The 438705-nt window shown below is 71.7% G+C and carries 472 protein-coding genes, 1 other RNA gene and 3 pseudogenes (2 of these 476 running past the window's edge); 201 read left to right on the top strand and 275 right to left on the bottom strand.

Going from position 1 to position 438705, the window contains the following annotated elements:
• Positions 1–1367, top strand: the 3' portion of a protein-coding gene (locus AB0J76_RS18725) for an ATP-dependent DNA helicase (protein ID WP_352324100.1). 607 nt of this gene lie to the left of the window's left edge; only the last 1367 of its 1974 coding nucleotides appear in the window; its start codon lies beyond the left edge, outside the window; it ends in the stop codon at positions 1365–1367.
• Positions 1368–1507: 140 nt separating this feature from the next.
• Here AB0J76_RS18725 and AB0J76_RS18720 read toward each other — a convergent pair whose 3' ends face one another.
• From AB0J76_RS18720 to AB0J76_RS18695, 6 genes are read right to left on the bottom strand one after another with little or no spacing between them, the layout of a single operon-like run.
• Entirely contained in the window at positions 1508–2260 is a 753-nt protein-coding gene (locus tag AB0J76_RS18720) for an SGNH/GDSL hydrolase family protein (RefSeq protein WP_352324099.1), read from the bottom strand.
• Entirely contained in the window at positions 2257–2691 is a 435-nt protein-coding gene (aroQ, locus tag AB0J76_RS18715) for a type II 3-dehydroquinate dehydratase (protein WP_352324098.1), read from the bottom strand. The genes AB0J76_RS18720 and aroQ overlap by 4 nt, the downstream gene beginning before the upstream one ends.
• Positions 2688–3758 (bottom strand): 3-dehydroquinate synthase, encoded by a 1071-nt coding sequence (aroB, locus tag AB0J76_RS18710; protein ID WP_352324097.1) that lies wholly within the window; start codon positions 3756–3758, stop codon positions 2688–2690. Before aroB ends, aroQ begins: the two co-directional genes overlap by 4 nt.
• On the bottom strand, positions 3755–4255 hold the full coding sequence (locus AB0J76_RS18705) for a shikimate kinase (protein ID WP_352324096.1): 501 nt from the start codon (positions 4253–4255) through the stop codon (positions 3755–3757). The genes aroB and AB0J76_RS18705 overlap by 4 nt, the downstream gene beginning before the upstream one ends.
• Positions 4256–4292: 37 nt before the next feature.
• The gene (aroC, locus tag AB0J76_RS18700) at positions 4293–5474 is read right to left on the bottom strand and encodes a chorismate synthase (RefSeq protein WP_352324095.1); all 1182 of its coding nucleotides are present in this window, start codon (positions 5472–5474) and stop codon (positions 4293–4295) included.
• Between the two features lie 43 nt (positions 5475–5517).
• Entirely contained in the window at positions 5518–6099 is a 582-nt protein-coding gene (locus AB0J76_RS18695; RefSeq protein ID WP_352324094.1) for an A24 family peptidase, read from the bottom strand.
• A 266-nt stretch (positions 6100–6365) separates the two neighbouring features.
• Between AB0J76_RS18695 and AB0J76_RS18690 the strand changes: the two genes are divergently transcribed.
• On the top strand, positions 6366–6749 hold the full coding sequence (locus AB0J76_RS18690) for a hypothetical protein (protein ID WP_352324093.1): 384 nt from the start codon (positions 6366–6368) through the stop codon (positions 6747–6749).
• Positions 6750–6772: 23 nt separating this feature from the next.
• Complete coding sequence (locus tag AB0J76_RS18685) at positions 6773–7153, top strand: hypothetical protein (RefSeq protein ID WP_352324092.1); 381 nt, start codon at positions 6773–6775, stop codon at positions 7151–7153.
• 280 nt (positions 7154–7433) lie between these two features.
• Here the strand turns inward: AB0J76_RS18685 and AB0J76_RS18680 are convergent, their stop codons facing one another.
• Positions 7434–7973 (bottom strand): SseB family protein, encoded by a 540-nt coding sequence (locus AB0J76_RS18680; RefSeq protein ID WP_352324091.1) that lies wholly within the window; start codon positions 7971–7973, stop codon positions 7434–7436.
• Positions 7974–8157: 184 nt separating this feature from the next.
• Between AB0J76_RS18680 and AB0J76_RS18675 the strand changes: the two genes are divergently transcribed.
• Positions 8158–8766, top strand: coding sequence for a nucleotidyltransferase family protein (locus AB0J76_RS18675; RefSeq protein ID WP_352324090.1), 609 nt, complete (start codon positions 8158–8160; stop codon positions 8764–8766).
• A 53-nt stretch (positions 8767–8819) separates the two neighbouring features.
• On the opposite strand, the gene AB0J76_RS18670 is transcribed toward AB0J76_RS18675, so the two are convergent.
• Entirely contained in the window at positions 8820–9911 is a 1092-nt protein-coding gene (locus tag AB0J76_RS18670) for a ring-opening amidohydrolase (protein WP_352324089.1), read from the bottom strand.
• A 180-nt stretch (positions 9912–10091) separates the two neighbouring features.
• Here AB0J76_RS18670 and AB0J76_RS18665 point away from each other — a divergent pair, with 180 nt between their 5' ends.
• The 3 genes from AB0J76_RS18665 to AB0J76_RS18655 all read left to right on the top strand — a co-directional run bounded on the left by AB0J76_RS18665 (position 10092) and on the right by AB0J76_RS18655 (position 12620).
• Positions 10092–10760 carry an alpha/beta fold hydrolase gene (locus AB0J76_RS18665; RefSeq protein ID WP_352324088.1) on the top strand — a complete coding sequence of 223 codons (669 nt, stop codon included), beginning with the start codon at positions 10092–10094 and terminating at the stop codon, positions 10758–10760.
• Between the two features lie 59 nt (positions 10761–10819).
• A complete protein-coding gene (locus AB0J76_RS18660) occupies positions 10820–11500 on the top strand; it encodes a TMEM175 family protein (protein WP_364389975.1) in 681 nt (226 codons plus the stop codon).
• 88 nt (positions 11501–11588) lie between these two features.
• Positions 11589–12620 (top strand): FUSC family protein, encoded by a 1032-nt coding sequence (locus AB0J76_RS18655; RefSeq protein ID WP_364389973.1) that lies wholly within the window; start codon positions 11589–11591, stop codon positions 12618–12620.
• 140 nt (positions 12621–12760) lie between these two features.
• Here the strand turns inward: AB0J76_RS18655 and AB0J76_RS18650 are convergent, their stop codons facing one another.
• Positions 12761–13297 (bottom strand): carboxymuconolactone decarboxylase family protein, encoded by a 537-nt coding sequence (locus tag AB0J76_RS18650; protein ID WP_352329931.1) that lies wholly within the window; start codon positions 13295–13297, stop codon positions 12761–12763.
• The gene (locus AB0J76_RS18645) at positions 13294–13845 is read right to left on the bottom strand and encodes a peroxiredoxin (protein WP_352329929.1); all 552 of its coding nucleotides are present in this window, start codon (positions 13843–13845) and stop codon (positions 13294–13296) included. Before AB0J76_RS18645 ends, AB0J76_RS18650 begins: the two co-directional genes overlap by 4 nt.
• Positions 13846–13961: 116 nt before the next feature.
• On the opposite strand from AB0J76_RS18645, the gene AB0J76_RS18640 reads away from it, so the two are divergent.
• Positions 13962–14885 carry a LysR substrate-binding domain-containing protein gene (locus tag AB0J76_RS18640; protein ID WP_352329927.1) on the top strand — a complete coding sequence of 308 codons (924 nt, stop codon included), beginning with the start codon at positions 13962–13964 and terminating at the stop codon, positions 14883–14885.
• 6 nt (positions 14886–14891) lie between these two features.
• On the opposite strand, the gene AB0J76_RS18635 is transcribed toward AB0J76_RS18640, so the two are convergent.
• Entirely contained in the window at positions 14892–15908 is a 1017-nt protein-coding gene (locus AB0J76_RS18635; RefSeq protein WP_352329925.1) for an aldo/keto reductase, read from the bottom strand.
• A 131-nt stretch (positions 15909–16039) separates the two neighbouring features.
• Here AB0J76_RS18635 and AB0J76_RS18630 point away from each other — a divergent pair, with 131 nt between their 5' ends.
• Positions 16040–16594 (top strand): helix-turn-helix domain-containing protein, encoded by a 555-nt coding sequence (locus AB0J76_RS18630; protein WP_352329924.1) that lies wholly within the window; start codon positions 16040–16042, stop codon positions 16592–16594.
• Here the strand turns inward: AB0J76_RS18630 and AB0J76_RS18625 are convergent.
• Positions 16572–17741 carry a pyridoxal phosphate-dependent aminotransferase gene (locus AB0J76_RS18625; protein WP_352329922.1) on the bottom strand — a complete coding sequence of 390 codons (1170 nt, stop codon included), beginning with the start codon at positions 17739–17741 and terminating at the stop codon, positions 16572–16574. The genes AB0J76_RS18630 and AB0J76_RS18625 overlap by 23 nt on opposite strands.
• A gap of 40 nt (positions 17742–17781) precedes the next feature.
• On the opposite strand from AB0J76_RS18625, the gene AB0J76_RS18620 reads away from it, so the two are divergent.
• From AB0J76_RS18620 to AB0J76_RS18600, 5 genes are read left to right on the top strand one after another with little or no spacing between them, the layout of a single operon-like run.
• Positions 17782–19488 carry an alpha/beta fold hydrolase gene (locus AB0J76_RS18620; protein ID WP_364389969.1) on the top strand — a complete coding sequence of 569 codons (1707 nt, stop codon included), beginning with the start codon at positions 17782–17784 and terminating at the stop codon, positions 19486–19488.
• Positions 19485–20426 (top strand): DUF418 domain-containing protein, encoded by a 942-nt coding sequence (locus tag AB0J76_RS18615; protein WP_352322422.1) that lies wholly within the window; start codon positions 19485–19487, stop codon positions 20424–20426. The genes AB0J76_RS18620 and AB0J76_RS18615 overlap by 4 nt, the downstream gene beginning before the upstream one ends.
• The gene (locus AB0J76_RS18610; RefSeq protein WP_352322421.1) at positions 20386–21195 is read left to right on the top strand and encodes a carbon-nitrogen hydrolase family protein; all 810 of its coding nucleotides are present in this window, start codon (positions 20386–20388) and stop codon (positions 21193–21195) included. Before AB0J76_RS18615 ends, AB0J76_RS18610 begins: the two co-directional genes overlap by 41 nt.
• Before the next feature lie 4 nt (positions 21196–21199).
• On the top strand, positions 21200–21646 hold the full coding sequence (locus AB0J76_RS18605; protein ID WP_352322420.1) for a hypothetical protein: 447 nt from the start codon (positions 21200–21202) through the stop codon (positions 21644–21646).
• Positions 21643–22038, top strand: a complete 396-nt coding sequence (locus AB0J76_RS18600) for a hypothetical protein (protein ID WP_352322418.1) — start codon at positions 21643–21645, stop codon at positions 22036–22038. Before AB0J76_RS18605 ends, AB0J76_RS18600 begins: the two co-directional genes overlap by 4 nt.
• Positions 22039–22042: 4 nt before the next feature.
• Here AB0J76_RS18600 and AB0J76_RS18595 read toward each other — a convergent pair whose 3' ends face one another.
• Both AB0J76_RS18595 and AB0J76_RS18590 read right to left on the bottom strand, forming a co-directional pair.
• A complete protein-coding gene (locus AB0J76_RS18595) occupies positions 22043–23527 on the bottom strand; it encodes a carboxyl transferase domain-containing protein (protein ID WP_352322417.1) in 1485 nt (494 codons plus the stop codon).
• Positions 23528–23600: 73 nt separating this feature from the next.
• Complete coding sequence (locus AB0J76_RS18590; RefSeq protein ID WP_352322415.1) at positions 23601–24758, bottom strand: CoA transferase; 1158 nt, start codon at positions 24756–24758, stop codon at positions 23601–23603.
• 74 nt (positions 24759–24832) lie between these two features.
• Between AB0J76_RS18590 and AB0J76_RS18585 the strand changes: the two genes are divergently transcribed.
• The 4 genes and pseudogenes from AB0J76_RS18585 (at position 24833) to AB0J76_RS18570 (ending at position 26369) form a co-directional block, all read left to right on the top strand.
• A complete protein-coding gene (locus AB0J76_RS18585; protein ID WP_352322413.1) occupies positions 24833–25363 on the top strand; it encodes an AAA family ATPase in 531 nt (176 codons plus the stop codon).
• A 47-nt stretch (positions 25364–25410) separates the two neighbouring features.
• Positions 25411–25539, top strand: a pseudogene (locus AB0J76_RS18580) (RNA polymerase subunit sigma-24); the annotation flags it as partial.
• 76 nt (positions 25540–25615) lie between these two features.
• On the top strand, positions 25616–25930 hold the full coding sequence (locus tag AB0J76_RS18575) for a sigma-70 family RNA polymerase sigma factor (protein WP_352322423.1): 315 nt from the start codon (positions 25616–25618) through the stop codon (positions 25928–25930).
• A complete protein-coding gene (locus AB0J76_RS18570) occupies positions 25920–26369 on the top strand; it encodes a hypothetical protein (RefSeq protein ID WP_352322411.1) in 450 nt (149 codons plus the stop codon). The genes AB0J76_RS18575 and AB0J76_RS18570 overlap by 11 nt, the downstream gene beginning before the upstream one ends.
• On the opposite strand, the gene AB0J76_RS18565 is transcribed toward AB0J76_RS18570, so the two are convergent.
• Positions 26347–27027 carry a histidine phosphatase family protein gene (locus AB0J76_RS18565; protein WP_352322409.1) on the bottom strand — a complete coding sequence of 227 codons (681 nt, stop codon included), beginning with the start codon at positions 27025–27027 and terminating at the stop codon, positions 26347–26349. The two genes, AB0J76_RS18570 and AB0J76_RS18565, sit on opposite strands and share 23 nt — an antisense overlap.
• 72 nt (positions 27028–27099) lie before the next feature.
• On the opposite strand from AB0J76_RS18565, the gene AB0J76_RS18560 reads away from it, so the two are divergent.
• Positions 27100–27969 carry an NAD(P)-dependent oxidoreductase gene (locus AB0J76_RS18560; RefSeq protein ID WP_352322407.1) on the top strand — a complete coding sequence of 290 codons (870 nt, stop codon included), beginning with the start codon at positions 27100–27102 and terminating at the stop codon, positions 27967–27969.
• Positions 27970–27983: 14 nt separating this feature from the next.
• Here the strand turns inward: AB0J76_RS18560 and AB0J76_RS18555 are convergent, their stop codons facing one another.
• The 3 genes from AB0J76_RS18555 to AB0J76_RS18545 are packed head-to-tail and all read right to left on the bottom strand — an operon-like array spanning position 27984 to position 32130.
• Positions 27984–29792, bottom strand: coding sequence for a hydantoinase B/oxoprolinase family protein (locus AB0J76_RS18555; RefSeq protein WP_352322406.1), 1809 nt, complete (start codon positions 29790–29792; stop codon positions 27984–27986).
• A complete protein-coding gene (locus tag AB0J76_RS18550; RefSeq protein WP_352322404.1) occupies positions 29785–31785 on the bottom strand; it encodes a hydantoinase/oxoprolinase family protein in 2001 nt (666 codons plus the stop codon). The genes AB0J76_RS18555 and AB0J76_RS18550 overlap by 8 nt, the downstream gene beginning before the upstream one ends.
• Positions 31786–31791: 6 nt before the next feature.
• Complete coding sequence (locus tag AB0J76_RS18545; RefSeq protein WP_352322402.1) at positions 31792–32130, bottom strand: hypothetical protein; 339 nt, start codon at positions 32128–32130, stop codon at positions 31792–31794.
• Between the two features lie 135 nt (positions 32131–32265).
• Between AB0J76_RS18545 and AB0J76_RS18540 the strand changes: the two genes are divergently transcribed.
• On the top strand, positions 32266–32880 hold the full coding sequence (locus AB0J76_RS18540; RefSeq protein WP_352322400.1) for a thymidine kinase: 615 nt from the start codon (positions 32266–32268) through the stop codon (positions 32878–32880).
• Between the two features lie 30 nt (positions 32881–32910).
• Here AB0J76_RS18540 and AB0J76_RS18535 read toward each other — a convergent pair whose 3' ends face one another.
• From AB0J76_RS18535 to AB0J76_RS18520, 4 genes are read right to left on the bottom strand one after another with little or no spacing between them, the layout of a single operon-like run.
• The gene (locus AB0J76_RS18535) at positions 32911–33315 is read right to left on the bottom strand and encodes a MarR family transcriptional regulator (RefSeq protein WP_352322398.1); all 405 of its coding nucleotides are present in this window, start codon (positions 33313–33315) and stop codon (positions 32911–32913) included.
• A gap of 34 nt (positions 33316–33349) precedes the next feature.
• The gene (locus tag AB0J76_RS18530; RefSeq protein ID WP_352322396.1) at positions 33350–34021 is read right to left on the bottom strand and encodes a DsbA family oxidoreductase; all 672 of its coding nucleotides are present in this window, start codon (positions 34019–34021) and stop codon (positions 33350–33352) included.
• A 47-nt stretch (positions 34022–34068) separates the two neighbouring features.
• Positions 34069–34965 carry a hypothetical protein gene (locus AB0J76_RS18525; protein WP_352322395.1) on the bottom strand — a complete coding sequence of 299 codons (897 nt, stop codon included), beginning with the start codon at positions 34963–34965 and terminating at the stop codon, positions 34069–34071.
• A gap of 55 nt (positions 34966–35020) precedes the next feature.
• Positions 35021–35671: a carbon monoxide dehydrogenase subunit G gene (locus AB0J76_RS18520; RefSeq protein WP_352322393.1), complete on the bottom strand. Its 651-nt coding sequence runs from the start codon at positions 35669–35671 to the stop codon at positions 35021–35023.
• Between the two features lie 108 nt (positions 35672–35779).
• Between AB0J76_RS18520 and AB0J76_RS18515 the strand changes: the two genes are divergently transcribed.
• The 3 genes from AB0J76_RS18515 (at position 35780) to cydB (ending at position 39099) form a co-directional block, all read left to right on the top strand.
• Positions 35780–36691 (top strand): polysaccharide deacetylase family protein, encoded by a 912-nt coding sequence (locus tag AB0J76_RS18515; RefSeq protein ID WP_352322391.1) that lies wholly within the window; start codon positions 35780–35782, stop codon positions 36689–36691.
• A 170-nt stretch (positions 36692–36861) separates the two neighbouring features.
• Positions 36862–38205 (top strand): cytochrome ubiquinol oxidase subunit I, encoded by a 1344-nt coding sequence (locus tag AB0J76_RS18510; protein ID WP_352322389.1) that lies wholly within the window; start codon positions 36862–36864, stop codon positions 38203–38205.
• 12 nt (positions 38206–38217) lie between these two features.
• Positions 38218–39099: a cytochrome d ubiquinol oxidase subunit II gene (cydB, locus tag AB0J76_RS18505; protein WP_352322388.1), complete on the top strand. Its 882-nt coding sequence runs from the start codon at positions 38218–38220 to the stop codon at positions 39097–39099.
• A 6-nt stretch (positions 39100–39105) separates the two neighbouring features.
• Here cydB and AB0J76_RS18500 read toward each other — a convergent pair whose 3' ends face one another.
• The 9 genes from AB0J76_RS18500 to AB0J76_RS18460 form a co-directional block, all read right to left on the bottom strand.
• Positions 39106–39531, bottom strand: a complete 426-nt coding sequence (locus AB0J76_RS18500; protein WP_352322386.1) for a hypothetical protein — start codon at positions 39529–39531, stop codon at positions 39106–39108.
• 76 nt (positions 39532–39607) lie between these two features.
• On the bottom strand, positions 39608–40621 hold the full coding sequence (locus tag AB0J76_RS18495; RefSeq protein ID WP_352322384.1) for a leucine-rich repeat domain-containing protein: 1014 nt from the start codon (positions 40619–40621) through the stop codon (positions 39608–39610).
• Between the two features lie 8 nt (positions 40622–40629).
• Positions 40630–42981 (bottom strand): aerobic carbon-monoxide dehydrogenase large subunit, encoded by a 2352-nt coding sequence (gene cutA / locus AB0J76_RS18490; protein WP_352322382.1) that lies wholly within the window; start codon positions 42979–42981, stop codon positions 40630–40632.
• A gap of 16 nt (positions 42982–42997) precedes the next feature.
• Positions 42998–43474, bottom strand: coding sequence for a (2Fe-2S)-binding protein (locus tag AB0J76_RS18485; protein ID WP_352322380.1), 477 nt, complete (start codon positions 43472–43474; stop codon positions 42998–43000).
• Complete coding sequence (locus AB0J76_RS18480) at positions 43464–44336, bottom strand: FAD binding domain-containing protein (RefSeq protein WP_352322378.1); 873 nt, start codon at positions 44334–44336, stop codon at positions 43464–43466. Before AB0J76_RS18480 ends, AB0J76_RS18485 begins: the two co-directional genes overlap by 11 nt.
• Positions 44333–45757 carry a solute carrier family 23 protein gene (locus tag AB0J76_RS18475; protein ID WP_352322376.1) on the bottom strand — a complete coding sequence of 475 codons (1425 nt, stop codon included), beginning with the start codon at positions 45755–45757 and terminating at the stop codon, positions 44333–44335. The genes AB0J76_RS18480 and AB0J76_RS18475 overlap by 4 nt, the downstream gene beginning before the upstream one ends.
• A 150-nt stretch (positions 45758–45907) precedes the next feature.
• On the bottom strand, positions 45908–47236 hold the full coding sequence (locus AB0J76_RS18470; protein WP_352322374.1) for a solute carrier family 23 protein: 1329 nt from the start codon (positions 47234–47236) through the stop codon (positions 45908–45910).
• A 103-nt stretch (positions 47237–47339) separates the two neighbouring features.
• A complete protein-coding gene (locus AB0J76_RS18465) occupies positions 47340–47549 on the bottom strand; it encodes an RNA-binding S4 domain-containing protein (protein ID WP_352322372.1) in 210 nt (69 codons plus the stop codon).
• A gap of 11 nt (positions 47550–47560) precedes the next feature.
• Entirely contained in the window at positions 47561–49171 is a 1611-nt protein-coding gene (locus AB0J76_RS18460; RefSeq protein ID WP_352322371.1) for a PucR family transcriptional regulator ligand-binding domain-containing protein, read from the bottom strand.
• 130 nt (positions 49172–49301) lie between these two features.
• Here AB0J76_RS18460 and AB0J76_RS18455 point away from each other — a divergent pair, with 130 nt between their 5' ends.
• The 8 genes from AB0J76_RS18455 (at position 49302) to AB0J76_RS18420 (ending at position 59309) form a co-directional block, all read left to right on the top strand.
• On the top strand, positions 49302–50150 hold the full coding sequence (locus tag AB0J76_RS18455; protein ID WP_352322369.1) for a DUF2877 domain-containing protein: 849 nt from the start codon (positions 49302–49304) through the stop codon (positions 50148–50150).
• Between the two features lie 80 nt (positions 50151–50230).
• Positions 50231–51490 (top strand): FdrA family protein, encoded by a 1260-nt coding sequence (locus tag AB0J76_RS18450; RefSeq protein WP_352322367.1) that lies wholly within the window; start codon positions 50231–50233, stop codon positions 51488–51490.
• 52 nt (positions 51491–51542) lie between these two features.
• Positions 51543–52913 (top strand): DUF1116 domain-containing protein, encoded by a 1371-nt coding sequence (locus AB0J76_RS18445; RefSeq protein ID WP_352322365.1) that lies wholly within the window; start codon positions 51543–51545, stop codon positions 52911–52913.
• A gap of 202 nt (positions 52914–53115) precedes the next feature.
• The gene (locus AB0J76_RS18440; RefSeq protein ID WP_352322364.1) at positions 53116–55248 is read left to right on the top strand and encodes a protein kinase; all 2133 of its coding nucleotides are present in this window, start codon (positions 53116–53118) and stop codon (positions 55246–55248) included.
• 44 nt (positions 55249–55292) lie between these two features.
• Positions 55293–55865, top strand: coding sequence for a TetR/AcrR family transcriptional regulator (locus AB0J76_RS18435; protein ID WP_352322362.1), 573 nt, complete (start codon positions 55293–55295; stop codon positions 55863–55865).
• Positions 55866–55936: 71 nt separating this feature from the next.
• Positions 55937–57127 carry a Cmx/CmrA family chloramphenicol efflux MFS transporter gene (locus AB0J76_RS18430; protein ID WP_352322360.1) on the top strand — a complete coding sequence of 397 codons (1191 nt, stop codon included), beginning with the start codon at positions 55937–55939 and terminating at the stop codon, positions 57125–57127.
• Between the two features lie 15 nt (positions 57128–57142).
• A complete protein-coding gene (locus AB0J76_RS18425; RefSeq protein ID WP_352322358.1) occupies positions 57143–57958 on the top strand; it encodes an MOSC N-terminal beta barrel domain-containing protein in 816 nt (271 codons plus the stop codon).
• Between the two features lie 142 nt (positions 57959–58100).
• A complete protein-coding gene (locus AB0J76_RS18420; RefSeq protein WP_352322356.1) occupies positions 58101–59309 on the top strand; it encodes an MFS transporter in 1209 nt (402 codons plus the stop codon).
• A 4-nt stretch (positions 59310–59313) separates the two neighbouring features.
• On the opposite strand, the gene AB0J76_RS18415 is transcribed toward AB0J76_RS18420, so the two are convergent.
• Positions 59314–60888, bottom strand: a complete 1575-nt coding sequence (locus AB0J76_RS18415) for a bifunctional 3'-5' exonuclease/DNA polymerase (RefSeq protein ID WP_352322354.1) — start codon at positions 60886–60888, stop codon at positions 59314–59316.
• A 15-nt stretch (positions 60889–60903) separates the two neighbouring features.
• Positions 60904–62391: a metallophosphoesterase gene (locus AB0J76_RS18410; protein WP_352322352.1), complete on the bottom strand. Its 1488-nt coding sequence runs from the start codon at positions 62389–62391 to the stop codon at positions 60904–60906.
• Positions 62392–62520: 129 nt separating this feature from the next.
• Between AB0J76_RS18410 and AB0J76_RS18405 the strand changes: the two genes are divergently transcribed.
• Positions 62521–62931, top strand: a complete 411-nt coding sequence (locus AB0J76_RS18405) for a hypothetical protein (RefSeq protein ID WP_352322350.1) — start codon at positions 62521–62523, stop codon at positions 62929–62931.
• On the opposite strand, the gene AB0J76_RS18400 is transcribed toward AB0J76_RS18405, so the two are convergent.
• Positions 62910–64484: an FAD-binding oxidoreductase gene (locus AB0J76_RS18400; protein ID WP_364390143.1), complete on the bottom strand. Its 1575-nt coding sequence runs from the start codon at positions 64482–64484 to the stop codon at positions 62910–62912. The genes AB0J76_RS18405 and AB0J76_RS18400 overlap by 22 nt on opposite strands.
• A 31-nt stretch (positions 64485–64515) precedes the next feature.
• Here AB0J76_RS18400 and AB0J76_RS18395 point away from each other — a divergent pair, with 31 nt between their 5' ends.
• From AB0J76_RS18395 to AB0J76_RS18365, 7 genes are all read left to right on the top strand, one after another.
• Positions 64516–65025, top strand: coding sequence for a helix-turn-helix domain-containing protein (locus tag AB0J76_RS18395; protein WP_352327179.1), 510 nt, complete (start codon positions 64516–64518; stop codon positions 65023–65025).
• Positions 65018–66505: a glycerol-3-phosphate dehydrogenase/oxidase gene (locus tag AB0J76_RS18390; RefSeq protein ID WP_352327180.1), complete on the top strand. Its 1488-nt coding sequence runs from the start codon at positions 65018–65020 to the stop codon at positions 66503–66505. Before AB0J76_RS18395 ends, AB0J76_RS18390 begins: the two co-directional genes overlap by 8 nt.
• Before the next feature lie 110 nt (positions 66506–66615).
• Positions 66616–67485, top strand: coding sequence for a sucrase ferredoxin (locus AB0J76_RS18385; RefSeq protein WP_352327181.1), 870 nt, complete (start codon positions 66616–66618; stop codon positions 67483–67485).
• A 100-nt stretch (positions 67486–67585) separates the two neighbouring features.
• On the top strand, positions 67586–67897 hold the full coding sequence (locus AB0J76_RS18380) for a WhiB family transcriptional regulator (RefSeq protein WP_125634885.1): 312 nt from the start codon (positions 67586–67588) through the stop codon (positions 67895–67897).
• Between the two features lie 331 nt (positions 67898–68228).
• Entirely contained in the window at positions 68229–69449 is a 1221-nt protein-coding gene (locus AB0J76_RS18375; protein ID WP_352327182.1) for an esterase-like activity of phytase family protein, read from the top strand.
• Positions 69450–69534: 85 nt separating this feature from the next.
• On the top strand, positions 69535–70332 hold the full coding sequence (locus tag AB0J76_RS18370) for an alpha/beta hydrolase (RefSeq protein ID WP_352327183.1): 798 nt from the start codon (positions 69535–69537) through the stop codon (positions 70330–70332).
• A 363-nt stretch (positions 70333–70695) separates the two neighbouring features.
• Positions 70696–71328 carry a maleylpyruvate isomerase N-terminal domain-containing protein gene (locus AB0J76_RS18365; protein ID WP_352327184.1) on the top strand — a complete coding sequence of 211 codons (633 nt, stop codon included), beginning with the start codon at positions 70696–70698 and terminating at the stop codon, positions 71326–71328.
• A gap of 12 nt (positions 71329–71340) precedes the next feature.
• On the opposite strand, the gene AB0J76_RS18360 is transcribed toward AB0J76_RS18365, so the two are convergent.
• Both AB0J76_RS18360 and AB0J76_RS18355 read right to left on the bottom strand, forming a co-directional pair.
• Positions 71341–71574 carry a DUF397 domain-containing protein gene (locus tag AB0J76_RS18360; protein ID WP_352327185.1) on the bottom strand — a complete coding sequence of 78 codons (234 nt, stop codon included), beginning with the start codon at positions 71572–71574 and terminating at the stop codon, positions 71341–71343.
• A 133-nt stretch (positions 71575–71707) separates the two neighbouring features.
• Positions 71708–72589, bottom strand: a complete 882-nt coding sequence (locus AB0J76_RS18355; protein ID WP_352327186.1) for a helix-turn-helix transcriptional regulator — start codon at positions 72587–72589, stop codon at positions 71708–71710.
• Positions 72590–72820: 231 nt separating this feature from the next.
• On the opposite strand from AB0J76_RS18355, the gene AB0J76_RS18350 reads away from it, so the two are divergent.
• Positions 72821–73192 (top strand): ATP-binding protein, encoded by a 372-nt coding sequence (locus AB0J76_RS18350; RefSeq protein WP_352327187.1) that lies wholly within the window; start codon positions 72821–72823, stop codon positions 73190–73192.
• 32 nt (positions 73193–73224) lie between these two features.
• On the opposite strand, the gene AB0J76_RS18345 is transcribed toward AB0J76_RS18350, so the two are convergent.
• Positions 73225–73851, bottom strand: coding sequence for a phosphoribosyltransferase family protein (locus AB0J76_RS18345; protein ID WP_352327188.1), 627 nt, complete (start codon positions 73849–73851; stop codon positions 73225–73227).
• 85 nt (positions 73852–73936) lie between these two features.
• Entirely contained in the window at positions 73937–75034 is a 1098-nt protein-coding gene (gene rsgA / locus AB0J76_RS18340; RefSeq protein ID WP_352327189.1) for a ribosome small subunit-dependent GTPase A, read from the bottom strand.
• Positions 75035–75378: 344 nt separating this feature from the next.
• On the opposite strand from rsgA, the gene AB0J76_RS18335 reads away from it, so the two are divergent.
• A complete protein-coding gene (locus AB0J76_RS18335) occupies positions 75379–75867 on the top strand; it encodes a sigma-70 family RNA polymerase sigma factor (protein ID WP_352327191.1) in 489 nt (162 codons plus the stop codon).
• Positions 75864–76586, top strand: a complete 723-nt coding sequence (locus AB0J76_RS18330; RefSeq protein WP_352327190.1) for a zf-HC2 domain-containing protein — start codon at positions 75864–75866, stop codon at positions 76584–76586. Before AB0J76_RS18335 ends, AB0J76_RS18330 begins: the two co-directional genes overlap by 4 nt.
• Positions 76587–76640: 54 nt before the next feature.
• Here AB0J76_RS18330 and AB0J76_RS18325 read toward each other — a convergent pair whose 3' ends face one another.
• Positions 76641–76964 carry a helix-turn-helix domain-containing protein gene (locus tag AB0J76_RS18325; protein ID WP_358284828.1) on the bottom strand — a complete coding sequence of 108 codons (324 nt, stop codon included), beginning with the start codon at positions 76962–76964 and terminating at the stop codon, positions 76641–76643.
• A gap of 87 nt (positions 76965–77051) precedes the next feature.
• Between AB0J76_RS18325 and AB0J76_RS18320 the strand changes: the two genes are divergently transcribed.
• A complete protein-coding gene (locus AB0J76_RS18320) occupies positions 77052–78050 on the top strand; it encodes a zinc-dependent alcohol dehydrogenase family protein (protein WP_352328179.1) in 999 nt (332 codons plus the stop codon).
• Positions 78051–78105: 55 nt separating this feature from the next.
• On the opposite strand, the gene glyA is transcribed toward AB0J76_RS18320, so the two are convergent.
• From glyA to AB0J76_RS18300, 4 genes are all read right to left on the bottom strand, one after another.
• Positions 78106–79359 carry a serine hydroxymethyltransferase gene (gene glyA / locus AB0J76_RS18315; RefSeq protein ID WP_352328178.1) on the bottom strand — a complete coding sequence of 418 codons (1254 nt, stop codon included), beginning with the start codon at positions 79357–79359 and terminating at the stop codon, positions 78106–78108.
• Positions 79360–79507: 148 nt separating this feature from the next.
• On the bottom strand, positions 79508–80440 hold the full coding sequence (locus AB0J76_RS18310; protein WP_352328177.1) for a YihY/virulence factor BrkB family protein: 933 nt from the start codon (positions 80438–80440) through the stop codon (positions 79508–79510).
• A gap of 58 nt (positions 80441–80498) precedes the next feature.
• Positions 80499–80873 (bottom strand): YccF domain-containing protein, encoded by a 375-nt coding sequence (locus tag AB0J76_RS18305; protein ID WP_352328176.1) that lies wholly within the window; start codon positions 80871–80873, stop codon positions 80499–80501.
• Between the two features lie 54 nt (positions 80874–80927).
• The gene (locus tag AB0J76_RS18300; protein WP_352328181.1) at positions 80928–81692 is read right to left on the bottom strand and encodes a TIGR03084 family metal-binding protein; all 765 of its coding nucleotides are present in this window, start codon (positions 81690–81692) and stop codon (positions 80928–80930) included.
• A gap of 56 nt (positions 81693–81748) precedes the next feature.
• On the opposite strand from AB0J76_RS18300, the gene AB0J76_RS18295 reads away from it, so the two are divergent.
• The 6 genes from AB0J76_RS18295 (at position 81749) to AB0J76_RS18270 (ending at position 85431) form a co-directional block, all read left to right on the top strand.
• On the top strand, positions 81749–81874 hold the full coding sequence (locus AB0J76_RS18295; protein WP_352328175.1) for a hypothetical protein: 126 nt from the start codon (positions 81749–81751) through the stop codon (positions 81872–81874).
• 67 nt (positions 81875–81941) lie between these two features.
• Entirely contained in the window at positions 81942–82025 is an 84-nt protein-coding gene (locus AB0J76_RS18290) for a putative leader peptide (protein WP_311132608.1), read from the top strand.
• Between the two features lie 103 nt (positions 82026–82128).
• A complete protein-coding gene (locus AB0J76_RS18285; protein ID WP_352328174.1) occupies positions 82129–83802 on the top strand; it encodes a nitrite/sulfite reductase in 1674 nt (557 codons plus the stop codon).
• The gene (locus tag AB0J76_RS18280) at positions 83799–83942 is read left to right on the top strand and encodes an Insertion element protein (protein WP_103955276.1); all 144 of its coding nucleotides are present in this window, start codon (positions 83799–83801) and stop codon (positions 83940–83942) included. Before AB0J76_RS18285 ends, AB0J76_RS18280 begins: the two co-directional genes overlap by 4 nt.
• Positions 83939–84667 carry a phosphoadenylyl-sulfate reductase gene (locus AB0J76_RS18275; protein ID WP_352328173.1) on the top strand — a complete coding sequence of 243 codons (729 nt, stop codon included), beginning with the start codon at positions 83939–83941 and terminating at the stop codon, positions 84665–84667. Before AB0J76_RS18280 ends, AB0J76_RS18275 begins: the two co-directional genes overlap by 4 nt.
• Positions 84649–85431 (top strand): sirohydrochlorin chelatase, encoded by a 783-nt coding sequence (locus AB0J76_RS18270; protein WP_364389952.1) that lies wholly within the window; start codon positions 84649–84651, stop codon positions 85429–85431. Before AB0J76_RS18275 ends, AB0J76_RS18270 begins: the two co-directional genes overlap by 19 nt.
• A 19-nt stretch (positions 85432–85450) precedes the next feature.
• Here the strand turns inward: AB0J76_RS18270 and AB0J76_RS18265 are convergent, their stop codons facing one another.
• The 3 genes from AB0J76_RS18265 to AB0J76_RS18255 form a co-directional block, all read right to left on the bottom strand.
• Positions 85451–86140, bottom strand: a complete 690-nt coding sequence (locus tag AB0J76_RS18265; RefSeq protein WP_364389950.1) for a hypothetical protein — start codon at positions 86138–86140, stop codon at positions 85451–85453.
• Between the two features lie 2 nt (positions 86141–86142).
• The gene (locus tag AB0J76_RS18260) at positions 86143–86643 is read right to left on the bottom strand and encodes a SigE family RNA polymerase sigma factor (RefSeq protein ID WP_352331324.1); all 501 of its coding nucleotides are present in this window, start codon (positions 86641–86643) and stop codon (positions 86143–86145) included.
• 71 nt (positions 86644–86714) lie between these two features.
• Positions 86715–87464: a DUF1707 domain-containing protein gene (locus AB0J76_RS18255; protein ID WP_352331322.1), complete on the bottom strand. Its 750-nt coding sequence runs from the start codon at positions 87462–87464 to the stop codon at positions 86715–86717.
• A 145-nt stretch (positions 87465–87609) separates the two neighbouring features.
• Between AB0J76_RS18255 and AB0J76_RS18250 the strand changes: the two genes are divergently transcribed.
• Positions 87610–88956, top strand: coding sequence for an ankyrin repeat domain-containing protein (locus AB0J76_RS18250; protein ID WP_364389948.1), 1347 nt, complete (start codon positions 87610–87612; stop codon positions 88954–88956).
• An 87-nt stretch (positions 88957–89043) separates the two neighbouring features.
• Here AB0J76_RS18250 and AB0J76_RS18245 read toward each other — a convergent pair whose 3' ends face one another.
• The 3 genes from AB0J76_RS18245 to AB0J76_RS18235 all read right to left on the bottom strand — a co-directional run bounded on the left by AB0J76_RS18245 (position 89044) and on the right by AB0J76_RS18235 (position 91429).
• Complete coding sequence (locus tag AB0J76_RS18245; RefSeq protein ID WP_352325697.1) at positions 89044–89814, bottom strand: SigB/SigF/SigG family RNA polymerase sigma factor; 771 nt, start codon at positions 89812–89814, stop codon at positions 89044–89046.
• Positions 89815–89987: 173 nt separating this feature from the next.
• Positions 89988–90878 carry a maleylpyruvate isomerase family mycothiol-dependent enzyme gene (locus AB0J76_RS18240; protein WP_352325696.1) on the bottom strand — a complete coding sequence of 297 codons (891 nt, stop codon included), beginning with the start codon at positions 90876–90878 and terminating at the stop codon, positions 89988–89990.
• Positions 90878–91429: a sigma-70 family RNA polymerase sigma factor gene (locus tag AB0J76_RS18235; RefSeq protein ID WP_352325695.1), complete on the bottom strand. Its 552-nt coding sequence runs from the start codon at positions 91427–91429 to the stop codon at positions 90878–90880. Before AB0J76_RS18235 ends, AB0J76_RS18240 begins: the two co-directional genes overlap by 1 nt.
• A 157-nt stretch (positions 91430–91586) precedes the next feature.
• Between AB0J76_RS18235 and AB0J76_RS18230 the strand changes: the two genes are divergently transcribed.
• Complete coding sequence (locus tag AB0J76_RS18230; protein WP_352325694.1) at positions 91587–92012, top strand: OsmC family protein; 426 nt, start codon at positions 91587–91589, stop codon at positions 92010–92012.
• 33 nt (positions 92013–92045) lie between these two features.
• Positions 92046–94175: a glycogen debranching protein GlgX gene (gene glgX / locus AB0J76_RS18225; RefSeq protein WP_352325693.1), complete on the top strand. Its 2130-nt coding sequence runs from the start codon at positions 92046–92048 to the stop codon at positions 94173–94175.
• A 28-nt stretch (positions 94176–94203) separates the two neighbouring features.
• Here glgX and AB0J76_RS18220 read toward each other — a convergent pair whose 3' ends face one another.
• Complete coding sequence (locus AB0J76_RS18220) at positions 94204–94605, bottom strand: hypothetical protein (RefSeq protein ID WP_352325691.1); 402 nt, start codon at positions 94603–94605, stop codon at positions 94204–94206.
• Positions 94606–94737: 132 nt separating this feature from the next.
• On the opposite strand from AB0J76_RS18220, the gene AB0J76_RS18215 reads away from it, so the two are divergent.
• From AB0J76_RS18215 to AB0J76_RS18205, 3 genes are read left to right on the top strand one after another with little or no spacing between them, the layout of a single operon-like run.
• The gene (locus AB0J76_RS18215; protein ID WP_352325690.1) at positions 94738–95460 is read left to right on the top strand and encodes a pyrimidine reductase family protein; all 723 of its coding nucleotides are present in this window, start codon (positions 94738–94740) and stop codon (positions 95458–95460) included.
• Complete coding sequence (locus AB0J76_RS18210) at positions 95457–96593, top strand: ATP-dependent DNA ligase (protein ID WP_352325689.1); 1137 nt, start codon at positions 95457–95459, stop codon at positions 96591–96593. Before AB0J76_RS18215 ends, AB0J76_RS18210 begins: the two co-directional genes overlap by 4 nt.
• Before the next feature lie 27 nt (positions 96594–96620).
• Positions 96621–96959: a hypothetical protein gene (locus tag AB0J76_RS18205; RefSeq protein ID WP_352325688.1), complete on the top strand. Its 339-nt coding sequence runs from the start codon at positions 96621–96623 to the stop codon at positions 96957–96959.
• Between the two features lie 24 nt (positions 96960–96983).
• On the opposite strand, the gene pgeF is transcribed toward AB0J76_RS18205, so the two are convergent.
• Together pgeF and AB0J76_RS18195 are read right to left on the bottom strand one after the other, a co-directional pair.
• Positions 96984–97691, bottom strand: coding sequence for a peptidoglycan editing factor PgeF (pgeF, locus tag AB0J76_RS18200; protein ID WP_352325686.1), 708 nt, complete (start codon positions 97689–97691; stop codon positions 96984–96986).
• Between the two features lie 9 nt (positions 97692–97700).
• The gene (locus tag AB0J76_RS18195) at positions 97701–98336 is read right to left on the bottom strand and encodes a GNAT family N-acetyltransferase (RefSeq protein ID WP_352325684.1); all 636 of its coding nucleotides are present in this window, start codon (positions 98334–98336) and stop codon (positions 97701–97703) included.
• Between the two features lie 69 nt (positions 98337–98405).
• On the opposite strand from AB0J76_RS18195, the gene AB0J76_RS18190 reads away from it, so the two are divergent.
• Positions 98406–99839, top strand: coding sequence for an aldehyde dehydrogenase family protein (locus tag AB0J76_RS18190; protein ID WP_352325683.1), 1434 nt, complete (start codon positions 98406–98408; stop codon positions 99837–99839).
• Between the two features lie 17 nt (positions 99840–99856).
• Positions 99857–100744 carry a tetratricopeptide repeat protein gene (locus tag AB0J76_RS18185; protein WP_352325682.1) on the top strand — a complete coding sequence of 296 codons (888 nt, stop codon included), beginning with the start codon at positions 99857–99859 and terminating at the stop codon, positions 100742–100744.
• 65 nt (positions 100745–100809) lie between these two features.
• Here the strand turns inward: AB0J76_RS18185 and AB0J76_RS18180 are convergent, their stop codons facing one another.
• Together AB0J76_RS18180 and AB0J76_RS18175 are read right to left on the bottom strand one after the other, a co-directional pair.
• Positions 100810–101211, bottom strand: coding sequence for an RNHCP domain-containing protein (locus AB0J76_RS18180; RefSeq protein WP_352325681.1), 402 nt, complete (start codon positions 101209–101211; stop codon positions 100810–100812).
• A gap of 1 nt (position 101212) precedes the next feature.
• Positions 101213–101581, bottom strand: coding sequence for an RNHCP domain-containing protein (locus AB0J76_RS18175; RefSeq protein ID WP_352325680.1), 369 nt, complete (start codon positions 101579–101581; stop codon positions 101213–101215).
• Positions 101582–101901: 320 nt separating this feature from the next.
• Here AB0J76_RS18175 and AB0J76_RS18170 point away from each other — a divergent pair, with 320 nt between their 5' ends.
• Positions 101902–104022, top strand: a complete 2121-nt coding sequence (locus AB0J76_RS18170) for an acyl-CoA dehydrogenase (RefSeq protein WP_352325678.1) — start codon at positions 101902–101904, stop codon at positions 104020–104022.
• Here the strand turns inward: AB0J76_RS18170 and AB0J76_RS18165 are convergent.
• On the bottom strand, positions 103982–104518 hold the full coding sequence (locus AB0J76_RS18165; RefSeq protein ID WP_352325677.1) for a YceI family protein: 537 nt from the start codon (positions 104516–104518) through the stop codon (positions 103982–103984). The two genes, AB0J76_RS18170 and AB0J76_RS18165, sit on opposite strands and share 41 nt — an antisense overlap.
• A gap of 148 nt (positions 104519–104666) precedes the next feature.
• On the opposite strand from AB0J76_RS18165, the gene AB0J76_RS18160 reads away from it, so the two are divergent.
• From AB0J76_RS18160 to AB0J76_RS18145, 4 genes are all read left to right on the top strand, one after another.
• Positions 104667–105842 carry a histidine kinase gene (locus tag AB0J76_RS18160; RefSeq protein ID WP_352325675.1) on the top strand — a complete coding sequence of 392 codons (1176 nt, stop codon included), beginning with the start codon at positions 104667–104669 and terminating at the stop codon, positions 105840–105842.
• Positions 105839–106486 carry a response regulator transcription factor gene (locus tag AB0J76_RS18155; RefSeq protein WP_352325674.1) on the top strand — a complete coding sequence of 216 codons (648 nt, stop codon included), beginning with the start codon at positions 105839–105841 and terminating at the stop codon, positions 106484–106486. The genes AB0J76_RS18160 and AB0J76_RS18155 overlap by 4 nt, the downstream gene beginning before the upstream one ends.
• Positions 106487–106676: 190 nt before the next feature.
• Positions 106677–106871, top strand: a complete 195-nt coding sequence (locus AB0J76_RS18150) for a hypothetical protein (RefSeq protein ID WP_352325673.1) — start codon at positions 106677–106679, stop codon at positions 106869–106871.
• A gap of 5 nt (positions 106872–106876) precedes the next feature.
• Positions 106877–107689, top strand: coding sequence for an MBL fold metallo-hydrolase (locus AB0J76_RS18145; RefSeq protein WP_352325672.1), 813 nt, complete (start codon positions 106877–106879; stop codon positions 107687–107689).
• Between the two features lie 274 nt (positions 107690–107963).
• Here the strand turns inward: AB0J76_RS18145 and AB0J76_RS18140 are convergent, their stop codons facing one another.
• A complete protein-coding gene (locus tag AB0J76_RS18140; RefSeq protein WP_364389941.1) occupies positions 107964–108536 on the bottom strand; it encodes a hypothetical protein in 573 nt (190 codons plus the stop codon).
• A 323-nt stretch (positions 108537–108859) separates the two neighbouring features.
• Here AB0J76_RS18140 and AB0J76_RS18135 point away from each other — a divergent pair, with 323 nt between their 5' ends.
• On the top strand, positions 108860–109159 hold the full coding sequence (locus AB0J76_RS18135; RefSeq protein WP_352325041.1) for a hypothetical protein: 300 nt from the start codon (positions 108860–108862) through the stop codon (positions 109157–109159).
• A gap of 146 nt (positions 109160–109305) precedes the next feature.
• Here the strand turns inward: AB0J76_RS18135 and ligD are convergent, their stop codons facing one another.
• Entirely contained in the window at positions 109306–110316 is a 1011-nt protein-coding gene (gene ligD, locus AB0J76_RS18130; RefSeq protein ID WP_352325042.1) for a non-homologous end-joining DNA ligase, read from the bottom strand.
• Between ligD and AB0J76_RS18125 the strand changes: the two genes are divergently transcribed.
• Both AB0J76_RS18125 and msrB read left to right on the top strand, forming a co-directional pair.
• Entirely contained in the window at positions 110310–110408 is a 99-nt protein-coding gene (locus AB0J76_RS18125) for a PT domain-containing protein (protein ID WP_352325043.1), read from the top strand. The genes ligD and AB0J76_RS18125 overlap by 7 nt on opposite strands.
• A gap of 290 nt (positions 110409–110698) precedes the next feature.
• A complete protein-coding gene (gene msrB, locus AB0J76_RS18120; protein ID WP_352325044.1) occupies positions 110699–111100 on the top strand; it encodes a peptide-methionine (R)-S-oxide reductase MsrB in 402 nt (133 codons plus the stop codon).
• A gap of 183 nt (positions 111101–111283) precedes the next feature.
• Here msrB and AB0J76_RS18115 read toward each other — a convergent pair whose 3' ends face one another.
• From AB0J76_RS18115 to hemG, 3 genes are all read right to left on the bottom strand, one after another.
• A complete protein-coding gene (locus tag AB0J76_RS18115) occupies positions 111284–112336 on the bottom strand; it encodes a hypothetical protein (RefSeq protein WP_352325046.1) in 1053 nt (350 codons plus the stop codon).
• A gap of 160 nt (positions 112337–112496) precedes the next feature.
• Complete coding sequence (hemQ, locus tag AB0J76_RS18110; RefSeq protein ID WP_352325047.1) at positions 112497–113207, bottom strand: hydrogen peroxide-dependent heme synthase; 711 nt, start codon at positions 113205–113207, stop codon at positions 112497–112499.
• Positions 113204–114607 (bottom strand): protoporphyrinogen oxidase, encoded by a 1404-nt coding sequence (hemG, locus tag AB0J76_RS18105; protein ID WP_352325048.1) that lies wholly within the window; start codon positions 114605–114607, stop codon positions 113204–113206. Before hemG ends, hemQ begins: the two co-directional genes overlap by 4 nt.
• A 123-nt stretch (positions 114608–114730) precedes the next feature.
• Here hemG and AB0J76_RS18100 point away from each other — a divergent pair, with 123 nt between their 5' ends.
• Complete coding sequence (locus AB0J76_RS18100; protein ID WP_352325049.1) at positions 114731–115696, top strand: DUF4349 domain-containing protein; 966 nt, start codon at positions 114731–114733, stop codon at positions 115694–115696.
• 40 nt (positions 115697–115736) lie between these two features.
• Here AB0J76_RS18100 and hemE read toward each other — a convergent pair whose 3' ends face one another.
• Positions 115737–116735 (bottom strand): uroporphyrinogen decarboxylase, encoded by a 999-nt coding sequence (gene hemE / locus AB0J76_RS18095; protein ID WP_352325063.1) that lies wholly within the window; start codon positions 116733–116735, stop codon positions 115737–115739.
• Between the two features lie 686 nt (positions 116736–117421).
• Here hemE and AB0J76_RS18090 point away from each other — a divergent pair.
• From AB0J76_RS18090 to AB0J76_RS18070, 5 genes are all read left to right on the top strand, one after another.
• Complete coding sequence (locus AB0J76_RS18090) at positions 117422–118018, top strand: DUF3000 domain-containing protein (protein WP_352325050.1); 597 nt, start codon at positions 117422–117424, stop codon at positions 118016–118018.
• Between the two features lie 45 nt (positions 118019–118063).
• Complete coding sequence (locus AB0J76_RS18085) at positions 118064–119278, top strand: ribonuclease D (RefSeq protein ID WP_352325052.1); 1215 nt, start codon at positions 118064–118066, stop codon at positions 119276–119278.
• A 167-nt stretch (positions 119279–119445) separates the two neighbouring features.
• Positions 119446–120591: a Gfo/Idh/MocA family oxidoreductase gene (locus AB0J76_RS18080; RefSeq protein ID WP_352325053.1), complete on the top strand. Its 1146-nt coding sequence runs from the start codon at positions 119446–119448 to the stop codon at positions 120589–120591.
• A complete protein-coding gene (locus AB0J76_RS18075) occupies positions 120588–121748 on the top strand; it encodes a DUF993 family protein (RefSeq protein WP_352325054.1) in 1161 nt (386 codons plus the stop codon). The genes AB0J76_RS18080 and AB0J76_RS18075 overlap by 4 nt, the downstream gene beginning before the upstream one ends.
• Positions 121745–122605: a sugar phosphate isomerase/epimerase family protein gene (locus AB0J76_RS18070; RefSeq protein ID WP_352325055.1), complete on the top strand. Its 861-nt coding sequence runs from the start codon at positions 121745–121747 to the stop codon at positions 122603–122605. The genes AB0J76_RS18075 and AB0J76_RS18070 overlap by 4 nt, the downstream gene beginning before the upstream one ends.
• On the opposite strand, the gene AB0J76_RS18065 is transcribed toward AB0J76_RS18070, so the two are convergent.
• From AB0J76_RS18065 to AB0J76_RS18030, 8 genes are all read right to left on the bottom strand, one after another.
• Positions 122602–123645 carry a hypothetical protein gene (locus tag AB0J76_RS18065; protein WP_352325056.1) on the bottom strand — a complete coding sequence of 348 codons (1044 nt, stop codon included), beginning with the start codon at positions 123643–123645 and terminating at the stop codon, positions 122602–122604. The two genes, AB0J76_RS18070 and AB0J76_RS18065, sit on opposite strands and share 4 nt — an antisense overlap.
• Before the next feature lie 80 nt (positions 123646–123725).
• Entirely contained in the window at positions 123726–124253 is a 528-nt protein-coding gene (locus AB0J76_RS18060) for a class I SAM-dependent methyltransferase (RefSeq protein WP_352325057.1), read from the bottom strand.
• 17 nt (positions 124254–124270) lie between these two features.
• Positions 124271–126841 (bottom strand): PEP/pyruvate-binding domain-containing protein, encoded by a 2571-nt coding sequence (locus tag AB0J76_RS18055; RefSeq protein ID WP_352325059.1) that lies wholly within the window; start codon positions 126839–126841, stop codon positions 124271–124273.
• Between the two features lie 34 nt (positions 126842–126875).
• On the bottom strand, positions 126876–127805 hold the full coding sequence (locus AB0J76_RS18050; protein ID WP_352325060.1) for an alkaline phosphatase family protein: 930 nt from the start codon (positions 127803–127805) through the stop codon (positions 126876–126878).
• Positions 127806–127813: 8 nt separating this feature from the next.
• Entirely contained in the window at positions 127814–128587 is a 774-nt protein-coding gene (locus AB0J76_RS18045) for a TIM barrel protein (RefSeq protein ID WP_352325061.1), read from the bottom strand.
• A gap of 99 nt (positions 128588–128686) precedes the next feature.
• A complete protein-coding gene (locus AB0J76_RS18040; protein WP_352325062.1) occupies positions 128687–129685 on the bottom strand; it encodes a LacI family DNA-binding transcriptional regulator in 999 nt (332 codons plus the stop codon).
• 123 nt (positions 129686–129808) lie between these two features.
• Positions 129809–130969 carry a hypothetical protein gene (locus AB0J76_RS18035; RefSeq protein WP_364389933.1) on the bottom strand — a complete coding sequence of 387 codons (1161 nt, stop codon included), beginning with the start codon at positions 130967–130969 and terminating at the stop codon, positions 129809–129811.
• A 91-nt stretch (positions 130970–131060) separates the two neighbouring features.
• Complete coding sequence (locus tag AB0J76_RS18030) at positions 131061–132488, bottom strand: FAD-dependent monooxygenase (protein WP_352329349.1); 1428 nt, start codon at positions 132486–132488, stop codon at positions 131061–131063.
• Positions 132489–132581: 93 nt separating this feature from the next.
• Between AB0J76_RS18030 and AB0J76_RS18025 the strand changes: the two genes are divergently transcribed.
• Entirely contained in the window at positions 132582–132875 is a 294-nt protein-coding gene (locus AB0J76_RS18025; RefSeq protein WP_352329347.1) for a helix-turn-helix domain-containing protein, read from the top strand.
• A 13-nt stretch (positions 132876–132888) separates the two neighbouring features.
• Here the strand turns inward: AB0J76_RS18025 and AB0J76_RS18020 are convergent, their stop codons facing one another.
• Positions 132889–134265 carry an LCP family protein gene (locus tag AB0J76_RS18020; protein WP_364389931.1) on the bottom strand — a complete coding sequence of 459 codons (1377 nt, stop codon included), beginning with the start codon at positions 134263–134265 and terminating at the stop codon, positions 132889–132891.
• A gap of 356 nt (positions 134266–134621) precedes the next feature.
• On the opposite strand from AB0J76_RS18020, the gene AB0J76_RS18015 reads away from it, so the two are divergent.
• The 4 genes from AB0J76_RS18015 to AB0J76_RS18000 all read left to right on the top strand — a co-directional run bounded on the left by AB0J76_RS18015 (position 134622) and on the right by AB0J76_RS18000 (position 139140).
• Positions 134622–135350 carry a hypothetical protein gene (locus tag AB0J76_RS18015; RefSeq protein ID WP_352329344.1) on the top strand — a complete coding sequence of 243 codons (729 nt, stop codon included), beginning with the start codon at positions 134622–134624 and terminating at the stop codon, positions 135348–135350.
• A 40-nt stretch (positions 135351–135390) separates the two neighbouring features.
• Entirely contained in the window at positions 135391–136575 is a 1185-nt protein-coding gene (locus AB0J76_RS18010) for a thiolase family protein (RefSeq protein ID WP_352329342.1), read from the top strand.
• Complete coding sequence (locus tag AB0J76_RS18005; RefSeq protein WP_364389928.1) at positions 136572–138659, top strand: 3-hydroxyacyl-CoA dehydrogenase NAD-binding domain-containing protein; 2088 nt, start codon at positions 136572–136574, stop codon at positions 138657–138659. The genes AB0J76_RS18010 and AB0J76_RS18005 overlap by 4 nt, the downstream gene beginning before the upstream one ends.
• Before the next feature lie 88 nt (positions 138660–138747).
• Positions 138748–139140: an SSI family serine proteinase inhibitor gene (locus AB0J76_RS18000; RefSeq protein WP_352325899.1), complete on the top strand. Its 393-nt coding sequence runs from the start codon at positions 138748–138750 to the stop codon at positions 139138–139140.
• Positions 139141–139182: 42 nt separating this feature from the next.
• Here AB0J76_RS18000 and AB0J76_RS17995 read toward each other — a convergent pair whose 3' ends face one another.
• Positions 139183–140646 carry an amino acid permease gene (locus AB0J76_RS17995; RefSeq protein ID WP_352325901.1) on the bottom strand — a complete coding sequence of 488 codons (1464 nt, stop codon included), beginning with the start codon at positions 140644–140646 and terminating at the stop codon, positions 139183–139185.
• 90 nt (positions 140647–140736) lie between these two features.
• Here AB0J76_RS17995 and AB0J76_RS17990 point away from each other — a divergent pair, with 90 nt between their 5' ends.
• Complete coding sequence (locus AB0J76_RS17990) at positions 140737–141375, top strand: DedA family protein (protein ID WP_352325902.1); 639 nt, start codon at positions 140737–140739, stop codon at positions 141373–141375.
• On the opposite strand, the gene dxs is transcribed toward AB0J76_RS17990, so the two are convergent.
• A complete protein-coding gene (gene dxs, locus AB0J76_RS17985; RefSeq protein ID WP_364390140.1) occupies positions 141320–143203 on the bottom strand; it encodes a 1-deoxy-D-xylulose-5-phosphate synthase in 1884 nt (627 codons plus the stop codon). The genes AB0J76_RS17990 and dxs overlap by 56 nt on opposite strands.
• 149 nt (positions 143204–143352) lie before the next feature.
• Between dxs and AB0J76_RS17980 the strand changes: the two genes are divergently transcribed.
• From AB0J76_RS17980 to AB0J76_RS17970, 3 genes are read left to right on the top strand one after another with little or no spacing between them, the layout of a single operon-like run.
• Positions 143353–144249 carry a neutral zinc metallopeptidase gene (locus AB0J76_RS17980; protein ID WP_352325903.1) on the top strand — a complete coding sequence of 299 codons (897 nt, stop codon included), beginning with the start codon at positions 143353–143355 and terminating at the stop codon, positions 144247–144249.
• Positions 144250–144302: 53 nt separating this feature from the next.
• Positions 144303–145121, top strand: a complete 819-nt coding sequence (locus tag AB0J76_RS17975) for a neutral zinc metallopeptidase (RefSeq protein WP_352325904.1) — start codon at positions 144303–144305, stop codon at positions 145119–145121.
• Between the two features lie 36 nt (positions 145122–145157).
• Positions 145158–145907 carry a neutral zinc metallopeptidase gene (locus tag AB0J76_RS17970; protein ID WP_352325905.1) on the top strand — a complete coding sequence of 250 codons (750 nt, stop codon included), beginning with the start codon at positions 145158–145160 and terminating at the stop codon, positions 145905–145907.
• Here AB0J76_RS17970 and AB0J76_RS17965 read toward each other — a convergent pair.
• The 4 genes from AB0J76_RS17965 to AB0J76_RS17950 are packed head-to-tail and all read right to left on the bottom strand — an operon-like array spanning position 145904 to position 150347.
• Positions 145904–147109, bottom strand: coding sequence for an ROK family transcriptional regulator (locus tag AB0J76_RS17965; RefSeq protein WP_352325906.1), 1206 nt, complete (start codon positions 147107–147109; stop codon positions 145904–145906). The genes AB0J76_RS17970 and AB0J76_RS17965 overlap by 4 nt on opposite strands.
• Positions 147110–147144: 35 nt before the next feature.
• Complete coding sequence (locus tag AB0J76_RS17960; RefSeq protein WP_352325907.1) at positions 147145–148407, bottom strand: ABC transporter permease; 1263 nt, start codon at positions 148405–148407, stop codon at positions 147145–147147.
• Complete coding sequence (locus AB0J76_RS17955) at positions 148404–149168, bottom strand: ATP-binding cassette domain-containing protein (RefSeq protein ID WP_352325909.1); 765 nt, start codon at positions 149166–149168, stop codon at positions 148404–148406. The genes AB0J76_RS17960 and AB0J76_RS17955 overlap by 4 nt, the downstream gene beginning before the upstream one ends.
• A gap of 60 nt (positions 149169–149228) precedes the next feature.
• A complete protein-coding gene (locus AB0J76_RS17950; RefSeq protein ID WP_352325910.1) occupies positions 149229–150347 on the bottom strand; it encodes a substrate-binding domain-containing protein in 1119 nt (372 codons plus the stop codon).
• A gap of 228 nt (positions 150348–150575) precedes the next feature.
• Between AB0J76_RS17950 and AB0J76_RS17945 the strand changes: the two genes are divergently transcribed.
• The gene (locus AB0J76_RS17945; RefSeq protein WP_352325911.1) at positions 150576–150890 is read left to right on the top strand and encodes a hypothetical protein; all 315 of its coding nucleotides are present in this window, start codon (positions 150576–150578) and stop codon (positions 150888–150890) included.
• A 98-nt stretch (positions 150891–150988) separates the two neighbouring features.
• Positions 150989–151528 (top strand): DinB family protein, encoded by a 540-nt coding sequence (locus AB0J76_RS17940; RefSeq protein WP_352325912.1) that lies wholly within the window; start codon positions 150989–150991, stop codon positions 151526–151528.
• Between the two features lie 21 nt (positions 151529–151549).
• Here the strand turns inward: AB0J76_RS17940 and AB0J76_RS17935 are convergent, their stop codons facing one another.
• Positions 151550–152239, bottom strand: a complete 690-nt coding sequence (locus AB0J76_RS17935) for a sulfite exporter TauE/SafE family protein (protein ID WP_364389923.1) — start codon at positions 152237–152239, stop codon at positions 151550–151552.
• Positions 152240–152401: 162 nt separating this feature from the next.
• Between AB0J76_RS17935 and AB0J76_RS17930 the strand changes: the two genes are divergently transcribed.
• On the top strand, positions 152402–153112 hold the full coding sequence (locus tag AB0J76_RS17930) for a neutral zinc metallopeptidase (RefSeq protein ID WP_352325914.1): 711 nt from the start codon (positions 152402–152404) through the stop codon (positions 153110–153112).
• Here AB0J76_RS17930 and AB0J76_RS17925 read toward each other — a convergent pair.
• On the bottom strand, positions 153049–153729 hold the full coding sequence (locus AB0J76_RS17925) for a TetR/AcrR family transcriptional regulator C-terminal domain-containing protein (RefSeq protein WP_352325916.1): 681 nt from the start codon (positions 153727–153729) through the stop codon (positions 153049–153051). The genes AB0J76_RS17930 and AB0J76_RS17925 overlap by 64 nt on opposite strands.
• A 69-nt stretch (positions 153730–153798) precedes the next feature.
• Here AB0J76_RS17925 and AB0J76_RS17920 point away from each other — a divergent pair, with 69 nt between their 5' ends.
• A complete protein-coding gene (locus AB0J76_RS17920) occupies positions 153799–154713 on the top strand; it encodes an ATP-binding cassette domain-containing protein (protein ID WP_352325918.1) in 915 nt (304 codons plus the stop codon).
• Between the two features lie 14 nt (positions 154714–154727).
• Positions 154728–155522 carry an ABC transporter permease gene (locus tag AB0J76_RS17915; RefSeq protein ID WP_352325919.1) on the top strand — a complete coding sequence of 265 codons (795 nt, stop codon included), beginning with the start codon at positions 154728–154730 and terminating at the stop codon, positions 155520–155522.
• Between the two features lie 153 nt (positions 155523–155675).
• Here AB0J76_RS17915 and acnA read toward each other — a convergent pair whose 3' ends face one another.
• Together acnA and AB0J76_RS17905 are read right to left on the bottom strand one after the other, a co-directional pair.
• Entirely contained in the window at positions 155676–158405 is a 2730-nt protein-coding gene (gene acnA, locus AB0J76_RS17910; RefSeq protein ID WP_352327357.1) for an aconitate hydratase AcnA, read from the bottom strand.
• A gap of 145 nt (positions 158406–158550) precedes the next feature.
• The gene (locus tag AB0J76_RS17905) at positions 158551–159279 is read right to left on the bottom strand and encodes a metal-dependent hydrolase (protein WP_352327356.1); all 729 of its coding nucleotides are present in this window, start codon (positions 159277–159279) and stop codon (positions 158551–158553) included.
• A gap of 311 nt (positions 159280–159590) precedes the next feature.
• Here AB0J76_RS17905 and AB0J76_RS17900 point away from each other — a divergent pair, with 311 nt between their 5' ends.
• The 4 genes from AB0J76_RS17900 to AB0J76_RS17885 all read left to right on the top strand — a co-directional run bounded on the left by AB0J76_RS17900 (position 159591) and on the right by AB0J76_RS17885 (position 162673).
• Positions 159591–160325, top strand: a complete 735-nt coding sequence (locus AB0J76_RS17900) for a PadR family transcriptional regulator (RefSeq protein WP_352327355.1) — start codon at positions 159591–159593, stop codon at positions 160323–160325.
• A gap of 55 nt (positions 160326–160380) precedes the next feature.
• A complete protein-coding gene (locus tag AB0J76_RS17895) occupies positions 160381–160866 on the top strand; it encodes a DUF1707 domain-containing protein (protein ID WP_352327354.1) in 486 nt (161 codons plus the stop codon).
• Between the two features lie 93 nt (positions 160867–160959).
• A complete protein-coding gene (locus tag AB0J76_RS17890) occupies positions 160960–161640 on the top strand; it encodes a DUF6879 family protein (RefSeq protein ID WP_352327353.1) in 681 nt (226 codons plus the stop codon).
• Between the two features lie 166 nt (positions 161641–161806).
• The gene (locus tag AB0J76_RS17885; protein ID WP_352327352.1) at positions 161807–162673 is read left to right on the top strand and encodes a CAP domain-containing protein; all 867 of its coding nucleotides are present in this window, start codon (positions 161807–161809) and stop codon (positions 162671–162673) included.
• A 51-nt stretch (positions 162674–162724) separates the two neighbouring features.
• Here the strand turns inward: AB0J76_RS17885 and AB0J76_RS17880 are convergent, their stop codons facing one another.
• The 8 genes from AB0J76_RS17880 to AB0J76_RS17845 all read right to left on the bottom strand — a co-directional run bounded on the left by AB0J76_RS17880 (position 162725) and on the right by AB0J76_RS17845 (position 181722).
• Positions 162725–164968 carry a hypothetical protein gene (locus AB0J76_RS17880; protein ID WP_352327351.1) on the bottom strand — a complete coding sequence of 748 codons (2244 nt, stop codon included), beginning with the start codon at positions 164966–164968 and terminating at the stop codon, positions 162725–162727.
• Between the two features lie 15 nt (positions 164969–164983).
• Positions 164984–174484: a calcium-binding protein gene (locus AB0J76_RS17875; protein WP_364389918.1), complete on the bottom strand. Its 9501-nt coding sequence runs from the start codon at positions 174482–174484 to the stop codon at positions 164984–164986.
• A gap of 112 nt (positions 174485–174596) precedes the next feature.
• On the bottom strand, positions 174597–175130 hold the full coding sequence (gene mug, locus AB0J76_RS17870) for a G/U mismatch-specific DNA glycosylase (protein WP_352326760.1): 534 nt from the start codon (positions 175128–175130) through the stop codon (positions 174597–174599).
• Between the two features lie 31 nt (positions 175131–175161).
• Entirely contained in the window at positions 175162–176562 is a 1401-nt protein-coding gene (locus AB0J76_RS17865; protein WP_352326761.1) for a sugar porter family MFS transporter, read from the bottom strand.
• Positions 176563–176647: 85 nt separating this feature from the next.
• Positions 176648–176773, bottom strand: a complete 126-nt coding sequence (locus AB0J76_RS17860) for a hypothetical protein (RefSeq protein ID WP_352326762.1) — start codon at positions 176771–176773, stop codon at positions 176648–176650.
• Positions 176774–176840: 67 nt separating this feature from the next.
• Positions 176841–179300 carry a polynucleotide kinase-phosphatase gene (locus AB0J76_RS17855; protein WP_352326763.1) on the bottom strand — a complete coding sequence of 820 codons (2460 nt, stop codon included), beginning with the start codon at positions 179298–179300 and terminating at the stop codon, positions 176841–176843.
• Entirely contained in the window at positions 179284–180765 is a 1482-nt protein-coding gene (locus tag AB0J76_RS17850; RefSeq protein ID WP_352326764.1) for a 3' terminal RNA ribose 2'-O-methyltransferase Hen1, read from the bottom strand. Before AB0J76_RS17850 ends, AB0J76_RS17855 begins: the two co-directional genes overlap by 17 nt.
• Before the next feature lie 42 nt (positions 180766–180807).
• Entirely contained in the window at positions 180808–181722 is a 915-nt protein-coding gene (locus tag AB0J76_RS17845) for an LLM class F420-dependent oxidoreductase (RefSeq protein WP_352326765.1), read from the bottom strand.
• A gap of 119 nt (positions 181723–181841) precedes the next feature.
• Here AB0J76_RS17845 and AB0J76_RS17840 point away from each other — a divergent pair, with 119 nt between their 5' ends.
• From AB0J76_RS17840 to AB0J76_RS17825, 4 genes are read left to right on the top strand one after another with little or no spacing between them, the layout of a single operon-like run.
• Positions 181842–182846: a hypothetical protein gene (locus tag AB0J76_RS17840; protein ID WP_364389917.1), complete on the top strand. Its 1005-nt coding sequence runs from the start codon at positions 181842–181844 to the stop codon at positions 182844–182846.
• A 38-nt stretch (positions 182847–182884) separates the two neighbouring features.
• Positions 182885–184003: a histidine kinase gene (locus tag AB0J76_RS17835; protein ID WP_352324059.1), complete on the top strand. Its 1119-nt coding sequence runs from the start codon at positions 182885–182887 to the stop codon at positions 184001–184003.
• Positions 184000–185100 (top strand): histidine kinase, encoded by a 1101-nt coding sequence (locus AB0J76_RS17830; protein ID WP_352324058.1) that lies wholly within the window; start codon positions 184000–184002, stop codon positions 185098–185100. Before AB0J76_RS17835 ends, AB0J76_RS17830 begins: the two co-directional genes overlap by 4 nt.
• Positions 185097–185696, top strand: a complete 600-nt coding sequence (locus AB0J76_RS17825) for a response regulator transcription factor (protein ID WP_125646369.1) — start codon at positions 185097–185099, stop codon at positions 185694–185696. The genes AB0J76_RS17830 and AB0J76_RS17825 overlap by 4 nt, the downstream gene beginning before the upstream one ends.
• Positions 185697–185803: 107 nt before the next feature.
• Here the strand turns inward: AB0J76_RS17825 and AB0J76_RS17820 are convergent, their stop codons facing one another.
• The 3 genes from AB0J76_RS17820 to AB0J76_RS17810 all read right to left on the bottom strand — a co-directional run bounded on the left by AB0J76_RS17820 (position 185804) and on the right by AB0J76_RS17810 (position 188756).
• Positions 185804–186946: a DUF418 domain-containing protein gene (locus tag AB0J76_RS17820; protein WP_352324057.1), complete on the bottom strand. Its 1143-nt coding sequence runs from the start codon at positions 186944–186946 to the stop codon at positions 185804–185806.
• A gap of 69 nt (positions 186947–187015) precedes the next feature.
• The gene (locus AB0J76_RS17815) at positions 187016–187423 is read right to left on the bottom strand and encodes an STAS domain-containing protein (protein WP_352324056.1); all 408 of its coding nucleotides are present in this window, start codon (positions 187421–187423) and stop codon (positions 187016–187018) included.
• 82 nt (positions 187424–187505) lie between these two features.
• The gene (locus AB0J76_RS17810; protein ID WP_352324055.1) at positions 187506–188756 is read right to left on the bottom strand and encodes a class I SAM-dependent RNA methyltransferase; all 1251 of its coding nucleotides are present in this window, start codon (positions 188754–188756) and stop codon (positions 187506–187508) included.
• 100 nt (positions 188757–188856) lie between these two features.
• Here AB0J76_RS17810 and AB0J76_RS17805 point away from each other — a divergent pair, with 100 nt between their 5' ends.
• Complete coding sequence (locus AB0J76_RS17805) at positions 188857–190494, top strand: alpha/beta-hydrolase family protein (RefSeq protein ID WP_352324054.1); 1638 nt, start codon at positions 188857–188859, stop codon at positions 190492–190494.
• Here the strand turns inward: AB0J76_RS17805 and AB0J76_RS17800 are convergent.
• Entirely contained in the window at positions 190481–192526 is a 2046-nt protein-coding gene (locus tag AB0J76_RS17800) for an APC family permease (RefSeq protein WP_352324053.1), read from the bottom strand. The genes AB0J76_RS17805 and AB0J76_RS17800 overlap by 14 nt on opposite strands.
• Positions 192527–192627: 101 nt before the next feature.
• Between AB0J76_RS17800 and AB0J76_RS17795 the strand changes: the two genes are divergently transcribed.
• The 3 genes from AB0J76_RS17795 to AB0J76_RS17785 are packed head-to-tail and all read left to right on the top strand — an operon-like array spanning position 192628 to position 194368.
• The gene (locus AB0J76_RS17795) at positions 192628–193293 is read left to right on the top strand and encodes a TrkA family potassium uptake protein (RefSeq protein ID WP_352324052.1); all 666 of its coding nucleotides are present in this window, start codon (positions 192628–192630) and stop codon (positions 193291–193293) included.
• On the top strand, positions 193293–193952 hold the full coding sequence (locus AB0J76_RS17790) for a TrkA family potassium uptake protein (protein WP_352324051.1): 660 nt from the start codon (positions 193293–193295) through the stop codon (positions 193950–193952). The genes AB0J76_RS17795 and AB0J76_RS17790 overlap by 1 nt, the downstream gene beginning before the upstream one ends.
• Positions 193953–193960: 8 nt before the next feature.
• Positions 193961–194368: a TIGR03668 family PPOX class F420-dependent oxidoreductase gene (locus AB0J76_RS17785; RefSeq protein ID WP_352324050.1), complete on the top strand. Its 408-nt coding sequence runs from the start codon at positions 193961–193963 to the stop codon at positions 194366–194368.
• Here the strand turns inward: AB0J76_RS17785 and AB0J76_RS17780 are convergent.
• The 10 genes from AB0J76_RS17780 to valS form a co-directional block, all read right to left on the bottom strand.
• Positions 194334–194816, bottom strand: coding sequence for an NUDIX domain-containing protein (locus AB0J76_RS17780; RefSeq protein ID WP_352324049.1), 483 nt, complete (start codon positions 194814–194816; stop codon positions 194334–194336). The genes AB0J76_RS17785 and AB0J76_RS17780 overlap by 35 nt on opposite strands.
• Positions 194817–194883: 67 nt before the next feature.
• On the bottom strand, positions 194884–195231 hold the full coding sequence (locus tag AB0J76_RS17775; RefSeq protein ID WP_352324048.1) for a Uma2 family endonuclease: 348 nt from the start codon (positions 195229–195231) through the stop codon (positions 194884–194886).
• On the bottom strand, positions 195228–195419 hold the full coding sequence (locus tag AB0J76_RS17770; RefSeq protein WP_352324047.1) for a hypothetical protein: 192 nt from the start codon (positions 195417–195419) through the stop codon (positions 195228–195230). Before AB0J76_RS17770 ends, AB0J76_RS17775 begins: the two co-directional genes overlap by 4 nt.
• 24 nt (positions 195420–195443) lie before the next feature.
• A complete protein-coding gene (locus AB0J76_RS17765) occupies positions 195444–196115 on the bottom strand; it encodes a DUF3159 domain-containing protein (protein ID WP_352324046.1) in 672 nt (223 codons plus the stop codon).
• 4 nt (positions 196116–196119) lie between these two features.
• Positions 196120–196506: an OB-fold nucleic acid binding domain-containing protein gene (locus AB0J76_RS17760; RefSeq protein WP_352324045.1), complete on the bottom strand. Its 387-nt coding sequence runs from the start codon at positions 196504–196506 to the stop codon at positions 196120–196122.
• 102 nt (positions 196507–196608) lie between these two features.
• A complete protein-coding gene (locus tag AB0J76_RS17755) occupies positions 196609–197247 on the bottom strand; it encodes a DUF3710 domain-containing protein (RefSeq protein ID WP_352324044.1) in 639 nt (212 codons plus the stop codon).
• Positions 197248–197307: 60 nt separating this feature from the next.
• The gene (gene dut / locus AB0J76_RS17750) at positions 197308–197748 is read right to left on the bottom strand and encodes a dUTP diphosphatase (RefSeq protein WP_352324043.1); all 441 of its coding nucleotides are present in this window, start codon (positions 197746–197748) and stop codon (positions 197308–197310) included.
• On the bottom strand, positions 197745–198299 hold the full coding sequence (locus tag AB0J76_RS17745; RefSeq protein ID WP_352324042.1) for a PaaI family thioesterase: 555 nt from the start codon (positions 198297–198299) through the stop codon (positions 197745–197747). Before AB0J76_RS17745 ends, dut begins: the two co-directional genes overlap by 4 nt.
• Positions 198300–198374: 75 nt before the next feature.
• Positions 198375–199538 (bottom strand): AI-2E family transporter, encoded by a 1164-nt coding sequence (locus AB0J76_RS17740; protein WP_352324041.1) that lies wholly within the window; start codon positions 199536–199538, stop codon positions 198375–198377.
• A 110-nt stretch (positions 199539–199648) separates the two neighbouring features.
• Entirely contained in the window at positions 199649–202126 is a 2478-nt protein-coding gene (gene valS, locus AB0J76_RS17735; protein WP_352324040.1) for a valine--tRNA ligase, read from the bottom strand.
• A gap of 107 nt (positions 202127–202233) precedes the next feature.
• On the opposite strand from valS, the gene AB0J76_RS17730 reads away from it, so the two are divergent.
• Complete coding sequence (locus AB0J76_RS17730; RefSeq protein ID WP_352324039.1) at positions 202234–202518, top strand: DUF4235 domain-containing protein; 285 nt, start codon at positions 202234–202236, stop codon at positions 202516–202518.
• Here the strand turns inward: AB0J76_RS17730 and AB0J76_RS17725 are convergent.
• Genes AB0J76_RS17725 through AB0J76_RS17715 form a run of 3 tightly spaced genes read right to left on the bottom strand, consistent with a single transcriptional unit; the run spans position 202451 to position 206389 of the window.
• The gene (locus AB0J76_RS17725) at positions 202451–203884 is read right to left on the bottom strand and encodes a trehalose-6-phosphate synthase (protein WP_352324038.1); all 1434 of its coding nucleotides are present in this window, start codon (positions 203882–203884) and stop codon (positions 202451–202453) included. The two genes, AB0J76_RS17730 and AB0J76_RS17725, sit on opposite strands and share 68 nt — an antisense overlap.
• Positions 203871–205445: an FAD-dependent monooxygenase gene (locus AB0J76_RS17720; RefSeq protein ID WP_352324037.1), complete on the bottom strand. Its 1575-nt coding sequence runs from the start codon at positions 205443–205445 to the stop codon at positions 203871–203873. The genes AB0J76_RS17725 and AB0J76_RS17720 overlap by 14 nt, the downstream gene beginning before the upstream one ends.
• Positions 205442–206389, bottom strand: a complete 948-nt coding sequence (locus AB0J76_RS17715) for an MBL fold metallo-hydrolase (protein WP_352324036.1) — start codon at positions 206387–206389, stop codon at positions 205442–205444. The genes AB0J76_RS17720 and AB0J76_RS17715 overlap by 4 nt, the downstream gene beginning before the upstream one ends.
• 174 nt (positions 206390–206563) lie before the next feature.
• Between AB0J76_RS17715 and paaI the strand changes: the two genes are divergently transcribed.
• Entirely contained in the window at positions 206564–206932 is a 369-nt protein-coding gene (gene paaI, locus AB0J76_RS17710; RefSeq protein ID WP_352324061.1) for a hydroxyphenylacetyl-CoA thioesterase PaaI, read from the top strand.
• The gene (gene paaK / locus AB0J76_RS17705) at positions 206929–208227 is read left to right on the top strand and encodes a phenylacetate--CoA ligase PaaK (RefSeq protein WP_352324035.1); all 1299 of its coding nucleotides are present in this window, start codon (positions 206929–206931) and stop codon (positions 208225–208227) included. Before paaI ends, paaK begins: the two co-directional genes overlap by 4 nt.
• A 16-nt stretch (positions 208228–208243) precedes the next feature.
• On the opposite strand, the gene AB0J76_RS17700 is transcribed toward paaK, so the two are convergent.
• The 4 genes from AB0J76_RS17700 to AB0J76_RS17685 all read right to left on the bottom strand — a co-directional run bounded on the left by AB0J76_RS17700 (position 208244) and on the right by AB0J76_RS17685 (position 211747).
• Complete coding sequence (locus AB0J76_RS17700; protein WP_364389911.1) at positions 208244–209053, bottom strand: hypothetical protein; 810 nt, start codon at positions 209051–209053, stop codon at positions 208244–208246.
• 93 nt (positions 209054–209146) lie between these two features.
• Positions 209147–209446: a DUF4193 domain-containing protein gene (locus AB0J76_RS17695; protein ID WP_352324238.1), complete on the bottom strand. Its 300-nt coding sequence runs from the start codon at positions 209444–209446 to the stop codon at positions 209147–209149.
• A 340-nt stretch (positions 209447–209786) separates the two neighbouring features.
• Positions 209787–210905 carry a HAMP domain-containing sensor histidine kinase gene (locus AB0J76_RS17690; protein ID WP_352324239.1) on the bottom strand — a complete coding sequence of 373 codons (1119 nt, stop codon included), beginning with the start codon at positions 210903–210905 and terminating at the stop codon, positions 209787–209789.
• 188 nt (positions 210906–211093) lie between these two features.
• A complete protein-coding gene (locus AB0J76_RS17685; protein ID WP_357697932.1) occupies positions 211094–211747 on the bottom strand; it encodes a response regulator transcription factor in 654 nt (217 codons plus the stop codon).
• Between the two features lie 223 nt (positions 211748–211970).
• On the opposite strand from AB0J76_RS17685, the gene AB0J76_RS17680 reads away from it, so the two are divergent.
• The gene (locus AB0J76_RS17680) at positions 211971–212135 is read left to right on the top strand and encodes a hypothetical protein (protein ID WP_352324241.1); all 165 of its coding nucleotides are present in this window, start codon (positions 211971–211973) and stop codon (positions 212133–212135) included.
• Positions 212136–212198: 63 nt separating this feature from the next.
• Here AB0J76_RS17680 and AB0J76_RS17675 read toward each other — a convergent pair whose 3' ends face one another.
• On the bottom strand, positions 212199–212987 hold the full coding sequence (locus tag AB0J76_RS17675; protein WP_352324243.1) for an inositol monophosphatase family protein: 789 nt from the start codon (positions 212985–212987) through the stop codon (positions 212199–212201).
• Complete coding sequence (locus AB0J76_RS17670) at positions 212987–214963, bottom strand: prolyl oligopeptidase family serine peptidase (protein ID WP_352324244.1); 1977 nt, start codon at positions 214961–214963, stop codon at positions 212987–212989. The genes AB0J76_RS17675 and AB0J76_RS17670 overlap by 1 nt, the downstream gene beginning before the upstream one ends.
• A 139-nt stretch (positions 214964–215102) precedes the next feature.
• On the opposite strand from AB0J76_RS17670, the gene AB0J76_RS17665 reads away from it, so the two are divergent.
• Entirely contained in the window at positions 215103–216062 is a 960-nt protein-coding gene (locus AB0J76_RS17665; protein ID WP_352324245.1) for a ferrochelatase, read from the top strand.
• On the opposite strand, the gene AB0J76_RS17660 is transcribed toward AB0J76_RS17665, so the two are convergent.
• Entirely contained in the window at positions 216053–217237 is a 1185-nt protein-coding gene (locus tag AB0J76_RS17660; RefSeq protein ID WP_352324246.1) for a lytic transglycosylase domain-containing protein, read from the bottom strand. The genes AB0J76_RS17665 and AB0J76_RS17660 overlap by 10 nt on opposite strands.
• Positions 217238–217380: 143 nt before the next feature.
• On the opposite strand from AB0J76_RS17660, the gene AB0J76_RS17655 reads away from it, so the two are divergent.
• From AB0J76_RS17655 to AB0J76_RS17645, 3 genes are read left to right on the top strand one after another with little or no spacing between them, the layout of a single operon-like run.
• Positions 217381–218532: an MFS transporter gene (locus tag AB0J76_RS17655; protein WP_352324247.1), complete on the top strand. Its 1152-nt coding sequence runs from the start codon at positions 217381–217383 to the stop codon at positions 218530–218532.
• Positions 218533–218587: 55 nt separating this feature from the next.
• The gene (locus AB0J76_RS17650) at positions 218588–219310 is read left to right on the top strand and encodes a polysaccharide deacetylase family protein (RefSeq protein WP_352324248.1); all 723 of its coding nucleotides are present in this window, start codon (positions 218588–218590) and stop codon (positions 219308–219310) included.
• A gap of 44 nt (positions 219311–219354) precedes the next feature.
• Entirely contained in the window at positions 219355–220632 is a 1278-nt protein-coding gene (locus AB0J76_RS17645) for a D-arabinono-1,4-lactone oxidase (protein WP_352324249.1), read from the top strand.
• On the opposite strand, the gene AB0J76_RS17640 is transcribed toward AB0J76_RS17645, so the two are convergent.
• Positions 220629–221534: a hypothetical protein gene (locus tag AB0J76_RS17640; RefSeq protein WP_352324250.1), complete on the bottom strand. Its 906-nt coding sequence runs from the start codon at positions 221532–221534 to the stop codon at positions 220629–220631. The genes AB0J76_RS17645 and AB0J76_RS17640 overlap by 4 nt on opposite strands.
• 113 nt (positions 221535–221647) lie before the next feature.
• Between AB0J76_RS17640 and AB0J76_RS17635 the strand changes: the two genes are divergently transcribed.
• Positions 221648–222610, top strand: a complete 963-nt coding sequence (locus AB0J76_RS17635; protein ID WP_352324251.1) for a S8 family serine peptidase — start codon at positions 221648–221650, stop codon at positions 222608–222610.
• Positions 222611–222771: 161 nt separating this feature from the next.
• Complete coding sequence (gene sepH / locus AB0J76_RS17630) at positions 222772–225525, top strand: septation protein SepH (protein ID WP_352324252.1); 2754 nt, start codon at positions 222772–222774, stop codon at positions 225523–225525.
• Positions 225526–225664: 139 nt separating this feature from the next.
• On the opposite strand, the gene AB0J76_RS17625 is transcribed toward sepH, so the two are convergent.
• Both AB0J76_RS17625 and AB0J76_RS17620 read right to left on the bottom strand, forming a co-directional pair.
• Positions 225665–227116 carry a PH domain-containing protein gene (locus AB0J76_RS17625; RefSeq protein WP_352324253.1) on the bottom strand — a complete coding sequence of 484 codons (1452 nt, stop codon included), beginning with the start codon at positions 227114–227116 and terminating at the stop codon, positions 225665–225667.
• A 77-nt stretch (positions 227117–227193) separates the two neighbouring features.
• On the bottom strand, positions 227194–227715 hold the full coding sequence (locus AB0J76_RS17620) for a PH domain-containing protein (protein ID WP_352324254.1): 522 nt from the start codon (positions 227713–227715) through the stop codon (positions 227194–227196).
• A gap of 1093 nt (positions 227716–228808) precedes the next feature.
• On the opposite strand from AB0J76_RS17620, the gene AB0J76_RS17615 reads away from it, so the two are divergent.
• From AB0J76_RS17615 to AB0J76_RS17600, 4 genes are all read left to right on the top strand, one after another.
• A complete protein-coding gene (locus AB0J76_RS17615) occupies positions 228809–229321 on the top strand; it encodes a YbhB/YbcL family Raf kinase inhibitor-like protein (protein WP_352324255.1) in 513 nt (170 codons plus the stop codon).
• Positions 229322–229520: 199 nt separating this feature from the next.
• Positions 229521–230975, top strand: a complete 1455-nt coding sequence (locus AB0J76_RS17610; protein ID WP_352324256.1) for a hypothetical protein — start codon at positions 229521–229523, stop codon at positions 230973–230975.
• Between the two features lie 80 nt (positions 230976–231055).
• Entirely contained in the window at positions 231056–233251 is a 2196-nt protein-coding gene (locus tag AB0J76_RS17605) for a SulP family inorganic anion transporter (RefSeq protein WP_352324257.1), read from the top strand.
• 33 nt (positions 233252–233284) lie between these two features.
• Positions 233285–234301, top strand: coding sequence for an NAD-dependent epimerase/dehydratase family protein (locus AB0J76_RS17600; RefSeq protein ID WP_352324258.1), 1017 nt, complete (start codon positions 233285–233287; stop codon positions 234299–234301).
• Between the two features lie 765 nt (positions 234302–235066).
• On the opposite strand, the gene rnpB is transcribed toward AB0J76_RS17600, so the two are convergent.
• The 4 genes from rnpB to AB0J76_RS17580 all read right to left on the bottom strand — a co-directional run bounded on the left by rnpB (position 235067) and on the right by AB0J76_RS17580 (position 238551).
• Positions 235067–235457: RNase P RNA component class A (gene rnpB / locus AB0J76_RS17595), an RNA gene on the bottom strand.
• 306 nt (positions 235458–235763) lie between these two features.
• Entirely contained in the window at positions 235764–237011 is a 1248-nt protein-coding gene (locus AB0J76_RS17590; protein WP_352321487.1) for a bifunctional RNase H/acid phosphatase, read from the bottom strand.
• The gene (locus AB0J76_RS17585; RefSeq protein ID WP_352321489.1) at positions 237008–237748 is read right to left on the bottom strand and encodes a C4-type zinc ribbon domain-containing protein; all 741 of its coding nucleotides are present in this window, start codon (positions 237746–237748) and stop codon (positions 237008–237010) included. The genes AB0J76_RS17590 and AB0J76_RS17585 overlap by 4 nt, the downstream gene beginning before the upstream one ends.
• Before the next feature lie 2 nt (positions 237749–237750).
• Positions 237751–238551 (bottom strand): Nif3-like dinuclear metal center hexameric protein, encoded by an 801-nt coding sequence (locus tag AB0J76_RS17580; protein WP_352321491.1) that lies wholly within the window; start codon positions 238549–238551, stop codon positions 237751–237753.
• 117 nt (positions 238552–238668) lie between these two features.
• Here AB0J76_RS17580 and AB0J76_RS17575 point away from each other — a divergent pair, with 117 nt between their 5' ends.
• The 7 genes from AB0J76_RS17575 to AB0J76_RS17545 all read left to right on the top strand — a co-directional run bounded on the left by AB0J76_RS17575 (position 238669) and on the right by AB0J76_RS17545 (position 246409).
• Entirely contained in the window at positions 238669–240135 is a 1467-nt protein-coding gene (locus AB0J76_RS17575) for an NAD(P)/FAD-dependent oxidoreductase (RefSeq protein ID WP_352321493.1), read from the top strand.
• 72 nt (positions 240136–240207) lie between these two features.
• Positions 240208–241236, top strand: coding sequence for a membrane dipeptidase (locus AB0J76_RS17570; RefSeq protein WP_352321495.1), 1029 nt, complete (start codon positions 240208–240210; stop codon positions 241234–241236).
• Entirely contained in the window at positions 241233–242294 is a 1062-nt protein-coding gene (locus AB0J76_RS17565) for a M20 family metallopeptidase (protein WP_352321497.1), read from the top strand. Before AB0J76_RS17570 ends, AB0J76_RS17565 begins: the two co-directional genes overlap by 4 nt.
• A gap of 147 nt (positions 242295–242441) precedes the next feature.
• A complete protein-coding gene (locus AB0J76_RS17560; protein WP_352321499.1) occupies positions 242442–242855 on the top strand; it encodes an SSI family serine proteinase inhibitor in 414 nt (137 codons plus the stop codon).
• 76 nt (positions 242856–242931) lie between these two features.
• On the top strand, positions 242932–243720 hold the full coding sequence (locus tag AB0J76_RS17555) for a GNAT family N-acetyltransferase (RefSeq protein WP_352321500.1): 789 nt from the start codon (positions 242932–242934) through the stop codon (positions 243718–243720).
• A gap of 62 nt (positions 243721–243782) precedes the next feature.
• Complete coding sequence (locus tag AB0J76_RS17550) at positions 243783–245219, top strand: Nramp family divalent metal transporter (protein ID WP_352321501.1); 1437 nt, start codon at positions 243783–243785, stop codon at positions 245217–245219.
• Positions 245220–245287: 68 nt separating this feature from the next.
• Complete coding sequence (locus AB0J76_RS17545; RefSeq protein ID WP_352321503.1) at positions 245288–246409, top strand: C45 family peptidase; 1122 nt, start codon at positions 245288–245290, stop codon at positions 246407–246409.
• Here the strand turns inward: AB0J76_RS17545 and AB0J76_RS17540 are convergent.
• From AB0J76_RS17540 to AB0J76_RS17530, 3 genes are read right to left on the bottom strand one after another with little or no spacing between them, the layout of a single operon-like run.
• Entirely contained in the window at positions 246370–247878 is a 1509-nt protein-coding gene (locus AB0J76_RS17540) for an AMP-binding protein (RefSeq protein ID WP_352321505.1), read from the bottom strand. The two genes, AB0J76_RS17545 and AB0J76_RS17540, sit on opposite strands and share 40 nt — an antisense overlap.
• Positions 247879–248910 (bottom strand): acyl-CoA dehydrogenase family protein, encoded by a 1032-nt coding sequence (locus AB0J76_RS17535; RefSeq protein ID WP_352321507.1) that lies wholly within the window; start codon positions 248908–248910, stop codon positions 247879–247881.
• Entirely contained in the window at positions 248907–250073 is a 1167-nt protein-coding gene (locus AB0J76_RS17530; protein WP_352321509.1) for an acyl-CoA dehydrogenase family protein, read from the bottom strand. Before AB0J76_RS17530 ends, AB0J76_RS17535 begins: the two co-directional genes overlap by 4 nt.
• A 164-nt stretch (positions 250074–250237) precedes the next feature.
• On the opposite strand from AB0J76_RS17530, the gene AB0J76_RS17525 reads away from it, so the two are divergent.
• From AB0J76_RS17525 to AB0J76_RS17510, 4 genes are all read left to right on the top strand, one after another.
• A complete protein-coding gene (locus AB0J76_RS17525; protein WP_352321511.1) occupies positions 250238–251587 on the top strand; it encodes a HAMP domain-containing sensor histidine kinase in 1350 nt (449 codons plus the stop codon).
• 11 nt (positions 251588–251598) lie between these two features.
• The gene (locus AB0J76_RS17520; protein WP_352321513.1) at positions 251599–252198 is read left to right on the top strand and encodes a TetR family transcriptional regulator C-terminal domain-containing protein; all 600 of its coding nucleotides are present in this window, start codon (positions 251599–251601) and stop codon (positions 252196–252198) included.
• Between the two features lie 69 nt (positions 252199–252267).
• A complete protein-coding gene (locus tag AB0J76_RS17515) occupies positions 252268–253245 on the top strand; it encodes a diiron oxygenase (RefSeq protein ID WP_352321515.1) in 978 nt (325 codons plus the stop codon).
• Positions 253242–254039, top strand: coding sequence for an SDR family oxidoreductase (locus AB0J76_RS17510; protein ID WP_352321517.1), 798 nt, complete (start codon positions 253242–253244; stop codon positions 254037–254039). Before AB0J76_RS17515 ends, AB0J76_RS17510 begins: the two co-directional genes overlap by 4 nt.
• A gap of 15 nt (positions 254040–254054) precedes the next feature.
• Here the strand turns inward: AB0J76_RS17510 and AB0J76_RS17505 are convergent, their stop codons facing one another.
• Positions 254055–254816 carry a class I SAM-dependent methyltransferase gene (locus AB0J76_RS17505; protein ID WP_352321519.1) on the bottom strand — a complete coding sequence of 254 codons (762 nt, stop codon included), beginning with the start codon at positions 254814–254816 and terminating at the stop codon, positions 254055–254057.
• 51 nt (positions 254817–254867) lie between these two features.
• Between AB0J76_RS17505 and AB0J76_RS17500 the strand changes: the two genes are divergently transcribed.
• Positions 254868–255494 (top strand): copper resistance CopC family protein, encoded by a 627-nt coding sequence (locus AB0J76_RS17500; RefSeq protein ID WP_352321521.1) that lies wholly within the window; start codon positions 254868–254870, stop codon positions 255492–255494.
• Positions 255491–256525 (top strand): CopD family protein, encoded by a 1035-nt coding sequence (locus AB0J76_RS17495; RefSeq protein ID WP_352321523.1) that lies wholly within the window; start codon positions 255491–255493, stop codon positions 256523–256525. The genes AB0J76_RS17500 and AB0J76_RS17495 overlap by 4 nt, the downstream gene beginning before the upstream one ends.
• Here the strand turns inward: AB0J76_RS17495 and AB0J76_RS17490 are convergent.
• Both AB0J76_RS17490 and AB0J76_RS17485 read right to left on the bottom strand, forming a co-directional pair.
• A complete protein-coding gene (locus AB0J76_RS17490) occupies positions 256483–257667 on the bottom strand; it encodes a hypothetical protein (protein WP_352321525.1) in 1185 nt (394 codons plus the stop codon). The two genes, AB0J76_RS17495 and AB0J76_RS17490, sit on opposite strands and share 43 nt — an antisense overlap.
• Positions 257668–257736: 69 nt before the next feature.
• On the bottom strand, positions 257737–259119 hold the full coding sequence (locus AB0J76_RS17485; protein WP_352321527.1) for a cytochrome P450: 1383 nt from the start codon (positions 259117–259119) through the stop codon (positions 257737–257739).
• Between the two features lie 25 nt (positions 259120–259144).
• On the opposite strand from AB0J76_RS17485, the gene AB0J76_RS17480 reads away from it, so the two are divergent.
• Genes AB0J76_RS17480 through AB0J76_RS17470 form a run of 3 tightly spaced genes read left to right on the top strand, consistent with a single transcriptional unit; the run spans position 259145 to position 263083 of the window.
• Positions 259145–259552 (top strand): PaaI family thioesterase, encoded by a 408-nt coding sequence (locus AB0J76_RS17480; protein ID WP_352321529.1) that lies wholly within the window; start codon positions 259145–259147, stop codon positions 259550–259552.
• A gap of 46 nt (positions 259553–259598) precedes the next feature.
• Positions 259599–262238 carry a CocE/NonD family hydrolase gene (locus AB0J76_RS17475; RefSeq protein ID WP_352321531.1) on the top strand — a complete coding sequence of 880 codons (2640 nt, stop codon included), beginning with the start codon at positions 259599–259601 and terminating at the stop codon, positions 262236–262238.
• Positions 262235–263083, top strand: a complete 849-nt coding sequence (locus tag AB0J76_RS17470) for an ABC transporter permease subunit (protein ID WP_352321533.1) — start codon at positions 262235–262237, stop codon at positions 263081–263083. The genes AB0J76_RS17475 and AB0J76_RS17470 overlap by 4 nt, the downstream gene beginning before the upstream one ends.
• On the opposite strand, the gene AB0J76_RS17465 is transcribed toward AB0J76_RS17470, so the two are convergent.
• Both AB0J76_RS17465 and AB0J76_RS17460 read right to left on the bottom strand, forming a co-directional pair.
• Entirely contained in the window at positions 263076–263552 is a 477-nt protein-coding gene (locus tag AB0J76_RS17465; protein ID WP_352321535.1) for a VOC family protein, read from the bottom strand. The two genes, AB0J76_RS17470 and AB0J76_RS17465, sit on opposite strands and share 8 nt — an antisense overlap.
• Before the next feature lie 158 nt (positions 263553–263710).
• Positions 263711–264082, bottom strand: a pseudogene (locus tag AB0J76_RS17460) (transcriptional regulator); the annotation flags it as partial.
• A gap of 154 nt (positions 264083–264236) precedes the next feature.
• Here AB0J76_RS17460 and AB0J76_RS17455 point away from each other — a divergent pair.
• Both AB0J76_RS17455 and AB0J76_RS17450 read left to right on the top strand, forming a co-directional pair.
• Complete coding sequence (locus AB0J76_RS17455) at positions 264237–264392, top strand: hypothetical protein (RefSeq protein WP_352321537.1); 156 nt, start codon at positions 264237–264239, stop codon at positions 264390–264392.
• A gap of 591 nt (positions 264393–264983) precedes the next feature.
• Positions 264984–267104, top strand: a complete 2121-nt coding sequence (locus tag AB0J76_RS17450; RefSeq protein WP_364389897.1) for an ATPase — start codon at positions 264984–264986, stop codon at positions 267102–267104.
• A 10-nt stretch (positions 267105–267114) separates the two neighbouring features.
• Here the strand turns inward: AB0J76_RS17450 and AB0J76_RS17445 are convergent, their stop codons facing one another.
• The gene (locus tag AB0J76_RS17445; protein ID WP_352321540.1) at positions 267115–268035 is read right to left on the bottom strand and encodes a hypothetical protein; all 921 of its coding nucleotides are present in this window, start codon (positions 268033–268035) and stop codon (positions 267115–267117) included.
• Between the two features lie 616 nt (positions 268036–268651).
• On the opposite strand from AB0J76_RS17445, the gene AB0J76_RS17440 reads away from it, so the two are divergent.
• A complete protein-coding gene (locus AB0J76_RS17440; RefSeq protein WP_352321542.1) occupies positions 268652–269551 on the top strand; it encodes a PAC2 family protein in 900 nt (299 codons plus the stop codon).
• A 35-nt stretch (positions 269552–269586) separates the two neighbouring features.
• Positions 269587–270627, top strand: coding sequence for a Gfo/Idh/MocA family oxidoreductase (locus tag AB0J76_RS17435; protein WP_352321543.1), 1041 nt, complete (start codon positions 269587–269589; stop codon positions 270625–270627).
• A gap of 36 nt (positions 270628–270663) precedes the next feature.
• Here the strand turns inward: AB0J76_RS17435 and AB0J76_RS17430 are convergent, their stop codons facing one another.
• Positions 270664–271446, bottom strand: coding sequence for a tyrosine-protein phosphatase (locus AB0J76_RS17430; RefSeq protein ID WP_352321545.1), 783 nt, complete (start codon positions 271444–271446; stop codon positions 270664–270666).
• A 73-nt stretch (positions 271447–271519) separates the two neighbouring features.
• Between AB0J76_RS17430 and AB0J76_RS17425 the strand changes: the two genes are divergently transcribed.
• On the top strand, positions 271520–272569 hold the full coding sequence (locus AB0J76_RS17425) for a hypothetical protein (protein WP_352321547.1): 1050 nt from the start codon (positions 271520–271522) through the stop codon (positions 272567–272569).
• A gap of 13 nt (positions 272570–272582) precedes the next feature.
• On the opposite strand, the gene AB0J76_RS17420 is transcribed toward AB0J76_RS17425, so the two are convergent.
• The gene (locus AB0J76_RS17420; protein WP_352321548.1) at positions 272583–275105 is read right to left on the bottom strand and encodes a tetratricopeptide repeat protein; all 2523 of its coding nucleotides are present in this window, start codon (positions 275103–275105) and stop codon (positions 272583–272585) included.
• A gap of 71 nt (positions 275106–275176) precedes the next feature.
• Positions 275177–277288, bottom strand: coding sequence for a M6 family metalloprotease domain-containing protein (locus tag AB0J76_RS17415; protein WP_352321549.1), 2112 nt, complete (start codon positions 277286–277288; stop codon positions 275177–275179).
• Between the two features lie 110 nt (positions 277289–277398).
• Between AB0J76_RS17415 and AB0J76_RS17410 the strand changes: the two genes are divergently transcribed.
• Entirely contained in the window at positions 277399–278553 is a 1155-nt protein-coding gene (locus AB0J76_RS17410) for a helix-turn-helix domain-containing protein (protein WP_352321551.1), read from the top strand.
• Between the two features lie 177 nt (positions 278554–278730).
• Positions 278731–279732, top strand: a complete 1002-nt coding sequence (locus AB0J76_RS17405; protein WP_352321553.1) for an amidohydrolase family protein — start codon at positions 278731–278733, stop codon at positions 279730–279732.
• Positions 279733–279772: 40 nt separating this feature from the next.
• Here the strand turns inward: AB0J76_RS17405 and AB0J76_RS17400 are convergent, their stop codons facing one another.
• On the bottom strand, positions 279773–280192 hold the full coding sequence (locus tag AB0J76_RS17400; protein ID WP_352321555.1) for a MarR family transcriptional regulator: 420 nt from the start codon (positions 280190–280192) through the stop codon (positions 279773–279775).
• Positions 280193–280263: 71 nt separating this feature from the next.
• On the opposite strand from AB0J76_RS17400, the gene AB0J76_RS17395 reads away from it, so the two are divergent.
• From AB0J76_RS17395 to AB0J76_RS17375, 5 genes are all read left to right on the top strand, one after another.
• Positions 280264–281997, top strand: a complete 1734-nt coding sequence (locus tag AB0J76_RS17395; RefSeq protein WP_352321557.1) for an ABC transporter ATP-binding protein — start codon at positions 280264–280266, stop codon at positions 281995–281997.
• A 119-nt stretch (positions 281998–282116) separates the two neighbouring features.
• Complete coding sequence (locus tag AB0J76_RS17390) at positions 282117–283397, top strand: MFS transporter (protein ID WP_352321559.1); 1281 nt, start codon at positions 282117–282119, stop codon at positions 283395–283397.
• Positions 283398–283406: 9 nt separating this feature from the next.
• On the top strand, positions 283407–284993 hold the full coding sequence (locus AB0J76_RS17385; protein WP_352321561.1) for a gamma-glutamyltransferase: 1587 nt from the start codon (positions 283407–283409) through the stop codon (positions 284991–284993).
• Positions 284990–285292: a hypothetical protein gene (locus tag AB0J76_RS17380; RefSeq protein ID WP_352321562.1), complete on the top strand. Its 303-nt coding sequence runs from the start codon at positions 284990–284992 to the stop codon at positions 285290–285292. Before AB0J76_RS17385 ends, AB0J76_RS17380 begins: the two co-directional genes overlap by 4 nt.
• 64 nt (positions 285293–285356) lie before the next feature.
• A complete protein-coding gene (locus AB0J76_RS17375; RefSeq protein ID WP_352321564.1) occupies positions 285357–285653 on the top strand; it encodes a DUF5709 domain-containing protein in 297 nt (98 codons plus the stop codon).
• A gap of 110 nt (positions 285654–285763) precedes the next feature.
• Here the strand turns inward: AB0J76_RS17375 and AB0J76_RS17370 are convergent, their stop codons facing one another.
• From AB0J76_RS17370 to ppgK, 3 genes are all read right to left on the bottom strand, one after another.
• Positions 285764–286426 (bottom strand): HAD family hydrolase, encoded by a 663-nt coding sequence (locus AB0J76_RS17370; protein WP_352321566.1) that lies wholly within the window; start codon positions 286424–286426, stop codon positions 285764–285766.
• 35 nt (positions 286427–286461) lie between these two features.
• Positions 286462–290334, bottom strand: a complete 3873-nt coding sequence (gene hrpA, locus AB0J76_RS17365; RefSeq protein ID WP_352321568.1) for an ATP-dependent RNA helicase HrpA — start codon at positions 290332–290334, stop codon at positions 286462–286464.
• 141 nt (positions 290335–290475) lie between these two features.
• Positions 290476–291207 (bottom strand): polyphosphate--glucose phosphotransferase, encoded by a 732-nt coding sequence (gene ppgK, locus AB0J76_RS17360; RefSeq protein WP_352331223.1) that lies wholly within the window; start codon positions 291205–291207, stop codon positions 290476–290478.
• Between the two features lie 119 nt (positions 291208–291326).
• On the opposite strand from ppgK, the gene AB0J76_RS17355 reads away from it, so the two are divergent.
• Both AB0J76_RS17355 and AB0J76_RS17350 read left to right on the top strand, forming a co-directional pair.
• The gene (locus tag AB0J76_RS17355) at positions 291327–292454 is read left to right on the top strand and encodes a TIGR03118 family protein (RefSeq protein ID WP_352331224.1); all 1128 of its coding nucleotides are present in this window, start codon (positions 291327–291329) and stop codon (positions 292452–292454) included.
• A 294-nt stretch (positions 292455–292748) separates the two neighbouring features.
• Positions 292749–293108, top strand: a complete 360-nt coding sequence (locus tag AB0J76_RS17350) for a hypothetical protein (RefSeq protein ID WP_364389890.1) — start codon at positions 292749–292751, stop codon at positions 293106–293108.
• 54 nt (positions 293109–293162) lie between these two features.
• Here AB0J76_RS17350 and AB0J76_RS17345 read toward each other — a convergent pair whose 3' ends face one another.
• Positions 293163–293744, bottom strand: a complete 582-nt coding sequence (locus tag AB0J76_RS17345) for an HAD-IA family hydrolase (RefSeq protein ID WP_352328338.1) — start codon at positions 293742–293744, stop codon at positions 293163–293165.
• Positions 293745–293873: 129 nt separating this feature from the next.
• Between AB0J76_RS17345 and AB0J76_RS17340 the strand changes: the two genes are divergently transcribed.
• The 4 genes from AB0J76_RS17340 to AB0J76_RS17325 are packed head-to-tail and all read left to right on the top strand — an operon-like array spanning position 293874 to position 298324.
• Entirely contained in the window at positions 293874–294692 is an 819-nt protein-coding gene (locus AB0J76_RS17340; RefSeq protein WP_352328337.1) for a DUF4253 domain-containing protein, read from the top strand.
• Positions 294693–294745: 53 nt separating this feature from the next.
• Positions 294746–296263 carry a hypothetical protein gene (locus AB0J76_RS17335; RefSeq protein ID WP_352328336.1) on the top strand — a complete coding sequence of 506 codons (1518 nt, stop codon included), beginning with the start codon at positions 294746–294748 and terminating at the stop codon, positions 296261–296263.
• Positions 296260–296679, top strand: a complete 420-nt coding sequence (locus AB0J76_RS17330) for a hypothetical protein (protein WP_352328335.1) — start codon at positions 296260–296262, stop codon at positions 296677–296679. Before AB0J76_RS17335 ends, AB0J76_RS17330 begins: the two co-directional genes overlap by 4 nt.
• 37 nt (positions 296680–296716) lie before the next feature.
• A complete protein-coding gene (locus AB0J76_RS17325) occupies positions 296717–298324 on the top strand; it encodes an MFS transporter (protein WP_352328334.1) in 1608 nt (535 codons plus the stop codon).
• Positions 298325–298397: 73 nt separating this feature from the next.
• Here the strand turns inward: AB0J76_RS17325 and AB0J76_RS17320 are convergent, their stop codons facing one another.
• On the bottom strand, positions 298398–299225 hold the full coding sequence (locus AB0J76_RS17320; RefSeq protein ID WP_352328333.1) for an SAM-dependent methyltransferase: 828 nt from the start codon (positions 299223–299225) through the stop codon (positions 298398–298400).
• A gap of 189 nt (positions 299226–299414) precedes the next feature.
• Positions 299415–300671 carry a Scr1 family TA system antitoxin-like transcriptional regulator gene (locus AB0J76_RS17315; RefSeq protein ID WP_352328332.1) on the bottom strand — a complete coding sequence of 419 codons (1257 nt, stop codon included), beginning with the start codon at positions 300669–300671 and terminating at the stop codon, positions 299415–299417.
• A gap of 222 nt (positions 300672–300893) precedes the next feature.
• Here AB0J76_RS17315 and AB0J76_RS17310 point away from each other — a divergent pair, with 222 nt between their 5' ends.
• The 5 genes from AB0J76_RS17310 (at position 300894) to AB0J76_RS17290 (ending at position 306164) form a co-directional block, all read left to right on the top strand.
• Positions 300894–301649, top strand: coding sequence for a hypothetical protein (locus tag AB0J76_RS17310; RefSeq protein WP_352328331.1), 756 nt, complete (start codon positions 300894–300896; stop codon positions 301647–301649).
• A 477-nt stretch (positions 301650–302126) separates the two neighbouring features.
• Positions 302127–302327 (top strand): hypothetical protein, encoded by a 201-nt coding sequence (locus tag AB0J76_RS17305; protein ID WP_352330772.1) that lies wholly within the window; start codon positions 302127–302129, stop codon positions 302325–302327.
• A 37-nt stretch (positions 302328–302364) separates the two neighbouring features.
• Positions 302365–303105, top strand: coding sequence for a hypothetical protein (locus AB0J76_RS17300; RefSeq protein ID WP_352330774.1), 741 nt, complete (start codon positions 302365–302367; stop codon positions 303103–303105).
• A complete protein-coding gene (locus AB0J76_RS17295) occupies positions 303102–304286 on the top strand; it encodes an FAD-dependent oxidoreductase (protein WP_352330776.1) in 1185 nt (394 codons plus the stop codon). The genes AB0J76_RS17300 and AB0J76_RS17295 overlap by 4 nt, the downstream gene beginning before the upstream one ends.
• A gap of 27 nt (positions 304287–304313) precedes the next feature.
• Positions 304314–306164: a hypothetical protein gene (locus tag AB0J76_RS17290; protein ID WP_364389885.1), complete on the top strand. Its 1851-nt coding sequence runs from the start codon at positions 304314–304316 to the stop codon at positions 306162–306164.
• A gap of 31 nt (positions 306165–306195) precedes the next feature.
• Here AB0J76_RS17290 and AB0J76_RS17285 read toward each other — a convergent pair whose 3' ends face one another.
• Positions 306196–308118, bottom strand: a complete 1923-nt coding sequence (locus tag AB0J76_RS17285; RefSeq protein ID WP_352322759.1) for a Xaa-Pro dipeptidyl-peptidase — start codon at positions 308116–308118, stop codon at positions 306196–306198.
• Between the two features lie 76 nt (positions 308119–308194).
• On the opposite strand from AB0J76_RS17285, the gene AB0J76_RS17280 reads away from it, so the two are divergent.
• Together AB0J76_RS17280 and AB0J76_RS17275 are read left to right on the top strand one after the other, a co-directional pair.
• A complete protein-coding gene (locus AB0J76_RS17280; RefSeq protein WP_352322758.1) occupies positions 308195–309184 on the top strand; it encodes an ADP-ribosylglycohydrolase family protein in 990 nt (329 codons plus the stop codon).
• Positions 309185–309215: 31 nt separating this feature from the next.
• Positions 309216–309875, top strand: coding sequence for a FadR/GntR family transcriptional regulator (locus AB0J76_RS17275; RefSeq protein WP_352322757.1), 660 nt, complete (start codon positions 309216–309218; stop codon positions 309873–309875).
• A 13-nt stretch (positions 309876–309888) separates the two neighbouring features.
• Here the strand turns inward: AB0J76_RS17275 and AB0J76_RS17270 are convergent, their stop codons facing one another.
• From AB0J76_RS17270 to AB0J76_RS17230, 9 genes are all read right to left on the bottom strand, one after another.
• Positions 309889–311238, bottom strand: coding sequence for an NADH-quinone oxidoreductase subunit N (locus AB0J76_RS17270; protein WP_352322756.1), 1350 nt, complete (start codon positions 311236–311238; stop codon positions 309889–309891).
• Positions 311235–312698, bottom strand: a complete 1464-nt coding sequence (locus AB0J76_RS17265) for an NADH-quinone oxidoreductase subunit M (RefSeq protein WP_352322755.1) — start codon at positions 312696–312698, stop codon at positions 311235–311237. Before AB0J76_RS17265 ends, AB0J76_RS17270 begins: the two co-directional genes overlap by 4 nt.
• Positions 312699–312701: 3 nt before the next feature.
• Positions 312702–314591, bottom strand: a complete 1890-nt coding sequence (locus AB0J76_RS17260; RefSeq protein ID WP_352322754.1) for a proton-conducting transporter membrane subunit — start codon at positions 314589–314591, stop codon at positions 312702–312704.
• Positions 314588–314893, bottom strand: a complete 306-nt coding sequence (gene nuoK / locus AB0J76_RS17255; RefSeq protein WP_352322753.1) for an NADH-quinone oxidoreductase subunit NuoK — start codon at positions 314891–314893, stop codon at positions 314588–314590. Before nuoK ends, AB0J76_RS17260 begins: the two co-directional genes overlap by 4 nt.
• Positions 314890–315387, bottom strand: a complete 498-nt coding sequence (locus AB0J76_RS17250; RefSeq protein WP_352322752.1) for an NADH-quinone oxidoreductase subunit J — start codon at positions 315385–315387, stop codon at positions 314890–314892. Before AB0J76_RS17250 ends, nuoK begins: the two co-directional genes overlap by 4 nt.
• On the bottom strand, positions 315384–316292 hold the full coding sequence (locus AB0J76_RS17245; protein WP_352322751.1) for an NADH-quinone oxidoreductase subunit H: 909 nt from the start codon (positions 316290–316292) through the stop codon (positions 315384–315386). The genes AB0J76_RS17250 and AB0J76_RS17245 overlap by 4 nt, the downstream gene beginning before the upstream one ends.
• A 4-nt stretch (positions 316293–316296) precedes the next feature.
• On the bottom strand, positions 316297–317355 hold the full coding sequence (locus AB0J76_RS17240; RefSeq protein ID WP_352322750.1) for a hypothetical protein: 1059 nt from the start codon (positions 317353–317355) through the stop codon (positions 316297–316299).
• On the bottom strand, positions 317346–317684 hold the full coding sequence (locus tag AB0J76_RS17235) for an NADH-quinone oxidoreductase subunit A (RefSeq protein WP_352322749.1): 339 nt from the start codon (positions 317682–317684) through the stop codon (positions 317346–317348). The genes AB0J76_RS17240 and AB0J76_RS17235 overlap by 10 nt, the downstream gene beginning before the upstream one ends.
• Positions 317685–317947: 263 nt before the next feature.
• Positions 317948–318895, bottom strand: a complete 948-nt coding sequence (locus AB0J76_RS17230; RefSeq protein WP_352322748.1) for a hypothetical protein — start codon at positions 318893–318895, stop codon at positions 317948–317950.
• Positions 318896–319072: 177 nt separating this feature from the next.
• Between AB0J76_RS17230 and AB0J76_RS17225 the strand changes: the two genes are divergently transcribed.
• Positions 319073–319315: a hypothetical protein gene (locus AB0J76_RS17225; RefSeq protein ID WP_352322747.1), complete on the top strand. Its 243-nt coding sequence runs from the start codon at positions 319073–319075 to the stop codon at positions 319313–319315.
• 74 nt (positions 319316–319389) lie between these two features.
• On the opposite strand, the gene AB0J76_RS17220 is transcribed toward AB0J76_RS17225, so the two are convergent.
• From AB0J76_RS17220 to AB0J76_RS17210, 3 genes are all read right to left on the bottom strand, one after another.
• The gene (locus AB0J76_RS17220; RefSeq protein WP_352322746.1) at positions 319390–320031 is read right to left on the bottom strand and encodes a class I SAM-dependent methyltransferase; all 642 of its coding nucleotides are present in this window, start codon (positions 320029–320031) and stop codon (positions 319390–319392) included.
• Positions 320032–320073: 42 nt separating this feature from the next.
• On the bottom strand, positions 320074–320355 hold the full coding sequence (locus AB0J76_RS17215; RefSeq protein ID WP_352322745.1) for a metal-sensitive transcriptional regulator: 282 nt from the start codon (positions 320353–320355) through the stop codon (positions 320074–320076).
• 72 nt (positions 320356–320427) lie between these two features.
• A complete protein-coding gene (locus AB0J76_RS17210) occupies positions 320428–321003 on the bottom strand; it encodes a nuclear transport factor 2 family protein (RefSeq protein WP_352322744.1) in 576 nt (191 codons plus the stop codon).
• 375 nt (positions 321004–321378) lie between these two features.
• Here AB0J76_RS17210 and AB0J76_RS17205 point away from each other — a divergent pair.
• Positions 321379–321492 (top strand): annotated as a pseudogene (locus AB0J76_RS17205) (hypothetical protein); the annotation flags it as partial.
• Here the strand turns inward: AB0J76_RS17205 and AB0J76_RS17200 are convergent.
• From AB0J76_RS17200 to AB0J76_RS17165, 8 genes are read right to left on the bottom strand one after another with little or no spacing between them, the layout of a single operon-like run.
• Positions 321456–322544, bottom strand: a complete 1089-nt coding sequence (locus AB0J76_RS17200) for a glycosyltransferase family 2 protein (RefSeq protein WP_352322743.1) — start codon at positions 322542–322544, stop codon at positions 321456–321458. The pseudogene AB0J76_RS17205 and the gene AB0J76_RS17200 overlap by 37 nt on opposite strands.
• Positions 322541–323524: an iron-containing redox enzyme family protein gene (locus tag AB0J76_RS17195; RefSeq protein ID WP_352322742.1), complete on the bottom strand. Its 984-nt coding sequence runs from the start codon at positions 323522–323524 to the stop codon at positions 322541–322543. Before AB0J76_RS17195 ends, AB0J76_RS17200 begins: the two co-directional genes overlap by 4 nt.
• On the bottom strand, positions 323524–324261 hold the full coding sequence (locus AB0J76_RS17190) for a class I SAM-dependent methyltransferase (RefSeq protein WP_352322741.1): 738 nt from the start codon (positions 324259–324261) through the stop codon (positions 323524–323526). Before AB0J76_RS17190 ends, AB0J76_RS17195 begins: the two co-directional genes overlap by 1 nt.
• A gap of 46 nt (positions 324262–324307) precedes the next feature.
• Positions 324308–324628 carry a nitrite reductase small subunit NirD gene (nirD, locus tag AB0J76_RS17185; RefSeq protein ID WP_352322740.1) on the bottom strand — a complete coding sequence of 107 codons (321 nt, stop codon included), beginning with the start codon at positions 324626–324628 and terminating at the stop codon, positions 324308–324310.
• Positions 324625–327054: a nitrite reductase large subunit NirB gene (gene nirB, locus AB0J76_RS17180; RefSeq protein ID WP_352322739.1), complete on the bottom strand. Its 2430-nt coding sequence runs from the start codon at positions 327052–327054 to the stop codon at positions 324625–324627. The genes nirD and nirB overlap by 4 nt, the downstream gene beginning before the upstream one ends.
• On the bottom strand, positions 327051–328445 hold the full coding sequence (locus tag AB0J76_RS17175; protein WP_352322738.1) for an FAD-dependent oxidoreductase: 1395 nt from the start codon (positions 328443–328445) through the stop codon (positions 327051–327053). Before AB0J76_RS17175 ends, nirB begins: the two co-directional genes overlap by 4 nt.
• Positions 328442–330454 carry a molybdopterin oxidoreductase family protein gene (locus AB0J76_RS17170; RefSeq protein WP_352322737.1) on the bottom strand — a complete coding sequence of 671 codons (2013 nt, stop codon included), beginning with the start codon at positions 330452–330454 and terminating at the stop codon, positions 328442–328444. The genes AB0J76_RS17175 and AB0J76_RS17170 overlap by 4 nt, the downstream gene beginning before the upstream one ends.
• Position 330455: 1 nt before the next feature.
• Positions 330456–331766 carry an MFS transporter gene (locus tag AB0J76_RS17165; protein ID WP_352322736.1) on the bottom strand — a complete coding sequence of 437 codons (1311 nt, stop codon included), beginning with the start codon at positions 331764–331766 and terminating at the stop codon, positions 330456–330458.
• Positions 331767–331979: 213 nt separating this feature from the next.
• Here AB0J76_RS17165 and AB0J76_RS17160 point away from each other — a divergent pair, with 213 nt between their 5' ends.
• Positions 331980–332270 carry a hypothetical protein gene (locus tag AB0J76_RS17160; protein WP_352322735.1) on the top strand — a complete coding sequence of 97 codons (291 nt, stop codon included), beginning with the start codon at positions 331980–331982 and terminating at the stop codon, positions 332268–332270.
• A gap of 64 nt (positions 332271–332334) precedes the next feature.
• Here AB0J76_RS17160 and AB0J76_RS17155 read toward each other — a convergent pair whose 3' ends face one another.
• Positions 332335–332841 (bottom strand): GNAT family N-acetyltransferase, encoded by a 507-nt coding sequence (locus tag AB0J76_RS17155; RefSeq protein WP_352322734.1) that lies wholly within the window; start codon positions 332839–332841, stop codon positions 332335–332337.
• An 84-nt stretch (positions 332842–332925) separates the two neighbouring features.
• On the opposite strand from AB0J76_RS17155, the gene AB0J76_RS17150 reads away from it, so the two are divergent.
• From AB0J76_RS17150 to AB0J76_RS17135, 4 genes are all read left to right on the top strand, one after another.
• A complete protein-coding gene (locus tag AB0J76_RS17150) occupies positions 332926–334848 on the top strand; it encodes a hypothetical protein (RefSeq protein ID WP_352322733.1) in 1923 nt (640 codons plus the stop codon).
• Between the two features lie 85 nt (positions 334849–334933).
• The gene (locus AB0J76_RS17145; protein ID WP_352322732.1) at positions 334934–335911 is read left to right on the top strand and encodes an aldo/keto reductase; all 978 of its coding nucleotides are present in this window, start codon (positions 334934–334936) and stop codon (positions 335909–335911) included.
• An 88-nt stretch (positions 335912–335999) separates the two neighbouring features.
• On the top strand, positions 336000–336305 hold the full coding sequence (locus tag AB0J76_RS17140) for a hypothetical protein (RefSeq protein WP_352322731.1): 306 nt from the start codon (positions 336000–336002) through the stop codon (positions 336303–336305).
• Positions 336302–336424, top strand: a complete 123-nt coding sequence (locus AB0J76_RS17135; RefSeq protein WP_352322730.1) for a hypothetical protein — start codon at positions 336302–336304, stop codon at positions 336422–336424. Before AB0J76_RS17140 ends, AB0J76_RS17135 begins: the two co-directional genes overlap by 4 nt.
• A 9-nt stretch (positions 336425–336433) precedes the next feature.
• Here AB0J76_RS17135 and AB0J76_RS17130 read toward each other — a convergent pair whose 3' ends face one another.
• Both AB0J76_RS17130 and AB0J76_RS17125 read right to left on the bottom strand, forming a co-directional pair.
• A complete protein-coding gene (locus AB0J76_RS17130) occupies positions 336434–336652 on the bottom strand; it encodes a PLDc N-terminal domain-containing protein (RefSeq protein WP_352322729.1) in 219 nt (72 codons plus the stop codon).
• A 202-nt stretch (positions 336653–336854) separates the two neighbouring features.
• Positions 336855–337550 (bottom strand): GntR family transcriptional regulator, encoded by a 696-nt coding sequence (locus tag AB0J76_RS17125; RefSeq protein ID WP_352322728.1) that lies wholly within the window; start codon positions 337548–337550, stop codon positions 336855–336857.
• 113 nt (positions 337551–337663) lie between these two features.
• On the opposite strand from AB0J76_RS17125, the gene AB0J76_RS17120 reads away from it, so the two are divergent.
• Both AB0J76_RS17120 and AB0J76_RS17115 read left to right on the top strand, forming a co-directional pair.
• Positions 337664–338446: an N-acetylmannosamine-6-phosphate 2-epimerase gene (locus AB0J76_RS17120; RefSeq protein WP_352322727.1), complete on the top strand. Its 783-nt coding sequence runs from the start codon at positions 337664–337666 to the stop codon at positions 338444–338446.
• A gap of 233 nt (positions 338447–338679) precedes the next feature.
• The gene (locus AB0J76_RS17115; protein ID WP_352322726.1) at positions 338680–339756 is read left to right on the top strand and encodes an ROK family protein; all 1077 of its coding nucleotides are present in this window, start codon (positions 338680–338682) and stop codon (positions 339754–339756) included.
• Positions 339757–339787: 31 nt separating this feature from the next.
• On the opposite strand, the gene AB0J76_RS17110 is transcribed toward AB0J76_RS17115, so the two are convergent.
• Positions 339788–340717, bottom strand: coding sequence for an ankyrin repeat domain-containing protein (locus AB0J76_RS17110; protein ID WP_352322725.1), 930 nt, complete (start codon positions 340715–340717; stop codon positions 339788–339790).
• Between the two features lie 341 nt (positions 340718–341058).
• On the opposite strand from AB0J76_RS17110, the gene AB0J76_RS17105 reads away from it, so the two are divergent.
• Positions 341059–341745, top strand: a complete 687-nt coding sequence (locus AB0J76_RS17105) for an excalibur calcium-binding domain-containing protein (protein ID WP_352322724.1) — start codon at positions 341059–341061, stop codon at positions 341743–341745.
• Between the two features lie 81 nt (positions 341746–341826).
• On the opposite strand, the gene AB0J76_RS17100 is transcribed toward AB0J76_RS17105, so the two are convergent.
• Complete coding sequence (locus tag AB0J76_RS17100; RefSeq protein ID WP_352322723.1) at positions 341827–342057, bottom strand: hypothetical protein; 231 nt, start codon at positions 342055–342057, stop codon at positions 341827–341829.
• A 139-nt stretch (positions 342058–342196) separates the two neighbouring features.
• Here AB0J76_RS17100 and AB0J76_RS17095 point away from each other — a divergent pair, with 139 nt between their 5' ends.
• From AB0J76_RS17095 to AB0J76_RS17085, 3 genes are read left to right on the top strand one after another with little or no spacing between them, the layout of a single operon-like run.
• Positions 342197–342577: a metalloregulator ArsR/SmtB family transcription factor gene (locus AB0J76_RS17095; RefSeq protein ID WP_352322722.1), complete on the top strand. Its 381-nt coding sequence runs from the start codon at positions 342197–342199 to the stop codon at positions 342575–342577.
• Positions 342574–343266 (top strand): cation transporter, encoded by a 693-nt coding sequence (locus AB0J76_RS17090; RefSeq protein WP_352322721.1) that lies wholly within the window; start codon positions 342574–342576, stop codon positions 343264–343266. The genes AB0J76_RS17095 and AB0J76_RS17090 overlap by 4 nt, the downstream gene beginning before the upstream one ends.
• Before the next feature lie 33 nt (positions 343267–343299).
• Positions 343300–344028 carry a sulfite exporter TauE/SafE family protein gene (locus tag AB0J76_RS17085; RefSeq protein ID WP_352322720.1) on the top strand — a complete coding sequence of 243 codons (729 nt, stop codon included), beginning with the start codon at positions 343300–343302 and terminating at the stop codon, positions 344026–344028.
• An 81-nt stretch (positions 344029–344109) separates the two neighbouring features.
• Here AB0J76_RS17085 and AB0J76_RS17080 read toward each other — a convergent pair whose 3' ends face one another.
• The 3 genes from AB0J76_RS17080 to AB0J76_RS17070 form a co-directional block, all read right to left on the bottom strand.
• Entirely contained in the window at positions 344110–345246 is a 1137-nt protein-coding gene (locus tag AB0J76_RS17080) for a DUF6596 domain-containing protein (RefSeq protein ID WP_364389872.1), read from the bottom strand.
• Between the two features lie 38 nt (positions 345247–345284).
• A complete protein-coding gene (locus tag AB0J76_RS17075; RefSeq protein WP_352323173.1) occupies positions 345285–345692 on the bottom strand; it encodes a YciI family protein in 408 nt (135 codons plus the stop codon).
• A 322-nt stretch (positions 345693–346014) separates the two neighbouring features.
• The gene (locus tag AB0J76_RS17070) at positions 346015–346614 is read right to left on the bottom strand and encodes a hypothetical protein (RefSeq protein ID WP_352323174.1); all 600 of its coding nucleotides are present in this window, start codon (positions 346612–346614) and stop codon (positions 346015–346017) included.
• Between the two features lie 331 nt (positions 346615–346945).
• On the opposite strand from AB0J76_RS17070, the gene AB0J76_RS17065 reads away from it, so the two are divergent.
• The 3 genes from AB0J76_RS17065 (at position 346946) to AB0J76_RS17055 (ending at position 349244) form a co-directional block, all read left to right on the top strand.
• Positions 346946–347830: a DUF2268 domain-containing putative Zn-dependent protease gene (locus tag AB0J76_RS17065; RefSeq protein ID WP_352323175.1), complete on the top strand. Its 885-nt coding sequence runs from the start codon at positions 346946–346948 to the stop codon at positions 347828–347830.
• Between the two features lie 10 nt (positions 347831–347840).
• Positions 347841–348599, top strand: coding sequence for a TipAS antibiotic-recognition domain-containing protein (locus AB0J76_RS17060; RefSeq protein ID WP_352323176.1), 759 nt, complete (start codon positions 347841–347843; stop codon positions 348597–348599).
• Between the two features lie 87 nt (positions 348600–348686).
• Positions 348687–349244 (top strand): DUF6624 domain-containing protein, encoded by a 558-nt coding sequence (locus tag AB0J76_RS17055; RefSeq protein WP_352323177.1) that lies wholly within the window; start codon positions 348687–348689, stop codon positions 349242–349244.
• Positions 349245–349301: 57 nt separating this feature from the next.
• Here AB0J76_RS17055 and AB0J76_RS17050 read toward each other — a convergent pair whose 3' ends face one another.
• On the bottom strand, positions 349302–350561 hold the full coding sequence (locus tag AB0J76_RS17050) for a serine hydrolase domain-containing protein (protein ID WP_352323178.1): 1260 nt from the start codon (positions 350559–350561) through the stop codon (positions 349302–349304).
• A 138-nt stretch (positions 350562–350699) separates the two neighbouring features.
• Positions 350700–351110, bottom strand: a complete 411-nt coding sequence (locus AB0J76_RS17045; RefSeq protein ID WP_352323179.1) for a hypothetical protein — start codon at positions 351108–351110, stop codon at positions 350700–350702.
• A 434-nt stretch (positions 351111–351544) separates the two neighbouring features.
• Here AB0J76_RS17045 and AB0J76_RS17040 point away from each other — a divergent pair, with 434 nt between their 5' ends.
• From AB0J76_RS17040 to AB0J76_RS17010, 7 genes are all read left to right on the top strand, one after another.
• A complete protein-coding gene (locus tag AB0J76_RS17040) occupies positions 351545–352459 on the top strand; it encodes a DMT family transporter (protein WP_352323180.1) in 915 nt (304 codons plus the stop codon).
• Between the two features lie 139 nt (positions 352460–352598).
• Positions 352599–354086 carry an AMP-binding protein gene (locus AB0J76_RS17035; RefSeq protein WP_352323181.1) on the top strand — a complete coding sequence of 496 codons (1488 nt, stop codon included), beginning with the start codon at positions 352599–352601 and terminating at the stop codon, positions 354084–354086.
• A gap of 75 nt (positions 354087–354161) precedes the next feature.
• Positions 354162–354431, top strand: a complete 270-nt coding sequence (locus AB0J76_RS17030) for an acyl carrier protein (protein ID WP_352323182.1) — start codon at positions 354162–354164, stop codon at positions 354429–354431.
• Positions 354428–354802, top strand: coding sequence for an ectoine synthase (locus AB0J76_RS17025; protein WP_352323183.1), 375 nt, complete (start codon positions 354428–354430; stop codon positions 354800–354802). Before AB0J76_RS17030 ends, AB0J76_RS17025 begins: the two co-directional genes overlap by 4 nt.
• Positions 354803–354817: 15 nt before the next feature.
• The gene (locus AB0J76_RS17020; protein ID WP_352323184.1) at positions 354818–355984 is read left to right on the top strand and encodes an acyl-CoA dehydrogenase family protein; all 1167 of its coding nucleotides are present in this window, start codon (positions 354818–354820) and stop codon (positions 355982–355984) included.
• Positions 355981–356649: a transglutaminase-like domain-containing protein gene (locus AB0J76_RS17015; protein ID WP_352323185.1), complete on the top strand. Its 669-nt coding sequence runs from the start codon at positions 355981–355983 to the stop codon at positions 356647–356649. The genes AB0J76_RS17020 and AB0J76_RS17015 overlap by 4 nt, the downstream gene beginning before the upstream one ends.
• Before the next feature lie 34 nt (positions 356650–356683).
• On the top strand, positions 356684–358048 hold the full coding sequence (locus AB0J76_RS17010) for a TrpB-like pyridoxal phosphate-dependent enzyme (protein ID WP_352323186.1): 1365 nt from the start codon (positions 356684–356686) through the stop codon (positions 358046–358048).
• 62 nt (positions 358049–358110) lie between these two features.
• Here the strand turns inward: AB0J76_RS17010 and AB0J76_RS17005 are convergent, their stop codons facing one another.
• Positions 358111–358482: a DUF5997 family protein gene (locus AB0J76_RS17005; protein ID WP_352323187.1), complete on the bottom strand. Its 372-nt coding sequence runs from the start codon at positions 358480–358482 to the stop codon at positions 358111–358113.
• Between the two features lie 53 nt (positions 358483–358535).
• On the opposite strand from AB0J76_RS17005, the gene AB0J76_RS17000 reads away from it, so the two are divergent.
• Complete coding sequence (locus tag AB0J76_RS17000; RefSeq protein WP_352323188.1) at positions 358536–359264, top strand: LysR family substrate-binding domain-containing protein; 729 nt, start codon at positions 358536–358538, stop codon at positions 359262–359264.
• Positions 359265–359377: 113 nt separating this feature from the next.
• On the top strand, positions 359378–359683 hold the full coding sequence (locus AB0J76_RS16995; protein WP_352323189.1) for a hypothetical protein: 306 nt from the start codon (positions 359378–359380) through the stop codon (positions 359681–359683).
• Between the two features lie 27 nt (positions 359684–359710).
• Here AB0J76_RS16995 and AB0J76_RS16990 read toward each other — a convergent pair whose 3' ends face one another.
• Genes AB0J76_RS16990 through AB0J76_RS16980 form a run of 3 tightly spaced genes read right to left on the bottom strand, consistent with a single transcriptional unit; the run spans position 359711 to position 360900 of the window.
• Complete coding sequence (locus AB0J76_RS16990) at positions 359711–359854, bottom strand: hypothetical protein (RefSeq protein ID WP_352323190.1); 144 nt, start codon at positions 359852–359854, stop codon at positions 359711–359713.
• A gap of 43 nt (positions 359855–359897) precedes the next feature.
• Entirely contained in the window at positions 359898–360044 is a 147-nt protein-coding gene (locus AB0J76_RS16985) for a hypothetical protein (RefSeq protein ID WP_352323191.1), read from the bottom strand.
• Positions 360045–360093: 49 nt separating this feature from the next.
• The gene (locus tag AB0J76_RS16980) at positions 360094–360900 is read right to left on the bottom strand and encodes a GNAT family N-acetyltransferase (protein WP_352323192.1); all 807 of its coding nucleotides are present in this window, start codon (positions 360898–360900) and stop codon (positions 360094–360096) included.
• Positions 360901–361053: 153 nt separating this feature from the next.
• On the opposite strand from AB0J76_RS16980, the gene AB0J76_RS16975 reads away from it, so the two are divergent.
• Positions 361054–362427: a hypothetical protein gene (locus tag AB0J76_RS16975; protein WP_352323193.1), complete on the top strand. Its 1374-nt coding sequence runs from the start codon at positions 361054–361056 to the stop codon at positions 362425–362427.
• A 27-nt stretch (positions 362428–362454) separates the two neighbouring features.
• Positions 362455–363300 carry an FkbM family methyltransferase gene (locus tag AB0J76_RS16970; RefSeq protein ID WP_352323194.1) on the top strand — a complete coding sequence of 282 codons (846 nt, stop codon included), beginning with the start codon at positions 362455–362457 and terminating at the stop codon, positions 363298–363300.
• Here the strand turns inward: AB0J76_RS16970 and AB0J76_RS16965 are convergent.
• The 3 genes from AB0J76_RS16965 to AB0J76_RS16955 all read right to left on the bottom strand — a co-directional run bounded on the left by AB0J76_RS16965 (position 363277) and on the right by AB0J76_RS16955 (position 365717).
• Positions 363277–363546, bottom strand: a complete 270-nt coding sequence (locus AB0J76_RS16965; protein ID WP_352323195.1) for a hypothetical protein — start codon at positions 363544–363546, stop codon at positions 363277–363279. The two genes, AB0J76_RS16970 and AB0J76_RS16965, sit on opposite strands and share 24 nt — an antisense overlap.
• A complete protein-coding gene (locus AB0J76_RS16960) occupies positions 363543–363815 on the bottom strand; it encodes a hypothetical protein (RefSeq protein WP_352323196.1) in 273 nt (90 codons plus the stop codon). Before AB0J76_RS16960 ends, AB0J76_RS16965 begins: the two co-directional genes overlap by 4 nt.
• A 204-nt stretch (positions 363816–364019) precedes the next feature.
• A complete protein-coding gene (locus AB0J76_RS16955) occupies positions 364020–365717 on the bottom strand; it encodes a hypothetical protein (protein WP_352323197.1) in 1698 nt (565 codons plus the stop codon).
• Positions 365718–365955: 238 nt separating this feature from the next.
• Here AB0J76_RS16955 and AB0J76_RS16950 point away from each other — a divergent pair, with 238 nt between their 5' ends.
• The gene (locus AB0J76_RS16950) at positions 365956–366795 is read left to right on the top strand and encodes a hypothetical protein (RefSeq protein ID WP_352323198.1); all 840 of its coding nucleotides are present in this window, start codon (positions 365956–365958) and stop codon (positions 366793–366795) included.
• A 20-nt stretch (positions 366796–366815) separates the two neighbouring features.
• On the opposite strand, the gene AB0J76_RS16945 is transcribed toward AB0J76_RS16950, so the two are convergent.
• From AB0J76_RS16945 to AB0J76_RS16925, 5 genes are all read right to left on the bottom strand, one after another.
• Positions 366816–367274 (bottom strand): GNAT family N-acetyltransferase, encoded by a 459-nt coding sequence (locus AB0J76_RS16945; RefSeq protein ID WP_352323214.1) that lies wholly within the window; start codon positions 367272–367274, stop codon positions 366816–366818.
• Between the two features lie 57 nt (positions 367275–367331).
• Positions 367332–367625, bottom strand: a complete 294-nt coding sequence (locus AB0J76_RS16940) for a hypothetical protein (protein ID WP_352323199.1) — start codon at positions 367623–367625, stop codon at positions 367332–367334.
• A 466-nt stretch (positions 367626–368091) separates the two neighbouring features.
• The gene (locus AB0J76_RS16935) at positions 368092–368568 is read right to left on the bottom strand and encodes an NUDIX hydrolase (protein WP_352323200.1); all 477 of its coding nucleotides are present in this window, start codon (positions 368566–368568) and stop codon (positions 368092–368094) included.
• Between the two features lie 30 nt (positions 368569–368598).
• Positions 368599–368793: a hypothetical protein gene (locus tag AB0J76_RS16930; RefSeq protein ID WP_364389863.1), complete on the bottom strand. Its 195-nt coding sequence runs from the start codon at positions 368791–368793 to the stop codon at positions 368599–368601.
• The gene (locus tag AB0J76_RS16925; RefSeq protein ID WP_352323218.1) at positions 368778–369842 is read right to left on the bottom strand and encodes a hypothetical protein; all 1065 of its coding nucleotides are present in this window, start codon (positions 369840–369842) and stop codon (positions 368778–368780) included. Before AB0J76_RS16925 ends, AB0J76_RS16930 begins: the two co-directional genes overlap by 16 nt.
• Here AB0J76_RS16925 and AB0J76_RS16920 point away from each other — a divergent pair.
• Positions 369753–369950, top strand: coding sequence for a tyrosine-type recombinase/integrase (locus tag AB0J76_RS16920; protein ID WP_364390138.1), 198 nt, complete (start codon positions 369753–369755; stop codon positions 369948–369950). The two genes, AB0J76_RS16925 and AB0J76_RS16920, sit on opposite strands and share 90 nt — an antisense overlap.
• A gap of 241 nt (positions 369951–370191) precedes the next feature.
• On the opposite strand, the gene AB0J76_RS16915 is transcribed toward AB0J76_RS16920, so the two are convergent.
• From AB0J76_RS16915 to AB0J76_RS16900, 4 genes are all read right to left on the bottom strand, one after another.
• Entirely contained in the window at positions 370192–370443 is a 252-nt protein-coding gene (locus AB0J76_RS16915) for a GntR family transcriptional regulator (RefSeq protein WP_352323202.1), read from the bottom strand.
• A 103-nt stretch (positions 370444–370546) separates the two neighbouring features.
• Positions 370547–370792 carry a winged helix-turn-helix domain-containing protein gene (locus AB0J76_RS16910; RefSeq protein WP_352323216.1) on the bottom strand — a complete coding sequence of 82 codons (246 nt, stop codon included), beginning with the start codon at positions 370790–370792 and terminating at the stop codon, positions 370547–370549.
• A 1046-nt stretch (positions 370793–371838) separates the two neighbouring features.
• Positions 371839–372555 carry a GntR family transcriptional regulator gene (locus AB0J76_RS16905; protein WP_352323203.1) on the bottom strand — a complete coding sequence of 239 codons (717 nt, stop codon included), beginning with the start codon at positions 372553–372555 and terminating at the stop codon, positions 371839–371841.
• Between the two features lie 5 nt (positions 372556–372560).
• Entirely contained in the window at positions 372561–373115 is a 555-nt protein-coding gene (locus AB0J76_RS16900; protein WP_352323217.1) for a UTRA domain-containing protein, read from the bottom strand.
• A gap of 194 nt (positions 373116–373309) precedes the next feature.
• Between AB0J76_RS16900 and AB0J76_RS16895 the strand changes: the two genes are divergently transcribed.
• The 10 genes from AB0J76_RS16895 (at position 373310) to AB0J76_RS16850 (ending at position 379276) form a co-directional block, all read left to right on the top strand.
• On the top strand, positions 373310–373549 hold the full coding sequence (locus tag AB0J76_RS16895) for a helix-turn-helix domain-containing protein (RefSeq protein ID WP_352323204.1): 240 nt from the start codon (positions 373310–373312) through the stop codon (positions 373547–373549).
• Positions 373550–373653: 104 nt separating this feature from the next.
• Positions 373654–373857 (top strand): hypothetical protein, encoded by a 204-nt coding sequence (locus tag AB0J76_RS16890; RefSeq protein WP_352323205.1) that lies wholly within the window; start codon positions 373654–373656, stop codon positions 373855–373857.
• Positions 373858–374140: 283 nt separating this feature from the next.
• Positions 374141–374395 (top strand): hypothetical protein, encoded by a 255-nt coding sequence (locus AB0J76_RS16885; RefSeq protein WP_352323206.1) that lies wholly within the window; start codon positions 374141–374143, stop codon positions 374393–374395.
• Entirely contained in the window at positions 374395–375756 is a 1362-nt protein-coding gene (locus AB0J76_RS16880; protein ID WP_352323207.1) for a hypothetical protein, read from the top strand. The genes AB0J76_RS16885 and AB0J76_RS16880 overlap by 1 nt, the downstream gene beginning before the upstream one ends.
• Positions 375753–376070: a hypothetical protein gene (locus AB0J76_RS16875; protein ID WP_352323208.1), complete on the top strand. Its 318-nt coding sequence runs from the start codon at positions 375753–375755 to the stop codon at positions 376068–376070. The genes AB0J76_RS16880 and AB0J76_RS16875 overlap by 4 nt, the downstream gene beginning before the upstream one ends.
• Complete coding sequence (locus AB0J76_RS16870; protein ID WP_352323209.1) at positions 376067–378199, top strand: hypothetical protein; 2133 nt, start codon at positions 376067–376069, stop codon at positions 378197–378199. Before AB0J76_RS16875 ends, AB0J76_RS16870 begins: the two co-directional genes overlap by 4 nt.
• Before the next feature lie 249 nt (positions 378200–378448).
• Positions 378449–378730 (top strand): hypothetical protein, encoded by a 282-nt coding sequence (locus AB0J76_RS16865; RefSeq protein WP_352323210.1) that lies wholly within the window; start codon positions 378449–378451, stop codon positions 378728–378730.
• An 8-nt stretch (positions 378731–378738) separates the two neighbouring features.
• Complete coding sequence (locus tag AB0J76_RS16860; RefSeq protein ID WP_352323211.1) at positions 378739–378903, top strand: hypothetical protein; 165 nt, start codon at positions 378739–378741, stop codon at positions 378901–378903.
• A gap of 10 nt (positions 378904–378913) precedes the next feature.
• The gene (locus AB0J76_RS16855) at positions 378914–379075 is read left to right on the top strand and encodes a hypothetical protein (RefSeq protein WP_352323212.1); all 162 of its coding nucleotides are present in this window, start codon (positions 378914–378916) and stop codon (positions 379073–379075) included.
• A gap of 78 nt (positions 379076–379153) precedes the next feature.
• Positions 379154–379276: a hypothetical protein gene (locus tag AB0J76_RS16850; RefSeq protein WP_364389858.1), complete on the top strand. Its 123-nt coding sequence runs from the start codon at positions 379154–379156 to the stop codon at positions 379274–379276.
• Between the two features lie 53 nt (positions 379277–379329).
• Here AB0J76_RS16850 and AB0J76_RS16845 read toward each other — a convergent pair whose 3' ends face one another.
• Positions 379330–379611, bottom strand: coding sequence for a hypothetical protein (locus tag AB0J76_RS16845; RefSeq protein WP_352328054.1), 282 nt, complete (start codon positions 379609–379611; stop codon positions 379330–379332).
• A gap of 244 nt (positions 379612–379855) precedes the next feature.
• Between AB0J76_RS16845 and AB0J76_RS16840 the strand changes: the two genes are divergently transcribed.
• The 3 genes from AB0J76_RS16840 to AB0J76_RS16830 are packed head-to-tail and all read left to right on the top strand — an operon-like array spanning position 379856 to position 381027.
• Positions 379856–380158: a type II toxin-antitoxin system RelE/ParE family toxin gene (locus tag AB0J76_RS16840; protein ID WP_352328055.1), complete on the top strand. Its 303-nt coding sequence runs from the start codon at positions 379856–379858 to the stop codon at positions 380156–380158.
• Positions 380159–380188: 30 nt separating this feature from the next.
• The gene (locus AB0J76_RS16835; protein ID WP_352328056.1) at positions 380189–380590 is read left to right on the top strand and encodes a helix-turn-helix transcriptional regulator; all 402 of its coding nucleotides are present in this window, start codon (positions 380189–380191) and stop codon (positions 380588–380590) included.
• Positions 380587–381027, top strand: coding sequence for a hypothetical protein (locus tag AB0J76_RS16830; protein WP_352328057.1), 441 nt, complete (start codon positions 380587–380589; stop codon positions 381025–381027). The genes AB0J76_RS16835 and AB0J76_RS16830 overlap by 4 nt, the downstream gene beginning before the upstream one ends.
• A gap of 483 nt (positions 381028–381510) precedes the next feature.
• On the opposite strand, the gene AB0J76_RS16825 is transcribed toward AB0J76_RS16830, so the two are convergent.
• Positions 381511–382191 carry an HNH endonuclease family protein gene (locus AB0J76_RS16825; RefSeq protein ID WP_364389855.1) on the bottom strand — a complete coding sequence of 227 codons (681 nt, stop codon included), beginning with the start codon at positions 382189–382191 and terminating at the stop codon, positions 381511–381513.
• Between the two features lie 127 nt (positions 382192–382318).
• A complete protein-coding gene (locus tag AB0J76_RS16820) occupies positions 382319–383089 on the bottom strand; it encodes a GntR family transcriptional regulator (RefSeq protein WP_352328059.1) in 771 nt (256 codons plus the stop codon).
• Positions 383090–383283: 194 nt separating this feature from the next.
• Here AB0J76_RS16820 and AB0J76_RS16815 point away from each other — a divergent pair, with 194 nt between their 5' ends.
• Both AB0J76_RS16815 and AB0J76_RS16810 read left to right on the top strand, forming a co-directional pair.
• Positions 383284–383754, top strand: coding sequence for a hypothetical protein (locus tag AB0J76_RS16815; RefSeq protein ID WP_352328060.1), 471 nt, complete (start codon positions 383284–383286; stop codon positions 383752–383754).
• Positions 383755–383791: 37 nt separating this feature from the next.
• Positions 383792–384679 carry a phosphotransferase gene (locus tag AB0J76_RS16810; RefSeq protein WP_364389853.1) on the top strand — a complete coding sequence of 296 codons (888 nt, stop codon included), beginning with the start codon at positions 383792–383794 and terminating at the stop codon, positions 384677–384679.
• A gap of 75 nt (positions 384680–384754) precedes the next feature.
• Here the strand turns inward: AB0J76_RS16810 and AB0J76_RS16805 are convergent, their stop codons facing one another.
• From AB0J76_RS16805 to AB0J76_RS16785, 5 genes are all read right to left on the bottom strand, one after another.
• Positions 384755–385108 (bottom strand): hypothetical protein, encoded by a 354-nt coding sequence (locus tag AB0J76_RS16805; protein WP_352328061.1) that lies wholly within the window; start codon positions 385106–385108, stop codon positions 384755–384757.
• Positions 385109–385117: 9 nt separating this feature from the next.
• Positions 385118–385657, bottom strand: coding sequence for a lamin tail domain-containing protein (locus AB0J76_RS16800; protein ID WP_352328062.1), 540 nt, complete (start codon positions 385655–385657; stop codon positions 385118–385120).
• Positions 385658–385736: 79 nt separating this feature from the next.
• Positions 385737–385859, bottom strand: a complete 123-nt coding sequence (locus AB0J76_RS16795; RefSeq protein WP_352328063.1) for a hypothetical protein — start codon at positions 385857–385859, stop codon at positions 385737–385739.
• Positions 385856–386611, bottom strand: coding sequence for an N-acetylmuramoyl-L-alanine amidase (locus AB0J76_RS16790; RefSeq protein WP_352328064.1), 756 nt, complete (start codon positions 386609–386611; stop codon positions 385856–385858). Before AB0J76_RS16790 ends, AB0J76_RS16795 begins: the two co-directional genes overlap by 4 nt.
• The gene (locus AB0J76_RS16785) at positions 386608–386925 is read right to left on the bottom strand and encodes a hypothetical protein (RefSeq protein WP_352328065.1); all 318 of its coding nucleotides are present in this window, start codon (positions 386923–386925) and stop codon (positions 386608–386610) included. Before AB0J76_RS16785 ends, AB0J76_RS16790 begins: the two co-directional genes overlap by 4 nt.
• Between AB0J76_RS16785 and AB0J76_RS16780 the strand changes: the two genes are divergently transcribed.
• Positions 386924–387118, top strand: coding sequence for a hypothetical protein (locus AB0J76_RS16780; protein ID WP_352328066.1), 195 nt, complete (start codon positions 386924–386926; stop codon positions 387116–387118). The genes AB0J76_RS16785 and AB0J76_RS16780 overlap by 2 nt on opposite strands.
• Here the strand turns inward: AB0J76_RS16780 and AB0J76_RS16775 are convergent.
• The 9 genes from AB0J76_RS16775 to AB0J76_RS16735 form a co-directional block, all read right to left on the bottom strand.
• Positions 387109–387399, bottom strand: a complete 291-nt coding sequence (locus AB0J76_RS16775; RefSeq protein ID WP_352328067.1) for a hypothetical protein — start codon at positions 387397–387399, stop codon at positions 387109–387111. The two genes, AB0J76_RS16780 and AB0J76_RS16775, sit on opposite strands and share 10 nt — an antisense overlap.
• 88 nt (positions 387400–387487) lie before the next feature.
• Entirely contained in the window at positions 387488–387880 is a 393-nt protein-coding gene (locus tag AB0J76_RS16770; RefSeq protein ID WP_352328068.1) for a hypothetical protein, read from the bottom strand.
• Position 387881: 1 nt separating this feature from the next.
• A complete protein-coding gene (locus AB0J76_RS16765) occupies positions 387882–389702 on the bottom strand; it encodes a hypothetical protein (RefSeq protein WP_364389849.1) in 1821 nt (606 codons plus the stop codon).
• Positions 389703–389734: 32 nt separating this feature from the next.
• On the bottom strand, positions 389735–390667 hold the full coding sequence (locus AB0J76_RS16760) for a hypothetical protein (protein ID WP_352321205.1): 933 nt from the start codon (positions 390665–390667) through the stop codon (positions 389735–389737).
• Between the two features lie 145 nt (positions 390668–390812).
• Positions 390813–391514, bottom strand: a complete 702-nt coding sequence (locus AB0J76_RS16755) for a hypothetical protein (RefSeq protein ID WP_352321203.1) — start codon at positions 391512–391514, stop codon at positions 390813–390815.
• A gap of 3 nt (positions 391515–391517) precedes the next feature.
• Positions 391518–392012: a hypothetical protein gene (locus AB0J76_RS16750; RefSeq protein WP_352321201.1), complete on the bottom strand. Its 495-nt coding sequence runs from the start codon at positions 392010–392012 to the stop codon at positions 391518–391520.
• 63 nt (positions 392013–392075) lie between these two features.
• Positions 392076–392549: a hypothetical protein gene (locus AB0J76_RS16745; RefSeq protein WP_352321199.1), complete on the bottom strand. Its 474-nt coding sequence runs from the start codon at positions 392547–392549 to the stop codon at positions 392076–392078.
• Positions 392550–392551: 2 nt separating this feature from the next.
• Positions 392552–392776, bottom strand: coding sequence for a hypothetical protein (locus tag AB0J76_RS16740; protein ID WP_352321197.1), 225 nt, complete (start codon positions 392774–392776; stop codon positions 392552–392554).
• Between the two features lie 48 nt (positions 392777–392824).
• Positions 392825–397336, bottom strand: a complete 4512-nt coding sequence (locus AB0J76_RS16735; protein ID WP_352321196.1) for a hypothetical protein — start codon at positions 397334–397336, stop codon at positions 392825–392827.
• A 134-nt stretch (positions 397337–397470) separates the two neighbouring features.
• On the opposite strand from AB0J76_RS16735, the gene AB0J76_RS16730 reads away from it, so the two are divergent.
• Positions 397471–397899, top strand: a complete 429-nt coding sequence (locus tag AB0J76_RS16730; RefSeq protein WP_352321194.1) for a hypothetical protein — start codon at positions 397471–397473, stop codon at positions 397897–397899.
• A 360-nt stretch (positions 397900–398259) separates the two neighbouring features.
• Here AB0J76_RS16730 and AB0J76_RS16725 read toward each other — a convergent pair whose 3' ends face one another.
• The 43 genes from AB0J76_RS16725 to AB0J76_RS16515 form a co-directional block, all read right to left on the bottom strand.
• Complete coding sequence (locus tag AB0J76_RS16725; protein ID WP_352321193.1) at positions 398260–398781, bottom strand: hypothetical protein; 522 nt, start codon at positions 398779–398781, stop codon at positions 398260–398262.
• The gene (locus AB0J76_RS16720; protein ID WP_352321191.1) at positions 398782–399267 is read right to left on the bottom strand and encodes a hypothetical protein; all 486 of its coding nucleotides are present in this window, start codon (positions 399265–399267) and stop codon (positions 398782–398784) included.
• Positions 399268–399270: 3 nt separating this feature from the next.
• Complete coding sequence (locus tag AB0J76_RS16715) at positions 399271–399483, bottom strand: hypothetical protein (RefSeq protein ID WP_352321189.1); 213 nt, start codon at positions 399481–399483, stop codon at positions 399271–399273.
• A 1-nt stretch (position 399484) separates the two neighbouring features.
• Entirely contained in the window at positions 399485–399817 is a 333-nt protein-coding gene (locus AB0J76_RS16710; RefSeq protein ID WP_352321187.1) for a hypothetical protein, read from the bottom strand.
• 72 nt (positions 399818–399889) lie between these two features.
• Complete coding sequence (locus AB0J76_RS16705; RefSeq protein WP_352321185.1) at positions 399890–400324, bottom strand: hypothetical protein; 435 nt, start codon at positions 400322–400324, stop codon at positions 399890–399892.
• Positions 400321–400767, bottom strand: coding sequence for an HK97 gp10 family phage protein (locus AB0J76_RS16700; RefSeq protein WP_352321183.1), 447 nt, complete (start codon positions 400765–400767; stop codon positions 400321–400323). The genes AB0J76_RS16705 and AB0J76_RS16700 overlap by 4 nt, the downstream gene beginning before the upstream one ends.
• Positions 400767–401207 carry a DUF6093 family protein gene (locus AB0J76_RS16695; protein ID WP_352321182.1) on the bottom strand — a complete coding sequence of 147 codons (441 nt, stop codon included), beginning with the start codon at positions 401205–401207 and terminating at the stop codon, positions 400767–400769. The genes AB0J76_RS16700 and AB0J76_RS16695 overlap by 1 nt, the downstream gene beginning before the upstream one ends.
• A gap of 12 nt (positions 401208–401219) precedes the next feature.
• Complete coding sequence (locus AB0J76_RS16690) at positions 401220–401585, bottom strand: hypothetical protein (RefSeq protein ID WP_352321180.1); 366 nt, start codon at positions 401583–401585, stop codon at positions 401220–401222.
• Between the two features lie 9 nt (positions 401586–401594).
• Positions 401595–401930, bottom strand: a complete 336-nt coding sequence (locus AB0J76_RS16685; protein WP_352321179.1) for a hypothetical protein — start codon at positions 401928–401930, stop codon at positions 401595–401597.
• 226 nt (positions 401931–402156) lie between these two features.
• A complete protein-coding gene (locus AB0J76_RS16680; RefSeq protein WP_352321177.1) occupies positions 402157–403347 on the bottom strand; it encodes a Mu-like prophage major head subunit gpT family protein in 1191 nt (396 codons plus the stop codon).
• A 23-nt stretch (positions 403348–403370) separates the two neighbouring features.
• A complete protein-coding gene (locus tag AB0J76_RS16675) occupies positions 403371–403733 on the bottom strand; it encodes a DUF2190 family protein (protein ID WP_352321176.1) in 363 nt (120 codons plus the stop codon).
• Position 403734: 1 nt separating this feature from the next.
• The gene (locus AB0J76_RS16670; RefSeq protein ID WP_352321174.1) at positions 403735–405006 is read right to left on the bottom strand and encodes a hypothetical protein; all 1272 of its coding nucleotides are present in this window, start codon (positions 405004–405006) and stop codon (positions 403735–403737) included.
• Positions 405007–405019: 13 nt separating this feature from the next.
• The gene (locus AB0J76_RS16665) at positions 405020–405166 is read right to left on the bottom strand and encodes a hypothetical protein (RefSeq protein WP_352321173.1); all 147 of its coding nucleotides are present in this window, start codon (positions 405164–405166) and stop codon (positions 405020–405022) included.
• Positions 405167–405342: 176 nt separating this feature from the next.
• On the bottom strand, positions 405343–405564 hold the full coding sequence (locus tag AB0J76_RS16660) for a hypothetical protein (RefSeq protein ID WP_352321171.1): 222 nt from the start codon (positions 405562–405564) through the stop codon (positions 405343–405345).
• 4 nt (positions 405565–405568) lie between these two features.
• Positions 405569–407464 carry a hypothetical protein gene (locus tag AB0J76_RS16655; protein WP_352321169.1) on the bottom strand — a complete coding sequence of 632 codons (1896 nt, stop codon included), beginning with the start codon at positions 407462–407464 and terminating at the stop codon, positions 405569–405571.
• A gap of 3 nt (positions 407465–407467) precedes the next feature.
• Entirely contained in the window at positions 407468–409165 is a 1698-nt protein-coding gene (locus tag AB0J76_RS16650; protein ID WP_352321167.1) for a hypothetical protein, read from the bottom strand.
• A gap of 16 nt (positions 409166–409181) precedes the next feature.
• On the bottom strand, positions 409182–410633 hold the full coding sequence (locus AB0J76_RS16645) for a hypothetical protein (protein ID WP_352321165.1): 1452 nt from the start codon (positions 410631–410633) through the stop codon (positions 409182–409184).
• Complete coding sequence (locus AB0J76_RS16640) at positions 410593–411138, bottom strand: hypothetical protein (RefSeq protein WP_352321163.1); 546 nt, start codon at positions 411136–411138, stop codon at positions 410593–410595. Before AB0J76_RS16640 ends, AB0J76_RS16645 begins: the two co-directional genes overlap by 41 nt.
• Before the next feature lie 76 nt (positions 411139–411214).
• Complete coding sequence (locus AB0J76_RS16635; protein WP_352321161.1) at positions 411215–411697, bottom strand: hypothetical protein; 483 nt, start codon at positions 411695–411697, stop codon at positions 411215–411217.
• Positions 411694–412047 (bottom strand): hypothetical protein, encoded by a 354-nt coding sequence (locus AB0J76_RS16630; protein WP_352321159.1) that lies wholly within the window; start codon positions 412045–412047, stop codon positions 411694–411696. The genes AB0J76_RS16635 and AB0J76_RS16630 overlap by 4 nt, the downstream gene beginning before the upstream one ends.
• 250 nt (positions 412048–412297) lie before the next feature.
• The gene (locus AB0J76_RS16625; protein ID WP_352321155.1) at positions 412298–412561 is read right to left on the bottom strand and encodes a hypothetical protein; all 264 of its coding nucleotides are present in this window, start codon (positions 412559–412561) and stop codon (positions 412298–412300) included.
• 372 nt (positions 412562–412933) lie between these two features.
• Positions 412934–413383, bottom strand: coding sequence for a hypothetical protein (locus AB0J76_RS16620; RefSeq protein ID WP_352321154.1), 450 nt, complete (start codon positions 413381–413383; stop codon positions 412934–412936).
• 153 nt (positions 413384–413536) lie between these two features.
• Entirely contained in the window at positions 413537–414361 is an 825-nt protein-coding gene (locus tag AB0J76_RS16615; RefSeq protein ID WP_352321152.1) for a BRO family protein, read from the bottom strand.
• Positions 414362–414693: 332 nt separating this feature from the next.
• Complete coding sequence (locus AB0J76_RS16610) at positions 414694–415329, bottom strand: hypothetical protein (protein WP_352321150.1); 636 nt, start codon at positions 415327–415329, stop codon at positions 414694–414696.
• Between the two features lie 301 nt (positions 415330–415630).
• Positions 415631–416263, bottom strand: coding sequence for a hypothetical protein (locus tag AB0J76_RS16605; RefSeq protein ID WP_352321148.1), 633 nt, complete (start codon positions 416261–416263; stop codon positions 415631–415633).
• Between the two features lie 696 nt (positions 416264–416959).
• Positions 416960–417409, bottom strand: a complete 450-nt coding sequence (locus tag AB0J76_RS16600; protein WP_352321146.1) for a hypothetical protein — start codon at positions 417407–417409, stop codon at positions 416960–416962.
• Positions 417406–417816: a hypothetical protein gene (locus tag AB0J76_RS16595; RefSeq protein ID WP_352321144.1), complete on the bottom strand. Its 411-nt coding sequence runs from the start codon at positions 417814–417816 to the stop codon at positions 417406–417408. Before AB0J76_RS16595 ends, AB0J76_RS16600 begins: the two co-directional genes overlap by 4 nt.
• Positions 417809–418054: a DUF6011 domain-containing protein gene (locus AB0J76_RS16590; RefSeq protein WP_352321142.1), complete on the bottom strand. Its 246-nt coding sequence runs from the start codon at positions 418052–418054 to the stop codon at positions 417809–417811. The genes AB0J76_RS16595 and AB0J76_RS16590 overlap by 8 nt, the downstream gene beginning before the upstream one ends.
• On the bottom strand, positions 418051–418221 hold the full coding sequence (locus AB0J76_RS16585; protein WP_352321140.1) for a hypothetical protein: 171 nt from the start codon (positions 418219–418221) through the stop codon (positions 418051–418053). Before AB0J76_RS16585 ends, AB0J76_RS16590 begins: the two co-directional genes overlap by 4 nt.
• A complete protein-coding gene (locus AB0J76_RS16580; RefSeq protein ID WP_352321138.1) occupies positions 418218–418481 on the bottom strand; it encodes a hypothetical protein in 264 nt (87 codons plus the stop codon). The genes AB0J76_RS16585 and AB0J76_RS16580 overlap by 4 nt, the downstream gene beginning before the upstream one ends.
• A 3-nt stretch (positions 418482–418484) precedes the next feature.
• On the bottom strand, positions 418485–418685 hold the full coding sequence (locus AB0J76_RS16575; protein ID WP_352321136.1) for a hypothetical protein: 201 nt from the start codon (positions 418683–418685) through the stop codon (positions 418485–418487).
• Positions 418678–418899 (bottom strand): hypothetical protein, encoded by a 222-nt coding sequence (locus AB0J76_RS16570; RefSeq protein WP_352321134.1) that lies wholly within the window; start codon positions 418897–418899, stop codon positions 418678–418680. Before AB0J76_RS16570 ends, AB0J76_RS16575 begins: the two co-directional genes overlap by 8 nt.
• A 248-nt stretch (positions 418900–419147) precedes the next feature.
• Positions 419148–419549 carry a hypothetical protein gene (locus AB0J76_RS16565; RefSeq protein WP_352321132.1) on the bottom strand — a complete coding sequence of 134 codons (402 nt, stop codon included), beginning with the start codon at positions 419547–419549 and terminating at the stop codon, positions 419148–419150.
• Positions 419542–419757, bottom strand: a complete 216-nt coding sequence (locus AB0J76_RS16560) for a hypothetical protein (protein ID WP_352321130.1) — start codon at positions 419755–419757, stop codon at positions 419542–419544. The genes AB0J76_RS16565 and AB0J76_RS16560 overlap by 8 nt, the downstream gene beginning before the upstream one ends.
• On the bottom strand, positions 419750–419935 hold the full coding sequence (locus tag AB0J76_RS16555) for a hypothetical protein (RefSeq protein WP_352321128.1): 186 nt from the start codon (positions 419933–419935) through the stop codon (positions 419750–419752). The genes AB0J76_RS16560 and AB0J76_RS16555 overlap by 8 nt, the downstream gene beginning before the upstream one ends.
• A 4-nt stretch (positions 419936–419939) precedes the next feature.
• Complete coding sequence (locus AB0J76_RS16550) at positions 419940–420275, bottom strand: hypothetical protein (protein ID WP_352321126.1); 336 nt, start codon at positions 420273–420275, stop codon at positions 419940–419942.
• Between the two features lie 3 nt (positions 420276–420278).
• A complete protein-coding gene (locus tag AB0J76_RS16545; protein ID WP_352321124.1) occupies positions 420279–420404 on the bottom strand; it encodes a hypothetical protein in 126 nt (41 codons plus the stop codon).
• A 4-nt stretch (positions 420405–420408) separates the two neighbouring features.
• Complete coding sequence (locus AB0J76_RS16540; protein ID WP_352321122.1) at positions 420409–420795, bottom strand: hypothetical protein; 387 nt, start codon at positions 420793–420795, stop codon at positions 420409–420411.
• Between the two features lie 4 nt (positions 420796–420799).
• The gene (locus tag AB0J76_RS16535; protein ID WP_352321121.1) at positions 420800–420967 is read right to left on the bottom strand and encodes a hypothetical protein; all 168 of its coding nucleotides are present in this window, start codon (positions 420965–420967) and stop codon (positions 420800–420802) included.
• 78 nt (positions 420968–421045) lie between these two features.
• Positions 421046–421369, bottom strand: coding sequence for a hypothetical protein (locus AB0J76_RS16530; protein WP_352321119.1), 324 nt, complete (start codon positions 421367–421369; stop codon positions 421046–421048).
• Between the two features lie 143 nt (positions 421370–421512).
• Positions 421513–421677 carry a hypothetical protein gene (locus AB0J76_RS16525; RefSeq protein ID WP_352321118.1) on the bottom strand — a complete coding sequence of 55 codons (165 nt, stop codon included), beginning with the start codon at positions 421675–421677 and terminating at the stop codon, positions 421513–421515.
• Between the two features lie 59 nt (positions 421678–421736).
• Complete coding sequence (locus AB0J76_RS16520; protein ID WP_352321116.1) at positions 421737–421916, bottom strand: hypothetical protein; 180 nt, start codon at positions 421914–421916, stop codon at positions 421737–421739.
• 107 nt (positions 421917–422023) lie between these two features.
• Positions 422024–422293 (bottom strand): hypothetical protein, encoded by a 270-nt coding sequence (locus tag AB0J76_RS16515; RefSeq protein ID WP_352321114.1) that lies wholly within the window; start codon positions 422291–422293, stop codon positions 422024–422026.
• Positions 422294–422418: 125 nt separating this feature from the next.
• Between AB0J76_RS16515 and AB0J76_RS16510 the strand changes: the two genes are divergently transcribed.
• Positions 422419–422742, top strand: coding sequence for a hypothetical protein (locus AB0J76_RS16510; protein ID WP_352321112.1), 324 nt, complete (start codon positions 422419–422421; stop codon positions 422740–422742).
• Positions 422743–422746: 4 nt separating this feature from the next.
• Here AB0J76_RS16510 and AB0J76_RS16505 read toward each other — a convergent pair whose 3' ends face one another.
• The 8 genes from AB0J76_RS16505 to AB0J76_RS16470 all read right to left on the bottom strand — a co-directional run bounded on the left by AB0J76_RS16505 (position 422747) and on the right by AB0J76_RS16470 (position 427053).
• Entirely contained in the window at positions 422747–422980 is a 234-nt protein-coding gene (locus tag AB0J76_RS16505; protein ID WP_352321111.1) for a hypothetical protein, read from the bottom strand.
• A gap of 345 nt (positions 422981–423325) precedes the next feature.
• Positions 423326–423937 (bottom strand): hypothetical protein, encoded by a 612-nt coding sequence (locus AB0J76_RS16500; protein ID WP_352321109.1) that lies wholly within the window; start codon positions 423935–423937, stop codon positions 423326–423328.
• A gap of 119 nt (positions 423938–424056) precedes the next feature.
• The gene (locus AB0J76_RS16495) at positions 424057–424536 is read right to left on the bottom strand and encodes a hypothetical protein (protein WP_352321107.1); all 480 of its coding nucleotides are present in this window, start codon (positions 424534–424536) and stop codon (positions 424057–424059) included.
• Complete coding sequence (locus AB0J76_RS16490) at positions 424529–424873, bottom strand: hypothetical protein (protein ID WP_352321105.1); 345 nt, start codon at positions 424871–424873, stop codon at positions 424529–424531. The genes AB0J76_RS16495 and AB0J76_RS16490 overlap by 8 nt, the downstream gene beginning before the upstream one ends.
• Positions 424874–424936: 63 nt before the next feature.
• Positions 424937–425185 carry a hypothetical protein gene (locus AB0J76_RS16485; protein ID WP_352321103.1) on the bottom strand — a complete coding sequence of 83 codons (249 nt, stop codon included), beginning with the start codon at positions 425183–425185 and terminating at the stop codon, positions 424937–424939.
• Positions 425179–425451, bottom strand: coding sequence for a hypothetical protein (locus AB0J76_RS16480; RefSeq protein ID WP_352321102.1), 273 nt, complete (start codon positions 425449–425451; stop codon positions 425179–425181). Before AB0J76_RS16480 ends, AB0J76_RS16485 begins: the two co-directional genes overlap by 7 nt.
• The gene (locus AB0J76_RS16475; protein ID WP_352321100.1) at positions 425448–426077 is read right to left on the bottom strand and encodes an ATP-binding protein; all 630 of its coding nucleotides are present in this window, start codon (positions 426075–426077) and stop codon (positions 425448–425450) included. Before AB0J76_RS16475 ends, AB0J76_RS16480 begins: the two co-directional genes overlap by 4 nt.
• Complete coding sequence (locus AB0J76_RS16470; protein WP_364389833.1) at positions 426064–427053, bottom strand: hypothetical protein; 990 nt, start codon at positions 427051–427053, stop codon at positions 426064–426066. The genes AB0J76_RS16475 and AB0J76_RS16470 overlap by 14 nt, the downstream gene beginning before the upstream one ends.
• A 214-nt stretch (positions 427054–427267) precedes the next feature.
• Here AB0J76_RS16470 and AB0J76_RS16465 point away from each other — a divergent pair, with 214 nt between their 5' ends.
• Positions 427268–427663 (top strand): hypothetical protein, encoded by a 396-nt coding sequence (locus tag AB0J76_RS16465; RefSeq protein ID WP_352321096.1) that lies wholly within the window; start codon positions 427268–427270, stop codon positions 427661–427663.
• Between the two features lie 559 nt (positions 427664–428222).
• Here AB0J76_RS16465 and AB0J76_RS16460 read toward each other — a convergent pair.
• The 22 genes from AB0J76_RS16460 to AB0J76_RS16355 all read right to left on the bottom strand — a co-directional run bounded on the left by AB0J76_RS16460 (position 428223) and on the right by AB0J76_RS16355 (position 438484).
• Positions 428223–428936 (bottom strand): hypothetical protein, encoded by a 714-nt coding sequence (locus AB0J76_RS16460; RefSeq protein WP_352321094.1) that lies wholly within the window; start codon positions 428934–428936, stop codon positions 428223–428225.
• Complete coding sequence (locus AB0J76_RS16455; protein ID WP_352321092.1) at positions 428933–429349, bottom strand: hypothetical protein; 417 nt, start codon at positions 429347–429349, stop codon at positions 428933–428935. The genes AB0J76_RS16460 and AB0J76_RS16455 overlap by 4 nt, the downstream gene beginning before the upstream one ends.
• 27 nt (positions 429350–429376) lie before the next feature.
• Positions 429377–429688, bottom strand: a complete 312-nt coding sequence (locus AB0J76_RS16450; protein WP_352321091.1) for a WhiB family transcriptional regulator — start codon at positions 429686–429688, stop codon at positions 429377–429379.
• Positions 429685–429915, bottom strand: coding sequence for a hypothetical protein (locus AB0J76_RS16445; RefSeq protein ID WP_352321089.1), 231 nt, complete (start codon positions 429913–429915; stop codon positions 429685–429687). Before AB0J76_RS16445 ends, AB0J76_RS16450 begins: the two co-directional genes overlap by 4 nt.
• Positions 429915–430112, bottom strand: coding sequence for a hypothetical protein (locus AB0J76_RS16440; RefSeq protein ID WP_352321088.1), 198 nt, complete (start codon positions 430110–430112; stop codon positions 429915–429917). Before AB0J76_RS16440 ends, AB0J76_RS16445 begins: the two co-directional genes overlap by 1 nt.
• The gene (locus AB0J76_RS16435) at positions 430109–430525 is read right to left on the bottom strand and encodes a hypothetical protein (RefSeq protein WP_352321086.1); all 417 of its coding nucleotides are present in this window, start codon (positions 430523–430525) and stop codon (positions 430109–430111) included. The genes AB0J76_RS16440 and AB0J76_RS16435 overlap by 4 nt, the downstream gene beginning before the upstream one ends.
• Positions 430522–431151, bottom strand: a complete 630-nt coding sequence (locus tag AB0J76_RS16430; RefSeq protein ID WP_352321084.1) for a hypothetical protein — start codon at positions 431149–431151, stop codon at positions 430522–430524. The genes AB0J76_RS16435 and AB0J76_RS16430 overlap by 4 nt, the downstream gene beginning before the upstream one ends.
• A gap of 181 nt (positions 431152–431332) precedes the next feature.
• Positions 431333–431803: a hypothetical protein gene (locus AB0J76_RS16425; protein ID WP_352321082.1), complete on the bottom strand. Its 471-nt coding sequence runs from the start codon at positions 431801–431803 to the stop codon at positions 431333–431335.
• An 80-nt stretch (positions 431804–431883) separates the two neighbouring features.
• Positions 431884–432021, bottom strand: a complete 138-nt coding sequence (locus tag AB0J76_RS16420) for a hypothetical protein (RefSeq protein ID WP_352321080.1) — start codon at positions 432019–432021, stop codon at positions 431884–431886.
• Positions 432018–432527, bottom strand: coding sequence for an HNH endonuclease signature motif containing protein (locus AB0J76_RS16415; RefSeq protein ID WP_352321079.1), 510 nt, complete (start codon positions 432525–432527; stop codon positions 432018–432020). Before AB0J76_RS16415 ends, AB0J76_RS16420 begins: the two co-directional genes overlap by 4 nt.
• On the bottom strand, positions 432524–432961 hold the full coding sequence (locus tag AB0J76_RS16410) for a hypothetical protein (RefSeq protein WP_352321078.1): 438 nt from the start codon (positions 432959–432961) through the stop codon (positions 432524–432526). The genes AB0J76_RS16415 and AB0J76_RS16410 overlap by 4 nt, the downstream gene beginning before the upstream one ends.
• Positions 432958–433464 (bottom strand): hypothetical protein, encoded by a 507-nt coding sequence (locus tag AB0J76_RS16405; protein WP_352321077.1) that lies wholly within the window; start codon positions 433462–433464, stop codon positions 432958–432960. The genes AB0J76_RS16410 and AB0J76_RS16405 overlap by 4 nt, the downstream gene beginning before the upstream one ends.
• On the bottom strand, positions 433461–434486 hold the full coding sequence (locus AB0J76_RS16400; protein WP_352321076.1) for an AAA family ATPase: 1026 nt from the start codon (positions 434484–434486) through the stop codon (positions 433461–433463). The genes AB0J76_RS16405 and AB0J76_RS16400 overlap by 4 nt, the downstream gene beginning before the upstream one ends.
• A complete protein-coding gene (locus AB0J76_RS16395; RefSeq protein ID WP_352321074.1) occupies positions 434486–434749 on the bottom strand; it encodes a hypothetical protein in 264 nt (87 codons plus the stop codon). The genes AB0J76_RS16400 and AB0J76_RS16395 overlap by 1 nt, the downstream gene beginning before the upstream one ends.
• The gene (locus AB0J76_RS16390) at positions 434746–435042 is read right to left on the bottom strand and encodes a hypothetical protein (protein WP_352321072.1); all 297 of its coding nucleotides are present in this window, start codon (positions 435040–435042) and stop codon (positions 434746–434748) included. The genes AB0J76_RS16395 and AB0J76_RS16390 overlap by 4 nt, the downstream gene beginning before the upstream one ends.
• Complete coding sequence (locus tag AB0J76_RS16385; RefSeq protein ID WP_352321071.1) at positions 435039–435800, bottom strand: hypothetical protein; 762 nt, start codon at positions 435798–435800, stop codon at positions 435039–435041. Before AB0J76_RS16385 ends, AB0J76_RS16390 begins: the two co-directional genes overlap by 4 nt.
• Positions 435797–435979, bottom strand: a complete 183-nt coding sequence (locus AB0J76_RS16380; protein ID WP_352321069.1) for a hypothetical protein — start codon at positions 435977–435979, stop codon at positions 435797–435799. The genes AB0J76_RS16385 and AB0J76_RS16380 overlap by 4 nt, the downstream gene beginning before the upstream one ends.
• A complete protein-coding gene (locus AB0J76_RS16375; RefSeq protein ID WP_352321068.1) occupies positions 435979–436446 on the bottom strand; it encodes a hypothetical protein in 468 nt (155 codons plus the stop codon). The genes AB0J76_RS16380 and AB0J76_RS16375 overlap by 1 nt, the downstream gene beginning before the upstream one ends.
• Positions 436446–436841, bottom strand: a complete 396-nt coding sequence (locus AB0J76_RS16370) for a hypothetical protein (RefSeq protein ID WP_352321066.1) — start codon at positions 436839–436841, stop codon at positions 436446–436448. The genes AB0J76_RS16375 and AB0J76_RS16370 overlap by 1 nt, the downstream gene beginning before the upstream one ends.
• A gap of 199 nt (positions 436842–437040) precedes the next feature.
• Entirely contained in the window at positions 437041–437841 is an 801-nt protein-coding gene (locus tag AB0J76_RS16365; protein ID WP_352321065.1) for a phage antirepressor KilAC domain-containing protein, read from the bottom strand.
• Positions 437838–438224: a hypothetical protein gene (locus AB0J76_RS16360; protein ID WP_352321064.1), complete on the bottom strand. Its 387-nt coding sequence runs from the start codon at positions 438222–438224 to the stop codon at positions 437838–437840. Before AB0J76_RS16360 ends, AB0J76_RS16365 begins: the two co-directional genes overlap by 4 nt.
• The gene (locus AB0J76_RS16355) at positions 438221–438484 is read right to left on the bottom strand and encodes a helix-turn-helix transcriptional regulator (protein ID WP_352321062.1); all 264 of its coding nucleotides are present in this window, start codon (positions 438482–438484) and stop codon (positions 438221–438223) included. The genes AB0J76_RS16360 and AB0J76_RS16355 overlap by 4 nt, the downstream gene beginning before the upstream one ends.
• Before the next feature lie 144 nt (positions 438485–438628).
• Here AB0J76_RS16355 and AB0J76_RS16350 point away from each other — a divergent pair, with 144 nt between their 5' ends.
• Positions 438629–438705 carry the beginning of a hypothetical protein gene (locus tag AB0J76_RS16350; RefSeq protein WP_352321060.1) on the top strand. 409 nt of this gene lie beyond the right edge of the window, so 77 of the gene's 486 nt are visible here — the first part of the coding sequence; the start codon lies at positions 438629–438631; the stop codon falls past the right edge of the window.

Genomic DNA, 438705 nt, shown 5'->3' with positions numbered 1-438705 from the left:
TGGCCAGGGCGCGCGCGGGCGAGGTCGACGTCGTGGTGACCAACCACGCGCTGCTGGCCATCGACGCCATGGGCGACCTGCCGGTGCTGCCCGAGCACGAGGTCGTGGTCGTCGACGAGGCCCACGAGCTGGTCGACCGGGTCACCTCGGTGGTCACCGCCGAGTTGTCGGAGGCGTCGGTGATGCTGGCCGTGCGCCGCGTCGGCCGGCTGATCGAACAGCCGCTCGCCGACCAGCTCATGGAGGCGGGCGAAGACCTCAAGGCGCTGCTGGCCGCCGCGCCGCCCGGCCGCATCGACGAGCTGCCGCAGGTGCTCGGCCTCACGTTGCAGCTCATCCGCGACACGGCCTGGCGCTGCATCACCGCCATGGGCCCGCGCAACGCCGACAAGGACGACCCCGACAAGGCCGGCCAGCGCAAGGCCGCCTTCACCGCGCTCGACGAGGTGCACGACACCGCCGTCCGCATGCTCGACGCCTACGGCCACGCCTCCGAGGCCGACCGCGCCGAGGTGGTCTGGCTCGACGGCGCCACCGACCGACGTCCGCCCATGTTGCGGGTCGCGCCGCTGAGCGTGAGCGGCATGCTGCGCGACCGGCTGTTCGGCGAGCGCACGGTGGTGCTCACCTCCGCCACGCTCGCGCTCGGCGGCACGTTCGACGGGCTGGCCGCGCAGTGGGGGCTGGGCGACAGCAAGCGCTGGCAGGGCATCGACGTCGGCTCGCCGTTCGACCACCCGCGCGCCGGCATCCTCTACGTCGCCAAACACCTCCCCCAGCCGGGCCGCGACGGGCTGCCGCAGCAGTATCTCGACGAGATCACCGAGCTCATCGAGGCGGCCGGCGGCCGCACGCTGGGCCTGTTCTCCTCGATGCGCGCCGCCAAGGCCGCCACGGAGGCGCTGCGCGAGCGGCTCGACGTGCCGCTGCTGTGCCAGGGCGACGACTCGACCATGCTGCTGGTCAAGCAGTTCGCCGAGGACGAGCCGACCTGCCTGTTCGGCACGTTGTCGCTGTGGCAGGGGGTCGACGTCCCCGGGCCGTCGCTGCGGCTGGTCATCATCGACCGGGTGCCGTTCCCGCGTCCCGACGATCCGCTCACCTCGGCCCGGCAGCGGCACGTCGCGGCGCGCGGCGGCAACGGGTTCATGGCGGTGGCGGCCAACCACGCCGCCCTGCTGCTGGCCCAGGGCGCCGGCCGGTTGCTGCGCGCCCAGGACGACAAGGGCGTCATCGCGGTCCTCGACCCGCGCCTGGCCACCGCCCGGTACAGCGGTTTCCTGATGGGGTCGTTGCCGCCGTTCTGGCGTACCACGGACCCGGCCGTCCCCCGCGCCGCGCTCAAGCGCCTGTCCGCCGAGTCCTGACCGTCGCGGGCCCGCGAGGCCACGGAGTCGGGCAGGGCGGGCTCGCGTGACGGCGGCCCGCCGGTGCAGGGTCAGCGGGCGTCTTCTGGAAGGCCACCGGCCCCGTACGGCGGGCGGCCTGACCGGTCCTGCGAGGGCGGCTAGAACGGGGTGAGGTCGGGGCGCTTCGGGGTGAGGCCGTCGCCGGAGGAGGTGCCGCGCAGGCGGCGGGACATCCACGGCACCAGGTGCTCGCGGATCCACTGGGCGTCCTCGCGGCGCCGCGCCCGCGGGTCGACCAGCCGCTCCGGCCACTCCTTGCGCCAGTCGTCGAACGGCACCCCGAGCACGTCGAGCACGCGGGCCGCCACCAGCCGGTGGCCGTCCTCGTTCATGTGCAGGCGGTCGGCGCTCCAGGCCCGCCAGTCGCGCAGCCCCTGCATCGACCACTGGTCGACCAGCCGGCAGCCGTAGAGGTCGGCGATGGAGCGGATGTGCAGGTAGAAGATGGCGAAACGACCGCGCAGCCGCCGCATGAGCGGTGTGTCGCGCGGATCGACGCCGGTGAACAGCAGCACGTCCGCACCGCCGGCCCGCAGGTCGCGCACCGCGCGGGCCAGGCGCTTGGCCATCACGTCGGGGTCGCTGCCCGGCCGCAGCAGGTCGTTGCCGCCCGCGCAGAAGCTGACCAGGTCGGGGCCCATCTCGATGGCCCGCGGCACCTGCTCGGTGATGATCTGGTCGAGCAGCTTGCCGCGGACGGCCAGGTTGGCGTAGCGGAACGCCGGGTCGTCGGCGGCGAGCCGTTCGGCGACCCGGTCGGCCCAGCCGCGGTAGTGCCCGTCGGGGCCTGGATCGTTCAGTCCTTCGGTGAAACTGTCCCCGAGTGCGACGAAGGACTTGTATTGCCTCATGAGCTGCTGTTCATCTCCGCGATAGCGTGTAGCGCCAGGACGTAGGACTGTAGTCCGAATCCGGCGATCGTGCCCGTCGCCACCCCGGCGACGACCGAGGTGTGGCGAAACTCTTCCCTCGCCGCGGGGTTGCTGATGTGCACCTCGACGAGCGGGGCGGTGCGCTGGGCGATGGCGTCGCGCACGGCGTAGGAGTAGTGGGTGAAGGCGGCCGGGTTGAGCACAACCGGGATGCGGCCGTCGGCGGCCTCGTGCAGCCAGCCGATCAGCTCGGCCTCGTCGTCGGTCTGGCGCACCTCGACCTGCTCGCCGAGCTTGCGGCCGGTCTCGCGGCACAGCTCGGCGAGGTCCTCCAGCGTCTCGGCCCCGTAGACGTCGGGCTCTCGGGTGCCGAGCCGGCCCAGGTTGGGGCCGTTGAGCACGAGGATCATCGTGCGATCTCCTTGTAGGCGGCTTCCAGCAGCTCTTCGGCGGGGTCTTCGAGGCGCCCGGGCCTGGCCAGGTCGTCGAGGACGACGAAGCGCTGCTTGGCCCCCCGGTTCTTCTTGTCCAGCCGCATGTGGTCGCGCAGCCGCGGCCAGGCGCCGGCGTGGTAGGAGACCGGCAGGCCCACGGAGGTGAGGATCGCGCGGGTGCGGGCGGTCAGGTCGGCGCGGCCGGACAACCGGGACAGCTCGGCGGCGTAGACCATGCCGATGGCGACCGCCTCGCCGTGGCGGATCGTGTAGTGCTCGTCGCGCTCGATGGCGTGGGCGAGCGTGTGGCCGTAGTTGAGGATCTCGCGCAGGCCCTGTTCGCGCAGGTCGGCGCCCACGACGCCGGCCTTGACGCGGATCTTGCGCTCGATCAGCTCGCGGGTGTGGGGGCCGTCGGGCCTGGTGGCCCCCTCGGGGTCGGACTCGACCAGCGTGAGGATCTGCGGGTCGGCGATGAAGCCGCCCTTGATGATCTCGGCGAGCCCCGCCACGTAGTCGGCCTTCGGCATGCCGGGCAGCACCGCCAGGTCGCAGAGCACCCCGGCGGGCGGCAGGAACGTGCCCACCAGGTTCTTGCCCTCGGGCGTGTCGATGCCGTTCTTGCCGCCGACGGCGGCGTCGACCATGGCCAGCAGCGTCGTCGGCACGAGCACGACCTGCACGCCGCGCAGCCAGGTGCCGGCCACGAACCCGGCCAGGTCGGTCGTCGCGCCGCCGCCCACGCCCACGACGGCGTCGGAGCGGGTCAGGCCGTGGCGGCCGAGCGCGGACCACAGGCCGGCGGCCACCTCGGGCGTCTTGCACGCCTCGCCGTCGGGGACGGGCAGGTCGGCCACCTCGTAGCCGGCCTCGGCCAGCGCCGCGAGGACCGGGCGGGACAGCTCGGGCAGGCCCTGCGGGCGGACGACGGCGACCGTGCGCACGCCCGGCCGCAGCAGGCCCGGCAGCTCGGCCTGCACGCCGCTGCCCACCACGACGTCGTAGGGGCTGTCGCCGGATACGGGGATCCGCGTCGCGGTCATGCCGGCAGGCCCTCCAGGATCTCGTCGGCGAGCTCGCCGGGGTCGCGCTTGTCGGTGGCGAGCGTGACCACGGCCAGGCGCTCGTAGACCGGCCGCCGCTCCTCCATCAGCTTCTTGAGCTGGCTGCGCGGGTTGAGCACGAGCAGCGGCCTGGCCGAGCCGAGCCCGACCCGCTGGACCGCGTCGGCCAGGCCCACCTGCAGGTAGACGACGTGGTGACCGGCGAGCAGGGCCTGGGTCTCCTCGTTGAGCACGGCGCCGCCGCCGAGCGACAGGACGCCGTCGTGCTCGGCCAGGGCACGGCGCACGGCCTGGTGCTCCAGCTCGCGGAAGCGGGCCTCGCCGTCCTCGACGAAGATGTCGGAGACCGGCTTGCCGGCCACCTCCTCGACGTCGGCGTCGGTGTCGCGGAAGGCGACGCCGAGCCGCTCGGCCAGCAGCCGCCCGATCGTGGTCTTGCCCGATCCGGGCGGGCCGATGAGCACGGCTCTGGTCACTGGTCGCTCACCCCTTCTCGTTCGCTCCGCGCGGCCGTCACTTGATCACCATCGAGGAGAGGTAGCCGGACAGGTTGCGGGCGACCTCCTCCACCGAGTCGCCGCCGAACTTCTCCAGGGCCGCGTCGGCCAGCACCAGCGCGACCATGGCCTCGGCCACGATGCCCGCGGCCGGGACCGCGCACACGTCGGAGCGCTCGTGGTGGGCCTTGGCCGCCTCGCCGGTCTTGACGTCGATCGTGGCCAGGGCCCTCGGCACGGTGGAGATGGGCTTCATGGCGGCGCTGACCCGCAGGACCTCGCCGTTGGTCATGCCGCCCTCGACGCCGCCCGCGCGGTTGGTGACGCGCTTGACGCCGTTCTCGGCGGTGTACTCGATCTCGTCGTGGGCGCGCGAGCCGGGCCGGCGGGCGGTCTCGAAGCCGTCGCCGACCGCGACGCCCTTGATCGCCTGGATGCCCATGAGGGCCGCGGCGAGCCGGGAGTCGAGCCTGCGGTCCCAGTGGGTGTAACTGCCCAGGCCGGGCGGCAGACCGTAGGCGAGCACCTCGACGACGCCGCCGAGCGTGTCGCCCTCCTTATGCGCCTGGTCGATCACGGCGACCATGGCGGCGCTGCCCTCGGGGTCGGAGCAGCGGACCGGGTCTTCGTCGATCCTGGCCAGGTCGCCGGGGCCGGGCAGCACGTCGGTCGGGGTCTGCGCGCCGCCGATGGAGGTGACGTGGCTGACGATGTCGACGCCGAGCGCCTGCTTCAGGAAGCGCCTGGCGACCTCGCCGAGCGCGACGCGGGCCGCGGTCTCGCGGGCGCTGGCCCGGTCGAGCACCTGGCGGGCGTCGTCGAAGCCGTACTTCTGCATGCCGGCCAGGTCGGCGTGGCCGGGGCGGGGACGGGACCGCGGCGCGTTGCGGGCCAGGCCCTCCAGCTCGGCCGGGTCGACCGGGTCGGCCGACATGACCTTCTCCCACTTGGGCCACTCGGTGTTGCCGACGCGGACGGCGACCGGGCTGCCCATGGTGCGGCCGTGGCGCACGCCGCCGACGATCGTCACCTGGTCCTGCTCGAACTTCATCCGCGCGCCGCGGCCGTAGCCGAGCCTGCGGCGGCGCAGGGCCTCGTCGATCGCGGCCGTGGTCACCTCGACCCCGGCGGGCAGTCCTTCGAGGATGGCAACGAGTTCGGGGCCGTGGGACTCTCCGGCCGTCAACCAGCGCAACATGACTCCAAGTCTTCCACGTGCGGCCGGGTGGGATGTCCGTCGTTCACCAGCCGAGACAGAGCGCCACGAAAGCACCGAGCAGCATGAACGGCCCGAAGGGGAACTGGGTGTGCCGGTCGCCCCGCCCCGTGAGCAGCAGGGCGACCGCGTACAGCGCGCCGAGCACCTGCCCGGCGAACGCCGCGGCCACCCACGTCTGCCAGCCCATCGCCGCCGCCGCCATGCCGATGAGCCCGGCCAGCTTGACGTCGCCGAGGCCCATCGCGGCCGGCCTGGCGAACCACAACAGGCCGTAGACGGCCGCCAGGGCCGCCGCGCCGAGCAGCGCGCGCGGCAGCTCCCCGGTGGGGAGCAGGGTCAGTGCGATGATCGGGTACGCGGGCAGCGTGATCGCGTCGGGCAGCAGGGTGGTGCGCCAGTCGATGACCGCCAGCGCCGTGCCGGCCAGCGCGAGACCGGCGTACGGCGGCCCGGCGAGCCAGGCGGTCAGCGCCGTCACGGCGGCGGTCAGCAGTTCCACGCCGGGCGGCCAGGACGGCGGGGACGCGAGGTCGTCGTAGGCGTCGGCCAGCGCCCTGACCCGGGGGCCGGCGACCAGACCGAGCAGCGCCATCAGTGCGACCACGAGCAGACCCTAATGCGGCGGCCCGGCGGCCGTCCCGGGATCGCGGCGGGCGGCCCGGGTATGGCGTGCGCCAAGAGCGAACCCGCGTCCCGGCGGGCCCTCGCGCCCCGGACGGACGCCCGCGACGCACGCCGGCGGTCATGGGTTCGGGGGCGATCCCCCAAGGAACTTTGATCGTCTCGGCCGGGGTGGCACGCGGCTTGCGGGGTGGTCAGGAACCTACTTTCTGTCGTGGCCCCCCGGAAGAGTGACCGAGAGGAAGACCCATGTTCCGTGGCATCCTGGCCGGCGGCCTCGCGCTGAGCGCCGCAAGCCTCATCATGACCGGCCCCGCCGCGTACGCCGACCTGCAGGCCCCTTACGCGCGGGCCGCGGCGATCGTCGACGCGGACGGCGAGCTGAACAACGGCAAGAACATCCTCAAGACGTGGCGGGCCTCGACCGGCCGCTACTGCGTGATGGTCGACAGGCACGTCACCACGTCCACCGCGGTGATCCAGATCACCCCGCGGGCGCCCCGCCGCCTCCCGTTCATCGCCTACCGGAACTCGTCGGCGACCTGCCACGAGTCCAACACCATCACCGTCGGCGTCTACGACACCAGCAGCGGCCGGCTCGCCGACGGCGGCTTCGACCTGACCATCTCCTGACCGCGAACCGAGGGAGTACCCCTATGAACATCATCCGGCGCGCCGCCGGCGTCGCGCTCGTCGCGGCGGCCGTTCTGACGCCCGCGGCGGCGTACGCGGACACTCCGTACGCCCAGGCCTCGGCCACCGTCCGGGCGGACGGCGCGGTGACCGCGAGCAAGAACGTCGAGGAGGTCAGGCGCATGTTCCGCGGGACGTACTGCGTGATCCTCAGCGACGACGTCGACTACGACGGCGACCTGGCGATCCACGTGACGCCGACGGGCCGGTCCACCTACCCGCGCTCGCTGTCGGTGCAGCGCGGGGCGGCGATCTGCGGCGGCCACTACCGGGCGGTCGCGGTCTACAGCCAGCTCGCCGACGGCGTGGCGGCCGACACCGGGTTCTACCTGACCGTCTCCTGACGACGTCCGCTCTTGGGGACGTCCGTTCTTGGGGACGTCCGCTTCTGAGGACGTCCGGCGAACGCCCCCGGCCGGTGACCGGCACCGGTCGGGGGCGTCGGCGCGTCAGGCTCACGCGAGAGCGTCCGGCTGCGCGAGAAGCGGCGTTCAGCCGCTTCCGCGGGGGGCGGGGGTCCGGCGCGGGAGAAAAGCGGTGTTCAGCCGTTTCCATCGGGAACGCGGTGTTAAGCCGTTCCGCCGGAGACGCGGTGCCCAGCCGGTTCCGCCGGGGACGCGGTGTTCAGCCGTTTCGGCGGGAGAACCAGCGGCGGCGGGGCGGCGGGGCGGGCTCCATCCTGGCGACGGTGACGCCGCCGAGCTGGTCCACGGTGCCGGACTCGACCGCGGCCAGCGCCCTCAGCACCTCGCCCTCGATCACGAACTGCACCGGCCCGGCCACGTCGACCACGACCGCCGCGGCCTCCTCGTGAACGGCCGCCCGGCAGACCTGGAGCGTGCCGGTCTGGATCGGGCGGGCGTCCTTGCGCCATCTGGTCAGCGCGTCGGTGCCGGTGAAGGCAAGCACCGCGTGTCTGCCGTCCTGGCCGACGAGCTTGGGCAGCGCCATCTCGCTCTCCTTCTCCTGGCGCAGCCCGTGCTCACCGACCTCGGACTCGGTCAGCAGGGCGACCACCGGCACCAGCAGCCGCGCGCCGCTCAGCGCGGCCAGCACGTCGGCGGGGCCGCACGCGCCCGCCTCGTAGGCGGCCAGGGCGGCGGCCACGGCGGGGGCGGCGCTGCCGTCGTCGTCGGGGTCGAGTGGCTGTGGGATGGTCGGCACAACGAACGAGACTACCCGCGGGCCTCACCGCCCCCGTCCCTGGAGCCGCACTGGAGGCGTTCCGGCGGTGCTCCCCGGCGTTCCAACGGGCTCGTCGGTGTTCCGGCGGTGCTCGTCAGCGTTCCTGCGGTGGTCGTCGGGGTTCCGGCGGTGTTCTGTCGGGGTGGGCTGCTAGACAGGTGCGGTGCGGATCTCTCGGCTCCCCCTCGACGAGCAGACTGCGGCCGTGCGGGCCGTGCTGGAGACCGACCCGGTGCTGGTGCGGGTGCTCGGCGGAGCTGTCAGGCTCGGCCTGCCCGGCTGGTGGCTGGCGGCGGGCGCGGTCGTCCAGGCGATCTGGAACCACGTGACGGGCCGTCCGCCGGGCTACGGCGTCAAAGACTATGACCTGATCTATCACGATCCGTCCGACCTGTCGTGGGAGGCGGAGGACCGCGCGATCAGGGCCGGACGGGAGCTGTTCGGCGACGTGCCGGTGGAGATCCGCAACGAGGCCCGCGTCCATCTGTGGTACGAGCGCCGCTTCGGCGTGCCGTGCCCGCCCTACGACAGCTCCGAGGCCGCGATCGACTCCTTCCCCAGCACCACGAGCGCGATCGGCGTCCGGCTCACCCCGTCGGGGGCGTGGCGGATCTACGCCCCCTACGGCGTGGCCGACGCCTTCAACCTCGTGCTGCGTCCCAACCCCCGGCAGGCGCCGCGCGAGGTCTACGAGGCCAAGGCGGCGCGCTGCGCCGAAGCCTGGCCCGAGCTGACCGTGCTCCCCTGGTGCAGGCCGGGGCCGGCCGGTTAGCCGTGGGGCCGATCGGTCAGCCGATGCCCGGTCGGTCAGCAACGCCCGGCCGGTCAGCCGAGGTCGGCGATGGCCGCGACCGGGCCGCCGCCCGACGGCCCCTGGTGCACGGCGGCCACCGAGACGAACACCGCGGGGTCGCCGGTGACCGAGGCCGCCACCCCGCCGACGGCCGCCTTGATCTGCCGGTGCCAGTGCACGTCGGAGTCGTCCAGCATGATGTTGCGCCGCCCGCGCACCCGTCCCGACGGGTCGGCCTCGCACTTCATGAACACGTTGACCAGCCGCCCGCCGAGGTCGGAGGGGTGCGGGCGGTCCGGCAGCGGCAGCCCGGCGTCCCTGATGGCCGCCCAGATGCCGTCGGCGTCGAGCGCGTCCTTCATGACGCTGTGCCCGATGCGGTAGCGCCCGCCGACGCCGCGCACGTTCCCCACCAGCACGATCTGCGCCCGGTCCAGCTCCACCCCCGACGAGCACGACGCCACCGAGGAGTACAGCGACAGGTCCTTGTGGATCTGGTCGGCCCGGGGCATGTCGATCTCGCCGAGCGCGACGGCGATGCCGAGCGCGGTGGTGGAGTTGGACAGGTCCATCGACGGACCGGTCTCCTCGATGGCGGTGTCCTGGCCGCGGCTCCTGGCCTCGGTGATCGTGGCCAGCGTGAGCAGCGGCGTCTTGGTCTGGACGTAGTGCACGTCGCGCGGGTCGTCGATGCCGGCGATCTTCATGGCCTCCCGCACCCCGGCGGCCACCTTCTCCACCATCGCCGGACGGCCGATGTCCTCGGGCAGGATCACCTCGCTCATCGCCACGCCCACCGACAGGCGCGGCTCGTCGCTCATCGGCGCGTCCGCCGTGGTGGCGAAGACGGTGGCGTGCGGGCTGAGGACGCCGTCGGTGCCGCCCGACCACACCAGCGGCACGCTCTCGGGGGACGGGTGGCCGTGCTCGGCCAGGACCTCGCGGAAGGCCCGGTCGGCCAGGATGCGCGTGTAGTCGTTGACGCCGCCGTTGCCCTCGGTCTTGCCGATCACCGCGAGCACCCGGCGCGCCTCGATCACCCCGTCCGCGATGAGCCGGGACAGCCCGGAGGCGTCGGTCACGCTCTCGATCGGCACCTTTCGCACTTCAATCGGGTCCGGCATGCGTTGCCCCTTCTCCAGTACCGGCTTCCCCACCGTCGCGACGCTAGCCGAGCGGCCCGGCGGGGTTCATGGGCAATGTCTGCCCATGAACGGCCGCGGCGATGTCAACGTGCGCTGGCCGGTCAAGCTCTCGGCGGAACCTTGAAGCGCACAAAAGGAGCGAAGGTAGTGTTCCCGGATGTGATTCGCGAAGCACACGTCAACGGCATCAAGCTCGTCTACCGCGAGGAGGGCGATCCCGCCGCTCCGCCGCTGGTCCTCGTCCACGGCAGGACCGCGAACCACAACGACTGGAACGGCGTCATCCGGCACTTCGCCGCCCGTCACCACGTTTTCGCCCCCGACCTGCGCGGCCACGGGGCCAGCGACCGTCCGGGCGAGTACGCGGTGGGCACGATGGCCGAGGATGTCGTAGCGCTCCTCGACCACCTGGGGCTCGACCGCGTCCGGCTGGTCGGGCACTCGCTCGGCGGCATGGTCTCCTACCACCTGGCCATGCGCCACCCCGAGCGGGTCGAACGGCTGGTGCTGGAGGACGTCACCGCGCCGTACCCGATCAAGGGACGGCAGCCGCTCGTGGAGGACGATTCCACCGGCTTCGACTGGCGGATGATGCACCAGACCGAGCCGTACATCGTCGATCCCGACCCGGCGCTGGCCGCCGAACTGGGGAAGATCACGGCGCCCACGCTGGTGTTGTCGGGCGGACGGCTGAGCCCGTTCGACGCCCCCGGGCTGGCCCGCCTGATCCCCGGCGCCGAACTGGTCACCATCGAGGCCGGGCACCTCATCCATGTCACCGAACGCGCCGCCTTCCTGGCCGCCGTGGACGCGTTCCTGGACAGGTGAGCTCGGGCAGGTCCGGACCTCTATGCTGGTCATCCCCCCACGATTGACGGAGACCCGCTGTGTCCAGCCCCTCACCGGCCCCCCGTCCCGGCATGACCCCGGAGCGGGTCGGGATGTTCAGCGACGCGGTCTTCGCGATCGCGATCACGCTGCTCGTCCTGGAGATCCCCCGTCCGGCGGACGACGACTTCCGTGACCTCGCGGGCTTCCTGAGCCATCACCAGGGCTCGTTCGCGGCGTTCGTACTGGCCTTCCTGATGTTGTGGTTCAGCTGGCGGGCCCACCACACGCTCTTCGACCAGCTCCACCGGGTCTCCCAGCCGGTCCTGCTGCTGCACGTGCCGCTGCTGCTGTGCTCGGCGTTCCTGCCGTACACGATGAACCTGTGGAGCGAGATGTCGGCGGCCGACGTCGACGTGCAGGCGTCCAAGGGGCTGGCGCTGGCCCTGTTCGCGGGGACGGAGGCGATCCTGATGTTCTGCCAGGGCGCGCTGTTCACGCTCGCCCTGTCGCAGGGGCTGCTCAACACCCACGCGAGCAGGCGGCGGATGGCCACCTCGGCCTGGGTCTACTGGGGCTGCGGCGTGCTCTGGGCGGTCAGCGCCGTCCTGGCCTTCGGCGTCGGCGAGCAGTCCACGTACCTGTGGATGGCCACGCCGGTCGTGGTCGCGGTCATCGTGCTCGTCCGCAGGCGGCTCGCCGCCGGCGCGGTTCAGCCGGATGTCACGGGGCAAACGTGACCTCAATGTCACAAAGATCCGCCAAGGTGAAAAGGTGCGAACGAGGCTCAGCGATCACGTAAGGGAACGACTGGGCACGTTCGGTCTCATGGCGCCCTCGATCGTGCAGTGCGCGGTGGGCGCGGCGCTGGCCTGGATCGTCGCCGTCGACCTGCTCGGGCACGCCCGGCCGTTCTTCGCGCCGATCTCCGTGCTGATCTGCGTCGGCGTGGGGCTCGGCCAGCGGCTGCGGCGCGTCGCCGAGCTGGTGGTCGGCGTGAGCCTCGGCGTCGGCGTGGGCGACCTGCTGGTGTCCTGGATCGGCTCGGGCCCCTGGCAGCTCGCGCTGGTCGTCGGGCTGGCCATGGCCGTCGCGCTGCTGCTCAACGGCGGGGCGCTGTTCGTCGCGCAGGCGGGCTCGTCGGCGGTGCTGGTGGCCACGCTGCTGCCCGGCGAGAACGCCGGCGGCCTCGACCGCATGGCCGACGCCCTCACCGGGGGCGTCATCGGCGTCGCGGCGGTCGCGCTGATGCCCGCCAGCCCGTTCACGATCGCGGCCAAACACCTGTCGGGGGTGCTGGACGCGCTGTCCACCGTCCTGGAGCAGGCGGCGGAGGCGATCGAGAAGCGGGACGTCGACCTGGCCGCCGAGGCGCTGGAGGAGGCGCGGACGACGCAGGCCGCCGTCGAGGAGTTCGCGATGGCGCTGGAGACCAGCAAGGAGATCACCATGATCTCGCCGCTGCACTGGCATCGCCGGGCCGCCCTGGCCCGGTACGAGACCGCCGCCGTCCCCGTCGACCTGGCCCTGCGCAACGCCCGGGTGATGGTCCGTCGCACGCTGGCGGCGCTGGGCGAGGCGAGCCCGCCGCCCACGGCGCTGGCCGAGGCGATGCGGGAGGTCTCGGAGGCGGCGCTGCTGCTGCAGCTGGAGCTGGCCGCCGGACGCGATCCCCTGCTGGCGCGGCAGGCGCTGCTGGCGGTGGCCGGCCGGGAACGGCCCGAGCGGCTGGGCTTCTCGGCGCACGTCATCATCGCGCAGCTGCGGTCGATCGCGGTGGACCTGTTGCAGGCGACGGGCCTGGAGCACGAGCAGGCCAGCCAGGCGCTCACCCCGCTCGACGAGCCCCACAGCAGCTAGGCACCAGAGCCACCGGAGCTACCGCCCGCGCACGTCGAAGGCGGGCGCCCGTACGGGCGCCCGCCTTCGCGGTTCCGCGATTGCGCGGTTCCGCGACTACGTGGTTCCGCGACTACGTGGTCCGCGATTCCGCGGGGAGGTCAGACCGTCTGGAGCGCGGCCTCGGCCTCCAGGGTCGCGGCGGTGGCGTTGATCACGGCGGCCACCCGCAGCGCCTCCTGGACCTGCTCACGCGGCATCCCCGCGCCCCGCAGCACCTGCTCGTGCGACTCCAGGCAGCGGCCGCAGCCGTTGATCGCGGAGACCGCCAGGCACCACAGCTCGAAGTCCGTCTTGTCCACGCCCGGGTTGCCGATCACGGTCATCCGGAGCCTGGCCGGCAGCGTCGCGTACGTCTCGTCGCCGATCAGGTGGGTGGCGCGGTAGTAGACGTTGTTCATCGCCATGATCGACGCGGCCGCCTTGGCGGCGGTGAACGCCTCGGCCGACAGGTGGTCGGCGGCGTCCTGCGAGAGCTCGGCGATGACCCGCGCCGACCTGGTGGCCAGGGCGCACGCCAGGACGGTGCCCCAGAGCTGCTGGTCGGTCAGCGACGAGGTGGTCGTGACCGAGCCCAGGTTGAGCCTGGTGTCCTTGGCGTAGTCGGGCAGGAGCGACTTCAGGGTGTCGACGCTCACTGGGCCAGCAGCTTCTGGGCGTCGAGGCCGGCCTCGCCCTTGTTCCAGTTGCACGGGCACAGCTCGTCGGACTGCAGGGCGTCGAGGACCCGCAGGACCTCCTTGACGTTGCGGCCCACGGAACCGGCGGTCACCATCGAGAACTGGATCTCGTTGTTCTGGTCGACGATGAACGTGGCGCGCTGGGCGACGCCGTCCTGGCCGAGCACGCCGCAGGCCTGCGACAGCTCGCGCTTGATGTCGCTCAGCATCGGGAAGGGCAGGTCGCGCAGGTCCTCGTGGTTCTTGCGCCAGGCGTGGTGCACGAACTCGGAGTCGACCGACACGCCGAGCACCTGGGCGTCGCGGTCGGCGAACTCGCCGTTGAGACGGCCGAACTCGGCGATCTCGGTCGGGCAGACGAACGTGAAGTCCTTCGGCCAGAAGAACACCACGCGCCACTTGCCCTCGTAGGTCTTGTGGTTGATCTCAGCGAACGCCTTGTCGGGGTCGAGGTCGACACAGGCCGTGAGTTCGTACTCGGGGAAGCGGTCACCGACGGTGAGCAAGTTCCTACTCCTTCGGAGGAAGTGCGGGTCAGGGCACCTACGTTGCCGCACCTAATATTGATTCGAGAAATCGAGTAGTTGGACCAATCTGAGAGGTGATTCCTATCAGTGAGCCCATGCCCACCCTCGCTCAGCTGCGTTCTTTCCTGGCCGTGGCCGAGCATCTCCACTTCAGGGAGGCGGCGACGGCACTGAAGATGAGCCAACCTACCCTGTCCGGAAATATCGCCTCATTGGAGGAGATATTGGACACACAGCTGCTCGAGCGGACCACCCGGAAGGTGCTGCTCACCTCCGCCGGCGAGCGCGTGGCCGAGCACGCCTGGCGGGTGCTGGCCGCCGTGGAGGACCTGATGGGCGAGGCCGCCCAGAACCGCGAGCCCTTCAGCGGCCCGGCCCACCTCGGCGTGATCCCCACCGTGGCGCCGTACGTGCTGCCCGCGCTGCTGCCCATGTTCGCCCAGCGCTTCCCGCAGCTCAAGCTGACCGTCCACGAGGCCAAGACGGAGACCATCCTGGAGGAGGTCCGCGAAGGCCGGCTCGACCTGGTCCTGCTCGCCCTGCCGACGGACGTGGGCGGCCTGGTGGAGACGCCGCTCTACGACGAGGACTTCCTGCTGGCCCTCCCCCACGACCACCCCCTGGCCGCCGACCCCGCGCCGCTCGACCGCGACGTGCTCAAGGGCCTGGACATCGTCCTCCTCAACCAGGGCCACTGCCTGCGCGAACAGGCCATCGACGTGTGCCGCGAGGTGGGCGCGCGGGCCACCGCGACCACGTACGCGACCAGCCTGCCGACGCTGGTGCAGCTCGTGGCGGGCGGCCTGGGCGTGACGCTGCTGCCGGAGTCGGCCGTGCCGGTGGAGACCGGCAAGCGGGTACGCCTGGCGCTGCGCCGCTTCGCCGCCCCCGCCCCCGGCCGTACGATCGGCCTGGCCTACCGCGCCTCCTCGGCCCGCGTGGCCGAGTACGACCAGCTCGCCAAGGCCGTCCGCACCGCCATCCGCCAACGCCGCCTCCCGGTCAAGCTCATCTCGTGAGCGGGGTCAGCGGGGGACGAGGTGGAAGAAGGAGGCGTCGGCAGGGGTGTGGGCGGGGTCGGAGAGGTCGTCCAGGCGGGTGACCGCCTCCGGCGGGAGGGTGAGGTCGAAGGCGGCCAGGTTCTCCCGCAGCTGCCGCACCGAGCGCGGCCCGAGCAGCACCGACGTGACGCCGGGACGCCCCGCGACCCACGCCAGCGCGACCGCGGCCGGGTCGGCGCCCAGATCGGCCGCGACCTCGGCCAGCCCCTCCGCGACGGCCAGGTTGCGGTCGTTGAGCAACGACTGCGCCCAGCGAGCCGCGCCGGGCATCCCTGCGCCGAGCAGGCGGCCCATGCGGCTGTCCGGGTCGGGGAGCTCGCCGCGCCGGTAGCGGCCGGTCAGGACGCCGCCGCCGAGCGCCCCGTACACCACCGTCCCGAGGCCGAACCGGGCGCAGGCGGGCAGGATCTCGGCCTCGACGACCCGCTGGAGCAGCGAGTACTGGGGTTGCAGGCTCACGAACGGCGTGCCGCCCACCCGCTGGGCCGCCCACTGCGCCTCGACGATCTGGGCGGCGGTGAAGTTGGAGCAGCCGAGGTAGCGCACCTTGCCCGAACGGACGAAGCCGTCGAGGGTGGCCATCGTCTCCTCGATCGGCGTGCCCGGGTCCCACTGGTGGCACTGGTAGAGGTCGATGTAGTCGGTGCCGAGGCGGCGCAGGCTGGCCTCCAGGGCGCGGGTGAGGTGCCGTCTGGACAGGCCCCGCCCCTCCGGGCCGACCGGCATGGCGCCCTTGGTGGCCAGCACGACCCACTCGCGTCTGCCGCGCAGCGCCCGGCCGACGATCTCCTCGGTCTCGCCCCGGTGGTAGAGGTCGGCGGTGTCGATGAAGTTGCCGCCCACGTCGAGGTAGGCGTCGACGACGCGGCCCGCCTCGGTCGCGTCGCCCGCGGCCAGGCCGTGCTCGGTGCCGAAGTTCATGGTGCCGAGGCAGGCGCGGGAGACGCGCAGCCCGGACCGTCCCATGGTCTGGAAGTCCACGAATACCCCTAGAATCGGAATGACTGTTCCGCTTGGATGCCGGGAACGATACGGAACAACGGTTCCGGATGTCAACGCGAGGATGTCAACGTGAAGATGTCAACGCGAGGATGACAAAGCGAGGAGGGCTCATGCGTGCCGACGCCCGGCGCAACCGCGCCCGCGTGCTGGAGGCGGCCGAGGTCGTGCTGGCCCGCGACGGGCTCGACGCCTCCATGCGCGAGATCGCCGCGCTGGCCGGCGTGGGCGTGGGGACGATCTACCGCCAGTTCCCCACCAAGGAGACCCTGTACGCGGCGATCGTGGCCGACCGGCAGGAGCGGCTGGCCGAGATGGCCGAAGAGCTGGCCGGCGCCGCCGACGCCGGAGCGGCCTTCTTCGAGTTCTTCGACCGCATCGTGGCCTACTCGACGGTCAAGAAGATCCTGGTGGACGCCCTGGCCAGCGCGGGCATCGACGCCAAGGCGGGCGCACCCGACATCAGGGGCGCGATCAGCGCGCTGCTGGAACGGGCGCAGCGGGCCGGGGCGGTGCGCGCGGACGTGGGCATGGCGGAGCTGCTCGCCCTGCTCAGCGCCGCCTGCCTGGCGGCGCAGCACCACAACTGGAGCGACGACCTGCGGGCCAGGGCCCTGGCCGTGCTGTTCGACGGCCTGCGCCGGGCTACCCCTGCGACAGGCGCTTGAGCCGGGTCACCGCCTCGTCGATGACCTCGTCCTTCTTGCAGAACGCGAAGCGGACGAAGTGCCGGCCGCGTTCGGGGTGCTCGTAGAAGACCTGCGTGGGGATGGCCACCACCCCGGCCAGCTCGGGCAGGCGGCGGGTGAGCTCCAGGCCGTCGGTGAAGCCCAGCGGCCGGATGTCGGTCTGCACGAAGTACGTGCCCGCCGGACCGAACACCTCGAAGCCCGCCGCCGCCAGCCCGTCCATCAGCCGGTCGCGCTTGTCCTGGAGCCCGGCGCGCAGCGCGGCCACCCACTCCAGCTCGGTGCGCAGCCCGTACGCCACCGCCAGCTGCCAGGGCGCGCTCGCGGTGAAGGTGAGGAACTGCTTGACCGTCGAGACCGCCCGCACCAGCTCGGGCGGCGCGCACACCCAGCCGGTCTTCCAGCCCGTGACCGAGAACGTCTTGCCCGCCGAGGAGATCATGACCGTGCGCTCGCGCATGCCGGGCAGCGTGGCCAGCGGGACGTGCTCGACGCCGTCGAAGGTGAGGTGCTCGTAGACCTCGTCGGTGATCGCGATCAGGCCATGCTCCTGGCACAGCTCGGCGATGACCGTCAGCTCGTCCCTGGCGAACACGGTCCCCGTCGGGTTGTGCGGTGAGTTGACCAGGATCGCCCGGGTACGCGGCGTGACGGCGGCGCGCAGCTCGTCGGGGTCGAAGGTGAAGCGGCCCTCCACCGGACGCAGCGTCACCGCCGCGAGCCTGGCCTGGGCCAGCGCGATCGAGGCCGCGTAGGAGTCGTAGTACGGCTCGAACGCGATCACCTCGTCGCCCGGCTCGCACAGCGCCAGCACGCTCGCCGCGATGGCCTCGGTGGCGCCCACGGTGACCAGCACCTCGCCCGCCGGGTCGTAGTCGAGCCGGTAGTGGGCCATCCGGTGCTCCGAGACCGCCTGCCGGAGCTCCAGCACCCCGGGCCCCGGCGGGTACTGGTTGGCGCCCGAGGTGATCGCCTGCACGGCGCGGTCGAGCATGGCGGCCGGGCCGTCGGTGTCAGGGAAGCCCTGTCCGAGGTTGATGGACCCGGTCTGCACGGCGAGCGCGCTCATCTCGGCGAAAATCGTCGTGCCGAAGGCGCGCATCCTGGAAACAAGTGGTTCGGTCACGCCCCCACACTATTAGTCTCGTCTCGTGATCATCCGGGTCGTGCTAGCCCTCGTCCTGAGCGTTCCCCTCGTCACGCCTGACCCGCCTCCTCCCGTGGAGGCCGCGCCCTGCCCGGTCGTCGTGCCGGAGCACACCGTCTGCGGATTCCTGCTGGTCCCCGAGCGCCGCGACACGCCGGGCCGGACCATCAAGGTCGGGTACGCCGTGCACACCTCGACGGCCCCCGGCCGCAAACCCGATCCGATCGTCTACATGGGCGGCGGGCCGGCGTCGTCGTCGCTGCAGCTCACCGGGTTCCTCAGCCAGATGTTCCCCGACCGGGACGTGGTGACGATCGAGCAGCGCGGCGGCAAGTACTCCCGCCCGGTGCTGGGCTGCCCCGAGACGGCCGAGGCGCTGCTCGGACGGCTGCGCAGGCCGCCCGCCGACGTGGGCGCGGCGGCCCGGCGCTGCCGCGCCCGCCTCCAGGAGCAGGGCGTCGACCTGCGCGGCTACCACACCAAGGAGATCGCTGCCGACGTGGTCGCCCTGCGCCAGGCGCTCGGTCACCCCTCCTGGAACCTGTTCGGCGTCAGCTACTCCACCCGCGTCATGACCGACGTCGCCGCGGCCGACCCGCAGGGCGTGCGCTCGGTCGTGCTGGACTCCTTCCTGCCCGAGTCCGTGGCCTGGTACGACGACGCCGACCGCAACCTGCGCGACACCGTGGCCGCGCTCGGCGTGGGCGACGCCTTCGACCGGGTGGTGGCCGGGCTCAACCGCTCCCCCGCCCGGGTGCCGACCACCGATCCGCTGCTCGGCCGGCCGTTCACGGCGACGATGTCCGGCGACGACGTGGCCACCGTCCTGGCCGAGGCGCTGCACGAGGCCGACGTGTCGGCCGTGGCGCCCGCGCTGGTCGGCGGGCTGGCCGAGGGGCACGAGGAGCTGCTGCGGCCGCTGGCCGACGCGGTGGGCGAGGGGCTGGTGTCGCACGAGTTCGGGCTGTACCACGCGGTGCAGTGCCAGGACGAGGTGCCGTTCAACACCTTCACCACCAAATCCCGACTTTTCACGGTAAACGCGGACAAAGCGGTGTGTGATGCGTGGCAACTTCCCAAGTCCGCCCCCGTGAACGCCGTCCCCAAGGCCCCCGTCTACGTCGTCGGCGGCGATCACGACCCCACCACCCCCGCGAGGACGGCCGGGCCCGCTGCCAGGGCCATCCCCGGCGCCCGGTTCGAGACGTTCCCCGGCAGCCACGCCGTCTTCCTCACCAGCGCGTGCGCCAGGAAGCACATCGCCGAGTTCGTCGAGGCCCCGGGCGGCGTGCCGCCGAAGCCGTGCGAGCCCGACCCGGGCCGACCGCCGACGCTCCGGCTCGCCGACACGCACGTCACCGGCGCGCCGTACCGGATCTCGCAGGCGCCCTGGCTGGCCGTGCCCTTCGCGCTGTTCGCGCTCGTCTCGCTCGTCCAGCTCGGCGCCGGCGCGCTGCGCGGCCGGTCGGTGACCGCCTTCGCGGGGCTGGCCGGCGTGGCGTTCGCCGGGCTGACCGGCCAGGCCGTCTACGGTATGGCGAGCAGGAACGAGACGGCCCTGGCCGTCGGCGTCCCCGCCTCGGTCGGCGGCCCGTACACGTGGATCGCGGTGGCCTCGGCCGTGCTGAGCGTCGCGGCCCTGTTCCACGCACGGCGGTGGCCGCACATCGTGGCGGCGGTCGCCGGCGCCGGATTCCTCGTATGGTGGTTCACCTGGTTCCTGTGACGCGCATCCGCGAGCTGGACGCCCTCCGCGGCTTCGCGGTGGGCGGCATCATGCTGGTCAACACCTGGCAGCACGCCAGCCACGAGCCCTACACCGGCATCGACCGCACGATCGAGGCCCTGTTCCAGAGCCGCTTCTACCCGATCTTCTCGCTGCTGTTCGGCATCAGCTTCGTGCTGTTCCTCGACCGTTCGGGCAGCCGCTGGGCGCTGGCCCGCCGGCTGGCCTGGCTGGCCTGCTTCGGCCTGCTCCAGCACACCTTCTACGAGGGCGAGGTGCTGACCGACTACGCCCTCTACGGCCTGGCGGTGCTGCTGCCGGCCTCGTTCCTGCCGGGCGGCCTGCCGGTGCTGGCGCTCGGCGTCGTGGCGACCGTCTGGGCCACCTGGCACGGCGCGGGCCCGTCGCTCATCCCCGGGCTGTTCCTGGTCGGCATGGGGCTGATGCGGCTGCGCCCGCCGCGGAGCCTGCTGGCCCCCGTGTTCGCCGCCGCGGCGCTGACCTCCCTGGTGCTGACGGTCACCTGGGCGGGCGTCGCGGACGTGCCGGGGGCGGGCGACTGGACCGTCTACAGCGTGGCCGCGCTGGCGGGGGCGGCGGCGTACGCCGGCGGGCTGCTGCTGGCGCTGCGGCCGTGGTCGTCGGCCCTGCTGGAGCCGCTGGGCCGGATGGCGCTGACGAACTACGTCACCGGCACGGCGGTGATCGCGCTGTGCACGGTCCCGCTGAAGACCGGCGCCACCCGCTGGCCGGTGCTCGCGGTGGCGCTGACGACCGTGGTGGCGCAGACGTTGTTCAGCGGCTGGTGGCTCACCAGATTTAGGTACGGCCCACTTGAGTGGATCTGGCGGTGCCTGACCTGGTTTCGACTGGTGCCCAACCGGTTAGAGTCGGGCCGTGACCACAATCGCCCTCTGCCAGATTCCGGTCTCTCCTGACCCGGCCACCAACCTCAAGAGGGCCAGGGAGGCGCTCGCCCGCGCCGAGGGGGCCGACCTGGCGATCTTCCCCGAGGCCACCCTCACCCGTTACGGCAGGCGCGTCACCGAGCTGGCCGAGCCGCTCGACGGGCCGTTCGTGTCGGGGCTGGCGGAGGCGGCCCGCACCCACGGCCTGGCGGTGATCGCCGGCGTGTTCGAGCCGGGCGAGGGCCCGGCCGGCGCCAAGGTGCACAACACGGCCGTGGCGATCGGCCCCGACGGCGACATCAAGGCCGCCTACCGGAAGATCCACCTGTTCGACTCCTTCGGCTCCAAGGAGTCCGACCTGGTGGCGCCGGGCGCCGAGCCGGCCGTGGTCGAGCTGGCCGGGCTGCGCGTCGGGCTGGTCACCTGCTACGACATCCGCTTCCCCGAGCTGACCAGGGCGCTGGTCGACAAGGGCGCCGACCTGTTCGCGGTGATCGCCGCCTGGGGGTCGGGCCCGCTGAAGGAGGACCATTGGGTCACGCTGGTCCGCGCACGGGCCCTGGAGAACACGATGTGGACGGCCGCCGTCGGCCAGGCGCCCAACCCGGAGGAGTCGAAGGACGGGTTCGGCGTGGGCCGCAGCATGCTGGTCGACCCGCTCGGAGTGGTCCGGGCCGACCTCGGCACCGGTCCAGGGGTCCAGCTCGTCCGCCTGGACACCGAATGGACGGCCACCGCCAGGGCCATGCTCCCGTGCCTGGATCACCGGGTGCTCAAGGGTCAACCGACCGTAAAGTAGAGCCATGAGCGGAACGCAGATGCAGAAGGTCGTGCCGCCGCGTCTGCTCGTGCCGTACCTGTCGGGCAAGCGCACCGTGATCTCCGGCTACGTCTACCGGGTCCAGGACTGCGTCAGGCTGACCACGCCGGCGGCCCTCTACTACGGCCTCGACCTGTCCTTCGACGGCTCGGAGCTGTTCCCCGAGGTGCCCGAGCTGTACCTGATGCGCTGGCACGCCCGCGACGTCGACACCTACGCGGTGCCCTACGGCCCGCACATGGGCGGCGACTGGAGCGACGTGCCGCCGTTCGCCGGCAACGGGTTCACCACCTCGCCCGACCACGTGGTGCCGCAGTTCCACACCGTCCCGATGCCGATCCCGGCGGGGGCGGAGATCGTCCACGTCACCGGCGAGGGCGAGCGGCCCTTCGCCGGCTACGACGGCCTGACCTGGCGGCCCGCCGCATGAGCGAGCAGATCACGCCGGTCGCCTCCGGCTTCGTGGCCCGCTTCGGCGAGCGTACGCTGCCGGCCGCCCTCGGCCCCGACAACGACCAGGTGGTGCTGTTCAGCGAGGTGGAGCTCGACGGCTTCGAGCCCGCCTCGGGCTACTGGCGGCGGGTGGTGGCCAGGTCGCGGCTGGAGTGGCTGGTGCTCGTCCGCACCGTCGGCGCCTTCGGCGGCGAGCCGTGCATCGTCCTCGACGAGGACGACGACGGCCTGCACATCGCCTACACCGGCCACAGCGGCATGAAGGCCGAGGCGCTCGGCTACTGGATGGTCGACCACGGCGCGTACGAGGTGGTCGTGCCGCGCGAGGAGGTCTTCTCCATCCGCGTCGAACGCATCCCCGTGCCGTAGGAGGTCAGCCCAGGGCGCGGTAGCGGGCCAGGCGGGCCGCCAGGCGGTCGGCCGGGGGCACCGCCAGCAGCTTGGCGATCTCGTGCTCCAGCGCCCGCCCCACGCGCTCACAGAACTGCCTGGGCTCGTAGGCGGCGTCGGGCAGCTCGGGGATCACCCGGTCGACGATGCCGTCGCGCCGCAGGTCGGTGGCCCGGATGTGCTGGGCCTGGGCGATCTCGGGGGCGAAGTCGACCGACCGGTAGAGGATGGCCGAGGCGCCCTCCGGCGGCAGCGGCGACAACCAGGCGTGCTGCGCGCACAACACCCGGTCGGCCGGCAGCAGCGCCAGCGCCGCTCCGCCCGCGCCCTCGCCGAGCAGCAGGCACACGGTCGGCGCGTCGAGGGTGACGAGCTCGGCCAGGCAGCGGGCGATCTCGGCGGCCAGCCCGCCCTCCTCGGCCGACTTCGACAGGTCGGCCCCCGCGGTGTCGACCACGGTGACCAGCGGCAGCCCCAGCTCGGCCGCCAGGCGCATGCCGCGCCTGGCCACCCTGAGCCCGGCCGGGCCGAGCGGCGAGCGCCGGCGCTGTCTTCGCCGGTCCTGGCCGAGCACCACGGCGGGCGCCGACCCGAACCTGGCCAGCGCCAGCACGAGCCCCGGCTCGTTCTCGCCGGCGCCGCTGCCGCTGAGCGGCGTCACGTCGGTGGCGGCCAGCTTGAGCAGCGTGCGCACGCCCGGACGGTCGTCGCGGCGCGAGCGGGTGATCGCCTCCCATGCCTCCACCGGCCGCAGGTCCTCCGCGGGCGGCTCGCCCGCCTCGACGCCGGTACGCGCGGCGCACAACACGGAAAGGGCCCTGATCGCGACCCTGCGGGCGTCGTCGGCCGACACGACGGCGTCGACCAGGCCGTGCTCGTAGAAGTTCTCGGCCACCTGGACGCCCTCGGGAAAGGGGTAACCGTGCAGCGCCTCGAACACCCGCGGCCCGAGGAACCCGATCAGCGCCCCCGGCTCGGCCGCCGTGACGTGCCCGAGCGAGCCCCAGGAGGCCAGCACGCCGCCCGTCGTCGGGTGCCGCAGGTAGACGACGTACGGCAGCCCGGCCGCGCGGTGCTCCTGCACCGCGACGGTGATCCGGACCATCTGGACGAACGCCAGCGCGCCCTCCTGCATCCGGGTGCCGCCCGACGCCGGGGCGGCCAGCAGCGGCAGCCGCTCACGCGTGGCGCGCTCGACGGCGGCCGCGATGCGGGTGGCCGCGGCGACCCCGACCGACCCCGCCATGAAGGAGAACTCGCAGACCACGACGGCGACCCTGCGGCCGTCGAGCAGCCCCTCGCCGGTGATCACCGACTCGTCGTAGCCGGACTTCACGCGGGCCGCGGCCAGCTCCTCGGCATAGGAGGAGCCGGGCTCCGCCGGATCGGCGGGCGGCGCGTCCCACGACTTCCACGACCCCCTGTCGAGGACCGCTTCGATCAGTGTGCGCGCGTCCGGACGGCTCACTATCGCTCCTAACGATCAACCGATGATGCCATGGTGACGCACGAGGGTACATGCCGGAGCCGGGAATTGCCGATCATCCCTCCCGCTCTTCGAGCCAGGCGAGCACGGCCTCGCCGTCCTGGCCGAGTGCGGGGGGCGCGGTGTGCTCGGCCGGGGGCAGGCCGTCGAAGCGCAGCGGCGGCCCGGGAAGCTCGATCGGGCCCAGCACGGGGTGGTCCACCTCGACCAGGAGCCCCTGGCTGCGGGTCTGCTCCCAGGCGTAGACCTCGTCGATCGACCTGATCGCGCCCGCGGGCACGCCGGCCTCGCCCAGCCTGGCCAGCCAGTGGGCGCGGTCGTGGTCGGCCAGGGCCTTCTCCATGTCGGCGATCAGCTCGTCCCGGTGTGCGAATCTCTGCCTGTTGGTCGCATATTTCGCCACATCAGGGTCGATGTCGAGTAGCTTGGCGACCTTCTTCCACTGGCCGTCGTTCGCCACGGCGATCTGCAGCATGCCGTCGGCGCAGCGGAAGGCGCCGTAGGGGGCGATGGAGGCGTGGTGGTTGCCGTTGGCGCCGGGGACCTGGCCGCCGACCGTCCAGGCCGTGCCGTGGTAGGAGTGGACGCCGGTGACCGCGGCCAGCAGGGACGTGCGCACCACCCGGCCCCGGCCGGTGCGCTCGCGCTCGTACAGGGCCGCCGCCACGCCGTACGCGCCGTGGATGCCGGCCAGCAGGTCGGCGATCGAGGCGCCCACCCGGTACGGCTCCTCGCGCGAGGGCCCGGTCAGCGACATCAGCCCCGCCTCGCCCTGGGCGATCACGTCGTAGCCCGGCCGGCCGCCCTCGGGCCCGTCGTGGCCGAACCCGGTGATCGACAGGACGACCAGGCGCGGGTTGAGCTCGTGCAGGCGCTCGACGGGGAAGCCGAGCCGGTCGAGCACGCCGGTGCGGAAGTTCTCGATCAGCACGTCGCTCTGCCGGACGAGCCGCTCGACGAGCTGCCTGCCCTCGGCGGACTTGAGGTCGACCGCGATGGACTGCTTGTTGCGGTTGGCCGCCAGGAAGTAGGTCGAGATGTCGTGGTCGGGCCCGACGAAGGGCGGCCCCCATCCGCGCGAGTCGTCACCTCCGTCCGGATGCTCCACCTTGATCACCCGGGCGCCCAGGTCGCCGAGCATCTGCGCGGCGTGCGGCCCCGCCAGGGCCCTGGACAGATCGAGGACGACGACGTCGCCGAGGGGTCCGAGCAAGGTCAACCTCCAGCTTGCGTTGGCCGGAAGAATATTCTCTCAGGCGGCCGTCCACCATCGCCTACCCTGGTCCGGTGAATTCCCTGGCCCGCCGCATCCAGGCCCTGCCGCCCTCCTGCGGGCCCGTGCGCCTGGTCGCCGTCGACGGCCCGGCCGGCTCGGGCAAGACCACCTTCGCCGGCCGGCTCGGCGCGGCGCTCGGCTGCCAGGTGATCCACAGCGACGACTTCCCCGTCCACTGGGACGACGGCCCCGGCGCCTGGTTCCGCCTGCTGGACGAGCAGGTCCTGCAACCGCTGCGGCACGGCCGCCCGGCCGGTTTCCGCCGCTACGACTGGGTGCGCGAGCGCTACGCCGACCATGTCGCCGTGCCGGCCGCGCCCGTGCTGGTCGTCGAGGGCGTCGGCACCGCCCGCCGGTCGGCCGCCCGCCTGCTGGCCTTCACCGTCTGGGTGGAGGCCCCCGAGGCCGTGCGGCTGCGGCGCGTCCTCGACCGCGACGGCCCCGAGCTCGAACCCCGGTGGCGGCAGTGGTTCGCCGCCGAACGGGCCTGGTTCGCCGCCGACCGCACCCGCGAGCGCGCCGATCTCGTCGTCGAGACGTGAACCGGGTCGCCCTCCCGCCCGACTGAGCAGGGTGACGGAAGGACGACATGACAGATGAGCTGCTCGTCGTACGCGCCCAGCTGGGCGAGCGCGCGGCGATCGCCGAACTCGTACGCCGCTGGCACACCCCGGTCTGGACCTACGTCCGGCGCATGCTGGACGCCGAGCGGGCCGACGACGTGGCCCAGGAGATCTGGGCGGCCGTCGTGCGCGGCCTGCCCCGGCTGCGCGCCCGGACGGTTCACGCCCTGGCTGTTCACCATCGCCCGCCGGGCGGTCACCGACCGCCTGCGCGAGGAGTACGCGAGGACGGAGAGCGCGGCCGAGCCGGAACCGGTGACCGAGGACCCCGCCGAGGCCGTCGTCGACCGCGCCGGCCTGCTCGCCGCCCTGTCCGCCCTGCCCCCTGCCGAGCGGGAGATCCTCGTCCTGCACTACCTGGAGGACCTGCCGGTCGAGGTGTGCGCCCAGATCTGCGGCATCCCCGCCGGAACCGTCAAGTCCAGGCTCAGCCGCGCCCGCCGCCTCCTGCGCGACCACCTGAAGGAGATCGACCATGACCGATGAGCCGCGCCTGACCGCCGACGAGATCATCGAGCGCCTCGAACCGTCGCTGTCGCCGTGGCGGCGCGTGCGCGCGCTGACCGCCCTGCTCGCCGGGGCCGCCGGGACGGTCTTCGTCTGCGCCCTGTGGTGGACCGAGCCCGGCCCGCTGCCCGGCCGCACCCACCTGGCCTTCGCCGCTCTCGCCGTGTTCTGCCTGGCCTGGGCCTGCTACGGCGGCTGGCTGAGCACGCGCAGGACGCCGCTGTTCGCCCGCGACCGGGTGATCGCCGGCTGGATCGCCCTGGCGGCCGCCCTGCTCACCACCGCGCTCGTCGCCGCCGTGGCCGCCGGCGCGCTGGCGCTCGGGCTCGCGTTCGTGGCGGTGAGCGCCGTGCTGACCGGGCAGGCCCACGCGCGGCGGGCGCGGCTGCTGCGGCTCAAGCGGGATCTAGGTGGGTGACGTCGTTGAACGCCACCACCTCGAACCCCGCGCCCGCGGCCCGCCAGACCGACACCGACGCGTTGAGCACCGGCGCGAACCGCAGGACGTCGGCCAGGTCGGCGTCGTCCCGCCCGGCCATGACGTGCCGCAGGCCCAGCACCACCGAGTCGTGGGCGACGATCAGCACCCGCCGCCCGTCCGCCGCCGCGCGCAGCCCGTGCAGGAAGTCCTTCAGCCGGACCACCACGTCGGCCAGCGACTCGCCGCCGGGCGGGCGGTAGGCGTAAGGGCCCTCGGCGCGCATCCGCCGCACCTCGCCGGGGAACCGCTCGCCGATGGCGGCCAGGTTGAACCGGGCGAACTCGCCCGACTCCTGGTCTCTGAGCCGCTCGTCCACGGTCACCGGCAGCGCGCCGGCGCCCCAGGTCTCGTGCGCGGTCCTCCAGGTGTCGAGGGCCCGCAGGTAGGGGGAGCACCACACCTCCTCGGGCGCCTCGCCGGCGGGCAGGGCGGCCAGCATCCGGCCGAGCGCCCGCGCCTGGAGCAGGCCGAGGTCGGTCAGCGTCACCTCGTGGTCGCCCCGCTCGTAGACCAGTGGCCGGTCGCCGGCCTGCGCGTGCGCCAGGTTCGCCTGGCTCTCCCCGTGGCGTACGGCGACGATCCGCGAAGGTCCCATGCCCGCCATCCTCGCATCCGGACGCCGCACCTCGCCGAAGCCGCCGGAGCGGGCCGTCGTAGGGTGATCCTCATGACTGAAGTCGCATTGCTCGGGACCGGGCTCATGGGCGCGCCCATGGCCCGCAACCTGCTCAGGGCCGGCCTGCCGGTCAGGGTGTGGAACCGCACGCGGGACAAGGCCGAGCCGCTTGCGGCCGACGGCGCCGTCGTCGCCGGCTCCCCCGCCGAGGCGGTCGAGGGCGCCGACGTGATCGTCACGATGCTCAGCGACGGCGACGCCGTGCACGACGCGATGACCGCCGCCGCGCCCGGACTGCGTCCCGGCCAGGTGTGGGCGCAGATGAGCACGGTCGGCGTGGCGGCGGTCGACCGCCTGGCCGCCCTGGCCGCCGAGCACGGCCTGACCTTCGCCGACGCGCCCGTCCAGGGCACCAGGCAGCCGGCCGAACAGGGCACGCTGCTCATCCTGGCGGCCGCCCCCGAGCCGGCCAGGCAGGCGCTCGCCCCGGTGTTCGACGCCGTCGGCTCGCGCACCCTGTGGCTCGGCGAGGACGGCGCCGAGGGCGCCGGCACCAGGCTCAAGATGGCCGCCGTCAGCTACGCCATCTCGATGACCGGCATCGTGGCCGAGGCCCTGGCCCTGGCCAAGGGGCTCGGTCTCGACCCCGGCCTGGTGCGCGAGGTGATCAGCGGCGGCCCGCTGGACAACGTCTACTTCCAGGCCAAGTCCAAGGCCATCCTGGAGGGCGACCTGGAGCCGTCCTTCACCGTGCACAACGCCGAGAAGGACACCCGGCTGATCACCGAGGCGGGCGGGGCGGCCGGGGTGCGGCTGGACATGGTGGCGGCGGCCGGCGAGCGGCTGCGCCGCGCCGAGGCGCAGGGGCACGGCGACCAGGACATGGTGGCCACCTACTTCGCCAGCTTCGACAAGGAGTAGCCCCTGCCGGTTCCCTACAGTTCGTCCACCTCCGCGTACGTCCTGCCGCCGGACAGCCTCGGGTAACCGGGGCCGCGGTCGAAGAAACGGTCCGCGGGCGGGCGGAGGCGGGCGCGGAGCTCGGCGGTGCCGCGTTCGTCGATGCGGTCGCCGTCCAGGACCACGCCGTAGTCGCCCAGGGCGCCGGCGATCGAGACCTTGCCGTCGCGGACGTCGGCCGCCACCGCCCTCGGGTCGCGGTCGTAGGGGGAGCCCCAGCCGCCGCCGCCCGTGGTGCGGATGCGGATCAGGTCGCCGGCCTGGACGGGGTGGTCGTCCACCAGGCCGTCCATCTCCTTGCCGGCGATCTCCACCCGGAACGGGCGCCCGGCCAGGCCGCCGTTGACGCCCCAGCACGACAGGATCGACCGGTCGGCGATCGACATGTACGACGCGTCCCGGAGCATCCTGATGTGCTTGTCGTAGCCCAGGCCGCCGCGGAACATGCCGGGGCCGCCCGAGTCGCAGGCCAGCCCCAGCCGCTCCACCCGGAACGGCCAGCGCGCCTCGGCGAACTCGACCGGGATGTTGCGCGAGTCGGGGACGATGTGGATGGTGTCCTCGCCGTCGGCGTACCAGCGGCCGCCCGAGCCGCCGCCCAGGACCTCGCGCATCAGGTACGGCGTGCCGTCCGCGTCGCTACCGTAGACGCCGGTGTAGCGGATGGTCTCCTGGTCGGCGGGCATGCGTCCGCCGGTGGCCTTGGCCAGCACGCCGGCCAGCACGCCGAGCAGGCGCAGGATGACGAACGTGCGGGCGTTGGTGGGCGCCGGGAAGACCGGGGTGAGCAGCGTGCCCTTCTCCGGGAAGACCATCCTGATCAGCGGCACGACGCCCTCGTTGACGTCGAGCTCGGCCATGCGCTCGGGCGTGTCGGCGAGGTTGCGCAGCACCGGCGCGAGCCACTTCTTCAGGAAGACGCCGTCGGCGTAGTCGCCCGCGTGGTTGATCGGGCCCTTGGCCTGGGGTGAGGTGCCGGTGAAGTCGATGGTGAGCGGCGCGTCGGCGGCGTGGTCGACGGTGAGCGTGATGCGCTGGGCGTGCAGGCGGGGCTCGTCGACGCCGTCGTGCTCGGCGTAGTCCTCCCAGACGTACGTGCCCTCGGGGATCTTGGCGAGCAGTTCCCTGCGGAAGGTCTCGGTGGTCTTGGAGACGATCGCGTCGAAGCACTCCTCGACGGCCTGCCTGCCGTACCGGTCGAACAGCTCGCCGAGGCGGCGGGCGCCCATGAGGCAGGCCGAGCACTCGGCGTCGAGGTCGCCGGCCAGGGAGTCGGGCATGCGGGAGTTGCGGGTCATGATGCGCAGCGCGGTCTCGTTCGGCACGCCCTGGTCCCACAGCTTGATCGGCGGGATCATCAGGCCCTCCTCGTACACCGAGCGGGCGTGCGAGGGCATCGAGCCGGGCACCGCGCCGCCGATGTCGTCGTGGTGGCCGAACGCCTGCACGAACGCCACCACGCCCCCGTCGTGGAAGACCGGCACGGTGACGCACAGGTCGGGCAGGTGGCCGATGCCGCCCTCGGACAGGTAGACGTCGTTGTGGAAGTAGACGTCGCCGGGCTTCATCGTCTCGATCGGGAAGTCGCGCACGATCGGCTGGACGAGCGCGCTGTAGGAGCGGCCGGTGAGCTTGCGCAGCCGGGCGTCGTGGATGCCGGCGCGGAAGTCGTGCGCGTCGCGGATCATCGGAGAGCGGGCCGTGCGGGCGATGGCCGTCTCGACCTCCCGCTCGACGGAGGCCAGCGTGCCCTCGACGATCTCCACCAGGATCGGATCAATCACGTCGGATCTCCACATTTCCGTATTCGTCCACCTTTGCGGTGAAGCCCGGATGCACGGGGATCGTCGACCCGTACTCCTCGATGACCGCCGGGCCCTGGACGGTGGCGCCCGGCCCGAGGGCGGCCCGCTGGTGGATCGGGGTGTCGCGGGTCTCCTCGAAGTGCACAGGACGGACCGACGTGGCCCCCTCCCCCGCCTTGTCGAGCCGCCGGATCGCCGGACGGGTGATCGGACCGATGCCCGAGACGCGCAGGTTGACCCATTCGACGCCGTGGCGGGGGTCGTCGCGGTAGGCGTAGCCGTACAGCTTCTCGTGGGCGTCGTGGAAGGCGTCGATCACCGTGCGCTTCCAGTCGTCGTCGAGCGGGCCCGCCGGGGCGGTGACGCGCACCTCGAACGCCTGCCCGTAGTAGCGCAGGTCGGCGCTGCGGACGTGGACCGGGTCGTCGAAGCCCTCGCGGTCGAGCGCCTCGGCGGCCTGGCCCTCCAGCTCCTGGAAGATCTGCGCGGCGGTCTTCAGCGCGAGGTCGCGGGTGACGTACGTGCGCACGTAGTCGTTCTTGACGTCGACGGTGAGCAGGCCGAACGCCGAGACGTTGCCCGGGTCGCGCGGCACGACGACGGCGGGCAGGCCCAGGATGTCGATCAGGCGGCAGGCCAGCAGCGGCCCCGACCCGCCGAACGTCACCAGCGGGAAGTCCCGTACGTCGAGGCCGCGCTTGACGGTGAGCTGCCGGATCGCGTTGCTCTGGTTGAACGCGCTGATCTCCAGGATGCCGGTCGCGGTGCGCTCGGGGGTGAGCCCGAGCTTGTCGGCCAGCGCCTCGACGCCGTGGCGGGCGGCGTCGGCGTCGAGCGGGATCTCACCGCCCAGCAGGTGGGGCGGGATGCGGCCGAGGAACACGTGCGCGTCGGTGACCGTGACCTCCGAGCCGCCCCTGCCGTAGCACAGGGGCCCCGGATCGGCGCCGGCGGAGCGGGGGCCGACCTTCAGCGTGCCCTCGGGCGAGATCCAGGCCACCGAGCCGCCGCCCGCGCCGACCGTGACGATGTCGATCATCGGGATCTTGCACGGGTACCGGCCGACCGTGCCCTCGGTGGTCAGGGACGGCTCGCCGTCGATCACCACGGCCACGTCGGTCGAGGTGCCGCCGCCGTCGAGGGTGATCACGGACGGGTGCCCCGCGGTGGAGGCGATGAGCGCCGCGCCGAGCGCGCCCGCCGCCGGGCCCGACAGCACGGTGGTGATCGGCTGGTTGACGACCTCGCGCGCCGACAACACGCCGCCGTTGGACTTCATCACCGAGAACGGCATGCCGAGCCGGTTGGACAGGCCGGCGATGTAGCCGCGCATGGCGGGCTTGACCGCGGCGTCCACCAGGGTGGTGATCGAGCGCTCGTACTCGCGGTACTCGCGCAGCACGTCGCTGGAGAGCGAGATCACCGCCTCCGGGTGCTCGCGCCAGAGGATCTCGCGCATGCGGCGCTCGTGCTCGGGGTTGGCGTAGGAGTGCAGGAAGCACACGCCGACCGCGGTGATGCCCTTCGACCTGAACCAGCGCGCCGCCTCGACGGCCTGCTCCTCGGAGAACGGCCGCACCTCGTTGCCGAGGTGGTCGAGCCGGCCGCCGACCGTCCTGACGAGGTGCACGGGGACGATCCGCGGCGGTTTCACCCAGAAGTAGGAGTTGCCGTAGCCGTCCGGCACACTCTGCCTGGCGATCTCCAGGATGAACTCGAAGCCCTCGGTGGTGATGAACCCGAGGTTGCCGATGCGGTCTTCGAGCAGCTGGTTCGTCGCGACGGTGGTGCCGTGGACGATGGAGGCGACGTCGAGCTCGCCCAGCTTCCCGATGCCCGCGACGAACCCGTCGGCCGGGTTCGCGGGCGTCGAGGGGGTCTTGGTGGTGACGATCTCACCGGTCTGCTCGTCCACCGCCACGACGTCGGTGAACGTGCCCCCGGTGTCCACTCCGATTCGGACGCTACGCATGGCTCCTCAGTTTCGGCGACGGCCGAGAACTTCGTCGATGACCCGGGGCGCGTTCTGGGTGCCGACGTAGGCCGCCAGGCGCACCACCAGCTCTTGGGATTTTGCCAGTTCGGCCTCGACTCTGGCCTTCCCCGACTGGCCCGCCTGCACGCCGAAGTAGGCGCCCATGATCGTGCCCACCACCCCGGCCACGCCCGCGAACAGCGCGGCGAACTCCTTGGTGGCGAACACCGCGGCGCCGAAGGCGATCAGGATCGCGACGATGCCCGCCACGACGACCAGGAAGCCGTACCGCCATCGGGTGGCGTCGGCCTGGGCGGCCGTCACGTCGTCCTGTGTCAGCATCGCGTCGAGCGTCGGTGGATTGTCGGTGACCACAGTTCCTCCTGATAGTCCAGGGGAGAAATGTCCCACGAGGTCATGGAACAAGCCAAGCCGCTAAGCTGGCCTCCTGTGACCGAACTGTCTGCCTTGTCAGCCGTGCCATCCGGAGCCCGGGACGCCGTGCTGAAGTTCTACTTCGGCCCCATGGACTGCGGGAAGTCCACTCTGGCGCTCCAGATGAACTACAACCACGGCCGCCAGGGGCGGCGGGGACTCGTCCTGACCAAGCACGACCGCTCCGGCGGCCCGAAGGTCACCAGCCGGATCGGGCTGGGCCTGGAGGCGATCGAGGTGGAGGACTCCCTCGACCTGGTCGGCCTGGTCACCTCGCACGAGCGCATCGACTACCTGATCTGCGACGAGGCCTGCTTCTACACGGTCGAGCAGATCGAGCAGCTCGCCGACCTGGTGGACGAGCACGGCATCGACGTCTACGCCTTCGGGCTGGCCTCCGACTTCAGATCGGTCATGTTCCCCGGCGCGCAGCGGCTGTTCGAGCTGGCCGACGAGGTGTGCCGGCTGCAGGTCGAGGTGTTGTGCTGGTGCGGACGCCCCGGGCAGCTCAACGCGCGCGTGGTGGGCGGGGTGCTGGCGCGGACGGGCGAGCAGGTCGTGATCGGCGACACCGACGCCTCGCCGGTGCGCTACCAGGTGCTGTGCCGCCGCCACCACCGCTCCGGCCAGCTCGGCGAGGGCGGCGCCCCGGCCTGACCCGCCAGGCTGCGACCTGAGCCGGGTGGCTCACACCAGCCGGTCGAGGGCGTCGTGGAACAGGCGTCGGTCGTGCTCCGGCAGGGCGGACAGGAAGGCGCGCTCGGCCTCCTCCACGGCCGGCACCGCGAGGCGCACGGTCTCGCGGCCGCGCTCGGTCAGCTCGACCGCGTTCTTGCGGCGGTCGCCCGGATGCGGCCGCCGCGCCACCAGCTGCTTGCCCTCCAGCGCGTCGACCATGGCGACCATCGTCGTGCGGTCGATGCCGAGCCGCTGGGCCGCCTCCTGCTGCGACAGCGGCTCGGGGGCGTCGATCACCGACAGCACCCCGAGCTCCCGCCCGTCGATCCCGTAGGGCGCGAGCGCCGGGCCGGTGAACTCGGCCAGGCGCAGCGCGGCATGCTTGAGCAGGTAACCAAGGCGGCGGCTCGACACCTTCCGATTGTCGCACCGCCGCGGGCGGGACCGTTCAGACCGCGCAGTAGCCGTCGTCGTCGCAACCGTCGGCCGGCGGGGCGAGCTGGGTGATCGGCGTCTGGCCGGTACGCTCGGCGACCTCGTCGATCGCCGCGGCGAAGGCGTCCTCCGGCTGCGCGCCCGACACCGCGAACTTGCCCTCGAACAGGAACAGCGGCACTCCGCTGACGCCCAGCGCGCCGGCCCTGGCGAGCTGCTCGCGCACCTGCTCGGCGCCCTGGCCGGTGTCCTGGACGCCGACCTCGCCGGCCAGGCGGCTCAGCACGCCGGGGTCGCCGACGTTCGCGCCCTCGCCGAAGTACGCGCGGAACAGCCGCTCGGCCATCTCCTCGCCGAGCCCCTGGGCGGTGGCGGCGTCGATGAGCCGGTGGGCCTCGAAAGTGTTGGTGTTGACGGCCCGCTCGTAGTCCATCTCCAGGCCCTCTTCGACGGCGACGGCCCTGACCCGCTCGGTCATCTGCCGCGCGCCCGGCCCGAACTTGCGCTCAAGGGCCGGGATCAGCGGCTCACCCTCGACGGGGGCGTCGGGATTGAGCTGGAACGGGCGCATGGTCACCTCGATCGTGCCGCCCTTGGCACGGAAACGCTCGGCGGCGCGGGCGAACCTGACGTGCCCGATGTAACACCAGGGGCACACGACATCGGAGAAAATCTCGACTTTCACACCGGCGACAACCACGCGGCCCACGCGACGATTCCGCCGGCCGCGGGTCAGCCGGCGGCCAGCTCCTCCAGCCGGTAGGGCAGGTAGGCCGAGTCGTCCACCAGGGCGGACGCGCCGCGCCACCAGCCGAACCACTCGCCGCTGCGCCACATCCAGTCGACCCGCTCGATGGCGGCCACCACGTCGCCGACCGTGCCCCAGCGCTCGCCCAGCTCCTCGCGGGTGACGCCGTGGCGGACGGCCCAGGCCCGCAGCACGCCCGCGGCGGCGGCCGGAATCTCGCGGGCGTACGGGTCGGGCTTCTCGCCGGGCAGCCGGTGGGGCCCGAGCCCGGCGGCCACTCCCCAGCTCCACTGGGCCTCGGCGGGCCTGGAGTAACGCAGCGACTGGAAGTCGAGGTTGGACCCCAGCGCGTCGTCGGGACGGCGGGCGACGACCGCGTCGAGCCGGCCGCCCGCGTCGAAGTGCACCACCAGCCGCTGGCCCGGCCCGACCCCCGGCGGCAGCTCGAAGCGGTCCTCGGCCTGCCAGGAGTTGAGGTCGACCTCGGCGACGGGCCGGCCCCAGATCTGGTCGGCGGCGTCGTCGGCGATCCAGGCGGCCAGCATCTCCAGCGCGGTCAGGTCGGTCCACGGCTCGATCGCGAGGGCCGTGCGCAGCACGTCGTCGGGCGGCGGCAGCTTGCCGCCCCTGGGCCGCGTCCACCAGCCGGCGCCCAGCTCGCGGGTGCCGACGAGGAGCGCGGCGATGGCGGCCAGTTCGGCCGATCGGCGGGTGAGCGACGCGCCGAGCGCGAGCCCGAGCACGCGGTCGGTCCGCTGGTCGCCGAACACCGGCCGCACCTCGGCGACCAGGGACTCGGCGGTGGGGCGCTCCTCCCCCAGCAGGTCGCGTACGATGCGCCTGGCTTCGTTCCGTGCGTCTTCAGCGTGTGCCTGCCGCATACCGCCACGCTACGCCTGGAGATCCTTTTCCGCGAGGGTCGTCGTGGCGCGTCCCTCAGCCGCGCCGGCCACTCGTGTCGCGGCCGAGCAGCCGGCCCACGGCGACGCCGGCGAGCGCGGCGGCCGCGCCCATGCCGAAGGCGGCCAGCAGCGCCCACGGGCGGGTCTCGGCGTGCCGCGCGGGCGGCCGTTCGTAGACCGCCGGGGCGGCCTGGGCAGCCTGGGCGGCCTCCGGGGCGGCCGGGGTCGCCGGAGCCGGAGCCGGGGGCGGGGCGCTGAGGTGGCCCTCGACGGCGGAGAAGAACTCGCCCGCCGTGCGTTTGGCGACCGAGCCCAGCATGCGCTGACCGACGCCGCCGATCATCCCGCCGATCACCGCGTCGGCGTCGTAGTCCACCCGGGTGCCGCCGTCGATCTCGCTCAGCCGTACCAGGACGGTGGCCTCGACCGTGCCCGGCGCGCCCTGGCCGCGCGCCCGCAGCGTGAAGCTCTCGGGCGCGCACGGCTCGGCCAGCGCGACCTCCCCCTGGTAGACGCCCTTGATGGACGCCACGCCCGCGTTGACCGTCATCCTGTAGGTGTCCGGTCCGGTCTCCTCCAGGCGCTCGCAGCCCGGGATGGTGCGCACGAGCACCGCCGGGTCCTGGAGCGCGGCCCACACTCGATCTCGCTGTACGCCGATCACGGCGCTGCCCGCCACCTTCATGCGGCCACTCTAGGCACCGGCGACCGGCTGGTTAAGGGCAAGACCTGCCAGTCGGGCGACGCGTCGTGCGGATCATCGTGGGGATCAGGGCTGGCAAGATGGTGCTCCATGTGCTGGGGGCGTGGAACGGTCAGGGGCGGGGCCGGGCGTGGCGGGCTGGGGCCGGCCGTGCTCGCCGGGGTTCTGGTGGCGCTGGCCGCCGGGTGTGCCACCGGCGGCACCGATGGCGACACCGGCGGGGTCGTGGCCGGGCCGTCGGCGAAGCCGTCCGCGACCGGAGGGACCACGTCCCGGCCCACGCCGCAGGGCTCGCCGGGGGCGCTGCCGCGGGCCGGCGAGGTGGGTCCGATCAAGGGGGAGAACGGCCTGCCCCCGGTGATCAGCTCGATCCCCACCAGGCGCAAGGTCGTCTTCCTGACCATCGACGACGGCTGGGAGCAGGACCCCGGCTTCGTCAAGCTGGTACGCGACCGGCGCGTGCCCATCACCGCCTTCGCCATGCGCGACGCGGTCGAGGCCAAGGGCAGCCCCGACCCGGCGGGCGGCCCCGGCCGCTACGTGGGCGCCGGCAAGTGGGGCTACTTCCGGCAGCTCCGCGACGTCCACGTGCCCGTCGAGAACCACACCCTGACCCATCCCGACCTGCGCCGCCTGCCCCTCGACGGGCAGCGCCGCGAGATCTGCGGCGCGGCGCAGGTGGTCGGCAAGGAGATCGGGACCCGGCCGGCGTTGTTCCGGCCGCCGTTCGGCAGCTACAACACCGACACGCTGCGGGCCGCCCGGCGGTGCGGGGTGAAGGCCGTGCTGCTGTGGACGGCCACCGTCCAGCCGGGCGGCAAGATCGCCTATCAGGTGCCCGACAAACGCCTGCGTCCGGGCGACATCCTGCTGCTGCACTTCCGGCCCAACCTGGCGGCCGACTTCCGGGTGCTGATCGACAAGATCAAGCGGCGCGGCTTCGAGCTGGGCAATCTGCAGGCCTACCTCGACGCCTCAGGCGAGGTCCGCCGGGCGGGGTAGTGCGCAATCCGCCCGGCGGGTGACGCGCCGGGACGTACCCGTACGGGATCCTCGAAAAGTAGGCAGAACCGGGGGATGTGACCAACGTCGCATCGCGTTGCTCTACGGCCTGTAGTACTACTACAGGTAGAAGTACTACAGCTTGTAGAGCTATGAGCGGGTGGGGATTGATGGACGCGCTTGACCTGGCACGGTGGCAGTTCGGGGTCACCACCGTGTACCACTTCTTGTTCGTGCCCCTGACCATCGGTCTGGGCGTCTTCGTCGCGGGCCTGCAGACGGCCTGGCACCGCACGGGCAAGGAGCACTACCTCAAGCTCACGAAGTTCTTCGGGAAGCTGTTCCTGATCAACTTCGCCATGGGTGTGGTGACCGGCATCGTGCAGGAATTCCAGTTCGGCATGAACTGGAGTGAGTACTCCACGTTCGTCGGTGACGTCTTCGGCGCGCCGCTGGCCATGGAGGCGCTGCTGGCCTTCTTCATGGAGTCCACGTTCCTCGGCCTGTGGATCTTCGGCTGGGACCGGCTGCCGAAGAAGGCACACCTGGCCAGCATCTGGGCCGCCGCCATCGGCTCCAACCTGTCGGCCTACTTCATCCTCGCGGCCAACGCCTGGATGAAGCACCCGGTCGGCTACGAGGTCGTGGACGGCAAGGCCAGGATGACCGACCTGTGGGCCGTGCTGACCAACTCCACGGCGGTCGCGCAGGTGCCGCACGTCGTCGGGGCCGCGTTCATCGTGGCGGGCGGGTTCGTGCTGGCGGTGAGCGGCTACTGGCTGCTGCGGACGCGCGCGCCGATGTGGCGCAGCGCCGCCCGTGGCGCGCTGGTCATGACGGCGATCGCGGGGGCGGTCGTCGCGGGCACCGGCGACATGTCGGCCAAGCTCATGTACGAGCAGCAGCCCATGAAGCTGGCCGCGGCCGAGGGCCTGGAACGCGACACCGCGGGCGCGGCCTTCTCCCTGGCGCCCGGCATCGAGATCCCCAAGGTGCTCAGCTTCCTGGCCACCAACGACTTCGGCGCCACCGTCCAGGGCACCGAGGACCTGCAGAAGCGCTTCGAGCAGCAGTTCGGCCCCGGCGACTACCGGCCCGACCCGACGATCGTGTTCTGGTCGTTCCGCGTGATGATCGTGTTCGGCATGGCCACCGCGGGGCTCGCGCTGCTCGGCCTCTGGCTGACCCGGCGCAGGCGCGAGGTGCCGTCCTGGCTGGCGCGGGCGCTGCTGCTCGCGCTGCCGCTGCCGTTCGCGGCGGTGATCGCGGGCTGGCTGCTGAGCGAGATCGGCCGGCAGCCCTGGACGGTCGCCGGCGAGCTGCTGACCGCCTCAAGCGTCTCGCCCGGCGTGACCCTGGCCGAGGTCGCCATCTCGCTGACCGTCTTCACACTCCTGTACGGCGGCCTGGCCGTGGCCGAGGTCGTCCTGCTGGCCAGGCACGTGCGCAAGGGCGTCGAGGAGCGGCAGCCCGCTCCCGAGGCGCAGCCGCTCGAACCGTCGCTGATGTACTAGAGGGACCAGACCATGATCAACCTGTGGTTCGTCATCATCGCCTTCCTCTGGACCGGGTACTTCGTCCTGGAAGGCTTCGACTTCGGCGTCGGCCTGCTGGCGCCGCTGCTGAGCAGGAACGCCGCCGAGCAGCGCCAGAGCCTGCAGACCATCGGCCCCGTCTGGGACGGCAACGAGGTGTGGCTGATCACGGCGGTCGGCGCCATGTTCGCCGCCTTCCCCGCCTGGTACTCCGGCCTGTTCAGCGCGTTCTACCTGCCCGTCACGCTCATCCTGGTCGGCCTGATCGTGCGCGGCGTCGGGCTGGAATGGCGCGGCAAGGTCGCCAACCCGATCTGGTGCGACCTCGGCATCCTGGTCGGCAGCGGCCTCCCGGCGTTCCTGTGGGGCGCGATCTTCGCCGACGTGCTGTTCGACAGCGGCCCGGCGGCCCTGCTCGGCGGCGCGTTCACGCTGACGCTCTGCGTGCTGCACGGCGCGGTCTTCCTCGCGCTGCGCACCACCGGCCCGGTGCGCCGCCGGGCCAGGACCGCCGCCATGGCCGCGGCGGCGGTGGCCATCCCGGTGGCCGTGCTGGCCCTGTCCAACCTGGGCTCGCTGCCCGCGCTGGCCGCCATGGCCGCGCTGGCCGCCGCGGCGGCGCTGATCTGGCGGCGCAGGGAGGGCTGGGCGTTCGGCGCGACCGCCGCGGGCATCGTGCTGGCCACGCTGGCGGTCTTCATGGAGCTGCGCCTCGCGCCGCTGCCCGGGCTGACCCTGGCGGCGGCCGCCTCGGGGCCGTACACGCTGACGATGCTGAGCTGGATCGGGCTGATCACGCTGCCGTTCGTGCTGGTCTACCAGGGCTGGACGTACTGGGTGTTCCGCAAGCGGGTCATGCTCGCGGCGGCGTAGGGCGTCTCAGCCGACCGTGCGCATCTGGTTCGTGCGGTGGTCCTTCAGGTGCAGGTCGCCGCCGAGCCGCTCCTTCAGCAGCTCCAGCACCTTGCGGCTGGACAGCACCGTCCACAGGTTGCCGACCAGGTGCGGGTTGTACTCGGGGGCGGCGTCCATCCAGGCGTCCTTGCCGGACTGGCTGGCGAACGTCGTGACGAAGAACTGGCCGTCGGCGGTCCGGCAGTAGCCCGTACGGATCTCGGCGGCGTCGACCTGCATGCGGGGCTTGCAGCCGACCCTGGCGGCGAGCTGCTCGACCGTCTGGGGCGCCGCCGCCCGCGCGGCGTTCTGGCCGGCCGCCGCCGGGCCGCCGGAGCCGCCGCCGGCGGAGCAGGCGGCGGCCAGCCCGGCCAGCAGCGCGAGGACGGCCAGACGTGGAAGTGTCGTCATGTGCGGAGATACGCACGGCCGCCCGCGCCGGTTCAGCACCGGTTGAGTGCCGGTTGAGCGCCGGTCGAGTGCCGCTTCAGCGCAGGACGACGCAGCCCCGGGCGCGCAGCAGATCGAGCACCGGCGGGTCGTCGTAGAGCTTGTTCCAGCGCAGGTCGAGCTTGCGCAGGCCGGTCAGCTCGGCGACCGCGGCGGGCAGCTCGCGCAGCCGGTTGTTGCGCAGGTCGAGATGGGTGAGGCCGGACGGCAGCGCGGGCAGCTCGCTCAGGTGGTTGTCGCGCAGGTCGAGCACGCGCAGCTCGGTCAGCGCCGCGAGGGCGGCGGGCAGCCGGGTCAGCCGGTTGCCCTGCAGGTGCAGCTCGCGCAGCCGGCCGAGCCCGCCGACGGTCTCGGGCAGCGCCTCCAGCCGGTTGTTGTACAGGCGCAGCTCCACCAGCGACGCCATCGACCCGAGCGCGTCCGGGAGCCCGGTCAGCCGGTTGTCGGTGAGGTTGAGGTAGGCCAGCCGGTCGAGCCGGCCGAGCGCGGCCGGGACGTCGGTGAAGCCGTTGTCGCTCAGGTAGAGGTAGTCGGTGAGCGGCAGGTCGCCGACCTCGGGCGGGATCGAGGCGAGCCGGTTGTGGCCGAGGTCGAGCATGCGCAGCCGGGTCAGGCCGCCGATGTCGGCGGGGATCTCGGTGAGGGCGTTCTCGGCGAGGTTGAGTGATTCCAGCACGGTCAGCTTCCACAGCCCGGCGGGCACGGACGTCAGCCGGTTGCCGCCGAGCGCGAGCTGGCGCAGGCGCGGTGCGAGGTCGCCGGGCAGGCGCTCGATCCGGTTGCCGTAGAGAAAGAGGGTCTCCAGGCCGGGCGGGCAGTCGGGGACCTCGCTCAGCTCGTTGCCGTCGAGGTGCAGGGCGCGCAGCGCGGTCAGGCCGGACAGGCCGGGCAGCTCGCGCAGCCGGTTGCCGTCGAGCCGCAGCTCCTCCAGCGCGGCCAGCCCGGCCACCTGGGCGGGCACGTGCGTGATCTCGTTCCAGGCCAGGTCGATCGTGCGCACGTCGTCGGGCAGGTCGGGGAAGCGGGTCAGGCCGGCGCCGGGAGCGAGCATGGCGCCGATCATCGCATACGCAGCTCGAACAGGTCCGACGGCGAGATGGGCATGCGGTCGATCTCGATGCCCTCGGCGTCCTCGATCGCCGAGGCGATGACCGCCGACACCGGGATCACGCCGGCCTCGCCCGCGCCCTTGATGCCGAGCGGGTTGAGCGGCGAGGGCGTCTCCAGGTGGGCGGTCTCGATCGGCGGGATCTCGGTGGCGTACGGCATGAGGAAGTCCATGAACGAGGCGTTGACGAGCTGGCCGTGGACGTCGTACTCCATGCGCTCGTACAGGGCGCCGCCGATGCCCTGGGCCACTCCCCCGTGGATCTGGCCCTCCACGATCATCGGGTTGATCAGCCGGCCGCAGTCGTGCACGACGGCGTACCTGACGACCCTGATCTCGGCGGTGTCGGGGTCGGTCTCGACGATCGCCGCGTGCATGCCGGAGGCGAACGTGGACCTGATCGGCGAGTAGAACTCGCGCCCCTCCAGGCCCGGCTCGTCGCCCTCGGCCACCGGCGGGCGGGCCGGGTCGGCCGCGCCGGAGAACTGGGTCGCCCTGGCCGTCTCCTCGTCGAAGGCGTACCGCAGCGGGTTGGCCAGCACCGCCACCGTCGAGAGCGGGATCGCGGCGGTCGGCGCGCCCACGACGTGCACCATGCCGTCGTCGATCTCCAGGTCGGCCGGGTCGGCCTCCAGGGCGTCGGCCGCGATGCGCAGCGCCTTCTGCTTGACCTTCCGGCAGGCCAGGGCGATGGCGTTGCCACTGACGACGGCGGCGCGGGAGGCGAAGGTGCCCACCGCGTACCCGAACCTGCGGGTGTCGCCGGTGACCACGCTGACGCGGTCGATGGGCACGCCCAGCTCGGCGGCGGCGATCTGGGCGAAGGCGGTCTCGTGACCCTGCCCCTGGGAGGTCAGGCCGGTCGAGACGTGCACCCGGCCGTCGGAGGTGATCTGCACGTGCCCGCCCTCGTACGGGCCGACGCCCGTGCCCTCGACGTAGCAGCCGATGCCGATCCCCCGGCCGGGACGCCGCTCGAAGGAGTCCCAGCCGATCAGCTCCTTGAGCATGCGGAGCATCTCCGGGTAGTTCCCGCTGTCGTAGATGAGCGGGCGGCCGTCCTGGAAGGTCATCCCCTGGTCGTAGGGGAACTCCTCGGGCCGGATGAAGTTGGCCGCGCGCACCTGCGTGCGGTCCTTGCCCAGGTAGCGGGCGATCTTGTCCATGGTCCGCTCCATGCAGAACACGCCCTGCGGCCGACCGGCCCCCCGGTACGGCGTGACCTGCACGGTGTTGGTGTAGACCGCGGTGAACTCGACCCGGTAGGCCCCCGGCTTGTACGGCCCCAGCAACTGCGTGGAGGTGACGATGGGCACGATGATCCCGTACGGCGTGTAGGCGCCGTGGTCGTGCAGGATCGTCACGTCCAGGCCCAGGACGCGGCCGTCGTCGTCGAAGCCGACGCGTACGTGGTGGATCTGGGCGCGTTCGTGCGCGGAGGAGATGAAGTGTTCCCTGCGGTCCTCGGTCCACTTGATCTCACGGCCGAGCGTCATCGCGGCCCACGGCACCAGGATCTCCTCCGGCCACGGGTGCACGATCTTGACGCCGAAGCCGCCGCCGACGTCCGGGGCGATCACCTCGACCTGCGGCAGCGGAAGCCCGAGCGCGGCGGCGACGGCCATGCGCACGCTGGTGGAGGTCTGGGTGCTGGAGTGGACGCGCAGGTCGCGGCCGTCCCAGCGGGCGTGCACGCCGCGGCCCTCCAGCGGCATGCTGGCGCTGCGCTCGATGTCGAGCCGGAAGGCCAGCGTGTGCGGCGCGCCCTCGACGGCCTCGCGCGCGCCCCTGCCGTCGGCCCCCGGCACCTCCTGGACGAGGTGCGCCCCCACGTTCCCCGGCACGTCCTCGTGCACGAGCTGGGCGCCCTGCACCGCCTCGGCCAGGCCGACGACCGGCTTGAGCGGCTCGTAGGCGACCTCGATGAGCGCGCAGGCGTCCTCGGCGGCGTACCGGTCGGCGGCCACGACCATGACCACGGGCTCGCCGACGTGCCGGACGACCTCCCTGGCCAGCGGGTACGCCGTGCGCCCGTGGGTGAGCGCCGGGTGCGGGATCAGCAGCGGCAGCGGCCGGCCCACCCGCTCGGGCAGGTCCTCCCAGGTGTAGATCGCGACCAGGCCGGGCACGTCGAGCGCGGCGGACACGTCGATGTCGCCGACGCGGGCGTGGGCGTGGGGTGACCGGACGAACGCGGCGGCGAGCGCGTCGCGGCCCAGGTCGTCGAGGAAGCGGCCCTGGCCGGTGAGCAGCCGCGGGTCCTCCCGCCGCTGCACCGGCTCGCCGAACATCCTGGTCGTCATGACTCCCCCAGCAAGCTCATGACTCCTCCGCCAGCAGTTCGGCGGCGCGGTGGACGGCCTTGACGATGTTCTGGTAGCCGGTGCACCGGCACAGGTTGCCGGACACGCCTTCGAGCACCTCCTCGTGCGTGGGGGCCGGGTTGTCGGCCAGCAGGGCGGTCACCGTGCACAGGAAGCCCGGGGTGCAGAAGCCGCACTGCAGGCCGTGGCACTCGGCGAAGGCCCGCTGCACCGGGGAGAGCCCGTCCGGGCCGGCCAGGCCCTCGACGGTGGTGATCTCGTGCCCGTCCACGGTGACCGCGAAGGTCAGGCACGACCGGACCGGCTCGCCGTCGAGCAGCACCGTGCAGCAGCCGCAGACGCCGTGCTCGCAGCCGACGTGCGTGCCGGTCAGGCCGAGGTCGTGGCGCAGGCAGTCGGACAGCAGGCGGCGTCCGGGGACGGTGACCCGCCGGGCCGTGCCGTTCACGGTCAGCGTGATCTCATGTTCCACCGGTCGCCGTCCCCTCCCGTGCCGCCTCGCGCAGCGCCCGTTCGGCCAGCACGCCCACCAGGTGCCGGCGGTAGTCGGCGGTGGCGTGGATGTCCCCTTCGGGGTCGGTCCCCTCCCGCACGGCCCGCGCGACGGCCGGCCAGTCGACGCTCGCGGCCGGCCGGTGGCCGCACTCGCCGGTCACGTCCATCAGGACGGGCACCGGGCCCACGCCGACGCAGGCGACCCTGGCCGCGGCGACGCGCAGGTCGTCGTCGAACGTGACCACGGCGCAGACGCCGGCCAGGGCGTAGTCGCCGTGCCGCCGGGACACCTCCTCGAACGCCGTCCCGGCGCGCCCGCCGAGCGCCGGGAAGTAGGCAGACACGGCCAGCTCGTCCGGCCGGACACCGGACTCCATGGGCCCGACGAAGAACTCGCGCGCCGGCACGTCCCGCTCGGCGACGCCGGCGGCGGTCCAGCGGGCCAGCCGCACCGAGCCGCCCAGGACGGCCAGCACCGCCGGCAGCTCGGCGGCGGGATCGGCGTGCACCAGGCTCCCGACGACCGTGCCCCGGTTGCGGATCACGGGGTGGGCGACCAGCCGCAGCGCCTTCGTCAGCAGCGGGTGCGCGCCGGACCGGGCCACCCGCGAGTGCCGGGCCAGCGCGCCCACCCGTACGCCGTCGCCGCCCGCCTCCACGGTGTCCAGGGCGGTCAGGCGGTTGATGTCGACGATGTGCTCGGGCGCGGCCAGCCGCATGTTCAGCATGGGGATCAGGCTCTGGCCGCCGGCCAGCACCTTGCCGTCCACCTCGGCGAGCGTCCGCAGCGCCGCGCCGAGGTCGCGGGGGGCGTGGTGGGTGAACGGCGGCGGCTTCACCCGGCCTCGCCCCCGGCCGGTTTCGGGACCGGTCCCGGTGAGCGCCCGGCTATGACGCGCAGCAGGTGGTAGCCGCCCACCACCACGACGGTGCCGAGCGCGATGCCCTCCAGGGAGAAGTCTCCGCCGATCATGTGCGTCACCGGTCCGATCGCCAGGATGATGCCCGCGCCGATCGGGACCATGTTCACCGGGTCGGCGAAATCCACCCGGTTCTCGATCCAGATCTTGGCGCCGAGTAGTCCGATCATGCCGTACAGGATGACGGTGACGCCGCCGAGCACGCCGCCCGGCGTGGCGGCGACCAGCGCCCCGAACTTCGGGCACAGGCCGAACAGGATCGCGATCAGGCCGGCGATGTAGTAGGCGGCCGTGGAGTAGACCTTGGTGGCCGCCATGACGCCGATGTTCTCGGCGTAGGTGGTGGTGGGCGAGCCGCCGACGGCGCTGGTGACGACGGTGGCGGCGCCGTCGGCGATGATCGCCCGGCCGATGTAGGGATCGACGTCGGTGCCGGTCATCTCGCCCACGGCCTTGACGTGGCCGACGTTCTCGGCGATGAGCGCGATCACCGCGGGCAGCACAAGCAGCACGGCGGAGAACCGGAAGTCGGGGGCGTGGAAGTCCGGCAGCCCGAACCAGTCGGCTTTGGCGACGGCGTCGAAGCTGACCCGGTCGTGCGGGAAGGCCGTGGCCACGCAGTACGTGCCCTCGGCCGGGCAGGCGGCGCCGGCGGCGTCGCGCAGGTTCTGGCCGGGCAGCACGGAGGTGACCGGCCCGGCCGCCCGGTCCAGCACCCAGGACAGCGCGAACCCGGTGACCAGCCCGATGAGCACCCCGACGCGCCCGGCGAACCCCTTGAACGCCACGATCACCACGAACGTCACCAGCATCGTGACCAGCGCCACCCACTGGTCCTGCCCCCAGTAGACGTCCGCGACCACGTACGCCAGCCCGAACCCGATGAGCATCACCACCGCGCCGGTGACGACGGGCGGGAAGACCCGGTGGATGATCTGCACGCCGAGCACGTGCACGGCCAGCCCCGCCAGCGCCAGCACGAGCCCGGCGACCAGGATCGAGCCGGTCACGACGGCGTCGGCGATGCTCTGGTCGGCGCCGACGGCGGCCCTGACGGCGAACACGCCGCCGACGAACGAGGCGCTGGTGCCCAGGTAGCTGGGCACCTTGCCCTTCACGATCAGCAGGAACATGATCGTCGCGACGCCGGACATCATCACGGCGACGTTCGGGTCGAGCCCCATCACCAGCGGGAACACGAACGTGGCGCCGAACATCGCGATCACGTGCTGGGCGCCGAAGCCGACCATGCGCGGCCAGCTCAGCCGCTCGTCGGGCCTGACCACCTCGCCGGGCGCCAGATGCCTGCCGTCACCGTGTCTGGTCCATCCGAAAACCATCTGCGCCCTCTCTTCCGGGCCGGCGACCGTGCCTCTGCGGGCACATTAGGACCGCTGGGATGCGGCTACACGGGCATGATCTGCCAAATATCCCGCGGTCACCAGAGCGAACCTCCGTACGGGGAAGTCGCCGGCCGGTCAGAGAGGGGGTTATCGGCCTGTTTCGGGCACCGGTTCGCGGCGCGTGGCGCGCAGCAGGTGGTAGCCGACGAGCAGCACGATCGTGCCGAGCGCGATGCCGCTGAGGGAGAACGTGCTGGTGATCGGGAACGCGACCGGCCCGATGGCGATGATGATGCCGGCGCCCACCGGGACGAGGTTGACCGGGTCGGACAGGTTCACCTTGTTCTCGATCCAGATGCGGGCGCCGAGCAGGCCGATCATGCCGTACAGGATGGTCGTGACGCCGCCGAGCACGCCGTCGGGGGTCGCGGCCACGAGCGCGCCGAACTTGGGGCACAGGCCGAACAGGATCGCGATGACCGCGGCGATGTAGTAGGCGGCCGTGGAGTAGACCTTGGTGGCCGCCATGACGCCGATGTTCTCGGCGTACGTGGTGGTGGCCGGGCCGCCGACCGAGGTGGCGACCACGGTGCCGACGCCGTCGGCCATGATGGCGCGGCCCATGTAGCCGTCGACGTCCGCGCCGGTCATCTCGCCGACGGCCTTGACGTGGCCGACGTTCTCGGCGATGAGCGCGATCACGACCGGCAGCACCAGCACGATCGCCGACACCTCGAACACCGGCCCGTGCAGCGAGGGCAGGCCTATCCAGTCGGCGTCGGCGACGCCCTGGAGGTTGACGCGGAAGTGCTCGGTCACCTTGCCGGTGGCGTCGGGCGCCAGGATCTTGCCGCCCACCACGTCCCAGACCCACGACAGCACGAACCCGAAGACCAGGCCGAGCAGCACGCCGATGCGGCCGAGGAAGCCCTTGAGTACGCCGATGAACACGAACGTGGCCGCCATGGTGAGCAGCGCCACCCACGGGTCCTTGGGCCAGTAGACGTCGGCCGCGACGTAGGCCATGCCGAAGCCGATCAGCATCACCACGCCGCCGGTGACGATCGGCGGGAAGACGCGGTGGATGATCCGCACGCCGAGCAGGTGGATGGCCAGCCCGCAGCCGGCCAGCACGACGCCGACGGCCAGCAGCGCGCCGGTGACGGTCGCGTCGCCGCCCCCGGCCGCCCTGATCGCCACCACGGCTCCCACGAAGGACGCGCTCGACCCGACGTAGCTGGGGATCCTGCCCTTGACGATGAGCAGGAACAGGATCGTCGCGACGCCGGACATCATCACGGCCAGGTTCGCGTCGAGCCCCATGACCAGCGGGAACACGAACGTCGCGCCGAACATGGCGATGACGTGCTGGGCGCCGATGCCGACCATCCGGGGCCAGGAGAGCCGCTCGTCAGGCTTGACGACTTCTCCCGGCGTCAGATGTTTCCCGTCGCCGTGCAGCTTCCACCCGAACACCGCGAACCCACCTCAATCTTCCGCCTGACCAGCGGCGACGTCTTCCGAAGTATGTCGGAGAGCACAATAAGGGGTGTCGCGACCATCCGGATACGGCGGGCCGTTATTGCACGTGGATCGTGAACCCGTCGCCGCTCACCACCTGGCCGGCACGGATCTTCGCCGTCTTCCGCAGCTCGACCTCGCCGTCGACCTGGACCAGGCCCTCGGCGATGAGGTGTTTGGCCATGCCGCCGGTCTCGGTGACCCCGCAGTACTTCAGCAGGTCGCACAGCGGGATGTACTCGGAACGCAGTTCGAAATCCAGATCCACGAGCCCCAAGCCTAGATGCCGCGCATGCGCAGCACGTGCAGGGCCAGGGTGAGGTTGAGCCGCAGGTGGGGGTCGTCGGTGAAGTTGCCGAGCAGGCGTTCCAGCTTCCCGATCCGGTAGCGCAGCGTGTTGTAGTGGAAGTGCAGCCGGCGGGCGGTCTCGGCGACGTTGAGGTTGGTCTCCAGGAGCACCTGCAGCGTGCGCCGCAGGTCGGCGTTCTCGGCGTCCTCGTCCCAGGCCAGCGGGCCCAGCGTCTCGCGGACGAACGCGTGCAGCTCGCCGGTGTCGTTCACCAGCGACAGCAGCCGGTAGACGCCGAGCTGGTCGAAGTGCGCGACCGCGCCCGGCCCGTGCAGCTGCCGGCCCACCCGGGCCGCCTTCATCGCCTGCGCGTACGCCTCCGGCAGCGTCCCGGCCCCCGGGCTCGGCCGCGAGGTGCCGGTCGAGAACGTCGCGGGCGGCACGTCGGCGAACGCCGAGGCGGCGTCCTTGGCCACCCTGGCGGCGTCGAGCGAGGCGTCCACGACGGCGACGACCTCGTGCGAGAACCCGGCCACCGCGCCGCGCGGGTCGTGCCGCCGCACGGCCGCCGTCCAGCAGGACACCAGCCGGTCCTGGGCGCTGCGCTCGTCGCCGTCGGGGTCGAGCTCGGCCACCAGCACGATCACCGGCCGGGCCAGGTCCCAGCCGAACGCCCTGGCCCTGGCGTCGACCCGCTCGGGCGTGCCGGCCCGGCCGGTGAGCACGTCGCGCAGGAAGTCGGCCCGGTACTTGCTCTCGACCGCGTTGACCGCCTCCTGCCGGGTCACGACCAGCGCGGCGACGGTGGCGGCGCGTTCGAGGATGCCGATGTCGCTGTCCCTGATCGCGCCGGTGGCGCTGTAGGCGACGATCCGGCCGTGGTGGTGGCCGCCGGCCAGCACGGGGGCCGAGGCGAACGTCCTGCCGCGGCCCGGCGCGTCGGCGGCCCGCGCGGGCGGCGGCCCCTCGCGGGAGATCGACTCGCGCAGGGCGGCGACGTGCTCGGCCGCCCCGGCGGTGGCCAGGACCTGGCCGGAGCCGTCCACGGCGGCCACGGCCACGTCGAGGAGCTGGGCCACCTCGGCGGCGACCTCGTTCAGCCCGCCGCCGGCCAGCACCACGTGGACCAGCGCCCGGTGCGCCTCCTCGGCGCGGGCCAGCACGGCGGCCTGGCGGTTGAGTATGTCGGTGAGCACCTGGTTGAGGATGTCGTCGAAGCCGACGTCGTTGGGCAGCAGGATGAGCGGGAAGCCGAGCCGGTCGGCCTGTTCGGTCATCTCGGCGGGCAGCTCGTCCACGTACCGGCCGAGTTTGATGGCCAGGGCGGCCAGGCCGCGCTCGTCCAGGTCGGCGACCAGGCGGCCGAGCGACTGCGGCGTGTTGCGCAGCGGGTAGCCGGTGGTCAGCAGCAGCTCGTGCGGCTTGACCCAGGCCAGGATGTCGGGCACCTCCATGACGTTGAGCCGCTGCACGATGCGCCCGAGCCCGCTCTCCCCCGCGATCAGCCTGGCCTCGGCCAGGGTCGAGACGCCGAGCACCTCTCCGACCGAGACGCCATGGATGATCGTTCCGGTGCTGGCCAGACGCACAGGGGGCTCCATGTGGTGATTGTGACTCCACAGACGGTCTGTCAGGAAGAGCCAACCTTCCCGCTGACTGTTGGCAAATTTCTCCGTACGGAGGGTTCTCCGGCCGTTCTACGGTCAGGACCAGGGTCCGATGGGAGGTTCGGTGACCGTCAGTACTCATGCACGGCGTGCCCGGGTCCGCGTGACGGGCGCGGCGAGCACCGCCGTGCGTCCCGTGCTGGAGGCGCCGCGCAGCCCGGCCCGGGTGCTCGCGGCGTTCTCCGCGGGGATATACCTGGAGGTCAGGACCGACTGCGAGCCTTCGGTGATCGCCCTGATAACCGGCGAGGCGGCCCGGCTGCCCAACTCGGTGTTGCTGGCCACGCCGCTGCCGAAGGTCACCGTGGGTGACGACGCCTCCGTCGGCGACCGCGGCATCGAGCTGGGCTCGCTGAGCCTCGGCGTGCGCCGCTGGTGGGACCCGGCTCCGGCGCTCGGCCCGGTCGACCCGCTGAGCCTGGCCGACGTCGTCCTGGACGGCCCCGGACGGCCCGGCCTGGCCGGGAACGACGCGGTCGAGCTGCTGGCGCGCAGTTGCGCGCAGGCCCGGCTGCTGGGCGCGGTGACGGCGGCGGAACGGCTCGTGGGCCTCGGTCCCGGGCTCACGCCGAGCGGCGACGACGTGCTGGCCGGGCTGCTGGTGACGCTGAGGCACCTCGGCACGGCGACCGGCACGCGGCGGGCGGTCTGGCTGGCCGACTGGCTGGCGGCGACCGTCACCTACGACGCGCGCACCCGTACGACGCCGATCTCGGCGACGTTGCTGCACTGCGCGGCCAGGGGCGAGGCCAGCCCGGAGGTGACCGGCGTGCTGCGCGGCATCGCGGGCAGGCAGGCGCTGGAACCGGCGCTGCGGCGCCTGCACCGGCTCGGCCACACCTCGGGCGCCGACCTCGCCCAGGGCATCTCGATCGGGCTGGCCTCGGTCCGGGCGTTGAGCGGCCGCCCGTGAGCGACGACCTGATCCAGCTGAGAATAGGGACGTACCACGATTCCGTCACCTTGATGCGAATAAGTCGTGCGCTGACCGAAATGCCGGGTGTGGAGGTGGCGATGGTGGCCATGGCCACCGAGCTCAACCTCGCCATCGTCCGCGACCTCGGCTTCGAGCCCCCGCCCGCGGGCCCCGGCGACCTGCTCATCGCCCTGCGCGGCGCCGACCCCGCGCGGGCCGTCGAGGAGCTGGACGCCCGCCTGACCGCGCGGGCAGCCACCACCACCGCGGCCACGGTGTCCGGGGAGCAGCCGCCGCTCACCACCCGCTCGGCCGCCAGGACGCCGGCCGACCTGGTCCTGGTGTCCGTGCCCGGCGAGCACGCCTTCTGCGAGGCCTTCGACGCCGTCACGGCCGGGCTGCCGGTGATGATCTTCAGCGACGGCGTGCCCTTGGCCCAGGAGCGGTGGCTCAAGGAGCTGGCCGAGGAGCGCGGCGTCCTGGTCATGGGGCCCGACTGCGGCACCGCCTCGATCGCGGGCGTCGGGCTCGGCTTCGCCAACGTGCTGCGGCCGGGGCCGGTCGGCCTGGTCGCCGCCTCCGGCACCGGTGCCCAGCAGGTGTCCTGCCTGCTCGACTGGGCGGAGGCCGGGGTCAGCCACATCCTCGGCGTGGGGGGCAGGGACCTGTCGGCCGAGGTCGGCGGGCTGGCCACGAGGCGCGCCCTGCGGCTGCTCGACGACGATCCGGCCACCGAGCTGATCGTGCTGGTCGGCAAGCCGCCCGGCCCGGGCGTGGCGGAGGCCGTCCGGGAGGTGGCCGCCGGGTTGCGCACGCCGGTGGTGGAGGCGGTGCTGCCGGAGACCGACCTCACCGAGGCGGCCGGGCGGGCGCTGCGGGCGCTGGGCCGCGGCGTGCCCGGGTGGCCGTCGTGGCCGGGCGCGCTGCGCGGGGAGCCGCGGAGCGTCAGGGGCCTGTACGCGGGCGGCACGCTGTGCGCGGAGGCCGCCGTCCTGGCCGGGCCTGGCGAGTTCACCGACTTCGGGGACGACGCCTACACCAGGGGCAGGGCGCATCCGATGATCGATCCGACGCTGCGCCTGGAGGCCCTGTCGCGGGCCGGGGCGGACGAGGTGGTGCTCATGGACGTCGTGCTCGGCCACGCCGCCGACCCCGACCCGGCGGCCTCGCTCGCGCCGGCCGTCGCCCGTACGCCGGCCACCGTCGTGGTGGCGCTGGTCGGCAGCGCGGGCGACCCCCAGGACCTGCACCGGCAGGCCGCCGCGCTGCGCGAGGCCGGGGCGGCCGTGCACGTCTCCAACGCCGAGGCCGCCCGCCACGCCCGGAGCCTCCTGTGACCCCGCCCGCCGTGCCCTCGTTCGCCGTTCGCCGCCTTGCCGGGAGGGTGTCGTGAGCCTGTTGTCGGGGCCGCCGCGGGTGATCACCGTCGGCGCGGGGCTGCTCGACGAGGCGCTGGCGGCCCAGGCCGTGCCGACGACGCCGGTGACCTGGCGGCCGCCGCTGCCCGGCACCGCCGACGCCCTGGCCAGGGTGCTGGCCGACCCGCGCAGGACGGCCGCCAACGAGCTGGCCGTGCGCAGGCTGACCGGCGCGCGGCCGTACCTGGTGGGCCTGCGGCGGGCCGCCGAGGTGCTGCCCGCGGGGACGTTCCTGCACGCCGGGCCGCCGATCGAGTGGGACCGCGCCTCGGGCCCGATGCGCGGCGCGCTGATCGGCGCGATGTTGCTGGAGGGCCTGGCGGGCGACGAGCGCGAGGCCGCGGCCGGGCTGGCGGCGGGCGCGGTCGCGCTGCGGCCCTGCCACGAGCACGCCATGGTCGGCCCGATGGCGGGCGTGGTGAGCCCGTCCATGTGGCTGCTGGAGGTACGCGACGAGGAGCACGGCGGCACCGCCTACTGCTCGCTCAACGAGGGCCTGGGCAAGGTGCTCAGGTACGGCGCGTACGGCCCGGAGGTGCTCGACCGGCTGCGCTGGATGGACGAGGTGCTCGGCCCGGTCCTCGCCGCGACGCTGGCCCGTACCGGCCCGATCGACCTGCGCTCGCTGATCGCGCAGGCCCTGCAGATGGGCGACGAGCTGCACAACCGCAACCGCGCGGCCACCTCGCTGCTGCTGCGCGAGCTGGCCCCGGCCCTCGTGGAGGCCGCGCCCGCGCAGGCGGCGCAGGTGTTGCGCTTCGTCAACGGCAACGACCACTTCTTCCTCAACGCGGGCATGGCCGCGGGCAAGGTGAGCACGGACGCCGCCCGCGACATCCCCGGCTCCTCGCTGGTCGTGGCCATGGCCAGGAACGGCACCGACTTCGGCGTGCAGGTCTCCGGGCTCGGCGGACGCTGGTTCACCGGCCCGGCCGGGGTGCCGGACGGCCTCTACCTCGGCGCGTACGGCCCCCAGGACGCCAACCCCGACATCGGCGACTCCACGATCACCGAGACCTCCGGGCTGGGCGGCTTCGCGATGGCCGCCGCGCCCGCGATCGTGCGTTTCGTCGGCGGCGAGGTGGCCGACGCGGTGCGGGCGACCCGCTCGATGTACGAGATCACGCTCGCCGAGCATCCCGCGTACCAGATTCCCGGGCTCGGATTCCGCGGCACGCCCGTCGGCATCGACGTGACGCTCGTCGCCAGGACGGGCATTCTGCCGGTCGTCAACACCGGCATCGCGGGGCGCGTGGCGGGCACCGGCCAGGTCGGCGCGGGCCTGGTGGAGCCGCCCGCACAGGCGTTCACCAGCGCCTTGATCGCACTCGCCGCTGAGTAAGTGATCAGTTTGAAAAGCCGTATATCTGCAGGTCAGAGCGGCTGTAAAGGCTCTTCGCCTTCCATTACCGATTTTCCGCCGATATCGTGGCGAACCTCATAATCTGCAAGTAGCGCATGGCGCACGGTGGCGCGTACGGCGATCCACCGCACGAAGTGGTCACGCTCTGATGTGACGGATGAGGCTGAATGGGGGCGGCAAGATGGCAGCCGACCGCTTGCTCGGCGGGCCCGGCCCGGACCAGGGTGCGCCGGGGGGTGACCCGCAGGGCCAGGGGCGTCTGGTCGGCAGGCGCTACCGGTTGATGTCGCCGGTCGGCCGGGGCGGCATGGGCATGGTGTGGCACGCCCACGACGTGCTGCTCGACCGGGACGTCGCGGTCAAGGAGCTGATCCTGCCGTACGGGCTGGATCAGGCGGGCAAGCAGATGGCCCACCGGCGCATGCTGCGCGAGGCCAGGTCGGCGGCCCGGCTGACGCATCCGGGCATCGTCACCGTCCACGACGTCGTCGAGGAGGACGGCCGGCCGTGGATCGTGATGGAGCTGGTCCGCGCCTGGTCGCTGGAGCAGGCCGTGCGGCAGAGCGGCCCGCTGCCGGTGATCCAGGCCGCCGAGATCGGCATCCGCGTGCTCGACGCGCTCCGGCACGCGCACGCCGCCGGCATCCTGCACCGCGACATCAAGCCGGGCAACGTGCTGCTGACCTCCGACCGCGTGGTGCTGACCGACTTCGGCATCGCCGCCATCGAGGGCGACGTGACGATCACGCAGACCGGGCTGCTCATGGGCTCCCCCGCGTACGTGCCGCCGGAGCGGCTGTCCGGGCAGCCGATCGGGCAGCCGGCCGACCTGTGGTCCTTCGGCGCGACCCTGTACGCGGCCGTGGAGGGGCGGCCGCCGTACGAAGGGCCGGACGCGATCGCGGTGCTGGGCGCGGTGCTCACCCAGGAGCCGATCAGGCCGCAGCGGGCCGGCTCGCTGCTGCCGGTGATCGAGGGCCTGCTGCGCAAGAACCCGGCCGAGCGGCTCACCGCCGAGCAGGTCGCCGACCTGCTGGAGGCGGTGCTGCGCGCCCACGGATCGACCCGTCCGCGCCCGCCCGAGACGCTGCCGGCCGAGTCGGGCCAGACCCCGCTCGGGATGTTGCCGCCGCTGGAGCACCCGTCCGGGCCGATGCCCTCGCGCATCGTGGAGACCCCTTCCGGGCCGGTGCGGGTGCCGTACGACCCGCTGGCCGGCCCGGCGGGCGGGTACGCGATGCCGCCCGACGACAGCCTGTCGAGCCCGTCGGGCAGCCATCGCACCGACCGGCTCCCCTCCCCGGCCGGCGGCTTCGACGCCTTCGGCGGCCCGTCCGGCCCGCACCGGATGGAACGGCCCGCCGCGGACCTCGACGACCTCGACGACCTCGGCGCGCCCGTCGCGCCCGCGCCGCAGCCGATCCTGCCGCTGACCACGGACAGCAGGGCGGCCGCCGTCCCGGCGCCGTGGCCGCTGGCCTCGGCCGACGAACTGCGCGAGCACTCGCGCGACCTGTCGCACGACTTCAGCCACAGCCGCCTGGCGACCCTGCCCGGCTCCGGCGCCGGGTCGCGCACCGGCCCGTCGGCCACCGGCTCCACCCGGACCGGCGCGGCGCGCACCGGCTCCACCCGGACCGGCCCCTCGCGCGGCGGTCCTTCGCGGGCGGGCACGAGCCGCCGCAGGGTCCAGGAGGGCGACGGCCCCTGGATGCGCGGCGGGCGGCCCACGCCGTTGCTGATCGCCGGCGCGGTCGCGGGCGTGGCCGTGGTGATCGGCGCGATCGTGGTCATCCTGTCCGGCGGCGCGCCGCAGGTCTCCCCCGGCACGCAGACGGCCGCCGCCACCAGCCAGGCGCCGCGGAAGACCGGGCCGTCGCCGGTGCCCGACGGCTACAAGGAGCACACGGCGCCCGGCTTCGCCGCGGCGGTCCCGGACGGCTGGAAGCCGGCCACCTCGGGGGACGCGGCCACCTTCACCGGCCCCAAGGACTCCGGCTCGCGGATCGTCGTCGAGCAGGCCGCCCCGCAGGCCGACGGGCTCGCCGAGCTGAGCCGGCGCGAGGCCGACGGCGGTGTGGAGGGCTACATCCAGGTGCAGCTCCAGGCCACCGACTACCGTGGCTGGAAGGCCGCCGACTGGGAGTACACCTACACCTCCAAGGACGGCGTCCCGATGCACGCCCTGACCCGGTACGTCACGCTCGACGACAAGACCGCCTTCACGATCTCGTTCGACATGCCCGAGCTGAAGTGGGACGACCAGGCCGAGGTCCGCAAGACGTTCCTGGACACGTTCCGCCAGACCACCTGACCCATATTGCACTGATCATTCCAAAACGTGCTAGCGTGCTTGTCATGGCACGACCACGGACGTTCGAGGAGGACCGCGCCGTCGAGGCCGCCATGCGCGCGTTCTGGGACGCGGGCTACGAAGGCACTTCGACCCAGGACCTGTGCGAGGCCACCGGCCTCGGCCGCAGCAGCATCTACAACACCTTCGCGAACAAGCGCGACCTCTACGAGCGGGCGCTGCGCCGCTACCAGGAGGAGCGCACGTCCGCGCTGATCGAGCTGATGGCCTCCGATCTGCCCGCCGTGGAGAAGATCAGGACCGTGCTCTGGCAGGCGGTCGACCCCGAGGCCGGCGACCCGGCCGGCTGCCTGGTGGTCAACGCCCTGGTGGAGCTGGCTCCGCACGATCCGGAGATCGCCGTCCTGCTGCGCCGCGACGGCGAGCGGCGGGTGGAGGCGCTGCGCGGCGCGATCGAGCGCGGCCAGGCACTCGGCGAGATCGACGCGAGCAAGGACGCCCTGGCGCTCGCGCACTTCGTCGTGGCCACGGTCAGCGGCCTGCGCGTCGCGGCCCGGGGCGGGGCCGGGCGGGCGGTGCTCGAATCCATCGCGACGACGGCGCTGACCGCTTTCTGAGCTTTCCTGCGCCCCGGCTCTCTTTCGTGCCCTAATTTTGTACTGACCGTTCTAAAATTGGAGGAGTTCTCATGCCGTTGGCGGTGTTCATCCTGGGGCTGGCGATCTTCGCCCAGGGCACCTCGGAGCTCATGCTGGCCGGACTGCTGCCGGAGATGGCCGCCGACCTCGGCGTGTCCGTCCCCGACGCGGGGCTGCTGATCTCGGCGTTCGCGATCGGGATGCTGGTGGGAGCGCCGGTGCTGGCCGTCGTGACCATGCGCTGGCCGCGCCGGACGGCGCTGCTGACGTTCATGGCGGTCTTCGCGCTGACCCACGTGGCCGGGGCCCTGACCAGCAGCTACGGCCTGCTGTTCGCCACCCGCGTGGCGGGCGCGTTCGTCTACGCCGGCTTCTGGGCGGTCGCGGCGTCCACGGCGGTCGGCCTGGTGCCGCCGAACGCCAGGGGGAAGGCGATGAGCATCGTGGCGGGCGGCCTGACCGTGGCCACCGTCGTCGGGCTGTCCCTGGGCACGGTCATCGGCCAGCACCTCGGCTGGCGCGCCGCGTTCTGGGCCGTGGCCGCGCTGTCGGCGCTGGCGGCCCTGGGCGTGCTGGCCACGATCCCCGGCGGCCGTCCCGAGCGGGAGGTCGCGCCGGGCGTCGCCGCGCAGCTGCGCTCGATGCTGAGCCCGCGGCTGTGGCTGGCCTTCGCCACCACCGCCCTGGCGACCGGCGGGCTGCTGGTGTCCTTCAGCTACCTGAGCGCGATGCTCGTGGACACGACCGGCCTGCGGGCCGCCTGGGTGCCCGCCGTCCTGGCGCTGTACGGCGTCGGCGCGGTGATCGGCATCACGATCGGCGGGCGCACCGCCGACACGCGCCCCTTCCCGACCCTGTACGCGGGCATCGCCGGGCTGGTCGTGACCTCGGTCCTGCTGGCCCTGGCCGCGCCGGTCGCGGTGCTGGCCGTGCCGCTGGTCCTGCTGCTCGGCGGGTTCGGCTTCGCCACCAACCCGACGCTCAACACCCGCGTCTTCACCCTGGCCAAGGACGCCCCCACGCTGGCCGCCGCGATGAACGTCTGCGCCTTCAACGTCGGCATCACCGTCGGCCCGTGGCTGGGCGGGCTGGCCATCGGGGCGGGCGCCGGATACCCGTCCGTCGGCTGGATCGGCGCGGTGCTCGGCGCGGCGGCCCTGGGCGTGGTGGCCCTGTCGGCCCGTCCGGGCCGGGAGCCGGTCGCCGCGGCCCACCGGGCCGAAGCCGTCCCGAGGCCGTGAGGTACGGTCCTGGCCATGGAACTGGCGAGCATCCACTTCTATCCCGTCAAGTCCACCGCCGGACACGACGTCCATGAGGCCGAGGTGCAGCCGTGGGGGCTGGCCGGCGACCGGCGTTACCTGGTGACCGACGGCCAGGGCGGCATGCTGACCGCCCGCGAGCACCCCAGGCTGCTGGCCTGCGTGGCGCAGCTCGACGGCGACACCCTCACCCTGACCGGCCCGCACGCGCCCCCGCTGCGGGTCACCCCCACGTCCGCCATGACCACCGTGGACGTCTGGCGCACGCCCGTCGAGCTCACCGACTGCGGCGACGACGCGGCGCGCTGGTTGTCGGAGCTGATCGGCCGCCCGGCGCGGCTGGCCTGGCTCGACGACCCGGCCCGCCGTCCCGTCAACCCCGAGTACGGCCTGCCCGGCGACCGGGTGAGCCTGGCCGACGGCTACCCCCTGCTGCTGACCACGACCGCCTCCCTCGGCCGGCTCAACGACTGGATCGCCGAGACGGCGGCCGAACGCGGCGAGGAGGTCCCCGCCCCGCTGCCCATGCACCGCTTCCGGCCCAGCGTGGTGATCGACGGGGCGGAGCGGCCGTTCGCCGAGGACGAGTGGCGGCGGCTGCGCATCGGCGCGGTCGCCTTCCGGGTGACCAAGGGCTGCGACCGCTGCGTGCTGACCACGATCGACACCGCGACGTACACCAAGGGCAAGGAGCCCATCAGGACGTTGTCCCGCCACCGCAAGTGGGACGGCAAGGTCTGGTTCGGCATCAACCTGATCCCGGACGCCCCCGGCAGGATCACCGTGGGGGATTCCGTCACCATCCTCTGAAAAAGGCACCTTTCCCAAGAGAAATGGATGCCTGTCCTCTTTGGGGGGATGTCGGGGGCTATGCGAGACTTCACAGGTGACCAGCGCCCCCACGAAACCCCCCGTCTCCCGGCCTGACCTCGTCAGGGTCCAGCGTCGAACCTTGGCCGTCCTGTCCGCCGCGCAGATCGTGGGCGGCGTGGGGGTGGCCGTCGGGCTGGCGCTCAGCTCGGTGGTCGTGGACGAGCTGTCCGGCTCGACCGTGATCAGCGGGTTCGCCGGAACCGCGACCGTGCTCGGGGCGGCGCTGCTCGCGCTGCCGACCGCGCGGCTGTCGACCCTGGGGGGCCGCCGGGCCGGCCTGTCCCTGACCTACCTGGCGGCGCTGGCCGGCTGCGCGATCTCGGTGGCCGCGATCAGCCTGGGCAACTGGCCGCTGCTGCTGGCCGGGCTCGTGCTGGTCGGCGGCGGCAGCGCGGGCAGCCTGGCGGCCCGCTACTCGGCCACCGACCTGTCGCCGCAGGGTCACTCGGCCCGGCACCTGTCGCTGGTGGTGTGGGCCTCGACCGTCGGCTCGGTCGCCGGGCCCAACCTGGCCGAGCCCGCCGACCGGATGGGCATCGAGGCGGGGCTGGCGGCCAAGGCGGGGCCGTTCGCGTTCGCGGCGCTGGCGTTCGCCGTGGCGCTGGTGATCATCATCGGCGGCCTGCGTCCGGACCCGCTCAAGCTGGCCCGCGAGCTGGACGGCGCCCCCGAGCCCGCCCCCGGCCGCCACCGCACGATCAGGACGGGCCTGCGCACGCTGCGCGAGACCCCCATGGCCCGCCGCGCGCTCGTCATGATCGCGGTGGCCCACACCGCGATGGTCTCGATCATGTCGATGACCCCCGTCAAGCTCCACCACGACGGCTCGAACCTGAACGTCATCGGCCTGGTGATCAGCCTGCACATCGCCGGCATGTACATGTTCTCGCCGGTCGTGGGATGGCTGGCCGACCGGGCGGGCAAGGTGCCGGTGCTGCTGCTCGGCTCGGCGCTGCTGCTGGCCGCGGCCGTTCTGGCGGGCACGGCGGGGCACCGGGTGTGGCAGGTGACGACGGCCCTGGTCGTGCTCGGGCTCGGCTGGTCGTGCGGGCTGGTCGCCGGGTCTGCGCTGGTGACCGAGTCGCTGCCGATCGACCGCAGGCCCGCCGTGCAGGGCCTGTCCGACCTGCTGATGAACGTCTGCGGCGCCACCGGGACGATCATCGCAGGCGCCATCGTGGGCATCCTGTCCTACGGCGTGCTCGGCCTGGTCGTCGGCGTCATGGTCACCGTGGCCGGGCTCTGGCTGGCCGCGGCCCGGTACCGCGACCGCGCCGCGGCGGCCTGAACGGTCACTTGGCGTCGGCGTAGCACCCCACGGCGACCGTCTCCATCGGGAAGCGCACCGGGGTCGAGCCGAACAGCAGCCTGCTGGCCTCGGCCGCCGCCGCCGTCACCGCCGCGGTGACCTCCTCGGCCTGCTCCAGCGGGCAGTGCACCATGACCTCGTCGTGCTGGAAGAACACCAGCCTGGCGGGCTCGGGCAGCAGCCCGCGCAGCACCGCCAGCAACGCCAGGGCCCATTCGGCCGCCGTGCCCTGCACCACGAAGTTCCTGGTGAACCTGCCCCGGTCGCGGGCCGCCCGGCCGCCCTCCGGGCCGGACACCAGCTCCTTCCATCGCCCGGACGGCGGCGGGCTGGTCCGCCCGAGCCACGACCGCACCAGCCGCCCCTCCTCCCCGGCCTTGGCCGCGTCCTCCACGAACTGGTACGCCTTGGGAAAGCGCTGGCGCATGACGGCCAGCAGCTTGGAGGCGTCGCCGCTGGTGCCGCCGTACATGGCGGACAGCATGGCGATCTTGGCGTTCCCGCGCTCGCCGCCGAACGACTGGGCCAGCGCCGAGTACAGGTCGATCTCCCCCGCCGCCCTGGCCAGCCCGCCGTCGCCGGCCATCGCGGCCAGCACCCTCGGCTCCAGCTGGGCCGCGTCGGCGACGACCAGCGTCCATCCCGCGTCGGCCACCACGACCCGGCGCATCACCTTGGGGATCTGCAGCGCGCCGCCGCCGCTGGTCGCCCACCGGCCGGACACCACGCCGCCGACGACGTACTCGGGGCGGAAGCGCCCGCCGCGCACCCACTGGTCGGCCCACGCCCAGCCGTGGAAGCTGTGGAGCCGGGCCAGCTCCTTGTAGGCCAGCAGCGGCGCGACGGCGGGATGGTCGATCTTCTTCAGCTCCCACGACCGGGTCGTCCGCAGCGCCACCCCGGCCCCCTTGAACGCCTTGACCAGCTGCTGCACCGAGTCGGGGTTGACCGGCCGCCCGAAGGCCGCCGCCACCTCGTCGGCCAGCGCCTGCAGCTTGGCCGGGCGCATGCCGTGCACGGGCCGCGGGCCGAGCAGGTCCGTGAGCAGCGCGTCGTGCACGTCCAGGCGCCAGGGCATGCCCTCGTGCGACATCTCGGCCGCGACCAGGGCGCCCGCGGACTCGGCGGCGACCAGCAGCCGGAAGCGGCCGGGCTCGGGCAGTTCCTCGATCCGGCGGAGCTGGTCGGCCAGCACCTCGGCCACCGCCTCGGCGGACAGCGGCTCCGGCGCGAACAGCGTGCCGGGCACGCTCGGCTGGTCGTCGGGCACCGGCAGGCCGTGCAGCCGGGCGTGGGCGGCCCGCGCCGAGCGCGGCTCGCCGTAGCGGCCCTCGTGGGCGAGCAGCAGCCCCTCGGTGAGCGCGAGGTCGTGGCAGCGCGCGACCCGCACGCCGCGTTCCAGCAGCGGCGGGTACGTCTCCCGCGTGTCGGCCCAGACCCACCGCGGCCCGCTCCCGGACTCCAGCTCCCGCACCGCGGACGCCGGGTCGGCCGCGCGCCGGGCCGTTCCTCCGACGGGAAGCACCGTCTCCCCCGCTACCACGACATACACGCACATAAGGGTGCCAAACAGCTACGACAAATCGATGTGCACCTCGTCCTCCAGCGGCGGCCGGAGCTCCTGCTCCAGGCAGCCGGTGGCGGCGAAACAGCGCAGGGTCAGCCGGTCGGGCGTGACCGACACGTGCAGGAACTGCTTGAAGAACGGCGGCTGGTCCCAGTCGGACAGCTCCGACAGGAAGCGGTGGAACACCTTGTCCACCGGCAGCCTGAACGGCCACGGCCAGGCCCCGAGCAGCCGCGCCGCCCAGCGCATCCGCCGGGTGACCGTGACCGGCCCCCCGACCGGCCGGGCCGGGCGGTTGCCGATCTGGCTGGACATGATGCACACGGCCTCGTCGGGGGTGAGGCAGAGCCACTTCATCCGCAGGCGGCGGGCGTAGAGCTGGCTGTAGAAGGACAGCGAGTCGCCGCGCAGCGGGTAGCACTTGAAGTCGTCCTCGGCCACGCCGGCGACGTCCACCCTGCCGATGATGTGGGTGGCGTGCATGAAGGCGCCGCCGCCGCCGGTCACGATGTACTGGATCACCCGGTCGCCCACCTTGACCGGATAGCGCTGGTAGTTGTGCACGTCTCCGCCGATGGCCGCGACGTACCGGTGGGCCGGGTCGCGCACGATGTCATCGATCGTGCCGCCTTCCTCCAGCGGTGACGGCTTGTGCACGTTGCCGGTGTAGATGGGCTTCCCGGTCACCAGGATCTTCGGCCGCGGGTCGAGCGAGACGCGGCGCAACCAGGCCGTCTGGGCCCTGTCGATCACGTTCTTGATGCCGGTGTCCACGCCCACGATCAGCAGGCTGTCGCTCTCGATCGCCCAGTACGGCGCCGGCTGCGCGGCCTGCTGGGCCGGCCGGCCGCGCAGCTTGCGCGCCTCGGCCAGCCTGCCCTCGTCGATCGTCTCCGGCTTGCGCCACAGCAGGCCACGCAGCCCGCGGTCCGGCGTCGGCTTGAGCGGCGGGGCGTCGCAGAAGACCCGCATGAAGCCGCCGAGCCCGTCGTACCAGTCGTGGTTGCCGGGGATCGCGTAGATCGGTGCGTCGTAGTCCTTGTACGGGCGGAAGAACTTGTCCCCGTACTCGTTGCCCGACCCCGTCGGGTAGATGACGTCGCTGGCGATGACGGCGAACGAGGTGTCCTGCCCGAGCCTGAGCATCCCGGGGACGACGGCGTACTGGGAGGCGTCGCCCTCGCCGGTGTCGCCCAGAATCAGGAAATTGAAATTTCCCCCGACGCCGGGCTTGATACGAAATTCCGGATCTATCCCGCGGGCTTCCTGTGCCGCGATCCACCGTTTCCGCACCTCCCCCGAAGGGTCGCCGAACAAGCTCGCCAGGATCTCGTTCCTGGACAACCAGAGCGTGCGTAAATTCAGCCAGGTGAATCCGCCCTTGTCCGGTCTGAGCTGGGCGAACGTCCCCGGTTCCGCGCAGGACCAGCCGGCCCCGGCCTTCGACACCCGTGACGAATGCTGCTTCCCGCGCTCGGCCGCGACTTCCACCATGACCACATCTTTACCGGCATCCACCATTCGCGCACACTCCACGCTCCGTACTCCCGGGAACACAGATGGTGCGGCATGGTGTAACCTCACGTCCCCAAGCAAGCCCTTGGGACGCGGAGGTGGGCTGCCATGAACCGGAACGGCCCGGACGACGCGACCCGGACGGGCAGCCCCGACGCGGCCTCCGTGCAGGCGTTACTCGCCTACGCGCTCACCCTCCCCCGGCGGGGCGGCCGGGGCGTCGACCGGGCGCTGGAGGCCGTCGCCCAGAGCCGGGCGCTGGCCGCCCGCTCCCCCGCCGAGCACACCGGCCTGCTGGCCCACTGCCTGCGCACCACGGCCCGGCTGCTGCTCGACCGCTCCCGCGCCACCGAGGCGCTGCCCATGGCGCAGGAGGCGGTGGCGCTCAGCCGCGGGCTGGACGGCGGCCACCTCGCGGTCTCCCTCTACCGGCTGGCCGAGGCGTACGAGGCCCTCCACCGCTACAGCGACGCCGCCGAGACGCTGGCCGAGGCCGATCAGATCCCCGGCGGCGACTGAGGGACCAGCACCCCCGGGTTGAGGATCCCGGCCGGGTCCAGCCGCTCCTTGACGGCCTGGAGCACGCCCACGCCCAGCGGGCCCAGCTCCGCGCCGTAGGCGTCCCGGTGGTCGCGGCCCACCCCGTGGTGGTGCGAGATCGTCCCGCCGGCCTCGACGATCGCCGCGTTCACCGCCTCCTTGGCCCGCTGCCACTGCTCGACCGGGTCGTCCTGCTGCGGGGTCACGACGGTGAAGTACAGCGAGGCGCCGGTCTCGTACACGTGCGAGACGTGGCACATGACCAGTGGCGAGCCGAGCGCGCCGAGCAGGGCCAGCCGGACGGCGTCGCACAGGCGCGGCAGGTTCGACCAGAAGCCGGCCGTCTCCAGGGTCTCCACGGTGGCGCCCGCGCCGAGCAGCGAGTCGCGCAGGTACGGCGCGGAGAAGCGGCCGTGCTCCCACGCCTGGCCAGGCTCGGGCCCCAGCGGCTCGCCGCCGTGCCGGGCCAGGACCGCGGCGGCCGCGGCGTGCCGGTGGCCGATCCAGTCGCCCTCGACGCCGAGGATCACCAGGCAGCCGGAGCCGCCGCCGCCGATCGCGTCCGGCCGGGCCAGGCCGATCATGGTCTCGGTCTCGTCGGAGAGCCGCAGCACGGTCGGCAGCGGGCCTTCCTGGGCGAGTGCCCGCACGGCGGCCGTCCCCGCTCGGAACGACTCGAACCGCCAGCCCTCGTAGCGGCGCTCGGCCGGCCGCCTGCGCACCCGCAGCCGCAACGACGTGATGACGCCGAACGCCCCCTCCGAGCCCAGGACGAGCTGGCGCAGGTCGGGCCCGGCCGCGGACTTGGGCGCGCGGCCCAGCTCCAGCGTCCCGGACGGCGTCGCCAGAGTGAGGCCGACGACCATGTCGTCGAAGCGCCCGTACCCGGCCGAGGCCTGGCCGCTGGAGCGGGCCGCGGCGAAGCCGCCGAGCGTGGCGTACTCGAAGGACTGGGGGAAGTGCCCCAGCGTGAGGCCGTGCTCGGCGAGCAGCCGCTCGGCCTCGGGGGCGCGCACGCCCGGCTCGAAGTCGGCCACCATCGACTCGGCGTCGACCGAGCGCAGCCGGTCGAGCCTGCCCAGGTCGAGCGCGATCACGCCGGTGAAGCCGGCTCGCGCGGCCACGAGCCCGCCGACGACCGAGGTGCCGCCGCCGAACGGCACGACCGCGATCCGCTCGGCCGCGCACAGCCGCAGCAGCTCGGCCACCTCCTCGTGCGAGCCGGGCAGCACGACCGCGTCGGGGGCGTCGGAGCCGTCTCCCGCGCGCATCCGCAGCAGGTCGGGCGTGGACTTGCCGCGCGTGTGCCGCAGCCTGGCCTCGTGGGAGGTCAGCACGTGCGCGGGCCCGGTGACGGCCGCGAGCGCGGCCAGCGCCGGCTCGGGCAGCGCGACCGGCGGCAGCCGGACCTCGTCGATGGCCGCGGCCGGAGTGTCGGGCGCGCGCACGCCGAGCAGGTCGTGCAGCAGCTTGCGGATCTGTTCGGGCAGCTCGCGGGCCTTGGCGGGGTCGCCCCAGCCACACCACGACATGGGTTCACCGGTCACGCATACACTGTGACACATGACGTCGAACCGTCACAATGAGGCTGTGCTGGACGCGGCCCGCGCGTGCGTCCTGGCCTACGGCGTGCGCAGGACCACGCTCACGGACGTGGCCAGGCGGGCGGGCGTGTCGCGCATGACGATCTACCGCCGCTGGCCGGACGTGCGCTCGCTGGTCGCCGACCTGATGACGCGGGAGTGGGTCGCGGTCGTGTCGGGGCTCGACCTGTGCGATCCGGTGCCCGCGATCGTGGCGGGCGTACGGGGACTGCGCGGGCACCCGCTGTGGCGCAAGATCGTCGAGGCGGACCCGGAGCTGCTGCTGCCGTACCTGCTGGACCGGCGGGGGGCGAGCCACGAAGCGGTGCTGGCCCTGCTGGAGCCGGCCGTCGGCGGGCCGGCCAGGGCGCGGGCCGTGCTGCTGGTGGCCCAGTCGTTCCTGCTGTCGGCCCCCACGATGCTCGACCCCGTGACGCTCGACGACCTGGACGCCGAACTCGCCGCCCTGCTGGAGGCCTACCTTGGATAGCTCGCTGAACGCCCGCAGAAGGTCGTACGAACTGGGCGTGGTCGCCGCGGAGCGGCTGGACGTGCTGGTGGTGGGGCTCGGCGCGACGGGAGCCGGCGCGGCCCTCGACGCCGCCTCCCGCGGGTTGAGCGTAGCGGCGGTCGACGCGCACGACCTGGCCTTCGGCACGTCGAGGTGGAGCTCCAAGATGGTCCACGGCGGGCTGCGCTACCTCGCCAAGGGCCAGGTGGACGTGGCCTACGAGAGCGCGGTCGAGCGCGGCATCCTGCTCAGGACGACGGCTCCGCACCTGGTCAAGGCCCATCCGTACCTGCTGCCGCTGACGCCGGCGGTCTCCCCGCGGCAGGCCGCCCTGGTGATGACCGGATACCGGCTCGGCGACGGGCTGCGGACCGCCGCGCGCACGCCGCGCCGCCTGCTGCCCGGCCCCACGCGGCTCGGCGCGGCGCGCGCCCACACGCTCGCGCCGGTGCTGGCGCGCGACGGCCTGCGCGGCGGCCTGCTGTCGTGGGACGGCCGGCTGCTCGACGACGCCCGCCTGGTCGTGGCGCTGGCCAGGAGCGCCGCCGGGCACGGCGCCCGCGTCCTGACCCGCTGCCGCGCCCTGCGGCTCACGGACGAGGGCGCCGAGATGCGCGACGAGCTGACCGGCGAGCGGTTCACCATCCGGGCCAGAGCCGTGGTCAACGCGACGGGCGTGTGGGCCGGGCAGCTCGACCCGGCGGTGCGGCTGCGGCCGTCCCGGGGCAGCCACCTGGTGCTGGACGCCGGGACGCTGCCGGGGCTGATCGCCGGCATGCACGTGCCCATTCCCGGAGAGAGCAACCGGTTCGCGCTCGTACTCCCCCAGGGCGACGGCCGCGTCTACGTCGGGCTGACCGACGAGCCGGTGGACGGGCCGGTGCCCGACGTCCCCGAGGTGCCCGCGGAGGACGTCACGGCGCTCCTGGAGGTGCTGAACGGCATCCTGGAGACTCCGGTGACCCCTGAGGCGGTCGCGGGCGCGTACGCGGGCCTGAGGCCGCTCCTGGCCGCGGACGGCCGCACGGCGGACCTCTCCCGCCGACACGCGGTCGTGTCGGACGGCGGCGTGGTCACGGTCGTCGGGGGCAAACTCACGACATACCGGCGAATGGCCGAGGACGCCATCGACCGGGCGGTCTCCCTCAAAGACCTCGACGCCGGACCCAGCCGGACGAAGCAGATCCCCCTGGCCGGCGCCGGCCCGCAGCCGGACGGGGTGCCGCCCCGGCTGGCCGAGCGGTACGGCAGCGAGGCTGCGGCGGCGTACGAGCTGGTCAAGGCCCACCCCGAAGAGGTCGGGCTCGGCCTGACCAAGGGCGACCTGCTCTGGTCGGTCCGGCACGAGGGCGCGCTCGACGAGGCCGACCTGCTGGACCGCAGGACCAGGATCGGCCTGGTCGCCGCCGACCGCGACCGGGCGCTGCCCGCGACACGCGACGTGCTCGGGATCGGGTGACCCCGGCCCCAAACCCGCCAGTGCGTTAGGTTATCCTTACCTAATTCGTCGGGAAGGGGGAGGCGTTGGCGAGGGGATGCGAGCATCCGGCGGGCTGCCACACGGGAGCCATGCCCACCCTGGCCAGCGCCACCGTGGGCGCCAGGCTCTGGCTGCTCGTCGAGTACGCCGGCCCGTGGCCGTCCCACCTGGAAAACTTGCAACTTCCTGAAGAAATCTCCGAACTCGTGCGCAGAGCGCTCGAACGCGGTATCAGGCCTCAGCTCATCAGGCGTCCCGGCAAGCGAACCCGCCAGCGGGAGCAGGGCATCCGTGTGCTATTGGCCTACGCCACGGGCGACCACCCCTGGTTGGCCAGTGGCGTCGTCGCAGGTCCGGACGATCTTGACCTGGACGCCTTCATGGCCGGAGTGCTCCCGGAGTCCTGCATACTTGAAGACGAGCCGGTATTTCTGGTCTGCACGCACGCCAAGCGCAATGCGTGCTGCGCCCGCATTGGACTACCCCTCGCTCGGTCCCTGGCCGAATCTTTGCCGGACAGAGTGTGGGAAACGTCACACGTTGGCGGCGATCGCTACGCCGCCAACCTCGTGTGCTTGCCACACGGAATTTTCTACGGCAGCATGTCTCAGGCTGCTGCACTGGCAGCGGCTAACGCGTACCGGTCGGGCGAGGTCATTCTCGACCGTCTCCGGGGGCGCGCAGGCATCCCTGAGCCATTGCAAGCCGTCGAGCATTTTGCCCGAGCCCATACGGGAGAGTGCTCCGTCGGCGCAGTGGCCGTGGAATCCTCCAGGTCGGACGGCGACGTCACCGAAGCAGTCGTGCGCTGCGGAGACGTCCGGTTCCAGGTTGTGGTTGAGCCATCGGCGTTCACAGCGCCGTGTGGTACGGCTTGCGCCGAGACGATCACCACCTACCGGCTGGTTTCGCTGGACAGGCTCACGCCTGTGCGGTACGCCACGCCCGCCCTCGCCTGACTAGGGAACATCACGGCCCGTCCTTGCGTTGGAACAGTGACGCCAAAAGCGTCCAATGCGGCTCAATTACCGAAATACCTCTCACGAAGGTGGTTTTCTCATGTCTCAGGTACGTCGGCAGCTCGCCCGCCCGCGCCCCAGCTGGGGTTGGCAGGATGATGCCGCGTGCCGGGGTGAGGATCTCGTGCTCTTCTTCGGCCCCGACGGGGAGCGGCAGCCCGAGCGTGACGTACGTGAGCGGAAGGCCAAGGCGATCTGCGCCGGGTGCCCTGTCCGCAACGAGTGCCTAGACTACGCGCTGTCCCGGCCGGAGAAGTACGGCACGTGGGGCGGTCTCAACGAGGACGAGCGCGCCAGCGAGCGTCGCCGTCGCATGCGCCGCGCCGCCAGCGCCGGCATCTCCGCCGCCTGACACACCTCGGCAGCATCAACGATCATCGCGTGATCACTCAGTTGTCCCGATGAACCGGAGCCTGGCCTTCCATGCCCAGGCTCTGGCGAACCCGGTCGGGGCAACTGCCTGATCAGGCCTGAGATCGTCATCCCGCACAAAGCATCGCCCGGCCACCCCCGCCCGACCCAGGGCAGGGGTGGCCGTCGCGTTTCCGGCCGTGCGCGCTTTCGTCCGGGGATGTACGCAGGTCACCGGGCTCGGGCGGACTGGCACCGATTCCTCCAGGAACATCGTTGGAGGTCGTCTGGTGTTCGGAATGCCGTCATGTGCCGGCTCTAGCGTGCCCGCCATGAGACGCATCACCACCCTGACGTGCGCGGCGGCCATCGCGCTCGCCCTCGCCGCCCCGGCGACCGCTGCCATGGCCGATCCCGCCCGGCCCGCGGACCGCGCGCCCGCCGCGTTCGGCCGCGCCACGCTGACCGGCTTCGCCGCGCTGCCTGCCCGGACCTACGTGCCCGGCAGCGAGCCGTCGGGCTCCCTCCTCGGCACCGCGCCGGTCAACGGCGTCACCCCGCCCTTCCCCGGCCAGCCCGTGCAGGGCTTCAGCGGCATCGCCCGCCGCCACGACGGCACCTTCGACGTGCTGTCCGACAACGGCTTCGGCAACAAGGCCAACAGCGCCGACTTCCTCCTGCGGGTGCATCGCGTCAAGCCGGACTTCGCCGCCAGGACGGTCGAGGTGCTCGGCGGCTTCAACCTGACCGACCCGCGGGGGCTCGTCCCGTTCGCCCTGACCCGCCAGGACCGTACGCTGACCGGCTCCGACTTCGACGTCGAGTCGATCGTGCGCGCGACGGACGGCACGTACTGGATCGGCGACGAGTTCGGCCCGTTCCTGCTGCACTTCGACCGCAGGGGCCGGCTGCTCGACGCCCCGATCGAGCTGCCCGGCGTCAAGGCCCCCGAGAACCCCTGGCTGAACGGCGCCCAGCCCAATCTGGCCAGCAGCAAGGGCTTCGAGGGCATGGCCAGGTCGGTGGACGGCCGCCGGCTCTACCCGCTGCTCGAAGGCACGGTGAGCGGCGACCCCGCGGGCACTCTGCGGATGAACGAGTTCGACCTGCGCAGTCGCGCGTACACCGGGCGCACGTGGACGTACCGGCTGGAGGACCCCGCGCACTCCATCGGCGACGCCGTCGCCGTGGACGCGAACCGCTTCCTGATCATCGAGCGGGACAACCTCCAGGGCGACGCGGCCAAGGTCAAGCGTGTCTACCTGGCCGACACGCGCGACCGCGACCACGACGGCGCGCTGGACAAGACGCAGGTGGCCGACCTGCTCGACCTGGCCGACCCGCGCGGCCTCGGCGGCACGCCCGGCACGTTCCGGTTCCCGTTCCAGACCATCGAGGACGTCGTCGTCCTCGACGACCGCACCCTGGGCCTCCTGGACGACAACAACTTCCCCTTCTCCAGCGGCCGCACGCCGGGACGTCCCGACGACAACGAGTTCATCACCGTCCGGCTCTCGCGTGGCCTCCAGGCCGATCCGCGAATTTTCCGGTAGAAGCATGTTCTCCGGGAGAAGCATGTAGAGAAGCGTGGGACGGCTCCGACCCCCTGCTGACAAGAGCCCGCAGAAGGAGTTCGACATGCAGTCCACGGTTCAGACCGTCACCTCGGCCGACGGCACCCGCATCGCGTTCGAGAGCAGCGGCGAGGGCCACCCGGTGATCCTGGTGGGCGGTGCCTTCAACGACCGCACCACCGTCGCCGCCCTCGCCGCCGCCCTCGCCCCCGGCTTCCGCGCGATCGCCCACGACCGGCGCGGCCGGGGCGGCAGCGGCGACGCGCCCGCCTACGCCGTCGAGCGGGAGATCGAGGACCTCGCCGCGCTGATCGAGCACGCGGGCGGCTCGGCGAGCGTCTTCGGCCACTCCTCCGGCGCCGTCCTCGCGCTGGAGGCCGCCGCGCACGGGCTGCCGATCACCCGTCTGGCCGTCTACGAGCCGCCGTACGTCGTGGACGGCGCGCGCACCGCGCCCGGCGGCGACTTCGCCGAGCGGCTGCGCGGCCTCGTCGAGGGCGATCGCCGCGACGAGGCCGTGGCGCTGTTCCTGACCGAGGGCGCCGACGTGCCCGCCGAGGTGGTGGCGGGCATGCGGTCGGAGCCCGTGTGGGGCTGGTTCACCAGCCTGGCGCACACGCTCGCCTACGACGCCGCCGTGTGCGGCCCGGGGCAGTCGCTGCCGGTCGAGCGGCTGTCCCGCGTCACCGTGCCCACCCTGGCGATCGGCGGCGACCAGTCGCCGAAGTGGATGCTGGACGCCGTGCGGGCCGTCGCCGACGCCGTGCCGGGCGCCCGGCACGTGGTGCTGCCCGGCGAGGACCACGGCGTGCTCGGCCGGCCGGAGGCGCTGCTCTCGACGCTGACGGACTTCCTGTCCTGAGCAGATCCGTCCGGAAAAGAACCGATCCTGAGCGGGCCCGTCCAGAAAGGACCCGGCCTGAGCGGACCCGTCCTGAGCGGGATCATCCGCTTTCGGGGGGTTTGCCGAGGGCGTGCCGCAGCTCCGCCGCCGCCTCCGGGGTCAGCAGGGGGTGGGAGTAGAGGTCGAGCAGCGGCCCGGCCCTCGGCCAGCGCCTGCGCCACGTGCAGCCGGTAGGGCGCGAGCGCGTCGAGCGCCGCGTCCCTGATGCGGGGGCGCGCGGTGAGGTCTTCGGGCTCAGTCATGCGGGCTCCCGTACGGACGTGCGGATCGTGACGACCCTACACGCGGGCGCACGAACCGGACGGCGGTAAGGTGCCCCTCATGCCGGATTCAGCGCTCGTGACCGCGGACGACCTCGACCAGGCCGTCGCCCTCGCCGTCGACACGCTGCGGGACGCGCCGCCGCAGGCGTGGGAGGCGAAGGCGGGCTCACTGGAGTGGACCTGCTGGGAGACCGTCGAGCACCTCGCCGACGACCTGTTCGCCTACGCCGCCCAGCTCGGCCTCAACGTGCCGCCGCTGGACACGTACGTGCCCTTCGTGCTGGAGCGGCGCAGGCCCGGCGGCCCGAACAACACCATCCACGCCGACCGCGCGGCCGGGCCCACCGGGCTGCTGCAGGTGCTCCAGGCCTCCGGCGCGCTGCTGTCGGCCATGGTCCGCACCGCGCCGCCGCAGGCGCGCGGTCATCACATCTTCGGCATGGCGGACGCCTCGGCGACCGCCGCGATGGGCCTGGTGGAAACGCTCGTGCATATGCACGACGTGTCCGAGGGGCTCGGCCTGGCCTGGGAGCCGCCCGCGGACCTGTGCTCGCGGGTGCTGGCCCGCCTGTTCCCCGACGTCCCCGTGGACACCGCCCCGTGGGCCACGCTCCTGTGGGCGACCGGCCGCGGTGAGCTGCCCGGACGGCCGCGCCAGACCCGGTGGCGCTGGTACAACGAACCCCGCTGATCGGACGGGGAGTCAGACGATCAGGTCGTCGAACTCGCCGTCCTTGGCCCCCAGGACGAACGCGCTGATCTCGGCCTGCGTGTAGACCAGCGCGGGGCCGTCGGGGAACCGGGAGTTACGCATGGCGATCTCACCCGTGGGCAGGCCCGCGACCTCGACGCAGTTGCCGTTGGGATTGCTTCGCCTGCTCTTGCGCCACACGACGGGGAGGTGACCGGCGGGGGTTCCGTTCCGGAACTCGTGCATGGGGGAAGCTCCTAGCAATCTTACGGATGCACGTGCATCCGCGTTTGCGCCGACCCTACGACAGCACGACAGACTCCATATACCGGATGACCAAAAATCCGACTATGGAGTGGATCACAGGAGTTTCAGCAGCTCATCCGGAAATGAGCTGTTCCAGAAAGCGCCGTGTCTGCTTCGGCTCCAGGGCCTGGATGCTCAGCCGGTCCATGACCTCCATGTAGTGGTCGGAGTCGGCCGGCTTGTCCAGATAGAGGGCGCTGGTGAGCTGCTCCATGTAGACCACGTCGGGCAGGTCGCGCTCGGGGAAGCGCAGGATGCTGAACGAGCCGCCGGCCGCCGCGTGCCCGCCGCTCTCGAACGGCATCACCTGCACGGTGACGTTGCGCTCCTCCGTGGCGTCGAGCAGGTGGCGGATCTGCTCGCGCATGACCTCGGCCCCGCCGAGCCCACGCCGCAGGACGGCCTCGTCGATCACGGCCCACAGCTTGAGCCCGCTCTCCAGCCGTTGCTGTCTGGTGGTGCGCAGGGTGACGCGGCGGTCGAGCTCGGCGTCGAGCGCCTTCTCGTTGCCGAGCCGGATCACGGCCTTGGCGTACGCGGGCGTCTGCAGCAGGCCGGGGACGAACTGGTTCTCGAACGTGCGGATGGCCGAGGCGGCCCCCTCCAGCCCGATGTAGACCTCGAACCAGCCGGGCAGCAGGTCGCCGTACTTGTGCCACCAGCCCGGCGCGTTGGCCTGCCGGGCCAGGGCGAGCAGCGGCTCGCGGTCCTCCGGAGCGGTGACGCCGTAGAGGGTGAGCAGGTCGGCGACGTCTCGCTGCTTGAAGCTGACCTGACCGAGCTCAAGTCGGCTGATTTTCGCATGAGAGGCGCGAATCGAGTACCCGGCATCCTCCCGGGAGATACCCTTCTCGGTACGGAGCCTGCGCAGTTGCGTACCCAGCAGGATCCGCAGCACCGTCGGGCTTCCCGGCGTGTAGCTGAGAAGCTTTCCCTCCGCGCTCTGTGCGCTCACTCGACCGCTCCTAGATCATCTGCACGTGCAGATGGTATTCGCATCGGTAAAACACGAAAAGTCTTGCATCACTACCCACACCCCGTAAAGATGGGCACTGGATCACCAGACCGCGCTTCGGGGGCCAGGATGACGACTTTCGACGCTCGGCCGCAAGCCGTCATCGGTTCCCGGCCACCAGGGTGGCTCGCCACCATTCTGGTGGATGGGCGCGCCGGAGAGTGCGACGCGGTGTTCCCCTTCCACGAGCGCACCGCGTTCGAGCCGGCCTGCGTCGCGATGGCCCGGCGTTTCGTGGACCAGACGCTCACCTCGTGGGCCGCCGCCGACCTGGCCTACGACGTGCAACTGGTGGTCTCCGAGCTGGTCACGAACGCGATGCGGCACGGCGGCGGAGCCGTGCAGCTCCGGCTGCTCTTCCGCCGGCCCGAGCTGGCCTGCGTGGTGACCGACCACAGCGAGTCCGTCCCGGTGGCGGCGCCGGCCGACGTGTTCGCCGAGTTCGGGCGCGGGCTGCGGCTGGTCGACGCGCTCTGCAGCGCGTGGGGCTGGTTCGCCCCCGGCGGCTCCCGGAAGCTGGTCTGGGCGGTCCTGTCCGCGTAGACACCGGTACGAGCGGCGCCGTCCGGTGCAGGTCACCTCTGCTCCAGGAGGTCCAGCACGTCCTCGTCGGTGAGCTGGTCGAAGTGTTCGTACCACTGGCCGACCGCCCTGAAGTCGACCGGCGTCAGCAGCACCACCACCTCGTCGGCCTCCGCGCGCATCCTCTCGACGGTCTCCTCAGCGCCGACCGGCACGGCCAGCGTCACCCTGGCGGGACCGGCCGCGGCCACCGCGCGCAGGGCCGCCCGCGCCGTCCCGCCCGTGGCCAGGCCGTCGTCCACGACGATCACCTCGCGTCCGGCCAGCGGCGACAGCGGCCGGTCACCCCGGTAGACCCGCACCCGCCTGGCCAGCTCGTGCCGCTCCCGCTCGACCACGTCGGCCAGGTCCTCGGGCGTCAGCCCGAGCCGGTCGAGCATCGTCAGGTCGAACACCGGCTCGCCGCCCTCGGCGATCGCCCCCACGCCCAGCTCGGGAGCGGGCGGGTAGCCGATCTTCCGGGTGACGAGCACGTCGAGGTCGCCGCCGAGCCGGCGGACGACCGGCACGGCGACGGCGACCCCGCCACGCGGCAACGCCAGCACGACGGGGTCGCGCACCTCCGGCAGCCGCTCGGCCAGCAACGCCCCGGCCTCGGCCCGATCCGCGAACACCTGCATGACCTGTGCATACCCGCACCACCCGGTCTACTCGCCTCCCTCCCGCACCAGCCAGGAGGAAGGCGAGAAAGCCGGACGGGGACCGTCAGGGACGGTTGCGGCTGGAGCGGCGCATCTCCTTGTGGATGATCTTCCACTTGTTCTGCTGCTCCTTGCGCAGCCGCGCATCCGTGCGGGACGCCATCCAGGCCGCCTCGCGCTGCAGCTTGCGCCAGCTCTGCAGCCGGCGTTCGGGCAGCTCGCCGTTCTCCATGGCGTCCAGGACGGCGCAGCCCGGCTCGCTCACGTGCCCGCAGTCGGCGAAGCGGCACCGCTCGGCCAGCTGCTCGATGTCGGCGAAGACGAGGTCGACGCCCTCACCGATGTCGTAGAGGCCGATCCGGCGGATGCCCGGGGTGTCGATGATCAGGCCGCCGCCGGGCAGCGGGATCAGCTCCCGGTGGACGGTGGTGTGCCGGCCGCGCCCGTCGGCCGCGCGCACCTGCTGGGTGTCCATCACGCCCGCCTCGGCCAGCGCGTTGACCAGGGTGGACTTGCCCGCGCCGGAAGGCCCGAGCACGACCGCCGTACGGGAGCCGTGCAGGTAGCTCGCGGCCAGCGAGACCCCCTCCCCCAGCACCGAGGAGACGGCGTGCACGTCGACGCCCGGCGCGGCGGCCCGCACGTCGGCCATCAGCTCGTCGAGGCCCGACTCGAACAGGTCGGACTTGGTCACCAGCACGACGGGCGTGCCGCCGGACTCCCAGGCCAGCGCCACCAGGCGCTCGATGCGGCCCAGGTCGGCGAAGTCGGTCGAGTGCATGGACGGCTCGGCCACGAAGACGACGTCGACGTTGGCCGCGAGCACCTGGCCCTGGCCGTCGCCGGACAGCCCGCCGGTCGAGTGGCGGCTCACGCCGCCCCGGATGAACGCGGTGGTCCTGGAGAGCACCTGGTCGAGCTCGTACCGGCCTTCGGGCAGCCATCTGAGCGCGACCCAGTCGCCCACGCACGGCAGGGCCACCGGGTCGTCGGCGGAGGAACGGCGCACGCGGGCGCCGTAGCGGACGTGGTGCTGACCGTCGGCGGCGATCACCTCGGCGGCGCCGCGGTCGACGCGGGCCACCCGCGCCGGGACGGTGTCAGCAGGGAGCTCGGCGGCGCGCAGATCGGTCCAGCCGAGCAGGGAAAGGTCGTAAGACAAGACGGTGAAACCTTTGATCGAGAAGGAAACGGGCAGCTCAGACGAGGGCCCGGAGGTAGACGGACGACAGGCGGAACAGAACGACCCGCATAGCCCTCACCTCCTCGATCGGTTACGCATGCGACTCTAACCACCCTTTCCCGGCAGATGCAATCGCATTATGTTTCGGCGATCCGTTGAACCCCGCCAGGGCGGCCGAGCGTACTCCCTCCCGACGGACGCGAGAAAGGGGCCTGATGCGGATCAGCACGTATCCCCCGCCCTCGGCCGAGGGGACGGCCCCGGTGGGCGAGCCGCGCCTGCGCCACCTGATCCGGCGGGTGCGACCGGACGACGAGGTGGTCGTGTCCGCGCTCTACCGGGAGTACCACCGGCCGTTGCTGGCCTTCGTGGTACGGCTGACGGCGGGCGACCGGCAGTGGGCGGAAGACGTGGTGCAGGAGACGATGATCCGGGCCTGGCGCAGCGCGGAGCGGCTGGACCCCGACTCGGTCTCGCTCATGCCCTGGCTCGCCACGGTGGCCAGACGCATCGTGATCGACGACCGGCGGCGCAGGGAGGCGCGCCCGCCGGAATCGGGCGACGGGGCGCTGGACAGCGTGCCGGTGCCGGACGAACTGGAGGGGCTGCTGCGCCAGGTGGTCGTGTCGGAGGCGCTGAAGGCGTTGTCACCGGCGCACCGCGAGATCCTGAACGAGACGATCCTGCGGGACCGGTCGGTCAACGACGCCGCCGCGGCGCTCGGCATCCCGGTGGGCACCGTGAAGTCGCGGGTCTACTACGCGGTCCGCGCGCTGCGGGTCGCGCTGGAGGAGCGGGGGGTGACGGCGTGACCTCGGGAGTCGAGCACACCGACGTGGGCGCCTACGCCCTCGGCCTGCTGGAGGAGGACGACCGGCTGGCCTTCGAGTCCCACCTGCGCGTCTGCCCCTCCTGCCGCTTCGAGTTGTCGGACCTGGCGGGGGTCGCGAGCGTGCTGCACGGCATCGGCCCGCTGGAGGACGCCGGCCCTCCTCCCCGTGAGGGGCAGGCCGGCGTGGTCGACCTGCTCCTCCGCAAGAAGGCGGCCGACCGGCGAGCCCGCCGGGGGACGTTCCTGCTCGGGATGGCGGCGGCGGTCGCCCTGGTGGCCGGCGGTCTTACCGTCGGCACGCAGCTCACCGGCGGCGGCGACCCGCCGCCGGCGATGGCGGGACGCGCCGACCACATGGGCCCGGCCGAGCAGTTCTACGCCGACGGCACGCCGATCGCGGGCAAGGGCGTCGGCGGGGTGTCGGGCGGGCTGGTGGTGGAGTCCAAGGGCTGGGGCACGCACGCGGCGCTCAAGCTGTCGGGGGTGAAGGGGCCGCTGGAGTGCGAGCTGGTGTCGGTGGGCAAGTCGGGCGAGCGGCGGGTGATGACCGGGTGGTCGGTGCCGGCGCCGGGTTACGGCGTGCCGGGCTCGCCGGCGCCGCTCTACATGCACGGCGGCAGCGCGACGCCGCTGGCCGAGATCGACCGCTTCGAGGTGGTCACCAGGACGGGCACGACCCTGCTCACCGTCAGGACCTGAGGTCGCGGACCCGCGCGAGGCCCTTCCGCCGCCGGCGGGAGGGCCTCGCCGCGTTCAGGCGGACGCGCGGTCGGCGGTGACGACGGCGTCGAGCAGGCCGGGGAACGCCTGGTCGAACTCGGCCCTGCGCAGGGTGTTCAGGCGGGAGGTGCCGGCGTAGTGCTGCCGGATGAGGCCGGCCTCGCGCAGCACCCGGAAGTGGTGGGTGGCGGTGGACTTGCTCACCGAGATGTCGAACCCGCCGCAGCTGATGTCGCCGGCGGCGGTGGCGAGCTGGGTGACGATGCTGCGCCGGACCGGGTCGACGAGGGCTTCGAGAACCCGTTGCAGGGTGACTTCGCGCAGGTCGGGGTGGTCCGGGGTGCGGTCGGCGTCCATGGAGCCATAGTACGACATCCATCGAAGTTTGACGGTAGTCGTACTTCGGGGGTTGAATGGCGGCCTCTGACGCGGAAGGACGATGTGATGACCAGGACGGTGCTGTTCCACGAGCTCGGCGGGCCCGAGGTGCTGGAGCTGGCGGACGTGGCGGCCGGCGAGCCGGGGCCGGGCGAGGTGCGGATCCGGGTGGACGCGATCGGCCTCAACCGGGCCGAGGCGCTGTTCCGCAGCGGCCACTACATCGAGCCCGTCCGGAGTTTCCCCGCCCGGCTCGGCACCGAGGCCGCCGGGGTGGTCGAGGCGGTGGGCGCGGGCGTCACCGGGTTGCGGACCGGCCAGCCGGTGAGCACGGTGCCGGCGTTCTCGCAGAACGACTACGGCGTGTACGCCAGGCGGGCGGTCGTGCCGGCGGCGGCTGTGCTGCCCCGTCCCGAGGGGGTGGGCCCGGTGGAGGGCGCGGCCGTGTGGATGCCGTACGTGACGGCCTACGGCGCGCTGGTGGAGGTGGGCGGGATGCGTCCCGGGGACACGGTGGTGCTGAACGCCGCCTCCAGCAGCGTGGGCCTGGCCGCCACCCGGGTCGCCGACCGCATGGGCGCCACGCCGATCGCCCTCACCCGCACCGCGGCCAAGAAGGAGGCCCTGCTGAAGGAGGGCGCCGCCGAGGTGATCGTCACCGAGGAGGAGGACGTGGCCGAGCGGGTGCTGGCGGCCACGGGCGGGCGCGGCGCGGAGTTCGTCTTCGACGCCGTGGCCGGGCCGGGCGTGACGGACCTGGCCAGGGTGGTCGCCCCCGAGGGGCTGCTGCTGGTGTACGGCGCGCTGAGCGGCCGGCCGACGCCCTATCCGGGGATCGACCTCGGCATGCCGGCGCTCAACATGCGGACGTACACGATGCACGAGACGACGCGGGTGCCCGAACGGCTGCGGCGGGCGGCGGCGTTCGTGGCGTCGGGGCTGCGCTCGGGCGCGTTCCGGGCGGTGGTGGACCGCACGTTCGACCTGGAGGAGATCGTCGAGGCGCACCGGCACCTGGAGTCGAACGCGCAGTTCGGCAAGATCGTGGTGACGGTCCGGCACTGACCGTCCGGCCGCCCGCCGCGAGGGGCGGGCCGGGCCGGACGGGCGGGCCGCGGGATCAGGACAGGCCGGGGGCGGGGAACTGGGCGGTCAGCTCGCTGACCTCGTGGTGGACGCGGGTGATGACGTCCTCGGCGTCGCCCTTGGCCAGGGCCGTGACGACCTCGTCCATCCAGGCGCCGATCTGCCGCATCTCGGCCTCGCCCATGCCGCGCGAGGTGACCGACGGGGTGCCGATGCGGATGCCCGACGGGTCGAACGGCTTGCGGGTGTCGAACGGCACCGCGTTGTAGTTGGTCTCCAGGCCGGCCCGGTCGAGCGCCTGGGCGGCGGGCTTGCCGCCGATGCCCTTGGGCGTCAGGTCGAGCAGGATCAGGTGGTTGTCGGTGCCGCCGGAGACCAGGTCGAAGCCCCGGCTGGACAGCTCCTCGGCCAGGGCCTTGGCGTTGGCGACGACCTGGTGGGCGTAGTCGCGGAAGGACGGCTGGGCGGCCTCGTGCAGCGCGACGGCGATGGCGGCGGTGGTGTGGTTGTGCGGGCCGCCCTGGAGGCCGGGGAAGACGGCCTTGTTGAGCGCGGTGGCGTGCTCGTCGCTGGTGGCCATGAGCATCGCGCCGCGCGGGCCGCGCAGCGTCTTGTGGGTGGTCGTGGAGATCACGTCGGCGTGACCCACCGGGGACGGGTGGGCGCCGCCCGCGACCAGGCCGGCGATGTGCGCGATGTCGGCCGCGAGCACGGCGCCGACCTCGCGGGCGATGGAGGCGAAGCCCTCGAAGTCGATCGTGCGCGGGATCGCGGTGCCGCCGCAGAAGATCAGCTTCGGCCGGTGCTCCAGGGCCAGCTCGCGGACCTCGTCGAGGTCGACGCGGCCGGTGTCGCGGCGCACGCCGTAACGGACCGGGTTGAACCACTTGCCGGTGGCCGAGACCGACCAGCCGTGGGTCAGGTGGCCGCCGAACGGCAGGCCCATGCCGAGCACGGTGTCGCCGGGCTGCAGGAAGGCCAGGTAGACGGCCAGGTTGGCGGGCGAGCCCGAGTACGGCTGGACGTTGGCGTGGTTGACGCCGAACACGGCCTTGGCCCGCTCGATCGCCAGCGTCTCGATCTGGTCGATGACCTGCTGGCCCTCGTAGTAGCGCTTGCCCGCGTAACCCTCGGAGTACTTGTTGGTCAGCACCGTGCCGGTCGCTTCGAGCACGGCCTTGGACACGTAGTTCTCGGACGCGATCAGCTTGACGGTGTCGGCCTGGCGGCGCTCCTCCGCCTTGATGAGCTCGGCGAGCTGCGGGTCGGCGCTAGCAAGAGAACTCATGACTCCCCTGTCATCATTGACAATTGGCGAAGACCCAGGCGCTCGGCCTCCGCTCCCGGTTGATTCGCTCCCTGGTGGTCGATCCCACCGAATGCGCCAGTCGCGTCGCCCTAGACGATAGCGGATGCGCAACCGGCCGCTCGTCCCGCTACTTGGTCCGGCTCACACCCGGCCAGAGCCGGTCGACCTCGGCGTTGAGGATGGCTCCGATCAGCACGGCCAGGGCGGTGATGTACAGCCACAGCAGCAGCGCGATCGGGGCGGCCAGGGAGCCGTAGACGGACACGGGCGAGAACCAGGCCGCCAGCACCGCCCGCAGCACGGCGGCGCACACGATCCACAGGAACAGGGCCAGGATCGCGCCGGGCAGCTCCCGGTACCACTTCGTCCGCACCGGCACGCTGACGTGGTAGAGCACGGTGAGGAAGAGCACCGAGCCGCTGATCACGACGGGCCAGTAGAGGATGTCGATGAGGATGCCGTACTCGCCGGGGAGCGCGTCCTTGAGCAGGGTGGGGCCGATGACCAGGATCGGCATGACGATGATGCCGATGATCAGGCCGACGACGTAGAGGCCGAACGACATCAGCCGGGTGCGGATGATGCCGCGCTCCTCCCCCAGCCCGTAGGCGACCGAGATGAGGTCGACGTAGACGTAGAGCGCCCGCGAGCCCGACCACAGCGACAGCAGGAAGCCGAGCGAGATGATGGACACCTTGTTGGCGTCGTCCCTGAGCACGTCGGTGATGAGCGGGTTGATCACCTTCTTGACGGCGTCGTCGGTGAACAGCAGCCCGGCCTGCTCGATCACCCACGTCTTGACCTCCGTGACGACGCCGCCGCCGAGCCAGGTGCCGAGCTTGCCCAGCACGCCGATCAGGCCCAGCACGAACGGCGGCAACGACAGCAGCGCGAAGAACGCGGCCTCGCCGGCCAGGCCGGTGACCCGGTAGTCGACACCGGCGTTCGTGGCCGCGCGCACGATCGCCCACGACTTGGTGTCGAGCACCCAGTTCAGCCTGGCCCGGGCGGTCGAGGCGAGCCGCCTCCTGGACCGGGAAGGCGCATTGGTGGACGTCATGGCACCCAACGGTATTTCGCAGTGACTCTCCGGGACAGCTTACGTCCCGGCTCCTGCCCTAGTCGTTGTCCACGATGCGCGCGCCCAGCGGGAGGAGGGAGACGGGGATCAGCTTGAGGTTCGCGATGCCCATGGGGATGCCGATGATGGAGATGAACAGCGGGATCGAGGTGATGACGTGCCCGATCGCCAGCCAGATGCCCGCGACCACGCACCAGATCACGTTGCCGATGAGGGAGAAGACGCCGGCGTCCGGATCGCGCACGACCGTACGGCCGAACGGCCACAGAGCGTAGGCGGCGATCCTGAACGAGGCGATGCCGAACGGGATGGTGACGATGAGGATGCAGCAGATGATCCCGGCCACGGCGTAGCCGATCGCCAGCCAGATGCCGGCGAACACGAGCCAGATGACGTTCAGAATGGTCCGCATGCTCACAGCATGTCACCGGCCGTGCCGCCGAGGTCATCCGGTACGACCCTGAACTTACCCTGACCTGGGCGGCCGCCCCGGCCCCGGCGGCCCGGCGAACGCCTGGGCGATCTCCAGCCAGGCGCGGGCGGGCTCGCCGGCCGGCTCCAGGGCCGTGTCCGACAGGTGCACGCGCTGGGTGACGAGCAGGCAGAAGTCGAGCATCGGGCCGCGCACGGCGGCGGGCGCGTCCGCGGGGCCGGCGGTCCACAGGTCGCCGCCGGGGGTCGTGAGCTCGACGCGTACCGGCCCGGCGGGCTCGGGCAGGCCGCGGGCGGCGAAGCTGTAGGGCCGGGCGCGCACGCCGAGCAGGGCCACGTGCCGCAGCCGTTCGGTGGGCTCGCGGGCGACGCCGAGCGCGTCGGCCACGTCCTGGCCGTGGGCCCAGGTCTCCATCAGGCGCGCGGTGACGAACGACGCGCCCGACATCGCCGGCCCGAACCACGGCACCCGCACGCGTGCGCCGAGCGTCGCGAACGCCTCCAGCGACCGGGCGCGGGACGCGCGGAACCAGGCGTGCAGCTCACCCGGCGGCAGGCCGCGCGCGGCCCGCGCGAGGTCGTCCACCGAGCCGGTCCGCGCGGCCAGGGCGCGGAAGCCGTCCGGGTCGGTGACCGACACCACGGCGGCGTCGTCGAACCAGGCCAGGTGGCTCACCTGGTCGCGCACCGCCCAGCCCGCGGCGGGCGTGGGCGTCTCCCAGTCGGCGGGGCGCAGCGGCGCCAGCAGCGCCTCCAGGGAATCGCTCTCGTCCCGGAGGTCGGCCAGCAGTCCGGCCATGAGATCCACGGGCGCCAGCCTAACCCGAACAACGTTCTGGGAGAATAATTGCAGACGTGATCTGCGAGAGCTGCAAGGACAAGCGTCACGACGACTGCCGCGGCGGCTCCTGGTGCGACTGCCAGCACCAGAGCGAGGAACGGCCGCAGGAGTCGCCGCTCGACTGGCCGCGCCAAGGTTAGCGGCCCGCGGAGTCCAGACTCTGGACCCCATCTTGGACATCCGGGATCTCCGGAGTATCGTCAAGGTATGCCAGCGGACCCCATGCTCGTCGGTCGACGCCACGTCGACCTTCAGCGTGTCCGCAGTGCCATCTGTTGCGACGCCCGCTAACTCATCTTCTCCACCGCAGAGCGCGTCGCATTCACCTGAACCCCTGCACTCGACGACGAGGCAGGAGGAACGCTGCGCGCGCCCACGAAACGAAGGACGCGCAATGAGCACCCCTGCCAGCCGGCATCACAAGCGCCCGCGCGGCGAGGGCCAATGGGCCCTCGGCTACCGGGAACCCCTGAACAAGAACGAAGAGAACAAGAAGAACGACGACGGGCTCAACGTCCGCCAGCGCATCATCGACGTCTACGCCAAGCGCGGCTTCGACTCCATCGACCCCGCCGACCTGCGCGGCCGGATGCGCTGGTACGGCCTCTACACCCAGCGCAAGCCCGGCATCGACGGCGGCAAGACCGCCGTCCTGGAGCCGGAGGAGCTCGACGACCGCTACTTCATGCTCCGCGTGCGCATCGACGGCGGCCAGCTCGACCTGCGCCAGCTCCGCACGATCGCCGACATCGCCAACGAGTACGCGCGCGGCACGGCCGACCTCACCGACCGGCAGAACATCCAGCTCCACTGGATCGAGATCGAGTCGGTGCCCGACATCTGGGAGCGCCTGGAGGCCGTCGGCCTGTCCACCACCGAGGCGTGCGGCGACACCCCGCGGGTGATCCTGGGCTGCCCGCTGGCCGGCATCGACGCCGAGGAGGTGCTGGACGCCACCGACGACATCCACTCGATCAACCAGCAGTTCATCGGCAACCCCGAGTACTCCAACCTGCCGCGCAAGTTCAAGAGCGCGCTGAGCGGCTGCCCGGCCCACTGCACGGTGCACGAGATCAACGACGTCGCCTTCGTCGGCGTCGTCAACGAGCACGGCGAGGCGGGCTACGACCTGTGGGTCGGCGGCGGCCTGTCCACCAACCCGATGCTGGCCAAGCGCCTCGGCGTCTTCGTCAGCCCCGACCGCGTCGACGACGTGTACGCGGGCGTGATCGGCATCTTCCGCGACTACGGCTACCGCCGGCTGCGGCACAGGGCCCGGCTGAAGTTCCTGGTCAACGACTGGGGCGTGGAGAAGTTCCGCGAGGTGCTGGAGACCGAGTACGTCAAGGAGAGCCTGCCCGACGGCCCGGCGCCCGCCCTGCCGCGCGGCAGCCGCCGCGACCACGTGGGCGTCTATCCGCAAAAGGACGGCAACTTCTACGTGGGCTTCGCGCCCAAGGTGGGCCGCCTCGACGGCGACAAGCTCCACGTGATCGCCGACATCGCCGAGCGGCACGGCTCCGGCCGGGTGCGCACCACCGTCGAGCAGAAGATGGTCGTCCTCGACGTCGCGCCGGACCGGGTGGAGTCCATCGTGGCCGAGCTGGAGGCCAACGACCTGCAGGTCAACCCCTCCACGTTCCGCCGCCAGACGATGGCCTGCACCGGCATCGAGTACTGCAAGCTCGCCATCGTCGAGACCAAGGCCACCGCCGCGCACCTGATCGACGAGCTGGAGCGGCGGCTGCCCGACTTCGAGCAGCCGCTCACCATCAACGTCAACGGCTGCCCCAACTCCTGCGCCCGCATCCAGGTCGCCGACATCGGCCTGAAGGGCCAGCTCGTCGTGGACGAGAACGGCGACCAGGTCGAGGGCTACCAGATCCACCTGGGCGGCTCGCTCGGCGTGAACTCCGGCTTCGGCCGCAAGGTGCGCGGCCTGAAGACCACCGCCAAGGCCCTGCCCGACTACGTCGAGCGCGTGGTGCGCAACTACGACGCCCAGAAGAAGGAAGGCGAGTCCTTCGCCGACTGGGTGCAGCGCGCGGACGAGGCGGACCTGAAATGACCACGCGAGCGGTCCCCTTCCACTGCCCGTACTGCGGTGACGAGGACCTGGAGCCCTACGAGGGGGACGGCGGCTGGTACTGCCGCGCCTGCGCCCGCGCCTTCAAGCTGAAGTTTCTCGGAATCGGAGTGAAGATATGACGCTCGTCGACATCGAGGTGGGTTTGCGAGATCAGCGTGGCACGCTCGACCTGCAGGACATCGTCGAGTCCGCCGCCACGTTCCTTGAGGGCGCCCCGGCCCGGGAGATCATCCGGTGGGCCGCGGCGACGTTCGGCGACCGGTTGTGCCTGACGTCCTCCATGAGCGACGCCTTGCTCATCGACCTGGTGAGCCGCGTCAAACCGGGCGTGGACGTGCTGTTCATCGACACCGGCTACCACTTCGCCGAGACGATCGGCACCCGTGACGCCGTGCGGCAGGTCTATGACGTCAACGTGATCGACATCAAGCCGTCCAGGACGGTCCAGGAGCAGGATCGCGACCTCGGGCCGCGCCTGTTCGGCCGCAACCCCGACCTGTGCTGCTATCTGCGCAAGGTCGAGCCGCTCAACCGGGCGCTGGAGCCGTACCTGGCGTGGATCTCCGGCATCCGCCGGGACGAGTCGTCCAGCCGTACGGACACCAGGGTCGTCGAGTGGGATGCCAAGCGCCAGATGGTGAAGGTCAACCCGATCGCCGCCTGGACGCAGGAGGACGTCGACAACTACATCGCCGACAACGGCGTGCTGATCAACCCCCTGCACTACGACAACTACCCCTCGATCGGCTGCGCGCCGTGCACGCGCCAGGTCGCCGAGGGCGAGGACCCGCGCAGCGGCCGCTGGGCGGGGCTGGGGAAGGTCGAATGCGGCATTCACCTGTGATCCCCGGCAGGGGCCGCGTCCCGTTGGCAGGCGGGCCGGCCCCCGGGCGCGTGCCACTGGTGGCGGTCGCGCACGGGTCGCGTGACCCGCGTGCCGCCGCCACCGTGGCCGCGCTGCTGGACCGCGTGCGCCTGGCGCGTCCCGACGTGCCGGTGCGGGTGGCCTACCTCGACCACTGCGCGCCCACGCTGGGGCAGGCGCTCGACGGGCTGAGCGAGGCCGTGGTGCTGCCGCTGCTGCTCACCGAGGCCTACCACAGCCGGGTCGACCTGCCGGCCGCGCTCAACGAGGCCCGCGCGCGCGATCCGCGCCTGCGGGTCCGCTACGGCACGACGCTCGGGCCGCACCCGCTGCTGCTGCCGGCGCTGGAGCGGCGGCTGGCGGAGGCGGGCGTGCCGGCCGGCGACCCCGAGACGGCGGTCGTGCTGGTCTCGGCCGGGTCGAGCGACGCCAGGGCCAACGAGGTGATCGCGGGCATGGCCCGCGCCTGGCGGCGCGCCGGCTGGTGGACGGTGACCGCGGCCTACGCCTCGGCCGCCGGCCCGACGCCGGGGGAGGCCGTCGCGCGGCTTCGCGCCGCGGGCGCGCCGCGCGTGGCCGTCGCCCCCTACCTGCTGGCTCCCGGCTTCTTCGCCGACCGGATCCGCCGGGCCACCGCCCCAGCCGTCTGCGCCGACGTGCTCGGCCCGGCGCCCGAGCTGGTGGACGTGCTGCTGGAGCGGTACGAGACGGCCCTGCGCGAGCGCCTGCCCGTGGCCGGCTGAGCCCCCCAGCAGCGGGCTCTCAGCAGCGGGCCATGATCGCGCCGGTCCTCGGATCGACGCTGACCACGTTGGGCCGGCACGACCGGGTGCGGGCGTCGGCCAGGATCAGCCGCCACTCGGCGGGGTAGGAGGCGGTCCAGGCCAGCAGCTCGTCGGCGCCCTCGGCGGTCATCGTGCCGGTGCCCGCGTCCGCGGCCTTCACCACGGCGGCGCTCAGCTCGTTGACGCCGTCGCGGGCCTCGGCGTCGCCGAACCAGCCGGGCGGCTGCCGGACCGTGGGCCCGCACGCGCCGGTGGCGACCAGCTCGCCGTTGAGCCAGATCAGCCCGTAGCTGCCCGGCGGGCAGGTGAGGGCGAAGGACACCTTCCCGGCCTTCGACTCGAAGGTGAACGTCTCCCGCCTGCCGCCCTGGGAGTAACCGTGGAAGAGCGGCGGCCTGGGCCGGGCGCGCGTCGGCGCCGGCTGGGCCAGGGCTCCGGCCCACACGTCCCCGGCGGCGGGGGTGGACCCGGGAACGGGCCGGGCGTCCACGGTGAGCACCGTGACGGCCGTGACCGTCAGGGCCGCCGCCGCCACCGAGGCCGCCGCCCGGCCCCGGCGCCGCCGGATGCAGCGGACGCGGGCGTCCACGTCGGCCAGCCGCACCCCGCCCGGGGGCACGTCGGCGCTGTCGTGTTCGAGCAGGTCACGCAGTCGCTGTTCGGTCATCGTCAGCTTCCCGTCTCCGCCGCGGCCCTGGCCGCGGGGTCGAGCCGCAGCTTGGCCAGCGCGCGGCTGGCCTGGCTGCGAACGGTGGGCACCGAACAGCCCACGATCTGGGCTATGGCCTCGTCGGGCAGGTCCTCGAAGTACCGCAGCACGACCACGGCCCGCTGCTTGGCCGGGAGCGCGGCCAGGGCGGCCCTGAGCGCGTCCCGGGTGCCGATCCCGGCCGTGTCGTCCTGGTCCTGGGGGCGGTCCGGGAGCTCGCCCGTGGCCACCTCGCCCCGCCAGCGCCGCCGCCACCAGGAGGCGTGCGTGTTGGTCAGGATGCGGTAGACGTACGGGTCGGGGTTCGCGCCGACCCGCCGCCAGGCCAGCCAGGCCCTGGCCAGCGCGGTCTGCGTCAGGTCCTCCGCCGTGGCCCAGTCGCGGCACAGCAGGTACGCCGTCCTGAGCAGGCGGGCCGAGCGCTGCTCGACGTAGCGCTCGAAGTCGGCACGATCCCGCATCGAGGGGTCCTCACTGTCCGGTGATGTTCACCGATCACTACGCCGAAGACCCCCGCCCGCGTTGCACGGCCTCAGTAACCCCGGCGGTCGCGGCGGTCGCGGCGCTCTCGCTCCAGGGCGCGGTGCTCGTCGCGGATCTGCCGGCCGACCTCGCGGGCGTCGTCGCGCATCTGGCGGCCGACCTCGCGCCAGTCGTCGCCGTGCAGCGCCCGCCAGTGCTCCCGCCAGGCGGCCAGGCCGCGCTTGACCGGCTGGGCGCGGGAGTCGCCGAGCACCTTGACGTCGCCCATCACGGCGTAGGCGCGCACCCGGATCACCGGCACGTTCATGCCGGGGGCCGCCTCCAGCACGTCGACCTTCTTGTCGCCCATCACGGCGACGCCGTCGAGGTCGACGTTCACGCCGTCGGGCACGATGATCTTGACGTCGCCCATCACGGACACCGCCGTGACGTCGACCACGTCCGTGCGCACCTCGGCCTCGCGCAGGTCGAGCAGCACGTCGCCCATGACGGCGACCGCGCCGAGCTCCTGGTCGATGCGCCAGGTGCCGCGCCGCTTGGTGTCGCCCATGATGCCGACGAACCAGCGCCGCTTGCCGCCCTCGCGGGCCGGGGCCGGCGCGGGCACGGGCCCTGCGCCCACGGGCAGGTCCTGGGTGAGCAGGGCGAGCTCGGCGTGCGTGGTCGCGGTGTAGGCGGCCTCGGTACGGTCGGTCAGCTCGGCGAGCGTGAGCCTGCCCTCGACCGAGGCGACACGCAGCTGTTCCACGACGGCCTCGCGCTCGGCGTCCGACGCGCGCACCTCACCCGGATCTGTCATAGACGCAACATATCGCGTCTTGGGGCGGTTGGGACTCCTCCCCTGGGAGGAACATCCGTACACCCTTGGATGGGTCCAAAAGCCCCGAGGCCGCCCCTCAGCGTGCTCCGGCGACCGGGGGCCGGGAAGACGCTAGGGTCCTGTCATGCATGAGGAACAGCTCTATCGCGCGGCGTTGAACGGCGAGACCGAGACCGTGGGCAAGCTGCTCACCGGCGGCGCCGACCCCAACAAGGCCAGCGAGGGCGAGGAGGCCGGGCTGCCGCTCTGCGCGGCCGCCGCCTGGGACCGCGTCGAGGTCGCCGAGGCGCTGCTGGCGGCCGGGGCCGACGTCAACGGCCGCGAGGCCGGCGGCTGGACGGCGTTGCTCTGGGCCGCCGCCAACGGCCACGCCGCGACCGCGGGCGTGCTGATCGAGGCCGGGGCCGAGGTCGACGCGGCCAACGACGACGGCGACACGCCGCTCACGCTGGCGGCCAGGCGCGGGGCGCTGGGCGTGGTCCAGACGCTGCTGGAGGCGGGCGCCGACCACGAGAAGTTCGACGGCGACGGCGACAGCCCGCTCGACATCGCGGCCGACTGGGTGGGCGTGCACCTGGAGTCCGCGCTGCTCGACCAGATCGCCCAGGAGGGCTGGGAGTACGTCGTGGGCCGCCAGTACGCCAAGGACGGCACCGAGCTGGTCACCGTGGCCGGCCGCTCCCCCGACGGCTCGCAGACCGAGCAGGTGCAGGCCCAGCGGGGCCACGCCGCCGTGGCGACCCTCCTGGAGGACGCGGCGGGCGTCTACACGCCGGTCGACCAGCTCGTCGCCAGGGCCGTCGCCCACCGCGACGTCGACGAGGACGCCGAGACCTGGTGGATCGTGGCCGACTCGCTCGGCCGGCGGGCCGACGACGAGACGTACGAGGCCCTGTCCCGGCTGTGCGTGAGCGAGGACGCGCGCGAGCGGGAGTTCGGGGTCGACGCGATCGCCCAGTTCGGGTTCGCCGACGGCGAGAAGCCCTATCTCGACCGCACGCTCGCGCTGCTGCAGAAGATGGTGACCACCGAGGGCAACCCGCAGGTGCTGCGCTCGGTGCTGGCCGCGCTCGGCCACCAGGGCGACCCGCGCGCGCTGCCCGCCGTGCTCGACATCATCGGCCGGCCGGGCCACAAGCGCACGATGACGGACGCCATCGCGCTGGCCGACGTCCTGCCCGCCGACCACGAGGAGGGCCTGTCGCTGCTCATCGAGATGTCCCGGGACGAGGAGGCCGAGATCCGCGACTGGGCCACGGCCGGGCTGGCCGGGCTGTCGGCGGACACGCCCCGCATCCGGGAGGCGCTGGCCGACCGGCTGGCCGACGCCGACCTGCGAACGGTGGCCGAGGCGGCGCGGGGGCTCGCGGCGCGCGGCGACGAGCGGGCCGAGCAGGGCGTCAGGCGGGTGCAGGAGGAGAGCGACGACGACTACGCCAGAGACCTCGTCACGGGGATCGGCGGGGAGTGACCCTGTCGCCCCCGGCGGCCGCCCGCTGGGCGGGGTCGCCGGGGGCCCGGGTTCTGGCCCTGGAGCAGGGACCGCCCGCCCACCCGGTCAGTCCGACAGGGCGGTGCGGAGCTGGTTCAGCACGGCGCGCAGGATGCGGGAGACGTGCATCTGCGAGATGCCGAACTCGGCGGCGATCTCCGACTGGGTCATGTTGCCGTAGAAGCGCATCAGCAGGATGTTGCGCTCCCGCGACGGCAGGGCGTCGATGAGCGGCTTGACCGAGTACTTGCCGAGCAGCGTGTCCAGCGACTCGTCCTGCGAGGGCAGGAAGTCGCCGAGGTCGGCGCCGTCGTTGTCGCCGCCGACGGGGGCGTCCAGCGACAGGGCGCTGTAGGCGGTCGAGGCGTCCAGGGTGAGCAGGACGTCCTCCTCGCTGATGTTCATGTGCGCGGCGAGCTCGGAGACGGTGGGCGAGTGGCCGAGCGTCTGGGTGAGGTCGGCCGTGGCCTTGTTGAGCTCCAGCCGGCGCTCCTGGTAGACGCGCGGCACCTTGACGGCCCAGGTGCGGTCGCGGAAGTGCCGCTTGACCTCGCCGACCATCGTGATCATGGCGTAGCCGCGGAACTCGTGGCCGAGCTCGGGGTCGAAGCCGTTGATGGCCTTCATCAGGCCGACGTACGCGGCCTGGCGCAGGTCCTCCATCGGCTCGCGCTGGTGGCGGTAGCGACGGGTGACCTCGGTGACGAGGGAGTCGTACATGGTGACGACGCGCTCACGGATGCGGGCCTTGTGCTCGTCCGAGGCTTCCGGCCTGTTCATCTCAGCCAGAAGCTGTTCGGCGGTCATTTCGTCGAGTGCGATATCCAGGACGGCCATCTGAGTTGCTCCATATGCCCGAAGGCGGCCCCGTCCATGGAAAAAGCCCAGGCAGAGGCACGCCACGTTTCTACGTGAGTGAAGCCCTCTGCTGGACTTCGGATCAAAGGATTCCCTATGGATCCCGATTTATCACCCTATATTAGGTCACAGATCGATCACAGCTTACCCGCTCACGGTCCCGACAGGGCGGGAGCCGTGGTCAGGACGTCGCGGGCCAGCGCGAGGTCGCCCGTCAGCTCGGTGGGAAAGGCGTCCGGCTCGCCCCGGCCGCCCAGCAGGAAGCAGAACGCGACCACGTCCGCGGTCAGGTGGGCGTCCGGCGTGCCCGGGACGGTGTCGGCGACGCCGAGCGGGATCAGCCAGTCGCCGCCGCCCGCGCCGGTGAGGGTGAGGCGCAGGGTGCGGCCGGAGCCGTCCAGGCCGGACAGGAGCATCGTCCAGGGCAGCAGGCGGGCGCACAGGTCGGCCGTGGGGCGGATGTGCTCGGGCACGGGGTCGGGCAGGCGGATCCCGGCCGTCGTGGCGGCGTCGGCGGTGTGCACCCACGTCTCCAGGCTCCTGGCCAGGACGTGGTCGCGCACGACCGTCTCCATGCCGTCCACCGTGGCCGGCGTGGCCGGGTCGAGGCCGCCCAGGTGACGGCAGAGGGCGTCGGCCTGGGCCCGCCAGTCGCGCCTGGTCTGCTCGGGGCTGCGGGCCCGCTCGTACGCCTGCACGTCCGCCGTGCGGCCGGCCGCGTCCCGGGCGGCCAGCGGCGGGCCCAGGACGGGCGCGCCGACGGAGGCGGCCAGCAGGCCGTCCTTGGCGGCCAGGTGGGCCACCAGCTCCTGGAGCGTCCAGCCCTCGACGATGACGCGCGCCCAGTCGTCGTCCACGGCCGAGGCCAGCAGCGCGTCCATGGCGGCGACGCGGCCGGCGTACGGCAGCGCCCAGCCGGCGGTCGGCGCCGCGGGGCGGCGGCGGGCCCTGGCCCCGGCCAGGAGCTGCGGGCGCAGGGAACGGACCGGCACCACCGGGTCCTCCAGCAACGCGTCCAGATACAGGCGCTCGACAGGATCCATCACACTTCTTCCTCCGCCAGCGCGTCGGCCAGGCGCCGCAGCGCCAGCCGGATGCGCGACTTGGCCGTGCCCTCGGGCACGCCCAGCTCCTCGCTCACCTGCCGGTACGTCCGGCCGCCGAAGTAGGCCAGCTCCACCGGCCGGCGCAGCCCCTCGGGCAACGACGTCACCGCCTGCCGCACGCGCTCGGCCTCCTCGGCGGCCAGCACGGCCTCCTCCAGCCTGGCGGGCTCGCGCTCGAACAGCCGCGGCCCGAGCGCGGAGACCCGGCGGCGCTCCTCGGCGCGCACGTGGTCGACCGCGCGGCGGTGGGCGATCGTGGCCAGCCAGGCGCGCAGCGTGCCGCGTCCGGGGTCGTAGGCCAGCGGGCGCTCCCAGAACACCAGGAACACCTCCTGCGTGATGTCCTCGGCGATCACGCGGTCCCTGGTGACCCGTAAGGAGAGCCCGAAGATCAGCGCGGACAGCCGATCGTAGACCTCCCCCAGCGCCGACTCGTCGCCGCCGACCACCCGCTGGTGCAGCAGGCGGTCGTCGTACGGTGCCTCCACTGGCACCACACTCCCGTGGTCCGGACCAAGGCGGGCGGGTGCGCCGCGACCCGAGCATGTCATCATTCGCCGGAAATGTTGAGGCGGACGCCCCCCGCCCCCGGTCCCGCGGCCCCGCGATAGTGTCGAACAGACGACGACCGGAGGGATCACCCGCATGGCCACCACGCGCACCGCCACCACGCACTGGAAGGGCGCCCTGCTCGACGGCTCGGGCACCGTCTCGCTCGACACCTCGGGCGTGGGCACGTTCGAGGTCTCCTGGCCCTCCAGGGCCGAGGCCGCGGGCGGCCGCACCTCCCCCGAGGAGCTCATCGCCGCCGCCCACTCCTCCTGCTTCTCCATGGCCCTGTCGCACGCCCTGGCCGGGGCGGGCACGCCGCCGGAGTCGCTGCGCACGAGCGCGGACGTGACGTTCCAGCCGGGCGAGGGCATCACGGGCATCGTGCTCACCGTGCAGGGGCACGTTCCGGGCATCTCGGCCGAGCAGTTCCAGGAGGCCGCCGCGACCGCCAAGGCGAACTGCCCGGTCAGCAAGGCGTTGGCCGGCACCACGATCACCCTGAAAGCCGAACTCCTCTAACAGGAACGCTTTCGCGTGCGACAATTGGGTCACATGCGCGAGGTCTGGCCGGGCGAACCCTATCCACTCGGCGGCACCTGGGACGGCGTCGGCACCAGCTTTGCCGTGTTCTCCGAGGTCGCCGAGCGGGTCGAGCTGTGCCTTTTTCACGATGACGACAGCGAGGAGCGGGTGCCGCTCCCGGAGGTCGACGGCTTCGTCTGGCACGGCTACCTGCCGGGGATCCAGCCGGGCCAGCGGTACGGCTATCGCGTCCACGGGCCGTACGAGCCGTCGCAGGGGCGTCGCTGCGACCCCTCCAAGCTGCTGCTCGACCCCTACGCCAAGGCCATCGACGGGGAGCTGACCTGGAACGAGGCGCTGTTCCCCTACTACTTCACCGATCCGTCGGTGCGCAACAGGGAGGACAGCGCCCCGTACATGCCGAAGAACGTGGTGATCAACCCGTTCTTCGAGTGGGGCAACGACCGGCCGCCGCGCATCCCGTACCACGAGACGGTGATCTACGAGGCGCACGTGCGGGGGCTGACCATGCGCCACCCGGGCGTGCCGCAGGACCTGCGCGGCACGTACGCCGGGGTCGGGCACCCGGCGATCATCGAGCACCTGCTGTCCATCGGCGTGACGGCGGTCGAGCTCATGCCGGTACACCACTACGTGCCCGAGCACTTCCTGGTGGCCCGGGGGCTGACCAACTACTGGGGCTACAACACGATGGCCTACCTGGCCCCCCACGGCCGCTACTCCGGCTCGGGCACCCGCGGCCAGCAGGTGCTGGAGTTCAAGGCGATGGTCCGGGCGCTGCACGAGGCGGGCATCGAGGTCATCCTCGACGTGGTCTACAACCACACCGCCGAGGGCGACCACATGGGCCCCACGCTGGGCTTCCGGGGCATCGACAACGTCAACTACTACCGCCTGCACGACGGCGACCGGCGCTACTACCTCGACTACACCGGGTGCGGCAACTCGCTCAACGTGCGCTCGCCGCACGCGCTGCAGCTCATCATGGACTCGCTGCGCTACTGGGTGCTGGAGATGCACGTCGACGGCTTCCGCTTCGACCTGGCCTCGGCCCTGGCCAGGGAGCTGCACGACGTCGACCGGCTGAGCGCGTTCTTCGACCTCATCCAGCAGGACCCGGTGATCTCGCAGGTGAAGCTGATCGCCGAGCCCTGGGACGTGGGGCCGGGCGGCTACCAGGTCGGCAACTTCCCGCCGCTCTGGACGGAGTGGAACGGCAAGTACCGCGACACCGTGCGCGACTTCTGGCGGGGCACGAACTCCGCGCTCCCCGAGTTCGCCTCCCGCCTGACCGGCTCGGCCGACCTGTACGAGTCCTCCGGCCGCCGCCCGGTGGCCTCGATCAACTTCGTCACCTGCCACGACGGCTTCACCCTGACCGACCTGGTCTCCTACGACCACAAGCACAACGAGGCCAACGCCGAGGAGAACCGCGACGGCACCAACGACAACCGCTCCTGGAACTGCGGCGCCGAGGGCCCGGTGGAGGACCCGGACATCGTCGCCCTGCGCCGCCGCCAGCGCCGCAACTTCCTGACCACGCTGTTCCTGTCGCAGGGCGTGCCGATGCTCTCCCACGGCGACGAGATCGGCCGCACCCAGCGGGGCAACAACAACGCCTACTGCCAGGACAACGAGCTGGCCTGGATCGACTGGTCGATGCTGCACGCCGAGTCCGACCTGCTGGAGTTCGTCAAGACGTTGTCGAAGCTGCGCCGCGAGCACCCGGTCTTCCAGCGCCGCCGCTTCTTCCACGGCCGCCACCCCGACAACGGCAAGCGCGACCTGGTCTGGCTCACCCCGGGCGGCAAGGAGATGACGGCCGGCGACTGGCACACCGGCTACGCCAAGTCGCTGATGGTCTACCTCAACGGCGAGGCCATCACCGAGCCCGGCCCGCGCGGCGAGCGGATCGTGGACGACTCCTTCCTCCTGCTCATCAACGCCCACCACGAGAACCTGTCGTTCACGCTGCCGGGGCCGGAGTTCGGGGCCGAGTGGCTGCCGGTGCTCGACACCTGTCACGACGTGGTGGAGGAGGCGTTCGGCGACGAGCGGTGGCGGGCGGGCGACCTGGTGGCGGTGACCGGCCGGTCGTTCCAGGTCCTGCGGCTGCCCAGGGAGCCGCAGACGCCCTAGCTCCAGCGACCACCCAGCCGCCGGTTCGTCAGAACACGCGGGCGATGCCGGCCGTGACGAGGAGCAGGGCGAAGGTGGCCACCCCCGCCACGCCGTGCAGGGCCACGGCGAGCACCGGGAAGCCGGTGGCCCGGCGCTGGTGGCGTCCGCCGCCGAGCCAGCGGGTGAACATCGTGAAGCCCAGCAGGGCGGCCACGGTGAGCCCGCAGAGGGCGAGCCAGGCCAGCGGGGCGCGGCCGGTCAGCAGGTAGGCCACCCAGCAGGCCAGCGACGCGGCCGCGAGCGCCGGATGGGACAGCAGCAGCGTCACCGGGAAGCGGGTGACCTTGGCCTCCTGGCGGCGCAGGCCGCCGGCCGAGAGCCAGCGCCACAGCAGGTAGACCCCGATCAGTGCGGCGATCGTCCATGTGACGGCGGTGAGCAGGCCCATGTCCCCTCCCGGCGAGTCCCTGCCGCCACCGTACGCAGACTCCGGGCCTTTCGTCCTTCAGTTACTCAAAAGTGCCGTCAGCCGCAAAACCCCTGGGGACGGTTTGTCGGTGGGGTGTGCCAAGGTAGAGGAGTGCGGCGCATCTATCCCGACTTTCAAGACAATCCGGACATCCCCGAGGCGTACGCCTACCCCGAGGGGCGGCCCTGGCTGCGGCTCAACATGGTGTCCAGCGCCGATGGCGCGGCGTGGCTGCAGGGGCGCTCGGGCGGGCTGTCGAGCAGGGGCGACAAGCGCATCTTCGCCGTCCTGCGCGGCTTGTCCGACGTGATCGTCGCGGGCGCGGCGACCGTCCGCACCGAGGGCTACGGCCCGGTCAAGCCGCGCGCCTCCTGGTCCTCGATCCGGGCCGGGCGTCCCGACGTGCCGCCGATCGCGGTGATCACCCGCAGCCTCGACCTCGACCTCGACGGCGAGCTGTTCACCGACGCGACCAACCCGACGATCGTGATCACCTGCGAGTCCGCCCCCGCCGAGCGCCGCAAGCTGGCCGGCCGGCGGTCCGACCTGATCATCGCCGGCGACGACGGCGTCGACATGCGGCTGGCCGTGCGCGAGCTGCACGAGCGCGGCCTGACCCGCGTCCTGTGCGAGGGCGGCCCGCGCATCAACGCGCAGCTGTCGGCCGACGACCTGATCGACGAGTTGTGCCTGTCGGTGAGTCCCATGCTGGTCGCGGGCGGCGCGGCCCGCATACTGAACGGCGTGGCCGCGCAGGTCCCGCTTGACCTCCGCCAGGTCCTGGAAGAGGAGGGGGTCCTCTTCTGCAGATACACGAGGGAGCAGAGCCCATGACCGAGCAGCCCGTCGAAGAGCCGGAGCCGGTGCCCAACCTCCCGGTCCGGCCGCCCGTGCCGCCGATGCTGGCCAAGCCGGTCAAGGCCATGCCCAAGCAGGACGGCACCCTGTTCTACGAGCCCAAGTGGGACGGCTTCCGCTGCATCGTGTTCAGGGACGGCGACGAGGTCTACCTCGGCAGCCGCAACGAGCGTCCGTTCACCCGGTACTTCCCCGAGCTGGTCGAGGCGGTCAAGGCCGAGCTGCCCGGCAAGGTGGTGATCGACGGCGAGATCGTGCTGCCCCGGGGGGCGCAGCTCGACTTCGACGCCCTCCAGCAGCGCATCCATCCGGCCGCCTCGCGGGTCAAGCTGCTCTCGGAGCAGACGCCGGCCCAGTTCATCGCCTTCGACCTGCTGGCCGTGGGCGACGAGTCGCTGATGGAGGAGCCGTTCTCCGAGCGGCGTCGGCGGCTGGAGGAGTTGTTCCCGCACCAGGGCGGGTCCGTCCGGCTGACCCCGGTCACCACCGCCGACGAGCAGGCGCGCGAATGGTTCGACGCCTTCGAGGGCGCGGGGCTCGACGGCATCATCGTCAAGCCGGGCGACCAGCCGTACGTGCCCGACAAGCGCACGATGTTCAAGGTCAAGCACGAGCGCACGGCCGACGTCGTGATCTGCGGCTACCGCGAGCACAAGACCGGCCCCATCGTCGGCTCGCTGCTGCTCGGCCTCTACGGCGACGACGGCCGGCTGCACCACGTGGGCGTGGCGGCCTCGTTCCCCATGGCGCGCAGGGCCGAGCTGGTGGAGGAGCTCGAGCCGTACCTGGCGGAGCTGAGCGAGCACCCGTGGGGCCACTGGGCCGAGCAGGCCACGGCCAACGCCGGGCAGCCGGCGGCCGGGCCCGCGACCGGCGGGCAGCGGGTGCCGGGGGCGGTGTCGCGGTGGAACGCCAAGAAGGACCTGTCGTTCATCCCGCTCCGGCCCGAGCTGGTGATCGAGGTGGCCTACGACCAGATGGAGGGCGACCGGTTCCGGCACACGGCGCACTTCCGGCGGTGGCGCCCTGACCGCACGCCCGAGTCGTGCACGTACGAGCAGCTGGAACGGCCGGTCAGCTACGACCTCGACGACATCCTCGCCCGTTAGGGGGCAAAGCGGTCTAGGCTCTTCCCTATGACCACCGGTGATGAGCTCAAGGCGGCCGTGTCCGCGCGACGCGACCTCGGCCCCGACTTCGAGGACGCGCTGGTGGAGTCGTTCCTCGACAAGGTGGGCCAGGAGGTCGACCGGCGGGTCGACGAGCGCCTGGCCGGCGCGGCGCCGCGGGCCAAGGCGCCCGCCAGGGGGTCGGACGGGCAGCGGCTGGCGCTGGCGATCGTCTCGCTCTCCCTGGGCACGCTCTCCACGGTCGCGCTCGCCTTCGCGGGCGGCGGGCGGGCGATGGCGCTGATCCCGATCTGGGTCGGGATCATCATCGTGAACGTCGTCTTCAACGGCTCCCGCGAGAAGTAGCCCCGCCGCGGGCGGGCTTGCGGGTCAGGTCAGCCAGATGAGGCCGGCGAAGCGGCCGCCGGGCTGTTCGCGGCGGTGGGAGTAGAGCTCGGCGGACTCGATGGTGCAGCGCGCGTCGTGCCGCACGTCGGCGACGCCCGCCGCCCTGAGCTGGGACTCGATCCCGGCCCGCAGGTCGAGCGCCGGGGTCCCCCACGACGTCGTGGACCACGTCGGCGGCACCTTCGAGGCGACCTGCTCACGCAGCTCCGCGGGCACCTCGTAGCAGCGGCCGCAGGCGCCGGGGCCGATCAGCGCGACCATCCGGCCCGGCCGGGCGCCCTTGGCCGCCATGGCCTCGACCAGGGCGGTGGCCACGCCCGCCTCGGTGCCGGGACGTCCGGAGTGGGCGGCGCCGACCATGCGCGCCTCGGGGTCGGCCACCAGCACGGCCGGGCAGTCGGCGCCCAGCGAGGCCAGCGCCAGGCGCGGCTCGGTGGTGAACACGCCGTCGAGCGGCGGCGGGTCGTCGCCGAACGGCTCGCTCACGTACGCGACCTCGGCGCTGTGGACCTGGCGCATGTAGACGACGGCGCGCACGCCCAGCTCGGCCGCCAGGCCCTCGCGGTTGGCCCGTACGGCCGCCGGGTCGTCGCCGACCATGCCGCCGAGGTTGCGCGAGCCGTACGGCGGGGCGCTGACCCCTCCGTGGCGGTCGGTGACGACGGCGTGCACTCCGGGGGCCAGCAGCATGCCCCGATCCTAGCCGGGTTGCGGCGAGAAGCCGGGCCGCGGTGAGCCAGGCTGCGGTGGGGAGCCGGGCTGGGGAGAGGAGCCGGGGCCGCCTGGGGAGGAACCGTGCAGGATGGTGCCGGGCGGGCGGCCGAGCTCCAGGTACATGTTCACCTCGTCGAAGCGCCATTCGCCCACCTCGACCACGTTCGGCAGCCGCCCCCACTCGCGGAACCCGAGGCTCTGGTACAGCGCGATCGCGCCGTGGTTGTTGCCGCGCGCCCGCAGTGTGAGCGTCTCGATGCCGGCGGCGCGGGCGTCGTCCGCCAGGCCGGACACCACCACCCGGCCCAGGCCGAGCCCGCGCGCCTGCGGGTGGGCCATGACCTTGCCGATCTCGCCGGAGTGCCGGAAGACCGCCTCCTGGCCGCGCCGCCACAGGCCCATGGCCTGCACCGTGCCGTCGACCGTGGCCAGGGCGAGCCGCCCCTCGCCCGTCCTGGCCATCGCGAGCGTGGCCTCCACCCAGGGGTCGGTCTCGTCCCTGGTGGGCGGCGCGAGGTAGCCGACCGCGCCTCCCAGCTCGACGACGGCGTGCAGCACGCGGTGGACGGCGGCGAGCAGGGGCTCGTCGGCGGTTTCCGGCCAGGTCAGGTCGATTTTCACGGAAGACCATTATGCCCCGATCCGTCCGGGGCTGGCCTGGTCGTAGCAAGCAAGCATATGCTTGGGCGCGTGCCTGACTACCGCAATCTCATAGGCGGCGAGCTGGTCCCCGCGGACCGGACGATGGACACCGTCAACCCCGCCACGGGCGAGGCGTGGGCCCGGATCCCGGCCAGTGGCGCACGCGAGGCCGAGGCCGCCGTCGCGGCGGCGCGGGCGGCCTTCCCCGCCTGGTCGGCCATGCCCGCGCTGGGCCGGGCGCACTTCCTGCGCAAGGTGTCGGAGCTGTTCGCCCGGCACGCCGAGGAACTGGCCCGGCTGGAGACCCGCGACAACGGCCGCATCCTGCGCGACACGCTCAAGAAGGACCTGCCGGGCATGGCCCACCTGTGGCAGCTGGCCGCCGGGCAGTGCCTGGAGGCGGTCAAGGGCGACACCGTCCTGCTCGGGCCCGACACGCTCGGGCTGACGCGGCGCGAGCCGTACGGGGTGGCGGTCTGCATCATCCCCTGGAACTCCCCCATCTCCACCTTCTCCGCCAAGGCGGCCTACGCCCTGGCCGCCGGGAACACGGTGATCGTCAAGCCGGCCGAGCAGGCCGGCGCGTCGGTGCTGCGGCTGGGCGAGCTGCTGGCCGAGGTGTTCCCGCCCGGCGTGCTGAACATCGTCAGCGGGCTCGGCGAGGAGGTCGGCGACGCGCTCGTCCGGCACCGGGACGTCGGCAAGATCAGCCTCACCGGCTCCACGGCCACCGGCCAGGCCATCACCCGGGCCTCGGCGGACGCGCTGAAGCCGCTGACGTTCGAGCTGGGCGGCAAGTCGCCCAACATCGTCTTCCCCGACGCCGACCTGGACGCCGCCGCGCAGGGCGTCACCGTGAACTCCGTCTACACCGGCAACGCCGGGCAGGTGTGCGTGGCCGGCTCGCGCATCCTCGTCCACCGGTCGATCTGGGACGACCTGCTCGGGCGGATCAGGCGCATCTGCGCCGGTCTGGTCCTGGACGACCCCCTCGACCTGGCCACGACCATGGGCCCGATCGTGTCGGCCGGGCAGTTCGAGCGGGTGCGCTCGTACCTGGAGACGGCCGAGAAGGAGGGGGCCGAACTGGTCTTCGGCGGGCGGTCGGGGGCCGAGGTGGTGCCCGGCCTGCCGGGCGGCTACTGGGTGGCGCCCACGCTCTACACGACCGAGGACAACGGCCTGCGCATCTGCCAGGAGGAGATCTTCGGGCCGGTGGCGGTGGCCATCCCGTTCGAGAGCGACGAGCAGGCGCTGGAGATCGCCAACGACTCGCCGTACGGGCTGGCGGCCGGGGTGTGGACGCGGGACCTCGGGCGGGCGCACCGGTTCGTGCGGGATCTGCAGAGCGGCACCGTGTGGGTGAACACCTACCGCCAGATGCCGCCGGGCCTGCCGTTCGGCGGCGTGAAGGACAGCGGGTACGGCCACGATTCCGTGCTGGAGTACACCAGGGAAAAGGCAGCCATCATCCAGATTTAGTTAGATAGATTCCCTCCATGAGCGAGGGGATCAACGACCAGTCCGAGCTGACCGAGCTGTCCGAGGCAGCCGCCCAGTCGCGCGCGTCCGTGCTGCGCAGCCGAGCCGAATCGTACATCGCGCTGTCGCGGCACGAGGCCGCTATCGCCGATCTGACCGAGTCGATAACGCTGGTCCCGGACAACGCCCGGGCCTGGCGGCTGCGCGGCGAGAGCCATCGGGTCATCGAGCGGTACGAGGCCGCCCTGGCCGACTTCGACGAGTCGTTGAGACTGGAACCCGACAGCGCGTACGCGCTGGGCTCGCGCGGGCAGGCGTACGCGGCGCTCGGCCGGCTGGAGGAGGCGATGGACGACTTCGACCACGCGCTCACCCTCGCCCCCGAGTCCCTGTGGATCCTGGAGGCCAAGGCCGACGCCCTGGTGGACATGGACCGGCTGGACGAGGCCCTGGACGAGCACGCCAAGATCATCGCGTTGAACGAGGAGCTGGCGTACTCGTGGGTGGCGCGCGGTGACCTGTACCAGCGCATGCACCTCTACAGCGAGGCCATCGCCGACTACACCAGGGCCCTGGAGGCCGACCCCGACCACGTGCGGGCGCTCAGCCGGCGCGGCGAGGCGCTGCGCATGATCGACCGCTACCAGGAGGCGCTGGGCGACCTGAACCGCGCGGTCGAGCTCGACCCCGACAACGACCGCGCGTTCGGCAGCCGGGGCGCGGTGCTGAGCGAGATGGGCGACAACGAGGCCGCGCTGCGCGACCTGGACCGGGCCATCGAGCTGGACCCCGAGTACATCTGGGCCTACCGGGTGCGCGGCGAGATCTTCCAGGAGATGGAGCGGCACGAGGAGGCGGTGAGCGACTTCACGCTGGCGCTGCGCCTGGAGTTCGGCGACGACTAGGCCGTCGCGAGGGGCGGGCCGCCCCGGGGGGCGGCCCGCCGTTGGGCACTTGAATGCGCCTGTTGTCAGAGCGCCAGCAGGGCGTTCACCGGCAGGCGGCTGTCGGACAGCGGCCGTACGGCGATGCGCAGCAGGGCCAGCGCGTTGTCGTCGCCGGCGATGCGGTTGGCGCTGAGCCCGCCGCACGCCTGGCAGTGGTGGATGATCAGCCACTCCCCGTCCGTCCTGACGGTGACGCTCAGCGCCGCCATCGGGCCCCGGCAGCCCGCCCGCCGGTCCCCCGGGATCCGGTGGTCGACGTGCAGGCTGGTCAGGCAGTGCGGGCAGTGGTTGCGGTGCGCCGTGCCCGGCGCGTCCATCGGTACGTCCAGCCGGCAGCCGACGCAGCGGAACGCGTCGCCGCGCTCGCCACGTTGCACCGCCTTGGGCTGTTGCGGCCTGGCCCGGCCAGGGTTCCTCCTGGGCATGTCACAGGTCGCCGAACGCTTCGAGCGGGAACGGCGGCTGCGCGAGCGGGCGTACGGCCATGCGCATGAGGATGAGCTGGTTGTCGTCCCCGCAGATCGGGTTGGACGTCAGCTCGCCGCAGCGCGAGCAGCGATGGATGATCATCCAGTCGCCGGTGCGGAGGACCGCGATGGAGATCGGGTTCATCCGCGACCTGCACTCCGACGGGCCGCCCTCGACCCGGTCGAGAACGTGCAACGAGTGCAGGCAGCTCGGGCAGTGGTTGCGGCGGACGCCGCCGGGCGCGTACGCGGCGACGGTCAGGCCGCAGCGGACGCAGGCGAAGGTGTCGGTGCTGATGATGGAACGAGGTTTGCCGTTGGCAGACAACCTGGGTTCTCCTTGCCGGATTTGTCGTGAAAAAAGGCAGCAAGGGAGCGCCGAGCGGGCCTCACAGGCACGCTGGTGTCACAGGCGGTCCGGCCCACTGAGGCCAGGGCTTCAGATACTCGTCCTCAGGCTCTGGAACACAGGGGAGGCGGGCACACCCGTGACACGGAGAGGCGCGCTGGGCGCCGTGCCGGGCATCAACCCACCTCCAAAAATCGCACCGGACGGGACGGTTGCCAGGGTAATCGCCCCCGACGGTCGCGCGCCAACGGTTTTTCCGGGCCCTGGAGATCGACCGAATATCGTTCTAGTGTTCGTCCATGGGGATCGGGCTGACCGAGGAACACCGGGCGCTGGCGCACTCCGTGCGGGGGCTGGCGGGGCGTACCGTCGAGCACCTGGCGCTGGCCGGGCAGGGGCTGCTGGGCCTGCACCTGCCGGAGGAGCACGGCGGGCAGGGGTACGGGCTGGTCGAGCTGTGCGTGGCGCTGGAGGTGCTGGGCGAGCTGCGGGTGGCGGGGCCGTACCTGCCGGTCGTGCTGGCCTCGGCGGCGCTCGCCCGGTCCGGGAGACCCGCGCCCGGCCTGCTGCGCGGGCTGGCCGACGGGTCGCTGACGGCGGCCGTCGCGCTCGGGCCGCTCGCCCTCGGGGCGGCCGGGGCCGACCTGTTCCTCGTGCCGCACGGTGACGGGTGGGCGCTGCTCGACCGGGCCGGCGTGCGTGCCGAGCCCGCCGAGGGCGTCGATCTGGACCGGGAGCTGTGCGCGGTCACGCCCGTCATGGGCCGCGACGTCCCGCCGGAGCGTCTGCTGGGGCCGGTGCCGGTGCGGGCGCTGGCCGCGGTGCTGCTCGGCGCGGACGCGTGCGGCACCGCCGCCTGGGCGGTCGGCACGGCCGCCGCCCACGCCAAGGTACGCGAGCAGTTCGGCCGCCCGATCGGCCAGTTCCAGGGCGTCAAGCACCGGGTGGCGGCCGCCCTGGTGGCCCTGGAGCAGGCCCGCGCCGCCGTCTGGGACGCCGCCCGCGCCTTGGACACTCCGCCCACTGACAGACCGGGCACGTCCGGCTCTCCCGGCGCGTCCGACTCGCCCGGCGCGCCTTCCGGGCCCGGCGCGTCCAACGGGTTCGGCGGGTCCGGCGGGCTCCGGGACGATGTGCGGCTGGCCGTCGGGGTGGCGGCCGTGCTGGGGCCGGACGCGGCGGTGCGCTGCGCGGCCGACGCCATCCAGGTGCTCGGCGGCATCGGCTACACCTTCGAGCACGACGCCCACCGCCACTACCGCCGCGCCCTGTCCGGCCGCATGCTCGCCGGCGACCCGGGGCCGTGGGCCGAGCAGGTCGCCGAGCTGGCCCTGGCGGGCGTCCGCCGCGCGATGGAGCCCGATCTGCCCGAGGAGTCCGTGCCGCTCAGGGAGGCGATCAGGGCGGAGGCCGAGTCGTTGCGGCGCGAGGAGCCGCTCGCCCGGCTGGGCCGGTTCGCGCGGGAGGGCTGGATCATGCCCTACCTGCCCCGGCCGTGGGGCCGCGCGGCCACGCCGCTGGAACAGGTGATCATCCACCAGGAGTTCCGCGACCTCAGGCGTCCCAACCTGGGGATCGCCGCCTGGGCGGTGCCGTCCATCGTCACGTACGGCACCCCCGAGCAGCAGGAGCGTTTCCTGCCCAGGACGTTCACCGGCGAGCTCGTGTGGTGCCAGCTGTTCAGCGAGCCGGGCGCCGGGTCCGACCTGGCCGCTCTGTCCACCAGGGCCGTCCGCGTGGCGGGCGGCTGGTCGCTGACCGGCCAGAAGATCTGGACGTCCCTCGCCCAGTACGCCCACTGGGGCATCTGCCTGGCCCGCACCTCCCCCGGCAGACCCAAGCACGAGGGGATCACGTACTTCCTGGTGGACATGTCCGCCCCCGGCGTCACGGTCAGGCCGCTCAAGGAGATCAACGGGGACGAGATCTTCAACGAGGTCTTCCTCGACGACGTCTTCGTCCCGGACGATCTGGTGGTGGGCGAGGTGGACGGCGGCTGGCGGGTGGCCCGCGACACGCTCTCCCACGAGCGCGTCGCGCTCGGCGACTCCTGGGGCCCGGGCTCCCGGCACACCGACATGGTCCGGCTGATCGGGACCCTGCCGCCGCTGCGGCAGTCGCAACGCGAGCAGGCGGGCCGCCTGTGGGCCGAGGGCCAGGCGATCTCGGCGCTCGGGCTGCGCGTGACGCTGTCCAGGCTGGCCGGGGCCGACCCGGGGCCCGCCTCCAGCGTGCGCAAGCTGCTCGGCATGCGGCACGCGCAGGCGGTCTCGGAGTTCTGCTGGTCGCTGGCGCCGTCCGACCGCCACTGGAACCGCATGATCCTGACCACCCGGGCCTTCACCATCGGCGGCGGCACCACCGAGGTGCAGCTCAACATCATCGCCGAGCGCGCGCTGGGGCTTCCGCGCGATCCGTGACGCCCGCCCGCACGCACCTGACCTCGGCCGACATCGCCAGGTGACGGGCGGCGATCCCGGGCATGGCGGTCACCCCGAAGGCGGTGCGGTCCACGCGGGCGGCGACCACGACGGTGAAGCCGTTCGCGGTCACGTCGCAGCGCTCGACGGTGAGGGTGAGCGGGCGCTCGACGCCGGTCACGGTGAGTGTGCCGGTCAGCGTGCCGTCGGCGGCGGGGCCGCCGGTGAAGGTGATGACGGGGTGGTCGGCGGCGTCGAGGAAGCGGGCGGAGCGCACGGTCTCGTCGCGCCGGTGGTTGCCGGTGTGGAAGCCGGCGGCGTCGATCTCCACGCGCACGCGGGAGTCGGCGAGCGGTTCTGCGACGTCCACGGTGCCGCCCCTGACGTCGAAGGTGCCGCGGACGCGGGCGAGGCCGGACAGGTGCCGGGTGGTGAAGCGGATCGCGGAGTTCTCGGTGTCGATCTCGTAGCGGCCCAGCGGGGGGAGGTTCGTCATGGGTCCATTGCACGGCGGCGGGGTGGCCGTGCGGCAGAGCGGGCCGTCGGGGGTGGGGGCGACGATCGGCGGGAGCGCATGCGACTTTCGTATGGTTTCCCACTTACCCGATATTTACGACATACGGGGATGTCGTAGCGTTTGCGGCATGGGTGCAGGGGCGTGTCGCCGTTCCCTCGTGCTGGACGTGGGCATCGCGGGCGGCTTCGCGCTGCTGGACACCGGCTCGACGCTGCTCGGCCTGTCGTGGTGGCCCGAGCGTCCGGGTCCGCTCGCCTGGGCGCTGCTGGCGGTCCAGGCGGCCGCCTGCCTGTCGCTGGTGGCCCGCCGCCGGGCGCCGCTGACGGTCCTGGCCGTGCTGGGGACGTACACGCTGGTGGTGACGTTGCTCATCTCGCCGGTCGGGCTGCTGGTCCCGGCCGGGCAGGGGAACGTGTGGGCGCCGTTCGCGACCATCGCTGCGGCCTACGGACCGCTCTACGACCACAGGGACCGGCGGATCGCCGTCGCCGCGCTGGCCGCGTACACGATGGTGATCGCGCGGGTGTGGGACCCGTCGGCAGGGGTGCTCATCGACGGGGTGCTGCGCACGGCCGTCGGCCCGCTGCTCGCGCTCTACCTCGACGGGCGGCGGCGGGTGCTCAGGATGCTGGTCGAACGCGCCGAGCGGGCCGAACGCGAGCGGCACCTGCTGGCCGAGCAGGCCCGCGCCGAGGAGCGCGCCCGGCTGGCCGGCGAGATGCACGACGTCGTCACCCACCGGGTGAGCCTCATGGTGCTGCAGGCCGGCGCGCTGCGGGTCACCGCGGCCGACGAGCACACCCGGCAGACCGCCGAGGAGCTGCGGGCCGCGGGCTGCCAGGTGCTCGACGAGCTGCGGGACCTGATCGGCGTCCTGCGCACCGCGCCGGAGCCGGACGTGCCGCCGACCGCGGCCGACTTCGCCGCGCTGGTCGCCGAGTCCGCCTCCGTGGGCACCCCGGCCGAGCTGGTCGAGGAGGGCGACCGGGCGCTGGCCTCGCCGGTGGTGGGGCGCACGGCGTACCGGATCGTGCGCGAGGCGCTGACCAACGTGCGCAAGCACGCGCCGGGCGCGCGGGTGCAGGTGCGGATCGAGTACGGCCAGGCGCGGGTACGGCTCACGGTGCGCAACACGCCGCCGACCGGCCTGCCCGGCGGCCCCCTGGCCGGCACCGGCTCCGGCCTCGGCATCGCGGACCTGCGACGGCGGGTCGAGGTCGTGCACGGCACGCTGCGCGCCGGGCCGGCCCCCGACGGCGGGTTCACCGTCGAGGCCGTTCTCCCGGCGTACGTGGCGACATGATCAGGGTCGTGGTCGTGGACGACGAGCCGATGGTCTGCCGCTTCCTGCGCACCATCCTCGGCTCGGCGCCCGACATCGAGGTCGTGGACGAGGCCCACGACGGCGCCGCCGGCGTCGAGGCGGTCGTGCGCAGCCGTCCGGACGTGGTGCTCATGGACCTGCGCATGCCCCGCGTGGACGGGCTCACCGCGATCGAACGCCTGGCCGAGCTGCCCCGGCCGCCGGTCGTCGTGGTGCTGACGACGTTCGACGCCGACGAGTACGTGCTGCGCGCACTGCGCGCGGGCGCGGCCGGCTTCCTGGTCAAGTCCACGCCGCCGGAGGAGCTGATCGGGCTCGTCCGGGTGTCCGCCGAGGGGCACACCGTGCTGTCGCCGATCGCCGCCCGCAGGCTGGTGGCGGCCTCGGCCGCGGCGGACCCGGCCCGCGCCCGCGCCCGCGAGCTGCTGGAGTCGCTGACGGAACGCGAGCGCGAGGTGCTGACCTGCCTCGGCGAGGGGCTGTCGAACGCGCGCATCGCCGCCCGCCTCCACCTGGCCGAACCCACCATCAAGGGCTACGTGTCGCGCCTGCTGGACAAGCTGGGCTGCCGCAACCGCACCCAGGCGGGCCTCATCGCACACGACGCGGGCCTGACCCGGTAGGCGCCACGGGCGGAGGGTTTGGCGGAGGGTTTGGCGGAGGGTTTGGCGGAGGGTTTGGCGACGGGTTTGGCGACGGGTTTGGCGACGGGTTTGGCGACGGGTTTGGCGACGGGTTTGGCGACGGGTTTGGCGGAGGGTTTGGCGGCGGAGCAGCGAGGTAGGTGATAAGCCGCAAAGGGGGACAAAAGCCATGAGTAATCCGCAACAGCCCGAACTTCGCCGGTCGGGTAAGTCCGGCGCGAACTCGAAATCCACCGACGCCGTGCCGGAGTCCAAGAGCGGCGGCAAGCGGGCCGGCCGCCCGCACGGCAGCGACAAGGGGCACAAGGGCGGCGGCAAGGGCGGCGGCGTGCCTCCGGGCCAGCACCCGCCGTATCCGGGGTGAGCCGGATGAAGGGCAGCCTGCAGTTCATCGGCAACGCGACCACGCTGATCCGCTACAACGGCTTCACGCTGCTGACGGATCCCAACTTCCTGCACCGCGGCCAGCGGGCGTACCTGGGCTACGGCCTGAGCTCGCGACGGCTGAAGGACCCGGCCATCGACGTGTCGGACCTGCCGCCTATCGACGCGGTGGTGCTGTCGCACCTGCACGGGGACCACTGGGACCGGGTGACGGAGAAGGGCCTGGACAAGGGCACCCAGATCATCACCACCCGGCAGGCGGCGCGCACGCTGCGCCGCCGCGGGTTCGGCCGCAGCACGGGCCTGGAGGTGTGGGAGCAGCACGAGCTGAGCGGCCCGCAGGGCAGCGTGACCGTCACCGCCCTGCCCGCCCGGCACGCGCCCGGCCCCGCCGAGGCGCTGCTGCCGCCGGTGATCGGGACGATGCTGGAGTTCCGCGGCCCCGAGGGCCTGGTGGAGCTGCGCCTGCACATCAGCGGCGACACCCTGCTCGACCGCCGCCTGGAGGCGATCCCGCGTCGTTTCCCGGAGGTCGACCTCGCACTCGTGCACCTGGGCGGCACCCGCCTGCTCGGCACCCTGCTGGTCACCATGGACGGCGAGCAGGGCGCGACCTGGGTCGACCTGATCAACCCGCACACCGTGGTGCCGGTGCACTACGACGACTACGGCGTCTTCAGCTCACCGCTGGACGACTTCCGGCACCACATCGAGCAGGTGGGCCTGGCCGACCGGGTGGTCTACCTGGAACGCGGCGAAACCCGCGAACTGGCGCCACACCACCTCGTACGCCGCTGAGCTTCGGCCGAGCTCTCGCTGAGCTTTCCGCTCCGCACCCGTCCGGGCTGTTCCCGGAGGGTGCTGCGGCGTTTCCGCTGGGGTGAGGATTCTTCTATCTGGAGGAGGAATCTCCTACCGGGAGCGGAAGTTACCCATCCGATTTCTCCCCCGGCGGGGGTTACGGGAGTTACCTTCGTTCTCGGCCGCACCTCCTGTGCCGCCGCACGGCCGGGCCGTCGGGCCCCGTCCCAGGCGCCGGGTCCGGCCGTGCGGCCCACAGCCGCCGGCCGCCTCAGGAGAGCTTGGCCAGCTTCTCCGACGTCCGCTGGAACGCCTTGCCGGTCCACTTGTAGGTCTGGCGGACGAGCAGGTCGGGGCAGCACCGGGGAGCCTTGTCGCTGACCACCTTGCCGCTCAGGCGCACCTCGCCGTGCTGGACGGCGACGGTCTGGGTCTTGAAGTACCGGTTCTTGCCGAGCGTGCCGATCAGACGCGGGGCCGAACGCCGGGACGCGCCGTCGTAGACGAAGGCCGTCACCGGGTTGCCCGCCGTGGGGCTCGGGCAGGACGAGGTGACGACGGTGTCGGGACGCCCGTCCCGCGTGAGGTCGCCGACGGCGGCCACGCGGGCGCGGACGACGTACCACTTGTCCTTCGGGCCCGGCTTGGGGCAGTGCAGCGCCCGCTCCACGACGGGCGCCCAGTCGAGGCCCCGGAACGGGTCGGTCGCCGCCGGGCCGGTCGCGGCGAAGGCGGCGCCCGTGGCGAGGATCGGCGCCAGTGAGGTCGACAGGGCGACGGTCGACGCCCAGACGCGGAGTCGGCGGGCCATCGGGCTGCTCTTGTGCGTGGCGCTTGAGTTCATGACCGTTTCGATGCGGGAAACGCCTGACAAGTTCGGCCCGAAACGCGTGGCCTCCGGCGTCATGCCGTCCGAAGGGTTTCGCCGTCCTGCCGTCCGGGGCGTTTCGTCACGCGGAAGGGGCGCAGGGGTTTGTGGGGACTCGACCACATTTTCGGAAGCGTCGTCCCAGCGTTACGCGCGACACGCCCAGACCTGCGGCTCTCATCCTGTACCAGGTCACGATCGCCACCGCCGTTATCGATCTGAGATGTTCACCTATGTCTCCACCTCGCCCCCTGCCCAGGCAGCCGCCTGGCCGAGGCCGGAACGGAAGGACACCTCACATGCGCCCAGCCACCCGCGCAGCCCTCGTCACCCTCGCCGTCACGTGCTGCACCTTCAGCTCGTTGCCGGCCTGGGCGGCGCCGGCCGGGAACGCGCCGTCGTGCGTGACCGTCTGGCAGAACACCGGGACCCTCACCAAGACCGGTTACGCCCGCAACGACTGCGGCTACCGGCTCCGACTGAAGATCATCTGGGCGCGCGGGACGGACGGCGCGTGCCAGACCGTGGACCCCGGCGAGACCATCTACTCGCGCGTGCCGCGCGGCGTGCGCACCTTCGACGGAGCCGACACCTGCTGACCGGCTCCCGCGAAAAGGCCGGCTCCCCGACGCGGGCCGGCCTTTCGCGTTGCCGTCGGGCGGGGGAGCCGGCCTTTCGGGTTGCCGTCGCCCCGGAGGTCAGCCGTCGGTGACCGAGACTCCCGCTGCGCCCGACAAGTGAGTGATCACTTCTCCTCCGGCGCGTTCCTGGCCTTGCTGGGCTGGACGCGCTTGGGCTCGCCCGGCATCTTCGGGTAGTTGGGCGGGTAGGGCAGGTCGCCGCGGTCGTCGGCGGCGTACATCTCCAGCAGCGGCTCGATCGAGTACGCCCGGTCGTCGATGGCCGCGTGCACGTCGCCCAGCTTGGCGAAGCGGGCCGGGACGGTGCGGATGTCGAAGTCGCGCGGGTCGGCGTCGGCCAGCTCGTCCCAGGTCAGCGGGGTCGAGACGGGGGCGTGCGGGCGGGCCCGGACGGAGTAGGCGCTGGCGACGGTGCGGTCTCTGGCGTTCTGGTTGAAGTCGATGAAGACGCGGTCGCCGCGCTCCTCCTTCCACCACGCGGTGGTCACCAGGGCGGGGTCGCGGGCCTCGACCGCCCTGGCCAGCGCGATGCCGGCGTGCCGCACCTGGACGAAGTCCCAGCGGGGCTCGATGCGCACCGCGATGTGCACGCCGCGGTTGCCCGACGTCTTGACGAACCCCGCCATGCCCAGCTCGTCGAGCACCTCGCGGGTGCGCTCGGCGGCCCGGCGGGCGGCGTCGAACTCCAGGCCGGGCTGCGGGTCGAGGTCGATGCGCAGCTCGTCGGGGTGCTCGACGTCGGCGGCCCGCACCTGCCAGGGATGGAAGTCGATCGTGCCCAGGTTGGCGCAGTAGGCGATCGCGGCGACCTCGGTCACCCGGAGCGAGTCGGCGGTGCGGCCGCTGGGGAAGGTGACCGTGACCGACTGCAGCCACTCGGGATGCCTGGGCGGCATGCGCTTCTGGTAGATGGCCTCGGTCTGGACGCCGTCGGGATGGCGCTTGATGTTGGTCGGCCGGTCTCTGAGCGCGCGCAGGGCCCCCTCGCCGACGCTCACGTAGTACTCGACCAGCTCCCGCTTTGTCGCCCCGATCTCCGGGAAGTAGACCTTGTCGGGATTGGTGACCTTGACGGTCCGCTCCCCCACCTTGAGCTCTATGAACGGCGATGCCATGCCACCGAACCTACTCCCCCGCCCCGACAGAACAGCCGACGACAGAGCCGACAGCCGAGCCGACAGCAGGGCCGACCAAAGAGCCGACGTGAGAGGTGGGCCCGTCCCGGAGCCGCGTCGGTGGCGGGACCGGGGCTCGACGGGACGGACCTAAGATCATCCATCGCCGTTCCGGGCGCTGGCGCGCCACCCGGCCGGCCATCTCGGGTCGCCAGCGGCGCCAGCACGGGCGTGGGCTGTGCCGCTACGGCGAGCCGCGGACGATCTCACCCCTTGGCAGGAGGCGATGACACCCCCTTACCGACAAAGACGCGAATTCGGCCGAGAAAGGATGCTTCACCCTCCGGAGATCTCTTTTTGCCGGATCTCGTAGTCTGGACGCATGGACAAGGTGGTCAAGAGCGAGGCCGAATGGCGGGCCAGGCTTTCTCCTGAGGAGTTCCACGTGCTCAGGGAGGCCGGGACCGAGCGCCCGTTCACGGGGGAGTACGTCGACACCAAGACCGAGGGCGTGTACTCGTGCCGCGCCTGCGGCGCCGAGCTGTTCCGGTCCGACACGAAGTTCGAGTCGCACTGCGGATGGCCGAGCTTCTTCGAGCCGTCGGGGTCGGAGGCGGTGAGGCTGATCGAGGACAACAGTCACGGCATGGTGCGCACGGAGGTGCGCTGCGCCCGCTGCGACTCCCACCTCGGTCACGTCTTCCACGGCGAGGGTTATCCGACGCCGACCGACGATCGTTACTGCATCAACTCGGTCTCCCTGAGGCTCGAACCCAAGGGGTGATCGATCAGCGACAGAGCGTACCGATCGTCCACAAGGGGTAGGGGCCTGCTTGTGGGCCGTGTCCATCTTCGCCACCGCTGGGTGACGATTGAGACGATCGGGCGGGTCGTGACTCAGCGGTGTGAAGTGTGCTCGAAGACGAGGGTCCGGGTGCGCTAGCCGGCCCGCGCCTCCCGGCCCGCGTCAGTTCGGCCGGGGGTACGTGACCCGGCAGTTGTGATCGGACGGGCCCAGGATGTTGGCGAGGACGGGGTTCCCGTTCTCGCCGAACTCCGCCTGCACGAACACGATCGGGCGCTTCACGCCGTTCGCCCTGAGGTACTCCAGGCCGCGTTTGCACAGCGTGATGGCCGTGGCGGAGTTGTCGGCGCTGTCCGGTAAGTTCGTGTAAATGCGCAAATATCCGCCTACGGTGCGGATGTCCTTGAGGTGTTTCATCGCCTTGTCGCCCCGCCCCCACCGGGCGCGGAAGTACTCGGCGGCCTCCCGGTCGGTGTGCCGCGACGGCCCGTCGGCCTTGTAACCGCCCGAGTCGCCGCCCTTGGCGTCGCCCTTCGCATCGCCCGGCTCGTCGGCCTCGGGCAGGCTGACCTGGGCGTCACCGGTCTCGGTCTGCCCCGTGACGGTGTCCGGCCCGCCCTGGACGGCGTCCGGCTTCGCGGCGGGGTCGGCGGCGCCGGTTCTGGCGGGCCTCCCTGAGCCGGCGGGGTCGGCGGCCGGCGTGCTCGGCCGGGCCTGGCCCTTCGGCAGCTCGCGCGCCTCCGCGGCGCCCTTGCCGCTGGCCGGCGCCCGTCCCGGGTTCGCCGGGACGCCGCCCTCGGCCGCCGGGTCCTGCCGGGCCGTGGCGCCCTCCGCGCCGGCCGCGGCTCCGGAGGCGGTGACCGTTCCGCCGAGCGCGCCGTTCAGGCCGAGCAGCAGCGCCACTCCCCCGGCCAGCGCCACCGCGCCCGCCGCCAGGCCCCGTGTTCCCGTACGCCCGCGCCGCCGCCGCCCACGCCGCCCGCGTCCCGTACGCACCTCCGCCGGGCCGCCGGTCACCCGCGCGTGCCCGGTACGCGCCTCAGTCCGCCCGCCGGTCACCCGTGCGTGACCCGCACGCGCCTCAGCCCGCTCGCCGGTACGGGACTCCGCCCGGCCGCCGGTCTGCCGGGCGGCCGGTGTCGTGTCCGGTAACGCCGCATGACGGCCCGGCGCGCGCCGGCGCCCGGGGCCCTGACCTTCCGCGGACTGTTCCACCCGGCCCTCCTAGCCCCTGCGTGGCCCGTGCCACCGACGTCACGCCACCGAAAGGGAATTCACCCTCGATTGTGACAAAGGGGATAGATCACTTCAGGGAGATCGTCAAGTTGGCCTCGATGTCCCTGACCGCCCCTGCCGCCCCTGGCCGCCACGATCGCTAGGGGAGGGCCGCGACCAGCTCCTGCACCGGCTTGCGGGCGCCCGTGTAGAACGGGATCTCCACGCGGGTGTGGCGGCGGGCCTGCGCGCCGCGCAGCGTGCGCATCAGGTCGACGATGCGGTGGAGCTCGTCGGCCTCGAACGCCAGCATCCACTCGTAGTCGTTGAGCGAGAAGCAGGCCACGGTGTTGGCCCGCACGTCGGGGTAGTCGCGGGCCATCCGGCCGTGCTCGGCCAGCATCGCCCGCCGCTCGGAGTCCTCCAGCAGGTACCACTCGTAGGAGCGCACGAACGGGTAGACGCTGACGTACGCCCGCGGCTCCTCCTCGGCCAGGAAGGCCGGGATGTGGGACTTGTTGAACTCGGCCGGCCGGTGGAGCGCCATGGCCGACCAGACCGGCCTGCTGTGCCGGCCGAGGCCGGTGCGGCGGAACCGGGAGTAGACGTCCTGGAGGTCCTCGGGCGTGGGCGCGTGCCACCAGAACATGTAGTCGGCGTCGGCACGGAAGCCGGCGACGTCGTAGACCCCCCTGGTCACGACGTCCTTCCCGGCCGCCTGTGCGAGCAGCTCCTCGACCTCGTCGGCCATGTTCTCCCGGTTGCCCGGGACCTGCTCGGTCACCTGGAAGACCGACCACATGGTGTAACGGATCACCTGGTTGAGATCGCGGGCCTTCAGCCGCGGCGCGCCCTCTGTCATGTCCCTCATTCTCCTTCTCGCGACAGGTGGTCCAGAATCCGGGCCGCGGCCGTGCGGGCGGTCGCGATGCAGGCGGGGACGCCGATGCCGTCGTAGGCCGCGCCGCACACGGCGAGCCCGGCGGCGCCCGAGACCGCGGCGCGCACCCTGGCCACCCGGTCGAGGTGGCCCACGTTGTACTGCGGCAGCCCGCCGCCCCAGCGGGTGACCCGGCTGTCGACCGGCAGGCCGCGCACGCCGATCACGTCGGCCAGCTCGGCCATGGCCAGCGACACCAGCTCGGCGTCGTCGCGCTGGAGCAGGTGCTCCTCGCCGATCCTGCCGACCGAGCAGCGTACGAGCAGCAGGTCCTGGGCCAGGTGGGGCCACTTGACCGAGCTGAACGTCACCGCCTTGACCGGCCGGCCCTCCACCGGCGGCACCAGGTAGCCGCTGCCGGTCGGCGGCTGCGGGAGCGCGCCGATCGGGTAGGCGAGCGTGACGACGGCCATGCTGGCGTATTCGATCCTGGCCAGCTCGGCGGCGGCCTTGGGCACCTCGGCCTTCAGCAGGCGGGCGGTGGCGGGCGCGGGCGTGGCCAGGATCACGGCGTCGGCCTCGATCACCTCGGGCCGCGGCACCGGCCCGGCGACCAGCCGCCAGCCGTGCTCGGTGCGGTGGAGCTCGCGCACGGTCACGCCGGTGCGGACGTCGGCCCCGGACGCCTTGGCCACCGCCTCGGGCAGGCCGCCCAGGCCCTGGCGCAGCGTCGTGAAGACCGGTCCGCCGTTCTTGGGCGCCTCCTCGACGATGTGCCGGGCGGCGTTCAGCAACGAGCGCTCACCCCTGGCGACGGCCGCAATCTGCGGCATCGTCGCCTCCAGCGACAACATGTCGGAACGGCCGGCGTAGACCCCGCCGAGCAGCGGCTCGACCAGGCGCTCGACGATCTCGCCGCCCATCCTGGCCCGGATGTAGGAGGCCACGGACACGTCGGTGCGCACCAGCGTGGCCGGCAGGACCTGGTCGAGCGGCACCCGCAGCAGGCCGCCGGGCGAGATGATGCCGGACTTGGCCAGCTCCGCCAGGTCGGCCGGCACGCCCATGACGTGCCCCTTCGGCATCTGCCGCAGCGCGCCCCTGGAGTAGACGGCCGACCGCACGGTGCCGGGCAGGACCAGCTCGTCCTCCAGCCCGACGGACTTGGCCAGCTCGACGCCCTCCGGCCGCCGGGCCAGCATGGCCTCGGCCCCGGCGTCGAGGCTCACCCCCGCGACCTCGGAGGCGTGCAGCTTGCCACCGAGGCGGGGGCTGCCCTCCAACACGGTGACCTTGACGTGCTCGCTCGTACCCTGACGGAGGAACCACGCGGCCGCCAGGCCGGAGATCCCGCCGCCGATGACGACGACGTGCGCCCGTTTCCCTTCCACGTCTCCTGACGCTACCGCCTCGGCCGACCGCCCAGCTGATCGGGGCACGTGACCCTACCGTGATGTATGTCGCCAAACCGGGGTGATCCCGTTTCCGTCATAGAGGGCATGAGGAGAATCCGGTTGGGCATCGCGCTCTCGGCCTGCGCCACGCTGCTGCTCGCGGGCTGCGGCGGCGGCAACGTCGAGATGGCGTCGGGCGGCTCGCCCGCGGTGGCCTCGCAGGCCATGGCCGCCCCCGAGGCACGGGACCTGGCCGCGCCGAGGAAGCAGGCCGCGCCGCAGGACGGCGACAGCGCGGTCGCCGGTGTCAAACCGGCCCAGCGGCAGCCGGACCGGCAGGTGATCTACACCGGCAGCATGACCGTGCGCGCCAAGCAGGTCACCGCGGCCGCGCAGCAGGCCAAGCAGCTCGTCACGGCGGCGGGCGGCTACCTGTCGAAGGAGGAGGCCGAGTCGGCCGGCGACACCGAGGACACGGCCCTGCTGGAGTTCAAGATCCCGCCTGCCCGGTACGCCGACGTGACCGCCAGGCTCGGCAAGGAGCTGGGCAAGCAGCTCTCGATGACCCAGGGCACCCAGGACGTCACCCTCCAGGTCGCCGACGTCGAGAGCCGGCTGAAGTCGGCGCAGAAGTCGCTGGAGTCGCTGCGCACGCTGCTGAAGAAGGCCGAGACCATCGGTCAGGTGCTGCAGGTGGAGCGGGAGATCAACTCCCGCGAGGCGGACCTGGAGGCGTTGCAGGCCCAGCAGAAGGAGCTGTCCACCCAGGTCGCGATGGCCACGCTGACGCTCCGGCTGGTCGGGCCGGTGGCCGTGGTCGAGGACCCGGCCGAGGAGCCGGCGGGCTTCCTCGGCGGGCTGAAGACCGGGTGGGAGGCGCTGGTGTCGTTCACCAAGACGGCGCTGACCGTGTTCGGCGCGCTGCTGCCGTGGCTGGTCGTCCTGACGCCGCTGGTGACCGCGGCGGTGTTCCTGGTGCGGCGCAACCGCGCGCGCCGTCCCGCGCCCCCCGCCGGGCCCGACCCGGCCAAGCCGGCCGCGCCCGACCCCGCCGAGCCCGCCGAGCCCGGGCCGTCGGCGGCGTGACGGTCAGGCGCCCGCTTCGTGCACCAGGCCGGCGTGACGGTCAGGCGCCCGCTTCGTGCACCAGGTCGGTCAGGCGCTTGAGCTGGTCGGGGTCGGTCGAGGGGAGCACGCCGTGGCCGAGGTTGAACACGTGCCCCTCGGCCGCCGCGCCGCGCCGCAGCACCTCGCGGGCCCTGCGCTCCACGACCTCCCACGGCGCGAGCAGGATCGCCGGGTCGAGGTTGCCCTGCAGCGCCTTGCCCGGCCCGACGCGCCGGGCCGCCTCGTCGAGCGGCACCCGCCAGTCGACGCCCACGACGTCGGCCCCGGCCTCGCCGAGCACGCCGAGCAGCTCGCCGGTGCCCACGCCGAAGTGGATGCGGGGCACGCCCGTGACGCCCTCGAAGATGCGCCGGGTGTGGGGCAGGACGAACTCGCGGTAGTCCTCCGGGGCCACCGCGCCCACCCACGAGTCGAAGAGCTGGATCGCCGAGGCGCCGGCCGCGATCTGGATGCGCAGGTGCTCCAGCACGATGTCGGACAGGCGTTCCATGAGGGAGTGCCACAGGGCGGGCTCGCCGTACATCATGGCCTTGGTGCGGTCGTGGTTCTTCGACGGGCCGCCCTCGATGAGGTAGGAGCCGAGCGTGAAGGGCGCGCCGGCGAAGCCGATCAGCGGGGTGCCGCCCAGCTCGCCGACCAGGGCCGAGATCGCCTCCGTCACGTAGGGCACGTCGTCCGGCTCCAGCGGGCGCAGCGCCTGCACGGCCCGCGCGTCGCGGATCGGGTCGGCGACGACCGGGCCGACGCCCGGCTTGATGTCGAGGTCGACGCCGATGGCCTTGAGCGGGACGACGATGTCGCTGAAGAAGATGGCCGCGTCGACGCCGTAGCGGCGCACGGGCTGCATGGTGATCTCGACGATCAGGTCGGGCGTCGCGCAGGCGGTGAGCATCGGCACACCCTCGCGGACCTTCAGGTATTCGGGCAGCGAGCGCCCGGCCTGCCTCATGTACCAGACCGGGGTGTGCGGGACGGGCTGCCTGCGGCAGGCGCGCAGGAAGGCTGAGTCGGCGAGATTCACCCTCCAAGGGTGCCATGGCACCCGGTCGGCCGGGACATCGGACGCGAGGTGACCGGATCGGCCGGGACATCGGACGCGAGGTGACCGGATCGGCCGGGACATCGGCGCGAGGTGTCGGAAAAACATGCATTGGATACCCAAAATCATGATCAGATAGCCAGATGAAGGTTTACCGGTCTGCCCGGCAGCGGCGTCGCACACGGGTCGAACACACCCCATGCACGCCCAGAGAGCCGGTCTCGACTGGACCAAATGTTCACCAACCCACCGCGCGGCACCGATTCAGCGACCACTTTCGGGACACGCCGAGCGCGTTGCGGGGAATTGTCAGCGGCTCGTGCCAACGTCGGAGCCACGACCCGAAGAAAGGCCCCGGTTCGATGACTGGTGCGATGACCGCGTTGTGGAGTTCCCCGGAGGTTCGCAGCGAGCGCTGTGCTGCCTGCGCCGGCGAGCGGCTGTTCGAGCAGCCGCCCTGCTTCGACGGACACGGTCCTGGCGAGTGCCCGGAATGGGCCTGCGCCGAATGCGGCCACGCGATCCTGCTCGGCTCGGCCGAGACCACCCGACCGGTTCGCCAGCTGGTTACGGCAGCGGCTTGATCACCAAGGATGAGCACCCCCGTGGTCCCCTTCCGTCCGTCCTCGACCTACGCTTCGGCTATGACCCTCGGTGACCAGCCACCGCCGCCCGCCGCGTTCACCCGCGCGGCGCAGAGCCTGCGGCTGTCCGAGGTCAGACCGGAGATCGAGCTGGAGGACCTCCCCGCGCCGCAGCGGCTGGCCCCCTACTCGGCCGCCATCGGCGCCTCGGTCTACCGCGACGACGACGAGCTCGCGGTCGGCCGGCTGATCCTGCTCTACGACCCCGACGGCCAGCGCGGCTGGGAGGGCCCGTTCCGGCTGGTGGCCTACGTCCGGGCCGACATGGAGCCGGAGATCACCTCCGACCCGCTGCTCGGCCCGGTCGTGTGGAGCTGGCTGACCGAGGCCCTGGAGGCGCACGAAGCCGACTACTCCGCCGCGGGCGGTACCGTGACTAGAGCCGTGTCCGAGGGTTTCGGCAACAAGGCGGAAGATCCCGTCACGACCGAGCTCGAGCTGCGTGCTTCCTGGTCGCCCGCCGATGAGGATCTGTCCGGCCACGTCGCCGCCTGGTGCGACCTCATGTGCCTGGCGGCGGGGATCCCGCCGCTCCCGCCCGACGTGGCCGCGCTGCCACGCCGACGTGATGATCCGGAGAGTGACCGTACGAAGTGAGGGCACCAGTCAAGACAGCACCAGCGTCATGAGGTCGGTGAGCTCATGACAGAAGAACGCACAGTCGAGCCCCTGCTCGAACCCCGCGAGGGCATCCCCCCGGTGATCGCCGACGCGCAAGGGCTGGCGCGGGTCGTCGACGCCTTCGCCGCGGGCACCGGGCCCGTGGCGGTCGACGCCGAGCGTGCCTCCGGCTACCGCTACGGCAACCGGGCCTACCTGGTCCAGCTCCGCCGGGCCGGAGCCGGCACCGCGTTGATCGACCCGGTCGGCTGCCCCGACCTGTCGGCGCTCGACGCCGCGCTCACCGGCACCGAGGTCGTGCTGCACGCCGCGTCCCAGGACCTGCCGTGCCTGATGGAGGTCGGCTTCAAGCCGCGCGAGATCTTCGACACCGAGCTGGCCGGCCGGCTGCTCGGTTACGAACGCGTCGGGCTCGGCACGATGGTCGAGACCGTGCTCGGGCTGCGGCTGGAGAAGGGCCACTCGGCCGCCGACTGGTCCACCAGGCCGCTGCCTGAGGACTGGCTGCGCTACGCCGCCCTCGACGTCGAGGTCCTGGTCGAGCTGCGCGACATGCTCCACCAGGAGCTGGCCGCGTCGGGGAAGCTGGAGTGGGCGCGCGAGGAGTTCGCGGCCGTGCTCAACACCCCGCCGCCGGTGCCGCGCTCCGACCCGTGGCGGCGTACGTCGGGCATCCACAAGGTGCGCAACGTGCGCGCGCTGGCCATCGTGCGCGAGTTGTGGACCATGCGCGACACGATCGCCAGGGAGAACGACCTGGCCCCCGGCCGGGTGCTGCCCGACGCCGCGATCGTCACCGCCGCCCTTGAGGGGCCCCGCACCAAGAAGGCCCTGACCGAGATCTCGGCCTTCACCGGCCGCAGCGCCCGCCGGTACATGAACGACTGGCTGGCCGCCGTCAACCGGGCCCGGACCTTGCCCGACGGCGAGCTGCCCCAGCCGAGCACGCCCGGCGACGGGCCGCCTCCGCCCAACCGCTGGGCCGACCGCGACCCGGCGGCGGCCAAGCGTCTGGCGGCGGCGCGGGCCGTGGTGGCCGCGCTGGCCGAGGAGCACCGCATGCCCACGGAGAACCTGCTCCAGCCCGACGCGGTGCGCAGGCTCACCTGGGAACCCCCCGCCGAGATCACCGACGAGAGCGTGACCGCGCGGCTGCGCGCGCTCGGGGCGCGTGAGTGGCAGCTCTCGCTCGCGGCCCACCCCATCGCCAAGGCGCTGGCCCGGCTCGACGGCTAGCTCCCCCGCCGGCGCACGGGCGGAGGGTCCGCCTCCGCCCGCCGGCGCACGGGCGGAGGGTCCGCCTCCGCCCGCCGGCGTCGTCACCGTCCCACTTGACGCTCGCAGGGGGACGGCCGTACGTTTCGGGAAAGCGCTTTCCCCATCCGTTGCCTGAAGGGATCCCCATGAGCGTGCGCACGATCGGCGTCGTGATGAACGGCGTCACCGGACGAATGGGCTATCGCCAGCACCTCGTCCGTTCCGTCCTGGCCATCAACGAGCAGGGCGGCGTCACGCTCTCGGACGGCGACCGGGTCAGGCTGCGCCCGGTCCTGGTCGGCCGCAACGCCGACAAGCTCGCCGACGTCGCCGACCGGCACGGGATCCCCGACCACACCACCGACCTCGACGCCGCCCTCGCCGACGACGACAACCTGATCTACTTCGACGCCCAGGTCACCAGCGCCCGCGTCAAGGCCGTGCTCAAGGCCATCGAGGCGGGCAAGCACGTCTACGCCGAGAAGCCCACGGCCGAGTCGGTGCAGGAGGCCGTCGCGCTGGCCGAGGCCGCCACGGCCAGGGGCGTGAAGAACGGCGTGGTGCAGGACAAGCTGTTCCTGCCGGGCCTGCTCAAGCTGAAGCGGCTGATCGACGGCGGCTTCTTCGGCCGGATCCTGTCGGTGCGCGGCGAGTTCGGCTACTGGGTGTTCGAGGGCGACTGGCAGGAGGCGCAGCGGCCGTCCTGGAACTACCGGGCGCAGGACGGCGGCGGGATCGTGCTCGACATGTTCCCGCACTGGCACTACGTGCTGGAGAACCTGTTCGGCCGGGTCCGGTCGGTCTACGCCAAGGCCGTGACGCACGTCCCGTCCCGGGTGGACGAGCAGGGCCGCGCGTACGAGGCCACCGCGGACGACGCCGCGTACGGGATCTTCGAGCTCGAAGGGGACGTGATCGCTCAGATCAACTCCTCCTGGACGGTCCGCGTGAACCGCGACGAGCTGGTCGAGTTCCAGGTGGACGGCACGCACGGCAGCGCCGTCGCGGGCCTGCGCAACTGCCGCTTCCAGCACCGGGCCGCCACCCCCAAGCCGGTCTGGAACCCCGACCTGCCCGCCACGGCCCGCTTCCGCGAGGACTGGCAGGAGGTGCCGGACAACGCCGAGTTCGACAACGGGTTCAAGGTCCAGTGGACGGCCTTCGTCCGGCACGTGCTGGAGGACGCGCCGTTCCCCTACGACTTCGCCTCGGGGGCGCGCGGCGTGCAGCTCGCCGAGCTGGGCCTGCGCTCGAACGCCGAGGGCCGCAGGATCGAGGTGCCGCAGCTGTGAGGATCGACCTGCCGGGCGGCGCGTACGAGCTGCGCGAGCCGGTGACCTGGCCGGTCTCGGCCGCCCCGGCCGCGAGCCGGGTCGTCTACGCGGCCGCGCACGTCGTCGCCGACCCGCTCGGCGACAACACGCCGGGCTCCCCCGCCGCCGTCGACTGGGCGGCCACGCTGCGGTTCCGCCGCCACCTGTGGTCGCACGGCCTGCGGGTGGCCGACGCCATGGACACCGCCCAGCGCAACATGGGCCTGGACTGGGCGGCCACCAAGGAGCTGATCCGGCTCAGCGCCGAGGAGGCGCGCGCCTTCGGCGACCCGGCGGCGCTGGTGGCCTGCGGCGCGGGCACCGACCACGCGCCCGCCGCCGCCGACCTGCACACGATCACCGCCGCGTACGCCGAGCAGGTGGAGGCCGTCCAGGCGGCCGGGGCGGGCGTGATCGTGATGGCCTCCCGCCAGCTCGCCAGGGTGGCGGCCGGGCCCGCCGACTACCACCAGGTGTACGGCAAGGTCCTCGGGCTGGCCGACCGCCCGGTGATCCTGCACTGGCTGGGCGAGATGTTCGACCCGCAGCTCGCCGGCTACTGGGGCGCGCCCGGCGTGGACGCCGCGACGGAGTCGTTCCTGGAGCTGGTTCACGCCCACGCCGCCGTGGTGGACGGCGTCAAGGTGTCGCTGCTGGACGAGGAGCACGAGGTGCGGCTGCGCGCCGCGCTGCCCGAGGGCGTCCGGCTCTACACCGGGGACGACTTCAACTACCCCTCCCTCATCAGGTCGGGCTCGCACGCGCTGCTCGGCATCTTCGACGCGATCGCCCCGGCCGCCGCCGCCGCCCTGCGCGAGCTGGACGCCGCCGAGGCGGCCACCGGCGACCAGGCGGCCCGCCACCTGGCCCGCTACGACGAGATCCTGGCCCCCACGGTCGCCCTGTCGCGGAAGATCTTCGAGGCGCCGACGTACCACTACAAGACCGGCATCGTCTTCCTGGCCTGGCTCAACGGCCACCAGGACGCGTTCGCCATGGTGAACGGCGCCCAGTCGGCGCGCTCGCTGCGCCACCTGGCGGAGGTGTTCAGGCTGGCCGACCGGGCCGGGCTGCTGGCCGACCAGGAGCTGGCCGTGCGCAGGATGACGGCGCTGCTGGCGGTGAACGGCCTGTGAGCCTGTCGCTGAACCAGTGGACGACCAGGCGCTGGTCGGTCGCCGAGGCCGTGGACGGCTGCGCGCGGCACGGCCTGGAGGCGATCGGGCTGTGGCGCGAGAAGGTCGCCGAGGAGGGGCTCGCGCGCAGCGCCAAGCTGGTGCGCGAGGCCGGGCTGCGGGTGTCCTCGCTGTGCCGGGGCGGCTTCCTCACGGCGGGCGGGCTGCCCGGCGAGGAGGGGCGGCGCGCGTTCGAGCGGGCGCTCGACGACAACCGGCGGGCCGTGGACGAGGCGGCCGAGCTGTCGGCCGCGTGCCTGGTGATGGTGGTCGGCGGCCTGCCGGGGGTGCGGCCGGGCGAGCCGCTGCCGCCCGGTTTCTCCAAGGACGTCGCCGGGGCGCGGGAGCGGGTCGCCGAGGCGCTGTCGGTGCTGGCGCCCTACGCCGGCGAGCGCGGCGTCAGGCTGGCGCTGGAGCCGCTGCATCCGATCTACTGCCCCGACCGGGCGGTGCTGTCCACGCTGGGCCAGGCGCTCGACCTCAGCCTGCCCTATCCGGAGGAGCAGGTCGGGGTGGTGGTGGACACCTTCCACGTGTGGTGGGACCCCAGGCTGGCCGAGGACGTCGCGCGGGCCGGGCGGCGCATCGCCTCGTACCAGGTGTGCGACTACCTGCACCCGCTGCCCGCCGACGTGCTGCTCGGGCGTGGCATGATGGGCGACGGGGTGATCGACTTCGCGCCGATCACCCGGGCCGTGCTGGCCGCCGGGTACGCCGGCGACATCGAGGTCGAGATCTTCAACGCCGACGTCTGGGCGGCCGACCCGGACGAGGTGCTGGCCACGATGAAGGCCCGCTACGCCGAGCTGGTGGTCTAGACGCGGCCGGGGTCGATCGTGCCGTCGAGGGTGAGGGCGGCTTCGAGCAGGAAGTAGTCGCCCCAGACCAGCTCGTGGGCGGTGGCCAGGCCCTTGCGCCGGTCGTAGCAGCCGTCCACCAGGCCGCCGTGCTCGTTGAGGTGGCCGCGGGCCAGCGCCTCCAGCGTGGCGGCGGCCTGCTCGCGGTAGCCGTCCTTGGCCAGCGGCGCGAGCTTGGCCAGGGCGGCGGCGGCGATCGCGGTGGCCGAGGTGTCGCGGGGCGCGGCGGGGATGTCCGGGTCGTCGAAGTCCCAGTAGCAGACCAGGTCGGACGGGACGTGCGCCAGGTACCAGTCGGCGACCTCGGTGGCCGGGCCGATGAACTCGGCCGACAGGTGGGCGGCCTGGGCCAGGCCCAGCATGGCCCACGTCTGCGCGCGCGCCCAGGTGCTGCCCGGTGAGGAGCCGTTGACCGCGCCGGCCGAGGTCTGGGCGACCGAGCCGTCCTCCCGGACGCACATGGCGTAGCCGGTGCGGGCGTGGGACTCGGCCATCACCAGCAGCTCGCGGGCGCCGGTGCGCTCGCAGGCGAAGGCCAGCAGCGGGACGGTGCCGGGCAGGCCGTCCACGCAGGCGCCGGGGCGCGGCCAGCCGTATTTGACGACGTCCTCCTCCTGGGGCGGCAGCAGGCCGGCCAGCGGGTCGAAGCCGATGCTCAGCGACCGGGCGGCGGCCACGGCGGTCGTGGCGCCGGGATCCTCGTCGCCGGCGAGCACGGCCGGGAGCGCGGCGCCGTACCAGAACAACATGCCGCGCAGCAGCGTGGGGGCGTCGGTGCGGGCGGTCAGCCGCTCGGCGACCTGACCGGCGGCGCGGGCGTAGCGGGGCTCGCCGGTGACGACCGCCGCCAGGGACAGCAGGCCGCCCCAGAAGCCGCCGCACCAGTCTCCGTCCTCGGACCAGGTCCATTCGCCCGTCGCGGGGTCGGCGTAGAGGGGGAAGCGTCCTTGAGACTGCGCGAGGGTCCCGCCGACCCTGCGCACCAGCTCTGTGACCAGCATGGAACCGCCTCATCCGGAAACGTGATGCCTCCTCCGGTTACCCGGGGCGGCACGGGCTTAACGGGGCGCGTCCCAGACGATCAGGTAGCGCCGCAGCAACAACCGGCGGAACCGGCAGCCGGGCAACAGCCGCCTGGCGGCCCGCTCTTGGGCCCGTGGCGGAGCTGGTGCACGCGGGTGACGACCTGCGCGGTGCCGCTGATGACCCAGTCGAGGGGCGAACGGTTCCTGGCGTGCCCGACGACCACCAGCCGGCCGCCGGGCGCGAGCAGCCGCCGCAACGCCCCCACGGCCGCGCCGAACTCGGCGTGGTGCACGACGGCCACGGCACTGATGAAGTCGTACCCGGACTCGGGCAGCGCGGCCGGGTCGAGGTAGTCGGCCTCGGCGAAGGTGAGTCCGGGCCGGTCGCCGTGGTGTGACCTGGCCAGGGCGGCGGCCTGCGGGGACCGGTCGACGCCGGTCACGTCGGGGAGGCGGGCGGCGAGCTTGCCCGCCAGGAGGCCGTCGCCGCAGCCGACGTCGAGGGCGCGGGCCGAGCCGGGCGGGATCAGGCTCAGCACCAGCCGCTGGTAGTGCACGTTGTGATTCCAGTGCGGATCGGGCACCTGATCACCATAGTGGTCTAAAGGGTCACCGTGCCCGCCGCTCCGTCGACGGTGATCTCCTGGCCCGTGGCGATGCGGCCGGTGGCGTCGCGGACGCCGACGACGGCGGGGATGCCGTACTCGCGGGCCACCACGGCGCCGTGCGACATGGCGCCGCCCATCTCCATCACCAGGCCGCCGGCCGTGAGGAACAGCGGGGTCCAGCCGGGGTCGGTCGAGGGGCAGACCAGGATCTCGCCCGGTTCGAGGTGGGCGCCGTTCGGGTCGAGCACCACCCTGGCGACGCCGGTGACCGTGCCGGCCGAGGCCGCCGTGCCGGTCAGCGCGCCGTCGGGGACGGGTCCGGCCAGGGCCTCGGGCTCGGTGCCGTCGGAGAGCACGATCCGGGGCACGTGCCTGCGGCGCGACTCCCGCTCGTACGCCGTCCGCCGCTCGCGTACCAGGTCGCGCAGGTCGCCGCCGGACAGGGCGGCCCTGGCCTCCTCCAGGCGCAGGAAGTACACGTCGGCGGCGTCGTCCAGGACGCCGGCGGCCGCCAGGTGCTCCCCGACAGCGCGCAGGCTCCGCCGGACGGCGGCGATGGCCCTGACGGCGTGGTACTTGGGCAGTTCGCGCAGCCCCGCGTACGCCCGGGTGCGGCCGAGCGCGAAGCGCACCACGGGCGCCCGCCACCGGCCCCTGCGCGCGGCCAGCGCGGCGACCCGGTCCACCTCCGCCCGCGCCGCCCGCGCGCCCCTGGCGAACAGCGCGTCGGGGGCGAGGGCGGAGCCGGCGTCCATGCGCAGGTAGTTGGCCAGTACGCCGAGGATGTGGGTGGGGTCGTCGGACCAGCGGGGCACGCCGGCGTCGATCTCGGCCACGCCGCGGTGGCCGTACCGGCCGAGGAAGGCGGCGATCTCCTTCTGGGCCCGCGGCGGCAGCTCGCCGGCCCGGTAGCGGCGGGCCAGCTCGGCCGCGGGCGCCTCGCGGAACGCCTCTGGCTCGACGCGGGTGGCCAGGTCCCACAGTTCGAGGTCCATCTCGGTGGTCGGGTTGTTCGGGACGCCGCGCAAGACGTCCTGCAGGTCGCCCACCCGCGTGCCGGAGAGCCGGGCGGCCAGGCCGAGCAGCGCGTAGCCGGTGATCACGATCGGCATGATCGAGACGATGGCCGGGAACGTCCCGCCGAGCAGCCGTTCGGCGTGGTCGAGGCGCTGGGCGGGAGTGGCGCCGGGCGGCGGGTCGAGCCTGCGGTCCAGCTCCTCGCCGACGCGGGCGGCGTGGGCGAGCGCCCTGGCCGGGCTCAGCAGCGCGTCGCGGACCCGCGCCGGCGCGTGGACGCGGCGCGCGAAGCGGCGCAGCCCGCGCAGGAACGGCCTCGGCGAGGTCTGCGCCACCGACAGCCGCGGGTCGCCCGCCAGCTCCCGCACGACGGCCGCGGCCCGCGCCTCCCCCAGGGGCATCATGCGGGTCAGGACCGCCCGGCCGGCACGGCTGCGCAGCGGCGTGGTCAGGTCGATCCACAACCGCTGCCCGGCCTCGGCCAGGAACGCCGGGCCGTCGAGCGGGTCGGCCGGCGCGTGCCCGAACAGCGTCGCCGCGCCCGAGGCGACCAGGTTGAACACCGACACCCCCATCGGCGTGAACGGCCCCATCACGCCCTGGGCGACGTTGAGCGACAGGTGGACGCGCAGGCCGGGACCGGCCGGCCGGGGCAGCGGATAGAGGGTGGTGATCGGCCTGGCCTGGGTGAGCCAGAGCGCGCCGTCCTGGCCGATGGCCCACTCGACGTCCTGCGGCGTGCCGTAGTGGTCCTCGACGCGCGCACCGAGCTCGGCCAGGGCGAGCACCTGCGCCTCGGTGAGGCACAGGCCCCCGGCGGCGGTCTCGACGCGTTCGACGCCGCCGCCGGGCCGGGGCCGGACGGCCAGGTCCGCCCCGCCCGCCCGCCGTTCCAGCACCTGGCCGCCCGAGACGACGAACCGGTCGGGGTCGACGGCTCCGGAGACGACCGCCTCGCCGAGGCCGGGCGCGGCGTCGATGACGGTCTCGCGCCGCCTGCCGGTCACCGGGTTCGCGGTGAACATCACCCCGGCCACCCGCGCGTCCACCATCACCTGGACGACCACCGCGAGCCGGACGCCGGCGTGGCCGACGCCGTTGGACTCCCGGTAGGCCACGGCCCGGTCGCTCCACAACGAGGCCCAGCAGCGGCGCACGGCGTCGAGCACCGCCTCGGCGCCCACCACGTTGAGCACGGTGTCCTGCTGGCCGGCGAAGCTGGCGAACGGCAGGTCCTCCGCCGTGGCCGAGGAGCGCACGGCCACCGGGACGTCCGCGCCGAGCCGCGCGTAGGACGTCAGGATCGCCTCGCGCACCGGGGCGGGCATCTCGGCCCCGAGCAGGTGGCGCCTGGCCCGCGCGGCGAGCCCGTCGCCCGGGGTGAGGTCGAGCCCGGCGGCGACCTGCCGGTAGGCGTCGGTGGTGAGCGCCCAGCCGGGCGGGACGGGCAGGCCGGCGCGGATCAGCTCGCCGAGGTTGGCGGCCTTTCCGCCCACGTCGGCGAGCATCGTGGCGTCGATCTCGGCGAGGTCGCGTGTGGTCCTCATGGAAGGCACCCCTTCTCCGGAGTCTGCCACAAATTCACCAACTGTTGAACAGCGGTGTCCCGTCCAGTTCCCAGGCCGGGTCGAGCGGCACACCGAGCAGGGCCAGGGCGGTCGGGCCGACGTCCACCAGGCGGGGCTCGGCCAGCGGGCGGCCGCCGAGGTCCGCGCCCAGCCGGTTGGCGATCACGAACACCGTGCGCTCCTCGGCCGAGGTGCCGCCGTGGCCGCCCTCGTCCACGTGGCCGTGGTCGGTGGTGACCAGCACGGTCCAGCTCTCCCCCGGACGGCCGCGGACGGCGTCCAGCAGGCGGCCGAGGTAGGCGTCCTGGGCGTGCAGGGCGGCGGCGTACTCGGGGCAGTGGGGGCCGAGGGCGTGGGCCACCTCGTCGGTGTCGCCGAGATAGACGAAGGCGAGGTCGGGGCCGGTCTCGGCGAGGTGGCGCTCGGCGGCGTCGGCGATCTGCCGGTCGGCGGCGGTCCAGGTGAGGGCGTAGCCGTCCAGGACCATGCGGTGGTCGATGGCGGGGCCGAACGCGTTGTGCTCGCCGAGGGCGGCCCAGGAGAGGAAGGCGGCGGTCACGAGGTCGGGGCGGGCGTTCTTCGCACGACTCAAAAAGTCCGGAAATTTCGTGAACTGGGGGCTGGTGAAGCTGTTGTCCACGACGCCGTGTTTGTCGGGCCAGGCGCCCGTGGCGATCGACGACCAGCCGGGGCCCGAGTCCGTGCGCGACCTGATCACGCGGCCCGCCGCCGGCGGCTCCGGAGCCTTGGGCACGACCTCGCCGGGCGACTCCGTCCTGGGGGCCGTCCCGGGGACCGCCGCCTCGCCGTACGGGAGCCGGCTGGTGCCGTACGCGCCGGTGGCCATCAACGACGACAGGACCGGCGGGGCCAGGGTGACGAGCCGGTCGAAGCGCAGGCCGTCCATGCCGACCACGAGGACTTTGTTCTTGTTAAGGGGCATTCCCCTATCTAAGCGGTGAACCGCCGCACCCAGGCGACCGCGCCCGGCAGGATCTCCTCGACCGGCGCCACGTCCGGGTACCAGGTGCGCTCCCACTCCAGCGAGACCCATCCGGCGTACCCGGCCGCGCGCAGCAGGTCGCCGGCCTCCTCCAGCGGGACCGAGCCCGTCCCCATCGGGACCGGGGTGGTGTCCTCGGCCGAGACGGCGTCCTTGACCTGGACGTAGGCGAGCGAGGGCCCGAGCGCCGCGAGCGTGGCGGCCGGGGACTCGCCGTGCCGCCACGGGTGCAGCAGGTCCCACAGCGCGCCGGTGACCTCGGGGCGGCCCGCCTCGGCCAGCAGCCCGGCCACGGCGGCGCCGGTGGGCATCCGGTCATGCGTCTCGACCAGCACGCGTACGCCGAGGGTGGCGGCCGTACCGGCCACGGACCTCAGCCTGCGGGCGCCGACCGCCGGATCGTCGCCGCGCGGGAACACCCGCACCCCCGGCGCGCCCAGGTCGGCGGCCAGCCGCAGGTCGGCGAGGAGCGCGTCGGTGACCGGCGCGTCCGGTCCCGGCTCACAGATGCCGACATATCCGGCCAGGGCGGCGATCTCCAGCCCCGCCCGCTCCACCCGTTCCCGCACCCCGCGCCGCTCCTGCGCGGTGAGCCCGGCGTGGACGCCGGTGTCGGGATGCAGCCGCAGCTCAAGCCCCTGGCAGCCGTGCGCGACGGCGATCCCGGCCGCCCGCTCCAGCCCCTCCCCCGGCATCCCCAACGTGCTGACCGCCAGCTTCACGCCGCCACCCCGGCTCCCGCGCCCGTCCCGCTCACGCGCCCTCCCCGGCTCCCGCGCCCGTCCCGCCCACGCCCTGCCCGGCTTCCGCGGCCGTCCCATTCACGTCATTCTCCTGACGCTCTCCCGCAGCACGACCTCGCCCGCGACGTGCTCGACCACGGGGGCGGCGGCGTCCTCCCGGCCGAGCGCGAGCTCCAGGGCTCGCGCCCCCATGTCCGTCAGCGGCAGCCGCACGGTCGTCAGCGCGGGCACGTGATCACGCAGCGTGACGATGTCGTCGAACCCAGCCACCGAGACGTCCTCGGGCACCCGGATCCCGCGCTCCCGGCAGGCGGCCAGCGCGCCCACGGCCATCACGTCGTTGACCGCGAACACGCAGGTCGCCGCGCCGATCTCGGTCGCGGCCCGGTAGCCTCCGTCGCGGTCGAACGGCCCGTGGATCACGACGGGCTCGGGCAGGCCCAGCTCCCGCAGCGCCTGCGCGAACCCCTCGCACCGGTCGGCGGCGGTCACCAGGTGGGGCGGCCCGGCCAGCACGGCGAAGCGGGTGTGCCCGAGCCCGGCCAGCGCGCGGGCCAGGGCCGCGGCGCCGGCCCGGTTGGCGGGCGCGACGGTGTCCACGCCGAGCAGGTCCTGGCCGACGCAGGCGGCCCGCCCGCCGCCCTCCCGGTAGCGGGCCAGCTCCTCGCGCAGCCGCCCGGTCATGACGGGGTCGGCGACCCGCGAGCCGACCAGCAGCACGGCGCGCACGCGCTGGGCGTTCATGGTGGCGACGTAGGCGATCTCCTGCTCGGGGTCGCGGTGGGTGGTGCCCACCATGACCAGCATGCCCTCGGTGGCGGCGGCCCGCATCGCACCGTCGGCCAGCGCGGCGAAGTAGGGGTCGGTCAGGTCGTGGACGACGATGCCGATGACGTTGCTCGCCCCCCGGGCCAGCGTCTGGGCGGCGATGTTGGCGCGGTAGCCGAGCTCGTCGGCGGCCCGTTCGACGCGGGCCCGCAGGGTCGCGCCCACCTGGCGGGTGCTGCCGTTGAGCACCCGCGAGGCGGTGGCGAGGGAGACGCCCGCCTGTTTGGCGACGTCCTCAAGCGTGACCACGAGACCTCCCGGAAAGCGGTTTCCAAGTCTGCCAGACGACGACCTGGCTCCGCATCCTCGCACGCCCGCCGCGGCGGCGACACAACTCCCGGCGCCGCGCTCACCAGGACGGCGGCGGGATCCTCACGCCCAGGGGAACAGGATGTCGAACAGGCCCTTCTTCTCGCTCGGCGAGGGGGCGGGCTGCTCCTGCTGGGCGGGCGGCGCCTGGGTGGGGGGCGCGGTCTCCTGCCGCTCCGGCCGCCTGGTGGCGGGCGCCTCGGCCGAGTCCTCCGGGGTGCCGTCGGAGGTCTCGTTCATCTCGTCCTGCGAGCCGTGGGTGGCCTTCTCCTCGGGCGTGGCCGTCGGGCGGCTCTCGCGGGCGGTGGCGGTGGGCCGCACCGACGGCTCGCGGGTGGGACGGGGGCGGCGGGCCACAGGGGTGGGGGTTACGGTCTCGGACACGGTCGGCTCGGCGGTGTCCGTTTCCTCGGGCGCGGGGGCGGACTCGGTCTCCTCCGGGAGCGCGGTCCGCGCCGGGGCGGTGACCTGGCTCGCGCCGGCGCAGGCGCCGGCGCCGCACGGGTCGTCGGAGGAGGTGCCGGTGAGCAGCCAGCCCGCCCCGGCGCCGACCAGCACCACCGCGGCGGCCGCCAGCACCAGCACCCTGGTGCGCCGGCGCACCTCGCGATCGCGCCCGGCGCCGCCCCGGCGGTCGTCGGCGTTGTCGGTCCAGCCGGAGCCGAGGAAGCCGCGCCTGGTCTCACCCGCGTCGTCGTCGCGTCCGGGCTTGTAGCCCTGGTCCAGCGGCAGGTAGGGCAGGTCGTCGTCGGCCGCCCGGTCACCGCCGGGAACGTCGGTTCCGTCCGCCCCGACGACCGCGTGCGGCCCGCTCAGGCTCTCGTGCGGCCCGGCCAGCGTCTCGTGCGGCCCGGCCAGCGTCTCGTGCGGCCCGCTCAGTGCCTCGTGGGACCCGCTCGGCCCGTCCAGGACGTCGTGCGGGCCGCTCGGGCCATCGAGCACGTCGTGCGGCGCATCGGCCGGGGTCGCCGGGGTCGCCGGGGTCGCCGGGGTCGCCGGGGTCGCCGGGGTCGCCGGGGTCGCCGGGGTCGCCGGGGATTCGACGGGCTGCGCGCCCTGGCCGGCCGGGAGGATGTAGGTCTCGTTGCCGGAGACCTGGATCGCGGGCTGCTCGTCGGTGTCCTCGGTGCTCCACCGGGGGGACAGCACGTCTCCGGTCAGCTCCGGGTTTAACGATTTACCCTGCCCATCCTCGTACGGCCTGTCGTTCTCGTCGCGCGCCACGATGGAACCTCTCTAGCTCTGAATACGGACCGCGACCTTTCTTAACAGACTTGTCCGGATATTTCACATGTTTCGCTAAAGTTACTCTCCGTCACATCCGCCCCAGCCAGCGGGCGAGCGCGGCCTCCAGCGGGTACCCCCGCGCCGCCGACGTCCAGGCCGTATAGCCGTCGGGCCGCACGAGCAGCGCCTCGGCGTCGTGCTCGGCGGCGCCCCGCACGATCTCCAGCCGGTCCGCCCACGGGGCGGCCGCGGCCACCAGGTCGTCGCGCCCGCCGAGGTCCAGCAGCAGCGCCCGGCCGCCGCGCAGCAGCTCCGCGGTGCGCACCACGCCGCCGGCCGTCTTGACCGGCAGGTCGGGCGCCATCCGCCCGGCCCCCGGCACGCCCACGTCGTAGGCGGTGTCCACCCCGGCGATCATCCCGCTCAGGTACTCGTTGACCTGGTCGAACCGCATCAGCTCGGCGAACAGCTCGCGCAGCGGGTCGACGGCCGGGTCGGGGTCGGCCAGCGCGCTCTGGGCCCGCACGTTCCACAACACCCGCGCGCCGACCGGATGCCGCTCGGCGTGGTAGCTGTCCAGCAGCCCGGCGGGGGCCTCGCCGCGCACCTCGGCGGCCAGCTTCCAGCCCAGGTTGAAGGCGTCCCCCAGGCCGGTGTTCAGCCCCTGGCCGCCCCACGGGAAGTGCACGTGCGCGGCGTCGCCGGCCAGCAGGACGCGGCCCGCGCGGTAGGTCTCGGCCTGCAGGGCGGCGTCGCCGTACCGGGACAGGTTGCGGGCGCCGGCCATCGGGACCGGGGCGCCGAGGATGTACTCGGCCGCCTCCCGCAGCTCCTCGATCGCGACGGGAGCCTCCCGGTCGGCGTGCGGGCCGCGGAAGTCGTAGGTGGTGACGCGGCTGTGCCCGGCGGGGTCGAGCCAGACGATGATCCAGCCCCGCGGCGTACGCGTGTAGCCCGGCGGCACCGTGTACGGGTCGAGCAGCCGCACGTCGCCCATGAGCGCGGCGACGCGGGCCCCGGCGCCGGTGAACGGGATGCCGGCGGCCTTGCGCACGACGCTGCGCGCGCCGTCGGCGCCGACGACGTACCGGGCGGTCAGCTCGCGGCCGTTGACGGTCAGCACGACGTGGTCGTCCCGCTGCTCCAGGCCGGTGACCTCCTGGCCGCGCCGGATCTCCGCGCCCAGGGCCGCCGCGCGGCGGGCGAACACCTGCTCGGCCCACGCCTGCGGGCTGCCGACGATGCTCGGGCCGCCGTCCGAGACCGCGCCGAGGTCGAGCCCGAACATGCCGGAGAAGTGGAAGCTCACGCTCCCGTACGTGGACCGTCCCACCGCCTCCAGCAGCCCGCGCCGGTCGAGGCTCCGGGCCGTGCCCGCGTGCAGCGTCCCGGCCTTGGACTGGCCGGTCGGGACGGCGAGCCGTTCGAGCACGAGCGGCCGCACCCCCTGCAGGCCCAGCTCGGCGGCGAGCAACATGCCCACGGGCCCGCCGCCCACCACGGCGACATCGAACACAGCACCCTCCTTGAACCCGGATGAGTACGCAATCTTCGTACATACGAACAATGTCCGTCAAATCATCGTTCGTGTTATCCGTACAATGGCGGCATGCTGCACCCGTCGCGTGACCAGATCCAGTTGGTGGAGGTGCTCGCCGCGCTCGGCCATCCCGTACGCGCCAAGATCGTGCGCGCGCTGGCCTCGGGGGACGAGCTGTTCTGCGGCGAGGTCGTGGCCGACGTGCCGAAGTCGACGCTGACCGCCCACTGGCGGGTGCTTCGCGAGGCCGGCGTCATCTGCCAGCGCCCGGAGGGCCGCAAGCTGTTCATCCGGCTGCGCCGCGACGACCTCGACGCCCGCTTCCCCGGCCTGGTCGACCTGGTGCTGGCCGAGGACCTCTAACCCGCCGGCCGGCTCACAGGCAGGGGTTCGTGGTGGAGTCGACCACCTTGTCCTTGAGCGAGCCCGGGATCGCCGACGCCACCCGCACGCCCGGCCAGTCGGCCCCGATGACGAGCTGCACGATCGGCCCGTCGGGCAGCGGGGTGACCTTGGTGGGGTACGGCTTCGGGTTCACCGGCGCGACCTTGCCCGCCACCGGCGTGCGCTTGTCCTTCGACAGCCGGGCGGCCACGGCGTCCCCGTAGGCGGCGCCGTTGTCGGCGTCCTTCTTGGCGTACCGGATCGAGGTGGTGGCCACCGGCGCGGCGTTGCCGACCTGGACGACGGCGAACCCCTGGTCGGCCAGCTCGTCGGCCACCTGACCGGCCTTGCCCAGCTCGGTCGTGCCGTTGAGCACCTGGACGCGTACCCGCTCGTTCGCGACCTTCGGCGTGGTGGCGGCGGCCGAGGGCGGGGTCACGTTGACGTCGGAGCGCACGGCCTCGAAGAAGTTCCGGGCGTCCGGCTGCTTGAGCTGCACCCGGTTCTTGTCGGCCGGGTACGCCTCCACCGGCACGGTGATGCCCTTGAGCTCCTTGGCGGTCAGCCCCTGGACGCTTCTGGCGATCTCCAGCATCCGGTCCGGCTGCGCGAGCTCGGTGTCCAGGGAGACGGCCTTGACCCCGGCCCGCAGGAACGCGTTCAGCTTGACGGGGTCGGTGAGCAGCCCGCCATCGGTGATCTTGTCCAGCACCTTGGTGAGGAAGACCTGCTGGCGCTGGATGCGGCCGAGGTCGCTGCCGTCGCCGAGGACGTAGCGGGTGCGCACGTACCCGAGGGCCTGCTCGCCCTTGACGACGTGCTTGCCCGCGCTGAGCACGAGCTTGGCCTTGGGGTCGTTGACCGCCTTGGGCAGGCAGATCTCGATGCCGCCGAGGGCGTCGACGATGCCCTTGAAGCCGGTGAAGTCGACCTTCACGATGTGGTTGATCTTGATGTTGGTGAGCGACTCCAGCGTGCGGACCGTGCAGTTGATGCCGCCGTCGTTGAAGGCGGAGTTGATCTGGCGCAGCCCGCCGGCCAGCATCGCGCCGGAATGGCTCCGGCACGGCGGGATCATGACCATGGTGTCCCGGGGGAAGCTGATCATGGTGGCCTTGTCCCGGTCCGGGGAGATGTGCAGGACCATGATCGTGTCGGTGCGCTCGCCGAGGCCCTGCGACTTCGCGCCGTACTTCTTGTTGTCGCCCTCGCGCGAGTCCGAGCCGACGAGCAGCACGTTGAGCGCGCCGGTCTCGGGCGGCCGCGATCCGGCCTCCACCGGCGGCAGGATCGGGATGCCGGCGAAGATGCTGCGGTAGTACGCGTACCCGCCCAGCGTGACGACGACCAGCACGAACGTCAGCGCCATGCTCACCCACGCCAGCGGCGTGATCCGCCGAGCAGGCCCCGAGGGCCGGTCCAGGCGACGGCCGGGGTGGCGGTCCGGGAGGCGGTCGGGGCGATGCTGCGGCCGTTCCGGCGCTCTCCGGCCCTCGCTCACGCGCCCCCCTCTACGCGCGCCCGCACAGGACGCAACCCCGCGCGCCCCTCGCAGAGCGCGGCCCCCTCTGGTGTGACGCGCAGCATACTGACAATCCGCCGTATATACGGCGTGTCGCAAATTTCGCCCGATAGCAGCCTCCGGCGGACGCGTCCGGCGAGGGCTCCATGCAATGCGCGCGAATCCGCGGCGTCACTACCGTCCGTGACGCCATCATGACGTCCATGTTTCTGACCGAGATGGCGCCCCCTCCAGGCGCCGAGGCGCTGGCCGGGCTGCGCGCCGCCGCCCGGACCGCCCGCCGGGCCGTCTTCGTCGCGCTCACCGGCTCGATCGCGCTGCTGGCCACGTCCCAGGTGCTGGCCGACCGCGCGCCGACCAGAGAGCAGACGTTACCGCTCGCCGTGCTCTCGCTGGCGGTGTTCGTGACCGCGGTGCCCATCCTGGCGGGCACCCAGCTGGTGTGGGGCGCGCGGGCGCGCCTGGTGCGCCGGCGCGAGCGCGAGCTGTTCGCCGTGCCGCCCTCGGCCCGGCGGCGGCCGCTGAGCCGGCTCGGCGTCGCGTCCGGCTGGGCCGTGCTGCTGCTGCTCGGCGGCACCTCTCCCGGGCAGTTCAGGGCGGCCGCTCTGTACGCCTTCGCCGACGCCCTGAGCTGGGCCGTCGAGGCCGCCATGGTGATCGGCCTGGCCGCGGGGGTGTCGTTCCTCATCTGGTGGGCACGGGACGCCCTGGGGATAGTGGCGCGCGCCGGCCGTCCGGGAGGATCACCTGGCGATCCGTGGGATCCCGGCCGGAGCGCGCGTCCACGAGGGGGCGCGGCGCTCTGGACGGGCGCGGCCGTGGCGGTCGCCGCCCTGCTCGGAGCCCGCGCCCATCTCTGGGAACCACCCATGCCGATCGTTTACGGGCTGCTGACCGCCGCCCTCGTCTGCGGGGTGGTTACCGACGAGTAGCATAGGCGCGGAACCCCATCCAAGAACGAGGAGCGAATCCGTGCCTTCCTCTCGTGACGTCGTGTTCGTGGACGGCGTACGCACGCCCTTCGGCAGGTCAGGGCCGAAGGGACTGTACGCGGAGACCCGCGCCGACGACATGGTCGTCCGCGTCATCCGCGAGCTCATCCGGCGCAACCCCGGTCTGCCTCCCGAGCGCGTGGACGAGGTGGCCATCGCCGCGACGACCCAGATCGGCGACCAGGGCCTGACCATCGGCCGCTCGGCCGCGGTGCTGGCCGGTCTGCCCAAGAGCGTGCCCGGCTACGCGATCGACCGCATGTGCGCGGGCGCGATGACCGCGGTCACCACGGTCGCGGGCGGCATCGCCTTCGGCGCCTACGACGTGGCCATCGCCGGCGGCGTCGAGCACATGGGCCGCCACCCGATGGGCGAGGGCGTGGACCCCAACCCGCGGTTCCTGTCGGAGAAGCTGGTCGACCCGAGCGCGCTGGTCATGGGCATGACCGCCGAGAACCTGCACGACCGCTACCCGTCGATCTCCAAGGAGCGCGCCGACGCCTACGCGGTGCTCTCGCAGGAGAAGGCGGCCAAGGCGTACGCCGACGGCAAGATCCAGCCCGACCTCGTGCCCACCGCGGTCAGGACGGCCGAGAAGGGCTGGGGCCTGGCCGCCGAGGACGAGGCGCCGCGCCCCGGCACCACGATGGAGGCGCTGGGCGCGCTCAAGACGCCCTTCCGCCCGCACGGCAACGTCACCGCGGGCAACTCCTCCGGCATCAACGACGGCGCCACCGGCTGCATCGTGGCCGCCCGCGAGGTCGCCGGCGAGCTGAACCTGACGCCGAAGATGCGCCTGGTCTCCTACGCCTTCGCGGGCGTGGACCCCGAGGTGATGGGCGTGGGCCCGATCCCGTCCACCGAACGGGCGCTGCGGCTGGCCGGGCTGTCCATCGGCGACATCGGCCTGTTCGAGATCAACGAGGCGTTCGCCGTCCAGGTGCTGGCCTTCCTGGAGCACTTCGGCATCGCCGACGACGACCAGCGCGTCAACCCCTACGGCGGCGCGATCGCCTTCGGCCACCCGCTGGCCTCCTCGGGCGTCCGGCTGATGACGCAGCTCGCCCGCCAGTTCGGCGAGCGGCCCGACGTGCGGTACGGCATCACCACCATGTGCGTCGGCATGGGCATGGGCGGCACTGTGATCTGGGAGAACCTGGCATGAGCGACATCGAGACCTGGCGCGCGCTGCTGAGCGGGCGCAACACCGACGAGGTCGTCACCAAGGCCCTCGTGCGCGACGTGCCGCTGCCCGGCGGCGCCGGCACGATGGCCCTGATCACCCTGGACAACGGCTTCGACCACACCAAGCCCAACACCTTCGGCCCGCACGGTCTGTTCGCGCTGGAGGAGGCCCTGTCGGAGATCGCCGCGCGGACCGACCTGGCCGCCGTGGGCGTCACGGGCAAGCCGTTCATCTTCGCCGTCGGCGCCGACCTCAAGGGCGCGGCGGCCGTGGCCTCCCGCGAGGAGGCCGAGGCCATCGGCGCGCTGGGCCACCACGTCTTCCGCCGGCTGGGCGAGCTGCCGGTCCCGACGTTCGCGTTCGTGAACGGCGCGGCCATGGGCGGCGGCCTGGAGATCGCGCTGCACTGCGCGTACCGGACGATCTCCTCCGGCGTGCCCGCGGTGGCGCTGCCCGAGTGCTTCCTCGGCCTGGTGCCCGGCTGGGGCGGCACGCAGCTGCTCCCCCGCCTGATCGGCCCGGCGAACGCGATCAAGCTGATCATCGAGAACCCGCTGTCGCAGAACCGCATGATCAAGGGCGCGGACGCCTACAAGCTGGGCGTCGCGGACGCGATGTTCGAGCCGGCCGACTTCCTGGAGGAGTCGCTGCGCTGGGCCGCCCGCGTGGTCAAGGGCGAGGTGACCGTCGAGCGGCAGGAGCACGACGGCTGGGACAAGGCCGTCGCCGACGCGCGCTTCCTGGTGGACATGAAGCTGCGCGGCGCCTCCCCCGCCCCCTACCGGGCGCTCGACCTGATCGCGCTGGCCGCGACCGCCTCGCGCGACGAGGGCTTCGCCGCCGAGACGCAGGCGCTGGCCGACCTGCTGATGGGCGACGAGCTGCGGGCCGGGCTCTACTCCTTCGACCTGGTCCAGCGCCGGGCCAAGCGTCCGGCCGGCGCGCCGGACCGGTCGCTGGCCCGCAAGGTCACCAAGGTCGGCGTCGTGGGCGCCGGGCTGATGGCCTCGCAGATGGCGCTGCTGTTCGCCCGCCGCCTGGAGGTCCCGGTCGTGCTGACCGACCTCGACCAGTCCCGCCTGGACAAGGGCGTGGGGTACGTGCACGCCGAGGTCGACAAGCTGCTGGGCAAGGGCCGCGTCTCGGCCGACCAGGCCAACCGGCTCAAGTCCCTGGTCACCGGCTCCCTGACCAAGGACGCCTTCGCCGACGCCGACTTCGTCATCGAGGCCGTCTTCGAGGACATGGCGGTCAAGAAGCAGGTGTTCGCCGAGGTCGAGGCCGTGGTCTCGGCCGAGTGCGTGCTCGCCACCAACACCTCCTCGCTCTCGCTGACCGAGATGGGCGCCGGGCTGGCCCACCCCGAGCGGCTGGTCGGGTTCCACTTCTTCAACCCGGTCGCCGTGATGCCGCTGCTGGAGATCATCAGGGGCGCCTCGACCGACGACGCCACGCTGGCCACGGCGTTCGCGGTGGGCAAGTCGCTGCGGAAGTCGTCCGTGCTGGTCAAGGACGCGCCGGCGTTCGTGGTCAACCGGCTGCTGACCTGCTTCATGGGCGAGGTCGTGGCCGCCGTGGACGAGGGCACGCCGCTGGAGGTCGCCGAGCACGCGCTCGACGGTCTGGGACTGCCGATGACGCCGTTCGCGCTGCTGCAGCTCGTCGGCCCGGCCGTCGGCCTGCACGTCGCCGAGACGCTGCACGCGGCCTTCCCCGAGCGGTTCGGCGTCTCGGAGAACATGGCCAAGCTGGTCGCCTCGGGCAAGCCGGGCGTCTACCGTCCGGACTTCTCGCTCGACCCGGAGGCGGTGGCCCTGTTCGCCGGCGGCACATCGCCGTCCACGGCCGAGCAGGTCCGCGAGCGGGTGCTCGGGGCGCTGTCCCGGGAGATCCGGATCATGCTGGACGAGGGCGTCGTCGCCGGGCCGCAGGACATCGACCTGTGCATGATCCTGGGCGCCGGCTGGCCGTTCCATCTGGGTGGCATCACGCCTTATCTGGACAGGTCGGGGATCGCCCAGCCGCGGTTCCTTCCGCCCGGTGTGGCCTCGCTGCCCGCGTGATTTTACGGAGGCCCGCCCGGCGGGTCTCCGTACGTCATGGCCGCCTTCGCCGTAGCGTACTGTGCCGTCCTACGAACGGAGAGTAACCATGATGCGAGCAGTCGGCACGATCGCTCTGTGCGGAGCCCTCGTGCTGGGCGCGTCGTCGCCCTCCCTGGCGGCGCCGCGCACCCCCAAGGTCGTCCTCAAGGTCACCATGGCAGTGAAGAACGGCCCCACCAAGGGCGCCTGGCTCAACTGCAGCCCCGACGGCGGCACCCACCCCTCCGCCCACGCCGCCTGCGACCTCCTGCGCAAGGTGAAGGGCGACCCGGCCAAGATCAACGTCTCGCCGAAGGCGGCCGCGGCCTGCGGCAAGGAGGTGGAGCCGCGCGCCGTGATGATCCTCGGCAAGTGGTACGACAAGACCGTCAAGTGGGGCAAGGTCTACACCAACGCCTGCACGATGAAGGCGGGCCTCGGCACGCTCCTGGCCATCTGAGCGGGTGAGGGGGGCGGGCGGCCGGCCCGCCCTCCTCGCGCGTCACCGGCCGGGCGCGGCCCCCCGCCTGCTGTGACGGTAGCCGTAGGCGAAGTAGACGACCACGCCGATGACCATCCAGACGACGAACCTGAGCCAGGTCTCCAGCGGCAGGTTGAGCATCAGGTAGAGGCAGGCCAGCACCGAAAGGATCGGCAGCAGCGGCACCATCGGCACCCGGAAGGCCCGCTCCAGGTCGGGCCGGGTGCGCCGGAGCACGATCACGCCGACCGAGACCACCATGAACGCGAACAGCGTGCCGATGTTCACCAGCTCGGCCAGCTCCCCGAACGACACGAACCCGGCCAGCGCCATGGTCACCAGGCCGATGAGGACGGTGAGCCTGGCGGGCGTGCCGAAGGTGGGGTGGACGACGGCCAGCCGGCGCGGCAGCAGGCCGTCGCGGCACATGGCGAACAACACCCGGGTCTGCCCGAGCAGCAGCACCAGCACCACGGTCGTCAGACCGGCGATGGCGCCCACGCTGATGATGCCGGCCAGCCACGGGTGGCCGACGGCGGTGAACGCGTCCGACAGCGGCGCGCTCGTGCTCAGCTGCTTGTACGGCTGCATGCCGACCACGACCAGCGAGACGGCGACGTAGAGGATCGTGCAGACGGCCAGCGAGCCGATGATGCCGCGCGGCACGTCGCGCTGCGGGCGCACGGTCTCCTCGGCGGCGGTGGCCACGATGTCGAAGCCGATGAAGGCGAAGAACACGATCGCGGCGGCCGAGAAGATGCCGATCACGCCGAACGCGACGGGCGTGATCCCGAACAGCACCTGGATCAGCGGCGCCTTCAGCCCCTCGACCCGCGGCGAGGCCACCGGCTCGGGGATGAAGGGCGTGTAGTTGGCGGCCTTGACGAAGAACAGCCCGGCCACGATGACCAGCAGCACCACCGTGATCTTGGTGATCACCAGGATCAGGTTGACCCGCGAGGAGATCTTGATGCCGGCCACCAGGACCGCGGTGAGGATCAGCACGATGGCCACCGCGGGCACGTTGACCACCGGATCGTCGCCCGCGATGGAGGCCGGCAGGTGGATGCCGACGGAGTCGAGCATCGAGGCGAAGTAGCCCGACCAGCCGACCGACACCACGGCCGCGGCCAGCGCCAGCTCCAGGATCAGGTCCCAGCCGATCACCCAGGCGGGGAACTCGCCGAGGGTGGCGAAGGAGAAGGTGTAGGCGGACCCGGCCACGGGGATCGTCGAGGCGAACTCGGCGTAGCACAGCGCGGCCAGGCCGCACACGACGCCCGCCACGACGAACGAGACCGCGACCGCCGGCCCGGCCACCTCCTTGGCCACCTGACCGGTGAGCACGAAGATCCCGGTGCCGACGATCACGCCGATGCCGAAGACCATCAGGTCCATGGCGCTCAGGCGCTTGCGCAGCTGGTGCTCGGGAGTTTCGGTGTCGCGGATCGACTGTTCGACGCTCTTCGTGCGAAAGATGTCCACGATCAGCGATCCTTCCCAGACCCTCCGTGATCATGCGCTCGCGCCAGGCTCGCCGGTGAAGCGCCTCGTCGGGGGTAGCGGACCCGCATCATGCTGGACGACCTGCTGGACACGCTGGCCGGTCAGGACGTGGCGGTGGTGCTGGCGCTCGTCCTGGTCTTCCTGACGCTGGACGCCTCGGTCGGGATCGGCCTGATCACACCGGGCGACGGCCTGCTGCTCGTCGCGGGCGCCACGTCGGGCAGCGTGCCCGAGACGCTGGCGCTGATCGGCACCGGCGTGCTGGCCTGCCTCCTGGGCGCGACGGGCGGCCACCGCCTGGGCCGCCGGTACGGCCCCCGCCTGCGCAACAGCAGGCTCGGCCGGCGGGTCGGCGAGGAGCGCTGGGCCCGCGCGGAGCGGATCCTGCGGCGCAGCGGCTGGGCGCTGGCCCTGGCCTACTTCCTGCCGGTGGTGCACGCGCTGACGCCGGCCCTGGCGGGCGCGGTGGGCATGCCCTACCGCCGGTTCATGCCGTGGGCCCTGCTGGGCAGCACGGCCTGGGTGAGCGCGTACGTCGTGCTGGGGGCGGTGGCCGGGCAGGTGGCGCGGCGGGAGGCGGGCCTGCTGCTGCCGGCGGCGGCCGCGGCGGTGGTCGTCATGCTGGCGATCACCGCCGTGGTCCGCCGGGTGCTCAACGGCGGACCGGCTGCTCCACGCGGGAGGTCCGCTTGGCGACGGCCTCGGTGATCTGGCGCGCGAGGTCCTGGCCGGTCAGGCCGATGCGACCGAGGATCGCGGCCCGCTTGGCGTGGTCGAGGAACTCCTGCGGGATGCCGAAGGTGCGCACCGGGACGTCGACGTCGGCGTCGCGGAGCAGGCGGGCCACGGCGTCGCCCACGCCGCCCACGCGGCCGTTGTCCTCGACCACGGCGACCAGCTTGTGGGCGCCGGCGGCCAGCGTCAGCGCCTCGTCGAGCGGCTTGACCCAGCGCGGGTCGACCACGGTGGCCGAGATGCCCTGCGCGTCGAGCAGGACGGCCGCCTCCATGCACACGTGCGCCATCGGGCCGACGCCCACCAGCAGCACGTCCGGCTCGCCCTCGGCGGCCCGCAGCAGGTCCATCTCGCCCAGGCGGCCCACGGACTCCAGGGGCTCGGCCACCGGGCCCTTGGGGAAGCGCAGCACGGTCGGCCCGTCGGAGACCTCCACGGCCTCGCGCAGCAGCTCGGTGACGCGGTCGCCGTCGCGCGGCACCGCGATCCGCAGGCCGGGCACGACCTGGAGGATCGACAGGTCCCACATGCCGTTGTGGCTGGCCCCGTCGTCGCCGGTGACGCCGGCCCGGTCGAGGACGACGGTGACCGGCAGCCGGTGCAGGGCGACGTCCATCAGGAGCTGGTCGAAGGCCCGGTTGAGGAAGGTGGCGTAGACGGCCACGACCGGGTGCAGGCCGCCGAGCGCGAGGCCGGCGGCGCTGGTCAGCGCGTGCTGCTCGGCGATGCCGACGTCGTAGATGCGGTCGGGGAAGGCGTCGGCGAAGGCGTTGAGGCCGGTGGGGTGGAGCATGGCCGCGGTGATGGCGACCAGGTCCTCGCGCTCCTTGCCGAGCCTGACCAGCTCCTCGCTGAAGACGTTGGTCCAGATGCGCGGCTTGGGCTTCTCGGCGCCGGTGGCGCGGTCGAAGGCGCCGGGCGAGTGGAACTGGTCCTCGTCGTGGTTCTCGGCGGGGGTGTAGCCGCGGCCCTTCTGGGTGAGGGCGTGGACGATGACCGGGCCGCGGAAGGCGCGGGCCTTGCGCAGCGCCGCCTCCATGGCCTGCTCGTCGTGGCCGTCGATGGGGCCGACGTACTTCAGGCCGAGGTCCTCGAACATGACCTGCGGGGCCAGGACGTCCTTGACGCCCTTCTTGAATCCGTGGAGGGCGTCGTAGAGGACAGGAACGTTCCCGAGCTTGTCCTTGACGTATTCGAGCATGTCCTCGTAGCGGCGGTTGACGCGCAGCGAGGACAGGTGGGAGGCCAGGCCGCCGATGGTCGGGGAGTAGGAGCGGCCGTTGTCGTTGACCACGATCACGACGGGCAGGTCCTTGATCGCGGCGATGTTGTTGAGCGCCTCCCAGGCCATGCCGCCGGTGAGCGCGCCGTCGCCGATCACCGCGACGACCGTGCGCTCGCGCTCGCCGCGCAGCTTGAACGCCTTGGCCAGGCCGTCGGCGTAGGACAGCGCGGTGGAGGCGTGGGAGTTCTCGACGAAGTCGTGCTCGGACTCGGTCTGGCTCGGGTAGCCGGACAGGCCGCCCTCCTGCTTGAGCGCCTCGAAGCCGGCCGCGCGGCCGGTGAGCAGCTTGTGCACGTACGCCTGGTGGCCGGTGTCCCAGATCACCGGGTCGCGCGGGGAGTCGAAGACGCGGTGGACGGCGATGGTGAGCTCGACCACGCCCAGGTTCGGCCCGAGGTGGCCGCCGAACCTGGCGCAGGCGTCGACGAGCAGGTCACGGATCTCCCCCGCGAGCCGCGGCAGCTCATCGACAGCGAGCCGTTTGACGTCGTGCGGTCCCTCTATCGAGCCCAGCAACCCGCTCACGGATGCGACTCCCCTCTGCCTCGTTCGCCGTCTGTTCCTTTTCGACGACGCAGAAGAGTCTAGTTCGCCGACGTCTCGCTGACTCCATCGAGTCAAATCCGCCCACCTATGTCCGATCTTGACCTAGTCTTGCAGGACATATGAACTCCGTCCCTAAAGGTAAGGTCGCGGCACTGGTCGGCGCGGCCCTCGCGCTCGCCCTGGCCGCCGCCTCCTTGGTGCTCGTGCTCGCCGACGTCGCCACGACCTCGACCGAGCGCTCGCCGATCAACGAGGCCCAGCAGGTCGCCTCGCCCCCGGCCAAGGCGACCGCCAAGAGCAAGGGGCCGGCCACCTCCGGCGGCAGGAAACTGGCCACGGCCAACCCGCTGTACAAGACCGGCAAGCTGGTGGACGTGAACTGCGAGCCCGGCGACCTGCCCCCGGGCAGCATGATCGCCTACCGGCGGTACCTCACCCGGGTCACGAACTGCCTGAACAAGACGTGGGCGGCCCAGTTCCGCAAGGCGGGCCTGCCGTTCACCAAGCCGCGCCTGCGCATCATCACCAAGAAGGTCAGGACGCCCTGCGGCGCGTGGAACACCGGCGCCGACGGCGTCTACTGCTCCACGGATCGCACCATGTACCTGATGATCAGCCGCGACCAGCTCCGCAACCCGTTCCCGCTCGGCATCACCCGCCTGGTCGCCCACGAGTACGGCCACCACGTCCAGCAGGCCTCCGGCATCTGGAACTACTACTGGACGGCCAGGAACACCGCGAGCAAGGCCAGGCGCCTGCAGTTGTCGCGCAACTCCGAGCTCCAGGCCGAGTGCTTCTCCTCCATCTTCATGAGCACGATGAAGGAGTCCCCGCTGGTCACGCAGTCCGACTGGGCCTACACGGTGGAGTGGTTCTACAAGAACGGCGCCAAGGGCTGGCCGCAGAACGACCACGGCAAGGGCCCGACGCAGGCGGCCTGGATGACCAGGGGCTTCAACCGGGGCGCGCCGGGCTCCTGCAACACGTGGGCGGCGGCTGCACGAAACGTCCAGTGACGTCTGGCATTTCTGCTTTACCTGGATGTCCCTGTTTTGTAGTGTGCCTTCCCATGCGTACCCCCCGATTGGCGATCATCACCGGAGCCCTGGCGAGCGTCTTCGTCGCCGGTACGGCCCACGCCGCCGTGGCCGCACCGGCGAGCAAGCCGGCCCTGGCGAAGAACCCGATCCACAAGACCGGCCGGCTCGCGCTCAGGACGTGCGAGGAGCCGCCGGTCCAGTCCGGGACCGAGGACGAGGCGCGGGTCTACTTCGAGGCGGTGCTCGAATGCCTCGACAAGGCCTGGGGCCCGAAGGTCAAGCAGGCGGGCTTCGCCTTCGGCAAGCCGAAGTTCCGGGTGATCACCAAGGCGGGCGCCCCCACGGGCTGCGGCCCCTTCCCGGGCGACGAACAGGCGCAGGCGCTGTACTGCCCGGTCAACAAGACGATGACCCTCCTGCTCAGCCCGAACGTCGTGGCGAAGCCGTCGGACCCGGTGCTGATGCTGGTCGTGGCGCACGAGTACGGCCACCACGTCCAGAAGCTCACCGGCATGCTCCGGCACGACAAGCACGGCGCGTACGTCCTGGCCAACCCGCGGAGCCTGGAGCCGGTGCGCCGCGCCGAGCTGCAGGCCGAGTGCTACGCCGGGGCGTTCATGGGCAGCGTCTGGGACTCGCTCGGCCGTAGCCAGAAGGAGTTCGACTCCCTGCTCAAGGGCACGCACGACCGGTTCGACGTGAGCGCGCTCGGCATCAAGACGCGCTCCTCGGCCGACCTGAGCCACGGCTCGGACGCCAACGTCGTGTGGTGGCTCAAGCGCGGCTTCACCGGCAGGTCGGCGGGCTCCTGCAACACCTGGGCCGCCCCCAAGAGCAGGGTCAGCTAAGCCTAAGTCGTACAAACTCCTCTAAGATCCGCGATCGTGCGCATTCCCCTCATGGCGCTCGCCATGTGCATGATCGCGGTTCTTCTGTCGCCGGCTCCGTCGGCCGCGGCGGGCCGCCCGGCACGAGGGGGGTTGTCGGCCGCGCCGGCCGTCTCGCGGGAGCGCCTGGCCTGCGCGGTCCCCGCCATCAGGACGGGCAGCGCCGCCTCGCTCAAGTCGTTCCACCGGGCCATGGCCAGGTGCGCCGACCGGTTCTGGGCCGGCCGGTTCGCGGCCGCGGGCCTGACCTACACCCCGCCCACGGTGACCGTCACCACCGGCGGCGACTCGGTCTGCGGCCGGATCACCGCCAACGGCGCGCAGTACTGCCCGGTGCAGCGCACGATCGTCATCCGCATCATGAAGCACGACCTGGACGACCCGTTCCGGATGAACATCGCGCACTCCGTCGCGCACGAGTGGGGACACCACGTCCAGGAGCTCACCGGCGTGCTGGACGCGCAGAACGCCCTGTACCAGCCCGCCTCCACGGGGGCCCGCACCCTGCTCAGCCACCGGCTGGAGATGCAGGCCGAGTGCTTCGCCGGCGTCTTCTACAACGCCGCGCTCACCTCGATCGAACCCGACGTCACCTGGCGCGAATGGCTGGACGCCGTCCGCCGGGCGGACTACAGCAAGATCCACGGCCGCCCGCGCAACCTGGCCTACTGGCAGAACCGCGGCTACCGCGACGGCTCCGCCGCCGCCTGCGACACCTGGACGGCCCCCCAGGCCCGGGTGCGCTAGGAGCTGACCCTGGCCAGCACTTCCAGCGGGTCGGCCAGCACGTGGGCGAAGGCCAGCTCGGCCGCCCCGACCAGGGTCACGTGGTCGCCGAGCGCCGAGGTGCGCAGCCGTACGTGCTCGCGCTGGGGGGCCATGGCGTGCAGCGCCAGCCGGGTGCGGACCTGCGCCGCCGAGCCGAGGTAGACCTCCCGCAGCATGCCCCCGAAGATCACCATCTCCGGGTTGAAGATGTTGACCAGGTTCGCCACGCCGAGCCCGAGCCAGTCGCCGACCCGGCTCAACGCCTCCTGCGCGACGATGTCGCCCCGGTCGGCCGCGTCGACCACGGCGCGGACCGCGTCGCGGCCGTGCTGGCCGGGCCCGAAGCGGCCGGCCAGCTCCAGCAGCGCCCGCTCCCCCACCTCGGCCTCCAGGCAGCCGTGCGAGCCGCAGGAGCACTCGCGGCCGCCGGGGTTGACGACCATGTGGCCGACCTCGCCGCCGTAGCCGTCGAAGCCGCCGAGCAGGTGGCCGCCGGTGATGATGCCGCCGCCGATGCCCACGTCGCCGTGCAGGCAGATGAGGTCGCGCACGCCCACGCCGAGGCCGCGGCTGTGCTCGGCCAGGGCCGCCAGGTTGGCGTCGTTGCCCACGCTGACCGGCAGCCCGAGGCCCAGCCTGCGGCCCAGCTCCTCGCCGAACGGCACGTCGTGGGCCATCAGGTTGGGCCCGAACGTCACCACGCCGTCGCCCTTGCGCACCCCGCCGGACACGGCGGCGGCGGCGCCGACGCACACGGTGTCGTCGCGCGTCTTGCGCCGCATCTGCCTGGCGAACCCCGACAGCACCCCGGCCAGCTCGTCGAGGGCGAACCTGCCCCGGTCGCGGGTGGTCTCCCTGCGGTCGAGGATGACGCCGCCCAGCCCCACCCGCGCCGCCACGAGCCGGTCGGGGCCCACGTCGAACGCGAACACGTAGACGCGCGCCGACTCCGGGCGCACCACCAGCGAGGGCCGGCCGGCCCGGCCGGTCTCGCGCGGCAGCTCCTCCCGCACCAGCCCGGCGGCGGTGAGGTCGGACGTCAGCGCCATGATGGTGCTGCGGTTGAGCCCCATCTTCGAGGTCAGCTCGGCGCGCGAGATCGGCCCGCCCAGATGGACATGGCGAAGCAGCGCGCCGAGATTGTGGCGCCTGATGTCCTCCTGGGACGGTCCGGCACGCATCGTCTGGGGTTCCTTCAGGGGCTGCGGGTCGCTGATCACCTTAGACCAGCAGCAGCCGCCCGCTTGCGCGCCAGGGCGTCGACGCCTGCGGCGAGCAGCAGCACGCACCCGGTGACCAGGTACTTGACGCTCGCACCGTAGCCCATCAGGCCCATGCCGTTCTCGATCACGGCCACCACGGCGCCGCCGAGCACCGCGTCGAGCACCCGCCCCTTGCCGCCGAACAGGCTGGTGCCGCCGATGACGGCCGCGCCGACCGCGTACAGCAGCACCGAGCTGCCGCCCGTGTTCGGGTCGACCGAGCTGGCCCTGGAGGCGGCCACGATCCCGCCGACCGCCGCCATCGCGGAGCAGATCACGAACGCCGCGATCTTGATGCGGTCGACCGGGATGCCCGCCCGCCGCGCGGCCTCGGTGTTGCCGCCGACCGCGTACAGGTGCCGGCCGAACGCCGTGCGCCGCAGCACCAGCGTCCACACGACCAGCAGCACGACGATCACCGGCACCACGATCGGCACCCCGGTGAGCGAGACCAGCGCGGGGTTGCGGCTGCGCTCCAGGTTGAGCACGTAGACCGCGAGCCCGCCGAGCAGCGCCAGGGCGCCCACACGGGCTGCGATGAGCGACAGCGGGTCGGCGACCAGGCCGCGCGCCGACCGGTTCCTGGCCCGCAGGAGCTGCACGGCCGCGAAACCGGCCACGCACACCGCGTACAGGATCCAGCCGAGCAGCGGCGGCAGGTTCTTGTTGGCGACGGCGACGATCACGCTGTCCCGGACGGAGATGTTCGTGCCCTCGTTGACCAGCACCAGCACCAGGCCCTGGAAGGCCAGGAAGGCGGCCAGCGTGACCACGAACGACGGTATGCCGACCTTGGCCACCAGCGTGCCGAGCACGATCCCGATGAGCACGCCGGTGGCGATGGCGGCCAGCACGCAGACGTACCAGGGCAGGCCGAAGGTGGCCAGCGTGACGGCGAGCACCGCCGCGCAGACGCCGCTGGCGAAGCCGGCCGACAGGTCGATCTCGCCCAGCAGCAGCACGAAGACCAGGCCCATGGCGATGAGCGTGACGTTCGCGCCCTGGGTGAACAGGTTGGCGAAGTTGATCGAGGTGACGAAGGCGGGCCGGGCCAGGGCGAAGACCGTGCAGAGCACGACGAGGCCGAGCACGGCGGGCAGTGCGCCCATGTCGCCGCCCCGGACGCGCTCCCAGTACGCCCGCACGCTGTGCGCGATCGACGGGGACTGCGCGGCGACGACGATGGCCTCGCCCGGGAGTTCCTTGACCTTGCTCATGGGGTGACCCCGTTCTTGAGGCCGAGTTCGCCGCTGCGACCCGAGGTGATCAGTTCGACGACCTGGGCGTGCGTCACGTCGGCGGTCTTGACCTGGGCGGCCATCCTGCCGAGGTAGAGCGCCGCGATCCGGTCGGAGACGGCGAACACGTCGTTCATGTTGTGCGAGATGAGGACGACCGCGAGGCCCGTGTCGGCCAGCCTGCGCACGAGTTCGAGCACCTGCGCCGTCTGGGCCACGCCGAGGGCCGCGGTGGGCTCGTCGAGGATGACGACCTTGCTGTTCCACAACACGGCCTTGGCGATCGCGACGGTCTGCCGCTGCCCGCCGGACAGGCTGGAGACCTGCTGCCTGATGGACTTCACCGTGCGCACGGACAGGCTGCTGAGCGTCTTCTCGGCCAGTTCCTCCATGCTGTCCTCGTCGAGCAGGAAGCCGTTCTTGCGTTCCCTGCCGAGGAACATGTTCTGGACGATGTCGAGGTTGTCGCAGAGCGCCAGGTCCTGGTAGACGATCTCGATGCCGAGCTCGCCCGCGTCCCGGGGGGTGTGGACGGTGACCTGGCGGCCGTCGAAGAGGATCTGGCCGGAATCGATGGGGTAGATGCCGCCGATGCACTTGACCAGCGTCGACTTGCCGGCGCCGTTGTCGCCGACCAGCGCCGTGACCTCGCCGGGGTAGGCGGAGAACTCGACCTCGTGCAGCACCTTCACCGGACCGAAACTCTTGTCGATCCCGCGCACTTCGAGGAGGGGGGTCATGGGGCTCCCTAAAGAGGGGCGCGGCCTCGCGCCGGTGGCACCCGGCCGCGCCCGTCCATGCTATTGAATTCCGGCCTCAGTGCACTTCTTGGCGAAGTCGGCGGTGCAGAGCTCCTCCTTGGTGACGTAACCGTCGGCCACGACGTCCTTGACGTTGTCGAAGGTGATGGCCTGCGGCTCCAGCAGCTCGGAGGGCACGTCCTGGCTGGTCTCGGGGTCCTTGACGCTGGCGCTCGCCGTGGGCTTCTCGCCCTTGGCCAGCGCGACGGCGAGCTTGGCCCCGGCGTCGGCCTCCTTCTTGACCGCCTTGTAGACCGTCATGCACTGGTCGCCCGCCAGGATGTTCTGCAGGCCCTGGACCGTGGCGTCCTGGCCGGTGACCGGCACCTTGCCGTTGAGGTTCTGCTTCTTCAGCACGGTGATGGCGGCGTTGCCGAGGCCGTCGTTGGCGGCCAGCACGCCGGCGATCTTCGGCTGCTGGGTGAGCATCTGCTCGAAGATCGTCCCGGCCTGGGTGTTGTCCCAGTCGGGCACGGCCTGGTCGGGGCCCTTGACGTACTCGCCGGAGTCGAACTTGGGCTTGAGCACGCCGTCGTAGCCGTTCTTGAACAGGGTCGCGTTGTTGTCGGTCGGCGAGCCGTTCAGGTAGGCGACGATGGGCTTGTCGGCCTTCTTGTCGGCCAGGCACTTGCTCAGGCCCTCGCCCTGGAGCGTGCCGACCTTGGTGTTGTCGAAGCTGACGTAGTAGGCGGCGCCGCCGCCCAGCGTCAGGCGGTCGTAGTCGATGGTGGCCACGCCCTGCGACTTGGCCTTCTCGATCACGGCCTTGCCGCTGCCGCTGTCCAGGTTGACGATCATCAGGACGGTGGCCCCGTTGGTGATCATCTGGTCGGCGATGGTCTGGAACGCCGTCTTGTCGTTCTGGGCGTTCTGGATGTCGTACTGGACGCCGGCGGCCTTGAACGCCTCTTCCAGGTACTTGCGGTCCGCCGTCTCCCAGCGCGCCGACGACTTGCTGTCCGGGAGGATGACGCCGATCTTGCCGGCCTTCGCGGGCTGCGTCGCCGAGGCGGAGGAGGTCGAGGTGGTGCCGGTCTGACCGCTTTCGCCCCCGCAGGCGGTGAGACCGAGGGCGAGCGTCGCCGCCGCGGCGGTCAGGCTGAGGATCCCCTTGCGCATGATGCAGGGTCCTTTCTTCCGGAGGGGCCCGGATGAATGTTGTTTGCGGCAACGTATTCCGCCACGGCCTGCTTTGGAAGACCCTTCCGTCCGGCAGTTTGTTGTTTCCGGTAACAATCCAGAAACACGGACCCACAGCCTGGTAATGCAGAGTAACTGCTTGGCTACTTATTGTGACTGTTGAGGCTCGTGAGGATGGAGGGGCCCCCGAAACGAAAGGACCCGACCATGCGCAACCGTGCCCGTCCGGCCGCGTTGACCCTGGCCCTCGCCTGCGCGACCGTCCCGCTCCTCGCGCCCGCGCCCGCCCTGGCGGCGACCGGCCAGGTCGTCGTCTTCCAGGCCGAGCTCGTGCCCCTGGAGATCTACGACGACCCCAGCGGCTGCACCAGGCTGCCCCTCGCCGCGCACGTGCTGAGCAACCAGACCGACCGGCCCGTGCGCGTCCACGGCGACCCGTTCTGTCTCGGGCCGTCCGTCACGGTCCAGCCGGGTTTCGGCAGCCACGTCCCGGCCGGGTCGGGGAGCTTCTCCGTCGCCTAAGCGATCGCCGTACCGCGAGCGGCCCGCGGTGGCCGCTCGCTCAGCGGCGCGAGCATACGGAAGGGGCGGGAATCGCCCTGCCGTTAGACTGCCCGACCATGACCGAACTGGACGAGCAGGGACGCCCGGAACCGCCCCTCCTGGGCGACGAGGTCGAGACCCTTCTGGGCTTCCTCGACTTCCTGCGGGCCACCCTGGAGTGGAAGTGCTCCGGCCTCGACGCCGCGGGCCTCGACGCCACCACCGGCGCGTCCTCGCTGACGCTCGGCGGCATGCTCAAGCACCTGGCCTACGTCGAGGACCACTGGTTCTCCCGCCGTCTGCACGGGAACGACCCGCACGCCCCCTGGGACACCGTCGACTGGACGGCCGACCCCGACTGGGACTGGCACTCCGCCGCCCACGACTCCCCCGACGAGCTGCGCGCACTCTGGCGGGACGCGGTGGCCCGCTCGCGCGCCCTGACCGCCGAGGCGCTGGCCTCCGGCGGGCTCGACCAGCCCGCCCAGCGCCCCTGGCCGGACGGCCGCCGCCCCCACCTGCGCTGGATCCTCGTCCACATGATCGAGGAGTACGCCCGGCACAACGGTCACGCCGACCTCATCCGCGAGTCCGTCGACGGGCAGACCGGCGAGTAGCCCGGCGAGTAGCCCGGCGGGTCAGGTGAGCAGGCTCTGCGCGATCAGGGCCAGCGCCGACGCGGTGGCCACGACCAGGACGGCCGTGCGCACCTTGCCGCCGTCCAGGTGGCGCCGCAGCGGCCGCGACGCCAGGAAGCCCAGGATCATCGGCACGATCAGGATCGCGCCCGTGGCCAGCGCGCGGCCGGGCAGGTGGCCGACGAACGCCAGGATGCCGATCGACTGCGCGGCGCTGAGGAAGAAGAACATCGCCAGGGTGGCCCGGATCTGCGGCCCCTTGGCATTCTGGTACACCAGCGCCAGAGGCGGGCCGCCGATGCCCGTGGCGGTGCCGGTGACCCCGGACGCGAAGCCGGCGCCGGTGATCGTCGCGCCGTTGCGCACGACGCTGACCGTACGCGCGGTGAGCCCGACCGCCAGCAGCACCATCACCCCGACCAGCACCCCCAGCGCCTGGACGGAGACGTACACGACGATGACGGCGCCGACGGCGCTGCCGGGGACCCGGCCCAGCAGCGCGAACCCCAGCCCCCGCCAGTCCACCCGGCGCCACTCGGCGGCCAGGGTGAACAGCGGCAGCGTCATGTTGACCACCTGGATCGCGCCGGGCATCAGGCTGTGGTCGAGCATCGTCAGCACGGGCGCGGCCACCAGCCCCAGCCCGAACCCCACGCTTCCCTGAACGACCGCCCCCAGAAAAACCGCCACACTTCCGACAAGCAGCACCAATCCCGCATCGCTCACGCGCGAAAGTCAACCACCCTCACGCGGAGTCACCCCCGCTGGACAGCCCACCCACCGAACGGACGCGCCCCACGGAGCCGGGCTGGACGGCGGGAAGGCTCTCGGTGAAGCCTTATGCTGCTCACCGTGCACTCCCCCGCCCCGCGTGCCCTCGTCGTCCTCGTCGCCCTGTCGGTGCTGGCGGTCGTCCTCCAGGCCGGGCCCGCGGAGGCCGCCGCGGCGCCGAGGCTCGGCCGGTCGGCGTGCCCCGAGACGCCGATGAGCTCAGGCGGGATCCCCCGGAGCCGCGAATACCTCACAGCGATCATGAAATGCCTGGACAGGTCGTGGTCCGCCTATTTCAAGCGCACCGGCCGGACGTTCCGCAAGCCCGTCGTCCGCTACTACGACGAGCCGGTGCGCGAGGTGTGCGGGCTCGCCTGGCCCGCGCACGCGGCGGCCTTCTACTGCATCGGCCGCGACACCCTCGTCCTCCCGCTGACCGGCGGCTGGATCGAGGGCCGCGCCGACCTCTACCCGTTCAAGGTCGCCGCCCACGAGTACGGCCACCACGTGCAGAGCCTCCTCGGCGTGCGCAAGGGCACGCAGAGCCGGCGCTACGAGCTCCAGGCCGACTGCCTGGCCGGCGCGTTCCTGGGCAGCGTGTGGCCGTCGCTGAGCCGTACCCGGCAGGACTGGACGGCGCTGCTCGACGCCACCAGGGCCGCCGGCGACGAGGGCGAGGAGCACACCCACGGCACCGGGGCCAACCGCGTGCGCTGGCTGGACCGCGGCTACCGGGCGGTCTCGCCAGCGGCCTGCGACACCTGGTCGGCCCCCGCCTCCCGGGTCTCCTGACGGTCGAGGCGGCCCTGCATGCCGTCGAGGATGAGCCGCAGCCCGTCCTCGAAGGAGCGTTCCCCCTGCGGGTCGCCCACCTCCGCCAGCCCCGCGGTCAGCCGGGGGTGGGCCCGCTGGAAGGCGGCCATGTCGGGCATGGCGCCGCCGGCGTCCGGGCGGGTCCGGTCGGCCTGCTCCTCCAGCACGAACCCGGCGACGTACACGCTCATCGCGAACAGCCCGCGGACGGCGTCGCCCACCGCGAACCCGGCCGACTCCAGGGCCGCCACCGACCGCTCCACCACCTCGAACAGCACCGGTGACGGCCGGGTGCCGGCCACCAGCCGGGCGCCGTCGCGGTAGGAGTTGAGCATCGCCCGGTCGCGGTGGGCATGGTCCCTCATCCACTCGCGCCAGGCGGCGGGCTCGGTGAGCGCGGGGCGGGCCATGTGGGCGGCGGTCATCGCCTCGGCCATCGCGTCGAGAAGCTCCTGCTTGTTCTTGAAGTGCCAGTAGAGCGCGGGCGCCTGGACGCCCAGCTCGCCCGCGAGCCGCCGCAGCGTGAGCCCGTCGAGCCCGGTCTCCTGCAGCAGCCGCAGCGCCGCGGCCACGATGGTGCCCTTCTCAAGTGCCACGGTTGACAGCTTAACAACGTTCAATGCATCCTCGAAGCGTTGGATTTAACGCCGTTAAGGAGCCTCGCGATGATCCACGCGGAGGGTTTGCGGAAGCGGTACGCGGCCACGGAGGCGCTCAGGGGCATCGACCTCGACGTCCCGGCCGGCACGGTGTGCGGGCTGCTCGGTCCCAACGGAGCAGGCAAGACGACGACCGTGCGCATCCTGGCCACCCTGCTCCAACCGGACGGCGGCCGGGCCGAGGTCGCCGGGCTCGACGTGGTGCGCGACGCGGCCCGGCTGCGCTTCCGCATCGGCCTGGCCGGCCAGCACGCCGCCGTGGACGAGCTGCTGACCGGCCGGCGCAACCTGGAGCTGTTCGGCCGCCTCTACCACCTGCCCAGGGCGCGGGCCAGGAGCAGGGCCGATGAGCTGCTGGAGCGGTTCGGGCTGGCCGCGGCCGGGCGGCGGCTGGTCAGGACGTACTCGGGCGGCATGCGGCGGCGGCTCGACCTGGCCGCGAGCCTGATCGTCGCGCCGCCCGTGTTGTTCATGGACGAGCCGACCGCGGGGCTCGACCCGCGCAGCCGCCGCGAGCTCTGGGACGCGCTGCGCGACCTGGTCCGCGAGGGCACCACGCTGCTGCTCACCACCCAGTACCTCGACGAGGCCGACCACCTGGCGGACCAGGTCGTGGTGCTGCGCGAGGGGCGGGTCGCGGCGGCGGGCTCCCCCGGCGCGCTCAAGAAGCAGGTCGGCGGCGACCGCGTGCAGATCGTCTTCCACGACCCCGGCGACGCGGCCGCGGCCCTCCGCACGCTCGGGACCGCGTCCGACCTCGCCTGCGAGCCGGGCGGGACCCGGGTGACCCTGCCGGCGCCCGACGGCGCCCAGTCGCTGGTCCGCGTCGCCCGCGCGCTCGACGTGGCCGGGATCGCCGTCGAGGACCTGGCGCTGCGCCGTCCGACGCTCGACGAGGTCTTCCTCCACCTGACCGCATGACAGGAGCCACGAGCATGAACCTGCGCTGGACCGTCACCGACTCCCTGACCATCGCGGGCCGCACGTACTCGCGGTGGAAGGCCCAACCCGGGGAGATCGCCGGGTTCCTGGTGTTCCCCATCATCATGACCGTGCTGTTCGGGTACGTCTTCGGCAGCGCGATCACCCTGCCCGGCGGCGGCGACTACCGCAGCTTCCTGATGCCGGGCATCTTCATGCAGGTCATGGCCATGACGGCGACCGCGGCCGCCACGGCGGTGGCCGAGGACATGGAACGCGGGATCATCGACAGGTTCCGCGCGCAGCCCATCGCCCGCAGCGCCGTGCTCATCGGGCGCAGCGTGGCCGACCTGTCGATGCACCTGATGTCGCTGGCCGCCATGGTCGCGGCGGCCGTGCTGCTGGCCGGCTGGCGTGCGCACGGCTCCCCGGGCGAGACGGCGGCGGCGTTCGGGCTGCTGGCGCTGTTCGGCCTGGCGATGATCTGGGTGGGCACCTGCATCGGCCTGTACGTGCGCAGCGGCACGCAGGCCGACGCGGCCACGTTCGGCTGGCTGTTCCCGATGACCTTCCTGGCCAACACGTTCGTGCCGACCGAGGGCCTGCCCGCCTGGCTGCGGCCGGTCGCCGACTGGAACCCGATGAGCGCGACCGTGGCCGCCGCCCGCCGCCTGTTCGGCAACCCCACCTCGGCGGGGTCGGTCTGGCCGCTGCAACATCCGGTCGCGGCGAGCCTGCTGTGGTCGGTGGCGCTCATCGCCGTCTTCGCCCCGCTGGCGACCCACCGTTACCGCACGTCCAGCCGGTGAGACCCCGCTGAACGGCGGAGAGCCGCCCGGCGGAGGGTGTTCCGCCGGGCGGCTCTCACGGGTCGGGTGAAACCCCCGATGCGGGCGCGTGAGGATCCGCGCCCCGTCCCCGGCCCGCGTCCGGCTCTTGACCGGGCGCGGGCGCGGGAAGTTCTACTTGGCCAGCAGCGAGCGCAGGACGTACTGCATGATGCCGCCGTGCCGGTAGTAGTCGGCCTCGCCGGGCGTGTCGATGCGGACGACCGCGTCGAACTCGACGTCGCCGGCCTTGACGTGCACGGTGGCGGGGATGCCGCCACCGTTGAGCGCCTCGACGCCGGTGATGTCGAACGTCTCCTCGCCGGTCAGCCCGAGCGAGGCCGCCGTGGCGCCCTCGGGGAACTGCAGCGGGAGCACGCCCATGCCGATCAGGTTGGAGCGGTGGATGCGCTCGTAGGACTCGGCGATCACGGCGCGCACGCCGAGCAGCGCGGTGCCCTTGGCCGCCCAGTCGCGCGAGGAGCCCGAGCCGTACTCCTTGCCCGCCAGCACCACCAGCGGCGTGCCGGCCTCGGCGTAGTTGACCGAGGCGTCGTAGATGAACGACACCGGGCCGTCGGGCTGGGTGAAGTCGCGGGTGTAGCCGCCCTCGGTGCCCGGCGCGATCTGGTTGCGCAGGCGGATGTTGGCGAACGTGCCGCGGATCATCACCTCGTGGTTGCCGCGCCGCGAGCCGTAGGAGTTGAAGTCGCGCACCTCGACGCCGTTGGCCTGGAGGTACTGGGCCGCGGGGGTGCCGACCTTGATCGAGCCGGCCGGGGAGATGTGGTCGGTGGTGACCGAGTCGCCGACCTTGACCAGCACGCGGGCGCCCGAGATGTCGGTCACCGGCTCCGGCTTCTCCGGCATGCCCTCGAAGTAGGGCGCCTTGCGCACGTACGTGGAGGACGGGTCCCACTCGAAGGTGTCGCCGGTCGGGATCGGCAGCGACCGCCAGTGGTCGTCGCCCTTGAACACGTCGGCGTAGTCGCGCTCGAACATGTCGCGGCCGATCGAGGAGTGGACCACCGAGGCGATCTCCTCCGGCGCGGGCCAGACGTCGCGCAGGAACACCGGCTGCCCGTCGGAGCCGAGGCCGAGCGGCTCGTTGTCGAGGTCGATGTCCATCGTGCCGGCCAGCGCGTACGCCACCACGAGCGGCGGCGAGGCCAGGTAGTTCATCTTGACGTCGGGGTTGATGCGACCCTCGAAGTTCCGGTTGCCGGACAGGACCGCGGTGACCGCGAGGTCGTTGGCCTGGATGGCGTCGGAGATCTCGGTGGGCAGCGGGCCCGAGTTGCCGATGCAGGTGGTGCAGCCGTAGCCGACCAGGTTGAAGCCGATCTTGTCGAGGTACGGCTGCAGCCCGGAGCGCTCGAAGTAGCCGGTGACGACCTGCGAACCCGGGGCCAGCGAGGTCTTGACCCACGGCTTGCGGGTCAGGCCCTTCTCGACGGCGTTGCGGGCCAGCAGCGCCGCGCCGAGCATGACGTACGGGTTGGAGGTGTTGGTGCACGAGGTGATCGCGGCGATCGACACGATGCCGTGGTCGATCTCGAACGACGTGCCGTCGGCCAGCGTGACCGGGACCGGCTTGTGCGGCCGGCCGCCGTCGGCGCGGGCGTTGGAGGCGGGCGCGTCGGAGGCCGGGAAGGACTCCTCGCCCTCCTCGTCGACGCCGTCGGCCACGTAGTTCTGGACGTCGCGGCGCCAGGCGTCCTTGGCCGCCGACAGCTCGATGCGGTCCTGAGGACGCTTGGGGCCGGCGATCGACGGGACGACCGTGCCGAGGTCGAGCTCGATGTACTCGGAGAAGACCGGCTCGGGGCCCTGCGGGTCGAGCCAGAGGCCCTGGGCCTTGGCGTACGCCTCGACCAGCGCGACCTGCTCCTCGGAGCGGCCGGTCAGGCGCAGGTATTCGACGGTCTGGCCGTCGATCGGGAAGATGGCGCAGGTGGAGCCGAACTCGGGGCTCATGTTGCCGATCGTGGCCCGGTCGGCCAGCGGTACGGAGGAGACGCCCTCGCCGTAGAACTCGACGAACTTGCCGACCACGCCGTGCTTGCGCAGGATCTCGGTGATCGTCAGGACCAGGTCGGTGGCGGTGGCGCCGGCGGGCAGCTTGCCGCTGAGCTTGAAGCCGACCACGCGCGGGATCAGCATGGAGATCGGCTGGCCGAGCATGGCGGCCTCGGCCTCGATGCCGCCGACGCCCCAGCCCAGCACGCCGATGCCGTTCTCCATCGTGGTGTGGGAGTCGGTGCCGACGCAGGTGTCGGGGTAGGCCTTGCCGTCGCGGATCATGACGACGCGGGCCAGGTGCTCGATGTTGACCTGGTGGACGATGCCGGTGCCGGGCGGCACGACCTTGAACTCGTCGAAGGCCGTCTGGCCCCAGCGCAGGAACTGGTAGCGCTCGCGGTTGCGCTCGTACTCGCGCTCGACGTTGCGCTGGAAGGCGTCGGGGTGGCCGAAGTAGTCGACGATGACGGAGTGGTCGATGACCATCTCGGCGGGCGCGAGCGGGTTGATCCTGGCGGCGTCGCCGCCCAGGTCGCGCACGGCCTCGCGCATGGTGGCCAGGTCGACCACGCAGGGGACGCCGGTGAAGTCCTGCATGATGACGCGGGCCGGGGTGAACTGGATCTCCACGCTGGGCGTCGCGGCCGGGTCCCAGCCGCCGAGCGCCCGGATGTGGTCGGCGGTGATGTTGGCGCCGTCCTCGGTGCGGAGGAGGTTCTCCAGCAGGATCTTCAGGCTGTACGGGAGGCGTGCGGCGCCCTCGACGGCGTCAAGCCGGAAAATCTCGTACGACGCGTCGCCGACGCGTAGCGTGTCACGGCTGCCGAAGCTGTTCGCGGACACGGTGATTCGCCTCCTCCATCAGACAATTGCTCAGTTGAATCCTGCCGCACCCACGGAACGACACGTACGTTAGGTGAACCTAACCTGCGGGGCTCGCGGCGGATGTCTCGACGTCAAGATATTACTACGGTATCTCGACATCAAGTTAAAGCGGGGCGAGCCGCCAGAAGAGCAGGCCGATGATGGCGACGGAGAGGATCGGCGCGAGGATCTTCTGCTCGAACTTCTTGCCGGTCTTGATGCCGATCTTCCACGGCAGCACGAACTTGGCGCCGAGCGGCCACAGCACCGGGCAGCCCCGTTCCGTCATGCAGTCGCCGACGACGTGGATCAGGCAGCCGACCCCCACGGCCAGCCCGAGCCAGGCGTAGCCGACGTTCAGCGAGAGGAACACGGCGTAGAGCCCGGCCGTCAGGCCGATGTTGATCATGATGGACCCGGCCTTGTTTCCCGGGATGCCGATGCCGATCGCCCGCAGGGCCAGCCCGATCATCAGCACGACCGTGATGTCACGGGCGATCGGATAGGAGTTGACCAGCCAGTGGACGCCGAACCCGAGCGCCGCCGCGAAGGCCAGCGAGTGCGTCATGCCGCGGTGGCCGCCGCTGATCCAGGACACGAACTTGCTGAGCAGCCAGGTGACCGGGCCGAAGGTCTGGGCGATGGTCGCGCTGGGATGGTCGAGGTCGGGCAGCATGGCCGCCCCCGCGCAGACCAGGGCGCCGGCGATCAGCTCGGCCGGGCCGAGCGCGCCGGCCATGATGCCGGTCTCGATGAACCGGGAGCTCTCGTTCAGCAGCGGCAGTGCGGCGAGCGGCGGCGCCAGCGCCAGCCACGCGATCGCCCCGGTCATCGCGTGCGTGTGCCCCATCATGATCGGGACTGTATTGCAAAGAGCCGCTTTACGCGGAGATCCCGGCCGCCAGGTTCTGCTGACGCTGGAACGGTCCGCCCGAAAACACCCGCAAACGCAGACGAGGTCGTCTCCGCGGCGACAGCACCCCCCAGCCCTGCCGACGCGGAACGACCTCGTCTGCTCTGTTCAACGGCGGACATCCCAAGACTGTTCCCCAATTCCGCAACTTTTTCGTGATCTGGCTCACTCTGCGCCCTGCCTTGCCAACGAAACAGTAGCGATATATCTTTGACGCATCGAGAACAGATCGCGATATAGGGAGAAAGAACATGACTTACGCACACGCAGCGGGCGACCAGTGGTTCGGCCCTCGGGAGAACCTGCGCGCGGCCCGCGAGAAGCTGAGGGCCATCGCCGACGCCTTCGAGCAGATGGGCGGCCATCACCACCATCACCGGGGCGGCGGCGGGCCGGGCGAGCGCAGGCAACGCGGCCGGCGCGGCGGGCCGGGCGGACCGTTCCCGTTCGACTTCGGCCGCGGCGGCCCCTTCGGCCAGGGCGGGCCCTGGGGCGGGCACCACGGCTGGGGCGGCGGCCGGGGCCGTAAGGCCAAGCGGGGCGACGTCCGCGCCGCGATCCTGGCCCTGCTGGCCGAGGAGCCGCGCAACGGCTACCAGATCATCCAGGAGATCGCCGAGCGCAGCGAGGGCGGCTGGAAGCCCAGCCCCGGCGCCGTCTACCCGGCGTTGCAGCAGCTCACCGACGAGGGCCTGGTGATCGCCGAGGAGAACGAGGGCCGCAAGACCTTCCGCCTCACCGACGAGGGCCGCGCCTACATCGACGCGCACACCGACGAGGTCCGCGCCCCCTGGGACGAGATGCGTCCGGACATCGACGACAACACCGCCGATCTCTGGCACATCGCCCGACAGTCGGCATTCGCCATGATGCAGGTTCTCCAGACCGGAAACGACGCACAAATCCGCGAAGCGCGTAAGACTCTGGTTGAGACCCGGCGCAAGCTCTACCAGATCCTGGCCGACGGCGAACCGGGCGAGGAGTAACCAGGTGACCGGCTCCGCAGCGACAGGCCGGTTCGGGGAGAGCGAGGAACCAGACATGGACCACAACGATCTCCGCATCGGCGACGCCGAGCGCGAGCAGACGATGGCGGCCCTGCGCGAGCACTTCGCCCAGGGCCGCCTGACCCACGAAGAGCTCGACGAACGCCTCGACCGGGCGCTGGCCGCCAAGACGGTCCGCGACCTGTCCCAGGTGACGGCCGACCTGCCCGGCTCGTCCCCCTCCTACGCCCACCCTCAGCAGATGCCCCAGTTCGACCGGGACGCCTGGCGCCAGGCGATGAGGGCGCACCGCCACCAGATGCAGACCATGCGCCACGCGCAGGCCGGCCGTCCGTGGCACGACCATTCCCGCCGTCACTGGCGCGGCCACCGCGGTCCCGCCCCGCTGCTGCCCTTCCTGATCGTCTTCGGGGTGCTGGGGCTGGGCTTCGGGTTCGGCCTCTTCAAGATCCTGCTGGCGGTCTTCCTGGTGGCCACCGTGTTCAACCTGGTGCACCGCCGCTTTCACTACCGCGGGTGACCTTCGCGTCCCTTCGTGACGTTGGGCCTTGACCAGAATCAACTGACATTTCATGATCTGGCGGGCGGATCTGACCGAACGAAGGGGCGTCGTATGACCGAGCCGGGTTCCGTGGCGGCCCTCACGAATCCGTTCGCCGCGGTGGGCGGCGCCGACGCACTCGTCCTGGACGCGCCCGGCTACCTGGCGGCCTTCGAGCGCGACCACGCGGGCTGCGTCGTCCCGCTGTGGAAGCTGGAGCGCGCCCAGAGCTTCTACGAGCCGGACGTGGCGAGCTGGCGGGCCATGATGGACGGCGACTGGGCCGGCTCGCTCTCGCTGGCCGAGCAGATGGCGCCGCTGGTGGCCGGCTACTTCCGCCACCGGATGCCGGTGCGCCGGGTGCGCGTGGTGGAGTTCCCCGTCAGCGCGTATCTGCAATGGGAGATGCACCTGCTGGACATGCGGGCCAGGGCGGGCTCCCCCTGCCGGGTGGTGCCCGCGGCGCGCGTGGCCGCCCTCGAACCGGTGCCCGAGCTGGTGATCTTCTCCCCCGACCTGATGTACGAGGTCCTCTACGACGAGCACGGCGGCGGCCGCGGCGGCCGCCGCATCACCGATCCCGGCGTGATCGGCCCCTGCCTGCGGGCGGTCCGGCAGCTGTTCGCCGAGGGCGAGGACGTGCGCGACTTCCACCGGCGGGAGATCGTGCCGCTGCCGCCGCCGTCGGTCACCGACGAGATGCGGGCCGCGGTGCCCCCGTACGCCCACCGGACGGAGGAGTTCCGGGTCTGAGCGCGCCCGGGATTCCGGCCCGCGGCTGGAACGGGCCACGACGCATCTACTGACACTTTGGTTTACCCGGACATCAAGGGAATTTCGCAAATTTCGTGACACGTGGGTTGCGGTCCTACCAGAATGCGGTGCGATCCAGCGTCCATCGCAACTGGAGGAAGCCCCCATGCGCAGACCCCTAGGGGTACTCGCCGGCCTGGTGAGCCTGGCTGCACTCGGCACGCCGACCCCGGCGCACGCCGCGACGGCAGCCGCGGCCGGCGGCGAGGCCGCCGGCCGCTGCCGGGTCACCGTGGCCACGCCTCGCGTCAACGACACCGCTCAGATCGTCTCCTCCGCCGCCCGTCAGGGCTGCCGTACGGACGCGCTGCTGCGCGTGCGGCTCAAGCGCGCCGTCCCGGGCGCCGACCCCGTCGTCAAGAGCGGCGCCACCCGGTCCGGCAGCGTCGCGCTCACCCTCCCCTGCGCGCCCGGCGTCTACTACGCGGTCGCCACCGACCACCGGGGCCGCGGTGCCACGTCCAGGGCGGTCCGGCTGACCTGCGCCCCGGCCCCGACGCCCACGGCGCCCCCCAAGCCCACCCCGACGGCCACCGGCACCCCGGCTCCCCAGCCGACCGCGACCGGCCCCGCCGGCACGGTGGGCACCGCCGAGGAGAACGAGGTCCTGCGCCTGGTCAACGCCGAGCGCGCCAAGGGCGGCTGCCGCCCGCTCAAGCACGACGCCCAGCTGCGCGCCGCGGCGTACGGCCACTCCGCCGACATGGCCGCCAAGGGCTACTTCGACCACACCTCGCAGGACGGCCGCAGCTTCATGGACCGCATCAGGGCGGCCGGCTTCACCGGCGGGACCGCCTTCGCCGAGAACATCGCCAAGGGCCAGGCCACCCCGGCCGCCGTGATGAACTCCTGGATGAACAGCTCGGGCCACCGGGCCAACATCATGAACTGCCGGTACACGGTGATCGGCGTGGGCGCGGCCAGGAAGGGCCAGGGCCCCGTCCACTGGACGCAGGACTTCGCGGCCAGGTAGCCCTCGGCGGGTGCCCCGCGCCGCGCGGGGCACCCACGGGTCAGACGCGGGTCAGACGCGGGTCAGCAGGACGTTCCCGTCGCCGGCCTTCCTGACCACGATGACCGCGTACAGCCCGGTCACCTTCGGATCGCTGATGGTCAGGCGTTCCATCTTGTTCGGGCCGCCGCTCGCGGACTTGCGGGCGGCGGAACGCGGCAGGCCCCACACGGCGGGGTCGGGCGCCATCACGAACAGGTCGACGTCCTGCCCGTTGCGCGGCACGACCGTGAGCGTGGCGGGCACGCCCTTCTCGATCCACGTCGTGCGCACCTCGGCCAGCCGGCCGGCGGCGATGGGGAACTCCTGCGGCGTCCCGGCCTCCAGGTTGCCCGCGGGCGCCTCGGTCACCTCCATCGCGTACTCCTCGTAGTCGGCGTCGGAGCTGACCGAGTTGACGAACCAGTTGCGGGTGGCGGGGCTGGGCTGCACGGCGACGAAGTCCGCGCTGGTGGCGGTCCAGTCGGCGCTCCTGACGGCGTCGCCGCCGGCGTTGGGCGTCGTGGCCAGGTCCACGTCCGCGCCGTCCGGTCCGGTGACGGCGGCGATCACGTGCCACCTGTCCGGGGTGGTCATGAAGGCGGTCTGGAGCGGGACGTTGGCGGGCCGGCGCACCGGGGTCCGGTCGGTCAGGTTCTCCACGAAGTCGGCGCTGATGGCGTTCTGGAACATCGCCCCTTCGGTCAGGTCGTAGTGCTGGGCGCCGAACGCGGTCAGGAAGTGGGCGAGGTCCTGGGCGGCCAGCTTCCTGAAATGGGCCACGACGCCCTCAGGACCGATGCCGCCGATGTCCCAGTACTTCTCGTCGCGCGTCCCGGAGTCGGCCAGGTCGAGGAGCACGCCGGCGACGCGGCCCTCGGTCTTGGCCGCCTCCGCGCCGGTCGGCCAGCCCTCGCTGAACCAGCGCGGGCTCTCCAGGTCGATCGCCGACGTGGGCCACCGGTAGTGCGTGTCGTCGTAGGTCTGGACGGCGATCCAGTCGGCCCAGCCTTCCTTCCACGCGCAGACCGGGCTGATCATCGGCCTCTTCATGTAGTGCTCTCCGCACCCGCCGGCGACCGACGGCATGGCGCCGTAGGTGTAGTCCATGATGAAGTGCCCCAGCTCGTGGGGGACGGTCATCTTCTCCAGGTGCTCCGAGGCGTCCAGGTTGATCTGGAACCGGTCCAGGCATTCCTTCCCGTTGCCGCCCCAGCAGTAGTACGACGTGTGCAGGACCTTGTCCGGCCGCCAGATCAGCATCACGGACTGGCAGTTCGCCTCGCCCGGCTTCCAGCAGTCGTCGGCCGGGTCGTTCAGCCAGCCGGTGTAGGCCTTCCACGTGTCGTAGGCGGCCGAGTGCAGGCGGAACGCCCCCTCCATCGGGTCGCCGGCCGCGCTGCGGTAGTCGATGACGGTGGCCGACGTGCCGGGAGGGACGTCCTGAGTGACCGGACCGGCGTCGGTGTAGACGTCGCCGGACTTCTCCGAGAAGCGCACGGACCAGTAATTGCTGATCGGGCTGACCTCGATGTTGACGTCCTGGCCCGTGCCGTCCTCCTCGGTGCCCGGGAAGCACAGCTGGTAGCCGCCGGTGGCGTCGGTCTCGGCCCAGCCGAGGCTTTGCCGGCCGTTCGTGTCGGTGTCGAACGCGTCCACCTCGGCCATGGGCACGCCGCCGATGGTTCCGTCCGTCCTGAGGTAGGTGACGCGCCCCTGCACGCACGTGTCGAAGGCCGCCACCGCCCTCGCGGTCCTGTCCGTACGGCGCCCGCGGCCCTCGCGCGGCATGCCGAACACCGACGACCGCTCGCCCACGGTGACGTAGGCGAGCCCGTCGGACGAGGGCCCCGGACGCCCGTCGCGGGCCTGGACGCGTACGGAGGCGGGCCCGGGCCTGACCGCCGTGACGACGCCCTCGTACCGGACCGTCCGGCCCGCGCGGGCCCGCCAGGTCCGGGTCGCCCGGTCCACCGGGCTGCGGCCGATCGTCGCGGCGGCGCGGTCGAGCCCGGCGGGCGGGGTCGCCCACTTCAGGGTGTCCGGCAGCTCGATGATCGTGGTCGCGTCGGATATGTCCTGCTTCGGGGTCACCTCGACGGTGAGCTTCGCGCTCTGCCCCACGGCGGGGGCACGGTCGAGCGAGACATTGACGGTGAAACAGTCCCCCGGGACGCAGGACGGCTGTCCCGGGGCGGCGGCCTGGGCCGGGGCCGTGGTGAGTCCCACGGCCGCCAGCAGCCCCGCCAAGGTGGTCGCCATCAGTCGGCGTGACATCGGCATGTCTCCTGATCAGCCCGCGCAGGCCACGGGCGAGTCGAAGTGGCCAGGTGAGGTGGGATAGGGCGAACCGCTGTCGCCCGAGGCCGGGACGGCCACCTCCCGCGACCCCGACGGGTCGCCCGCGCTGCGGCCCGCACCCGCGCCCCAGGCCACCTTGGCCAGGAAGTCGAGCATCGCCGGGGAGTGCTGGCGGACGATGTTGTGTCCGCCGTTGGCCGGGCCGCAGTGGGTGTAGAGGTTGAAGCCGCCGTTCCAGTCGATCATCTTGTCGCCGGGGTTGGGCCCGTTGGCCGTGCGGTCGCCCTGCAGGACGTCGCGGTCCGCGCCGCCGTACTGCCAGTCCACGCCCTGGTGGTGCTGGTCGTCGGCGGTGGCGGCGTTGTCCTTGTCGGTCATGCGGAACCACGCGCACGGGTCCACCACCGTGGTCAGCTCGCCTTCCGGCATCTTGCCGGGGGCGCACGAGCCGGGGTAGGAGCCGCGCGGGTTGTAGTCGAGCAGGTCCGCGCCGGCCCCGCCGAAGACGTGGTCGACGAAGCGGTCGCCGGCGCCGCGGGCGGCCGGGTCGAACACGCCGCCCGACAGGCAGTCCGCGGTGGCCGCGTCCAGGGCCGGGTCGCAGCCCTTTCCGCCCCACAGCAGGTCGTCGCCGTCGCCGCCGAACACCTCGTCGCCGCCGCTGTCGCCGTTGACCAGGTCGTCGCCGGCGCCGCCGTGCATGCTGTCGCGTCCGGGGCCGCCGCGCATGCGGTCCGCGCCGCCCTTGGCGAAGCCGTCGTGCGGCATGGCGGCGGCCGTCCAGGTGTCGCCGTCGGTGTCGTGCAGCAGGTCGGTGCGGCGGTCGTAGGTGCCGGCCTGGAAGCCCTTGTAGGTCTCCTTCGGCGGGGCGTTGAGGCTGACGGTGAAGCCGAGCCGCTGGGCGTCGGAGGCGTCGATGCGCTCGTTCAGCACGCCGCCGCGGTCGCCGAGCATGGCGTCCTCGCCCGCGCCGCCGGACAGGTCGTCGTCGCCCAGCTCGCCGAACAGGTCGTCGTCGCCCTGGCCGCCGTGCAGGGTGTCGTCGCCGTCCTGACCCCACAGCGCGTCGTCGCCGTCGTCGCCGTACAGGTGGTCGGCGCCGTAGGAGCCGGCAGGCTCGCAGGTGGCCTGGGCCTGGGTGCAGAACCGGGTCGAGTCGCCCGGCAGGGCCGGGTCGTGGCTGCGTACGCGGGTCGCGTCCGCGGGCGCCTGGCCCGCCGGGTAACGCTCGGTGTAGACCTTCTCGGCGTTGCCCGTCACGGTGCGGACGAGCGAGCCGTTGTCACCGAGCAGGACGTCGGCGCCGCCGTTGCCCTCGATCGCGTCGGCCGCGTCGGGGGCGGCCTGCTTGGCCGAGCCGCCGATCAGGTCGTCCTGACCGGGGGCGCCGTCGCCCTCCAGGTCGGCGGGGCCACTGGCGTCGCCCCTCCAGCCGGGGTCGGCGAGCGGTTGCGTGGTGGTGTGGGCGGACTCGGCCGTCAGCGGCAGGTCGCCGCGGATCTGGTCCTTGCCGTCACCGCCCTCGGCGTAGTCGCCGTGGCCGCCGCCGGACATCTGGTCGTCGCCGCCCTGCCCCCACAGCACGTCCACCCCTGCCCCACCCGATATGCGATCCCCACCCGAGCCGTCGCTCAGGAGGGTGACCGCGCGCGGGGTCATCGGGGCGCCCGCCGAGCCGATGCGGACGGTGGCCCTGGCCGGGGTGCCGGTCAGCGTCACCACGGCGTTGTCACCGGCCACGACGTCGTCGCCGGGGCCGCCGTGGAGCGCGTCGGCGGCGTCGTCGATCGTGGTGTGGCTGCCGCCGACCAGGTCGTCGTCGCCCTGGTCGCCCTCGACCCAGTCCACGCCCGCGCCGCCCTCGGCGTAGTCGTCGCCCTCCTGGCCGCGCAGCCGGTCGGGGCCGCCCTGGCCGAAGATCGCGTCGTTGCCCGCGCCGCCGTCGGCCACGTCCGGGCCGGAGCCGCCCGCGAGCAGCTTCACCTGGTGCGCGGCCGTCTGCCCCGTCCGCACGGCGACCGAGGTCGCCGACGGGCCTTCCGCGGCCGACGCGTCTTCCTTGGCCGACGGGCTTTCCGTCGCGGATGTGCCCTCCTTGGCCGACGGGCTTTCCGTCGCCGACGGGCCTTCCGTGGTTGACGGGCTCTCCGTGGTTGACGGGCCTTGCTTGGCTGACGTGCCTGCCTTGGTGGAGGTCAGGGTGGCGTTGTCGGCGGCGATCACGTCCGGGCCGTCGCCGCCCAGCAGCGTGTCGCCGCCGTCCGGGTACGCGCCCGAAGCGCCGCCCACCAGTTCGTCCTCGCCCGCCTCGCCGTACACCTCGTCGCCGCCGACGCCGCCCTCCAGGTGGTCGTCGCCCGCGTCGCCGTGCACCTCGTCGGCGCCGATCCCGCCGTGCGCCCGGTCGGCGCCGTCGCCGCCGTGGATCACGTCCGGGCCGCCGGCCTCCTCCGGGGTGCCGTCGAGGTCGAACGGGCCGTCGGCGTCGCCGTTGTCGCCGATCAGCTGGTCCGCCCCGGCGTCGCCGTACAGGAAGTCTCCCTTGTCGTCCTTGCCCGCCGTACGGGCGCCGCCGATGACCAGGTCGTCGCCGTCGCCGCCGAACGCGCGGTCCTGCCCGGACTCGCCCACGACGGTGTCGTCGTGCGCGCCGCCGTACAGGGTGTCGTCGCCGGAGCCGCCGGTCACCTCGTCGGCGCCGTCGTCGCCGAGCGCCGTGTCGTCGCCCGAGCCGCCCGAGACCCGGTCGTCGCCCGAGCCGCCGGACAGGCGGTCATCGCCGCGTTCGCCGCAGAGCACGTCCTGGCCGCCGCCGGCCTCGACCCGGTCGGCGCCGCCGCCGGCCGACACGGTCTCCTTGCCCGCGCCGCCGATGATCAGGTCCCGGCCGTCGGCGGCGCCGTCGTGCTCCTCGCACGGCTCGTCCCGCCGGCGGTCGCCGAAGACGGTCGCGCCGCCGTCGCCGCCGACGACGTGGTCGTTCCCGTCGCCGCCGGACAGCTCCTTGGCCGAGGGCTGGACTCCCGCGGGCAGCGGCAGGTGACGCACCTGCCTGGCCGGGCCGAAGTCGTCGCGGCCCTGGGCCTCGCCGACGTCGGACGGCTCGGCGATCACCCAGTCGTCGCCGGGGCCGCCGGAGATGTCGTCCTTGCCGTGGCCGCCCGCGAGCACGTCGTCCCCGCCACCGCCGATGATCTGCACGGCCTCGCCGGGGGCCGAGTGGCCGGCGACCAGGTCCACGCCCTGACCGCCGTACACCTTGTCGGCGCCCGCGCCGGTGTCGACGTAGTTCGGCCCGGAGTCGGCGGGTCCCGCCTCGTCGCGGCCGATCTTCTCGCGCGGCCCGGTGTAGATCTCGTCGGCCGCCGAGCCGCCGGTCAGGGTGTCTGCGCCGGGGCCGCCGACCAGCAGGCTCGGCTGCGCGCGGAACCGCGGCGAGGGGTCGGTGGCGGCCAGCGGGCTGTCGGAGGCGACGGCGATGGTGTCGTTCCCGCCGTTGCCGTACAGCTGGTTCGCGCCGAGACCGGCCGCGATGCGGTCGCCGCCGTCGGCCGGGCCGTCGTCCGGCGCGCCGGGCAGGTCGTCGCCGGTCCAGTCGGCCACATCGACGTCGCCGACCTTGCGGGTGGCGGGGGTCAGGCGGCCGTCGCCGGCCACCCAGCCGCCCGCGCCGCCCATGGTGACGTAGTCGTCGCCGGGGCCGCCGGCCACGATCGCGGCGGGCCCGTCGTACTGGTCGCCGCTGGTGATCTGGTCGTCGCCCTTGCCGCCGTCGATCACGTTGCGGCCGGCGCCGGCCAGGATCAGGTCGTCGCCTTCGCCGCCGAAGGCCACCACCGTCCGGTCGAACGGGTGAGCTCCGGCGGTGTCGTCGCCGTACCCCTGGAAGACCAGCCGCAGCGCGCCCTTCGCGCCCCGGCCGTCGGCCAGCACCCGCGTCAGGCCGGACGCGCGGTGCTCCTCGCGCACGCCCAGCGCGCTGACCACGAAGCCCTCGTCGCCGGGGAGCTGGCTGACGGTCCACTGCTCGGCGTCGTCGCCCGGCTTGGCGGTGCTGCCGCCTCTGGCCTTGCGCATCGCGCCGACGTGCAGCACCAGGGCGTCGCCCGCCTCGGTCGCGAGCTTCGGCGGGTCCTCGTCGCACTTGGGCCGGACGGAGAAGTCGAGCAGCTTGGCCTCGACGATGGTCCAGTCGAACCGCTTCTTGAAGATCGAGATGCCCACCTCGACCCACGCCTTCAGGTAGACCTTCAGCTCACCGTCCAGGGAGAACAGGCACAGCGGGTTGCGCAGCAGGACGTCGGCGAACTCGAAGAACCTGAACTTGCCGTCGTTGGTGGGGTCGAGCCAGTTCATGGCGACGGTGAGGAAGATGCCGCCGCTCACGCCCGCCTTGACCAGCACCACGTCGACCGCCGCGCCCGCCTCCAGCCGCCCGGTCAGGGAGATCGCCGGCAGCGGTCTGCCCTGGTCGTCGGTGGTCTTCAGGTAAAGGCTGTCGAGGACCTGGAGGTCGACCTTGCCCTGCTCGATCGCCTTGCGGATGCCGTAGGTGTCGAAGCCCGCCCTGATCTGGGCCTCGACCCCGGCCGTGCCGGAGATGACCACCATGATCGGCGGCGGCGACCAGACCGGGCCGAAGGACTGGCTGTAGGAGAAGCCGAGGCGCAGCGGCCCGGAGTCGAACGCGACCAGCTCCACGTCCTTGCCCATCAGCAGGCTGAAGATCGACCGCCCGGCGTTCTGCAGCACGGGGAAGCTGAAGCCCGCCTTCGCGGAGTGCTCCATCGGCCCCTGCGCGTCGGCGGCGGCGGTCCTGCCCTTCCCGCACGACCTGGCGCCCTGGTCGAGCGCGGCGAACAGGTCGTCCGTGGCGGGCGCCACGTCCTTGATCAGCGAGTCGGCGACGTCGGGCGAGTTCTCGGTGTTCAGCGCGCGGTCACCGGCCACGGTGAAGCTGCCGATCGGGATGCGCAGCTCTCCCTGGCAGTCGGGCAGCGACGTCACCAGCCTGCCGACCTCGATCATCCGCTCGATGAACTTGGTCGTGCCGCCGCCCGCGACCGTGTTGTACTTCTTGGCGATCGTCATCAGGTTCACCTCGCCGCCGCCCGCGGCCCTGCTCAGGTCCGACAGCACGGGGATGGGCGCGTAGAGCTGGTCGATCACCGGTTTGACCGGGTCGGTGACCTTCTTGACCTGGGTCACCACCGGGCCGAGCACGCTCCGGAAGAAGTCGCCGGCCTCCAGGTTCACGTTGTTGAAGGCGATGTTCAGGTTCGCCGGATCGGGCGAGCCGCCCTTGGTGAGGTCCCAGTCCAGGTCGAAGTCGCCGTACAGGCCGGGGAACATGGCCGAGCCGGCCGTCACCTTGAAGCGCCAGTCCACGGCGACCTTGGCGTTCAGCGATGTCTCCACCAGGCTGCCGGCGTCGGCGAGCTGGTCCAGGCCGATCCGGCCGACCGGCTTGAAGCCGATGGTGAAGGCGCCCGCGAACAGGTCGGGGGCGTTCTGCTCGCGGTTCTTGAGCGTGACGTCGAGGATCGCCAGCCTGGCGTTGATCTCGTCGGGCAGCGAGACGTTCACGCCGACGGTCGCCCGCGGCCGGTTGGCCTCGCCGGCGTCGACGTAGAAGCCGCTGGTCCGGTCCAGGCCCACCATGACCTCGGCGTGCCAGCCGAGCTCGGCCCGTACGCCCTTGCCCTTGCCCTGCTTCAGCGCGAGGCCGGGCACGCCGACGTCGAGCGGCCGCTCCACGCCCAGGCAGTCCTTGACGCAGCCCTGTTCGGGATCGACGTCGCCCTTGCCGACGCTGACCTTGAACGCGATGCCGGTCAGCTCGGTGCCCTTGGCCGCGTCGCAGGCCTCGGGCTTGGCGGGGTCGGGGACGGGCGCCTGCACGCAGGTGATCACCGGCTGCACGCCCGGCCCGACCTTGGGCGCGAGCTCGTCGTTGTACCACTTGCGCAGGTCGCCGCCGGTGGGCACCTTGCCGCCGTTCGGCAGCTTGGCCAGGGCGGCCTTGATCTCCTGGCGCTTGGCGCCGACGAAGTCGGCCCCCTGCTGGAGGTCGGCGCCGACCATGGGCAGCCGGCCCTTGCCGGAGGCCATGCGCATGCCGGTCTCCAGGGCGGTGAGGTAGCGGTCGATGCCGTCGCCCAGGTTGGTCCAGTCCAGCTCCAGGCCGGGAGGCAGGGTCGAGAAGTCGAAGGAGGGCAGCTCCAGCCGGTTCACGTCGCCGGGCAGCTTCTTCGTCAGGTCGAACATCTCGGCCAGCGGGGCGGACCTGGGCAGCCGCAGCACGAGCGCGTGCTTGCCGTCCGCGGTGAGCGGCGCGCCGTTGAGGTAGGCGGGCAGGACGGCGCACAGCGCCAGGTCGGTGTCGTCGCGGTGCGGGTCGCGGTCGCAGGCGACCGGCTCGCTCGTCTCGTTCAGCGCCAGGTCGAGCCCGGAGAAGAACGCGGCGGGGGTCACCGCGTCCTGGGCCTCGCCGCCGTAGCGCAGGGTCATGCCGTAACCGAGCCTGGCCTGCAGCGGGTCGTCGCCCTCCTTGCCGAGCGCCAGCGGCAGCGGGCCGACGTCGGCCTGGACGGTGCCGTCGAGCTGCGCCTTCGCCTGGAGGTCGAGGCCGGAGTCGGTCTCGACGAGCAGGTCGCGGGCCGGGTCGAAGCCGCGCTTGAGCGCCACGCGCAGGCCGAGGCGCACCTCGCCCTCGACGGCGGCGTCCAGCGTGGCCGAGCCCTTGGCGGCGACCAGGCTGCTGTCGCCGAAGGCGAAGCGCAGCGGCTCCTGCACGGCCGCCTTCTTGTCGTAGGCCAGCGACAGCCGCAGGGCGCCGTCCTCGTAGCCGATGCGCACCTGGCCGCCCAGCGCCTTGTTCAGCTCGGCGACCAGCGCCTGGACGGTGTCCGGCGGCGCGGCGGTCAGGCGGTCGATCGCGTCCCGCAGCGGCGAGCGCAGCGCGTAGGCGGCGCCCGCCTCGGGCACGGCCTGGCCGAACTTCTCGGCGAAGGACAACGTGTGCTCGCCGCACGCGGTCGCGACGGTCAGCACCCGAGTGCCGACGGCGACGCGGCGGCCGACGTGCGCCTGGGTGAACGTGCGCCTGGGGTCGGTGACGTAGGCGTTCTCGTTGCCGCAGGCGCCGTCGCCGTAGACGACGCCGGGGCCCGAGCCCGTCTCCTCCGCGGCCACCAGGTCGGACAGCGAGCGGCCGAGCAGCGGCAGCTTCGCCGTCATCGCCTCGTTGACCGGCCCGGCGCCCTTGACGCCGTCGAGGTACGTGGCCACCGCGCCCAGGGACTTGATCAGCGCGCCGAACAGCGCCTGCGGGTTGTCGGGGTCGAAGGCGAAGTCCTTGACCTTCCCGATCTGGTCGAAGCCGCGGAAATCGACGGTGGCGGGCTTGCCGAGGTCCGGCATCTCCACCTCGCCGGTGACCTTCCCGCCGAAGAAGTCGGCCAGGCCCGGCACGCCCAGCGTGAGCCGTGCCTTGGCCACCGCGTCCACCTGGGAGGTCAGGACGTCGCCCGGCTTGCTGGCCAGCCGCTCGAACAGCCGGGTCAGCGGCACGTCGCCGAGGTCCTTGAGCCCGACCTTGACCAGCTCGCCGCCGTTCCTGCTGCCCATGGTGAGGTCGCCGGTGATCTGGACGCCCAGGTAGCCGGCGACGGCGTTGACGTTGACCGAGGAGAGCACCGACACGCGGGCGCCGAACAGGTCGCGGCCGGTCCGCAACATGATCCGGTCGGCGGCCCTGGGCAGCTCGTTCACCACGGTGGCGCTGCCGTCGGCGTTGACGTGCTTGTACGGGCACGCCTTCTGCTGCCCGTCCGGCCGCTGCGCGCACCCCTGGCCCGTCACCGGGTCGCTCAGGTCGAGCACGACCGTGGCCGAGGCGTGGTAGCCGCGCATGACGCCCGCCACCGCGGCGGTCGCGTTGGCGCGGTCGAGCCCGGCGGCGGCCTTGAAGGTGTCGCCGAAGGCGATCTGCCCGATCATGGGGTCGTTCGCGGAGATCCGGTACGGCGCGCCCGCGGCGGGCACGCCCCCGCGCCAGCCCTCCTCGGCGAGGGTGACGGTGTCGGCGGTGTTGCCGGCCACGATGCCGCTGGACGTCCCGGCGGTGACCGTGCGCCCGGCGAACTGCCCCGGCGTCCACTTCTGCCCGGCGTGCCGCAGCGTCTTGGCCTCGTACGTGACGCCCGCGCCCGTCCCGCTGACGGTCTGCCCCACGGGGTTGAGCGGCTCGGGGGCCTGGTTGACGGTCCGGTCCACGACGACGGTGAAGGCGATCTTCTTGGCGGCGTCGTCGTAGCCGGCGTCGGCCACCTTGATGATCGCGCCGCCGGGCAGGCCGCGGGCCTTGCCCAGCGCGGCGAACAGGTCCTGGATCGAGGTGAAGGTGGGCCGGCCGGTGTTGCGGTCCACGCTGGCGGCGGCGAAGGCGTGGATCGCCTCCGACACCTGCACGGCGTCGGCCAGCGAGCCGCGCATGAACGGCAGGTCGAGGTCGCCCTGCCCGTCCCAGCGGGCGCGCTGGGCGGCGGTGACGGCGTTGGCCAGGTGGGTCAGGCCGTCGAGCAGGTCCTTGGGCGTGAGCGTCTGGAAGCGGCCGAGCCGGTCCAGGTCGGCCTGGGTCACGCTGACGGCCGGCCCGCCGGTGGCCAGGTCGGGCCAGCTCGCGTCGATGGTCGCGGCGGCCCCCTCGACCTGGGCGCCGGCGAACGGCTGCGCGGTGACCTGCAGCCTGGCCGCGGCCGAGCCCTTGCGGGCGAAGCTGAACAGGCTTTCCGAGCCCAGTTCCGAGGTGTCCAGCCTGCCGTTGCCGTCCGGGTCGGCGGCGGTGGCGGCGAACTCGGCGTCGACGGAGAGCGTCGAGGCCGCCGAGAGGTCGACGCCGAGGATGCCGAAGGCGGCGGTGGGCCTGGCCCCGGCGGCGAGCCTGCCCTCGGCCCGCACGGTCATGGCGGCGTCCTTGGCCAGCCAGGCGGACTTCGTGGCCGGGTCGTAGGCGAAGGGCAGCTTGGCGGTGAGCTTCAGCGTGACGTCCACGCCGCCCGAGGTGGTCAGCGAGACCTTGGGCTGGGCGCTGCTGACGGAGATCGGGCGGCCGGCCGCCGTCCTGGTGACCTCCAGGGTCAGGTCGAGCCGCCTGATCCCGTTCTGCGTGCTCGCCTTGGCCAGGAGCTTTCCTGCGCGGGGGCCGGACAGCTCGTACTCGTCCTGGAGGTCGTCCAGGGTGGTGAGGCCCTTGAGCTTGTCGTGGACGGCCACCTGGAACAGGTCGTTCAGGCCCAGGGCGTCCTCGCCGCCGGGCACCAGGCCGACGAACGGCAGTTGCTCGCCCATCGGGCCGAGCGTGGCCAGGCCGCCGCTCGCGACCGTGAACCGTTCGACCGCTGACAGCAGCGCCGCGGTCTCGGCGTCCGGTGCCGCGGACGCGACGGCCGGTGGCGGCACGGCCGCGACCAGACCCACTAACAACGCCAATGCGCAGACCACGCGCGACAATCGCCGGCTTGCCACCAGACCCCCCAGTGCGAAGACACAACGAACCGGGTACGTATCTAGCGATCAAGGCTTGTGCGTGACTTGGAACCGGCTACAAGCGCAGGTCAGGGACGGTCGGTTCCGGCCCCGGGCGCAGCGAGGCGCGCAGGCGGGCCATCTCCCCGGCGATCGTGGCGACGGTCCAGTGCGCGTTGAGCCCGCTCGGGTTCGGCAGCACCCACACGCGGGCTCCGCCGACCTGCTCGGGCTGGGGGCCGATGACCGCCTTGGGCCGCGCGAAGGCCGTCCGGTACGCCGAGATGCCGAGCACGGCCAGCACCTGCGGCCCCAGCTCGCCCACCTTTTCCGCCAGCTGCCGGCCGCCCGCCACGAGCTCGTCCCTGGTCAGCTCCGCCGCCTTGGCGCTGGCCCGGGGGACGATGTTCGTGATGCCCAGCCCGTACGAGGGGAGCAGGTGCTGCTCGGCCGGGGTCAGCAGGCGCGGCGTGAAGCCGGACAGGTGCAGCGCGGGCCAGAACCTGTTGCCGGGCCGGGCGAAGTGGTGGCCGGTGGCCTCCGACATCAGGCCGGGGTTGATGCCGCAGAAGAGCACGTTCAGGCCGGGACCGAGCACGTCGACAAGCACGTGCCGGAGATTAGCCCACTCCGCGGCGTGGTCAGCCCATGTCTTCCAGCTTGCGGCCCTTGGTCTCCTTGACCCATTTGCTGACGAAGAAGAAGGACAGCGCGGCGAACAGGGCGTACATGGCGTAGGTGAGCGGCAGGTTCCACTCCGACAGCGCCGGGAACGAGACCGTGATCAGCCAGTTGGCGATCCACTGCGCCGCGGCGGCGACGCCGAGCGCGGCGGCGCGGATGCGGTTGGGGAACATCTCGCCGAGCAGCACCCAGACCACCACGCCCCACGACAGGGCGAAGAACAGCACGAACACGTTGGCCGCGACGAGCGCGATCGGCCCCTGCGGGCTGGGCAGCGAGACCACGCCGCCGGCCTCCCGCGACGCGCTGAACGCCCAGGCCGCGGTGCCCAGCGCGATCGCCATGCCGGCCGAGCCGACGAGCAGCAGCGGCTTGCGCCCGATCCGGTCGACCAGCGCGATCGCGATGAACGTGCCGATGATGTTGATGATCGAGCTGGAGAAGCTGATCAGCAGCGAGTTGCTCTGGTTGATGCCCACCGACTGCCACAACACCGACGAGTAGTAGAAGATCACGTTGATGCCGACCAGCTGCTGGAACGCCGACAGGATGACGCCCACCCAGACGATCGGCAGCAGGCCGAGCGCGCTGCCGCGCAGGTCCTTCAGCCCCGGCACGCGCTCGGTCCGCAGCACGTGCTGGATCTCGGCGATCCGGGCGTCGAGGTCCACGTCGTCGCCCTCGACCTCGGCCAGCACCTCGCGGGCCTTACGCGACCGTCCCGACATGATCAGGTAGCGCGGCGACTCGGGGATGGTGGAGGCGAACAGCAGGTAGAGCAGGGCCGGGACGGCGCAGGCGCCCAGCATCCACTGCCAGGCCTGCAGCCCCCACAGGTGGTTGTTGACGTCGCCGCCGGCCAGCTCGGCGATCAGATAGTTGACGAGCTGCGAGACCGCGATGCCGAGCACGATGGCGAGTTGCTGGAACGAGCCCAGCCGCCCCCGGTAGGCGGGCGGCGCGACCTCGGCGATGTAGGCCGGACCGAGCACCGACGCCATGCCGATCGCGAAGCCCGCGATGACCCGCCACAACCCCAGGTCCCAGATGGCGAACGGCAACATCTGCCCGATCGAGCTGACGGTGAACAGGCCGGCGGCCACCTGCATCGACCTGGTACGCCCCCACCGGTCGGCCAGCCCGCCGCCGATCCAGGCCCCGAGCGCGGACCCGAGCAGCGCGATGGCCACGACGAAGCCGATCTGGACCGCTCCCACGTCGAAGTGCCGCTGGATGCCGGTGACCGCGCCGTTGATGACCGAGCTGTCGTATCCGAACAGGAACCCGCCGATGGCCGCCGCCGCGGTGATGAAGACGACGTGGCCCAGATGCTCCTGATGGGTGTACCGAGTTGCCATACAGGTCCCTTCCCCGTGATCGGGGACCTACCCGGAGATCACCTGTATAGCGCGGCGCTTACCCAACCTTGCCACAAACCGGACGTCACGCCCGGGTCAGCCAGAAGACCGCGATCACGACGACCGCCACCACCACCGCCACGGCGTACCGCAGCAGCGCGCGCCCGAGAGCACGCCGGACGTAGCCGGGACGGTGACGATCGGCGGTCATCACGTTCTCCTTCGCTAGGTTGGGCTCCTGCTCGGGAAAGGCTCCCGCACGGGGACGGGGGCCGGGGTCACAGGCGCGGGTCCACCGGCTCGGACTCCAGGGCGAGCACCGCGAAGACCGGCTCGTGCACCCGCCAGCCCGCCTCGCCGACCGCCAGGCGCGACAGCGCCTCCAGGCCGAGGGCGTACTCGCGCAGCGCGAGCGAGCGCTTCTTGCCCAGGAAACGGCGGCGCAGCACGTCGAGGGACTCGGTGTAGTCGGGCCCGTAGATGATCCGCAGGTACTCCCGGCCGCGCACCTTCACGCCGGGCTGCACCCGGCCGGGCACGTACGTGGCCGGCTTGACCACCATGCCCTCTCCCCCGGCGGCGGTCAGCTCCTCCCACCACGCGGTGGCCGCGGCCCTGGACTCCGGCGAATCCAGCGTGACCGACACGTTCCTGGTCGGCGCGATCAGCGGCGAGTCGAGCAGCGCCAGCGTGGACAGGTGCCAAGCGTGCGGCTGCAGCGCCGTGGCCCGTCCCTCGCAGGCCAGGATCTGGAACGGCGCCAGCCTGATGCCGTCGAGACCGTCGACCGGCCAGCAGTAGCGCGCATAGGCGTCGCGGAACAGGGCAGCGTTCTCGGAGCGGCGTCGGGTGCGGGTCAACAACCCACCCACATCCAGCCCGCGTCCGGCCGCCGCTTCCAGAGCCGTGACGGCCTCGGGCAGCGCGGCCCGTGCGGCGGCGCCGACGGAGGCGTACTGCGACCTGATCAGCTCGCCCGCCTTGGCCGACCAGGGCAGCAGCTCGCAGTCGAGCACGACCCAGTCGGAGCCCAGCTCCTCCCACAGCGGCTCGCAGGCCGCGCGCACCGCCTCGACCAGCGGCGTCATGTCCCGGAAGAACGGCCGTCCGGTACGCGTGTAGACCGCGCCCGTGCTGCCGTCGGCCACGCCGAACCGGGCCGCGGCGACCTCGGGCGTCCTGGCCAGCACGGCGACGGCGCGCGAGCCCATGTGCTTCTCCTCGCACACGACCTCGCTCACCCCCGCCGCGGCGAACTCCTCGAACGCCTCGTGCGGGTGCTCCAGGTAGCCGTCGAGCCTGGACGTCTCCGGCGGCGCCATCGTCGGCGGCAGGTAGACCAGCCAGCTCGGGTCGACCGCGAACCGGCTCATCACCTCCAGCGCGGCGGCCGCGTTCTGCTCCAGCACCTTGACCCGGCCGCCGAAGCGGGTCTCGACGTGCCGGGTGCCGATCACGTCGCCGACGTCGAGCATGCCCGGCTCGCGGGCGGGCTCGCCGAGCGGCTTGGTCGGCTCGTACCAGACCTGCTCGGCCGGCACCTGGACGATCTCGCGCTCGGGGTAGCGCAGCGCGGTCAGGTGGCCGCCGAAGACGCAGCCGGTGTCCAGGCAGATCGTGTTGTTGACCCACTCGGGGGTGACCGTGGGCGTGTGGCCGTAGACGACCATGGCCCGGCCGCGGTACTCGTCGGCCCACGGGTAGCGGACCGGCAGGCCGTACTCGTCGGTCTCGCCGGTGGTGTCGCCGTACAGGGCGAAGGCGCGCACGCGCTTGGAGGCGCGGCCGTGGTAGGACTCCTTCAGTCCGGCGTGCGCGACGACGAGCCGGCCGCCGTCCAGGCGGTAGTGGCTGAGCAGGCCGTCCATGAACGTCCGGGCCCGCTCGGCGAACTCGGGCGGCCCGGCGGCGAGCTGGTCCAGCGACTCGCGCAGGCCGTGGGCGACGGTGACCTTGCGGCCGTTCAGCGCGCGCACGAGCTTCTGCTCGTGGTTGCCGGCCACGCAGAGCGCGGTGCCCGCCTCGACCATGTCCATGACCAGGCGCAGCACGCCCGGCGTGTCGGGCCCGCGGTCGACCAGGTCGCCGACGAACACGGCGGTGCGGCCCTCGGGGTGGGTCAGGCCCTGCCAGCCCAGCTTGGCCAGCAGCCTCTCCAGCTCCGAGCGGCAGCCGTGCACGTCGCCGATGATGTCGAACGGGCCGGTCAGCTCGGTCCGGTCCGACCACGCCTTCTCGTAGGTGATCTCGGCGTTGTCGATCTCCTCCAGGCCGCGCAGCACGTGCACCCGCCGGAAGCCGTCGGCGGAGATCTTGGACAGCGAGCGGCGCAGCTCCTTGCGCTGGCGGATCACCACGCCGGGGCCGAAGTCGCGGTCAGGACGCGCGGCGTTGCGCTCGATCGCCACCTCCTCGGGCGTGTCCAGCACGATGGCGTCGGCCAGCACGTCGTGCTTCCTGGCCAGCTCGATGAGGCTCTTGCGGGCGGGGTACTGGACGTTGGTGGCGTCCACGACGGTGAACAGCCCCCTGGCCAGGCGGACGCCGACGATGTGGTGCAGCAGGTCGAACGCCGCGGGCGTGGCGGCCTGGTCGTTCTCGTCGTCGGACACCAGGCCGCGGCAGAAGTCGGAGGAGATGACCTGCGTGGGTTTGAAGTGCCGGCGCGCGAAGGTGGACTTGCCGCTGCCGGAGACGCCGACGAGCACCACGAGCGACAGCTCAGGAACGCTGATCACGGGTGAAGACTCCCATCTGGGTGGGCGGGCCGACCTCGGGGTCGTCCTCGCCGACGGGTTCGACGGCGACGTGGTAGCCGTACCGGGCGGCCACCTGGCCGGCCCAGGCGGCGAACTCGGCCCGCGTCCACTCGAAGCGGTGGTCGGGGTGGCGCAGGCCGGTCAGGAACTCGTAGCGCACGTTGTGCTCGATGTTGGGGGTGGTGACGAGCACGTGGTTCGGGCGGGCCCGGCCGAACACGACGCGTTCGAGCGCGGCCAGCCGCGGCGGGTCGACGTGCTCGACGACCTCCATGAGCACGGCGGCGTCGTAGCCGGCCAGGCGCTTGTCGGTGTAGGTGAGCGCGCCCTGGAACAGGGTGAGCCGGGCCCGCTTGCTGTCGGGCATGCGGTCCAGGCGCAGCTTGCGGGCGGCGATGGTGAGCGCCAGGGAGGAGACGTCCATGCCGGCCACGCGCGCGAACCTGGGCCTGGCCAGCAGCGCGGCGACCAGCTCGCCGTGCCCGCAGCCCAGGTCGATCACGCTGACCGCGCCGAGCTCTTCCAGCTTGCGCAGCACGGCCTCGCGCCGCAGCGTGTTGAGCGGCCGCGCCTTCCGCACCGCGCCGGCCCCCTCGGCTTCGGCGGCGGCTTCGGCGGCGGCTTCGGCGAAGGCGGCCTCGTCGGCCGCGGTCTCCCCGGCGGGGGCCTCCTCGGCGAGCGCCGGCTCCAGCTCCTCCTCGGTCTCGTCGCCCAGCTCGGCCAGCCTGGTCAGCGCGGTGCGGGCCAGCGCCCAGCGCCGCCCGAAGTAGCGCCGGGCGATCAGCCCGCGCTCCGGGTGCCCGCCGAGCCAGCCCGCCCCCGCCCTGACCAGCTTGTCGATCTCGTCGGAGGCCATCCAGTAGTGCTTGCCGTCGTCGAGCACGGGGAGCAGCACGTAGAGGTGGTTGAGCGCGTCGGCCAGCAGCAGGGTGCCGCGCAGGGTCAGCCGCACGTACCGGGACTCGCCCCATTCGGGGAAACCCTCGTCGAGCGGCAGCGTCTGCGCCTCCACCGCCCACCCCAGCGGCTCGAACAGCCGCCGGGCCAGCTCGGGGCCGCCCCGGCAGGGCAGCGCGGGCACCCGGATCTCCAGCGGCAGCGGGGTGCCCGGCAGCTCGGGACGGGCCTTGCAGCGGCCCGCCCGCGCGGTGCGGAAGACGTCGGCGAGCGCGACGGCCAGCAGCGAGGAGGCCGCGTACGGTCGATCGTTGACGTACTGCGACAGGCTGAAGTCGGGCGAGTTGCGGCCGCGCGAGCGGACCAGCGCGATCGGGTCGACCTCCAGCAGCAGGGCCGCCGTGCAGCGCTCCTCGCCCGCCTCCGGGTAGAACACCGTGGCCGTGCCGAACGATTGGCTGAACTCCTGCACGCGCTCGGGATGCTTGTGCAGGAGGAAGCCCAGGTCGGTGGCCGGCGCGGCGGTGGTCGTGATCGTCAGCAGCACGTCCCAAGTGTGCCGTAGCCGGACGAAGCACCGCCAACGGAATTACACGTGCGGCAACACCTCGGCGGCGATGAGCTCCAGGTGCTCCAGGTCCGCCAGGTCGAGGACCTGGAGGTAGACGCGCTCGGCCCCGAGCTTGGCGAAGGCGCCCAGCTTGGCCAGCACCTCCTCGGGGGTGCCGCACAGGCCGCCCTCGCGCAGCGCGCCCGGCTCCTGGCCGATGGCGGCGGCGCGCCGCTCGATCTCGGCCTCGTCGGCGCCCACGACGACGGTCTGCGCCGCCGACAGGATCAGGCCGCGGCCCGCCTCGTCGGCCGCCTCCCGGACCCGCGCGAACGCCTGCCCGGTGTCGGCCAGGGTGCGGAACGGCACGTTGTACTCGTCGGCGTACGCGGCCGCCAGCCGGGGCGTGCGCTTGGCGCCGAAGCCCCCGATGATCACCGGCGGCCGGGGCCGCTGGACCGGCTTGGGCAGCGCCGGTGAGTCGACCAGCCGGTAGTAGCGGCCCTCGAAGGAGTAGGAGTCCTTCGCCGTCCACAGGCCGGTGACGATCTCCAGCTGCTCCTCGAACCGGCCGAACCGCTCGCCGAGCGGGGGGAACGGGATGCCGTAGGCGGAGTGCTCCCCGTCGAACCAGCCGGTGCCGAAGCCCAGCTCGACCCGGCCGCCGCTCATCTGGTCGACCTGGGCCACGCTGATCGCCAGCGGGCCGGGCAGCCGGAAGGTGGCCGGCGTCACCAGCGTGCCGAGCCTGATCGTGGAGGTCTCCCTGGCCAGGGCGCCGAGCGTCACCCAGGCGTCGGTGGAGCCGGCGCCGGGGTCGCCGGGGCCGATGCGCTGGTAGTGGTCGGACCGGAAGAAGGCGTCGAACCCCAGGCGTTCCGCGGCCTGGGCGACGGCGAGCAGGTCGTCATAGGTGGCGCCCTGCTGGGGCTCGGTGAAGATCCGCAGCTTCATGAAGCTCATTATCCGCCCACATCGGACGGCGACCGGAAAAGCCCCACGCCGTCCGGCGAACGCTTGCTACCTTCACCAGCAACCGCTGAAAGTAGCCGATCGATCACGATGGGTGGCATATGTCGCGGAAAGCAAGAGAGTCCGGCACGCTCCCCCGCCCGCTGGCGGTGCTCGCCGCGTTCGTGCTCGCCGGAGCCACGGCCCTGGCGATCCGGATGTTGCCCGCGGGCGCCGAGCCCGCGCCGCCGGCCGGCGCCGCTCCCGTCCGCTTCGCGCCGCCGCCGCAGCGGCCGGCGGCGGTCCGGCAGCCGCCCGGTTCTTTCGTGGGGTTCGTCGACACCGCCCGCGACCCGGAGTTCGACCTGGCGGCCGAGTCGCGCGCCACCGGCGTCGCCCGGTACGCGCTCGGCCATCTCGTCGCCGACGGCGACGGCTGCCTCGTCCGGTGGGCCGGGCCGCCGCAGCCGGCGGACGCCCCGGATGCCGCCGGGCTCGGGCGGCTGCGGGCGGCGGGCGGCGACGCCTTCCCGGTGTTCGGCGGGCCCGGCGGGGACGACCCGGCCGTCACGTGCACCAGGCCGGGCGGTCTGGCCACCGCCTACCGCAAGGCGGTCGGCGCGTTCGGGGCGGCCGCGGCGGCGTTCGAGATCCGCGACGCCGCCGACCCTGCCGTCGCGCCGCGCAGGGCGCGGGCGCTGCGCGCCCTGCAAGGGGAACGGCCGCTGCGGGTCTTCTTCACCCTGCGCCTGACACCGGACGGGCTGGACGCGGCCGATCTGGCGGCGCTGCGCGCGACCCGGCGGGAGGGCGTCCGGGTGGACGCCGTCGAGCTGCTGGCCGAGATGGAACCGCGTACCGGGCCGCAGGGGCGGCTGCGCAGGCTGGGATCGGCCGTGCGGGCGGCGGCCGGGCAGCTCGCGCGGGCCTACGGCCTGGCCGACGAGGAGCAGGTGTGGGAGCGGCTCGCCCTGACCCCGGTGCTCGCCAGGGCCGGCGATCTGGACGAGCCGGAGGCCCGCAAACTGGCGGAGTACGCCGTCCGGCACGGGCTGGCCTGGTTGTCCCTGCGCGGCACATCCCCCAAACCGGAGATATCCCGCATTCTCTGGATGACACACTCCTGACATAGGATTTCTCCCGAATCCAGGGGGTGAGGGAGACGATGGCGAGCCGTGCCGAGAGCGCACGCAAGATCCTCATCCACTGGATGGACGTCATGGTCACCCTCCTGGGCCTGGTGTTCGTCACCCTCGTCATCGTCTACGCCACGCGCGGCCTGATGGGCCTGCCGCAGGCGCTGCTCGCGATCGCCTGCCTGGCGGGCCAGTTCGCGCTGTTCCCCTCCGTGCTGCGGGCCGCCTTCGACGACCGGCCGCGGCCAACGGCGAAGCTGCTGGTGTCCGGGGCGTGCGCGGCCGGCTCGGTGCTGCTGCTGCCGCACGACGAGATCGCGAGCACGGCCACCTGGCTGGAGACCGGCGTCCTGTGGGTGTCGGTGGCCGCGTTCTACCTGCCGCTGTGGGCCACGGCCTGCCTGGGCGCCACCGTGACCGTCCTGGTCAGCGCGTACGTCGTGGCGATCACCGACCGGTCCTGGGCCGGCACGCTGATCCCCGAGGCGGCCAGTTGCGCGCTCATGGTCGCGGCCATGCTGCTGTGGCGCTGGCTGTGGTGGACGATCAGGGACGCCAGCGACGGCCAGGAGGCCAAGGCGCGCCTGGCCATCGCCGAGGAGCGCCTGCGCTTCGCCCGCGACCTGCACGACCTGCTCGGCCGCAGCCTGTCGGTGATCACGCTGAAGAGCGAGCTGGCGGCCAAGCTCGCGGCCAAGGACCAGGCCAGGGCCCTCGCCGAGATGGACGAGGTGCGCGATCTGGCCCGCGACTCGCTGGCCGAGGTGCAACTGGCCGTGGACGGCTACCACACGCTCGACCTGGACACCGAGCTGGCCGGCGTACGGGCGGCGCTGGAGGCGGCCGGCGCCCGCTGCCTGATCGAGACCAGGGCCGGCGACCTGTCCCCCGCCGGGCGTGCGCTGCTGGCGTGGGTCGTGCGCGAGGGCGGCACGAACGTGCTCAAGCACAGCTCGGCCACCACCTGCGCGATCACGATCGAGGGCGGCGTGCTGGAGATGCGCAACGACGGCGTCAAAGATCTCTCCGCGGCGCCGGGCAGCGGCCTGCGCGGCCTGTCGGAGCGCCTGACCACGGCGGGCGGCTCGCTCTCGGCCGCCCCGACGCCCACCGGCGAGTTCCTGCTGCGCGCGGCGGTGCCCGCGTGAGGCGGCCGACCCGGCTGGACAAGGTCCGCTGGCTGATCGTCTACTCCACCGACATCATCCTGCTGGTGTCCGCGACCGGCTTCTACAACCTGTACCTCCTCGGGCAGAGCGTCGACCTGCCCGGGCAGGTGTTCGTGGCCGCCGGCGTGCTGCTGCTGGTCTTCATGGCGCTGGCCACGCGGCCGTTCCGGATCGCCGTGCGCGGCGGCCCCCGCCCGACGGCGCTGCTGGCCGTGTCCGGGGTGCTCGCCGTGGTCCTCGCGGCCGGCACGATCCTGTACACCGTGCCGGTGTGGCTGGCGATGCTGGCCCCCTTCGTCCGCCGCCGGACGATCGTCACGTTGTCGGCCGGCTGGATCGCCGTCCTGGTCGTCGTCCTCGCGCTGACCATGGGCCTGCCCGTGGAGATGGTGTCGGCGGTCGCGGTGCTGGCCGTGTTCACCGGGATCGGCGTGGGGGGCGTGCTGGCGAACCTGTGGTTGTGGCGGGTGGCCAAGGAGGCGCACGAAGGGCAGGAGGCCAGGTCCAGGCTGGCGGTCTCGGAGGAACGGCTGCGCTTCGCCCGCGACCTCAACGACCTGCTCGGGCAGAGCCTCGCCGACGTCTCGGCCAGGACCGCCCGCGCCGCCGAGTCGCTGCCCGGCGACCCGGCCGCCGCCGAGCGGGCCATGTTCGAGGTGCGCGACCTGGCCAGGCGGTCGCTGCGCGAGGTGCGGGCCGTGGTGCAGAACTACCGGGCGCTCGACCTGGACGAGGTGTTGGCCGGCGTCCGGGCGGTGCTGGAGGCGGCCGAGGTCCGCTGCACGGTACGGGCCGACACCACGGCGCTGGCCCCGGAGGCGCGCACCCTGCTGGCCACCGTCGTCCGCGAGGGCGCCACCAACGTGCTCAAGCACAGCACGGCCGAACGCTGCACGATCACGATCGAGAACGGGGTCCTGGAGATGTCCAACGACGGGGTGAGCGGCCCGGTGGGCGAGCACGCGGCCAACGGGCTGGCGGGCCTGGCCCAGCGGGTCGGCGCGGCGGGCGGCGTGTTGCGGGCCGAGCCGACGTCCGACGGCGGCTACCTGCTGCGCGCGGCGGTGCCGGCATGACCACCCGCGTGCTGCTCGCCGACGACGAGCACCTGATCCGCGGCGCCATCGCCGCGCTGCTCGACCTGGAGGACGGCATCGAGGTCGTGGCCCAGGTGGGCCGGGGCGACGAGGTCGTGGACGCGGTCGCCGAACACCGCCCCGACGTGGCCGTGCTGGACATCGAGATGCCCGGCATGGACGGCCTGAGCGCCGCCGAGCGGATCAGCGCGCAGTGCAAGATCGTCATCCTGACCAGCCTGGGCCGCCCCGGCTACCTGCGCAGGGCGATGGCCGCCGGCGTGAGCGGCTTCCTGGGCAAGGACGCCTCCGCCGAGGAGCTGGCGATGGCGATCCGCAAGGTCATGGCCGGCGGCCGCTACCTGGACGCCGAGCTGGCCGCCGCCGCGATGGCCGCCGGCGACAGCCCGCTGACCGAACGGGAGCGCGACGCGCTGCGCCTGGCGGGCGACGGGGCGACGATCTCCAGGATCGCCGGCGAGCTGCACCTGACCGAGGGCACCGTGCGCAACTACCTGTCCAGCGCCATGACCAAGCTCAACGCCCAGAACCGGCTGGAGGCGATCCGCACCGCCCAGCGCATGGGCTGGCTCTGACCCCAGCGCTGGTCGCCTCAGCGCTGGTCACCCCAGCCCCGGTCACCTCACCCCCGGTGACCTCAGCCCCGGTGACCTCAGCGCCGGTGACCTCAGCGCCGGTGACCTCAGCGCCACTGGGTGATCCGGCGCAGCACGTACTCCACCGGGCCGTGGCGGTGGGTGCGCAGCCAAAGTGCGCTCGCCCACACGAGCACGGTGTAGATCACCAGGGCGACGCCCATCACCGCGATCGGTGACAGGCGGCCCGCGAGTGCGAGCCCGTACCCGGTGAAGACCAGGGCGATGAGCAGCGACTGACCGACGTAGTTGGAGGCGGCCACCCGTCCCGGCGCGGCCAGGACGCGGGCCGCCGCCGGGAAGCGCCCGATCAGCCGGAGCAGGGTGGCGACGTAGGCGGCGGCCAGCAGGATCGAGGTGAGCGTGTTGACCGCGCCGCCGATCAGCTCGACCGCGCCGGTCCGGCCGGACGTCCAGGCGTACAGCAGGCCGCCGGGCAGGCCGACGCCGAAGCCGGCCCACTGGACGCGGGCCAGCAGGCGGGGCCGGCGCCCGAGTCCCTCCAGCAGCCTGGACTTGCCGGCCGCGAGCCCGAACAGGAACATGGCCAGCGCGGTCGGCCCCTGGAAGAGCCAGATCATGGCCACGAGCGGCGGATAGAGCTCGGTCTGCATCGTCAGGAAGTCCAGCGGCCCGCCGCTGGCCAGGGCCAGCACGCGGGCGGCCGCCGCCGGGTCGGCCGCGGCGGGCTGCCCGGCGGCCGGGTCGAGGGTGGACAGCCAGGCCAGGGCCAGCCAGAACAGGGTCAGCGCGCCGATGATCGAGGAGCCGGCGATGACGGCCGTCCTCGGTCTGAGCCCGCGCAGGGCCAGCAGGACCAGGCCGAGCACGGCGTACAGGGTGAGGATGTCACCGATCCACAGCAGCAGGCCGTGCGCCAGCCCGATGACGAACAGCGCCAGGCAGCGGCGCAACGTCCTGGCCCGCACGCTCGCCCCCGCCCGCTCGGCCGCCCGCATCTGCAACGTGAAGGAGTACCCGAACAGGAACGAGAAGATGATGTAGAACTTCGTCAGCACGAACGCCGTGATGGCCAGAGCCACGGGCCCGTCGGGGATCGGCATGGCGCCCGACAGCGCGTACCCCGGGTCGGCCAGGAAGCCGATGTTCGCGACCAGGATGCCCGCCAGCGCGAACCCGCGTACGGCGTCGATCTCCTGCACGCGTCCGGCGAGGGTGGTTTGCGTCATGCCCCGACGCTAGGGACGCCTCCCCGCGCGGCGCGTCCGTCCTTGGTCTGGACGGGCGTGACCAAAGACTCAGCCGGGCGGATCGGCCGCGGCGGCGGCCACGGCGGCCTCGGCGGTGGGGTAGACCGGCAGGTGCGCGTCGACCCCGGTGATCTCCAGCAGCCGGGCGGGGGCGCCCTGCGGGGCCGCGAGGTAGATCCGGGCGTCGTGCGCGCGGGCCTCCTGGTGGCAGGCGAGCAGGGCGTGCAGCCCCGAGCTGTCCATGAACGTCATCGCGCTCAGGTCGAACACCACGTGATCGGCCGGACGCGCCCTGGCCTGCCGGACGTGCTCCCGTAATCGCGCGTGGTTGGTGGCGTCGAGCTCACCGCACACCTCGATCACGGTCACGCCGGGCAGGTGCCGATGGCTCATCGTCAGCGGCGTCATCGGCGGCCTGTCCGATCCTGGGCGGCCCGCGCCTCCGGAGGCGACCATGGATGCACGATAGACAGCTTCACCCGCCCGAGGTTCCGGCAAACCGTCACGATGAGGTCACGCCTTGCCCGGGCGGCGGCAGTCAGCGCTTCACCAGCAGCGCCACGCACTCGACGTGGTGGGTCATCGGGAAGGCGTCGAAGGCGCGCAGGTCGGTCAGTTCGTAGCCCAGCTCGCCCAGCCACTTGAGGTCTCTGGCCAGCGTCGCCGGGTCGCAGGAGACGTAGACGATGCGCAGCGCCTCCAGCCCCGCCACGCGCTCCACCACCTCGCGCCCGAGGCCCGACCGCGGCGGGTCGACCACGACGAGGTCGGCGCGCTCGATCTGGAACCGGTCGAGCGCCTCCTCGACCCGGCCGCGCTCGACCCTGGCCTGCGGCAGGTCGCGCAGGTTGGCGCGGGCGTCGCGGACGGCCGCCGCGTCGGACTCCAGCCCGAACACCGCGCCCTCGGGCCCGACCGCCTCGGCCAGCCCGGCCGCGAACAGGCCGACCCCGCAGTAGAGGTCGAGCGCCCACTCCCCCGGCTCGGGCGCGGCGTAGGCCAGCACCGCGTCGAGCAGCGTCTCGGCCGCCCCCGGGTGGATCTGCCAGAAGCCGCTGCCCGCGACCCGGAACTCGCGGTCGCCCACATGCTCGTGCAGCACGCCGGAGCCGCGGCGCGGCACCGTGCGGCCCTTGCCCTGGTCGAGCAGGATCGAGGCGGGCGCGTCGAGCTCGGGCACGCTCACGCTGCGCCGCGGGCGCGGCGAGACCACCACGGCACGGTCGCCGCCGGCGGAGGCGATGACCTCGATGCCGGCCGCGCCGGGCCACGCGTGGTCTTCGGCGGCGACCGCCTCGACCTCGGGGTGGGCGATCAGGCAGGCGTCGACGACCTCGATCTCGTGCGAGCGGTGCCGGCGGAAGCCCAGCTCGCCGGCGGGCGTGGCGGCGAACTGCACGCGGGTACGCCAGCCGAGCCCGTCCTTGGCGCCGGGCACCTCTTCCACGACGACCTCGCGCTCGATGCCCGCCAGCCGGTGCAGCTGCTCGGTCACGACCTGGGCCTTGAGCCGGCGCTGCGCCTCCAGCGTGGCGTGCTGCCAGTCGCAGCCGCCGCAGCGGCCGGGGCCGGCGTACGGGCAGGGCGGGACGACGCGGTCGGGCGAGGGCTCCAGGATCTCCACGGCGTCGGCGCGCAGGAACCGGCTGGTCTCCTCGGTCACGTCGGCGATCACCCGCTCGCCGGGCAGCGCGTGCCGGACGAAGACCACCCGCCCTTCATGGCGTGCCACACACCAGCCGCCATGCGCGACCGGACCGACCGTCAGCTCCAGAGATGCCTGTTCCACACCCCCACCCTATGGTGAGCCGCCACGGGCGACGTCCGCGCGCCCTGCCTCGTGCCCCGCATGCCCACTTTCCGGACTTGAGTCATTACTGTGGGTGACGATGGACAGAAGTCGGGTGGTGCGCCGGCGGCTCGGATTCGGGGGCACGCTGCTGGCCGTGCTGTTCGCCTGCGCCTCGCTGACGCCCTCGCTGCTGCCGCGCACGTGGCTGTTCCAGGGCGTGATGGGCGCGGTCACCGGCATCCTCGGCTACGGCGTGGGGGCCACGGCGGGCGCGCTGGGGCGGGCGGCGATCCCGTACCGGCTGCCGGAGCGGGGGCGGCGGGCCGCCTGGCAGATCATGATCGGCGGCTGCTCGGGGCTGACCGTCGTGGCGCTCTGGTACAGCATCGACTGGCAGCGGGACGTGCGGGCGCTCATGGGCATGGACGTCCGGATCAACTGGTTCCCGCCGGTGATCCTGGCGGTGGCGGTCACGCTCTTCGCGCTGTGCCTGCTGCTGGCCCGGCTCGTCCGGCTGGCCGGGCGCAGGCTGATCGACTGGCTCGACCGGTACGTCCCCGCCTACGTGGGCCACATCGCCGGCGTGCTGATCGTCGCCTCCGTGGTCGCGGTGTTCGCCGACGACGTGTTGTTCTCGGGGTTCCTCAACACGATGAGCGACATCTCCTCGGTCACCAACGAGGGCACCCATCCGGGCGTGCGCAGGCCGGGCTCGGCCAAGGTCTCCGGCGGGCCGGGGTCGCTGGTGGCCTGGGACTCCCTGGGCCGCGAGGGCCGCCGCTTCACCGGCACCGCCTCCACGGTCTCCGAGCTGACCGCCTTCTCCGGCCGGCCGGCGACCGAGCCCATCCGCGTGTACGTCGGACTCGGCGCCACCTCCTCGCCCCGGCAGCAGGCCGCGGTGGCCGTACGGGAGCTGGAACGGACGGGCGGCTTCGGCCGTCCGGTGCTCGCGGTGCTCGGCACCACCGGCACCGGCTGGGTCGACCAGCACATCGCCGACTCGCTGGAGTTCATGTACAACGGCGACACCGCCATGGTCGCGGTGCAGTACTCCTACCTGCCGAGCTGGGTGTCGTTCCTGGCCGACCGGCACAAGGCGGCGGCCGCCGGGCGGGCCCTGTTCGAGGCGGTGCGCGCCAGGTGGGACCGGCTCCCGCCCGGCCACCGGCCCCGGCTGCTGGTCGCCGGCGAGAGCCTGGGCTCCTACGAGCTGGAGAACTCCTTCCGCGACCTGACCGACCTGGTCGCCCGGACCGACGGCGCGCTGTTCGTCGGCCCGCCCAACGCCAACCACATCTGGAACCACCTCACCACCCACCGGGACCCCGGCACCCCCGTCTGGCGGCCGGTCTACCAGGGCGGCAGGACGGCCCGCTTCGCCCAGCACCCGGCCGACCTGTGGCGTCCGCGGAGCCCGTGGCAGCCGCCGCGCGTGGTCTACCTGCAGAACGCCACCGACCCGGTCGTGTGGTGGTCGCCCACGCTGATATACCACCGGCCGGCCTGGCTGGAGGGCCCTCGGGGGCCCGGGGTGAACCCGCAGATGAACTGGTTCCCGCTGGTGACGTTCTGGCAGGTGCTGGTGGACATGACGGCGGCGATGTCCGTGCCGCCCGGCCACGGCCACCGCTACGGCGCCAACATCGTGGACGGGTGGGCCGCCGTCGCCGCGCCGCGGGGCTGGACGGCGTCCGACACCTGGCGGCTGCGGGCGCTGGTCAGCGCGCCTTGATCTGCCCCTCGTCCTTGACGGTCTGGTGCCAGGGACGGCGCACCGCGCCCGGCGCGTACGGCTCGGGCCGGCCCTTGAGCCGGTCGGAGGAGTGGAGCTGCCAGGGCACGCTGGTCACCATGACGCCCGGCTTGAACAGCAGCCTGGCCTTCAGCCGCAGCGCGCTCTGGTTGTGCAGCAGGTGCTCCCACCAGTGGCCGACGACGTACTCGGGGATGAAGACGGTGACCACGTCCCGCGGCGAGCGGCGGCGCAGGCTCTTGACGTAGTCGAGGATGGGCTGGGTGATCTCGCGGTAGGGCGAGTCGAGCATCTTGAGCGGCACCGGGATGCCGCGCCGCTCCCACTCCTCCTGCAGCTGGCGCGCCTCCTCGCCCTCGACGCCGACCGTGATCGCCTCTAGGGAGGACGGGCGGGTGGCGCGGGCGTAGGCGAGCGCCCGCATGGTCGGCTTGTGGATCTTGGAGACCAGCACGATCGCGTGGTTGCGGGCCGGCAGCATGGCGGGCTCGTACTCGTCGGTGATCTCCAGCTCGGCCGCGACCTTGTCGTAGTGGCGGCGGATGCCCTTCATCATGAGGAACAGCACCGGCATCGCGATGACCACGATCCACGCCCCGACCAGGAACTTGGTCAGCAGCACGACGATCAGCACCAGGCCGGTCATGATGGCGCCGAAGAAGTTGATCACGCGCGAGCGGTGCATCTGGTGGCGGACCTGGCGGTCGGTCTCCGTCCTCAGGTGACGGGTCCAGTGGATGACCATGCCGGTCTGGCTGAGCGTGAAGGAGACGAACACGCCGACGATGTAGAGGTTGAGCAGGCGGCTGACGTCGGCCTGGAAGCCCCACAACAGCAGGCAGGCGCCGAGGGCCAGGATGATGATGCCGTTGGAGAAGGCCAGCCGGTCGCCGCGGGTGTGGAGCTGGCGCGGCAGGTAACGGTCCTGGGCGAGGATCGAGCCGAGCACGGGGAAGCCGTTGAAGGCGGTGTTCGCGGCCAGGAACAGGATGAGCGCGGTCACCGCGGAGATCACCACGAACGGCAGCGAGCCGCCGCCGAACACCGCGTCGGCCACCTGCGAGATGATCGGCTGCTGGTAGTAGCCCTCGCCGACCGGGGTGCCGTCGGGCCTGAGCAGGTCGTGGGCGACGACGCTCGGCTCGGCCACCCGCACGCCGGAGGCCAGCCCCAGCGCGATGATGCCGCCGAACATGGTGATGGCGATCAGGCCCATCATGAGCAGGGTCGTGGCGGCGTTCTTGCTCTTGGGCTTGCGGAAGGCGGGCACGCCGTTGCTGATGGCCTCGACGCCGGTCAGCGCGGCGCAGCCGGAGGAGAAGGCGCGCAGGATCAGGAAGGCGGCGGCGAAGGAGGCCAGGTTCGTCTGCTCGGGCCGGATGGTGAACCCGGCGCTGGGCGCGTGCAGCTCGTCGCCGAACACCAGCAGCCGGATGCCGCCCCAGGCGACCAGGCCGATCACCGCGAACATGAAGGCGTACGTGGGGACGGCGAAGGCCGCGCCGGACTCGCGGATGCCGCGCAGGTTGACCACCGTGAGCAGGATCACGATGATGATGGCGATCGCGGGCCGGTGCTCGGCCACGAACGGGATGGTCGCGCCGACGTAGTCGACGCCGTTGGCCACCGACACGGCGACGGTCAGCACGTAGTCGACCATGAGGGCGCTGGCGACGGTGAGCCCCGCGTTCTTGCCCAGGTTGGTGGTGGCCACCTCGTAGTCGCCGCCGCCGCTCGGATAGGCGTGCACGTTCTGCCGATACGACGCCACGACTGTGAGCATCACCACCACGACGGCGACGGCGATCCACGGGCTGTAGGAATAGAACGAGACGCCGGCCAGCGACAGGATGACCAAAATCTCCTGCGGGGCGTAGGCCACCGAGGACAGCGCGTCACTGGCGAAGACCGGCAGGGCGATGCGTTTGGGCAGGAGTTGCTCGTGGAGCTGCCCGCTTCGCAGGGCACGTCCCACGAGCACGCGTTTGACAAGATCCGTTACCTTCGCCACGTAACGAGATGCTAGCCGCATGCCGATGCCCTAAACGCGGCGCTCCCCCATCGGGCCATACTGGTGTCGAGCAACCGGCCGACCGCGAAGTGCGGGGGAGTATGCATATTGTGATCATGGGATGCGGCAGGGTCGGTTCGACCCTCGCCCACATCCTCGAGGACAGCGGCCATTCCGTCGCCATCATCGACCGTGACCCGCAGGCGTTCCGCCGCCTGCGCGCGGGGTTCCGGGGGCGGCGGGTGACCGGCGTCGGCTTCGATCGCGACGTGCTCACCGAGGCCGGCATCGAGTCGGCGGCCGCCTACGTCGCCGTCTCCAGCGGCGACAACTCCAACATCATCTCCGCGCGCGTGGCCCGCGAGACGTTCGGCGTCGACAACGTCGTCGCCCGCATCTACGACCCCCGGCGGGCCGAGGTCTACCAGCGTCTGGGCATCCCCACGGTGGCCACCGTCCGCTGGACGGCCGACCAGATCCTGCGCCGCATCCTCCCCGAGGGCGCCGAGCCGCTGTGGCGCGACCCCACGGGCACGGTCGTGCTGGCCGAGGTGGCCGCCAACCAGGCCTGGATCGCCACCCGCGTCGTCGACCTGGAGAGCCGGGCCGGCGCCCGCGTGGCCTTCATCAACCGGATGGGCGAGGCCCTGACCATCACGGACGAGACCGTGGTGCAGGAGGGCGACCTGCTCCACGTCATCGCGGCCGAGAACGACATGGACCGGATCAACAAGGTGCTCGCCGCGGCGCCGGAACAGGACGACTGATGCGCATCGCCATCGCCGGCGCGGGCGCCGTGGGCCGTTCCATCGCCTCCGAGCTGCTGGAGAACGGCCACGAGGTGCTGCTCATCGACGTCGACCCGCGCGCGATCAAGATCGACAGCGTGCCGCGCGCCGAGTGGCTGCTCGCCGACGCGTGCGAGATCGCCTCGCTCGACGAGGCCGGGCTCGGCAACTGCCACGTCGTGGTGGCCTCCTCCGGCGACGACAAGGTCAACCTCGTGGTGTCGCTGCTGGCCAAGACCGAGTACGGCGTGCCGCGCGTGGTGGCCCGCATCAACCACCCCAACAACGAGTGGCTGTTCAACGAGTCGTGGGGCGTCGACGTCGCCGTCTCGACGCCGCGGCTGCTGAGCGCGCTGGTGGAGGAGGCGGTCAGCGTCGGCGACCTGGTGCGGCTGATGACGTTCCGCCAGGGCCAGGCCAACCTCGTCGAGCTGACGCTGGCCGAGGACGCCCCGGTGGTGGGCCAGCGCGCCGGCTCGGTGCCGTGGCCGGTCGACTCCGCGCTGGTGGCGATCCTGCGCGAGGGCCGGGTGCTGGTGCCCACCGCCGACGACCCCCTGGAGGCGGGCGACGAGCTGCTGTTCGTGGCCAGCCAGGAGGTCGAGGAGGAGCTGGCCCACCTGCTCTCGCAGCGCTGAGCCCGGTCATGGACGCCGGCCGCGCCCGGTCGCTGTTCGAGGGCGCCCGCGTCGCCCGCCTGGCGACAGCCGACGCGGCCGGGGTGCCGCGCGTGGTGCCCGTCACCTTCGCCGTCCTGGGCGACGACGTGGTCACCGCCGTCGACCACAAGCCGAAGAGCACGTACGACCTGGCGCGGCTGCGCGACATCCGGGCGAACCCGCGAGTCAGCCTGCTCGCCGACCACTACGAGGACGACTGGGCCAGGCTGTGGTGGGCGCGCGCCGACGGCACGGCGACCGTTTGCGAGGGCGGCCACGACGCCGCCCTGCGGGCGCTGGCCGACAAGTACGACCAGTACCGCCGGCGGCCGCCCGAAGGGCCGGTGATCGTGGTCGCGGTCAGTCGGTGGTCGGGGTGGGCGTACTCGGGATGAGCAGGTCGCGGTGGGCGCCCTGCAGGCCCTCGGGCAGGTCGTCGGCGGTGACCCAGCGGGCTTCGAGGATCTCCAGCGGGTCGATCCTGAGCGTGCCGCCGACGAGCCGGGCCTCGTAGGCCACCTCGGCCCGCAGCCCGAACCCGCTGCGCACGCGCAGCAGCCGGCCGGTGCGCACGCGCAGGCCGGTCTCTTCGAACACCTCGCGCTCGACGGTGCCCTCGAAGGTCTCGTCCCGCCTGGCGAACCCGGTGGGGAAGCCCCACTGCCGCCCTTCCTGCCACAGACGGTGACGCAGCACGAGCACCCGGCCGTCGGGGTCGCGTACGAGGCCGGTGACGCCGACCATGAAGGTGGCATGGGTCAGCCACAACACCCGCCAGCGGACCCGCCCGCCCAGCGCCTTCCACACCCGCGCGACCACCCAGCCCACCGCATTCCCCTTCATCCCCCCCAGACTCCCACGCCCACGAACCTCTCACTCCCCGCGTCCGGGCATCATGGCGGGCCGAGGGTCAGAGGCGGTGGATCCGGCTCAGGTCGACGTCGAGGTCGAAGGGGACGGTCAGCTTGAGCCTGTCGTGGTGGATGCCGGTGAGCGCGTAGGCGCGGGTGGCGGGGTCACGCTCGTGGACGTGGACGACGGGCTCGCCGTCGTCCTCGACCCGCCAGAAGTGCGGAATCCCGGCCGCGGCATAAAGAGCCGCCTTACGCTCCCCGGACTCCGCCGGGACGACCTCGGCGACCAGCAGCAGATCCTGGGCGCGGTAGAAGGTCTCGCCGCCGTCGTCGCGCACCGCCGCCGCTCTGACCACGCTGACGTCCGGCTGCGGGCGCTGGCGGGCGTCCAGGATGACGCTCATCCCCGCCGCACCCGGAACTCCGAGGGGACGGCCCGCCGGAGGCCCTCGACGAGCAGATCGACCACGGTCGAGCGGAAGGACGACTGAGGGCCCGCGAGGACCAGCCTTCCGTCGATCAGCTCCGTACGCGCGGGCAGGTCAGGCAGACGATCGAGGTCTTCCGCGACGAGACCCCCAGGCGGCGGCACGACCCGCCCGTCCTCCGGCACGGGTCAGGCCGGGGCGACCGGGGGCTTGATGGGGGTGCGGCCGCGGCCGAGCAGCCACAACATCGCGGCCAGGGCCGCCACCTGCAGGGGCCACCCCATCACGATCTTGGCGAAGCCGAGCGCGGCCACCGCCTCGTCGCCGCCGCCGAACAGGTAGACCGGGCCCTGCACGGCCACCCGCACCACGCACGGCACCATGAGCAGCCAGGTCAGCCGCGTGCAGAGCCGGACGACGCCCGCGTCTTTGTGCCAGCCCACCGGGTCGTTGGTGACCGAGCCGATGAGGAACCCGACGACCGGCCAGCGGGTGACGATGGACAACAACATGCCCACCGAGTACGCGCCGTTCCACAGGATGCCGGGCAGGAAGTAGTCTTTCGCGTTGCCGGTGCGGCTGGCGAAGAAGGCGCCGATCGCGATGCCGATCAGGCTGTTGATCACGAACTGCGGCGTGGACCGCTGGACCACCCTGACCAGCAGGAGCACCACCGAGAGCGAGATGCTGACGATGAGCGACGTCTTCAGGTCTTCGGTGACGATCCACGAGACCGTGAAGGCGATCGTCGGCACCGCGGCCTCGATGATGCCGCGGACGCCGCCGAAGGCCTTGGCGAGCTGGGCTCGCACCGCCGCCTCGACGGTCTCGTGCGCGGCCTCTTCCGCCTCAGCACTCACCTGATCAACTCCCTGGGCGCAGTTCGTATCGCGGATTGAACATCACCTTGCGCCCGTCCTGCATGCTGACCAGGCCCTCGGCCTTGACCGTGCGGCCCGGCTCGATGCCGACGATCTTGCGGCGGCCGAGCCACACCAGGTCGATCACGTCGGACCCGTCGTACAGCTCGGCCTCCAGGGCGGGGGCGCCGCCCCTCGGGCGCAATGTCACCGTACGTAGCGTACCCGCTACACAGAACCTGCGGCGCCCGCCACACGACACGATGGGCGTCGCGCCGACCTCGTCGGCGTCTTCCCGCAGTTCCTGGGCCTCGATCTCCGACTGGGTCGTGGCCAGCCGGCTGAAGAAGCCGCGCAATCCCCCGCGTTTCGGAGGCTCTGCCGTACTCATGATGGTTCAGCCTATGTGATGGTAAGCCGTCAGCGAATAGCCGATGGGGGGTCTTGGGAATGTCGCCGGGCTGGGCCGGGCGGGGGCCCGGAGATGTAACGCTCAGCGGGTCTCGCTGATTTCCGGGCCGCGCTTGAAGGGGCTGAACGCCGGGCGTTCGTCCTGCTCGACGGCCTGCCGCTCGTGCGGACGGCTCAGCGTGATGGGCTCCTCGCGGGCCATCGGCTCGTCGCCGCGCACGACCACGACGTCCTTGACGAAGTCGAGGAACGCCCCGGAGACGCGCTCGTCGAGGGCGCCGGGGCCGGTGATGGCGGCCAGGAGGAACCAGCGCGGCCCGTCGATGCCGATGTAGCGGGCCGCCCGGCTGCCGCCTTCCATGGCGACCTCGCCGGCCAGCTCGACGCCGAACGGGCCCTCCCGCTCCTGCAGGGTCTTGGCCTGGGCGACGATCTTGGTCCTGACGTCGTCCCACAGGCCGCCCGAGCGCGGCGCGGCCAGGGCCTGCAGCTGCAGCGAGCTGTCCTCGTACAGGACGACGACACCGACGTGCTGGTCGCCGAGCGAGGCCAGGCGCACGTCGAAGTCGGGGTTGTGCGGCAGCCGCAGGCCGCCGAGGTCGATCCTGTCCGTGTCGGGGTGGGGCTCGTCGGCGTCCCACGGGCCGGACTCGCGGGTGGGGGCCTGGGACTCCTGCTCGGCCACCGTTTCCGGCTGCTCACGACGACGACGTCGGAACACGCTTCCTCACTCTCCCTGTTCGCGGGGCCGGAGCCCCAGGCTTGCTTCGGGCCGGCCGCTTCAGCGGCCCGTCGATCCGAATCCGTTGGCGCCGCGCACCGAGCCGGGCAGGCGTTCGACCTCGTAGAAGGCCGCGCGTTCGACCCGCTGGACCACGAGCTGGGCCACCCGGTCGCCGCGCTGGAGGCGGAACGGCTCCTTGGCGTCGGTGTTGATCAGCGTCACCTTGATCTCACCCCGGTAGCCCGCGTCGACGGTGCCGGGGGCGTTGACGAGCGTGACGCCGTGGCGGGCCGCCAGGCCGGAGCGCGGGTGCACGAACGCGGCGTAGCCGTCGGGCAGCGCGATCGCCACGCCGGTGCCGACCACGGCCCGCTCGCCGGGCAGCAGCTCGACGTCCTCGGCCGCGTAGAGGTCGGCGCCGGCGTCGCCCGGGTGGGCGTAGGACGGCACCGGCAGCCCGGTGTCGAGCCGCTGGATGAGGACCTCCACGTCGCTCACGGGTTCACCTCGAAGTCCTGGTGTTCGGCGGCGATGGCCGCAAGGTCGCCGTGCTCAGCGAAGTGTTCCATGCTCACCTCGATGAACAGCGCCGCCGCGCGGACGGCGACCGGTCCGTCGGGAGCGCCCACGCGCCCCTCAGCCTCAAGGTACGCCTTCCTGCCCGTGATCCCGTTGCACCAGGCGCGCAGGTGGAGTGTCGTGCCCACGGGAACGGGGAGAAGGTAGTCGGTCTCCAGCCGGGCCGTCACGTAGGGCTTGTGGAACAGGTAGACCGACATCCCGATGACCTCGTCCATCGCGGCGGCCAGCACGCCGCCGTGGGCGAGCATCGGCGCGCCCTGGTGGGCCTCCCCCACGGTGAACTCGGCCTCGACCGTGACGCCGTCGGGTGTGGCGGCCTTCAGGTGCAGGCCGGTCGGGTGGTCGCCGCCGCAGCCGAAGCAGCGGCTGTAGTGGGAGCCGAGGGAGCTGCCCGGCGCCGGGGCGCCGGGATGGGCCGCGGGCGCCGAGGCGTCCGGCGGCGGGGTGGTGAGGGAGGAACGCGTCACGGGTGACGAGGTTACTCGCTGCGGCCCCTGGACTCGCCCTCGACACCGGATCGGAACCACCGGGGCCGCCCCACGTCACCCCGTCGCGGCGACCGCGCCCCCGGACGGCGGCTCACCGGCGGGAGGGGCGCCTCCCGCCGGCGGTTCCTCCGCCGGTGGCCCGTGGTGGGGCGGTGGCGGCAGGGCGGGCGGTTTGTGGCGCAGCTCCGGCAGTGCCCGGTAGATCACCGCCGCGACCGGCACGGCCACGGCCGCTCCCGCGATGCCCGCCAGGATGCCGCCGACCGACAGCACCAGGATGATCGCCAGCGGGTGGAAGTTGAGCGCCCTGCCCACGATCAGCGGCTGGAGCACGTGGTTCTCCAGCTGCTGCTCGACGATGAGGATGCCGAGGAAGATCAGCGCGTAGACCAGGCCCTTGGCGCCGAGGGTGACGAGGGTGGCGACGGTGCCGGCGAAGAAGATGCCGACGATGGGGATGAAGCTGGCGAAGAAGATCAGCACCGCCAGCGGCGCCCACAGCGGCACCCCCATGCCGGCCAGCACGATGCCCATGATGAGCCCGTGCACGGCGGCCACGGCCACGGTGCCCTGGACGTAGTGGGAGAGCGTGGTCCAGGCCGCCCGGCCCGCCCGGTCGACCCGCGGCGACATCGAGCCGAAGGCGCGCAGGAACCACGACCAGATGCGGTCGCCGTCCTTGAGCAGGAAGAACGTCACGAACAGCAGCAGCACGATGGACGCGAGCACCTCGATCGCGACGGCGCTGGCCGACAACACCGTGCCGGTGATGGCGGTGCGCTGGGTGTTGACCATCGTGGCGAGCTCGTCGACGTAGCCGGTGATCTGGGCCTGCTTCAGGTGCAGCGGGCCGGTGATCAGCCACTCCTGGACCGAACGCGCGGTGGCCTGCACCTGCGTGACCAGGTTGGGGAACTCCTCGCTGGCCCGCGCCCCGACCAGCCAGCCGGTGCCGGCCAGGACGGCCAGCGCGACCAGCATGGTCAGCCAGGTGGCGTAGATGGGCCGCAGGCCCGCCCGCCGCAGGCTCTTGGTCAGCGGGAACAGCAGCGCGGTCAGCAGCAGCGCGATGGCCACGGGCAGCGCCACGAAGGTGAGCCGGGCGATCGCCAGGACGAAGAAGTAGACGACCACGCCGACGAGGATCAGGCACCCGCACCATGCGGCCATCTTGGCCAGCACGGGCGGTACGAGTGTGGTGGGGCGGTCGGTCTGCACGTGTTCAAGACTGGCACGTCCGGGCCCGGGATGCGCACCGATAAAACGCCGGGATGCCGGACGGGCGGTGAGGGAGGCGTCCCCCACCGCACGTGCCGGACGGTCGTGTCTCAGCCCAGGTGCACCTCGACGGTCAGCACGTCGCCGCCGTCGAGGACGAACTCCTCGACGACTCCCGCCGCGCACAGGTCGTCCTGGGCCTGGCGGACGAGGTCGGCCTCGGGCCCCGTGACGGTCAGCCTGGACACCTCGGCCCGCATCGACACCTTGGCCTCCGACTTGGCCTTGCGCACCCGCCGCAGCACCTCCGAGGCCACGGTCAGCACCGCCGGGTCGCCCGGGCCGCGCTCGGGAGCCGGCCAGGCGGCGCGGTGCACCGAGCCCTCACGCCACCAGGACCACACTTCCTCGGTCACGAACGGCAGCACCGGCGCGAACAGCCGCAGCAGCACGTCGAGGGCCTGCCGCAGCGCCGCGTGCGCCGAGGCGGCGCCCGGCCCCGACTCGTACGCCCGCGCCTTGACCAGCTCCAGGTAGTCGTCGCAGAAGGACCAGAAGAACCGCTCGACGGCCTCCAGCGCGCGGGTGTGGTCGTAGGACTCGAACGCCTGCGTGGCCTCGCGGGCCATGTCGGACAGGGCGGCGAGCATCGACAGGTCGACCGGCTCGGTGACCTCGCCGTCGCTGCCGGCCAGCCCGAGCACGAACTTCGAGGCGTTGAGGATCTTGATCGCCAGCCGCCGCCCGATCTTGAGCTGGCCCACGTCGAACGTGGTGTCCACGCCGTAGCGCCCGTTGGCGGCCCAGTAGCGGACGGCGTCGGAGCCGTGCTGCTCCAGCAGGTCGAGCGGGGTGACCACGTTGCCCTTGGACTTGGACATCTTCTTGCGGTCGGGGTCGAGGATCCAGCCGGAGATCGCCACGTCGGTCCACGGCAGCGCGTCGGACTCCAGGTGGGAGCGGACCACCGTGGAGAACAGCCAGGTGCGGATGATCTCGTGCGCCTGCGGCCGCAGGTCGTAGGGGGACACGCGCCGGTAGAGGTCGTCGTCGCTCGCCCAGCGGCCGGCGATCTGCGGCGTCAGGGACGAGGTCGCCCAGGTGTCCATGACGTCGGGGTCGGCCATGAACCCGCCGGGCACCCCCCGCTGCTCCTCGCTGTATCCGGGCGGCACGTCGGAGGACGGGTCGATCGGCAGCGACTCCTCGGCCGGCAGGATCGGCGCGTCGTGGACCGGGTTGCCGGCCTCGTCCAGCGGATACCACACCGGGAACGGCACGCCGAAGAAGCGCTGGCGGGAGATCAGCCAGTCGCTGGTCAGGCCCTCGACCCAGTTGTCGTAGCGCACCCGCATGTGCGGCGGGTGCCAGGCCAGCTCGCTGCCGCGCTCCAGCAGCCGGTCGCGCAGCGCCTGCTCGCGCCCGCCGTTGCGGATGTACCACTGGCGGGTGGTGACGATCTCCAGCGGCTTGTCGCCGCGCTCGTAGAACTTCACCGGCCGCCGCACCGGACGCGGGTCGCCGTCGAGGTCGCCGGACTCGCGCAGCAGCTCGACGATGCGTTCGCGCGCGCTGTGGACGGTCTTGCCGGCCAGCTCCTTGTACGGCTCCGGCTCCACGCCGTCGGGCGGCTCGGGCAGCAGCCGGCCGTCCCAGCCGATGACCGGCCGGGTGGGCAGGTGCAGCTCACGCCACCAGGTGACGTCGGTGACGTCGCCGAACGTGCAGATCATCGCGATGCCGGACCCCTTGTCGGGCTCGGCCAGGTGGTGGGCCAGGATCGGCACCTCGACGCCGAACAGCGGCGTGAGCGCGGACGTGCCGAACAGCGGCTTGTAGCGCTCGTCGTCGGGGTGGGCGACCAGCGCGACGCAGGCCGGGATCAGCTCGGGCCTGGTCGTCTCGATCCAGATCGGGCCGCGCTCGCCGTAGAAGGAGATGCGGTGGAAGGCGCCGGGCCACTCGCGGTCCTCCAGCTCGGCCTGGGCCACCGCGGTGCGGTAGGTGACGTCCCACAGCGTGGGCGCCTCGGCGAGGTAGGCCTCGCCGCGGCGCAGGTTGCGCAGGAACGCCCGCTGGGAGACGGCCTGCGACTCGTCGCTGATCGTGGTGTAGAGCAGGTCCCAGTCGACCGACAGGCCGACCCGGCGCCAGACCTCCTCGAACGCCTTCTCGTCGATGGCGGTGAGCTGGTGACACAGCTCGACGAAGTTGCGCCGCGAAATGGAGATCTCACGTTTGCCCGGCTTGTCCGGTGGAACGAAGTCAGGATCGTACGGCAGCGACGGATCGCAGCGCACCCCGTAGACGTTCTGCACCCGCCGTTCGGTAGGCAGGCCGTTGTCGTCCCAGCCGATGGGGTAGAACACCGACTTGCCGATCATCCGCTGGTAGCGGGCCATGATGTCGCTGTGGGTGTAGGAGAAGACATGACCGACGTGGAGGGAGCCGGACACGGTCGGTGGCGGCGTGTCGATGGAGTAGACCTGCTCGCGCGGCTTGGACCGGTCGAAGCGGTAGGTGCCCTCCTCCTGCCAGCGAGCTACCCATACCTGCTCCAAGCCGTCGAGGGTCGGCTTTTCCGGCATGGATGCATGGCGTAGTCGCTGTTGAGTCATGCCTCCTTATGGTACGGCTTCGGGGGCCCCGCAAGCGTTAGAGACTAGTGTTCGTTACATAGGGGAAGGGAGTTGGCATGGCGGAGGACAAACCCGACATCGCCTGGCGTGTCATCGGTGGTCTGGTGGGCATGGCGACCGCCTGGGGGATGCGGAAGCTCCTCGGGTTCGTCTGGGTCAAGGCGACCGGCAAGGAGCCGCCCCTCGACGACGACTCGCCCGAGGTCAGCATGGGTGAGGCGATCGGTTACGCGATCCTCACCGGCGTCGGGATGTCCGTGGCGCAGATCGTGGTCAACCGGACCGCCAAGAAGCGCTACGACGCGTGGAAGTCTGTGAAGCAGGTGACTCAAGGGCACTGAGGAACTCGCTCGCCCAGCGGTCCACGTCGTAGGTGGCCACCCGGCGGCGCATCGTGCGCATCCGCCGGGCCAGCTCGTGCGGCGTGGCCCGCATGGCGGCGATCATCTGCCGCTTGACGTCCTCGATGTCGTAGGGGTTCACCAGGTACGCCTGCCGCAGCTCGTCGGCCGCGCCGGTGAACTCGCTGAGCACCAGCGCGCCCTGCAGGTCGTGGTGGCAGGAGACGTACTCCTTGGCCACCAGGTTCATCCCGTCGCGCAGGGGCGTGACGACCATGACGTCGGCAGCCAGGTAGAGCGCGGCCAGCTCGTCGTGGCCGTAGGACTGGTGGAAGTACTGGATCGGCTGCACCCCGATCTGGGCGTGCTCGCCGTTGATCCGGCCCACCTGCAGCTCGATGTCGTCGCGCAGCTTGCGGTACTCGTCCACGCGCTCGCGGCTCGGGGTGGCGATCTGCACGAAGACCGCCTCGTTCGGGCGCAGGCTGCCGTCCTTGAGCAGCTCGCCGAACGCCTCCAGACGCTGGCCGATGCCCTTGGTGTAGTCGAGCCGGTCCACGCCGAGCAGCACGTGCTCGGGGTCGCCCAGCTCGCCCCTGATCTCCTTGGCCCGCGCCACGACGTGCGGCTCGCGCACCAGCGAGTCGAGCTGCCCGAAGTCCACCGAGATCGGGAAGGCCTGCGTGGTCACCACCCGGTCGTCGAGGAAGATCTCGTTCCCCTTGTACGGCAGCCCGAGCAGCCGCCGGCACAGCCTGCGGAAGTTCGAGGCGCCCCCGGGCAGCTGGAAGCCCACCAGGTCGGCGCCGAGCAGCCCTTCGACCAGCTCCTTGCGCCAGGGCAGCCGCCAGAACAGCTCGACGGGCGGGAAGGGGATGTGCAGGAAGAAGCCGATCCGCAGGTCGGGCCGGAGCCGCCGGAGCATCGCGGGCACGAGCTGGAGCTGGTAGTCCTGCACCCAGACGACGGCCCCCTCCTCGGCGGCCTCGGCGGCGGCCGCGGCGAAGCGCTCGTTGACCGAGCGGTAGGTCTCCCACATCTCCCGCTCGAACACCGGCGGCGCCACCACGTCGTGGTAGAGCGGCCAGAGCGTGGCGTTGGAGAAACCCTCGTAGTAGAGCTCGACCTCGCGGGCCGACAGCGGGATGGGGATGAGGCTCATGCCGTCCTGCTCGAACGGTTCGAGCTTCTCGTCCGGCGCCCCGTGCCAACCGGCCCAGGCGCCATGGCGGCGCTTCATCACGGGCGCGATGGCCGTCACAAGCCCCCCCGGGCTCCTGCGCCACGAGGCCGTTCCGTCTGGCTCGATCGTGCGATCGACCGGCAAGCGGTTCGCGACGATCAGAAACGAGCTACGGCCGGTCACGCAGTCCTCCTAGGGGCTCAGGTCGAGGAGAGCCGCAGGCGCGGCTCACGGCGGCCGCGACCTCGTCCGGCCCCCCGCGGGGAATGATCGCGGCGATGTGGGCATCTGGCCTGATCACCCATGCTTCATCCGGCCGCGCACCGAGTCTTTCGGCGAGCGAGCCGGTCGCATCCATCTCCGTGAGCTCGCGGACGGCGAGCGGTGCCGTAATGACCTTGCCCAGGACCTGCACAAACAAACTCGAATCGCACATATCACCCAACAGAATGAGGAAACCGTCCCGGCAGAACTCGCGCAGTCTGCCCTTCGCCAGCGGCACGTCCGGCAGGATCACCCCGGGGGCCGGATCGCACAGCGCGCCCTTCGGCGGACGCCCCCCGAACGGGCGGCCCGGCTCGGGCGTGGTGAGCGGCGAGTCCACGTACCAGTAGGGCTCGGCGAAGCGCCCGGAGTCCACCTCGGCGACCAGGCCGCCCTCCAGCACCTCCCGCCGCCTGGCCCGGTCCCGGTCCGTCCTGGGCGCGAGGAAGCGCATGGTGGCGGCGGTCACCTCCAGGTTCTCCCGCGCCGCCGCGTGCCGCTCGGCGTGGTAGGACTCCAGCAGCTCGGGCCCGGCCCAGCCGTTGAGCGCGAAGGCCAGCTTCCAGGCCGCGTTCTCGGCGTCGGGCACGCCGGAGTTGAGGCCCCGGGCCCCGAAGGGCGCCACCAGATGGGCGCAGTCGCCGGCCAGCAGCACCCGTCCGACCCGCATCCGCGAGGCGATGCGCGAGTGGAACCGGTACGTGCTGTGCCAGATCAGCTCATACGGCCGGTCCCCAATGATTTGCTGGATTTTCTGCGAAATATCGGCCTTCGTTGGGATGAAGTCCGGCGCGATCTGCCAGTCGATCCGGTACGTCCCGTTGGGGCAGGGATGGATGAGGACCTGCCGGCCCGGGTTCCACACGGGGTCGAAGTAGAAGCGCCGCTCGTTCTCCCAGCCCGGCAGCTCCGCCCGGATGTCGCAGATCAGGAACTGGTCGTCGAACGCCTCGCCGTCGAAGGAGACGCCGAGCGACCGGCGTACCTGCTGGGCCCGCGCACCCGCGCAGACCAGCACGTAGGGCGCGCGCAGCAGCCGCTGCCCGCACTGGACCTCCACCCCCGCCGGGTCCTGGACCAGCCCGGTGACCTCGTGGCCCCAGCGCACCTCGATGAGCGGCTGGTCGGCGATGACCTCGTCGAGCAGCTGCTCGGTGCGGGCCTGGGAGATGTTCACGCACGGCGGCAGCGGGCCCTGGCCGTCGAAGGACCAGGAGAACAGCTCGCGGTCGCGGTAGTACGTGCGGGCGGTGGTCCAGGCCAGCCCCTCCTCCGCCACCCGGCCCGCGCCCGCCGCGGCCCAGATGTCCAGCACGTCGCGCTGCTGGCAGATCGACTTCGAGCCGCCGCCGTCGCGGGCCTGCCGCCGGTCCAGCACCAGCACCCGGATGCCCCAGCGGGCCAGCAGCAACGCGGCGGTCTGGCCGACCGGTCCCGCGCCGACGACGATGACCTGCGGCCCGGACTCCGCGGGTCTCATGACTGGAGCTCGTCCCACACTTCGCGGTCGCGCTCGGCGGTCCAGACGCGCGGCCGTTCGACGCCGTGGAGCTCGTCCCAGAGGCGGGAGACGTTGAAGGGCAGGCAGTGCTCGAAGATGGGCCAGCCGCCGTAGCGCGGCTTCAGGGCCCGATGGGTGCGCTCGAACGCCTCCTTCAGCCCGCTCGCCGCGCCGACCTCGCGCAGCATCACGGTCAGGAAGTCGCGGCTCTGGGCGATCGCCGCCTCGACCTCGGCCTTGCCGCGGGCCACCGCTCCCCTGCCGCCGACCAGCGTCTCGGCCCCGAACGAGGCGACGCGGTCGAGCGTGCCGGAGGCCCATTCGCGGTGGAAGGCGTCGCCGGTGTAGAGCGCGGCCTGCGACTCGACCAGGTCGCCGGCGAACATGATGCGCCGGTCGGGCAGCCAGGCCACCAGGTCGCCCTCGGTGTGGCCGCGTCCGCAGTGGGCCAGCACCAGGTCGCCCCTGTCGCCGCCGAGGTCGATGGTGAAGGTGTCGCTGAAGGTGGCGGTGGGCCAGGTCAGGCCGGGGATCGAGCCGGGGTCCTTGAACAGGCGGGGCATCCGGGCGTACTCGCTGGCCCAGTCCTGCTCGCCGCGCTCGGCGATTAGCTCGCGGGTCTTGTCGTGGGCCACGACGACGTCCGCGCCGAACGCCGAGGCGCCCAGCACGCGGACCGCGTGGTAGTGCGAGAGCACGAGGTACCTGACCGGTTTGCGGGTGTGCTCGCGCAGCCTGGCCAGCCATTCGCCGGCGGCCGTGGGCGTGGCCAGGGCCTCGAAGCAGACCAGGAAGTCCTCGCCCTCGATCGCGCCCACGTTGGGGTCGCCCTCGGCGGTGAGCGCGTAGACGCCTTCCGCCAGCACCTCAAGGGACTGCCGCTTCTCACCGAGATCCGCCGACGAGGCGAACGGCTTGATCATCGTCTCTCCTCACGCGCTGAGGCCGACCCGCTGATGAACCAGGACATACCCCACAGACGGCCCTTGCAGCTCCGCTGCGCCGGCCCTCCCTTGACAGTGCTCGGCAGGACGGGGAAGTGTTTACCGAACAATCGGTCAGTAAGCAAGGGAGACCAGTTGGAGAGCGCGCGTCGCATGCTGGACGCCGACACCGCCTCCGCCGCCCTGGGCATCGAGCTGGTGGAGCTGGCCGAGGGGCGCGCGGTGTGCCGGATGACCGTGACCGGCCAGATGATCAACGGACACGCCATCTGCCACGGCGGCTACGTCTTCCTCCTGGCCGACACCGCCTTCGCCTGCGCGTGCAACACGCGGGGCCCGGTGACCGTGGCGGCCGGGGCCGAGATCACCTTCGTCGCCCCCGCGCACGAGGGCGACGTGCTGGTGGCCGAGGCGGCCGAGCGCACCACGTACGGTCGCAGCGGCATCTACGACATCACCGTGCGCGGGGCCGGCGGCCGGGTGGTCGCGGAGTTCCGCGGGCGCAGCAGGGAGCTGAGATGAGGCCCTTCCCGCCGCCGTCCCCCGAGGAGCTCGACCCGGTCGAGCGCGTCTCCAGGGACGAGCTCATGGCCCTGCAACTGCAGCGCCTGCGCTGGACGTTGTCCCACGCCTACGACAACGTGCCGCTCTACCGGCGCAAGTTCGACGAGCACGGCGTGCGTCCCGGCGACTGCCGCAGCCTGGACGACCTCGCGCTCTTCCCGTTCACCACCAAGGATGACCTGCGCGAGTCGTACCCGTTCGGCATGTTCGCCGTGCCGCGCGAGCGGGTGGCGCGCGTCCACGCCTCCTCGGGCACCACGGGCAAGCCCACGGTCGTCGGGTACACCAAGGCCGACCTCGACGTCTGGGCGCAGGTGATGGCCCGGTCGATCCGGGCGTCGGGCGGGCGGCCGGGCGACGTGGTGCACGTGGCGTACGGCTACGGGCTGTTCACCGGCGGTCTCGGCGCCCACTACGGGGCCGAGCGGCTGGGCTGCACGGTGGTGCCGGTCTCCGGCGGCATGACGGCCCGGCAGGTCCAGCTCATCACCGACCTGCGGCCCAGGGTCATCATGGTCACGCCGTCGTACCTGCTGGCGCTGCTCGACGAGTTCGCCGCCCAGGGCCTCGACCCGCGCGAGAGCTCGCTGGAGATCGGCATCTTCGGCGCCGAGCCCTGGACCGAGCGCATGCGCGCCGAGATCGAGGAGCGCTTCGACCTGCACGCCGTCGACATCTACGGCCTGTCGGAGGTCATGGGCCCCGGCGTGGCCAACGAGTGCGTCGAGACCAAGGACGGCCTGCACGTCTGGGAGGACCACTTCTATCCCGAGACCGTCGACCCGTTCACCGGCGAGCCCGCCCCGGACGGCGGCGAGCTGGTGTTCACCAGCCTCACCAAGGAGGCCATGCCGGTCATCCGTTACCGCACCCGCGACCTGACCCGGCTGCTGCCCGGCACGGCCAGGCCCGCCTTCCGCCGCATGGAGAAGGTCACCGGCCGCACCGACGACATGATCATCCTGCGCGGCGTGAACGTGTTCCCGACCCAGATCGAGGAGCTCGTACTGCGTGTGCCCGGCCTGTCGCCGCACTTCCAGCTGCACCTGACCCGGCCGGACCGGCTCGACGTGCTCACCGTCAGGGTCGAGGCGCGGCCGGGCGCGACCGGCCGCGAGGAGGCCGGGCGGGCGCTGCGGCACGCGGTCAAGGCGGGCGTCGGCGTGAGCGTCGAGGTCGAGGTGGTGGACCCCGAGACGCTGGAGCGCTCGGTGGGCAAGCTCAAGCGCGTGGTGGACAGCCGGGACGTCTGACCGCACGGCCGCCCGGCTACGGCGTCAGCTCGTCACGGGGGTCGGGCGGCGGCAACGACGGGCCCTTGAGGCGCAGGTCGGCGCGGATGGCCTTGCCGAGCTTGCCGGTCGCGCCGCGGTTGAGCGCGCCGCCCGCGACGGCTCCGGTGAGGAACGGGCCGAACGTGGTCAGATGGCGCCCGAGCGTGCGCATGAGACGGTTGCGAAGAGCGGCCTTGGACGCCGCGCCGAGCGCGAGCGAGACGGACGCGGGGGCGAGGGGGTCGATCCCGCGCTGCCTGGCCCAGGCGGAGGCGAAGGCGAAGGCACGCTGCGTGCCGTTGCCCTGGACGCGCACGCCGTAGACCTCGTGCAGCTCGGCCAGGAGCTTGACCTCGATCGCGGCGACGACGATGGTCTCCGCGACGAGCTGCGCGGGCGCGGAGAGCAGGAGGGGTGGTGCGGCGAACTGGGCCGCCGCCAGTGCTCCGCCGATGGCGCCGACCGTCATCGTGGCCTTCTGGGCGGTGCGCACCAGGTCGTCGGCGAGCTCCTCGCCGGTGAGGCCGTGATGATGCTCCGACAGCGTCGACAGGTCGCGGATGGGGATGCGGGGCGCGATGTTGAGGAAGACGTCGGCCAGCCAGCGGCCGCGGCCGGCGCCGCTCTCGCGGGCCTTCTTCGCCCCTGCGGCCAGGGACCTGGCTAGTCGGCCGAGCAGCCTGCGCCGCTCGGCCGGCTCCAGCTCACCGGGCTCGGTGAGCCGCACAACGAGCTCGCCGACCTCCTTGTCGGGGTCGGCGATCCCGTCGTCCGCCTGTTGCTTGTCCTTCTCGGGTTCGGCCACGCGATGCCTCCGTCCTCTTGGTCGCGACCGCTCAGGGTCAGCGGGCTCGGTCGTGCCTTGGGTCCCGCACCCTGAGCTCCTTCGCTCCAGCGGTCAGGCGGCGCACTCCCGGCAGATCTGCTGGCCGTTCTTCTCGGAGGCCAGCTGGCTGCGGTGGTGCACCAGGAAGCAGCGCGAGCAGGTGAACTCGTCGGCCTGACGGGGAATGACCCGCAGGGAGAGCTCTTCGTTCGACAGATCCGCGCCGGGCAGCTCCAGCGACTCGGCGAGGTCGGTCTCGTCGATGTCGATGCTGCCGGACGACTTGTCGGTACGCCGTGCCTGGAGTTCTTGGAGGCTGTCCTCCCCCAGGTCGTCGTCTGTCTTTCGCGGGCTGTCGTAGTCGGTAGCCATTGTGCTTACTCCATCCCCCTCATCTATATGTCTTCGCGCTCATCGCGCGTCTTCTAACGTCCGGGAGGCCCATCTTGTGCCCGTTCCGTCGGGGAGATTTTCCATCGGTACCCCGCGCGAACGGACAACGAACCTCCCAACACGACAGGGCCTGCTGCCGACGGCAATGGTTAGCCAAATATGGCGAAACCCACAGCCTTGGCGTCATGCACGACCGTGTTCGACGGCACATCCAACCACATGTACGGCGAGAACGAGACGCCCCCACTACATCAACACGCGGACGAACACCCCGGAACGTCACCCGCCGACGCCCCATGGCCCACTCAAGGACGCTCGTTCAACGTGTCGGAAGCCGAATCGTCACCACAAGTCCTCCGCCGTCACGCGGCACCGCGGTCACGTTTCCACCGTGTGCCTGCACCACCGCACGGACGATGGACAACCCCAGACCCGATCCCTTGGCCGATTCCACGCGGTCGGCGTGGAGCCTCCTGAACGGCTCGAACAGGCTGTTCACCTCGTACGCCGGGACGTGCTGCCCCGTGTTGGCCACCTGAACAACCAGCCCCCCGTCCGCCATTCCCGTCCGGATCCAGACTTTTCCGTTTTCGGGAAGGTTGTACTTCACGGCGTTCTCCAGCAGGTTGCTGACCGACCGCTCCAGAAGCACCGGGTCGCCCACGGTAGGCGCGCTGACCAGTTCGGCGACAACGGTCACGCCGTGTTCGGCGGCGAAGGGCGCGAGCTGTTCCACGGCCGTCTGCGCGACTTCCTGAACGTCGAGCGGTTTGCGCACCGCGAGTTCTCGTTCGCTCCTGGCGAGCAACAGCAGTCCCTCGATGAGCTTCTCGTTACGCGCGTTGACTTCCAGCAGCGTGCGGCCGAGCGCTTTGAGGTCCTCGGACGCCTCCGGATCCGACAACGCGATCTCCAGGACGGTCCGGTTAATCGTCAACGGCGTGCGCAATTCGTGGGAGGCGTTGGCCACGAATCTGCGCTGGGTGTCGAAGGCGATGTTGAGCCGGGTGAGCATGGCGTCGAAGGTGTCGGCCAGCTCCTTCAGCTCGTCGTTGGGGCCGCGCAGGGCGATGCGCTGGTGGGCGAGCGTGCTCTCCGACAGCTTGCGGGCCGCGCTGGTCATCTGGGTGACCGGCCGCAGCGCCCGGTCGGCCACGAAGTAGCCGATGATGAGCGCGAGGATGCCGACCCCGGCCAGCGCCATGAAGGAGCTGGTGAACAGCGCGTCGCGCGCGCTGCTGACGGCCCGCCCCTTGGCCAGGGTCCACCGGTTCTGCATGATGGCGGCGTCGAGCGGGTCGAGGTCGTCGGTGATCAGGTCGGGCCAGGCGTCCTCGATCGATTTGCCGACGATCGAGTAGACGACGAACAGCAGCACCGCCGCGGCGGCGAACACCAGAGCGCTGTAGGTGAGCGTGAGCCGCCACCGGATGCTCACCTTGGCCGGCAGCCCCCTGACCCGTTCCAGGGTGCTGCGGGCGGGCGTCTCGGACTCGGGCGGGGGCGGGCCGTCCCAGGCCGGTGGCCCGGTCGGAGGTGGCGCCTCCTGCACGCGCGTCGCCTTCCTGGCCGTATGGGGGCTGATCATCGGATGCGTCGGCCCCGCCCCGCGCTCTGGCCGTTCACTCACAACTTGTACCCAACCCCGGGCACGGTCTCGATCACCTGAGGCTCGCCCAGCTTCTTCCGCAGCGTCATCATGGTCACCCGGACGACGTTCGTGAACGGGTCGATGTTCTCGTCCCACGCCTTGTCCAGCAGGTCCTCCTGGCTGACCACCGCGCCCTCGGCGCGCATCAGCTCCTCCAGGACCGCGAACTCCTTCTTGGTGAGCACGATCTCCTTGCCCTCGCGCTCGACCAGCCGCTTGCCCGGGTCGAGGCGGATCCCGGCCCGCTCCAGCACGGGCGGCAGGGCGGGCGCCGAACGCCGGCCGAGCGCGCGCACCCGGGCCACCAGCTCGATGAACACGAACGGCTTGGCCAGGTAGTCGTCGGCCCCGAGGCCGAGGCCCTCCACCTTGTCGTCCACGTCGCCGGAGGCGGTCAGCATGAGGATCCGCGAGGCCGAGCGCTGCTCGACCAGCCGGCGGCACACCTCGTCGCCGTGCACGACCGGCAGGTCGCGGTCGAGCACGATCACGTCGTAGTCGATGTAGGAGGTGCGCTCAAGGGCGCCGCCGCCGTCGTAGGCGACGTCGACGGCCATGGCCTCACGTCGCAGCCCGGTCGCGATCGCGTCGGCGAGCACCCGCTCATCCTCGACAACCAGCACTCGCACGCCTGGTACACCCTCTTTCCGGTTCCGGTGTCTCATTCTGCCTACAGGCTCGATAAGCGCACGGTAAGGCATGTCCAGGGGTGTGCCGGGCAGGGGCCGCACAAATTCATGTTTCAGAGGGCGATAACCCGGGGTATGCCGTCGGGACACCCATTGCCCGGACATCCACTGGCAATGGTTCCCTTCGCCCCGCACGGATCGAACCCCTGAGAGAGTAGGTGAGATGGGCGAGTTCACCACCACGATCGAACGCCGCCTCGACCAGGCTTACAAGAGCCTCTCCGAGGCCCGCAGCACCGGCGACGACTACCTCGCCGACACCCTCACCGCCGAGATCGAGGACCTGCGCCGCCTGGCCGACGATCACGGCGTCCCGCTGCCGCGCTAGACATACGCGTGCGACGGCCGGGGCCCGATGGGCCCCGGCCGTCCTGTCATGCCCGCGGCCCGGTCAGGAGTCGCGTTCGGGGTCCAGCGGCACGAGCAGGTCGTGCAGCTCCTCGAACAGGCCGGGCGCCGCGCACAGCGCGAACTCCGGGCCGACCGGCCGGCCGTGCAGGCCGCCGAGCCGGGCGCCCGCCTCGGTCGCCACCAGCCCGGCCGCGGCGTGGTCCCACGCGTTGGTGCCGCGCTCGTAGTACGCGTCCACCCGGCCCGCCGCCACCGAGCACAGGTCGATGGCGCACGAGCCGCCGCGCCGGATGTCGCGCACCCGCGGCAGCACCGCCGCCACGACCTGTCCCTGCACCTCGCGGCGCGGCGCCGAGTAGCCGAACCCGGTCGCGACCAGCGCCCGGGCCAGCGGCACCCCGCTGTTGCAGCGCAGCCGCGCGCCGCCCAGCCAGGCGCCCTCGCCGAGCGCGGCGGTGAACACCTCGCCGCGCGCCGGCACGTTGACCACCCCGGCCACGACCCGACCGGCGACCTCGACGGCGATGGACACCGCCCAGTCGGGCAGGCCGTACAGGAAGTTGACGGTGCCGTCGACGGGATCGACGATCCACCGCACGTCGGACGCGCCCGGCGCCTCGCCGCCCTCCTCGCCCAGGAACCGGTCGTCCGGACGGACCGCCAGGACGCGCTCGCGGATCAGCTCCTCCGACGCCTTGTCCAGGATGGTGACGACGTCGGTGGGGCTGGACTTGGTCTCGACGTCCTCCGACATCGTGGGCCGCTTGGCCAGGAGCATGTCCCCGGCCTCGCGGGCGACGTCCTCGGCCAGCCGCAGGAAGTCGGTCATCAGGCCACCGAGTCCGGGCGCTTCCACTCCTCGCCGAGCACGTGCTGGGCGAGGAAGGCGAGCACGGTCTCGTACCAGGCGACGATGTTGCCCGGCTTGAGGATCCAGTGGTTCTCGTCGGGGAAGTACAGGAACTTCGACTCGACGTCGGTGCGCTGCAGGTCCCACCACAGGCGCAGGGACTCGCCGATCGGCACCCGGTAGTCCTTGTCGCCGTGGATGACGAGCATCGGGGTGGTGATCTTGCCGAGCCCCAGGTGCGGGGAGAGCTGGTCGTAGCGCTCCGAGCCGGGCTCGCCGAACTCGCGCTGCCAGTACAGGGAGGAGTCGGTGGTGCCGGCGAACTGGTCGAGGTTCCACAGCGCGGCGTGGGTGACGATGGCCTGGTAGCGGTCGGTGTGCCCGGCCAGCCAGTTGGCCATGTAGCCGCCGAACGAGCCGCCCATCGCCGCCACGCGCTCGTCGTCGATGTCGTCCCTGGCCAGGGCGACGTCCACGATGGCGTCGAGGTCGGCCTGGGTGCGCGGGCCCCAGGCGCCCCAGCCGCGGTCGATCATCTCCTGGCCGTAGCCGGTGGACAGGCAGGGGTCGGGCATGAGGACGGCGTACCCGCGCTGCGCCATGATCCACGACTGCCAGCGCCACTGCCAGTCGTTCCAGGACGCGACCGGGCCGCCGTGGATCCACAGCAGGAACGGCGCCGGGTTGTCGGCCGAGGCGCCCTCGGGCAGCACGAGCCAGCCGCGCACGGTCGCGCCGTCGTCGGCGGTGGCCGAGATCTCGGTCAGCGTGCCCGGCACCTCGGGGCGCGGGGCCGGCGAGGGCAGGTCGGCGATCTCGCCGGTGACCGCGTCGATCCTGGCCGGGGCGGGGGCGAGGGCGATGTTGCTGCGCAGGGCGTAGACGTACGCGCCGTCGGCGCTCGCGTTGACCCCGAGGTAGGCGGCGTCGTCGCCGGTGAGCCTGGTGTGCTCGCCGTCCAGCGGGACGCGGAAGACCGGGCGGCGGCCCTGGTGGTCGGCGACGAGGTAGAGGGCCGCGGAGTCGGGGGCCCAGGCGAGGTCCGTCGGGAACAGGTCGGGGGCGTAGGCCCGGCCCTCGCCGGTGGCCAGGTCGGCGATCCACAACTCCACGCGGACGGAGACGTCCGTGCTCGTGATGCGCTCGCGCGCGCAGGCCACCCGCGTGCCGTCGGGCGAGACGGCGATCGGGCCGCCGAAGTCGTGCGCCTCGTCGGTGAGCAGGGTGCGCCGCCGGCCGGTGGCCACGTCGATGGCGACCAGGTCCGTACGGCTGTCGCCGCCGGACAGGAACCTGCGCCAGGTGACGATCACGGTGGAGCCGTCGGGGGTGAGCTCGAAGGCGGCGTCGCGCAGCGCCTCGCCCGCGTCGGGCGTCAGCTCGCGCACGTCCTCCAGGCGGTCGGCGCCGAGCCGGCCGGTGAACAGCCGGGTGCGGGCCGGGCCGAGGTCGTGGTCCCAGTAGCGGACCGGGTAGCCCTCGTGCAGGATCGCGCTGGTCCCGGCGTCCTTGCGGGCCTTGCGCCGCTCCTCCTCGGTCGACTCGTCGCCGTCGAGCACGTCGGAGGCGAACACCACCACGTCGCCCGCCGTGCGCGCGGCGCCGATGCCGCCGGGGCGGGTGGCGATCTGGCGGGCCTCGCCGCCGGCGCGCGGCAGCAGCCACAGCGCGGGCACCTCGTCGGTCGCGTCCTTGACGGTGGTGTCGGGACGCGCCGAGGTGAACAGCACGTCCCCGGCGTCGGTGAAGACGGCCGCCGTCTCGCCCTTGGCCGACCGGGTCAGACGGTACGGCTCACCGTCGAGGGGGATCGCCCAGAGCGCGGTGCCGTACGACTTGCCGTCGGGATTGAGGGCCTGCACGGCCGAGATCAGCCGGGAGCCGTCAGGCGAGAGCTTCAGGGAGAGGACCCGGGGGATGGCCACATAGTCACGAATGTCATCGAATGCGCTCACTCGATCGAACCTACCTGGTCACCGGCGCTCCGCGGGCGACACCGCGCACCGCGCCCCCGCCGCGCCTCTCCCGTGCTCTCCCGTGCTCCCCCGCCCTCCCTCGGGCCGGACCGCCCGGCCCCCTGACTAGGCTTGACACGTGGCTGATTACGACGCTCTGCTCGTCCTGTCGTTCGGCGGCCCCGAGGGGCCCGACGACGTGCTGCCGTTCCTGGAGAACGTCGTGCGGGGGCGCGGCGTGCCGCGCGAGCGGCTGCTCGCGGTGGCCGAGCACTACCAGGGCTTCGGCGGCGTCAGCCCGATCAACCAGCAGAACCGCGAGCTGGTCGAGGCGCTGGGCCCGGTCGCGGGCGTGCCGGTCTACTGGGGCAACCGCAACTGGCACCCCTTCGGCGAGGACACCGTGCGGCAGATGGCGGCCGACGGCGTGCGCCGGGCCGCCGTCTTCGCCACCTCGGCGTTCGCCGGATACTCGAGCTGCCGCCAGTACTACGAGGACATCGCCAGGATCTCCGTCGAGGGCGGCCCCGAGCTGATCAAGATGCGGCACTTCGGCGACCATCCGGGGTTCGTCGCGGCGATGGCCGACCACACGCGCCAGGCGCTGGAGCGGCTGGGCCGCCAGGACGCCCGGCTGGTGTTCACCGCCCACAGCATCCCGGTCTCGATGGCCGAGACCGCCGGCCCCGCGGGCGGCCTGTACGAGTCCCAGCTCCGGCGCAGCGCCGAGCTGGTCAACCAGGCGCTGGGCCGCGACGAGCCGTGGCACCTGGTGTGGCAGTCACGCAGCGGCCCCCCGCAGGTGCCGTGGCTGGAGCCCGACGTGTGCGACTTCCTGCGCAAGACGGACGCCGGCTCGGTCGTGCTGGTGCCGATCGGCTTCGTCTCCGACCACATGGAGGTCGTCTACGACCTCGACACCGAGGCCCGGCAGGTGGCCGCCGAGCTGGGCCTGCCGATGGAGCGCGCGGCGACGGCCGGCACCCATCCGGCGTTCGTGCGCATGGTCAGGGAGCTGATGGACGAGCCGGAGCCCGTCCCCTGCCCGCTCACCTGCTGCCCGCGTCCGGTCCGGCCCGGCGGGCGGCCTCAGGCGTAGGTGCGGGCGTACGCCTCGGCGATGCTCATGACCTTGTCCACGTAGTCCCACGAGTGGTTGTAGAACCAGATCGACTTGCGCAGCTTCGCGCCGCCCTTGCCCGCGCCGTTGGCGCACAGGTAGTTGGCGGCGCCGGGCACCGCGTCGTAGGGGCTCCAGATGTCGGCCTTGCCGTCGCCGTCGCCGTCCACGCCGTAGTGCTTCCAGGTGGCGGGCATGAACTGCATCGGCCCCAGGGCGCCCGCGCTGGAGGGGCCGTTGTTGCGGCCGTGGCTGCTCTCGACCTGGCCGATGGCCGCCAGCACCGTCCAGGACAGGCCGGGGCAGCGGGTGGCGGCGGCCTTGTAGAGGTCGAGGTAGCTGGTGGGGCGGCCCACGGTGACCGGCTGCTGCTGTTGCTGTTGCTGTTGCGGCTGTTGCCGCTGGGTACGGCTGGCCGCGTCGAGCACGACGACCTGCGCGCCCTTGCCGAGCAGCCGCCGCACCCCGGCCTCGCCGATCGTGCCCGGCTTGCCGTGCAGCAGCACCGCGACGCCCTTCGCGAAGCCGAGCGACCTGCCCACCTCCACGCTGACCAGGCCGTCCACGCCGGCGAGCCCGAGCGTGGCCGAGGCCGCGACCCGGAGCCTCGGGCCGCCGTCCACCTGGTACATCGCGCCGAGGATCATGCCGTACTTGCGGGCCGTGCCGGCCTCGGTGACCAGCTCGCCCCTGGCCAGCGCGCTCCAGACGGCGGGCTGGTCGGCGACGGGCTGGGGCGTCCAGGAGCGGAAGTCGGCCGGGTCGACGGCCAGCAGGTTCAGCGACGTGCCGGCGACCTTGACCGCGCCGGCGTCCACGACGGCGGCCTTCTGCACGTGCTTGAGCGCGCCCAGAGCGAGCCTGGTCCGCCTGGAGACCGTGGCGGGCGCGATCGCCAGCACGCGCGGCGGCGTCACGGTGACGCCCGGACCGCCCTGGCCGAAATCCTTGACCGGCGTCGTCGTGGGTACGAGCTGGTCGAGGCGGGGAGCGGCCTCCGGAACCGCGCGGGTGATCGGCCTGCGCACCGGCTCCTGGGCCGTTCTGACCAGGTCATCGCCCATGAGCACGACGACTCCCCCGGCCACGGCGGTGACCACGAGCACGCCGAGGGCCATGAGCAGGACCGCGCGGAGAGAGGGAAGACCGGACATCAGGCACACGTTAACCCACTCACCGGAGATATCACTTGCCATCCGGACAGACGGTGCGCCATCGTGGGGTCGCAAAGTAAGGGGGAAACAGCGTGGTCGGGCCTTACCGGGGGTTGTTCAAAGGGCCCGGCGTCAAAGGATTCGTGCTGGCCGGGCTCGTCGGCCGGATGCCGATGTCCATGCTCGGCATCGGCGTCGTGCTGCTGATCTCCACCGTCACCGGGTCCTTCGCCACCGCCGGCGCGGTCGGCGCCACCACCAACGTGGCCTTCGCGATCGCGGCGCCGCTGTCGGGGCGGCTGGTGGACAGGTTCGGGCAGAACCGGGTGATCGCCCCGTTCTCCGTGGTCAACGCGCTGGCGATGGCCGCGCTGATGCTCAGCGCCGCGCTCCGCCTGCCCGAGTGGACCCTGTACGTCTCCGGCCTGCTGATCGGCGCGTCCTCGCTGTCCATCGGGTCGATGGTGCGGGCCCGCTGGTCCACGATCCACGGCGGCACCGGGACACTGCACACCGCCTTCGCCTTCGAGTCCGTGGCCGACGAGGTCGTCTTCGTCACCGGGCCCGCGCTCGTCACGGTGCTGGCCACCGCGATCAACCCGTACGCGGGGCTGGTGGTGGCGCTGGTGTGCATGCTCGGCGGCTGCCTGGCCCTGGCGGCGCAGCGGCGTACGCAGCCGCCCGTGCAACCGGTCAGGACGGGCGGCGGCACGCCCATCCTGATCCCCGGCATCGCCCTGCTGGCATGCGTCTACCTCGGGCTCGGCGCGGTGTTCGGCTCGGTGGACCTGATCATGGTCGCCTTCGCCGAGGAGCACGGCGTGAAGGGCGCCTCGGGATTCCTGCTGGCGGCGTTCGCGGGCGGGTCGATGGTGTCGGGGTTGTGGTTCGGCTCGCGGGAATGGCGGATCTCGCTGCGCGCCCGGTTCATCCGCGCGCTGGGCGTGTTCGTGGTGGGCCTACTGCCGATCCTGCTCGTGAACGACCCCTGGGTCATGGCCGCCGTGGCGTTCGTGGCCGGTCTGGCCATCTCCCCCACGCTCATCACCGGGTTCTCGCTCACCGAACGGCTGGTCCCGCCGTCCCTGCTCACCGAGGGCATGGCCTGGATCTCCACCTCGATCGGGTTCGGCGTGGCGATCGGCGCGTGGGCGGGCGGGCAGCTCACCGACGCCTTCGGCGCGTCCAGCGCGTTCGGCTTCGCGGTGGGCGCGGCGCTCCTGGCGGCGGTCGTGGGCGTCGGAGGTTCGGGTTTGCTGAGACTTCCGGACGCGCCTTCACCCCTGCAGACCTGATCCGCTACGGTCGGGAGTTATCCCTCGCAACACCAATCACACCGGAAGCTTTGCTATGTCCCGACAAATCACTTCACTTCTAGCTATCGCGGCAGTTTGCGTCACTCTGGCTCCCGCGCCCGCGTTCGCCCAGACGCCGAAGAAGGCCGAGGTCGATTGCCAGCAGGTCAAGTGCATCGCGCTGACCTTCGACGACGGGCCCGGCCAGTACGCGGGAACCCTGCTCGACACCCTCAAGAAGTACGGCGCCAAGGCGACGTTCTTCCTGGAGGGCCAGTACGTGAACAGCCGCCCGGCCTTCGTCAAGCGCATGGTCGCCGAGGGCCACGAGGTGGGCAACCACAGCTACAGGCACCCCGACTTCACCAAGATCGACGCCGGGGCCATCAGGACCGAGATCAAGAAGACCCAGGACGCGGTCAAGAAGGCGGCGGGCGTCGAGCCCAAGCTGCTGCGCCCGCCGTACGGGCTGGCCGACGTCCAGGTGTCGGACGTCGCGACCGAGTTCGGCATGCCGATGATCCTCTGGACGGCCGGCTCGCACGACTGGGACAGCAAGAACGTCGAGGCCATCAAGAAGAAGACCCTCGAGGTGGCCGAGCGCGACGGCATCATCCTCATGCACGACTGGGTCAAGCAGACCGTGGACGCCATGCCCGCGATCGTCAAGTCGTTGCAGGCCAAGGGATACCAGCTGGTCACGGTCTCCGACGTGATCAAGCAGCAGAACCTGCAGCCCGGTCAGGTTTTCCCGGTTCCCGAAGGCTGGGAGAAGTGAGTATCGTTCACGTTTAATCGGAACGACGCTCGGAGGGGCGCCTCATGGTCTTCACTAACTGGGCCGGGAATCAGACGGGCGCCCCTGCCGAGGTGCGCACCCCCGCGAGCGTGGCGGACGTCGTCCAGGCCGTGCGGGACGCCTCGGCCGCCGGGCGCCGCCTGCGCATGGTCGGCACGGGCCACTCCTTCACCGGGGTGGCCCTCACCGACGGGATCATGCTGCGCCCCGAGGGGCTGAGCGGCATCAGGTCCGCCGGCGAGGACCGCGTCACGGTGCTGGCCGGCACGCCGCTCAAGGTGCTGAACGAGCTGCTCGACCAGCGCGGGCTGGCCCTGGCCAACATGGGCGACATCACCGAGCAGACCGTCGCCGGCGCGATCCAGACCGGCACCCACGGCACCGGCCGCGACAGCGGCGGCCTGGCCGACCAGGTCGCCGAGCTGGAGCTGGTGCTCGCCGACGGCTCGGTCGTCACGGCCGTGCCCGGCGAGGACCTGTTCGACGCGGCCCGGGTCGGCCTCGGGGCGCTGGGCGTGCTGACGGCCGTGACGTTCCGGGTGGAGCCCGCGTTCCTGCTGCGCAACCGGCGGCGCAGGATGACGCTCACCGACATCCTCGCCTCGCTCGACTCGCTGACCTCGGCCAACGAGCACCTCGACTTCTTCTGGCTGCCGCACACCGACGCCTGCCTGGTCAAGACCAACAACAGGGACGCGGGCCCGGCCAGGCCGCCGAGCCCGTTCAAGCACTGGCTGGACAACGTGTTCCTGGAGAACACCGTCTTCGGCGTCGCCTGCGCGGTCGGCGGGCGGCGTCCGGCGCTGATCCCGCGGATCAACGCGATCAGCGCGGCGGCGCTCGGCGACTCGGAGGCGGTGGACACCTCGTACAAGGTGTTCACGGCCCGCCGCGACGTGCGGTTCCTGGAGATGGAGTACGCCGTGCCGCGCCAGTTCCTGGCCCAGGCGCTCCGCGAGACCCGCGACCTGATCGACAGGATGGACTGGAAGATCACCTTCCCGGTCGAGGTGCGCGTCACGCCGCCCAGCGACGCCTGGCTGTCCACCGCGTACGGCCGCGACTCGGCCTACGTCGCCTGCCACATCTACCGGCCCACGCCCAACCCCGCCTACTTCGAGGGCGTCGAGGAGATCATGAACCGGCTGGACGGCCGGCCGCACTGGGGCAAGATGCACACCCGCGACGCCGCGTACCTGCGCAAGGTCTACCCCCGCTTCGACGACTTCGTCGCGCTGCGCGACCGGCTGGACCCGCGCCGGGTGTTCACCAACGACTATCTCGACGTGGTGCTCGGCTAGCGGCCCTCCTGCTGCGCGGGCGGCTCGTCCGGCTGCGTGGTGGCCGGGGGCGCGCTGGACTGCTGCTCGCCCGGGTCGGGACGCTCCTGCTCCTCCTCGCCGGGCCCGGGCGTCTCGGGGACGGGCTCGACCGTGTCCGTGGGCGTGGGCGTCGGCGTGCTGGTCGGCCTCGGCTCGCCGGTCTCCGACGGCGGCGGGGTGCGCGGCGTGTCCGTGGGCGTCGGGGTGGGGGTCGGGGTCGGCGACTGCGTCACGCCGGCCGGCCGGTCGTCGTGGTCCTGGCGGTCGCGCCCCTGATCCTGGACGGGGGCGCGCTGCCGCTCCTTCACCGGCGTCTGCCCGCCGGTGACGCGCTCGTGCAGCGTCCGGTGGTCGAGGGCCTGGAAGGCGAGGATGCCGCCCATGCTGACCGCGAACACCAGCGCGGCCGCCACCGCCATCTTCAGCCACGGCAGCCCCCTGCGCCCGGCGGGGACGGCGACCGGCATGACCAGCGTGTCACGCCCCTGGTCGCCGCCCGCCTGGTCGCCACCCCCCTGGACGGCGTGCGCCCGGGTGGCGTTCGCGGCGGTCACCTCACCCGCGGCCCGGGTGGCGTTCGCGGCGGTCACCTCACCCGCGGTCGGGGTGGCGTTGGCGGCGGCGGCGAGCAGGCCCTGCCCCTCCTCCTGCTCCTCGTGCCACGCGGACAGCGTGTGCTGCTTGACCCGGTCGCCGGTGCGCTTGAGATAGTGCGTATAGACGGCGCTGGCCACCGTGCTCGCGACGCTGACCACGGCGGCGCCGATCACGGTGCCCGCCACCCCGAGGTAGGAGGCGGCCACCGCGGCGGTGACGGCGGCGAGGGCGCTCCCGAGGATCTGTGGCACGCTCAGCTCGAACTTCCGCTGCTCGCCGGTCATCCCCCGGATCAGTCCCCTCTGGTCATGCGTACGGTAAAGAGCTTCCTCGTGAATAGACGCGAGCGCGTGTCCCGTTGTTCCTGTGACCTGCGTGACAGGCATCCTCGTAACTCGTGCCCCGACGATTCGGCCTACCCTCCGTCTACCTCGCCGCGGCCGTGGCGACGGCCGCGACGACCGCTGTCCCGCTCGCCATGACGCCCGCCTCCGGACTCGCCCTGCGCCCCTCGGCCTCCGAGCCCACCCGGCCCTACATCGTCACCGCGCGCAGCCGCGCGGACGCCCGGGATCTCGTCGCGGAGGTGAGATGGCGGGTACGGCGTTACTACACCGAGGCCCTGCCCGGTTTCGCCACCTTCCTCACCGCCGGCGAGCTGGCCGAGCTCAGATCCGATCCCCGGGTCCTGGCCGTCGAGCCCGACCGCGAGATCCACGCCATGCCCGGCGACGCGTCCGCCCCCGCCTCCGACACGGACGCCGACTCGGGCACGGGCACGGGCACGGGCACGACCGTGTTCGTCGTGGACACCGGCGTCGACGTCACCCGGGCCGAGTTCGGGGACCGGGCCTGGCGTGCCTTCGACGCCACCGGCGGCACCGGGCGCGACTGCGGCGGGCACGGCACGCGGGTGGCCAGGGTCGTCGCCTCGCGGGCGCCGGAGGCCAGGATCGCCTCGGTGCGGGTGCTCGGCTGCGCGGGGTCGGGCTCGCTGGCCGACGTGCTGGCCGGGCTCGACTGGATCCGGCGGCACGCGCGCGGACCGTCCGTCGTCACGCTCGCCGCCGACGGGGCCGACTCGCCCGCGCTCGGCGCCGCCGTACGGTCGCTGGTGCGCTCGGGGGTGTTCGTCGTGGGCGCGGCCGACTCGGGCTGGTGCCAGGTTTCCTCCGGCGGGCAGGCGTTCTCGGCGGGCGCCCCGTACCTCGCCGCCGCCGCGGCGCGTCTGCTCGAACGCCGTCCCGACGCCGGTCCCTCCCTTGTCGCGAGTTCGCTGAAGTGCACAACAGCACGCGCCGCGATTCGCCAGAATCCGTCGAGGAGCCCTAACCTCCTCATGCACAGCGGCGGGCATTAGAGGAAATGGAATCCACAAATGTGACCGGCGTCACATCGCCCCCGGGGCTTCCCAGGAAGGCGATGTTCGGACATGCCGGGTACGGTGCTGGCAGGCAACCGGCACACGCGAGAGACTCAAGGGTCCGGGGGAAGAATGGCGACGCTGACGAAGGGACTCGCATGCAGGAGCTCCGACTCGTCGCGGTGAGTGAGGACGGCACCTATCTCGTGCTGGCTACTGCCGGGCGAGGTACGCGCTTCACCCTTCCCGTGGACGACCGGCTCCGTGCTGCCGTCCGCGGCAACTTCTCCCGTCTCGGCCAGTACGAGATCGAAGTGGAGAGCCCGTTGCGCCCCAAGGAGATCCAGGCACGCATCCGCGCCGGAGAGACAGCGGAAGAGATCGCCGCGACCGCCGGGATCCCGGTCGAACGAGTCCGCTGGTTCGAGGGCCCGGTGCTGCAGGAGCGGGAGTACGTCGCCCAGCAGGCGCAACGCGTCGCCGTCCGCATGCCCGGGGAGACCGCGCCCGGTCCCACCCTCGGCGAGCTGGTGGCCGAGCGGCTGACCAGGCGCGGCGTGCCCACCGACGAGATCGACTGGGACTCGGCCAAGCGCGACGACGGCCTGTGGCGGGTCAAGCTCGGCTACGTCTGGAACGGTCACACGCGCCACGCCGAATGGCTCTTCGACCCGCGCAAGCGCCACGTCTCCCCGCACGACGACGAGGCCATGCGCCTGTCGTCGGCCGACTTCGATCCCGAGCCCGCCGTGGTGGAGGACACCACGGTCACGCCGTTCGCGCCGCGGGTGGCCAAGCTGCAGCCGGTGCCGCCGCTCGCCTCCGACCCGCTGCCGTTCCCTTCGGTCGTGCGCCGCGAGCCGGAGGAGCCGGCCGTCGGCTACACCCCGCCGCCCAGGCCCGCCGACACCGGCGGCTACGGCCGCGGCCCCGACCTGCCCGGCCGTGACGTGCCCGGCCGTGACGTGTCGTTCGATCGGCCGTCCCCGGGGCGGGAGAGCGCGTCGGACAGTTCGTCGTCCCTGCCCGAGACCGCCCGCGCCCCCTTCCGGGGTGAGGGCTTCCACCCGGAACCGTCGCGCGCCGAGGGGCAGCGCGGGGATCGCGGGGATCGCGCTGAGGGCCAGCGCGGGGAGACCGCGGGCCGCGAGACCGGCTTCGGCCGCTCCACGGACGCCTCCTCCCGCCGCGGCGGCACGTCACCGTGGCTGCCCGACTTCGGCTCCGGCCGCTCGGGCGAGCGCGACGACTCCATCTACGCGCCCGCCACCCCGCCCTCCCGCCCGCTCACGTCCCACCCCTCACCCGCCGGACCGACGACCTCCTCCCAGCCACCCGCTGCCTCGGACCTCCGCACGCAGCCGCCTGCCACGCCGGACTTCCGCACGCAGCCACCCGCTGCCTCGGATCTGCGCACGCAGCCGCCTGCCGACTCGGCACCTGGCACACAGCCGCCGGCCAGCCCGTCGCCGGATGGGCAACCGTCGGTCAGCCCGTCGCCGGGTACGCAGCCGCCCGCCGCTCCGGAGGCCGGCACCCAGTCGCCCGCCGCTCCAGAGGCGGGCACTCAGCCGGCCGCCGCTCCGGAGGCCGGCGCTAAGTCGTCCACTGCTCCAGAGGTCCGCGCTCAGTCGCACGCCGCTCCGGAGGCCGTCGGTCAGCAGGCGGCGGTGGCCGCTCCCGAGGTCGCCGCTGCGTCCGCGGTTCCTGAGGTCCTGCCCTCGGCGGCCGCTCCTGAAGGGCCGGTGACGCGGCCGTCGGAGCAGCCGTCCTCGCCGACGTCCGCCGACGAGCGCACGGGCCAGCCTGACGCTTCCGTCCCGGCCCCGGCGCAGCCCGCCAACTCGACACCCGCGGTCGCGACGCCCGTCCAGCCGGAGCCCTCCGCCCCGGCCGACGTGCAGCAGGAGACCGCGGCCACCACCACGGCCGAGCCGACGGCCTCGGCCGGGGACGCTCAGCTCTCCACGACGCCCGAGGCCGACACCACCACCGGTTCTCCCGCGCCCGAAGACGCCGCCACCACCTCCGACACCGGCAGCGCCCAGGCCGCCATGCCCGAGGCAAACGACTCCACCGCGCCCTCGACGGCCGGTGCGACGGACGTCCCGGACGCCGCTGCGGAGGCTTCCTCCTCCGCACCCACCGAAACCGTCACGGTGGCCACCACCGAGGCGACGGCCCCGGACGTGACGCCGAACGCGCCGACCGCCGCGGAGCCCGCGCCCAAGACGCCCGAATCCACCGAGCCGGAGGACGCGGCAACCGCAGCGCAGGACCAGGCCACCGCACCACAGCCGACCACCGAGAGCGCCCCGGCGACCCCGGCAGCCGCCGAGGACGACTCCGAACCCCCCACGCCCGCCGAGACCGACGCCGCACCCCAGGCCGAGCCCGCCCCGACCGAGACGGCCACGCCGGACGCACCGGTCCCCGATGAGACGTCTGCCACCAAGGACGTCCCGGCCGACGAGCCCGACCAAGAGCCCGCGGCCGCTCCGGAGGCGGCCACGGAGAAGTCCCCGGACGCCGAGCAGGAGCGCCCGGCGACGGCATCGGCGCCCGCCGCCCAGGACGTGGCCACCCAGGACGTGGCTGCTGAGGACGTGGCTGCCGAGGACGTGACCGTGCCGGAGCCTTCCGAGGAGGTGGCCGAGAAGGTCGAGGTGGCCGAGAAGAAGGCGCCCGCGCCCAGGCCCAAGCCGGGCCCAGGCGCGCCCAAGGGCACCCCGCCGGTCCCGGCCGCGCGTCCTGGCAAGGACGACGCCAAGGGCCCCGGCAAGGACGACGTCCCGGTGCCCTCTCCGCCGCCCGCCCCGGCCGCGCGTCAGGCGCGCAAGGGTTCGCGGGGCCGCCGAGCCTCCGTGCCGACGTGGGACGAGATCATGTTTGGCGCCCGCCGCCAGGACTGACCCGTACCCGATCAAGCGACCACAGGCCGCGCCCACCCCGACAGGAGGGCGCGGCCTCGCTCGTTCACGGCGGACCTCGGTCGTTCAAGGCGGCCTCGGTCGTTCAAGGAGGAAGGACCGCGGTGTTCGGCGGGCGCGTTCAGTTCCGTGGCGGGACGGTGTGCGGCTGCATGAACGGGGCCAGCCACTCCGGCGTCACCTCGGCGGGGAACGCCGCCCCCTGAGCCTCCGAGACGTCCAGCGCGTCGTAGCCGCCCTTGCCCGCCCCGACCCCCGCGATCAGCGTCAGCACCCCGGCCCGTCGCTGGAACCAGGTCTGGCGCAGCCGCCAGCCCACCACGGCCCGGCGTTCGATCACCGCCTCGGCGCGACGCAACGAGCCCGAACGGACCACCAGCCGGGCGCCGTCGTAGCCGTGCCCCAGGGAGGCGTACCGGTCGAGGCCCAGGAACACCCCAGCGCCCGCCAGGAGCAACGCCAGGACGGCCAGGATCCACCAGAGCATCATTCCTGTGGCCCACGCCCCGGCGGCGCTCAGCGTGGCCAGGAGGAGCCACGGGAAGACCGCCCGGAACAGCCGGCGGTTGCGGGCGACGGGCGGATGGGCGCGCAGCGTGGACCGGAAGGGGCCCACCGCGTCGGCGGTGACGCCGACGGCGACCTGGCGCGGCACGTCGGGCAGGAGCTGCCCGCGCGTCTCGGAGTCACCGAGCCCGGTCACGATCGCCCAGACGCGTACGACGCCGGCCAGGCGTTCGGCCAGACCGTCGACGATCTCGTAACCGCGCACCCGCCGGGACTCCAGCGACACGCTGCGCCGGTTGATCAGCCCGCGTTCGGCCACGAGGTAGCCGTCGCGGCGGGTGAGCCTGAAGTCCCAGTTGAAGACCGCGTACATCACGCCGCCCACGAACGGCATGGCGACGACCAGCAGCAGCGCCACGACGAGCAGCAGGTAGGGGTGCTCCCACAGCCACTCCCCCGCGCTCCAGGCGGCGTCCTGGCCGAAGCCCAGGTCGTCGCCCCATTGGAAGGCCAGCCCCACCGCGCCGCCGGCGAGCGCGAACGGCGTGAGCAGGTACGCCCCGGACAACGGCCCGTACAGGAGCCACCGGCGCGGGACGGCGATGATCGGCCGGTCCACGGGGGCGGGACCCGGCCCGGGGAGGTGCTCGGCCTCCCTGACCTGGACGGCACGGCGCAGCAGCACCGCCTTGAGGCGTTCGGCCTCGCCGAGCGTGACGCCGTCGAGCGCGGCCTCCTCGTCGTCGCCGCTCGCGCCCGTGTCGACCTTGAGCACGGCGAGCCCGAGAATCCGGTGCATGGGCGGCGTGGAGACGTCGACGCCGCGCACCCGTTCCAGCGGGATGGTGCGGATGGAGCGGCTGATGAGCGACCGTTTGGTCTCCAGGCGGTCGCCGACGATCTCGTACGTGAAGGTGGCCCAGCGGATGACCGCGAACACGACGGTGCCGACGACGCCGAACGCCGCCCACGCATAGGACCTGGCCGAGAAGCCGCCCACGAACAGCACGCCGACCAGGGGCAGCAGCAGCGACGGCAGCATGCGTACCGGGTCGATGAGCAGCACCTTGGGGCTCAGCCGCCTGGGCGCGGAGGGCGGGGGTGGCGGAGGAGACGGAGAGGGTGGCGGTGGCGGCGGCTGCGTCACGTGGCGTCGTCCCTGAGCTCTTCGGCGCGGTGGGCGAGCCGTTCGGCGAGCCCGGCCGCCACCTCGAAGTCGAGGCCCTTGATCGTGGACGAGCCCGCGTGCGAGGCGGTGCGAATCTCCAGCGTGGCCAGGCCGAGCAGCCGTTCCATCCATCCCTGGCCCTTGTCGACCGTCTGGATGCGGCTCACCGGCACGAACACCCACTCCCTGGTCAGGAACCCCGACCTGGCGTAGACGACGTCGCCCGACAACTCCCAGCGGTGGACGGCGTACCGGATGAACGGCTCCGCCGCCAGGAACGGCGTCAGCACGACCCCGACCACCAGCGGCAACAACCACGAACGCGCGGCGAACCAGGACGGAACCCACGGCCAGCCGCTGCCGCCCACCCACCCGGCCACCACGGCCGAACCGCCCACGAAGAGCACGAACCCGATCGCCGCCTGCAGCAACCACAGGCTGCGGGCCTTGGGCGAGACGCGGTGCGCGGGGTCACGCAGTGGGCCTTTTGACGTCACAAGAACCAGCTTAGGGCGCACGCCCCGAAAGACGATCTGACCCCGCCACCCAAGATCTCTTCCATCCCCGGGCATGGCTGCGCGGGGCCGGTCGGCGGGACCGGTGAGCGGGACCCAGCCGGGAGGTTCGGGGAGGAAGGGGCCGGGGGCTCGGGGGCTCGCGTACACCGGGGCACAGCCGCTTGGGCTGCTCGCAGGGTTATGGGGCAGCGTTCAAGGGGAGTCCGGCCCGCAAGGGGGTCCGGCCCGGCCGACAAAGGGAGTCCGGCCCGGCCGACGAGCGCCGCTGGCTGCCATGACGGCATTGCGTAGAATCCCGCACGCCCTGCGGCGGCAAGTAAAGATCGGGCGGGCGGCGCGGCGTGTCGGACGGCCGGCCGGGCGCGGCGGGTGCATGCTCGGTGGCGGCCGGCCGCAGGCTGTCGAGCTGGGCCACGTCGGCGGCGCCACGTTCGTGCCATCCAGGCCCGGCGGCGCGTTACCGCACCACGCGCGAAACGCCCTCACGAAGCGTGGCAGCCGCCGTCCGCCCGCAAGCCACACCGCCGCGGCGGCCGCCGCCCTCCCGCAAGACGCAGAGACCCGGGCCGCCACACCCCCGCGCAACCCACAGAGACCCGGGCAGTCGCCCCCCTCGCAACCCCACAGAGACCCGGGCCGCCACACCCCGTACAACCCACAGAGACCCGGGCAGTCGCACCCCCGTACAAGGCGCAGAGACCTGGGCGGCCGCATCCTCCGCACGGAGCACATCTGCCTCGTTCGGCGCATCTGAATTTTGCGTGCTGGGCGCCGTCCGAAACCATGCCCGTTTTGTCCTTTGACCCCGCGCGCCGCGACCGCGTCGCGCGCCCCACCGAACGGGCAGGCCAGGAAGGTCATCGCATCGTCACCCGCGGCCCTTCGCCGACGGCGTCCCTGTGGCCAACTTCACCCCCGAGATCCCCGCATTCTGGCCGGTTTCGGCTCCTTTACCGACGACCGACCATCGGGAAACGGTCTGCGCACCGCCGAGAGCCGCGTAGCATCATCCGGCATGGGGCTGTGTAACACGGCATCACGTGTGAGGCGGGCCGCTGTCAGTGTGACAGTGGTGGCTTTCGCGCTCACCCTGTCCGGTTGCGCCGCCCTGGGCATCGGAAGATCACAGGCGAAGGAGATCGCGGAGATCAACGTCTCGAGCCCGGAGTTGCGCGACGGCATGCCGCTGCCGAGCGAGTTCTCCTGCCGAGGCCGCCAGGGCAGCCCGCCGCTGCGCTGGTCCAGCGAACCCTTGCCGAAGGCGAAGTCGATCGCGATCGTGGTCGATTCCCATACTCCCTCCGAATCGGCCGTGCACTGGGTGCTCTACAACATCCCGGCGACCACGACCGAGCTGGGGCCGGGTGCCGCCGAGAGTCCTCCCGAGGGCTCCGGTCAGGCCACGGTGACCAGTGGGAAGGCGGGCTACGAACCGCCCTGCAACACTCCGGGCAGTTACCGGTTCACCGTCTACACGCTGAACGACAAGGTCGAGGCGAAAGAGGGCGGCCTCCCCGAGATCTTGAAGGAGATCGCCGACCACACGATCGCCCGGGGCCGGCTGACGGCGGTGAACATCCAGTGACAGATCGATCACCGCAGGTAGACGGGATGGACCAATTCTCTACGTAGGGTGTGACAACTCTCATAGTGGTCCGACAGAATCAGATCCAATTGTTAGGCATTGGTGATCAAAGGGGGCAGATCGCGTCGATGGCCGCGCGATCTCACCGATGCCACAGGGAGGCCATGGCTTTGAGGGTGGTGCAATGATCGCGGTCGTCGTGAGCTTGGTCGCTGTCGTGCTCCTCGTGCTCGTCGTCGTGGCACTGGGCATGCGTTCCATGAACCGCCGGGAGAGCTCTCTCCCTCCGGAACGGCTGAAGGAGATGGCCGAGAAGGAGGAGATGACGCACGCCCGGTCCACCGACGAGTTCGCCGCGCACGAACCGCGCATGGCCAATTTCAGCCCTGACTTCTCCCCGATCGACGAGGTGAAGCCCAAGCCCGTCCGCACCGGCCAGCGTGGCAGGCGTGGCGTCGACGAGTGGGGCAACCCGACCACCGACCACGAGGACGAGGAGTTCTGGGCGAACATCCGCAGCGACGCCGAGGAGGGCGGTTTCGGCGCCGGCGGCACCGTGGCGGCCAGGAAGGGCGCCGCCCGTCCCGTCGAGCGTGAGCAGCCCGCCGAGCACCGTGAACGTCCCGCGAAGCCCAAGCCCGTGGCCGCCGCGGCCGACCCCAACGCCGCGACCGTCCAGGCCCCGCTGCCCCAGCGCCAGCCCGCCGCCGCCGCCGCGGCCAACCTCGCCGACCTGGTGGAGCCCGCCAAGCGGCCCACCCCCTCCGCCTCCGACATGGCCGACCAGCGCACGGTGACGTTCGCGGCGCCCACGCCCGACGTGCTCAGCCTCCTCGGCGGCGGCGCCCAGCCGGTCGTGCCGGCCTCCCGCCCCGAGCCCCTGCCCGCGAGCGGCGCCCACCCGGCCGTCCCGGCAGCGGGCGGCGGCTCGTTCCCCGCCCACCCGGTCGCCGGCGGCGGGTCCTACGCAGGCGTCACCTCCAGCGGGTCCTTCCCGGTCGCGCCCGTCGCGCCGATCCACGGCGCACCGACCAGCGACCCGTTCCCCGCCTACAACAACGCGGCCGGCACCGCCGCCAACACCGCCGCCAACACCGCCGCCAACAACGGTGCGCACACCGCGGCCGACGCTCTTGAGACCACCTGGACGGGCGCGCCCGCCGCAGCCACCTCCGGCTCCTGGCCCGCCGCCTCGCCCGACATCCTCGACGACCCCTCCCCCGCCTCCTACGGCGGCCCGGCGAGCTCCTGGCCCGCCTTCGTGGAGCAGCCCGCCGCCGCCTCGCCGGCCGCCGCGTTCCCGGCCTCGTACGAGGTGCGCGCCGGCTGGGCCGTGGCCGACGACTCCGGCTCACCCATCACGGGCCCCTCTCCGGCCACCGGCACGCCCACCGTCCCCGCCCGCGCGGTCTCGGCCTACGACGACGTCCTGTCGGCTCCGCCGGTGCCGCCCGCGCCGTCCTCCATCGCGTACGAGACCGGCGACTTCACCGCCGCCGGGCCCGGCCCCGCCTGGCCCGAGCCGCCGTCCGGCACGGCCAACTGGCCGACGTACGGCGGGCAGTCGCAGGGCGCGGCCGCTCCCGGCCAGGCCGACAAGAGCAGCGGCCGTCGCCGCGCCCCCGAGCAGGACTACAACGACTACTACCGGTGATCCCCGGCCCCTTACCGAATGAGTAAAACCCCCGCGACGACCCCCTAAAGCGGGGGTGGCGCACCACTAGGGTTTCCGACATGATCGGCGATACCCTCAGTAGCTGGTTGCGTACGCTACGGCATGATCTACCCGCTTCGCTCGTGGTCTTCCTCGTCGCAGTCCCCTTCTCCCTGGGCATCGCGGCGGCCTCGGGCGCCCCGCCGGCCGCCGGGCTCATCGCCGCCGTCGTGGGCGGGGTCGTGGCCGGCTCGCTGGGCGGGTCGGCCGTCCAGGTGAGCGGGCCAGCGGCAGGGGTGTCCGTGGTGGTCGTGGAGCTGGTGCGGATCCACGGCTGGCGGGCCACGTGCATGATCACGCTGCTGGCGGGGGTCGTCCAGCTGGTGCTCGGCGTGGTGAAGGTGGCCCGGATCGTCCCGGCCGTCTCCCCCGCGGTGGTGCGCGGCCTGCTGGCCGCGGTCGGCGTGATCCTCGCGCTCTCCCAGCTCCACGTGGTCCTCGGCGGGCAGCCGCAGCTGTCGGCCCTGGCCAACCTCGCCGCACTGCCCGGCCAGATCGCCGGCCTCCACGGGCACAAGGTCGCGCTGGGCCTGTTCACGATCGCGGTGCTGGCGTCGTGGACGCGGCTGCCGGCCCGGGTCAGGGTGGTGCCCGCGCCGCTGGTCGCGCTGCCGGCCACGGCGGGCGTCGCCTGGCTGGCCGGCTGGGACGTCACCCACGTCGACCTGGCGGGCAGCTTCTCCGGGTGGGGCTTCCCCGTGCTGCCGTCCGCCGACTGGCACACGATCGTGGGCGCGGTGCTGCTCGTGGCGCTGCTGGGCAGCGTCGAGTCGTTGTTGTGCGCGTCCGCCGCCGACGGGACGCACCCCGGCCGCCGCGCCGACCTCGACCAGGAGCTGACCGGCCAGGGCGTGGCCAACATGGTGTCGGGGGCGCTGGGCGGCCTGCCGATCGCCGGCGGCGTCGTCCGTACGGAGGCGAACGTGCGGGCGGGCGGGCGCACCCGGTCGGCGGCGATCCTGCACGGGGTGTGGGTGCTGGCCTTCGCGGTGGGTCTGGGCTGGTCGGTGCGGTTGATCCCGCTGGAGGCGCTGGCGGCGCTGCTGGTGTTCACCGGCGTGCGGATGGTGGGGCTGGCGCGCGTCAGGAAGGGCCGCGGGCACGGCGAGGTGCCGGTCTACGTGGTGACGGCGGCGACCGGGATCGTGCTGGGCCTGGCCGAGGGGGTGCTGGCCGGGGCGGCGCTGGCCGCGCTGCTGGCGCTGCGCCGGCTGACCTGGGTGAGCGTGCGCAGGCGCGAGGAGCCGGACGGCCGGCTGCACGTGACGATCAGCGGCTCGCTGACGTTCCTCGGCGTGCCCAGGCTCACGCACGAGCTGCGGTCGATCCCCGCCGGCACGCCGGTCGACCTCGACCTCACCATCGACTTCATGGACAACGCGGCCTTCGAGGCCATCCACTCCTGGCGGCTGGACCACGAGCAGGCGGGCGGCACGGTCGACCTCGACGAGCCGCACGACGAGTGGTACACGCTGGCGGCCGGCGGGGCCCGCGCGTATCCCGGCAGGTCGCCGGACCGGCGGTGGGTGCCGTGGGCGCAGCGGCGGACGCGCCCGCAGCGCCGGGCCATCCCCGACGACGGCGGCTCCACCCCGGTGACCTGCACCGAAGGGGCGCGCGACTTCCACCGCACCACGGCGCCGCTGGTCCGGCCCATCTTCACCGAACTGGCGCGCAAGCAGCAGCCGACCCACCTGTTCATCACGTGCGCCGACTCCAGGATCGTGCCCAGCCTGATCACCGCGAGCGGTCCCGGCGACCTGTTCACCGTGCGCAACATCGGCAACCTGGTGCCGCGCCGCGGCTCCGAGCCGCACGACGACTCGGTGGTGGCCGCGATCGAGTACGCCACGCAGGTGCTGGGGGTGCACACGATCACCGTGTGCGGGCACTCGGGGTGCGGGGCCATGGCCGGGGTGCTCAGCGCCGGGGTGCAGGCCGGCAGCCTGCCGGGGCTGCGGCGGTGGTTGCGGCACGGGAACCACAGCCTGGCCAGGTTCATCGAGACCGAGGGCGACCGGCTGCACAAGGGGGCCCTCGACGTGTTGTGCCGGGTGAACGTCCAGCAGCAGCTGGAGAACCTGCGCACCTACCGGAAGGTGGACGAGCAGGTCAGGGCGGGCAAGCTGGAGCTGGTGGGCCTGTACTTCGACATCGGGTCGGCGCGGGTGCACCTGGTGCCGCCGCTGCGGTCTTCGCTCTCCGTGAAGTTGTGAGCCCGCGCCCCGCCGGGCGCGGAAGATGGGTTCATGAAGATTTTGCTCATCGGCGGCACAGGGTTCCTGGGGCGCGCCATCGCGGAGGAGGCGTTGGCGCGTGGCCATGAGGTCACGACGTTCAACAGAGGGCAGAGCGGCGGCGATGTGCCGGGCGTCGAGGCCGTGCGCGGCGACCGGGAGTCCGTCGCCGATCTGGAGCGGCTGGCCGACGGCCGGTCGTGGGACTTTGTGGTGGACACGTCCGGGTATGTGCCGCGGGTGGTGGGCGAGTCGGTGCGGGCGCTGTCGGGCCGGGCGGCGACGTACGCGTTCATCTCCAGCGTCTCGGCCCTCGACGGGTTCCCCGCCAAGGCCGCGACCGAGGACACCGGCGGATGGCCGTGCGAGCCCGACGCCGGTCCCGACGACGGCGACTACGGCGTGCTGAAGGCCGGGTGCGAGCGGGCGGTCGAGCAGGGTTTCGACGGCAACGCGCTGATCATCCAGCCTGGGCTGATCCTCGGCCCCTACGAGAACGTGGCCCGGCTGCCCTGGTGGCTGACCCGCATCTCGCGGGGTGGCCGGGTGCTGGCGCCGGGCGATCCCGCTGCGCCGATGCAGCTCATCGACGCCCGCGACGTCGCCATCTTCACCCTCGACCAGGCCGAGCGGGGCGTCGCCGGCCGGTTCGCGGTGACCGGCCCGGCGGGCAACACCACCTACGGCGAGTGGCTGGAGCTGTGCAAGCAGGTCACCGGGTCCGACGCGGAGTTCGTGTGGATGGACGCGGAGTTCCTGGTCGAGCAGGGGGCCGGGGCGTTCGTGGAGCTGCCGCTGTGGGGCGGGCCGCCGTCTGAGGAGAACGACAACTTCTGGAGCGTGCCGACGGGCAAGGCCGAGGCGGCGGGGCTGCGGGCGCGTCCGGTCGCGGAGACCGTGCGTGACACGTGGGCGTGGTTGCGGGAGATCCCGGAGGAGCAGCGTTCCTACGGGCGAAGGATGGTCCACGGGATGGCCCCGGAGAAGGAGGCCGCCATCCTCGCCGCCTGGGACGCCCGCTCCTCCTGAGCCCGCAAGCGCCGCCAGGGCCCCGGTGAAAGCATCGCCGGGCCCGGTGGAAGCGCCGCCGGGCCCGGTGGAAGCGCCGCCGGGCCCGGTGGAAGCGCCGCCGGGCCCGGTGGAAGCGCCGCCGGGCCCGGTAGGAGCGCCGCCGGGACTTGGCGGAAGCGCCGCCGAGTTTCGGCGGAAGCGCCGCCAGGGCCCCGGCCGAGGCCGTCAGGCGGCGTCGGAGGCGGCTGGGCTTCCGGCGCTCGCCGTCGGCCTCCTGGCGCGTCGTCGAAACCTCGTGAGCTGGGAAGACGCATACAGCTCAGTTCGACGGGCAGGTGACTGCCGGTGTACGTGAACTCACGGGGGAGGGTTCGACATGACGTACCAGAGCAGGCCCGTCACGGGCTGGGTGGGCTGGGTATGGTTCGCCGGCATGCTCATGATCATGGCCGGGGTGTTCAACATCATCACCGGTCTCTACGCGGTGATCAACAGCGGGCTGTTCGTCCGCACACCATCCCGCCTGCTGTTCTTCAACGTCGGCACTTGGGGCTGGATCCACCTGTTGTTCGGGATCGTCCTGCTCCTGACCGGTATCGCGGTGAGCGTGGGACAGACCTGGGCCCGCGTCGTGGCGGTGGTTCTCGTCATGATCAACGCGATGACGCAGCTGACCTGGATCGCGGTCAACCCGTGGTGGTCGCTCGCGGTCATCGCGGTGGACGTACTGGTGCTGTACGCCCTGATCGTGCACGGCCGCGAGGCCCAGGAACTGGGAGGTGAGAGACGAGCCGGCCTGTAGGCCGGGTTCTGTCCTTCGCGAACGAAGGGGCGACCATCCATCTAGGGCCGCCGTTGCCGGCGGCCTCAAGCGGTCTACCCGCGCGGCTCGGGCGGGCAGCCCTCGAACGTCGCGCGCGGAACGCTCCGGAGAGCGTCCCTTCTTGACCTTGCTCCGGGTGGGGTTTACCTAGCCGCCCACGTCACCGTGGGCGCTGGTGGTCTCTTACACCACCCTTTCACCCTCACCTTCCACCGAGGTGGGAGGCGGTCTGCTTTCTGTGGCACTGTCCCGCGGGTCACCCCGGGTCGGCGTTACCGACCACCCTGCCCTGTGGAGCCCGGACCTTCCTCGGCGGGCCCGAAGACCCGACGCGGCCGCCCGGCCGACTCGTCTCAAGCGAGGTTATCAAACCTCAAGCCGTTCCCAACCGAGTCGCAAGATCGATTGGGTGGGATGGGCATGTCACCGCCTGAGGGGGGCGGAGGCAGCAGCGGCCGCGCCGGGATGTTCTGGCGGCTCCCGGCGCGGCCGCGCTCAACGCATCCGCGTCGGCCGAAGCACAGCTTCACCGCCATCACCCACGCGGGCCGCTTGAAGCACAGCTTCACCACCACCACGCGCAACCCACGCGAGCCAGCCGAAGCACGCCTTCGCCACCGTCGTACTAAAGCGGATGGGTCGTGGCATCGGCGGTGCTCAGCGTAGGTGGGAGGTGTCGTTGAAGGACTTCACCACGGCGGGGCCGTCGGCGTAGTACTCGATCAGCGACAGGCAGGCCAGGTCGAGGTGCATCCGGTAGAGCGCGCCCAGAGGCGCCGTGAGGGCCTCGCGCAGCAACATCTTGATCGGGGTCACGTGGGAGACGACGAGGACGGTCTTGCCCTCGTAGCGCTCCACCAGCCGCTCCCCCACCGCCTGGACGCGACGGGCCGCCGTGGCGAAGCTCTCGCCCCCGGGCGGCGCGGCGTCGGGGCCGGCCAGCCAGGCGGCCAGCTCGGCGGGCCACTCCCGCTGCACCTCGGTGAACGTGTGCCCCTCCCAGGCGCCGAAGTCGGCCTCCCTGAGGTCTTCGTCGATCTCGACGTCGAGCCCGGTGCGCCGGGCCACGGCCTCGGCCGTCTGCCTGGCCCGCTTGAGCGGCGAGGAGACGATGACGTCCGGCCGGTACGGCTCGCGCGACAACCGGTCGGCGGCCGCCGCCGCCTGGGCCAGCCCGTTGGCGGTGAGCTCGGCGTCGCCGAGGCCGGAGAACCTGCGTTCGACCGACAGCGGCGTCTCGCCGTGCCTGAGCAGCAGCAACGAGGTGGCCACACGGGTGGGCGGGGCCCAGCCGGTGCCCTTGGAACGCTGCTGGGCGGCCGCCACGGACGCCGTGGGGGCCGACATCTCGGCGATGGCGCCCGCGTCGAGGAGGTCGGTCTGCTCGACGACCGGCGCCGGCGTGCGGGCCGCGGGCACGGCGGCAGCCGGGACGGCCGCGGCCCCCGGCGCGCCGGTGTCGTGGGTGCCGCCCGCCTTCCAGGTCAGGCCCTTGGCGGCGGCGTCCATGGCCTCGTTGGCCAGCCGGTCGGCGTGTTTGTTGTGCTCGCGCGGGATCCAGGTCCACTCGACCACCCGCAGCCGCCTGGCCAGCGCCCCGGCCTCGAGGGCGAGCGGACGCAGCCCCTCGTTCTTGATCTTCCAGCGGCCCGCCATCTGCTCGATGACCAGCTTGGAGTCCATCCGCACGGCCACCTCGGCGCCCTCGCCGCCCACCCCCAGCACGGCGGTCAGCCCGGCGATCAGCCCCCGGTACTCGGCCACGTTGTTGGTCGTGACGCCGATCGCCTCGGCGGCCTCGGCCAGCACCTGGCCGTCGGCGGCGTCCCGGACGACCGCGCCGTAGCCGGCCGGGCCCGGGTTGCCGCGCGAGCCGCCGTCGGCCTCGATGACGTAGGACGTCACAGGCCGGACTCCGGGGTGCGGACCAGGATCCGCCGGCACTCCTCGCAGCGCAGCACCTCGTCGTGGGGGGCGGCCTTGATGGAGTTCATCTCGGCGATGGACAGGGCCACCTTGCAACCCTGGCAACGGCCGCCGTGCAGCATGGCGGCGCCCACGACGTACTGCTCCTTGAGCTTGTCGTAGAGCTTCAGCAGGTCGGCGGGGATCTCGCCGGCGACGGCGGCGCGGCGGGCCCGGACCTCGCCCGCCTCCTTGTCGATCTCGGCCAGCGCGGCGTCACGGCGGTCTTCGGCGGCGGCGCGGGTGGCGGCCAGCTCGTCGCGCTGGGCGACCAGGTCGGTGACCTTGCCGTCGGCCGCCTCCCTGCGCTCCATGATCTCCAGCACGACCTCCTCCAGGTCGCCCTGGCGCTTCTGCAGCGAGGCGATCTCGGACTGCAGGCTCGCCAGGTCGCGGGGCGAGGTCACGGCGCCGGAGTCGAGGCGCTTCTGGTCGCGGTCGGCGCGGGTGCGCACGGCGTCGACGTCGTTCTCCGCCTTGGCCTGCTCGCGCGCGAGGTCGCCGGCCTCGGTCTCGGCCTCGATGACCTGGGTGACGAGCCGGGCCAGGCGCTTGGACTGCTCGTCGATCTCGGCCAGCTCGGGCAGGGTGCGCCGGCGGTGCGCCAGCCGGTCGATCACGGAGTCGAGCTCTGCCAGGTCGAGCAGTCGCTTCTGGGCCTCAGGGGCTGCTTTCATGATCAATATCCTCTTGTCCAAGCATCGGTGACCGTGGCGGAGACGCGCGTTTCAACGGTAACGCCACTGGAGCGCAGGATGGACGCCGCGCTGTCGAGCCAGGGCCACTCGGTGGCCCAGTGGGCGGCGTCGATCAGGGCGGGGCCCCCGGCCTCGACGAACTCGCCGGCCGGATGGTGCCGTAGGTCTGCCGTGAGGAACACGTCGACGCCGGCCGCCCTGGCCGCGCCGAGCAGGGAGTCGCCCGCGCCGCCGCTGACCGCGACGCGCGAGACCGGACGGGCCAGGTCGCCCGCCACCCGCAGGCCGCCGGCGGTGCGCGGCAGCCCCTTGGCGGCCCGCGCGGCGAACTCGCCCAGCGTCGCGGGCTCGGGCAGCTCGCCGATGCGGCCCAGGCCGCGCCAGGGGTCGTCGGGGAAGGGCTGGAGCGGCACGAGGTCGCCGGTCAGGCCCACGGCCCTGGCCAGGGCGTCGGAGACGCCGGGATTGGCGGTGTCGGCGTTGGTGTGGGCGGTGTAGAGGGCGACCTCGTGCTTGATCAGGCGGTGGATCAGGCGGCCCTTGGGCGTGGTGGCGGCCACGCTGGTGGTGCCGCGCAGGTAGAGCGGGTGGTGGGTGACGATCAGGTCGGCGCCCCAGTCGAGGGCCTCCTCGCCCACGACCGCCACCGGATCGACGGCGAACAGCACCTTGTGCACCCGCCGGGCGGGGTCGCCGCAGACCAGCCCCACCGCGTCCCACGACTCGGCCCGGGCGGGCGGGTAGGCCGCCTCGAGCACCTCGATCACCTCAGTCAGCGTCACAGCAGCCACCTGCGCAGACTACCGGCCCGCGGAAGGGTCGCGCGGGGCGTGGCGGAGGGTGTCGCCAGAACGCGGTTCGGCGTACTGTAAGTGGATCCTGACTTCGCGGAGGACGGCATGGCACCCAGCGTCGCGATCATCGGAGCGGGCTTCGGCGGCCTGTGCATGGCGATCCGGCTGCGGCGTGCCGGGATCGGCTCCTTCACGGTCTTCGAGAAGGCCGCCGACCTCGGCGGCACGTGGCGGGACAACAGTTACCCGGGCGCGGGCTGCGACATCCCCTCGCACCTGTATTCGTACTCGTTCGAGAAGTACGCGAGCTGGACCCGCCGCTACCCAGCCCAACCCGAAATCCTGGCCTACCTAGAGCATTGCGCTGATAAATACGACGTCAGGCGAAAAATCCGCTTCGGTGCGGAAGTGCGGCGAGCGGCCTTCGACGGCCGCCGCTGGCAGGTCACCAGCATCCACGACGGCGGCGAGCGCACCGAGGCGTTCGACGTGGTCGTCATGAGCGTAGGCCAGCTCAACCGCCCCCACCTGCCCGAGATCCCCGGCATGTCCGACTTCGAGGGCGTCTCCTTCCACTCGGCCCGCTGGAACCACGACCACGACCTCACCGGCCGCCGCGTCGCCGTGATCGGCAGCGGCTCGTCGGCGGCCCAGCTCGTCCCGGCCGTCGCCGAGCGGGCCGCGCACCTCGACGTCTTCCAGCGCACGCCCAACTGGGTGATCCCCAAGCCCGACGCCACCTTCGGCCCGCTCGCCCGGCTGGCCTTCCACTACGTCCCCGGCCTCCAGCGGGCCTACCGCGAGTGGATCTACCGGTACGCCGAGGCGACGCTCTACCCGGCCCTGGCCGAGGGCTGGAGCGCCGGCCTGCTGAAGAAGCGCGCCCTGGACCATCTGCGCGCCCAGGTCCCCGACCCCGTCCTGCGGGCGAAGCTGACGCCCGGCTATCCGCCCGGCTGCAAGCGCGTCGTCATCGACAGCGCCTTCTACCCGGCACTGACCAGGCCGGACGTCGACGTCGTCACCGATCCGATCGTCCGGATCGGGCCGAAGGGCGTGGAGACCGCCGAGGGGCTGCGCGAGGCCGACACGATCGTGTACGCCACCGGCTTCCTGAGCACCGAGTTCCTGGCCCCGATCGAGGTCACCGGGCTCGGCGGGCGGTCGCTGGCCGAGCAGTGGCGCGACGGCGCGCACGCCTACCTCGGCATCTCGGTGCCCGGCTTCCCCAGCCTGTTCCTGCTCTACGGCCCGAACACGAACCTCGGGCACAACTCGATCATCTACATGATCGAGTGCCAGGTGCGGCACGTCATGGCCTGCCTGGCGCGGGTGGCCGAGGAGGGGCCGATCGAGGTGCGTCCCGAGGCGATGGCCGCCTGGGCCAGGCAGCTCGACGCGGCGATGGCCCGCATGGTGTGGGGCGAGGGGTGCCGGAGCTGGTACAAGACGGCCGAGGGGCGGGTCACCAACAACTGGCCGGGCCCGACGACGCTCTACCGGCGGCTCACCGCCCGGCCGCCGCGCGCGGCGTACCGGACGGTCGAGGAGGTCCCGTCTTCGGTGCCGTGAACAAGATATGGGCGAAAAATCGGACTTGAGGCGCATTGGAGCAGGTCGGGGGCGCGCGGTAACGTCCTTCGCATGACGCTTCCCCTGCATCGGCGTGCCGTCGTGGCCGACACCCACAATGATCTGCTCATGGCGGTCGCCGCCCGGCCGCCCCAGCAGTGGGCCTCCTTCTTCCGCCGCCAGTGGCTGCCGCAGCTCGTCGAGGGCGGGGTCGACCTGCAGATCCTGCCTGTCTTCATCGACGACCAGTACCGGCCCGAGGGCGCGCTGCGGCAGACGCTGCGCATGATCGAGTGCGCCCACGTGATCGCGGAGGGCAACCCCGACACCGTACGGCTCTGCCTCGACGCCTCGGCGATCGACGCGGCACTGGAGGAGGGCAAGATCGCCCTGGTGCTCGCGCTGGAGAGCATGCCGGGGCTCGACGAGAGCGTCGAGCTGATCTCGACCGTCCACCGGCTGGGCGTGCGGGTGGCCTCGATCGCGCACTTCGGGCGTACGCCGCTGGCCGACGGCAGCGCCGAGGACGCCACCGGCAGCGGCCTGACCAGCCGCGGCGTGGCCGCCCTGAGCGAGATGGAGCGCCTCGGCATGGTGTTCGACGTCTCGCACCTGGGCGCGTCGGGCGTGGCCCACGTGCTGGAGCTGGCGACCAAGCCCGTCATGGCCACTCACTCCGCGGCCCGCGCGCTGCGCGACCACCACCGCAACCTCACCGACGACCAGCTCCGCGGGGTCGCCGCCACGGGCGGCGTGGTCTGCGTGAACTTCTTCGCCCCCTTCCTGGCCGAGCGCAGGGAGGAAATGACGCTCGACCGCCTGCTCGACCACATCGAGCACGTCGCGCAGGTGGCCGGGATCGACCACGTCGGCCTCGGCCCCGACTTCATCCGCGAGGTCATGGACGACCTGACGCCCCCGTGCTGCGAGGGCCTGGAGCCCGACGACCTCGACTCCAAGGCGTCGATCCCCGGTCTGGAGGGGCCCACCGGGCTGCCCATGGTGACCGAGGGGCTGCTCGCCCGCGGCCTGCCGGAGAAGGACGTCGCCAAGATCATCGGTGGGAACGTCCACCGGTTCCTCGGAGAGCGGCTGGCATGATCGAGGATCTGGAGGAGCTGGTCCTGTGCGAGTCGTTCTCGCGTGACCTCGCGGCCGTGGCCCGCAGCGCCGAGGTCGTGGCCGCGATGGGGGCCCGTCACCTGGGGGCCCGGCCGGAGTTCCTGGTGATCGACGGCGTCACCCATCTGCGCTGGTCGTTCGGCACGCCAAGGGTGCTGCTGCTCGGCCACCACGACACCGTCTGGCCGATCGGCACGCTGGCGACCCATCCCTGGTCGGTCGTCGACGGGGTGGCCCGCGGGCCGGGCGTGTTCGACATGAAGGCCGGGCTGGTGCAGACGTTCCACGCGCTCGCCGGGCTCGGCTCGCTCGACGGCGTCACGCTGCTGATCACCGGTGACGAGGAGCTCGGCTCGATCACGTCCGCGCCGCTGATCGCGGACACCGCGCGGGGGCTGGCCGCCGCGTTCGTCATGGAGGCCAGCGCGGACGGCGGCGCGCTGAAGACGTCCCGCAAGGGCACGTCGATGTACACGCTGCGGGTGCGCGGCAAGGCGGCGCACGCCGGGCTGGAGCCGGAGAAGGGCGCGAACGCGGGCGTCGAGCTGGCGCACCAGATCCTGGCCATCGCCGCACTCGGAGCCGGTGACACGACGGTCACCCCGACCGTGCTGCGCGGCGGGACGACGCTCAACACCGTCCCGGCCGAGGCGACGGTGGGGGTCGACGTGCGGGCGAGCACGGTGGCCGAGCAGCTGCGGGTGGACGCCGCGATGCGCGCGCTGGCCCCCGTGGTGCCCGGCACGCGGCTGGAGGTCGAAGGGGGCCCCAACCGGCCGCCGCTCGAAGCCGCGATGTCGGCCTCGCTCTACGCCCTGGCCCAGGACCTGGCCGCGGGGCTGGACGTGGGCCCGCTGCCCAGCGCGGCGGTGGGCGGCGCCTCCGACGGGAACTTCACCGCCGGGGCCGGCTGCCCGACGCTCGACGGGCTGGGCGCGGTGGGCGGCGGCGCGCACGCCGACCACGAGCACGTGGTGGTGGCCGAGATGCCACGCCGCGCGGTCCTCCTCCGCGCCCTGATCGAGGCCGTGCGCTGAGACAACCAGGCCCGCGGCGGGAGCGGGGGGTGATCGGCGGGGACAGCATTCTGTCACTCCTTCACCAGTGGTATCGATATGGTGACTGCCTGTAGTCATTTGACGTGCGCCGCCGCTCTCGGGGCGCACGTTGACCAGGGAGGTTCCATGAAATCCGTGCTGACCGCCGCTCGCAGGACGGCCGCCCTAGCCCTGTGCGCGTCCGCCGCGCTCGTCGTCCCGTTCGGGGCGAGCCCGGCCGGGGCCGCCGCCGCCGACGAGCCGGGCGTGCTGCTGTTCATCACCGTCACCCCGAGCAACGGCGGCGGCGCGTACTCGATGCGGCTCACCTGCGACCCCGACGGCGGCACCCACCCGCGCCCGCGCACGGCCTGCGCGGAGTTGCACGAGGTCGACGGCGTGGTCAAGGATCTCAACGTCGATCCGGGCGCGTGCCCGCGCAACTACTCCCCCGTCTCCGTGCGCGTCAGGGGCCACTGGTACGGCCGCACGACGACTTACGACAGGAAGTTCGAGAACGACTGCGTCATGGAACGCACGCTCGGGCCGCTGGTGAAGTGATCTCCGGCAGCCTCTGACATGCCCGTCCGCGGTCCGCGGGCGGGCATGTCGCCGTCCGGCGGGCATAGTGGGGGGCATGACGAGCCGGGAGGAGGCCGCCGAGGCGGCGGCCAAGAGTGGTGTGACGATCCGCGAGTTGCACGAGATGGGCGAGTTCGCGCAGGTCTTCCGGCTTTTCGATGACATCTGGCGGCCCGATCCGGGCAACGCGCCGGTCAGCGTCGAGTTGATGGTCGGGTTCGCGCACACCGGCAACTACGTGGCCGGCGCGTACGAGGACGACGTGCTCGTGGGCGCGTCGGTGGGCTTCCGGGCGGCGGACGGCGCGCTGCACTCCCACGTGACGGGCGCCTCGATCGGCAGGGGCATCGGCTACGCGCTCAAGCTGCACCAGCGGGCGTGGTGCCTGGAACGCGGCCTGGACCGCATCAGCTGGACCTTCGACCCGCTCGTCCGCCGCAACGCCCGGTTCAACCTGGTCAAGCTGGGCGCCCGCCCGCAGGCGTACCTGCGGGACTTCTACGGCGTCATGGCCGACGCGATCAACGAGGGCGACTCCTCCGACCGCCTGCTGGCGGTGTGGCCGCTGGACGAGCGGCCGCTGCGGCCACGGCCGGCACCGGCGGAAGGCCGCGCCCGGGTGCTGGCCGAGGACGGCTCCGGCCCGGTCGTGCGCCCGGCGGACTCGGACGTCGTGCTGGTGGGCACGCCGCACGACGTCGAACATTTGCGCGTGCACGACCCGGCGGCGGCCAGGGCCTGGCGGACGGCGATGCGCGAGGTGCTGGGCGGCCTGATGGAGTCCGGCGGGCGGGTGGACGGGCTCACGGACCTCGGGGACTACGTGGTGACCCTGACCGGATAGTTCACCGGCGTGAGCGATCTGCGTAAGGTGACGGTACGGGAAGCCGTAACGAGGAGATCCGCATGACGGACTTCACCCCCACCGTCCCCGCGCGAGTCCTGCCGTCCGTCGCCGTCCGCGACCTGCCCGACCCTCCCCGCTCGACCTGGCGCGTCATCGGCCCGGGGCTGGTCGGGGCGGGGGTGGGGCTGGCGTCGGGCGAGTTCATCCTCTGGCCCTACATCGCCTCCCAGGTGGGGCTGGTGTTCGTCTGGGGGGCCGCGGTCGGCATCGTCACCCAGTGGTTCCTGAACATGGAGATCGAGCGGTACACGCTGGCCACCGGCGAGACCGCGCTGACCGGGTTCAGCCGGATGTGGCGGCACTGGGGGCTGGTCTTCGTCGTGCTGACGCTGGCCTCGAACCTGTGGCCGGGGTGGGTGACGACGTCCGCGACCATGGTGACGTACCTGACCGGGGCCGGGGCGGGCGGGGTGCGGTGGATCGCGATCGGCATGCTCGTCGTCATCGCGCTGGGCCTGACGCTGGCGCCGGTGATCTACACGGCCCTCGAACGGGTGATCTTCGTGAAGATCGCCCTGGTGGCCACGCTGGCCGTGGTCGCGATCCTGTTCGCCGTCAACGCCGACAGCTGGGTCGAGCTGGGCAAGGGGCTCACCGTCGGCGCCCGCTTCCCGGCCGGGGAGCTCGGGATCGCCGTGCTCATGGGCGCCGTCGCCTACGCCGGCGCGGGCGGCGGCCAGAACCTGTGCCAGAGCAACTGGATCCGCGACAAGGGCTTCGGCATGGGTTCGTACGTTCCGCGCCTGGTCAGCCCGGTCACCGGCGAGGAGGAGGCGGCCGCCTCGACCGGCTTCCAGTTCCCGCCGACCGACGACAACCTGGCGCGCTGGCGCCGGTGGTGGCGCTTCGCCAACGCCGAGCAGGGCGCCACGTTCGCGCTGGTGTCGTTCCTGACAATCGGGCTGATGTCGATGCTGGCCTACTCGACCGTCTTCGGCCGGCCGGAGGTGACGGGCAGGAACGACATCGGCTTCCTGAAGGTCGAGGGCGAGGTGCTGCAGGGCACGGTCGGCACGTGGTTCGGGATCCTGTTCTGGCTGATCGGCGCGCTGGCCCTGTTCGCCTCGGCCATGGGCATCGTCGACTACACCTCGCGGCTGGCCTCGGACACGATCAAGACGGTCTACCTGCGCGACCGGCCCGTCTCGGTGAACCGGGTGTACTTCGTCACCGTCTGGGCGATGACGCTGGTCGGCATCGCGATCCTGCTGCTCGGGCTCGACCAGCCGCTGATCCTGTTGGTGTTCTCGGCCTGCTTCGCGGCGGTGATGATGTTCGTGTACTCGATCCTGCTGATCGTGCTGAACCGGCGGGCGCTGCCGGAGGCGATCAAGGTCAGGTCGTACCGGCTGGGGGCGCTGGTCTGGTCGGTGGCGTTCTTCGGGACGCTGACCGTCCTGGTGGTCGTCCAGCAGGTGGGGAAGCTGACCGGCTGATCGTCTCGCGGGCGGGCGGTCAGCGGACGGTAGGAGCCCGGTCAGCGGGCGGCGGCACCATCGGCGGCATGACCTACATGACCTGCGTGGCCGGCGGCAATGACGACTTCCAGCTCGTCACGCACCTCACCGTCACCGGCAGCCAGTTCGAGATCGGCCGGGTGCTCACCGAGGAGGCCCGCCGGCTCGGCTGGTCGCCCAGGACCGCCGACCCGGCGGTGATCAGAGCAAGGATGTCCTGGTTCGAACGGAACTGGCCGCAGCACCACGCCCGCATGGACGGCGCCGCGGCGGCGCTCGGCCTCGACCCCGACCAGGACGAGCTGGCCCTGGACGGCTGGGACTACGTGCCCGCGGAGGCCGCCTGCTCGGCCCTGTGGTGCCCGCCGTCCGCGTCCCCCGACGGGCACGGCCGGGTGGGCCGCAACTACGACTTCTTCCTGCACACCGCCGGCCGGCTCATGGGCGGGCCGGCCCGCCCCGGCGAGCTGCCCATGGCCGCCCGCCCGTACGTGATCAGCACCGTGCCCGACGACGGGCTCGCCTCGACCGTCATCACCATGAACGGCCTCGACGGCTGCATCGACGGCATCAACGAGGCCGGCCTGGCCGTCATGCTGCTGATCGCCGACGCCGAGACGGCCACCGTGCCGCGGCAGGACGCCCCGCAGGTCGGGCTCGGCAGCCTGCAACTGCCCCGGTTCCTCATGGACACCTGCGAGACCGCGGCCCAGGCCAAGCAGGCGCTGCTGGGGGCCAAGCAGTACGACCTCGGCCTGCCCCTGCACTACCTGGTCGCCGACGCCCACGGCCAGGCGTTCGTGTGGGAGCGCGGCACGGACGGCACCGAGCACGCCGTCGAGTTCGGCGACGGCCCGCTGTGCGTCACCAACCACCTGCTGCACCGCCATCCCGACCCGACGGCCCTGCCCGCCGACACCCCGGCGAGCCTGGGCACCTACGGCCGGCTGCGCACCCTGTACGAGCGCAGCAAGGGCGCCACCATGTCCGCCGGAGACCTGCGGGACAGCCTGCGCGCGGTGCGGCCGGCGGAGGATGCCGCCGAGCCGATCCGCACGCTGTGGACCACGATCTTCGACACCGCCGACCGCACCCTCGCCACCCGCTTCTACCTCGGCGACGGCCGCGACTACAGCGAGGAGCTGGTGTTCCCCGCCTCGGCCAGGTAACCCTCGCGCACCTTCGAGCGCGACAACTTGCCCGTGGGGGTGCGCGGGAGCCGGTCGCGGTACTCGACGACCTTCGGGTGCTTGAACCGGGCGAGCCGGGGCCCGCAGTGTTCGAGCAGCTCGGCGGTGAGCGCGGGGCCCGGCTCGACGCCCTCGGCGGGCTGGACGAGCGCGACCACGTTGTGGCCCCACTCCTCGTCGGGCACGCCGATGACCGCGACGTCGGCCACCGCGGGGTGCTCCAGCAGCGCGGCCTCGATCTCGGCGGGGTAGATGTTCACCCCGCCGGAGACGATCAGGTCGGTGCGCCGGTCGCACAGGAACAGGAACCCGTCGTCGTCGAGGTAGCCGATGTCGCCGGGGGCGTACCATTCGCCCAGCATGCTGGCGGCGGTCTTGGCCGGGTCCTTGCGGTACTCGAAGGAGCCCGTCGAGGACTTGACGTAGATCATGCCGGGCTCGCCGGGCGGCAGCTCCTCGCCCTTCTCGTCGCAGATCTTGGCCTCGAACGTCGGCGCCGGGCGGCCCACCGTGCCGGGCCTGGCCAGCCAGTCGTGCGGCTTGACGGAGAAAGCGATCGCGGACTCGGTGGAGCCGTAGTACTCGTACAGCACCGGGCCCCACCAGTCCATGATCGCCTGCTTGACGGCGACCGGGCAGGCCGCGGCCGTGTGGATGACCTGGCGCAGGCTCGACACGTCGTACTTGGCCCTGACGTCCTCGGGGAGCTGCAGCATGCGGTGGAACATGGTCGGCACCATCATGGCGTTGGAGACGTGGTGGCGCTGGATCAGCTCCAGGATGTCGACCGGGTCGAACCTGGGCGTGATCACCACCGTGTGCCCGAGGTGCAGCGCGAACTGGGTGTGCGCGCAGGGCGCCGAGTGGTACATCGGCGAGGTCACCAGGTGCACGGCGTCGCCCGGCGTGAGGTCGACGACCTCGCCGAGGAACCAGGTGTACAGCGGCACGACGGCCTCCGGCTCGGCGTCGGGCAGCGGGCGCTGCACGCCCTTGGGGAAGCCGGTGGTGCCGGAGGTGTACCACATGACCGCCCCGGCCGTACGCCCGTCGGGGGCGTCCGCGGGCTGCCCCTCGGCCAGCCCGGACGTGCCGATCTCCGCGCCCGGCACGGCGTGCGCGGCGTCGGTGACGACGACCTTGGCGTCGCAGTCGGCCAGGATGTAGGACACCTCGGACTCGGTGAGGTGCCAGTTGACCGGCACGTAGTAGAGCCCGATCTGGCCGGTCGCCATGAGCATGACGACGGCGTCGAGGCCGTTGGTCAGCACGCCGGCGACCACGTCGCCCTTGCCGAGGCCGCGGGCCCGCAGGCCGTGGGAGACCTGGTTGACCCGGGCGAGCAGCTCGCCGTACGTGGTGCGCGTGCCGTCGGTGTCGATCACGGCCAGGCGGCCGGGGTCGGCGGCGGCGATGGCGTAGAAGCCGGGAAGGCCGCTGATGTCCATCTACAGCTCCAGGAGTTCCGCGAGACGGGCCCGGTGGATGCGGGGCGGGCCGAGCAGCACCTCGTCGGCCTTGGCCCGCTTGTAGAACAGGTGCGCGTCGTGCTCCCAGGTGAAACCTATGCCGCCGTGCAGGAGCAGGTGGTCGCGGGCGACCTCGAAGCAGGCGCGGCCCACGTACGCCTGGGCCAGGGCGGCGGCGCCGGGCAGCTCGGCGGGCGACTCGTCGGCGGCCCAGGCGGCGTACCTGACGATCGACTCGGCCTGTTCGAGCTTGCCGTGCATGTCGGCGAGCTTGTGCTTGACGCCCTGGTAGGAGCCGATGTAGCGGCCGAAGGCGACGCGGATCTTGGCGTAGGCGACGATGGCGTCCAGTGCGGCGCGCAGCACGCCGAGCTGCTCGGCGGCGAGCGCGACGCACAGCCGGTCGCCGATGCCGCTGCCGGCGGGCGGGCGGCCGAGCACGCGGGCGGGGGCGCGCTCCAGGGTCACCTGGGCCTGGCCGCGCGTGAGGTCGAGCGTCTCCAGCGGCGTCCGCGTGACGCCGGGGCCGGCCAGCTCGACGGCCACCAGCAGCACGCCGCCGTCGCCGGGCGCGGGGGCGAGCAGCACGTCCGCCTCCATGCCGGACAGCACCCGGGGCAGGACGCCGGTGACGGCCGTGCCGTCGAAGGCGAGGTCGCTCTCGGGCTGGACGAGCGTGGCGGCGACGCGGCCCTCGGCGATGCCGCCCAGCAGCTCCTTGTCGGGCACCTGGGTGAGCGCGAGCGCGGCGAACTGGGTGGCGAGGAAGGGGCCGGGCAGCAGCGCGGCGCCGGTCTCCTCCAGGGCCACCGCGAGGTCGGCGAGCCCGGCCCCGGCGCCGCCGTGCTCCTCCGGAACGACCAGGCCGGACAGGCCGAGCTCGCCGTTGAGCCGGGCGTACACCTGGGGGTCGTAGCCCTCGCGGGCCTTGCGCAGCGGCGAGGCGGCGCGCAGGAAGTCGCGCACGGCCTCGCGGAGCTGCTGCTGTTCCTGGCTCAGTACGAGCTTCACCCCTGCGTCCCCACCTTCAGGTCCTTGAACGGCACGGTCTTGTCCACCCGCGGCTCCGGCGGCAGGCCCAGCACGCGGTCGCCGACGATGTTGCGCATGATCTCGTTGGTGCCGCCGCCCAGCGCCATGCCGGGGGCCAGCGAGATCGACCGGGACAGCGGGTGGTCGCCGACCACGGACTCGGGGCCGACGAGCTGGGTGGCGAGGTCGGCCTGGAACAGGGTCAGCTCGGCCAGCAGCAGCTTGGCGGCGCTGCCGCGGGCGCCGGGGAAGATGCCCGCCCTGGTCTCCTGGGCCAGCCGCTGGTTGAACAGGGCCAGGGCGCGGCTGCGGATGTGCAGCTCGACGAGCTGGTCGCGGACCAGCGGGTCGCTGGTGTCGAGCGTCTCGCGCAGCGCCTCGAAGGTGGCCGGGTTGTCCTTCTGCCCGCCCATGCCGACGCCCGCCGAGATCGACAGCCGCTCGTGCAGCAGGGTGGTGACGGCCACGCTCCAGCCGTCGTTGACCTCGCCGATCCGGTGCTCGTCGGGGATCGTCACGTTGTCGAAGAAGATCTCGTTGAAGTTGGCCCGGCCGGACATGTCCTTGAGCGGCCTGACCGTCACGCCGGGGTGGTGCATGTCGACCACGAACATGGTCAGGCCGCGGTGCTTGGGCACCTCGACGTCGGTGCGGGCCAGCAGCAGCCCCCAGTCGGCGTGGTGGGCGACCGAGGTCCAGACCTTCTGGCCGTTGACGACCCAGGTGTCGCCGTCGCGCACGGCGCGGGTCTGCAGGCTGGCCACGTCGCTGCCGGCGCCCGGTTCGGAGAACAGCTGGCACCAGACCTCCTCGCCGCGCAGCAGCGGTCGGACGAACCGCTCGCGCTGCGCGTCGGTGCCCCGGTCCACCAGCGTCGGGCCGGTCATGCCGAGCCCGATGGAGAAGACGTACGTGGGGAGGGTGTAGTCACGTGCCTCGGCGGCGAAGGCGCGCTCCTCGGCCTGCGTCAGCCCCTGGCCGCCCCACTGCCGCGGCCAGGTGATGCCGGAGTAGCCGGCGTCGTAGAGCCTGGCCATGAACTCCTTGGCGCGGGCGAGGGCGTCGGCCCCTGACTGATCGTCGGCCGGGACGTTGTCGCGCAGCCACTCCGCGGCGGCACGCCGATACTCTGCAAGGTCCACATCGACTCCTTGGCATCAGTGTTCACTTACTCTAGTCAGGTCGCGGCGGCACGCATAGAGCAATGCTCTGGAGGGCCTTTCGGTGGCATTTGTCGCCGAAACTCCGCTAATTAGGACCACCCCCGCCTTCTGTGATCGTCTGGTCATCGGAGGGGTGCGTGCGCATGTTCAGACGCTGGTCCGTGCAACGGCGGCTGACGCTGGCCGCCCTGCTGTGCGCACTGGCGGGTTACGGCGTCACCGCGCTCCTCGTCACGCCGATCGTGCACACGATGGCCACCGGCTTCCTCACCGAGCAGACCGCCGGCGCCGCGCGCCGCATCGCCTTCGTCGTCGAGCGGGACGCCCCCGGCCGCCTGCGGCCCGTGGCCGTCACCGAGGGCACCGACCTCATCCAGGTCGTCGACGCCGACGGCCGGATCCGGCAGGCCAGCCCGCGCCTGAGCGGGCAGCCGCCGCTCAGCACCAGCACCGCCACCGGCACCGACGCCCGCCTCGACACCACGACCTGCACCAACCGGCTGCGCGGCGTCCACTGCCTGATCACCGTCGGCTTCCGGGCGCACGTCGGCGGCAAGCCCTGGATGATCTACGCCTACACCCCCGAGCTCCCCTGGTACATCAGCCCCTGGTACCTGCCGGTCACCGGGCTCGGCGTGCTGCTGCTGGCCGCCGTCACGGCCTGCGTGGCCTGGCTGACCGCGCGCAACGCGCTGACCCCGGTCTCGGCGATCAGGGACGAACTGGCCGAGATCACCGCCACCGACCTCGGCCGCCGGGTGCCCAGGGGACGGCACCGCGACGAGCTCGACGACCTCGCCCGTACCGTGAACGAGACCCTCGACCGGCTCGAACGCGCGGTGGAGCAGCAGCGCAGGTTCGCCTCCGACGCCTCCCACGACCTGCGCAGCCCGATCGCGGCGATGCGCACGCAGGTCGAGGAGGCGATGCTCGCCCCCGAGGAGACCGACTGGCCCCGCACCGGCCGGCGCGTGATCGAGGGCCTGGACCGCCTGCAGAACATCGTCGGCGACCTGCTGACCCTGACCCGGCTGGAGGCCGGCGGGCCCGGCCGCCGCGAGCCGGTGGACCTGGCCAGGCTGGTGCGCGAGGAGCTGCTGCGCCGTCCGGAGCGCAAGCCGGTGGAGACGCGGCTGCGCTCCGGCGTGGTCGTCGAGGGCGACGCGCTGCGACTGTCCCGCCTGCTGGCGAACCTGCTCGACAACGCCGAGCGGCACGCCGATACCATGATCACTGTGACTGTGGGTGAACAGGAGGGGCAGGCGGTGCTGCAAGTGCTCGACGACGGCGCCGGCATCGCCCCCGACCAGCGCGAAGTCGTCTTCCGGCGGTTCACCCGCCTGGCCGACTCGCGCCGCCGCGACGCCGGCGGCACCGGGCTCGGCCTGGCCATCGCCCGCGAGATCGCCGAGGCCCACGAGGGCACGCTCACCATCGAGCCCTCCGAACGCGGTGCCCGGTTTGTCCTACAAATACCGTTGATCAGTAGTTAGAGTTACTCGCTGTGACACCCAGTTTCAGCCGATTAAGGCGCGAAGACCTCCTCAAGACGGCCTGCGAAGTGATCGCCGAGCAGGGGTTCGGTCGCACCCGGACCCTCGACATCGCCCGCGCGGCGGGCGTCAGCCAGGCGTTGCTCTTCTACCACTTCGACACCAAGGACCGGCTGTTCGCGCAGGCGTTCGGCTACGCGGCCAGGCTGCAACTGGACGCGCTGTCCGACATCGAGGAGTCCCCCGCCGGCCCGCTGGAACGACTGCGCGCCCTGCTGCGGCGCTGTTCCCCGGCGATCCCCTCCGACGAGTGGCGGTTGTGGATCGACGCCTGGGCCGAGGCGATGCGCAGCCCGGAACTGGAGGAGATCTCCCGCAGGATCGACGCGCGCAGCCGTTCGCTGCTGCGGTCGATCATCGAGGACGGCGTGCGCTCGGGCGCGTTCGCCTGCGGCGATCCGGAGGAGGCGGCCTGGCGGATCTTCGCGCTCATCGACGGCCTGGCGGTCCAGACGCACGTGCATCCCCATGTGCTCTCGCGTCGCCGGGCCGCAGTCCTGCTGCGTAAGGCGGTCGCCGGCGAACTGGGGCTGCCCGTCGAGAACCTGTGACCCGGACCCCTCTTCCGCGCCTATTGGATCCTTCGTACAATTACAAGGGCGAGGAGAGGAGCACCCGCGATGACATCCGCACCGAGCTCTGCCGCCGCCAGGGAGAACGACGAGAGGGTCGCCGGCCGCACCGCCTACGAGGCGGTCGTCGAACGCCTGTCGAAGGCGTCGGTCGACAGACACTGGGAGCCCTACCGCGACATCCCGTGGGACGACCCAGAGTTCCGCGTCGACCAGGCCGACCCTCGCTGGGAGCTGCCCGAGGTCGACAAGCTGGGCGGCCACCCCTGGTACCGCAGCCGTCCCCCCGAGGTCCGCGCCAGGATCGGCCTGTGGCGGGTCGCCACCGCCATGAAGATCGGCCTGCAGTTCGAGAACCTGCTCAAGCGCGGCCTGCTCAACTACGCCTACCGCCTGCCGAACGGCTCCCCCGAGTTCCGGTACGTCTACCACGAGACCATCGAAGAGGGACATCACGGGATGATGTTCCAGGAGTTCGTGAACCGCACAAAGCTCCCCATACGCGGCATGCCGCGGCCGCTGTCCCTGGTCGCCCAGATCGCGCCCTGGATCCCGCTGATCTCCACCGAGCTGTTCTTCGTCTTCGTCCTGGGTGGCGAGGACCCGATCGACCACGTGCAGCGTAAGGTTCTGAAGGACGGCCGGGCCCACCATCCGCTGGAAGAGACGATCATGCGCATCCACATCGCGGAGGAGGCCAGGCACATCTCCTTCGCCCGCCACTACCTCCGCAACCGGGTGCCGCGCATGCCCCGCCACCGGCGCATGTTGCTGAGCGTGATCTCGCCGGTCGTGCTCGGCGTGATGGCCCGCATCATGCTCGCGCCGCCCGGCCCGCTGATCAGGCACTTCCGCGTCCCGCCGCACGTCGTGGCGGAGATCTACCGCGACAACCCGGCCGCCCGGCGGGAGATCCGCGACTCGGTGAGCCGCACGCGCGAGCTGTGCGCCGAGATCGGGCTCGTCAACGTCGTCAGCAGGAAGGTCTGGCAGGCCATGGGGATATGGGCGGAGCCGCGCCGGTGAAGGTCGCGGTGGTGACCGGGGGCGCCTCCGGGATCGGCCGCGCGGTGGCGCGGGAGCTGCGGCGCAGGGGCGTGACGGTGGTGATCGCCGACGTCGACGAGCAGGCGGGCAAGCAGGTCGCCGCCGACTTCGGGCTGGAGTTCGCCCGGCTCGACGTCATCGACGCCGAGGCCGTGGCCGCGCTGCTCACGCGGGTGAAGGCCGAACGCGGGCGGCTCGACTTCCTGTTCAACAACGCCGGCATCGCGGTCGGCGGCCGCACCCGCGAGCTGACGCTCGACCACTGGAACCGCACGCTCGACGTGAACCTGCGCGGCGTCGTCCACGGCGTGCACGCGGCCTATCCGATCATGGTGGACCAGGGCTTCGGGCACATCGTCAACACCGCCTCGCTGGCCGGGCTGGTGCCCGCGCCGCTGATGCTGCCGTACACCACGAGCAAGCACGCCGTGGTCGGGCTCTCGCTGGGGCTGCGGGCCGAGGCGGCCGCGTACGGGGTGCGGGTGAGCGTGGTCTGCCCGGGGTTCGTCGACACGCCGCTGCTCGACCACGCCAACCCCGGGCTGCCGCAGAACGACGTCGCCGCCCATGCCAGGAGCGCGGCGGTGCGGGCGCAGGGGCGGCTCTATCCCGTCGACGCGCTGGCCGCGGACATCCTGCGCGGGGTGGCCAGGAACAAGGCGCTGATCGTGGCGCCCGCCTCGGGGCGGATCGCCTGGCGCGCCGCCCGGCTGTGGCCGTCGGCGGCGGTGCGGGTGGCGGGCCTCGCGGTCCGGCGGCTCACCCGGCGCTGAGCCCCGGCCGCCGGGCTACGCCGGACGCCGGGCGAGGAGGACCTCGGTGGTCGCCGTCAGCTCCCAGCGGCCCGACGGCTCGGCGGCCAGCAGGGCGGCCCTGGCCGCCTCGACGAACGCCTGCAGGCGGTCGCCGAGCCTGGCCGGGGCCGTGTAGGAGTAGGACAGCTGCAGGCCGAGCACGGCGTCGAGGTCGTAGGCGAGGCGGTGTTCGTACCGGCCGGACTCCAGGTCGGAGAAGGGCGAGGCGGCCAGCACGTCGTGGTGGTGCTCGCCGGTCTGCTGGAAGGAGCCGGCGGCCGTCCAGGTGGTCAGCCCGAACTGCTCGCGCACCCGGCGCATGACCGGCTCCCACGGCTCCTCCGCGGGGTCGCGGGTGGGGCCGACGAGGGCGACGACGCCGCCGGGCGGCAGCAGCGCGTCGAGGTCGGCCAGCACCGGGCGGCGGTCCATCCAGTGGAACGACCGGCCCATCACGACGTGACCGAACGGCGGCAGCTCCCGCAGCGTCGTCGAGTCGCCGCGCAACCAGCGGACGCCGGGCGCGCCCGCCGCCAGCCGCCGCCCCTCGGCCAGCATCTCCTCGTCGGGGTCCACGGCCAGCACCTCGCGCACCCGCCCGGCCAGCGGGATCGCGATCGTCCCCGGGCCGCAGCCGAGGTCGAGCACGACGCCGTCCGGGCCGAACGCGCGGGCCAGCCGGTCGATGGCCGGATCGCCGTGACCGGGCCGGTACTTGGCGTAGTAGGGCGCCGCGCCGCCGAAGAGGTCCGTCATGGGTGGGACCATATACGGGTTCGAGACTCGTTCGATGGAAGGTTTTGATCGGTGAGGCGGCTACTCACGGTCCTGTTGCTCGCGTGCGCCGCGGTCGGGTTCGCCCTGCCCGCGCAGGCGCACAACGTGCTGGTCGGCAGCGATCCGAAGGACGGCGCCACGCTGTCCGCCTCGCCCGCGCGGGTGACGCTGGTGTTCGACCAGGCGGTGCGCCAGGGCTACGCGCAGGTGGGCGTGACGGGGGCGGACGGCTCCTCGTGGGCCGACGGCGCGGCGGAGGTGGCCGCCGAGCGGGTCTCCGTCAAGGTCAGGCCGCTGCCCGCGGGCGGCTCGTACGTGGTGGGCTACCGGATCCTGTCCTCCGACGGCCATCCGGTGACCGGCAAGATCAGCTTCACCATGGCCGCCTCGGCCACCGGCGTCTCGGCCGGGCAGGCCGAGCAGGGCGACAGCGCGGAGGCGGCCGAGGCGGCGGCCAACGGCGGAGCCGGCATGGCGGTCGTGTGGATCGTGGCCGCGCTGCTGCTGCTGGCCGCGGGCACCGCCGTCGCCCTCCGCCGCGCCGCCCCGGCCACCGCGGACACCGCGGCCAGCTCGAACACCCAGGACACCGCGGCCACCTCCGCCGCCGGGACCGCTGAGGGCGGCCCTTCGTCCGAGGGCGGGACGCGGGCGTGACCGCGACCGTCTCCTCCCGTTCCGGGCGGCAGGTGGTGGGCGGGCGGCTCGTCGCCGGCGCCTTCATCGTGTGCGGGATCGTCGCCGCCGTGGCGGCGTCCACGTTCACCGCGCAGGAGTCCGTGCCGGGCATCCCCATGCCGGGGCCGGTCGTGGCCTACGGCCTGCCGGTCGTCCGGGTGCTGCTCGACCTGGCCGCCGTCGCCGTGGTCGGCCTGAGCCTGGTGCCCAAGCTGCTCGGCTTCGACGACCCCGACGCCACCGAGCCGGTGCTGCGCCGGGTGCGTCCGCTCGCCGTGCTGGCGGCCTGGGCGTGGGCGATCTGCGCGCTGCTCACCATCGTGTTCCAGACGGCCGAGCTCAATCCGGGCCGGGTGCCCACGTTCGGGCTGATCGCCTCCTACGTCGAGGAGGTCGGCACCGGGCAGGGGCTGCTGTTCAGCGCGGCGTGCGCGCTGGCGGCGGCGGGCATCGGGCTGATGGCGGTCAGGTTCGGCGAGAAGGTGCCCGCGGAGCTGCGGATCATCGTGGCGCTGTTCGGGCTCCTGCCCATCCCGGTCACCGGGCACGCGGTCAACTCCGTCTGGCACGACCCCATCATGATCTCGATGGAGATCCACGTGATGGGCGCGGCGGCCTGGGCGGGCGGCCTGGCCGCCACGGCCGTGTTCGTCGCCCCCCACCGGCGGCTGCTGGCCGTGGCGCTGCCGAAGTTCTCCAGGATGGCCACCGTCTGCCTGCTCCTGGTCTCGCTGTCCGGGCTGGTCACGGGGCTCGGCACGATGGCGCTCACGCCCGGCGTCGAGCTGCCCGGCGCGATCGTGACCAGCCACTACGGCGTGCTCGTCGTGATCAAGACGGCGCTGGTGGCGCTGCTGGTGCCGCTGGCCGCCCACATCCGCTTCCGCCTGCTGCCGGTGATCCGCCGTGGCGGGGCCACCGCCCTGGTGAGCTGGGCGGCGGCCGAGGTCGGCGTGATGGGGCTGGCCTACGGGGTGGCGGTCGCGATCACCCGGGCCTCGATCGGCTGAGCCGGCCGGTGGCGCCGCCCGGCGAGCCACTCGGCGGCCAGCCAGGCGGCCAGCAGGCCGAGCCCGGCCCACAGGGCCGACGAGGTGACCAGGGGCGGGGCTCCGTACAGGCCGGTCTGGCCCTTGATCGCGCCGTAGACCGGACCCAGGGCCGCGTTCTGCACGACCAGCGCGCCGTAGGCGCCGGCGGTCACCGCGACCGCCCCCACGACGGCGCGCACGGCCGGGACGCGCACCAGGAACGCCAGGTCCACCAGCAGCCCGGCCGCCACGAAGAAGAACGGCACCGCCGACGGCGGGAAGCCGCCGAAGGTGAGCAGCGGCCAGATCAGCGTGCGGAACCCGACGTACGCGCCGGCCACCAGCGTCGCCGCGCCGAACCTGCCGATCAGCAGCCTGGCCGCGACCAGCACCGACAGCCCGCCGACGACGGCGTAGACCGCGTAGAGGTAGTCGGGCACGGGCAGGGTGAACCCGGCCATCATGATCCGGTCGACCGGACGGCCCATCTGGTCGGCGGCGAAGCGCAGCAGGATCGGCTCGGCGTAGGTGGCGTGGTTGTCCCAGGCGCCGAGCGACAGGATGCCGTACTCCTGGTGCTGCTCGGGGAAGTGCACGTTCTCCAGGAAGAACGCGAGGAAGGCGCCCAGCACGACCGTGCGCTCCCGGCCGGGGGGCGCGCCCATGAACCAGCCCCTGATCACGCCCATGATCATGAAGAACGTTCCAACGTAGAGCATGATGTGCGACGGGCTCCACGAGGTGATGTCGAGCCCGTTGACGCGGTGGTTGATCAGGTCGAGCGGCACCGCGACGAGGAAGATCCCGGTTCCCCACTGGATGAGCCGCAGCGCCGCCTTGTCGACGCCGTAGCCGGTGTAGCCGTGGACGACGGTCAGGACGACGACGAGGGCGGTGCCGGCGGAGTTGAGCAGGTGCGGCGGGGCGAGGTCGTCGCGCAGCCATTTGAAGTGCCACGAGACGTCCCAGGCCGAGCCGAGGAGCTTGAGCGTGAGCGCCACCAGCCATCCGAAGTAGAGCACCCGGAACAGGTCTTGCGGCGTCTCGCGCCCCGCCTGGCCTCTGGTCCAGTACGGCAAGGCCCACGCTGCGGCCTTCTTGAACGATGCTGGTGACTTCACGGCGCAAATCTTACGGTCATCCGGCCCATCGGTCTCAGATGTCTTATTTGTCTGGATGGCAGGCGGTCTTCAGGCCGGGCGGCGGGTCAGGCGTACCGGGAGGTGTTTGAGGCCGTTCTGGAAGTTGGAGGTGAGGCGTACCGGGGGGCCGGCGGGTTCGACGTCCCAGGCGAGCAGCTCGGTGAAGACCGCGCGGAGCTGGACGCGGGCCAGGTGGGCGCCGAGGCAGAAGTGCGGGCCGAACCCGAAGCTGACGTGGTCGTTGGGGGTGCGGGCGACGTCGAAGCGGTCGGGGTCGGCGAAGACGGCCGGGTCGCGGTTGGCCGAGGCGTGGTAGACGACCACCTTCTCGCCCGCCTGGATGCGCCGGCCGCCGAGCGTCAGGTCGCGGGTGGCCGTCCGGCGGAAGTCCATCACCGGCGGCCAGTGGCGCAGCATCTCCTCGACCGCGGACTCCAGCAGCGACGGGTCGGCGCGCAGGCGGGCCAGCTCGGCGGGGTGGCTCAGCAGGCTGAGCAGGCCGCCGGGGATGCCGTTGCGCAGGGTCTCGTTCCCGGCGACGGCGAACAGGAAGAACATGTTCTCGAACTCGGCCCCGGTCAGGCCGCCCTTCCTCATGGCGGACATGACGGACTCGTGCGGGGTGTCGGCCAGGGCGTGGGCGTAGGCGAACATGTCCGTCAGCGCGGCCCTGGACCTGGGGTTCCTCCCCGGTTCGAGCTCGGGACGGGCGGCCACCGCCAGGCGGCCCACGGGGGTCAGGGACTCGACCTCGGCCGTGGACAGGCCGGCGTAGTCGTCGTCCTGGTAGCCGATGACGCGGGAGGCCCAGTCGTACAGCAGCCGCCTGTCCTGCTCGGGCACGCCCATCACGTGGGCCAGCGTCCAGACCGGCAGGTCGGCGGCCACCTCGACGAAGTCGCACTCGCCGGGCGCGAGCAGCGCCGCCACCCGGTCCTTGATCGTGCGTTCCAGGGCGCGGACGGCGCGCGGCGTGAAGGCGGCCGCCACGATCCGGCGCAGCCTGGAGTGCTCGGGCGGGTCCATGTTGAGCATCATCGACCGGACGAACTCCAGGTCGGCAGGGGTGTCGGGGTCGCGGATCTGGGTGGCGCCGAGGTGGGAGGAGAAGTCGTCGGGGCTGCGCAGCACCCGCTTGACGTCGGCGTGCCGGAACACGCCCCAGTAGCCGGGCCCCTCGCGCCACGGGCCGACGGCCGGCTCGGGGATCCAGCAGACCGGGCTCTCCCGGCGGAGCCGGGCGTACAGGTCGTAGGGGACGCCCGCCGCATAGGTGGACGGCAGGAACACCTCGGCCAGGTCGCGCTCCTCCCCCTGCCCGGGGTTGTCCACAGGACGCTCCCCCCGCTCTGGGTTGTCCACAGGACGCTCGCTCCGCTCCTCCCCCTGCTCGGAGTTGTCCACAGGACGCTCGCTCCGCTCCTCCGCCATGCCCTACAGCGTGCATGATGAGCGCGTGACTCCAGAAGACGCACAGGCGATTCTCCGGCAATACTTCGCTCCCTGGATCCAGGAGCTCGGGCTGCGGGTGGAGGAGGTGGGCGAGCGCCACGCCGTCGTCCGGCTCCCCTGGTCCGACTCTCTGGCCAGGGAAGGCGGCGGGTTGTGCGGCCAGGCGATGATGGCCGCCGCCGACACCGCCACGGTCGTCGCGATCTCCTCCGCCAGGGGCGGGTTCGTGCCGATGACCACCGTGCAGCAGTCGACCACGTTCCAGCGGCCGGTGGTGGGCCGCGACGTACTGCTCGACGTGCGCGTCACCAAGCTGGGGCGCTCGCTGGCCTTCTCGGAGGTCACGCTGACGCCCGACGGCGACGGCGACCCGGCCGCGCACGCCTCCACCGTCTACGCGATCCTCGGCTGAGGGCCGTCTCAGGGATCTCTCAGGTGCGGAAAGTAGGCTCACCGCCATGAAACGTGTGGCCGCGCTGGTCGCGGTGCTCGCCGTCATCGGGGTGACGACGTGGCTGGTGTGGCCGTCCACCGCGGAGGCGCGCGGCCTGGACCAGCGGATCACGGTCGTCGACGGGCCCGCCGACGACCAGCGGGTGGAGCTCGACGCCACGTTCTTCCCGCCCGCCGGCGGCGGGAAGGCGCCCGCCGTGCTGGTCGCCCACGGGTTCGGCGGCAGCAAGCAGAGCGTCCGCCAGCAGGCCGCCCGTCTGGCCCAGGACGGCTACGCCGTGCTGACCTGGTCCGCGCGCGGTTTCGGCCGTTCCACGGGCGAGATCGCGCTCAACTCGCCCGACTACGAGGTCAAAGACGTCAAGCAGCTCGTCGACTGGCTGGCCAGGCGCCCCGAGGTGCAGCTCGACGCCGCCGGCGACCCCCGCGTGGGCATCACGGGCGGCTCGTACGGCGGGGCCATCGCCCTGATGACCGCCGCCTACGACCAGCGGGTCGACGCCATCGTCCCGCAGATCACCTGGGCCGACCTGGCCGACGCCCTCTTCCCCAACGCCGCCGCCGGATCCGCCACGGGTCCGCAGGCCGCCATCGGGCAGGGCGTGGCCGACGGCGTGTTCAAGCGCATGTGGGCGGGCATCTTCTTCGGCCAGGGCGTCTCCCTCGACACCTTCGCCGCCCAGTCCCGCCGCGAGGCCGCCGCGCCGCTCACCGTCGAGCAGGCCAGGTGCGGCCGCTTCCTGCCGGCGATCTGCGCGATCTACCAGCAGGTCGCCGAAGACGGCCGGGCCACGCCCGAGGCCGTCGCGCTGCTGCGCAGATCCAGCCCGGTCACCGTGGCCGGCCGGATCAAGGCGCCCACCCTGCTCCTCCAGGGCCAGCGCGACTCCCTGTTCCCGCTCGCCCACGCCGACGCCAACGCCCGGGCCATCGCCGCCGCCGGCACGCCGGTGAGCATGGCCTGGTTCGACGGCGGCCACGACGGCGGCAACGGCGAGGCCGACTGGCTCTACGACCAGTCCGCGGCCTGGTTCGCCCGCCATCTCAAGCGCGAGGCCGCGCCCGCGGTGAGCGCGTTCACCGTCACCCGCGACGGCGGCCGCGACCCCGGCACCCGCCAGCGCATCAGGCTCCACCCCGAGGCCGCCGCCTACCCCGGCCTGGCCGGCACCGACACCGCCACGGTGCAGCTCGCCGGCCCCGAGCAGAACGTCGTCAACCCGCCCGGCGGCGCCCCCGCCTCGATCTCGACCGTTCCCGGCGTCGGAGGGCTGCTCAGCGGCCAGGGCGGCGGCGCGGGCGTGTCCATCGACATGCCCGGCCAGAGCGCGGCGTTCGAGTCGCCGCCGCTCACCGCCCCGCTCCAGCTCACCGGCAGCCCCACGGTCAAGGTCAAGGTGTCCGGCAAGGGCCAGGCGACCCTGTTCGCCAAGCTCTACGACGTCGCCGACGCCGTCCAGCCGCCCGCGCTGCCTGCCGGGCTGGTGGCGCCGTTCCGGGTCACGATCCCCGAGGGGGCCGGCTCGGCCGAGGCCACGGTCACTCTGCCGGCCGTCGACCACCGGTTCGCCGTGGGCCACCGGCTGCGGCTGGTCGTGACCACGACGGACATGGGGTTCGCGACCCCGGCCGAGCCCGCCGCGTTCGGCGTCTCCCTGGCCTCGCCCGCATTGGCCGTCCCCACGGTCCGCACGCTCGCCGCGCCGCCGGCCGGGGTGGCCTGGTGGGTGTGGGCGATGCCCCTGGCCGCCGTGCTCGCCGCCGCCGTCCTCCTGGCCACCGGCCGTCCCTCGGGCCGCGGCTCGACGGCGAAGGCCGGCGTGAGCGCGAACGGCGACCGGCCGTCGGAGGCGCCGGGCGGTGCCGCTGGGCGAGAGGCGCCGGGCGGTGACGGCGGGCGTGAGGTGCCGTTGGAGATCGTCGGGCTGACCAAGGCGTACCGCAACGGCGAGCGGGCCGTCGACGGGCTGTCGTTCCGGGTCGAGCAGGGCCAGGTCCTCGGCCTCCTCGGCCCCAACGGCGCCGGCAAGACGACCACGATGCGGATGATGATGGGCCTGATCCGCCCCGACTCCGGCGAGATCCGGATCTTCGGCGACCCCGTCACCCCCGGTGCGCCCGTGTTGTCCCGGTTGGGCTCGTTCGTGGAGGGCCCCGGCTTCCTGCCCCACCTGTCCGGCCGCGACAACATCGAGCTCTACTGGGCAGCCACCGGCCGGCCCGCCGCCGACGCCCATTTCGAGGAGGCGCTGGAGATCGCGGGCCTGGGCAAGGCGCTCGACCGCGCGGTGCGCACCTACTCCCAGGGCATGCGCCAGCGGCTGGCCATCGCCCAGGCCATGCTCGGCCTGCCCGACCTGCTGGTGCTCGACGAGCCCACCAACGGTCTCGACCCGCCCCAGATCCGGGAGATGCGCGAGGTGCTCAAGCGCTACGCGCGCGACGGCCGTACCGTCATCGTCTCCAGCCACATGCTGGCCGAGGTGGAGCAGACGTGCAGCCACGTGGTCGTCATGCACCGCGGCCGGCTGGTCTCCACCGGGCCGGTGGAGCGGCTGCTGAGCTCGGCGGCGGGCAACGGCAACGGGCACGGCGGTCCGCGCCTGGAAGACGTGTTCCTCGACCTCATCGGAGACAGATCATGACCGCCGCGCCGGGCTACGCGCCGCGCCGCACGCTGCCGCTGCGCGTGGAGATCGTCAGGCAGTTCAAGCGGCGGCGGACGCTGGTCATGTTCGGGCTGCTGCTGGCGTTGCCGTGGGTGCTGGTGATCGCGTTCCAGTTCGGGCCGCAGTCCGGCAACCAGGGGCAGTCGTCGCTGCGGATCAGCGACCTGGCCACCGCGAGCGGCCTGAACTTCGCGGCGTTCGCCCTGTCGGTGTCGGCGAGCTTCCTGCTGGTGGTGGCGGTCGCCCTGTTCTGCGGCGACACGGTGGCCGCCGAGGCCAACTGGTCGTCGTTGCGTTACCTGCTGGCCGCGCCCGTCCCCCGCGACCGCCTGCTGCGCCAGAAGCTGATCGTGGCGCTCGGCTTCTCGGCGGCGGCGGTGATCTGCCTGCCGCTGATGGCGCTGCTGGCCGGCACGGTCGCGTTCGGCTGGCACGACATCCAGGTGCCCGGCACCGGCGAGACCATCCCGGCGCTCGACGTGCTGCCCCGGTTCGGCATCGTGATCGGTTACGCGCTGGTCAGCCAGCTCGTGGTGGCGGCCCTGGCGTTCCTGGTCTCCACGGTGACCGACTCGCCGCTCGGCGCGGTGGGCGGGGCGGTGGGCCTGTGGATCGTGTGCACCATCCTGCAGGCGGTCGAGGCGCTGGGGACGCTGCGCGAGTTCCTGCCGACGTTCTGGAACAACGCGTGGCTGGACGCCCTGGCCCCCGAGCTCGACTGGAGCGGGATGGCCAAGGGCGCCTCGGTGTCGATCACCTATGCCGCGATCCTGATCGCCGTGGCCTTCCGCAGGTTCCGGCGCAAGGACGTGGTCAGCTGACGCCCTTGGCGGCGTCCTCCAGGCCCTTGATCTCGATCTTCCGCATGCCCAGCATGGCCTGCACGACCCGCTGGGCGGCGGCCGGGTCCGGCACGCTCATCAGCTCCTGCAGCGCCCTCGGGACGATCTGCCACGACAGGCCGTACCGGTCCTTCAGCCAGCCGCACTGCGACTCCTCGCCGCCGTCGGTGAGCCTGGCCCACAGGTCGTCGACCTCCTCCTGGGAGACGCAGTCGACGTAGAGGGAGATCGCCTCGGTGAAGGTGAAGCGCGGGCCGCCGTTCAGGGCGAGGAAACGCTGCCCGGCCAGCTCGAAGGAGACCACCATGGCCTGCCCGGCGGGCCCGGGGCCGCCCTCGGAGTAGCGCTGGACCTCCAGGATGCGGGAGTCGGCGAAGATCGAGGTGTAGAACTCGGCCGCCTCTTCGGCCTGGTTGTCGAACCACAGGTAGGTCGTGATCTTCTGCATGTCGCCGGTCGTCCTTTCGAGACGTGTCGCGGGGGCCGGATCCGTGCCCGTCCCCTTCCTTTCATCGACGCGTCGAACGGGACGGGGGCGGATCGACACGCGTCCCCAAGAATCTTGAAAAAGATCTGGGAAGGCCGGTCGCGCCGGTTGGAACGGCGTCAGGCAGAGGGGTCCGCCGTCCTGAAGAAGCGGGCGGTGTCGTCGTCGGCGGGAAAGTAGGCCTCGACGGCGATCTCCTCGAGCGTGACGTCGAAGGCCGCGCCGAACGTCGTGATGGTGTTGACGAAGCACAACTCCGCGCCGCGATGGCGGATGCGGATGGGCAGCGCGATCTCGGCCGGATCCGGTGGCCGCGGATCGCCCGCGGGACCGTAGGACAGCACCTCCTCGTACAGTGCGCTGAGTTCGGCGTCACCGCTCTGCGCGACCTGGCGGGCGAGCCGGGGCAGCAGGAATCCGCGCACCTGCCCGAGGTTGAGCAGCCGCGACGCGAACCCGCCCGGGTGCAGGCCGAGCCGCATCATGGGTGCACGTCCCGCTCGCCGACGCCGTCTTCGTCGGGGACGCCCTGACCACCCGGCACGTCCTCACCGGACGCGAAGGCCCCCAACCGGCCCCTTCACCGACGACCCGGCCGAAGCGCTCGACTCCCTCGACCGGATCGCCCGGCTGCCGGCGTCCTGGGTGCTCCCCGGCCACGGCACACCCTGGCGCACCTCGCCGGTCCGGGTGAGCGAGGCGGTCCGGGTGAGCGCGGCGGTCCGGGTGAGCGAGGCGGTCCGGGTGAGCGAGGCGGTCCAGGTGAGCGAGGCGGTCCGCGCGGGTGGCGTCGGCGGGTAGCCTGGCGCTGCTCGGGTCCGGTGCGAGGGGATGATCGGTGATGTCTCGTCCGCACACCGGCATGCCGGCGAGCGCGCATGGCATCGACCGGCTCGAACGCCGTGGCGGCATCGACTGGCTCGAACGCCGTGGCGACATCGACCGGCTCGAACGCCGTCGCGGCAGCGCCGTCCGGTACGGCGAACCCGCCGTCCGATCCTCGAAAAAGTGGGGCGAGCGGGATTCGGCGCGCCAGAAAGTGGCGTACCGGGATAGGGCGGGCTCGATCCCGATGGGCCGGAAAAGGGGATCAGGCCGGCCGATTCAGGAACGGCCGGGGCCCAGGAAGGCGGGCGCCCGGCCCGGCGACGGCACGGGCGGCCAGGTCAGCCCCAGTGCGGAGGCTTGTTGTCGAGGTAGAAGGCGTCGGGGTCGGCTTCACGCCAGTCGCCCCAGCCGAGGTCGGTGTCGTCCGAAGTCTGCTCCGGGAGAAATTCGTCCACGGAAAACATGCTACCGAGACGTACAAACCCACACCGGTCGTCTTCCCGGCTCCACGGACAGCCCTCGCGCCCGGCGGTACGATGCCAGGGCAGGTGTCGCCGATCCCCCGTGAGGCTGCGCATGGCCACCCCTACAGGCTGGCGGAGAGAAGGCAATCTACCGGCGGAGCTCACCAGCTTCGTGGGGCGGACCCGGTTACTCGCCAACCTCAAGCGGCATCTCGCCGAGTCCCGGCTGGTGACCGTCACCGGCATCGGCGGGGTGGGCAAGTCGCGCACGGTGCTGCGGCTGGCGCACCAGGTCCGCACGCAGTACCCCGACGGCGTGTGGTTCGCCGACCTGGCCCGGCTGCAGGACGCGGGCATGGTCAAGCACACGATCGCCTCGGCGCTCGGCATCGCCGACCAGTCCTCGCGGGCGGAGTCGGAGTCGTTGTCGGAGTGGGTCGGCGAACGCGACATGCTGCTCATCATCGACACCTGCGAACACCTGGTTCAGGGCTGCGCCGAGCTGGTCCACGAGCTGCTGGAGGCCGCGCCCAACCTGAAGGTGCTGGCCACCAGCAGGCAGTCGCTCCACCTGCCGTACGAGCAGGTGGTGCCGGTGCCGCCGCTGGTGGTGCCCGGCGACGACCCGACGGAGAACCTGTTCACCAACGAGTCGGTGCAGTTGTTCGCGCTGCGGGCCGGGGCGGTCGTGCCCGACTTCCAGCTCGACGAGGACAACATCGGCGCGGTGGCCGAGCTGTGCCGCAGGCTCGACGGCATCCCGCTGGCGATCGAGCTGGCGGCGGTGCGGCTGCGCGCCCTGTCGGTGGAGCAGATCCTCGGGCTGCTGGCCGACCGGTTCAGCCTGCTGGCCGGCGCGAGCCGTACGGCGCTGCCGCGCCACGCGACGCTGCGGGCGGCGATCGGCTGGAGTCACGAGCTGTGCGAGCCCGCCGAGCGGTTGTTGTGGGCGCGGCTGTCGGTGTTCGCCGGCGACTTCGAGCTCGACGCGGCCAGGTTCGTCTGCTCCGACGGGCGCCTGCCCTCGGAGGACATCACCGATCTGGTCACCGGGCTGGTGGAGAAGTCGATCCTGATGATCAGGAGCCACCACTCCGGCGTCCGCTACAAGCTGATCGACACGCTGGCCGAGTACGGCGAGGAGTGGCTGGACAAGCTGGGCCAGGCCCAGCAGATGCGGCAGCGCCACCTGGAGTACTACCTGAGCCTGGCCCAGCGCAGCGAGGACGCGTGGTCGGGTCCGCGGCAGATCTACTGGTTCGTGCGCATGCGTCAGGAGCACGACAACGTGCGGGTGGCGCTGGAGCACGCGTTGTCCTCGCCCATGCGCAGCGGTTCGGCGCTCACGCTGCTGTCGTCGTTGTGGTTCATGTGGGTGTGCTGCGGTTTCGTCCGGGAGGGGCGGCTCTACCTCGAACGCGCGCTGGAGGCCAACCCCTCGCCGAGCAAGGAGCGCTGCAAGGCCCTGTGGGTGCTGTCCTACGTGCGCAGCGCGCAGGGTGACAGCGACGGCGCGCTGGCGGCGGCCGAGCAGTGCAGCACGGAGGCCGTCCGGGTGGGCGACTCGCGGGCGGTGATCCTGGCCTCGAAGATGCAGGGCACGGCCGCGCTGCTCCAGGGCGACCTGCAGAAGGCCAGCGCGCTGCTGGGCGTGGCGATCGAGTTCAACACCGACAACAAGGAGCTCAACCCGGGTCTGCTGCCCGCGATCGTCGAGCTGTCGCTGGTGTTGTCGGCGCAGGGCGAGCTGTTCGAGGCCGAGTCGCTGCTCCAGGACTGCCTTCAGGTCTGCCGGGAGCGCGGCGAGCTGTGGGTCAGCTCGTACGCCCAGTGGGCGATGTCGCGCACGAGGCTCGCCACCGGCAGGCCGGGAGAGGCGCTGCACAACGCCCGCGAGGGCCTGCGGATCAAGCGGCACTTCCACGACACGCTGGGCACGCTGCTGGTGCTGGAGACGACCGCGCGCATCCTCATCGCGCTCAAGCAGGCGCCGACGGCGGCCAAGCTGCTGGGCGCGTTGCAGCAGAACTGGCGGACGGCCGGCCTGCCGCAGATGGGCGCCCCGTTCCTGACCGACGACCACGACGCGTGCGTCGAGGACTGCAAGTCGATGATGGGCGAGCTGGCCTACAAGAACGCCTTCGAGAACGGCGCCCGCCTCGACCTCGACGAGGCGTCCACGCTCGCGCTCGGCGACCTGGACGCCCCGGCCGAGGACTGATCCCGGGCCCTCACACGGCCTGGGGCCAGCGAGTTCCCTCCGGCCACGCGTGCACGTAACGCGCGCTGCCCAGCGAGAACTCGATGTGCCCGCGTACCCAGTGCTCAAGGCCGCGGACGTACGTCCGGACGGGCGGCGTGGCCCACTTCTCCAGCGCCGCGCGCCGGTCGAGGAAGGCGGCGAGGGCCTCGTTGTGCATGTCGGAGACCTCCAGGAGGGCGTCCTGGAGGGTGAGGTTCCGGTGGGTGGCCAGCACGGTGACGAGGTTGTGCCGGGCCTTGTCGTTGTCGCACTCCTTGGCGTAGGAGAGCAGGTCGTTGTCCCAGCCGATGAGGTCGCAGGCCAGGTCCGACAACATCCGCACGTCCGGATGGTGCCACTCCTCGGCCTCCAGGCGGTAGCCGCCGCCGGCGTCGATGAGGGCGAAGCAGGTATAGGTGGCTCCGGTGATGCGGCGCATCAGGATGTAGTCCTGTGGGGTGGGGATCAGGTCGGCCTCGCGGTTGGCCGCCTCCCAGATCTGGGCGAACAGATATTCCTTGACGGTGATGCGCCACCGGTCCACCTGCGCCGGGGTGGAGGTGGCGACGATGCGGTGCAGGAGTTCGTTGAGGGCGAGGCCGAAGGGGTCGTCGTCGTCGGGCTTCCTGCGGTCGTCCAGGATCTCCAGGAGCGGCGGCAGGGCGCGGGCGAGCGCGGAGGCCCGGTGTCCCATCAGCTCGCCCTCGCAGAAGGCGTCGTCGAACGCGAAGAGCCAGTTGTACCAGTCGTTGATCAGCCGGAGGCTGTCGCGCGGGACCTCGGGGTTGGTACGGGCGGCGAGCAGGCCGATCTTGGAACGCCGGAAGTGCTCGATGGTGTCGGCGTCCTTGAGCATGTTGGAGGCGGCCAGCCACGTGTGGCTCTCCGCGTCGACCTCCGCGGCATGCACGTTGATCTCGTTGGGGAACGGGCACGGGAGCGGAGGGATGTGGAGCGGTCGCCTACTGAAGGAATGCGCAGAAGTTGCCACGCCCTTCAGCATGACGATCGGCTGCTCAAAAGGCCACACTCGACAACTTGGAGCCCTTTAATGCCTTTTTCACACTATGGATACCTCCAAGGGAACTGGTGGATAAACTGGGCATTTGCCAATATTCAGGCCGGGCCATTGCCGGCGGAGCGCCGTCCCGCTGCTCGGCTTCCGTCACCGGCAGCGCTCTGACCACGGCCGACTCCCGCGTGAACCCGCCCCCGGAAAACGACCCGCGCCCACGGCCCCGGACGCGGCCGGACCCGGATCCAGACGCGACGATCATTCACCGGACTCCACGCCACCATGATCGGCCATCACCATCAGCAAAATGTCACCTTTGCTGATGGCGAGATTGACCGGAACGGCAGCCTCCGGAGCCGGCGGGCGACATCCTGGACCCGCCGCGCCGGCCAGGGCGGACCCCCACCTCCGACCGGATGCCGGATTGTGCCTCGATAGGGTGCCTTGCGCGGAATCGATCCGACTCGCCATAGGTTCTGGGGAAGAGTACCTAGGGAAAGGCTGTCCAACCGTGTTCGACCCGAAGGATCTCTACAGGCTCGCAGACGACGCGCCCGAGCTGACTGATCCGGTGTTGCTGTACCACTTCGACGGTTTCGTCGACGCGGGCGGCGCCGGACGCCTCGCGCTGGGCCACCTGCTGGCCGAGCTGGAGCACCGGGTCGTGGCGACGTTCGACGTGGACCGGTTGCTCGACTACCGGTCCCGGCGGCCCATCATGACCTTCGACACCGACCGCTGGGTCGAGTGTGAGAGCCCCGAGCTCGCCGTCCATGTCGCCCATGACGCCACGGGCACGCCGTTCCTGTTGATGAGCGGCCCGGAGCCGGACCGGGAATGGGAGCTGTTCACCCGCGCGGTGGGAGAGTTGCTGGAACGGCTGAAGGTGAGCAAGATCGTCACGCTGCACGGCATCCCGATGGCGGTGCCGCACACGCGTCCGCTGGGCATCACCATGCACGCCAGCCGCCCCGAGCTGATCAACTCCCAGACCAGCGCCTTCGGCCGCGTCCAGGTCCCGGGGAGCGCGGCCGCGCTGCTGGAGCTGCGGCTGGGCGCGCAGGGGCACGACGCGGTCGGGTACGCGGTGCACGTGCCGCACTACCTGTCGCAGGCGGAGTACCCGACGGCGGCGGTGACCGGGCTGGAGGCGGTGACGCGGGGCACCGGCCTGGTGTTCCCGATGGAGGCGCTGCGCGACGCGGCCCACCGTACGACGGCGGAGATCGAGGAGCAGATCCAGGCGTCCTCGGAGCTGTCGACCGCCATCAGCGGGCTGGAGCAGCAGTACGACGCGTTCGCGGGCGGCGCGGAGCGGCAGAACCTGATGGCCGAGACGACCCCGATGCCCACCGGCGACGAGCTGGCCGCCCAGTTCGAACGTTTCCTGGCCGAACGCGACGACGAGTGACGGGCGGGCCGGGCCGTACCGGCTAACCTGGGCGGATGAGCGAGATCCGGGTCGGCCTGATCGGATACGGCACCGCGGGGGCGTACTTCCACGCGCCGCTCGTCCACGCCACTCCGGGCCTGCGCCTGTCCGCGGTCGTGACGCGCAATCCGGAGCGGCAGGCCGAGGTGGCCCACCGGTACGGCGCGGCCGGCGTGCCGGACGTGCGTGAGCTGTGGGAGCACAGCGACCTCGTGGTGGTCGCCTCCCCCAACCGCACGCACGTGAGCATGGCCGCCGCCGCGCTCGCCGAGGGCCTGCCCGTCGTCGTGGACAAACCGGTCGCCCGTACCGCCGAGGAGGCCCGCGAGCTGGTGCGGCTGGCCGAGCAGGCCGGCGTCATGCTGACCGTGTTCCAGAACCGGCGCTGGGACGGCGACTTCCTCACCGTGCGGCGGCTGATCGCCGAGGGGCGGCTCGGCGAGGTCCTGCGCTACGAGTCGCGGTTCGAGCGCTGGCGGCCGGTGCCCAAGGGCGGCTGGCGGGAGACCGGCGGCGCGGAGGAGATCGGCGGCCTGCTCTACGACCTGGGCAGCCACCTGGTCGACCAGGCGCTGCAGCTGTTCGGCCCGGCGCACGAGGTCTACTGCGAGAGCGATGTCCGGCGGCAGGGCGTGGCCTCCGACGACGACACGTTCATCGCGCTGCGGCACGCGGGCGGGGTGCGTTCCCACCTGTGGGCCAGCTCGGTGGCGGCCCGGCTCGGGCCGCGGCTGCGGGTGCTGGGCTCGGCGGCCGCGTACGTCAAGCACGGCATGGACGTGCAGGAGGAGCGCCTGCGGGCGGGCCTGACCCCGGACTCCCCCGGTTTCGGCGCGGACGAGGAGAGCCGCTGGGGCCTGCTCGGCACCGACGACGACGCCCGGCCCGTTCCCACCGAGCCGGGCGCGTACCTGGACTTCTACCGCGGGGTGGAACGCGCCCTGCGCGAGGGCGCGCCGCCGCCGGTGGACCCGCGCGGCTCGATCGACACGCTGGCCGTCATCGAGGCCGCCCGCCTGTCGGCCGCCCAGCGCATGGTCGTCCACCTGGGTTGACGGCTGGGTTGACGGCTGGGCTGGCAGCTGGGCTGATCAGTCGCGCAGGCGGGCGCGCAGGGCGGCGTCGTCGGCGTCGGTCCAGCCATGGCCGCGCAGCCAGCCCATCGGGCCGCCGAAGCGGTCGTCCAGCACCTTGAGGAACTGCTCGATGTAGCGGGCCCGGGGCCGGTGGTCGTCGGCCGGGCGGGAGTCGAGGTCGTCCCGGTAGGTGTCGCTGGCGCGCAGGCGCTTGAGTATCAGCTCCAGGCGCTCGCCCGTGGCCACGTAGTCCTGCACGATGGCCTCGCGGGTGGCCCCGGCGACCTCCAGCGCCAGCGCCGAGAGCACGCCGGTGCGGTCCTTGCCCGCCGCGCAGTGCACCAGCGCGGCGCCGTCGTCGAGGGCCATGGCGCGCAGGGCCGCCACGACGGCGTCCGGACGGTCGCGCAGGTAGCCGAAGTAGAAGCCGGTCACGCGCAGCTCCTCGTCGACCTCCCGTTCCTGCCAGGGCAGCACGCGGTCGCCGTCGATGGAGTCGGCCTCGACGTCGGTGTGCCTGCCGCCCTCGGCGAACAGCGTCAGGTGGTGGTGGGTCACCTCCGGCGCCCGGGTGAGCGGGCCGGGGCCCTCCAGGTTGACCTCGGCGGTCGAGCGCAGGTCCACGACGTGGCGCAGGTTCAGCTCGCCCACCAGGAGCGACACGTCCGCCGGGGTGAGGCCCTGCAGGTTGTCGGCTCGGAAGATCCGGCCGCGGCGGGTGAGCCCGCCGTCACGGGTGGGAAGTTCGCCCAGGTCACGTACGTTGACGGCGCCTTCCAGATCGATCCATCTTGTCATCTCATCCATTACTTCGACCTTATATGTCGGCCAATCATGAGCAGATTCCTAGTTCATAACGCAGCATGAACGTATGGATCCACGCGCGCTGCCTCCCCGGCTGGTGATCGATCCATCGCTGCCCCCGGACGTCTCGGTCGAATTGCGGTCGAGCCCGCACATCCTTCACATGGCCCGTTCCGGCAGGCGGATGGATCCCAGTTTCAGCCCCGCCCTGCTCTTCGCGCTTCCGGCCCTGCTGGTGATGGTCCTGATCGTGACCGGCGAGCCCGAGGCCGTCTTCGTGGCCGGGCTCGGCATGGGGCTGATCGCCCTGATCCGGTGGATGGCGCTGGACAGCTCCCACCGGATCGTCAAACGACGGCTACGTCTCGCCACCACCCACGCCGACCGCTACGTGCTGCCCGAGGACCTCGACCATCCCTGCCAGGTGCTGCTGCGCCGCGCCCAGGACGCGGCCACGGCCGTGCTCAACTCCAAGGTGCACAAGGCCGGTCTGATCGACTCGGTGGAGAACCAGGTGTCGCTGCCCGAGGAGGTCTGGCAGATCGCCCACCGGCTGCGGCGGCTGTCGTCGATGCACGCCGAGCAGGGCAGGCTCATCCCGCGCGAGCTGCCGCCGGGCATGGAGGACGCCTTCAAGCCGTACACCAGCGCCCTCGACGCCGCCTGGACCTCGCTCTCGCACCGCGTACGCCATCTGGAGAAGTACGCCAAGCAGGTGCTCAAGGCCGACAAGGTGTACCACGCGCACCGACGCCTGGAGGCGCTGGCCGCCAAGACCCCCGAGTACCAGCAGCTCCTCGCCGACACCGTACGGGACGAGCTGGCGCACGAGCGCATCAGGGAGCTGTCCGACCAGGCGGCCCACGTGCGCAAGCTGTTCGAGGAGAGCGTGCTGCAGGCCAGGCAGGCGGCGGGCGAGCTGCTGAGAAGCCCCTTCAGCGACGCCTACGGCACCGGCGCGCTCGGCCCCCGCACCGGCGGGCACGACCGCGGCGCCCGCGGCGCGACCGGCCCGCGTGACCGGCACGAGCGCGGCGCGACCGGCCCGCACGACCGGCACGAGCGGCACGAGCGCGGCGCGACCGGCCCGCAGTGGCATCCCTCGCGCGACTCCTGACCCCCGCGGACGGTCAGGGCCGGGCCTGCCGCAGGAGCTCCAGGGTGCGGCGCATGCCCGCCTCGTTCCCCAGGCTGCGGTAGATCTCCCTGGCCTGCTCCAGGGGCCCGACCGCCGCGTCCGGCCCGCCCGCGTCGAGGTGCGCCTCGCCGAGGTAGCGCAGGCTCCTGGCCATCCACCAGCGGTCCTCCAGCTCCTGGAAGCCGCGTACGGCGCGGCGCAGCTCGTGCTCGGACTCCTCGATCCGGCCCAGCCGGGCCAGCGCGCGCCCGGCCGACACCGCGGTGCGCGCCACCCCCCACGAGTCGCCGAGCGCCACCAGGATCTCCTCGGCCCGCCGGACGTACTCCAGCTCGCGCAGCCCGCCCGCCGGATCGCCCACCTCGCCCGCGGCGCGCAGGCAGCGGGCCTCCTCCCACAGCTCGCCGCGCTGCCGGAACATCTCGGCCGCCCGGTCGAGACTGAACCCGGCCCTGACGAACAGGGCGTCGGAGGCCCGGTGGTCACCGGCCCGGCGCTCGCCGCGCGCCTGGGCGGCCAGCACCTCGCCGTAGACGCGCAGGGTCTGGGCCTCGGAGTAGCGGTTGCCCGCCCGCTGGAAGATCTCCAGGGCGTCTTCGAGCAGGTCGCGGGCCTCCTCGGGACGGCGTTCCGCCATGCGCATCTCGGCCAGGTTGCGCTGGGTGCGGGCCATCCACCACAGGTCGTCCTCGCCCTTGAACGCGGTGATCGCCCCGATCAGGTAGTCCTGGGCGCGGTCGAGGTGCCCGCCGCTGATCAGGGTCATGCCGACCGTGCGCATGGCCCGCGCCGCCCACCAGGTCTCGCCGAGGTCGCCGAAGATCTCCAGCGCCTGCTCGGCCTCGCGCAGAGCGCGCTCGCGCAGGCCCATGCCGCCGCGCACGATCGCGCTGTTCAGCAGCGCGATGGCCAGCGCGCGCCGGTCACCGGTACGCCGGCCCGCCTCGCAGCCCATGTCGGCGACGTCCGCCCAGTCGGCCCAGTAGGCCCGCAGCGAGTGGCACAACGAGCAGAACGCCCTGGCCAGCCCCCAGGTCAGCTCCCAGAGGCGGAGCTGCGCGGCCAGGTTGATCATGGCGAGCAGCGACAGCCGCTCGGCGTTGAGCCAGTCGCCCGCCCCGAGCTGGCCCTCGGCGTCGGCGCGCCGGCCGCCCTTGCTCCAGTCCTGCGGCCAGCGGTTCTGGGCGGCCTCCTCGGCCCGGCGGCGGTAACCGTGCAGGACGCGCTCGACGGCGGCCCTGCGGCGCTCCTCCTCGTCCTGGCCGGCCAGCTCGGCGCCGAACACCCGGACCAGGTCGTGCAGGCGGTAGCGCATCGCGCCGGTCTGGTCGGTGCCGGAGCACTCGGCGAGCTGGGCGTCGATCAGCGCTTCGAGCTGGTCGGCGCCGTCCAGGCCGGAGATGTCGAGCAGCTCGCCGGCCACCCAGCCGGGCACGTCGGGCGCGGGCAGCGCGCTGAGCAGGCGCAGCAGGCGGCGCTGGATGCCGGTGCAGTCGTCGTAGCTGAGCTGCACCGAGGCCCGCACGCTCTTGTCCACACCCTGCGCCACCTCAAGCTGGTCGAGACGGCGGCGCTCGTCGCTCAGCCGCCCGGCCATCTCGCGCAGGGTCCACTGCTCGCGGGTGGCCAGCCGGCCGCCGCAGATGTTGATCGCCAGCGGCAGGTGGTCGCAGAGCCGGACGATCTCCTTGGCCGACTCCAGGTCGTCCACCACCCGCGCGCCGCCGGCCAGCCGGGCCAGCAGCTCCACGCCTTGCGCCTCGGTGAACACGCCGAGCCGGGTGTCGTGGGTGCCGTCCAGGAACAGCGGGGAGCGCGAGGTGACCAGCACCGCGCAGCCCGGCTCGGCCGGGATCAGCGGTTTGACCTGGGCGGCGTCGTGGGCGTTGTCCAGGCCGATGAGGATCTTGCGGCCCTTGGTCCAGGTCAGCCAGAGGGTGCGCAGCTCGTCGAGGCCGCCGGGGTCGGTGGCCAGGCGCACGCCCAGGCCGCGCAGGAAGCCGATCAGCACCTCCTCGGGGCGTACCGGGGCGTCGACGCCGCCGCGCAGGTCGGCGTGCAGCCGGCCGTCGGGGAACCAGTCGGCGACCTCCTGCCCGAACCGGGTCATCAGCGCCGATTTGCCGACGCCGCCGCGACCGTACACGGAGACGACCAGGGGCGGGGACAGGTCGGAGGACTTCCGGCGGGCGGCGAAGATCTCGCGCAGGGTGGCGAGGGAGTCGGCGCGCCCGGTGAAGTGCTCGGGCACGGGCGGCCACTGGTCGGGCGGCCGCACGCCGGGCTCGGGCGCGGGCGCGGCGCGCCGCCGGGGCGTGGCCTCGGTGGTGGCCCACGTGGTGACGCCGACGAGCAGCGCCGCCGCGAGCGTCACGCCGATCTTGGCCGTGGGCGGGATGTCCCACTCCAGCGAGGCGGCCAGCACACTGGCGGCGGCGGCCGCGAGCCCCGCCGAGACGGGCGCCGCCCACGTCACCCGCTTACGTCGCGGTTTGTCCGGTAAGTTTCCCGGCACCGAACACCCCCTTCCGGGGGTGATTCAAGCCGATGGGGCACGGCGAGCGCCAGCCGTGCCCCATCGTTCCGCTAAAGGCCGATCACGTGACAGGTGGCCGTGGCGGTCTTGGTCGGGTCGCTCTCCGAGACGGCGGTGAGCTTGACCCGGGCCAGACGGTCGCCGCCGGGCGCGCGCACCGCGTTGACCGTCACCGGCGCCTGCTTGCCGAAGGCGACGGAGGCCAGGGCGTTGGGCACCTGGGCGGTCCAGCCCTTGCCCTGCACCTCGGCCTTGACCCGGTAGACGTCGGAGTTGAGGTAGGCGCTGACGTCCTCGGGGTGCTGCCCCTGGGCGGGGGCCGCCTTGCCGGTGTTGAACACCGGGAACGTGCAGGTGGAGACGTTCTTGCCGGTGGGGACGCCGGCCGCGGGCAGCACCCGCACGCCGCGCTTCTGCGGGCCCGAGCCGTCCAGCGACCGGATGGCGACGGTGTAGGACAGCTCGCCGTTCCGGTTGCGCTTGAGGTCGGTGACGTAGAAGTGCAGGCGGTTGGCCTGGTCCACGTACTCGTACTCGCTGCCGGAGTCGGTCCCGGCGTGGAAGAGGGCGTCGGAGAGCTGGCGGTAGTCGCCGACGGTGATCGGCACCTTGGTCCCGTCGGGCATCACGTAGTCGGTCATGCCGATGTCCTGCGGGTTGGCGTCGATCACCCACTCGAACGGCGCCCGGTCCTCGTTCTTGGTCTTGGCCAGCAGCACGCCGGAGTCGGGGGTGAAGGAGTCGGAGCCCATCCGGTCCACGACCTCGACCGTGTAGTTCTGGTAGCCGCCGCGGTCGCACAGCGGGTCGGTCGCCGAGCAGGTGCTCTTGTCGCCGGGGGCGTCGAAGGAGATGTTGACGCCCGACAGGTCGTCCTGCCCCGGCCGCACGGCGCGGGCCAGGATCTTGGCCGTGACCAGGCCGGACTCGTCGAGCGCCTCACGCGACAGGCGCAGGACGTTCTGCTCGTCCACCATGCCGAGCTTGAGCTTGTTGCGCAGCATGTGCTGGGCGCCCATGGACGCGCCCGCCGTGGGCGGGATCAGCCAGCGGGAGTGCGGCCCGCCGGGGCCGTTGAAGCTGCCGCGGCTGAGCATCTCCCAGACGCCGGTGTACGCCCGGACCGGCGGCACCCCGTACGGGTTGTTGTAGTTGTCCAGCACGCCGAGGATGTGGCTGAACTCGTGGGCGTAGACCGCCATGCCGGAGCTCTCGGCCTGGACGGAGTCGACGCCGATGTTGGCGTTGGGCCAGAAGTTGGAGGCCGCCTGCCAGGAGGACCACTCGACGTAGCGCGTCTTCAGCCAGTTGGGCAGGGCCGGGTCGGGCGGGCCCCACTCGTCGGGCACGTCCTCCTTGGTCGGGAACTTCATCATCCCGAACTCCTGCCAGGTGGACGACTCGTCCTGGCCGGCGCTGAGGTAGAAGACGAAGTCGTACTGCTTGGCGACGTCCTCGCCGACGGCGTTGATCCAGGCGTTGTGGCCGTCGGTGCGCAGGTTCTTGTTGCAGGTGTCGCCCGCCGGGCAGCCCGAGGTGCCGTTGAAGCCGGGCTCTAGCGCGTACTCGTGGTCCTTGCCCGGCATCGTGTACGGGCCGAACCCGGTCAGCTCGACGCCGTACCGGCCGCCGGAGTCCTCCATCCAGTACTCGTGGATGGTGTGGCCCTTGTTGAGGGTGTTCGGGGTGTTGAGGAAGTCCTGGTAGAACTTGGCCACCTGGTCGCGCGGGACGTCATGGGCCTCGGCGCTCGGGTTGGCGTAGATCGTCGAGCCCTTGGGCTGGGTGACGACGAACGCCTGGTTGGGGTAGTCGAGCAGCACCAGCGCGCCCTTGAAGGTGCGCTTGGAGCCCTTGACGGCCGGGTCGTTCCAGTTGGTGCCCGGGGGCTTCTTGTAGTCCGCCCACGTCATGTGGTCGGGGTTCTCCCAGTTCTGCGGGTCGAGAGGCGTGAGGCCGCCGGGAGGACGGGCGCGCAACGTCTGGGCGTCGGCCGATTCGTCCTGCTGCCAGGGCTGGGTCTGCGGCCAGTGGTTCTGCCGCCAGGGGTACTCGGGATCGACGGTGGGGGGTGCTGCGGAAGCAGGGGTCGCCATCAGGCTCACCGGGAACAGCACGATGGCCGCCAGCAAACCCTTCAGCAGCTTCTTCGGGGCATTCACGGATTGACGGTATAGACGTTATTGACGGAGATCACCGATCAGCTGTAGGGAAGACGTGTAGCAACCCTTCCGACATTTGTCGAAATGTCCAGCGTGACCTAGGTGGAGCAGTGGCGGATCTCCAGCGGATCGTGGACGACCTCGCCGTGCGCCTCGGGCGTCCCCTGCTGCTGGAGGACCGCGTGCAGCGCGTGATCGCCTACAGCGAGCAGAACGGCGCCATGGACGACATCCGCCGCGACTCCATCCTGCGCCGGCACACCACCCCGGAGGTGCGCGAGTGGCTGCGGGCGGCCGGCGTGCACGAGGCGCAGGCCCCGCTGCGCACGGCCGGCGCGCCGCACCTCGGGCTGCTGCCGCGCGTGTGCGTCCCGTTGCGGCACGCCGACGGCCTGCTCGGCTTCCTGTGGTTCATCGACGCCGGACCGGCCATGTCCGACGAGAAGGTGGCCGAGGCGGCGGCGGCCGTCCCCGGGCTGGCGCTCGCGCTGTTCCACGAGAGCCTGGCGACCGGGCTGGCCTCCCACCGGGAGCTGGAGGCGGTCACCGGGCTGCTGCGCGGCGAGCGGGACGCGGCCAGGCAGCTCATCGAGGCGGGCGCGTTCCCGCAGGGCCAGCCGGTGACCGTGCTGGTGGCCCGGCCCCGCTCGGCCGAGCCCGACGAGGGGCTGCGCCTGGCACTCGAACAGGGGCTGCTGGCGCTGCGCCGGCGGCTCAGCGGCCACCACCCGCTGCACCTGGTGCGCTACGACCACGCCGTGCTGCTCACCGCCGGGCCTCCGGTCCCGCCCGACGAGCTGCACGCGGCCATGCCGGTGCCCGTGGTGGTGGGGGTCGGGCGTACCCGGCTGGAACTGGCGGAGGCGGCCGGGTCGTACGCGGAGGCCCGGCACGCGGCGGAGGTGACCGCGCGGGTGCCGGGGCTCGGGCGGTCGGCCGAGTGGGCCCGGCTCGGCGTCTACCGGATGCTCACCCAGCTCGCGGACCAGGAGGTGCATCCCGGGCTCGACGGGCTGCTGGCCGACGAGCAGTACCTGCCGCTGCTGGAGACGCTGGAGACGTACCTGGACCTGGCGGGCAGCGCGGTGGCGACGTCCCGGGCGCTGCGGCTGCACCGCACCTCGCTGTACTACCGGCTGCAGCGGGTGGAGGAGCTGGCGCGTACGGACCTCAAGGACGGCGGCGAGCGGCTGGCCCTGCACCTCGGCCTGAAACTGGCCCGGCTGTCCGGCCGCTACCAGCCCCGGGACGCCCGCGGCGACTGATTGCCTTCGCCGCCGCAGCTCGCGTTTAATGCCAAAAGGGCAAATCCGACGGGAGCGCCGATGGCGGGTGCGAAGCGTGCTGCGCGGGTTCCAGGTCCGGGTGCGGGACAGGCTTCGGGGCCGGTTCGCGGGTCGGTTTCGGGGTCGTTTCCGGGCAGGCGTGCGCCCTCGCCGGTCGTGGCGCACTCCGCTCCGCTGGTGCTGCCGGTCTGCGCCGAGCCCGTGCGCGACGGGACGGTGGTGATCAGGGGCGGGCGGGTGCTCCAGGTGGGCTCGCGGGCCGAGTTGCTGTCCCGCTTCCGCGTCGCGGAGGAGGTCCGCTGGCCGGGCATGATCGTGGCCGGGCTGGTGGACGCCTGCTGCGCGCCGCCGCCGCCGGGCCCCGGCGTCGGCCCCGGAGTCAGCCCCGGAGTCAGCCCCGGAGTCACCACGCGGGCCGCCGTGGTGGCCGACCCCGCCGATGTCGCGGGCGTTCCCGGCGTCTCGTACGTCGAGGCGTCCAGCGCCGGCGAGCGGGAGTGGGAGGAGCACGACCGGGACGCACTGATCACGGCCCTGCGCGAGGTGGACCGGCCGTGCCCGGTCGGCATCGCGGCCCGGACCCGCGACCCGCAGGTGCTGGAGGACGTCGCCGTGCTGGCCAGGACGTTCGGCCTGCGGCTGCTGGCCGGGCTGGACCGGCACTCCCCCATGGCCCTGGACGAGGCCGGCGCGCTCGGCCCCCACTGCCACGTGGCCTGCGCCCGGCCGCTCGACCCCGGCGAGCGCAAGCTGCTGCGCCTGCGCCGCAGCGTGGTCGCGATCTGCCCGCCCGGACAGGACCAGGCCGCCGACGTGCTGACCCTCCTGGAGGAGGGCAACCCCCTCGCCCTGGGCAGCCGCCCCCTGGACGGCCTCGCCCCGGCCGGTGACCTGCTCGGGCTCGCGGCCGGGGTCCGGCGACGGGCCAGGGAGCTGGGACTGCGGGTGCGGGGGCTGGACCGCCGCCTGGTCGAGGCCGCGACGCTGGGCGGGGCGCGGGCACTGGGCCTGGACGCCGGGCCGGGCCGGATCGGCTCGCTCGGGCCGGGCAGCCGGGCCGACTTCGCCGTCTTCGACGCCCGCGGACGCTACCCGTACTCGGCCCTGATGACCCAGCCGCCCTGCCTGGCCACGGTCATCGGCGGCGCGCTCACCTGAACCGGCCGCCCTTCCCCGAGCACGGTCATCGACGGCGTGGTCACCGGAACTGGCCGTCCACCGCGCCGAGCAGATCCCTGAGCTGGTCGCGCTGCTCCTGGGACAGCACCGCGAACAGGCCCTCGCCGGCCTCCCTGCGCGCGTCCCTGGCCCGCTCGGCCATGGCCCGGCCCGCGTCCGTGATCACGACGAGCGTCGAGCGGCGGTTGGCCGGATCGACCTCCCTGCGCACCAGCCCGGCCTCCTCCAGCGCGTCCACGACGGGCGTCAGCGAGCGCGGGACGATCCGCAGCTCGTCGGCCAGTTGCACCATCCGCAGCGGCCGGCCGGCCTCGCCCAGCACGCGCAACGCCCGCGCCTGCCCCGGATTGAGCCCGAGCGGCACCAGCCGGTGCACGTATCCGTGCCGCAGACGCCTGCTGACCAGGTGCAAGAGCTCCGCGAGCTCCTTCTCTCCCATACCGACGATTTTAGCCGGAACAATTATGAGTTAACCTCTGTTTGAGTGGACATCCGAAAGGAGGCCTCCTATTGGCCGACGAACCACGCGCGCCGCTGCGGCGCATCATCGGACTCTTCACCCCCTACCGCGGCCGGCTGGTCCTGGTGGGCGCGTTCATCCTGCTGTCGTCCCTGGTCGGGCTGGCCTCGCCGTTCCTGCTGCGCGAGGTGCTGGACGTGGCGATCCCGTCCCGCGACGCGCTGCTGCTCACGCTGCTGGCGCTCGGCATGATCGCGGTCGCGGTCACCACGAGCGTGTTCGACGTGCTGCAGACGCTCATCTCCACCACCGTGGGCCAGCGGGTGATGCACGACCTGCGCATCTCGGTCTACTCCCACCTCCAGCGCATGTCGCTGGCCTTCTTCACCCGCACCAAGACGGGCGAGGTGCAGTCGCGCATCGCCAACGACATCGGCGGCATGCAGTCGGTCGTCACCTCGACCGCGACCTCGATCATCTCCAACCTCACCACCGTGATCGCCACGATCGTGGCGATGCTCGCCCTCGACTGGCGGCTGACGGTCATCTCGCTGCTGCTGCTGCCGGTGTTCGTGTGGATCAGCAGGAAGGTCGGCGCCGAGCGCAAGCGCATCACCAACGAACGGCAGCGCAAGCTCGCCGTGATCTCCTCGATGGTCCAGGAGTCGCTGTCGATCAGCGGCGTCCTGCTGGGCCGGACGATGGGCCGCTCCGCCGAGCTGACCGACCGGTTCGGCCGCGCCTCCGACGAGCTGGCCGAGCTCGGCGTACGGACGAGCATGGCCGGACGCTGGCGGCAGTCGTCGATCCAGATCATCATGGCCGCGATGCCCGCCCTGATCTACTGGGCCGTCGGCTACACCGGCATCATCTCCGTCGGCACCCTCGTGGCCTTCACCACGCTGCAGTCGAGCCTGTTCCGGCCGACCGTGTCGCTGCTGCGGCTGGGCGTCGAGGTGCAGAGCTCGCTGGCGCTGTTCGGCCGCATCTTCGAGTACCTGGACCTGTCGGTGGACATCCACCCCGGCACCCGCACCCTCGACCGGGTACGCGGCGAGGTGCGCTTCGAGCGCGTCGACTTCGCCTACGAGGACGAGCGCACCCTGCACGCCGTCGACGTCACCGTCCCCGCGGGCACGACGCTGGCCGTCGTGGGCGAGACCGGCTCGGGCAAGACCACCCTCAGCTACCTGCTCCCCCGCCTGTACGACGTGACCGGCGGCCGGGTCACCATCGACGGCGTGGACGTGCGCGACCTGACGTTCGAGACGCTGAGCGAGGTGGTCGGGGTGGTCTCGCAGGAGACGTACCTGTTCCACGCCTCGATCGCGGACAACCTGCGCTTCGCCCGTCCGGCGGCCACCGACGAGGAGCTGGAGGCGGCGGCGCGGGCCGCGCGCATCCACGACCACATCGCCTCGCTGCCCGACGGCTACGACACGATGGTGGGCGAGCGCGGCTACCGGTTCTCCGGCGGCGAGAAGCAGCGCCTGGCCATCGCCCGCACGCTGCTGCGCAACCCGCCGGTGCTGATCCTCGACGAGGCCACCAGCGCCCTCGACACCCAGACCGAGCGAGCCGTCCAGGAAGCCCTGGACACGCTGGCGCGGGGGCGGACGACGATCACGATCGCCCACCGCCTGTCGACCGTCCGCGACGCGGACCAGATCGTCGTGCTCGACCACGGGAAGGTCGTCGAGCGCGGCACCCACGACGAGCTGATGGCGCTCGGCGGCCACTACGCGGCCCTGGTGGACCGGGACCGCCCGCTCGAACTGGTCTAATTTTTCACGCTAAACCTATTTTAACCGTGTCTTACCTCACATTTCGGGCAAATCGGAATCGTCGCGATCGTGCCGCGCGTTGACTCCCGCGTTTCCCCGTACCGAGGCTAGGACCAGTCTTGCCACCGCGCTCCTCCACCTTCCGCGCCCTGCGCCACCACAACTACCGGCTCTGGGCGGGAGCCGACATCGTGTCCGTCACCGGCACCTGGATGCAGGTCCTGGGGGTGAACTGGCTGATCCTCACCATGACGGGGTCGGCCACCAGCGTGGGGCTCAGCCTGGTGATGCAGGCGCTGCCGACGTTGCTGCTGGGCATGTGGGGCGGGGCGCTGGCCGACCGGCTGCCCACCCGGCCCGTCGTCGTCGCCGCGCAGCTCGCGCAGGCCGCGCTGGCCGCCGTCCTGGCGGTGATCGCCTTCTCCGGCGGCGACTCCGTCGTGCCGATCTACGCGGTGGCGCTGGCGGGCGGCGTGGTCTCCGCGCTCGGCGGGCCCGCGCTCGGACGGTTCGGGGCCGAGGTGGTGCCGCCGGCCGACCTGCCCAACGCCATGGCGCTCGGCTCGATCCTCAACTCCGGCGGACGCATTCTCGGCATGAGCCTGGCCGGCGTGCTGCTGCCGTTGACCGGCAACGGCGGGCTCTTCCTGCTCAATGCGGCCACCTTCTTCGTCGTGATCGCGGCCGTCGCGCTCATGCGGCGCGCCGAGTTCCACCGGCTCGCCGGCTCCGAGCGGCAGCCCGGCGCGGTCGCGGCCGGCCTGCGGTACGTGCTGCGCACCCCCTGGCTGCTCGTGATGCTGGCGCTCTCGCTCGTGCTGGGCAGCCTCGGCCGCAACTACCAGGTCACCATGGCCGCCATGAGCGCGGGCCCGCTGGCGGCCGGCGCCGCCGGGTACGGCCTGCTGTCCAGCGTGTTCGCCGCCGGCACGGTCGTGGGCGGCTTCCTGGCCGCCGCCCGGCCGCACCTGACGATCCGGCTACTGCTGATCACCGCGTTCCTGACCGGGGTCGCGCAGACGCTGAGCGGCCTGATGCCCGCTCTGGGGACGTTCGCCACGATGATGTTGCCGATCGCGGCGGGCGCGGTGATCATCGACACCACGGTCTCGGCGCGGGCGCAGCTCGACAGCCCCGACGCGATGCGCGGGCGGGTCATCGCCGCGCTGGGCATGGTGAGCGCGGGGGCGGGCGCGATCGGCGGGCCGCTGCTCGGGTGGCTGAGCGACGCGTTCGGGCCGCGCCTGTCGCTGGGCATCGGCGGCGTGTCGTGCGTGGCCGCGACGCTGCTCGCGGCGCTCGTGCTGGCCCGCCTGTCCGGCCGGACCGTCCGTCAGGCGGCCTTCCGGCCGCGCCTGGAGCGCCGTCTGGAGCACCGTCTGGCCCCGGAACGGGCTTAGTCTCTTCACGTGCACAACACCAGATACGCCCCGAACGGCATGGTCTGCACCGTCGACCACCTGGCCTCGGCCGCCGGGGTGGGCGCGCTGGACCGCGGCGGTTCGGCGGCCGACGCGGCGATCGCGGCCAACGCCGTGCTCGCCGTGGTCGCGCCGCACATGTGCGGGCTCGGCGGAGACCTGTTCGCGCTCGTCCACGACGGCACGGCCACCGGCACAGTCGCCGACACAGTCACCGGCACAGTTCCCGGCACGGTGACCGCGCTCAACGCCTCCGGCCGCGCCGGGTCCGGCGCCGACCCCGCCCGGCTGCGCGCCGAGGGGCACACCCGCATGCCGCACCTGCACGACATCCGGTCCGTGCCGGTGCCCGGCTGCGTCGACGGGTGGCTCGCCCTGCACGCCAGGCACGGCCGCCTGCCCATGGCCGAGCTGCTGCGGCCCGCGATCGCGCTGGCCCGCGACGGCTTCCCCGCCTCGCCGCTACTGGTCCCGGGCGCCCGTACGGCGGCCGCGCGGCCGGGCGGCGGCGACTTCGCCTCCGTACGCCGGGCCGGCGATCGCGTCACCCGTCCGGGCGTGGCCCGCGCGCTCCAGGCGGTGGCCGACGGCGGCCGCGACGGCTTCTACCTCGGCGAGTTCGGGCAGGGCCTGATCGAGCTCGGCGCGGGCGAGTACACCGCCGCCGACCTGGCCGTCCCCGGCGCGGACTGGGTCGAGCCGCTGCGGGTGCGCGCCTTCGGCCACGACGTGTGGTCGATGCCGCCCAACTCCCAGGGCTACCTGCTGCTGATGTCCCTGGCCGTCCTCGACGGGCTCGACCTGCCCGGCTCGCCGCGCCATCCGGCCTGGGCCCACCTGCTGTCGGAGGCCGCCAGGGCCGCCGGGCACGACCGGCTCGACCTGCTGCACGAAGACGCCAAGGACCTGCTCGACCCCGGCGAGATCGCCCGCCGCCGGGCCCTGGTCGACCCGGTCAGGCGCAGCCGTCTGCGGGCGCCGTCCGCCGACGGTGACACGACGTACCTGTGTGCGGTCGACGGCGACGGCATGGGGGTGTCGCTGATCCAGTCGAACGCGTCGGGGTTCGGCGGCATGCTCTTCGAGCCGCGTACCGGGATCAACCTCCACAACCGCGGCATCGGTTTCTCGCTGCGTCCCGGCCACCCGGCCGAGTACGGCCCCGGCCGCCGTCCGCCGCACACCCTGGCCCCCGCGCTGATCACCCGTCCCGGCGGCGGGCTGCGCACGGTCGTGGGCACGATGGGCGGCGACGCCCAGCCGCAGATCCTGGCCCAGATCATCACCCGCCTGCTGCGCCACGGCGAGGAGCCCGGCCAGGCGCTCGCCGCGCCGCGCTGGCGGCTGGGCGGCGGCAACGGCTTCGACACCTGGGACGCCCCCGACGACGCCGTGCTCGACCTGGAGGAGGGCACGACCTGGGCCGACGGCCTGACCGTGCTCGGCCACCCGGTGCGCACGCTGCCGTACGGCGGCTCCTTCGGCCACGCCCACCTCATCGACGTGCGCCCCGACGGCATGCTGGCCGGCGCCGCCGACCCCCGCTCCCTGGTCGGCGCCGCGATCGGACGTTGACCGGGCGGGCCGAGCTGCGCGCTCTGCTGACCGCGCACGCCCGCGCCGAGGAGGACCGCGTCTACCCCGGCCTGGACGCCCACCACGGCGTCGAGGAGCACAAGGAGGCCGAGCTGCGCGAGCTGGGCAAGGCGTTCCTGCAGCGCCGGGAGGAGGAGCTGCGGGCCCTGAAGGGCGGCGGCGCGGCCGGGCCCACGAAGGCGGAGCTGTACGAGCAGGCCAAGCAGGCCGACATCCCCGGACGGTCCCAGATGGACAAGGATGAGCTACAGGAGGCCCTAAGCCGGGCCAAGTCGTAGGATTCCGGTCCGTACGGTGGGTAGAGGGCGCAGTATGAGCGAACTACCTCCAGACCGATTCGGCATGGCCGACGAGCAGGACATCGAGGTCAGGGAGTGGACCGACGACCTCGGCCTGCACCACGAGGTCAAAGAGGACGACCCCCAGCACGAGGCCACGCTCGACGAGCGGCTGCGCCAGGAGTTGCCCGACCGCCCGCGCCGCGCCCCGCGCGAGGAGCACCGCCTGACCGAGCCCGACGAGGGCGCCCACCCCGACACCGAGGACGAGGCCATCGGCGTGGACTGGGACGCGGACCGGGAGGACCTGTCGGCCGAGGAGCGCGCCCTGCGCATCGACCCCGACGAGGACCTCACCTGACCCGCGGCAGCCCGCGCGCGGCTCATCTGACCCGCAGAAGCCCACGCGCGGCTCACCTGACCCGCACGGGCGCAGCGCGGCTCACCTGATCCGGATCATCCCCGTGGGCCTCAGGTGAGCCGGCGCAGGGCGGGCAGCAGGGCGTGCAGGTCGTCGACGATCATGTCGGCGGCCTTCGCCTGCGGGCGCTCGGCGTGCAGGAAACCCCAGGGGCCGCGGCGCAGCAACGCCGTGCGCATGCCCGCACGGGCGGCGGGCAGCACGTCGTTGTCGAGCCGGTCGCCGACGTAGAGGATCTCCCCCGGCTCGCGACCGGCCACCGAGGCCACCTTGGCGAAGAACTCGGGGGCGGGCTTGGACAACCCCCAGCCCTCGGAGGTGTGCACCGAGTCGACCGGCAGGTCCATCGCCACCAGGGCGTCGAAGGCCCGGCTGGGCTGGTTGCCGGCGATGATCACCTGGAACCCTGCCGCGCGCAGCGCCGCCAGGGCCTCCCGGACGTCGGGGTAGAGGTCGTCGCCGTCGAAGTGGTTGCGCAGCCCGGCCGGGTCGTCGCGCTCCCAGGCGGCCATCTCCGCCTCCACGTCGAGACCGGGCCGGACGAGCTGGAAGGCCTCCCGGTGGGAGCGGTCGAGCGCCGCCATGCCGCCGAGCACGCCCATGAGCACGAACCTGCTCACCCCCAGCCGCTCGGCCCAGCGCGACCAGATGCGCGTCTCGTCGATCAGCGTCTCGCCGACGTCGAGCACGACGGCCTTGACGGCCTTGACCATCACTCCCCCTGTACGTCCGTGTGCCGCCCCGAGGTTCAGGGCCGCAGCTTCTCCATCGCCTTGGCGATGCGCTTCTCCGACACCGGCGTGGGGGTGCCGAGGGTCTGGGCGAAGAAGCTGACCCGCAGCTCCTCGATCATCCAGCGGATCTCCGTCACGTCGGGGTCGCCCCGGCGGGCCGGGTGGAGGCTCGCCAGCAGGTCGTGGTAATCGTCCTCGATCTTGTGCACGCGGTCCATCCACTCCTCGTCCCGCCAGGGCTCCTCCGGGAGCTTGGTGAGACGCCGCTCGATGGCCCGCAGGTAACGCAGGACGTCGGGCAGGCGGCGGCTGCCGGTGGCGGTGACGAAGCCCTTGAAGACCAGCTTGCCCAGCTGCTCTCGCACGTCGTCGGTGGAGGCGCTCGCGCGCAGGCCGTCGAGGCGGGTGCCGATGGCGTGCCAGACGCTCAGGATCTGCTCGACCTTGGCCAGCACGTCGGCCGCCGTGTCGTGCAGCTCGGCCCGGACGTGCTGGTAGAGGCGGTCGAACGCGGCCGGGTCCCAGGCGGGGCCGCCGAGGTCGAGCATCAGCTTGTCGACGGCCGCGTTGACGACGTCGTCGAACAGCGCGACGGCGCCGCCGTGGGGGCTGCGCGACAGCGCCAGCTTGGCCTGGTTGGACAGGCCGCCGAGCAGCGACCTGGCCGGGTTGGTGACGTTGAGCAGCAGCAGCCGGCGGGTGCCAGGCCAGTGGGCGCGGCGCTGCTCGGCGGCCGTCTCGAAGATCTTGACGGAGACCGACTCGCCCGCGTCGACGAGCGCCGGGTAGCCCTTCATCCGGCCCTGCTCGAACACCTTGGGCAGGGTGCCGAAGCTCCAGGTGCGCAGGCCCGTGCGCTCCAGGTCGTCGCCGGCCTCCGACAGGGTCTTGCGCAGGCGCGGCGCGAGCCGGCGCTTGAGCGCGTCGAGGTCTTTGTCCTCGGCCACTGTGCGCTTGCGCTCGTCGATCACCCGATAGGTGATGCGCAGGTGGTCGGGCACCTGGTCGAGCTGCCAGGCCTCGCGCGGCACCCGGACGCCGGTGAGCCGCAGCAGCTCCCGCTCCACGGCCTCCAGCAGCGGCTCGCCGCCCTGCCTGACCCCGGCCAGCACCTGCCTGGCGTAGTTGGGGGCGGGCACGAAGTTGCGGCGCAGGTGTTTGGGCAGCGACCGGATCAGCGCGGTGATCAGGTCTTCGCGCAGGCCTGGGATCTGCCAGTCGAAGCCGTCGGAGTTGACCTGGTTGAGCACCTGCAACGGCACGTGGACGGTGACGCCGTCGGCGTTGGCGCCCGGCTCGAACTGGTAGGTCAGCTTCATCCGCTGACCGAGCTGCTTCCAGGTGTCGGGATAGTCGCGGGCGCTGATGTCGGCGCCCTCGTTGACCAGCATCTCCGGCGAGAACGTGAGCAGCTCCGGCTGCTCCTTCCCGGCCTTCTTCCACCAGGAGTCGAAGTGCCTGGCCGAGACGACGTCGGCCGGGACGCGCTGGTCGTAGAAGTCGTACAGGACCTCCTCGTCGACCAGGATGTCGCGGCGGCGGGCCCGGTTCTCCAGCTCCTCGACCTCTTCGAGCAGCCGCCGGTTGTCCTTGAGGAAGCGGTGGTGGGTGTCCCAGTCGCCCTCGACCAGGGCGTGCCGGATGAACAGCTCGCGCGACAGGTCGGGGTCGATGCGGCCGTAGTTGACCTTGCGGCCGACCACGAGCGGCACGCCGTACAGGGTGACCTTCTCCAGGGCGATCACCGCGCCCTGGTTCTTCTCCCAGTGGGGCTCGGAGTAGGTGCGCTTGACCAGGTGCTGGGCGAGCGGCTCGACCCAGTCGGGCTCGATCTTGGCGTTGACCCGGGCCCACAGCCGCGAGGTCTCGACCAGCTCGGCCGACATCACCCACTGCGGCTGCTTCTTGGCCAGGGCCGAGCCGGGGAAGATCGCGAAGCGGGCGTTGCGCGCGCCGATGTACTCCTGCATCGGCCGCCGCCCGTCGGCCGCGCGCTGCTTGTCCATGACGTCTTTGACGCCGATGTGCGACAGCAGCCCGACCAGCAGCGACACGTGCACCTGGTAGGGGTCGGCGGGCGCGCTGCCGGGCTGGGCGCCGAGCGCCTGGCGGACCTGGCTGTAGATGTCCTGCCACTCGCGGACCCGCAGGTAGTTGAGGAACTCGGCCTTGCACAACCGCCGGAAGGCGCTGGAGGACAGCTCCTTCTGCTTGTCGCGCAGGTAGTTCCACAGGTTGAGGTAGGTCAGGAAGTCGGAGTCGGGGTCGGCGAAGCGCCGGTGCTTCTCGTCGGCCTGCTGCTGCTTGTCCGACGGCCGCTCGCGCGGGTCCTGGATGGACAGGGCGGCGGCGATCACCATGACCTCGCGCAGGCAGCCGTTCTTCTCGGCCTCCAGCACCATGCGGCCGAGACGCGGGTCGACCGGCAGGCTCGCCAGCTTGCGGCCGATTCCGGTGAGCTTGCCCTGGGCGTCGAACGCGCCGAGCTCGTGGAGCAGGTTGACGCCGTCCTTGACCTGCCGGCGGTCGGGCGGCTCGACGAACGGGAACGCCTCGATGTCGCCCAGCCCGATCGAGGTCATCTGCAGGATGACCGAGGCCAGGTTGGTGCGCAGGATCTCCGGGTCGGTGAACTCCGGCCGGGAGAGGAAGTCCTCCTCCTCGTAGAGCCGGATGCAGATGCCGTCGGAGGTGCGGCCCGAGCGGCCCTTGCGCTGGTTGGCGCTGGCCTGCGAGATGGGCTCGATGGGCAGGCGCTGCACCTTGGTGCGGTGGCTGTAGCGGGAGATGCGGGCGAAACCCGGATCGACCACGTATTTGATGCCGGGCACGGTCAGCGAGGTCTCGGCCACGTTGGTGGCCAGCACGATCCGGCGGCCAGTGTGACGCTGGAAGACGCGGTGCTGCTCGGCGGCGCTGAGCCGGGCGTAGAGCGGCAGGATCTCGGTGTTGCGGAAGTCGGCCTTGGACAGGGCGTCGGCGGCGTCGCGGATCTCCCGCTCGCCGGACAGGAAGACCAGGATGTCGCCGGGGCCCTCGGTGACCAGCTCACGGCAGGCGTCGACGATGCCGCCGGTCTGGTCGTCGTCCTCCGCCAGCGGGCGGTAGCGGACCTCGACCGGGTAGGTGCGGCCGGAGACCTCGATGATCGGCGCGTCGCCGAAGTGGCGGGAGAAGCGCTCGGGATCGATGGTGGCGCTGGTGATGACGACCTTGAGGTCGGGGCGCTGCGGAAGGAGCTGTTTGAGGTAGCCGAGGATGAAGTCGATGTTGAGGCTGCGCTCGTGGGCCTCGTCGATGATCAGGGTGTCGTACTGGTCGAGCATGCGGTCGTTCTGCAGCTCGGCCAGCAGGATGCCGTCGGTCATCAGCTTGACCAGCGTGCGGTCGCTCGCCTGGTCGGTGAAGCGCACCTTGTAGCCGACGACCTCGCCGAGCTCGGTGCCGAGCTCCTCGGCGACGCGCTCGGCGACGGTACGGGCGGCGATGCGGCGCGGCTGGGTGTGGCCGATCAGCCCGCGCACGCCGCGCCCGAGCTCAAGGCAGATCTTGGGGATCTGGGTCGTCTTGCCGGAGCCCGTCTCGCCCGCGATGATCACCACCTGGTGGTCGCGGATGGCGGCCAGGATGTCGTCCTTGCGCTGGGAGACCGGCAGGTTCTCCGGGTAGCGGACCTGCGGCACGGCCTCGCGGCGGCGCGCCAGCCGCTGCTCGGCGCGCTCGACGTCGGCGAGGATCTCGGTGACGATCTTGTCCCGGGCGTCGCGGGAGCGGACCCGGCGCATGCCGTCGAGCCTGCGCCGCAGCCGCCGCTGGTCGCGCGGCATGAGCTCGGGCAGGCGGGACTGGAGGTCGGCGAGCGGAGAGGACAACGAAGGCGTTCCCATACTGCTTTCAGGATATTTGAGCCCCGTGGCCCCGGAGCCAACGGCCCATGGTGCCCGACGCGGCCCGCCTCCCGCATCCCAATATCGCGCCCGGCACCGCCGCCCGCGCTCCCGGCCGCGCCGGGACCGCGGCGGCGGCCCCTACCGCGCCGGCCCGGTGGTGGCGGCGTGGCGGGCGGCGCCGATGATGCCGGCCTCGTTCTGCAGGGCGGCGGGGACCACGGGGGTGTCGAGGGTGACGTGCGGCAGGAACTTGTCGGCCTTCTTGCTCACGCCCCCGCCGATCACGATCAGGCCCGGCGAGAACAACATCTCCACGTGCCTGAGATACTCCTCGACCCGCTCGGCCCACTTCTCCCAGCTCAGGTCGTGCTCCTCGCGGGCCCGTGCCGACGCGCGCTCCTCGGCGTCCTTGCCGCGCAGCTCCAGGTGGCCGAGCTCGGTGTTGCAGACCAGCGTGCCGTCGGCGAACAGGGCGCTGCCGATGCCCGTGCCGAAGGTCAGGATCAGCACCGTGCCCTTCTGGTCGCGGCCCCTGCCGAAGGTCATCTCGGCGATGCCGGCGGCGTCGGCGTCGTTGAGCACCGTCGCGCCGCCGAAGAGCGCGGCGGCGTCGACGCCGATCCACGAGTGGTGGACGTTGGCCGCCGTCTGCACGACCCCGTCGACGACGACGCCGGGGAAGGTGACGCCGACCGGGCCGTCCCAGTCGAAATGCTTGACGATCTCGCCCACCACCTCGGCCACCCCCTCGGGCTTGGCCGGCTGGGGCGTGGCGATGCGCAACCGCTCCTGGACGAGCTCTCCGGCCTCGGTGTCGACCGGGGCGCCCTTGATTCCCGAACCGCCGATGTCGATGCCCAACACGTTCATGACTCTCCTTCTCCCCCGCCCTGGACGGGAAAACTCGCCCGCCGATATTTCCGGCCCGGCTGAACCCGCTGCGCGCCCACCGCGTATCTCGCGTCACAAGCGCTCACTAGGAGGCACGGATGCGGCTCCGCATCATCACGCTCTGCGCTGTCGCCGTCGTGGCGGGGACGACCCTCACCGCCCCCGCGCAGGCGACCACCAGGACCCGTTTCGACGTCATCAACCTTGTGTCGGACGTCAAGGGCAAGGCCCCGGTCACCGACCCCAAGGTCGTCAACCCGTGGGGCCTGGCCATGGGCAAGACCTTGTGGGTCTCCAACGCCGGCACCGGCACCGCCACCGTGTACTCCGGCACGGGCCGCAAGGAGAAGACGGAGGTGTGGATCCCCGGCGGCTCCCCGACCGGCCAGGTGTTCAACCCGGGTGACGGCTTCACCGTGAAGGGGAGACCGGCCACGTTCATCTTCAGCAGCCCGAGCGGCGCCATCACCGGCTGGAACGCCGAGGCCGACCCGGCCAACGCCGTGATCGCCGCGTTCACCCGCGGCGCCGACTACAAGGGCCTGGAGCTCGTACGCACCGACGAGGGCGAGTTCCTGCTGGCCGCCGACTTCGCCCACGGCCGGGTGCACGCCTTCGACGAGAACTTCCGGCGCATCCGCCTGGCCGGCTGGCAGTTCCAGGACTCGCGGGTGCCGCGCGGCTACAACGCCTACAACGTGGCCGTGGTCAACGGCAGCGTGTGGGTGGCGTACGCGCTGCGCGACCGTACCACCGGCAAGCCCGTCTTCGGCGCCGGCAAGGGCTTCGTGAGCCGCTTCGACGCCGACGGCCGCCTGACCGGCCGCATCTCCAGGGTCGGGCTCGACGCCCCCTGGGCCATGACCGCCGCGCCGCGCGGCTGGGGCCAGTACGCCGGCGCCCTGCTGGTCGGCAACTTCGGCGACGGCACCGTGCACGCCTACAAGGGCGACCGGCACCTGGGCGCGATCACCACGTCCGGCGGCCGGCCCGTCAAGCTGCCCGGCCTGTGGGACCTCGAACCCGGCACCGCGGCCACCGGCGGCGTGAACACGCTGTGGTTCTCGGCCGGCATCGAGGGCGCCAAGCACGGCCTGATCGGCGTGATCGCCCCCGCCGGCACGAAGCCGACCTCCACGGCCGCCGCCCCCGCGAGCACGCCGGCCCCCACCCGCTCCGCCGCCCCCAGGACGAAGTCGCCCTACGGCGGCGGCAGCGGCTACTGACCGGCGCCACGACCGGGCCCACGACCGGGCCCACGACCGGGCCCATGATCGGGGCCGCTTGACGTTTCCGGCGCGGCCGGCGCGGGCCGCGCCGGAAACCCGGATTCCCGGAAAAGCCCGGATTCCCGGAAAACCTGCGGAACACGTATGGACACGGAATGCGACGGAGCAGATACTCAACGTGTCAACACCCTCATCCCTGCTCTCACGTCGCCCCCTTAAGCACCGCATGAGCCGGCGTGTCGCGTGCTGCCCGGAAACCGTGCCTGTCAGGGAACAGGACAAGGAGAGACCATGCCAGTCAAGAAGTCTCTGTTCCTTTCCGTCATCGCCCTCGCCACCGCTGCCTGCGTCACGGCCACCGTCGTGGCCCTCCAGGCGTCCAGTCCCGTCTCGGCGGCCACCCGCGCCGCGCTGCCCCCGGGCTACCAGCTCGTCAGCCTGCCCAACGCCAACGTCCCGAACTTCCAGCGCCGCACCGTCTACTGCCCGGGCTCCAAGCACGTGCTCGGCGGCGGCGGCGAGGCCCGGGGCAACGGCGCGATCCTGGTGGGGTCGTTCCCCACCGACGACGCCCGCGGCTGGATCGCCCTCGGCCGCCAGATCGGTTACAACGACGTCGGCATCAGTGTGTTCGCCATCTGCGCCGACTGACCGCCCGCCGGCCCCGCCCGTTCTCCCGCGGGCGGGGCCGGCGCACGTCCGGCCTCAGAGCCCGCCGAGGACGGCCGCCAGGTCGGCGACGCTGCGGTAGTGGACGCCCGTCATGCCGAGCGCCCTGGCGGCCTCCACGTTCGGCAGCCGGTCGTCGACGAACAGGCAGCGCGCGGCGTCGGCCCCGGCGCGCTCGGCGGCGATCTCGTAGATGCGCGGGTCGGGTTTGATCACGCCGACCCTGGCGCTGCTGACCAGGTCGTCGGCGAAGTAGGTGAGCCCGAGCCGGTCGAGGTGCTCCTCAACGGTGTCCGTGGCGTTGGTCACGATGATCACCGGCACGTGCTGCTGCGCCTTGGCCAGCAGCTCCCTGACCTCCTCGTCCACCCGGAACGGCACCGCCGCGAACTCGGCCACCGCCTGGCGGGCCCGCTCGTCACCGCCGAGGGCGACCGCCACCGCCGCCAGCCATTCACGCTCGCTGATCCGGCCCAGGATGGCCGGCTCGATCAGCTCGGGAGCGAAGGCCGTGGCCATGAGCGGCAGGGCGTACCGGGCCTCGATCTCGGCCTGGGCGGTGTGGTCGAAGAGGCGGAGCACGCCATCAAGATCGGTGAGAACCGCGTCAAAGGGCATCACAGCCATCATTGTGCCGTGAAGTACCGCATCCGCTGGTCCAAGAAGGTTTCGCGTGCCGCCAAAGCCCCGGGGCGACCGGCGGCACTACCATCTCCGAGACGGGATTCGGTATCGGAACGGTAGGGCATGGACGATCACCAGCTGCCACCTGAGTTGTGCCAGCTGTTCGCCGACGGCGGCAGGGGGCGCAGACTGCCCCCGGGCCTGCCCGCGGGCGACGTGGTCTGGCCCGACCCCGCCTACACCCGGCAGGCCGTGGCGGCCCGGCCGGCGTTCTGGATGAGCGACGAGCCCGCCGCCGGCGAGGACTGGTCGTTCATGCGGGTCTGGCACGCCCACAGCGGCCTGTGGCCGGTCCTGCTCGACGAGTCGGCCCAGCCGTGGGCGATCGGGCAGATCGTGCCCGACGACCCGATGCTGATCGGCCACTTCACCGCCGAGGGGTTCATGACCGAGGTGTGGCAGGAGTGGGTCGCACAGATGCCGCGCGACGCGCTGGCGGAGTTAGAGCCGTACGGGGCGCTCTGCCCGGGGCTGGCGCCGCCGGGGGTGCCCCGCGCCGACCCCGGCGACGTGGCCGACTGGCTGGCCCGCGAGCTGGCGCCCAAGGGCATGCCGCTCGGGCTGGTCGCGGCCGGCCGGGGGGCCGACGCGCTGGCGGTCATGGGGTGGCAGGGCGCGCTGCACCACAACGAGTGGATGGTGCCGCTGGCGGCCGTGGTGCGCAGCTGGGAGGACCGGTTCGGGGCCCGCGTGGTGAGCGTCGGGTTCAACACGCTCGATCTCAGCGTGGCCGCGCCGCCGGCCGACCCCGAGCACGCCCTCCACGTCGCCGCCGAGCACTGGGCGTTCTGTCCCGACAACGTCGTGCAGGGGCCGGGCGACCTCCAGGGGTACGCCGAGCAGATCATCGGGCGACACGCCTGGTCGTTCTGGTGGGACTGAATCCCCGGCTTTTACGCTACTTTTAACCGCGACAGGGAGGGCTCGGTCACAGCATGTCACGGGGAGACCTGACTCCGGAGCTACTGCATTCCTCGTCCTGGACGGACTGGCTGGTGCAGTCGGCCGGCATCCCCGTCCACGACGTGCCGCTGGTGTCGGTGGGCGGCGGTCTCGGCTCGTTCACGCTGGTCGACGTGCTGCGCATCAGAGGCGTGCCGATCCCGGCCATGCGGGTGCTCTCCACCAGCGACACCCCCTGGCAGACGTGGGAGTACCTGACCCGCGTCTCGCAGCTGCCCGCGCACGAGCGCATCCGGTCCGACGCGGGGGCGCGTCCCGACAACATCTGGGGCTTCCCCTCCTACGCGGTGCAGGAGGCCTGGCAGGACGGCTCGCTCAAGCCGATCCTCCAGGTGCTCGCCGAGCCGCTGTTCACCGACTTCTACAGTCCGCGCGCCGGGCTGGTCACCCAGACCGTGCGGCGCGAGGCCGACCGCATCGGCTACTGGCACATGCTGGCCAAGGGCCAGGTGCGCATGGTCAGGAAGCGGATGGGCGGCGGCTACTTCACCGTGCTGACGCCGCCGCCGGGCACCTCGCCGACCAAGCGGGTGGTGCTGCGCTCCCAGTACGTGCACCTGGCCGTCGGCTACCCGGGGCTGAAGTTCCTCGACGACCTCCAGGAGTTCCGGCAGGCGCAGGGCGAGCGTTACCGGGTGGTCAACGCCTACGAGCCGCACGAGCACGTCTACGACCAGCTGCGCAAGCGGCCCGGGGTGGTGGTCGTGCGCGGCGCCGGGATCGTGGCCTCGCGGGTGCTCCAGCGCCTGATGGACGACCGCGAGCGGTACGGCCTGCACACCCAGATCGTCCACCTGTTCCGCACGTACGTGGCCGGCCCGCACGGCCCGAGCGTGTTCATGCGGCGCAAGGGCGGCGACGGCTGGGCCTACCAGGCGTTCACGATGCCCAAGTCGGCCTTCGGCGGCCAGCTCAAGGCCCGCTTCAGGAAGGCCACGCCCGAGCAGCGCGCCCTGATCTCCAAGACGGTGGCCGGCACCACCACCCCGAAGCTGGCCCGCTGGCAGGAGCAGATGCGCAGAGGCCGGCAGGGCAACTGGTACCACCCCACGCAGGCCGTCGTCGACCGCATCGAACGCGCCCCCGACGGCCGCCTGATCACCCACACCCGCAGCGTGAACGCCGCCGCCATGCAGTACGTGTCCGACTTCATCATCGACTGCACCGGCCTGGAGGCCGACATGCCGGAGCACCGCGTCCTCGACGACCTGCTGCGGCACGGCGGCGCCCGGCCCAACAAGGCCGGCCGGCTGAGCGTCGGCCAGAACTTCGAGGTGCTCGGCGCCGAGAGCGAGGGCGGCGTCCTGTACGCCTCCGGCGCCGCCACGGCCGGCAACCACTTCCTGGCCGTGGACAGCTTCCTCGGCATGCAGACCGCCGCGCTCGACATCGCCGCCGACCTGACCAGGCGCGGGTTCTGCAAGGGGCTCGGGCCGGTGCGGTCCACGGCCCAGTGGCTGCGGTGGGCGGGAAACAGGAGGCTCCCTTGATCCCGACGCTGGCCGGGCGGCTGCAGACCCGGCTGTTCACGCTGGCCACCGTGGGGGCGGCGCTGACCGCGCTGATCACCCTGGTGCTGCCGATGTCCTTCCGGGACGCCTTCCTCGTGCTGCTGGCCGTCGCCGTCGTGGGCGCCGGGTGGGAGCTGCTGTACCACCTGCTCATGCAGTTCCGCTGGGACAAGGACTGGCCGACGCTGTTCGGGCTGGTCACGGCCGTGCCCGAGGGGCTGCTGATGTGGGTGCTGCTGGACAACGGGCTCGTCCCCGGCGTCGCCGGGCCGGTCAGGGGGTGGGCGTTCGCGGTGATGTTCGCCTTCGTCTGGGTCGGCCAGTGGTTGTTCGTGAACGGGCCGATGCGGGTGTTGTTCGTCGAATGGCGGCTGCGCGGCGGCCGCCTGATCTGATCACGGATCTGCTCACGGTTCTGCCTACGGAGGGGCGATGGGGGGCGTCGAGCTGGCTCGACCGCTGTACTTCTGGCTCGGTTTCCTGGCCACGGTGGCCGGCGTCGTGCTGCATCTGCCGATGTACCTGCACGGCGCCGACATGCACTACCGCCTGGCGGGCATGCCGATGGACCTGCCGATGACGATCGGCATGGCGCTGATCGTGGCGGGGCTGGCGGTCACCGCGTACGGGCTGATCCCGCCCGGCGCGCTGACCGCCAGACCGGCCGCCGAGGTACGCGTCCGCGCCCTGGACGACGCGCGCATGCGTCCGGCGCACATCGGGCTGATCGTGGTCATGTCGGTCGCTGTGATCATCGACGCCATGAAGCCGATCACGCTCGGCTTCGTCGCGCCCGGCATGGCCAAGGAGTACGGGCTGAAGTCCGCGCTCAACCCGGCCGGCGAGCTGCCCGTGGCGCTGCTGCCGCTGGCCGGGCTCACCGGGACGGTGCTCGGCTCGCTGCTGTGGGGCTGGATGGGCGACAAGATCGGGCGCAAGCCGTCGATCCTGTTCGCCGGGGTGCTGTTCATCGGCACCGCGATCTGCGGCGTCATGCCGGACTTCGAGTGGAACCTGGCCATGTGCGTGGCCATGGGGCTGGGCGCGGGCGGCATGTTGCCGATCACGTTCTCGCTGCTGGCCGAGACGATCCCGCCGCGGCACAAGGGCTGGGTGATGGTGCTCATCGGCGGCAACCTGGCGGTCGCCTACCTGGCGGCCAGCTGGTTGTCGGCGTCGCTGGCGCCGACGTTCTCCTGGCGGGTGCTGTGGCTGGTGGGGCTGCCGACCGGCGTGTTCCTCATCCTGCTCAACCGGTTCATCCCCGAGTCGCCGCGCTTCCTGCTCGCGCACGGCCGCGACGCCGAGGCCCGCGCGGTCCTGGCCAGGTACGGCGCGGCCGCCACCACCGAGGAGGCCGCCGCCGGCGTCGAGCGGGTGGAGGACGAGCACGCGGGCGGCTACTCGCGGCTGTTCCGCCCTCCGTTCACCGGGCTGACGGTGGCCGTCGTGGTGCTCGGGCTGAGCATCGGCCTGGTCACCTACGGCTTCCAGCTGTGGATCCCGTCCAACCTGCAGAAGCTGGGCCTGGACCAGCAGACGGCCGACCGGGCGCTGCGCGACTCGACGCTGCTGGGCCTGCCGCTGATCTTCATCTCGGCCGCCATGTACGGCCTGTGGAGCGCGAAGAAGACGATCGTCACGCTGTCGGCGCTGGTCGGCGTGGCGCTGGCGGTGCTGGCCTTCTCCGGCGAGACGCTGGCGCACGACCGTACCTGGCTGTACCTGCTGCTGGCCGGGCCGATCGTGGGGACGGCGACGATCGCCGCGGTGCTGGCCGCCTACAGCTCGGAGATCTACCCGACCCGGGTGCGCTCGCGCGGCTCCGGGCTGTCGGCGGGGATGGGCAAGGCCGGCGGCGTGGCCGTGACCGCCGTGCTCGTGGCGGGGGCGGCGGCGCCGTCGATCGGCACGACCGCGCTGCTCGGGGCGGTCCCGCTCATCCTGTCGGTGGTGGCGGTGCTGGCGTTCGGGGTCGAGCCGCCCAAGGGCGCGGCCGGTGAGCCGGCCACGCCCGCCGCCGCCTCGACAGGCGCCTGACGGACGGCCGGGCGTACACAGAGGCTCGACGGGCGATCAGGCGTTCACAGAGGCTCGACGGACGGCCGGGCGTTCACGGGACGCGTGCCACGGCGCCGTACGTGCCCGACGAGCTCGGCCGGGCGGAGCAGGCGGCGCCGTGGTCGTCGGGCCGCCACTCCGGGACCCACACCAGCCCGGGATCGACCAGCACCAGCCCGTCGAGCAGCGCCGCCACCTCCTGCCTGCCGCGGATCGCGTGGCCGGGCAGCGTCATCGCCAGCAGGTCCCGGACCGCCGGCAGCAACTCGCCCGGCACGCCGTCGAAGGTGGTCTGCAGCAGCGACAGGTAACTGCCGTCGGACGCCGCCTGACGGACCCGCTCGATCACGTAGTGGACGTGGTCGTCGTCGGCCAGGCTGTGGGTGGACAGCAGCAGCACGGCCACGGGACGGTCCCAGTCGAGGAAGGCGCACACCACCCGGTCGCCGAGGATCGCGTCGATCTCGCGCACGTCGCCCTCGACCACCCGGACCAGATCGGTGCCCGGCTCGATGGTGGCCCGCGCGCCCGCCAGCACCATCGGGTCGTTCTCCACGTAGACCACCCGGACGGGCACACCGCCGGGGCCGCCGGGGCCGCCGTGGCAGCCCGCGGCCACGTCGTGCAACCGGCCGCCCGGGGGCAGGCCGCTGGGCACGCCGCTGCCCACGACGACGAACTGGTCCACGCCTTCGGCCGCCAGATGCCGGACCACGCGCACCAGGAACTGCAGCACGGCCCGCGCGGCGGTGGTCGTCACGGACGCGGCCTGGTCATATCGGCGTACCAGGTCGCGGTCGGCCGAGAAGTTGTTCTTCCCGCCCGCGGCCGCGTCGAGCACGCGGGTGGTCATGGCTCGGGTCATCTCCAGCTTCGCCAAGTTTCGGATGGCACGCTGACGCATTGAGTGTTGCCCCTTTCCCCTCGCCCACTATCTCGGGAAAAGCCGGTCCTTTCGGACCCCACTCGATGACCCAGACCTTATGATCCTCGTTGCGCGCTGGAAGACAACAGGAAAAGCATGAATTCTGCGGAAATACGCCTTACCTGAATGGCCGCCGGCCGGAGATCATTTCCCTGTCGAGCGTGACAGGCGGTCGCGGTGGGACTCCAGCACCTCGTACGTCTCCTCGCGGGTGGTGGTCGTCACCGACAACTTCGTGAACGCCTGGTGGTAGGTCTCGACCGCGGCGGCGTCGGTGATCAGCTCGTCGGCCTCGACGCCGTGGGCGCAGGCGACGTCGGGCTCGAACGCCTCGGCGAAGCGCCACAGCGTGAACGGGCCGGTGCGGGGCACGTACGCCGGGTCGTCGATCGGCACGACGTGCAGCGAGACGTTGGGCCGCTTGGCGTGGTCGAGTAGCAGGTCGAGCTGGCGGAGCTGGGCGTGCGGGCCGACGATCGAGCGCAGCAGCACGGCCTCGTCGATCACCGCCCACAACACCGTGTCGCCGGCCCCGGCCAGCGCCTCCTGGCGGGCCATGACCAGCGCCAGGGCCTCCTCCACCGACGACTGCCCGAGCGTGGCCGGCCCGGCCACGGTGATCGCGGCCCGCGCGTAGTCCTCGGTCTGCAACATCGGCGGGACGAACTGGGGATGGTAGGTGCGGATCACCGTGGCCCGCTGCTCCAGCGCGTAGGCCGTGGCCAGCCAGACGGGCACCGACTGGGCGTCGTACCAGGCGGCCTCGCGCTCGCCCCTGGCCAGCGAGAGCACGTACTCGCGGACCGGCGGGGCGGTGACGCCGTAGAGGCCGAGCAGGCGCTCGACCGTGATCGGCGTGGGCGCGAGGCGGCCCTCCTCGATCGCGGGGATCGCGGCGGCGCCCTTGCCGAGCGAGCCCTCGACCTGCTCGACCGAGAGCCGCACGCCCATGCGCAGGCCGTGCAGCCGCTTGCCGAGCGCGCGGCGCTGTGAGTCGTTGAGCGGCGTGGCGGCCTCGGGGATCTCGGCGGCCGGCTCCGGCTCGCCCGGCAGCCCCTCGGCCCGGCGCGCCAGCTCGACCACGCCGCGCAGGACGGCCAGCGACCCCTCCGACAACCCGGAGGCCGACAGGCCGATCGCGGCCGCCCGCAGTTGCAGGTCTTCGACCGCGCCGGACTCGTAGTGCTCGTCGCCCACCAGCCAGCCCACGCTCACCTGGAGGCAGGCGGCCAGCGCCCGCAGCACCTGGAGGGTGGGGTTGGTCTGCTTGCCGGTGCGCAGCTGGCTGACGTAGGCGCGCGTGATGGGTATGCCCGCCTCGGTGAGGGCGGAGGCGACCTGGGCGCCCGTGAAGCCGCGCTTGGTCAGCGCGAGATCGAGCCGTTCGGCGAAGTTCGCCACGGCGCACCTCCTACCGCCCGTGAACTTTTCCCAGCCTAAGGTACGAGACCCCCACTGTCCCCTGCCACGCGAGCCAGCTCTGCCCGGCGGGTAGGTATCAACATATTCGCAAAGTGTGAGTTGACATAGGGCCTCTTTCCAGCACAGTATCGGAGCGCGTGGTAACTGTGGCTTAACAGCTCGGACGATTCGCGAGAGTCTCCGGCAAGGAGGTGGCCGGACGTGACCATGGACTCCCTCGACGGCTCACGCTTCCTGGAGGATCCGGTCTCCCGGGGGCAGCAGCAGGTCGTCCGGCGCATCTGCGCGCGGGTCGCCGGCCCGCTGACGAGCCGCGACGTCCAGGTCGCCGAGCTGCCGCTGGGCGGGGTCGAGATCTGGCTGGACAGCCCGCGGCACCGCTGGCGCCTGCATCACCGCATGGCCCGCGAGCTGCGACTGGCCGGCTGGCACACCGAACCCGGCCCCGACCGGCTGCTGCTGCTCGGCTGGAGCGCGGTCTGCCTGGGCCACCGCGCCAGGATGCTGGGCGCGGCCCTGTCCGGCCGGCTGGCCCACTTCGACCGCACGTCGTTCGCGGCCGTCATGATCGCCACCCGGCTGCGGCACGAAGGGATGCCCGCCGCCGAGCTGCCCGCCGCGGTGGTCGAGCGCTGCCGCGACGCGCTGCGCTGGCCCGTCCGGCTGGCCGACCTCGACGGGCTCGAACGCCGGTCGTCGCTGGAACCCATCAGGCTCAGGCTGGCCCAGGTGGCCGGGCTGGAGTCGAAGGTGAGCCGGCGCTGCGCTGAGCACCTCGCGCTGGCCGCCAGGGTCGCGCGCACGGTGGCCGGCACCGCGCCGCCCGCCCGCTCGCGCGCCGGCGGGCCGCGTGCGGGGCTGACCGAGCGCATGGTCTGCGTCAGCGTGCCCAACAGCGTGTCCGACAGCGTGTCCGACAGGGCCGCCACCGCGCTCGACCCGGAGACGGCGCGATGACGCCGCTCCCCCTCCCCCGCCGGGCCTGGCCGCCCGCCGGCCCGCCCGCACCGCCCGCGCCGCGCGCGGCCGTGCCGGCGGCCCTCATGCGGCCGGCTCCGGCGCTACCCCATCCCTCCGGCACCGTGCGTCACGTGCCCGACAAAGTCGGCACGGTGCTGTCGGCCGGCGCGGTAGCGGCTGGCGTGCCGGCCAAACCAAGGGGTAGTGCCTGGGGCCGGCTTTCCTCGCGGCCGTCCGCCCGTGATCGGGCGACGGCCTCCCCGGCCGGGGAGGCGGGCCCGCCCGGCTCCCCGGCCGGCGCCACCGGCACGGCGGCGACGCCGGGCGCGACGATCGGCGTGACGGGCGCCACGGCTCTGATCGACCGCCCCCTCAGGGGGCCGGCGCCCGCGCGGGCCCCCGTGCCGGTGGCCACGACGTCCGCGGGCCGCGCCCGGCCCGCGTCCCCCGGATCCGCGACCGACAGGAGTGATCATGCTTACCGACGAGGTGTCCAGGCGGCAGCCGCACGAGGTGCACGCCCGGGGCGCACGACCCCAGCCCGCCGAGCCGAGGAGCGAGGGCCGGGACGAGCCGCCGCGGGCCGAGGCCCCGCCGCGCACCGTCCACCGGCTGCGCCGGATCCGGCAGGTGTCCGTGCAGGCGATCGGCGAGATCGACCAGGCGCTGGCCTGACCGTCATGCGGACGGTCCCCGACCCGGAAGGTACGAGATGAGCCGCGGCAGGGTGGGCGTGATCGTCGCCCCCGCCAATCCCTCGGCGGAGCCCGAGCTGACCCGCCTGCTCGGCTCGCGTGCCGACATGCACGTCACCCGCTTCCCCGTGCACCGGGGAGTGTCGCTCGCCGAACGGCTGGAGAGCTACAACGAGGCCCTGCCCGGCATGGTCTGCGCGTTCGACGGCCTGCCGCTCGACGCCCTGGTCATGGCCTGCAGCGAGTCCCGCTACCTGCTGGGCCCCGACGACGACGCCGACCAGTGCGCGCGGCTGTCGGCCTCGACCGGCGTGCCGTTCGCCTCCTCCACGCAGGCCACCAGGGAGGCGGTGGAACACGCCGGCGTGAGCGACATCGTGCTGGTCTCGCCGTACCAGCCGTGGCTGACCGAGCTGGCCGAGCGTTTCTGGAAGACGGCGGGGCTCAACGTCACGCAGGTCGTGCAGGTGCGGGCGGCCAAGGGCGGCTACTCCTCCTACGCGGTCACCCCGGCCGAGCTGATCACCCAGGTCGAGCGGGCCGAGGTGCCCGGCGACGCGGTGCTGCTGTTCACCGGCACCGGCATGGCCACGCTGCCCGTGCTCGGGCCGCTCAGCGCCGGCAACGACCGCATGCTGCTCACGTCCAACCTCTGCACCGCCTGGTGGGCCCTGTCGCGGGCCATCGGCGAGCACGTCACGCTCAGCCGCGTGCCCTACCGCCGCCAGATGGCGGAGCAGGGGAGGCGCCCCGCATGAACGGCGTGATCGTCGTCGGGGCCGGCCCGGCGGGGCTGACCGCGGCACTCTCGCTGGCCAGGGCCGGGATCCCGGTCACCGTGCTGGAGCGGGAGAACGAGCTCGCCGGGCAGGCGCGGGCCTGCACCTTCCATCCGGCCACGCTCGACCTGCTCGACGAGCTGGGCGTGGCCTCGCAACTCGTCGCCAAGGGCCGCGTGGTCGACCGGGTGCAGTGGCGCGACCGGTCAGGGATCGTGCTGGCCGAGATGGGCATGAACCGGCTCAACGGCCTGACCAAGCACCCGTTCAGGGTCCACGCCGACCAGGCCGCGCTCACCCCGCTGCTGCTGGCGGCCCTGCACGCCTACCCCGACGTCGACGTGCGCTTCGGCACCCGCGTCGACGGCGTCTCCGAGGGCGGCACCGGCATCCGGGTCCGCGTCGGCCAGACCTGGACGCGGGCCCGGTACATGATCGCCGCTGACGGCGGCCACAGCACGGTGCGCGGCTCGCTGGGGCTGCCCTTCCCGAGGTCGGCCTACCCGACGCAGGCGCTGCGGGTGTTCACCGACTCGCCGCTCGACCGGCTGCTGCCCAGCCTGGCGCCGCTCACCTACGTCCGCGACGTGCAGCAGTCGTGCACGCTGCTCGCGCTGCCCGACCACTGGCGGATCATCTTCAGGATCCCCTGCGACGCCACCGAGCCGCTGTCCTCGCCCAACGTCTCGATGCTGGTCCGCCGCGCCCTGCCGGGGGCGAGCGGGCCCATCCACGTGACCGGGGCCGACCAGTTCGGGCTGTCCAGGGGCGTGCTGACGTCCTACCGCTGCGGGCGGGTGCTGTTCGTCGGCGACGCCGCGCACCTGACGTCCACGGTCGGCGGCCTGAACATGAACGCCGGCATCCACGACGCCGTCGAGGTCGGCCAGGTGATCGCGGCCGTGCTCGGCGGTTTCGCGCCGCCCACCGCGCTGGAGGCGTGGGCGTGGCGGCGGCGGGCCGTGCTGCTGCAGCGGGTGATGCCGCGCGGCGAGACGCGGCCGGCCGGCGTGCGCGAGCGCGACAGCGCCCGGCTGGCCGCGGCGATGGCCGGGCTGCGGGCCATCGCCGGCGATCCGGAGGCCACGCGGGCCTATCTCGCGCAGGCCTCGCTGCTCGACACCGTTCCCGGCTCCGCCGGTGGGGCCCAGCCCGTCTGAGACACCGCTGAGGAGGTGCGACACCGCATGTGGCGAACGCTCTCGGACGAAGCGCGCCAGGCCATCCGCGAGCTGTGCGACACGCACGGCTCCCGCCTCTACGACTACTGCCGCACCGAGCTGGCCGCGGGCGACGCCGAGCAGGCGGCCGCCGGCGCGCTGGTGTCCGCCCACCTCTACGCGGACCGGCTGCGCGACCCCGCCCTGCACCAGCCCTGGCTCTACGCCCTGGCCCGCGCCCACCGCGCGTTCGTGGCCAAGCCGGCCAGCATCGGCTCCTGGTCGCGTCCGGGGCGGATGTCGGAGCTGCTGCCCGAGGCGCTGCTGTCCCTCGACCGCCCGCTGCGCGAGCTGCTGGACCTGTCCCTGCGCCACGGCCTGTCCGACGCCGAGCTGGCCACCGTCTTCAGCCTGAACCAGGACGAGGTCAGCGCCGTGGTGGCGCGGGCGGCCGACGCGCTGGAGGGCTGGTTCGCCGCGATCATCGCCGCGCGCGGCCGTACCGGATGTCCTGATCTGACCACGCGGGTGGCGGCCTGGGTCACCTCGCCGGGCCGCCGGGCCCGCGCCCGGATCAGCCGGCACATCCAGGGCTGCGCCGCCTGCCGGGCCGCGCCCCGCACCATGTCGGCCGCCACGCTGCTGCGCCGGCTGCCGATCGCGGAGCTGCCCGGCACACTGACCAACCGGCTCGCCTCGGCGCAGCCGCTGCCCGGAGAGGGACCCCTCTGGCGGGCGGACGGCTTCCCCGTGCTGGCACGCACCCTGGTGGAGCCGTTCGCGGCCCCGCCGGGCGTGGGGGCGACGTCGATGCCCCCGGTCGCCGACCCCACGACGGCGACACCGGGAAACCCCTGGTCGGCGGCGGGCGCGGCCGCCGCCGACCAGGAGCCCCCGGGGCGGGCGGCACGCGGGCGGCACCCGTTCACGCCGACGAGCCGCGCCCGGCCCTTCCGCGGCGGCTCCCCGGGCGACAAGCTCGTCTACGACAACCGCGCAGAAGGCGGCCTCAGCGGCACCGTGGTCGGCGGCCCGGTGGGTGGCCCGGTCGGCGGCCCGGTGAACAGCCCGGTGACCGGCCCGTTGAGCGCGCCGATCGGCGGCGGTGAGGCCGGTGGCGGTGACGGCGCCGCCGCCCCGCCCGGCGCGATGATCATCCGGTACGGCGGCATCGGCTGGAACGGCGAGCCGGGCGGACTCGACCGGCTCGACGGCGAGGCGCCCTGGCAGGAGTTCTGGCGGGAGCAGCCGGAGGAGCCCGAGGAGGAGAGCGAGGCCCCGATCCGCACGGTGGCCAGGCTGGGCCTGCTGCTGGGCGTCGGGCTGCTGGTGGTGGGCCTGGTGTGGGCCGTGCTGAACGCGCGCGCGCATCCCGCGGTGGTCACCAGGGCGGCGGCGCAGGCGGCCGTCCCGGCCGAGACGCCGACGCGCTGGACGGCCGCGATCGGCCCGGCCGCCGGGTCCGCGCTGTCGTCCCTGGACCGGAAGGCCGACCTGCCGAAACCGGCGGCGCCCACGGCCCGGGTGTCGCCCCGGTCGGCGTGGCTGGGGTCCGGGCGGGCCGGGGCGTTCTCGCTGGCCTGCACCGCGACGTGCCGGGTCGTCTCGGCCACCGGCACGCGCGGCATCGTCGTCGACGGCACGACCTTCCGCGTCCTCGACCCGCGTTCGCGGCCCGGTTGCCCGGGAGGGCCCGACGTGCGGCGCGGCCGGATCACCATCGTCTGGACGGGCCGCGCCACCGGCGACGGCCTGCGCACCGGCGGCACGGCGACCGCCGGCGGCACGCTCACCCTGAAGGTGGCCTGGACGGTCGCCAGGGACAAGGGCGTGCGGCGGCTCGACGCCGGCGGCGTCCGCTGGAGCAACTGCCGATGAGGCCCCGGACCGGCCGGGGCCCCACGCGCGGCTAGAAGAACCGGAACCCGGGCTCGGGCTCGGGCAGGTCGAGCTGTCGCGGCCCTCTGAACGTGGCGCTGTCCTCGGGCACGTCGGCCAGCGGCGTCCCGAGCACGAACGGCACGGACACGCTGCTGCGGGTCAGGTCGACGGTGACGGTCGCGCCGGTGCCCTCCTCACTGGTGTAGGTGGTGTCGGTCCCGGCCAGCACCAGGCCGATCCGGTGGCCCTTCCTGAAGGTGTAGTCCTGCGGCAGCGTCTGCCACCTGACCGTCCCGTACGTGCCGACGGGCAGCGGCTGGGGCCGGCTGAGCGAGTCGCGGTTCTGGACGTCGATCCAGCCGCGGGCGACGATCTCCAGCGGCCGGGTGGCCACGTTCGTGGTGACCTTCTTGTAGCAGGCGTCGTCGGCCGCGGTGCTCTCGCCGTGGCAGTCCTCCTCGGTGAGCGTGGTGACGCCCTGGCCGCGCCGCCAGTCGACGCGGGTGTCCTCTCCGAAGTCGACGAGCAGGGCGGTCAGGTTGGCGGTGGGCTTGTCGAGCTTGACCCGCAGGTCGGCGGTGGGGGTGCCGGACAGGCGCAGGTCGAGCGGGAGCGCGCCGGTGGTGAAGGCGGCGCGGCCCGGCTTGGCCGCGCCGACGTCGGCCACCATCTCGGTCTCGCTCAGCGCGAGGTCGGTGAAGGTGGCGGTGCTGTTTCCGCGGGCCTTGAGCAGGCCGAGCGAGCCGTCGGCGGCGGGCCGCAGCACGGCCTTGAGCGCGTACGGGGCCGGCCAGTCGCGCTGGGTGGTCCACTGCGCCGGGCCGAGCTGCACGTCGGCGCGGGGCTCGTTGGTGATCCCGTTGCGGACGCCGTGCAGCCAATGGTCGAACCAGCGGTGCAGGGTGTCCACCCACAGGTCCCTGCGGCCCTCGAAGTCGAACGGGTCCACGTGCTGGTACTGGCCGACCCAGATCTTGCGCGGCACGTTCCGCTGGGCCAGGGCCTGCCACCAGGCGGAGAAGTTGTCCGGCCGGACGTTGAGGTCGTTGACCGTGTGCACGACGAAGACGCTGGCCCTGACCTTCGAGACGTCGCCGAGCAGGCCCTTGAGGTAGTCGCGTTCGTTCCAGAAGGCGTTGTAGTCGCCGGTGTCGTCGCCGTCCTCGGCGTCCATGCGGTCGCGGACGGCCTGGCACTTGGCCTCGGGGTCGGTGTCGACGTAGTTGGTCAGCCAGGAGGCGTAGTCATAGTTGTAGACCACGCCGTTCGAGCGCTGGTACTTGTACCAGGAGCTGATGGCCGAGATGGGGACGATCGTCTTCAGGCCCTCGACGCCGGTGGCGGCCACGGCGTTGGCCAGCGTGCCGTCGTAGGACTTGCCGATCATGGCGGCGTCGCCGGTGGTCCAGTCGGCCACGGCGGGGGTGCCGTCGGCCCTGACCGCCTTGGCGCGGCCGTTCAGCCAGTCGATGACCGCCTTGCCGCCCAGCACGTCGGCCTTGCCGCCCATGTCGGGGCAGCCGTCGGACCTGGTGGTGCCGAGCATGTCCACGTTGAGCACGGCGTAGCCGCGCGGGACGAAGTAGTTGTCATAGAACAAGGGGAATTTCGTGACATTTCCGGAGGCGTCGTACTGCTTGCGCTCCCCCTCGTTCCCGCGCCCGGAGTTGTCGTAGTACGGACTCTCGTCGATGATCACGGGCACCTTCAGGCCCGGACCGGACTCCTTGGGACGGATGATGTCCACCCTGACCCGGTCGGGCGCGCCGTCGAGGTCGCTGTCCACGGTGGACTCGACGTACACGTGCTCGCGGACGGCGTCGGCGTAGGAGAAGACCGGCTGCGTCCGGCCGTCCTTGACGGTGATCGTGGGTCCGGCAGCGGCCTGTGCCGGGGTCGCGATCGCCAGGGTGAGGGCGACCGCGAAGAGGGCCGGGCGTAATTGTGGCACGCGTGACCTCCGTGACAAGCGTCGTAATTTCTCCCGCAATCTCTCACTCGCCCAGAAAGCTGACAAGATCCCACCTATGGAGGCACAGGATCGGATCCGGGGCTGCCTGCTCGGCGGCGCGATCGGCGACGCCCTCGGGGCGCCCATCGAGTTCGAGTCGTTGCGGGAGATCCGCCGGCAGCACGGCCAGGACGGCGTCACCGGCTATGTCACCACCTGGCGGGGCAGGCGCGCGCTCGTGACCGACGACACCCAGATGACCCTGTTCACCGTCGAGGCGCTGATCCGCGACCGCACGCCCGGCGAGGTGCGGCAGGCGTACCTGCGCTGGCTCGACACCCAGGAGCACCAGGCCCCGCCGCCCGCCGACCGGCCGCACCGGACCGGCACCCTGCGCGAGGAGGGCTGGCTGTACTCCCGGCGGGCCCCGGGCAACGCCTGCCTGTCCGGGCTGCGGCAACCCTTCCCCGGACCGTCGCCGTCCGGCGCGCCCGGCCCGGTGAACCCCGGCTCCAAGGGCTGCGGCACCGTCATGCGCTCGGCGCCGTTCGGGCTGCTCGCGCCGTACGACGCGGACGCCGCGTTCGAGCTGGCGGTGGTCTGCGCGCAGATCACCCACGGCCACCCGACCGGCTACCTGGCCGCGGGCGCGTTCGCCGCGATCGTCGCCCGGGTGATGGCCGGCGAGCCCCTGGAGGCCGCCGTCGGCCACGCCCTCGGCCTGCTCGGCGGCCGTCCGGGGCACGAGGAGACGTCCCTCGCCCTGCGCGCGGCGCTCGACCTGGCCGCCTCAGGCCCGCCCTCCGCCGAGCGGGTCGAGACGCTGGGCGGCGCGTGGGTGGCCGAGGAGGCGCTGGCCATCGGCGTCTACTGCGCCCTGGCCGAGCCCTCGCCCGAGCGGGCGCTGCTGCTGTCGGTCAACCACTCGGGCGACAGCGACTCGACCGGCTCGGTCTGCGGCAACCTGGTGGGCGCGCTGCGCGGCGCGGACGCGCTGCCGGCCGCCTGGGTGACACCGCTGGAGGGCCGCGAGACGATCGAGCGCCTGGCCGCCGCGCTCCTCTAGGCTGGAGGCTCACCGGGACGGAAGAGATCGCATGCGAAACGTCGCGCGGACCTCGCTCGTCGATGCCGCCATCGAGGAGCTCCGCAGGGAGATCACCAGTGGGGTGTGGCCGGTCGGGACGAAGATCCCGTCCGAGAGCCGGCTCGCCGAGAGCCTCGGCATGAGCCGGTTGTCGGTGCGCGAGGCGGTGCGGGTGCTGGCCCACGCCGGCCTGCTGCAGACCAGGCAGGGCGACGGCACGTACGTCACCGCCACCGACGAGTCGCAGGTGGCGCTGCGCCGGCGGCTCGACCGGGCGGCCGCGATGGACATCATCGACGTGCGCCGCGGGCTCGACCTGGTGGCCGCCCGGCTGGCGGCGGTCAAGCGCACCGGCGACGACGTGGCCGCGATGCGCGAGGCGCTGGCCCGCCGCGGGTCGGCCGCGGGCGCGGGCGACCTCGACGGGTTCGCCGACGCCGACGCCGACTTCCACCTGCTGGTGGCCGACGCCGCGCACAACCCGCTGCTGGCCGACCTCTACCGCAGCATGCGCGACGCGCTGCGCGACAGCGTCCGGGACCAGGAGCAGGCCGCGCTGGCGCCCGACCCGTCGCACGACGACCTGCTGGCGGCGATCGAGGCGGGCGACGCGGCCAGGGCGGTCGAGGTCTCGGTCGCCATCCTCGACGCCCAGGAACGCGAGCTGTGACCCGCGCGCCGGGTCAGCGGGCGATCAGCACGGCGAGCCCGGCGGCCGGGCCGAGCAGGATCGAGGCGGCGGCGCACACCTGCGCGACCGGGCTCGATCCGGCGGGGTGCGCCGGGCCGTCCGCGGCGAAGACCGGGCGGATCCAGCGCAGGTAGTAGAACAGGCTCGCGACGGTGTTGGCGGCGGCGACCACCGCGAGCCAGGCGTACCCGCCGTCCCAGGCGGCCGCGAACATCAGCAGCTTCCCGGCGAAGACCGCGGTCGGCGGCGTCCCTACCAGGCCGAGCAGGCACACCACCAGCGCGAACGCCGTCCAGGGCGAGCGGCGGCCGAGCCCGGCGTAGTCGGCCAGCCGTTCGGCCCCGGTGGCGACCACGACGGCGAACGGCCCCAGGTTGGTGACCGCGTAGGCGGCCAGGTAGACCAGCAGGGCGGGCGCGGCCAGGGCGGTGCGTCCGGCCACCGCGACCGGGACCAGCAGGTAACCGGCCTGGCTGACCGTCGAGTACGCCAGCAACCGCCGCACGTTCTCCTGCTGGAAGGCGGCCAGGTTGCCCAGCGTCATCGTCACGGCGGCCAGGACCGCGAGCAGCGCGGGCTCGTCCAGCACCGTCGTCGCCAGCCGGTACAGCGCCACCAGCGCCCCGATCTTGGGCACCGTGGTCACGAACGCGGCCACCGGCGCCGACGTGCCCTCGGTGACGTCGGGCACCCAGAAGTGCGCGGGCGCTCCGCCGGCCTTGAACAGCGGCCCGGCCAGCAGCAGCACCGCGCCCACGGCCGGGGCCCGCGCGGCGGGGTAGGCGGTGGCGCCGGACCAGCCGTACACGACGGTGGCCCCGGCCAGCATGAGCACGCCGAGGAAGGCGCCCAGCAGGTAGTACTTGAGCGCCGCCTCGGTGCCGGACGCGTCCTTGGCGAACCCCGCCAGCGCGTACGCCGGAACGCTCGCCAGCAGGTACGCCGCCACCAGCACGAGCAGGTCGTCCGCCCCCGCCATGAGGACGGACCCCAGCGCCGCCAGCACCATCAGGACGTACAGCTCGCTCTCCCTGCCGTCCCCCCTGACCCGGCCGGTCGCCAGCCACACGGCCAGCAGGGTGGCCAGGCAGACGATCAACCGGGCGGCTCCGGTCGGCGGATCGACGGCGTAGGCGTCGAAGGCCACGACGGCGGGGCGCGGCAGGGCGGCGGCGCTCGCCGCGGCGGCCCCGGCCAGCGCCGCCATGCACACCCAGGCGGCGACGCGCTGCCGCCCGCGGGCCACGAACAGCCCCGCGAGCAGCGCCGTCACCGCGCCCAGCAGCATCAGCACCTCGGGCAGCATCGCGGTCACCGCCGCGCCGCCGTGCGGTGCGCTCATCGGCCCGCCAGGGCGACGACGGCACGCGCGGCGGGCTCGATCAGGTCCAGCAGCGGACGCGGCGCCAGGCCGATGACCAGGGACAGGACGAGCAGCGGGGCGATCGCGCCCAGCTCGCGCGGCCGCACGTCGGTGACCCGCGGCGTCAGCTCGCCCGGCTCGCCGAGGAACGCGCGTTGCAGCGCCCGCAGGAACAGCGCCGCGGTGACCAGGATGCCGGTCACGGAGAGCGCGCCCGCGACCACGGCCCCCGAGCCGATCACCCCGGTGAAGATCTGGAACTCGGCGATGAACCCGGACAGTCCGGGCAGCCCGAGCGAGGCGAACACCGCCACCGCCGTCAGCCAGGCCAGCACGGGCGCCCGTCCCGCGATGCCGCCGTAGCGGCCGAGCGCGTAGCCGCCCGCGCGGTCCCACAGCACGCCGGTGATCAGGAACAGCGCGCCGGTGACCAGGCCGTGGCTGACCATCTGGGTGACCGCGCCGCTGACCGCCAGCTCCTTGGCCCGCGCCGGCCCGCCGGCCAGCCCGGCGGCGCCCAGGGCGAGCACGACGTAGCCCATGTGGTTGACCGAGGTGTAGGCGACGAGCCGTTTGAGGTTCTCCTGGGCGAGCGCCACCAGGGCGCCGTACAGGACGCTGACCAGGCCGATCACGATGACCAGCCAGGCGTAGGCGCGCCACGGGCCGGGCAGCAGCGGCACGGCGATGCGGGCCAGCCCGTACGCGCCCATCTTGAGCAGCACCCCGGCGAGGATGGCCGACCCGGCGGCCGGGGCGTCGGTGTGCGCGGGCGGCAGCCAGGTGTGCACGGGCACGACCGGCGTCTTGACCCCCAGGCCGATCCCGATCGCGAGCAGCACGGCCGCGCCCGCGTCCGGCGGGCGGCGGGTGAGGTCGGCCAGGTCGAACGTGTGCGGGTCGGCGGCCAGGTAGAGGCCGATGAAGCCGAGCAGCAGCGCCAGCGAGCCCAGGAAGGTGTAGAGGAAGAACGTCAGCGCGGACCTGGCCCGGTCGCCGTGCCCCCAGCCGACGATCACGAAGTACATGCCGACGATCGACAGGTCGAAGAAGACGAAGAACAGCAGCAGGTCGAGTGCCGCGAACAGCCCGGTGGAGACGGTCTGCAGGAACAGGAACAGCGCCGCGTGCGCCTTCGGCCTGGTGGGCTCGCCCAGCGAGTGCACGGCGCAGAGCAGGAACAGCACCGCGGTCATGGCGATCAGCGGCAGCGACAGGCCGTCCACGCCGACGTGGTAGCCGGCCCCGGCCGTCGGGATCCAGCGCAGCCTGGTCTCGTACGCCAGGCCGCCTCCGTACCCGGCCCACAGGGCGACGACCAGGGCGAGGTCGGCGGCGGACGCGGCCACCCGGATCAGGCCGGCCGCCCGTGCCGTGACGCCCGGCAGGAGGAACAGGGCGGCGGCGGCCAGCGGCAGGAACACGACGACGTCGAGCACGCCTCACCTCACGATCGCGAACACGACGGCCAGCACGACGAGGGCGACGGCGGCCTGAGCGAAGTAGGTGTGGACCTGTCCGGTCTGGGGGCGTCTGGCCAGCCCGCCGAGGCGTCGCACCGCGCCGCCGGCCCGCCGGACGAGCGCGTCGAGCCCCGACTCCAGGGGGCTTCCGGCCAGCCGCGCGGCCCGCAGCCCCGCCCGCGCGACGGCCTCGACCGCGCCCTGCACGACCCGCTCGTCGAACCAGGCCGCCCACCGCGCCGCCCGCAGCAGCGGCCGCCACACCCCGGCCCGCGCCGCCCGCTCCAGCCCCAGCCAGCCCCCGAACACCCCGCGCACGCGCGGAAGCACAGCCGTCCCGGGCGGCGCCGCGATCGCGGCCTTTCCGGGCCGCACCGCGATCATGAGCGTCCCGGGCCGCACCGCGATCGCGGCGGTCACCAGGGCGAGGGCCGGGACTCCGGACAGGGCCAGCTCGCCCGCCGTGAGGCCGGGCGCGCCCGGGTCGCCCACCAGCCGGGACCACCAGCCGTGCACCGCGGGCAGCCCGACGACGCCGAACCCGGCCGCCACCAGGGCGAGCACCGGCAGCGGCAGCAGCTCGGGCCAGGCCACCCGGCCGGTGGCCCGCCGCTCGCTCCCGGCGCCGGTCGCCGCGTCGGCGGGCCGCCAGACCGCGGCCAGCGCCTTCCCCGCGTACAGGGCGGCCGCCAGCCCGGCGGCGAAGGCCACCACGCGCGGTCCGGGTTGCGCGACCCCGCCCAGGACGGCGTCCTTCGTCACCCACAACGACAGCGGCGGCACCCCGGCCAGGGCCGCGGCCCCCACCCCGAACACCACCCCCACCAGCGGGAACCGACGGGCCGCGCCGTGCAGCCCGGGCAGGTCCTTGGTGCCGAGCGCCGCCAGCCAGGCCCCCGCCGCGAGGAACAGCAGGCTCTTGACGGCGGCGTGCGCGACCAGGTGGGCCGTCCCGCCGGAGACCGCCGACTCCCCCGCCGCCAGCACCATGAACCCGACCTGCGCGCAGGTCGAGGCGGCCAGGAGCTGTTTGAGGTCCCGCTGCGCCAGCGCCACCAGGCCGAGCAGCAACGCGGTCACCGCACCCGTCCAGGCCGCCACCGCCGCCGCCCAGCCGGTGGCCGCGAGCAGGGCGTGCAGCCGCAGCAGCAGGTACGCCCCCGCGACCACCATGGTCGCCGCGTGCAGGAACGCCGACACCGGGCTCGGGCCCGCCATCGCCCGCGACAACCAGAACGCGAACGGCCCCTGCGCCGACTTGCCCAGCGCGGCCAGCACGACCCCGCCCGCCACCACGTCCCGCCACGGCGGCGGCAGCCCCGGCAGCCCGGCGAGCGCCAGGCCGCCGCCCGCGGCCAGGGCCGCGCCCGAGGCGACGTACAGGCCCAGGTCGCCGGCCCGGGTGGTGACGAAGGCGACGGCTGCGGACCGTACACGCTCGCGGTCGCGCCACCGGTAGCCGATCAGCGCGTACGACATCGCGCCCATGACCTCCCAGCCCATCAGCAGCAGGACGAGGTCCGTCGCGGTCACCGTGGCCAGCATCGCGGCCAGGAAGATCAGCATCAGCCCGTGGAAGCGCCCCGACCGCTGCTCGGCCGCCGCGAACACCAGCACGGCCAGCCCGACCGCCGCCACGGTGACCACCATGACCGCCGAGAGACCGTCCACGGCCAGCCCTTCGCCGAGGATCAGCCGGGCGGTGGCCGAGGGCCTGGTCGCCGCCGCGTGCCCGGCCAGCGCGAGGGTGAGCGCGGCCGTGGCGACGGACAGGGCGACGGACAGGGCGGGCGCGGCGCGGCGCACGGGGATCAGCAGCGCGCCGGCGGCGGCGGGCAGCGCGGGCAGCAGCCACAGGGACGGGCTCATCCCTTGAGGTCTCCGGCGGCGTCGGTCGTGTCCACGTCGCGGGCGCGGAAGACGGCCGTGGTGACGGCGAAGCCCATCGCCATCTCCAGCGCCATCACGGTGACCGCGACCAGGACGAGGACCTGGCCGTCCGCGGCGGCCGGGGCGACGTGGTACCAGAAGCCGCCGGCAGCCGCGATCACGCCGTTGATCATCAGTTCGAGGCCCATCATGAGCATGACGATCGACTGCTGGGACAGCACGCCGTACAGGCCGACGGCGAACAGGGCGGCGGCCAGCAGCAGGAAGGCCTGGAGCGTCACCGGTCGTACCGTCCCCGGTGGGTGGCCAGCAGCACGGCCGAGATCATCGTCGCCAGGATCGCCACCCCGACGACCATCATGACCAGCATCTTCGGCCCCATCAGGGACAGGCCGAGCGCGTGCGTGGGGTCCGCCGGCGGCCGTCCGCGCCGGCTCGGCGGGCGGACGAGCAGCGCCCCGGCGGCCAGCAGGACGAACACCGCCGCGGCGACGGCCGCCGCGCCCCGCCGGTTGTGCACCATCTTCATCGGCATGAGCCCGGCCGGGTTCATCATGTACATGATCATGAAGACGGCCATGACCAGCATCTCCATGACCATCATGAGGACGACCAGCACCCCCAGGTACTCCAGGTCGATCAGCAGCAGCGTCCCGCCCACGGCCAGCAGCGAGACCAGCAGCGCGAACGTCGCCCGCGCCATCGAGTCCACCGCGAACACCGCCACCCCACCCGCCACCGCGACGACCGCCAGCGCCCAGAACGCCACGTTCACGGCAGCACCGCCAGCGCGACCACGAGCAGTTGCACGAGCGTGGCCGGGATCAGCACCACCCACGCGAACTGCACGAACCGGTCCATCCGCACGACCGGCATACGATGCCCGGCCAGTACCAGCACGGCCAGCACCGCCGCCGTCTTGACCGGCCCCCACACCCAGCCGGGCAGCACGGGCCCCGCCGCGCCGCCGAGGAACAGCGGCACCGCCCCGGCCGCCGCCACGACCAGCAGCGCATGGCGTCCGGCCAGGAAGACCAGCCGGTCGGGGCCGCCCAGCTCGCCCGGCACGCCGCCGCACACGTCCCGCCCGACCGGCTGCCCCATCGGCCCCCAGAACGCCATCGCCACCGCCGAGACGAGATAGACCACGAACGCGACCGGCATCCACGCCACGAACCACCACCCGCGCTGCGCCGCCACGAGGTCGGCGAACCGCAACGATCCCGCCCCCACGCCCGCGGTGATCAGCACGAACATGTGCGGCAGCTCGTATGCCAGGCCCTGGATCAGGAACCGGTAGCCGCCGACCAGCGGCCACACGGCGTTGACCCCCCACCCGACCAGCCACAGAGCCCCCCAGGCGCACACCTCCATGGCGTTGAACCACACCACCCCCGCCCTCAGGTCCAGCACCGGCGCGCCCCCGACCGGCAGGACGACGGCGGCCAGCAGTGCGGCCGCCGGCAACACCACGACCCCGGCCCGGGTGAGCAGGACGTCGGCCCGGTCCGTGCGCCGCCGCTGCTGCACCACCAGCCGGGCCCCCTCCCTGAACGGCGCCACCGCCGCCGCCCGCCACGAGCCGCGGCGGCCCGCGCCGAGCGCCGCGTCGAAGGCCGCCGCCCCCCACGTCAGCACCGCCATCCCCGCGGCCGTCCCCCAGACCGTGCCCGCGACCATCGATTCACCCGTCCCTGGCTGCCGACGGCAACCGGTCGAGGTCCGGATCGAGACCGGCCACAATCAACCGGGCCACGGCGAGCTCGGTCCCGGTCAGCAGGCCGGGCAACAGGGCCAGCACGCCGTCCACCGGGACGTCCCCGCCGTCCTCAGGCCCGGAACGCCCTCCGGTCAGGGCCTCCACGTCGTCGAGCCACCGGCGCGCCCGATCCAGGGTGTCCCCGCGCAGCCGCCGTGGGGCGCCGGGGCCGAGTTCCCCCGTGCCGCGCAACATCCACCGCAGCACCCGTGACCGGCGCACCCGCCGCGTGAATCGGACGCATCGGCGTCTTCCCCGCTCGTCCACGGCGCCCGCGAGCAGGCGGTCGCGCAGGCGCCGGGCGTCCGCCGCGGCGGCGGGCCATCCGGCCACGCCGAGCAGCCTGCCGAGGCCGTCCAGCCGGGCCGCCGCCGTACGCCGCCGGGCTTCCTCCTGGCTCGCGCCCGGTCCGGGCGTCCAGAACGCGTCTTCCGTGCCGTCGGCCGGCAGGGTCCGCACCCGCGCCTCCTGGATGACATCCCCTTGCAGGACGGTCTCCACCACCAGCCCGGCGGGCCAGTCCGCGAGCACGGGACCCAGCGGCACGTGCAGCCGGTCCAGCTTCAGCCCGTCCCGGTCGGCCCCTCGGTCGGCCATGGGCGTGCCGTCCGGGGCGTCCCCGGACGTGCCCGCGGCCAGGACGCCGGCCTCCCGCCACTGGCGGGATTCGTCCCCCAGCACGCGGACGGCGTCGTCCAGCGCGGCCACGACCTCGTCGGCCGGGACGTCCGGCGGCAGTTCCACCAGCGCCCTCGGCACCGGGACCGTCCCCCGGACCTGCCGCACGGCCGCCGCCAGCTCCGCCCCGGGACGCCCGCACACCACCATCACGCTCGCCTCCGCCGCCGACGCCGCCACCGGCCAGCCACGACGGTCCGCCTCCGCCTCTGCCAGCAGCCGCGCGCCCGTCCCGTACGGGCAGGCGACGAGGAGCACCCGGGGGCGCAGCGCCGCCTGCCGCAGCAGCCACCCCCTCAGGCCCACCGGAACGCCCCTTCCCGCCACGCGTACAGGACGCCGACCAGCAGCAGCCCCAGGAACGCGAACATCTCCAGCACCGCCGGCAGCCCCACCTCGGCCACCACGAGGGCCCACGGGTACATGAAGACCATCTCCATATCGAAGGCCAGGAAGACCAGCGTCACGGCGTACCACCGGACGTGGAAGCGGGACACCGCGTGCTCCCGGGGCCGCGCCCCGGACAGGAACGGCTCCACCCGCACGACTCCCCCGGGCGACAGGGCCAGGGAGGCCAGGTACACCGCGGCGACCCCGGCGGCGAGCAGCGCCACGAGCCCCAGCACAGCGCCCACCGCTCTCACCTGCCGCAGAGCCCGAAGATCAGAATCACCTGCCCCTCACGGTAGCAACCGGAATCCGACTTGCCCGCGACCGACATCCCCCCTCACCAGCACGAACGCGGCCGGGCCGGCGACCGGAGGGGTCAGTGCTGGAGGCCGAACCGCCCCCGCCGGACCGCAGCCTCGCCGCCGCCGGACCGCAGCCTCGCCACCCACGCCGGACCGCAGCCTCGCCACCCAGTCGCGGCGCAAGCCGTGCGAACCACACAAGGAGCTCACATGTCGCCGTCGTCCGCCTCCGGGGCGCCGGTCACCGTCGTCATGCCTGACCTGTCCTGGCGGCGCTGACCGCCGATGACGAGGGTCTCCGTCGAGCCGTCCTCGTCGGGAGGGTCGGCGGCGGCGGCGTTCCGGCGCGCGCCGGCCGGTCGTTCCGCTCGTCCCGGTCGTCCCGGTGTGCCGCGAAGGCGAGGCAGGCGGGACGCCAGGAGCGCCACCAGCGCGCCCGCCACCGCCGCGGGCACCAGCAGGTACGCCGGAACCCCGCCGCCCGGCGCCTCTCCGGCCGGAACCCGCGCCGCCGCACTCCCCGCGGCCCCGCCTCCGGCCTCCATCCCGGCCTGCACCTCGGGCTGCGTCCCCGTCGGGCCACCGGCCTGCGTCCCGGTCGGCTCACCGGGCGGCGCCGGTGTGCTCTTGCCCGGGGCGAAGCCCGGAGGCCGGACCGCGCCCCATGGGTCCTTTCCGTCCCCGCCGAACGTCGCCACCTTGTCCGGCGGCACCGGGTCGGCCAGCAGCCGCCCAGGGACCGTGAGCGTCCCCACGGCGTACGGCTCGAACCAGCCCTGGAGGCCCTCCACCCGCCACACCCCGTCCGGCACGGCCACCGACGTCGCGTAGTGTCCGGCCTCGGGCAGCGGGGTGCCGGGGAAGGTGACGCTCCTGCCGTCGGCCCTGGTGAGGCGCAGGCCGACCGGGTCCAGCTCGCCCGCGTACGGATGCGTGCCGTGCTGCAGCACCCAGAACCCCACCGTGTACGTCTTCCCGCCCGCGAACGCCGCCGGCGGCGGATCGAGGTAGGTCACCGCCCATCCCCCACGCGAGGACGCGGACGCCGCCCCCGCCCACCACCCGGACACCACCAGGACGCCCAGCACGGCGGCCGTCAGGGCAGCCACCAGAGCGGCCGGCCTGCCGACCGGTATGACCATGTTTCTCGTCATCACGCACCTCCGACCTCCCTACACCGCCCGGCCCCGCCAGGTTCCGCCCGCGAACCGGCGGAGCAGCCGAACGATTTCCCACCGGACGGTGCGACAATTCCCGGTGCGGCGCGCACAATGGAGTCAGCACGAAGGAATCAGGGCGAGAATTCGGCGAGGAGCGAGGAGGCTTACGCCGTGTCCGCCACCGGAGGCGAATATCTGACCGCGATGCTCGACGTTCTGGTTTACGAGAACGTTCTGGTCGCCTGGCGCCGCGCGCCGGGTGGTTATCTGATCGTCACGCACGAGGGCGAGGAGGTCCGGCTGACCGCGCAGCAGGCCGGGATGTGGGCACAGGGGGCGTTCGCCGTTTATCTGGCGTTGGTGGATCAGCGCCGTATCACGCCCCGCATCCCCGGTGACACCACAACGCAATAACCCGCATCAGAACAAAAACCCATTTTTCCAGATTTGTCGCCACAGCGGCCGTGAAGAACCGTCCGGGCTACCGGTCAAGCCGGTTTTCTGGCGCGTCCGAGAATGTGCGGCAACCTCGGCGCCAACGCCAACGGCCGGAACGCGAACCGTTCGCGCTCCTCGACCACCAGCCCGCTGTCGGCCATGGCGCGCTCGGTGTCGCGGTTGAGGCGGCACCCGCCGGCCATCCGCCGCCACAGCGGCGTCACGAGGTCCTGCACCAGCGCGCCGGCGGCCCGCGAGGAGCGCACGTGCTCGTAGAACCGCACCTCGCCGCCGGGCCTGAGCACCCGGGACACCTCGCCGAGAACCGCACGCTGGTCGGGCACCGAGCACAACACCAGCGAGAGCACCACGGCGTCGAAGGAGGCGTCCGCGAACCGCAGGTCGGCGGCGTGCCCGGCGACCACGGTCACGGGCACCGGCGCGCCGGCCGCGGCCCGGCCGGCCAGCCCGCGCAGCCGGTCCTCCGGCTCGACGGCGACCACCTCGCGCACCGCCGCCGGGTAGTGCGCGAAGTTGAGCCCGTTGCCCGCGCCGACCTCCAGCACCCGCCCGGCCAGCCCGGCCAGCAGGCGCCGCCGGTGCCCGGCCGCGCCCCGCCGCTCGGACTCGGCGCTCATCCGCTCATACGCCTGGGCGAAGCGGGGGTTCTGGAACCGCGTCAGGTCCTGCACGTCCCCACGCTAACCCGCCCGCGCGCGCCCCGCGTGGATCCGTCACGACCGGACGAGGCGGGCGATGGCGTCGGCCGCCTCCTTGACCTTGGCCTCCGCCTCGGCCCCGCCCTTGCGCGCCGCCTCGACCACACAGTGCGCCATGTGCTCCTCCAGCAGCGACAACGCGAACGACTGCAACGCGCTCGTCGTCGCCGAGACCTGCGTCAGGATGTCGATGCAGTACTTGTCGTCCTCGACCATGCGCTGGATGCCCCGCGCCTGGCCCTCGATCCGGCGCAGCCGCCGGAGGTGGTCCTGCTTGCCGTCGGTGTACCCGGCCATCTCCCGGTCCTCTCGCTCGCTACACCGACCGCAACACGGTACCCCCCTACCGTATTCCGGAGCAGGGCCGGGTCAGGCGCCCTGGTTGTTCATGAAGCGCGAGATCAGCCACTGGCCGCCCTGGTGCGTGAGCATGAACAGCTCGCGGTAGGTGGTGTCGCCCTGCTTGCTGGTCGCGCGCGCGAAGGCGTCCTGGCTGCCCGCGTTCCGCGTCTCATCGATGGTGTGCGTGGCCGACTTCAGGTCGGCGCCGTCCTTGAGCAGCTTCTCGTAGAGGCTGCGGACGGCCTGCGAGCCCGTGGCCGTGGCCTGCCCGTCGAAGGCCACCACCGCGTCGCCGGCGAACGTCTTCACGACCGCGTCCACGTTGCCGGACTTCAGGGCGTCGAAGTAGTTCTGGACGGCGGCGCGCGGCTGGGTGGCCGCCGTCATGGTGCCGGTCGGCGTGGCGGTCTCGGTCATGGTCTCGGTCGTGGTCGGCGACTCCATGCCGGTCTCGGTGGGCGTCATCATGGTGTCGGTCGGCGTGGCGGGGCTGGCCTCCCCCTTCATCGCCTGCGTGTTGCTCCCCGCGGAGCAGCCCGCGACCAGGAGGACGGGAACGATCGCGGCCAGCAGGAGTGCCCTGCGCTCAGAAATCTTGCTCATGGCCGGGTTGATGCCCTCGCCGGTCGTTCCCGAATGCCCGGTTTAGGCACTCCGCACGACCCCTTTACCTCATGTCGGTATTACTCACGGTAACGCTTCACTGTCATTGGAGAGACCGTTCAGAGCTGTGATCGTTGCCGACCCGAGACCGGGCGGGGTAGGGCCGCCTATAGCGTCCCTCCAGTGCGGCCAACACAGGCGAACCCGGAACCACTGCCCCAGCGTGAGGACGCCGAACGCTGTGCCAGCGTCCGGTCCGGGCGGCGGTGCGTCCTTCCCGCGGCGCACCCCACCCCGCACGTGTACCCGCCCGTGGAGGCCTTGTAGCGACGTCCTCGCAGGTGAGGGGGCCCGCCGGCGGGGCAGGTGACGACGATGGACGAACCGACGACCACCGTCACGCCCTGTGCGGACGGCCCGCTGCTGATCAGAGGCCCCTTCGAGCTGCTGACTCAGGACGGCGAGCCGATCGACCCGGGAAGGGCCACGGTCGCGCTGTGCCGGTGCGGCCGATCCTCGACCAAGCCGTTCTGCGACGGCTCGCACAAGTCCGTCGGCTTCCAGGCGCCGAGCGAGCCCGACCCGCCCGCCGACTCCTGAGCCCGCGCGCGCAGCCACCGCGCCGAGTGGGCGGCCCGCGCGAGCCGTCCCCCCGCGTACGGCACGCCGCCCGCGCAGGCCGCGCCCACCGCCAGCCAGGAGCACACCGCCCGCTCCAGCACCCACACCGGCGCGAACAGCGAGGCGCCGGCGGGGAAGACCCGCCGCCCGCCGGCCCGCCGCCGCCCGGCCTCGGCCAGCGCGACGACCGCCCCGGCGGCGGCCAGCAGCGGCAGCGGACGGCGTACCAGCGCGATCGCGGGCAGCACCGCCAGGAAGGACGCCAGCCGCACCGGCTGGGCGAGGTCGTCGTAGGCCTGCCGCACCCGCTGCGACCAGAACCGCCGCGCGTCGCACGGCAACCTCCGGACGTACAGGCCGGGCGGGCGCAGCTCGCGTCCGCCGTGGGCGCGCACGGTGCGGACGAGCTCCAGGTTCTCGAACAGCACGTCGCCGTCGTAGCCGCCCATGGCCAGGAAGAACGACCGCCGGACGCCGAACGTGCCCGGGTAGTCGGCGCCGAAGGCGCGGTTGAGCAGGGTGCGGGCGGTGTCCCAGCGGGCGTGCCAGGGGGCGGGGTCGAAGTAGTTCTGCGGCCTGACCAGCTCGGCGCGGGCGAGCAGGTCGTGCATCTGGGCCAGCGCGGACAGGTCGTAGCGCACGTCGTCGTCGGCGATCACGACCCGGTCGCCCTCGGCCAGTCGCAGCCCGGTGGTCACGCCGTTGACCTTGCCGTTGGCGAAGGACAGGCCGGCCGCCGGGCTGACGTGCCGGACCAGGCAGCGCCAGCGGCGGGCGTGGCGGGCGTACAGCTCGGGCCGGCTGCCGTCGACCACGGTCACGCGTACGTGCGGCGCGAGGGCCCGCAGGTACTCGGTCAGCTCGTCGAGGCCGGAGTCGTCCTGCCAGCGCAGCGGGACCACGTAGTCGAGGTCGATCATGCGGGCACCTCCTGGCCGAGCAGCGAGGACGCGCCGCGTTCCCAACGGCCCATGACGTGCTCGGCCCAGCGGCGTTCGAGGGCCAGGGCGCAGGCGGCGCCGTACAGGACGTCGCCGGTCAGGGCGGGGAAGGCGGCCGCGAACCCGCCGCACAGGTCGGCCGCGGCGATCTGCTCGTGCACGGCGTCGGCCTGCACGTGCTCCTCGTAGAACCGGGCCGCCGCCGCGTCGCCGCCGAGCCGGCGCAGGCCCGCGGCGTAGCGGCGGTTGGGCAGCGACGAGGTCATCTCGATCGCGGCCAGGTGGCCGACCAGCGCGCCGCGCAGCCGCCGGTGCAGCCCGAACAGCGACATGGCGTTGGTGACGGCCAGGGTGACCGCGGGGACCCGGGGCAGGTACGCGCCGTAGGAGTCGTCGAGGCCGAGGCCGCGCATGGTGTGGCCGAACAGCTCGCAGTGCATGCGCTCGGGCCGGCCGCCGCCGTACTCGTCGGCCTGGATCTCCACCAGGGCCGCCTTGGGCCGGCCGCGCAGGCGCGGGATCGCCCACGTGTGCGGGTCGGCCTCCTTCAGGTGGTAGATCGAGCGGTGGATCACGAACTCGCGGAAGGCGTCGATCCCGGCCTCGCGCTGGAGGTGGAGCGAGAGCGACGGGCCGTCGTCGTCCTCGGCGGTCAGCGCGGTGAGCGCGCGCCGCACCTCGCCGGGCGGCACCGGCGCGGGACGCGGCACGGCCCCGGCCAGCTCCCGCTCGAAGCGGTCCTCCAGCAGGCCGCGCAGGCGCAGCAGCGACGGCTCCCACTCCCAGCGGTCGTCCACCTCGTCGAAGCCCTGGTAGTGCAGCTCGTAGCAGGCGAACAGGGCGAGCTGGAGATCCTCCTCGCCGTCGGGGCCGGGCGCGTCGGGCAGCGTCGCGGGCGGCCGGGCGAGCCGGTCGAACAGCAGGTCGGTGAGCTGGCCACGGGCGGGCGGCAGGCGCATCAGGGGGCCTTGCGGTAGACGGAGACGTGCGCGCGGCTCTCGTCGGTGAACGGGGTGCCGACCCAGTCGGCCCAGCGGTGTTCCAGGGCCATCCCGGCCAGCCTGGCCATCAGGTCGAGCTCGCCGGGCCAGGCGTAACGGTGGTTGGCGGGCAGCAGCCGCACGCCCTCCCCGGTCAGCCGTACGCGGGTGGTGCGCATGTGCTGGGTGGCCGGGGCGAGCCTGGCCGCCTCGATGAGGACGACGTCCTCGGCCAGCGACAGCAGCCGCAGCGCCGAGCCGTCGCGGAAGGCGGCCGGGTCGGGCACCCACGCCTCGACCACGAACCGCCCGCCCGCGCGCAGGTGCCGGGCCGCGTTGGCGAAGCAGTTGACCTGCGCCTCCTGGGTGGGCAGGGCGAAGATCGTGTTGATCGCGAGCACCACGAGCGCGTACGAGCCCTCGACCCGCATGGTGGAGAAGTCGCCCACCGTCACGGGGACGGCCGCGCCGCCGGGTTTGGCGCGCAGCTCGCGGGTCATCTCCGGCGAGGCGTCGATCCCGGCGACGGACAGGCCGCGGGCGGCGAGCGGCAGCGCCAGCCGTCCGGTGCCGATGCCGAACTCCAGCACGGGACCGCCCTCGGCCAGCGTCGCCAGCCGCTCGACGGCCGCGGCGGTCGGCAGCTCCGTCACCGTGGCGTCGTAGATGTCGGCGATCCCGCGCCCGTAGGCGGAGGCGTCGTAGGCCACACGCACCTCCCGTCCCCGTGTTTCAGCAGGTCAATGCCCCTGCTCTGATCGGCTAAACGCTCACCTCCACCCGCCCGGCCGCCACCCGGACGGCGTAGACGGGCACCTGGACGGCCTCCTCGTCCAGGCACGCCCCCGACACCAGCGAGAAGACCTGCTTGTGCAGCGGCGAGGCCACGGTGGGCTCCCCCCGCCTGGTGCCGACGATGCCGCGCGAGAGCACGTACGCGCCGCTGAACGGGTCGAGGTTGTCCAGAGCGTGCACGTGCCCCTCGTAGGTGCGGAACAGCGCCACCTGCCGGCCGCCGACCAGCGCGCAGACGCCGCGCTCCGGCGGCAGGGCGGCGTACTCGCAGACCGGGGTCCAGCTCATCGGGCCATCACCGGCCTGATCTGGCCGCGCTCGGAGGCGAACACGATCGACGGGTCGGGCACGCCGGGCGCGTTGACGAAGCTGACGAACCTGCCGAGCTTCTCCGGGTCGTCCAGGGTCGCCGCCCACTCGTCGGCGTAGGTGGCGACGTGCTGTTCCATCTGGGCGTCGAGGTCGGCGCAGATGCCGAGCGAGTCTTCCATGATCACCTTCCGGAGATGGTCGAGGCCGCCGTCCAGCGACTCCAGCCAGGCGGCGGTGCGCTGCAGCCGGTCGGCGGTGCGGACGTAGAACATCAGGAACCGGTCGATCGTCCTGATCAGGTCGCCGGTGCTCAGGTCGGTGGCCAGCAGGTCGGCGTGGCGGGGCCGGAAGCCGCCGTTGCCGCCGACGTACAGGTTCCAGCCCTGCTCGGTGGCGATGACGCCGAAGTCCTTCGACCTGGCCTCGGCGCACTCGCGGGCGCAGCCGGACACGGCCGACTTGAGCTTGTGCGGCGAGCGCAGGCCGCGGTAGCGCAGCTCCAGGGCGATGGCCAGGCCGACGGAGTCCTGGACGCCGTAGCGGCACCAGGTGGAGCCCACGCACGACTTCACCGTGCGCAGCGCCTTGCCGTAGGCGTGGCCGGACTCGAAGCCGGCCGCCACCAGCCGTCGCCAGATCTCCGGCAGCTGCTCGACCCGGGCGCCGAGCAGGTCGATGCGCTGCCCGCCGGTGATCTTGGTGTAGAGCCCGAAGTCGCGGGCGACCTCGCCGATCACGATGAGCTTGTCCGGCGTGATCTCGCCGCCCGGGATGCGCGGGACGACCGAGTACGTGCCGTTCTTCTGGATGTTGGCGAGGAAGGCGTCGTTGGTGTCCTGCAACGCGGCCCGCTCGCCGTCGAGCACGTGCCCGTGGTGCAGCGAGGCCAGGATCGAGGCCACCGCGGGCTTGCAGACGTCGCAGCCGCGCCCCTGCCCGTGCTCGGCGATGAGCCGGGAGAACGTCGTGATCTCCCGCACCCGGACGATGTCGAACAGCTCGGCCCGCGAGTACGCGAAGTGCTCGCACAACGACCTGCCGACCTCGACCCCCGACTCCTCCAGGAGCTGCCTGAGCATCGGCACGCAGCTCCCGCAGGTGGTGCCGGCCCGCGTGCACGCCTTGAGGCCGGGCACGTCGGTCACGCCCAGCTCGGCCACGGCGTGCCGGACGTCCCCCGCGCACACGTTGTTGCAGGAGCAGACCTGCGCGTCGCCGGGCAGGTCGAGCGGCGCCCCGGAGCCGCTGAACAGCAGGTCGGAGGGCGGCGCGGGCAACGGCTTGCCGACGAACGGCCGCAGCGCCGCGTACGGCCCCGCGTCCCCCACGCAGATGCCGCCGAGCAGCGTGCGGGCGTCGTCGCTGACGAACAGCTTCTTGTAGATCCCGGCGACCGGGTCCATGTAGGTGACGTCGAGGGCGCCGTCCATCGCGCCGAACTGGGCAACCTCGACGCCGAGCAGTTTCAGCTTCGTGGAGGTGTCCCCGCCCGCGAACGAGGACGTCCCGCCCATGATCCGGTCGGCGGCCACCTCGGCCATCGTGTTGCACGGCCCGACCAGGCCGTGGACCGTGCCGCCGGCCAGCGCGCACTCGCCGATCGCGTAGACCGACGGGTCGGCGGTGCGCATCCCTTCGTCGACCACGACGCCGCCCCGCTCCCCCACCTCCAGCCCGCACGCCCTGGCCAGCTCGTCGCGCGGCCGGACGCCCGCCGAGAACACCACGACCTGGCCCTCGATCAGCGTGCCGGACGGCGTGCGCACCCCGGCGACCCGGCCGTCCGGCCCGGTGACGACCTCCTGGACGCCCGAACCGGCGTGCACGCCGAGCCCGAGCGCCTCGATGTGGCCCTTGAGCACCGCGCCTCCGCCCTCGTCCACCTGGCGGGGCATCAGCCAGGGGCTCATCTCGACGATGTGCGCCTTCAGGCCGAGCGTCCGCAGCGCGTCGGCCGCCTCCAGGCCGAGCAGGCCGCCGCCGACCACGACGCCTTCGGCCGCGTGCCCGGCGGCCGCGCGGATGGCGTCCAGGTCGTCGATGGTGCGGTAGACGTGGGCGTGCTCGCGTCCGGGCACCGGCGGCACGAACGGCGCCGACCCGGTGGCCAGCACGAGCACGTCGTACGGCTCGACGGCCCCGCCCTCGACGGTCACCGTCCGCGCCTGCCGGTCCACGGCGACGGCCCGGCTGCCCAGCCGCGTCACGGTCCCGGCGGGCACCGGGTAGGTGAGGTCGGCCACGGTGGCCCCCGACAGGTACGAGGTCAGCGCCACCCGGTCGTAGGCCGGGCGCGGCTCCTCCCCGATGACGGTGATCCGCCCGTCGAAGCCCCGGCTCGCCAGGGTCTCCACGAAGCGGTGCGCGGCCGGGCCGTACCCGACGACGACGATCCTCCTCATGCCGGCACTCCTTCCTGATCGCACAACCAGCCGACGATGCCCTCCACGGCGTCGCGGCAGGTGCCGCAGCCGGTGGTGGCCCTGGTGGCGGCGGCCACCCCGGCCACGTCGCGGGCGCCCGCCTCCCAGCACGCCCGGATCTGGCCCTTGGTCACGTTGTTGCACCGGCAGACCTCGGCCGCGTCCGGCATCAGCACCGGGCTGCCCGCGACGGGCGCCGGCGACAGGCCCGGGAACAGCAGGCCCGCGCGGTCGCCCGGCACCGGGCCGCCGCGGTCGAACAGCTGGGTGAGGGTGCCGACGGCGTCGCTCTCGCCCAGCAGGATCGCGCCCACCAGCCGCCCGTCGCGGATGACGAGCTTGCGGTAGGTGCCGCGGGCGCGGTGGCTGAAGCGCACCACCTCGGCGTGCTCCTCGCCGAGCTGCGTCTCGCCCATGGCGGCCAGCTCGACGCTCCTGGCCTTGAGCCTGGTGACCAGCCGGGAGCCACGGTAGCGGGCCTTGCCGCCGGTGATCACCTCGGCCGCCACGGCGGCCTGCTCCCAGGCGGGGGCGACCAGGCCGTACACCGTGCCGTCGTGCTCGGCGCACTCGCCGACAGCGAAGATCGACGGGTCGCCGGTGCGCAGCTCGTCGTCCACGACGACGCCGCGCCGCACCTCCAGGCCCGCCGCGGCGGCGAGCCCGGTGACCGGGCGCACCCCGCAGGCCAGGACGACCAGGTCGGCCTCGACCAGCTCGCCGCCGGCCAGGCGGACGCCGTCCGCCTCGACCGCCGCCGCGCTGACGCCGGTGCGGGCCGCCACGCCGAGCCCGGCCAGGGTCTCGCCGAGCACCTCGCCCGCCTCGGCGTCGAGCTGGCGTTCCATCAGGTGCCCGGCCAGGTGCAGCAGCGTGACCGGCAGGCCGCGCCCGGCCAGGCCGCGGGCGGCCTCGACGCCGAGCAGCCCGCCGCCGACGACGGCCGCCCGGCGCGCCCGCCCGGCCGCCCGCACGATCCGCTCACAGTCCGCCAGCGTGCGGAACGGCACGGCCCGCCCGACGCCGGGCAGCGGCGGCACGACCGCCTGGCTGCCGGTGGCCAGGACCAGCAGGTCGTACGGCTCGCGCCGCCCGTCCGCGGTCACCACGTGCCTGGTGTCGCGGTCGATGCGGGCGACCTCGGCGCCGGGCACGGCCTCGACGCCGTGCGCGGCGTACCAGGAGGGGTCCACCAGGCGCACCTGGTCGGGCCGCGCGCTGCCGGCCAGCACGTCCGACAGCAAGACCCGGTTGTACGGCGGGCCCGCCTCGGCCCCGAACACGGTCACCCGCATCCGCGGGTCGCGCGCCCGCACCTCGCTGACCAGGCGTGACCCGGCCATCCCGTTCCCCACGACGACGAGCCTCATGAGTCCCTCTCCACCCTGACCGCGCAGACCTTGAACTCCGGCATGCCGGAGACCGGGTCGAGCGCCGGGTTGGTCAGCCGGTTGGCGCCCTCCCAGTGGAAGGGCATGAACACGGTGTCACGCCTGATGGCGTCGCTGATCCTGGCCACCGCCCTGCTGCGGCCCCTGCGGCTGCTGACCCGCACCAGGTCGCCCGCGGCGACGCCGAGCTGCGCGGCCAGGTCGGGATGCAGCTCCACGAACGGCTCGGGGGCGGCCCGCACCAGCGACGCGATCCGGCGGGTCTGGGCGCCGCTCTGGTAGTGGGACAGGACGCGGCCGGTGCTCAGGTACACCGGGTAGTCCGCGTCGGGCTCCTCGGCCGCGGGCCGGTGCTCGACCGGGACGAACCGGGCGCGGCCGTCCGGGTGGGCGAAGCGGTCCAGGAACGGCCGGGGCGTGCCGGGGTGGTCCTCCGACGGGCAGGGCCAGAACAGGCCGGTCCCGGCGGCGATGCGCTCGTGGGTGATGCCGGAGTAGTCCGCGACGCCGCCCGCGGTGGCCCGGCGCAGCTCGTCGAAGACGGCCGCCGGGTCGGTGTCGAAGCGGTGGCCGAGCCGGGCGGCCAGCCCGGCGATGACGTCCAGGTCGCTCCGGACGCCCTCCGGCGGCGCGACGGCCCGGCGGCGCAGCAGGACGCGGCCCTCCAGGTTGGTCATCGTGCCGCTCTCCTCGGCCCACTGGGTGACCGGGAGCACCACGTCGGCCATGGCGGCGGTCTCCGAGCGCACCACGTCGGCCACGACCAGCAGGTCCAGCCCGGCGATCCGGCCGCTGACGTGCCCGGACGCGGGCGCCGACACCACCGGGTTGGACCCGAACAGCAGCAGCGCCCGCGGCCCCCGCGGGGTGCCGAGCGCGTCCAGCAGCTCGTACGCCGACCGCCCCGGCCCCGGCAGGTCCTCGGCCCGCACGCCCCACACCTCCGCGACGTGCGCGCGGGCCGCCGGGTCGTCGATCCTGCGGTAGCCGGGGAGCTGGTCGGCCTTCTGGCCGTGCTCCCTGCCGCCCTGGCCGTTGCCCTGGCCGGTCAGGCAGCCGTAGCCGGAGCCGTACCGGCCGGGCAGGCCGAGCGCCAGGGCGAGGTTGATGAACGCGGTGACGGTGTCGGTGCCCTTGGCGTGCTGCTCGGCGCCGCGCCCGGTCAGCACGTAAGCGTTCCGGGCGGCGGCCAGCGCGCGGACGGCCTGCCGCATCCGGTGCACCGGCACCCCGGTGACGCGCTCGACGCGTTCGGGCCACCAGGCGGCCAGCGAGGTGCGCACGGCGTCGAACCCGGTGGTCCTGGCGGCCACGTAGCCGGCGTCCACGAGGTCGTCGGCGATCGCCAGGTGCAGCAGCCCGAGCGCGAGCGCCAGGTCGGTGCCGGGCGTGGGCTGCAGGTGCAGCCAGGCCAGCCGGGCCGTCGGGGTGCGGCGCGGATCGACGACGATCAGCCGCGGCCCCGACAGGTGCCGGACGAACGGCGGCATGGTCTCGGCCACGTTCGCGCCGGCCAGCAGCACGACGTCGGCGCCGGCCAGGTCGGTGACCGGGAACGGCAGGCCCCGGTCCATGCCGAAGGCCCGGAGGGAGGCGGCGGCGGCCGAGGACATGCAGAAGCGGCCGTTGTAGTCGATCTGGCTGGTGCCGAGCGCGACCCTGGCGAACTTGCCGAGCTGGTAGGCCTTCTCGTTGGTCAGCCCGCCGCCGCCGAACACGGCCACGGCGTCGGGGCCGTGCTCGGCGCGGATGGCGCGCAGCCGGGCGGCGACGTGGTCCAGGGCGGTCTCCCACTCCACCGGCTCGCCGTGCAGGAGCGGCGTGGTCAGGCGTTCGCCGTTGGTGAGCAGCTCGGCCGCCGTCCAGCCCTTCTGGCACAGCGCGCCGGGCGCGTTGGCCGGGACGTCGGTCCTGGGGGTGATCTCCAGTGCCGGGCCGATCTCCATGCCGCACTGGAGGGCGCAGTAGGGACAGTGTGTCTTCGTCATGTCAGACCCGGGCGTGGGCGAGGCTGGCGACGACCGTGACGCCGACGGTGCGCGTGTAGCACCACCAGGTCAGCGCCAGGCAGGCGGCGTAGAAGGCGGCGAAGGCCAGGAACGCCGGCGCCGGGTCGCCGGCCGCGGCGAACGCCATGCCGAAGGCCCGGTTGACGAGGAACCCGCCGAGCGCGCCGACCGCCGAGATGACGCCGATCGCCGCCGCGGCCTGACGTCTGCCGTGCAGCAGCGCCTCCGGGCCCGCGCCACGCTCGGCGACCGCCTTGGCGTGGAAGATCGCCGGGATCATCCGGTACGTCGAGCCGTTGCCGATGCCCGCGGTGAGGAACAGCAGCTGGAAGGCCAGGAAGAACGGCCAGAAGCCGCCCGCGGCGGCGGCCGCCCAGGCCAGCAGCACCCCGGCGCCCATGGCCGCGAAGTTCCACTGCGTCACCCGCGCGCCGCCCAGCCGGTCGGCCAGCCAGCCGCCCACCGGCCTGATCAGCGAGCCGAGCAGCGGCCCGGCGAAGGCGACCGCCGCGTACGGCGCCTCGGGGAACAGGCTCTTGCTCAGCAGCGGGAACGCCGTCGAGTAGCCGATGAACGACCCGAACGTGCCGACGTACAGGACCGACATGATCCACGTCTGCGCCCGTCCGGCCACCGCGAGCTGTTCGCGCGGCTCGGCCCTGGCGCCGGCCAGGTTGTCCATGAAGAACCACGCGCAGGCCGCGGCCACCGCGATGAACGGGATCCAGAACCAGCCGGCGGCGGCCGTCCCGAGCGAGCCGATCACCAGCGGCACGACCAGCTGCACCGAGCTGACCCCGACGTTGCCGCCCGCCGCGTTCAGCCCGAGCGCCAGCCCTTGCTTGCCGCGCGGGTAGAAGTAGGTGATGTTGGCCATGCTGGAGGCGAAGTTCCCGCCGCCCACCCCGGCCAGCGCCGCGATCACCAGGAACAGCCAGTACGGCGTGCCGGGATCCTGCACCGCCACCCCGAGCAGCACGGCCGGGACCAGCAGCAGCGCCGCACTGGCCACGGTGAAGTCGCGCCCGCCGAACCGGCCCGGCCCGAACGTGTAGGGCACCCGCAGCACGGCCCCGACCAGGTTCGGCAGCGCGACGAGCCAGAAGAGCTGGTCGGTGGAGAAGTCGTAGGCCCCCATCCTGGTGGCCACGACGCTCCACAGGGTCCAGACGGTGAACCCGAGATGCTCGGCCACGATGGAGAAGACCAGGTTGCGCCGGGCGACGTGCCTGCCGGTCCGCTGCCAGAAGGCCGGGTCGTCGGGGTGCCACTCGGTGATCCAGCGCGCCATCGATCTCTCCTCCGCTCGGCGTCGGGAGCACCACGGTAGGAGGGCCGCGTTACGCGTTCGGGCAGCCGGCGAGGCTGCGGCGGTTACGGGGGATTCACCGCGGTAACAGGACGCGCACAAGCGTCACCGGCGAAACACGCCGGTAATGATCGGAGTTCTGGCTGGTTACGTGGCCTTCCCGGGGGTAACAGCACTCATGGCAAGGGGGGAATAATGATCAAAAAGCTGCACCAGATGGGCATCAAGTCAGGCCACATGTACGCCGCGGGGCTGGCGTCCATCGGCCTGTCCTTCGCTTCTTGGATGATCTCCAAGAACCAGGAGGGCGCGGGCCTCGACCGGGCCGACCGGTGGGGGATCTTCATCGGCGAGTGGGCGCCCACGTTCTTCGCGATGGGCGTCGCGCTGCGGATCGAGGAGACGCACAAGGACCTCGAAGAGCGGGGCACCGAGATGTTCGACAGCACGCAGGGCCAGCGGTCCCGCTCGCACGTCGGAGTGTGACGAGGAGGCCGCGCAGGTCACGCCGGGGGGCCGGCCTGCGCGGCACACCTGTTCACCGGCGGTCTCAGCGGGACAGGCGCTCCAGCGGCTCGTCGGTCAGCCGGTACTTCAGCCACTCGTCCTGCCGCTCGGCGCCGAGCTTGTCGTAGAAGGCGATGGACGGCTCGTTCCAGTCGAGCACCGACCACTCCAGGCGCTGGTAGCCGCGTTCGGCGCAGATCTTCGCCAGTTCCGCCATCAGCGCGCGGCCGTGGCCGCCGCCCCGGTGCTCGGGGCGCACGTACAGGTCCTCCATGTAGATGCCGTGCACGCCGCGCCAGGTGGAGTAGGTCAGGAACCAGATCGTGAAGCCGACGGGCTCGCCGTCCTGCTCGGCCACGTGCGCGAACACGGCGGGCCGTTCGCCGAAGAGCGACGTCCGCAGCATCTCCTCGGTCACGCGCACCTCGTGCGCGGCGTTCTCGTACGTGGCCAGCTCAAGGATCATGCGCACGACGGCGGGGACGTCTGCTGGGGTGGCGGGGCGAATCATGCGCACAGGGTAGCCAGCGCGTTCGGCTGAACCGTCCACCGCCCCCGCACGTCGTTATGGCAGAACGGTATTCGGGGGACCGTCTGGAAGCTCAGCCCGGATGACCGAATGGGGACGGAAACCGTGGGCGTTTTAGAGGAGCTGGGGGTTCGCCTGCCCCCGTATCCGGACATCAGGCTCGCGCTCGTGCTCGGTGAGCGCGCTTTGTACGTGAACGGGGATCTGCAGACCGCCAGGCGCTGGTTCGACTCGGCCTACCGGCAGGCCGAGGCGTGCGGCGACGTGCCCGCCCTGGCCAGGGCGGCGCTCGGCCTGGGCGGGGTGTGGGTGCAGGAGCACCGCACGTGCGCGGAGTCGGAGACGGTGCGCGCGCGTCAGCGGCACGCGTTGTCGCTGATCGATCCGTACTCGTCGCTGGCGCTGCGGCTGCGGATCAGGATGACCGGGGAGGAGGACTACGGCGCGGGCGGGCACGAGGAGATCATCCGGCTCGTCGCGCGGGCCAGGAGCGCGGGCGATCCGGCGGCGCTGGCCGAGGCGCTGAGCCTGGCCCATCACTGCCTGCTCGGCCCGGAGCACGGGCCGGCCCGGCTGGAGCTGGCCAGGGAGCTGATCGGCCAGGCGGCGGTCACCCGGCGCAGGGGCGACCTGCTGATGGGCCTGCTGTGGCGGACGGTCGACCTCTACCTGGCGGCCGACCCGCACGCCGGACGCGGCCTGGAGGAGCTGCGCGGCCTGCTGGCCGAGCACGACCACCTGGCCGTCGGGTTCGTGACCGACGTGATCAGGGTGATGCTGGCCATCAGGGCGGGCCGGTTCGAGCAGGCGGAGAAGATGGCCGGCGACTGCTTCGAGCGCGGCGTCCAGGCCGGCGACATGGACGCCACCGGCTGGTACGGCGGCCAGATCGCCGCCATCCGCTGGTACCAGGGCCGCACGGCCGAGCTGCTGCCGGTGCTGGCCGACCTGGTCAGCTCGCCCACGCTCAGCCCGATCGACAACTCCTACCTGGCGGGCCTCGCGCTGGCCGCGGCCACCTCGGGCGACCGCAGGGCGGCGGCCGGTCACCTGGCCCGGCTGCGCGGCCGGGACCTGGCCGACCTGCCGAGGTCGAGCACGTGGCTGTTCTCGATGTACTGCGTCGTCGAGGCCGCCCACCTGCTCCAGGACGCCGGCGCCGCCGCCGAGGCGTACGCGCTGCTGCTGCCGTTCGCGGCTCTGCCGGTGGTGGCCAGCCTGGGCGTGCTCTGTCTCGGCTCGGTGCAGCACAGCCTGGGCATGGCCGCGCTCACGACCGGCGACGTGGACCGCGCCGCCGGGCACCTGACGGAGGCCGTCCGGGCCAGTCTCGCGCTCGGCCACTGGCCCGCGGCGACGCTGTCGCGCTGGCGGCTCGGCCAGGCGCTCGCGCTGCGCGACGGGCCGCAGGACAAGGCGGCGCGGGCCGCCCAGAACGCCGCCGCGCAGGAGGCCAGGGAGCTCGGCATGGTGCTGCCGGCCGTGGTCGGCAGGGCGGGCGCGGCGCACGGGGCGTTCCGGCTGCGCAGGCACGGACGGCACTGGCAGGTCGAGCACGGCGGGCGGCTGGTGGTGGTCGAGCACAGCGTCGGCATGCAGCACCTGGCGACCCTGATCGCCAACCCGGGGCGCGAGATCCTGGCCGCCGACCTGGCCGCGGGCGCGCCGGCGCAGGACAGCGAGCCGGCCTCGGCGCAGCCGGTGCTGGACGACCTGGCCAGGGAGACCTACCGGCGGCGGCTGACCCAGTTGCAGGCCGACATCGACGAGCTGGAGGCGATGAACGATCTGGAACGGGCCGCCGCGCTGCGGCTGGAGCGGGAATGGCTGGTGGCCGAGCTGTCGGCGGCGACCGGGATCGGCGGGCGGGCGCGGCCGTTCACCGGCACGGAGGAACGCGCGCGGATCGCGGTGGGCAAGGCGATCAGGCGGGCGATCTCCCGCGTCTCGTCGGCCGACCAGGCGCTGGGGGACGAGCTGCGGGCCACCGTGCACACGGGCGTGCGGTGCAGCTACCGGCCTCGCTGACGGCGGTACGGGCGTGCCCCCGCGGCGCGCCCGTACCTTTCGTCCGGGACACTGGTCGCAGGAACCAGACGAACGGACAAACAGCATGGAACACCGCACACTCGGACGTACGGGACGCCAGATCGGCGTCGTGGGCCTCGGCGCCTGGCAGCTCGGCGCCGACTGGGGCGAGGTGAGCGAGGACGAGGCGTTCGCCACCCTGGAGGCGGCCGTGGGAGCGGGCGTCACGTTCGTCGACACCGCCGACGTCTACGGCGACGGCCGCAGCGAGCAGATCGTCGGCCGCTTCGCCAAGGCGCATCCCGGGCTCACCGTGGCCACCAAGATGGGCCGCCGGATGGCGCAGGTGCCGGCCAACTACGTGATGGACAACTTCCGCGCCTGGAACGAGCGCTCCCGGCGCAACCTCGGCGTGGACACCCTCGACCTGGTCCAGCTCCACTGCCCGCCCACCCCGGTGTACTCCTCCGACGCGGTCTTCGACGCCCTGGACACGCTGGTCGCCGAGCAGAAGATCGCGGCGTACGGCGTCAGCGTGGAGACCTGCGAGGAGGCGCTGACCGCCATCGCCAGGCCGGGCGTGGCGACCGTGCAGATCATCCTCAACGCGTTCCGGCTCAAGCCGCTGGAGCGGGTCCTGCCCGCCGCCCGCGCGGCCGGGGTGGGCGTCATCGCCCGCGTCCCGCTGGCCAGCGGCCTGCTGTCGGGACGCTACGACGAGCACACCGTGTTCGCCTCCGACGACCACCGCACCTACAACCGGCACGGCGAGTCGTTCGACGTCGGCGAGACCTTCTCCGGCGTGGAGTTCGGCACCGGCCTGGAGGCGGTGCGGCGGCTGGCCGGGCTGGTGCCCGAGGGGGCGTCCATGGCCCAGTTCGCGCTGCGCTGGATCCTCGACCAGCCCGGCGTCTCGGTCGTCATCCCCGGCGCGCGCAACCCCGGCCAGGCACGCTCCAACGCGGCGGCGGCCGACCTGTCCCCGCTCCCGGCGGAGACGCTGGAGGCCGTGCGGGCCGTCTACGACGAGCTGATCCGGCCGCAGGTGCACGACCGGTGGTGAACCGTTGACGGTACGGCTTCCCGGCTCTAATGTTTAGGAAACTTTCCTAAGCAATTCTCGCCGCGCGCATACCTCCGAGGAGCCCCGCATGAACGCGAGAAGACGGACCGCCGGCTGCGCCGCCCTGGCCGCGGGCCTGGTCCTGCTGGGCGCCCCCGCCGCCTCCGCCGCGCCCACCGGCTGCACGTACCAGCTCAACCAGGCCGAACGCTGGGCCACCAGCTACTGCCCGAGCGGCACCGGCGAGCACCGCATCCACGTGATCCAGCGTCACTTCCTGCCCGAGGTCGGCCTGATCCCGATCGAGGGCCCGTGGGTGCCGGCCGGGCAGACGTCCTACACCGGGATCACGCCGCACACCACGGTGAGCGTCTGGGTGGACACCCGCGGATGAACCCCAACGGATACGGCGGTTTCCGTCCGCACACGACCATGAACGCCAACGGCTACGGCGGTTTCCGTCCGCACACGACCATGAACGCCAACGGTTACGGCGGTTTCACCGCCCGCTGACGCGGGGCTTCACCGCCTACGGCCCCTGCGCCTACCGTACGCCAGGTAGGCGATGGGGCCGAACGGCTGCACGAAGATGCCCAGCCACCAGACGCCCTTCCAGCCGTGGATCTCCCGCTGCGGCCGCCGCCACAGATCCACGGCGGCGGCCCCGGTGAGCACCAGCTCCGCGGAACCGAGCCCGAGCAGCACCGCCCGCCGCCGGCTCGACATGTCACTCCATCGCATGGCCGAACACTCCGATCGACCTCTCTACTGCATGTCTACTGCATGGCCGGACACTCGGGCCGACCTGCCTGGGGATGATCCCGTCCTTCTGTCCTCTCTGAGGACAATCTCGTCCTTCTGCCCTCTCTGAGGACAATCCCGTCCTTCCGTCGTCTACCCCACCCGTCGGCTCCCGGCAAGCCCCCTTCGCCCCGGCCCGCCCTCACCGCCGGATCGCGATCTCGTACGAGTAGCGGTCGCCCCGGTAGATCGACTTGGCCGCCTCGACCGCCCGCCCCCGCTGGTCGTAGGCCACCCGTTCGACCAGCAACGCCGGCGCCAGCGGCGCCGCCTCCAGCAGCTCCGCCTCCTCCGGCTCCAGCACCGTGGCCCTGATCGACTGCTCGGCCCGCTCCAGCCTGATCCGGTACGCCCCCGCCAGCACCTCGTACAGCGACCCGCCGAGCGGCCGATCGAGCAGTCCGGGCACGAACGCGGCCGGCACGTGGGCACGCTCCAGGCACATCGGCGAACCGTTGGCCGTACGCACCCGGCACAGCCGCACGACCGCGTCCGCCGGGCTGATGCCGAGCGCCTGCCCCACCCGCGCCCCCGCGGGCACCTCGGCCGCCTCCAGCAGCCGCGACCCCGGCTCCAGCCCCCGCCCCCGCATGTCCTCGCTGAACGACGTCAGCTCGATCGTCTTGGCGATGCTCCGGTGCGCGACGAACGTCCCCGCGCCCTGGACGCGGTAGACCCGCTGGCCCGTCTCCAGCCGGTCGACCGCCCGCCGCACGGTCAGCCTGCTGACCCCGAACTCCTCGGCGAGATCGCGTTCGGCGGGCAGCCGTTCGCCCGGCTTCAGCTCGGTCTCGATGAGCGTGAGCAGATGGTCTGTGAGCCGGCCGATCTTCGTCACGGTGGTCATCCTCGGTCAGGGGGTCCTCTTGACGCTCCGATCGTAATTGGGCTATACCAATCGGGCAACTGAGGTGGAACTTCTGCCTATGCCGAAAGATTGGGCTGTACCAAATGGATGTGGTGACCGCGATCGAAGGCGGCCTGGTCGTGAGCTGCCAGGCCCCCGAGGGCCACCCCCTCCGCGACCCGCACACCATCGCGCTCCTCGCCCGCTGCGCCGAACTCGGCGGCGCGGCCGGTCTGCGCGTGAACGGCCCCGAGGACGTCCGCGCGGTCAAGGCCGCCACGGACCTCCCCCTGATCGCCCTCGCCAAGGTCCCCCGCCCCAACGCCCGCCCCCTGATCACCCCCACCTTCGCCCTGTGCGAATCCCTGGTACGCGCCGGCGCCGACATGGTGGCCCTGGAGGTGACGGCGGAGGCCGAACCGGCAGCGGGCGACCTGCCGTCCCTGGTCGAACGGGTATGGAAGGAACTGGGCGTGCCCGTCATGGCCGACGTCTCGACAGCAGAGGAAGGACTGCTCGCCTGGAACCGAGGCGCAGCCCTGATCTCCACCACCCTCTCCGGCTACACCCCCTACACCGCCACAGATCCCGCCCCCGCCGCCGATCCCGCGCTCCCCGTGAGGGCCGACGCCGCTGATTCCGCCTCCCGTCCTGGGACCGGGTCCGCCCCTCGGCCCGGGGTTCCGTACGAGCCCGACCTCGACCTGGTCGGGCAACTCGCCGCCCTCGGGGTCCGCACGGTCGCCGAGGGCCGGCTCCGCACCGACGCCCACGTGGCGGAGGCGTTCGCCCGTGGCGCCTGGTCAGTCGTGATCGGCGCCGCCATCACCGACCCCCTCGCCCTAACCCGCCACCTCACCGCAGCCACCCCCAGGGGACGCCGGTGACCCCCATCCCACCCCGCGCCCACCCTCACCACACCGGCAACCCCATGCCCACCTCAGCACGCCCCCCAGCCGCCGCCCACACCGCCTCCCCGCACAGCACCGCCCAAGTCCCCGCAGCCGAACACCCCCACCCAAACAGCACCGCGAGATCCCTCCCGGAAAGCACCCCGGCGGTACACACCCACCTGAACAGCGCCCCCACCGTGCGACGCCACACCAGCAGCACCCCAACCGTGCGACGCCGCACGAACGGCATCCCCGTCGTGCTCGGCATCGACATCGGCGGCACCAAGACCGCCGCCGCCCTGATCCCGGCCTCGGCCACTCGGGGCGAGACGGAGATCCACCTCCCCGCCCGCGTCCCCACACCCGCCGACGGCGGTGCCGCAGCGGTGCTGGCCGCCGCACTGGAGCTGGCCGAAGACCGCCTCATCCAGGCACGCGCCGCCGGAATGGACGTCATCGCCTGCGGCGTCGGCAGCGCCGGGACGATCGGCGACAACGGCGTGGTCACGCACGCCACCGACGCCCTGCCCGGCTGGCGGGGCACCGACCTGGCCACCGCCTTCACCGACCGGCTCGGCCTGCCCGTCACCGTGCTCAACGACGTGCACGCCTGGGCGCTAGGCGAGGCCCGCCACGGCGCGGCCCGAGGGAGCCGCCTGGCCCTGGTCCTCACGATCGGCACCGGCGTCGGCGGCGCCCTCGTACGTGACGGCGAACTCCTGCGTGGCCGCAACGGCATGGCCGGCTCGCTCGGCCACACCCCGGCCGTCCTGCCCCCGGACGCCGACGCCGACCGCCCGTGCCCCTGCGGCGCGACAGGCCACCTGGAGGCGTACGCGTCGGGCCCGGCGATCCTGTCGGCCTACCACGCCCGCGGCGGCACCGCCCCCGACTTGGGATCCCTCTCCGCAGCCCGACACAACACCGGATCCCCCTCCACACCGGGACACAACACCGAGCCCCCCGCCCTGCGACACCCGGCCGAAACCACCGACCCGCGGAGCCCCCTCGGAGCCGCCGGCCAGCAGGCTGGGCCGGAGAACGCCGACCCATTGGCCCGCGAGGTGATCCGCGAGGCCGCCGTCATCCTCGGCCGATCGATCGCCTCCGCCGCCACCCTCCTGGACCCGGACGTGATCGTCCTGGGCGGCGGCGTCACCGGTCTCGGCGAGCTCCTGACCGTCCCCCTGATCGAGACGATCCGCCGGTACGCGCCCCGCGGCCTCGGGTCCGTCCCCGTCCGGCTCTCGACCCTGGGCTCACACGGAGCCGTGCTGGGCGCGGCCTCGGCCGCCCGGCCCTGACTCCGGAGCAACACGCACCGGCCGACCGGCGTCAGCCGCGAGGCGGGAGGTGCAGCCAGATGTCGGGCGGCCCCAGGACGGGCCGGGCGTCAGTGAGCCGCAGCCCCGTGTACGCGCAGCAGTACGCCACCCCCTCCCCCTGGTAGAGAAAGGCGTTCAGCACCTCGTCCGCCGAGCTGTCCGGCGACACCCAGCCGCCGCCCGGATGGGCGTCCCACTCCTCGACGACCCCGTCCCGCGAGCTGTAGCCCTGGTTGCCGCCCTTCGGGTCGGCGTACATCGCGTAGCAGACGGTCCCGGCCGAGAGGCGGTTGATCACGTCGGCGCTCGTCATCTCGGCGCCCCGGCGCCGGCTGAGCACGCATCCGCCCGGCACGTCGGTGGCTCCCACCAGACCGTCCCCCTCGCCCGGGTACGGCTCGTCGAGCACCCCGTCGATCCCGGCTCCCTCGGCCACCGTCGCCCCGAGCCGCCGCGCGGCCTCCGCTGCGGTGACGCCCGCGACGCACACCAGCCCCAGCCCGTCGTACTCGAAGTCGCCCAGGGCCTCGATCAGCCGCTCGGCCTCCACGACGGCGGCGTTCTCCGCCTCCGACAACGTGGGCCTGTCGCGCGGGAAGGGGAAGAACAGGCCCGGATTGGGACCGGCCAGGCTGAGCCGCCCCGGCGACCAGCCGCCCGTCATCGGCCGCCACGGATCGGCCCCGACGGCGACCAGGGCGAGCGCGTTGTCCCTCTGCTGGGCGAACACGGCTCGCCAGAGCGCGCTGTGCCCTTCGTACGCGGCGTCGACGTCGCCGACCCGGCGGGCCAGCTCGGCGACCACCTCGGGCGAGCCGTACTCGGCCGCGAGGTGGAGGGGCGGCCCCTCGTGCCACAGGTCGGCATGCGGATCGGCGCCAGCGTCGAGGCGGGCGCGGATCTCGCTCAGATCGGACCAGTCATCCCAGCTCAAGCCCACCCATGCGGCTTCCTTGGCGACAACCACGACACTCCCCCAGAGGCAGGCAGCTTATCGAACACCAGTACGAGCATATCGCGGCTCCGGCGCCGGCCCGCCTCCGACAGCCCGCCCGGCCCCGCCCGCGCAACCGTCCGCGCGAGGCAGGCCGAGGAGGGCCGCACAAGCCTCTGACCTCGGACGTCGGCCACCCCAAGGGGGCCGGCGACCAGTCAGAACCCTAAGCGCAGCGTCGCCGCACCTCGACCAGGAGTGACATAACCGTGCCCTTCCGGCGGTACACCCCTGTCTCCGTCGGCGCGTCTCCTCACGTCCGGACCATCCGTCCCTGGAGTCACGCCATGCCTACGAACGCGAGCACGGTCAGGATCGTCACCGCCACGGCCGCCGCCCTGCTGCCCCTCACCCTCGCCCTGAGCACGCCGGCCGATGCGGCCGCCGTCCCCAAGGGCACGGTCGCGGCCCGGGTCGTCAAGATCGTGGACGGCGACACCGTCGACGTCGTGCGCGGCACCACGAAGATCCGCGTGCAGCTGCTCGGCGTGGACACGCCCGAGCGCGGGCGATGCTGGTCCAGGGCGGCGACCGCCCGCACGGCGGCGCTCCTGCCGCCCGGCACGACGGCCCACCTGCTCACCGCCAAGACGCCGGGCCGCCCGCCCTCGCACGTGTGGAACGCCAAGGGCGTGCACGTCAACCGCAACCTGATCCGTTACGGCTACGGCAAGGCCGTCTTATCCAAGTCGGACGACAGCTACAAGAGCCTCTTCCGCTCGGAGCAGGCCAAGGCCAAGGCGGATGAGTTGCGGATCTGGTCCGGCAGGTGCGACACGTCCACCTCCACGCCGGCCCCGACCCCGAAGCCGACCCCGTCCCCCACGCCGCCCCCGCCCTCCGGCACCGACCCGCGCTTCCGCACCTGCGCCGAGGCGAACGCCGCCGGCTACGGCCCGTACCGCCGCGGCGTCGACCCCGAGTACGCCTGGTACCAGGACCGCGACGGCGACGGAGTCGTGTGCGAACGCTGACCCGCGCGAGCCCGCCGCCCGTCCCGCTGAAGCCTCCCGGCCGACCCGCCGGGAGACAGGCCGGGCGGCACGGGCGCCGGGTCAGCGGGCAGAACGCGCCAGGATCGCCGCCTCGACGCGCAGGCCGACCCCGACCAGCGCGACGACGAGCAGGAACGCCAGCCAGGTCAGCGGCGGGCTCGACCACTGCAGCAGCATGAACGCGGCCGAGGCCAGCCCCGCCGCGATGCCGGTCGTCCCGAGCACCCGAAGGATCGTGACGGTCTCGCGCTCATCGGTGGCGGGACGGCCCCGCCGCCCTGGTTCACTCACAAAAGCGAGCCTCCCAGACGCCCGCTCCACCCCGAAAGACGTCCGACGAACACTTCCCAACAGACACCGGAAAGCGGCCGACCTCCAGGCGAGCACCGCCGCCTCGCCATAGATGCCGGATTCAGGCTAACATCGCCGTATGGCGATTGATCCTGAAGGTGGCCGTTGTGTCAGTGCCGACATCGCCGCCGGCATCTCCCCCGCGGCCGCGCTGTTCCACTCCCTGGCCGACGAGACCCGGCTGCGCATCGTCCAGCGCCTGGCCCGCGGCGAGGCCCGCGTGGTCGACCTGACCACCCAGCTCGGCCTGGCCCAGTCCACGGTGTCCAAGCACCTGGCCTGCCTGCGCGACTGCGGCCTGATCGACTACCGCGCCGAGGGCCGCCAGTCGTTCTACTCCCTGACCCGTCCCGAGCTGATGGACCTGCTCGCCTCCGCCGAGCAGCTGCTGGCCGCCACCGGGCACGCCGTGACGCTGTGTCCTACCCCCGCTGGGGTCGCAGAGGAGCCGGTGTCGTGACCGCCGCCCACGTCACCACCCCGGCGCGCCGGACGGCCCTGCGGCGCCGCATCCGCCTGCTGGTCGCGGCCACCATCACCTACAACGTGATCGAGGCGGTGGTGGCCGTCACCGCCGGCACCCTGGCCTCCTCCGCCGCGCTGGTCGGGTTCGGCCTGGACTCGGTGGTGGAGGTCGCCTCGGCCGCCGCGGTGGCCTGGCAGTTCTCCGCGGCCGACCATGAAAGGCGGGAGCGGACCGCACTGCGCGTCATCGCGATCTCCTTCTTCGCGCTGGCCGCCTACGTCACCTTCGACGCCGTCCGCACGCTGCTGGGGGTGGGCGAGGCCGAGCATTCGACGCCCGGACTGATCCTTGCGTCGTCGTCGCTGGTGATCATGCCGTTCCTGTCCCACGCACAGCGCCGTGCCGGACGCGAGCTCGGCTCCGCCTCCGCGGTGGCAGACTCCAAGCAGACCCTGCTGTGCACGTACCTGTCCGGCGTGCTGCTGGTGGGGCTGGCGCTCAACAGCCTGTTCGGCTGGTCCTGGGCCGACCCGGTCGCCGCGCTGGTGATCGCGGCCGTCGCGGTCAAGGAAGGCCGCGAAGCCTGGCGCGGCGACGCCTGCTGCGCCGTCCCGGCCGGCCCTGAGGAGCAGGCGGACGGACCCGCCGCCGGCTGCTCCTGCTGCTCCGCGCCCGGTGAATGACAGGCCGCGCATCCCCGGAGAGAGGTGAGGGGCGTGAACACCGTCCTGGTCGTGGTCGTCATGGTGGCGGCGACGTTCGCCACCGCGACGCTGTCGGCGGTGGCCGGGTTCGGCGGCGGGGTGCTGCTGCTGCCGGTGTTCGTCGCGGTCCTCGGCACCCGGGACGCGGTCGCGGTGCTGACCGTCGCGCAGCTCGCCGGCAACGGCAGCCGGGTGTGGTTCAACCGGGACGAGGTCGACCGCCGTCTGGTGGGCGTTTTCGCGGCGGGGGCGGTGCCCGCCGCAGCGGCCGGCGCGCTGGTGTTCGCCGCCGCCCCGCTGGCCGCGCTGACCCGGGTCATCGGAGTGTTCCTGCTGGTCATGGTGGTCTGGCGACGCAGGCGGCCGCATGGCGTCCGGCTGGACGACGCGGCGTTCGCGGCCGTCGGAGCCGTGTCCGGGTTCGGTTCGGCGCTGGTCGGCTCCATGGGGCCGCTGGTCGCCCCGTTCTTCCTGGCCCGCGGCCTGCTGCGCGGCGCCTACATCGGCACGGAGGCCGCGGCGGCTGTGGTGATGCACCTGACCAAGCTGGTCGTCTTCGGTGCGGCCGCCGTGCTCACCACGTCCGGCGTCGCCACCGGGCTGGCGCTGGCGCCGGCGAGCGCGGCCGGGGCCTGGGCGGGCAAGAAGATCGTCGATCGGCTGCCCGCCGGCGCGTTCGTGGCGGTGGTCGAGGTGGGGCTGGTCGCGTCGGGGCTGGTGCTCGTCGTCACCGGAGGCTGAGGATCCGGCCGCCCGAAGCCGGACGACGTCAGGCCCAGCCCCTCACGCCCCGCGCAGCCGGACGACGTCAGGCCCGGACCTTCACGCCCCGCCCAGCCGGGCCGCCTGACGGGTGAGATGGTCGCGTTCGGGGAGGGTGGGCGCCGATCGGGCGGCCTCGGTGTAGAGCCGTGCCGCGGTGTCCGGGTCGCCGGCGCGTTCGTGCAGGTAGGCCGCGACGGCGGCGTGGCGGGGCAGGGCCGGGTCGAGCTCGGCCAGGGCGGCCAGCCCGGCGTGCGGGCCGTCGGCCTCGCCGACGGCGACGGCCCGGTTGAGGCGGGCCACCGGGCTGTCGGTGAGGCGCACCAGCTCGTCGTACCACTCGACGATCTGCGCCCAGTCGGTCTCCCCGGCCGTCGGGGCGTCGGCGTGCAGCGCGGCGATGGCGGCCTGGGCCTGGAACTCGCCCACCCGCTCGCGGGCGAGGGCCGCCTGGAGCACGTCGACGCCCTCGGCGATCAGGCGGGTGTCCCACAGGCCGCGGTCCTGCTCGGCCAGGGGCACGAGGCTCCCGTCGGGAGCGGTGCGGGCCGGACGCCGGGCGTGGTGCAGCAGCATGAGCGCGAGCAGGCCCGCGACCTCCTCGTGCTTGATCTTCGCCGCGAGCAGCCGGGTGAGCCGGATCGCCTCGGCGGCGAGGTCGACGTCGCCGGAGTAGCCCTCGTTGAAGACCAGGTACAGCACGCGCAGCACGGTCGCGACGTCGCCGGGCTGGTTGAACCGCACGCCGGAGACGGTGCGCTTGGCCCGGCTGATCCGCTGCGCCATGGTCGCCTCCGGCACCAGGTACGCCTGCGCGATCTGACGCGTGGTCAGCCCGCCGACCGCGCGCAGCGTGAGCGCGACGGCCGAGGCCGGCGTCAGGGACGGGTGCGCGCACAGGAAGTACAGCTGGAGCGTGTCGTCCACCGCCTCCCCGGGGGCCGGCGGGGGCTCGCTGTCGACGCGGGTCTCGCGGTGCCGCCGGGAGGCGTCGGCGCGGGCGGCGTCGAGGAACTTGCGCCAGGCCACGGTGACCAGCCAGCCCTTGGGGTCGCGGGGCGGGTCGTCCGGCCACACGCGCACGGCCTCGGTCAGGGCGTCCTGGACGGCGTCCTCGGCCGACGCGAAGTCCGCGCCGCGGCGGACGACGACACCGATCACCGCGGGCACCAGCTCCCGCAGCAGCGCCTCGTCCACTCGGCCACCAGATGCGTACCGGCCAGGAAACGACTCGTTCACTCGTCCACCAGATGCGTCCCGGGCAGGAAGGGCCGCACCTCCAGCCACTCGTGGATCGGCTCGCCGCCCGCGCCCGGAGCCGCGGACAGCTCGCCGGCCAACTCCAGCGCCCGTTCGTAGCTCGCGACGTCGATCACCATCCACCCGGCGATCAGGTCCTTGGTCTCGGCGAACGGACCGTCGGTGACCGGCGGCCGCCCCTCGCCGTCGTAGCGGACGAACGTGCCCTCGCGCGAGAGCCCCTGACTGTCGACGAACTCACCGCTCTCCTGCAGCCGGGCGGCGAAGTCCCGCATGTACTGGACGTGGGCCGCGACCTCCTCCGGCGTCCACTGGCCCATCGGCACGTCATTGACCGCCGCCGGCGCGCCCCGGTAGTGCTTGAGCAGCAGGTATTTGGCCATCAGGTTCTCCTTCGAACTGTCCGGCCCAGTCTGGCCGGATTCCGCCACACGGCAAAACTCGGTTCGGCGTTGACGTTGCGGCAGGGGAAAAGGGGCCGACATGGTCTGAAGGAGTCGAACGGGGAGCCTTCCACCGCTCTGCGGCCGATTCGTTGGCCGGAGCATGCACAAGGGCAGCCATGATGCGAGCGCCTCAGAACTCTCCCTCGCCTGCCCCCGCGCCTCGGAGCCATCCCCGCGCGTGCGCGGCCTCCTCCTGCTCCTGGTGGGCCTGGATCGAGGGGAAGGCGCGCATCAGGTACGCCTCCTAGCGGGGGTGCACTTAGCCGGAGCTCTCCCTGATGGCATAGCGGGTGTGCGTGCCGTCGAGCCACGCGTCGTCGATCTCCCTGCCGGTGATCCGGCCGATGAGGCGCAGGGCCGAGGTGACCTCCGCGTACGCGGTGTCGCCGAAGAAGGACAGGCCGTCGAGGTAGTCGTCGAGCGCGTCGGGATCGCTACCGTCCCGCTCCTCGGGATCGCCGACGACCAGGGAGGTGACTAGTTCCCCGCCGACAAGGTACTGGAGGTCTTCCACACCGTCGAGGTCGTGCAGTGGCCAGCCGAGGCTGAGCAGCCTGCCCTTCTCGCCGGAGAGCCGCGCCCAGGCGTCCCACTCCCAGAGCCGGTTCCCGTCGAGCTGGATCGCCAGGATCCAGCCGGGGGCGTAATCGCCGATCCAGACGACTCCGCCCTCTTGACCGCGATACTCGCCCGTCACGATCTCCCGGATGACGCCGGGCCGGGCGGTGTCCGGGTCGGCGCCCAGCCGGTGCGCCGCCTGCTCGACGGTGAGCCCCTCGCACCAGACGCCGCGGAAGGGGGTCTCGAAGTCGATGCCGTGCGCGGCGAGCCGATTCCACAGATCGGTGTCGTGATCCATGCGTTCTCCTTCGAGGTGGAGGCCGGGGGCGCGACGACGTCGCCTCCGCGGCCCCCGACCGGCGTCACTTGGCGATTCTGGCCATGATGCAAGCGCCTCAGAACGTTCCCTTGCCTGCCCCGCGCCTCGCGACCATCCCCGCGCGTGCGGCGGCAATTTCGTCGCGGTCGTGATGGACAAGATCTTCAAGCCGCAGGCCAGGTAGAGCCAGTGGCTCCCCGTTTGGCTCCCTAGGATCAGCAGTAACGCCCGACTCCCCTTCTGAGCAGTCACGAAAGCCGGATCGTGCTGATTTGACGTTGACGTTGCGTCAACTTTTAGCATCGGGGCCATGTCGATCACCGTTCTTGACACCTGCTCCGCCATGCGGCGGATCCTGCTGGCCCCGATGGCGGACCGGGCCGGTCTGCTGCGTTCGATGCTGGAGCCCAACGCCGGCATGTACCGCTACCACCCGGGCGAGGTCGATCTGGTGTCCGTGCATCTCCAGACGTCCGGGTTCCCCATCGACCGGGACGAGGAGCGTTGCCTCGACGCGCTGGACACCCTGGAGGCGGCCGGCGCCTGGGAGCGGATGCAGCGCGCGCTCGACGACGCTCTCGCCGTGCTGCTGGAGGCGACGCCGGGGCTGGAGGTGCCGGACATCACCGTGCTGTTCGTGCTCGGCGACCCGGCTGACGAGCATTTCATGGGGCCCTGCAAGGGGCTGACCGGGTTCGGCGGCATCTCGGGCAACATCGCCATCACGTTGTGGCCCTTCCCCGAGAACGTGGAGCGGCTGGAGGCCACCGCCGTGCACGAGCTTCACCACAACCTGCGATGGAGCCCGGGCGGAGTGGTGTGGGATCCGATGACCGTCACGGTCGGCGAGCACATCGTCGGCGAGGGCCTGGCCGACGCCTTCGCCCGCCAGCTCTACGGCGACGAGCTCGGCTACGCCCGCATCGGCGTGCCGCACCTGCACGACGACGCGGTCTTCGCCAAGGTGCTCACCGGCCTCGACGTGACGGGCATGGAGAACTTCACCGCCTGGGTGCACGGCGACCCCGGGGCCAAGCACCTCGGCGTCACCCCGGTGGGCCTGCCGATGGGCGCCGGGTACGCCGCGGGCAACCGGCTGGTCGACGCCTACCTGGCGGCGACGGGCCAGACGGCGGCGCAGGCCCTGCACGCCGACAGCGCGGAGATCATCGCGACCACGCTCCGCCGGGGGTGACACTGGAACGATGGAGTGGACGATCCAGGAGCTGGCGGCCAGGGCCGGCGTCAGCAGCCGCACCCTGCGGCACTACGACAGCGTCGGGCTCCTGATCCCGTCCCGGGTGGGCGCGAACGGTCACCGCCGCTACGACTCCGCCGCGGTCCTGCGGCTGCAGCGGATCCTGCTCCTGCGCCGGCTCGGCATGGGCCTGCCGGCCATCGCCGAGGTGCTGGCCGAGGAGGTGGACGCGGCCGACGGGCTGCGTGCCCACATCGCCGCGCTGGAGAAGGAGCGCGACCGCGTCGACCGGCAGATCAGGTCCGTGCGTCACACGCTGGACGCCCTGCTGGCGGGGGCGGAACCGCGGATGGACGTCATGCTGGCCGGCTTCAACGACCACCACAAGGACGACGTGATCGCACGCTGGGGCGAGCGCGCGTTCCAGGTGAGCAACGACTGGTGGCACGGCAAGACGCTCGACCAGCAGCGGGCCTGGAAGCGGGCGGCCGAGGACCTGGTCGCCGCGTGGGTCGCCGCGGCGCAGGCGGGGGTCTCGCCCACCTCCGACCGCGCCCAGTCGCTGGCCGCCCGGCACGTGCGGTGGCTGAGTCAGATCCCGGGCACGCCGACGGCCGAGGGCGATCGGGAGCGTTCGATCGAGATGGTGAGCTGCCTCGGTGACATGTACGTCGACGACCCCCGCTTCGCCGCCATGTACGACGACGCCGCCGGGGCGAGGTTCGTCCGCGACGCGCTGCAGGCGTACGCGCGTACCCAGATGTAAGCGCGCGTACCCGGATGTAAGCGCGCGTACCCGGATGTAAGCGGCCATCCCTCGCGTCCTGGGACGGACGGAGGGATGATCGAGGGCATGCGGGTCTTGTCCCTGTGGCTGTTCGCGGCGTTCCTCATGGTCACGGCGTGCGGTGACGACGCCCCGAGGAACCCCGCCCTGCGGGCCGAACTGTTGAAGATGCTCAAGGCGGACCAGGGGCTGCGCACCCTGGAGTCCAGCCAGGAGGACTGGGACCGGACCGAGAAGGCCAACACCGAGCGTTTGCGGCAGATCCTCGACGCCTACGGCTGGCCGGGGTACGAACTGGTCGGCAAGGACGGCGCGCAGGCGGCCTGGGCGCTCGTCCAGCACGCCGACCGCGACCTGGCCTTCCAGCGCCGGGGCCTGGAGATGATGCGGCGGGCGGTGGACGACGGCGACGCCGACCCGTCCGACCTGGCCTACCTGGTGGACCGGGTGCGGGTGGCGGAGAAGAAGCCCCAGGTGTACGGGACGCAGTGGGAGACCACCCCCGAGGGCCGATGGCGGCCCCGCACCCCGATCGAGGACGAGGCGCGGGTCGACGAACGGCGCGCGGAGGTGGGTCTCAAGCCGCTGAAGGACTACCTGAAGGAGCTCCAGTCGGTGAAATGAGCACCTGAAGCTCGCGATGTGCTCAGCCGTAGGGATTTCCCGGCCCTCGCGGCGTCCTCAGAAGTAGCGGGAGGTCAGGTCCGTCGTGGGCCAGGAGGAGACGGTGACCTTGTTCATGTCGTCGTCGAGCGCGTCGAAGTCGAGCGACCCGGTCTCCTCCCTGCGGTTGAACACGACCGCGTAGCTGAAGCCGTTCTGCAGGCGGGCCAGGTAGGAGTACGTGCCGGGCATCGAGCCGTCGTGCCAGGTGTTGAGGTGGCCGGTGACCTGGCGCACCCACCAGCCGCCGCCGTACCAGGATCCGTACTGGTTGACGCCGATCTCCGGCTTGGCGACCAGCTTGGCGATCGAGGCCGAGCTCAGCACCGTGCCGGGCCGGTCGAAGGCGAGGGTCCAGCGGACCAGGTCGACGGCGGAGGCGAGCCAGCCGCCGTTGGCGTCCTGGTTGGGCATGTTGAAGCCGCCGTACTGGTAGGGGACGACGGCGCCGGAGGCGTCCACCACCGACTTGTTGGTGTACTGCGACTCGTAGGCGACCTCGCCGGGCGCGGCCTCGCTCCGCAGGCTGCGGCCGAGCCGCATGCGGGTGATGCCGAGCGGCTGGAGCAGCTTGGTCTTGACGTACGACTCGTACGACATGCCGGAGACCTTCTCGATCACCCGGCCCAGCAGCAGGTAGCCGTAGTTGCTGTAGACCATCTTGCTGCCCGGGTCGAAGTCGAGCCGCCGGGCGGTGGCGTACTTGACGATGTCGGCGTGGCTGATCGGCAGCGGCACGTCGAGCGCGGCGGAGATGGTGTGGTCCAGCCAGAGCTGGTCCTTGGAGACGCCGCGGTCCCAGCCGCCGAGGTGCTGCATGAGGCGCAGCACAGTGACCTGGCCCATGCGCTCGTCGAGCGGGGTGAGCCCGAGGAGCTGGGTGACCTTGGCCGACAGGCTGAGCTTGCCGTCCTGCACCAGCCGCATGATCGCGGCGGAGGTGATGTTCTTGCTCAAGCTGGCGATCCGGAACAACGACGTCGGCGAGACCGCGGGCAGCGCCTTGGAGAAGTCGTTGTAGCGGTAGCCCCGGGCCAGCACGATCTTGCCGCTCTTCATGATGGCGAGCTGCGCGGCGGTGATCCGCCGGTCCAGCACGAACTTCTTCAACAGGTTGTCGAAACCGGCCAGCGAGGCGGGCGCGACGCCCGACATCTCGACCCCGGGCATGGGCCGCGCCATCCGGGCCGCCTGGGCCGCCGTGCCGGGTGCGAGGATCGCGGCAGGAACCGCGATCGCGCCGGATTTGAGAAGATTTCGCCGGGACAGCAGCGTCACGTCAGGGCCCCCAAGTCACATCCGTACCATTAGGGCCCGTATCTTACGGACTTTTCGGTCATCCTTGACAAGGTTCTGCCAGATCGCGTCCGGCCGCAGCCCGGCGACCTCGCCGCCGGGCCGGCGCGCCGAACGGGGTCAGACCCGGGTCATCGTGGACTGGTAGCCGCCGCCGGGCCACTCCCAGGCGCCGGTGTTGGTGTTGCCGTCCTCGCTGAACTTGCCGACGAAGCGGGCGGGCGAGCCCTGGTCGCCGTACCAGATGGTCAGCGTGTCGCCGCTGACCTCCCAGGTGTACTTGAGGATCTCGGCGGACTGGCCGAACAGGTGCGACTTGAGGGTCTTGCTCTCCTCGTCGTAGCCGATGTACTCCACAGCCTTGGTGTCGGCCAGGTCGACGTGCTGGACGAGGAAGTTGCCGCCCTCCAGCCATTCGAAGCGCACGGTGCCGGCGTCGGTCGCCTTGCCGTCCTCGACGTTGCTGACGCGCCAGGTGCCGATGAGCACGTCGAGCTGCCGGAGCGCGGGATTGGGGGATTTATCGGTCATGGGTGGTTTCCCTCCGTTTCAGGGTGACAGTGCACGGCTTGGCGCGGCGGGACCAACGGCCCGGTGCCGTCCGGCGAGGGCCGGTGATTTCGCGACTGACCTGCGAGGACACCGATCGGCGGCACTCCGGTCGCGCGTCCAGCATCCCTTGGCGCCGAGCCGATTGTCCACTGAAAGAGCACGTTGAAAGAAGCCGCGACACGGACGCCGTGCGATTCTCGGGAAGAATTGCTTTCGTGCGGGAATTGTCGCGCGGCAGCGAATAGGCTGGAGGATTTTCATGGATTCGCCGTCGGTCTTCCGCAGGCCGCCGGCCCGCATCCCCGGCGCCGCTCCCGCCTCTCCGGCTGCTCCCCCGCCCTCCGCCTGAGCAGATCGTCCATGAGCAGACATTTCATGAGCAGGCCATCCATCTCGACCCCAAGGAGACGCATGTGAGCCGCCGTGGCTGGGTGCTGTTCGCCCTGATGTCCGTGATCTGGGGCATTCCCTACCTCCTCATCAAGGTCGCGGTCGGCGGCGTGCCGGTGCCCGTGCTGGTCTTCGCGCGCACCGCGATCGGCGCCGCGCTGCTGCTGCCGCTGGCGATCCGCGGCGGGCAGCTGGCGATGGTCCGGCGGTACTGGCGGCCGGTCTTCGCGTTCGCCTGCCTGGAGATCCTGGCGCCCTGGTGGCTGCTGTCGGACGCCGAACGGCGGCTGACCAGCTCGACCAGCGGCCTGCTGATCGCCGCGGCGCCCATCCTCGGCGTGGCGCTGGCCCGCCTGAGCGGCGGCAGCGAACGGCTCGGCAGGGCCCGCTGGACCGGGCTGGTGATCGGCCTGGCCGGCGTCGCCGTGCTGGCCGGGCCGCACCTGGGCGGCGGGGACGCCTGGGCGATGGGCGAGGTGCTGCTGACCGCGCTCTGCTACTCGATCGCCCCGCTCGTCGCCGACCGATACCTGCGGGACCTGCCCACCATCCCGCTGACCGCCGCCTGCCTCACCCTGGCCGCGCTGGTCTACACGCCCGCCGCGATCTGGACCTGGCCGTCCGCCATGCCCAGCTGGCAGGTGCTGGCGGCGCTGGGCGGCCTCGGCGTGGTCTGCACCGGGCTGGCGTTCGTGGTGTTCGTGGAGCTGATCAAGGAGGCCGGGCCGTCGCGGGCGCTGGTGTCCACGTACATGAACCCGGCGGTGGCGATCGTCGCCGGGGTGCTGATCCTGGACGAGCCGCTGACCGCCCTGATCGTCGTCTCGTTCGCACTCATCTTGGGCGGCTGCGTGCTGGCCACCCGCGCCGAGGAGGAGCCGCCCGCCCCGGCGGCCGGCCCGCCGGAGCGGGCCGAAGAACTGGAAGTACGGTCCTGACCCGTTCTCGTGGTCGAGGCGTTGCAGGAAGCTGCCGGACCCGGGCAATTAGCTGAAACCCGCATTCCCGATTCCGCGGTCGCACATCGAACAAAATCATTGGTATCCGGCAACCAAGAAATCGATGGGTGACCTTCCGATGACCACAGAACTGCTCCGCGATTTCATCGCGCACGCCGAGAGAGAACCCTCGGCACCGGCGCTGCGCACCAGGACGGAAAAAGTCAGCTACGCCGAACTGGCCGCCATGGCCGGACGGGCCCAGAAACAACTGGACGCATTTCCAGCGGGCCCGGTGGCGGTGCTCGCCCGTAAGTCGCCGCAGGCGGTCGCGCTCGTGCTCGGCTGCCTGGCGGCCGGGCGTCCGCTGCTGCTGCCGCCGATCGACCTCGGCACGGTCGCGCTCGGCGAGTTGTGCGCGCGGGCGGGCTGCGTCGAGGTGCTGGCCGCCACGCCCGAGGACGCCGCCGAACATCCCGACGTGGTCACCGCCGTGATCGGCGGGCCCGACGGTGAGCACCCCGGCGGGCCGGCTGTCCCCGAGCCGGTGGCGGTCCCCGAGCCGGTGGCGGTCGCCGGCCAGGACACCGCGTTCATGCTGACCACGTCCGGCTCGACCGGCACCCCGAAGATCGTCCCGCTGTCGGCGGGCGCGGTGGCGCGGTTCACCGAATGGGCCGGCGACGCGTTCGGCCTCGGCCCCGGCGAGGTGGTGTTCAACTACGCGCCGCTCAACTTCGACCTGTGCCTGCTGGACGTGTGGGCCACCCTGCGGCACGGCGGCTGCGTCGCGCTGGTCGACCCCACGCTGGCCGCCAACCCGCGCTACGTCTGCGAGTTCTTCGCCGCCTGCGGGGTCACCGTCGTCCAGGGGGTGCCCATGTTGTACCAGCTGCTGGAGGAGGGCGTCTTCCCCGGCGTGCGGCACGTCATCGTCACCGGCGACCACGCGCCGGCCCCGCTGCGCGCCGGCCTGCCGCGCCGGTTCCCGCGCGCCCGGCTGCACAACGTCTACGGCTGCACCGAGACCAACGACAGCTTCTGGCACGAGTTCGACGCCGCCGAGGCGGCCGGGCCCGCCCCGCTGCCGATCGGCCGCCCGCTGCCCGGCGTCGTCGTGGCCTTCGGACCTGATCTGGCCCCCGTCCCGCCGGACGACGGCGGCACCGAGCTCCTGGTCTGGACGCCGTTCCAGACCGAGGGGTACGTGACCCCCGACCCGGCGGCGGCCACCGGCAGGTTCGTGACCGGGCCGGACGGCCGCCGCTTCTTCCGCACCGGCGACCTGGTCCGCCGGGACGCCGCCGGCCGGCTGTTCCTCGTCGGCCGGGACGACTTCCAGCTCAAGGTGCGCGGCATCCGGGTGAACCTGGAGCAGATCGAGCGGGTGCTGCTGGAGCACGACGACGTCCTGGAGGCGGCCGTCGTCCCGGCCGTGGACGGCGCCGAGACGCGGCTCACCGCGTTCGTCCGCGGGACGGGGCCGGGACGGCTGTCGGGGCTGCGCCTGCGCACGCACTGCGCGATGCGGCTGCCGCGGGCCGCGATCCCGTCCGCCATCAGGCTGGTCGAGCAGCCGTTCCCGCGCACCTCGACCGGAAAGGTGGACCGAAAGCGCATCGGCTGACACGCAAAAGCCTATTGCGGGCACGCGCATTCTCGGAGATGCGTCCGCGTGCGCGCGCGTGTGATGCTGCCTTTCGTGGACATCACACACCAGATTAAAGAATTCGTGGTGACCGAGTATCTTCCCGATACTCCGCCCGACGAACTCGAGGCCGACTACGACCTTTTCCGCAACGGGGTCATCAGCAGTCTGGGCCTGTTGAAGCTCATCGGCTGGATCAAGGACCGGTTCGACGTCCCGGTGGACGAGCTGGACATCGCCCCGGAGAACTTCCGGACCGTGGCCGCCATTCGTGAATTCGTCGGAAAAGCATTATCAGCACCAGCAGAACGGACACTGCAATGATCATCCGCAAGATCTCTGACGTGACGCCGGTCGAGTGGGGGAACGGCCTGAGCCACCGCTTCCTGGTCGAGCGCGACGGCATGGGCTACTCGCTCACCGACACGATCGTCTGGGCCGGCACCAGCTCGCCCCTCCAGTACCGCAAGCACCTGGAGGCATGCTACTGCATCAGCGGGCGCGGGGCCGTGATCGACGCCGACGGCCGCCAGCACGTCCTGGAGCCGGGCACCATGTACGCGCTCGACCAGAACGACCCGCACCACCTGATCGCCGACCCGGGTGAGGACCTGCGGCTGATCTGCGTCTTCTCCCCCGCGCTGCAGGGCGACGAGCGCCACCAGCTCGCTGAGGCTGAGTTCTCCCACTACTGACGGATCTGGTCACCCATGGACGAGTGGAGCGACACACACCGCGAGCTCAGGGCCGAGTTCGCGGACTGGTACGAGGTGCTGGGCGAAGGCCACCTGGACGCCGACCGCGACGCCGACCGGACCGCCGGCCTGCCGGCGCACAAGTGGGAGCAGGTGCGCGCCTCCGGGCTGCTGCGCCTGCCGTTCTCCCCCGAATGGGGCGGCCGCGGCCTGGACCTGCTCAGCACCATGTACGTCCTGGAGGGCCTCGGCGAGGGCTGCCGGGACGGCGGGCTGTGCTTCTCGCTCTGCACGCAGATCGTGAGCGCCGGGATCCCGCTGCAACGCTTCGGCAGCCCCGAGCTGAAGGCCCGCCACCTGCCCGGCATCTGCGACGGCACGACGATCACCGCGCACGCGATCACCGACCCCGGGGGCGGCTCCGACGTGCTGGGCATGGGCATGACCGCCAAACCCGACGGCGACGACTGGATTCTCGACGGCGACAAGGTGTTCGTGACCAACGGCCCGGTCGCCGACCTGATCGTGGTCTACGCGGTGACCGACCGCGACCTGGGCCCCTTCGGCCTGACCGCCTTCCTGGTCGAACGGGACACCCCGGGCCTGCTGACCGGCCCGGACGTGCCCAAGATGGGGTTGCGCACGTCCCCGCTCGGCGAGCTGACGCTGCGCGACTGCCGGGTCCCGGCCGCCAACGTGGTGGGCCGGCCGGGCATGGGCTTCACCGTGCTGGAGCACGTGATGCGGTGGGAGATCCTGTGCTCCTTCATCGTCCAGGCCGGCGCGATGCGGCACCGGCTGGACCGCTGCGTCGAGCACGCCTCCCGGCGCCGCCAGTTCGGCCGGCCGATCGGCTCGTTCCAGCTGGTCGCCGGCCAGATCGTGGACATGAAGATCGGCGTGGAGACCGCCCGCCGCTGGTTGTACGACGCCGCGCGCGGCTTCGCCGCCGGCCGGGACGTCGCCACCGACATCGCGATCGCCAAGGTGGTCACCAGCGAGGCGAACGTCAGGTCGGCGCTGGCCGCGATCCAGATCTTCGGCGGCAGCGGCTACCTGACCGGGACCGGGCTGGAGAAGGAGCTCCGGGACGCGGTCGGCGGCACCATCTACTCCGGCACCTCGGAGATGCAACGGATCCGCATCGCCCGGATGCTCGGCCTCAAGGAGTCACACACATGACCGCTGACCTGGCCGCTGACCTGGCCGCCACGAAGTTCCTGGACGCCGGCCACCCCGTGGTGCGCGAGTTCGCCGAACGAGCCGTCGAGGGCGCCACCACGCCCACCGAGCAGGCCGTACGCCTGTACTACAAGGTGCGCGACACCATCCTGTACGACGTCTACGACATCGACATGTCCCGCGACGGCCTGCGGGCCAGCACGATCATCGCCCGCGGCAGCGGCTTCTGCCTGCACAAGTCGGTGGTGTACGCCGCCGCCGCCCGCGCGCTCGGCATCCCGTCCCGGCTGGTGTTCGCCGACGTGCGCAACCACCTGGCCTCCGGACGGCTCAAGGAGCTCGTCGGCGGCGACGTGTTCCGCTTCCACGGCCTGGTCTCCGTCCAGCTCGAAGGCCGCTGGGTGAAGGCCACCCCCGTGTTCAACAAGATGTTGTGCCGGTTGTACCGCCTGAAGCCCCTGGAGTTCGACGGCACCGCCGACAGCGTCTACCACCCGCACGACGAGTCAGGCCGGCGGCACATGGAGTTCCTGCACTGGCACGGCGAGTTCGACGACTTCCCCTACGAGCTGGTCCTGGAGGGCTTCAGGACGTCCCACCCCGGGCTGCTGGGCGGCCGGGACCAGACCGTGAAGGGCTCGCTGACCGCGGAAGCGGGCGTCTGACATCCCTCGACGAAGTCCTGATGAGAGGTATCCGTTGAACGAGACCGTCAAATACACCCTGAACGAGGACGACATCCCGTACACGTGGCTGAACATCGCCGCGGACTTCGGCGAGCCGGCCCCCATCCTCGACCCGGCCACCGGCGCGGCCATCACCCGGGCCGAGCTGTGCAGGACGATCGCCGAGCCCCTGGTGGACCAGGAGCTCAGCACCGAGCCGGAGTTCGAGATCCCCGGCCCGGTGCGCGACATCTACCGCCAGTGGCGGCCCACCCCGCTCTACCGGGCGCGCCGCCTCGAACGCGCCCTGGACACCCCCGCCCGCATCTACTACAAGTACGAGGGCGTCTCGCCGGTCGGCAGTCTCAAGCCCAACTCGGCGGTGCCGCAGGCGTACTACAACAAGCAGATCGGCAAGACGGGGCTGGTCACCGAGACCGGCGCGGGCCAGTGGGGCAGCTCGATCGCCTCGGCCGCGGCCATGTTCGGGCTGAGCGCGCAGGTGTTCATGGTGGGCGTCAGCTACCGGCAGAAGCCGTACCGCCGGGCCCTCATGGAGGCGTACGGCGCGGTCTGCAACTCCAGCCCCAGCCCGCTGACCGCGGCCGGACGGGCCGTGCTGGCCGAGGACCCCGACCACCCCGGCAGCCTCGGCATCGCCAAGTCCGAGGCCCTGGAGGTCGCCTACGCCAACCCCGACCTGGGCTACACCCGCGGCAGCTCGCTCAACCACGTGTGCGCCCACCAGACCGTCATCGGCCAGGAGGCGATGCTCCAGATGGAGCTCGCCGAGGACTACCCGGACATCGTGGTCGGCCCCTGCGGCGGCGGCAGCACCCTGGCCGGGATGTGCTTCCCGTTCCTGCGGGACAAGCTGCGCCGCGGGCGCGAGATCCGGCTCGTCGCCGCCGAACCGGTCGCCTGCCCCACCCTGACCCGTGGCCGCATCGCCTACGACCACTCCGACGCGGCCCGGCTCACCCCGCTGTCGCGGATGCACACGCTGGGCCACAAGTTCGTGCCGCCGCCCGTGCACGCCGGCGGCCTGCGCGCCCACGACATCTCGCCGCTGATCAGCCGGGCCGTCGAGAACGGGCTGATGGAGGCGGTCGCGGTGCGGCAGACCGCCTGCTTCGAGGCCGGCGTGCTGTTCGCCCGCGAGGAGGGCATCGTGCCCGCGCCCGAGTCGGCGCACGCGGTGCGGGCCGCCATCGACGAGGCGCTGCGCTGCCGCGAGCAGGGCCAGTCGAAGGCGATCCTCATCGCGCTGTCCGGGCACGGCCACTTCGACCTGGCCGCCTACGAGATGTTCCAGGCCGGGCTGCTGCCCGACGACGAGCCGACGGACGACGACCTCGCACACGGCCTGTCCAGCATCCCCGACCTGGCACGCGCCTGACCGGGCGGTGACGCGCGGCCTGCCCGCCGGCGGGCCGCGCCGTCATGTCCGAGACGCGGCGGCTAGCGCTGCTTGAGCCGGAGGGCTTCCTTGCGGGCCTCGGCCTGGACGGTGCGCTCGCGCTCCAGCCAGTCGGGGTTCTCCGCCTTCAGCGCGTCGATCTCGGCGGTCGTGAGCGGCTCGGTGATCCCGGCCCTGAGCAGCCCCGAGATGGAGACCCCGAGCTTGGCCGCGACGACCTGCTTGGGGTGCGGCCCGTTCCGGCGCAGGTCGGCGAGCCAGGCGGGCGGCTTGGCCTGCAGCTCGTTCAGCTCGTCCCTGGAGACGACGCCCGCCTGGAACTCCGCGGGCGTGGCCGAGAGAAGGACACCCAGCTTCTTGGCCGCCGTCTCGGGCTTCATCGTCTGGATGCTCTTCGGTTTGGACGAGGTCATGCCCCAAGCCTAGCCAGTCGGGACAGCGTCCCCGACATCGATACCCTGAGGACGTGACTGACGAGAGCGGCGAAGACTTCCGGCTGGCGTACGCGCCCGGCGTGACCCCCGCCAAGTGGGCCGGCGTCTGGGCCGAGAGGCTGCCCGACGTGCCCCTCACGCTGGTCACGGCCCCCACCCCCGAGGCGGTGGCGCTCCTGCGCAGCGGCGGGGCCGACGCCGCGTTCGTCCGGCTCCCGATCGACCGCGAGGGCCTGAGCGCGATCCCCCTCTACGTCGAGACCACGGTGGTCGTGACGCCGAAGGACCACGCCGTGGCCGCCGCCGACGAGGTGACCCTCGCCGACCTGGCCGACGAGGAGATCTTCCACCCCCTCGACGACGCCATCGAGTGGGCGTCGCGGCCCGGGCAACCGGCCTTCACCCGTCCCGCCACCACGGCCGAGGCGGTCGAGATGGTGGCCGCCGGCACCGGCCTGCTCCTGGTCCCCCAGTCACTGGCCCGCCTCCACCACCGCAAAGACCTCACCTACCGCCCGGTCACGGACGCGCCCCAGTCCCAGGTCGCCCTGGCCTGGCCCACCGACGCGACCACCGACCTGGTGGAGGACTTCATCGGCATCGTGCGCGGCCGCACGGTCAACAGCTCCCGGGGCCGCGCTCCCGCCGCCCCTCAGGAGAAGCAGGCACGACGTCAGCCCCCCAAGCCCGCCGCCCAGAACCGCGCCGGTCGCCGCGCCGCGCCGGCGAGCCGCAGGAAGAAGGGCCCGCGTCCCCGCTGACGGCGGCGTCCCGGCGGCCGGACAGGGGCTTGACGGCGGGAACGGTGCGGTTACTTTCTCTTAAGAAGCTTTCCTAAGAGTGCACTGCCTGACGACCCTCTGGAGGTCAGCACATGCGCGCGAGAAAGCACGTGACCCTCTCCCTCGCGACCGTCCTCACCACCGTCGCCCTCCTCGGCGCCGCCTCCCCCGCGCACGCCTCGCCCACCGGCTGCACCACCGGCCGGGACGGCAAGACCGCCTGGGCGTACTGCAGCGGCGGCTCCGGCAACTACGCCGTGGTCATCCGCGTCACCCATCCGGACCCCACCGTGGGCTCATGGCCCGAGGTCGGCCCCTGCGTCTCCCCCGGCCAGCGGTCGGAGTACACGCCGTACCACAACATCCCGTTCACCGTCACCGGCATCACCTACTGCTGAACGGGCCGGGCGGCCGGTCTCCTTCGCCTACGTGACGATGAGACCGGCGTCCGCCAGCACGGACATGAACAACCCGCCGCACAACAACGCGATGGGCCACACCCTCTGGGTGAGGGCGATCAGGATTCCGGCGAGGAGTGCCAGCAGAGCGACGATGGTGAGGGCGTCCATGTGCGTGTTCCTGCCCGTAGGGGGTGGTCTCAGGCGCTGGGGGTCAGAGCTGGCCGAGCTTCGGGATGATCTCGCTGAGCACCCAGAGGGCCAGCCCGAGGGCGAGCAGGTTGACGCGCGCGCCGCCGATGTTGAAGGCGGACAGGACGAAGCAGGCCAGGGCGAGGATGAGCAGAATGAGAGTGATCATGCCGTGCTCCACTTCTGTAGCTGGGGTGGTCGCACAGCGCTACCCGTGATCATCCGATGTAGGCATGCCCGGCGAGTTGGAGGAAGTGGATCGCCGTGTTGGCTCGGCAGCCGATGCGTTCGTAGACCGGCTGCCCGGCCGGCGTGGCGTGCAGGACCAGCCGCCGGTGCCCGCTGCGCCTGCCGCCTTCGTGGATCGCCTTGCGGGTGACGGCCTCGCCGTACCCCTTGCGCGTCTCCTCCGGAAGGGTGGCGACCAGCGCCAGGAAGATCGAACGAGGCCCGGCGACGGTGGCGGCGCAGGTCACCGGCCGTCCGTCGCGGTACCCGAGGTAGGCGTGCACGTCGCTCCGCCACAGTTCGGAGCCGGCCAGGGCGAGCCTGCCCGCCTCGGGCGTCATGCCGTAGGCGCGTGCGTTGATGTCGCCGTACGCGGCGAGGTGCTCCTCGTTCTCCACCCGCCGGAACTCCAGGTCCGGATGAACCGGATCGGGCACGGACAGGTCGCCCGCCATGCCCCGGCCCGAGAACGCCGGCTCCAGCCCGGCCTCGGCCGCCCGCCGGAACAGGCTCTCCCGAGCCTGAGGGCTCAACAGATCCTCGAAGATCCACACATATCCGCCTGCGGCCCTGCCCCTCATGAAGGACGCCGCGCGCGCGAGCCGTTCGCCGAGCGCGTCCGCGGGGATGCCCGTACCGGCCAGGGTCAGGGTGTTCCAGAAGCCGAAGGGGCTGTCGGCCCACATGTGCACGACGCCGTCGTCCGTGCCGGTCCGGCCGCCTCGGTCCCGTACCAGCTCGCTCCAGACGGCGACGAGATGGTCCCTGGACTCCACGGCCTCTTCGAGCGATGCCACAACCGGCCCCTTTCCCAAGAAGACGCCACGAGCAACCAAGCGGATCGTACGACCCGGGACCCCCGGCCGACCCACTGTCCATGACGACCTTCCCTGCGGTACCCGGCTGTGCTTCCCTTAAGGGTGGCGACCGAAGGGTGGTATCTCGAAGAGATGAAGCGCGATGACTCCCGCTCCATCAACGCCTTGCGCGCCACGTCGCAATTCGCCGCCTTGGAACCGATCTGGGCCGGCATCACGTCCACCATGCAGCTACGGGCCCTGCTGGTGTTCGGGGCGCTCTTCAACGAGCGGGTCTACGTGCATGACACGCAGCTGGTGGACAACCCCCGGGTCGTGGGCGACTTCAGCAGGTCCGACCTGCGGGAGAACAACTTCTACCGCCTGCTCAGAGACCTCGTCGCGGGAGGCGTCGTCGCGGTCGGCCTCCGCGCCCACAACTACCTCTACCAGGAGGACCGGCTCGATCCCTGCGACTCTCTCGCCGAGGTCCTGGACAGCTGGAAGCGGAACAGCCCCGACGGGAAGGGATGGGTCGTCTCGCCGGTCTCGGCCGCCCGCGACCGCATGATCAGGGAACTGGACGGCGTTCTCGCCGGGGATGGTTCCGTCGTCGTCCGCTACGACTATGTCACCGCCAAGGACGACTTCATGCGGCAGGTCCGCGAGGCCGCCAACTCACCCGACTCGGTGCTGACCGGCCTGCTGTCGGCGCAGCCGATCGAACTGAGACGACGGTACGACGACATCCTGTCGAGGCCGCGGTTCTCCCACACCCCCATCTTCGCGCTGCTCCACGACTCCGGACTGCCGGTGAGCAGCGAGCTGATCCAGATCCACGGCCTGTTCGACGAGACCGCGCACGCCCGCGCGTTCAACGCGCGCATCATGGGCTCGGACTGGAACTCCGGGGACGCCACCGGCCTCGCCGAGGCCGTCCTCGCCGATGAGCGGCCCGCGCACGGCGGGCCGGACCCCCAGCTCGACATGCGGGAGCTCGTCGAGACGGCCTATCGGATGGTCGAAGGCCCGCCGCCCGACCTGCTGGCCATGCTGCGTTTCGAGGAGATACTCGAACTGCGCGAACAGGCCAGGGAGCTGTTCGAGATCCAGTCCTACCTCGAGGTCTCGAACGCCCGTGACGCCGACGACGTGCTGGCCGCCGCCCTGGCCGACTGCGCCGCCGACTACTGGCAGCGCGTCTGCGACCACATCCGGGCCACGCGTCCTCATCTGGCGGTCAAGCCCACGAAGCTCGGCATCTTCCTGCGCAGGAAGATGCCCGGACTGGCGAAGGTCGCCGAACGGTTCGCGATGACCGGCCTGTCGACGCTCACCGAAGTGGCGGTCAACGCGGTGCCGCTGGTCGGGGGCCTACTGGGCGAGGAGTCGAAACACAGCATGCTGCGGCGCGCCAACCTGGAGTTCGTCTTCTTCACGGACTCCTCCCGCATGCGGGAGCTCAGGAGCTACTACCCGCACCGCAGCTGGATCTCCTCCGACGCGAGAACGATCACACGTGGGTGAGCGCGGAACACCTCCCCGGGAGTCCTGATGTCGACGACGCCTTCCCTCTCCCAGCGCGACGGACTCACCTGGGCCCTCCGGCCCGCCAGCGGTGACCGCGTCGGCCCGGGGCCGCACGAGCAGGACATCTGGCGCCTCCTGCAGTCCTTCGCCGAGCCCGGTTCGGCCTTCCTCGACGTCGGCGCCCACGTCGGCCACTACGCCTTACGCATGGCCAGGGCCTTCACCAAGGTCGTCGCCGTCGAGCCGAACCCGGTGGCACTGCGCGCGCTGCACCTCAATCTGCGGCTCAACGAGATCGGCAACGTCGACGTGCACCCGGTGGCCGCGCACGACTCCGGAGGACGACTACGGCTCTGGGACCCCTACGACGTCACCGCCGGCCCCTGCACGCGTACGCTCGCCGCCGGCGAACCGGCGACCGTCCCCGCCGACTGCCTCACCTCCGCGCTCCACCACGGCGAGGAGGGGTACGGCGCGTTCCTCGGCGAGGCGGACGGCCTGCCGATCGACGCCATGGCCTCCCGGTCCCGGGAGCGGATCCGGCTGGTCAAGGTGGACATCGAGGGACATGAGGGGAAGGCGCTGGCGGGCGCGGCGGAGACGATCGCCCACCACCAGCCGGCACTGCTGATCGAGATGCACGACTCCATGTACGGCGAACGCATCAGGCAGGAGGTGATCGAGCAGCTCACCCGGCACGACTACGCCTGGTGCGACTTCTCGCTCTACCAGCGATCGAAGATGACCCGGTCGGACATGTGCCCCTACATCTACGCCGAGCCGGTCAGCACGCGGCGGATGCGGGACGTCCGCGACTTCGCCGTCCGGGCGAACGACGGCGCGGCGTCACGCTGGGTGACGACTTCGTGAGACGGTGAGGATCACCAGGCTCATCTCCTCGTGCCGCACCCAGCACAGGGCCTCGAAGTCGCCCATCTCCGCCTTCAGCAGCCCCGCCTCCTTGTCGATCGTGCGCAGCAGGCCCGAGTCGAGGTCGGTGGAGAGATACTCCAGGCAGTCGAGGACGAACGTGGCGGCCATCGGCTCCGCGGCGTGCACGGCACGGATCTGCCGCACCGCCGCCGACGAGAGCTGGATCTCGTAGTAGCCCTTCATGAGGCCAGCTCACGGCGCAGGTCGCCGAGCCGCATCGTCTCCATGCCGCTTTCGAGCTCCGCGATCAGCCTCAGCCCCGACCGCCGGTCGGCGGCGTCCTGAGCCTCGTTGAGCAGGTCGACGCCGGCGGCGGCCACCTCGTAGGGCACCACCGCGGCCACGAGGCGGCCGGCCTGCTCCAGCAGGACGACCTCTCCCGCCGTCGCCTGGTCGATGGCTTCCTGGACGGCGGCCGCGGTGGCGGGGATCCGCAACGTGCGATTTCGCATGGCAGGTGGCTCTCCGTTCGCGGACTGCGCAGCCCCTTCGGCTTAAGAGCCCTTACCCCGGGCACCTCCACCACAATACTTCGCGGCCGTTACGGAGAAGTCGCACTCAGTGCACATCGGCCTGGCGATCGGAGAGCGTTCCCGCCCGGCCCGTGCCGCATCCGCTCCTTGCCGCTGACCAGCCCCGGCACGCCCGGCCTCGGATCAGGACTTCAGCTTCAGCCTCTTCCTCGACGCGCCCGGGAACACGACGACCAGGTGCTCCTCCCCCGCCTCGCCGATCCGCACGTGGACACGGAGCCGGTAGCGGCCCTTCCCGGCGATCGCCAGGTTCGGCATCGGGGCGCCCGCGCCCACCTCACCGCCGTCGCCCATCTCGGGCACCGCGAGCCGGCCGCCGCGACTGACGATCGGCACCTCGTGGACCTGATCCCACCCGGCGGTCCGCAGCGGCGGCGCGGCACGGAAGGCCTTCACCGTGAGGCACAGATCGACGACGTCCTCGACGTGCCCGATGAGCGCCGTGCTGCCGGCCACCCCGATGAGGGCGCCGTCTTCGTAGGACCGGGCCGTCGCCAGCTCCGCCTCCTCCATGGCCGCCTCGCCCTCGCCGTCCTGCACCAGGTATCCCGGATCGCCGTCGACGAACAGGAAGTACTTGGCCGTGGCCTGGACGACCCCCTTCGTCCGGGGCCACGGGTCCCGGCACTTCGCGTTCTCCCCGGCGAGGCGGGCCGCGTTCGCCGCCGCCTCCTCCGCCGTCGACCGCAGCAGGTCGGGACGGGTGGCGCCGATGATCTCCGGGCAGAGGTAGACGAGCTCCTCGGGGTCCACCCGCCAGGCGGCCCGGGCGCTGCCGGCCCGCGTCAGGATCGCCTCCTGCTCGCCGGCGTCCTTGGCACGGCACAGCGCCCGTCCGTACGCGAGGACCGCCTGGTCCGACGTGGTGTCGGGGAACATGGGCGGAGTCGCGCCGTCCGTGCTCCGCGCCCGGCACAGGAACACGGCGTCGCGGTCCGCGAGATTCACGTCACCGAAGCTGGGCCGGCTGTAGCACTCCGCCGACCTGGCGGTGTAGGTCAGGCGCGCGTCCTGCTCCGGATTGATCAGTACAACGGGCGACAGCACCGCGACGGCCGCCACCGCGACGCGGAACCCCCGCCACCGGACGGGCGGAAGATCCGCCGGGCGGCCCTCGGCGGGCAGCTCACGAGCGGTGGCCGCGATCCACACGGTGGTGAGGAGCCCTGTCGCGTCCATCGCGATCACCATCGCCAGACCGCCGCCATAGGGTCCTCCGACGAGGAGGTTGAACGGGATCGCCAGCGCGTAACCGCCCACCGACGCCACCCCGGCGATCAGCGTGCCGCGGCTCCAGCGGCCGTCACGCCACTGCCCGAGGACGGTGACGAGGGTCGCCAGCACTCCGCCCCCGATCAGGATCACCTGGATGACGCCGCCCGGTCCGAGCTCCGGGAGGTCGAGGTCGTCGAGCAGGTTGTCGGCCGCCCCGGCCAGCTCGACCGCGAACAGCACTCCGGCCACCCCGCGCAACAGGCGGGACCGCCACCGGATGACGAGCAGGTAGAGGACGTCGATCGCAGCCCACAGAACGAGCGTGAACGCCGCATCGACCGCGTCCGGGAGCAGCGCCAGCGGGTACCACAACACGAGCGCGTGGGCCACCGCCAGATACAACAGCCGGCGCAGCGCCCTCTCCGCGCGGTCCAGCGACCCCGGTTCCGGGGTGCGCAGAATCAGCCACAGGAGCGCGGCCTTCACCAGGGCGGCCCCGAACAGCGTCAGACCGACCGAGGCGCCGGACCCCTCGGCCGTGTCCAGCTCGCCGAAGGTCGGGGGCGACCACTCGGCGGCCACCCAGAGCCAGGTGTCGCCGAGCACCAGTCCCGCGACCGCCGTCAGAAGAATCAGACTTACTAATCCGATCCTGATAAACCGCCATAAATGTTCCGAAGACACGGGACGCGATCTTAGTGCGATCTTGGCGCGGCACCGCCGCACCGGCCGGCACAGCGGAACAAACGATGCCGTACCGGTGTCCGGCCAGGCGCCCCCATTCACCGGCGATCTGATTTGATCATCACTGTTCGACCGGCATCGGCACGCACGGGAGACCGCCTTGACCGCAGACAGCCGCACCGGAAATTCACGCAGAACCGGGTATGTCCTCGTCGTCATCCTCGTTCTGCTCGCCTGTCTGGCCGAAGGCGTGCACCTGTTCGGCGGGCGCGCCGAACGCATGCGCGAGGTCTATGGCGGCGCCTTCCAGGTGGCGCATCCGGAGTACGACGTCATCGTGGGCCACGAGGTGGGTGTGGGCCCCCTGTCGATGGGCGTGACGGTCAGCAGTTTCGAGACGCATCCGAGTCTGCGAGGTCGTCCAGCACACGAAGAGATAGTGACCGACGTGCTGGGCAGGACCTCCGCTCCCGCCATGCCGGAGGCGATGATGAGCCCGTTGCTGCGCTCGTTCCACGGCGGCGAGGGCGTCGACGAGCCGGCCAAAAGCCAGGCCCGCCAGGCGATAGCGGCCCTGGGCAAGAACGACTTCTCCACCGCCGTCGTGGAACTCACCGCCCCCATGACCGAGAACGAGCTGACCACCGCCTTGGACGTGCAAGGAATCCGATTGGACGCCGTGTTCCTGTTCCTCTCCCGATCGCGCGGGGACGCCGACAAACCGGTCTACTGGCGGTCGTGCGCGGTCTATGAAACCGAATGCCAGAACACTTCGCCGATCGAGCTGTACAGGCGTTGGGCGGCCAAGCTGGAGTGGACCGACGCACTGAACCTGAAGTCGTTCGGGCTCGATCTCCGCCGTTTACGTCAGGCGGCACATGAAGGCAGGATCTATGGATTGGTCGTCTACGGACACTCGAAACCGGCACTCACCGAGCTGATCGGAAAACCCGGAGTACGCACGATCGAAATCGTCGGCTCATCTCGCATAGGGTCATGACCCCCGCTCGGCGCCCCGCCTCAGAACGACAGCTTGAACCCGTCATGACTGCGGGCGAAGCCGAGAGAGTCGTAGAAACGATGGGCCTCGGTGCGGCGCTTGTTGCTGGTGAGCTGGACCAGGGTGCAGCCGCGGGCGCGTGCCCGCTCGATCGCCCAGGTGAGCAGTTCGCGCCCGAGCCCCGCCCCACGTCGATCGGCACGCACCCGGACCGCCTCGATGAGCGCCCGCTCCTGCCCGTGTCGTCCCAGGCCAGGGATGTACGTCAGCTGGAGGCAGCCGACGACCGTACCGTCTGCCTCGTCCATGACGATCATCTCGTTGCGCTCGTCGGTGTCGACGGCCTTGAATGCTCGCTCGTACGCCTCGTCGACCTCAACGGTTTCGGGATCGACCACCGTGTCCTCGTCGGCCAGGAGCGCGATGATCGCGGGCAGATCCCGGCGCGTCGCAGTACGAATCGTCACACCACAGAGCATGCCAGCCACCGAAGCACAGTCGAACGCCGGCCACCGCCGTTGAGGCGGCCGGCCACTCTATCCGTCTGAAACGGATATGCGTCGCCGTGAAAGGAAGGCGGCGAACAACGTGACCCCGCCTACGGCGATCAGCACGGTAGCGGGAATCTTGACGAGGTTCCGCCGGTCTGTGCAGTTGTCCATATGTTGCAGCCTGTCGGCCAAGTCGGAGGACGGATCGAGTTGCTGCCAGGTGACTCCGACAAATGCCGAGCCGCAGGATTCACCACCTGCCGTAACGGACATCAGGCCAGTGAGAATGCCCGAGCCGATCAACAGGAAGGCGACGAACGCCATCGCTTTGGGAGACATGCCAGTCCTCACGTGGATCCAACCGCAGTGGATCATTTCATGACGAGCCTTGGGCCGGGAAGCCGTTGGGATCGGCCATTGGCAGTGCAGGCGTGGCACCGCATCGGGGGTGGAGCCTCGCGCCTACCTTGCTTTGAGCCTTGCGGATGACACGCACGCTCCTAACCCGTACTACCCGAGTCGCGTGCCCATGCCGACCGCAAGATCGTCCACGCCATGAACGCAAAGATCGAGAAAACCCTCGCACCGGCTAATGGCACGAAGCCCCGTTTCCGCGAGCGGAAACGGGGCTGTTCTACGAGGTGGGCGGTACTGGGTTCGAACCAGTGACCCCTCGCTTGGCACGGCTCGCCGCGAGAGGGTGGGACCTCGGGTGATTTGGGGCCCCCTCGGCGAACGTTCCGCCCTGGTCCTTAATCGTCCACGCTCGTCTTGGCCGTAGTCACTCAGATAGTCACTCAGATAGTCACTCAGCGGGAACGGCCTGGCCATGCTCCAGATAAACGGTCCTGCCAAGCTCGCGTGCAGTGGCGGCGGCCTTGACGCGACGAGCAAGCCGCTCGATCAACAGCCCGTCCAGTTCCTCGACGGGATGAAACTCGTAGGCGCTCAACTCGTTGTCCACGAACCTGATCTGCTTGAGCAACTCGCCGTCCAAGGTGCCGCCGTCGAACACGAACAGGACCTTGTCGCCCTCCTTAGGGAGGGGCGCCCAATCGACCACGAGGAGTCGACCGATGGCCGGCTGAATGCCCAGCTCCTCCTGCACCTCTCGAACGCACGCCTCGTACGGGGTCTCCCCCGGCTCGACGTACCCGCCCGGGATGTCCATGGACGGCTTGTACGTAGGACGAACAAGAAGCACACGGCCGCCGTCATCGAAGAACAGCGCACCGGCGGCGGCACGGGCCTGGGCGAACGGCGGAGCCTCCTGATCGTTCACAGCCCCGACCTTACGCCACGGGGACTGTCTTCACACGATGTGCAGTCGCCGGGCGAGAGCTGCGAGTTGGCAACTGGGTTTGCCCTTCTGCCTTCTGATCCACGACATCGTGAGCTGGCGGCTGAGGTAGTGATGGCGCACCTGCTCGGGAGCGATGGTCTCGGCCTCCAACAGCGCGGCCATCGCGTCGTCGGTACGGTTCCACAGGCTCAAGGCATGCGCCACGGCCAGGCCATGACGAGCACGACGTTCGATCGGAAGCCCGCTGGTATCCAGTTCGGCCCGAGCTCCACAGCCACCTGGATGTCCCCCAGCTCGATTGCCGTGGCCACCTGATGGATACGCACGTTCGTCGGCCCGAACGCGGTCCAGACATGGTTGGCGTCACCGCCGAGCCGCACCGCCGCTTCCTGTGCCTCGGCGAGGAACGCGCGTGTCGTGCTGCGGTCGTCGTCTCGCGCCGCCGCCATCGACCCGGCGAGGTACAGCGTGCCGTACACCGAAAGCAGCTCAGCCGTGGCGTGCGGGAGGTCAGGAGACAGCAGGTCGGCGGCGTCAATCGTGAGTTGCTTGGCTGCCTCGTAGCGGCCGTTGGACAGAAGGGCGTGGGTCACGGAGCGAAGCAATGAGGCCGTCACGAGCTGATCACCGGATTGCTGTGCGAAGGAGACTCCCCGCTCAGCGGCGATCCATGCGAGATCAGCCTCACCCACCCTGGCCAGGATGCTGGCAGCGGCGTGGTAGACCTGCCCGAGCACTCCCGATGCGGCCATGCGCGCGTCACCGTTCGCTGCGCGCGCAGCATGATGCGCCTCCCCCCGGAGTCCGGGCAGAGTCCGTATCACGTAGCCGTACTGGGCTCCTTGGTACGCCCGCCACACCTCCGCAAGGGCACGTCGCAGGTCGGCCTGCCCGGAGGGTTCCGCGTTCTCCACGAGCCCGGCCATCGGCGAGAGCTGCCGATAGTCCGTGATCGCGGCGCGCAGTGCTGGGATGGTCTGATCGCCGCTTTCGTCCGTCCACTCGAACAGGTGCGGCTCGGCCAGGAGATCACCGAGGGACACGTCCAATACCCTCGCCAGGGATTTGATGACGGACAGACGATCCAAGGTGATGCGGTCGTTCTCCACCTTGCTCAGCCAATCGGTGGTCCGTCCCACCAGCCCAAGATCGGCTTCCCTGGCCTGCACTTCCACGATCTGCGGCACACCGGGAACACGATCGCCGCCAGCTCCGGCGCGAGCCTCAAAGATCTCATGCAGCGCATGGGACACGACTCGGTCCGGGCCGCGCTGATCTACCAGCACAGCACGGCGGAGGCAGACCGCAAGATCGCCGACGCCATGAACGCGAAGATCGAGAAGGGTCCTTGCACTGGCTAATGGCACGTTAATGGCACGAAGCCCCGTTTCCGTGATCGGAAACGGGGCTCTCTTCGCTGGTGGGCGGTACTGGGTTCGAACCAGTGACCCCTCGCTTGTAAGGACCGCCCAAACGAAAACGCCATCTGGATCAACGCAAGAAACCCCTGCTCAAGGGCCTTTCGGAGGGCATTCGCGGGGCGCTCACGGAGCACTCATTGGGAGATCACATCTCCCAATCCTCTCCCACTCCTTCGCAGGGTCAATCCGAGGCGCCACGCTCCGGCCGAGGTACCACAAAGGTGCCTTTGCCGGGTATCGCACGAATATAGCCGTCTTCCTTCAGTTTGTTCAGAACCTTCTTGACCGTCCCCCTAGCGACACCAAACTCCTGCTCTAGGTGCGTTATGGACGGAAGCGGCATGCGCGGCTTGTAGACACCGGTTTGGATACGTTTACGCAGAACGTCACACATCTGCTCCCACACCGTCTCATCCGGCGCCCACTCGATCATGTGGCCGACCGTAGGAGGGCATGGCAGCGCCTGGTCTGCCGAGGCAGGGCATGCCCGGGCATGCCCTAGCGTGCCCTGGTGCCTGACATGTCCGACAGTTCCATCAGCTTTCGGGAGTCTTCACCGACGCCACGAACGTCCCGACACCACGCACCGAGTAGGCGACGCCTTGCTCCCGCAGACGGGTCATCACCTTCTGGGCAGTGTTGGGCGCGATGTCGAACTCTTCCACCAGTTGATGCTGCGAAGGCAACTGCGTGTCCGGCAGATATGTGCCGTCTGCGATCCTTTCCTTCAGGATCTCGGCCACTTGAGCCCACTTCGGCGCATTGGGCTTCCATTCGATCATCACTGGAAGACCGTACGCATCCATGCTTACCTGCGGAAACTCACGCAGTACCGTGGTACCCCATGGTTAAGCATGGTTATGCTGGCTACTCTGAGCCCTGAACGAAACCGAGGCCCGACCAAGGTGTTCGCGTGCCTGAACAGGGCCCCATGTCGAACTATGGAGGTCGACTCATGGCGCAATCTTCGCCAGCCAGTACGTCCGCCCACCTCCCCGACATTCCTGAGTGCACAGTGATGCGCACCGATGATGGGCAGCTACACCTCACCCACGAGAGCGGTCGAACAGCCATCGCCCACACCGACCGTGGCGCGATGCTTGTCGGAATGGCGCTGCGTATCCTCGCCGCGTACGCCAAGCCACAGCCCCCCGGTCTGCGCCCCATTCAGTGGGTCCATGACAGGGAGGACACCTTTCGCACGGGCGACCTGGCATGACGGCCGGGGTGCGCGTACAGGTGCCCTACATCACCGCCTTCAGTGGAGAGGATGTCACCTACCAACTCGCGATCGCCCCTGCACTGGAAGCCACTAACGGATTTCGACTCTCCTACTCTGACCCCACAGAAAGCGACTGGCTGTTCGGTGTGCTTTGGCATCGACACGGCATGAGCCGCGCCGGCCGCCCCGAGTGGAAACTGGTCAATACCCCCAGGCAGCGCCGCTGCATGCTGCGCCTGCTGTGTCAGGTCTGCGGACAGCCGGCCACACAGGACGGGCGGATCTGGTGGGTTATGGCCGAGCCGCCTCCGATGAGTGGAGCGGGTCACCCGTTTACGAACGCTCCCCCAACCTGTCGATCCTGTATCCCGGCGTCCAGGCAGCTCTGCCCTCGACTGCGACGGTCGGCGCATGTCTACACCGCCGCTACGGCTGTGCCTTATGGAGTCGTGGCCGACACATACAAGCCAGCCGGCCGCGGACTAGTGTCCGTTGGCGGCAGTGTAGAACTTCCCTTGGAAGCGTTCCGTGAGCTGGAGTATGCGTTGGCGAAGCAGCTGATCGTAGCGCTGGACGGCCTGCAGCAGGCGCACCTGCCGTAAGCCCCTATTGCTCAATCGGTTGATGGTAGAGCAGCTCGTACAGATGTCCACCCTTCACAAGGATCGACACCTCAACGGGTCGCTCGTTGTCGCTGAAAATGACGCGAAACTGCCGGAAGACGGGGACGTTGGGCGGCAAGGCGAGGGCGTCGATCTCTTCCTTCAGGGGCTGGCGAACCGAGACGCGGTCCTGAAACGCTCTCTCGGGAAAGCCCAGCTCTGCGAGCACCCGCGGAGCGCCTCCCGGGATCCGGGCCTTACGCGCGAGCGGAGTGCCCGCCGCGAATGACGATGGGTAGTACGACGAGGACAGCTCCACCGGCTCGCCGTCATGAAGAAGTAGGCGTTGGCGGAGAACGACCCGCTCCCCCTCGACAAGACAGAGTGCGCTCGCCACCTCCTTCGACGGGTTCATCTCATCGACTTGCAGCACGTCGTACTTGTATCCGCGTGGCGATGGCTCCTTGTAAGCCGACGCGGCCACCACGAAGGGCTGTTTGTTGCGGACGAACACGGCCTTTCCGGTCTCGCCGCGGACGAAGCCTTCGTCTTTGAGCATGCCGATCGCCTTTGAGACCGTCGAGCCTGCTACCCCGTACATCTCAGCAAGGCGTGGAGTGGACGGGAGAGCCACCCCAGGCTCGAAAGCTCCGGACATGATCTTTTCGCGCAGGTCCGCAGCAACTTCTTGGCTGGGCCGTCGCTTGTCATCGGTCGCCAACGTGGTCAGCCTTCCTGGTCAGGTGCGGTCACTTCGTAGCGGAGCTCCCGCCCGGCAGCGATCATTATCATCACGGTGGCCTCGAATGGAATGTCGTCCGCTGCATAGGTGACGCGGGTCAAGGTCAACACCCATGCGTCCGGGCTGACCCGGAGCAGCTCTTGCTCTTGCTTCGTTGCAGGCCGCGCGCCCACTGTCTCCATGACACGGCGTGGACGCAAGCCGAGGCTTTCGAGGAGCGTAACTGCGCCTCCGCGGATTTTGCGTGGCTCCGCAAGCGCCGTGCCCTGCGCGACTGAGAGCGGATAGTAGGAGTCTGCGATCTCGACAGGTTCGCCGTCTAGTAGGACCAGGCGACGACGGACAATAGCCGGCTCCCCATCCACAAGGCCCAACGCTCTGGCAATCCCCTCCGGCGGCTGGGCCACCGTGACTTCGCGAAGCTCGTTTGAGCCAACACTCCCTTGAGCGGCAGCCTCGTCAGTCCACGCGTCCCTTTCTCCAGGCGGCCGAGGACGCACGTATGGGGTCGACTGGCTGGTCCATGTCGTGCGCTCCATGAGGCTCCCTTGCACGTTGCGACGCCAACATCCTTGCCACCTTACTCGAAAGGCGGCAAGGCCGTCGATCAACAAACCTGCACCTCACTACCCGGATACCCTTTCTGCCTTTCGCGAAAGGATGCTTGCGGCCTTTCGCGAGTCGCAGTACGGTTGAGACTCACCAAGAGCGACAGGATGCACAAGGAGCACCGTTGAGCGACAAGAGCGCTAAGAGCGGTTCCGGCGCTGACGATCGCCGCCAAGCGCTGCCGATCTCTGAAGTCGCCGAATTGCTCGGCGTCGCGCCAATCACTATCCGCCGCGCGGTAGCAAGCGGCGAGTTCCCGCATGTTCCTGTGCGGAGCCGCAAGCAGGTCCCTCGCGACTTCGTCGAAGCGCTGCTCGCCTCGCCCAAATGGGGCGCGAAGCCGGACGCGGAGGTGGCGGTCTAATGCGCACATTCCCCCAGGACATGCTGAAGGCGGCCCCCATCCGCCAAGACCGAGGCCGCCCGCATGTCCCTCTGGCCGGTCAAAGCTGGAAGGACTCCACCATCATGGCATACCCCGACCCTGATCACCTCTGCGTGTCCGCCGCCGACCTGCGAGACCTGGCCGACGAGGTGGCCCACCTGTATGCCCGCGTCGGCATGGTCCTCAACGCCGCCGCTGTGGACCTCGCACCGGCCACGGTTCTGCCCTCCAACGTCATCCGCATCGCGGACTACCGTCCCCGTTCCACCCGTCAGGCGGTGTCGTGATGACCACCGCCGAGATGGAAGCGCTCGCTGCTGACCTTGAGTGGCGGATGCGAGTCCCACCCGAGCAGCTCGCGCACACGGTCGACACCCGCGGCTGCACGTGCTCTGCGTGCGTCCCCAAGGCGACGAGATGAGACCGGCCCGGCTGTTGTCCCTCCAGGTCTACGGGCCCACATCAGCCGGGCTCTCCCCTACTCCCCGTCCGCGGCGTGGCGTGTCCGGAATCCAACCATCTCGCCCCGCGGACGGGGCCCACACCACACGATCTGAACGGATCTCCGCGATGAAACCCTCACACCAGCCGGGCGAGGTCGTGCCGGCCCCGACCGTACCGGCGGAGGCTCGCGCGCAACTCCTTCGAGTGACCGCCCGCGGCGCGACGACCAGCGACGCCGCCGAGCAGGCCGGCCTCACCAAGCTCACCGCCTGGCGCTACCTGGACCTGATGCGACGCGAGGGCGCTGTGCACCTGCGGCCGACCGCTGACGGGTCCGGCGCCGAGTGGTGGAAGACCACCAAGAACCGCAGGAGCAGCTGATGGACTGGGCCTCATACCTCCCCCCCGCCTGGGTGGTGTGGATAGCCGGCGGGGCGCTCGCGCTCGCAGTCGTCAGCGTCCCCCTGGCCATGCTGTGGGGGGCGTGGAAGACCCGCGGCAAAACTGCCAAGCCGGTGCCGGTCGAGGACAAGCTGACCTGGTTCATTGCGGCCATTGCCACCAGTGTCTCCGCGTCCGGCATGTGGAAATTCGCCGGCGACGTCCTCAAGCTCGACGGCTTCTGGCGGGCGCTGTTCTTCGCGTTCATTGAAGGCGCCATCGTCATCTCCGCCCTACGAGCACGGCGCAGCATGCGCGAGAACTACACCGCGGGCCTGGACGGGATCGCCGTGTGGGCGCTCGCTGCACTGACTGCTGTCCTGGCCAGCATCGACGCGCGAAGTCTTGGCGAGGTCGTGTTCCGGCTGTCCGCGCCGCTGGTCGCAGCGTGGCTGTGGGAGCGCGGCATGCGGCTGGAGCGCCGGAAGCTGCGCGGCATGTCAGGCATTCACTGGCGCATCACCCCCGAACGACTCCTCGTCCGTCTGGGTCTCGCCGAGGCGCGCGACCGCAGCACGACCGAGGTCGACGCCCACCGCCGACTGACCCGGGTGGCTCTGGCTGCCAAGAAGGTCCACCAGCTCCGCGCCATCGACGCCTCCCCGCGGAAGGTCCGCAAGGCATCCGCGGCGCTCGACCGGCGTCTGGACGAGGCCGTCGCCCACACCGGGCTCGCCCGCGACGACCGCATGAAGTGGGCGCTGCTCGACCAGGTCGGCACCCTGGGCGGCGCAGAGTCGCTGTGCGACCTGCTCTCCACGGCCGCCGGCCCGTGGGCACAGACGGACCACCCGCTCGTCACCGGCGCCGCCAAGCATCACGAGGCCGTCCAGCTCGCCGAAGCGATGCGCGAGTGGACCGACGCCATCAACCGGCAGCGCGACCCCGAAACGTCGTCGGCCATCAAGTCGATGGCCGCCTACATCGCCCAACTGGAGGGCCGTCCCGCCCCCCAGTTTGAAACCGAGGATGAAACCCGCCCCCCGGTTGACGATCAGGTTGAAGGCGAGGTTTCACAAGCTGCCATCGACGAGCTGATCAACAACTACCGCGAGACCGCCAACCGCGCCCCCGATGAAACCGGCAATGAAACCGCCGATGAAACCCGCGCCACCGAGGCCATGTGGGCTCACTGGCAGCAGGTTGTCGAGGTCGAACGGCGTATCCCCACCGGCACCGAGCTCGCCAACGCAGGGGGATGCACCCCCCAGTACGGCGCCCGGATGCGCACCAAGTGGCTGGAGGCCATGGACGGTCGTACCCGCCGCGCTCTCCTGCCTGGAAAGAGGAACGGATCATGAACTCCTTCCTGATGCTCGCGCTCGTCGCTCTCGGCGTGCTCTTGGCCACCAACCGCCGCGAGCTCGGCAACGCCCGCACCCTGTCGGAGATGTGGGAGCCGGCCCGCGCCAACGGATGGGGCCGCGGTACCGCGCTGACCGTCGCCGGGCTGTTCGTGTTCGCGCTGCTGCTCGCAGCCAGCCTCGGCCTGGTGGCTCTCGCCGTCGCCACCAAGACCGTGCAAGGGGTCGGGTTCGTGGCCGGCATCGTCCACGAGCACCTGCGTGACCTGCTCAACCCGCCCCTCCCGATCGGACGTGTGGAGACGGCATGACCCCCAACCCGCGCCCCGACCTGCCGCTGGAGGAACACGGCACGGAGGTGGCCCGCCAGGACGATGCCGGCGAGCTGGAGCAGATGGTTTACGAGGGCGAGGTCCTGTCCGACCAGCCGGACCGCCCCAGCCGCCTGCCCGCGGTGGTCGTCGAGGGCATCACCGTTCTCCGCTCCGACCGGAGCAAGCAGGTAGCTCGCGTGGTCGCCCGGGAGAGCGTCACCGTAGCGCAGGGCTGGCACTCCTGGTGGGTGCGAGCCTGGGACGGGCTGACGCTCGGCACCTACCGCAAGCAGATCCGCATCGCCGACGCCACCGGCAACCAGGAGGCGCTCGCGTTGTGGCAGGACCGCAAGGAGCAGGCGGTGCAGCGGCGGCGTGACCGCATGCTGGAGCTGCCGAAGGTGGCCCTCAGCGTTCTGAAGGTCGCCGTCGGGGTCGTCGCCCTGCTGCTGGTGCTGATCCCCCTCATCGCACTACTGGTGTGGATGACCGGCGGCAACGGCATCGACGTGTTCCGATGGGTCGGCGGCGTCATCCGGTTCCTGTTCGACGCCATCGCGTTCCTGTGGGTCCCCGCCCTGGTCGCCGCACCGATCGTGGCCGTCGTGGCAGGCCGGAGGGAGGGGCGACGCAAGGACACGATCGCTCCGAAGTGGCTGGCCACAGAAGCCGGCAAGGTCGCCGGGGAGACGTCCAGTAAGGACTCAATTCCCGATGAGAGCGCCATCCTGCAAGCGCTCCGCCACCTGGATCTCGCCCCGCTCAACAAGGCGTTCAAGGCAGGCTGGCGGCCCCGCTGGATCCTTCCGACCGAACGGGACGGCAACGGCTACCACTCCCAGCTCGAACTACCCATGTCCGTCCCCGTCGAAATGATCGTCGAGAAGAAGAAGACGCTGGCGCACAACCTGTCGCGCTTCCCGATCGAGGTGTGGCCGACAGAGCCGCGCACCATGCCCGGCGTCCTTGACCTGTGGGTCGCCGACCAGGGCGCCCTCTCCGGCCCCGTCCCCGACTGGCCGCTCCTGTACGAGGGCAGCACCGACTACTTCACGAGCGTCCCCTGCGCTGTCGACATCCGCCGCCGGCCCATCAACGGCCGGCTGTTCGAGGCCAACTACGCGATCGCCGGAATGATGGGATCAGGCAAGAGCAGCCTCATCATTACGCTCCTGCTGGGCGCACTCCTGGACCCACTGGTCGACGCGGACGTGTTCTGCATGGCAGACAACGCCGACTACGACCCGATGGCGCCGCGCCTTCGTACGCTCAGGACCGGGACTGGCGAGGACGTCGCCGAGCACTGCCTGGCGACGATGAACGACATCTACGACGAGCTGAGCGTGCGCGGCAAGGCACTCAAGGAGCACGGGGTCCGCGCGGCGAGCCGAGCGTTGGCAGAGAAGGACGAGCGGCTACGCCCCCGCGTGATCGTGGTGGACGAGTGCCAGGCGCTCTTCCTGCACGAGAAATTCGGGCAGAAGGCGCTGGAAATCGCAGTGAAGACCGAGAACGCCGCCCGCAAGTACGCGGTCACCATCGTCTACGCGACGCCAGAGGCATCCTCGGACTCGCTGCCCCGCCGTCTCATCGCGATCACCTCCAACAAGGCGTGCTTCGCAATCGGCGACCAGACCAGCAATGACGCCATCCTGGGCACCGGCTCCTACAAGGCCGGCATCTCCGCAGTCGGCCTGGAGCCGAAGACCGACGAGAGCCTCGGCGACGTCGGAACGTTCATGGGCCGGGGCTTCACCCCGAAGCCGAGCCTTCTGCGCTCCTACTTCGTCTCCCAGAGCCAGGCAGTCCCCGTAGTGCAGCGTGCCCTACAGATCCGCGAGAAGGCGGGATACGGGACGGGCAGGCCCGCGGCCCTGCAAGCGCGGGACCTCCTGGACGACTTGGACGAGGTCCTGGGTAGCGACCGGGTCCGCTTGGCCGACGTGCCGGCCCGTCTGCGGAGGCTGGCCCCGAACTGGCTGCCCTACCAGAACCTGACCGGCATCGAACTGAAGGACATCCTCACCCGCGAGTACGGCGTGAGGGTGACCAACCCGCACAACGTCCTTCACCTCGACCCTGCCGACTTGAGGCGGGTACGCGACCAGCGCGAGGCAGGTGAGTGAGGGCGAGCATGCCGGCGAAGGCACCCGAGACGGCCCATTCATGGCGCTTGCCTCACCCCTGCTAACCGCCTAACCGAGCTAACAAATCGCAGGTCAGAGAGAGCGCCCAGGCGCACTGGCCCTCAGGTGAGATCACTAACCGTGTTAGTCGCTCTCGCCGCTCTCAGCTAACCGGATGCGGTGGCTGCGGAGGCTCCCCCGACCGGTTCGGGAGGGCGTCCGGAGCGCCCCGCTCCCCCATTCTCCTCAATGCCGATCAAGAAAGAAGACAAGGTGTTCAGCTTCCTCGACAAGGTCGCCAACGCCGGCGCCCGCAGCACCATGCCGGCCGAGATGCTCACCCACGCCAAAGACCAGGGCCGGACCACGAGCAGGCGCAACCAGCTCGCTCAGATCGCGAACGGCTTCGGCGTGAGCCGGGACGCCAAGCGGGCGGCGTGGGACCAGCTCGTCAACGCCGTCGGCCCGGCCGAGGCCAAGCAGTTAGTCGACCAGGCCGCCCACAAGGTGCGGACCTCTTTCTCCCGCTAGGAGCAGCCATGAACCGCAAGAGGAAGTTCGGCCTGTACCTGCTGGCCGCGTTCGCGATCTTCTATCTGTTCACCCGCCCCGCGCAGGCCGCCACCGCGGTGCACGGCGTGTTCGACGGGATCGTCCACGGGGCCAACCAACTGTCGGTGTTCTTCACCAGCGTCCTCGCGTAGGAGACAACCCATGTTCGGCAAGAAGAAGCAGCACCTGCAAGAGATCGAACGCGACATTGCGGAGACGCGGAAGCGGATCGCTGAGAAGCGTGGAGCCGCCGCATCGGCAGGACACCGCACGGTGAATGCGATCAACGAGGCGTCCCTCCGCCGGGTCGAGCGTGGCCGCTGACGTTGCGGGTGTCCGCCACGGTCGGGGCGTGGCGGACGCCCGGAGCAGCCAGCTCCACCACCACCGAAGGAGATCACCATGAGCGACGAGAAGAGCTGCGAAGGCCACGTCGTCAAGTGCGGCACTTGCAGCGGTAGCGGCAAGGTCATGGGCTTCAAGTGCAACGTCTGTGAGGGCGTCGGCAGCGTCCTTCTCAAGTAGCGATCGACGGCTCGTGAGCCCCCGGCCTTCCCACGATGGGGCCGGGGGCTCACTCACGCCTTGGCTGCTTCGCGCAGCCGGGCCTGAACCTTGGTCCGGTCGCCGGCCTCGACGTCCTTCCAGAACGGGTGCCGGTGGATCCGCTCCACGATCTGCAGCCGCTCCTCCCGGGCCGTGGCGAGGGTCTGTCGCTGCTCGTCGCTCAGCTCGGCTTCCAACGCCGCTACAGAGACAGGAGACGGCTCAGCGGCCACCAGCTCAGCACAGCGGGCCTCGGCCTCGTAGAACGCCTTCTGTGCGTCGATCAGGTCCTGCGGTAGTTCGTAGTCAGCCATGACGGTCTCCCCCGATAGAGCGCGGTTCGGGAGGATCCTACGACCGAAGGAGTGTGCGCCACGACGATGAGCCGTCAGTGCGCGTCGTGACCAGATCGAGTCCTCAAGCCACGGGCTTAGCAAACAGCGTCCCAGGTAGATTCGAGGCTTCCGTGACCGCCTGGAGTCCTATGGATGGTGCAACGTGGCGGAAGTGCCCGAGGCCAAGTGGGAGTTGTACAGCACGGAGTCTGGGCATCGAATCGTGAGCGACGAGATCAAGGAAGTGCTCGGGAACGGTCCGCCCACGCGCGAGCTCGGGAACCTCATGACCCGCATTCAGCGCAATCAGGCTCTGCCGCGCGACACCAAGGCTCTCGGCCAAGGACTCTTCGAGGCGCGGCTCACCTACGCCAGCAACGAGTACCGCCTGTACTACGCCTACGGGCCTCAGAAGGAACACATCCTCCTCGGATTGGCCTTCCACATGAAGGGCAGCCAGGGCGCTCAAAAGCGGATTATTACCCGTGCGAGGGATCGTCTAGCCGACTGGTTGCAGAGAATATAAGGTGAACCCGATACGAGGAGGTCGACTGTGATGGATCCCCACGTCGCAGAACTGCTGGGCATCGACCTAGAAGATCCCGAAGTGCAGCGGGAGAACGCGGCCATCGATCGCGACATGCGACTGATCGAGACGCTCGTGATGATGCGTAGACAGCGCGGACTCACTCAAGCCGAGGTCGCCGAGCGGATGGGACGTAGCCAGCCGGCCGTCTCCGACTTTGAGCGCCTGGGCGGCGACCCTCACCTCTCGACCATCCGTCGATACGCGCTGGCTATCGGGGCGGAAGTCGTTCACACGGTGACCGCTCCAGGTGCAAGCTCCACGACGAACTCCGTCACAACACAAGTTCGGGTGTGCACTTTCGGCCTTCCACGCAGCTCAGGGACCACGTCTGAGCCGCTCAGTCTTGACTTGAAGCAGGCCGTGCTGTGATCCAGGGCTTTCTCGTACTCGCCGACTCAGCTACCACCGATCAGACAACCGGCAAAGTACACATGCTCGGCGCCGGCTGGTCTCTGACGGGGCCAGTCGTGCCTCCGTCTGCGGTCGCCGGCTTCCTGCGCGTCCCATGGGATGAAGTCGAGGGCCAAGTCCAATTTCGCCTGCTCCTCGTGGATGAGAATCGCGAAGGAGTGAAGGTGCTCCACGACGATGGCGAGAATCGCGCGATCGGCTCAGAAGGGGTCATCTCCCTCCTCAACGCCCGGCCTACTGACGAGATCGCCAAGGGCATGCCCCTCAACTTGAGCTTTGCGGTCTCGGTTCCCCCCCTGCCGTTGCCAGGAGGCCACACATACGAGTGGATCCTTGAAATCGGCGATTCAGAGGTGGCGTCCGTGAGCTTCGGCGTGCGCTCGGTCGAAGCGTAGCCCGCTCCAGTCGTCCCACCCTCGCTACTGGACTCTCTCGTGTCCGCATCCGGACAACCAAGGCCGCAACTCTCGGTGAGTAGCAGGCGTCTCACCCTTGTCACGTTCCATCCCCCACGCACCTGGAGTCCCTAGTGCTCAGACGCCTGCTCGTGTCCGCCGCTCTGATCGGCTCGGCGCTCGCCGTCCCCGCAGCCGCCGTGCCGGCCTTGGCAGCGGTTCAGGTCCACGCCGCCTCTTCCACGTCCGCTTGCACCTACCAGCGGTCCGGTAACCACTGGAGCTGTGTCACCCCCGGCGCGTACTGCCCGGCCGCCGCCCGAGGCAAGTACGGGTATGCGAAGGGGACCAGCCGCCGGTACAAGTGCAGCGAGTACAGCAACCACCAGTGGCGGTGGAAGCGCGCCTGAGCTAGGCCAACGCAACGAAGCCCCCGTCCGATCCGCGAGGACCGGGCGGGGGCCTGTCGCTGCAGGAGGTAGGTCAGACCTGGTCGCCGGTCTCTGGCAGGCGCTGGTCAGGACACGCGGCGCCAAGCTCCGTCAGAGCTTGCTGCTCGGCTGTATCGATGGAGAGGGACCACCGCATCTTGACCGCGGCCCACTCGGCCGCGTACCTGCAGCGGGCCGGCTCGAACGGCGGCTGCCACGTGGCGGGATCTTGATCCGCTTTCTGACGGTTCGAGCGGGCCGTCACAGCGACCAGATGCCATGGTTCGCGCAGGTCATTGGCGTAGTCCTGACGCTGCGCCGGGGTCCAGTCGTAGGCGCCACTGTCCCATGCCTCTGCCAGCGGCACGAGATGATCTACGTCGAGTCCGCTCGCGCCCTCCACGTACTGATCGTCGTAGTAGGAATACCACCGGCCTCCCGACAGCCGACAGCCGGCTTCGACCTCGGGAGCATCGATGGCCTCGTCGATCAGGACTTCGGCCCGCGTGGAACAGGAATCGCGATCTTCGTCGATCCAGTGGCGGAACTTCGTCCTGACGTACCCCTCGCGCCGTTCGTCAGCGACGGGTAGCTCGGCCACAGCATCGGCCAGCAGCGGGCCAAGACGATGAGAGTGAGCGGCGGCTGTGGCGGACGCGGCGGGGGCGACTGCCATGGAGGCTGCGAGCAGGATGGCGGCGGCCATGGCCATGCGGCGCGGGGGGTGTGACATGCTCCGACCCTTCATCTGACTACAGCGAGAGACGATCAGTCACACACTGTAGCGATGGGCGAGCGTGCGGTTACTTAGCGCAGAGGTGACAGGAACCTCCCGCTACCCGACGCGGGAGGTTAGTCGGTTACGAAGGGTCGGCGGGGTAGCGGTAGCGCAGGTTCCATTGGTACGTCGGCATGACGTAGGTGGTGACCTTGACGGCTCGGTCGTCCGCCGTCCACCCAACATGAAAAATCTCGTAAACCCACTGATCAGGGATCATGCGCAAGAAACGCGCTTCGTCGGGCGTCGGCGGCCGGACACGGATGTTCTCTTCGAGCTCGACCTGCGCATGCCCCAGTTCGGCCAGGCGGCTACTAATTCCGCCGACTCCCGGGTCGAGTTCGGCGATCGGCGTCCCGTCGGCGATGCTCCGCGGGATGTAGCTGATCGCGATCTGGATCGGGACGTCTTCGGCCTTCATGCGCCGCGCACGGATGATGACGCTGTCGGTGTCCGCGTCAACGCCCAGGGCGTCGGCCACTTCCTGTGGAGGCTGGCCTGCCGACACCGTGTTGGCGGAGTTCAATTCGTAGCCGAGCTGGGCCAACTCGCTCGCCAAGGACCCTCGGGCGCCCCCGCGTTCGCGATGGGCGCGAGTGTGCCTCACGGCAGCATCACGCAGCAGGGGCGGCAGCGCGTGGACATAGGTCCCCACGCCCATGTGCACGTAGACCAGCCCTTCGCCTTTCAAGATCCGCAACGCCTTGTTCACGGTGGCCCGGTTCACGTTGAGCTCTTGCGCAAGCTGATCTTCGTTGGGGAGCAAGGAGCCGCGGGGGTAGACGCCGTCGTGGATGGCCTGACGGATGGCGTTCGCCACGTCGCGATAGCTGCCGCCTGATGTGATCACCATCTCACCCTAGCCGAAGTATGTACTACATACTCATTGACCCCGCCCTGCCCGAGGTCTATGAAGTATGTAGTACACACTCCGCTGACCTGCAAGAACGATCAGCAGACTCGACCACGCCAAGGGCGGACGGCCGTAAGTGTGTGCTGCAAAGCCGCCCCAGCCCGGGGCGGATCCCAACTCCCTCGGAGGACGAAATGACCATCACCATCGAACGCCCCACCCTGGCCGACCCCGCGATGCTGGTCACGCCGCAGCTGTTCGACCGGCTCACCGCACGTATCCGCGCCGACTACCCGGAGCACGCCGACCAGGCCGACGACATCATGACGCAGGCGCTCGCGTTCCTCGCCGCGTGCGCCGCCAACCCGGGCGCCGGCCTGGGCCCGTCCGAGCTCGTCGACATCGGCTGGCATACCTTCCTGATGTACACCGAGGAGTACGCGCGGTTCTGCACCCGGATCGCCGGCCGGATGATCCACCACCAGCCGGACGACATCCCCGGCCAGACCGGCGGTGGTGCCGGTATCACGGCCACCATCAGCGCGATCAAGGCGACGGGCTACCGAGTGAACTCGGCGCTGTGGCCGACCGCCGCCGACTGCAGCAGCGGCGGCGGCGACAAGTGCAGCCAGTGCCACGCGGGCTGTGTCGACAGTCCCAAGTAGGCGGCGGCGCAGGTAGGAGCGGCGTACAGTGCGGCACATGATGTACCGGTGGGAGGAGCTCCCCGCGGAGGTCCGGGACGCGGTCACATCCGCGTGCGGCCCGATCCGGCATGTGGTCAGCCTGCCGAGCGGGCTCACCTCGGGGGCGGCTGTGCGACTGGCCACCGCCTCGGGGCTGATGTTCCTGAAGGCCCTGCCGGACGATGTGCCGTCTGCCGGGCTCTACCAGCGTGAACGCCGGGTAGGCGCCGTCCTGCCCGCAACCGTGCCCGCCCCGCGGATGTTGCGGGGCGGGCATACCGCTGGCTGGGTGTGGCTGCTGTTCGAGCACGTCAACGCCGCCCGCGCCGTGAATCTCGCGCCCGGCTCGCCGGATGTCGCTGAGGTCGTCGAGATCGTGCGCGTTCTCGGCGAGGCTCTCACGCCGAACCTTGGCGCTCACGTGCCGTCGGTCGGCGACAACGTGGAGTTCCTGCGGAAACGAGCTGACGCCCTGCTGGCCGACCCGCCCGCCGACCTGGAAGCCCTCGACGCCTACCGTTCCGCCCGCGCCGCACTCGACGTCGACACGCTGGACGGAGGCACGCTCCTTCACACCGACCTCCACGAGGGCAACCTGATCGCCGCCGAGCACGGGATGCGCGTCATCGACTGGGGGCTCGCCTGCCACGGTGCCGCCTGGGTCGAGGCGGCGCTGCTGATCCCTCGCCTGATCCTGGCGGGGCACACGCCGCAGCAGGCCGAGGCGGTCGCCGCCCAGATCCCCGCCTACAAGAGCGCGCCCGACGAAGCGGTGACCGCGCTCGTCGCCGTCTGGGCCCTGTTCCGCGAGTTCGTTGCCCGCCGCGGCCCTCTGCCGATCCGTGCCTCGCGTGCTCGCGCCGCCTCCGCCGGGCGGGCATGGGTGGAGTACCGCACTTCCTGACAAGACAAGAAGCCCCCGCCCCTCCCGAAGGAGGAAGCGGGGGCTTCACTGCTCCCAGGCAGCGGCACAGCCAGATTAGTACGGGCGAGCGACAGCCTTCGGGCTGGACACCTGCCGCACGAACAGGCTCAGCCCCGTAGCGACGAGAGCCATGATGGCCGCGGTCTGCTCACCCGACAGGGACAGCCCGAACACCAGCGCCAACGTGATGCCCGCCTGCGAGAAGCCGAGCACCGCCGAGTGCAGCGACGAGCCGCCATCCGCGGCGCGGGTCACGAACGCCGTCCACACGCCGATCGCCGCCGCCGCAACCGCGTTGATCGCGCCCACCTGGTCAGAGGTGAGGGGCAGAACGAACGCCGTCAGCAGCTGCAGGGCGGCGGAGACGAACCCGAGGATGACCGCGGGCTCACGTCCGAAGATCTTCATGCGAGCCTCCTACGGCTTGACGGTGTAGCCACCGTTCCAGTCCCACGACTTGCTGGAGTACGCGTCGCCGTTGCTCTTGGTCACCCAGGCGGTGTCGGCGTCGTTGTTGTAGAACTGGCCCGCGGTGCCGCAGTCGGCGTCGCTGTTGGCGAACAGCTGGTACTCGTTGCCGACCTTGCGGTTGCCGCCCCAGCGGGTGCCGTTGTACACGGTCACGTACTCGCCCGGGGCGAGCATCGTGGTCGGGCTACCCGGCAGGTCCACGATCTTGTACGTGTTGCACGAGTGGGCGTCACCCGCCAGCGTCTTGGCGTGCGCCCAGTTGTCCTCGACCAGGACGCCGGCGACGTCGACAGCCGCGGTGGACACGTTCTGGACCTTCACGAACTCGCGGTTGCGGTTGGCGTAGGTGTCGGCGCCCATGGCGTCAGTGCCGACCTCGACGATCCGCAGGACGTCACCAGGGACGTCAGCGGAGGCCGGGACAGCGCCGACCAGGCCGGCGGCCAGAGCAGCAGCGGACAGGACGATCGCGCTCTTGTAGCGCATGAGGATGCTCTCCTTGTGGAGGTGACATAGAAGAAGCGCCGCCCCTCGGGCAGCGCTCAGGTGAGCCTCTGAAGGCTCGTCAGTTGCATTCATCGACGAGGGCGGGCAGACGCCCGTCCTCGCTCTGCTCCTCCGCGTGCTCGGGATGCCGCGGAAGAGACGTCTGGTACGGCCAGTAGCGCAGCCACAGGCCGTCGCTCACGAGACCCTCAACAGGGCGGCGTACGTCTTGGGCCCAACCCGCCCGTCCGCCTCGAGCTTGGCGCGCTTCTGGAACGCCTTCACGTCCTCGAGCAACGCCCGGTCGAACACCGTCAGCTCGAGCCACGACTTCAGCCCAGCAGCGCCACCGTAGGCCGCTTCCGAGAGGCCACCACGGGCGAAGAGTAGCCCTCTGAGGGTCTTCACGTCGTAGTTGTCGGTGCCCACCTCGAGCAGCGGCAGGTCCTTCACGATGTCCTCCGTGGGGGATGTCTTGGCCGGCGCGTCGACGAGCTCGGCGGGCATGCCTGCGTTCACCCACGCCTGCAGCCGCGCGCCGGGGCATTCGGTCGGGTAGCGGTCGCCGTGGCCGAGCTTCTTCAGGCTGCGTCCGGCCTTGCGGCACGCTTCGTCGTACAGCCAGCGGGCTGACCTCAGGGCGGCCTCGGTCGGCGCGTTCTTGCCGATGTACGCGGCGCTGATGCCGGTCCTGTTGTGGTCCGGGCAGTGAGCGCCGACAACGAGCCAGCCGCGGCCCTCATAGATGACGCCGTCGTCGTCGAAGAGGAAGTTGTAGCCGATGTCGCTCCAACCTCGGCTTGGTCCCATATGGAAGTCCTGGATAGACCTCAGAGTCTGATCGGTGGGGCCGTCCGTATGGTGAATGAAGAACTCTGTGCGCACCGACCAGGGGACGGTGAGACGGTTCCGCGGGTCGCGGGCGTTCCAGCCAGCCCGAGCGATGACCTTCACAACGCCTCCTTGTGCTTGCGGCGCTTGGCACGCCAGGTGCGGATGATGATGGCCAGCCGCCAACCCAAGACGATCGGCAGGCCAACGAACGCGATCGAGCGCGCAATGCGGATGGCCTCGACGTCGGGGAACCAGACCCGCAGCGCCCACAAGCCCGCCAGTGCCGCCAGTTCGGCCTGGAACGCCATCACATGCCTGCCAGCGGCGGTCTCCCACCAGCGGGCCAGCAGCGCCTGAGAGACCACGCAGGCCCATGCGATCAACGCTGTGACGACCAGGAGGACGTTCCCGATCAGGAACAACGGGTCAGGCATGGCCGCCTCCGAACGCGTCGTCGAGGAGCGTGGCGAAACCGTTCGCCTCCCGCAGTTCACGCAGCCGTTGAGTGATCGACCGGATTCGCCGGGCACGTTCGCGGGCCTGCCGCAACTCCTGCTGAGCTCGGAGTTTCGACTCGGCGGCTGCCTGTTCGGCGCGTCTCATCTCTTCTTCTGGCGTCATCGCTGAGCCTCGCTCTGGCGCTTGCGGATCTCTTCCAGCAGCGCCATTGCTGTCTGGCTGCCCTCGGCTGCGGCTTGGAGCGCGGCCCGGGTCTCTTCGGCGTGGCCCTTGCGGGTCAGGTCGTGCGCCTGCCGCTCGATCTCGTACAGCTTGCGCCACTGCTCGGCTTCCTTGGTGAGCCGATCAACGGACGGTTTCGGCGCGATCCAGCCTCTGAGGAAGAGGACGAATGCGAGCCCGGCCAGACCGGCGTTCAGGAGGATGCCGATGATGTTCGGGTCCTGCACACGCACACCTTCGATCTTGGGTTGGATTAGGGGCGCCGTCCCGCCCGCACCCTCAGCAGCGGGACGGCAGTACAGGGGACGTGCAGGGTCAGGGGGCGATGTGTTCTGCGCCGATCAGGCTGGCCCGCAGCGACGTGTGGCCGCTGAACAGGCGGCTGATACCTACGGACTGCTGCTGCGCGTAGGTCTGGTCGTACGACGCCGGCGCGTTGCCCAAGTCGAAGGTGGTGAACGGTGCTGCAGCACCCTGTTTGAACATGCGCTTCACATCGCCCGCCGAGTTCACGGAGAACACGTCGCCGCCGTTGCAGCCGATGTGGCAGGTGCCTGCCGACACCGATGGGATGGTCATGTTGCTCATCCGCCAGCCCTGGGAGGCGGTCGTGAGCGGGGCGCGCTGGCCCTGCTGCGCTTCGAGCTGTTCCACCCGCGCGGTCAGGCGCTGAATTTCGGCGAACAGGTCATCGGGGTAGCGGTCCACGTCATTCCTCTCCGACGCCGAACCCGCCGTCCTCTTGCCCTTCGAGGACGAGTTCGGCCAGCTCCTTGCCGTTTTGTCTGCTCACCGGACGTATGCGTAGGCCGATGATGCGGCGCTCCCGCCAGTGCGGGGCATGCCATTCGTTGTCGAGGTAGATCCGGCAGCGGTCGCCCAGCTTGTTCGGGTGCAAGCTCGGCGACGCGCCCAAGGCGACCGTGTACGTCTCCACGCGGACCGCGCCGGGGGCGACCGTCACCCAGTGGGCGGCGTAGTCCTCCAGCGTGTCCTGGACGATCACGTCGCTGTAGGAGAGTGTCCGGTCAATTCGGGGCCACCCTGCGGCCAGGTGCGCGGTCGCCTCGTGCGGGGCGGACAGGAGCGCGGTCGCGCTGACGGATGCGTCCCCTTCCGACGGAGGGGTGCCGCCGCGGGCCCGGTAGCGGGTCGCTCCGCGGGCGGCGCTGACCTGCTCGGCCCACGCGGTGATGTCGCCGCCGTTCGGCCCCCACCCGAAAATGTGCACCTCAGGTCCGCCCAGCTTGGGATACCCCCAGGTTAGCTGCCGGACGATTGTGCCTTCGGAGGCGACCAGGTCCACCGTGTACTCGAACCCGTTGTCCACCTCGGCCAGCTGCTGGATCCGCTGCCCGTACGTGCCGCCGTCGTCGGTGTAGGTCCTGTCTCGCACTACGCCGGACGTGCCGGCCGGGACGACCAAGCCGATGTTGGCGTGCGACTGGGACTGCATGTCCGCCACCAGGGCGCGCAGGATCGCGATCTGGTCCTCGCCGGCGAACGGCAGTTCCGCCTGGAGTTCGACGGAGGACATGTAGCCGTCCAGCGTGGTGCCCTGCAAGTGGATCTCCGGTGTGCCCCGATCCGACTGAGTCGGGTTGGCTTCGGTGATCCAGTACTCGCCCCACACCTCCCCCGCCCGCAGGATGTCGACGACGACCACGCCGGCACCTGCCGACAGGACGGTGGAGTCGCGTGGGAACACCTCGGCGACCAGATCCCCGACCGCACGCGACGGGATCGGAACCGTCGCGGTGAAGCTCCCTGGCTGATTGATGCGTTTGTCGAAGCTGACGTCGGCCAGGTCCAGGAACCCGAGGAAGTGGCCGTCCCGCAGCCGGCGGAACCGGTAGGCGTACAGGGCGTCGCCGCGGGTCGGCGTGAACGGCGGGAACGTCGGAATCTCAGGCTCTTCAGCCGCGGCGGCGGCGACGCTGATGCTGACGCCGACACCGGCCCGGGGCGAGGATGGCAGCGGCGTGAACGTCTGCCTGCCCGAACTGGCCGAGGCGTTGACGGTCCGGGTCGCGACCGTGCCAGCGACGAGCTGCAACGCCGACTCGGCGCTGCCGCGCGGCGTGTACCCGGGCGGCGTCTGCCAGGTGATCGACGACAGGGCCAGGTCGACGGCGGCGACCCGGATCTCCAGGAACGGCACACCGGCCGGTGTCACGTCCGGGGTGGGTGTGGAGGTGCCTGAGGAGTCCTCGAAGGTGACGATCGGGGACACGGACGAGTTCGCGCCAGGGATGGCCAGTACGAAGACTTGCCCGTCGGCCAGGTCCGCCTGCCCGAAGTCGTAGGTGTCGGGCTCGGAGGAGGTGGCGGTGCGCCTCCACACCTTCACGGCCAGGTTGCCGGCGTGCGACCCGGCAGGCGCCCAGGCGGACGCCGTCATCGACGACAGTGCGCCGTCGCTGATGTGGATCGCGTACAGGTGGTCGCCCGCCACCACGGTGGGCCGCTCCACGACGATGAGGCCGAGAGGGCCTGCCGCGGAGGTGACGTCGCGGACGGAGATGGGCATCTGCCACCCCCGCCCCGGTCAGTGTGCGCGGGTCACATCCACGCGTCGCGGTACAGGCAGACGGCCGGGTGAGTGTCCCCGCCCGACGTTGAGGAGTAGAGCAGCCGGTTGGCGCCGCGGGCGAGCACAAACTCTGTGGGCGGCACCGACACCCCGGTCAGATCCGACATTTGCGAATCCGACCCGACAATGGCAGTGCCGGCGTTCGTGTCGATCACGAGGAGTTCGCCGTCGGCGAGCGTCACACTGAACTGGATGACCCTGCCCAGCGTCTGGTTGGTGATCGTCGGATCTACGACCGGCCCGGGGATGCGCAGGATCGGGTGAGAGGCGACGTTCCCGGCGTTCGTCACCTGGATGACGTTGCCGAGCGGCAGGTCCACCCCAGTCCGGCTGAGGCTGTACCGGCGCGGGTCGGAGCAGACGATCAGCACCGCCACCGACGGGGCGCCCACCGAATAGTCGGCGTCCATCGGGATGTCGCGGTCGGCGATCGCACCGAAGGCAAGCTGGGCGTCGCCGTAGCCCTTGATGACGAGCGGCCATTCCGTCTCGTCTTCCAGGACACCTGTGACGGCGTCGAGCTGGGCCAGCAGGTCGTCGATCTGCTCGGGGTCGGTCACGCTGTTGGGCTGCAGCCTGATGGTGACCAGCCGCTGCTGGGCGAGCCGCCTGGCCGCCCACGCGCCATGCCGAGATGGACGCTGAACGTTGAGGTTGTCCAGCTGGGGCAGCGACCGCCAGCCGTCGATCGACTGGACCGTGAAGGAGGTTCCGGGCCCCCACAAGGTGCCGTTCCATTCGATCTGCCCGGGTGCGCCGGTCAGTTGGTCGCCGGCGTTGGGAGGCACGCTCGCGGTGATCGCCGGGAACTCCCAGCCGAGCTCGAACGTGCCCAGCGGCACCGTCAACGCCAGCGCCGGGAACTCCCAGCCCAGACTGAACGCGGCGAGCGGGATCGTCACCGACGGGGACGTGACCGTCAGGGCCGGGAACTCCCAGCCGAGCTCGAACGTCGGCAGATCGACTGTGGCCCGCCAGAACGTCAGCCGGCCCCGGACCGTGACGGGAATCGGCTGGGACCGCCCAAGTCGGGCCACGGCTCACCCCTTAGTAGGTTGCGGCCCGGTTGACGGCCTGGCCGAGCATCACCGGACGGGGCGGCAGAAACGGCACCAGCGCGGGCAGGATCTCGATCGCCGCCCAGTTCCACGCCCGGGTGCCGGAGCCGTTGAAGTTGAGCGTCACCGACGTCCCCGCGGTGGGGGTGTCGGCCGCCTTGTGGACAGCGATGCCGGACGTCTGGCCCAGCACGTTCCAGGCGAAACCCACGTCGGAGGTGGTGGGCGTGCCGGACTGTTCAGAGTCCGACGCGATACCGACCGCCCGCGATGTGGCCACCGTCGAGGTGTACACGGTCGGGGTGATGTTCGAGGTGGAGGAGCTTCCCTCGCCCGTCGCGCCCACCGGAGCGGCCAGGTCAGCGCCGGTGATAACCAAGACTTTCAGTTCGACTGTGTCGCCGCCGTTGCTGCTGGTCAGCGTGACGGTTCGCGCCACCGACGGGACAGCTGGCGCGGTGAAGATCTCCACTGCGGCCGGGTTGCCGCCGCTGTCGTTGATGTCTCTCTTGACCCGCGACGTCCATGTCAGGGCGGTGCCGCTGTTGGTGACGGTGTGCGTGACGTTTCCGCTGTTAGAGGCGCAGAGCGCCACTAAGAGGGAATCGGCGGGAGCGAGGAACGACCCGGTCGCCCTGGGAGTGGTGCCGGTGACGATCGCCGGGCTGGACGCGTCGACCGCGAGCGCCACCGGTCATTCCTCCCAGACGACGTAGCAGATAGCCCCCACAGCAGCGCTGGCCTTCACCCGGATCCGGACGAACTTCGACGGCCCGACAGCCCACTCCCTGCCGAGAGGCCACTGCTTCACGTACGAGGTGGTGGGCGAGATCTGCTGGGTGTCGCCGCTCCTGGTCGCGGTGATCGTGCCCTCCGCGCTGGCCGTGTAGCCGGTCGCCGAGGTGCCGAGCGTCATCAGGGACGCGGTCGCGTTCACGTCGCTGTAGGGCTGCACCCCGGCCGTGACGTGCGCGGTTACCGTGGCGGCGACGTCGGTCGCGATCAGCTCACACCGGACCGGGGTCGCCGCGGCAGACCCGTCGAACGAGATGCCCCACTCGATGACTCGCAGTCCTCGCGTGGACGGGGTGGCGACCTGCAGCATGGTCTTGATGGACGTGCCGGTGGTGACAGGCTGCAGCTCGGCCGTGGTCGGCATCGCGCCGTTGTAGGCGATATACGTGGGCACCCTGGCCCCTTTCATGCGAAAGCCCAGCACGCTGGCGGGGCGGAGGATCGGATCAGGGGCGGGTCAGAGCAGCGGGCCGACCACGTTCAACTTCATGGCGCCGTCGGAGTGGATGTTCACCGCGAACGTGCCGTCCTGGCTGGAGTACTGCTGGATGAACGACCGGAACAGCACCGCCCTGTTGCTGAGGGCGGGCACGTAGAACAGGGCGCCCTTCGCGTTAGTGATCGTCGAGGACGGCCAGGACAGGTTGTCGAAGTCCCAGCGCATGTAGCCCGGCGCGCTGGGGTGCTCCTCGAACACAACGCCGGTCAACGCCAGCCCGCCCGCCGTATACCCGGCGCCGCTGACCTCACCCGAGGAGAAAGGCGACGACCCGTAAGCCGGGTTGGTCTGCGACGCGTTCGGCGTCACACTGTCCTGGAACAACGCAGCCTTGAACGCACCCGCGCTCGAATCCCCCATGTTCAGGGCGATCACATTCGTAAGCGCCTTGATCTGCGTGTCGATGAACAGCAGGTCACGAGTGATCGCCACCGCTAACTCCTCAGATTGATCTGGACGTCGCGGTGGTAACCGCCCTTGTCGTCAGTGCGTTCGGTCACGTCGTTGCCCGCCTGATCCCGCACCGTCTTGCGGGTCGGCGAGTCCTCCAACACCTGATCGCGGGTATTCCAGGTCCAGCCCGAAGGCCGGACCTGGATGCCCTTACGGCGCAGCTTCTCCGCGTACGTGATGTCCTCTGACGGGTCGCCTTCAGGCATGCGAAAACCGCCTCCCAGCAGGTCGAAGAGATGAGATGAGAGGCACGGTCAGCGCCCGCGGCCTCGAACGCGCATCGCCGCCTGAGCGGCGAACCGGTCAGCGTCAGCGTCCTGGTAGACGTTCTGCTCCTGAATCACCACAGCCGGCCCGGACACCCCACCAGCTCCCCCGCCGGCACCGCCGGACTGCATGGAGCTGGAACCGCTGCCGGACGGCGAAGAGAACCGCGACGGCGTCACCTGCTGAGGGGCAGACACCCGACTGGAGTTGACCGGGGCCGACGTCAACGCCGACGCCCCCGAGTAGACGAAGCTTCCGTCCAGCGGCTGGTTACCAGCCACCATGTTCTGTGGCTTCGCAGACAACGGCTGGTTGCCCTCGACAAGGCCACCCTTGAGGGACCCCATCGACTTCTTCGCCGACGCCGACACGCCACCCTTGGACGCCCCGGCGTCCTCCTTGAGGTTGGCCATGGTCTTTGTCAGCTCGTACACGCTGCCGGTCAGCCCATCCACGCTTTTGGCGACCGTCGACGACATGCTGGAGACGCCCGTACCGAGCAGATCGATCGTGTTGCCTATAACCGCCGATCCGGCAAGCCAAGACCGGTCAAGCTGCTCCGCTGTGGATCCCACCTGCTTGATCGAGGCCGTCAGCGAACCCGTCTGCCCCATCGTCGCGTCCAGGCCAGCCACCGCAGCGGTAAGGCCGGTGCCCACCTGCATGTTGGTGGCGTCGATCGCCCCGGTCAGGCTTTGCACCTGCTGGGATGCCTGAGCGGAGTACACCTCCAGGCCGAAATCTGACGCCACCTGCGAGAGCAGGTCGATCGCCCGCGCCCGATACCTGGACTCGTACGGGATGAACGCCTCTTGGTCGGCGCCCTCCCCGTACAGGATGGTCGGGCCGGTCGCCATGTTCGGCGGAGTGCTACGCCCACCAGCAGCGAACCTCTGAATGCCGCCCTCTGCGTAGGCGAAGATGCCGCCGGAGCGCGCCTTGAGGTTTTCCTGCTTGCGGATGTAGAACTCGCGGATCGTCGTGGTGACGGTTTTGCCGTCCAGCGCGGCGAGCTTCTTCTCGTACTCCTTGATCAGTTCGAGAGCTTCCTTGCCGCCAGGCGTCTTGACGTCCGTCTTCACATTGCCGGGGATCAAGCCCAGCTTGGTGGCGAGCTCCTCGGCCTGCTTGCGCGAGAAACCCATCTTCTCGGCCAGGCTGATGAACTGGTCTCTCTGTGCGCCGACCTTCCGGGTCACCTCGTCGAGCGGAGTTCCCTGCTCGATGAGAGCGTCCCGGTAGGCGTTGGCCTTCTCCGCCAGCCCGATAAGAGCCTCGCGGTTGCGGCGCCCCGCCTCGCTGTTGGTGTCGTGCGCTCGGCCGTTCTCCCTGATGGAGGCAGCCGCATCGTCCACCGCCCGCTTGTAGTTGATCTCCGACTGCATGGCAGTGGCCGTGAGGCTGGTGAGCTGGCTGATCGCCGAACGCAGCGTGTCCACATTCGTGGCCGCCCCATCCGCCGAGCTGCCCAGATCCCGCAGCGCATCCCCAGTCGGCGCCGTGGCCTGCTGAGCAGCCGCAGCAGCAGAGCTGTAGCCCGGCAGCAGCTCCCGCAGCTTGTCCACGTCTCCGCCAGCGAGCCCCGCCTGCTTGGCCAACTCGTTGAACAGGGCCGCGGCCTGCTGGCTGTTGCCGCTTTTCACCATGGACGTGAGGGTCTTGTCGAAGTTCTCCAGCCGCTGCCGGCCCGTGTCCACGCTGTACAGGTCACCCGTGACCGACGAGGCCATAGACGCGATCTCGTTGGTGAGCTGGGCGAACGGGTTGTCGCTGTTGAGCCGGGACACGGTCTCGCCAAGGGACTCAAACTGGCCCACCACCGGCGCGAACCACGTGCCAGACCGGGCCATATCCCCAGCGAACGTGTCCAGGTTCGACCCGAACACATTGAGCTGAGCAGCAGCCGGCTTGCTCTGCTGCGCCAGGCTCGCCATCCGCTTGGCCAGTTCGTCGATGTCGGGGTTCAACCCAGACAGCGAATCACCGACCTTGTCCGCGACGACCGCCACGGCCGCCAGGACCGCCGCCATGCCGCCCGCCTTGAGCGTCCCTGACAGGCCCGAGAGTTTGCCCTTGGCGCCGTCCGCCGACTTGCCGGCCTTGTCGAGGCTGCCGGATAGGGTCTGCCACCACTCGGCTGCGCCCGTGACGAGCTGGTAGCCCTTCACGGCGCTGACTGCCGCCACGATGGCGATCGCCAGCGCCTGGATCTGGCCGGGGCTCATCTTGGACAGCACGTCAGCGAGGAGCAGGAAGCCGCCGAGCTTGAGCGTGGTGCCCACCTTCGCGGCTGCGAAGATCGCCGCTACGCCCTTCGCGATCGCTTCGACCTGAGCGGGTTGCAGAGACGCCAGCTTCTCCGACAGGGACACGAAGAAGTCGAGAACTCCAGGCCCGATCTGGCCGCCGGCTGCGGCCACGTTGCCGATGAACTGGGCGATGTTCTTGACGATCTCGGCGACCTTCGGCCCGTTCTGCTCCGCGTACTCCAGGAACTCCTTGAACTCTGGGCTGTCCTTGAGATTGCTCCCCCAGTCCTCGAAGTCCTGTGAGATGTCCTCGACCCACTGAGTCAGCGGCCCTGTGTATGGCAGGAACCCCTCGACGATGCCGCGCAGCCCGCCCGCCACGTTGATCGCGGCGTTGCCAAGACCTGCGATCGCGTCGGGGGCCCGCCGCCCGAGGTCATCGAAGAAGTCAGTCCATTCGCGCGACTGCAGCGCCTTCTTAGCGGAGTCGGCGAATCGGTCGAGCCCTTGAGCGCCGCCCTTGACCAGCGGCGTTGCCCGGTCCATGCCGACGCGGAGGACGTCGAGCCCCTTCGCGAGCACCGGGAAGACGTCAGGCTGGAGACTCCTCTGCCAGGCGAGGTAGTCCTCCTGGAACGACTTGATCGCCGCAGCGAGCTTCTTCTCCTCGGCCGACAGTTCCGCCATCTTGGAGGCAGCCCCGCCGGCAGCGCCGCCAGTCTGTTCCAGCGCGGCCTTCTGCTGGAGCTGCTCGACCTTGAGTGCCTGAACGGCCCTCAGGTGGTCACGCTGGGCCTTGACCAGCGCCTGCTGGGCGTCTGCGACCTTCCGCTGCGCGTCGGCGACGCGAGTGTTGGCGTCGGCGACATCACGTGCCCCGTCGCGGGCAGCACGCGCTGACTCCGCTCGCGCCTCCGCCAGCGACCGCTCGGCCGCAGCCTCGGCCTGCTGTGCCTGAAGGATCCGCTCCTTAGCAGCAACAACCTCGTCGCTGCCCTCGACACCTTTCCGGTCGGATTCCTCGCGCTCCTTGGCGAGGTCGCCGTTGCGCTCCTGGATCTCCTTTAGGGAGAGCTCGGCCTCGCGCAACCGGAGCTGAGCGTCCTCCTTGTCCAAGGCAGACGCCTTCGGATCGTTGAGGATCCGCGCGAGTTCAGCCTGCGCTCTCTTGATGGAGAGCTGGGCTCGCTCCTCCGACAGGGCGCCGCGTTCGGTGGCCAACGCCAGGTCTTCGATGCGCTCCTGGGCTCGCTCGCGCGCCCTCGTCAGGTCCTCAATGGCCCGCTGTGTGGCGCGATGGGCGTCCTGGACGCTTCGCTCTGCATCGGCGATTCGGGCGGACGCCTGAGCCTGCCGATCAGCGGCATCCTCGGCCGCACGGGCCGCATCCTGCTGCGCCGAGCGGACACCGGCCATGGCGTCCCGCACGGCTTGCTGCGCCGACTTGACGGCCTTGGCGCTGTCCGCGACCCGGTCCTGAGCCTCAGCCAACCGCAGGGCTGCCGATGCCGCCTCTGCCGCCTTCTGGGCCGCCGACTTCATCGCGCCGCCAGCGCCGCCGCCAGCCGTCTCGGCCTGCTTGAGTGCGTCCGCCACCCGGGAGATGCCAGGCACGGCGACCGCAGCGAACCCGGCCGCGCCGGCAGCAGCAGCACCGAACGCCGCGCCCAGTCCAGCGACGCCTACGCCGATGGAAACCGCGGACGGCAGCGACGCCAGAGCCGCGGCGACGATCGCGATGTTGCGGAGGGCTCCGCTCACGTCAGCGTCGACCTTGACCTTGGCGGACCGGCCATCGACCCGAGCCATCTCCGACTGGACCGTGCGCACCTGCGCTAGCGCAGCCGCAGAGTCGACGCGGACCTTGGGGTCGGCGCTGGTGGCGTTTAGCCTCTCCAGGTCTCGCTGGATCGAGTTGAGCTCCGACCGGGCCGCCCCGTCGTCCAGGTCCACGCCCATCACGCGCCGGACGTTGAGCTCGTCCAGACGCCGGCGTAGCTCGTCCAGCTCGGCCTGTGCCCGCGCCGTGTCCGCGTCAGCGGTGACGGTGGTCTTCTTGCCGGAGAGACGGTCGACCTCGCGCTGCAGCGCCTGGATCTGGGCGGTGGCCGCACGAGTGTCGGCGTCAATCTTGAGGTCGCCTGACATGGCGTCCCGCAAGCGCTTCGTCGCCGCCTCGGCCTTGGCCAGCGCCGCCATGTACGGCTTGACGTCAGCATCGAGGCGGACGGTTACGGTGCGGTCGGCCACGACGGAGTCACCTCCGCCCTGGTCTCAATTTCGCGGGATTCCGGGACGTCTCAGGCCCTGGCGTGTAACGGTGCAAACCGCACCAACCTGTGGCGCGTCTTACGCGCGCACCCCTACTCCCTCAGGAGCCCCACATGGCGTATCCCGGCCCTCAGGACCAGTACGGCCAGCAGTACCCGCAGCAGCCATCACAGCCGCACGGGCCCTACCCTCAGCAGCCGCCCAACCCGGGCGGCCACCTGTACGCGCCCCAGCCGCAGCAGCAGTGGCAGGGGCCCCCGCCCGGCTACCGGCCGCCGATGCCGGCGCCCACGACGCACAACTGGGCGGGCCTCGTCGGGCTGATCGTCGGGATTCTCGCTGTGGTGTGCGACCTGACCATGGTGCTCGCTGGAATCGGCTTCTGGCTTGGACTCGTGGGCGTGATCTTCTCGGGGGTTGGGCTGACGAAAGCCAAGATCGGAACCGCCAACAACCGGCCCCTGTCAATCACCGGCATGATCCTCAGCGTCGGCGCGATACTGCTGTCCATCATCATGCGGGTGATGCTGGGCGCTATCTGAGCGCACCCTTCACCTTCAGGTAGACGCGGAACAGCAGGCCCGGCGGGCTCTGCTTGTACTCGTCTTTCCTGTGCTCCAGAGGAGTGCAGGCGTGGCACCGCATCGGGGGCGGAGCCTCATAAGCACCCTCATGCTCGGGATCGGTCGTCTCGCTCAGAGGCAGGCCACAGCCTGGGCATTTCTCATGCTCGTTACGCCGATGAGCTGTCACGTAACCGCGATCCTCGTCCGACCACTCCGCGTCGTGCGTGGTCACCGAGCGGACAAGCCGGCCTTGCTCGTCGTACTCATAGACCGTCACCGACCTGCGCTGACGGCCTAAAAGGATCGACCGAGGTACCCGCAACTCAGCAGCGAGGGCTACTTCTTCCGCGACCTGCGGAGCGTCTCGTAGGCGCTCCTGGATTTTGGGACTTCCACGACCTGCGAGTTCAGGTTGAACAGCACCTCTTGCAGGCTGTTCCACTGGCCCAACGTCAGCTTGTCGACAAGAGCGGAAGCGTCTTCCACGCTCATTTCAGGCGCAACAGCCGAGGCGGCAAGAAGCGCCCGAGAGAACGTCTTGCCATTCCATAGCCCGTCGTCGGAGTCCTCGCGCGGCGGGTGAGCCGCCACCAGGTCCGACCACTCCTGCTGCGTGCGAGCCCGGAGCAGGATCGGCACCGTGTGCTCGTCCATCTCCGCCTCGATCTCCTGGACGCGCTTGGCCGCCGCCTTCGCCGCCGCGCTGACGCCCGCCAAGGAGCCGGTGTCGGATCGTCGCGCGGCGTCCAGTTCGGCTTCCGCCTGCTCCCACTGGACGAACAGATCTGGGCGCATGCACAGGTTGAAGGTGCGCTCGGGCAGACGCATCTGCCCGAGGATCTCGTTGATGCTCTGCATCTACGCCGCCACCAGCGCGTCAGGGTCGGACGTGGAGTGGTTGAACATCTTCGACACGAACCGCTGTGCTGCGTTCAGCTCCGGCGGCTGCATGTTCGGCCGGCCACACCTGACCGGGTACACCTCGACGTGCTGCCCGGCGGCGTAGGCGGTCTCGTGCGCCATGTTGCGCCGGACGACCAGGTAGCCGAGCGTCCGGTCGGTGAGGGTGTTCCAGCCGATGTCCTCGGCTGAGACTTCCTTCCGCTTGACCGTCAGCTCGATCGAGTACTTGACGCTTCCGGCGTCCTCCGTCTCGTCCCGCGAGGCCAGGGCGGTGTTGTCCACCGCGGCCTGCTCGGGGCTGATGCCCAGGCCGTCTTTGGTGATGTACTCCTGCAGGTCCACGCCGGCGTTGCATTCGGCGGCGGTCGGCGCGGAGATGTTGGCGATAGTCAGGCAGAACGTCACCTTGACGTTGCCGTCGCCCAGAAGGTCGGCAGCCATGGGTCACTCCTCTTCGGTGGTCTTGGCCGCCGTGCTGCGGCGCGAAGTCTTGGGGATCTCAACCGCCTCGGCGGGCGGGAGTTCGGGCTCGACGAACACCGCTTCAGGTGCGGCCTCGACGGGCTCGTAGTCGGGGAAATGGTCGAGCGCCTCGGCGGCGATCTCTGCGGTGAGGCCCGTCGTCTTGGAGCGGACCGTGATCCGGGTGCGTGGCATGTCAGATCCGCAGCGCCGCGAACGTCACACTGGTGACAGACGAGCAGATGATCGTCGCCAGGCCGCTGTCTTCTGGGTCCCCGAACTCCGGGAGCAGCGGGATCAGCAGCTCAGCGCCGGCAGCGATGTTGTAGACCTTGTCCGGCTGATCCACGCCGTAGGAGGTCTGGCCGACACCGGACACGGTGGCGGTGATGCCAGCGCCTGAACCGTTCTTGTAGTGGACCCAGTTCCGGGGGCCAGCCTTGACCTTGTCTCCGGTGGTGGCGGTCGCGGCGTTGTATGTGGGCGTGACACCAGCGACGGTGATCGCCTGTGCTGTGCGGGTAGCCACTACGGGCTCCTTTCGGGCATGCCGAAGAGCCCGCACACCTGCCGGTGTCGGGCTACGAGTTACGGGATGGGGTTAGGCGGGCTGAGACCTGAACTCGATCTCGACCACGGCCATGTACACAGGCACGGGCAGGGAGTCGTCCCGTCTCAATGGCCGCTGACCTGGCGGTGCCTGTACCGGGTATGTGGAGCGACCGGCGACGGTCAGGCGCTGGCCGATGAGGGCGGCGTTGACGTCATCGAAGCCGTCCTCGGCCTGTGTCGCGGTGGCGCCGAAGATGCTGATCTGCGCCTGGTAGTTCAGGTACTCGTACGGCTGGGCGAGGTTGCCTTCAGGGGTGCCGGGGAACGGGTAGACGACCGCGTACCGAACGAAAGCCGATGATCCAGGGGTTCCTTGCCAGCCTGCGCCAGCAGGGATCTTGGCCCGAGCGACCAACATCGGGATCGCCGCGATGGCACCCACGACGGCATCGGTGTGCGGGGTTGAGGGCGCGACGGGGATCATTCGAGCGCCTTCTTCCCCACCTGCGACATCACATCATCGACTGGTGCGGTCGCCTTCTCGAACGCGGGCCGCATGTACGGCTGAGGCGCGGTACCAGGGTGCTGGACAGCCTTGACTGGGTGATTGGCCCCTTCCCAGAACAGTGCCTTGGCGCCGCCAGCGTCGGCGCCCTTGGCGCGGATCTCATGGGGCTGCGTCCCGAACTCCACATCCGCGCCGTAGGCGGCGGTTGGTCCCGCCTCAAACCCCATCCATTCATCGATGGGGTCCACACCGATGGTGCCGACCAGGTTTCCTGTGTCCACCGGCGCAAGGCTCTGAGCTCCCGCCACGGTGTCGAGGCCCATCTTCTTGACGACGACCTTGGTCAGCGCTTCTACCTTGGGGCGCGCATCACCGAGATGGCCGATATACCTGTCGAGGTCGGAGACATCCCAGCCCATCACGCCTCCCTGTCGGTGAGGTTGGCGCGGCACATCAAGATCCGCTCCCACTGCTCGGACGCGTAGGCGACGCCAATGACCACTAACTCCTTACCGGGTAGAAGCGGGTCGGCGGCGCTGTCGAACTCGACCATGTCGTGTTCGAGCACCTCTGCGGCATCCCATTCCACGGCAACGATGTAGTCGTATTCGGCGATCTTCTCGTCTCCGGTGACGTGCCAGATCACGCCGGAGCGGGCCGAGCGGGAGCTGACCCGGCAGGACCCGCTGTAGATGGTGGCGGCAGCCGGGGGATGCCAGGTGCCGTCCGCGTCGGTCGTGCCTTCGCCAGCACCGGTCCTGGTGATCGTGCAGGTGGCCGTTTGAGTACCGGTTGCGGTCGGGCGGTGATGCTCGGACCACCTCGGATGGATCGGGGCGGAGCCTGCGAGAGGAGACACCAGGGCCTCCCCTCAGCAGGGCTCGTAGCCTAGATATCCGCGGTAGCCGCGCCATGGGTCGAAGTCCACGACGTCGAAGCCGACCGAGTCGTCCCCGACGCCCTCGTCCACCTGGCGGCGAAGCTCCGCAGCCCTGGCCCGCAGCTCGGCGGCCACAGCAGGGCCGTCGGTCTGCAGGTCCTGGGTGCGGATCTTCTTGCCGACCATCGCCTCGGACGAGGCGATGGTGTCGAGGGCCGCCGCCGCGGCCAGTTTGACCGAGCCTTCCAAGGCAAGGAAGGCGTCGATCTGGTCGTCGGCGAGCAGCAGGTTCGCCTCGTCCACGTCTGGAACGAGCAGCCTGACCCGGCCTCGGTCGGTGGTGTAGTCGATCGCCATGCCGACCTCCTAGGAGGCGGGAATGACGGCGATACCCCACGTGGCCGACGCCGGGTCGATCGCCCCAGCGGTGCCGTTGATGATCCGGATCGTCACCGTGTTCGCAGCGCTGACGAAGGCGGAGTGCACCAGGCCCGCGGTCAGGTTGCCGGGTGGGGCGACGAGCACGAAATCGCCCGTCGCGGCGCCCGTGACGGTCGCTGTGAGCGTGCCAACCGCGCCCGCGGCGATGGACGCGAAGTCCAGCGTGGCGGTCGCGGTGAGCATCTTCTGCGATGCCGGGATACGACCCGACGCGTTGAGTGAGGCGAGGCCGCCGGCCACGCCCTTGGCGGTGGTGCCCATCAGGCCCCTCCTGTCTTCTTCGTTCGCCTGCGAGACGCCCGCGGGCTTGGCTCAGCCAATTCCGCGGGCTTGTCGCTGTGAGGGTTCGGCGTGGCCGGCTCGCGCAGCTCGACCTGCCCATCGTCCGGTTCCTGCGTACGCGCAGGGAGCCGGTCGAGGATCTGCCCGAGCCGGTCGTTGATCGCAGCCAGGTACGTCTCCGTGGCGTTGCGCGGCTGCGGCAGGCTCACGGCGTGCCGGTGCCGTTCGAGGCGACGGCCATCTTGTAGTCCATCAGGACGCCGCCCAGGACGTGACGCACCTTGTGGCGGATGGCGTCAGTCTCGAAGTCGCCGTCCTCCACTGCGGCCATCCCGCCGCCGACACGCAGCGAGTCGGGGGCCTTGACGAACACCTGCGGCTGCTCGTAGCCGCGCAGGAAACCGACCTCCATCGCCGGCCTCCCGGCCATGGTCTGGGCGATCAGGTACCACGAGGTGTTGCCGTTGGCGGTGGCCGAGACGATCGGCAGCCACGGGTTGACGACCACGCTGACGCGGCGGGCGAGCCAGTTGTTGACGCGCAGCTGGTTGTGGCCCGTGCCGTCGCCGCCGCCAGTCGCGGCGTCGATCTGCACGGCGTTGAGGATGTTGTTGGCCACGACCTCAAGCGCAGGCGGGACAACGAGCACGAGGTTGTCGATGAAGATGGGGTTGCCGTCGCTGTCTCGCTGCGACGCCAGCACCGTCATGGCGACCTCTAGCGCCTCGACGGACAGCGCAGGGTTGCCGGTGACGACGTTGGCGTGCCCGGCGGAGAAGAACGTGCTGTTCGGGCCGCTCGCGCTGGCGTACAGCCCGGTGACGAACTTGTCCTCGGTCATCTTCGCCGCACGCCCCAGGATGATCGGAAGCTCGCGGAAGGCGTCCAGGTCGTCGTTGACGCGCATCTCCCACGTCCAGTCGAGGCGACGGCCCCGCTTGGTGACGCGGTACTCGTACTCGGATGCGATGAGCGCAGCCTCGGGGTACTCGCCGCGCTCCGGCACCTCGTCCAGGGTGGACGACGCGCCGTCGAGGGCGAACCTCTTGACCGGTCGGAAGTCGCGCACAGTGCCGCGGCGCGTGTACATCTGCCACGTGGACGGCCAGTCCTGGTAGGCGCCCAGCAGCTGCTTGTCGAGGATGTCGGCGAACAGCAGACCGAAGTCGCTGGTGGTCATCGCCTCCTCGAAGTCGATCAGGGCTCTGCGGTCGCCATGGCACGCCCGCTGGTAGAGGCGGGCCGCTTCCACCAGCCTGGTCCCGTAGTTGGGGTCGGCCTGGCGGCGGGCGCGCAGGCTACGAATGCCCTGCCCGGCGCCTTCCTTCAGCCACGCCGGGGTGGCCTCTGCGGCGGGGCGGGTGCCCTCGTCCGGCAGGGTCGTCAGATCGGTCATGGTGGTGGTAGTCCTTCCCGGCCTCAGTAGCCGACCTTGACGCGGATACGGGTCGTCGCCCCGCTGGAGACGGCCTCCAGCGCGTAGCCGAATCGGACGCCGTTGGTGTTGTCCTTGTTGAGCTTGTCGCTGTCGAAGTAGACGATGTCGCCGATGGCCACGGCGGCGTTGGTGGTGGTTTCGCCCTTGACCGGCAGGTTGAAGACGCCGTCGGTCTGGATGGTGGCCATGCCGTCGGCGTCCTCGGTGGTGAGGGCGACCGCCGGAAGCTGGCCGATGACGACGGGGTCACCGGACAGCACCTTGCCGCCGGCTCCGGTGCCGGTGACGGCAGAGACGTTGGCCTCGAACTGGCGGCCGTGCTCGAACACGCGGTTGGTAGCCATGTCAGCCACGCCCCTTCGCGGCGACGGAGGCCGCACTCTCGCTCATGCCGAGCGACACGAAAATGTTGTTCAGCTCGGACTCCACGTTGACCTGCGGGGCGCCACTCTCGCCGAGCCCGCGGACCTGGCCGATGCCGGCCGCCTCAGCGAACCGAGTCAGGTAGGCTCGCTCGGCCTCGATGGCGGCCTTGATGTTGGTGACCAGCTTCGCCTCGTCCAGCGAGCCCTCGTCGTTGAGGGGCACGTTGGCGCCGGTCACCGACTCGATCACCTTGGAGTGGGCAACCTCGGGCAGCGTCGACTCGCCAAGAGCCGCAACCGCCTTGTCGCGGGCAGCATTGTCGGCGGTCAGTCGCCGGTTGGTGCGCTCGGCCTCGGCCAGCGCAGTCTTGGCCTCGGCGAGCTGCCGGGACTGGTCGCCGAGCTTGGCGATCTCCAGCTCCGCCTCGGCGAGCTTCTGCTTGGCCTCGGCGAGGGCAGTGCGCAGTTCCGCAGCCTCGCTCAGGTCGATCGGGCCGCCAGACGGCGTGCCCTGTGCGGTGCCTCCGCTCACGGGGGCTCCCTCCTTCAGGGTGGTGACCGGCGGCGCCGGTACGTCATGGGCTGCGGCCTCGATGGCCGCGGCGGTCTTCTTGGCAGGCTCGTCCTCGTCGTCCTGGCCGTCGGTCTGGACATCAGGTGTGTCGGGTTCGTCCTCGGAGGTGTCGTCCGTTGTGGGGTGGGCAGCCTCGGTGGCCTTGCGAAGCAGGTCACCTGCCTGGGCTCGCGCCGACTCCAGGAGTGCGACGACCTTTCCGCCGGCGCCGGCCGCAGTCACGAAGTCGACGGACGCGGCCTCGGTCAGCGCGGTCACGATCGGCCCTCGGATCGCTTCGTCCTTCGACGCCTCGACCGTTCCGGAAGCCCGGATCGACATGCCGATGTCGCCGGCCATGGCCTCGACGACGGGCGCCCAGTGCGGGTACACCTCGACGTCGGCGTACAGGCCGTCCCGCTCGTACACGGCGGCAGAGGCCAGCTTGCCGGCGAGGTCCCTGACTGACCGCTCAGGCCGGTCGTAGGACTCTGTCGCGCCCGGATGGTCGAGGAAGACCGGCAGGCCCTCGCGGAACACCGCAGCGTCCCGCTTCAGCATCTCCGCCGGGTAGAACCCGCTGGAGCCTTGGATGTCGCCCTGGATGATTCGAGCTCGGAAGCGGCGTCCCTTCGGGGCCTGCCCTCCGGCAGCCTCAGCGAGCGACACGCGCTCGGTGAGCGCCTGCTGTTCGGGCATGGTGACCTCCAGGTCAGGTGATGTGAGGCAGGAAGCCGGCGAAGACGAGCAGCGCCCCGGCCGTGCACACGAGCGCAGCGATCCACGCCTTGTGGACAGCGGCGTAGATGGCTGCGGCGAGCAGACACAGGGCAGCGATGACGGTCAGCAGTTCGGACACGGACATCAGGTCCTCCGAGCGAGGTGGAAAGGGGGCGGCCGTCCCGCCGCTGCGGGCTGGCTAGCTGCCCGCCCTACACCGCGACGCCAACGCGGCCCGTAGGACGCAATCAGCCTCCATCCGGGCAGCTGAGAGGGCGCGAACGGGACAGCCGAGAAGTCAGGAAGGGGTGCGGTCTACTGGTCGCGAGCAACCATCAGGTAGCCGTTGGACCAGCCATCGACAGCGAGAGACCGGATGGCGTCGGCCTCGGTGCGGCCACGGTTTGCCAGGAGCCAGCGTCGTACAGCGGAGCGGGCGGCATCACCCTGGTAGGTGACTGTGCCGTCATCGGCCAGGGTGGCGCGGGACACGAGTTGCCCGTCCTGCACGCTGACGATGTTCACCACGACGGCCACGACGTCACCGTACCCTCGCGATCAAGTTCCGGCGCCCTCGCGCACGGTCGGCGAGCAGGTCGAGGACTTGCATCCCGTAGTCGATCCGATCGCCCTGGCCGATGTGGTCGAAGTCGGGGCGAAGCCCTTCGAGGCGTTGCCGGACTTCGGCGAGGTCGGCCTTCGTGAACGGGTTGGAGTCGCCTGTCACCCGGTCGGCGAACGGGGACTGGATGTACTCCAGCAGGGTTCCGATGCTCTCGTTCGGCATCTCTGTCCAGGCGACGCCGTGATCGATCGGGACCAGACGACCGCGCTCGTCGAGCATCCAGTTGCCGGCGTTGCGGTCCCAGTTGAAGATCAGCACGTCGAGGAGGCCGAGCAGGGCGCCCTCGTTGCTGTCGATCGCCGCTCGGAGGTCAGGGGTGAGGTCGCCGCCCCAGCCCATGATCTCCTGGGCTGTCTTGCCTGCGGCGTACTCCATGAAGATGGCGTCGTCGGAGTTGCGGTACACCGCTGGGGCCGGCAGCCCGAGCGTACGGGCGACCAGGCTGGCAAGTTGCTCGCTTGCCGCCTCCTGCGTGCCGCCCGAGCCGGGCCGGGAGGTCTTGCGGACCACCTGGCGGCCGTCCGGGTAGGTGAGCAGTTCGACTTCGGCGACTGCGCCGCCGCCGAGCGGTCTCCGGTCATCGGGTGGGCCGCTCTCGACGAGGTCGGCGAGGTCTTGGATGCCGTCCAGCGTCCGGTGGTAGGGCTGCGCGTCCTCCGGGACTGCACGCGCTGGTTCGGGGGCGGGGGTCGGCGCGGGCGACGGTTCCGGTCGAGGGGTAGAGGAGGGGCGCGGTTCCGGCTGACGGCCGGAGGCGATGCGCTCCAGGTCCTTGACCGATCGCACCCCGTACGAGTCGCGCCAGCCATCGGTGGTGCGAAGGTCCGACAGGTCTTCCCAAGCCACATCCCCGGACTTGAGGAGGTCGAGGCGTCGGCGCCCCATGATGGCGACCTGCTCCGACTCGGGCAGGTCGTTGAAGATCTGCCGCGCGTCGGGGATGAGGTCGTCGGGTTCGTCGATGTCGAAGCCGAGGTCGGCCCAGCTCTTGGTTTTCGGGGTTCTGCTGCAGCGGCCTTGCTGGTGGTCGATCGGCCCCGGAACGCTTAACGGGAAGACTTTCCCGTGCAGGGCCCAGCAGCTCGGGCAGGTGCGGCCCCTGCTGGAGTTGAGCTCCGCATCCCACACCCAGCCCTCAAGGACGTCGCCGTGCTGCTCCTGCCCGATCTCGGCGGCCTGCCGGTGAGCATCGAGCGTCTCGGTCCGGGCGAGGTTGAGCGCCCTTGTCAGCCCGCCGTTGAACTCGCCCTCCAGGTTGCGGACCATCCGTGACGCTGCCGTCCGCGGGTTGTCGCCCACGACGACGCCCCGCACCAGTTCGCGCTTCATCGCCTCGGTCGCCTCATCAGCGAGCGGCCAGTGCGCGGCGTTGATCTGCTCGGCAGTGCGGCGCACGATCGCGTCAATCGCGTCAGGCTGCTGAGCCCTATACCGGGCCGCGAGAGCCTGCGTGGACCCGTACGGCAACTGTGAAGCGATCAGGTCGCCCTGCCCCTGGAGCCCTACTCTTGCGGCTTCTGCGGCTGCTGTGGCCGTCTGGGAGCGGGTCACCGCGGCGAGGCGTTCCAAGCTCGCCCCCACCATGTCCATGGCCCGCATAGCGCGAGCGGTGCGCTCTATCTGCCGCCTCGTCGGCCAGCCGCCGTCCCCGACCTGCAAGAGTTCCGCGACTGCGGCGGCGACCTCGAACACCACCTCATCCCACGCCCTCACCCATGCAGCGGTCAGGGAACGGGTGACGCCGTCGATGATGAAGCCGACCTGCCGGCGGAGCTGTTCGGCGATCCTCAGCGTCTCTGCTGTGATCGCCATCGCCTACTCCTTGTCGTCGTCCTCGGAGTCGTCAGGCTGGGCGTCGGGCTGGTCAGGGTCGGCCGGTTTGTCGTCCTCCGGTTCAGGCTTGCGTCCGGCGAGCAGCGCGGCAGGGTCCTCGCCACGACGGAACGCATCCACTGCTGCCTGACCGGTGCCCTTCGACGCCCCTTCGGGAGGCCGGAAGTTTCCTTCCTCATCGGTCAGCGCTTCCAAGATGCTCTCCACGTCCCTCACCCCAAGCGCCTCTAGGAGGAGACGTACGACGACGAGCGGCGGCAGGTAGCCGGTGCCGTCTGCCTTGGTGATCGAGTCGATGATGACGCCCGGGTCCAGGTCGTCGATGTCCGGGAACGAGATGTCCACGGTGCGGTCGGTGTCCTGAGCGAGCTCGACCGTCTCGACGCCGTCCTCGTCCCTCGCCACCTTGCCCTTGAGCGGGCCCTGTGGAGCCTTGGTGGCCTGGTCGATGACGTGGTCCAGGATGCGCCGGTACGCCTCCGCCCACACGGACCGGCGCAGCTCCATGCTCCGCTCGGTGGGCGTATCCAAGGTCTCCGCGGTCGCCCGGGCGCCGGTCGTGCCCGGGTCGCCGAGCAGCATCGTCACCGGCACGTCCAGCGCGGCGGCGACCATGGCGGCGAGAGGCCGGCCGGACTCGGAGTCGATGGTTGCGCCGGACTTGGGCACAGCTTCGAGAGCCATGTCGGGCGTCATCAACGCGGTGGCGCCGGCGCGCTGCGGTTCCCCGCCGTACCGGTCGGTCGTGGGGGCCTGGGCGATGCGGGCCTTGGCCGCGGCCTGCTTGGACCCCTTGCTCGTCAACCTCCACGCGAACCGGGACAGGGCCTTGATCAGGGTCGCCCAGTCCGTCAGGAAGTCCTTGTAGGCGCGCGCCCAGTCCACGGCCGCGTAGCTGTCCGGGAGGCCGAACTTCCAGCCGAGCTGCCCGTTCACCTTGACGTGGTAGACGGGCGCGTCCCACATGACCTCGGCGAGCTGGTCGTCCCCGTAGAAGGGGAACGTCAGCCTCCGCGGCTTGAGGGGCGGGTTGTAGCCGAGCGCCGGGTAGTAGGCGACGTGGCGGATCTGCTGGATACCGGACTCGGTGCGGCGGTCTTCCCACCATTCGCGGCGGTAGAACCAGGGCTCGCTGCGGTCTTCGGGGTTGCAGATGACGTCGGTGATCTCATCCCACGGCAGGGTCCTCGCCTGGACACGGCCCGTGCGCGGGCTGGTGAAGAGTGCCAGGAAGACGTTCCCGTCGCTGTAGAGAGCCCGCTCCAGCTCCTCGTGCGCCTGGTCACCGGTCAACGTCCTGCGGTTGCCCGGGTCGTCCAAAAACCGCTGCACGACGCTGTTGACGTCCTGCCCCTGCTCCCCCGTCGCCCGGGCGGAGATCTGGACCCCCTGACCCCACACGTACCCGGTGCGGAGGCTCAGCCCGCGGCGCAGCAGCGGAGACTTGATCGTCATGATGCGGCAGACCGCAGTGATCTGCTGCAGGCCGCCCCGGGAGAACTCCTCCTCCACCGTGGCAGTGAGCCGCTGCCAACCGGGCTCGTACATCCGGGCTTCAAGATCGGAGATCGACTCCTGGATGTGCTCCATCAGCATCCGGTCGGCGCGGACCTGTTCCGCCCTCTCGGACTGGCCTGTCGCCCGGTAGAGCACTTCCTGGAGTCGGGAGGCGATACCCACGAACGGCCTCCCTCAGTCAGTACGGGCTGATACTCAGCGCCAGTTCGTCGTCGATGTCGTCACCGTCGACGATTTCGTCAGGCGGGGGTACGTGGGCGTAGGCGAGCATCACTGAGTCGGCCCTGTCCGGGCTCGGCAGGCCGCGTTTCTTCATGTCGTCCTTCGATTCGATGAGGACCTGGCCGCGGGCCGTGTACTTGTACTTGAGCGTCCCGAGCTGGGCGGCGAGTTCGTCGTCCTCGGGGTCGAGGTCGATGTCGCCCTGCTCGAAGCGTTCACGTAGACCCCACCACCATTCGGCGCGGGCGTTGGCGAAGTGCTCCCGATCCATCGCGCCGGCACCGGACTGCATGTCCAGGACGTCGTGCCCGGCTTCGAGGAGTTCGTCGACGACGCCTGAGCCGACGCCGACGCCGTCCACGCGGATCTCGTGCACGTGGTGTTCGCGTTTGGCGGCGATGACCTTGCCGGTCGTCTCTGTCGTCCGGGCGTGGGCGTGGTCGGCGACGATCCGAGCGACAGGGCCGCGGGCCAGACAGAAGACACTGCGGTCGGAGCCGAACCGGGCGACATCCACGCCGAGCACGTTCACCGGGCCAGGCGAGAGCGTCCGCTGCTGTGCGGCTTCAATCCAGCGGGGCGAGATGAGCGTGTCATCGCCGACCTCAGGGAACTCGCCCAGCACCTTGGAGGTGTAGCGGGGCGAGGTTTCGCCCCAGCGGCGCCGCTTGTCCTCCACCCACTCCGGGGACAGCATCAGCGGACGCAGGTGCTCGGGGAACGGCTCATCGGTGAAGTTGGGCGTGTCGAACCCCGAGATGCGGATCGTGTTCCAGCCGGAGCCGGGCCGGCACACGCTGCCGAACTCGGTGTTGGGGTCGTCCGGGTTGCCGATCGCCAGGATGCGGCAGTCGGCGCCCGTCGTGATGGCCTCGACAGCTACCCACAGCTGTTCGGGGATGCCGCAGGCTTCGTCCAGGATGACGAGCACGTAGCGGCGGTGGATGCCCTGGAAGCCGTGCTGGTCCTGATCCGCGGGCTTGCGGCCCCAGCCGACCAGGGTGCCGTCTTCGAGCTTCCACTCATCGCTCTGAAGCACCCGCCCCGGGAGCGGGTCTCCCGCAGGGTTCTTCGCCGCCTTGCGTATCTCCTCCCACAGGATCGCGTGCACCTGCGCGTAGGTGGGGGCGGTGGAGACGATGAACGCCTCACCGGGCGGATGGACGTCGATCCACCAGCAGGCGATCTGCGCGGCGAGGAAGCTCTTGCCGGCGTTGTGGCAGGACTTCACTGCGGTACGGCGGTGGTCGACGATCGAGTTGGCGATGTCGCGCTGCTTCGACCACAGGTGTCCGCCGAGCCGCTCCTTCACCCAGCCGACCGGGTCGTTCAGGTACGGGGACGGCTGCCCAGCTTCGTCGAGAGCTTCAGCCGCTCGAAGCAACGCGGAGTCTGCGAGCAACGTCACGCCGCGCCTCCGCCTGCTCCTCCACCGACAGCCCCCGCTCGGCGAGGGTCGCGGTGATCGCCTTGATGATGATGTCGGCCTGCCGCTCGGATATGCGGGCCAGCCGTTCGTCGATGTTGAGCCGGGCCATGGCGGTGAGGAACTTCTCGCACCGGTCCAGCGCCCGCTCGAACAGAGCGACTTCGGCGCGGAGCTGTTCGCCACCCTCGGTCGAGTAGCGAAGGCTGGTGAGCTCGTTGACCTTGTCGGCGATCGTGTCCTTCCACGCGACCACCTGGCCTGCGATCCTCGACAGCTCCGACAGCGGGTCGGTGATCGGCTCGACGTCCATGCGAGCCAGAGCCGCGCGGACCTTCTCTTCCGCTACCCGCTCGGCGGCCTTGGCCTTCACTTGCTTGGCGCGTCCGCCGTGGGCGTGGCACACCATGCCGCCAGTGATGGCGTAGTTGTTGCAGGGGTCGCCGTTGGTCTTGCGGCCCTTGCACTTGCGGGCTTGGCGTCCCATCACACCTCCAAGGGTTCAAGGCGCAGGGGCGGCTTGTGGGTCAGAGGCGACCTGCGGTGTTCACGGAGGGTAGGTATCAGGCCCGCGAATTTGATGACTCGGAGCCTGATTTCTCACTCTGCGTGTCCACTGTGTGGGCTGTGCTCAGGTGCTTGACTGCTTCGGCCCACAGGCTGGGGATGGTCTGGACGGTGGTCATCTCCGGATCGGGGTGGGCGTCGCCGTAGTAGGCGAGCGGACGTCCTGCGTCGAAGTGGTCTCGGCAGTGGAGCCCTACGCCGCCGTTCTCGTCTCCCGAAAGCAGAAGGCGGGGATGCTGAAGCGCCCGGAGGAGCGGGTCTACGTCCGCAAGGCGGCCTTCGTGGTCCATCTGGAAGCACCTCGCCGCCTGCTCGCTGTTGGCCAGGACGATAGACGCCCACTTGAGGCGCTGCTCGGCGGTGCCGTCGTTCCACATGCGGATCCACTGAGCGGGTGTCGGAGTCGTGCCCTCTTCGGCCGGAGTGTCGGCCTCTCCCGCTCGAAGGCGCGCGATCTCTGCTCTGAGGTCGTCGCTCACGACTTCTCCTCGCCTTGGCAGGTGAGCAGCCAGCCGTTGCCGTCGGCGTCCCAGCGCAAGCCGGGATCGCATGGGCAGGTGGCGTAGTGCTCGACGACGAGCTTGGCCTGGTCTTCGCCCCAGTCGCCGGAGGTCCACCATTCGATGGCGTGCCATGCCGGGCCGAGCTTCGCGGCTTGATCGATGGCGGCGTTGAGGTGGTCGATGACCGTCTGAGTGTCGGCTGCAGCCTTGGCCGCGTATGGGAGTTCTTGGAGGCGGTCGCGCATGCGCGTGAGGGTGTCCGGCAGGTGGATGAAGTCGCACCAACCAGCTCGGGAGCCCATGTAGTCGTAGGAGCCGCCGCTCACGACCGCTTCTCTCTGCTGCGGCACTCGGCTCTGGCCTCGTCGCGTTGCCGTACCACCCACAGGAGGGCGAACGTCCAGAGCACGTCGCCGAGGGTGACAGGCTGCACGCCGTGTAGGTCGAGCGCGGACCAGGTCGCGACGCAGACCGCTCCGATGGGGAGCGCGAAGCGTGCGATGAAGAATGCCTCGGGGCTGCCTGGTGGGTCGGCGAGCACGCGCCAGACTCGGACGAGGCCGATGCTCCCGCCGCTCACTGCTGCCCCTGGATGATTCGGACGCAGGGGTGAGAGCGGCTGCAGCCGTCTGGGTCGAACGGCCCCCACTGGTTGCTCGCGGCGATCGTGATGAGTCCTGCGAGGGTGCCCAGGCTCACCAGCCAGACACCGATGTGGCCAAGGATGCCGACGTTGAAGCGGCTGTCGGTCAGGAACAGGTTGTAGATGCCGAGGCATCCACCGGCAGCGATCAGGATCGCCGCGATGTAGAGGATGCCGAACAGGACGTTGAGGAACATGAGGGGTCTCCCGGGGTGTGGCGACGGCCCCGAGCCCGGGGTGCTCTCGGGGCCGTCTAACCTGCGGGGATCAGGCCGCAGGGTTCTTGAGGCTGCGGGTCAGGCGTGGGTGCGTGGCACTCGGCTGTAGTCCTCGCCCTGTACGGGCTGGACCTCGTGGGCCGGCATCCATGACTGTGTGGGTTTCTGTAGTCCGCCACGGAAGCCTGGTGCGTCGATCACGTACTCGATGAGCGCTTCCCACGACCGGTCAGGCTTCTGCCGCCACGCCAGGATGTGTCCTGCTCCAGCGGGGTGAGCTGGGAGTTTCACGACTGGCGGGCCTTGCATGAGAGCGAGGATACCCAGCTGGTCGAACGGCTATTCGAGGCGCTATGCGAGTTCCGCGATCCCGACCCGCAGGAGGATCGAGTCGTATCCTCCGCTCAAGATCGTGAATCCTAGGGGGTTGTCGCTAAGCCGGTACCGAGTCATCGGGTTCTGCGACAAGCCCTTGTAGTCGAACTCGTCGACCTCTTCAAGCGTCAAGTCGTCCAGGTTGAAGCCAGCGAGTTTCTGCTTGGCCACCGCGAGCGCCTCTTCGCACGTTGGGACGCCCATCTTGGCTGCTAGCTGCTGGCCTGCCTCCGCGAAGATGGCGAACCTGATCTGTTTCGATTCGCTGCACTTCTCGAAGTTGCCCTGCTGAAGATGCCCGTAGAAGTTGATCACATCGTCCTCGGCAAGCGCGGGAGCCGTCGCCGCCCCCACGAGGCGGAACAGCGCCCAAGTTACGATGCCGGCCGCGGCGAGCGCGGCGAGCCCCTTCCCGACAATCCCCACAGCTCTACTATCGCCGCCGCGCCGCCCTCTGTGACTAGGATTCCGCCAACTCATCGGCAGCGAACCGGACGGGACGAGGTCCGGGCGGGTTCTGCCAGCGAAGACGCGCACCTAGGTTGGTGTGTCCTCATACCCGCCCGGAGGTCTGCAAGGTCAGAAGTCGATCAGGCCGTGGTTCCGCAGCTCCTCGACGATCTCTAACTGTCCTTGCGGCAGGATCCAGGCGACATCAACGAATCCGCCCGTGGGGATCCGCGTGGGGACGACCTTGAAGCAGTGACCCCAGTCGGCGGTGGGCAGGTTGCGGGCCTTCCCAGTGCGAGGGTGCTTGTCTCGCCGCAGGATGCCGAGATCCCGAAGGTGGCCGTTCAACTGCTGGGCAGACCGCAGGCCGATGCGCTTGGCAAAGTCCGTGGGCTCTACGGCGTTCTCGGGGTCGAACCATGCGTCGAAGACGGCGACCTTGGGCGCGACTGCGACCAGTTCGCGGCGGACATGGTCGCGTTCGGCGATGGCGCGCTCGCGCTCCTCCTCGGCGGCGACGACCATGAGCGCGAGATCCTTGCGGCTCAACTCACGCTGCTGCGCTCGGAAGCCGGGGATGACTACCTTGACGACCCAGCGGCGGAACACTCGGGGGCCATCGCCACGACCCGCGAGGCCGATCGTAGCGAAGCCGTCCTCGTTTACGAACCACGCCTCAGCGTTGCCCGTACCCGGCGTCGGAAAGTTTACGGCGGTCTGACCTGCGGAGAGAGTCCGCATGTCGATCTTACGCTTGTCGCCTTCCTCCACGAGGTGGATCGCCGAGCGAGGGTTGGCGTGACCGGTGCCCTTACAGATGTCCGCGAAGTGCAGCCATGGAACGCCGTTGATCTTCACCCACCGTAAGGACTGCCCGGTCTGTGGGTAGTGGACCACGCCATAGTTGCCCTCGAAGTTGGCGGACGGCCCGCCGAAGAGGTTAAGTTCTGTCACGTCGATCTCCTGCTACGAAGGTTGATCGGCCACAGCCCCGGGGCGGTCTAGTACACCGTCGCCGGGGTTTCTCCATCCGGGAGAACAGTTGTTCTTATTGTCTCAGACGCTTCCGCCATATAAGGGCGTGAACGCACACCTTTCAGGCGAAACTTGTGTCCGTTAGTAATATCCGACTTAGCGGGCATGACGACCTGAGTCCGCTGGTCACATCGCCCACCCTCAAGATGGTGACGCGTGCGCACTTATGCGCACCGATGCGCATGCGTGCGCATTCTTATCCGCCTGGCGAGGAATCCCTTGTGATCGTCTCGTGATAGGCGATCACTCGCTCAGGATTGAAGCCGGGACGGTGACGGCGTAGCCATCGGTAGCGCCGCGAGCCGATCCTGCGGGTGTCGGCAAACGGCGAAGCCATCCACGTGGTCCAGTGTCAGCGTCTCGACAGTGAACCACTGGCCGTGCAAGGTGGCCCCTCGCGGGAGCCCCGCCTGGTCGGTAATGAGGTCGCGCGGCACTCGCAGCGCGACCTCCGGCAGATGCAGCGGCGTGCGCACAAGCGTGTTCCCGTCGCCCGGCTCGTACCAGACCTGCACGTCGATGCGGTCCAGTGAGGCCACGAAGGCGGCGGCGCGCTGCTCGTGGGCGGCCTGCCACTCGCTGAACCTGGCGTCGGCTCGGTCGCGGTCGAAGGTCTCGAAGACGGTCCGCCAACCGTGGCTGGTCTCGCTGTCCTCGTCGGCTGTGTAAGCCTGCTGGTAGGAGGATCGTTTAGGGCCGTGGATCACGCTGTCGAACCAGGTGATCACGTGACGGTCCCGTACCTCGACAGGTCCGTCCCACAGTTCGAAGGGCTCGACCCTGTCGGCGAGCTTGAACGCCTGCGCGTCCTTCCGTCTGGTGAACGCCCCGAGTACCTGGTAGCCGTACTCGCCCGGCGGTCCGCTGGTCGCTAGGTAGACCTTCATCAGGTCCCTTTCAGGTGGGGTTACAGGTGTTGAGGTGCCCGGCCTGATCTCTCCCCCACCCTCGGACCCCACGTCCACAAAGGGAGAGGCCAGACCGGGACACCAGCTCAGGCGATCCGCAGGGGCGGGTCTCGCCGAGCGAGCGCACCTGTCCGCCGGGCAGGTGCGCGTCTATGGGGATCTCTAGCGGCGTATAGGAGCCCAGAAAGGCGAGAGCCCGTCCACGTCGGTGATCGTGGACGGGCTTCTCGACGGCTCTCGCCGAAGCTATCAGCAGAGATCATGTCACGGCGGTCGTTGTCTACGCAACTACCAGGGCACGCTGGCGTCCCCTCGCGTCGCCTGCAGCGATCAGGTCGAGGACATCCCGGACGAGGAACAGGTGACGGCCCGCATCATCCACACCCGCGGGGAACAGCCTCTCCCGGGCCACCCACGTGTGCAGCAGGGCGGGCTTGATCGGGCGCTTGAGGGACGTCAGAGCTCGCGCGATGGCCGGCGCGGTCAGCTCCAGATCCTCCAGCGCCTTCAGCATCCACTGGCGGCGGGCGGCGACCTCGTAGTTGAGTCGGCCGCCTTCGTCGTCCCGGCACCAGCGGCAGGCGACACGGGACGCACCAGGGCGGGCGTACAGGTCGCCGTCACAGCCGTCACAGGGCCCGGCATAGACCAGGTCTCGGGGTGGGGCGTCTACAGCCCAGCGGGCGTTGCGTGCGGCGGTCAGGATCTCTTCGACGGCGTCGGGGCCGGCGGGGTGGCGGATGAGGGCGTCGGTGTGGCGGAGGAGCCATGCTGCGGTGCTGGAGGGCTGGTGGCGGGGTTCGCGACCGAGGTCGGCGTACACGCACGAGGGGTGGTTGCAGGAGCGGCAGACGGGCCCTTGGAGCGGTTGGACGGTGTCGTTGAGGACGCGCGCCCAGCCGAGCAGCATCACCTGTAGGACGGTCGCCGCCTCGGAGGCTCGTTCGTGCCACGGGAGAGGCCGCTCATCGGAGTGTCCGCCTACCGACCCTCCGCCCATGCGGGTCTGGCGGGTGATGGCGAGCTGCAGGTCATCCCACAAGCCGGGGACGGAGCGGAGTTCGCGGGCGAGTTCGGCTTCGCAGGCTCCGCAAACGCGGGCCGAGCCGGGCATGAGGCGATCGCAGGATGCGACGGGGCAGTCCAGAGCCACAAGTTCCCCCTGACGTGCTTGTACGCTTACGGGAGACTCGTGTGGATTGAGGGGCCTGAAGAGTCGGCGAGGAAGTAGTGGGACGGAGCGGTCTCCCGTGGGCGCGGGAGGCCGCTTTCGCTGCCTACTGAGAGTCTGGCGCATGATTTGATGTGTGCTCGCCATCAATCGTCTCACGAGTTCTTGTGCTCACGACGACCACCCAGGCGAGGGCTCCCAGCGCCACTAGGACTCCCATGACGGCCAGCGCCTCTTCCGATATGGCTTGTGCTGCCACGCATGCCCCGCCCACAATCACCAGGCCGGCGATGATGCCCCTGTCCCTGGTGAAGATCTTCCGCCGGGGGTGCGCGGCCGGCGGCGCTGGGAACACCTCCCACAGCAGCCCGCATGCGGGGCATCGCCACGGCTGTCCGTTGGCGTGCGCCTCGGCGGGGCGCTCACAGCGGTGGTCGCTCAAGAGGTCGCGCCTTCCCGCGCCTTCCGGTCGGCGGCGATCTGCTCTCGCCCCATCACGATCTCACCGTTCGGATCTTTCACTGCGAGAGGGGACCGTTCCGCCGTGTACCAGCCGTCGTGCAGGAATTGCAGGGCCGCATCGAGAGACGGATGGGTCTCCTCGTACTCCTGTTGGTAGCGGGCGAAGACGGATGTCCAGCGCTGCGAGCCCTGCTCCATCAGGTCGTTGAAGAACTCCGCGGCCTCCGTGCCGTTCAGGCAACGATCCATCTTCAGGTTCTCGCCGGGGCGTTCCACGGTGATGCTCGCGTAGAAGTCGCGGTCATCCATGGTTGAGCCGGGGTCGATCCCGCAGGTGATACTGGCCTGGTCACCTTCATGCCATGTCCAGCCCGGGATCGCGAGAGCGATGGCTTCGCGGTGCATGTGGTCAAGCCAAGTGCTCACGGTGTCGTTCCTTCCGGAGCCATCTGCTTGAACCAGCCGGTCGACGTCGGCGACAGGAGACACCAGATCACGGCCACGACAAGGGCGAGGCTGGCCAATCCAGCGACGCTCGGACTGGTAGTCACGCTCCACACCTGAGCGCCCCCAAGGACCACCTCGCCTGCCAGGGCCGTCCATCGGACCCACGGCTGGCGTGATCTCATCTTGGCGATGACCAGGCCGAAGGCTACGGCGACCACGACGGTGAACACCACGGGGATCAGCAGTGAGCCCGCTATTGCGTGTTCCTGCTGCATGAGGCCCACCAGCATGATGACGAAAGGCCAGGCCATCAGGAGCAGTTGGATGCACAGGACGGTCCGGGCTGTCCGCAGCGAGTCGGGTAACGGCTGGGTCGGCTCATTCATCGGTTTCCTCCAGTAGGTCTGTCTGCCCCTCCACGTCCCACCCGGTAGGGACACCAGTGATGCGTAGCGGCTTGCGGGGTGCGATGCCGAGCTTGGACGCACAGTCAGGGCCGATCCCGAGAGCACGGGACTCCGGGGTCTTGAGGGTGTGCTTGCAGGCCGCGCACCGAGTGACGTGGTCTCGGGTGGCAGGCTCGTCAAGGTCGAGGAGCAGGCCGTCACGATCAGGCGTCGTCACTCGTAGCCGTTCAGGTAGCAGCTGCACCCCAGGTCTGCGTCATGCCCGCACGTCAGCATGATCCCTGGCGGGTCGTCGGGGAAGCGGCAGTGGCACTCGTCCCGCTCGTCTCCGGTCTTGCCGTACACGCACTGGCGGGAGTGCCAGTGCTCTCCAGCAGCGGTCACGTCTCCTCCTTGGACACCTCAGGGGGCAGGCTAGCGTCGAGAGCGGCAAGAGTGTCGCGGGCCTGGTCGATCGCCTGGACGCGACAGGATGCCTTGATGGTGAGATCGCACAGGCGACGCACGCGGGCGATGGCGGCTTCGGCGGTCTCGGCGCGTTCCCGCCAGCGCAGCCCGTGATCGGTCAAGGCGATGACCTCTGACTCTGCGCGTTGAGCACGGGCGAGCGCTTCGGCGTAGCAGTGGCGGAGGTCTTCAGTCACGGCTCAGTCCTCCTCAAGGTCTTTTAGCTCGTCATCGATGGCCTCGTGAATGGCTGCGGCCAGGATGTGGTCTCCCCGCTCGGCGGCTTCTCTCGCCTTCTTGGCCATCCTGGTGAGACGGTCTTTGACCTCCTGCTCGGTGAGCCGTCTGGGCGGGTCCTGGGTGTAGTCCATCCGCCAGTTGGGAGGCTTCTTCTTAGGCATTGGTCTTTTCCTCGGGAAGGGCGGTACGAGCCTCTTCTTCCTGCTGTGTCATCTGTTCGGAGATCTCCGCGTCCCTGCGTCCTGCCGTGTATCCGGCATCGAACCCTTCCCGCCAGATCTTGTCGAGGATCTGCCGCCACTCGTACACCCTGTGGTACGGGTTGGCCTGGCAGAGCTTGGCGAGCCTTCTCATCGTGGACTCGTAGTCAGGCATGGTCGGTCCTCTCAGGTAGGGCTCCCAGAGCCATGCGTGCTGTCGTGTCCGGGTACGGTTCCACGCCGATGTAGCCGCGCCCTCGGGACACGTACTCGGCAACACAGATCAGCCCTTCGTGAGCGATGGCGGAGACGACGGCCAGGCCGGCGTCCTCAACCGCCCGCATGTGCACCTCGGCAGCGGCCAGGCACACAGAGCAGCCTCTCCCCTCCTCGGGACGGGAGCAGCCGTGCAGAGCGATCAGCTCAACGGGAGTCACCAGCAGTCCCCTTCTCGATCATGTCGGCGATCCGGTCGTACTCCCGAGCCTGCTCGTCCCGCTGCCAGATCTGGCCCAGGTTCAGCCCCTTGTCGGGGATGGCCCAGCACTTGGCGGCGAGAGCGCGGAAGCCTTCGACGATGCTGCGGCGTTCGTCTGCTCGGGCTTGGGCGTCAAGGATCGGCGCTACCGCCTCGACTACGACGGCCACGACGGACGGCAGACGGTCATCGCACACGCCGCAGTCCTCATCGAAGACGTGCACCCCGTGTGCCGAGACCGGCCGCCCTGGCATCCACTCGTGTGAGGCGAGAGCCGCCACACCGGCAGCGACGCTCTCAACAAAAGGCGTGGCGGCTTGTACGGCTTCCTCGGGAAGGTCAGGCAACGTCGTCCCATCCTCTCGGGCAGTCGCCCCGCCGATGCTTGGTGCAGGACACCGGGTGTGCGTAGTCGCAGGTGATGTCCTCGTGGGCGTACTTCGGCAGCTCGTCGTGGAGCCAGCCCACCCCGCCCACCCAGACGATGGGGCGGATGCAGTTCCGGCAGGAGTCCTCAGTAGGGCGCTCGGCTTCTGCCGGGATGGGGTCAGGCACGGGCCTCCTCCCCCACGTACAGGAACCGGAACAGGTGGCCCATCAGCGCGTACTGGTCGACGCCCGTCAGCTCCGGGTAGCCGGCCCCTTCGAGGATGCGCGCGATGTCGATGGTGACTCCGATCGTGAAGCGCGGGTCGCCCTCGCCGCCCGGTAGCGGGTAGTTGCGGTCAGCCATCGGGTCAGCCTTCCTCGGATAGGCGCGCGCCACCGCGCGCCGTGAGTTGACCGGTCGCAGACAGCGCCCGTAGCGCGCGATCGGCCACGTCGGCTGCGTGGATGCCGTCGATGTCGCCGCCGAGCGGCACGATGCCGCTGACCCAGATCGCGTCCCGGATCGTCTTCTCCGCCCCCTCAACACCTCGCGTCGTCCTGTCGCGCAGGTAGGAGGCCGTCTTCAGGTCAGCGGCGATGGCCGGGGCGATGGCCTCCCACGGGGCCGAGGCTATGCCGCACACGCGTTGGAACGCCGCCTGGGCGACCTTGCGAGGCGAGGGTTTCGGCTTCTGGCGTGCCACGGGTCAGCCCTCCTCGGCCTGGTCGCACTCGTCGGAGCAGGCGTGCTCCGGGCAGTCGTGGTCGTGGTCCTCAGGCTCGGCGTCGTCGGGGGCGAAGCATGTGCAGTCGGGAGCGTCGTAGGTAGGCATCGGGTCAGTCCTCCTTCGGGGAGTCCGGAGCGAACTCCTCCCATCGGCCAATCACACGGGCCAGACGCGTCACGAGCGTGTATTCGCAGCGCCGACCCAGAACGCTCGTCGCCTGCTTGAACCTGTCCAGCGTGATCGCTCGCATGTCGGCGACCGTGGCGCTTCCGGTTCCGATCGCCGCCGGGTAGCCGACCGTGCCGGAGTTGTAGACGGTTCCGGCGCGTGGCTCGCTCCCAGCCGCCGCCGGGTGGAAGGCGCGGCCAGGGGTGCGGGACTTGATGTACAGGTGGTTGCGGTCCATGGGCGCAAGGAAGACGATCGGCCGTACCGGTTCGCCGGCGCGCTCCTGGTAGGCGTACACGTCGCCCGGAGTGATGTCCTTCGCTCTCATCGGCTCAGCCTTCCTGTGGGGAGTCCGGAGAGGCGGCGAGCAGGGCGATCAACTTGTCCGCCTCGGACACGTCGATCCACAGTCCCTCTGTTGCTGGATGCGCGGTGATGCCGAGGGCGGCCAAGGCTGCCGCCTGCTCTCGTGCCTGCTGTTGCTGTTCTCGGCGGTCCATGTCGCCTTCCTTGATCGGTTGGGGGTGGTAGCCCTCTCCCGCGTCCAGGAGGGCGCGGGAAAGCGGTTGCTGCGCGGTCTACTCCGTCGAGTGAGCGGCGATGATGCGCGCCCGTTCGGCGTCGTACTCCTCTAAGGTGAGCTGCCGGCGGCAGTACCGGCGGCGCGCCTCGTCCAGCAGCTCTCTGCCTTCCTTGGTGACCCGGACGTGGAAGGACGGCGGGTCCGCCAGGCAGTAGTCACAGCCGGGCACGCGCTCGGTCAGCCAGATGTGATCGGCTTGGTGGGTCATCTCGTCGAGCTGGCCGCCGGCCAGCAGTTCCCTGGGGGCGTAGCCGCCGCCTTCGCAGGTGGGCAGGTGACCTTCGGCCAGGCCGCAGCCGACACAGACAAGGACGCTCATGCTGGTCTCCGTGGGGTCAGGGGTGGGCGGGAAAGCGTTGTCCGAGGGGTGGTCCCGGTCGGTAGAGACCGGGACCGGAAGAAGGTCAGGCGTCGCTCCTGCGGAGGAGGGAGATAGGGCCCAGAAGGGGCCCCGAGGTCCTGCTACAAGTCGCCTGGCGAGTCGGGGTGGACGGGGCAGGGGCCGAACCCTTCGCCCGTGCTGGCGGGGTGGACGTGGCGACGGCCAGACAGCGAGCAGGCCGTGTCGGGGTCCTCGTCGCAGTACTCGATGCAGGTGCAGTCGTCGATCTCATCCATGAGCGTCATCTCTTCTCCTACGTCCGGGGCGGGCGGGGGCGGGGTGTTGGTCAGGGAGAGGGGGCGGGTCAGTCGCTCCAGTGGCGGCGGTGCGTCTCGTCCCAGTGGAGGCCGGAATGGGGCGGCAGGGAGCACTCCAGGTTCCAGGAGGCGGAGACGCTGGCGTGGCTCCAGCGGGCGGGGCAGCGGTCGCGGGTGTCGTCGGCCGGGGTGTTGTGAATGTCGGTCGGAGCGATCGTGATGGTCACCGGGTCTCCTCGGTCGAAGGGTCTTGGTGTGGTGCCCGTCCCGGGACTCGCGCCCGGGGGTCTGCTGGTCGGGCTGGGGTGGGCCCCTGTCGGGGCCCGGAGGTCTGCTACTCGCCGATCCAGATGCAGTGCTTGAACTGGCCGCCGATCTCCACCGCCGCGTCCCAGTCGGCCGGCTTGAGCGTCTTCTGGTTGCTCTCGGGAACCAGGTTGATGTTGTCGAGGCGCTCGATCTTGCGGAGAGCGCGGTCCTGGTCGGCGCGGGTCCAGCGGGCGAGGCGGGGGCGGATGTCGGTGAGGGAGATCCAGCGCTCGCGGGGGGCGTCTTCGACGATGGTGTCGAGGATCGCGATCTCGGTGTCGGTGAAGGTGACCATCTCGTTCTCCCTGGTGTCTCGTCCCTTGCTGATGACTCAACCTTAGAGGTAACCTATAGCTCCATGCAAGAGGTAACCTCTAAGAGACTGAAGATTGTTTGAGAGGGCACCTCTAGACTCCCCCCATGAGGAGGCCGACCACCGTGTTCAGGAAGCTCATCGACGACCTCGCCGCCGTCGAAGACCCCGCCCAGCGCATCAGGCTGACCACCGAAGCCCTCGAAGCCGCAAAGGAGTTCAACGCCGCCGTCGCCCAGCTCCGCCAGGCCACAGCCCAAGAGCTGAAGGACCAAGGGCTCACGCTGGCGCGCATCGGCGAACTCGCTGGCCCCCCGGACAAGCCCCTCCACTTCAGCCGCATCCGGCAGATCCTCCAGGGAGGACCCACCGGCCGATGGGCGAAGGCCGCCCGCGAGACTACGGAGGAGACGGCCCCAGCCGGCGAGTAGCCCGTCACCTCGACCGCCGCGACCGGGTCGCCCTGCGCAAGAGGTCTGCCAACCCCACGAGCGCGAACGCCAAGACGATCGCCCACACCCGGCCGTTACCTGTCTTGATCGCGTACCAGCCGAACCAGAAGCCGAACGCCATAGTCGGCAGGCCCAGCACTGCGGTGACAGCGACGAAGCCCGGGGTGAACGGCCGATCGAGGGGCGCGAGCAGCCAGCGGCGGAAGCGGCGCATCATGACGCCTCCCCCACGACGACTTCTTTTGTCGGTGACGTCATCGGGACGCCTCCCCAGACTGGCCAGGCTCGTCGTCTGCGGGATCCCAGGTGGCGTTGATCCACCGAACCGTGGTCGCCCACACGTATGTCGGACATGGCCAGCCGTGCCCACACTCGGCGCACTCGCCGGAGGTCAACCCGCCGTCGAAGACCTGCTTGTGGTGGGCGTCAGCGATCCGCGACAGGCGGAGCTCGGGCGTCGAGGCGGGCGGTCTTCGGTAGGTGCATTCGCTGGTCTCGTGGCCTACGGGACCGCCTCGGGTGTCACCACAGTTGGAGCAGTGGACGTTGCGGCGCCTCTCGGTCATCGGGTCGCCTGCCCAGTCTGGTCGGCGGGCGGATTGAGCTCGGCGAGGCGAGGGATCACCGTCTGCGCTTCACGGTCGGCCGTCTCCTGATCGGCGGCGACGATGAGGATTTCCGGCTGGTCCTTGCGACCCCAGGCGACGACGCCGAGCTCCGCCTTGGTCAGCGTCTTCGCGTAGCGGTGTAGATGCTGACTGGCCGATAACCTGACCGCCTGCCCTGGCATCGATCGCCAGAACTCGTTCGGCTCGCATGTGATTGCCAGGTGTGCGCCACCATCGACCGGCCGGTGCCGCCGCCACCCAAAGTCGGCCTCACCCTCCTCGGCGTGGCCCGCCTGCAGTAACGCGTCCTGCACCTGTCGTGCGAGGTCTCGCCGGTGGGGCACCTGCGTCGGGATGACGCCGAGCTCTTCGAGCGCGTCCAGCGCCGCGCTGGTAGCCACGTCCGCCTCTCCCGGAGACAGTCGCAGGACCCACGTGTTGCCGTCTCGGCGATGGGCGGGCCCGGCGCTCTCGGCGGGTGGGGCGAACCGCACGACGGTCATGTTGCGGACATGCCTTGCGATCGCACGGTGGATCTCCTCGCGGCTATGCGCTTGGGTTGTCATCGTTCGATTCCTCTCTCGAACACGACCCTGAACGGGCCGCATCTCGATCTTGATTAGGACTGGAGTTCTGATCTCGGAGCGCTGAGAGCCCTTCAGAAGCGACTCTCAGCGCTCCCGAGCTACACGGAGACCGGAGGCGGCTCTACGCCCGCCACAGAAGCCCCAGAGACGCACGGAGCGGCATTCCCGTCCGAGCCGTCCCCCACCGGAAGCGCCGTCCCGTTCAAGACCCGAGCCACAGCCAGAGGCTCGCGGAAGCAGTAGCAGTCCTCACCGATCGCGCCGTCGCAGGTGTCGTGCAGACGTCCTCGAACCTCGTCGTCGAACTTCTCGGCCGTCTCCTCCAGCCAGGAGGCGAGAGGCTCACGAGCGTTGAACAGGGCCGCCAGCAGGTTGGCAAGCTCGCGGTGCCGCGCGTCGAAGGAGATGCAGTTTCGGCAGACCGTCTCCCACGGCTCCTTGTGATCCACGCAGATGGTGACGATGGCGGTCTGCGGGATCACTACGGCGATCACGTGCGGCAGGAGGTGCTCCCGCGCTCGGGCCGCTGCCTCGCGGAGTTCTTCGGCGACGGTCTTCTCGGTCTTGGTGTCAGCCATGCTCGCCCGCCTCCGGGTCGCACGCGCCGGTCTTGCACGCGTCACACTTGGCCTTGCCGTCGGCGAACTCCCAGAAGCCCGCGAGGGCCTTCTCCGCCTCACCGAGGCTGTCGAAGTGTGCGATGCCGTCTTCGTCCTCGTCGTAGATGTAGTCGCAGCAGGAGCAGGCGGCCGTCACGCACAGGTGAGCGAGTTGGCGCGGCTTGAACACCTCGTCGCCCTCGATCTTCGCCGCCTCGTCGGCAGCGTGCTTCTCGGTCGGGAAGTGCGGGACGCCATCCTGATCGAGGTCGGTGCCCTGCTCGTTCGTCAGCACCCAGCACGGGGTGTCACTCATGGCTTGTGGTCTCCTCGCGGGTCTTCGGGGTCTCTGGTGTCGTGTCGGGGAAGTCGGGGGCGGTCACGCTGCGCTCCGTTTGCCGGCCTCGAACTCGGCGACCTCATCAAGCAGCAGGCGCAGGTTCTCCTCCGCCTGCTCGGGCGTGACCGGAGCCAGCAGCGGGCGGGCCGGGCGGATCGGCCACTCCTCCACCGACACCCGGCGCAACAGCTCGCCGCGGGCGCACTCCCCGCACGGCGGTTCGTCGGCGGCGTGATGCAGCAGGAGCCCCATGTGGGTGCCGCAGCCTTGCCGGTAGGTGGTCACCACGGGCCGTCCTTGTGGCCATGCCTCGACGGGCGGGGCAGGGTCGGCAGGTCGGCCCGTAACCGGCGCGGCGTCACGTCCCGGCGGCGAAGATGCGCGGCCACCTCGGGCCGGCAAGTGGGGCACGGGACCGCGTCCTCGACGTCCTCCCGGTCGATCCAACCGTTCGTGCAGCCCACGTGGGTGCACTGGCAGGAGTTCCACGGGCAGGGCTTGTACTCGTCGCGGATGTCGGCGGCCTGCTCGGGGTCGGCAGGGAAGCGGGTCACTGGGGCCTCCTGCGGTCCGGGCCGGTGAGCGGAACGAGGGTGCACATCTCAGCGAGGCGGGAAGCGGTGCGCTCGCCCACGTGGTCAGCGAGAGAGCGCGGCGGCAGGTTGCTGGTCACGATCAGCGGCAGGCAGCGCGCATACCGCTCGTCGATGACCTCGTAGAGCTTTTCCTGCGTCCACTCGGACGGCTTCTCCGCGCCGATGTCGTCGATGAACAACAGCTCCGCCCCTTGGCAGTCCTCGACGACCTGCCGCGCGTCGTTTGCGCCAGGCCGGAGCTGGTCGAGCAGGGCCGTGGCTCGCACGGTGTGCACCGTCGGCCCCCAGCGCAGCGTGTCCCAGGTGTCGTACCTGGCGGGCCGGGGGACGGTCTCGGTGACGCGGCACCACTCGGCCAGCGCTGCGAACCCCAGGTGAGTCTTTCCCGTTCCGACGGGCCCGGTCAGGTAGATGCCGCCGGCCCGGACGCCGGACTTCGCCCAGGAGGTCACCTCCTGCGGGATGTGGATCTCAGCCCGGAACCGCGGCGGGATGTAGCCGCGGATGGCCTGCGTGAGCTCCCAGCGCTTGTACTCCTCCGGGTCGCTGCCGGGCCCGAAGTTGGGGGTGTCACCAGCCTGCACGGTATTCCTCCTCGGTGTATTGCTGCGGGGTAGAGCCAGGGGAAGGCGAGTCGTTTCGGACCAGGGCGAGGCGTGGGGCGGGCTCGTCGAGCCAGCACTCCTTGTTCAGCCAGGTGGCCGGGTTCTTGATGTAGCCGCGCAGAACGTGCGGGTCGGTTTCGGCGTACACCTTGGCGGCGTCGAAGAGGATCTGAACGTCCTCGACTTTCGCGGCGGCCTTGCTGAACGCCTTGACCGCAGCAGCGCGTTCCTTGCGAAGCGGATAGGCGGCGTACCACTCAGCGAAGCGAGGGTGCTCCTCGCTGGCCTGCCGGGTCCGCTTCCCCCCTGCACCCCTCTTGGTTGTAGAAGGTTTGAGTTCTTCTTCGTTAGAAGAAGAACTGTCTTTAACAACAACAGCGCGGCCAATTTGGCCAGTGGGCAAATTGGCCACTGGTTGCGACCTGCGGCTTTGCGATTTCGTCGTTTCGCCTACCGGCCAATCTGGCCACAAGGCCACGCCCCTACCGTCCATATTGGCCGGTAGGGATTCACCACTGGCCATATTGGCCGGTAGGGCTTTCCCCTGGTCGGAGCCAGTGCCCACATTGCCCACTGGCCATATTGGCCGGTAGGGGCCAACCGCGCTGACCTGCCTACCGTCCAAATTGGCCGGTAGGGTCTGGGTCGGGTTGAGGCGGTAGCTGTCGGGCAACCGATGACCCGTGTCGCTCACCCGACGCCGGCGAGCTATGAGCCCGCCCTCCTCCAACTGGTCGAGATAGCGGCGCATCGAGCGCGTGGCGACCATCGCGTCCACCGCTACCTCCTCCTGACTGGTTGTGCACTCCCACGCTTCATCCACCCGGCGAGCGAGACACAGCAGCGCGATCCGTGCTCCCGGGTTGTTGGCGATCGGCTGGGCCCACGCCCAGTCGATCGCCGCTTGGTTCACGCCCGCAGCTCGCGGCCCTGCGGGTTGTTCGTCGTCGGTCACGTAGAGCGGCTCTCTCTCGGGTGTTGCTCGGGCTCTGGGCTAGGAGAGGTGTGCCGGTCTTCGGGATGTCGCCACTTCAGTCCCCCTGATCACTCACTTGTTCGAGTCCTACGATACCCCACACGCCTATGTGGGGTCCACGTTGTCATGTGGGCACATCATAAAGTGGGCCCACATGCTAAGGTGGCCACATCAGTGGTGTGATGATGGAGAGGTGACCGACCCGATGGCTGCCCTCGACGCTGCGTACGCCCGAGTTCAGCAAGCCGAGAAGCTTGCCGAAGAGATCGTCAACGCCGCATGGCTGAACTTTGGTCGCGCCATCCGTGATGCCCGCGAACAAGGTACGAAGCAGGCCGACATCGCCCGCCACTTCGGCCGTGAGCCTGAGCACATCCGACGTCTGCAAGAGGACGCGGACGTTGCTGACGGCCTCAAGGAGCCGCCGGCCCGCAAGACTCGCCCCGTCCCGCAGGCTCCAGGCTCTGACCTGTTCACCGTTTTCACGACACTCAATTCGCGAGGGGTTGCTGCCGCCATCGAAACCCTTCACAGAGCCGTCGAAGAGGCAGCAACACCCCCTCACTCCGAGGACGAGCACACGGACTGACGTCTTCACGACGCCTCCTCTCCTCTCGAATTTGCTGGGCCGCCCGCCCGATGCGGGCGGCCCTTCGTCGTTCGCTATGCCGGCGCTGAGCGCAGATCAGGTCTGGCCCGTCGGCTCGTCAGGGCAGGCAACGGAGTGGCATGTCGCTGCCGGGTCGGATCGGGCCCGGATTGTCGTCTCCGGCTAGACCTGGGATGGCAAGTCGGCTTGGTTGGCGTGGCACGAGGTGGCATGGCATGTCGCGGGTGATGTTGCGGCGTGTGCAGGGAAGTCGACGGCGGCTTGAAAGGGAAGGGCCGGGTTGTCGGGATGCGTACGACGCGGCCAGGTATGGCATGTCGGCCGGGGCGTACGGCGGGAAGGTGTGACGTGACGTGTCGGGACGGTCAGCCGCGGTGCACGGCTCGGGCGGGCGAGGCTCGTCAAAACGGTCTGATCTGGAAAGCTCGGGGGTGGGCCGTCGATGTGGCTTGACGTGAGCGAGGCGGGACTGGGCTTGTCGCACATGGGTTGGCTAGCCGCATCCACGAGCGCGGCGTCGCAGCGCAGGGGAGCCATGTCAGATCCGCTCCCAGCCGGTGAGCTCGAACTTGCCGTCCGACCTGCCGCGGTCTGAGCCGACGCCGATGTCCTCGCCGCGCTCCCAAATGCGGCCCCACGCCTCGGCCGGCAGGAAGTCGTCGTGGACCTTCAGCGTGAACTCCAGCAGCGGCTGGTCGACGTACTCGACGCGGTTGATGGAGCTGCGCGGCCCTTGCGGGGTCATGACGTGCTTGATGCGCTCCTCGACCCCGGTGGGCTCCTTCACGCCGAGCCCGATGAAGACCTCCTCGACGAACACCCGCTCCGCCGCGGTCGACATCAGCCCCTTGCGGAAGCCCTTCGACACCGCCGTCTTGCCGGGCCACTCCACGCCGGGGTAGGCGGAGTTCATGAACTCCTTCAGCGCGGCCTTCATGCACCGCCCTTCGTAGGCGAGCTCACCCGTAGCGGGGATGCGCTTGAACCCGTTGATGGACGGCGCCGCCTCCGACTCCAGCAGCGCGTCGGCGAGCTCGTCGGCTGACGGCTGGCGGTCGGGGAACCGCTCGGCCAGCGTCTTCTGCACCAGCTCTTGAAGGTCGCGGTCGCCGAGTTCCATGCGGGTCTTCAGCCAGCCCTTGATGACCGACTCCGACGACGGAACCCCGCCCACGATCTTGTCGAGGATCTGCAGCCGCACCCGGTAGAGGGCGACGCTGGACGCGGTACCGAAGATGTCGACGGCGCTCACGAGGCCACCTCTCCCTTGATGACGTTGATCGGCTTGCCGGACATAAGGGCCTTGTTGGTTTCCTTCAGCCGGATGTTGGTGCTCTTGAGCTCGTCCACCTTGGCTTCCAGGTCGCGGATGCGGCGCAGCGCCGGATCGGCGGCGTCCAGGTCTTCGAGCGCCCCTTCGGCGAGCATGGCTCTGGTGTCTCTGACGGCCTGGCGGGCCCGGCCGTAGTTCACGACCGCGGCTTGCACGGCGGTCGTCTGCTGGATGGTCCGGAACAGGTTGAACAGCTCGCGCGGCGTCTTGCCGTTGAGCGTCTGCCCGGTGATGGCCTCGATGTCCGCGCGCAGCGACGCGTCCTTGCGGATCATCGCCACGACGGAGTCGAACTCGTCGGGGCTGTAGTCCTGCGGTTTACGTGATCCCATAGCAAAGTCCTTGATCTTGGAGGGGGGTTAGGTGGCCGCCTTCGCCGCGGCACGAAGCGCGGCCCGCTGCTGGCGTCGCTTGAGGGCCTTGCGCTCGTCCTCAGTGGTGGCACCCCACACGCCGGCCTCGCCGAGCTGGAGAGCCCACTCCAGGCACTCACTAATGACCGAGCAGCTGGCGTTGCAGAAGGCAACGGCCTTGGCCTCGCGGGCGGGGGCATCGACCGCCTTCTCGCCCGGAGGGCCGAAGAACAGGACCGGGTCGACGTCTCGGCAGGCGGCGTGGAACCGCCAGCCGTTCCCGATGCCGCCCTTGTCGGGAAGGCGTGCGCTAGTCACCGGTCCTCCTCGAACACGTCGTGGACGCCGCGCAGGTCCAGGCGCTCGAAGTCCTGATGCATCGCCGCGTACTCGGCCGGCGGGATCGCGGGCAGGTCCGAGTTCGGGAACGGGCCGCGGTGCTTCACCTCTTGCCTCCACGCCACCAGGCACCAGCCGATGAGGAAGGCGCACCCGAAGGTGAACAAGGCGCCGATGCCGGCGAACACGCGGACGACGATCTCCATCACTCACCGCCCTTGCGTGCGCGGCGGAACAGCGGCTCGGCCCGGATCCAGCCGGTGCCGAACCAGACGACGAAGACGCTCCCGAGCGTCAGGTACAGCCAGTCGTATGCGTCGCTGCGAGGCGAGGTGAGGTCCACGACGGACGCCGCCGCGATCACGATGCCGCACAGGACACCGATCGCCCAGAGGAGTCTCATGAGGGCGTGCCGCCCTTCTCTGCCTGAGCGGCCTCAGCGGCAGCGAAGTAGCGCGCCAGATGGTGGCGGGCTTCCTCGTGCTCCAGGGCGTCGAGCGCCTGCGTCATGCACCACTCGGCGGCCTCCAGGCGGGCCTTGAGGCGCGGCATCTCGGACAGGTCCGGAACGGTCTCGCCCTCGACGACGACCGCCCGGAAGTGGACGTCGGGGAGCGCGACCGTCTCCTCGTTGATGTCGTCGCTCGGCTCCGTGTACGGCGTGATCCGGATGTGGACCACGTTGCCTCGCGCGGACATGCCGGGCTTCCACTCGTTGCCGTCGTGGTAGTCGTTGTCGCCCGACGTCAGCATCTCGGCGACGTTCGCCGGGGTGGGAGGCGTGGCGGCGACCTTCTCGGGGGTGATCTCGCTCATCGGGAGGTCTCCTCGCCCTGTTTGGCGGGCAGGGAGTCGATGAGGGCCTGTGCCGCAGCGATCTCGGCGCGGAGCTCGGCGGCCCGCTCGCGCCCGTATTCGTCCTCGCGGTGGCTGTACATCTCCAGGTACTTGGCGTTCTGGGCGATGACACCTACTGCTGCCGCGTAGAGCGCCTTGGGCGTGGCCCACACGTCGTCGCCGATCGGCTGCCGCTGCTCGGACAAGCACTCGCCGACGTAGCCGTAGACGGTGTTGACGTTGAGGAACGCGCCCCGGTCGTAGAAGGCCGCCTTGTAGAAGACGCTGACCCGCCTACGGCCCAGCTCGTCAACAACGTAGGACCACATGGCGTGGTCGGAACCCTCACGCTTCCAGCCGTTCGGGAGCGTCACCTGACGGAAGAGGGGGTCGCCCTCGACCTTGTCGCCCAGCTTGAACCCGAGCGCGATCAGCTCGTCCTCCGTCCCGTAGTTCATGCGGGCGGGGAGGACTGTGGAGTTGACGATCTGGCGCTGCCCCTGCGCTTCCATGCGCGCGATCGAGCCTGTGAGCCCATCGGACCCCAGCGCGTCGGCGAGGAGCAGGAGCGGGTCGATCTTGCTGGTGTTGTGAGGGTTGCTCATGCCGTGTCCTTCGGGGAGTCGTAGGGGTTTCGGCGGAAGGGGATCAGCTCGTCGGAGAGCGGGAACGGAGCGAGCGGTCGTGGGCGGGAGAAGTCGTCCACGACCCGCTCGACCGGCCGAGCGGGGTGGCGCCGGAAGAGGCGGCGGCAGTGCCGGCCAGAGTGGCGGGCGAATAAGCGGGTCACGAGTGCCCCCCAGCTCGCTCGTCGGCGATCGCGTTGTTCCAGTCGCCGAACGCCTGCGCGGGCCCCTTCGCCGGTTCGGCGACCGGGGACTGCTTGTTCTTCGCGTCGCACCGCTCCCCGTGCTCCACCAGCTCGCGCCCCGAGTGCGTCCACCGGCCGTCGCCGAGCAGGACCACCGGCATGTCGCACGACCGGCACTTCATCGACAGGGAAGGGACCGGAGCCGGGGGCAGGTCGGCCTTGGCTTCAATGTCCTTGACCGCCTGGCGGAGTTCTTTGATGTACTTCTCGCCGTCGGCGATCTGTGCGACCAGCTTGTTGACCTGATCCTGCTTGGCGGTCAGCTCGGCGTTCACCCTCTGGATCTCCGGGTCGATGTTGCGCCGAACGAGATCCACCACGGCGGGGCGGTAGGCGATGCGCTTTTCCTCGTAGGCCGGCTTGTCGAAGGTGGCGGTGTTGCTCACTTGTGCTCCTGGGTGTGTTGAGGTCTGGGAGAGCCGCCCCTCGCCCCGTCCCCCGATAGGTCGGGGCGAGGAGCGGAAGATCAGGGATGGTCGAGATCGGAGGGAGAGCCGTACACGGCCTGCTCCCGAAGTCGGAAAGCAGCCATCGCGACACAGCACGCGCACTCCCCGCAGCGCTCGCCGGCCTCGTAGATGGCCTGGCATTCGAGCTCGGTCATGACGCAGCCTCGCCGCTGGAGATGACCCACTTGCCGTCCGGCGACGGGTACGCCCACGCCTTGCCGTACAGCCACACCGGGACGTCCAGTGGGTCGTAGCCCGTCCTCACGAGGTAGCCCAGGTTGTACGCCTCGGTGCGGTGCTGCTCGACCCAGCCGTGACAGCCGGTCGTCCCCGACCCGCACAACAGCAGCAGGTTCTCCGCAGTGTTCTCGCCACCGCGGCCCCGCGGGATCCGGTGGTGGATGGAGTCCTTGTCCCGTGGCACCTGGATGCCGCAGCGGACGCACGCCTTGTCGCGGGCCTCGACCAGCGCCCGCAGCTTGTCGGACGGGCCGGAGTTCGGCGCCGGGAACTTCAGGTGCCAGCCGTTGCGGCACAGCTCCACGCCGGTCGGCAGGACACTCCGCAGCCCGAGCTGGTGCATCCGGTCCAGCCGGCGGCGTGCCTCAGCCTCGTTGGCGAACGTCTCCTTGTCGCAGCATGGCTGCACGCGGGTCTTCACCGGCCACCACCGCGGTAGGTGTCGTACATGGCCTTGGCGTTCACGTTCAGGGACCGCATCAGCTCCACCTGCGCCTTGACCTGCCAGGCGTAGTCGGTAGCGTTCTGCCGCTCCACCGTGGCTGCGCGCAGAGCCCAGTACTCGTCAGGGACTCGGACGGCGAACCACTGATCCTGCGTCTTCTGCGACACCTGCCCGGCTCGCTTGCCGACCTCGGGGCAGTCCGGGTCCAGCAGCAGGGGTGCCCGAGCGGTCATGTACTCGTACTCGGCGTGCAGCTCCGCCTCGCGGGCCCGCTTCACCGCGAGCTGCGACCTGCCGAGCTCGTTGTTCAGCCGGCGAAGGAACACATCCGTGTCCGCAGGCGTGAGGACAGCGTCCTCGGACAGGAACTCGAAGCTGCCGCCCTCGGTCTTCTGGAAGACGTCGGTCATGACTGCACGCTCCGCTTCACGCCGAGCAGGCCGGCCAGATCGACGCCTTCGATCTCAGGCAGGTCCTTCTCCTCGACGACGTCCAGCAGCCGCTCAGCGCCGTCGTCGGCGTAGAAGTTCTGCCGAGGCGAGGAGCCGTAACCCAGCTCGACGCCGGGGATCTCCTGGCCGTCCTCGTCCACCGGGGCGCCGTTCTTGAGCGCCACCTCCAGGACCTTCATCTCGTAGGCGGCCCGGACAGCCGGGACTTGCTCGACCTCGGTCGGCGCCGTCTCCTGGACGTAGGCGACGAACTTGTCCCGGTCGGTGACGATCGCCTTGACCTCGGGCTCGCTCTTGGCGACCTTGCCGAGACGGGCGGCGCCGAGCATGGCCGCGTTCTTGTCGCCGGGCTCCTGCTCGATGAACGGCGTCACCAGCTTGAGGGCGGCGCTGATCTGGGAGGAGCGCATCTTCAGCAGCGCGAATAGCATCCGCGCTTCCTTCGGCGTCAGGTCGCTCATGCGGCGACTCCGTTCGACTCGGCGGTCATCTCGTGGTTGAGCTGCTGGATCCGCTGGTTCACGTACGCCGCCTCCGCGTCGCTGATCTCTCGCGCCTGAAGGAGCGGGTGGATCGCAGTCCACACGCCACGCAGCGCGTCGACATTGGATGCGTTCTCGGCCTCGCCGAGCAGCTTCCGCGCCGCCTCGGACAGGTTGTCCAGGTCAGGCGACTCGGCGCCGGGCTTCATCTCCGTCATGTCGCGCACGTTCGCCGCGGACGGGTCGCACTTGAGCGCGTCGAAGATGAGCCGCTCCAGCGTGAAGTCCGGCATCGGCTGCGGCTTGTCCACACCCGGCTTGATGCCGGCGTGGACAGAGCGGGCGCCCACCACGATCGGCGGATGGTCACGCGACAGGCGGACCCAGACGGACGCGTCGAAGGCGAGGTTCTTGTGCCCCTCCACCTTGTAGTCCTTGCTGCCCTCGACCGGCCGGCCTGAGCTGTCCAGCGAGGCGACTTCCTTGCCGCGGGCGGTCATGACGACGATCCCAGCGAACGTCATCAGCATGGTCATGAGGCGGCGGTGCCGGGCGGTGGCGTCGTTCCACAGGTTCATCGGGACCTGCACCTCGGCGTTCGGGTCGCGCTGGAGGCGCTGCTGGTTCGACCTGGAGCCCTTGGCCCGGTTGCCCGCCCATTCCTTGAGCAGGTCCCACTCGGCGGTCATCGAGTCGATGACCAGGACCACGGGCGGCTCACCGGCCTCGGCGGCGCGGGCGGCTTCCTGCCGGATCTCGGCGACCTGGGCGAGGATGTCAGCCCACGTGCCGTCGTGCTCGACCACGAGGTACCGGGCGCCGGGGATGGCGCCGTACTCGTCGGCTGCGCCCTCGTTGAGGTCGATCCAGTACGTCTGGCCGACCTTCTCCGAGGCGGACAGCTCAGCCGCGGCCCAGCTCTTGCCCGCCTTCTCGCCGCCCTCCAGGAGGATCAGCGGCCACGGCACCGCGCCCGTGGGCTTGCGGGTCCTGATCGCCATCAGTGCTCGTCTCCCTCGTCGTTGGGGGTGTAGTCGGCCTGCTCTCGCCAGTACTCGGGGTCGGTGGCGCGGTTCCAGCGGCCCACCTCGGGGCGCGAACGAGTGCGCTCGTAGTCCTCAACCGACCGCTCAGAGATCACCTCGTGGTCGCCGGCAATGTTCTCCAGGTGCAGCACGTCAGCCGCGATCAGGTCCTCGACCTCGTCCCGCGAGATGCCCAGACGGGCGGCGACAGCGGTACGCGTGAACCAGCGGCCCGTCACGAGGCCACCTCGCCGGCCTCACCAAGGAACCGGGCATACACCCGGTACTCGCCATCAACCGTCCGCGAGACGGCGTCGAACTCTCCATGAGCGGCCAGCGCCTCAACCAACCCGTCGCGGATGCGCTGGGCTGTGCCGCCCGCCCGCGTAGGTGTCGCGGTTGCGCCGATGAACGCCCACTCCCCCGGACGTGCGCACAAGGTGGCGGCGATCTGCTCGTAGTCGAACGAGCGCGCCTTCGCCCCTCTCCGGGTGGCCGGTGGCGGGTCTTCGAAGCGGATCTCGAAGCTCATGCCGTCACCGCCTGCTCGTCGGGCGTCGCAGCGGCCTTCGCGGCGTCGTACTGCTGGATCCCCCAGACGATCGCCCGGCAGGCCCACAGGAACCACCAGTCGAAGTCCTTGAAAGACCACTCCCAGGTGTCCTCGAAGAGGAACGCAGGGCCCGGCTTCACCGACGTGCGGTGCTGCGACCCTGCCTCGCGAGCGTGGCGGTACGTCCACTCGGACGCGTCGAGGTCATCACTGAAGGACTGGCTTGCACCGCAGGAGCACGAAGCCTCATAGAGGCGATACTCGAACTCCTCCAGCTCCCGACGAGCGCCGCCCTCCCCGGTGATGTCGCCGTTCTCCAGCATGTACTTGATCGCCCGGCTGATCCCGCGCGGTGCGGACCGCCCCTGGATGGCCTCGACCACGTACTCCTTGACCTGCCGCTCGAACGAGTCCTGGTCGTACTTCATGACGCATTCGCGGTTCGAGGTCAGCTTCTCCGACCAGTAGTGCGGGTTGATGTGGAGCGAGCCGTCCTTCCAGACGCCCCACCGGAAGAACTCGAACATGTCGGGGACCCGGGAGAACACGAAGCTCTCCCCATCGCCCCGGAAGATCAGGGCGCCCGGAACGGTGATCAGTTCGAACCAGTAGGCCCACCGGCGTCCGGGGTTGGTGAACTTGAGGTGCCGGTACGGGCCGTCGTCGTGCAGGACCTGCATCTCGTGCTCGGCCGTCTCGCGGGCGAACCGCTCGGCGATCTCCGGGTAGTCGCTCATGCGCTCGCTCCCGCCTGCTCGACGAGGCGGGCAGCCTCAGCCGCGTCCTGCTCCTGGTAGATGGCGGTCCAGCAGGAGATGCTGTCCCGGCATGCGGGGCACACGTAGTAGATGCCGGACGCCGACAACATCTCGGCGTCGTACCGGTCACAGCCGGCGAGCTGGCAGGGGCGGGACATCAGGCCACCGCCTCGTCAGCGGAGGCCGCGACCCGGGCCGGACGGTAGACCAGGATGAGGGGCCCGTACTGCTGGTTGACTTCCTCGGGACGCTGCGGGGACGAGCCGTACGGGCCGACGTTGACCGGAACGAGGACAGTCCTCCACCCCTCCGAGTTACAGCCCTTCATGTCCTCGCGGTCGTCAGGTTCGGGCAGGTGGGCGGCGCAGAACCACGGCTCCCCCTTGCTGTCCGTCCACAAGTCGCCGGGCTGCGGTTCGCCATCAGCGGGGATGACCCGTTCGATCGTGATGGCGTCCGGCAGGGTGAGCGGAATGACCATGCCCGCCGTGCCTGCCTGACCTTCGACGCTGAAGCGGATCTCGGGCTCGTCGCCGACATCCCAGTTGACGTTGTCACCGTCGATGACCTCGACGATCTTTCCGGTCAGGGTGACGCGGACGATCTCTCCAGGCAGGTACGTCATCAGGCCACCGCCTCAGCCTGGTCGGCGTCCACCTGGATGACCGAGGCGTACGAGGACCGTGCAGCGTACTCAGTCATGGGGCGGTCGTAGACGTGCACGAACCGGGCCGTGAACCCGCCGGCGAGGGGTACGTTCACGGCGAGGGCGTGGCGCGGATCGTCGGTCGCCTCGTAGGTGACGCTCTCGTCCGTCAGCGCCGCGCACAGGCCCTTGATGACGGGAACAGCCTCCCCGTCCGAGCCGAGGACGCCGATCCGAATCTCCTTGCTGACTGGCGCGGGGGCCTCGGGGATGTCCTCCAGGAGGTTCGCCAGGCTCCGCAGGCTGGCGATGAACGCCGTCCGCCTGTCTATCTCCGGCGTCACGCCGGTCTGTGGCTCTGATGTAATGGTCATTGACTTGCTCGCTCTCTCTGATCAGTCGTGTCTTGGAGCGGGTGGTCAGCGAGGTCAGCCCTGTCCGGCTGGCCTCGCGCTTTTCAGGGCTTGTGGTGACGGCCGACGTAGGAGTCAGCAGCGTCGATGCGGGCCAGCTCCGAGGTGCGGAGAGACAGGCCGAGAGTCAGGTAGGCGGCGCCCCAGCGCTCGACGGCGGTCACGACATGCCACCGATGAGCGCGAGCTGCTGCGGAGGCAGAAGACCACGCTTGATCAGCAGCAGTCGGAGCTGCTCCGCCCCGTACGGCGTGATGTAGGTCGTCGACGTGGCATGCCCGTTGGTGGACTCGGGATCGCGCGGCTTGACCTCGAACCACGACGTAGACGGCTTGCCCGCGTACGGCTCGCGGCGTCGCGCCCCAGAAGCGATGAGGACCTTCTCCTCGTACAGGAAGTCCCACACCGTCTTCGGGCCGAGACCAAGCATCTTCGCCACGGTGCCGATCAGGTAGCAGCCCTTGCCGTTGATCCAGTCGTCGTAGGCGGCGGCCTTGACGGTCAGCTTCTTGTTCGCTGTGGCCAGCGCTTCGATCTCCTCCGCCTGGTCGGCGGCGAGACGGAGAGCCTGAGCGAGCGTCTTCGGGATCTCGTGGCGGGGCGTGGCGGCCATCTCGGCTTCGCGGGTGCGCACCATGAAGTAGGTCTGCGCGGCGGCGATCTCCGGCTTCCGGACGTCACCGTTCATGGCGACGCGGTAGGCGGCCAGGCGCGTAAGTCGGTAGTCGACGCGGGCACCGCCTGAATGTCCGTTTTCCCGGAGCCGGGAAAACGCCTGGTCAACGTCGTCGCCCGCGACGCGAGCCGAGACCATGGCGCGATCGATGGAGTCCTCGAACCTCTCCCACTTCCGGTAGCCCAGAAGAGGCATGAGGTCGCGGGCGGACCACCAGTCGCCGCGTTCGTCGATGCGCTTGATCGCGTCGAACGGAGAGCCGGCCGGGAGCTGGATGTCGCTCATGCCGTACCCCCGTAGGAACGGGCACGCTCGGGGCGGGCGCGCAGTGTTGTGGCGGTGCTCGCAGGAGGCAAGGGGGCTGGCTTCGGCTTGGAGGCCCGCGTCTTCGTGGTGTTCGCCGTGCGTGCGGGCTTCGCCTGCTGGGCGTCGACTGCTTGCAACTCGACGAGTCGCTCCACCTGGGCGCGTGTGTAGACGCGCTTGCGACGGATGATTGTGCCGATCTTGTGCTTGCGGGCCATGGTGTTCACCCAGTGCTCAGTCATTCCGAGTTCTCGGGGGAACATCCCGGCGACTTCGGCTGCGGTGAAGACGAGGTGCTCGCCGTCTCCGAGTTGGGGTGACAGGTCTGTGTCGAGAGCGCTATTGAGCGCACTAGCGCTCATGATGCACACTCCCGCTTGACCCGCTCTCCCGGTGTCAGCAACTCGTCAAGCTCGATGTTGAGTGCCCTCACGAAGGCCGCTAGCACCCGAGGCTGCGGCATGTACCGTCCGCTCTCCGCCCTGACGACCTGGAAGCGAGAGACAGGTGTGCCCTGCTCCGTGCAAAGGTTCGCGAGGTCTGCCTGCCGATACCCCGCCCGTTCGCGGGCTGTTCGAAGTCGCCTTCCATCGAAGGGGAGGCTGATGGCTGTTCTAGGCATGACCGCACATTAGCGCTCATGAGCGTTGGAGCGCAATAGAGCGCTCAAGATCGTTCATTCTGCGATTCGGACACGTGATCGAATGGCTCTGACCTGGCAATGTGCGCTAAAGTGCACTCATATCTGCGAAGGTGGGGACTCCCAATGACGAGCAACCAGCAGCCGCGCGAGCGCCTGACAGCGCTCATGGAGGCACGTCGAGTAGCACTCCGCCTCCAGTG

Source organism: Nonomuraea sp. NPDC049624, assembly GCF_040675255.1.
In the GTDB taxonomy this organism is placed as follows: Bacteria; Actinomycetota; Actinomycetes; order Streptosporangiales; family Streptosporangiaceae; genus Nonomuraea.
This window is presented reverse-complemented; position numbering and strand designations above follow the sequence as displayed.

What these genes read in the sequence shown, in the direction of transcription:
- AB0J76_RS17065 (WP_352323175.1), top strand. Translation starts at nt 346,946, where the DNA reads ATGTCGATCACCGTTCTTGACACCTGCTCCGCCATGCGGCGGATCCTG.
- AB0J76_RS17600 (WP_352324258.1), top strand. Translation starts at nt 233,285, where the DNA reads ATGAAGATTTTGCTCATCGGCGGCACAGGGTTCCTGGGGCGCGCCATC.
- AB0J76_RS16690 (WP_352321180.1), bottom strand. Translation starts at nt 401,585, where the DNA reads ATGGCGATCGACTACACCACCGACCGAGGCCGGGTCAGGCTGCTCGTT.
- AB0J76_RS17950 (WP_352325910.1), bottom strand. Translation starts at nt 150,347, where the DNA reads ATGCGCAAGGGGATCCTCAGCCTGACCGCCGCGGCGGCGACGCTCGCC.
- AB0J76_RS17905 (WP_352327356.1), bottom strand. Translation starts at nt 159,279, where the DNA reads ATGATGGGGCACACGCACGCGATGACCGGGGCGATCGCGTGGCTGGCG.
- AB0J76_RS16380 (WP_352321069.1), bottom strand. Translation starts at nt 435,979, where the DNA reads ATGTCCCGCCCCTGCCAGCTCGCCGGCTGTGACCGGTACGACGCCGAG.
- AB0J76_RS17280 (WP_352322758.1), top strand. Translation starts at nt 308,195, where the DNA reads ATGGAGGCACAGGATCGGATCCGGGGCTGCCTGCTCGGCGGCGCGATC.
- AB0J76_RS17340 (WP_352328337.1), top strand. Translation starts at nt 293,874, where the DNA reads ATGGACGATCACCAGCTGCCACCTGAGTTGTGCCAGCTGTTCGCCGAC.
- AB0J76_RS17550 (WP_352321501.1), top strand. Translation starts at nt 243,783, where the DNA reads ATGACGGACTTCACCCCCACCGTCCCCGCGCGAGTCCTGCCGTCCGTC.
- aroC (WP_352324095.1), bottom strand. Translation starts at nt 5,474, where the DNA reads ATGTTGCGCTGGTTGACGGCCGGAGAGTCCCACGGCCCCGAACTCGTT.
- AB0J76_RS18145 (WP_352325672.1), top strand. Translation starts at nt 106,877, where the DNA reads ATGAAGGGCAGCCTGCAGTTCATCGGCAACGCGACCACGCTGATCCGC.
- AB0J76_RS17825 (WP_125646369.1), top strand. Translation starts at nt 185,097, where the DNA reads ATGACCACCCGCGTGCTGCTCGCCGACGACGAGCACCTGATCCGCGGC.
- AB0J76_RS17075 (WP_352323173.1), bottom strand. Translation starts at nt 345,692, where the DNA reads ATGGCCAAATACCTGCTGCTCAAGCACTACCGGGGCGCGCCGGCGGCG.
- AB0J76_RS18430 (WP_352322360.1), top strand. Translation starts at nt 55,937, where the DNA reads ATGCCGTTGGCGGTGTTCATCCTGGGGCTGGCGATCTTCGCCCAGGGC.
- AB0J76_RS17840 (WP_364389917.1), top strand. Translation starts at nt 181,842, where the DNA reads ATGTCGCGGAAAGCAAGAGAGTCCGGCACGCTCCCCCGCCCGCTGGCG.
- AB0J76_RS16995 (WP_352323189.1), top strand. Translation starts at nt 359,378, where the DNA reads ATGCGCGCGAGAAAGCACGTGACCCTCTCCCTCGCGACCGTCCTCACC.
- AB0J76_RS16865 (WP_352323210.1), top strand. Translation starts at nt 378,449, where the DNA reads ATGCCGATCAAGAAAGAAGACAAGGTGTTCAGCTTCCTCGACAAGGTC.
- AB0J76_RS16875 (WP_352323208.1), top strand. Translation starts at nt 375,753, where the DNA reads ATGAACTCCTTCCTGATGCTCGCGCTCGTCGCTCTCGGCGTGCTCTTG.
- AB0J76_RS18440 (WP_352322364.1), top strand. Translation starts at nt 53,116, where the DNA reads ATGGCAGCCGACCGCTTGCTCGGCGGGCCCGGCCCGGACCAGGGTGCG.
- AB0J76_RS16400 (WP_352321076.1), bottom strand. Translation starts at nt 434,486, where the DNA reads ATGGCGATCAGGACCCGCAAGCCCACGGGCGCGGTGCCGTGGCCGCTG.
- AB0J76_RS16825 (WP_364389855.1), bottom strand. Translation starts at nt 382,191, where the DNA reads ATGTCACACCCCCCGCGCCGCATGGCCATGGCCGCCGCCATCCTGCTC.
- AB0J76_RS18560 (WP_352322407.1), top strand. Translation starts at nt 27,100, where the DNA reads ATGACTGAAGTCGCATTGCTCGGGACCGGGCTCATGGGCGCGCCCATG.
- AB0J76_RS16685 (WP_352321179.1), bottom strand. Translation starts at nt 401,930, where the DNA reads ATGGGCACCACCGCCAAGGGCGTGGCCGGCGGCCTCGCCTCACTCAAC.
- AB0J76_RS18255 (WP_352331322.1), bottom strand. Translation starts at nt 87,464, where the DNA reads ATGACAGATCCGGGTGAGGTGCGCGCGTCGGACGCCGAGCGCGAGGCC.
- AB0J76_RS16570 (WP_352321134.1), bottom strand. Translation starts at nt 418,899, where the DNA reads ATGCCTGACTACGAGTCCACGATGAGAAGGCTCGCCAAGCTCTGCCAG.
- AB0J76_RS18495 (WP_352322384.1), bottom strand. Translation starts at nt 40,621, where the DNA reads ATGCTCGCTCCCGGCGCCGGCCTGACCCGCTTCCCCGACCTGCCCGAC.
- AB0J76_RS16890 (WP_352323205.1), top strand. Translation starts at nt 373,654, where the DNA reads ATGGCATACCCCGACCCTGATCACCTCTGCGTGTCCGCCGCCGACCTG.
- AB0J76_RS17170 (WP_352322737.1), bottom strand. Translation starts at nt 330,454, where the DNA reads ATGACGAAGACACACTGTCCCTACTGCGCCCTCCAGTGCGGCATGGAG.
- AB0J76_RS17095 (WP_352322722.1), top strand. Translation starts at nt 342,197, where the DNA reads ATGGCGATTGATCCTGAAGGTGGCCGTTGTGTCAGTGCCGACATCGCC.
- AB0J76_RS17215 (WP_352322745.1), bottom strand. Translation starts at nt 320,355, where the DNA reads ATGGCCGGGTACACCGACGGCAAGCAGGACCACCTCCGGCGGCTGCGC.
- AB0J76_RS18405 (WP_352322350.1), top strand. Translation starts at nt 62,521, where the DNA reads ATGAACCGGAACGGCCCGGACGACGCGACCCGGACGGGCAGCCCCGAC.
- AB0J76_RS17025 (WP_352323183.1), top strand. Translation starts at nt 354,428, where the DNA reads ATGATCATCCGCAAGATCTCTGACGTGACGCCGGTCGAGTGGGGGAAC.
- AB0J76_RS18655 (WP_364389973.1), top strand. Translation starts at nt 11,589, where the DNA reads ATGGCGCCCTCGATCGTGCAGTGCGCGGTGGGCGCGGCGCTGGCCTGG.
- AB0J76_RS17990 (WP_352325902.1), top strand. Translation starts at nt 140,737, where the DNA reads ATGCTGGACGACCTGCTGGACACGCTGGCCGGTCAGGACGTGGCGGTG.
- AB0J76_RS17130 (WP_352322729.1), bottom strand. Translation starts at nt 336,652, where the DNA reads ATGCGATGGAGTGACATGTCGAGCCGGCGGCGGGCGGTGCTGCTCGGG.
- AB0J76_RS17645 (WP_352324249.1), top strand. Translation starts at nt 219,355, where the DNA reads ATGGTCTTCACTAACTGGGCCGGGAATCAGACGGGCGCCCCTGCCGAG.
- AB0J76_RS16785 (WP_352328065.1), bottom strand. Translation starts at nt 386,925, where the DNA reads ATGCCTGACCCGTTGTTCCTGATCGGGAACGTCCTCCTGGTCGTCACA.
- AB0J76_RS18085 (WP_352325052.1), top strand. Translation starts at nt 118,064, where the DNA reads ATGACAGAAGAACGCACAGTCGAGCCCCTGCTCGAACCCCGCGAGGGC.
- AB0J76_RS17945 (WP_352325911.1), top strand. Translation starts at nt 150,576, where the DNA reads ATGCGCAACCGTGCCCGTCCGGCCGCGTTGACCCTGGCCCTCGCCTGC.
- AB0J76_RS17660 (WP_352324246.1), bottom strand. Translation starts at nt 217,237, where the DNA reads ATGTCCGGTCTTCCCTCTCTCCGCGCGGTCCTGCTCATGGCCCTCGGC.
- AB0J76_RS16515 (WP_352321114.1), bottom strand. Translation starts at nt 422,293, where the DNA reads ATGGTCACCTTCACCGACACCGAGATCGCGATCCTCGACACCATCGTC.
- paaI (WP_352324061.1), top strand. Translation starts at nt 206,564, where the DNA reads ATGCTGGACGCCGACACCGCCTCCGCCGCCCTGGGCATCGAGCTGGTG.
- AB0J76_RS17860 (WP_352326762.1), bottom strand. Translation starts at nt 176,773, where the DNA reads ATGACCGCCGATCGTCACCGTCCCGGCTACGTCCGGCGTGCTCTCGGG.
- glyA (WP_352328178.1), bottom strand. Translation starts at nt 79,359, where the DNA reads ATGAGTTCTCTTGCTAGCGCCGACCCGCAGCTCGCCGAGCTCATCAAG.
- AB0J76_RS16850 (WP_364389858.1), top strand. Translation starts at nt 379,154, where the DNA reads ATGAGCGACGAGAAGAGCTGCGAAGGCCACGTCGTCAAGTGCGGCACT.
- msrB (WP_352325044.1), top strand. Translation starts at nt 110,699, where the DNA reads ATGGACAAGGTGGTCAAGAGCGAGGCCGAATGGCGGGCCAGGCTTTCT.
- AB0J76_RS18165 (WP_352325677.1), bottom strand. Translation starts at nt 104,518, where the DNA reads ATGACGAACCTCCCCCCGCTGGGCCGCTACGAGATCGACACCGAGAAC.
- AB0J76_RS18135 (WP_352325041.1), top strand. Translation starts at nt 108,860, where the DNA reads ATGCGCCCAGCCACCCGCGCAGCCCTCGTCACCCTCGCCGTCACGTGC.
- AB0J76_RS16730 (WP_352321194.1), top strand. Translation starts at nt 397,471, where the DNA reads ATGGCGTATCCCGGCCCTCAGGACCAGTACGGCCAGCAGTACCCGCAG.
- AB0J76_RS17475 (WP_352321531.1), top strand. Translation starts at nt 259,599, where the DNA reads ATGAAACGTGTGGCCGCGCTGGTCGCGGTGCTCGCCGTCATCGGGGTG.
- AB0J76_RS17815 (WP_352324056.1), bottom strand. Translation starts at nt 187,423, where the DNA reads ATGGTCGCCTCCGGAGGCGCGGGCCGCCCAGGATCGGACAGGCCGCCG.
- AB0J76_RS17835 (WP_352324059.1), top strand. Translation starts at nt 182,885, where the DNA reads ATGGCGAGCCGTGCCGAGAGCGCACGCAAGATCCTCATCCACTGGATG.
- AB0J76_RS16835 (WP_352328056.1), top strand. Translation starts at nt 380,189, where the DNA reads ATGGATCCCCACGTCGCAGAACTGCTGGGCATCGACCTAGAAGATCCC.
- AB0J76_RS18210 (WP_352325689.1), top strand. Translation starts at nt 95,457, where the DNA reads ATGACCGAGCAGCCCGTCGAAGAGCCGGAGCCGGTGCCCAACCTCCCG.
- AB0J76_RS17325 (WP_352328334.1), top strand. Translation starts at nt 296,717, where the DNA reads ATGGGGGGCGTCGAGCTGGCTCGACCGCTGTACTTCTGGCTCGGTTTC.
- AB0J76_RS18670 (WP_352324089.1), bottom strand. Translation starts at nt 9,911, where the DNA reads ATGCCGGACCCGATTGAAGTGCGAAAGGTGCCGATCGAGAGCGTGACC.
- AB0J76_RS17275 (WP_352322757.1), top strand. Translation starts at nt 309,216, where the DNA reads ATGCGAAACGTCGCGCGGACCTCGCTCGTCGATGCCGCCATCGAGGAG.
- AB0J76_RS18305 (WP_352328176.1), bottom strand. Translation starts at nt 80,873, where the DNA reads ATGCGGACCATTCTGAACGTCATCTGGCTCGTGTTCGCCGGCATCTGG.
- AB0J76_RS17585 (WP_352321489.1), bottom strand. Translation starts at nt 237,748, where the DNA reads ATGAAAGCAGCCCCTGAGGCCCAGAAGCGACTGCTCGACCTGGCAGAG.
- AB0J76_RS16815 (WP_352328060.1), top strand. Translation starts at nt 383,284, where the DNA reads ATGACCATCACCATCGAACGCCCCACCCTGGCCGACCCCGCGATGCTG.
- AB0J76_RS17435 (WP_352321543.1), top strand. Translation starts at nt 269,587, where the DNA reads ATGAGCGAGATCCGGGTCGGCCTGATCGGATACGGCACCGCGGGGGCG.
- AB0J76_RS18090 (WP_352325050.1), top strand. Translation starts at nt 117,422, where the DNA reads ATGACCCTCGGTGACCAGCCACCGCCGCCCGCCGCGTTCACCCGCGCG.
- AB0J76_RS18245 (WP_352325697.1), bottom strand. Translation starts at nt 89,814, where the DNA reads ATGGCCGTCCTGGATATCGCACTCGACGAAATGACCGCCGAACAGCTT.
- AB0J76_RS16970 (WP_352323194.1), top strand. Translation starts at nt 362,455, where the DNA reads ATGTCGACGACGCCTTCCCTCTCCCAGCGCGACGGACTCACCTGGGCC.
- AB0J76_RS18260 (WP_352331324.1), bottom strand. Translation starts at nt 86,643, where the DNA reads ATGCGGGATCGTGCCGACTTCGAGCGCTACGTCGAGCAGCGCTCGGCC.
- AB0J76_RS18240 (WP_352325696.1), bottom strand. Translation starts at nt 90,878, where the DNA reads ATGGATCCTGTCGAGCGCCTGTATCTGGACGCGTTGCTGGAGGACCCG.
- AB0J76_RS17070 (WP_352323174.1), bottom strand. Translation starts at nt 346,614, where the DNA reads ATGGATCACGACACCGATCTGTGGAATCGGCTCGCCGCGCACGGCATC.
- AB0J76_RS16420 (WP_352321080.1), bottom strand. Translation starts at nt 432,021, where the DNA reads ATGACCGAGCTCGAATGCCAGGCCATCTACGAGGCCGGCGAGCGCTGC.
- aroB (WP_352324097.1), bottom strand. Translation starts at nt 3,758, where the DNA reads ATGACCGCGACGCGGATCCCCGTATCCGGCGACAGCCCCTACGACGTC.
- AB0J76_RS17165 (WP_352322736.1), bottom strand. Translation starts at nt 331,766, where the DNA reads ATGGCGCGCTGGATCACCGAGTGGCACCCCGACGACCCGGCCTTCTGG.
- nirB (WP_352322739.1), bottom strand. Translation starts at nt 327,054, where the DNA reads ATGAGGAGGATCGTCGTCGTCGGGTACGGCCCGGCCGCGCACCGCTTC.
- AB0J76_RS18205 (WP_352325688.1), top strand. Translation starts at nt 96,621, where the DNA reads ATGACCACCGGTGATGAGCTCAAGGCGGCCGTGTCCGCGCGACGCGAC.
- AB0J76_RS17470 (WP_352321533.1), top strand. Translation starts at nt 262,235, where the DNA reads ATGACCGCCGCGCCGGGCTACGCGCCGCGCCGCACGCTGCCGCTGCGC.
- AB0J76_RS17540 (WP_352321505.1), bottom strand. Translation starts at nt 247,878, where the DNA reads ATGGACATCAGCGGCCTTCCCGGCTTCTACGCCATCGCCGCCGCCGAC.
- AB0J76_RS18170 (WP_352325678.1), top strand. Translation starts at nt 101,902, where the DNA reads ATGGGGATCGGGCTGACCGAGGAACACCGGGCGCTGGCGCACTCCGTG.
- AB0J76_RS16945 (WP_352323214.1), bottom strand. Translation starts at nt 367,274, where the DNA reads ATGCTCTGTGGTGTGACGATTCGTACTGCGACGCGCCGGGATCTGCCC.
- AB0J76_RS18515 (WP_352322391.1), top strand. Translation starts at nt 35,780, where the DNA reads ATGTGCTGGGGGCGTGGAACGGTCAGGGGCGGGGCCGGGCGTGGCGGG.
- AB0J76_RS18510 (WP_352322389.1), top strand. Translation starts at nt 36,862, where the DNA reads ATGGACGCGCTTGACCTGGCACGGTGGCAGTTCGGGGTCACCACCGTG.
- AB0J76_RS16780 (WP_352328066.1), top strand. Translation starts at nt 386,924, where the DNA reads ATGGCCGCCTCCGAACGCGTCGTCGAGGAGCGTGGCGAAACCGTTCGC.
- AB0J76_RS16655 (WP_352321169.1), bottom strand. Translation starts at nt 407,464, where the DNA reads ATGGCGATCACAGCAGAGACGCTGAGGATCGCCGAACAGCTCCGCCGG.
- AB0J76_RS16740 (WP_352321197.1), bottom strand. Translation starts at nt 392,776, where the DNA reads ATGCCTGAAGGCGACCCGTCAGAGGACATCACGTACGCGGAGAAGCTG.
- AB0J76_RS17485 (WP_352321527.1), bottom strand. Translation starts at nt 259,119, where the DNA reads ATGGCGGAGGAGCGGAGCGAGCGTCCTGTGGACAACTCCGAGCAGGGG.
- AB0J76_RS17345 (WP_352328338.1), bottom strand. Translation starts at nt 293,744, where the DNA reads ATGCCCTTTGACGCGGTTCTCACCGATCTTGATGGCGTGCTCCGCCTC.
- AB0J76_RS16385 (WP_352321071.1), bottom strand. Translation starts at nt 435,800, where the DNA reads ATGAGCGACTACCCGGAGATCGCCGAGCGGTTCGCCCGCGAGACGGCC.
- AB0J76_RS18020 (WP_364389931.1), bottom strand. Translation starts at nt 134,265, where the DNA reads ATGGCGCTGACGTTCGTGCTGGTCGTCGTCACGCTGGGCGGGTACGCG.
- AB0J76_RS17890 (WP_352327353.1), top strand. Translation starts at nt 160,960, where the DNA reads ATGACCGAGCCGGGTTCCGTGGCGGCCCTCACGAATCCGTTCGCCGCG.
- AB0J76_RS17145 (WP_352322732.1), top strand. Translation starts at nt 334,934, where the DNA reads ATGGAACACCGCACACTCGGACGTACGGGACGCCAGATCGGCGTCGTG.
- AB0J76_RS16365 (WP_352321065.1), bottom strand. Translation starts at nt 437,841, where the DNA reads ATGAGCGACATCCAGCTCCCGGCCGGCTCTCCGTTCGACGCGATCAAG.
- AB0J76_RS16530 (WP_352321119.1), bottom strand. Translation starts at nt 421,369, where the DNA reads ATGAGCGTCCTTGTCTGTGTCGGCTGCGGCCTGGCCGAAGGTCACCTG.
- AB0J76_RS18545 (WP_352322402.1), bottom strand. Translation starts at nt 32,130, where the DNA reads ATGCTGACACAGGACGACGTGACGGCCGCCCAGGCCGACGCCACCCGA.
- AB0J76_RS16510 (WP_352321112.1), top strand. Translation starts at nt 422,419, where the DNA reads ATGAGGAGGCCGACCACCGTGTTCAGGAAGCTCATCGACGACCTCGCC.
- AB0J76_RS18605 (WP_352322420.1), top strand. Translation starts at nt 21,200, where the DNA reads ATGAGCGGAACGCAGATGCAGAAGGTCGTGCCGCCGCGTCTGCTCGTG.
- AB0J76_RS17120 (WP_352322727.1), top strand. Translation starts at nt 337,664, where the DNA reads ATGGATGTGGTGACCGCGATCGAAGGCGGCCTGGTCGTGAGCTGCCAG.
- nirD (WP_352322740.1), bottom strand. Translation starts at nt 324,628, where the DNA reads ATGAGCTGGACCCCGGTCTGCGAGTACGCCGCCCTGCCGCCGGAGCGC.
- AB0J76_RS18450 (WP_352322367.1), top strand. Translation starts at nt 50,231, where the DNA reads ATGCCGGGTGTGGAGGTGGCGATGGTGGCCATGGCCACCGAGCTCAAC.
- AB0J76_RS18600 (WP_352322418.1), top strand. Translation starts at nt 21,643, where the DNA reads ATGAGCGAGCAGATCACGCCGGTCGCCTCCGGCTTCGTGGCCCGCTTC.
- AB0J76_RS18125 (WP_352325043.1), top strand. Translation starts at nt 110,310, where the DNA reads ATGCCATGCCACCGAACCTACTCCCCCGCCCCGACAGAACAGCCGACG.
- AB0J76_RS18400 (WP_364390143.1), bottom strand. Translation starts at nt 64,484, where the DNA reads ATGTCGTGGTGTGGCTGGGGCGACCCCGCCAAGGCCCGCGAGCTGCCC.
- AB0J76_RS18270 (WP_364389952.1), top strand. Translation starts at nt 84,649, where the DNA reads ATGCGGCATTCACCTGTGATCCCCGGCAGGGGCCGCGTCCCGTTGGCA.
- AB0J76_RS16505 (WP_352321111.1), bottom strand. Translation starts at nt 422,980, where the DNA reads ATGATGCGCCGCTTCCGCCGCTGGCTGCTCGCGCCCCTCGATCGGCCG.
- AB0J76_RS16960 (WP_352323196.1), bottom strand. Translation starts at nt 363,815, where the DNA reads ATGCGAAATCGCACGTTGCGGATCCCCGCCACCGCGGCCGCCGTCCAG.
- AB0J76_RS16800 (WP_352328062.1), bottom strand. Translation starts at nt 385,657, where the DNA reads ATGCGCTACAAGAGCGCGATCGTCCTGTCCGCTGCTGCTCTGGCCGCC.
- AB0J76_RS18000 (WP_352325899.1), top strand. Translation starts at nt 138,748, where the DNA reads ATGATGCGAGCAGTCGGCACGATCGCTCTGTGCGGAGCCCTCGTGCTG.
- AB0J76_RS16500 (WP_352321109.1), bottom strand. Translation starts at nt 423,937, where the DNA reads ATGACAACCCAAGCGCATAGCCGCGAGGAGATCCACCGTGCGATCGCA.
- AB0J76_RS16880 (WP_352323207.1), top strand. Translation starts at nt 374,395, where the DNA reads ATGGACTGGGCCTCATACCTCCCCCCCGCCTGGGTGGTGTGGATAGCC.
- AB0J76_RS17780 (WP_352324049.1), bottom strand. Translation starts at nt 194,816, where the DNA reads ATGAAGGGGAATGCGGTGGGCTGGGTGGTCGCGCGGGTGTGGAAGGCG.
- AB0J76_RS17975 (WP_352325904.1), top strand. Translation starts at nt 144,303, where the DNA reads ATGCGTACCCCCCGATTGGCGATCATCACCGGAGCCCTGGCGAGCGTC.
- AB0J76_RS17270 (WP_352322756.1), bottom strand. Translation starts at nt 311,238, where the DNA reads ATGAGCGCACCGCACGGCGGCGCGGCGGTGACCGCGATGCTGCCCGAG.
- AB0J76_RS17565 (WP_352321497.1), top strand. Translation starts at nt 241,233, where the DNA reads ATGATCGAGGATCTGGAGGAGCTGGTCCTGTGCGAGTCGTTCTCGCGT.
- valS (WP_352324040.1), bottom strand. Translation starts at nt 202,126, where the DNA reads ATGCCGGAAAAGCCGACCCTCGACGGCTTGGAGCAGGTATGGGTAGCT.
- AB0J76_RS18230 (WP_352325694.1), top strand. Translation starts at nt 91,587, where the DNA reads ATGGCCACCACGCGCACCGCCACCACGCACTGGAAGGGCGCCCTGCTC.
- AB0J76_RS16535 (WP_352321121.1), bottom strand. Translation starts at nt 420,967, where the DNA reads ATGGACCGCCGAGAACAGCAACAGCAGGCACGAGAGCAGGCGGCAGCC.
- AB0J76_RS17820 (WP_352324057.1), bottom strand. Translation starts at nt 186,946, where the DNA reads ATGACGCAAACCACCCTCGCCGGACGCGTGCAGGAGATCGACGCCGTA.
- AB0J76_RS18155 (WP_352325674.1), top strand. Translation starts at nt 105,839, where the DNA reads ATGATCAGGGTCGTGGTCGTGGACGACGAGCCGATGGTCTGCCGCTTC.
- AB0J76_RS18265 (WP_364389950.1), bottom strand. Translation starts at nt 86,140, where the DNA reads ATGACCGAACAGCGACTGCGTGACCTGCTCGAACACGACAGCGCCGAC.
- AB0J76_RS17965 (WP_352325906.1), bottom strand. Translation starts at nt 147,109, where the DNA reads ATGCGTGCCGGACCGTCCCAGGAGGACATCAGGCGCCACAATCTCGGC.
- glgX (WP_352325693.1), top strand. Translation starts at nt 92,046, where the DNA reads ATGCGCGAGGTCTGGCCGGGCGAACCCTATCCACTCGGCGGCACCTGG.
- AB0J76_RS16700 (WP_352321183.1), bottom strand. Translation starts at nt 400,767, where the DNA reads ATGGGCTGGGATGTCTCCGACCTCGACAGGTATATCGGCCATCTCGGT.
- AB0J76_RS18425 (WP_352322358.1), top strand. Translation starts at nt 57,143, where the DNA reads ATGGAACTGGCGAGCATCCACTTCTATCCCGTCAAGTCCACCGCCGGA.
- AB0J76_RS18185 (WP_352325682.1), top strand. Translation starts at nt 99,857, where the DNA reads ATGAGCGAGGGGATCAACGACCAGTCCGAGCTGACCGAGCTGTCCGAG.
- AB0J76_RS16370 (WP_352321066.1), bottom strand. Translation starts at nt 436,841, where the DNA reads ATGACCATTACATCAGAGCCACAGACCGGCGTGACGCCGGAGATAGAC.
- AB0J76_RS18080 (WP_352325053.1), top strand. Translation starts at nt 119,446, where the DNA reads ATGAGCGTGCGCACGATCGGCGTCGTGATGAACGGCGTCACCGGACGA.
- AB0J76_RS18300 (WP_352328181.1), bottom strand. Translation starts at nt 81,692, where the DNA reads ATGGCCGGACTGCTGGCCGACCTCCGGGACGAGAGCGATTCCCTGGAG.
- AB0J76_RS17980 (WP_352325903.1), top strand. Translation starts at nt 143,353, where the DNA reads ATGAACTCCGTCCCTAAAGGTAAGGTCGCGGCACTGGTCGGCGCGGCC.
- AB0J76_RS18050 (WP_352325060.1), bottom strand. Translation starts at nt 127,805, where the DNA reads ATGCCCCTTAACAAGAACAAAGTCCTCGTGGTCGGCATGGACGGCCTG.
- AB0J76_RS17605 (WP_352324257.1), top strand. Translation starts at nt 231,056, where the DNA reads ATGATCGGCGATACCCTCAGTAGCTGGTTGCGTACGCTACGGCATGAT.
- AB0J76_RS17055 (WP_352323177.1), top strand. Translation starts at nt 348,687, where the DNA reads ATGCGGGTCTTGTCCCTGTGGCTGTTCGCGGCGTTCCTCATGGTCACG.
- AB0J76_RS18310 (WP_352328177.1), bottom strand. Translation starts at nt 80,440, where the DNA reads ATGACGTCCACCAATGCGCCTTCCCGGTCCAGGAGGCGGCTCGCCTCG.
- AB0J76_RS18015 (WP_352329344.1), top strand. Translation starts at nt 134,622, where the DNA reads ATGTTTCTGACCGAGATGGCGCCCCCTCCAGGCGCCGAGGCGCTGGCC.
- AB0J76_RS16855 (WP_352323212.1), top strand. Translation starts at nt 378,914, where the DNA reads ATGTTCGGCAAGAAGAAGCAGCACCTGCAAGAGATCGAACGCGACATT.
- AB0J76_RS18370 (WP_352327183.1), top strand. Translation starts at nt 69,535, where the DNA reads ATGCAGTCCACGGTTCAGACCGTCACCTCGGCCGACGGCACCCGCATC.
- AB0J76_RS16455 (WP_352321092.1), bottom strand. Translation starts at nt 429,349, where the DNA reads ATGGGATCACGTAAACCGCAGGACTACAGCCCCGACGAGTTCGACTCC.
- AB0J76_RS18285 (WP_352328174.1), top strand. Translation starts at nt 82,129, where the DNA reads ATGAGCACCCCTGCCAGCCGGCATCACAAGCGCCCGCGCGGCGAGGGC.
- AB0J76_RS17210 (WP_352322744.1), bottom strand. Translation starts at nt 321,003, where the DNA reads ATGAGCAAGATTTCTGAGCGCAGGGCACTCCTGCTGGCCGCGATCGTT.
- AB0J76_RS17015 (WP_352323185.1), top strand. Translation starts at nt 355,981, where the DNA reads ATGACCGCTGACCTGGCCGCTGACCTGGCCGCCACGAAGTTCCTGGAC.
- AB0J76_RS16985 (WP_352323191.1), bottom strand. Translation starts at nt 360,044, where the DNA reads ATGATCACTCTCATTCTGCTCATCCTCGCCCTGGCCTGCTTCGTCCTG.
- AB0J76_RS17715 (WP_352324036.1), bottom strand. Translation starts at nt 206,389, where the DNA reads ATGATCAAGCCGTTCGCCTCGTCGGCGGATCTCGGTGAGAAGCGGCAG.
- AB0J76_RS17900 (WP_352327355.1), top strand. Translation starts at nt 159,591, where the DNA reads ATGACTTACGCACACGCAGCGGGCGACCAGTGGTTCGGCCCTCGGGAG.
- AB0J76_RS18500 (WP_352322386.1), bottom strand. Translation starts at nt 39,531, where the DNA reads ATGACGACACTTCCACGTCTGGCCGTCCTCGCGCTGCTGGCCGGGCTG.
- AB0J76_RS17570 (WP_352321495.1), top strand. Translation starts at nt 240,208, where the DNA reads ATGACGCTTCCCCTGCATCGGCGTGCCGTCGTGGCCGACACCCACAAT.
- AB0J76_RS17350 (WP_364389890.1), top strand. Translation starts at nt 292,749, where the DNA reads ATGCCAGTCAAGAAGTCTCTGTTCCTTTCCGTCATCGCCCTCGCCACC.
- AB0J76_RS17805 (WP_352324054.1), top strand. Translation starts at nt 188,857, where the DNA reads ATGGACAGAAGTCGGGTGGTGCGCCGGCGGCTCGGATTCGGGGGCACG.
- sepH (WP_352324252.1), top strand. Translation starts at nt 222,772, where the DNA reads ATGCAGGAGCTCCGACTCGTCGCGGTGAGTGAGGACGGCACCTATCTC.
- AB0J76_RS17045 (WP_352323179.1), bottom strand. Translation starts at nt 351,110, where the DNA reads ATGACCGATAAATCCCCCAATCCCGCGCTCCGGCAGCTCGACGTGCTC.
- AB0J76_RS16430 (WP_352321084.1), bottom strand. Translation starts at nt 431,151, where the DNA reads ATGAGCAACCCTCACAACACCAGCAAGATCGACCCGCTCCTGCTCCTC.
- AB0J76_RS16440 (WP_352321088.1), bottom strand. Translation starts at nt 430,112, where the DNA reads ATGAGACTCCTCTGGGCGATCGGTGTCCTGTGCGGCATCGTGATCGCG.
- AB0J76_RS17795 (WP_352324052.1), top strand. Translation starts at nt 192,628, where the DNA reads ATGCATATTGTGATCATGGGATGCGGCAGGGTCGGTTCGACCCTCGCC.
- AB0J76_RS18360 (WP_352327185.1), bottom strand. Translation starts at nt 71,574, where the DNA reads ATGCACGAGTTCCGGAACGGAACCCCCGCCGGTCACCTCCCCGTCGTG.
- AB0J76_RS17175 (WP_352322738.1), bottom strand. Translation starts at nt 328,445, where the DNA reads ATGAGGCTCGTCGTCGTGGGGAACGGGATGGCCGGGTCACGCCTGGTC.
- AB0J76_RS17515 (WP_352321515.1), top strand. Translation starts at nt 252,268, where the DNA reads ATGACATCCGCACCGAGCTCTGCCGCCGCCAGGGAGAACGACGAGAGG.
- AB0J76_RS18565 (WP_352322409.1), bottom strand. Translation starts at nt 27,027, where the DNA reads ATGGGACCTTCGCGGATCGTCGCCGTACGCCACGGGGAGAGCCAGGCG.
- AB0J76_RS16355 (WP_352321062.1), bottom strand. Translation starts at nt 438,484, where the DNA reads ATGCCTAGAACAGCCATCAGCCTCCCCTTCGATGGAAGGCGACTTCGA.
- AB0J76_RS18320 (WP_352328179.1), top strand. Translation starts at nt 77,052, where the DNA reads ATGACCAGGACGGTGCTGTTCCACGAGCTCGGCGGGCCCGAGGTGCTG.
- AB0J76_RS17505 (WP_352321519.1), bottom strand. Translation starts at nt 254,816, where the DNA reads ATGACGGACCTCTTCGGCGGCGCGGCGCCCTACTACGCCAAGTACCGG.
- AB0J76_RS17720 (WP_352324037.1), bottom strand. Translation starts at nt 205,445, where the DNA reads ATGAGACCCGCGGAGTCCGGGCCGCAGGTCATCGTCGTCGGCGCGGGA.
- AB0J76_RS18395 (WP_352327179.1), top strand. Translation starts at nt 64,516, where the DNA reads ATGACGTCGAACCGTCACAATGAGGCTGTGCTGGACGCGGCCCGCGCG.
- AB0J76_RS18375 (WP_352327182.1), top strand. Translation starts at nt 68,229, where the DNA reads ATGAGACGCATCACCACCCTGACGTGCGCGGCGGCCATCGCGCTCGCC.
- AB0J76_RS18280 (WP_103955276.1), top strand. Translation starts at nt 83,799, where the DNA reads ATGACCACGCGAGCGGTCCCCTTCCACTGCCCGTACTGCGGTGACGAG.
- AB0J76_RS18720 (WP_352324099.1), bottom strand. Translation starts at nt 2,260, where the DNA reads ATGAGGCAATACAAGTCCTTCGTCGCACTCGGGGACAGTTTCACCGAA.
- AB0J76_RS16915 (WP_352323202.1), bottom strand. Translation starts at nt 370,443, where the DNA reads ATGATCGAGTGGGCGCCGGATGAGACGGTGTGGGAGCAGATGTGTGAC.
- AB0J76_RS18055 (WP_352325059.1), bottom strand. Translation starts at nt 126,841, where the DNA reads ATGAGGACCACACGCGACCTCGCCGAGATCGACGCCACGATGCTCGCC.
- AB0J76_RS16490 (WP_352321105.1), bottom strand. Translation starts at nt 424,873, where the DNA reads ATGAGTGACACCCCGTGCTGGGTGCTGACGAACGAGCAGGGCACCGAC.
- AB0J76_RS17105 (WP_352322724.1), top strand. Translation starts at nt 341,059, where the DNA reads ATGCCTACGAACGCGAGCACGGTCAGGATCGTCACCGCCACGGCCGCC.
- AB0J76_RS16595 (WP_352321144.1), bottom strand. Translation starts at nt 417,816, where the DNA reads ATGAATGAGCCGACCCAGCCGTTACCCGACTCGCTGCGGACAGCCCGG.
- AB0J76_RS18435 (WP_352322362.1), top strand. Translation starts at nt 55,293, where the DNA reads ATGGCACGACCACGGACGTTCGAGGAGGACCGCGCCGTCGAGGCCGCC.
- AB0J76_RS17245 (WP_352322751.1), bottom strand. Translation starts at nt 316,292, where the DNA reads ATGGTCGCGGGCACGGTCTGGGGGACGGCCGCGGGGATGGCGGTGCTG.
- AB0J76_RS16435 (WP_352321086.1), bottom strand. Translation starts at nt 430,525, where the DNA reads ATGAGCGAGATCACCCCCGAGAAGGTCGCCGCCACGCCTCCCACCCCG.
- AB0J76_RS17680 (WP_352324241.1), top strand. Translation starts at nt 211,971, where the DNA reads ATGGGCGAGTTCACCACCACGATCGAACGCCGCCTCGACCAGGCTTAC.
- AB0J76_RS16820 (WP_352328059.1), bottom strand. Translation starts at nt 383,089, where the DNA reads ATGGTGATCACATCAGGCGGCAGCTATCGCGACGTGGCGAACGCCATC.
- AB0J76_RS18380 (WP_125634885.1), top strand. Translation starts at nt 67,586, where the DNA reads ATGTCTCAGGTACGTCGGCAGCTCGCCCGCCCGCGCCCCAGCTGGGGT.
- AB0J76_RS17035 (WP_352323181.1), top strand. Translation starts at nt 352,599, where the DNA reads ATGACCACAGAACTGCTCCGCGATTTCATCGCGCACGCCGAGAGAGAA.
- AB0J76_RS16625 (WP_352321155.1), bottom strand. Translation starts at nt 412,561, where the DNA reads ATGTTCCTCAACGTCCTGTTCGGCATCCTCTACATCGCGGCGATCCTG.
- AB0J76_RS18160 (WP_352325675.1), top strand. Translation starts at nt 104,667, where the DNA reads ATGGGTGCAGGGGCGTGTCGCCGTTCCCTCGTGCTGGACGTGGGCATC.
- AB0J76_RS18150 (WP_352325673.1), top strand. Translation starts at nt 106,677, where the DNA reads ATGAGTAATCCGCAACAGCCCGAACTTCGCCGGTCGGGTAAGTCCGGC.
- AB0J76_RS17885 (WP_352327352.1), top strand. Translation starts at nt 161,807, where the DNA reads ATGCGCAGACCCCTAGGGGTACTCGCCGGCCTGGTGAGCCTGGCTGCA.
- AB0J76_RS18685 (WP_352324092.1), top strand. Translation starts at nt 6,773, where the DNA reads ATGAACATCATCCGGCGCGCCGCCGGCGTCGCGCTCGTCGCGGCGGCC.
- AB0J76_RS18520 (WP_352322393.1), bottom strand. Translation starts at nt 35,671, where the DNA reads ATGAAGGTGGCGGGCAGCGCCGTGATCGGCGTACAGCGAGATCGAGTG.
- AB0J76_RS18365 (WP_352327184.1), top strand. Translation starts at nt 70,696, where the DNA reads ATGCCGGATTCAGCGCTCGTGACCGCGGACGACCTCGACCAGGCCGTC.
- AB0J76_RS18250 (WP_364389948.1), top strand. Translation starts at nt 87,610, where the DNA reads ATGCATGAGGAACAGCTCTATCGCGCGGCGTTGAACGGCGAGACCGAG.
- AB0J76_RS16990 (WP_352323190.1), bottom strand. Translation starts at nt 359,854, where the DNA reads ATGGACGCCCTCACCATCGTCGCTCTGCTGGCACTCCTCGCCGGAATC.
- hemQ (WP_352325047.1), bottom strand. Translation starts at nt 113,207, where the DNA reads ATGAGGGACATGACAGAGGGCGCGCCGCGGCTGAAGGCCCGCGATCTC.
- AB0J76_RS18325 (WP_358284828.1), bottom strand. Translation starts at nt 76,964, where the DNA reads ATGGACGCCGACCGCACCCCGGACCACCCCGACCTGCGCGAAGTCACC.
- ligD (WP_352325042.1), bottom strand. Translation starts at nt 110,316, where the DNA reads ATGGCATCGCCGTTCATAGAGCTCAAGGTGGGGGAGCGGACCGTCAAG.
- AB0J76_RS17305 (WP_352330772.1), top strand. Translation starts at nt 302,127, where the DNA reads ATGCTTACCGACGAGGTGTCCAGGCGGCAGCCGCACGAGGTGCACGCC.
- AB0J76_RS18345 (WP_352327188.1), bottom strand. Translation starts at nt 73,851, where the DNA reads ATGCAGGTGTTCGCGGATCGGGCCGAGGCCGGGGCGTTGCTGGCCGAG.
- AB0J76_RS17355 (WP_352331224.1), top strand. Translation starts at nt 291,327, where the DNA reads ATGCGGCTCCGCATCATCACGCTCTGCGCTGTCGCCGTCGTGGCGGGG.
- AB0J76_RS16810 (WP_364389853.1), top strand. Translation starts at nt 383,792, where the DNA reads ATGATGTACCGGTGGGAGGAGCTCCCCGCGGAGGTCCGGGACGCGGTC.
- AB0J76_RS17865 (WP_352326761.1), bottom strand. Translation starts at nt 176,562, where the DNA reads ATGGCAACTCGGTACACCCATCAGGAGCATCTGGGCCACGTCGTCTTC.
- AB0J76_RS16445 (WP_352321089.1), bottom strand. Translation starts at nt 429,915, where the DNA reads ATGGAGATCGTCGTCCGCGTGTTCGCCGGCATCGGCGCCTTGTTCACC.
- AB0J76_RS16360 (WP_352321064.1), bottom strand. Translation starts at nt 438,224, where the DNA reads ATGAGCGCTAGTGCGCTCAATAGCGCTCTCGACACAGACCTGTCACCC.
- cydB (WP_352322388.1), top strand. Translation starts at nt 38,218, where the DNA reads ATGATCAACCTGTGGTTCGTCATCATCGCCTTCCTCTGGACCGGGTAC.
- AB0J76_RS17430 (WP_352321545.1), bottom strand. Translation starts at nt 271,446, where the DNA reads ATGACAAGATGGATCGATCTGGAAGGCGCCGTCAACGTACGTGACCTG.
- AB0J76_RS17525 (WP_352321511.1), top strand. Translation starts at nt 250,238, where the DNA reads ATGTTCAGACGCTGGTCCGTGCAACGGCGGCTGACGCTGGCCGCCCTG.
- AB0J76_RS18410 (WP_352322352.1), bottom strand. Translation starts at nt 62,391, where the DNA reads ATGGTGGAAGTCGCGGCCGAGCGCGGGAAGCAGCATTCGTCACGGGTG.
- AB0J76_RS17200 (WP_352322743.1), bottom strand. Translation starts at nt 322,544, where the DNA reads ATGATCGACCTCGACTACGTGGTCCCGCTGCGCTGGCAGGACGACTCC.
- AB0J76_RS16525 (WP_352321118.1), bottom strand. Translation starts at nt 421,677, where the DNA reads ATGACGCTCATGGATGAGATCGACGACTGCACCTGCATCGAGTACTGC.
- aroQ (WP_352324098.1), bottom strand. Translation starts at nt 2,691, where the DNA reads ATGATCCTCGTGCTCAACGGCCCCAACCTGGGCCGGCTCGGCACCCGA.
- AB0J76_RS16540 (WP_352321122.1), bottom strand. Translation starts at nt 420,795, where the DNA reads ATGAGAGCGAAGGACATCACTCCGGGCGACGTGTACGCCTACCAGGAG.
- AB0J76_RS16885 (WP_352323206.1), top strand. Translation starts at nt 374,141, where the DNA reads ATGAAACCCTCACACCAGCCGGGCGAGGTCGTGCCGGCCCCGACCGTA.
- AB0J76_RS16720 (WP_352321191.1), bottom strand. Translation starts at nt 399,267, where the DNA reads ATGGCTGCCGACCTTCTGGGCGACGGCAACGTCAAGGTGACGTTCTGC.
- AB0J76_RS17880 (WP_352327351.1), bottom strand. Translation starts at nt 164,968, where the DNA reads ATGTCACGCCGACTGATGGCGACCACCTTGGCGGGGCTGCTGGCGGCC.
- AB0J76_RS18025 (WP_352329347.1), top strand. Translation starts at nt 132,582, where the DNA reads ATGCTGCACCCGTCGCGTGACCAGATCCAGTTGGTGGAGGTGCTCGCC.
- AB0J76_RS17785 (WP_352324050.1), top strand. Translation starts at nt 193,961, where the DNA reads ATGGACGCCGGCCGCGCCCGGTCGCTGTTCGAGGGCGCCCGCGTCGCC.
- AB0J76_RS16805 (WP_352328061.1), bottom strand. Translation starts at nt 385,108, where the DNA reads ATGAAGATCTTCGGACGTGAGCCCGCGGTCATCCTCGGGTTCGTCTCC.
- AB0J76_RS18180 (WP_352325681.1), bottom strand. Translation starts at nt 101,211, where the DNA reads ATGCCCAGGAGGAACCCTGGCCGGGCCAGGCCGCAACAGCCCAAGGCG.
- AB0J76_RS16975 (WP_352323193.1), top strand. Translation starts at nt 361,054, where the DNA reads ATGAAGCGCGATGACTCCCGCTCCATCAACGCCTTGCGCGCCACGTCG.
- AB0J76_RS17545 (WP_352321503.1), top strand. Translation starts at nt 245,288, where the DNA reads ATGACCTACATGACCTGCGTGGCCGGCGGCAATGACGACTTCCAGCTC.
- AB0J76_RS16680 (WP_352321177.1), bottom strand. Translation starts at nt 403,347, where the DNA reads ATGACCGATCTGACGACCCTGCCGGACGAGGGCACCCGCCCCGCCGCA.
- AB0J76_RS18550 (WP_352322404.1), bottom strand. Translation starts at nt 31,785, where the DNA reads ATGCGTAGCGTCCGAATCGGAGTGGACACCGGGGGCACGTTCACCGAC.
- hrpA (WP_352321568.1), bottom strand. Translation starts at nt 290,334, where the DNA reads ATGGGAACGCCTTCGTTGTCCTCTCCGCTCGCCGACCTCCAGTCCCGC.
- AB0J76_RS17140 (WP_352322731.1), top strand. Translation starts at nt 336,000, where the DNA reads ATGAACGCGAGAAGACGGACCGCCGGCTGCGCCGCCCTGGCCGCGGGC.
- AB0J76_RS18460 (WP_352322371.1), bottom strand. Translation starts at nt 49,171, where the DNA reads ATGGAGCCCCCTGTGCGTCTGGCCAGCACCGGAACGATCATCCATGGC.
- AB0J76_RS17650 (WP_352324248.1), top strand. Translation starts at nt 218,588, where the DNA reads ATGTCCCGACAAATCACTTCACTTCTAGCTATCGCGGCAGTTTGCGTC.
- AB0J76_RS17555 (WP_352321500.1), top strand. Translation starts at nt 242,932, where the DNA reads ATGACGAGCCGGGAGGAGGCCGCCGAGGCGGCGGCCAAGAGTGGTGTG.
- AB0J76_RS17400 (WP_352321555.1), bottom strand. Translation starts at nt 280,192, where the DNA reads ATGGGAGAGAAGGAGCTCGCGGAGCTCTTGCACCTGGTCAGCAGGCGT.
- paaK (WP_352324035.1), top strand. Translation starts at nt 206,929, where the DNA reads ATGAGGCCCTTCCCGCCGCCGTCCCCCGAGGAGCTCGACCCGGTCGAG.
- AB0J76_RS18220 (WP_352325691.1), bottom strand. Translation starts at nt 94,605, where the DNA reads ATGGGCCTGCTCACCGCCGTCACATGGACGATCGCCGCACTGATCGGG.
- AB0J76_RS18640 (WP_352329927.1), top strand. Translation starts at nt 13,962, where the DNA reads ATGCCCACCCTCGCTCAGCTGCGTTCTTTCCTGGCCGTGGCCGAGCAT.
- AB0J76_RS17160 (WP_352322735.1), top strand. Translation starts at nt 331,980, where the DNA reads ATGATCAAAAAGCTGCACCAGATGGGCATCAAGTCAGGCCACATGTAC.
- AB0J76_RS16860 (WP_352323211.1), top strand. Translation starts at nt 378,739, where the DNA reads ATGAACCGCAAGAGGAAGTTCGGCCTGTACCTGCTGGCCGCGTTCGCG.
- AB0J76_RS18275 (WP_352328173.1), top strand. Translation starts at nt 83,939, where the DNA reads ATGACGCTCGTCGACATCGAGGTGGGTTTGCGAGATCAGCGTGGCACG.
- AB0J76_RS18630 (WP_352329924.1), top strand. Translation starts at nt 16,040, where the DNA reads ATGCGTGCCGACGCCCGGCGCAACCGCGCCCGCGTGCTGGAGGCGGCC.
- AB0J76_RS17560 (WP_352321499.1), top strand. Translation starts at nt 242,442, where the DNA reads ATGAAATCCGTGCTGACCGCCGCTCGCAGGACGGCCGCCCTAGCCCTG.
- AB0J76_RS17230 (WP_352322748.1), bottom strand. Translation starts at nt 318,895, where the DNA reads ATGACGAGAAACATGGTCATACCGGTCGGCAGGCCGGCCGCTCTGGTG.
- AB0J76_RS16765 (WP_364389849.1), bottom strand. Translation starts at nt 389,702, where the DNA reads ATGCCCATCTCCGTCCGCGACGTCACCTCCGCGGCAGGCCCTCTCGGC.
- AB0J76_RS17790 (WP_352324051.1), top strand. Translation starts at nt 193,293, where the DNA reads ATGCGCATCGCCATCGCCGGCGCGGGCGCCGTGGGCCGTTCCATCGCC.
- AB0J76_RS17920 (WP_352325918.1), top strand. Translation starts at nt 153,799, where the DNA reads ATGATCCACGCGGAGGGTTTGCGGAAGCGGTACGCGGCCACGGAGGCG.
- AB0J76_RS16725 (WP_352321193.1), bottom strand. Translation starts at nt 398,781, where the DNA reads ATGCAGAGCATCAACGAGATCCTCGGGCAGATGCGTCTGCCCGAGCGC.
- AB0J76_RS18005 (WP_364389928.1), top strand. Translation starts at nt 136,572, where the DNA reads ATGAGCGACATCGAGACCTGGCGCGCGCTGCTGAGCGGGCGCAACACC.
- AB0J76_RS16375 (WP_352321068.1), bottom strand. Translation starts at nt 436,446, where the DNA reads ATGACGTACCTGCCTGGAGAGATCGTCCGCGTCACCCTGACCGGAAAG.
- AB0J76_RS17295 (WP_352330776.1), top strand. Translation starts at nt 303,102, where the DNA reads ATGAACGGCGTGATCGTCGTCGGGGCCGGCCCGGCGGGGCTGACCGCG.
- AB0J76_RS17915 (WP_352325919.1), top strand. Translation starts at nt 154,728, where the DNA reads ATGAACCTGCGCTGGACCGTCACCGACTCCCTGACCATCGCGGGCCGC.
- AB0J76_RS16390 (WP_352321072.1), bottom strand. Translation starts at nt 435,042, where the DNA reads ATGAGCTTCGAGATCCGCTTCGAAGACCCGCCACCGGCCACCCGGAGA.
- AB0J76_RS17760 (WP_352324045.1), bottom strand. Translation starts at nt 196,506, where the DNA reads ATGAGTACGGCAGAGCCTCCGAAACGCGGGGGATTGCGCGGCTTCTTC.
- AB0J76_RS18525 (WP_352322395.1), bottom strand. Translation starts at nt 34,965, where the DNA reads ATGCGGCAGGCACACGCTGAAGACGCACGGAACGAAGCCAGGCGCATC.
- AB0J76_RS18385 (WP_352327181.1), top strand. Translation starts at nt 66,616, where the DNA reads ATGCCCACCCTGGCCAGCGCCACCGTGGGCGCCAGGCTCTGGCTGCTC.
- AB0J76_RS17695 (WP_352324238.1), bottom strand. Translation starts at nt 209,446, where the DNA reads ATGGCTACCGACTACGACAGCCCGCGAAAGACAGACGACGACCTGGGG.
- AB0J76_RS17195 (WP_352322742.1), bottom strand. Translation starts at nt 323,524, where the DNA reads ATGCGCCTGCCGCCCGCCCGTGGCCAGCTCACCGACCTGCTGTTCGAC.
- pgeF (WP_352325686.1), bottom strand. Translation starts at nt 97,691, where the DNA reads ATGCTGCTGGCCCCCGGAGTGCACGCCGTCGTCACCGACCGCCACGGA.
- AB0J76_RS17775 (WP_352324048.1), bottom strand. Translation starts at nt 195,231, where the DNA reads ATGAGCGTCATCCTGGACGCCCGCCAGCGCCCGCAGCCGGACGTCAGC.
- AB0J76_RS17675 (WP_352324243.1), bottom strand. Translation starts at nt 212,987, where the DNA reads ATGACCGACTTCCTGCGGCTGGCCGAGGACGTCGCCCGCGAGGCCGGG.
- AB0J76_RS17375 (WP_352321564.1), top strand. Translation starts at nt 285,357, where the DNA reads ATGGCCGACGAGCAGGACATCGAGGTCAGGGAGTGGACCGACGACCTC.
- AB0J76_RS17575 (WP_352321493.1), top strand. Translation starts at nt 238,669, where the DNA reads ATGGCACCCAGCGTCGCGATCATCGGAGCGGGCTTCGGCGGCCTGTGC.
- AB0J76_RS18065 (WP_352325056.1), bottom strand. Translation starts at nt 123,645, where the DNA reads ATGCTGGTCACAGAGCTGGTGCGCAGGGTCGGCGGGACCCTCGCGCAG.
- AB0J76_RS16575 (WP_352321136.1), bottom strand. Translation starts at nt 418,685, where the DNA reads ATGCCTAAGAAGAAGCCTCCCAACTGGCGGATGGACTACACCCAGGAC.
- AB0J76_RS16610 (WP_352321150.1), bottom strand. Translation starts at nt 415,329, where the DNA reads ATGAAGGTCTACCTAGCGACCAGCGGACCGCCGGGCGAGTACGGCTAC.
- AB0J76_RS17845 (WP_352326765.1), bottom strand. Translation starts at nt 181,722, where the DNA reads ATGAAGCTGCGGATCTTCACCGAGCCCCAGCAGGGCGCCACCTATGAC.
- ppgK (WP_352331223.1), bottom strand. Translation starts at nt 291,207, where the DNA reads ATGAACGTGTTGGGCATCGACATCGGCGGTTCGGGAATCAAGGGCGCC.
- AB0J76_RS16910 (WP_352323216.1), bottom strand. Translation starts at nt 370,792, where the DNA reads ATGATCGAATGGAAGCCCAATGCGCCGAAGTGGGCTCAAGTGGCCGAG.
- AB0J76_RS17940 (WP_352325912.1), top strand. Translation starts at nt 150,989, where the DNA reads ATGACCGAACTGGACGAGCAGGGACGCCCGGAACCGCCCCTCCTGGGC.
- AB0J76_RS17290 (WP_364389885.1), top strand. Translation starts at nt 304,314, where the DNA reads ATGTGGCGAACGCTCTCGGACGAAGCGCGCCAGGCCATCCGCGAGCTG.
- AB0J76_RS17260 (WP_352322754.1), bottom strand. Translation starts at nt 314,591, where the DNA reads ATGAGCCCGTCCCTGTGGCTGCTGCCCGCGCTGCCCGCCGCCGCCGGC.
- AB0J76_RS17960 (WP_352325907.1), bottom strand. Translation starts at nt 148,407, where the DNA reads ATGAGCAAGGTCAAGGAACTCCCGGGCGAGGCCATCGTCGTCGCCGCG.
- AB0J76_RS16495 (WP_352321107.1), bottom strand. Translation starts at nt 424,536, where the DNA reads ATGGCTGACACCAAGACCGAGAAGACCGTCGCCGAAGAACTCCGCGAG.
- AB0J76_RS17300 (WP_352330774.1), top strand. Translation starts at nt 302,365, where the DNA reads ATGAGCCGCGGCAGGGTGGGCGTGATCGTCGCCCCCGCCAATCCCTCG.
- AB0J76_RS17465 (WP_352321535.1), bottom strand. Translation starts at nt 263,552, where the DNA reads ATGCAGAAGATCACGACCTACCTGTGGTTCGACAACCAGGCCGAAGAG.
- AB0J76_RS18690 (WP_352324093.1), top strand. Translation starts at nt 6,366, where the DNA reads ATGTTCCGTGGCATCCTGGCCGGCGGCCTCGCGCTGAGCGCCGCAAGC.
- AB0J76_RS16670 (WP_352321174.1), bottom strand. Translation starts at nt 405,006, where the DNA reads ATGCCCGAACAGCAGGCGCTCACCGAGCGCGTGTCGCTCGCTGAGGCT.
- AB0J76_RS17955 (WP_352325909.1), bottom strand. Translation starts at nt 149,168, where the DNA reads ATGACCCCCCTCCTCGAAGTGCGCGGGATCGACAAGAGTTTCGGTCCG.
- AB0J76_RS17005 (WP_352323187.1), bottom strand. Translation starts at nt 358,482, where the DNA reads ATGACCTCGTCCAAACCGAAGAGCATCCAGACGATGAAGCCCGAGACG.
- AB0J76_RS18140 (WP_364389941.1), bottom strand. Translation starts at nt 108,536, where the DNA reads ATGAACTCAAGCGCCACGCACAAGAGCAGCCCGATGGCCCGCCGACTC.
- AB0J76_RS17895 (WP_352327354.1), top strand. Translation starts at nt 160,381, where the DNA reads ATGGACCACAACGATCTCCGCATCGGCGACGCCGAGCGCGAGCAGACG.
- AB0J76_RS16870 (WP_352323209.1), top strand. Translation starts at nt 376,067, where the DNA reads ATGACCCCCAACCCGCGCCCCGACCTGCCGCTGGAGGAACACGGCACG.
- AB0J76_RS18415 (WP_352322354.1), bottom strand. Translation starts at nt 60,888, where the DNA reads ATGTGCGTGTATGTCGTGGTAGCGGGGGAGACGGTGCTTCCCGTCGGA.
- AB0J76_RS16965 (WP_352323195.1), bottom strand. Translation starts at nt 363,546, where the DNA reads ATGAAGGGCTACTACGAGATCCAGCTCTCGTCGGCGGCGGTGCGGCAG.
- AB0J76_RS16705 (WP_352321185.1), bottom strand. Translation starts at nt 400,324, where the DNA reads ATGATCCCCGTCGCGCCCTCAACCCCGCACACCGATGCCGTCGTGGGT.
- AB0J76_RS16940 (WP_352323199.1), bottom strand. Translation starts at nt 367,625, where the DNA reads ATGTCTCCCAAAGCGATGGCGTTCGTCGCCTTCCTGTTGATCGGCTCG.
- AB0J76_RS16545 (WP_352321124.1), bottom strand. Translation starts at nt 420,404, where the DNA reads ATGCCTACCTACGACGCTCCCGACTGCACATGCTTCGCCCCCGACGAC.
- AB0J76_RS16675 (WP_352321176.1), bottom strand. Translation starts at nt 403,733, where the DNA reads ATGGCTACCAACCGCGTGTTCGAGCACGGCCGCCAGTTCGAGGCCAAC.
- AB0J76_RS18290 (WP_311132608.1), top strand. Translation starts at nt 81,942, where the DNA reads ATGCCAGCGGACCCCATGCTCGTCGGTCGACGCCACGTCGACCTTCAG.
- AB0J76_RS16900 (WP_352323217.1), bottom strand. Translation starts at nt 373,115, where the DNA reads ATGGAGCGCACGACATGGACCAGCCAGTCGACCCCATACGTGCGTCCT.
- AB0J76_RS16405 (WP_352321077.1), bottom strand. Translation starts at nt 433,464, where the DNA reads ATGAGCGACCTGACGCCGAAGGAAGCGCGGATGCTATTCGCGCTGCTG.
- AB0J76_RS16845 (WP_352328054.1), bottom strand. Translation starts at nt 379,611, where the DNA reads ATGGCTGACTACGAACTACCGCAGGACCTGATCGACGCACAGAAGGCG.
- AB0J76_RS16410 (WP_352321078.1), bottom strand. Translation starts at nt 432,961, where the DNA reads ATGACCGACGTCTTCCAGAAGACCGAGGGCGGCAGCTTCGAGTTCCTG.
- AB0J76_RS17060 (WP_352323176.1), top strand. Translation starts at nt 347,841, where the DNA reads ATGGAGTGGACGATCCAGGAGCTGGCGGCCAGGGCCGGCGTCAGCAGC.
- AB0J76_RS17425 (WP_352321547.1), top strand. Translation starts at nt 271,520, where the DNA reads ATGGATCCACGCGCGCTGCCTCCCCGGCTGGTGATCGATCCATCGCTG.
- AB0J76_RS17335 (WP_352328336.1), top strand. Translation starts at nt 294,746, where the DNA reads ATGTCACGGGGAGACCTGACTCCGGAGCTACTGCATTCCTCGTCCTGG.
- AB0J76_RS17135 (WP_352322730.1), top strand. Translation starts at nt 336,302, where the DNA reads ATGAACCCCAACGGATACGGCGGTTTCCGTCCGCACACGACCATGAAC.
- AB0J76_RS16640 (WP_352321163.1), bottom strand. Translation starts at nt 411,138, where the DNA reads ATGGGACGCCAAGCCCGCAAGTGCAAGGGCCGCAAGACCAACGGCGAC.
- AB0J76_RS17370 (WP_352321566.1), bottom strand. Translation starts at nt 286,426, where the DNA reads ATGGTCAAGGCCGTCAAGGCCGTCGTGCTCGACGTCGGCGAGACGCTG.
- AB0J76_RS17020 (WP_352323184.1), top strand. Translation starts at nt 354,818, where the DNA reads ATGGACGAGTGGAGCGACACACACCGCGAGCTCAGGGCCGAGTTCGCG.
- AB0J76_RS17730 (WP_352324039.1), top strand. Translation starts at nt 202,234, where the DNA reads ATGGCGGAGGACAAACCCGACATCGCCTGGCGTGTCATCGGTGGTCTG.
- AB0J76_RS16555 (WP_352321128.1), bottom strand. Translation starts at nt 419,935, where the DNA reads ATGGCTGACCGCAACTACCCGCTACCGGGCGGCGAGGGCGACCCGCGC.
- cutA (WP_352322382.1), bottom strand. Translation starts at nt 42,981, where the DNA reads ATGACGACCAGGATGTTCGGCGAGCCGGTGCAGCGGCGGGAGGACCCG.
- AB0J76_RS17640 (WP_352324250.1), bottom strand. Translation starts at nt 221,534, where the DNA reads ATGACCGGCGAGCAGCGGAAGTTCGAGCTGAGCGTGCCACAGATCCTC.
- AB0J76_RS18475 (WP_352322376.1), bottom strand. Translation starts at nt 45,757, where the DNA reads ATGGTTTTCGGATGGACCAGACACGGTGACGGCAGGCATCTGGCGCCC.
- AB0J76_RS18570 (WP_352322411.1), top strand. Translation starts at nt 25,920, where the DNA reads ATGACCGATGAGCCGCGCCTGACCGCCGACGAGATCATCGAGCGCCTC.
- AB0J76_RS16715 (WP_352321189.1), bottom strand. Translation starts at nt 399,483, where the DNA reads ATGCCACGCACCCGGATCACGGTCCGCTCCAAGACGACGGGCCTCACC.